Genomic DNA, 456,347 nt, shown 5'->3' with positions numbered 1-456,347 from the left:
GCCACCGGATATTATAACGGCACAACCACCACCACTGTTCCGTCTACGACCTACATCCCTTATTCAACCAGACGATACGATCAAAACGCATTGTACTTCGCCCCGATGACGGAACCATGTTTGGGCGTTTTTCCGGAAGAGCTTAACGATACGGAAAAATCCGCTCTTGGCACGAACAAGGGTTTTCGCGTGGCAGCGGTTCGCAAAGGTAGTCCTGCGTACGATGCCGACATACTCCCGAACGACTACATTCTGGAAGTGAATGGCAGACCAATCACCGACGCACCGCCGCCCAGTGCGGTGGAAAATGCTGAGCTTCTTATCGTGCGCAGAGTCGGAAGCCGTTCGGAACGGCTCATGATTTCACTCGTGACCGGGACCGGATGTACTCCCCTCACTGACGGATAAACTTATTGGATATACAGATCGGTGCCGCACCTACTGAAACTCAATCCGCTCAAGCCAGTTCCGTTCGACCCACTTGATGCCAAGGGACCAATTCCAAATTTCTGCCTGGTCCCGGCTCGCGGGAAATCAGAGCGGCGTCATACTGAGCGCTGGGGAATCCAATTGTCTATTCTTGCTGTGACGCTGGCTCAATTTACAAATAGCGCGGACAGTCAAGATACTCCATGAAGCCAACATCTCTATCTACAGTGCGACAGAGCTCCTAGATCAAGATCTGGACGACAATAGAATGCTCCTTCTGGATACGTTGTGTGAGTTCTGCGGGTGATTGCAATGTTGGTAATTTGGCGCCATGGGGCTGATTCTCGACCTACTTTCGCTTTAAAAGGATTATGCAATTGAAATACAAATTCTCGTTGGTCCTTACTTTGGGGCTCTTTGCACTAAACATTCCGCACGCGCTCGCCCAATGGCAGACGGGCATCGAGAAGGAAATCCAGCCCGGTGAGTATATGACTTTCCTGGGAGAACGGGATGGCTGGCGTTTCTGGGTCGGCCAAAACAAGTATTCCACGACCTGCTTCGCCATCAAGAACAATCTGGACGGTGACTATCCTGAACCCTTTGCCGCAGACTATTTCTACGGTGACGATGCGTACGCCGTTATCCGCTACGACGACACGAGCTTGGAGTACAATATCCCCCCATCTTGGGACATTGCTACACGTCACAAGGCGTCTGTTCGCGATGAATACCGGTTCGAGGGCGAAAAGTTCATGCGGTCCTTTTACTCAGAAAAGGAACAATCTTTCGAAACCCTGGACGGCAAGGTCATCGAGTACAGCAAGTTTGGGTATGAGTACCCGAATATCAAAGTGGGCGCTTTCTCTGCAGAGGGAAAAGTAGATTTCACGGGTGCAGCCAACGCCGCACAATCAGTGAAAGATTGCATGACTGAACGAGCGCACCAATAAATTAGTCGAGCCCCCCCCTCCCACAAAGCAGGAATTCAACATCTGAAACTTTGAGATGCCTAACAATATAGAGGCGCGACCCATCTCTGCTTGATATCTATAGTGTTTCGGCAATGCGGCATTTGGATCTGGAATTCTTCGGTCGCTGGACCGGGCGTCGATATTGTCCTCAGGACCACCTTGGATTTCCGTACCCTTATTCCCGGCTGATGGGGTTCAACGATTATGAGCTTTGCTGTCGCAACACAGGTACGGGGCATGGCGAATGCTGCAAACTTCATGCACTTCGCTTGAACGTATTGACCCTCAAGGCAGTACTTCGCGAAGCGGAACGCCCGACGCAAAATTGGTTACCGCCATCCACCGACCCCCATTGTCTCGTTTCTGAATTTCGCCCCCCCCAACGATCATAGAGATTCGTGACCGGTTGCGGCTTCACTTAAATCTTTAATTGTTCCCCGGGTCCTACGGCGGCATAGATCTCAACTGCCCACCCTACTACTACTTCACGAGATTCCACACGGCTAAACATTTGGGAGAACTATTGGTGACACGGCGATTTTCAAGCCTCGGGGTTGTTGATCTGGAGCGCCACGCGAAAAATCATCCCGAGGATGTCCTAGAAATCATCGAAGAACTTAAAAGCTACAGAACGACCAGGGCTGCGAGACGGCTTCTGAGTGAACTTGAATCTTCCCAGATGGTTGCTCCGAAGAGGAGTGCCCCAAAGAAGAATGCCGAGAAGAAGCGACGGGTCATCCAGAAAGACCTGTTCAATCGTAACAAACCTACACCTACCAATAGAAAGCGTGCGCGTCCCGGAAACTGGCAAACCATTTTCGACTATCCAGCTACGGATGAGCAAGAAGCAGCCGTCGACCTGTTCGTTTCAAAACAATCAATGAAGATCTCTGCGTTCGCCGGTGCGGGAAAAACGTCGACTTTAAAGTTTCTGGCCGCAACAGCCCCAAAAGAGCGCGGCCTCTATCTGGCATTTAACAAGTCGATTGCCTCCGAGGCCAAGCAGTCGTTCCGTGGAAATGTAGAATGCCGTACCACTCACTCCGCAGCCCTTCGCGATGTCCGACCACGTTTTCCCTTGTCTCGTGACAAATGGTTCAACTCCATCAACGCAAAGCAACTGGCATCGGCCTGGGAGCTTGAAGACTATAGAGCTGGCCCAATCACCCTGAAGCCAGACATGATTGCCTACCTGACATTGGTCGCTGTCAGGCAGTTCTGTCAGTCAGAGCATGATCAGCTTGCTCCCGAGCACGTCCAACTTCTCGGACGGGCGCTTGGTCTTCCACCAGAGCGAAAAGTGGAACTGAACAATTATATCTTCTCACAGGCCGAAGTCTTGTGGGATCAAATGCTCAGTGAAGATAGCGACATACCGCTCGGACACGACGGCTACCTGAAGCTATGGTCGCTCATGGAACCCAAATTTGCGTTCGACTATGTCCTGCTCGATGAAGCGCAAGATACCAATCCAGCGGTTCTGTCAGTTCTCAAGAACCAGGACTGCCAGGTCATTTATGTCGGAGACAAGCACCAGCAAATCTACGAATGGCGAGGTGCCGTGAATGCCATGGCGGAAATTGACGCGCAGCATGAAGCCCATCTGACAACATCGTTTCGGTTTGGACCAGCCCTAGCTGCGGAAGCCAACAGAGTGCTCCATGCCATGGGCGAGACCCAGAAGCTCAAAGGCTTTGGCAAGGTCCAGACAGAAATTAAATCTTTCGGAGACGCTCGAACGGTCCTGACCCGATCCAACGCGATGCTGTTCAAAGAAGTACTTGAAGCACTCAACGAAGAACGACGTCCACATGTGGTGGGCGGATCCGATCAGATGAAATCGCTGCTCCGTGATGTGGATGCGTTGCAGAACGGCAAACCTGGCGCGCAGCCGGAATTCTTCGGGTTCTACAATTGGAATGAGGTTCTGGAATTTGTCGAAGAGCCCGAAGGGGAAGCCCTGCTGCCATTCGTGACCCTTGTTCAATCCGTTGGCCGGGGCGCGCTTTGGCGCGCAGTCTTGTCGTGCATAGAGGATGAAGCCGACGCAGACCTGGTCATCTCGACCGCCCACAAAGCCAAAGGGCGCGAATGGGATAGCGTTCGGATTGCCGAAGATTTTTCGCTGAGCAGCACCAAGAATGAACGCATTCCATATTCAGAGGCCCGTCTTTTCTATGTGGCCATGACACGCGCGAAGCGCCGGCTGGTGGTCGATCCCGTTCTCGTGTCAGCCTTCTCCGGCAATCTGGCTCCCGATCAGGATTTGGCAACGTCTCAGGCTTTGGCCTGAATCAACACTCAGAATGGGTTACCTATCGCTCTTCCGATGTCCCGACTATCACTGGAGGATTTTTAGAATCTAACGCAAATGTTGGGATTGCTACACGTTTGAGCGACGACTGTTCCGAAAAATGTGATCGCACCATTTCCCGTACATCTTCAGCCAAGGGACGAAGCTGACTATACTGACGTTCGGCTTCTGATAGGAAGCCAAAATATGCAGAAAAATGTGGATCTGCCCAACAGGCACTTTCCGGTTTCCCGCCACGTGACTTGACAGCAGCTCGATAGGAAAAAACCTCAAACCTATCTACTTCACCCAGAATTTCTGGCTTATCTGCCAGATACACTTCCAGTACACGTACATCTTGAAAAAAACTAAAGAAAAAATCAGCATATTCATTTTCTAGACTATAATCATGTGACGATTCGAGCAGGTCAACTTCCTCTTGGAATACAGCCCCGTCTTCAACCAAGTATCGATCCAGAGCTCTAGGAACGCTGACCCAACAAAATGGCTCCGGATACTTCGTCATAAAGTCCTCGATATCGATCGAATCTCTGTTCATATACAGGAACTTTTTTAGCGGCGAATCTGGAGCTTCCAAAAATATTGCTCGCGATTCAGGAAGCGGCTGGCCACGCAAATTGGGAAGCTCATTCCCCCCCCAACAATCTAGTCCAATCGCGGGGTCGAACGCGTTACCATCATGGTACATGTGACCTCGATCTGTTGGAAAGACATTGCAACCACCCCCATACCCCACGAGATAACTGCCGTTGATCCGATCAAGTTCACCAAAGTGCGTTTTGACGATCACTTTGCGCGCCTCATCAAAGCTATCCCCAAATCCACGCTCGACTATGTAGCCCGTAAGACCGCCTTCATCATGCAAAAAGGTGATCGCATAGTTCAGGTAATTGTACTGAAGCTCACCATTGCGACCAAGTCTATATGGCGCTCCAAACGTTTGCCTTACAAACTCCAAACTCGTTCCAGCCTGCAACACTGTCAGATCTACGATCTCTGTCGAAGCTGCCTCCCCTGGCATGGAATCGTCAGCCTCAGTTGCTTTAGACGATCGCCGGAGCTCACCATCGTTTATCACAGGCGAACCTGTCCCTGTGCTGCTCGTAGGTTTGTAAATCTGCACGTAAAGGGTAACACCAGCAATAATGGCGCACACAACCGTAGCCCAATCACCAACACTCAAATAAAGTAGAGTTAACTTTCTTTTCTTTCCCATATAAGAACGCTCACCTGTCGCCCCACTTACCTGAGCAATAGAAAACACTGCTTTTCAGAGACTGAAAACCCCTCTCAGATGACCGAAACTTGCCCGATCACCACCCATCTGAAATTTCACCCTTGGCCCGTTTAGTCCCCACATTGCGCCAGTGGCTAAACCAGATCTTTATACAAACGCTCCGTATTGCGCCGGGTAGTCCTTGACCACACGGCTCCGGGACGAGCTTCAACTTCGGGCTCGCGGTCGAGCCATTGCGGAGAAGAACCTTCTTCCATCGTGTCGAGGTCAGAATCCTCGTCCAGACATCGCGCCACCATTGCAAAATGCGCACCCAGACTCTTTTGCAAGCTACCGTTCATCCGCAACATGGAGAAAATTTGTCCGTGGCGGACATGCTACCTCCGACCGTCTTGCAAAGCTTACATTTTCCCCATCAGCTTCAATCGCTATTTTGTAATCTGGCAAGTGCTGTTGGTCCTGCAAGTTTTTCAGCAGAAATCGGAACTGCTTTATCGGACTTCGCGCACCGGTCTTCTTGTATAGCAATCTCAACCCAACTCGCCATTCATCCTGCACGCCACAATGCTTGCGCGCAATTTCGTACAACCGACGCTCGATCGGCTTTCGTAGCCGGAAATAGTCGGGATGCATGCTCAGCACTTCGTTCGCCGTCACGGCATTGAACAGCCAGTCCGACAGGGTGATGCGCAACTCCTGTACTCGGCCTTCACTGCCACCCCCATGTTCGAAGCGCTTCACATACGCGCTTTCCACAAGGCCGAACCAGGATTCCTGCTTCTCCCCGCCCGTGCGGATGGATGTCTTCAGGCGTGTACCCGTCAATCGATCAAGCGCGGCTTCAAGCTGTTCATAATCCCCTCCCCCAGTGTGCCGGTTCGCGAAGACCAGAAAGGACCGTGCGCTGAGACGTAGTTCACAGCTGATGGGATCGCCCCGGTTCTTTGCCGCCATGAGCTGACTGATGGCAAAAATCAGAATGTCCTTGTCGTAGATTGTCGCCATGCCTTTGACGCTCGGCGTCACCGTCAGGCGTTTGTCGCCATTAACATATTCCCGCACGCTCAGATCCGGCTTTTTGGAAAGCGAAAAGACCGGATGCTCCATGCTAGCGATATCATTCTTCAACACGCAGTCGGCGATATCGCATATGAACAAATCCTGCTGCGGGTGCCGGACCGGCAGCAAGCTCGTTTCGTTCGGGTTTTCAGAAACCATCGCCCAGTATTCGGGTTTTCAGAAACCTTGTCGCGTTTCGGGTTATCAGAAACCGGAAGTCTGTCGAAGGGGTTGTGTCCAATCAGTGACAGAGGCTGGGGATAAATTGTCCGCCAATTCGGGTTTTCAGAGACCGATATTCGGGTTATCAAAAACCGAAATTCGGGTTATCAGAAACCATCCGCATAAAGTTGTTGTGCATAACCAGCGGTTCCACGTCCGGTTCCACGCCCTTAACTCTTACTAACAAAGACTAACTCTTGTTATTGGCGCTGTGGATTGTGGGGATAACTCGTCAAATTCAAGCCTGCATCCCTTGCGCAGTCTGGATTTTGCAAAAATCCGTATACTGTGGATAAAATGTGGATAAGTATTATGAAGAATGCGTCTGGCTTTGCCAGACAAAAGGAATGCGCTCTCGCGCATGAAGGATTTCACGCCCCTCAGCCCTGACGGGCTTCGCCCCGTGGCCACCCACTCCTGGCTATTGAAGGGGATAAGGGGCAAGCCGATGGCGGTCGGTGCCCAGGACTTTGGCGCTGAGGCTGCCTCGACAGCCCGTAGGAGCTGTTTCCAAGGCTGGAACAGGCCGGCACACACCAGTCCAACAAAAACCGCTCATTTTCAGTTTTACTCAGCCCGTTTCGCTGATTGGTTGAGCGAATGGGCAAACGCTTTTATTCTGGAAGCCATGGGACAGAGGGCCGCGCCGTGAAGCGAAACGTCATCCGATTTAATCCGCAGGACAACAGGCGCAAACGGCCAAGTCCGCCACCGCCCGGCAAGAAGACACCGCAACCGCGCTTTCGCAGCCTGCTCCCTGCCCTGTCGATTCTCCTGCTTTTGTTCGCCCTGGGACTTGGCGTCTACTGGATGCCCGAAAGCTCGCCAGAAAATGTCACCATATCGGGCTCCCGTCTTTCCGGGGTCGCCTCGGTGGTGGATGGCGACACGATTGATATCCATGACCAGCGCATTCGCCTCAGTGGGTTTGATGCGCCGGAACGCGGGCGCCGATGCGGCAAAACCAACGTCTATCAGAAGGCCTCGCTCTATCTTTCCGACTATATTCAGCAGCAGACCGTGACGTGCGATGTAACGGGCAAGAATGGCGACCGCCTTGTTGCCACCTGTTATGTCCGCGACAAGGACCTGGGTGAAGTCATGGTCGCCAGTGGCTGGGCCCGCGACTGGCCGCGATACAGCCAGCGCGCCTATGCCGATGAAGAAGCAAATGCCCGCCGGTCCAGGGCCGGCATCTGGGGACTTTCCTGTCCGGACAACCTCTGGGGCAATCGCAACTACAACTGAGCGGCCCTGAAGCTGCTCCGGCTCCACCAGAAAGCATCGGGGCCGCGATGCCCCTTCCCGTCTGCCGCCATCGCCTGGCGGGTCACTATGTCAGCCGCCGCCCCGCCCCAAGGCACGGGCTGCGCCCTCTTCGGCCTTGGCCCGGCCCGACGCCCGCCATGGCCGTGCCCCAGCGATGGCTGGCTCCGGAAAAGCACGGGAGGCGTTACGAGGGCGATACCTCAAATCATCAAACGAACTCGTGCGGCATATTTTCTTGGGCAAATCGGATTTTTTTATTGACCATTTATTATATTTGCACTATTACTTGGGCAATCGAAATTACTTAGATACCCAAGGATTATTGATATGCACACTTTGGCAGACGAATTTTTTGATCGAATCTCTGAGTTTGAAGGCGCTTATGAGTGGGAGGAACACGATGACGGAAAGTCGATCCTCGCCCTGATTGGCGAGCTCATTGAACACATGACCACGCGCCATCATGCCAATATCAGCATGGCGGCACTGACCAAAATCATGAGTTATAGCGATCTCATCGAATGGGACTGGTCAATGCTTTCCAAGGTCCATATCTCCGCCGACTGGCGCGCGGAGCTGGAAGAGGCGATGTCGTATTCGATCTTCGATGGCCCCTACTTGTTTGATCATCTGCACGATCTCCACGCCTTTGCCTATTACGGAATTCTTCCTGGCTGGAGATCCAATCTTTCACTTGATGCGACCGCCCCTGCAGCGGCCGAACTTCAAAGCCGCTACACCGCCCAACACGACGTCGCAAAATGGGTTGAATCTGTTTGCGCTAAAATCGACGAGGTCGAGCAACTCCTACCTGCAAGCAGGCTCAAAGATGGGTTGTTTGAGAACTGCGCGCGGGTAAGAACCGCCGCCAGGGCTCGGCTTGCTTATGACAAAGGCGAGCCACTCACTGTCGCTGAACTCGCCGCCCTCTCCGGCGTATCGATGAAGCGGCTGCAAAATGCGATCTATGCCAAAACCGATGAAGCCCCGCTGGTTGGAAAGAAGGGCAAGATCGCAGCCGAGAATGCCCGCCCCTGGCTGGAAGCAAGGGACTACAAGCCCTCTCTCTGGCAAGCCGTGGAGAAATTGCAACCTCTGAAACCTGACTGGGGCGAAGATGTTCCCTATGGTTCAGACACGCCTGAAGTCGCGCTCGCCGATTACGTCTTTGTGCCGGTTGCCAATGACGGATCAGAATTCCTTCCTGACGTCTGCTGGCGCAAGGGTAAAGACGAAAACGACGCCGGATACACGATCGGCGCAAAAGGTGCTGAACAGAGAATCTCAGACTACCGCGCTGCATTGGACCTCCTGGCACGGATGGATACACCGCGCTGGCGCCGACCGAATGCCGATAGCGGGAACTGGGGCATTGTCACCGGACATAGCTGGCGTCGGGTTGCCCTTGAGAGCCTTCAATTTCCGAACCCAGAGAGGGAGGACGTGTAATGACGCACACCGATATTCTTTCATCCTGCCGGGTATCCCGGCACGCAAAGATACGCCAGTCGCAAAGAGGCGTGCCCGATATAGCACTGGAGCTTCTCGTCAAATTCGGGTCCAGCGAATCGAGCTTTGACGGCACAGAACGGCTCTATTTTTCAGAGCGGGATTGGAAGCGCGTTAAGAAACATTTCGGGCCATGGATGCCGAACAAATCCGGAAAGCTACGCGATCTCTATCTCATCCTTGCCGGTGACGGCACCATCGTGACTGTCGCGCACAAACACTAACCTGCGCAACAGAACAACCACAACTATTGGAGTATACTATGCTTTCACATTCTTTTCCCGATCTCGACCGATTTCGCTCTGCTCTCATGAGCCCCGACGCCCCTCGCGTCAGAGATGCACGCTTACAAATTGCTGCAGATGCAAAATTGTCAGTGTTCTACGCGCCGTTTGAACATATCAATCACAATGCGCGGCTGATCCTGGTTGGTATCACGCCCGGCCCGACCCAAATGGCGAATGCACTACAAGCGATCCGCGCTGCCAAGGCTTCCGGAAAATCCGACGCTGAGGCCATGGCGGAGGCAAAGGCGTTTGCCTCCTTCAGTGGCGAGCCGATGCGGTCGAATCTGATCGCCCAGCTAAACCACTGGGGCATTCACGACTGGCTCGGCATCCCGGACAGCGCCGGCCTCTTCGGCGACGGAAGCAACCTGGTGCACTACACATCCCTGCTGCGCAATCCCGTCTTTGTCGGCACGAACGGATATAATGGCACGCCAGATATGATGCGCCACCCCATTCTGCAGGCTCAGATCCTCGAGAATTTTGTTCCCGAGATGCAGCTGCTCGACAAGGCCTTGATCCTGGGTCTTGGACCGAAGGTTCATGCCGTACTCGATCGCCTTGCAAGTATGGGAAAAATTCCGCGTGATCGATACATCAACGGACTCCTTCATCCATCCGGTCAGAATTCCTATCGCATCCGATATCTGGTCGGCGACCAGCGCTCAGATCCACCGCACATGACAAATGCAGCTCCATACAATGCCGGACGGCGCAAATTCCAGCAGCAGAAGACCCTATCCGGCGCTGATGCCGGGTAGGTGGACAAATTTTATTCTTGCTACGGACGTTTGTATATTGTACACATACCTGACCCATTCCAAAGAAAAGAAGGAGACCGACCGAGGTGGCAAGCTGCGCGCCCCTGAACCGATTTCGCCCTGTGCCCTGGCCGCGCACGGGTCTCGTCGAGCGGCTCTATGTCAACATCGCCAAGGGACAGGCCGACGTTTATGTCCACCAGAAAACCTGGCCCCGCCAGCCGCAAAATCCCAACTGGCGGATCGAAGTCACCAATATTGATGGCCGGCATGCCGAAGAAACCAGAACACGCATCCGCAAGGCCTGCGAAGAGACGGCCCGGGAATATCTCGGACTATGGCTCTCCGACGAAGCGCCGCTCCTGACCATTGCCACGGTCACCTGGCCGGAACTTGTCCGGCTCGCGACCGAGCAGCGTTACAAGACGCTCAGCCCTTACCAGCAGCGACGGGCCTTTCACAAACTTGCCCGCACACCGGTCCGGCGTTCACGGCATGCGCGATCCTATGCCTTCGTCAAACTGGCTGAGGACGCCCTGGCACTCGATCTCGATTAGCCGAGCCGGTCTGCAAAAAGGACATGCGCTTTCGCCACATCCATGACGACGGGCTGGGAGCCGCGTCCGACACAGACCATTTTCCCGTCCATGTCCGGCTTGAAGAAGTCGGCGATATCGACCGCCGGGACCCGCTGGTCGCGCACAACATCATGCTTCATGCCCCAGAGCTTGACCAGGTGCTCCGCAGCCGCCGTGTCGAAGGACAGGAAACTCGTCACCGCCGGGCTGTTGATCAGCACGCCCGCCTTGGCATAGGTCGCATGGATCTGGGCAAGGTCCTGGACAAAGCCCCAGACTCTTACCCGTGCTGACCGTCCGACTTCGATCGCCCGCAGGACTTCCGGGAAGTTTCCGAGCTGGGGCAATTCATCCAGCAGGAAGGTCACTGGCATATCCGGACGGTCGCCTGCAAATTCCATCAGGCTCTGGAGGTGCTGGCCAATGATCAGCCGCAGCAAGGGCTTGTAGGCATCAAGGTCGACCGCCCGCACCTGAACGAACAGGCGCGTATCGCGCGCCCGCAAATCTGTCGGGGTCCAGTCGCTGCGCTCCGTCGCCTCGCGCACTTCATCCGACATCAGCATATCCATCAGGGGACGCAAGCCCAGAAGGATGCTTTGCCACATTTTACCCGAGACCCCATCTTCACCGGCCACGAGTTGCGACAAGCTGGCGATTTCATCGTGGAGGTCGTCAAAGCCCCTACTCTCAGCGATGTTCAACATGATGTCGAACCGGTCCGCCGCAGTGGTCCGAACCCTTTCCCCGTCAATGATTGTGCTGCCGCCCTTTATCGAGCGCATCACATCTTTGAGCGTGGCAGCCTCACCGTGTTCGAGCTTGACGACGCAGGCATGACAGGTCAGCAGCGTGCGCGCATTGCCGAGCCACGGGCCATTGTCCGCCAGCTCGTCCGGCAGGAGCATTTCCGACATCTGGGCTGCCTTGCGCCACATGCCCTTCGGCTCATTTGGCAGATAGGTCATAGGATTATAGCCATGCGCCCCCGGATGCCCGTCGATCAGGGAGAATTGCAGGACACGCACACCGCGCGCTTCCAGATCCCGCTGCGTGGTTTTCAGGAGCTCGCCCTTGATGTCGAGCACGACCATGGAATGCGTGCCGGTCATCAGGGTCGGAATGACCTGGCCTTGCGTCTTGCCAGTCCCCGGCGCGCCAATGGTCAGCAGGCTTTCATCGCCAAGGAAGGTGACTGGCTGGTCATCCTTCAGGCCGAGGAACACCGCCGCATCTGACTGGCTGCGGTCTTCCGGCAGATAGTCCAGCGCGCCGCGCAGCGCTGCGCCTTGGGCAGCGGACGTCTCCACAACCAGCATCTCGCCGACAATCTCCCGGACCGATGGCAGCGGGTGAGACGTCACGAGCGTGCGCGCATGCTCAGTCAGTTCCCTGAGCGCACCTTCATAGTCAGGAACCCTCGCCCGCATATAGGCATGGATATGATCGGAAGAACCCGGATGAATGCCCGCATGGCTCCCATCCTCAGCGGTCATCAGGCTGCCCTTGCCATCGCCCCAGGCCAGAAGCGATCTGGCCGCCATGGCCATGGCTGGGCTGAAACTGCCAAGTTCCGCGAGAACAATTGCGGCAAACAGGGCGACTTTTTCCGGCTGCGACAGACCGGAAATCGCCCGCACCGCATGGGTTTTCTGAAGGTCTTCCACCGCCACATCAATTGGCCCGCGCGTCAGGCGATAGGATTCCACAGAAGCAAAGTCTGCATTGATGGGCATTTGCGGATCAATCCCGGCCTTGCTGAGCGCATGCCGGAGCATGTCGGCCGGAACGTCCGCTACCGTGCAAAGAATTTCGACAGAGGCCATCACCGGGGCATTCAGATTGGCCTCGTCGGCTTCGAAGACCCATTTGCGGACATCGTCCAGCATGGTCCGCGCGGCTTCATCCGTCCATAGCGGACTATCGGGTGTGTCGGCTTCTTGGATTTCCGCTTCCACCTGCTTTGGCAATTCCCCACGCAGGGCAGCGACAAGCGTCGCATTCATCTTGTTCAGGCGGTCTTCCGGCAGAAATCTATTGAGGCCCGGTACGTCCGGAGCTGTCGAAAGATCCGGTTCCCCGCCCGCCAGGATCGCGGCAATGCGCGGGGCAAAGTATTCGTCGCTGGCAGCGTATTCCCGCATCTGGACAATGTCGGTTGCAACACCGGACCGGATCGTCCGCAACAGGCTCGGAAATGTCCGGGAGAAAACCTCGTGCTGATATTCATTGGAGATATGGTCCAGGGCCCCATTTTCCACGGCAATCGCAAGCATTTGTCTGGACAGGGCTTCACGCGTTGCCTTCCGTTCTGTGCGAAACATGCCGAGATACAAAGCGCCTGTCAGGTATCGCCGCATCTCTTCGGGGAGGCGCGCGACCGGTACGGTCAGGGTTTCCTCTTCGATGGAAATCAGCGCCCCCACGGCACTACCACCCCCAATGGCGCCGCCGCGCGCCCTCGCCTGCGTCTCTACTTCGTGAATGGCCGGACGGAAATTCGAACGGGTCATGCCGCATTCGGCGAGGTTCACAGACAGGTTTCGCGAGAAATCCCGCAACATGTAAAGTCGGCTATGGATCCAGTCGATATGCCCGATCACGTCGACAAGCGTCGCTTCCTGGGTACGGGCCATGCCGAGAATCTGCTGCAGGCTTCCGTTCCCGATGGCGCGCAGGGCTTCGACATCCATGTCGGCCAACGCCGCCGGTTCGGGCAGCTGTTCGCGGTCCAGCAGGTGGAAATCATACTCGGCGAGCACGTTCTCGTAATGATGCCGGAGCGTGGACAATTCGGTAAGATCCCGAACGAGCGCCCGCTTATCAAGTGCGTCCCTGCCCTCTTTCGCCTTATCCTGAACGAACTTCGCGGCCCGTCCAAACAGGCTCTTGGTTTCCGACATGCATTCCCCCGCATTCCACTTCCGCGTGAGGAACTTTTCTGAGTCGTTCTGCAACGTCTAGTTCAAATTTCCCCTGACAAAGAAAATTGCTGAAGGCGCAATGCTTGCTGCACAAAATGGTCATCCGCGCCTGCCACCTACCCAGTTGCCTTGATGGCCAGTGCTCTAGTCTGCTGGTTGCCTGATCAGGCCACGACGGGCAGCTGTTCCGACAAATCCCCACCGATCTCCATGTCTTGTACGACCGGGGTGTCTATACGAGCGGTTTCAAACCGTCGCGCCATGCCCGTGGCGATGGTAGCCATACCCATCACCGGCAGTGTGGCGATGGCTGTTCCCAGATTCTGCGCTTCCCAGATGAGCCTGCGGCGAAGCGCAACCCGTTCCATGGCCGTTTCCAATATGTCTTCGCTAAGACCGAGTTCGGCCGCAAGGTCCGCCAGATAAGTCCTGTTCAATTCCATTCATGTCATCCTCCCTTTTGTTGACTTGCCCTGATCACAGGGTTCAGCCCTTAGCATACAAGTCCGCTTACGGATTAGTCAAAGAATTACCCCCTCCGGGGTACATTCCCGCTTATCTGTCTTGAGCAGCCCCGTGCCGGGGGTGGAGACTGGGTCAAGGCCGCAGAGGGCGCAGCCCGTGCCTTGAGGCAGTCGGAACCCCTGGCATTCTGGCGCGTGACAGATTTGCTGTCGTTTTCCCTGAGTGATTAACCTCCTTGCCTGATGGGTTCAGAAGCTGGCACAGCCGCGCCCTGGCGCAATGGCCTGCCCGCCCAAACGTGTTGGCCATGCGCCATGCCGCTTAAGGCCGTGCCGGTCGCCTCCTGAACAAACAAGGAGGCCAAGCCCATGACGAACCCGAACACCAACAAAATCGCCGACCAGAATGATGCCTTTCGGAAAAACATCGCCCCCTTCCTGACGACCAGGTCTCATTCTGACAGCCCTGACGGCATGGTCGTCATGACGCCGCGGGTCAGCGCTCTCGGCCTTGCAGAACAATTCGCCCTGCTCCTCGTGGTGCGGAATTATTCCTCATTCGATCCGGACAATGACCCGCATGGGGAACGCGATTTCGGCGCCATCGACCTGCATGGCACCAAATGGTTCTGGAAGATCGACTACTACGCTGATGCATCTTGCGAATGGGGCAGTGAAGACCCCAGCGACCCGGCCAAGTGTTACCGCGCCCTGACCGTCATGCACGCCAGTGAATACTGATCCCCTGCCCCGTCAGGTTCCGCTGGCGGGGCAGCGCATAAGCCAACCAAGGGAGGACAGAACGCGTTATGACCCATCAAAGTCAGATACATACAACATGCTGGAACGGCATCGATATCGAGATTGAATATTACCCGACCAGATTCGGCGGCGCGATTTCGCATGTTGGCGTCAAATCAATCAATCCGGATGGCCAGCCATTGCCTATCACCTCAACCGGCTATCGCTCGCACTTCGTACCTATCGGGACGATTGAAGCCAATGATGGCGACGTCGTCGCTCAAGTGCTTGCCTGGCTCGATGAGACAGCACAATCACCAGAATGGCAGGCACACCTTGCCGATGCGGAGCAAGGTGACCTGTTCCTCTAGTCAACTAGTATTCTGGTCTACTAGTCGCCTTGCCCACTTGTTGACGTCATCATACTGGCACAGCCGGTCTCCGCCGCAATGGCCTGCCCGCATAAACGTGTTGGCCATGCCTCGAAGCCCTGAAGGCCGCGCTGCGCTTTCCTCGACAACAAGAGGAGGCAGACGCCATGACACAGACCAAGAAACCCACCGTCAAACCGACCTACAAGCCCTATCGCAGCCGTCGAGATAACCTCGTCTTGTATGTTGGCGGGGCTGCATTTTTGCTCGGTTATCTCTTCGGGTCGGGCATTTTAGTGTTCAGCATCGGCTGATCCCGTGCCCTTCAGGTCACAGCGCGCCGCGCATAATGCGCGGCGTTTGTCTTGTTTGATGGTGATGTCGGCCTGAACGGCGCACCCTGTTCAAAAAGACAGGAGGACATACGCTATGGCGGATAAGAAGAACACACCCCCAACCCATCGCTTGTTTGTGGTTAAGGAGCGCAAGGGCGCAAAGGATTTCTGGACGCCGGTCGGCGCAGCCTGGCCCCATAAATCGGGCACAGGCTTTAACATCAAGCTGGACGCTTTGCCGACCGATGGCGAACTGGTGATGCTCGACAAGAGTCAGGAGCCGGAGACTGAGACCCAGCACTAGGCCGCTTGTTGCGGCAGGCCGGTCCCTGCCCTTTCATGGGCAGCCCCGACCCTCGCCGAAGCGCATGGTGGGCGATTCCCAGTATGTGCCGCGTGCGGGCAGAAGCCTCAATCGAGCGCAGTCGAAAAAAGCCGGATACGGCACCGATACACTCTTGCGACGGAGCATTTGGCAAGATATGTGTTTATACTCAATAATAGAGTACAAACACACCGGAGAATTCGTCCGCTTGCGCTCCCTCAATCTCCTTCTCTTGCGCCTATGCAGCAGGCACCCCTCTTGCGCCGGGGAGGCGCCCACACATGCCGCGTAAGGGCTACCGCAAACCCGACGCCGAGGCGCGTCGTTCGGTCCTCCGGGTCTATCTGACCCCGGCCGAACGGGCGCATATCGAGGCCTGTGTGGAGCGGCTGGAAGGGATGACCCTGGCCGACTATGCCCGTCGGCGCATCCTGTCCTATCCCGTTCCGAAGCCGCAAAGCGCGGACCACGCCGCGCTGATCCGTGCCTTGCAGAAACTCGGCACGAATCTGAACCAGCTCGCCCGCAGTGTGAACTCTGGCCACACGATTGAACCAACGGGCTTCCAGGCCACCATCGACGCACTGCACGCCCTTCTGAAGAAGGCGACCATTGGCAGATGATTGGCCTTGCGTCTCGCGGAAAGAGTTTTGGCGGTCTGGCAGGCTATCTGCTGACAGGTACAGACCGCAAAACGCCCGAGCGCGTGGACTGGGTTGCGACCCGAAATCTTGCGTCCGAAGACCCTGATGTCGCGCCCCACATCATGAAAGCCACAGCCGCGCAGTCAAAACGCGTCCAGAAGCCCGTGTATCATCTGATTATCAGCTGGGATGAAAAGGATGCACCCGAGCCGGAACAGATGGCAGATGTGATGGATAAATCTTTGGATCGTCTGGGCCTGTCGGAGCATCAGGCGCTCTATGTGGCGCATAATGATACCGGTCACAAACATCTGCACGCTATGATCAATCGCGTAGATGAAGAGACCGGCAAGGCCTGGGAGGGCAAGCATGACCGGCACATCCTGCGAGATGTGCTGGTCGAGCAGGAAGTCCAATATGGCTGGGAACAGACCCCGAAACGCTCCCGCGGCAAGGAACGGGCAGAGACCAAGCAGGAACTCGCCATCGCGGCGCGCGAGCAGCGCGACCCCGGCCGCCATATGGGCAAGGAATCGGTCAAGAAGATGCGGGAGAATCTGCGCCACAGTTTTGAAACTTCGGTGGACTGGGCTGACCTAGATGCGCGTCTTAACCGGCGCGGACTGGACCTCAAAACTTCCGGGAATGGCATCCGGATTTTTGATGGTGGAGCGTATGCTAAACTTTCAGAGGTGCTGCCGCCGAAGATGAATGCGAAGAAGCTGCACAACCGTCTGGGGGATTTTACGAAGTTCCGGGAGAAGCGGGAGCGCCAGCGGATTGGACGGGGTCTGACACGCAAACGGTCGCGCAGGCGCGAGCGGGAGAGAGAGCTAGACGACTAGTGGACTAGTTTACCAGCTAACTGGAAGACCAAACAAACGTGAAGCTGGTGAAAAGTCAGTGCTACTCATGACCGTCAGCTAAAATGTAAGGTAAACGGTTTTGCTTTTGCCTTGTGCATCATCGTCGTCCCAGACGATTTCAATCGCTTGCTTTCTCGCTGTCTGCATATGGACAAACGCGATCAGTTCAACTGACTGATGCCTTTCCATGAATTCCATTGGGAACTTATCTTCTATCTCTCGTTCGGTGAGAATACTGGTGTCGGCAGGAATGCGAATATTCACGTTGCGTGCGGTGGCTTCACCTTGATTCCAGACCTTTACGCGGTAGTTCGATTTTCCCATTTTGATGAGCTTCGCACCCATGTCTGCCTTGTTAGATGCTTGGACACTTTGCAGCTCACGAGCTAATAGCCGCTCGTTCAACTCATGCTGGGTCTCCACAAACGTTTTCTGCCTCGCGTTGCGTATTTCACCGAGAACGAGAGCAACCAATGACAAGAGAAGAGCCAGGCCTGCAATGATGGCGCTAGCGAGTCCCGAATAGTCAGCTATCGGACTTTCCATTTGCTGCCCTTGAACATGTCTTTGAATTGCTTCTGAACATCTTTTTGCAATTCTCCTATGATCTCGTCTTTATTGATTTCGATATTCTCAGCATTCGCTTCGATTAAATCCTCCCGAGAAACTTCTGTCTTGCATTGCTGGCAAGTTACGGGAGCTAGTTCGTTTTCATCATCATATTGGAATTGATCATTTCCACAGGTGGGGCAGAAAAGCGATATGCTGCGATTATACCTTTCAGCATCCATTTAAACCTCCGTTTTCAATATTGCGCCTAAAATCATAGCAAGACGCGAGTCGGAACAAAAGAAAAACATTTTGCTTTAGTTCCGCACAAACGCTTTTGGTTGAGTCGAGATTGGACGACCAGTAAACTAGTCCTCTAGCTGCTTGCTCAACCAGTCCGCCAGCTTACGTGCTTGTGGCCGCCCGTGCGTCTTCAGCACTCTGGTCACGACCTTGAAGGTGAGCCAGGCAAGCACGACCACCACAAGGATGACGGCGAACATGGCAGCATTGCTGTCTGCTTCGGCCTGGAATTGGAGATTCAGCTTCATCATGACCTTCGTTCGTCCTCGATATCCTTCAGGCGCACCACGCTCCGGCTCCTGTTGCACTAGGCACAGGCGATAGGACCGTTCCCACCGTCTTCAACGCACTCGCGATAATACGCGCGCTCGATTGGGCGTGCATGGTGCTGAGTTTTGCACGTGCATTTGAGCGTAAAGTTACGGGGACTTGAAACGGGGATTCAGAGCCCTACACCTTGTAAGCATTGGAGAAAAATCTCTGATGCGAACCATCAACTCCAAATTCGCAAAGGAGATTGCTCATGGCTGACAAGCCCGAGCTGCGTGCTTTCACAGTGAATCAGTATGGCTCAGGCCAGAACCGCTCGACCCGCTGGACGGAAATCGGTGCGGCCTGGCGAACCCAGAAAGGCCACCTTCGCATCCAGCTGGAAGCTGTGCCGGTCAACGGCCAGATTATCCTGCTGCCGCCAAAGGAAGACGGCGAGGAACCGGCCGGTGAAGCCGTCGAGAATGAGACGGCCGAAGAGACGGAAACCGAAGAGGCGTGAAGCGCACATGATGAAATGGAAAAGCCGGGGCAACCCCGGCTTTTTTCTTACCCTCAATCGATGGTGATGTTGCCTTTTTCTTTGCAAATCTGTGCCAGCGTGTGTCAGGCTATCCCCGTTAAAGTAGAGAGCACAGATATAGTATGCGTCTTAGTTGGAATGAAATTCGGTCACGGGCGGCGGACTTCTCCCGTGAATGGTCTGGCGCAGGCTACGAAAAAGGTGAAACCCAGTCCTTCTACAACGACTTCTTCCATATCTTTGGCGTGAAGCGGCGCTCAGTTGCGCGTTACGAAGAGCACGTCAAAAAGCTCAATGACAAAACCGGCTTCATCGACTTGTTCTGGCCAGGCGTTTTGTTGGTTGAGCAAAAGAGTGCCGGACGTGACCTGACCAAGGCCTACACACAGGCTGGCGAATATTTCGACGCCATGAAGGAAACGGACAAGCCGAGATTCATTCTTGTCAGCGACTTCCAGACGTTTGAGCTATTCGATCTTGATGAACGCGAACATGCGAGCTTTACCCTCGCAGAGCTTCCCCAGAATGTCGAAAAGCTGAGCTTCATTCTCGGTGTCCAGAAGCGAACCTTCAAGGACCAGGACCCTGTCAATATAAAAGCCGCCCTATTGGTTGGTCGGCTACATGACGCGCTGGAAGACAGCGGTTACACAGGTCACGATCTTGAGCGCTTTCTCGTTCGATTGGTTTTCTGCCTGTTTGCGGACGACACCGGTGTATTCGAGCCGCGCAGTATTTTCTTGGACTTCCTTGAAACACGGACGAGTGAGGACGGCGCAGACCTTGGCGGCTGGATTGCGAAACTCTTTGAGGTGCTCGACACACCGGAAGACAAGCGCAGCAGAAATCTCGATGCGGACTTGGCTCAGTTCCCCTATGTGAACGGTGCTTTATTTTCCGGCTCAACCAAGATCCCCGACTTCAACGCGGATATGCGTGATGCCTTGATTGAAGCATCACGCTTCGACTGGTCTCCAATTTCACCTGCTATTTTCGGCTCACTCTTCCAGTCGGTTATGAATCGGGAGGAACGCCGCCGTGTCGGGGCTCACTACACCACTGAACGCAATATTCTGAAAGTTATCGGCCCCCTCTTCCTGGATGAATTGCGTGCCGAATTTGATCGAATTCGTGCACTGAAGACTGGCCGCGCCGCCAAACTGCATGAATTGCAAGACCGCCTGTCCAGACTCAAATTCCTGGACCCTGCCTGCGGGTGTGGAAACTTTCTTGTCATCGCCTACCGCGAGCTCCGAGTTCTAGAAATCGATATTCTGCAAGAGATTTATAAAGGCAGCGATCAGCTGGTGCTCGACGTGTCAGCCCTGTCAAAAGTCGATGTGGATCAGTTTGCGGGTATCGAAATTGGTGAGTTTGCCGCCCGCATCGCTGAAACGGCCATGTGGATGATGGACCACATCATGAATAACCGACTTTCGCTGGCGTTCGGTAAAAGTTACCTCCGCATCCCTCTGAAAAAGTCCCCACGTATTGTTCACGGCAACGCCTTGCACACCGACTGGGCGACCGCAATGACGCCGTCCGAATGCACGCACATTCTTGGAAACCCGCCATTCATCGGACACCAATGGCGCACTGATGAGCAACAAGATGACATGCATCGGACCTGGGGACGCGACGGACAAGTCAACCGACTTGACTACGTGACTTGCTGGTTCAGAAAGGCCGTCGAATTTTCTGAGACGAATCGGAAAATTCGAATTGCCTTCGTTTCCACAAATTCAATCAGCCAAGGCGAACAGGCCAGTATTCTCTGGTCATGGTTGACGCCGCACGGCGCCTACATTTTCTTTGCTCACCGCACTTTCCAATGGCAAAGTGAAGCAGCAGGGAAAGCCGCCGTTCATTGCATTATAATGGGTCTGACATTCGACAAGCCATCCGTTTGCACCCTCTACGACTACCCCGACATCACTGGGGAACCCGTTATGGCAACCGTTCCACAAATCAATGCATATCTGGTCAATGGCGCTCATATTATTATCCCTGCAAGGACCAAAGCACCTTCTGGGCTACCCGCTTTGTTTAAAGGCAGCCAGCCAACTGACGGAGCCCGGATCAAGTTACCAGAGGGCGGATATCTCACACGCTCCAATCTTATTCTCGATGAAGATGAAAAGCAGGCAACCCTCTCCCGAGACCCTTCAATAGCAAAATGGCTACGCCCTTACGTTGGTGGCGACGAATTGATTTCCGGAGAATATCGATGGTGTCTATGGCTAAAGGACATTCAGCCCTCTGATATTAACTCTTCAGCGGAATTGCAGGCGCGTTTAGCGCGGGTCACAGAAGGCCGACTGAAAAGCCCCACCCCTAGCGTGCAAGAATTCGCTCAGACTCCTTGGCTGTTCACTCAGGACCGACAACCGAATACAGACTATATCGGGATTCCTGAAGTGTCATCAGAAACGCGGGAATACGTTCCGATCGGCTTTTTGCCGTCCAACGTGGTTGCGAGCAACAAACTCCAGATTATTCCCGGCGGTCAGAAGTGGCTATTTGCGCTTCTAACATCGACCATACATATGGCATGGATGCGAACCGTCGCTGGCCGTTTGAAGAGTGACTACAGCTACTCGCCGACCGTCTATAACTCATTTCCATGGCCCGCCCTTACTGAGGCGAACCGGAAAGCACTTGAGCAGTCGGCAATCGACATCCTATCTGCTCGCGCAGCATCTCCTGGCGCGTCTCTTGCTGACCTCTATAATCCAGTGACAATGCCAGCAGCCCTTCGCACAGCGCATCGCTCAAACGACAAGCTCGTTGACCGACTATATCGACGCGCAGCTTTCAGGACAGAAGGGCAACGAGTCGAACACTTGTTCAATCTCTTTGTACAGAACCAATCTCCTATTGAAGCGACGGCGGCGAGGCATGGCGGAAAGTCTAAGAAGACTCCGGCACAGGGAAAGTTTGAAAAGGACAAGGGGCACTGATCCGTGAACGAACCAACAATTACCTGCCCGAGTTGTTCGGAAGAAATTAAACTGACCGAGTCACTTGCAGCGCCACTCATTGCCGCGACACGCAAGGAATATGAAGACAGGTTGGCGGCAAAAGAACAGGCAGTTGCCGACAAAGAGGAAACACTCGCGACGGAACGGTCTGCTCTTAAAAAGGCAAGAGAAGATCTTGATCTCGAAGTTGCAGAAAAGCTGAAAGCCGAGCGCGCTGATATCGCTGCCGCAGAGGCAAAAAAGGCAAAGTTGGCAGCGTCTGCTGACTTGGAAGCGAAGTCTAAAGAGCTCGCTGAACTCCAGGGGCTTTTAACGGAGAGAAACGAAAAGCTGGCCACGGCGCAGAAGGCAGAAGCTGAGTTTCGCCGTAAGGAACGTAAACTCGAAGACGCCAAGCGGGAACTTGAACTTACCGTCGAAGCGAAAGTTACTGCCGGCTTGGAGGAAGTCAGGCTCAAGGCCCGACAGGAAGCCGAAGATGGCCTCAAACTCAAAGTCTCCGAAAAGGAACAGCAGATTGCGTCCATGCAGCGTCAGATCGAGGACCTGAAGCGCAAAGCGGAACAGGGATCCCAGCAAATGCAGGGCGAAGTGCTTGAACTGGAACTTGAGGCCCTGCTCCGATCACGCTTTCCCCTGGATGGGATTGAGCCTGTCGCTAAGGGCGAATTTGGCGGCGATGTACTTCAACGTGTTGTGAGCCCTGCTGGCTCCTCATCCGGAGCAATCCTATGGGAATCCAAACGCACAAAGAATTGGAGTGATGGATGGCTCGCAAAATTGCGAGGGGACCAGCGGGCTGCCGGGGCAGAATTTGCCATTCTCGTAACTGTTGCCCTTCCCAAAGATATCACATCCTTCGGTCAATTGGATGGGGTTTGGGTCACAGAACCTCGCTTTGCTGAACCGCTCGCTATCGTGCTCAGGCAGACGGTGATCGAAGTGAATGGCGCTCGCCAAGTCCAGCAAGGTCAGGCGACCAAAATGGAGCTGGTTTATCACTATTTGACCGGTCCAAAATTTCGTCACCGCGTCGAAGCAATTGTCGAGAAATTTTCTGACATGCAGGATGATCTCGCAAAAGAGCGAAAAGCAACACAGCGCCTTTGGGCGAAGCGCGATGCTCAAATCCAAGCGGTAATTGAATCGACTGTTGGCATGTACGGAGACCTTCAGGGAATTGCTGGTCAAGCCATGCAGGAAATCGAAGGCCTTACCATTCCTATGATTGAATCCGATGGGGACCCTAGTGAAGATTAAATCAGTACACATTAGAAATTTCAGATCTTTTGACGACCAGCTTGTACTCCTTGATGACTATACTGCCTTTGTCGGACCGAATGGTGCTGGAAAGTCCACCGTTCTATGCGCATTGAATGTCTTCTTCCGAGACACAGAGAGTACGCCGACCAATCTGTCTGCGCTGGACAAAGAGGACTTTCACAACAACGACACCTCCCAACCAATCGAAATCACTGTCACGTTTTCCGAGTTAAGTGAGGACGCAAAAGAGGATTTTTCGGCCTATTGCCGGAACGAAGAACTCGTCGTTACGGCCAAGGCGGAGTTTGATGCCGCCCTTCAGCGTGCAGAGGTAAAGCAATTTGGTCAGCGCCTCGGGATGATAGAGTTCGCTGAATTCTTTCGTCTGGACGGCGACAAAGCATCAGCGAAGCAGCTTCAGGCTGTATATGAATCGCTGAAAGAAACCTATCCTGATCTCCCCTCCGCAAGTAGCACGGATGCTCGCAGGCAAGCTCTTCGGGCATATGAAAGCGAAAGATCGGAACTCTGCGTCCTCATCCCCAGCGAAGATCAATTTTACGGTTTCAGCAAAGGAGCAAACCGCCTCGCAAAATATGTTCAGTGGGTCTATGTCCCCGCCGTCAAGGACGCCACGACTGAGAACATGGAAAGCAAGGGCTCCGCTCTAGGGAAGATTCTTGCTAGAACCGTCCGTTCGAAAGTGAACTTCGCCGAAAGAATCGAGCAGCTAAAAAGCGAAGCGGTAGTCCAATACGCGCAACTGTTGGATTCTCAGCAATCGGCTTTAACGGACTTGTCAGCTTCGCTTTCCGGAAAGCTCTCTCAATGGGCGCATCCTGGTGCACGGGCACGTTTGGAATGGTCCGAAGACCCTAAGGGGTCGATTAGAGTTGATGAGCCCGTTGCCAAAATCATTGCTGGCGAAGGAAATTGGGAAGGCGAACTTGCGCGCCTCGGTCACGGTCTTCAGCGTTCTTATTTGTTGGCTTTGTTACAAGAGTTGGTGACAACAGACGACAGTTCAGCCCCCCGCCTTATTCTTGCGTGCGAGGAGCCAGAACTTTACCAACATCCGCCTCAGGCAAGGCATCTGGCCAGTGTTCTCCAAGGACTTAGCGACAACAACTCACAAGTCCTCGTCACCACTCACAGCCCGCAGTTCATCTCTGGAAAGTCTTTCGAACACGTACGACTCGTGAATCGGAACTCCGCAACATCCCGATCTGCTGTGAAATCCACTACGACAAGTGACATCACGAATGCCCTAGCTGAAGCCACCCAAGAAAAGCACGTGCCGATAAAAGCAGAACTGGCCAGGCTGAATCAGGCTTTGCAACCTCAACTGAATGAAATGTTCTTCACTCCCTTCATCGTCTTTGTCGAAGGTTTAGAAGACGTCGCCTATCTGACCTCTTGGCTGATCCTCACAGACAGATGGGAGGCATTTCGAACCATCGGCGGCCATCTCATTGCCGCCAATGGCAAAGATAAGTTGATAGAGCCGCTTATTGTGTCCAAACAGCTATCGATTCCGAGCTTTGTTATGTTTGATGCTGACGGCAACAAGACTAGGGAATCCGAACGCACACAACATGCTCGTGACAACTCAGCTCTATTGCGAATTCTGGATGGAAACCCCGACGAGCCGTTTCCGGAAAATCCGATTCTTGCAAAGGATCATGCTATTTGGCCACACAATCTCGGCAGTCAGCTAAAAGGCAGTGTGGACCAAGCAATCTGGGACAAGTGCTATGGTGAGGCGACGAAGGGACTCGGAAACCCTGAGGGTAGTTTTGCCAAGAATACGCTACATATCGGCCATCACCTAAGTGCTATTAAAAGCGCTGGCGCAGAGCTAACAGCTTTGGACGAAGTCTGCGATGCGATCATTGCACTTGGAAGCGCCTAGCCTTTTAAATGCCCTCAAAACTTAGAAGTTTTGAGGGTGTGAATGCAGCCTCGATTTTGAAGGGCAATCCGACCCTCAATAATTGCCCGCAAAAGTCGGCACGTGTGTTAGAATGATTTTGTGAGAAAAATTGGCTATGCACGGGTCAGCACACAGGACCAGACATTAGAGGCTCAGAAAGAGGCCTTGCTGAACGCGGGCGCTGACCTTCTCTTTACGGAGAAAGTATCCGGCGCCAATCGCAACCGTCCTCGGCTTTCAGCCCTGCTCGATAGTCTTCAGCAAGGCGACTTGGTACTTGTCACCCGCCTTGACCGCTTTGCCCGCTCGACACTCGACATGCTGACCTTAACAGAAGCCATCACGGCAAAAGGCGCGGCCTTCCGGTCTCTGGCCGAGCCCTGGGCGGATACGACTACACCGCATGGCAAGATGATCGTGACGGTGCTGGCCGGTGTTGCGGAATTCGAGCGGTCGCTCATACGACAACGTACCGGAGAAGGCCGCAGGCGCGCTCAGTCCCAAGGCGTGCGCTTTGGTCGTCCCCCTGCCCTGGCACCCGCTCAGCAAAAAGAAGCCTTGAGATTGGCGGAGGCGAAAGGCAATCGCTATGCGGCGGAGATTATGGGTGTTTCAATTGCGACAGTCGAACGGATCCGGGCCAAAGCCAGGAAAGTTGCCTGAGAGGAGCAGACGGTCGCCAAAGCGACACACGCCCTAGGCGCTATGCGCCCAGAGCCTCGGCGAGGCCGAGTCTCTGCCCTGCGGGTGACGGTCGTTCGTATGTCTGGCGTGGGAGGCGCCCCTGGAATGACATGATGGCAAACGAGATCAGGCCATATCAGTCTAGGCACACATCATTGGAACGCAGCGATCTGACGATCAATAGAAGAAAAGTCCAAGCCCTCAATACATATGACTTTATTGGTTGTGGCCAACTCCAATGCATTATCGGTGAACGAGTTTAGCGAGAACACGACGGCATGATCAGCGTCAAAATGCTGAGCGCCGGTGACGATTTCGCGAATGGCCGATACCCCAGCAGGCTTTGCTAAAGCTTTGCACTGGCCCGCAAACAGTTTCTTTCGATAATGAAACGTCAGATCAACTCCAAAGTCTGCTCCGGGAGGAGTGAGCGCCGCACTGGGGGCGATAGATTTGAGTTTCTCGACAACCTTACGCTCATATTCAATTCCTCGGTCATACGATGAGGATAATTGTTTCTCTCTTTTCTTCAGATCTTCAGCCGCAAAACAGATCAGATATTTGGCTGCACCGTATGAAAATCCAATATACCAGTGACGCTCCAGACCCTCTTGCTTTGCGATTTTCTGAAAGGCTAGATCGACTTTACGGTCATCTAACTTTCCATAAGAGTCAGTTTTAATATTCCTAGCGTACGCAGCGCAGAGCCGGTCCCTAACCAGGGTGTAGTCATTGTAGGCGCCGACAAGTTCTTTAGCGGCATCTTTTTTAGCGGTTTCCGAAGCGTTTGTATCGCCGAGAACTTTGTCCAACACCTCGCGTATCCGTTGTTTTTCACCCGCGGTGCTTGCGACTTTTTCCAGTATTTTAAACGCTCTCGTTGCTTGTTGTCGAACAAAGTACAAGTTGACGCTCCCAAATCAAAATATGTTCCCAGATATGGCCGAATACGTCTGTTCGCTCATTGAGCTCAAGACTCAATTAAACCTTACGGGAACGAAGCGGCCGGTGTGGCGTCCGCTTCGGGCGAACTCCAGCCCTAGGACCATTTCGCCTCGAACGTCAGGAATCCGGCAGCCAACGCCTCCTTGGTCATGCTGACTTGGCTCAATGACGTGATGCATCCGTGCGGGCGCCTTCCCCCTTCCCTGCTCTCTGAAAGAGAATGCGAGCCTGCCCGGAGGCGCGGCGCTGTCAACAGCCGGCCCGCGCCAGCGGCTGCGCCGCCCGTGTTGGCTGTCTGACACCCCCGCTAATGCCTCCGGACCTGTCTCTCGCATCGTCAGAGAACCAGGAAAGGAGAAGCACGATGCCCCGCCCGAACACAAACCGTCCCGATGTCTACACCACAATCACCGACCAGATTGTCGGCCTGCTTGAAACCGGTGTGAAACCCTGGACACAGCCCTGGCACGCCGCCCATGCGGCCGGTCCCGTCTCAAGACCGCTCCGTCACAATGGCGAAGCCTATTCCGGGATCAACACGTTGATCCTTTGGTGCTTTGCAATGGAACGCGGTCATTCCGCCCCAATCTGGATGACCTTCCAGCAAGCCCGAAATCTTGGAGCCCATGTCCGCAAGGGTGAAACTAGCGCCCCTGTTGTCTATGCTGGTGCGATCACCAATACAGAGACCGATCAGGCAACCGGTGAGGAAACCGAGTCCACACGCCGCTTCCTCAAATCCTACCGTGTCTTCAATGTCGATCAGATCGAGGGCCTGCCAGCGCACTACTACGCCAAGGCAGAACCGAGAACTTCGACGCCAAACCGCATCGCCCTTGCCGATGCCTTCTTCGCCGCAACCGGCGCCGAGATCCGCCATGGCGGAGGCTCCGCCTTCTATTCACCGGGTCAGGACTTCGTGCAGATGCCCGACCTGGAAACCTTCGACACCGCTGAGGACTATTACGCGACCCTCGGGCATGAATGCACCCACTGGACGCGCCACAAGTCTCGCCTTGACCGCTCTTTCGGACGCGAACGCTATGGAGATGAAGGCTATGCGCAGGAAGAACTCGTGGCCGAACTCGGCGCTGCCTTCCTCTGCGCCGATTTGGGGCTGACCCTCAAGGACCGCGAAGACCATGCCGCCTATATCGGCTCCTGGCTGAAAGTCCTGAAGAACGACAAGCGCGCCATCTTCACCGCTGCCGCACACGCCCAACGGGCCGCAGACTTCCTGCACAGCAAGCAACCAGTTGGTGCGGAAGCTGCCGCATAAGCCCTTCCCTTCAGCCAAACAGCCGCATCGGGTCCCGAACCCGGTGCGGCTTTTCATGTGCATTCAGCTTGCTCATTGACCGATGGCCCAGTGCACCAACGACACACACCGAGCAGGGAACCAGTGGACTGGTTGGCAAGTTCTCTGTTCCGACTGTTTCAGCAGGCCTATGCTGCAAGCATGTCAAATCCAGTGCCCATGAAAATCATCGCCATCATGGCGCAGAAGGGCGGCGTCGGGAAAACGACCCTCACCACCAACCTTGCCATTGCCGCTGCCAAGGCAGGCTACAAATCCGCCATTCTCGACATGGATGACCAGCGCAGCGCCGAATACTGGGCCGCGCTGCGAAAGCGCTCCGAAACGGCCAAGATGCCCTGGCCAAATGTGCAAGGCGAGGTGCCATCCATGCTGGACCGCGCCATCAGCGACATTCGCAATCGCGGCCACGACCTCCTGTTCATCGATACCGCGCCCAATGCTGCCCGCGCGGCCAAAGCCATCACCACGGCAGCCGACTTCATTCTGATTCCGACGAAGCCTGGCGCATTGGATATCCGCGCCATCGAGGAGACGATGGAAATCGCAGACTTCTACGGAAAGCCCGCTGCTGTGGTCCTGAATGATGCGCCAACCAAAAGCAGTCTTGCCGAGCAGGCCGCACACTATATCGCCGGATCACATAAATATCCGCTGGCAGAAGAAATACTCTGCAACCGCGTTGCGTTCAGCAAAGCCATCGGCTCGGGCCTTGGCGTGCTGGAACTTGAGCCTTCCAGCAAGGCCGCCGATGAAGTGCGCGGCCTGTATGACTGGCTCGCGCGCAAGCTGGACCTCAAACCAATCAAAACAAGCCGCAAGGCGGCTTAGGGGGCTGACCTATGGCAAAACTTCAGGCATTTGGAATCGTTCAGGAAGAAGCTGAGGCGCGCCGCGAACATCGTCTCGGCAAGGAGGTCCCATTGGTCAAGCAAACCCCGACGAATCCCGAACCGGCAGGCGCGAAAGCGCCGCGCTATCCGCAGCCAGGGCGCGCAGGGAAAAAGAGCATTACGGCCTATGTGCCGAGCGCCGCCCACAAATCCCTCAAACTCTTTGCCATGGAACATGACACAACCGTGGAAGCCCTGATCATCACCGGGCTCGACCGCCTGCTCATGGATATGGGGCAAAACTGGACGATTGGCACAGGCGATGAATTCATCGTGCCAACCGACCCGCCAGAATAAGAACGCCGCTAGGCCCGTTTCGGCTTCGGGACTCTGACAAGCCTCACCCGGCCTAGCCGGTCTGTCCGTTCGACTTCGATCCAGTTCGCCTGATCGGGTTTGAAGTCCGGTTGCAGGTTTGTCTTGAACCCCGTCTTCAAATCTGGGGACTGAGCCGGCGGGACCGGAGGTGACGCTCCTCCCATTAGGAGCCAGGGACCGAGCGATTTGATCGCCAGCATGGTGGCGATCAGGATCCAGAGCGACGCATCCGCAGAGACCTCAAAGCCAACCAATGTGAAACTCTGCCCCACTTTCTTCGCATCGCGGCGGTCTGCAGCAAGGGCCGCCGTGTCGGCCAGTATTCTTCGGTCGGCCTCCAACTCGGCACTCAGCACCTCATAGGATTGCGCAGCTTTCAGTTCTGCCCGAAGCGCTGCAATGCGCGTCGGAAAATTCTCCGCATCCCTGCGGGATTCATAACCCGTCAGTTCGGCCTTGATGGCCTCGACGGAGCGGCTCGGCTTTGTGAGCGCCGCAAGCCTTGCTTCGCGCTGAACGATCCGCTTCTCAGCATTCGCCCGGCCTGCCAGCTGTTCGGCCACGCCCGCATCGATCTGGCTATCGAAGAGGGTATGGAATCGTTTTTCCTGTACAGCCGACAGCCCGAGCGCCGCCAGCCAGACGATCAAGGCGATGAGGCCAGCGCCCCAATTTCCCTGCCGAAACCGTATGGCGAGGAAGACAAGGCCGACACAGACCCAGAGTTCGAGCAGCACAAAGGCGATCAGGTACCAGTAGCGGACCGTATCGCCCTCCGGACGGCTTGCCAGCTGCACCATGGCCACGGCCCAGAGCGACAGGCCGGTCAGGAGGAGAATGACCCCATAGCCAAGCCACAGGATCACCGGCCAGGGGCGTGCGGTATCATGCCCTGGATCTGCGGTGGGTCCTATTCCTGGCGCTTGCATGCCGACCTCCGGACGAGTACCCATTAAGGGAGTACGAATGTACTCATTTATTGAGTATTGTCGATTCGGGCAAGTCCCGATCGGATCTGGACGAGGTAGGATCCTTCATGACGCCGGACGAGCTGAAACAGGAACGCCTGCGCCGCGGCATGACCTATGCCGAATTTGGTGAATGGGTGGCGCAGCAACTGACGGACGCTGACCCTGACGGCAAACCCGTGAAACCCTATTCCCGCCAGCGCATCTATGATTGGGAAAACAAGATTGTCCCCGTCCCCTCCCGCGTCGAAGCCATGTTGCTGCGGGAAGAAATTGCGCGCCTGGAACGCCTGCTCAAGCATGAGCGTAGCCCCGCAGCGGGCCATGAAATCACCGAAGACGAGCCGGGCCGCAAGGAACTCGAAGAAAAGCGCGAGCGGCTTGCAACCGGCAAGAAAGCCCCGTCGAAGAAACGCGGCCGCAGCGCCGAACGGGACGGCGATTGGTAGCCTGCCCGGTTTGTACTCAAAAATAGGGTTGCTTTTCACGCAATCTGTGCGATGCTCAGACACAAGACAGACGTGTTTTGAGTATCCGGCAGATGCGCATCACCATACCTGACATCACCGAATTTCATCATGCGGTCGCCGAGGCGCACGGCATCTCGCTTTTCGACCGCTATGATGAAGCCAGCGCCGCCAGCCTGCTGAGATATTCGCTCCCGGCGCTACGGCGGTTCCGGTCCGCCGGACGGATTGGCTGCGTGAAGCCTTCGCCCCGCAAGATCTTCTATTTCGGCTATCAGCTGGTCGAATTCCTCCTGAAATCTGTCGAGGAAAAATCATGCCCAGATACTCCAGACAAAGAGACTTCCAGCTCGGCGACTACTGGCTCTCGAAGCGCAGTGGCAGCCCGGCCTGGCACCGGACCTGGTTCGATCCGGAAACCCGACAAACAAGACGCGCTAGCCTCGGCACTACGGATCTTGACGAAGCCAAGCAGCGCCTGACTGACTGGTTCATTCTCGAACAGACAAAGCCCCAGCAAGAAGCCGCAGACCTCCTGCTGGCGGAAGTGTTCCCCCGCTTCTACGAGCAGCACGGAAAGACGCTGGTCTCTGCGTCTGACGTTAATCGCTCGCTACGCGACTGGTTGACCTTTCACGGGGATGCCACGGTCGCAGAAGCGACCACGCAGGAAGCCCAGCGAAACTTCCGGGACTGGCTCAGTACCGAGCGCGGCCTGTCGCCCGCTTCGGTGCGCCGTGTGCTTCTGGTCGGCAAGTCTGCCCTCAACTGGGCCTGGAAACGGGGTGAAATTGTTCAGGTGCCTTATATCGCCCTTGTGACGCCCCCTACCCCAGAGCCGAAGGGCCGCCCGCTTGAGATTGAGGAAGTCGTCCGTTTGTTTAAAGCCTCACGCGAGCCGCATGTGACGGTGCTGATGGCGTTCATGCTTGGCACAGCCGCAAGGACCGGCGCCATCCTCGACTTGAAACTCTCCCAGATCGATGTCGAAAAGCGCCTGATCTTCCTCAACCCGCCGGGCCGCCGGCAAACCAACAAATACCGGCCGACCGTACGCCTGCCTTCGCAGCTCGTTGCCTATGTCGAAAAGCGAAGGGAGTCCGGCAAGGACGAACCGCTGATCACCTATAATGGGGCAGCGGTAAAGTCGGTGAAGACGAACTGGCGCAAACTCGTTGTGGAAGCGGGCCTGGAAGGCAATGTTCAGACCTATTCGTTCCGGCACACGATCGCGCGCTGGATGCGGATGCAGGGCGTGCCCGCCTGGGAAGTCGCAGCACAGCTCGGGCATAAGGCACCAGAGTATTCGACCACGGAGATTTATGCTCCGTTTGACCCGGCCTATTTGTCTAACGCAGTCAGCGCGATCGACGCGCTTCTCGCAGAGCTCGCGAGCACACTTCCCGAAGATAGCCTTTCAGCTTTTCTACTAGATGTCTTAATCCAACCGACAGCTCACTGAATGAAGCGCACTCCTTAAATTCCCGAGCACACATACACTGAGTTTATACGTATACATCTGAACTTTGTCGCTATTTCCTTCAGATACGACTTATTGCGTCGAGTATCATATCGTCATCACGATAGCCCATAGCGAAAGACCAACCTGCGAAAAGCTCCCAAAAATACCCACTAAGAGATTTGACTTCGTCGTAATCGTCACTGCGAGTCACATGATAGGATGTCGCCTCGGAAAATCGCTTCAAGAGGCCTACCAACTCAGGATCATCCGCCTCAACTGCCAGAAGGAAGATTCGAAACTCGTCTCTCAAATGCTCCATTTTTCGAGCTAGTGCATCAAGGTAGTAGCTGTTTAGCCCATTGAGAAATCGGTGCCATCGACTTTGATTGTCGCCAGTGTCTTCGTTAAAGAACGTGCGGAACTCTACGGGATTGAGCATACGTGAGGCAGTCTCGTGATCCGAAGGCGACCGCGAAAGAACCAAAAATATGTCAATACATTGAAGTTTGAACGAACGATACTGATCAGCAAAAATCCTCTTCATTCGCGCACGCTTTTTGTATCGTGGCAAAGCAACAAGCAGCCAGTAAAACAGGATGCTCAGTACGCCTCCAGAGGCAAGCGAATAGAAGAGCGAATTCCAGAAACTAGGGTGTTTAGACCTGAAGCAAAGATTGATCGCACACAATGTATCTCTTGCAATCGGGTCGGAGGCTGAAACAGCCATTACAAAAAGCGCTGCAATGAAAAGTGCTAGCAACCAAGCATGTAGTACCCTCGTCACCTTCCGAACCAATGTTCTAAAATCCGAAAGAATGAGCATTCGTACTTCGCCAATTCATGTGTCGAATTCTGGCGCTGGATCGACAATCCAAAAAATAGTTAGGGCGCTACCAACTCTGCGAGCTTCGTCGCGACGATTGCCATCGAATCTTCTGCTGTGCTCAAGCCGCTTCGCGAACCGAGCAATGGGCTAACATCTCGGAGAGCTTCATAAGTCGTATTATGCACGATGGGAACGAGCAGATCACGTGCAAGAAGTGCTGACAGCTCTTTCTCGGCGATACCTTCTCCGCGAATGCGGCTGAGAAATGCAGGCGTCACAAGCACGATTCCCACTCGTGACCTCGCCAAACCCTTGTCAATTTCGCGTAATAACGACGAGCCGAGCAGAACGTCCTTTTCGCTAAACCAGACCGTGACCCCGCGTGACTCTAGCAAATCGTGCAACGATTTTGCGGCCCCCTTCCGATCGTCCCAGGCGTGGCAGAGAAAGACGTCCCGAAGATCAGGCACAGACGACCGCCGCTCTACACTTTCACGAACCGGTGTGAGGGACCGGACTTGGGCTAGCGTGTAGCTTACGGACGAACTTGGCGGTGACCATCTCGGTCGCCTAGTACTTGAGTCCCCGCCACTGCTTCGCCCACTGCTACTACTCACCGGTGAAGAGTATGAAGTGGAGTAAGACGAATAAGGTCCATGGCCGCCATACCGACCATAGCGGCCACGGCAGGCGGGACATCTCGCCGCTGCGGCCGCTGAACTATGTCCGCGCACTGGTGCTGTGCATCTCGCCATACATTAAAGATACGCGATTCTACGGCTGTCACAAACTACTGGTGTGCCGGACATGCGCCTCTTCACCGCCGTCCGCGAATTTCCCCCGATCATTTGGGCCAACTCGATCAACGGTGTTTGCGCCTGACGACCTGCAAACTGCGAACCTTCAGCAGTGACCAATGCCCTACTTGCTACAACAAGCCGCTCAGAATGACTGCTAAATCGCAACAGAAAAAATTATCAGCGCCCAAGAAAGCAGAATGGAAACAGAATAATCTAACAATTTGCGTGTCAGTTGCGTGTCAAATTGAGCGAGACTTTATACCAAAATTGCATACAAAGCCTTGAAAAGAATGGTGCCGCTAAGGTGACTTGAACACCTGACCCCCGCATTACGAATGCGATGCTCTACCAGCTGAGCTATAGCGGCTTATCCATTTATGAGCCACGCCTCATACCGAGACGGGCGGGATTTCGCAAGACGCTTTTGTAGCTGTCCCTGCTGACCGGCGCACCGGGCGTCAGTCGTCATCGGTTACATAGTCAAGCGGCGGCATGCGTCGCTCATCCGGGGCCTTGGGCGTGGCGACATCGTCTTCCTCACCCGGTGCTGGCAGGGCAACGACGCGGCCTGCTTCGAGCTCTCGCCCGAAGGATTCATAGCGCGGATGTACCAGGTCCCCGACATCGCCAAAGGCATACACTAGACGGCTCCAGTCTCTCTGGGAAAAGTCAAACGCCATCCCCTTCGGATCGAGGTCTGACCAGTCCGGCTCGCGCGAGGCTGAGACGGCCATCCGGCCCCAACGATCCGCTTCAGACGTATCGCCATAGCCTTTGAGCGCGCGTTCCATGAGCAGGCAGAGACGTGCTGTCGGCTTTTCCTCGACCAGCAGCGCCAGCGCCTTGATGGCAGCGGTCCAGTCCGCGGCATCCATCGACAGTTCAGCCTCAAGGATCCGGCTCTCGCGATGCTGTGGATTGGAATTGATCAGCGTCTTCAGGCGAGCCGCAATATTCTCTGGCGTGTCTTGGGGCACAAGACGGCGGGACAATTGCGCCAATGCCGGGTGCGGGCGCGCTTTCCAGCCGGTTTCCAGCACGGTCTGCGCCGATTTGGCCTTGTCATCCGTCATCAACTGACGTGCGCCATGCCAGGCTGCCGGCGAAAAGGCTGGCGCCGAGCGCAGCGCTTCGGCAAGTTCCTTCTGCGCCTCCAGCTTGCTGCCAAGCGGCAAGCCGACGGCGCGGGCCGTATGCAACACGGCGCGGCGACGTCGCAGACTGTCGCCCTTGATCAGGCCGCGCTTCTCGCCAATCGACAGGGTTTCGAGCGCCTTGGTCCATTCGCCCCGCGATACCTGGAGATCAAACAGCGAATTGAAGGGCCAGTCGGCATTGGACTTGATGCCCAGCGCTTCGCGGGCGCGTGCTTCGGCCGTTTGCTGATCGCCGCGCTCGGCCGCTGCAGTGGCAGACCCGCGCAGGCCAGCGAGTTGCCCGCCCGGAAGGCGCGTCAGCTGGCCCCAGGCGCGTTCAGCCCCGGCCCAATCATCATTCGCTTCAGCAGCGCGCGCTTCGAGCAGCAATTGCAACCGCTCATCATCGGCATGCTTGGCCGCCTTTCTGGCAAGCTTCAGAGCTGTATTGGCATCGCCTGCCTCGGCGGCGAGCAGGCCTTCCGTCAACGCAGAGTTCGCCTTGCGCGTGCGCGACACCTGGCGGTTCTTTCCTATCTTGCCGGGCAGAATGAACAGGCCGCTGACGATCCACCACACGAAGGCGATCACCCCGCCCAATATCAGCAACAGGAAGGCTGCCAGGCCCGACTGGACCGATATCTCCTGTTCGCCATACGGGAATGTGACAGCCCCCGGCAGAGATAACGCCCACCAGGCAAATGTCGCAGCGACTGCAAACAGCAGCAGGATCAGGACAAACAGGACAATCCGGTTCATGGGGCGCTATTGTTTCCTTCAAGCAGGCGCTGTTGCAAGCTTTCGAGCGCCGTTTCCAAAGTGATGCGACGGTTTGCCTGTTCGGTCCAGTCAGCCATCTCGGACGCTGGGGCGCCGTCCAGCCGCTCGACCAGGGCAAGTGCCTCAGCGATCTCGCCTGCTGCCAGGGTCTCCTCGGCGCGCGCGAGAATCGCTTGCGGATCGCTGTCTTCACCGTCAATTCGGCGAACGCTGACTGCATCCCCGAAAGCGCGATTGAGCCAGGACAGCCCCTCTCCTCCGCCAGACAGAGCCGCCTCCGCGCGGCCTTTCGCTGCCTCGAAAGAGGTCTGCAGCTCAGCGACTGTGGGGGCACCATCATCAGCGATGGGCGTTAGCTGGCGCACAGAAGCGTCATTTGGAAACTGCGACCTCAGTGTCCGCAATTCGGGCGCAAAGCCGCCACCCCTGCGCGAGGCGGCCTCTATGGAAGATACCGCGCGCGCAACCTCCGCCGTTTGCACGGCCGCTTCCGCCGCGCCACGGGCCTTGGCCTCATCCTGCCGCATGCCTTCGATCAATCCGGCCAATTGTTCGGCATCCTGACGGCTGGAGAGTTTCGCCTCATTCAGATCATCACGCAGTTCCGCGAGCTGTGTTTCGAGCTCGATAACCCGCTCGACCTCAACGCCGTCCGGCGCTTCCTGCAATTGTTCCACCGATTGAGCCATGCGGTTCAGGCGGGTTTCTAGGCTGGCGACAGAACGCGACAAGTCTTCGGGGCTGACATCGCCCGAAGTGTCGACAGATTCCAGCGCCGCGATCCGTTGCGCTAGCTCCTGCAAGGCCTGATCGTCCACCTGACCGTCGGAAGCCGCATCGCGATCCGATAGCGCCTCAACCTCCGATGAGAGCGCCGCCAGATTGGTGCCCAACCCATCCTGCTCCCGAATGGTTCGGGCAAGCCTGATGGAAATCTCCTCCTGACCGGCCTTCATCTCATCGAGTCGGCTTTCGACCATGCCGGGATTGGTTGAGGTATCCGCGATATAGCGTGTGCCCGCCATGCCGAGTATGCCGCCCAGTCCCGCCGCGAACAGGGACAGGATGGTTGCGCCCAGCCAGCCCGGTCCAGCAGACAAGCCACGCTTTCCACTCGCTGCCCCTTCGGGCGCTGGCTCGAAATCCGCATCTATCGGCTCGCTCGTGCCAATCGGATCGTCGTCAGGTGTGGCGTTTTCAGTCATGAATCCTGCTTTCCCTTCAGACGGGAGTTTCCGCCACATTCGCACAGACTATGGCGCCGATCAAAGCCCTTTGCTGGCCTCGCACAGCGCGGCGACAAGCGCGTCTTCATTCGGCCTGTCCGCTGCAATAATGCGGGATGCGCCAAGCGGCTTCAGCGGAGCTGCTGCGGCCTCCGAAATCGCAATCATTGTCCACGCTTCAGAGGCAAGCCCCATGGCAAGATCCACGAATGCGGTCGCCGCTTTCGCGGAGTGGATGAGCACAATCGCCTCCTCCCCTGAGCGCAAGGCATCGCTTGCCTCTTCCGAAAACGCCTGTGCGGGCACTGTCTCATACAAGGGCAAAAATCTCGCGTTGCGCCCGGCAGCCTTCAGGGTGGCCACCAAATTCCCGGCAGCCGCATCATTGGCCACATGCAGGAAGCCATCAACCTGATCTTCGGACGACAGGATCAGGCGGGCCAGATCGTCCGCATTGCCATCACCGGCGATAATCTTCTGGAATCCCGCGTCTTCAGCGGCGGCTGTGGTCGCGGGCCCGACACACCAAGCCGACACGTCAGCGACCTGCTCCGTGATCCCGCCAACAGCATCGACAAAATAGCGGACACCATTCGCACTGGTGAAAACGAGATTGTAAATTCCGCCCAGATCTGGCGCCACCGCATTCAACGGGCGCAAGGTCAGCATGGGGGACAGGATCGGGCTTAGCCCCTGCTCACGCACACGCGCGACCGTTTCGGACGCGCCGGGCTCGGCCCGCGTCACGATGACGGGGGGCTTCACCATGCGCCACCAAAGGCCGGGAGCTCTCCCCCTGCCGCATCTTTGATCTTGCCCGCAAGCTCTGCCCCGAGCGCGGCGAGCGCATCCCGCGACGCATTCTTCGCGCAAGATCCGCTTGCGGACCAAGTCTGCTTGCCGTCCAGCGACAGAACTTCGCCCCGCATGAACCAGGTCTCGCCTTCGTCAAACGTATGCGCCGCGATAGGGGTCCGGCAACTTCCATCCAGCGCGGCCAGAAAGGCGCGCTCGATATGTGCGGCTGCCTCGGTCGCCGCGTGGTCCATCTTTGCAAAGGCCGCCGCCGCATCCTCTGGCAGGTCTTCCCGTGCCACGACGCCGACGATGCCCTGTCCCGCTGCCGGTAGCATGTCGTCAAGCGGAATGGGATTGGCGAGATGCGCCATGCCGAGACGGGTCAGGCCCGCCATGGCGAGATACGTCGCGTCCGCCAGGCCGTCTTCGAGCTTGCGCATGCGTGTGGCGACATTGCCCCGGAAGGTCACGATCTCGACATCGGGGCGCTGGGCCAGTGTCTGCGCCTCCCGGCGGAGAGAGGCAGTCCCGACCCGCGCACCCTGTTTCAGGTCGGCGAGAGATTTCGCATGCGGCGACAGGAAGCCCTCGCGCGGATCTTCGCGTTCCGGAAACGCCACAAATCGCTGCCCGTCAGGCAACACAGACGGCACGTCTTTCAGGCTATGCACCGTGACATCAACCTCGCCACGATCCAGCGCCGCATCAAGTTCGCGGGTGAACAGGCCCTTGCCGCCCGCATCAATCAGCCGCTCGGTTGTCAATTGGTCGCCGGATGTCGTGAACGTCACGATCTCTCCACGCCAAGCGCCGCCGGAATGGATTTCGAGCGCCGCCGCCACTTGCCGCGCCTGCACAAGCGCCAGGGGAGATCCCCGCGTGCCGACACGGAGGACGCGCTGGTCATTGCGGGAAGTATCATCAGGAGAAATACGTGGATCAGTCATCCCCCTCCCCTAACGCCCATAGAGGCACTTGCCAATTGACACAGCGCCGCGGAAAGGAATACCAAGTCTTATCGTTATTCGAGAAAAATTTTCCGGAGTTCCCTCATGATCAAGCAAACCGCCACCGCGATTGCCCTTGCCCTCGCGCTGACCGCGTGCGGCCCAACCACGCCAGCCGCCGAACCGGACAAGCCCGAAATCACCGCCGAGGAGATGGCCGCGAACGGGGAACGCCTGAACGCCTGGTTCGACGCCAAGTATGAAGAAGAGCTGCAATTCAGCCCGGTTGGCCTGACATTTCTCGGCCGGAAGGACAAGAATGACCAGATCGATTGCTTCACCATCGAATGCTACAAGGAGCAGCTCGCCTGGCGCGTGGCCGCGACCGAAGAGATGGAGCGCGAGTTCGACTATGACGCGCTCTCACCCGCCGACAAGATTTCCTACGACATCTGGAAGTACCAGACCGAGCAAGAAGTCGCTGGCGACGCATATCTCTACAATGGCTATGTCTTTGATCAGATGAACGGACCGCAGGGCTTTGTCCCGACCTTTCTGATCAATTTCCATTCCGTGGACACGGTGGAAGATCTGGACGCCCTGATCACCCGGATCAGCGAAAGTGGCCGCGCCATGAACGAAGCCATTGATCTGGCGCGCGAGTCTGCTGCGCGCGGCGTGCATGCGCCGAAATTCGCCTATGAAGGCGTGATCGACCAGTCGCAGAAAGTCATCACTGGCGCGCCGTTTACAGAGGGCGAAGACAGCGCCCTATACGCGGACGTGAAGTCTGAAATTGCCAAGCTGAAAGAGTCCGGTGACCTGACCGAGGAAGAGGCGGACGCCAAGCTGGAACAAGCCCGCATTGCCCTCGTCGACTACTTCCTGCCCGCCTATGAAGCGATCATCGCCTTTGCCAAGGAAGACATGGCGAATTCGCCAGACTCCGACAAACCGGTCGGTGCGGACACGCAACCGGATGGCAAGGCGTACTACAATCACCTCCTCGCCACGCAGACGACAACGAACCTGACCGCTGACGAGATCCACGAGATCGGCCTCGCGGAAGTGGCACGCATCCACAAAGAAATGGAAGCCATCAAGCAGGAAGTCGGTTTCGAAGGCACGTTGCAGGAATTCTTCACGATGCTGCGTGATTCCAAGGATGATGAGCGCTTTTACTATCCGAATACGGATGAGGGGCGTCAGGCCTATATCGACGACGCGACCCGCGACATCGAGAACATCAAGGCGAACCTGCCGGAATTCTTCGGTATCCTGCCGAAGGCCGACCTCGTCGTGAAGCGCGTGGAGCCGTTCCGTGAGCAGGATGGCGCAGCCCAGCACTACTATCCGGGCACGCCCGATGGCACGCGCCCCGGTATATACTATGCTCACCTTTCCGACATGACAGCGATGCCAAAGCGCGAACTGGAAGTGATCGCCTATCATGAGGGCATTCCGGGTCACCACATGCAGATCTCCATCGCGCAGGAACTGGAAGGCGTGCCGCAATTCCGTACCCAGGCCGGCTTCACCGCCTATATCGAAGGCTGGGCGCTTTATTCCGAATGGCTCGCCACGGAATTCCCGGACACCTACCAGAACCCCTACTCCGATTTCGGCCGGCTTGGCTCTGAAATCTGGCGCGCCATCCGGCTTGTCGTGGACACCGGGCTTCACTCCAAGGGCTGGACTGAGGAAGAAGCAGTCCAATACTTCCTGAACAATACAGCCATCACAGAGGCGCAGGCCCGCTCGGAGATCCAGCGCTACATTGTGATGCCGGGACAGGCGACCAGCTACAAGATCGGCATGATGAAGATCCAGCAGCTGCGCAAGAAGGCCGAAGACGAACTGGGCGACAAGTTCGACATCAAGGGCTTCCACGACACGGTTCTGGGTGGCGGTGCCATGCCACTGGAAATCCTCGAACGTAGGGTCGACCAGTGGATCGCGGAACAACAGGCGGCGTAATCTCCGCTGGCACCTGATCGTCCAACCGGGCGACGCGAGGGCAGGGCTTGCTTGAGGCAGGCCCTGCCCTACGCTTTTGGGCAGGGAGAAAACGCCATGAATCTAGACTTCAGCCCAGAGATCGAAACCTTTCGGCAGACGGTCCGCCGCTTCTTCGAGACCGAATTTCCGAAGGACATCATCGAGAAGAACCGCGCAGGGCTTGCCCTGACCACAGCAGAAGTCCGCCGGTCCGAAATGGCGCTCGGCGCAAAGGGCTGGCTCGCCAGTGCGTGGCCGGAGGAATATGGCGGCCCCGGCTGGTCGGTCGAGGAGCAATACGTCTTTGACGAAGAACTGGAACGCGCCGGCGTGCCGACCGTCACGCCGATGGGCGTCGTCTATGTCGGCCCTGTTGTCTACACATTCGGGTCTGATGCGCAGAAGGAAAAATGGCTGCCCGGCATTCGTGACGGCTCAGTCGGCTGGGCGCAGGGCTATTCCGAGCCGGGTTCGGGATCAGACCTCGCCTCTCTCCAGTTCAGCGCTGTTCTGGAGAATGGCACCTACACGCTGAACGGCCACAAGATCTGGACGTCCGCCGCGCAGCATGCGGACTGGATCTTCCTGCTCACGCGGACCTCGGATGCCGGCAAGAAGCAGGAAGGCATCACCTTCATCTGCTGCCCGATTGATGCCCCCGGCGTGACCGTGAAGCCGATCATCACAATCGATGGCAAACATGTGCTGAACGAGGTCTTCTTCGATAGTGTCACCGTGCCCGAAGACTATCGCATCGGCGAGGAAGGCAAAGGCTGGACCTATTCGCAATACCTGCTCGGTTTCGAGCGCACCTCCTATGCCCGCATTGGCGGCAAGCGCGCCATGCTGCGCCATGTTCGCGACATCGCCCGCGAAATGCCGGAGAATGGCAATTACCGCCTGATTGATGATCCGGGATTTGCCCGCAAGCTGACGGAAGCGGAAATGGCCGTCGATGGGCTGGAGATGACCGTGTTCCGCATATTATCCGCCCTCTCCGCAGGCGGATCACCGGGAGACGCAGCATCGACGGTAAAGATTCTGGCCACAACAACGCACCAACAGATTACGGAATTGATGCTGGATGCTGTCGGCCATTTCGGCCAGCCCTTCGGCAAGGCCGGGGATTTGCCGGATAGCCTGCCCGCATTCGCTGCGCCAGACGTTGCCACTTATTTCGGCGGCCGGGCTCAATCAATCTATGGCGGGACCAACGAGATCCAGCGCAACATCATCGCCAAGAAGGTGCTAGGCCTCTAGCGCCGGACTCGCGATCAAAAATCGTAAGCGATGCCCTTGCGTTCCCAGTCACCATACCGGGTCGGCTCGATCTTTCGGGGGCCACCGCGTTCGTCTTCCGGAAGCGCAGCGGCGTCTTCAGCCTCTTTGGCCTTTCGGGCATCGGCCTCTTCCAGGGCGCGCCGCGCCGCAGCAGGCAAAGTATTCCGGCGCGCTATTTCGGCCTCATCAAGAAAGTCTGGTGTGCTCATTTGCACTCCCCAATTCGTTAACAATCCCCATATAGATTAGTGGGAAGTTTAAACACCCCCAAGACTGAAACTACCGGAGACGTGTCACCCATGGGTACCGCAAAAACCTTCATGTTACTTGCCGCGCTGACCGCGCTGTTCATGGCGGTGGGCTATCTGGTTGGCGGCGCAATGGGCATGATCATCGCCTTTGTCGTTGCGGCGGGCATGAACATTTTTTCCTGGTGGAATGCAGACAAGATCGTGTTGCGCATGCAGGGCGCGAAAGAAGTGACGCCTGAAACCTCCTCCCCCATGTTGCGCACCTTCGCAGCGGATGTCGCCCGCATGGCAGAGCGCGCAGGCATGCCCGCGCCCCGCGTCTATGTCATCGAGACACCGCAACCGAACGCCTTTGCCACTGGCCGTAATCCGGAAAACGCCGCCGTTGCAGCAACTTCGGGGCTGCTTGGTTCGCTCTCGCGCGAAGAAGTTGCCGGCGTCATGGCGCATGAACTTGCCCATGTTCAGAACCGCGACACGCTGACCATGACTGTGACGGCCACGATTGCTGGCGCCATCGGCATGCTTGCCAATTTTGCCATGTTCTTTGGCCGGGAGCGTTCGGGCCTGATCGGCTCTCTGGCGATCATGATCTTCGCACCCATGGCAGCGGCCCTCGTGCAGATGGCAATCAGCCGGTCGCGCGAATACGAGGCTGACAAGCGCGGCGCGGAAATCTGCGGAAATCCGCTCTGGCTCGCCTCAGCCCTTCAGAAGATTGAACGCGGCACACGGTCGTCCGTGAACATGGCGGCAGAGCGCAATCCGGCGATGGCGCACATGTACATCGCCAATCCGCTTAGTGGTCGCGGCGCAGATAATCTGTTCTCAACCCACCCGGCAACCGCTAACCGGATCGAGGCCCTGCGCCGCATGGCCGCCGAAATGGGCGTGAGCTCGGAAAAAGCCGAGACCCCACGCCGACAAGCCGGCCCGTGGGGCTGAAGGGAAAAGACACAGGATGAGCGGAGCCCAAACACGGCGCGCAGCAGCAGAATTGCTGATGCTGACGCTGGACAGTCGTCGAACGCTTGATGAAGCGATGGCGAAGACAGACAGTTACAATGACCTGGAAGGCCCGGATCGCGGCTTTGCGCGCGTGATGGCGAGCGCCGCGCTGCGGGAACTCGGTCGGATTGATGCTGGGCTCTCCCCTCTTCTTTCCCGCCCTCTTGAGGCAACAAGCCCCGCCATTCGCGCGCTGCTGCGCATCGGCGCGGTACAGCTCTGGCGACTGGACACACCCGCGCACGCGGCGGTGTCCGAGACCGTTGAGGCCGCCAAGGGGTGGCCGGATGCCCGCTCAGGCGGCAGCTTCCTCAATGCCGTCTTGCGCCGGGCCGCGGACACGGATCCGGGACTGGACGCCATGTCCGCAATCTCCGTCTGGCCAGACTGGTTGGCTGACCGGTTCGCGGCAGACCTCGGCGCGGAGGGCGCTGAAAGGCTCGCGGCGCATCAATTGTCAGAGGCGCCCCTTTTTCTGTCCGCGCGATCAGACCCAACTGAAGTGGCGACGGCGACACATGGCGACCTGCTGCCGACCGGTTCTGTTCGCCTCGGGCACTCGAACGTCGAAACGCTTCCAGGCTATGACAGCGGAGACTGGTGGGTTCAGGATGCAGCCGCCGCCCTGCCTGCCCGGCTACTCGGCGCGACAGAAGACGACAAGATCATGGACCTTTGCGCGGCCCCCGGCGGCAAAACGCTACAATTGGCGACAAGCGGCGCACAGGTCACGGCAGTTGATCGCTCCAAGCCGCGATTGGAACGGCTCAGGGAAAACCTCGCACGAACCGGCCTGTCGGCCGACATCATCGCGGCAAATGCCGACGAATGGCGACCGGATGCGCCCGTCTCGAAATTGCTGCTGGATGCCCCCTGCTCGGCTCTAGGCACGCTGCGACGCCACCCGGAAGGCGCATGGATCAAGCGGGAAGCAGAGATCGACCGTTTCCCGACCGCGCAGGCCAGATTGCTCGCCGCCGCTGCAGACATGGTCGTCTCGGGCGGGACCGTGATCTACTGCGTTTGCACGCCGCTCAAGTCTGAGGGGCTTGAGATCGTGGAAGGCGCGCTCTCGAACGGCCTCTATACGCGTCATGCGATTGAACCGGACGAAATCCCCGGCTTCGAGCACTGCCTCACCGGAGCTGGCGATCTACTGACCATTCCGAGCGAAGGCGCTGGGCATGATGCGTTCTTCATCGCCAGACTGACACGCCTCTGACCCGGCCGCTTTGATGGTTTCCAATCTTTAAATTGACGCGCCACAAAAACGCCCCGCAGAGTTCATCTGCCATTCAGGGCGCTTTGTGCAAAATCGCCCCATCAAAATGTGCAAGGAGCACTCGAACATGATTACCGAATTTTCCCCCCGGAAGGTCGCTGTGGGTGCCTTTGCTGCCCTGACACTTGCGCTGACCGGATGTGCAAACAGCTATGGCGCAGGCACCGCAACCCCAGGCGCTGTCGGCCAGGCCTCGACCGTATATCAGGGCACTGTGTCCTCCGTGCGCGCGGTGACGATCCAATCTGACCGCTCCCTCATCGGTACGGCAACCGGCGCTGTTCTAGGCGGCCTTGCTGGCTCTGAACTCGGCGGTGGTGACAAGGCCCAGACTGCTGGCGCCATTGGCGGTGCCGTGATCGGCGGTATTGCCGGTAACGCAGCGGGCAAAGCGGTCGGCAAGCAGCAGGGCTATGCCTACATCGTGCGGTTTTCGACGGGCGACGTGAAGGAAATCATCCAGGGCGCAGACGTCTATATCGCGCCGGGCACCCCGGTTGACATCATCGCTGGTGCCGACGGCTGGAAACTCGTTCCGGCAGCAGCCTACTAAGCCGCTTCACGCATATTCCGGCAGCCGACCGCCTTGTGCGGTTGGCTGTTCCGGCATAGGGAGGGAGCATGCGCGACGTGCTTATTTCTCCCTCGATTCTCTCCGCAGATTTCTCCCGTCTCGGTGAGGAAATTGCCGCCATCGACCATGCTGGCGCAGATATGATCCACATCGATGTCATGGATGGGCACTTTGTGCCAAACCTGACATTCGGGGCTCCGGTCATCGAGAAACTGCGGAAATGCACAGACAAGCCCTTCGACGTGCACCTGATGATCGCCCCAGTGGACCCGTTCATTTCGGCGTTTGCAAAAGCTGGCGCAAACATCCTGACCGTGCATCCGGAAGCAGGGCCCCATCTGCACCGCACCCTTCAGGCCATACGCGCCGCCGGCATGAAACCGGGTGTCGCCCTGAACCCGGGCACACCTGCAAGCATTCTTGAACCCGTTCTCGACGAGACCGACCTGATCCTTGTCATGTCCGTCAATCCGGGTTTCGGAGGCCAGGCCTTCATCGACAGCCAGCTGCGCAAGGTCGAGCAGTTGCGGAGCATGATCGACGCGACAGGACGCGACATCATTCTTGAGATTGATGGCGGCCTGAATGCAGAAACTGCCCCAAAAGCGATCTCTGCCGGCGTAAACGCCATCGTGGCCGGATCTGCCGTTTTCAAGGGCGGTCCAAACGCCTATGCTGAGAATATTCGGTCACTCAGGCCGCACGTAAAAGTATAGTTTGAGACAGAATGGACGGTGAGCGTGGGAGGCGGAGACAGCGAAATCCTGGCTGACCGCACCAGAACGGGGGCTGATGACGCCGCGCTCTGGCGCAGGTTTCGCGGGATATCCGGAGATGATGTGAAAGTTTCGGCCCTGCAGCGCTCTGGCGTTTCCGGGCCTGTTCCGGAACAATTCTCTCATCATCTGAACCGCCTCATCCCGTCGGATGATCGCCGCGGCGAAGCCCTCATGCAGGATATCTGGCGCATCGGCATGCAGCGCATGACGCTGGCACCGGGTCAGTCCCCGTGGTCAACACCCCTGCCCTCGAAGCATTTCGCAGATCGTCTGCATCGGTTTTCATGGCTGCCTGACCTGCTCGATCAAGGCAATGAAGGCACCGAACGTGCCGTCAGATTTGTCGATGAATGGATACAGTCTCACGGCAACTTTAACGGGTTTTCCTGGCGATTGGCGCCTACGAGCGTGCGATGCTGGAATTGGCTGCTTTGCGGTCGGGAAGTGTTCGAAACCGGCTCGACAAGCGAGCGGGAAGTCCGGCTGGACTGTCTCGTCCGCCAGCTCCGCTACATCTCGGGGCAAGTGGATGCGGCCACAGATCCGAAGGCCAGGTGGTTTGCATCGGTCACAATGGTTGCTGCTGCGCTTTGTATAGATCGCGCGATGAGCCTGGACGCAGCGGTCGCCCGCCTCGACGCGGAATGCACAGCCCAGATCCTGCCAGACGGTGGCCACGTCACGCGCAGCCCGTCACGCGGGCTCAACACACTCATCCACTTGCTGACCCTGCAGGACCTGTTCAATCGCGCGGGTCACCCCGAGCCAGATTTTCTCGAGAAGTGGATTTCGCGTGTCGGCGCGATGGTCGCATTCTTTCAAGTAGAGGATGGCGCTCTCTGCCCGTTCAATGACGGAGACGAAGCCCGTCCCGAGGCCGTTGAAGCTGCCCTCGCCCGGCTCCCTTCGCCGCCACGCCGATTCATGTTTGCGCCGAAATCAGGCTTCCAGAAGCTTGAAAAGAATGGATTAAAACTGATTCTTGATTGCGGGGACGCACCGGAGAGACCTTTCAGCGACTTCGCTCATGCCGGCGCATTGGGATTTGAACTCTCTGACGGCCCAAGTCGGCTGGTCACATCATGTGGGTACAGCGCCGAAGTGAACGTCGACTGGCAGGCGGCCGTTCGTCGATCAGGTGCACATTCAACCCTTGTTCTTTCCGGTCGTGACTCTGCGACTTTCTCGCTGAACGAGGAGTCCAGATTGCTGTCTGCGCACGGGCCGGAAGGCATATCGGCCAAACGTCTGGAAGAAGCCGACGAGATCTGGCTGGACGCCCAGCACGGCGGTTACAAGGCGGCCTGCGGTTTGCTTCATCGTCGTCGCCTCTTCATGTCGGGTGACGGAAAACGCCTTACCGGCGAGGATTCGCTGGTCCGCCCCGTCTCACAGCCACCCGCAGATGACCGGAAGTTCATTGGCTTCGAAATTCGCTTTCATCTACATCCCACGGTGACGGCAATCATGGGAAAAGACGCGATTCGTCTTGTCTGCGACGACGGCGCAGTGTGGAAATTCAAGACGAGTCATGAGGGCGCCCGGCTCGAAAGAACCGTTTATTTGGCGCGCGGAGTGGTTGAAAGACCTGAGCAAATCGTTATGGCTGGATTCGCAGATCCGAATGGGGACGGGCAGCAGCCTCCGAATTGTATTCGGTGGGCATTTCTGAAGGAAAGATCCGCATGACGCCACAACAGGCCGCCCGCAGGGCGATGGCGCTGACACTCGGATTTGATGTGTTCATTGCAGTTTGCGCAATGGGATTCTCCGGATTGTTGATTTGGTCGTCCGAAAACCCTCGACCAGAATTCCCCGTTTCATCCATAGCCATCAGCACATGTTTCTTCGCGCTCGCGGTTACGGTGGCCTTTCTGATCCTTGGAATCCAGAAGCAGGTCTGGCGCCACATGGGGTGGCCGGACGCTGTGCGGGTTTTTCAGGGAGTCTGCCTGTCTGCGCTGATATACCTGCCCGTCATGTTGATGCTGAATGGGTTGCTGGCAACACCGTACACAACTCTCACGTCCGCCCTCATCATATGGACGATCGGCTTGTTCATCGGGCGCATGTTCGCCCTGTCTCGCACCACCCATGCCCCTTTCCAGATTTTCAGCCCGATCGCGAAAAACGGTCAGCCGGTCTTGCTTGTAGGAGATTCGCAAAGCTGCGTGCACGTCATCCGGCGGCTTCAATCGTCTGCTCAAACAAACCGGATCCGCCTGCTCGGTTTGGTCGATGTTCAGCCAACAGAAACCGGGCGCGCCATTCGGGGAATCCCTATTCTCGGATCGCTTGATGAACTCGGTGACCTGATCGACGTCCTTGCTGTTCGCTACAAGCAGACCCCTTGGGTCGCACTGACCGGAACAGCTCGCCAGCGTGACAAGACAATCCGCATTCTGGAAATCGCTTCAGACCATGGCGCTGAAATCATGGCGCTGAGCAAGGATCAAACCGCACAAGTGCTTGAACCTGTGCGCCCGTCAGACTTGCTATCACGTCCTGAAAGGCACCTGAACATCGAGCCGGTACGAAATCTCGTGGCCGGCTCCAACGTACTCGTTTCCGGGGGTGGCGGCACGATCGGCTCCGAGCTGACCCGCCAGGTTGCTCGTCTGAACCCGGCCTCTCTCACGGTGATGGATGCGTCGGAGTACAATCTCTACTCAATTGATATGGAGCTATCGCGCCTCTTGCCAGGTCGGCATCAAGCCCGACTAGGTGATGTGCGCGACATGAAACGCGTTTCCGACATCATGGCTCACGCCAAGCCGGACGTCGTCATTCATGCGGCGGCCCTCAAGCATGTACCGTTAATGGAACGGAATCTGTGCGAGGCAATCCTGACCAACGTGTTCGGGGCCGTGAACGCTGTTGAAGCAGCAGCCGCGGCTGGAGCAAAACGGTTTGTGTTCATCTCGACCGACAAGGCTGTAGACCCAGACAATGTCATGGGAGCCACGAAACGCCTGGCCGAGATAGCGATCTCGCGCATTGCCAGCAGAACCGGAATGGCGGCGTCTATCGTCAGATTTGGCAACGTGCTCGGTTCGTCCGGATCAGTGGTGCCATTGTTCGAGCGCCAGATCGCCGAGGGGGGCCCGATTACGCTTACTGACCCCGGCGTGACGCGCTACTTCATGACCGTCGAAGAAGCGTCCGCTCTTGTCCTGCAATCGGCTGCGATACAGGACAAGACAGCGCAGACAGGCCTGTACGTTCTCGATATGGGCGAACCCATGCCCATCCTGCAGCTCGCCGAAACGATGATCCGCATGAAAGGCCTCGTGCCCGGCGTGGATATCCAGATCACGACGACCGGCTTGCGTGAAGGTGAGAAGATGCACGAAGCGCTCACCTATGAACATGAGGCCGTCAGCTCAACGACCGTGGATGGCGTCTGGCAAGTCGAGAATGTGCACACCCTTTCCGAATTATTCGACAAACGGCTGGCTGAGCTGATCGAAGCCGCATCGAGACGGGAACGGTCAGAGGCTCTGAGGCTGCTCGGCGTGCTCGTTCCAGAATATGCAAGCGAACGCGCCGAACGTGCGCGGCGCTGGAGCGCTTGACGCAATCGGCGGTCATGCTACCCCCCGCGGCAACAGCTTGAAGCCTGCGCCAAAGGATTTCCCAACATGACAGATGCCGCCTCTCGCGGAGCCCCCGTTCGCATTCGCCGCGCCCTGCTTTCCGTGTCGGACAAGACCGGACTGGTGGAGCAAGCCCAGAAGCTCGCCGCGATGGGTGTCGAACTCGTCTCCACGGGTGGCACCTCCAAGCTCCTGAAAGAGGCAGGGCTGGACGTGAAGGACGTGGCAGATCTTACCGGCTTTCCGGAAATGATGGACGGACGCGTGAAAACGCTTCACCCCGCAGTTCACGGTGGCCTGCTCTATCTACGGGACAATCCTTCCCATGTGAAAGATGCCGAGACGCACGGTATTGGCGCAATCGACCTGATTTACGTGAACCTCTACCCCTTCGAAGCGACCGTCGCTTCCGGCGCGGACTTCGAAACCTGCATTGAAAACATCGACATTGGCGGACCGGCCATGTTGCGCGCCGCTGCAAAGAATGGCGCGTTCGTGGCCGTCTGTACCGATGGCGGCGATGTCGATGCTGTGCTGGCCGAAATGGAGGCGGCCAATGGTGAGGTCAGCGTGGCGCTTTGCCGGAAACTCGCGGCCAAGACCTATGCACGCACAGCAGCCTACGATTCCGCCATCTCGACCTGGTATGCCGAACAACTGGGCGAGCCGGCTCCGGATTGGGCAAGCCTTGGCGGCAAGCGACAGCAGAGCCTGCGCTATGGCGAGAACCCGCACCAGAAGGCAGCCTTCTACGTGACCGGTGAGAAACGCCCCGGCGTCGCCACCGCGAAGCAACTACAAGGCAAGGAACTGTCCTACAACAATATCAACGATACCGACGCGGCCTATGAACTGATCGGCGAACTGGGCGCCGAAACACCAGCCGTCGCCATCATCAAGCACGCCAATCCGTGCGGCGTGGCGCAAGGCTCCAGCATCATTGAAGCCTATCGCGCGGCTCTGGCCTGCGACTCAACGTCGGCCTTTGGCGGCATCGTGGCCCTGAACCGCGCGCTGGACGAAGAGACTGCGGCAGAAATCTCCCAGATCTTCACCGAGGTCGTCATCGCCCCCGGCGCTGATGAAGCGGCTCAAGCCATCTTCGCCAAAAAGAAAAATCTCCGCCTCCTGATTACGGAAGGCTTGCCAGACCCGGCAGCGGGCGGACGGTTCGTGAAAACGGTCGCTGGCGGCTTCCTGATGCAGGACCGCGATTTTGGCCGCATCACGCGTGAAGACCTGAAAGTCGTGACGAAGAAAGCGCCAACCGAACAGGAATTGGAAGACATGCTGTTTGCGTGGCGCGTCGCAAAGCACGTAAAATCCAACACAATCATCTATGCGAAAGATGGCGCAACTGTTGGCATCGGTGCTGGCCAGATGAGCCGCATCGACTCAGCCCGCATTGCGGCACGCAAAGCCGAAGACGCCGCCGAAGCGGCCGGCTGGTCCGAACCAAAGACCAAAGGCTGTGTGGCAGCATCGGATGCGTTCTTCCCCTTCCCTGATGGTCTTCTGCAAGCCGCTTCAGCGGGTGCGACAGCCGTCATTCAGCCGGGGGGCTCGATCCGCGACGATGAAGTCATCGCCGCCGCCGATGAGGCTGGCCTCGCCATGGTCTTCACCGGCATGCGCCACTTCCGCCACTAGGATTGTCTGATGCGCGCTCTGCTTCCCTTTGTAACGATACTGGCTCTCAGCGCCTGTAGCGGACAGGACTCAAGGGAAGCAGAGTTCATGCACCGCCTGTCCCAGCTTTGCGGACAAGCTTTCGAGGGGAGGATCGTCAGCGAAGACAAGGAAGATGATTCCTGGCGCGCTGAACGCGTTGTCATGCATGTCCGTGAATGCTCCGATGACGAAATCCGTATCCCGCTTCACGTGGGCGATGATCATTCCCGCACATGGGTCATCCACCACGAAGGTGGACGCCTCGCCCTGCACCATGACCATCGTCATGAGGATGGCAGCCTGGACGCCATTACCTGGTATGGCGGCGCGCGCGACGATCGCCTGAGCGGCAGCCGGATGAACTTTCCGGCGGATGACGCCACCAAGGCCTTGTTCGACGCCAAGGGAATTCCTCAGTCGAAGGAAAATACCTGGGCCATCGAAGTGCGCCCCACGCATACGCTATTTGCTTATGAAATGGAGCGGCCGAACCGGTTTTTCCGCGTCGAGTTCGATACGTCAAAACCGGTCGCAACACCGCCCGCGCCCTGGGGCGCCGAATAGCCTGCCCTAAAGGCTGAAGCTGCCCTTGATCACGGTCACGGATTGGCCGATCAGCTTCACGCGGTCCCCCTGAAGCTTCGTATCGATGTAAGCGCCGCGGCCCGGGTACGCCTGAAAACAACTCATTGCATCCAGATCGAACCGCTCACGCATCACACGCGCAAGCATGGTATGCCAGCTTCCTGTAGCCGGGTCTTCGTCAATGCCGCTTCCCGGCGCGAAGAAACGGCTGGTCACATCCACACCGTCGCCGCCCGCTGCAAAACAGCCAAAGTTCCCACGGTCCCAGCCTTCGCCCGGCGCGCCGAGATCTTTCAATGCTTTCAGGTCAGGCGCCAGGGCATGCACTTGGTCCGGCGTATCAAACCGGGCGGCATAGAACATTCCACCCCAAGCCTGCGCTGGTCGTGCGCCCATAGCCGTCGCTACCTCGTCCGTGACAGGAATTTCTGTGACAGGCCCAGATGGAAAGTCCATCTCCAGGCGGCCATCATCCAGCCGTCGGACAGTCAGCCGGCCTGACTTCACCGTGTCGAACGCAATAGACGCACCGGAAAATCCCAGCTCTTCATAGAGGACATGTGCCGTCGCAAGCGTCGCATGGCCGCAAAGCGGTACTTCCACAGCAGGCGTGAACCAGCGCAGCGTCCACACCCCCTCCCCTGAAGGGACAATATAGGCTGTCTCGGCAACATTGTTTTCGGCGGCGATCGCCCGAAGCGTTTCATCCGGCAGAAAGGCGTCCAGCGGCATGACGCAGGCCTGGTTTCCTTCGAACGGCTTCGAGGCAAATGCATCTATCTGATAGAATGGCAGGGTTGGCATGGCGATGTCTCCAAAGAAGAAGACCTGAATGCCACGGCAGTCCGTTCTGGAAAAACGATGAATTCTGAACACCCGTTGAGGGGGGCTATTCCTCGTCCAGAACCCAGCCGTGATGAACCGGGCCGTGACCGCTTCCGAAGCCTTTCGCTTCACGGATGGCTTTCATCAGGTACTCACGCGCCTGTTCAACAGAATCCGGAACACTGATGCCTTGCGCAAGACGCGCAGCAATCGCTGAGGCCAGCGTGCAGCCGGTTCCGTGCGTGGAGGTCGTATCAATCCTCGGGCTTTCGAAGATCCACTCCCCCGTCGTGGTCTGAAGAACGTCGGTGATCACATCCCCGCCAATATGGCCGCCTTTCACCAATGCTCCGTTCGCGCCCAATTCCAGCAATGCTTCAGCCGCCCGTCTCTGTCCGCTGACGGTTTCGACTGCCTTGCCGGTAAGGACTTCGGCTTCGGGCGCATTTGGGGTCACCACGCGGGCCTGGGGCACGAGTTCCGCCCGGATTGCCTCAACGGCTTTCGCATCCACGAGACGGTCACCGGACGTGGCGACCATTACCGGATCTATCACCCTTGGTACGAACTGCGCGCGCTCTGACAGAATTTCTGCGACCGCTTCAACCAGAGGCGCGGAGCCGAGCATGCCGGTCTTGATGGAATCTGCGCCAATGTCGGCTAGCGTCACCTGCATTTGGCCGGTAACGGCCTCGATCGGTACAGGCCAGACACCATGCACACCGCGCGTATCCTGCACAGTGATCGCGGTCACCGCAGTCATCGCATAGCCGCCAAGCATGCTGACGGCCTTGATGTCGGCCTGGATACCAGCACCACCGCCGGAGTCAGATCCGGCGATGATGAGAACACGACCGCGTGGGCCGTCTGACTGGGTCATGACACTTTAGACCTTGATGCCCGCCTTTTCAGCGTCCGCCAGGAAGGTCTCCAGGCCCTTGTCGGTCAGCGGATGCTTGACCAGTCCCTTGATGACGGCTGGCGGCATTGTGGCCACGTCAGCGCCGGCCAGGGCCGAAAGCTTCACATGGTTTGCTGTGCGGATCGACGCGGCAAGGATTTCCGTGTCGAACAGGTAATTGTCATAGATTTGGCGGATGTCGGAAATAAGCTCCATGCCATCCACATTGATATCATCCAGGCGACCGATGAACGGCGAGATGAAGGTCGCGCCAGCTTTCGCTGCCAACAGCGCCTGATTGGCGGAGAAGCAAAGCGTGACGTTCACCATCGTGCCGTCATCCGAGAGGGTGCGGCAAGCTTTAAGGCCATCCAAGGTCAGCGGGAGCTTTACGGCAACGTTGTCAGCGATCTTCGCCAATTTACGGCCTTCGGTGATCATCCCATCATAATCGGTTGCAACAACTTCTGCGCTGACCGGCCCGGAGACGATCTCGCAGATTTCCTTGATGACATCGGCGAACGGGCGACCGGATTTGGCGACCAGCGATGGGTTGGTGGTCACCCCGTCGATCAGGCCGGTGGCGGCCAGCTCGGCGATGTCGCCTGTATCGGCTGTATCTACGAAAAATTTCATGTTCAGAATCCTGTTTTCCTGACGTCTCAGACCGACGGGCGCCCAATGGACGTGTACTGGAATCCACGGCCCGCCATGTCCTCAGGTGAATAGATGTTCCGGAGGTCAACCACAATGTTTGAATTGAGTGCCGCCTTGATCCGATCGAGGTCCAGCGCACGGAACTGGTCCCATTCCGTCACAATCACCATCGCATCCGCCTGCTCGACCGCATCATACGCGTTCTTCGCAAACTCGATATCGCTGAGCAGGTGAGATGCCTCTTCCATCGCCTCAGGGTCAAACGCGCGAATATTCGCACCGGCCGCCTGAAGCGCCGGAATGATGTCGAGGCTCGGCGCGTCGCGCATGTCGTCGGTGTTCTGCTTGAATGCCAGGCCCAGAACACCAATCGTCTTGCCTTTCACATCGCCGCCCATTGCCGCAATCACCTTGTCCGCCATCGCTTTCTTGCGGGCCGCATTGACCTCGACGACCGTGTCCACGATCCGGACAGGTGAATTGTAGTCATTTGCCGTCTTCGTCAGCGCGAGTGTATCTTTCGGGAAGCAGGATCCACCATAGCCCGGTCCTGCATTCAGGAATTTCTTGCCAATACGGCCATCGAGTCCGATTCCCCGCGACACTTCCTGGACATTGGCCCCGACCTTTTCACACAGATCCGCCATTTCATTGATGAACGTGATCTTCACAGCCAGGAATGCGTTGGCGGCATATTTGATGAGTTCTGACGTACGACGCGCTGTAAACAGGATTGGCGTCTCATTCAGGAACAATGGGCGATAGAGCTCCGTCATCACCTCGCGGGCGCGCTCATCATCCGTTCCAACGACCACACGGTCTGGAATCTTGAAGTCCTTGATCGCGGCGCCTTCGCGGAGGAATTCCGGATTGGAGACAACCGCGAAATCGCCATCGGGGCGCTTCTTGCGGATGATTTCCTCAACCTCGTCGCCAGTTCCAACCGGAACAGTCGATTTGGTTACCACGACAGTGAAGCCGTCCATCAGTTCGGCGATTTCTTCTGCGGCCGCATGGACATAAGACAGATCGGCATGCCCATCGCCGCGGCGGGATGGCGTGCCAACTGCGATGAACACTGCGTCGGCATTGCGGATCGCGTCCTTGGCTTCAGTTGTGAAGAACAGACGCTCTTCCTTGACGTTCTTCTCGACCAGACTGTCCAAGCCCGGCTCGTAAATAGGCATAACGCCCGCTTCGAGCTTCTCAATCTTTGACGCGTCCTTGTCGACGCACGTCACAACGTGTCCGAAATCTGCAAAACAGGCCCCGCTCACAAGGCCGACATAGCCTGTCCCAATCATCGCAACACGCATGAGATTTCCTCACTTCAAACAAACCATATGGATTGGTCGCGAGGGGTGCGATTTTTGTGCCAATCGGTCAAGAGGGCCAGTGCGGGAACACCGGCCTGAGGTCAAGGGAGTGAGTCCGGTATCCTTCTGGCAATGCTGCACGCACCAGACTAGGATAGTGCATGGAAAATCCATTGGGGATAATGATGACGAAGCTGACCTTTTACACGAACCCCATGTCGCGCGGCCGGATCGCACGCTGGATGCTGGAAGAGACCGGCGCAGACTATGAAACTGTTCTGCTGCACTACGGGCCAGAAATGCAGTCAGACGACTACAAAGCCATCAATCCCATGATGAAAGTGCCTGCCATCGTCCATGGGGGAAAAACGGTGACAGAATGCGGCGCCATCTGCGCTTATCTCGCCGAAGCGTTTCCCGATGCGGGTCTCGCTCCCCTGCCCGAAGAGCGGGCCGATTATTATCGCTGGATGTTCTTTGCCGCTGGCCCCTGGGAGCAGGCAAGCACGAACAGGGCAATGGGGTTCAACGTGCCCTCCGAACATTCCGGCATGGCCGGTTATGGCGATTTCGAGCGCACACTTGCGACGCTGACCTCGATCCTGGATGACCGGCCCCACATCTGTGGCGATCGATTTACCGCAGCCGACATCTATGTCGGTTCACAGATCGCCTGGGGCGTTCAGTTCGGCACCATTCCGGCAACCCCGCGCCTCAAGGACTACATCTCACGCGGCATGGCCCGCCCCGCCTTCCAGCGCGCGACCGAGAAGGACGACGCTGAAATGGACGGGTACGGACCGGAAACTCCGCCGGCAAATGCCTGATCAGATTTCCTGATTGTAGGCACCAACTTCCGGATGCTTGCCAAGGCGTGGCTTCACTTCCTTGTGGAACAGGTCCCGCATGTCATCCGCGCTGGCCATGGATTCTACCACGACGACCAGTTCCGGCTTGTTTGAGGACGCCCGCACGAGCACCCAGGAACCGTCTTCAAGCGTTACGCGGGCGCCGTTCACCGTGTTCACGTCAACGACCTTCCGCCCAAGGATCTCCGTACCATTGAGGCTCTTGTATTCCTCAACCATCTTGTCAACGATGCCATACTTGGTTTCATCATCGCAATGCGGAGACATGGTGAGAGACGTGTAAGCAACACCCAGCTCACCTTTGAGGTCGGCCATGTTCTTGTCCGGATTGCGGTCCAGCATTTCCAGAACCGCCTTTGCCGCCACCAGGCCATCATCATAGCCGAGGCCAATTGGCTCACGGAAGAAGAAGTGGCCGGACTTTTCAAAGCCCGCAAGTGCGCCAAGGTCTGTCGTGCGGCGTTTGATGTAGGAGTGCCCGGTCTTGTAATAATCGACTGTCGCGCCATTCTCCTGCAAGACGGGGTCTGTTTTGTAGAGGCCCGTGGATTTCACATCGACCACGAATTTCGCATTTGGATAGATCTTTGACAGGTCGCGTGCCAGCATCAGGCCGATCTTGTCAGCAAAGATTTCCTCACCCGTATTGTCGACCACACCACAGCGGTCGCCGTCACCGTCAAAGCCCAGCGCCACATCGGCGCCAGTCTCGCGCACCATCTCGGCCATGGCATGCAGCATTTCGGAATCTTCCGGATTCGGATTGTATTTCGGGAACGTCATGTCGAGATTGCAATCCATCTCGATAACTTCGGCGCCCATCATGCGCAGCGCATCCGGAGCGAACGCACCTGCCGTACCGTTTCCGCATGCCGCGACCACCTTCAGCGGACGCGTCAGCTTGGTGTCACCCACAACCGCCTCGATATACTTCTCGCGAATGCCATCGACGCGGTGATGCGCGCCGCCAGCGCGAGGCTGGAAGTCGCCACCCATGACGATTTCCTTCAGACGGCCCATTTCATCCGGCCCGAAAGTCAGCGGGCGGTTGGCGCCCATCTTCACACCGGTCCAGCCATTCTCATTGTGGCTCGCCGTCACCATCGCACAACATGGCACGTCCAGCTCGAATTGGCTCCAGTACACCATTGGCGAGAGGGCCAGCCCCACATCCAGGACTTCACATCCGCCCTGCACCAGTCCGAGGATCAGCGCGTTCTTGATCGGTTGGCTGATAGAGCGGAAATCGTGGCCGGTTACCACTTTCGGTTCCACGCCCAGCTCATGGAAGAGCGTCGCCATGCCAAGGCCCAGCGCCTGCACGCCGGTCAGGTTCAGCTCAGGCGCTTTTTCCTTGCCAATGCCGTTGAACCACCACCGAGCATCATATTCACGAAAGCCGGTCGGCTTCACGAGCGGAAGAATTTCAAATTCCAGCGTGTTCGGCTGAATATCAGCCAATGGTTTGGGCATCATGAGTCTTGTGTCTCCAGGCTTAATGCGTCCCTACACGTCGAGTGTATCATTTCGATTAGGATATGCATGAGGTGCGCCATAGGCGTCAAAACATGACTCTTTATTAATCATCCGATCTTTCACTCGGTTCGTACTCCCTGATGACACCAACCCCGTCATTGAGGAACCCCCCATGAAACTCTCACACATATCGGTTACCATCTCCGTGGCGGCATTGCTCGCCGCCCCCGCCATGGCCCAGGACTGGTACGCTGCCGGATCAGTCAGCTACCTGAATCAGTCAGACAGCGACAATTCTGGCACGACCGGCGCGTTCACCACCGGTAATCTTGGCGACGGAACGACACTCGATGTCGCCGCTGGCACGCCATATGGCTGGAACACGGAATTCGATAATGGCACAGGTTTCAGCGCTGAAGTCGGCGCACGCTATGGCAATGGTTTCCGCGGCGCAGTCGAACTCGCCTACTCCAGTGCCGATGTCGACACTCATACGGGCGTTACACTCGGCGGCGGCAGCATTGATGCCCTCGACGCCGCGTCCATCGCGGGCAGCCCGACGCCCCTCGGCGCAACCGTAGCGGATGTCGTCGCAGACGGTCGGGGTGACATTTCAAGCACCTCTGTCTTTGCGAACCTGTACTATGACTTCAACAACGGTGGCACAGTCCAGCCCTATGCGGGCGCCGGCATCGGCTTTTCCGATGTGGACGTACAATACAACCCATCAGGCGTTGGCGTAGTTGATGATGGCGAGACCAAATTTGCCTACCAGCTCAAGGCCGGTTTGACCTGGCTGGCGTCAGAAACCTGGGAAGTCTATGGCGAATATGCCTACCGGGCGACCGAGGACATTGAGGTCAACAATGACCTCTTCCCCGGCAATCTCGAAATCGAGAACCAACAGAACCTGTTCACGGTCGGCGTACGCTATCGTTTCGGCTAACGCCGGGATGTCAGGAAGTTTGCGATCCAGACGCCCAGCCGCTGATTGTCCAGCGGCGCGTTGAGGCTCTCGATTGCCCCATGAACGGCGGCCTCTGTCAGGGGCCGCCCTTTTCGACTGCGGTAGAGCGCTGCGGAATACTCGGCATTGAATTCAGGATGGCACTGAAACGAGACCGCTGGCGTCTTGCCGTAATCGATGGCTGCCATTGGGGTGAAGTCTGATCTCGCCAATACGCTTGCGCCCGGCGGCAACTCCACCACCTGGTCCTGATGGCTCACCGGCACCGATATGGTCGCCGGACAATTGCCCTCCATCCAGTCCGGACAGGCTTTCATCTCGTAGGTGTGCAGGCCAATCCCCCACCCTTTCGGCGACTTGATCACCTTGCCGCCCAATGCATCGGCCATGATCTGGTGGCCGAAACAGATGCCCACTTGCGGAACGCCAGCCTTCGCCGCCCCTCGGATGAAGTCCTCAAGCGGCGCGATCCATGGAAAGTCATCATAAACGCCCGCCGGCGAGCCTGTGATCAGTATACCTTCCAATGTCGACGGATCGGGCAGGGCCTCGCCCTTGATCACCGAAACTGTCTCGAACTCCATGTCAGGACTGGCCACCGAGATCAGGTGCCGGAACATCTCGGGATAGTCGACAAAGTCCGCCCGAATGGCCTCGGGCACGAGTCCGGTCTCGATAATGGTCAATTTCATTGGGGATCAGTCTGCAAGCGTATCGGTGTTTGAAGCGGTGGAATGTTGCGCGGCGATCCAGTCATCAATGCGCGTCTCCATTACATCGAGCGGCACAGCGCCTTCTGCAAGAAGCGCATCATGAAATTCCCGCACATCAAACGCGTCGCCCAATGAGGCTTCGGCGCGCGCGCGCAATTCGCGGATCTTGAGTTCCCCGACCTTGTAGGCCACGGCCTGCCCCGGCCAGCCTATATAGCGCGTCACTTCGGTCTGAATGTTGAGCGGCGCCAAGGCAGAATTCTCGATGAAACAGGCTTCGGCTGCGCTTCGGGTCCAGCCATACCAGTGCAATCCCGTGTCGGCGACGAGGCGGCACGCGCGCCACATTTCATAGGACAGCGCCCCGAACCGCTCATAGGGCGTGCGATAGATGCCCGCATCACCCGCAATCCGTTCTGCATACAGACCCCACCCTTCGCCAAAGGCGGTCGCGTAATAGTCCTGCCGGAATTTCGGCTGATCACTCATTTCCTGGGCAAGGGCGATCTGAAGGTGATGCCCTGGCACGGCCTCATGCGCTGACAAGGCGGGCAGCTCATAGAGCGGTCGCTGGTCGAGGGCGTAGGTATTCACAAGGTAAATGCCCAACCGACCCTCCTCCGGATCGCCGGATACATAGCGGCCTGTTGTATAACCCGGCGCAATCGCGTCCGGCACGGGCTGCACCTCAAACTCCAGCTCTGGCAGATTCCCGAAATAGTCTGGCAGACTGGTCCGCAGACGCGATGAAATCTCTTCTGCTGCCGCCATCAACTCGTCAGCGGATTGCGCATAGAATTTCGGATCTGTCCTCAGATGGGTCAGGAATTCCTCGAAACTCCCCTCAAAGCCGATTTCGGCAATGATCGCCTCCATTTCGGAGCGGATCCGCGCAACTTCGCTGAGGCCAAGCTGGTGGATCTCAACCGGCGAATACCCCGCGCCCGCCGTATGGTATTCAACCATCGCCGCATAAACGGATTGACCGTTTTCGAGGCCCGCAATGCCGGCGCCCTGTCTCAGATAGGGTTTGTACTCGATTTCGAGGAACCGCCAGGCATCCAGATAGGCATCCATTGCGCGCCGCGTTGCAGTCAGGCCTTCAGCCTTCAGTCGCTCGGCAACCGCCGGGTCCATATTTTCAGGCAGGGACAGGAACGGCGCGTAAAGATCGCTTTCCGCCGGATCATCCACAACCTGCTCTCGAATTTGCGCGATCACCGTGTCCAGCGGATCCTTGTGCGCGGTCCAGCCTGTCTCGATCCCACGGCGCATGTTTGCGATATTCTCATCAAAGTATCGCGGCACGTCATTCAGGCGCGCGATCCAGGCTTCAGCGGCCGCCTCGCTGTCGAGATTTACTCGCAGGGCCGCAAAAACCGGCTCTGCCTGAAACCCCCAATCCCCGACAAACGGTATGCGCGCCGAATCGGTCTCTGCCCATACGATATCCGAGTCGAGCAGCCGGATCAGGATGGCCTGATCTATCTCGCGCTCAGTTTCAGCTTTTTGCACTTCTTCCAACAAGGCTCTCGCTGCATCGGCCTGCTCAGCAATCGCTTCAGGCGTCACATCAGACCAGCGATCCGGCGCCAGACCTGCCGTGCGCGCAGCGCCTTCGGGGCTGTTGGCATCTACATAGGCCTCATATTCAGGCACGAGCGTGTCCAGTGGGTCCGCGACGGCAACGCTGGCCAGCCCACCAAAAGCCACTGCAAAAAGAAAAGGTTTCATATTGTCGCTCCCACGCCCTGTGCCGTTGACAGAAGCATAGAGAAACCTAGAACCCAAGCCAAAGCATTCATTGCAGGCAAGCAAGGTCATTCCCTCATGACAAGCACTACACGGGCAGATACGCGCCCATTGTCGCCTCATCTTCAGATTTGGCGGTTCCACATCACGATGGCTGCGTCCATCACACACCGGTTTACGGGCATGGCCCTGTATTTCGGAACATTCCTCATCACAGCATGGATCATTGCCCTCGCAACCAGCGCTGGCTGGTACAGCGTGATCGAAGACATCGTGTCCGCCTGGTATGGCCAGGTCATCCTGTTCCTCTGGGCTGTGGCGGTCATGTACCACTTCCTGAATGGCATTCGTCACCTGCTCTGGGACGGACCACATGTCGGATTTGACCCGAAAACCGCCAGCACGGTTTCGGTGTTCATCTACCTCTTCTCCATCATTGGTGCCGCGGCAATTTTTGCTGCTGCCACCTGGCTTTAAGGGGCGACTGACATGGCATCGAACAATTTCATCACGCCCGCCAAGGCGGCCCGCGGTCTCGGCTCTGCCAAGTCGGGCACCGAAACCCATATCCGCCAGCGCGTCTCCGCGATTGCGCTGATCTTCCTCGTCCCGTGGTTCGTCTTCTCCATCATCAATGCGATGGGCGGTGACCTCGCCTCCGCTCAGGCCTGGGCCGCAAAGCCGTGGAACGCCATCCTGCTGATACTGACCGCCGGCGCGGCGTTCTACCACATGCGTATCGGTATGCAGGTGGTCGTCGAGGACTATATCGCAAAAACGGGAACCAAGTCGGCCCTGCTGATCCTGAACAGCTTCGTGTGCATCGCGCTGTTCGTGACTGTGGCTCTTTCGGTTCTCAAACTCTGGATTGGCGCGGGCGCCTAAAGCCCGCGGGAGAAGCAACAAGATGAGCAATTACACCTGGATCGACCATACATATGATGTCGTGGTTGTGGGCGCTGGCGGCTCTGGCCTCCGTGCTGCCCTGGGCGCCGCACAGGCCGGCCTGAAAACCGCCTGTATCTCCAAAGTTTTCCCAACGCGCTCCCACACGGTTGCCGCACAGGGCGGCATCGCTGCCTCGCTAGGCAATATGGGTGAGGATGACTGGCGCTGGCACATGTACGACACCGTCAAAGGGTCTGACTGGCTGGGCGACCAGGACGCGATTGAATATCTTTGCCGTGAAGCGCCCGCCGCTGTTTACGAGCTGGAGCATTGGGGCATGCCCTTCTCCCGGACCGATGAAGGCAAGATCTACCAGCGCGCATTCGGCGGCATGACCCGCGAATTCGGCAAGGGCCCGGTACAACGTACCTGCGCTGCGGCTGACCGGACCGGCCACGCCATGCTGCACACGCTGTATGGCCAGTGCGTCAAAGAAGAGACCGAATTCTTCATCGAGTATTTCGCGCTCGACCTGATCATGGATGAGGAGGGCGCCTGCCGCGGTGTCACGGCATGGAAACTGGATGACGGCACGCTTCACCGGTTCCGCGCGCAAAAGGTTGTCCTGGCAACTGGCGGATACGGACGTGCCTTCTTCTCGTGTACCTCTGCCCACACATGTACGGGCGACGGCAACGCCATGGTGCTGCGCGCCGGCCTGCCGCTGCAGGACATGGAATTCGTTCAGTTCCACCCAACCGGCATCTACGGGTCCGGCTGCCTGATCACCGAAGGCTCCCGCGGCGAAGGCGGATACCTGACCAATTCCGAAGGTGAGCGCTTCATGGAGCGTTATGCCCCATCCGCAAAAGACCTCGCCTCCCGCGATGTTGTCTCCCGCGCGATGACGATGGAAATCCGCGAAGGTCGCGGCGTTGGCGCAGAGAAGGACCACATCCACCTGCACCTTGAGCATCTCGGTGCAGATGTGCTGGCGGCGCGCCTGCCGGGCATCTCCGAGACCGCGAAAATCTTCGCAGGCGTCGACGTCACGAAAGAGCCGATCCCGGTTCTGCCAACCGTTCACTACAATATGGGCGGCATCCCGACCAATTATCACGGTGAAGTGCTGACCAAGAAGAATGGCGATCCGGACTCCGTGGTGCCAGGCCTGATGGCTGTTGGCGAAGCGGCCTGTGTGTCCGTACATGGCGCAAACCGTCTCGGTTCCAACTCCCTGATCGACCTTGTTGTGTTCGGCCGCGCGGCCGGCCAGCGCTGCGGCGCGACCACCGAAGCCGGGGCGACCCAGCCGGAACTGCCAAAAGGCGCAACCGACAAGCATCTTGAGCGCCTGGACCGCCTGCGCAACGCAACCGGCGACCAGCCGGTCGCCAAGCTGCGCCTGGAAATGCAGAAGGGTATGCAGAACAATTGCGCGGTGTTCCGCACCGGCGACGTTCTGAAGGACGGTGTCGACGCCATTGAGGAAGTCTACAAGAAGGCTCCGGGCATCGACGTGAAAGACCGCGGCATGGTCTGGAATACCGATCTTCTCGAAGCCCTCGAATTCGACAACCTCATCGCTCAGGCCGCCGTCACCGTGAATTCGGCTGCCAACCGGGAAGAAAGCCGCGGTGCCCATGCCCGTGAAGACTATTCCGAGCGCGATGACGAGAAGTGGATGAAGCACACGCTCGCTTGGTGTGACGAGGCCGGAAAGGTCACGATCGACTATCGCGAAGTGCACAATTACACGCTCTCGAACGAAATCAGCTACATCGAGCCGAAGGCCCGGGTGTACTAAGGACAGCAAGGCACGCAAGACATGGTACAGCTTACCCTCCCCAAAGGCTCCGCGCCTAAAAAAGGCAAGACCTGGCCAAAGCCGCAAGGCGCGACCAATCTTCGCCAGTTCAAGATCTATCGCTACAGCCCCGAAGAGGGCGGCAATCCGCGCTGGGATGTCTACTGGGTAGACATGGACAAGGCCGGCACGATGATCCTGGACGTGCTGTTCTACATCAAGAACACCATTGATCCGACTTTGGCCTTCCGCCGCTCCTGCCGCGAAGGCGTGTGTGGGTCCTGCGCAATGAACATTGCCGGGCAGAACACGATTGCCTGCACCAAAGGCTTTGACGAATTGCCGGGCGGCGTAATCTCGATCGCGCCCCTTCCCCACCAGCCAGTGGTGAAAGACCTAATCCCGGACCTGACCAATTTCTACGCGCAGCACGCCTATGTGCAGCCCTATCTGAAAACGGTGACGCCAGAGCCTGAAAAGGAATGGAAGCAATCCGAGGAAGACCGCGAAGAGCTGAACGGCCTTTACGAATGTATCCTTTGCGCATCCTGCACGACGTCCTGCCCGTCCTATTGGTGGAATGGCGACAAGTATCTCGGCCCTGCCGCGCTGCTTCAGGCCTATCGCTGGCTGATCGATAGCCGCGATGAAGCCACTGGCGAGCGTCTGGACGATCTGGAAGATCCGTTCAAACTGTATCGCTGCCACACGATCATGAACTGCGCGCAGGTCTGCCCGAAAGGCCTGAACCCGGCCAAGGCCATCGCCAAGATCAAGCACATGATGGTGGAGCGGGTATCCTAAGCGGTCCCGCCAGCATTCACGGCAAAGACTTTTCGCAAACCCTCCGGACGTTCCATCGTTCGGAGGGTTTCGATCAATTGGGCCACATCAAACTCCCAGAGTGTCGTTGGCGGCATGGGCCGGATCACTTTCCCGCCCAGCGCCTTGAACAGGCTGTTTGCCTTGCGGTTTTCCGGCAGAGTTTCCGCCTCTAGCGTGGTGATGCCGCGTGCCCGGCAAGACAGGGCGACGGATGCAATCAAAAGCCGAGAGAGCCCATGCGCCTGGTACTGGTCGAGCACACCCAGCGCCAGTTCCGCCCGGTCGCTCCCCTCTTCGCTGCGTATGGCATGGGCCGCAGCCATCAAGGGCGCGCCATCCTCGCCCTCATCCAGAATGCCCCAGGCGATATGCTTGTGCCCGTCAGCGTCCGCAAGCGACCGGACCACCGCATCCGGCACAGGGTTCGCCCCACTGAAGAATCGCAGGTAGCGGGATTCCGGAGACATTGCCCGGAAGATTTGCTGGAACTTCGACTCATCGTCGATCCCAACGGGCCGTAGCAGCACATCATGGCCTGTATCCAGAGAGACCTGAAGCGGAGCGTTACACATAAGGCCGGCCAGCCTCCGTCTAGAGTTCCCACCAGTCGGCTTGCTTGTGCCGATGGCTTCAACGCATAAATCCCGAACGGATTGATCGTTCCAGATTCGCCTCACAACGGTAGTGCCCGTATCCTCAAAGGCAAGCACTTCCCGAAACGCAAAAAGCGCGACCGATCTGGCCGCGCTTTTCAAGTCTTATCCTTTCAACCAGTCCAATCAGACCGGGTTCGGCTCCGGATCTCCAAGGCCGCCATCGCCTTTCGGCTTGCGGCGCTTGCCAATAACAGGAACGGCAGAGCCCGGCGAGGAATCATCATCGCCAAGATCCGGCCGCGAAGGCGGATTGCCTTTCAACAGTTCGGCAATTTCTTCGCCCGTCAGCGTCTCATATTCAAGCAGGCCGGTCGCGATCGCTTCCCACTCGCCACGATAATCCGTCATGATGCGACGCGCATCATCCATGCCCGTCTGGATCAGCGTACGAACTTCTTCCTCGATCTTGCGAGATGTTTCTTCGGACACGTGAGATGACTGCATGAGTTGCTGGCCGAGGAACACATCGCCCTGATCATCGCCATAGTCGACCGGGCCGACGGCATCTGCAAAGCCCCAGCGCGTAACCATGGCGCGAGCCAGACGTGTCGCCTGCTGGATATCCGATGCCGCACCGGCGGTGACATTGTCGTCACCGAATTTCAGTTCCTCCGCCACGCGGCCACCCATCATGATGGCCAGACGAGAGGTCATCTCGATCTTGGACATGGACAGCTTATCGTCTTCCGGCAGCTGCATAACCATGCCGAGTGCGCGTCCGCGCGGGATGATCGTCGCCTTGTGGACCGGATCTGCCGCAGGCACTTTCAGCGCCACAATGGCGTGGCCAGCCTCATGCCAGGCGGTGAGTTCCTTTTCCTTTTCGGACATGACCATGGAGCGGCGTTCCGGCCCCATCAGCACCTTGTCCTTGGCGTCTTCGAATTCCTGCATGGCGACCACGCGCTTGCCGCGACGGGCCGCAAGCAGGGCGGCCTCGTTCACAAGGTTCGCCAGGTCAGCGCCCGAGAAGCCGGGCGTGCCGCGCGAAATGGTCTTCGCGTCGACATCCTTTGCCAGCGGAACATTACGCATGTGAACGCGAAGGATTTTCTCGCGGCCCATAATGTCCGGATTGCCGACGGTCACCTGACGGTCGAAACGGCCAGGACGTAACAGGGCCGGGTCCAGAACGTCCGGGCGGTTCGTCGCTGCGATCAGGATGATGCCTTCATTGGCTTCGAAACCGTCCATCTCGACCAGCAACTGGTTGAGCGTCTGTTCGCGTTCGTCATTACCGCCGCCAAGACCGGCACCGCGCGAGCGGCCGACTGCGTCGATCTCATCGATGAAGATGATGCAGGGCGCAGAGCGTTTTGCCTGCTCGAACATGTCGCGGACCCGGCTTGCGCCAACACCCACAAACATTTCGACAAAGTCCGAACCGGAGATTGTGAAGAAGGGCACGCCGGCTTCACCCGCAACAGCGCGCGCCAGCAGCGTCTTACCAGTTCCCGGAGGCCCCACCAGAAGCGCGCCTTTTGGAATCTTGCCGCCAAGACGCTGGAATTTCGACGGATCCTGAAGGAATTCGACAATCTCCTGCAATTCTTCCTTCGCTTCATCCACGCCGGCAACGTCATCAAATGTGACGCGGCCATGCTTTTCGGTCAGCAGGCGCGCGCGGCTCTTGCCAAAGCTCATTGCACCGCGACCGCCGCCAGACTGCATCTGGCGCATCATGAAGAAGACAAAGCCGACAATCAGCAGGATTGGAAGAATGGAGAAAATCAGCGATGCGAACGTGTTCTGGCCGCTGTCAGCATCCACCGTAAACGGCACCTGGTTTTCTTCCAGGAATTGCTGGGTCGTCATGTCGAGAGAGCGCAGCTCGCTGACCATGGTCCGGCCATCGGTCGTCGTAACAATTATGCGCTGATCTCCGAGCGTCGCATCGGCAATTTTGCCGTCTTCGACCAGCTCATAGATTACGGACAGCTTGGCCTTCTCGGCCCGGGCCGCCTGTGGGTTACCACCCATGGCCACGGCCATGCCGATGACCAGGAGGGCAATGGCGCCCCAGATAGCCAAATTCCTGACGTTCATATCGCGTCTCGCTCCAGATTCCGGTGTTCGTTCCGTAAGATAGGAAGCTTATGGCACGAAAACGACTCAAAAGCTCTTAAAATGGCTGTTTTGTCACGTACCGGCGCCATACAGGCTGCGAATTGCCGCGAACCGGGCGCGAGCCAGCTTTTCGTCTGCAGCATCGCCTGAAACCTCTGGCTCGGGCGCAAGACTTACATGATCGCGATTGCGATAGATCATGACGCCGCCAAGCGTCGCGCCCGAGAAGGGCTCATCACTGGTCAGCCGCATGGCAAGCTGCTCCACCGCATCCTTTCGCGGCGGCGTCTCACGCCCTCCAACAATCTGTAGCATCACGCCCAAGGCGCGGATCAGGCGCTCCTCCGGCAGTCCCGACAAATCAAGCCGGAACACACCTTCGCCATCGATCGAAACCTGTTCGCGCATCCAGTGTGCAATCAGTCGTTCTTCGAGCCGCCGCAGATCCTGAAGCCGGGCCTGACAGGCAAGGATTCGGGTTTTCAGCCGCTCTTGCCCTGCCAGCAAGGTGCGAACCCGCACGCGTTCATAGGCCGGATTTCGATTGGAAGGGTCGTCGATCCAGTCGACGCCGCGCCGTTCCAGTTCCTCCCGCAAATCCGCGCGCGAGCGCTTCAGAACCGGACGGGCAATCCGCACGCCCTGCCCTTCCGGCCAGACGGGCGACAGCGCGATGGGCTGCATACCCGCCAATCCATACCAGGTGGACCCTTGCCGGGCGCGCATCAGGAAAGTCTCAACCTGATCATCGGCCGTGTGCCCCAGAAGAAGGTGCGTGCCGCCCTCGGCCCGCAGCGCCTCAGCCATCAGCGCGTGACGGGCCCGCCGGGCCGGTGCCTGCTTCCCTTTCGGGGTACGCCAGACCAGTGTGTGATGGGGCACATTGAGGCCTGCACAAATCTCTGCCACCGCGCGGGCTTCGTCAGCGGCTTCCGGGCGCAATCTGTGATCGACCGTGAACGCGACAAGCGCCCGACCGGACTGCTCCGCCCATTCATGCGCGAGGATGAGCAGCGCAAGGGAATCGCTGCCACCTGAGACCGCAACGCCAACCGGCCCTGTGGCCTTGCCGCAGAGCCGGTCAAACAGGTCCATCAGACGTCAGACGTGCAAATCAGTTGTCGCAACCGGACTTGGTGCGCTCCACCGCGGCCAGGTCACGTGTCACGCCGGAGGCATTGGGATACCGGCTCGGCAAGGTGCCGAGCGCCAGGCAGGCCTTTTCCTTGTCACCGATCAGGCGCATTGCGCGGGCGAGCTTCACAAGCGCATCAGGGGCACGCGGATCATCCGGATAAGAGCGGATCATGGTCGTATAGGCCGCGCCGCTATCAGCATAGGCCTTCTGCTGGTAAAGCGACTCTCCCAACCAGTAATGCGCTTCGCCCGCCTGCGGATCATCTCCGAACCGCTCAAGGAAAGCCCGGAACGCTTCTTCTGCGCCCGCATAGTCAAACTGGATCAGCCGAGACTTGGCGAGTGCGAACAATGGCCCCGCCTCCCCCGGCAACGCGCTGGCAGGAATGGTGCCGAGTGAGCCTTCCGGAAGCGCCTCATTCTCTGCAAGGGTGCTGGCAGGTGTCAGGCGCGTAGGTCCGGATTGGGATTCAGGTTCAGGCTCCGGCATTTCGCTCAGCCCGTTGAGGCGGCGCGGGCCGGATGCCGCAGAATCGCCGAGACCCGTCATCGCATCATCCGGGAACGCGCCCGTCATACCGTCCGGTGTCGGCTCGGTTTCCGGCATCAGGCCAGCTGACGCCATGAAGGATTTCAATGCGGCCATGTCCTCAGACTGCGCGTCCAGCTGGGTGCGCAGATCATCAATCTCGTCAATCAGGGCTTCATTGTCGCGTTGGAGGTTTTCGGTCTGCTCGCGCGATTGCTGAAGCTGGAACTCCAGGGTTTCAACGCGGCCCGTCAGCTGCATCACATCGCCGGTCAGGCCGTTTACCTCAACCTGCACCTGAGCGCTCTGTTGACGCGCCTGCGCCACCTGCTGGGAAAGATCTGAACTCGTCACGCCCTGAGTGATCGGCGCACTCCGCTGAGCGATGGCAGGGCTGGCCACGAGGCACAGGCTGGCGAGGACAAGAGCGGGCGCTTTGAACATGGATGAGCCTCCGGAGGATTTCTTGGATTCATACGAAAACAGCCGGGGCCAAATTAAGGCACCCGGCTGCATCTTGTGAAGCTATTCGCGACAGAAAGCTTAGCTTGTGGTCGCGCCGGAAACGATTTGCGTGAAGCCGTTCCGGTTCAGTGCCCATGCTTGCTCGTCAGAACCAGCAGCGATCGGGCGCTCTTTACCGTAGGAGATCGTGTCGATGCGGGACGGGTCGACGCCGAGGCTGACCAGATAGTCCTTCACGATGGATGCACGACGCTCGCCGAGGGCAAGGTTGTACTCACGCGTGCCGCGCTCGTCGCAGTTGCCTGCCACGATGATGCGAACAGCTGGGTAAGAAGACAGCCAGGCCGCCTGACGCTTCAGGACTTCCTGATCGTCGACGTCGAGGCGGTAGCCGTTGAGGTCAAAGTAAACGCGCTCGCCAACATTGACGCGGAAGTCTTCGAGAGACCCTGCGAGCGGGCCAGCCGGTGCGGCAGGCTCTTCAACGACGGGTGCCGGAGCAGGTGCCGGTTCGGCAACTTCTACCGGTGCCGGTTCTTCAACCTGTTCGACAGGCTCCGGCTGGGATGCACATGCGCTGATGGAAAGAACAACTGCTGCAGCAGCTGCAAGTTTGAAAGTGGTATTCATTGCTATTCAGACTCCCCTGGATGTCCTGAGTGCTAATTGACGCCGTACGGCTGGCGTTTGTCAACGTTGTGCCGGATGTAGCGGGTATCTGTCTCCATATTCTGACAGAATTCGGGCGACAATCGGGCGGAAGCAGAGCAGCAACCCCGATTTCGCGATATTTTGACGGTTTATCTCCAAAAAGCAACGCCCCCGGATAAAAACCGGGGACGAAGTGTATGAAATTATTGCAACAACGGCGACCAGGCCGGGTCAGACGCATCTGTTTGCGTCGGCAGACGGCGCTCATTCCGGCCAGACAGGTCCACCGACCAGAGCTGCGGTCCTGCGCCGGGGCGGCTCTCGCGGAAATACACGATCACGCGGCCATTCGGAGACCAGTCCGGACCTTCATCCAGATACGATTCGGTCAGAAGGCGCTCGCCTTTGCCGTCCGTGCCGATGACACCGATATAAAAGCGGCCACCAAGCTGCTTCGTGAAGGCGACCAGATCGCCTCGCGGGCTCCAGACCGGCGTCGAATACTGGCCTTTATTGAAGGTGATCCGGCATGCCACGTCACGACCGCCTGAGGGGCAGGTGCGCGGGCTGCCATCGGTATTCATGATGTAGAGCTGTGGGCTGCCACCCCGGTCGGACGTGAAGACAATGCCCCGCCCATCCGGCGACATGGACGGTGAGGTATCAATCGCCGGATGATCCGTCAGGCGGCGAGATTGGCGCGTCTGGAGGTTCATCAGATAGATGTCGGAATTACCGCCCTGCGCCTGCGTCAGCAGAACGCTTTCCCCATCCCGGGAGAAGCGCGGCGCGAACGTCATGCCGGGGAAGTTGCCGAGCAATTCCTGACGGCCTGTCTCGATATTGAAGAGATAGACGCGCGGGCGTCCGCCTTCATAGGACATGTAGGTGATTTCCTGCGCCGACGGGCTGAAGCGCGGCGTCAGCACGGTGTTCGTGCCACCGGTCAGATATTGCTGGTTCGCACCATCGGCATCCATGATCGCCAGGCGCTTCACGCGCTCGGTCTTCGGGCCGGTCTCCGCAATGTAAACGATGCGCGTATCGAAATACGGATCTTCGCCGGTCAGGCGCGTATAGATCGAGTCGGCAATCTTGTGCGCAATGCGGCGCCAATTGTCCGGCGTGGTCGTCAGGCGGCGGCCCGGCTGGCCATTGATGCGCATGACTTCACCGCCATAAACGTCCCAAAGGCGGAACGAGACCGCGATCTTGCCGTCCGGCAATTCCTCATACGCGCCCACCACAAGACCTTCGGTCTGGATGATGCGCCAGTCCGGGAAGCGTGGCTGAACATCAATCGACAGATCCTTCTGGATGAAGGAGGCCGGGTTCTGAATGTCGAACAGGCCGGTCGATTCCAGATCGGCGCGGACAACATCGGCGATGTCCTCTGCCATTTCAGCGTTCGTGCCGCGAACTTCAAAGTCCGGGATAGCCAGGGGTGTGGGCTGGAAATTGCCCTCATCGACGCGGACCTGCAGCTGCGCAGCGGCAGGCATGGCGAGGCCAAATGGCGTCAGGAGGACCAGCATTAGCGCTGTCAGGATGCGGGTCATTTGAAAGTCTCCTCAGAATCTCGGTTCAGGTCACTTGAGCGGGCCAATCGTGACCTCAATGTCTTTCCACTCGTCGTAATCGTCTTCAGGCAATTGATAGTTCGCACACTGGCGCACCGCTGTCAGGGCCCGTTGGACCACAACGCCCCGGCGGCCAATCGGCATGGAGCGCGGGGTCACCAGATTCACATTGCCGTCCAGAGAGCCATCCACATTGAGTCTCACTCGGATCACAACGTCGAACTGGTCTTCCTTGGGCAGATCATCCACACCATTCCAGCAATAGCCAATTTGGCGGCGCATGGCGGCCTGAAGCGAAGCAGTATTGCCGCGGCGGTCCCCTGCCCCCTTGCGGGGTTGCTGTACGTCTTTCAGCACCGGCTTGTTGATCGGCGGTGGCGCCTGCTCCTGCGCGACCTTGCGCTGGGTTTGCGCCTTGTCCTTCAGGATGTCTTCAAAATCGTTCAGGAAGTCGAGATCGTCAGATTCCGATTTCGGCTTCTGCTTCTCGATCAGCTTTGGCTCCTTTTTCGGAGGCTCTTCCTTCTTCGGCTCAGGTTCTTTTGGCTGTTCCTCGGGCTCGGCCTGCGTGTCTTCCACGACCGGTTCTTCCTCGGCCGTTTCGGTCTCGCGGGTCTCGTTCACCTCTTCCTGTTCTTCAGGCGGGTCCTCGACGATCTCGGCATCTTCTTCCACCGGATCGGGCTGTTCTTCCGGCTCGGGCTCTTCGACCTCTTCCTCTGGCGGCTCTTCCGCCTTCTGGATCGGCGCCACATCGGTCACGAGCCCAATGTCGACAATATCAATCGGCACGTCGATCGTACTGGCACATTGCGGCAAGCGCATGAGGATATCGACCGGCGACAGGCCGGGCTCCTCGCGCTCCAGGCGCTCGATCTCTCGATCGCATTTGCTTTTCTGCATCGGCCACGTCATCACCGCCGCGGCGAGCACGGTGGCGTGAAGCACAGTCGATATGGTAAAGCCGCGAAGCATGTGGGGCGATGCGCTCCTACTTCTTCTGTTCAGTCACAAAGGATACGCGCGTATAGCCGGCAGCCCGGATTTCGGCGGTCACTTCCATGATCCGGCCATAGGGCGTGTTCTCGTCACCGCGCAGGTAAATTGGCTGCTCATAGCCCTCGCCGATGATGGCCTGAAGCTGCGGGCCCAGCGTCGACACATCCTCAACCAGGGTCGTCTGGATAAAGACATCGCCGTTCTCCCGGATGGAAATCGCCAGCGGGTCGTCATTCGGTTCGGTCTTGATTGGCCCCGAACTCGTCTTGGGCAGGTTCACTTCCTCCCCGCGCACCAGCAGGGGCGCCGTGATCATGAACACGATGAGCAGAACCAGCATGACGTCCACAAAGGGTGTCACGTTGATTTCAGCGTTCAACGCGCGTCGCCCGCGCCGTCCGCCCTTCCCGCCTGAACCGAGGATCAATCCCATCGCCTAGTCCCTCGCGGATTCGGAGGCGCGGCGCGACAGGCGCACAAGCACGTCCTGAGAAAATGTGTCGAGCTGGTCGCCCAGCTTGGTCAGGTCGCCAGTGAACTTGTTGTAGAAAATAACGGCCGGGATAGCGGCCACGAGGCCGAGGCCGGTGGCGAACAGGGCCTCTGCAATCGGGCCGGCCACGGTGCCAAGGCTCGTATCCTGTTGTTCGGCAATGTTGAGGAAGGCGTTCATGATGCCCCAGACGGTTCCGAACAGGCCGATGAAGGGAGACGCTGAACCGATCGTCGCGAGCACGCCCAGACCACTGCCGGCCCGGCCAAGTTCACGATCGACAGCGGCGCGCATGGAGCGCTCCGCCCGGCTCACGATTGCGGCGGCTTCGGCAGGATTGTGGGACTGGCGGCGTGCATCGGACCATTCGCGCGCAGCCGCGGCAAACACGCGGCTGGCCGCATCATTGGTGGCCTGACCGGGGCGCATGTCGAAATCTTCGGTGCGGCCACTCCAGAAGGCCTCTTCAAACTGGCGCGATTTCTTGCGCAGTCCGCCAAGGGAGAACAGCTTCTCGCCAATCACCATCCACGACCAGATCGAGGCCAGCAGCAGGAACAGTAGGACCAGTTTGACAACCGGGTCAGCCGCCATGATGAGGCTGAACAGCGAGAAGTCGGCATGACTTGCGGCGGTGCCTATCGCTTCTGATTCCATGGGGGCTAATGCTCCTGTCTACGTATCATGGGTGATCAGCCGCATCCCACCCGGGACCGGCACACCCCTTCATCCACACCAAATCCGGCAGAAACACGGCAGAATTGCCAGTTTCCGCAGTGGGGTTAACGGCTAAGCGGGTTTTATTAACGAAACGTGGGCAAGCGGCCAGTAATCCAGAGGTCGCGCCACTCAATCAAACAGGTCGGGCAGGAACCAGCGTGTCCCGATGTAGAAATTGTAGGCGCGGTTGATGCCGTCGATCCCACCGAGATTCGAGGCAACGGCCTGATCTGAATAGGACACATATTCCGTGCCAAGCGACAGCCGGAACCGATCGCTCACATGATAGGTCGCCCCGGCAAAGAGGTTCCAGTACGCGCTGGAGTTTGTGTCTTCGCCGACCACAATGAAATCCGGGTTGATGTCGGCGGGGCCGGAGAACGTGAAATCCAGCACACCTGCACCGCCCCCGGCACCCAGGAATGGCCGGATACGTTTGCCGTTCCGAAAGTCGTAGAAGGCGTGCATGCCCATGGACCGGCTCGTGAAGTCGCCGCTCGCCGTGCTTGCCCCGTTCAGGCCGGCAATATTGGCCCAGCGGAATCCATACTCGGCCTCCATCCGGATGGAATGATTGAACCGGTAGCCTACAGCGCCAGCGATCTCGCGGCTGTCTTCGAAAATCAGATTGTTCTGGTCTCCGATAGAGCCGTAACCGCGCGCGGCGACATAGAAGCCCCGTTCGGCATCGAACACATCATCAGCATTCGCAGAGAGCAAAAGGCTCGCGCACGCAGCGGCGAATACGAGTATAGCAAGTTTCACCCCTCACCCTCCCAGCGATACGCTTCCAGATGCTTGACCAGTTCGCGGATCGGGCGGCGCGGGCGGCCATCGGCGTGGATCATCACAGCCGTGATTTCGCCATCGGCAATGATCTCCTCGCCCCGGAAACAGGTCTGCGAAAAGCGGATACGCGGCCCCTCAGTGCCGATATAGCGCGTGCGTATGTGCAGCAAATCGTCGACCTTGGCGGCTTTGCGATAGTCCACCTCAACGCGCGTCAGGGTGAAGGCAGCCGGGTCTTCCCGCTCCAGCAGGGACTGATGGGAAATACCCGCATCGCGCAGATGATCAGACCGGCCCCGCTCGAAAAAACGAAGATAGTTGGCGTGATACACCATGCCGGTGAAGTCGGTGTCCTCGTAATAGACACGCACACTGATCCAGTGCTGGCGGTCCGCATCGAAATTCTGGGCGTCAAGGTCTGGCAGGCTCATGATTTCCGCGTAGCAAAGCCCGCCCCCAGCGTCACCCCTGTTCCGCCTGAACCGTCATCTCCAAGGGCTCGGTTGCATATCCAAGCGCCTCGGCGCGCTGCTTCAGCCCATCCAGCACCACCGGGTCCAACTGCGCGGTGCGGGACAGGATCCAGAGATACTTGCCATCCGGGCTGCCAACCAGCACAGCGGAATAGTCCGGCTCCAGCGCCAGCACCCAGTAATCGCCCGATGCAAACGGCACCCAGGCCGGCGCAAATTTCACTTTCAGCTTTGCGTTGTTGCTGCCTTCGACAATCCGGGCCGTGCCCTCTGCAACATCCTTCTCGCCATCGGGCGAACCCTTGTAACAGGTATTGGTCACGCTCACCGTGCCGTCGGCGTTCAGACCGTATTCGGCGGTCACGCCCGTGCAGTTTTTCTCAAAGGAATTGGGGTAGCGCGCAATCTCGTACCAAAGGCCCGAATAGCGCTCCAGATCCACCGAATCGACAGTCGGCGGTGGCGCCGTCTCCGCACGGTAATCAGGCTGGCTGGTACAGGCAGCAACCAGGGCGGCGGCAAGTGTCGACAGGGCAATGCGCATGAGAAATCTCCTTCTCCCCTCTTACGCATGACCCGCCTGTTCGGTTTCGCAAATACGTATCACCCCCCATTCTGAGGGGCGATGTCCAGCGGATCGACAATGTCTGACGGCGTCTCCTCAGCATGGAGGCCCGCAAGGAAGGCACGCAGATCGGCGACAGACTCCGCCGCCTTCTCCTCCTGTGGGATGTGCCCCGTTTGCGGATAGATAATCAATTCAGCGCCCGGAATGGCGTCCGCGAATTTCTGCCCATGCGCAACCGGGATCAGATTGTCGCTGTCCCCATGCATGACCAGGGTCGGTGCGGTGATGTTTCCGAGCAGTTCATCCGACGCCAGAATCCGCAGCGTCGCGCCGCTCATCAGGTTCAGCAATGCATCCCGGTGACACGGCGCGCGCGACATGGCCGAGTAGCGGTCCACCATTTCGTCAGTCACAAATGCCGGATCATAAAAACTGTCTTCGAGGCCGGATCGGATCAGCGCCGACATATCGAGATCCTTCATCACACTGCGCGCCACGCCATTGCGCAGCAGCTTGAAGATGAAGGGGTCGGACTCCCCTTCCCCCGGCGCATCCAGCCAACCGGCAGCATCGACCAGGACGAGGCCGTCGAGTTTCTCGGGATGGTCCAGCGCATAGGCCCAGGCAGTGTGACCGCCCATGGAATTGCCGACCAGGGTAAACCGTTCAACGTCCAGCGTGCGCGCGACACGGTCCACGGTCTCGACGAATTGCTCGATACCGATGGAGTCATTATCAGGGCAGCGAGACAAGCCATGCCCCGGAAGGTCCAGACGGACGACCCGGTAATCCTTGCGAAGTTTCCGCGCCCAGGCATCCCAAGTCTGAAGCGAGGCGGAATAGCCGTGCACCAGAACAACAACCGGCGCATCGCGCGGGCCAGAATCCGTGAAATGAATCTCCACGTCCTTGCCGGATTTCAGGAAGCGACTGTTGGATTTCGAATAGACCGATTCGAGCGTCGTGTAGGATATGTCATCCCGGCGAAGCATCCACCATCCCGCCGTTAATATAATCGCAAGCGTCACCAGCACGACAAACAGTCGTTTCAACACAATCCCGAACTCCCTACATGCACACCAAAGGGTGACGCACTAAAGCCCTGCGTCTAGTGACAAGTCAAATTCTGCGATCAGTTCCACAGATCGGGCATGCAGCATCCCGCCGCAAAACAACCGACCGCTGACGGGTGGAAAGCCCGTCAACCAAAGCGAGCCGCCCGATCAATGGCTCCCCCGCACCGGTGATCAGCTTGATCACCTCCAGCGCCATCAGTGTAGAAATCATTCCTGTAACTGGCCCTACGACACCAACCTCATCACAGGCCTCGGCATCCGGTGGCGTCTCCGGCACCCAGCATTGATAACAGGGCGCGCCCGCAACGTATCCAGACGCGAACACGCTGGCCTGTCCGCTCCACCCCGCCGCGGCGCCATGCACCAGCGGACGCTCGCTCTGATGCGCGACCCTGTTCAACGCATAGCGCGCAGGGAAATTGTCCGTTGCATCAACCAGAATGTCGCCTGACAACGCATCGTCCTTCGACCAGCGCTTTCGTCGACCCAGAACATGTGTGGACGGATGATCTGCTGTCAGGCGCGCGGCCATCACCTCCACTTTCGACTTTCCGAGACTGTTCTCTCCGAACTGGATCTGTCTTTGCAGGTTTGAGCGTTCGACATGATCATCGTCCCAGAGCTCCAGCTGGCCGACACCCGCAGCCGCCAGATACATCGCGCACGGCCCGCCCAACGCTCCTGCCCCGACGATTGACACGCGCGCCGCGCGCAGCTTCTGCACGCCGGGCCCGCCAATCTCCCTCAGCATGATATGCCGCTTGTGGCGGGCAAGTTCTTCCGGGCTGAGGCTCATGACGCAGCCTTCATCTGACGAATGGCGGTAGAGGAAATCGGATCCAGCGGCGCGGTGAGATAGACCCAGGCGGGCGGCGCGAGACCTGGCAAGATCGTCGCCTCCGCTTCAGGAATACGACTATGAGCGAACCGCCGCGCAAAGGGCGAGTTTCGCGCGCCCGGCCCCACGCCGGGGCGTGCAACAATCGCAATCGGCATCATGCGCGCAATTTCCTGCCACTCACTCCACATATGGAAGTTCACCATATTGTCCGCGCCCATCAGCCAGACAAAGTCCGCATCCGGTGCAATGTGCGTGATCGCAGAAAGGGTTCGATAGGTATAGGTCAGGCCAAGACGCGATTCGATATCGGTCACGCGCATGCGGGGATGATCGGCAACAGCCATCGCAGACCAGAAACGTTCCCCGAAGTCTCCGTGCCCGGTCTTGAGTGGATTTCCCCGCGCCACAATCCACCAGACCCAGTCCAGCTGCAGACGCTTCATTGCGGTCGTGGCCACATGGAGATGCCCTGAATGGGCAGGATTGAAACTGCCCCCGAACAATCCGATGCGCAGGCCACGCGCTGGCCCTGGTAGAAGTGCTCTGCTCAAGGACGAACCTGCCCATTGCCGCGCACGACATATTTGTAGGTCGTCAATTGGTCTGCGGCCACCGGGCCGCGTGCATGAATGCGGCCTGTGGCAATACCAATCTCCGCGCCCATGCCGAACTCGCCCCCATCAGCGAACTGGGTTGACGCATTGTGCAACAGGATCGCGCTATCGACCGTAGCAAAGAATCGCTCAGCAGCCGCCTCGTCCTCAGTAATGATGCATTCTGTATGTCCGGACGACCAGGTACCGATATGGTCCAGCGCAGCAGTGAGATCATCCACGACAGCCACTGCCAGGATCGGCGCGAGATATTCCGTTGACCAGTCCGCCTCTGTCGCCTCGACCATATCCGGTACAATCGCCCGCGCGCGCGCATCGCCGCGCAGCTCACACCCCGCATCCGTCAGGGCCGCCGCCATCTTCGGCAGCAGGTCATCCGCCACTGCCGCATCCACCAGCAACGTCTCGGCAGACCCGCAAATTCCGGTGCGGCGCATCTTGGCATTGAGCACAATCGACACCGCCTTTTCCGGATCTGCTGCCTTGTCCACTATCACATGGCAAAGGCCTTCAAGATGTCCGATCACCGGAACGCGGGCGTCTTTCTGGACCCGCTCAACCAGGCTGCGGCCCCCGCGCGGCACGATGACATCCACATTGCCCTCCAGCCCGGCCAGCATATGCCCGACGGCGGCGCGATCCCTGGTCATCACCAATTGCACCGCATCTTTCGGCAGGCCCTCCTGTTTGAGGGCGCTGCGCATGGCCGCAACAATCGCGCGGGATGACTGGGTGCTTTCCGATCCGCAGCGCAGGATGGCCGCATTGCCAGAGCGCAAACACAGCGCGCCCGCATCCGCCGTCACATTCGGGCGGCTCTCGTAAATAATGCCGATCACACCCAGCGGCACGGCCACGCGCGCAATATCCAGTCCGTTCGGCCGCTCCCACCGCGCAAGCTCGCGCCCGATCGGATCGCCCAGTTCAGCCACCGCCTCAACACTGGATGCAATGCCTTCCAGCCGCGCCGCATCCAGCGCCAGCCGGTCGAGCATGGCGGCGTCCAGCCCCTTCTCTCGCGCAGCGGTCATATCGGCTTCGTTCGCGCTGAGGATCTTGTCAGACGCCGCCCGGATCGCGCTGGCCACCGCCTTCAGGCCCCGCGTCCGGTCTGCCGGGCTCATCCGGCCCAGCTTGCGCGAAGCCTCACGGGCATTGCGCCCCATCCGAAGCATGGTTTCGCCGAGATCTGCGGTCTGGTCTGTCATCGTATCCATCATGGCGATGGATGTGCCGGAAACCCGGCCTGTCTGCAAGATGCGCCAATGATGCATTCGGCTATGGCTGCAATGACTACAAGGCGCGGCGACGGGCTGACTCTTCGAAAATTTGCCCTAGTATGAAAGTCGAGGAAACAAAACACCATCCGGAGGAAGTACATGATCGACGTTAAGGCGATGCCGCATCTGGCGGATATTCCGCGTGTCCAGGCCGGCATCCGTCCGGACGCAACCGCGTTCTGGTTCGAAGGCGAAACCACCAGCTTTGCCCAGCTTGAGACCCGGTCTACTCAGGTTGCAAACGGCCTGATCGCGCTCGGCGTCCAGACAGATGACCGCGTCGGCTATCTCGCGAAGAACACATCTGTCTATTACGAGATGATGTTCGGCGCGGCCAAGGCGCGCGCGGCGATGACGGCGGTGAATACGCGCCTCGCCCCGCCTGAGGTCCAGTTCATCCTGTCGGACGCCCGTGTGAAGATCCTGTTCGTCGGCAAGGATTTCTACAGCATGATCGACCAGATCCGCGCTGACCTGCCCGATCTGGAACAGGTCATCGCGATTGATGGCGAACGCGATGACTGGCCATCCTACACAATCTGGCGCGACGGCCAGTCGACCGACGCCCCCGGCATCGAAACGCATGATACGGATGATGTGATCCAGCTCTATACGTCCGGCACGACCGGCATGCCGAAGGGCGTGCAGCTGACCAATGGCAACTACCGCGCCATCTTCGAACAGGCCGGCCAGCTCGACTGGGCCAGCTATGATGTGGGCGATGCCGTCATGAACGCGATGCCGCTATTTCATGTGGCAGGCGTGAACATTGGCATCCTGACCGCAGCGCAGGGTGCAAACGCTGTTGTCCTGCGGGAAATCGACCCGACGCTCATCCTGAAACTGATCCCGGAGCACAAGATCGCGCATGCCTTCTGGGTGCCGGCGGTGATCCTGATGCTGACGCAGATGCCGAATGTACGCGACATTGACTGGACCCCGCTGAAGCAGGTCTTCTATGGCGCCTCGCCGATCGCAGAAAGCCTGCTCCTCGACGCCAAGGAGATCATGGGCGCAAAATTCACGCAGCTTTATGGCCTGACAGAAACGGGCGGGTGCGGAACATATCTTCCACCAGAGGCGCATGATCCGTCCTGGGGCAAGCTGCGGTCCTGCGGCGTCCCCTACCCGGCAACCATCGTCCGCTGCCTGGACGCGGAGGGCAATTCCGTGCCAACCGGCGAAGTTGGCGAGATCGCCATCAAATCGGCTTTTGTGATGAAGGGCTATTGGAACCGTCCCGACGCCACCGCCGAAGCGATTGACGAATACGGCTTCTTCCGCACGGGTGATGCAGGTTATTTCGACGAGGACGGATTTCTCTACATCCATGACCGCGTGAAAGACATGATCGTCTCTGGCGGAGAGAACATCTATCCGGCTGAAGTCGAGAATGCGATCTTTGGCCACCCCGGTGTGGCCGATGTCGCCGTGATCGGCGTGCCGGACGAGAAATGGGGCGAAGCCGTAAAGGCCATCATCGTGGTCAAGCCCGGCGAATCTCCGACACAGGAAGACATTATCGCCCATGCGCGCGAGCGTATCGCCGGATACAAATGTCCGAAGACGGTCGAATTTATCGAGGCCCTGCCCCGCAATCCATCCGGAAAGATCCTGCGCAAGGATCTGCGCGAGGTTTACTGGAAAGACCAGGAACGCCGCGTCAGCTGATCATAGGGCGGATGGCGCAGCGTCCCCTGCGCTGTCCGCCATGATCACGTCGCCTTAGTTGGCGAGGCTCAGCCAGTCGCGCGCTGCCGACAGCGCCACCTTGACTTCATCCGTGCTCAGCATGTCAGCCATTTCCTGACGCTGCAGCTTGGCCTCGTCATGGCCCTTGGAGGCTGCGAGGTTGAACCATTTGTGCGCGGAGATCAGGTCGATGTCAGATCCGACACCGGCTGCACAGGCGAGACCCGCCTGATAGAATTCATCCGCATTTGCCTCGGCACCCAGCAGGCCGCCTGGCTGTATTTCCATCTCTGAAAAGGGCATCTTGTTTCTCCTGTCACCCTGCCCGTGCCGCCACCCTTTTTGGGCATGTCAGCCTGAGCATCCATCCGCCACCGGATCGTTCCGGCGACACGCAAAGAGTGCCTGCTCTCCTTTGCCGTATGGTTAACAGCGATCTGACGAAACCGCGGCTTTTTTAATGGAATTACGCCCAATCTTCACGAATGACGGGTTTTTCGGACCCAAACACGAAAAACCCCCGCCCGGTGTTCACCAGACGGGGGCCTTGCATGATCGAAAAGGAAAGAGGCCTTAGGCGGCGACTTTCTTCTTTGCGAGGGATTGAGCAAGTTTTTCCATGGCGTCGTCCTTGTCGATGTTTTCGACAGCGGCGAGTTCGCGGGCCATACGGTCCAGCGCATTTTCGTAAAGCTGACGCTCGGAATAGGATTGTTCCGGCTGGTCTTCGCCGCGGTGCAGGTCGCGCACGACTTCCGCGATGGAGATCAGGTCACCGGAATTGATCTTCGCTTCGTATTCCTGCGCACGGCGCGACCACATGGTGCGCTTGATGCGGGCGCGGCCGCCCAGCGTCTTCAGAGCGTCATCAACCAGCTTGGAGCCGGCCAGAGCGCGCATGCCGGAAGCTTCGGCGCGGTTGGTTGGAACGCGAAGGATCATCTTGTCCTGGTCAAAGGAGACCACGTAGACCTCCAGATCCATGCCGGCCACAGTCTGCTTCTCGACGCTCGTGATCTTGCCCACCCCGTGTGCGGGGTAAACGACGCTTTGACCCACTTCAAACGCCAGTTCCGCAGATGCTTTTTTAGCCATGTTGGATATCGCCCTTTTTTACGCAAATAGAGCCGATAAAGTCCTTCCCAGTCCGACGCAGTTGACGGTCTGAGTTGAAGATTCCGGCTCTTGTCAGTTATTACTCAAGTCTGAACACTAGCATAAATGTGCAGGTTTTTCAACAGACACGCCCAGATGCTAACCAAGAGTAAAGTTCTCAAGGCCTCTGATTTTGTTAACCTTTATTGAGAAACCCTGCAAAATCAGGGTTCGGACGGGCTGACTCAGACGTCGCCTTCACCCGGCTTGGGGCTGAAATATTTTTCCAATTTGCCGGTCTCTTGCGCAAATTGTTCGCGATCTGCAGGCGGTTCCTTCATCCGGGTGATGTTCGGCCAGACCTTCGCATATTCGCTGTTGAGTTTCAGCCATTTCCCGTCCGGGTCGTCCTCGGTGTCAGGTACGATCGCCTCTGCCGGGCATTCCGGCTCGCACACGCCGCAATCAATGCACTCATCCGGATGGATGACCAGCATGTTCTCGCCTTCATAGAAGCAATCAACCGGGCAAACCTCGACGCAATCCATGTATTTGCAACGGATACAGGCGTCGACGACGATATAGGTCATGGGCGGGAGGGCCTTCTGCAATTTGTGCACGGGCGAAATGGCGCGCGCAGGCGCTTATGTCAATGAGGCGAGCTGACAGGTCTCTTCAGGAAGCGTCAGTGATCCGCTGTTCCGCCGCCTGCCGGGCCTGGGCCCGTGAAATATCGTCGATATACAGCAGTGACGCCACATGGCGGATATAGGCGTCCTCGATATCGCTCTTTTCCCCATCCGCCAGCGCCACCCGGTACAGCCCCTCAATGATGGAGACCCGCTCTGCCACTGGCAGCTTCTTCACATGCTTGGTGAATTGGTGAGAGCCGACAGCCTCTTCGGCCAGCGCCTCCCCTTCCGCCAGCACGGCATCGGCCTTGTCGGCGTCAAACCCGAACGCCTCCAGAAGGATTTCGGCGATCATGTCGCTTTCGATGTTCACATAGACACCATCAGACAAGGCCGCCTCGACCAACAGGGCCGCTGCCGCCACTTGCGGATCCATCGACCGTTCCGCAGGTGTTTTCTGCCGGAACAGGTTTTTCAGCGCGCTCATCATTCGTCCATCTCCAACGTTTGGTACAGCGCCGCTGCCTCGTCCGCGGGTCCACGCCGTGTGCCGAGGTCCAGCACTTCAACAGCCTTGATATGCCCCCCGAGGGCCATTGTGACAATATCCGCTACCGCAATGGTTGCGCCGGGCTTATTAACGCGCCGCGTCTGGCCATTCCGGGTGAGGCGAATACCGCGCTTGCGGATATGCGCGCCGGAGAGTGCGCGCGTCTTGAAAAACCGTGCCCGCCACAACCATACATCCAGGCGCAGCGTCGGCGTTTCCGTCATTGGAAGGGCGTATAGGTGAAGTCGCTGCCGGTTTCAGGCGCGCCGCTTTCTGCCTTGGGCTTTGGCTTGCGCTTCTTTTTCTTGGGCTTCGGCTTTTCCTCTGGCAACAGGGCTGCCAGCGCCGCGAACGGGCTGTCCGGGTCAGGCTTGCGAGACGCCGGCGCATTGCGCGAGGGACCACGTCCGCCCCCCTGAGGCTTGCCGCCCCGCGGGCCCTTGCCGCCCTTGCCACCCGCATTCTGGTGCGGGGCGCCGCCCTGATTGCGGCCACGCTCCGGGCGACCCTCCGGCCGCGCCCGCGCCGCATAGCGCCATAGCAAGACGGCGTCGGTTTCCTTGTCCTTCTCTGCCGGGGCAAGACCAAAGCCTTTCAGCACGGCAGGCCAGTCATCGGCTGGACAGGACACAACCGAAGCCAGGTCAATCTCGATGGGGAAGGCATTCTTCCCGGCTTCCTTGCGGCGCTTGGCAATTTCCCAGCCCAGGCGCTCTGCCAGGTCCGCCCGCACGGCCCGCTTGCCGAAGCGCAGATAGCCATTCGCGGCCAGCGCCTCTTCCGGCCATGTGCCGTCAAGCGCGAAAGACCCCGCCCCTTCCGGCGCAAGCGGGAAAGGCTGGCCTTCAAACACTGCGCGCAGAATGGCGATCATGCGCTGGCCTGCGGGCTTTTGCGCATCCGGCACATGGGCCGCCACACGGCCGGCGCGAATGCCGATCCCCTTCAGGGCTTCGCGCTGTTCAGCGGTGAGCCGCAGGCCGGGATCATCCTGGCGCAGATCGACCGCCGCGCCGCTTTCCAGCACACGGAAGGCAATGCCGCGCGCCAATCCGTCCAGCGCGTCTCCCGCCTTTTCGACGGCCAGTTTCGTATGTGTGGGCAGGATGCGGGCGGTTTCCTTTGTCGCCCATTGTTCCAGCCGTTGCCGCGCGGCTTCGCGCTCTGCCGGGTCAACTTCGGCCGCGCCGATGATCTCCACGCGCGGAGACATCCAGCCAGAGCCCTTCACCAATTGGCCCACAGGCGAATTGATATGCTCCACCTGGCCTTCATCATTCAGCTTGAACGCGTCATCCGGCGCCGCCACGATCAGGCTGAGCCGCTCCACGATCAGAGGGCGAACGGCGGCCTGCGCTGCGCCGCGCACGGCCTTGCCTTCCAGTGTCCGCGCATCCAGCACAGGCTCGAATGTCAGGCCTTTGAGGCGTCCAACAACATGGCCTTCCACACGGACATCTCCTTCCGGGGTCAATTCGGTCACGAGGGCGTCTTCCTTCTTCAGGCTGGCAAGCAAAGCGGTTGTGCGCCGGTCCACAAACCGGGCTGTAAGGGCTTCGTGTAGCGCGTCTGACAGGGAGTCTTCAATCTCCCTCGTACGATCTTGCCATTTTTCGGGGTTTTCCAGCCAGTCAGGCCGGTGGGCGGCATAGGTCCATGTCCGGATATTGGCAAGCCGTTGCTGCAGCTTTGCGATGTCTCCCTGCGTTGAGGAAAGATCATCCAGCCGCCGCTCAAGCCCCGTGTCAGACAGGCGCGCATCCGGGTCTGCCAGCGTTTCGGCAAGGCCGAGCACAAGCCGCGCATGCCCTTCCGGCCCGGCTTTGCGAAAGTCCGGCAAGCGGGCCAGATCCCACAAACGCTTCACCCGGCGCGCCCCGGCCACATTCGGCCCGATGGCGCCATCCTCACTCATCCGGCGCAGCACCCATTCATCCAGCGCATGCGGATTGTGGATCAGGGCCGGATGACCGGACAGCTTTTCAAGGCTCAGGATCAGGCGCCGCAGGCTGGAAAAGTCCAGCGCCGAATTGCGCCATTGCAGATGGTCCACCGGATCGAACCGGTGCGCCTCGATCGCTTTCCAGGTTTCTTCGTCAAAGTGCGGACAGGTCGCCGTCTCGCCAAACTCGCCATCGGTGCGAAAGCGCCCGGCCCGGCCCGCAATCTGCGCGCACTCGGCAGGTGTCAGCAGGCGATGGCGCCGCCCGTCGAATTTCGAGCGCGAGGCAAACACCACCCGGTCGACATCCAGGTTGAGCCCCATGCCAATGGCATCCGTCGCAACAATGTAATCCACCTCGCCTGACTGATACATGGCGACCTGCGCATTGCGGGTACGCGGGCTCAGCGCGCCCATCACGATGGCCGCCCCGCCCTTCTGACGGCGGAGCAGTTCGCCAATCGCGTAGACTTCATCGGTGCTGAAGGCGACAATGGCCGTCCGCTTCGGCAGCTTGGTGATCTTGCAATGGGCCGCATAGCGCAATTCTGAAAAGCGCTCGCGCGGCTCGGTCTCTGCGCCCAAATCCAGCGTGCGCAACACGCCGCGCATCGTATCACTGCCCAGCAACAGGGTCTCGTGAGATCCACGCAAATTCAGGATGCGGTCTGTGAAGACATGGCCGCGATCCTGGTCCTCGGCCAGCTGGATCTCGTCAATCGCCACAAAGTCCACCCGCACATCGACCGGCATGGACTCCACGGTACAGACCCAATAGCGCGCCGTAGACGGAACAATCCGCTCCTCGCCAGTGACCAGCGCCACATGCGCCGCGCCCTTGCGCTCGACCACCCGGTCATACACCTCCCGCGCGAGCAGGCGCAGCGGCAAACCGATCATGCCGGTGCCATAGCCCGTCATCCGCTCAATGGCGTAATGCGTCTTGCCAGTATTGGTGGGGCCGAGAATGGCCTTCAGCGTGGAACTCATCGTCGCTGCGTGGCGGGCCGGTTCGCGGAAGTCAAGCGGGCGACGCCGGGCCCGACCGCAAAACGCCCGGAAATCATGCAGCTTCACGTCAACCTGATCGCGAGCTGTCACTTCCAAAAATTGTTTTTATTCCGGGATTTAAACCTTGCCGTTCATTTTCTGTTAACCTAAACATCCTCGCTCAGAAGTGGGGACAATATCGTGTCAGGAACCGCCGCAAACCCGGCTCTCTCATCCGTGCAGCGGTTTCATGCCCTGGACGGCATGCGCGGCATCGCAGCAATCGTTGTGATGCTGTATCACTATGTTGGCGCGTCCCAGTCCCGCCTGTTCATGAACAGCTATATCGCTGTGGACCTTTTCTTCATCCTGAGCGGCTTTGTCATCTATCACGCCTATGCCACGGCCATACTCGGCGGCATGCCGGCGGGCGTATTTGCCAACAAGCGCATATCGCGCCTCGCTCCCACCGTGGCGGGGGGCGTGGTGCTGGGTGCCATTGCCGCGCTGATCGTGATGCTGGAAACAGGACGGGATTTCAGTCCGTTGGACTTTGCCCTTACGCATATGGGCCATTTCGCTTTCGTGCCGGCCCTGTCCGACTATCAGATACCCGCCAGCGATTCCCTGATCCTGTTTCCATCCAATCCGCCGCTCTGGTCCATTTTCTACGAACTTGTCGCCAGCCTGGCCTTCATCTGGATTGCGCGCATTCCACGTTGGCGGCTGGTCGGTGCGGCCCTTGCCGCCTTCTCCCTCTACCTGTTCTGCTGTCTCGCCTTGTCCCGCATGACCGGAACCGCGTTGACGGCCAATGTCGGCTGGAATCATGCGACGTTTTTCTTCGGCTTCCCCCGGGTGTTTTCCGGCTTCCTGATGGGCATCATCATCTATCGCCTGCTCAGGCGTCTGGATGACTGGATCGAGACGCACCTGCCGCGCCTTGCCGGACCACTGCCAACGCTTGGCCTGTTCGCGGCGACGCTCTGTGTCCTGATGTGCCCCTTTTACGCCAAGGGCGTCTATCAATTCGTGGCCATCGGAATGCTCTGCCCTCTGCTGATCCTGGTGGGAGCGCGCGTCACGCCGGGGCGCAGCTGGCTGACCGCAGTTTGTGACGGCCTCGGCACACTGTCTTTCCCACTCTACTGCGTGCACGAACCCGTGCGACACATGACGAATATCCTGCTGAAACGGATCGGCCTGCCGGACAGCGCATTGGGCCTGCGCGTTACCATTACAGTAATCCTCGCCTTCCTCGCCTCGGGCATGCTGCTCTGGCTACTCGGCCAGCTACGCGCCCGCCATCGCCTCAGCTCCGGACTGAAGCCGTTTCTGGGCTGAAACACAGACTGTCGGGTTGTCGGTCTGGTGATATGGACATGCTCATATCCTCCCCTGCTACACAGGGCAGGAAAGCCACCTATGCCACAACTGCGATACGGGCCTCGTTCACGCTCGGCACGTCATCCTTCACGGCGTGCGGCTGGAAGTGCAGCAATTCCCAGCGGCCGTCATGATGCTCGACAAGGGCGGTGCAGCTTTCCACCCAGTCGCCATCATTCATGTAGGTAATGCCGTCAATCTCGCGCATTTCGGCGACATGGATATGGCCACAGATCGCGCCATCGAATTCCTTGCGGCGGCAATAGTCCGCCACATGCCCCTCGAAATTGTGGATATGGTTCAGCGCGCGCTTGGTCCGCTTCTTCAGCGCCTGCGAGAGAGACCAGTACGGCATGCCGAGCCGACGGCGGATCGCGTTCAGCTTCGTGTTCGCCCAAAGCAGGAAATTGTAGGCGTGATCGCCCAGATGCATGATCCATTTGCGGTCGGCCCGCATCATGCCGTCAAACATGTCGCCGTGTACAACGAGATAGCGCTTGCCATCCTCGCCCTCATGCACCGCGCGGTTCTTCACCTTGATCTCGCCAAAGGCCAGGCGAAACTGCAGGAAAGCCCGCAGGAACTCGTCATGATTGCCGATGATATAGGTCACATCCGTGCCACGCTTGGCGGCCGTCAGGATACGGCGGATGACATTGGTATGCGATTGCGGCCAGTACCATTTCTTCCGCATGCGCCAGCCATCAATGATGTCGCCCACCAGATAGAGCTGCTCTGACGTATGCGTCTTCATGAAGGCGCACAGCGCATCGGCCTGACACCCGGCGCTGCCGAGGTGGACATCCGAAATGAAGATCGAGCGATAATCCGGGCGTTTGTCTGGACGGGTCATGGGAACGGCCCATAAGCCAGTTCGGTATGAGTTTTATGACAGCAATCCCCCTAATTTCGTCACAAAACCGCAACGAAAACAGCGATCAGAGATTAGTTTGTCCTCCCCCTCCGGGAACGGAGCTATACTGCGCGCATGGATCACCTGTTTGCCCCGCCCCAGAATCTGCCGCCGGATATGGAATCCCGCCGGTTCTGGATCTGGCTGCAACTGATCCTCTTGCGCCTCCATGTGCGCATGGTGAAGGGCGCGGACGCGAATTTTCTCTATGGATTGACCCGCACCGGACAGGTCTTCCTCGTCGAGATCGGCGACACGAAGGCCGAGCATCAGGCAGCGCTTGCCCGCAAGAAACAGCAGGACATGCTGAACTGGACGCCGTCAAAGGCTTTTGCAGCAGCGCTGGACGGCGCATCCCTCCTGTCCGCGCACCCCATCGAAGGCGGGGCCCCGGAAGCGAACGCCTTCCTTGCGCCTGTCGCGCCCGCGGCCTGCGCCCCTATTGCGGGCTGCACTCTGCCACCCCCAGACACCTGACCGGTCTCCTTACAAAAGAAAACTCGATTTCCAGAAACGAAGCGCCTTCACGGGCGTCGCATGTGCAGCTGCCTATCCGGTTTTCACGCCGCCGCCACGCCGGGCGAGCCAGACCCCGCCAAGGATCAATGCGAAAGCGATCAGCGCATGCCAACTCTGGGTCTCCCGGAAAAAGATCCATCCGAGCACGGCGCTGACCACCGGAATGGCATAGCCGGTCAATGAGAGGAACGTCGCGCTGGTCCGCGCAATCAGGAACATGTAGAGCGCCTGCGCAATCGCGGTCGGGATGACGCCAAGGCCCACAACGCCCGCCCAATGGGTCCAGTCCGCATTCACGTCGGACGGGTCCACCGTGAAGACCAGAGGCCATGACACGATCGCCGCCAGCGTGACAAAGCCGGTGGCAAAGGGAATGGCCTCGATCTTCGGCGCGCCCCGCGCCATCAGGCTGGCCGCCGCATAATTCATCGTTGCCAGGATCAACAGAAGCTGCGCCACCACGCTCGCATTGCCCAGCCCCTTCATCGCGTCCGGCCCGAACAACACCGCCACGCCCGCAAACCCGGCCAGCACGCCCACCGCCGTACCGCGCGTCATGCGTTCATCCGCAAACAGAAAAGTTGCGCCACTGACCACAAAGATAGGCACCGCCGCGGTATAGAGCGCCGCAAGGCTGGAATTCACCGTCTCTTGCGCCGTGGTGATCAGGAAGAAGGGAAAGACAGACCCGGCCAGCCCCATGCCAATGATGGCGATCCAGCGTGGCTTGTCCCGGAAGGATGGCAGTTTCTGCCCGCGCGCCAGCATGACGATCCACAGCAATGCCGCGCCGATGGTCAGGCGCCCCGGCAACACCCAGCCAACCGGCAGGCCTGCGTCCGGATTGCCCTTGTCGACCGCCACGCGCGTCAGGGCATAGGCCCCGGCCCAGAACAGGGTCAGCAGCGCAAACAGCGCCCAGTCGGATGCCGACCGGCCAGTGGGCAATTGCTGGCTCATGGCATGGGTTCGCCGCGAGAAGTTTCGAGGATGGAATACCATTGCTGGCGCGTCAGCGGGATGGCCAGCGCATTGCGCGCCGCCCGCAATCGCTCCGGGCGCTGCGTGCCCAACAGAACAATCGGCCTGGCAGGATGCTTCAGCAGGAAGGCCAGCGCCACATCGCTGCGCTGCGCATCATACAGGGCGGCCAGCCGGTCCAGCGTCTCATGCAATTCGGCCAGGCGGCCGGGGTCATCCGCCTGCGGCGTGTATCCCTCGCCCAGCCTGCCCCCGGCCAGCGGCGACCAGACAATCGGCGTTGCCCCGGTTTCCTGGCACCAGTCCAGCGTGCCATCTTCCAGCGGCTGCAGATGCAGGGCCGAGAATTCCGGCTGGGTGCTGACAATGCGCGCGCCCAGATGCGCCTGCAGCGCGCGGGTCTGCGCCACCGTGAAATTGGACACGCCGGCATAGCCGATCTTTCCGTCCGCAATCAGAGTGTCCAGCGCTCCGGCCACTTCCTCCCACGGGGTCAGCAGGTCCGGGCGGTGGATCTGGTACAGATCAATCCGCTCAACGCCCAGCCGCGTCAGCGAGGCTTCGCAGGCTTCGATCAGATAGGCCCGGCTGGAATTGTAGGGCACAGGCGGAATGATCCCGCCCTTGCTGGCCAGCACCATCCGGGCGCGCCGCGCAGGGTCTGCTGCCAGCACCTCGCCCAGCAGCGCCTCTGCCGCGCCGAACCCGGCATCGCCGAAACCGTAAATGTCCGCCGTATCAATCAGCGTCATGCCCAGATCGAGTGCCGTCTCGATCAGCGTCTCGGCATGGGACAATTCGTGTCCCAGAAAACGCCAGCACCCAAAGCCCAGACTGCCGGCTTCAAGTCCGCTCGATCCGATCTGCGTTTGCCGCATGCGCTCACTCCCTGAAGACTTCCGCAATACGGGCCCGGCGAGGGCAAGTCCACGCCCGATAACTGTTAGCGCAATCAGGGGTGAGCGGCGCGAGGCCGCATGGCGAGCGGGTGGACGAAATTGCGTAGTCGTCGTAAAGGGCCAGCAGATTTAAAGCCTGCCGCTCCAAAGGAGATTTTTCATGGCCATTCGTGTTGCAATCAATGGTTTTGGCCGCATTGGCCGCCTCGTCCTGCGTTCGATCATCGAGCATGATCGCAAGGATATCGAAGTCGTCGCGATCAACGATCTCGGCCCAGTGGCCACCAATGCCCACCTGCTTCAGTACGATTCCATTCATGGCCGGTTGAACCAAACGGTCGAAGTGGACGGTGACACGATCATCGTTGGCGACCGCAAATTCCTCTGCACCGCCGTTCGCGACCCCGCTGACCTGCCGCACGCCGAACTGGACATCGACATCGCGATGGAATGTACCGGCATCTTTGCAGACAAGGAAAAAGCCTCCGCCCACCTGAAGGCTGGCGCCAAGCGCGTGCTGGTTTCCGCCCCGGCCACCAATGCCGACAAGACCATCGTCTACGGCGTGAACCATTCCACGCTGACCAAGGATGATCTCGTTGTCTCCAACGCGTCCTGCACCACGAACTGCCTGTCACCGGTCGCCAAGGTCCTGAACGATACGGTCGGCATCAAGCGCGGCTACATGACCACGGTCCACTCCTACACGGGCGACCAGCCCACGCTGGACCGCATGCACAAGGATCTCTACCGCGGCCGCGCGGCTGCCATGTCCATGATCCCGACCTCGACCGGCGCTGCCAAGGCTGTCGGCCTCGTCCTGCCGGAACTGAAGGGCAAGCTTGACGGTTCCGCCGTTCGCGTCCCGACACCGAACGTTTCCATGATCGACCTCGTCTTTGACGCCGGCAAGCCGACCACGGTTGAAGAGATCAACACCGCAATCAAGGCCGCCGCCGATGGCGAGATGAAAGGCGTGCTCGGCTATACCGACAAGCCGCTGGTCTCTGCAGACTTCAACCACGATCCGCACTCCTCCACCTTCGCGCTCGACCAGACACAGGTCATCGAAGGCACGATGGTTCGCGTCCTGTCCTGGTATGACAATGAGTGGGGCTTTGCGACCCGGATGAGCGATACGGCGCTCGCCATGTCAAAGCTGATCTAGCACCCCTCTTCCAAGAGCGCTTCCTGGCCGGGAGGCGCTCTTTTTCCATCCCCACCGCATTGCGCCCGCATGGCCGGGCCTATTGGAGATATCCTCATGTCCAGCTTCAAACGCCTTGCCGATGCCGGTGACCTGACCGGCAAGACTGCCCTCGTCCGGGTCGACTTCAACGTGCCGATGGAAAACGGCCTCGTAACGGATGACACTCGCCTGCGCGCCGCGGTGGATACAGTCCAGACCCTGCGGACCCAAGGCGCGAAAGTGGCCCTGCTGGCGCATTTCGGACGCCCGAAGGGTGAGCGCGTGGCAGAGATGAGCCTTGCCCCCGTGGCAGGCGCGTTCGGCAAGGTGCTCGGCTCAAATGTCAGCTTCATCGCCGACTGCAAGGGCGATCATGTAAAGGCCGCCATCGAGAAGCTCGAACCGGCTGGCGTGATCCTGCTGGAAAACACCCGCTATTATGCCGGTGAGGAAAAAGGCGATCCCGAACTGGCAAAAGAGATCGCTGAGCTGGGCGATATCTACGTCAACGACGCCTTTTCCGCCGCTCACCGCAAGCACGTCTCGACGGCCGTTCTGGCCTCGCTCCTGCCGGCCTATGCCGGCGTGAACATGGAAGCCGAGCTGGACGCGCTGGACAAGGCCCTCGGCACGCCGGAGCGCCCGGTCCTCGCCGTGGTTGGCGGCGCAAAGGTCTCCTCCAAGATCGACTTGCTGAAAAACCTCGTCACCAAGGTGGACTCGCTCGCCATCGGCGGCGGCATGGCCAACACCTTCCTGGCCGCGCAAGGCATCAGCGTCGGCAAGTCCCTGTGCGAGCATGACCTCGCCGACACCGCACGAGAGATCATGCAGGTGGCCGCGCAAAACAAATGCGAGATCCTCCTGCCGGTCGATGTCGTCGTGGCGAAGGACTTCAAGGCCCATGCCGAGAACCGCACCTGCGCCGTCGATGACGTTGCCGAGGACGAGATGATCCTCGACGCGGGCGTGAAAACCGTCGCCAAGCTGGTCGCCGCAATGGGCGCCTCGAAGACTCTGGTCTGGAACGGCCCGCTCGGCGCGTTCGAACTGACCCCGTTCGACAAGGCCACGGTAGCCGCCGCCCAGGCTGCAGGCATTCGCGCCAAGGACGGCAAGCTGGTTGCTGTTGCCGGGGGCGGAGACACCGTCGCCGCGCTCAACCATGCAGACGCCGCAAGCGACTTCACCTTCGTCTCCACAGCCGGTGGCGCCTTCCTCGAATGGATGGAAGGCAAGGCCCTGCCCGGCGTCGAAGCGCTCAAGGCCTGATCCTTTTTGAGACAGCCCTGCGGCATATCGCGCGGGGCCTTTCAAATGACAACGTTCCCAGAAAGTGCTGCAGGGCATCAGAAAAATTTTTATGCAGCCTGATTGCGCGGCCGAGCCCGTTAATCCTGCACGGATTTCGCCCTGATACTTCCCCAGATCGCCTGTAGTGATTACGATTCAGGCGATCTGCCGTGCGGGATTTTCCAGATAGGTAGCCCTGTTGACCCGTCTGACAGGCACGGTACTTGAATGCAAAGTTTGCAAACTTCACGCATGCAAGGGACGCCCCGTTATTCCTATGACCAATCCACAAATGGCCCGGCAGATTGCCGAGAAAAATGGCTTCATCGCAGCACTCGACCAATCCGGCGGTTCCACGCCCAAGGCGCTGCGGCTGTATGGTGTCAACGAAGACGCCTATTCCAATGATGAAGAGATGTTCTCGCTGATCCATGACATGCGCGCCCGCATCATCAAGGCGCCTGCTTTCAATGGCGAGAAAGTCATCGGCGCGATCCTCTTCGAACGCACGATGGATGGTGAAGTCGACGGAACGCCGACCGCTGAATATCTCTGGAACGAACATCAGGTCGTCCCCTTCCTGAAGGTCGACAAGGGCCTCGCCGACGAGGCGAATGGCGTTCAACTGATGAAGCCGATGCCAGACCTCGACAGCCTGCTGGAGCGCGCTGTCTCAAAGGGCATCTTCGGCACCAAGATGCGCTCCGTCATCCATGCGGCCAACCCGGAAGGCATTGCCGCCATCGTTGCGCAGCAATTTGACGTGGGCCGCCAGATCCTGGGCCACGGCCTGATGCCGATCATCGAGCCGGAAGTCACGATCACCATCTCTGACAAGGCTGAAGCCGAAGACATCCTTCTGGCAGAGATCACCAAACAGCTCGACGCGCTCGGTGAAGACAAGCAGGTGATGCTGAAACTGTCCCTGCCGACCAAGGCGAACCAATACAAATCACTGGTCGAGCATCCGCGTGTGATGCGCGTTGTTGCCCTGTCCGGTGGGTATTCCCGCACCGACGCATGTGACAAGCTTTCCCAGAACACCGGCATGATCGCCAGCTTCTCCCGCGCCCTGACCGAAGGCCTCTCGGCCCAGCAGAGCGACGAGGATTTCAACACGACGCTGGCCGCCACAATCGACAATATCTGCGCAGCCTCCGCAGCGGGCTGATCGCTGCAGACAGCTTGATGAGAAGGCGGCTCTGCGGGGCCGCCTTTTTCATTTGGCCGCCACATCACCGAGTCTGAGGACTTTCAGCAGATTGTCCGCTGCGCTATAGCGCGCGCCATGAGCACACCTGAAGACTATGTCCGCCCGCGTACGCGGCTTTACCTGATCACCCCTCCCCGCATTGAGGATGTGGATGGCTTTGCCGCCCTGCTGGAAACTGCCCTCTCGGCGGGCGATGTGGCCTGTCTTCAGCTTCGCCTGAAGACCGAGGCCGGAGAAATCGACGAAGCCGCGACCCGCGAGGTCAGCGCTGCCGTGACGGCTATGGCACAGGCATATGGCGCTGCCGTACTGATCAATGACAGCCCTCAGCTCGCCGTGGAACTCGGCGCGGACGGCGTGCATGTTGGCCTGGACGATGTGCCGGTGAAAACGGCGCGGGAGATCGTCGGCAAGGACATGATCGTCGGCGCCACCGCCAAGAATTCCCGCCACGCGGCCATGCAGGCCAGCGAAGCCGGCGCGGACTATGTCGCGTTTGGCGCGTTCTTCGCCACCGGCACGAAAGATGACACGGTGGAGGCGTCGCCAGACCTGCTGGAGATCTGGCAGGAAAGCATGGAAGTGCCCTGCGTCGCGATTGGCGGAATTACCGTCGAGAACGCCGAGCCGCTTGTCATGGCCGGCGCAGACTTCCTCGCCGTGTCCTCCGGCGTGTGGAACCACCCGGCCGGTGCTCCGGCCGCGGTGGCAGAGTTCAATGCATTGCTGGATCGACTGGATCCATCCGCAAACTAGAAGTCTGACGAAGCCGGGCTTGCCGCAGGCGGCGTCGGGCCGGACTTCATTTCCTTGAGTTCGCGGACATCGTCGCTGATGCGGAAGAACAGCATGTAGAGTTCGCACATGAAGCGCCAGAACAGCAGGCTGATCGCGCCACCGATGATCGCCGCGATGACGATACCTATGCCGCCGAGGAAGCTCTGGCTGACCATGACACCGAGCCCCGTCAAAAGCATGATGATGGCGTAAAGCCCAATCCCCACGAGGCCGATATAGTAGAGTATCTTAATCAGCGTCGTGCCGATCAGCTTGTCAAAAGTAAGCAGGCGTTGAATCATTTTGTGTCCCCCATATTCCAGTGGAAATGGCATTCTGCTCACGATTGCAGCCATCTGTGAATAGAGGTCGGGGCAAGGAGGGCCGGATTTGTTGCCCAGCCCGCTTGGCAGGCGCATTAACACACCCCGGCTTGACCGTTTCCAGCCTAGGGCTTACGCCCCCGCCAAACCTTCAAAAGGACACGCCTCCCATGGTCAAGATCAATGGCAACGAAATCAAGCCGGGCAACGTCATCGAGCATGACGGCAGCGTCTGGCGCGCCCTGAAGACGGCTTCAGTCAAGCCAGGCAAGGGCGGCGCATTCAATCAGGTCGAGCTGCGCAACCTGTTGAACGGCTCCAAATCCAATGTTCGCTTCCGCTCATCCGAGACCGTCGAGAAGGTCCGCCTGGAGCAGAAAGACCACCAATTCCTGTTCGCAGACGATGACTCCTTCACCTTCATGGATCAGGAGAATTTCGAGCAGATCATGATCCCGCGGGATTTCATCGGTGATCAGGGCGCTTTCCTGCAGGACGGCATGGTTGTCGAGATCGAGTTCTATGGCGAGAAGCCGATTGGCGTGTCCCTGCCCGAGCAGGTCATCCTCGAAGTCGAGGAAACCGAGCCGGTCGTGAAGGGCCAGACTGCTGCAAACAGCTTCAAGCCAGCCAGCTGCACCGGCGGTGTCCGCATCATGGTTCCGCCCTTTGTCGGCACCGGCGAGAAAATCGTCGTCCAGACCGCCGATTCCACTTATCTCCGCCGCGCAGACTAAGGTCAGACATGTCCAAGCCCTCCCCCGTCGGCACCGTAATGATCGCAGCCGCTCGCGCAGCGGGTCGCTCCCTCGCGCGTGATTTCGGCGAAGTCGAAAACCTGCAGGTCTCAAAGAAGGGCCCGGCTGATTTCGTCTCGAACGCAGATCATCGCGCCGAAGAGATCATCTACAATTCCCTCACCAAGGCGCGGCCAGGCTATGGCTTCGTCATGGAAGAACGGGGCATTGTCGAGGGCACGGACAAGTCCAACAAATTCATCGTTGACCCGCTCGACGGCACGCTGAACTTCCTGCACGGGCAACCGCACTATGCCGTTTCCATCGCGCTGGAACGTGAGGGCAAGCTGCTGACAGGCGTCGTCTATGATGTCGCCAAGAATGAGATCTTCTGGGCCGAAACCGGTCGCGGTGCCTGGCTGGAGAACCGCAAGCTGCGCGTTGCCGCTCGGACCAAGCTGCATGAAGCGGTCGTCGCCACCGGAACGCCCTGGCATGGCAAGGCCGAAGAGAAACACACGCATTTCGCCCGCGAGATGCTGGCCATGACCCCAGCCTGCGCCGGTATTCGTCGCTATGGGTCGGCGGCGCTGGACCTGGCCTATGTTGCCGCTGGCCGGTTCGATGGTTTCTGGGAACGCGGCCTGCAGCCCTGGGACATTGCGGCCGGAATCGTGCTAGTTCGGGAAGCTGGCGGCACGATCACAGAGATTGATGGCGGTGATGTGATGCAGACCGGATCCCTGCTCGCAGCGAATGAAGACCTGCACCCGCTGATCGAAAAGCAATTGCGCCACGCCGCTGCATTTGCCCGCAAGGCAGACTAGGCCCCTTCCGTAGGGTCGCCCCCCGCAAGGGTCAGAAACTCCGTGACACCTGCGTCATTTTTTGGCCTTATGGGCTGAAAAACGGGCAGGAAACAGTCATGACACACTCCGATACGGACGTTCTGATCATCGGGGCCGGTCTCTCCGGCATTGGCGCAGCGGTTCATCTGGGAAAGAAATGCCCCGGCCTGGGCTATCAGATCTTCGAGCAGCGCAACGCAATTGGCGGAACCTGGGACCTGTTCCGTTATCCGGGCATCCGTTCGGACAGTGACATGCACACGCTGGGGTACAATTTCAAACCCTGGACCGAAGCCAAGGCGATCGCAGACGGCCCGTCCATCCGGAAATATGTTGAAGACACGGCCGATGAATACGGCATCACACCCCACATTCGTTTCAATACGAAGATCGTGGCCGCGAACTGGTCGAGTGAGGAGCAACTCTGGCATGTGACGCATGAGGATGACCTTGGCGCGCGGGACGTCACGACCTGCCGGTTCCTGTTCATGTGCGGCGGCTATTATCGCTATGATGAGGGATATCGTCCGGACTTCCCGGGGGAAGCCACCTATGAGGGCCAGTTCATCCATCCCCAGCACTGGCCGGAGGATCTGGACTATTCCGGCAAGAAAGTCGTGATCATCGGCTCTGGCGCAACGGCGATGACGCTGGTGCCCGCGATGACCGACAAGGCAGCGCACGTCACCATGCTGCAGCGCTCGCCCACCTACGTCGTGTCGCGCCCGGCCGTGGACAAGTTCGCAAACTTCCTGCGCAAGATTCTGCCCGATAGCTGGGCTTATTCCTTCATCCGCTGGCGGAATGTCCTGTTGCAGCAATTCTTTTTCAGGCAGACGCGCGCAAATCCGGACAAGGCTCGGGACCGCCTGGTCGGCATGGTGAAGGAAGAACTTGGCCCCGATTATCCGGTCGAGACGCATTTCAATCCCGCCTACAATCCGTGGGAGCAGCGGCTTTGCCTTGTGCCGGATTCAGACCTGTTCAATGCGCTGAAATCCGGCAAGGCCAGCGTCGAAACTGACCATATCGAGACGTTCACCAAGACGGGAATCAAGCTGAAATCCGGCAAGGAACTGGACGCGGACATCGTGGTGACCGCGACGGGGCTTCAGCTGCAATTCCTGAACGGGGTCGAAGTCTCCATCGATGGCGAAAAGCGCGATCCCGGTCGCATGCTGAACTACAAGGGCGTCATGCTGTCCAACATGCCGAACCTGGCGTGTACGTTCGGCTACACGAACGCTTCATGGACACTGAAAGCCGATCTGACGTCTGAATATGTCTGTCGCCTGCTGAATTACATGGACCAGCACGGGTATGGCTCGGCGATGCCGAAGCTGGATCATTATCCGAACCAGACAGAACCGTTCGTGGATTTCTCGTCAGGCTATTTCCAGCGCGTCATGGACCAGTTCCCTCGCCAGCATACAGAGAAGCCCTGGAAGTTGAATCAGAGCTACAGCGCTGACCTGATGAATCTGCGATTCGGGAAACTTGATGATGGCGTGCTGAGCTTTACCCCCGCAGAAGAAGCGGACGTTCAGCCAGCCTTGCAGGCCGCCGAATAGGGCTGGCCAATCAGACAGGCTTGAACAGGCTCAAGGCCACGATGATGGCGATGAATACCCATATCATGACGATCAGGAAGCTTGCCTGATTTTCCAGAGCGCGGACGCGCGCATTGCGCGCGTCGGTCACGCCATCCGTTTTCATTTCGCCCCAGACCCGGAAGAAACGGATAAGCTGTAGCCGCACCAGAACGCCAGTCGCGATCACACCGGCGAACGCCGCGAACTTGAATCGAAGCCAAAGTGGAATTGGCCAATCCCCTCCGATCACACCGATCGACATCAGCAGCAGAACGCCCATCAGCACATAGCGCGATCCACGGTCGAGTGCAGCGAGCCGGGCCCCTACTGCCGAGTGCCGCACGCGGTGAATGTATTCGACGAAGCCAAGCCAGAACACGCCAAGCACAGCGGCGGCGATCATCAATGTCTGGCCGCCGGGGACCCAGCCATACGCGGCCAGAAGAATGGTTCCGAGGGAGGCCTGAAGCACCAGCGCAAACCGGACGTGCTGATCCGTATTCATCACATGCTGCAGCATCCGGTCTCGCGCCTCGAGCGGAGAAGCAACGTCTCGGGTGGCGAACCGGAAAGAGGAATTGATGACCAATTCTGAGCCCAGCCAATATCCCACCACGATAATGTGAGCCACGAGCAGCCAATGTATCATGCGGTTTCACCCCAAATCCGGTCCAGAGAAGCAGCAGCCAATCAGAGGCGCCCTCATTGATATACCTTTCGAGGGTGGCGCAGATTGCTCCATCTTTCAATGGACACGTCATGGCCAGCCGATATCATCCGCCGCGTAGGGGCTTGATGAAGGAACTGGAACTATGTGGCTTTGGCTATTGTGGTGGTGTGTAGACGATCATCTGGCAGAGGCATTGGAAACGCCGGGCCTCGGGGAGCTGCCGATCTGGGTGCCCCTTGTCCTATCACTTGCCTTTGCGTTCACGATTGACGGCAAGGTCAAGAAACTCCGCAAGAAATAGGCGGATCAGCCTTCTGCAAATTGCAACTCGGCGAGGCGGGCATAGAGCCCCCCTTTGGTGACGAGTTGGTCATGATTGCCCTCTTCCACGATGCGACCATGCTCCATCACGATGATCCGGTCCGCCCGGCGCACGGTCGACAGGCGGTGCGCAATGACGAGCGTCGTCCGGCCCTCAGCGGCATTGGAGATCGCGCGGCGCACCGCTGCCTCACTTTCGGAATCGAGCGCGGAGGTCGCCTCGTCCAGCAACAGGACCGGCGCGTCACGCACGAGCGCGCGCGCGAGGGCAACCCGCTGGCGCTGACCACCAGACAGGCTCCGCCCCTTCTGGCCGAGATCTGTCGCGAGGCCATCCTTCTCGGCGAGGAACTCGAACGCTTCCGCCATGCGCGCGGCATTTTCCAGCAGCGCCTCGTCGGGATTATCGGTCCCGAAGCCGATATTCTGCGCCGCCGTACCTGTGAACAAGGCAGACTCCTGCGGGGCATAGGCAAATTGCTGTCGCCAGTCGCGCGGATCCGCCTGCATCGCGGACACGCCGTCCAGAACAATTCGGCCTGACTGAACATCGAACAGGCGAAGCGCGAGACGGAAGACGGTTGTCTTGCCCGCACCACTGGGGCCGACCAGGGCAACAAACTCGCCGGGTTTCACAGACAGCGAGAAATGCTCCAGCGCCGATACGGTCTCATCCCCATAGCGGAAGGTGACGTCATCAAACTCCAACGCGCCAGTCACCGTCGCAGGCAGGGCCACCGGATGCTCTGGCGCAGTAATCTCGGGTTCGGCGTTCAGAACCTCTGCCGCGCGGTCCGCCGCACCCGCAGCGCGCATCACCTCGCCATAGACTTCCGCAAGCATTCCGAAGCCTGAACCGGCATAAAGCGCGTACAACACCATGGAGGCGAGATCGCCAAAGCTCATCTCCCCCGTCGCAACGGCGCGCGCACCAAGCCACAACACACCCACAAAGCCGCCAAACAACAGCACCGACACCAGCACGATCATGATGGAGCGCGCCCCGATCCGCCGCATAGCGGCCTCGAACGTTGCTTCGACCGCCTCGGTGAAAGCGCCAAGGCGGCTCTGTTCCCGGTTATAGGCCTGCACCAATTCAATGGCATCAAGCGCTTCGGCGGCCTCTGCCCCAGCATCTGCCAGCCGCGATTGCGCCCGGTTCGACATGGTTCGAATGACGCGGCCAATCGCCATCACGGGCAGCACCGCAATCGGCAGCATGGCCAGAAGGGTCAGCCCCAGTTTCCAGTTCACGACCAGCATCATGGTCAGTGCGCCGATTGTCGTCAGCAGGGTGCGTGTCGCCAGAGAGGCCGATGACCCGAGAAATGTCTCTATCAGGGTAATGTCTGCCGTCAGGCGTGAGACCGCCTCCCCCGACCGCATCTGGGAATGATAGCGCGGGGACAGCTTCAGAAGGTGGGCGTAGAGATCCTTGCGCAGGTCAGCGGCGATCCGCTCGCCGAAACGCGAGACGAAATAAAACCGGACAGCGCCAAGCACGCCAGACAGGATTGCCGCCAGCGCCACCCAGAGAAATGCGCGGTCGACCAGCGACAGCAATTCCTCGGCATTTCCCTGCGCCGCACTTCCGGCATCAGCAGCGCTGCCCAGAAGCAAGGGAATGGCAAGGCTGACAGCCGCAGCAACGACCAGGAAGATCAGCGCAACCGTGACCGTCACCCAGTGACGCGCCACGTAGGGCAGCAGCAAGGCGAGCGGCTTCAGGGACTTCGCCTTGGGACGATGGACGGCCTCGCCACCCTCCGGCTGCGTTGCACGACGATCGTCTACAAGGGAGCTGTCAGTATCGGCCATTGGGTGTCTATAGTTCCTTTCAGATTCCCTGCCAGCAACCACTTGCAGAGGCGTCCTGTTTCAGTTACACGCGCCACTTCGAAAACAGGCTGAGACAAGCCCGCGCACCCGAACACGGCCGAGCGCGGTTGTCATTAGAGTTCAAGAGAGGCGAAGGCCATGAAAAAAGAAGGTCATCCCGACTATCACTTCATCACCGTGGTGATGACCGATGGCACCGAATACCAGACACGCTCCACCTATGGCAGCGAAGGCGACCGCCTTGTTCTGGATATCGACTCCAAATCGCACCCGGCATGGACCGGCGGCGACGGCAAGATGCTGGACCGCGGTGGCCGCGTGTCGCGCTTCAAAGACAAGTTCAAAGGCTTCATGTAAGCGTCCTTCGCTTCGCATGATGCGTACAGTGGAAAGCCCCGGCCTTTTGGCCGGGGCTTTTCTGTTGATCCCACCATATCTGAATGTCGCGGCAGGACCGGCGGATTAACCACCACTTAACCCGTCCAAGCGAGCGTGCCCTCCAATTCCAAGGAGGCACAAAGCATGCTGCGCGGCGGTCAGGTCAAATCCCTCTTGTATTCCGTGACGATTCTCGCCGGACTGACCGGAGCGGTTGCCCTGGCAGCACAGGCCACGATTGATCAGGACGGCCTGGTCTATTGGTCAGATGGTGATTCCGGGCGCCTTCCGGATGGCACCAAATTCCGCCTGCATGGCGTGGACGCACCAGAAACCCGAAGCCTGAAACAGATTGGCGGCGCAGAGTGCGAGTCCGAGCGTGAGCTTGGCTATATCGCCAAGGAGAAAGTGCTCGAACTGACGCGCGACGCGGATATCAAGGTGACGCGTGACTACGGGCCGGACCGGTACAAGCGGCAGGTGGTCGATCTCAGCATCAATGGCGAAGACCTCGCTGCACGCTTGGTGGCCGAAGGCACGCACCAGGTTTGGGATTATGATGGCGGTGCCCCAAAGCCGGACTGGTGTGCGCCCCGGCGTCCCGCATCCAATACCGCCCCGTTGAGCCCGTAAGCCTTCGCTCAGCTTGCCCCTCGAGTGAACACTGCCTAGGCTTGCCCAGGAAGCCATGAGGAATTGATGCCGATGTTCAATTTGCGCCTGGCGATTGCGCCGCTGATCCTGTCCGGACTTGCGGCGTGCGACGCGCTGGATCCCCCGCCCCCGCAGACTCAGAAAATGCCGAGTGCAGAGACGAAGGCGCCCGTCGTCACGGATCGCCCGCTTGGTCTGGATGAAATCAGGACGCCTGCCGGCATTCGTGTGTTGCCGGCGGAAAAGCGTGTTCTCGTCTTGTCAGGTCACGTTGCAGCCGGGGCCGCGCTATATCGTGCTGGCGACCGCGAAGCTGCCACATCGCATTTCGGCCGCCTGACGACTGATGGCACAGCGACAGAACGCGCCGGTTTTGAAGCATTTGGGTTTGAACCCGCAGCGTTTGACGATTTTCCGACAGACCCCACAGGCGGAACTGAAACAAGCGCTGATCCGTCAGAAGCGGAAGCCCACATTCTGGACGTGATCGCTGAAACCGGCACAAGGCCGCTGGATCAGATCCTGTTCCTGCTGGAACAGTGCTCTGACTCCTACGCCACTGGCGTGTTAGACGCCGCCATTGAGCGCCCCCTTGCCTATCAGGCGTCATATGGCTACGCGGTCATCGCCCGTGACATCGCCCGCCAGATCGAAGACGGAGATGATCTCCTGCTGGAACTGGAGATATTGGTGCGGATGTGGCCTGATGAAGGCCCGGTAGACGCCGACGCCGTTGCGCCGGAGCCTGCCATCGGCACGCAGGTCGCCCGCGCGCGCCTTGCGGCCTCAATCCTTTAGAAGGGCATCAATAAACCCGACCGCCTCTATCGAACTCCAGTCGGCATCGCCAGCCAGCCGGGCAATCTCGAGACCAGCTTCATCGTACAGGATCGTCGTCGGGAATCCCTGAGCGCCGCTATCATAGACGATTTCATACTGCTCCGGCGTCGCAATGTGGAAGGTGATGTTGCTCGCGCCCAGTTCCCCGAGCCTCTGCGCGGCATAGTCCCGGTCCTCCTCGGAATCGACACTGATCGCCACGACTTCAAACCGGTCGCCGCCACGCGCTGTCTGCAATGCGCCCAACGAGGGCATCTCCTTTTCGCAGGGTGCGCACCAGGTGGCCCAGAAATTCACCAGCACGACCTTGCCCTGATAGGCCTGCAGGGTTACCGGAGTGCCGTCTTGCCGGTAGAAGGGCGACGAGGCGGCGGGCGTTCCGGCCTTTGAGAAGTCCAGCTTCTCGATTTCCCCTCGCGCGAAGGCTTCCAGCCGGTTATCTGGAGCTTTTCCGCTCCCTGCGCTCATCAGCGCATAGACAATTGCGATCAGGCCCACCAAGAAGAGGGCGATATAGGCCAGACGGGTCATGGGGCACGGGTCTCCAATTCAAGTTCGAAGGATATGGCAGTGACGACAGGCAAAGGCCAGACAATGTGGGGCGGACGCTTTGCCGCGACCCCATCCGACATCATGGAAGACATCAACGCCTCCCTGGATATTGATCGGCGGATGGCATCCGAAGATATTGCAGGCAGCCGGGCACACGCTGACATGCTGGCCGAAATGGGCATTATTTCGGCTGAGGACAATGAAGCCATTCAGGGCGGGCTCGATGCGATCACTGAAGAGCTGAAAGCCGGAACCTTCCCCTTCCGCCGAGAGCTCGAAGATATCCACATGAACGTGGAAGCGCGCCTCAAGGAACTGATCGGGGAGCCAGCCGGTCGACTTCACACGGCGCGCTCGCGCAATGATCAGGTCGTCACGGACTTTCGCCTGTGGACACGCGGCGCGCTGGACGAAGCGAGTCTGCTCGTGGCTGGCCTGCAGGCTGCACTGGTGAAGCGTGCGGGTGAGCACACTGAAACGATCATGCCGGGCTTCACCCACCTTCAGACCGCGCAGCCTGTCACGCTGGGCCATCATTTGCTGGCCTATGTCGAAATGCTGGAACGTGACCGCTCCCGCCTGCTGGATTGTGCGGAGCGCCTGAATGAGTGCCCGCTTGGATCCGCCGCGCTCGCGGGTACAGGCTTCCCGATTGATCGTGACATGACCGCCGATGCGCTCGGCTTTGCACGCCCAATGGCAAATTCGCTGGACGCGGTTTCGGCCCGTGATTTCGCGCTGGAGGCGCTCGCAGCCCTCTCCATCGCGGCGACCCACCTTTCGCGCCTGGCAGAAGAGATCGTGCTCTGGACGAGTGCGCAATTCGGCTTTGCCCAGCTGACGGACGCGTGGTCGACCGGCTCCTCCATCATGCCGCAGAAGCGCAACCCGGATGCCGCCGAACTGATCCGCGCGAAAGCAAGCCTGATCACCGGGCTCTACGCGGCGCTGCAGGGCGCAGTGAAAGCGCTGCCGCTGGCCTATGCAAAGGACCTTCAGGACGACAAGCGTCTGACCTTCGAAGCCTTTGACACCTACAATCTCTGCATTCAGGCGATGACCGGCATGATCGATACGATCGGCTTCAAGCCCGAGAATATGCGCGCCGCTGCCACCAAGGGATTCTCCACAGCCACCGATCTGGCAGACTGGCTGGTGCGGGAGCTTGGCCTGCCCTTCCGGGATGCCCATCACGTCACCGGAACGCTCGTTGCGAAAGCAGAGGAAAAGGGCTGCGATCTGGCCGATTTGTCTCTGGCAGAGATGCAGGCCGTGCATGGTGGAATTACTGATGCCGTCTTCGGCGTGCTGACCGTTGAGGCGTCTGCCTCATCTCGGACATCTTATGGCGCTACAAGCCCTGTTCGCGTCGCCGAACAAGTGGCACAGTGGAAACAGAGACTTCGACTGGAGTAGTCATTGATGAAACGCCCTCTTCTATTTGTCGCCGCCGTTCTGGCGTCTGCCAATCTGGCCGCCTGTGGGCTGACCGGAGACCTGAAGCGTCCCGATCCGCTCTGGGGCGAGCCGAGCGGAGACCTGGAGCCTGCAGAATTGCCAAACCAGAACCAGACCAATCTTCCTGACCTGCCAGACCGGGAAGACGAAGACGCAGCCCCGGACGCTGACGATGAATTGCTCGGCGGCGCGTAAGGAGTTTTCCATGACGTTTTCCAAACCTGTAAAGACCGCGCGCTGGGGCGCCGGTCTGGTCGCCATGTGCCTCGCCGCTGCCTGCCAGAGCCAACCGGAAACCCTGGTCGTGGAAGCTGTTGCCCCGGCTGAGCCTGTTGAACCGGTAACGGTGGCAACGGCCCTCGACACAGCAGAACCGGAAGGACCGGTCGTCAACCAGTGGGGCGGCATCGTCCCGGATGCCAAACCCACAACGCCTATCGACAATGGCGCTCTCGGTGAGATCGAATAATTTATGCATCACTTTACCTATCAGGATGGCTGCCTTCACTGCGAAGGTGTGAACCTTGAGCAGATCGCCGATGAAGTCGGTACGCCCTGTTATGTCTATTCATCTGCAACCCTGGTCCGCCACGCACGCGTGATTGCCTCCGCCTTTGAAGGACAGAACTGCCTGATTGCCTATTCGGTAAAGTCGAACGGCAATCTGGGCGTCCTCTCGACTCTGGCGCAGGAAGGGTGTGGCGCCGATGTCGTCAGCGGCGGCGAGCTGCAGCGCGCGATGCGTGCTGGCATTCCGGCGGACCGGATCGTGTTTTCAGGTGTTGGCAAGACCGCCGAAGAGATGCGTCTGGCGCTACAAGCCGGGATTCACCAGTTCAATGTCGAAAGCGCCGCAGAACTGCGCCGCCTGTCAGAAGTTGCCACGATGCTGGGCACGGACGCGCCCGTTGCCATCCGGGTCAATCCAGACGTTGCAGCGGGTGGCCACCCCAATATTTCGACCGGCAAGAAGGGCGACAAGTTCGGTGTGCCGTGGAGCGACGCCGAAGACCTCTACGCCGAGGCGGCAACCTTGCCCGGTATCAAGGTAGTCGGTGTGGACGTGCATATCGGCAGCCAGATTGGTGATCTCGTCCCGATGCGCGCCGCATTCGAGAAAGTTGTCGGCCTGACCAAGCGTCTGCGAGACGCGGGGCACGAAATCAGCCGTATCGATCTGGGGGGTGGCCTTGGGATTCCTTACAAGGAAGACGACGCCCCGGCGCCCCCATCCGACTATGCCGCCATGATCGCGGACGTGACGCAGGACCTTGGCGTTCAGGTCATTCTGGAGCCGGGCCGTGTGATCACGGGCAATGCCGGGGTGATGCTGAGCACGGTTCTCTATGAGAAAGCCGCACCTGAGACGGATTTCCTGATCATCGATGCCGGCATGAACGATCTGATGCGCCCGGCGCTGTACGATGCGCATCACGACATCCTGCCCATCAAGCAAGCTGGCGCGGGTGCAGAGCGCAAGACCTATGATGTGGTCGGGCCGATTTGCGAGTCGACGGACAAGTTTGCCAAGGCGCGTGAACTGACAGCGCTCCGCCCCGGCCAGCGGATCGCGTTCATGTCTGCAGGTGCCTATGGCGCTGTGCTGTCTTCGACCTACAATGCAAGGCCGCTGGTTCCGGAAGTTCTGGTGAACGGGTCATCCTTTGATGTGGTTCGCCGCCGTCCGGAATTTGAAGAAATGATCGCCCTTGAAAAGGTTCCCGATTGGCTGACGCAAAAGGCATGAAGGCACTCAATGCCAAGGTTTCCGCGACACGGCGGAAGCTGACGGTCTATGCCTTTTTCAAGGCCTTCTGGCCTTTCCTGACTTTTGCCGCGATTTTTCTGGCGATCGCGCTGGCGGGCCTCATCGACCGGATGACGGCGTCGCTTGCGGCGATCGCTACACTTATCTTCCTCGTCGGATCGGTATTCTTTATCCTGCAGGGCGGGCGCCGTTTCACACCGGTCAGCCGGGAAGATGCCGCGCGTGTTCTGGACCGGCAATCCGACCTGCGAGCTGTCTCTTCGCTGACAGATCGGCCCGCAGCGACGCATCGTGACTCCCAGGGGCTTTGGCAGAAACATCGCGCGAGACTGCTGGAAGAAGTATCCCGCCTGCGCTTGCCGTCACTGGCGCGTGAGTGGGGACGGCTCGATCCTTACTGGATGCGCGCCGCCCTGCCCGCAGCTCTGATCCTTCTGACAGTTCTGGCAGGCAATGATGCAGCATCCCGCCTGCAAAGGGCTCTCTTTCCGGACTATGGCGCCCTTGTTGGCGCGGACAATATGGTGGTCGAAGCGTGGATTACCCCGCCCGACCATACCGGGCGCGCGCCGATCTTCCTGACACCTGGCCTGCAGAATGTGCGTGTACCGGAGGGGTCTGAAGTCACCCTCCGCACGGATGCACACAGCGCGCCGAAACTCATCCTGAAGGGCGAGAAGACGCTCAAGCAGACATTCGCGCCCACACCGGATGGGGCGTTCGAAGCGCGTGCACGAATCATGGAAGATACCCGCCTGTCGGTCCGCTGGTGGGGGGAACGCGCGGCCTGGCGCCTGCTGACGTCACCAGATGACGCCCCGATTGCAACCTTTGTGAAGGCGCCCGAACGGGGACGGCTGGATCGAACGGAGATCGCCTGGTCGGTCACGGATGACTATGGCGTGGATTCCCTCGAACTCAAGATCAGCTTGCAAACACCGAATCCCGCTGCGCCTGACGAAGCAGATTACATGCCCGTTCCGCTGCCCGGAGTGGCACCGACTTCGGCAGAAGACATCACCCAACTGGACCTGACGCGGCATCGCTGGGCGGGGCTGCCTGTAGAGATGCAATTGGTCGCGACAGACGGCGCGGGCCAGACCGGGCTCAGCGAGCCGCTGGATTTCACGTTGCCTGAAAAACTGTTCCTCGATCCTATCGCCCGCGTGGCTCAGGAAGTCCGTGTCACGGTTCTGAGAGAACCGAGAGACTATGAAGAATTGTCACGAAACGAGACCGCGCTGCAGCAGGATGCGCTCAATGTGACCGCTGCAAACCGTCTGGACACGGCCCCGCCAGATATCCAGAAGGCTGCGCTGATGCTGGATGCGATGACCTACAAAGGCGAACGCTACATTCCAGACCAGGGTGTCTACCTCACATTCCGCACTGCGAAGGGTATTCTGCAGGCTGCGGGCACGAAGGCAGAAGCCGAACAAGTTGACCCCCTGCTCTGGGCGCTGGCCCTCAAGTCAGAGTATGGCAGCGCCGCCGATGCCCTGCGCCGACTGGAAGCAGCGCGGCGCGCACTTGAGCAAGCCTTGCGCGACGGGGCGTCTGAGGATGAAATCAAGCAGCGCATGGAAGCCTTCCGGGATGCGGCGAACGAATACCTCGCTGCAAAGATGGCGGAAGCCATCGCCAATGGAGACGAGCAGCCGCAGATGCAATCCGATCAGGAAGCCATGGCCAGCGGGCCGAACCTTGGCGGTCAGGATTTCGAAGACATGCTGAATGCGCTTCAGGATTTGACAGAGACAGGCGCAACGGATCAGGCGCGCCAGCTTCTGTCTGACATCACAAACATGCTGCAGAATCTGGAATTCCAACGCGGTCAATCCGGCTCCGGAGGAATGCCCGGCATGCCGGGACAACAGGCAGATGGCGAAGAAGACGACCTACCCCAGGAAGAACAGGAACTGACGGATGCCATGCGTCGCCTGTCCGAAATCCTGCGGGAACAGCGCCAACTAAGCGACGATACACTCGCCCAGGAGCGCGGCGAACGACCCGGGCAATCCGGCCAGGAACAGGGCGGGCAACAGCCAGGCCAGCAGTCTGGATCCCAACAAGGTCAGGACACAGGACAAGCTGGTGGTGGCGAAGGTCAGAGCGGCCAGACGGAAGCCCCACAAGGCGGCGGGAATGAGAATGGCGAACGCCCTGGATCGGGTGGCGGCGAATTTGCCGAAGGCAATGAAGGCGAAGGGTCAGGCCCCGGACAATCCGAAACTCTTGCTGAGCGGCAAGCCCGCCTTGGTCGTATGGTTGAAGAATTCGCCCGCGAGCACGGCCTCGGGGAAACCGGCAGCGGCGAAGATGCCCTCGCCGGCCTCGTGGACCCCGAAGCGCTGGAAGACATTCGACGCGCCCAGAGATTGGCGGAAAACGCGCTTGAACGCGGCGATGAGCGCAGTGCCGCGCGCAATCAGGAAAGGGCCACTAACACGCTGTCGGAGATCGCGCGGGACATGGCCGCGAGTCTCGATGCGCTGGAACGGGAACGCCGCGGACAGGACTCTCAGCAAAGCGACCCGTTCGGCCGTGCGACCGGCGGACCCGGCAATAATGGCGAAGAAGTCAATGTTCCGGATGCGACCGAACGCCAACGCGCCAAGGACATTCTCGAAGAACTGCGAGAGCGTTACAATCAGTCCGACGATCCCGAAGAGCGCGAATATCTGCGACGCTTGCTGGATCGGTTCTAGAGCGCCCGCGAGCTAGCGGTTCGCGCCCGGCACCCATTTGACATCGTTCGCACCATTATTATTGGCGACGCGCCCCGCAACAAAAATCCAGTCAGACAGCCGATTGATGTAAGCCAGAGCTTCAGCGCTGACGATCTCGTCTTCCATCGCGTGGAGTTCAGCAACCTCCCGCTCTGCGCGGCGGCAAAGGGTGCGGGCCACATGGAGGTAGGCGGCCAGTTCACTGCCCCCCGGCAGAATGAAACTGTCGAGCGGCGTGAGCGCTTCATTCATCGCGTCGATTTCTGTCTCCAGGCGCTGAACCTGGCTTTCCATGATGCGCAAAGGGGTCCATTCCAGAGGCTTGCCCCTGTCCGGTGTGGCAAGGTCTGCCCCGAGGTCAAACAGATCGTTCTGGATACGGCGGATGGCCGTCAGCATGTCGCCATCTGCTTTCAACGCCGCGACACCGAGCGCCGCATTGGTTTCGTCCACCGTTCCGTAGGCGACAACGCGGGGATGCCATTTGTCGACCGGCTCACCCGTGGACAAGCGGGTCTTACCCTTGTCGCCTGAGCGCGTGTAGATCTTGTCGAGCTTGACCATTGGCGCCTCTAGAAACCGATCTTGATCGCGCCGACAGTAACGCCCAGCGCCACAAGAATGACGATCACCACAGCCTGCACCAGAATACGCAAGCGCATCAATTTATTGGATCGGCTCGCCTGCTTGTCGTCAGAACGGGCAATGTTCGCAATGCCAAGGCCCAGCACAACAAGGAGCGCCACCAGCGCGATATAAAATCCAGTCATCAAAACGGTTTGCATGGGCAGCCTTTCAAGCAGCGTAGAGACCAGAGCATAGGGCGCAGCAACTGGAAGGCCATGCGCAAAGCGTCGCGGCGATCATTTACCCGTTTCCATCCGCTCAGCGAGGGATGTGATGCGGCTGGCCGCCTTCACGAGCGCTTCGGCCGCCCGTGCCTCGCTGAATGCCGTGCCCGGCCCGGTTCGTTTCGCAGTGTCCAGTTCGTCCAGCAATGCCAGCGCCGTGATCAGCAGCAAGCGTTCTTCGCCGATATCGCCAACTGCGCCTTCAATCTGCTTGACCCGTGTGTCGAGCTGTTTCGAGAGCGCTGCAATGCGGCTCTCCTGTCCGGGCGCGCAGGCAATTGAATACGACCGGCCGCGCAATTGAATGTCAGCTTTAGCCATCGCCCTGCCCCTGTTGTCCAATGGCAGATTTGACCTCTTCGATTGCCGCGCCGAGCGCTGCGCTCGCCTCATCGGCGAGGGCCTGCAATTCCCGCTCTCTGGCCAAAGACGCATCCAGCTGTTCAGCAAGGTCGGACCGGTCGCGCGCAAGGGCCGCGAGTTCAGCCTTGATCACATCCGGATCACCCGCGCGCGCCAGCAAACTGTCGAGCGCCGACTCGAATCGTGTGAGCGCCTCATCCAATTGGCGAATAGCAGGGTCGATTTCACTCATATACACAATGAAGTAACGGTATTATCTCAATCAGCCAAGCGACTTGACGCAACGGGCTTAGTCTGGCCTAGGACTCCCGCAAACCAAAGGAGATCAGCAGAATGGCTGTCACGAACCGCGACATGGCCAATGCCATCCGCGCACTTTCCATGGATGCCGTTGAAGCGGCCAAATCCGGACATGTCGGCCTGCCGCTCGGCATGGCAGATGCCGCAACGGTCCTGTTCCGGAAATTCCTGAAATTCGACGCCTCCCAGCCAGACTGGCCGGACCGTGACCGGTTCATCCTGTCCGCCGGACACGGCTCAATGTTGGTCTACTCGCTGCTGCACCTCAGCGGCTACAAATCCGTCAGCCGCGACGACATTCGCAATTTCCGCCAGCTGGGCGCGAATACGCCGGGCCACCCGGAAAACTTCGTCACCAAAGGCGTTGAAACAACAACTGGTCCGCTTGGCCAGGGCATTGCGACAGCTGTTGGCATGGCGATGGCTGAGCGTCACCTGAATGCGCGCTTTGGCGACGAGTTGGTTGACCACAAAACCTATGTGATCGCCGGTGATGGCTGCTTGATGGAAGGCGTCAGCCAGGAAGCCATCACGCTTGCTGGCCACATGAAACTGAACCGCCTGATCGTTCTTTGGGACGACAACTCCGTCACCATCGACGGCAACATCGATGTGGCCGATTCAACAGATCAGTGCGCCCGCTTTGAAGCGTCCGGCTGGGTCACCCGCAAGGTTGACGGCCATGATGAGAAAGACATCGAAGCCGCATTGAAATGGGCTCAGAAACAGAAGCAGCCTGTCTTCCTCGCCGTGAAAACCATCATCGGCTATGGTGCCCCCAAGATTGCCGGCACCGGCAAGGCACATGGCGGCCCTTACGGTGCCGAAGAAATCGCTGGCATTCGCGAGAATATCGGCTGGCCGCATGAGCCGTTTGAAGTCCCCGCAGATATCGAGAAGGCCTGGAAAAAGGTCGGTGAACGCGGCGTCGACGCCCGCAAGGCATGGAAAGAGCGCCAGATGGCCTCGCCGCACAAGGGCGAGTTCAATGCGGCAATGGCCGGTCGCCTGCCGAAGAATCTCTCCAAAGCGATCAACAAGCACAAGAAGGCTGTTGTTGAAGGGGGCGAGAAGAAAGCTACCCGCCAATGGAGCGGCGCCGCGCTGGAAGTCATCACGCATCTGGTGCCCGAAACGGTTGGTGGGTCCGCGGACCTGACCGGCTCCAACAACACCAAGACGGCCGAAACCAAGCCGATGACCCCATCCGACTGGTCAGGCCGCTACGTGCATTATGGGGTGCGCGAGCATGGTATGGCCGCCGCAATGAACGGGATGTCACTGCACGGCGGTATCATCCCCTATTCTGGCACGTTCCTGGTCTTCGCAGACTATAGCCGCGCAGCCATCCGCCTTGGCGCCTTGATGGGCACTCGCGTTATCCATGTGATGACGCACGATTCCATTGGCCTTGGCGAAGACGGTCCGACGCACCAGCCGGTGGAGCAGGTTGCGTCTCTGCGTGCGATGCCGAACATGCTTGTCTTCCGCCCGGCAGACGGTGTCGAAACGGCCGAGTGCTGGGAAGTGGCTGTCGGCCACGCAGATGGCCCATCCACGATGGCGCTGACGCGTCAGGGCCTCAGCCCGGCACGCACGGAGCACACAGACGAAAACCTGAGCGCACTGGGCGGCTACGTCCTCTCGCCATCAAAGGTGAAGTCTCGCGAAGCAGCCGTCCTGATCGCGACAGGGTCTGAAGTCGAAATCGCGCTTCAGGCTCAAGCCGAGCTGGCGAAGGAAAAAATCCATGTGCGCGTCGTCTCCATGCCATGCATGGAACTGTTCGCGCAGCAGGACGAAAAGTACCAGCAAGAGACACTTGGCGGCGACCTGCCAAAAGTCGCAGTTGAAGCGGGCGTCCGGTTTGGCTGGGATCGCTGGATTGGCCCGAAGGGCGGCTTTGTCGGCATGGACAGTTTCGGTGCAAGCGCGCCTTACCAGAAACTGTACGAGCATTTCGGCATCACGGCCGAGAACGTTGCCGAGACGGTAAAGGGCCTGATCTAGACGTTCTTGAACAGGTCCAACTGTCGGGGGTCAATGTAGCGCTTCCGGCGCGTCTTGGTCCGACCAGACCGAAAATAGAGATCATCTGTATGATCTTCGACCGGCGGCTTCTCAGTCGCCGGTTTTTTCTTGCGTGTTTTCGGAAGCGGCATGATGTCTGCCTGATCAACCAGCTTCCACCAGGTCACAGCCAGAACCAGATTGCCCTCATTGTCTTCGTACTTCTGAAGATGACCATGTGGTCCAGATTCATCAGACTGCACTGCCAGATAGGCTGCGGCTTCTTCCTCGGTCACGTTCAGCCATTCGGTCTCGAGTGACTCGATCGTCTGGTCTGGGACCAGGGCTTCAGCAGCCGCACGCGTGCGCGCCGCTTTCACGCCGGGCTTCAGGGCGTCTTCCAGTCGTACCGCAATGGGAAAAGCGTTGCTCATGCGCCTCAGGTAAGCAAGCCGGATGCCGCCGTCCAGCCAGTATCTGTCGTCTGCGTCAAACGCATCGCCGCGAGTCGCGCCAGGCGAAGGGTCATTGCCTTTCGCCGTGCCGCCGGCAGCTTGTCTTCCGGAGACTCGCGAATGATCGCCCCTCCGAAGGCATCTGCCACAATCAAGCCAGTCTCATCCGGGATCAATTCCTGCGGGAAATCACCCGCCACCGCGAAATAGAGCTGATCGCAATACGGCATGTATTCAGGCCACTTTGAATCTGATCGGAAGTCAGCAATCGAGGACTTCACCTCCACCATCCAGACCTCTCCGGACGGCCCCAGCGCTGCGATATCCGCGCGACGGTTGTTTGCCAGGCTCAGCTCCGTCACGCCGAAAAAGCCGAGCCCGGCCAACAGGCGCTGTGTCCCGCGAACAATTTCAGCCGCGCGCGTCATGGCCTCATCAACACTGTTCATATCCGTCATGAGCGACACCTCGTTCCCGTTTCGTTCGAACGTTACAAAAGCGCGGCGCACGCGGTCAAGCCTGACCAGTCCCCTGCTTTGCACCTCCACTCGCTAGAATGTGATCAATTTTGGGAACGAAGTTGATCCGGTCCGCGCTCTTGTCCGTAGAGACTGTGATAGTTTGGCAGCATGCCTTGTCGCAGAAGGAGATGACCCGTCATGGCGAACGCCTACAGCTCCAACGGACCTGCAGACCGGTCTTACGTCAAGAAAGCCATGAAAGCCCCCATGCTGGAGGCTGAACATGAGCTGGAACTTGCAAGACGCTGGCGCGAGGACGAAGATGAAAAGGCCTTGCACGAACTGACTCGCGCCTATCTTCGCCTTGTCATCGCGATGGCATCAAAATTCCGCCACTATGGCCTGCCCATGCCAGATCTCGTCTCGGAAGGGAATGTTGGCCTGATGATGGCGGCCGCCCGGTTTGAGCCTGACCGTAAAGTTCGCTTCTCGACCTATGCCAGTTGGTGGATTCGGTCTTCCATACAGGACTTCGTTCTTCGCAACTGGTCGATCGTCCGGACGGGGACAACCTCTTCCCAAAAGTCCCTTTTCTTCAATTTGCGTCGTCTGCGTGCCCGGATCGATGACACGGGTGATGGCGTGATGACCAAGGAAAACCGCGCATGGATCGCGGAGCATCTGGGCGTGCCTGAACGAGATGTTGAGAATATGGCATCTCGCCTCTCCGCATCAGACCGCTCACTGAACGCCCCGATGGCCGTAGATGGAGATGGAGAATGGCAGGACCTGCTGCCGGACGAGTCGGCAATTCCAGAACAGCAAGTGATGGAGTCACACGACTCCTCACGGCGCAAGGAATGGATCGCCAACGCCCTGAAAGCGCTAAATCCCCGCGAAACTCACATCATCATGCAACGACGACTATGTGAGGATTCCGTCACGCTTGAGACACTCGGCCACGAACTGGGCATCTCGAAAGAGCGTGTACGGCAAATTGAACATCAGGCATTGGGCAAGCTCCGCCGCGCGCTTGAGCGTATCGTCGGCGACCCGGACGAAGCGGGTCTGTTGCCTGGCACCTAGTCAGGTGGCGCCGACATAATTTGCAAGTTCAGTTTGTCCGATATCTCCATCACACCATCGCGCACGAAACCGCGGGCAAGTACATTTGCGCCCAGCGCGCTTTGACAATGCCCCGCGGCCGGCACCTGTATTTGCAAACGAAGATGCGAGCCCTCCAGAGACAGATCGCATACGGCGCCGAAACCGTCTGAACCCTGCATGTCAGCAACATTTCCATATATGAGCTGAAACCCTTCGAACGTGTCCGGCAAATCTGTGGCGAGGGGTATGCGATACTCGCGTGTGCTCCACATGCCGACAGAATTTTCGCGCGCGTCCCGCTCTAGATCAAATAGAGGAGCATTGGCAGCTGACGTGTCCGGATAGACCCGAACCCGGGCACCGCCGCGCTTAACGATTTCAGCGTTAAGCCAGAATCTGGGCCCCAAGGCATCAACCGTTTCTGCGTGCGCCAAGGCACGATCATACCTGTCCCGCGTTAGACCGCCATAATGAAGCTGGACCTGACGGCCAAGTACCATGTCTTCCATCATGCGTTTGGCTTCTGTGTGGAAGGGCTGCGGGTCGCGGTCTCCAAATCCACCAGATGGCGCCTCGATACCGACGAGTCGTACACTTTGGCCGGTATCCAGCACAATTGTGTCCCCATCCACCACGCGTACAACCCGGCCACGTTCCCCAGGCTCCAAATCTGCCAATGGACCGCGCGCGCCACATGCCGCAACAAGTAAAATCAACCAAATCGCCCCGATCGCGCGCACGCCACCCCTCACCTGATCTCGTGCGGGCTCCCCGCGATCGCCAATTTCCATTGCAGATTAAGACCAGAGATTGCTAACTTCAATCCAGGCAGCAATTGCCGTATAGCCACCTCAACCCTGCGGTCCCGTAGCTCAGCAGGATAGAGCAACAGATTCCTAATCTGTAGGTCGCGCGTTCGAATCGCGCCGGGATCGCCAATAAATACAATGAGTTATTGGCGTTGCAAGATCTCCGAAAAAGTCCCAGGGAACCACGGGGGAACCAATTGTATTAAAGAAAGCTGCAGCCAACTATGGGTATGGCATTTGAGCGTTCTCAATGCTCTGGGTGCACCAATGTTTCGCCGGTGAGGGTGAAATTTGGTGCCGACAGTTTCTCTTGTCAAAATTTGGAAAAGCAATTTTATAGCTACAGACGGCAAAGTAATTCTACTTTGTGCCGTTTTCAGGATTCAATATGGCCCCTGTAACAACCACATGCCGTAAATTGGTCGGGCTGGCTTCTCCGGCAGTCGCGACCATCAAAGTATTACCGTCTTTGTCGTAAAATCTGAATAGGCAAGCGGCATCGCCGGTGGGAAAACAATGTTCATTCTCCCAGAATCCCGCATCCCAGAGGTAGGTCGCATTGCCGTTGTACTTGCCCATGTCTCTCAGTACTGAGGGGTGATTGCGCTTAGGCATCCATCCATTCTCTATGAGGTCTTTTCGAGCGTCAGGATAAGACTTGCCGAATATGACGGGAACTCTTGGACCTGGCTCTCCAAGCAGATCTTTCTTAATTCCTTCGATTGAACTGTAGATCCTTTCAGCTTGCTCCTGTGAAGATCGCGCTTCGGCGCGATCTACCGAAAAACTGAAAAATGAAAACACCAGGCCAAACAGTCCTATTAGCGAAAACAAGCCTGTTACGAATGGATGTCTTCCGCACAGCTGAATGAAGCGAATTAAGAACATTCAGCGAGCCCCCCAATACGACCGTCGCTGAATTCTACTGGAGGGGAGAACACATTTCCAGTGGATCTATGAACGTAAAATGTGTGAGCCACGTGCCACTCGGAATTCGGTAGACTCCGCTGAGTATGGAGGTTCATCTCTTCATAAACACAATTAGAAAGTCCTCACCTTCACCCTCCCCCGGTGCGCCATTCCCCATATAAGCGAGTTGGTCTGCCTCCAGCGAAGTGGTTCATTATTTGGGTTTGTGCCGGCTCCGATTCTGGAGTTGAGACATGGGTAAGAGAGCCAAGCGCATATGAGATATGGAGAAGGAGAACGCCAGGCTTCGGCGGCCAGTCCCTAATCTCACGCTGGACAACCAGATCCTTCAGGAAGTCGTGCGGGGAAAGTTCTAAGTTCTTCGCTCCGTCGTGCTGCGTTCGACCTCGTGGTGGAAGAGTTTGGTGTCTCCGAACGCCAGGCTTGCCGTGTGATCGGCCAGCACCGTTCGACCCAACGCAAACAGCCCATACGGTGAGACGATGAGGACGCCCTGACATCGGCGATCATCGGCCTGGCTAACGGTTCGGCCGGTATGGCTATCGCCAGATCACGGCGCTCCTCAGAAATGATGGCCGGGATGTGAACGAGAAGCGGGTTTACCGCATCTGGCGACGGGAGGGGCTGAAAGTGCCGATGAAACAACCAAAATGCGGCCGTCTCTGGCTGAATGACGGATCTTGCGTGCGGCTAAGGCCGGCACACAAAGGCCATGTATGGTCCTACGACTTCGTGCAGGACCGCACCCATGATGGACGTGTGTTCCGCATGCTGTGTGTGATCGACGAGTTTGCACGGGAATGTCTCGCCATCCGGGTTGAGAGGAAGCTGAGCTCTCGGGATGTCCTCGACACGCTGGGCGAGCTGTTCGTTCGTCACGGGGCACCCGAGCACATACGATCCGATAATGGCCCCGAGTTCATCGCCACGGCCCTCCGTGACTGGCTACAACGCATCGGCGTGAAGACGCTCTACATCGAACCGGGAAGCCCTTGGGAGAACGGCTACTGCGAAAGCTTCAACAGCAAGCTACGCGACGAGTTGCTAGCGAGGGAAATGTTCTCTGACCTGCGAGAGGCAAAGATCCTGATCGATACATGGAGACGGCATTACAACACCGATCGGCCGAACTCTTCGCTCGGCAATACGCCACCCGCCCCAAAAGCTGTCTTGCCCGCAGCGTTCATGCAGCCTTATTATGGGGAGGTGGCAACATGAACACTGCTACTTTGAAACCGCCGGGTTAATAAATCTGGTGGATGGCAGGCCAGTATAACCCATCCTGCGGACGATTGCGGACAGACCTTCTTCCATTCCGACAACAAGAGCACTGCCGGGCGTGACGGAGGCTTTCGGTTAACGCGTCTCTATTTGGTGTATGTCGCGGGAATTTGCCAGACCGGGATCTTCGCATCGAGATCGAATTGTTACCAGCGCGCTTGCAATACTTCTCCCTTCCTTGCACCTGTAAGCCGGCAAAGCCAGGTCGCGATTGCACTTGCCTGGTCAGGCTCTTCCTGAAGCGCCTGGGTCAGCCGGTCACGTTCGTCCGTACTGAGAAACAGGCTGCGAGGTGCTTCGTGAAACTTCTTGATGCCGCGGCAGGGATTGTCAGAGCGGTACTCCCATTCGATCGCAAGGTTTATCATCTTGGAAAGCAGGCACAAAATCGTTTGTGGCTCTGAGAATTTTTGGGAGCGTCTTGGAAGCAAGTGGTTCAATGCTCCTGACTCCCATCTAGTTGGCTAACGCACCGCAAGGCATACCTTCGCGCTCGGCATCGCTCCAACATTCCGTCAAAAAGCTGCAGGCCTGGCAGCACAAACGTTCTTCGAATTGAGCAATTTTGCACCGTTCTTCTCGAAGCAGGATCAACGCTCTGTTCGCACAGTGATGGGAATGCCCGTCTATAAAGTATGATCTCGGGTTTTTGATGCTTGGCGATGATAGGGCATTGTCACCATCAGCGTTACCATTGGCGTGACACGCATTCCAAGAATGCCACTCGCACTCAGCAATTCTCGGAGTTTCTAAAAGAAAATGGGGAGCGTCACCAGTCGCTATCAAGAACTCATCAGCAACTTTCGGTTCGGCAATGAGCACCTGTTTGTTGGGAATTGGGACGCCGCGCTGATGCTCTGTTGGAAACCCAGAGAATTCTGCCAAGGGTTCAGGCAAAAGTTCGAGCCCTACAACGTGTGAAGTCTCTCTTATCAATCGTTCAACTGCGGTCTGTATTCTGGCATGATGTTCAGTCATGGACGCAGGCGTGCAATTTGACGGAGTGAGCCCTAGTCCATCGTCCCGTCTAGCAATCTTCAAGTAAGCTCCATCCGACCGCTCAATTATCAACACCGGATACACGATTATTTGAGGACGGATCGAAAATTTCTCGCTCCCGCTTCGTTCGTACCTCACATGCAAACCAGAAAAGCACTTCAAGATATTTTGAGGCTTCACATACGGACCAACGCGCTGAGGTTCGAGAATATCGGGGATATCGGGGGCGATCAATTTTTGGTCGAGCCACTTTAGTATATCGCTGGAGTGCTCAACGTAATTTTCGATCTCGAACACTAAAATTCGATCCGGGTGATTTTTTCCGTCTGAAAGAAACGTGGCTCCAGGGTTTGTGAAAATTATCAACCATTTTCCGCTGGTGATGACTGCGCGCTGTACGACATGCCCTGTATTCGCAGCGATATCTTTGACGTAGTCTTTGACTTGGGTGAGGATATCAATCCAACCGGTGCTCACTGGAGCTATCAGTTCAGCATCATCACTCAGAATGTAATCAATAGCTGCTGAGACAATTTCGCTCTTGCTTGAGAAATTGGCTTTCAGTTGCGGCGCGGCGACGATGTGCGGTTCGGACCATCGCTTAGCCTCAATAAGCACAATGGGCGTATTTGTTTCTTTCTTTACTCCGAGATAGTCCAAGAATTGTACGGTATTGGCTTTAATTCGGACCTCTTCTCGTGTGTTACCGCCAGTTCCCAACTTCCAGCCCAGCGCTTCAAAGAGATGATCAAGGAAGTTTCTGCGGGTTGTATGTTCTAGTGGGTTGCTGGAAAGGCCATCGATTGGGGCGGTGTACTCGGCACTCATCGAATCGTTCACATTCTGAACTAAGGCTTCGACGTCGCGTTTGAATTCAGCTTTTCTGACCTCGAGGTTCTTCATTGTACCAATTCGGGCAGTCTATACAGCAGGCGGCGTGCAGATGGCCAACCCGCCTCCATGAAAAGATCGAGAGAAGCAACAAGCTGTTCTCTTCGGCTTTCATCAGAGAATATCTCTTTGTTGTCGGCGAGCAGAACGCCGAACTGCTCCACCGCCAAATCGGCGCCCATAGCTTCAAACTGATACCCAAACTCCTTTCCGCCGTTCAGCAGTGAATAAGCTATTAGGTCGAACGCCTTGGCGGGCTCCTTTGGGGCCAGTAATGCTATGAGCTTTATCAGGTAGTAGGTTGAGCGAGGGGGGGCGGCCGCACCCAATAATCTTAGCAAGGGTTCGGTGGATGCGAGGAAGCTTGAAGTCAGTTGTGTTTCATCGTCGCTGCATTCTTCATCGCAGATTTTCTCAGCCGCAAAGTACAACGCCATACAAACATCGTGATTGATTTCAGCACACGCGCGTATTTCATTTATTTGATTTTCAGATGGGTCAGTGATGTTCGAGGAGTTGATCAATACGGGGTTTGTGGTCTTCAAAACAGCTGCCAAGAAGGTAAGGCAGCGCTGCCCAGGAGTATCGTTCGCGTCTGATTTCCATTCTGCAAAGCTTTCAAGTTCGCCACGACAAACTTGAATGGTCGACGTAACTTCGGTCTTGTGGGACGCCGGCGCGCTGATCCACTTCTCCACTTCCTTCTCGCTCGCGGGCCGACCTTTAGCGATCCAAAGAACCGCGAGAGCGGATGCCATATGATCTTTAAGTGATCTTGTTCGATCTTCGTCGTCACAAGAGCGATTGATCAGGCGCAATGCGTGCGGCTCCACCCAATCAGGATGCTGATGTAGCAGTCTCCCGAACCAATGCGTGCAGACATGATCCAAAACGCCCAGGTTTAACTCATTTTCGACGACGAAATCGATGTTAGCCCAGAACGCCTCCCGATCGATTTCCCAAATTCGCCATAGGTGCTGGGCGCAGTTCAAACGCACTGCTGGATGCGGATCGCGCAAAAGCACCGAGATTTGCGGCTTCAGCGTTTCGTACACTTCTGGGCGTTGAAGTATGAAATCGAGAATGGCGGTTGCAGCTTCTACCCTTGCCGCTGGGCCGCCCCACGATGGGCTCCGTTCAAAGCTCTTTTCTGTTTCAGCATGAACTTCAGGATTTTCCGACTTGCTAAGTTCTATGAGTACATCGCAGAACTGAGAGATAACCTGATCATCCTGCTCAGCGATGAGTATCTTGCTGGAAATCGTCTCATTGCAGCACTGCCCCAAAACGCCCTGCGCGTGTCTTTTCAGGTCTTCAAATGCGGTGGAGTGAGCGTCCTCGCGAACACTGCGATTTAGTTCACTAAGAGCCTGCACTGCCTGTGATGCGTTACGTAACGCATCACCACCATCAATCCCGTCCAGGGCAAACTTTTTCTTTAAATCATCGATCTGATTGATCAGTTTCGCATTTGCGTCCTCATCAGGGTTTAAACCTTCGATCCAGCTATACGACGAAGCGTCTTCCCGATAGGAGTGAACTTTGAAAGGCCGGTCATTAGCTGATTGATCTTTGAAAGCGTCTTCAGCGTTGTTCGCGATTTTTATCGCCTCCGCCGTCGTAAGATGATCCTTTCCAATAGCGTAGAATATGCGCTGTAGTATTCGGGTTCGCGCTTCGACCGGATGTTTGAAGGCGCCGAAATCGAATTCAAGAGCAGCTTGCTCAAATTCGCGCTTTATAGCCTCAGCAATGTTTGGATAGCATCGGGCGATCAAGTCGATCGCATCTTTCCGAGTATCCGCGGACAGCAAGAAAATTTGCTTTGAGGCGAAACTCCAACAATAGTCCGCGAGGTCTGTATCGGGATGCTGAACAGCGGCAAGAAACGTTCTTGCCCAAATGCACGCTAAACTAGAATTATCTGCAACGTAGTGAGCAACTTCAACGGCTAAATCAGCAGGAGCTTTCGCTAACCAAACATAATAGTCGTGAAGGAGAATTTCGGCGTCGTCTAAGTAGTCTGCATCGGGATCATGGGCCCAAATGTGACTGAGGTCTTCAGAAAGGCGAACTGTCTTGTGGCCTACACTTGTTTCCAACGTTTCTGGAAGGCTGGACCTTGAGTGCTCGCGCTTGATGTACCCTTCTAAAGACCGATTCAGTGCATCGATGGCTATGTACGGATCGACTTTGAGAAAGTGGCCGAACTGCTCCTTGAGTGCATAGCGCGCCATGTCGAAGTCCTGGCGAGCTGTTGAGCTCATTGGCAAAATTTGGCTGTTGCCAAGACTTGTCGTGATTTCCTCTGTAATCTCAGAGGCGTAAGTGAAAGCGAATATTTCCCTCGCAAAATCGGGCGCGTTATCGATGATCTTTTTTATTTGGCGGCACAGTGTTGGGATTTCTTGCCATCCGCGTGTTTGAAAGCGATCTGAAGATAAGACTTCGTGGAGCGCATCGACCGTTGCGCTCACGTCGGCGTCAATTGTCGCGGCCACAAGGTCAATCGCAGCGGAAGTCACTGTCGGATGAACTTTGGTATCGAGCGCGTAGCGAAGATAAGAGCGGGCAGCCTCGCCTAACATCACTCGCTCATCGAGTGCATCAGTCTTCGGCTCCAATAAGTATAAGAGGACTTTAATGGAGCCGGACAGTTGATCCGAGGAATGTAGACCGAGCAGTTCGGCGAGGCGTGTCCAAGGCGCGGTGGAGAATGAAGACTTGTCGCTCGATCGCACTGAGAGGGCACCGATAACGTGGCGTATCGCTCCCACAACGACTGGCTTTTCTGCTTCTTTCGATAATAGCAAACCAATAGTTTCGATATCTTCCCGGACCTCTGGAAACTCGGCGCACAGGCGGGCGATCGAAGATCTGATAATTGGGTCGACAGATGCGTCTGCCAGGAGCGTTGTCGCTGTTCGCCAGTATTCTTGTCGTGAGGAATCTTTTTGCCAAAGGCTGTCTAGTGAAAATGATATGGCCGGGGCCAGCATCATTCCCAGCGAGTTCTCCTTCCGGAAGTGCTCACCCAAGTGTAAATCTTCCGGATATAGAAACGTTCGACTAACTGCGTAGTCGAATAGTAGGTGATGTCTGAATTGAACCCATTGCCGGTTCTCAGACGAAGTGAGTACTCCCTCCTTGATTAGGGTCTCGATGCGCCCTGTAATTGTTGGCTCAAACTTGAATGTTTTTGCACGCAAAGACTTCGCGCGAAGCATTTCATCTAGAACCGCTTTGACGCACGCCTCAGCTTCTAATCCGTAGGCAGCGACTTTCTTTGACCAGTAGAATGCTAGCAGTTCAGACTGCGACTTAACTTTTTTTAGGTCTACGGTCTCCGCATTTGAGTGGACGAGCTCAGCTAATAGCTTCGTGTTAAATGGAACGAGGGCCAGCTCCTCAAATTTCCGCGGAGCATTCTCTATCGCTGCCTTTAATTGCGAGGTTTGGGTGAGCAATCGATCTAGTTCGGGTTTCGTCCATGTAGGGATTTGAATATGCCGTACGTTGGGAAACCTGGAGTCCCTGAGCGTATCCACTGGTGGCGCTCCAGCGAATAGCTCTCGAAATTGTACGCCCATTAGTAGGTCGAATGATCTGATTGATGCTATTATATTCCAGCGGCTATCGCCCTTCAAAATTGTCTCTATTAAGCGCCTAAATACAGCTTCCCCTGGTCCGCCACGCGTAGCATCAAGGGCGTCGATGATCAGCCATCCCTCTTGCGCACCGTCCCAGTTCGTCAGCACTTGGGCTAAGTGGTGCTGTAGGCCAAGTTCAGTGCGCAGGCCTTCCAATGTTTCAATTGAGAACCGATCGACAGCAAGTTCAACTACGTCCTTACCGTTCTCACGAAGGCTGGATGCAATACTGCTGAGAACACCACTTTTGCCGGCCCCTGGTTCGCCTGTTATCAACACCGAACCCAACGCCAGAGCTGCTTCGATTGGTGTTTGACAATCGCGAATAATTGAAATGGGCTCCCCTTCGTCACCGATAATGGCGCCGTATTGCCTCAAACTCGAAGAGGTTTCGTCGCTGTATTGCGTTAGTCGCGCAATGTCCTTTTGGTACGCTGGCTGCGCGGAGATTTTAAAGCCTTGGCGAAACAGGTGGTCTCGAAGTTCGCGCCGATCGAAGCCGTCTCTGTCGGCCATCGCTTTTCCGCAGTACGCTTCGATTTCTTGCAACACCTCAGGCGCATGCTTTTCGCCAGCCAATTTTGACAGAAAGCTCAATGCGACATTTCTATCGGCCGCATCTGGATTGACCTGTACAATACCAACTAGTTGAGAAATATCAGAGAGTAGTTGATCGGGCATCGATGTCGACGAAATACTATTCCAATGCGACTTGACCGAAGATTGTATCAGACTGATTGCGTCCTGAAGTTTTGCTGATTGACCGTTGTGGGGCGCTTGATCGACAAGCGCAAACGCCTTCCTCGCTACCTCAGTAATGGACTTGGGAGCATTAGGACCAACAACGATGAAAATCCGATCCTTGATAGGAGATAGCGGTCTATCCCATCCCTTGTTGCCGTCGCCTTGCTTGCACGCGAGCCAGTAGCGAACAATTTGGCCAAGCGTCTTCGAAAAAGGACTGTCGTTCCTCTTCGAAAGAGTCATGCGCGTTTTCGCTTGTATGGCTACCTGGCCGTCGTTGCTAGTTCCGTAAACAATGTCGTCAACCGGTGCGGACGACTCGAACTTTATCCATTCGATCGTGCTTCTGTCGAAAGAAAATGGATGACCCGTCGTTGCCTCAGCGATGGCTGCCGCGCTAATTAGCGATCCGACTTGTTGGTGAAACCGGACGCCGGAATTTGTTGCTGAGCCGCCGGCATTTGCGGTTTGGCCACTCATAGTCAAAGTTACTCCTTCACACATCGGTCTGAGGTGCGAACGTGCGCCAGTAATTCCCGAAACTCGCTGTCGTCGCCGCTTCCTTTCCAGAAATTGGCAAACCTGCAGACGAGCTGCACATTATCACGGGCATAGTCGCCGTTGCTGTCTATTCGATCAAGCGATGGGTAGAAGTTCGGATCGGCATCGGCTTGGTTAGGGTATTGAAATGGTATGTTTGTCAGTGCGCAACGTTCATCTCCTTTACACAACAGGTTTTCAAGCAGCTCTTCGAGCTCTAACTCGCTCATAAGCAAATTCTTATTCTTAGTGCGCTGGGTGCGTTGCTGACCATTTGCGTTTCTAACTGTAGAGCGGACTGAACCACTAATCATTGCTATCACCGCGTCTACGTTTGTTCGAGGCGAGACAACGTCCGATTGGTCCTCAAACTTTTCCCGAGTGTACACAAAAGTATGCGCATCAATGAAATCGCAGCCGGTTAATCCGGGCTGTTGGCGCAAAAAGGCAAAGATTTTCTGCAAAGCATCGTTGTAGGCCAAATAGTTGGGCCATGAGGCCTGCCTGGAAGTGACAAGTGGATGCTTCAAACGCGCAAAGAAAGTGTCAAAAGTCCGCGTTAATATGGGAGCGAACGCATCGCTATCCTTTAAGAAAAAAATGAAGGCTAGAAGTGAATACCTATCACCGCAGACTTCTCTGAGTTGTTCGAAGCACGTTCCAGCCGGCAAGGCGTCAGAAAATAAATCGAACAAAGCTCGCTCTAGCTGCTTGAGTTGCTCTGGCGTATTGAGTGCCTTGATAATTGGATAGTGCTCCTTCGCCTCATCGCCGTGGCGGCCAGACCAATTGATGAGCAGATTGTTTCCAGGATTGCGTGTCGTGCGCTTTAGCTCAATTGCGCGGATCAAATCTCTAGCGATTTTGCCCGTTCCGATATTGCTTTCCCGCCATTCTTCCGAAGCCAGTCGATCGCGAGCGATCTCTCGCAGATGAGGCTTATAGTTCTCCCATTCGCCCACCATGCCCTCTTTGAAAGTTGTGAAAGGCATACCGGATTTTCGCTGCACTAGTTCTTTATAAGAATTGAATTCGGTGCATAGTTTCTCAGCATTGATTGGCGCAAACTTTGACGGGTGCTCCGCAGGTTCCAATGCAAATTGAATAGCATCGCGCAATTCGCCTGTTTGGTCCGGGCTTCGAATAATTGAGTATCCTTTGCTCTGGAATTCGCCAAGGTAACGAACAGGTTTTCCGTGCCCCAATGCTCGAAATAGCAGGATGGATTTTTTGTCCTCTTCGTGGTCGCGAATCGCACGATTGCCACGAACAAAATCCATATCCCCGATTTGTCCTTCGCCGGTGTACAAAAATACGCCATCAGGCAGAAAGTGGTCTTCGTAGCCGAACGCGTGTCCGCCTTCCCCAGTAAAGATGAAAATGAAAGGCGCGCCTGTTGGGGTGGATATGCCGCCCTGTTGCTGGCCACCAAAACGTTCGTGAATGTCTCGTCGTCGGCTATATATCCCGCCGACTACAAAGCCGTGTTCCATCCCATCACCTTATCGATTCCAGCGTTCTATGTAGTAGAGCGCCGACTAAGCTCCACTTAATGAAACTAAAATTTTTCGCCTTGGGTAGAATAACCTGTATCCTAAAGTTAAGCCGTCTCTTAGAATTTCTCGGCGACCTTGCCACCGAGTCCTGCAATTTGGGTTGCCGTAGCTCGTTCATTCTTTCGAAGAGCGTGGGGACAGTTCTGTGGGTGTAACCGAGTGCGCCCGCGAGAGATGTTGCGATACCAGAGTGTTGATCAACAAGCTGTTCGAGAGCTTCAGAGCGCAGAATTTCGATGACTGGTCTGCCTCCTCATCGGAAGACAGCATAAGCGTCGCAAGCACCATGGCTAACCTATAGAGGCCTGCGTGGATATAGCCTCGTAATCACACTCAGTATTGGCGCTTTCAAAAGCAATACTGTTCCGATTAGCTGCACTGACAAACCGACAGCCGAAGTTCCAATTATAGTATTTTCCGATCTGAAAACCTTTCAACGTTCGAGCATGGGTGTGCTCTAAAACTTCTGCTCAAAATTTCTTCAAGTATCCATGGAATGTCGCGTTAAGGCGCAACGCGTCGTTTGATGCGTCTATGATTACAACCTAGCCGCGGATCTAGGACATCTCCCTTGGGACGTGGTGATAGTTGGGTGTCGGTCGTCGGAAAACTTTTTTATACCCAGCTTCTTGATCCGGGAGATGGGACCATCACCTCAAAGTGGCTTGACTACTAAACTTCTACCTGTTGATTTCGCGATCCATCCGACGGTTCCGAGCATTTATGAAATCTATGCTGCGGTCTCGGTACGCCTTGTACGAACTGTCATCTCTGGGCACAGACGGAGTGTTGAAACCTTCAAACGGCATGAAGAATTTCACTGCAGCTCCATCTTCAACAACAAGATCCTGGAGCAGAAAAAAATCGATATATCCATCGAAGTTGTCGAATAGGGCGAAGAACTCCGCATAACGCGCCAGTGTGTCAGCCAGAGGACTCGCCTCGCCCAGATAAAACCGCCGGATGCATTCCAGCGTGAGGTCAAAGCGGTCTGCGATCTTCCGGTTGAAGCCACGCGCGCCATTGATGTTGAGCTTCCCATCCACGCGATGAGCGGGGAACACCATCATGCCGCCAATAGTATATCCGTGTGTCCGGAAAGCTTCGTTATCCTCTTCGGGGATATTTTCAATGATGTGCTGCATCGACTTCCATCGCGTGAAAGAAGGCACCACGGAATCGCTTGAAAGGGAGAACTCTCCAAGGTCGGATGAATGGTGCAGATAGTGACCTGGCACATCGTCGAGCAGAATGAAGTCTCGCCCGTTTGGCAGTGGCTTGCTCCAAAGCAGCCGGTGATATCGCCGCAACGTTGCACTATGGGTGTCCGGATCCTTGCCGCCAGCATCAGACCTGACGTCAAAACCTGTATCAATTCTCAAAGCTCTCTTCTCCCCCAACTGAGCGGTTTAGTAACGTAGCACCGAAACAGATTAAACTTGCTCATCTTCGACAAGACCAGCAAGAAATGTTCCACCTTATGTACCGCTGCCATGAACAACCATTGCAGACTTGTTCGACAAAACAAGCGCAAGGGTAGGCGGGACCCGAAGGCGCAACCGAAGGGGCTTCCTGCGCCGATCGTAGCAATCCTGAGTGGTTAGAAAAAGAAGTTTGGCGTATGGTTGTAGGTGAACTTCGATTCAAGATTAACGCGGTGAGGAACAGCTTCTGGTCGGGCGGGATCGCCAACCCGATATAGGATATCGAATAGATCACCTACATCGTCTTCTGAAACGGCTTGATGAGATCCACACGCTGCACGAGAGCAAGGCCACGGCGCCAGGTAAGCTGATGGATCTGGTCAACTTCCCCCATTGCAAGAATAGCCTTGAGGCATCTGGATTTCGCGAGGCGGTTGTTCTTATGGGTTGATGCGATGGCCAGGGATGACACCTCGCTTGCTAAGCGCATCACCAAGTGGTGTATAAGTCGCGTTCGATTGGAATACATTTTACTCGTAGATTTTCCGACAGCTTCTGATCTCACTTCTATTGCCTGAGCATAAATCGCAACAAACTAGCCACAAGACTTTCATGGAAATTCTAGCTCGAAGCCTTATCCGTGTATTTTGGTCCTTCGTGGCGTTTGCATTCGTGACTTTGGCAGACCCAATGGGAATAACTGGTTATGCGAAAACAGCAGCTCAGCGCCTTATCCTTTCGTTAGAAGCATTCGACAGCAAATTTTCTAACAGCAAAGATAACATTGTTGTGGTCCTACTGGATGAAACATTCTTGGAATCACAAGGGATCACCTACCCAATACCCCACATCCTAATGGGAGACCTTGTTTCCGCAATTTCAGAAACTAATCCGGAGGCCATCTATCTCCATTTCTCATTTGGTTATGATCGAGGAGACCCTGGAACAACCTATCTCGGAGAGACTATTATGGGAGCGTCAGATAGAAGCCGAATCTTCATTGCGGCCGCAAACGATTCGAGCCCGAATGCCCCAATCCTCCCGCAGATCGCATGCCCTCATGGTACGGATGAGTGTGGCTTTGAAGAATTACCATTTCGGCTCGTTTCCGATGGCCGAAGGCCGGACGATTCTCCAATAACTTCGTACTGGACGCGAGACCCAGAGAGGCGATATCCCAAGCCGGGCCTTTTGATCGCCTGCTCCGCCATCGCGCCTGAGGCTGTCCGAGTCTGTGAAGACAACGTTCCAGAATATTTTGACCCCATCTGGCCTGTCCCCCCACCTGTATGTAACGGCACAATGACACAGCCCAAGCCGTGCAATGAAATCGCCGACACGGCTTTTGAGTACTTCTGGCGCAAATCTTTGAACAACATTCTAGGGAACATCTCTCCAACGCAAGATCCAGACTCTGCCACCTCCAAACTATACCCCTTCCGTACGATTGGATTTGATGCAGCCTTATCTGGAACACCCGAAGTAGAAGCCGCCCTCAACGGCGCGATCGTCTTGATAGGCTTTGAAAGCCCTTCATCTGGCGGTTACGCCCAAAGTCCGAACTATGGCCCGAAGCCGGGGGTCTACCTCGAGGCTGCAGCCATCCAAACAATGCTTGCAGAAGACCTGTCTCCTCCTAGCAGCCGGAACGCACCGCAAAGCGGCATTGATTATGCGATGCTAGTATATGGGGGCCTAATATTTATTGGCTTGGGAATTGTTAGAATGCTGGTTGATAATTTTCTTGGCCGACCATCAAACTCAGCAGCCGTATTGATCGACTTTATTGTGGTCAGTGCTTTGGGGGTCGGAACGCTATTCGTACACCAACTCCTGCTTGGTGTAGTGTCCGCCAGCCTCCTTCTTGTATTATTTTCCCTACCTATTGCAATCTTTGCGAACGCATTCGAAGGTAGGGACTGAATCTACCGAGGGGGACATCAAGTGTGGCGTTTCTTCCTATCTGCTTCCAGCTTCTTGATGGCTGGCATGCCGGCTTTGGCAGAACAAGCCGAGCCCTGCGAAATCGTGGAGTTCAAGGAGAAAGCCGGTCAAGTTGAATTGTTTCCCGTTGATCAGCCCGCCACGAGAGTGTGGATTGACAACGACGACATCCCTGTTCCGATACAAGTTTCAGGAAAACAATATGGTCGGTTTATTGTCCTATTAGATGGAGAAGAATACCTCGTGCGGCGGCGCAACGTCGAATTTTCTCCCGATAGTCCATGTAGTTCCCCCAAGATTTGTCAGATCGCAGGAAGCGTAACGACATCAACTTCAGCTCTTGGATCCGACTCATGCGCCGACTAGCAATACTCTTCTTGCTAATTTCGACGATCAGTTGCGCCAGTCCCCCGTCCTCCTCCACCGAATCTATTTCCTGGCCGCCTGTTGCTACCCTGTGGGACACAGAACTCACCAACAGCAGGAACGAGGCGGGCCTCGTAGTTTGGCAGAACACACACACGCGTTCCGAACGTGAACGCTTCAGAAAATTCTATGAAGAACTCAACGGAAAGCCAGGGCGACTGCCTGCGGCTTTGGCTGACGAAGCAAGGGAAATATATGGCACTCTGACGAATGCCACTTTTGCGTCCCCTCCCCCACCTCTCAGAATTGCGGATTGCGGAAGCGCAAGCGCTCGGGTCAATGTTGTTGGTGAGATTGAACTATGCCGCGGCGCTATGTTCCGGCTCAACACGCGCGATGAAATTGCCTATCTGCTCGCCCACGAGTTGGGACATGTGCTCCTTGAGCACGATGATATCTTGTGGAACGAGCCAACCCTCGGGGCTGACCTTCAATCGACGTTATTCTTCACAACAAGCCTGGGAAAGCTGGCGCAACATCCCGATACTCGCAATGATTGGCTATCTGGACGCGTTTCGGACACTCGCTACTCGCGCGACCAGGTAACTAGCGCCATCAATCAGCACATCGCTGCAGATTTAATTGGTATGGACATCATGGCGCGGGCTGGTTTCAGCACCGATGGTGCATACACCGCACTTGGGGCTATGGGTGGCTCCGCGCCCCCTCCTCCCGGTCACTGGAACGAATACACAACTACCGGCACTCGTTTGAGTTTTGTGCAGGAGTACGCAGAACGCTTTCATTTGGAGTCGGACCTTAAGCCGCAAACTGATTTGAATTGGAAGTCTCAGCAAACAAAAGACGTAAGGGCGTTCACGCTTGGCATGAACCTTCTTGAAGAATCTCTTTTGGAGCTCGCAATAGCCAAAAAGATTACTCAGAATGTGATCGAGGCACAGGCGAACTACGCGGTCCAGAACAACATACAAATCCGATCAATGAGCCCCAGGGAAAAAGAACGACTTCTGACTAAGTTCTATACCCCAAAAAAAGTTGCGGCTCGCAGGCTATTTTGCGACTCAGCGCTCTCAAAACTTCAACATGCGCATGAAGTATTCTTTCAAGCGGACCGCCAGATAGTCGAGTTAGCGCTCGGAATAGAGTCTGAATGCACAGGAGTGAAATTTGATTTCACAGAAGTGCTTCTTGTCAAACTTGAGGACTCGCAAGTCGATGGACATTGGCGTGAAACCGCCAACGTGTTCACTTTGTTTAGTATGGGCCAGCCATCGAACGAGGTCAGCCATGACGCCAAGGATAATTCGAGCACCTATAAGAATTTTACCAGGACGCTTAATAACAGGTTTCAATCTGGTGAGGCACTCATAGACGCAATGCTTCGCGAGCAAAGTGGAAACTTGGGCGTCATCGGCAGTTTGTATGTGCTAAATGCAAATATGCGACTGCGCTATGACGATGGGTCTATTGAAAACTGCCTTTACAATAATGACTGTCGCAGGGCTTTTAAGACCTCGATGTTCGAGCGCGCCTGCCGTCGGCACGTGGGTAAGCCTTTTGCTGCAGCCACCAACCAATACTGCGACGCTTACATTGATAGGCTTACCGAACAGATGCGGCTAATGGCCGACAGAACTGCAATGGCAGACATTATCGGTCGGTCCACTTATCAAGAATACTTGTTTCCCGCGGCCACCACACAAGCCCCCGACGGAATAAGTACGGATCCAACGGACTACAATCTGTATGACTGGAAGCGGGGCAACCGGTTATATAGCGATAAGGTGATAGCGGACCATTTGAATATGCGAGATGCGCCTTCCCTATCGGCCAAGACAATAGATTCATACAAGAGAAACGCCAATATAATTCGTACAGGGCGTGTAGCTGGCGAGTGGATAGAGGTGTGGAAAAGGGGAACAACCGGTTGGGTCCATGGGAAGTATCTTTTGCGATCAAAAGAAATCATCCGGGGAAACAATTATCATCGCGCATTACAAACCCTTGGCGTCGAAGGCGAACCAAACCCATTTAACGGCATTCCAGCGGATTGGAGCAAGATTGCCTGGCAAACCGGAAGCAATCCAGCACACGAACTGTTGAAGCCGGAATAAAGTGAATTTCTTGAATTGGCTAAGGATATGCTAGGCGTTCCGGACTTCAGAAAACTCCACGTGACTAGTCTATCCGCTTGAGAGAAACGGCTGTATACGGCACCGATTAGAAGAGGCTAGAAATACAAGGGTCGTATCTTCGAGGAGAATGAAATCTCCGCAACCTCCTCCCTTGTTGCGCGACCCTTCTTTCGAGGACCGATACTGAAAATCGTTTGCGCGCTTTGCTTGCCCGCATGGCTCAAGCGCCGGACAGGACCCGTGCAGTCCGGAATTGAAATGCAACCCATCTAACGACCTCCCGTCGACAAGATTATTCGATTGCCGTGCATGACGACGACGTCGTTCCCGTGATCGAAGGCGGCTCTTCGGAGTACGCCGCTATAGTCGCGAACCAACTGGTCTGCCGCCGAGGGCGAGTTCGTGATGAGCACGAGATTTCCATCTGCCTGCTCGAGTCGGAATACGGACAGGAGCATGTTCAAGCGAGGCTCGTTGGCGCCAATACCCAGAAAAATCCCCAACTCATTGATCCGCCCAGGTGCTTCGCGGTTCGAAGCAGACGAACCCGGTTCGCTCACCTGCCTGCTTCTGCAAACCTTCAGTTGTTCCACCAACAGAGTCCAAGAACCAAGCTTCTGACCCGATTTCAGAAGATCATCACGTAGCTCAATCGAGCAATCGAGAACTCGTTTCCGCAACGAGGTCCACTCTTGATCCTTCCCACGAAGCAACCAGACTGAAAGTTCGTGCAGGCTGAGTAGTCGTCAGCTCAATAGGAAGGTCGAACCCACTCATAGGTCAGACCAGCAGGAGTTCTACCAGCTCCTGTCGTACAAAGACGATGCTGATTTGCAGGAAAAGCTGGAAGAACAGAAACGTTTCTACAACTTCGCAAGACTGCATAGGGCCCTCAATGGAAAAACGCCTAACGAAGCGCTTCGAGACCGACTATGAATTAGTGATCTGGAGTCTCGCTAATTAGTGAACATAGTAGGTGCCACGTATAAACTTATGGCATCCTTCCCCTTAAAGTTGGTCTTACCGATTTTGTTGGTTCAGGAGGGTTTGAGAATGGCTCGGCAGCAATATTCGGATCAGGACGTTTTTGGTTGTTACGGGAGATTGAGCTTTCGCCGACAAAGAATCTTGATGCAGTGAGTGCCATCCGAAGCCGGATGACCAGCATGCCGACGGCGATGTCCTGGATCTGGGCCTTGGGGGCCAGAGAAATATTCAGCCTGGTTGTCGCCGTGCAGATTTTTGGGAGGCTTTCTCGACCAGTTTCATTCGGCAGTTTCAGGCCAATAGTCCTGCGCTCGTTCTGATATTGCGACGGCCTGCGTCGACATAATGAGCCCAGCAGACAGCAGTTCTTCAATCGCTGTGTTCCACTTATCCAGAAACGCCTCCCGGCTGCCATGAATTTCCAGCATGCGGGCGACATCGAAAAGCTCGCTGCTGCCAAGCAAATTCGATTGGGGCCAACCGGCTGAGTGTGTGCCGGTCACTGCTTCCAATTCTGGGGGGCGGATACCTCCCATCACGTTCCCGAATTCATCCAGAACGTATTGGGGGCGCCCGGACGTCGCGTCAATCTCTATCCGCTCGAAAGCAGGCGGCGCCTCGCCGGTCTTTGCCCAGCGCGCGATATACCTGATACCTGCATCCTTCACGTAATCCCATTCAACTACGTTGCGGCCGGCCGGCGCTTTATCGTCTATCCCATCCCGTTCCGAGGCCCGCATCTTGGCTCCGATGGTCGAAGGGGGTGTATGCGGCGCGCCTGCGATTTCCCACAGACGGTAGCTCTCGTTGTCTGGCTGTCGCGCGGTATAGTGCGTCAGGGATTCGGCCTGTGTATCGATGACCAGCACCGGCGCATCGTCCGGGGCGTTGATGTGCGACCAGTAAGCATTTGCACCTCCATTCACCGCGTCGAACAACTCAGGCAGACTGAGTTCGTCCAGAGGTGATGCAATTCCGAAGTGCGCTAGCAGCAGGAATCCGTCGAAGAGATGATCATGTTGGTGTGCAGCATTGATGTATGAAGCAAGCCGAAGCGCCGACTGCGACCCGCCTACAGCGATGACAGCCTCCGTTTCCAGATCGGCCAGCGGTCCTCCTGCCCCCTTCTGGGAAACGCGGAGCGCTGCGGACACCGATTGCGCAAAGATATCGTACGAAAACGCATCACCAGGGTGCTCAAGCGAACCATACCGCTCTGCATCCCATTCCACTAGCGAATACGGGCGGCTGGCAGGCGTACCATAGATTCCGTTATACTGCGCCGACACGGCCATCCAAGCATAGCCACTGAATATCTCGTCTCCGCTCGGCCATCCATTTTCGTATCCAGCTGACACGTTTTGCCAGTGTGCCAGTAGCACGCCATTATAGTCCTGCGGGTCTGACGGGCGCAGTACGAATATTCGGGTCGTGAATGGCGCCGTTTCATCAAACTCAGTCGACCAAACACCATCAAACCGAGCTTCCGCGCCCTCAGCAAACTGGTAGGAATGCGCACTACCCGAAACGAAGTATTCCTCAATAACGTATCCAAGCGCCTCAAGGTCGAGAAGGGGAGAGCGATAAATCCACCCCTTGGAGCCTCCGGTAACCGGTCCGGCGACGGTCGCGCCCATTTCATCAACCAAACCTGCGGAAGGCTTGGCACATGCTCCAGCGGTTGCGAGAATTGCGGTCGTCAAAACCGCGCCGATCCAGAAGTGATGGACTTTGTGAAGAATGGTCATGCGACCCTCCTATTGAGTTCTCTTACGATTACCACACGCAGATGGCGGGACGATTGAGTAAGCGGCCTGATTGAGAGGCCAAAAAAGGGTGCCGCTCTATCGAGCAGCACCCAGATCTACCGGAAATACGGAGGAAACGCCCCGGAGCACGATCAGAAGTTGGCGCCGAAGCGGATACCAACATAGCGCTGATGATCACGTGGCACGTACTGGTAGGTGATGCCACCAAAGGTACCCAGCTGGGATATAGATGTGACGTAGTGTTCGTTGAACACATTGTTGACGAAGACGGAGGCGTTGTATCGCCCTTGCTTGTCTTCGATGCCGACAGCCGCATTCACGATTGCGCGGGAATCTTCCCGCTCATCGGGACTTTGGTCGAGCGAGAACAGGATCTCATCCTGCCAGTAGCCGCTAGCCTGCACGAATCCGTCGAATGGCATCGACGCGAAGGGCACGCGCTGGCGACCAAAGAACGTGAAGCGCAAGTCTGGAGAGTAAGGCAGCTCAGCGCCAGCCAAGTCCTGATTTCCATTGATGCAGCCGTCCGCCGCTGTCTGTCCAACGTAGCACGGACCCGCAGGAAAGGACTCGATCTTCGCATCGATCAGCGCAAAGCCAAGGCTGATATCGGTGAGGTCGGTCGGTCGACCGAATAATTCACCTTCCAGACCTTCGGTCGAGACATCACCGGCATTGATAAGGACGGTCGCAATTTCACCCGGCAACTGGGCCTGGGACTGGAAGTTCTTGAAGTCGGTATGAAACGCCGCGAAGTTTGCACCCCAGCGACCTTCAGATGTCGTCAGCTTCAGACCAACTTCAAATGCATCCGACTCTTCAGCGTCGACCGGGTCTTCGTCCTGAATAGACGCAAATGCAACAGTCGTGGACTTGCCCTTGTAGCCGCGCGAATAGCTGGCATAGGCGTTTACATAATCGCTGAAGGCGTGCCGCAAACCGATATTTCCAACGACCGCCGTATCGCTCACACCGCCTTTAAAATCCGCCAGTGTGCCTTGAACGCCGCCAAGTGAGAGATCACCGGGGACGAGCACATTCGTCGGATCGCGGAAACCAGTCCAGTCGACATCTTCGGTTAAAATTCTCGCGCCACCAAACAGGGAAGTCTGATCTGTGAAGTGGTAATTGCCGCTGGCAAAAGCCGCGTAATAGGTGTTCTCAACCGTCCCATCGAACTGTCCGGACTGGGCAATATTACCGGTCGGCAGAGCAATCTCGAGGCGGCGCTCGAAGTGGCGCGTCAGATCAAGGTAATAGGCGAAAGCGCCGATCAGGAAATCGTAATTTCCCATGTTTGGCGACGCGAGGCGGATCTCCTGCGTGTACTGGTCGAGGTTTGTTGCACCGCTATTCAAATCGAAAGTGATGAGCCCGCCCGGCAAAGGGTCCTCATTCGACAAGCCGTCGACGTCGAGATTGTTAGCAAAGTCCCAGGACCGCAAGGCCGATATCGAAGTCAGCGTGAATTCATTGTCGAAAGTGTATTCCGCCTTGGCTGATAAGCCGGCTTGCTCTGTCGTCGCAAAGCTTTCCGCATTGTTTCTGACTGCCGTATTAAATTCGCTTGGAACGATTGGAGAGAGCTGTGCAATATAGGCAGGATTGTTCGCTGCGCGCAGGGTCACCACTGGCTCTGTTTCGGACTCCCGGTAGTCGGCAATAAGAGAGACCATGAGCTTTGAGCTCGGGTCGAATTGAAGCTTGCCGCGCAATCCCCAGCTTTCGCTACCGTCGAGCCGGTCTCCGTTCGCCACGTTTCGAATGTGACCGTCATAGTCCTTGGTGAAGGCGCTCAGACGAAAGCCAACGGAGTCTGATAGAGGCCCGGACAAGGTTCCGCGCACGGCATAAGCCGTGTCTTCTTCGGCCAACTCGACATCGAATCCCCCGGTGAGTTGGTCGCTCGGTGCTTTGGTCGTGACTGAAACCACGCCGGCCGACGCGTTCTTTCCAAACAGCGTGCTCTGCGGTCCGCGCAGGACTTCAATCCGCTCCACATCAATTAGGTCCTGAAAGCCCTGCCCGGAGCGTGCCATTAGCACATCATCTATTACGATCGAGACAGACGGTTCGACGGCCGAAGAAAAGACCGAAGTGCCAAGGCCACGAATGCTGACCGAGCTGTTGGATTCATTGTTTCCCTTGAGAAGCGTGAGGCTCGGCGTGAGGTCCGAGAGCGCATCCATGGAACTGGTCCCGGTCGATTCCAGCAGATCGGACGAAACGACTGAAACGGCGACCGGCACCTCCTGAAGCGTCTGCTCGCGCTTGGTGGCCGTGACAGTCACGGTGGCCATCGTCCGTGCACCTTCTTCCTCTTGGGCCATAGCAGCAGGCACGAGGCTGATAGCGCCGAACGCCCCGATGAGCGCAAAGCTAGATGCGTTGTAGATAAACTTCGACTTCATGATTTCCTCCCGCGGTCCGGCTATCTGATTTGCCGATCCTGTCGGCAAGGAGATTCCTGCTCGAAACAATAATTGTCAAGTAAATTTTATTTTTTAAAAAAATGAAATATTCCAATCATTATGGTTTTCGAAATTTCTCCGCCGAATAGTGCTTGCTTTTCATATACTCAACCAGCATGATGCGCACGATGATATTTCTCTATTTAAAACATGGCTTTAGAAAGCATTCCCGGGCGCAGACTACACTCATGCGTGGAACCAGATGGGCCGCCGGCCTTCTCAACACCGACGCCGGAATGATAACTTAGACCCTGAAATTTCTGTGCTAACGGACCAATCCATGCCAGCCACAACTGCCGAAGAGCTACGACTTCAGATCAAGAGAGAATACGACGGATTCAGCAAACAGCTGCGAATCGTCGCTCAATATATTCTCGACCATCCAAGCGAAATTGGCCTTGAAACCGTCAGTGTGGTTTCCGAACGGATGGGTGTTCAGCCATCGACTGTTGTCAGGCTGGCAAAAGCACTTGGCTTTGATGGCGCCTCACAGCTCCAACGCCTCTTCAAGGACGAAATCGTCAGCAGCGCCGGTGCGCTCGGCTACAAGGAGCGCATTCGCCAGTACAAATCGGCGCCAGAAAAGAAGCGCAGCAGCGAAGTATCCAGCGTGCTCGATGAAGCGCTCGAGTGCAGCGTCCTCGGTCTCGAGGATCTCCGACATTCAATGAACCGGGAAGATATCGGCAAGGCCGTCGCCTTGATGCAGTCTGCGGAAACGATCTACGTGGCCGGCTTTCAGCGATCCTTCCCTGTCGCGGCGTACCTCTCCTACGCTCTGCTCCGCCTGCGCAAGAGTATCATCTTCATCGACGGCACTGGCGGGCTATACGAGCGGCAACTCGGCTTCGCGTCGAAAAAGGACTTGCTCATAGCCATTGGTTTCAACCCATACTCCGACCAGATCATAGCGACGCTCGACCAGGCGAAGAAGAATGACGTGAGGGTTGTCGGCATCAGCGACAGCCATGTCAGCCCCGTGGTTGTCGGGTCTCATGCCCCCTTCATCGTACATGATCCAGTCGTCAGAGGCTTTAGAACTTTGACCTCCTCGATGACGCTCGCCCAAGCTCTGGTCCTCGCCTACGCGTTCAACGACACCAGCAACTAAAGCCCGACAAAGCTGCGGCATGGGGTGCAGAGCGGGCCGGCGAGACGCCGTCGATCGCCCCTAGAGAAAGAAATGTCAAAATCACAATTGAAATATTTTTTTCATCGAGATACACAATAGAAAAAATGTATTTTCTAGGGAACGTTCACGATGGGCCAACGAGACAAGCTGGATGTCATCACGATCGGCCGCGCGGGCGTTGACCTCTATGGACAACAGATCGGGGCACGGCTTGAAGACGTGCATTCCTTCGCAAAATATCTTGGCGGGTGCCCGGCCAACATAGCAGTCGGCACGGCGCGCCTCGGCCTGCGCTCTGCAATCATCACCCGGGTTGGCGACGATCATTTCGGTCGATTCCTACTCGAGCAGTTTGCCCGTGAAGGCGTGCACACCGACGGAATCATAACCGACCCGGACCGGCTTACAGCCATGGTCGTGCTCGGCATTCGCGACCGCGAAACCTTTCCGCTCGTATTCTATCGTGAGAATTGCGCCGATATGGCGCTGAACCCTGCGGACGTCGACGAGAGCCTCATCGCACGCTCTCGCTCCGTTCTTTTTACCGGCACCCATTTTTCAACTGAAGACACTCGGGCAGCGTGTTCGGCTGCGCTCGAAGCCGCTCAAAAGCATGGCTGCAAGATCATTCTCGATGTCGACTATCGGCCCGTTCTGTGGGGGCTGACGTCACGTTCGATGGGTGAAGAGCGCTTTGTATCTGCCCCCGCCGTCACGCAAACCTTGCAGAATTTCGCACCGTCTTGTGATCTGATAGTCGGCACCGAAGAAGAACTTCATATTCTGGGCGGCACAACTGATACGCTCGCCGCAATCCGCGCTATCAGAGCAATCAGCGCTGCGACAATCGTCTGCAAACTCGGCGAACAAGGCTGCGTCGTTTTCGACGGCCCAATTCCAGAGCAACTCAACATGGGGATTGCGGGAGAAGGTTTCCCTATCGAGGTTTTCAACGTGCTGGGGGCTGGCGACGCCTTCATGAGCGGCTTTCTGCTCGGCTGGCTTTCTGAGCGCCCCCTCGCGGAATGTTGCCGACTTGCCAATGCCTGCGGCGCACTTGTCGTCTCACGGCATGGCTGCGCGCCTGCCATCCCTACCAGGGAAGAACTCGACTGGTACCTCAAGCACGGTTCTTCGCACCGGGCGCTTCGCAATGACGCTCAGCTGGAACGGCTTCACTGGGCGACGACACGGCAGAGGCGCCACAGGGATCTGGCAATATTCGCGATTGATCATCGCTCACAACTCGAAGAGCTGGCAGCGAACTGCGATGTGCCAGAGTCCCGGATATCGGATTTGAAGAATCTTGCCGTGAAAGCTGTCGAGAGCATCAATGATGTTGATATGGATATCGGTATACTTCTGGACGGCCGCCACGGTACCGAGGCGCTGTTCCAGATGGCGGGGACGCCATACTGGACCGGGCGGGCGATCGAATTGCCCGGCTCCCGGCCGCTGGACTTTGACACCAATAAAACAGTCGGCGGCGAGATGTTGGAATGGGATAAGGCGCAGGTTGCCAAATGCCTGTGCTTCTACCACCCGGATGATTCATCGGACCTTCGCGTGGTTCAGGAACGGCGTGTTCTTGATGCATACAGGGCCAGCCGCGAGTCCGGCCGCGAGTTTCTTCTCGAAATCATATCGTCAAAGCATGGGCCGATAACATCATCGACCGTCAGCGACGTGATGGACCGGATGTACGAAATTGGCGTCTATCCGGACTGGTGGAAACTGGAACCGGCCATTGATGCCGACACGTGGAAAAACATATCGTCTGTGATCGAGCGAAACGATCCTCACTGTCACGGGATCCTCATCCTTGGACTGGCTGGCAACGCAGACGATATCGTGGACTGCTTTCACACGACGACTGATTATCCTCGCATCAAGGGATTTGCCGTGGGACGCACCATCTTCCAAAGTCCCGCGCAGGATTGGCTGATGGGACAGATCGACGATGAGGAAGTCGTATTGCGACTGAAGCAGAATTTCGAGTTTCTGATCGACGGCTGGCGAAGCGCACGCGTCGCCAAAATTCAAGAGAGTCTCGGCTGATGAAAACGGTGAGACTTACGACGTCGCAAGCGCTCGTGCGGTACCTTGCGAACCAGTTCATTGAGGTGAACGGCGAAACTGTCCCCTATTTTGCGGGCGTGTGGGCCATCTTTGGGCACGGAAACGTCGCAGGTCTTGGCGAGGCTCTTTATCAGAATCTGGACGAATTGCCGTCATTCCGCGCTCACAATGAACAAGGCATGGCGCATGCTGCAATTGCCTTTGCAAAAGCCAACTTCAGACGTCGGGCCATGGCCTGCACAACCTCGATCGGCCCCGGCGCAACGAACCTGATCACAGCAGCGGCGCTTGCCCATGTGAACCGCCTGCCCGTTCTGTTTCTGCCGGGCGATGTATTCGCAAGCCGCCGCCCCGATCCGGTCTTGCAGCAGATTGAAGATTTTGAAGACGGCACCGCGTCAGCCAATGACTGCTTCCGGCCAGTGTCGCGCTATTTCGACCGGATCACGCGCCCCTCGCAAATCCTCTCCGCGCTTCCGCGCACCATGGCGGTGTTTACCGACCCTGCCTCCTGCGGACCTGTCTGCCTGTCGATTTGTCAGGACGTCCAGAGTGAAGCGTTTGATTTTCCAGAGGCATTCTTTGAGCCAAAGACATGGCGCATACGCGCGCCGGAGCCTGATGCCCTAGAACTGGACGCCCTCGTCGATGCCCTGCAGTCCGCAAAGCGCCCTTTAATGGTCGCGGGCGGCGGCGTCCTTTATAGCGGCGCGTCCGATGCCCTCATGCAATTCGCCGAACGCTGCGCTATCCCGGTCGTTGAGACACAAGCCGGTAAGAGCGCACTGCCAAGCTCGCATCCAATGAATCTTGGCGCTATCGGCGTGACCGGAACGGAACCTGCCAATGCCGCAGCCGCTGAGGCTGATCTGATCATCGGGATTGGAACACGCCTACAGGATTTCACAACCGGTTCGAGAAAGCTCTTTACGGACGACCGCCGAAAGTTCTTCCAGGTCAATGTTGGCGCCTACGATGCCACCAAGCATTCTGCGGTCCCTGTCGTTGGAGACGCCCGAAAAGTCCTCGAACGGCTAGATGATGCGACACTCCAGACTCTCAACGTCGATACAGGCTGGACAAAGCGCAATGCGGAACGCGTTCGCGACTGGACAGCATCCGTAGACGAAGCCTTCCGGGACAAGGGCACGAACCTTCCGTCCTACGCTGAAATTGTCGGCGCTGTGGACTCTGCCTCTGATGATTCTGCCGTCGTTCTATGCGCGGCCGGTACACTGCCCGGTGAGCTTCACAAGCTTTGGCGCCCCGAACAGCCTGGCGGATATCACATGGAGTATGGCTACTCCTGTATGGGGTATGAGATCGCCGGCGGCATTGGCGCGAAGATGGCGATGCCCGACCGCGAGATCTTCGTCATGGTCGGCGACGGCAGCTATCTCATGCTCAACTCGGAAATCGCCACATCCGTGATGATGGGCGTGAAGCTCACAATCATTCTCCTCGACTCCGGCGGCTTTTCCTGCATCGACCGCCTACAGCGAAGCACCGGCAGCGAGAGCTTCAACAACCAGCTCGAAGACTCCTGGCACACGGAAATGCCGACCATCGACTTTGCCGCCCACGCCCAGAGCCTCGGCGCAATTTCCGAAACCGTGTCGACTATTAGCGAGCTCAAAGCAGCCCTGCACCGCGCAAGATCAGCACCTAAGACCGTCCTAATTTCCATGAAAGTCGATCCTGACGGTACGACCGATCTCGGTGGCTTCTGGTGGGATGTGGCCGTCCCGGAAGTCTCACCAAGCGAGAAAGTTCAAAGCGCGTTCGAAGACTACGCGCGCACAGTCCGCAGCCCCTCAAAAGATAGCTAGGATCAGCCCATGCAGTTCGGAGTTAGCCCAATCGCCTGGTCGAATGACGACATGCCGGAACTCGGCGGCGATACCAGTCTGGAAAGCTGTCTCACTGATGTAAGTGTCATTGGCTTTACCGGTGTCGAACTGGGCAACAAGTTTCCTCGTTCGAGCCCTGAACTGCTGAAGGTGCTCGAGGCTTTCGACCTTCGGCTCGTTGGGGGCTGGTTTTCAGGACACCTACTTGAGCGCTCGGCTCAAGACGAAATAAAGGCCCTGCAGCCCCACATGGAGCTACTACGAGCCTGCGGAAGCGAGGTTTTTGTCCATGCTGAATGCAGCAATGCGGTGCATGGCAATCGAAGCGTCGGCCTGTCCGGTCGCCCTGGCCTGACCGATGAAGAGTGGGCGGTTTTCGGCTCGCGTCTTACTGAAGTCGCCGATTATGTTGCCAGTGAAGGCTTCCGGTTTGCCTACCACCATCACACCGGGACCATCGTCGAAACCGCGGCCGATCTCGAGCAATTTTTCAAAGTAACCGGCGAAAGCGTTGGCCTCACGCTGGATACAGGCCATGCCTATGTCGGCGGAATAAACTGCGCGGCAATTATTCGCCGCCATCCGGGACGGATCGCGCACGTGCACTGCAAAGACGTGCGCGAAACTGTGTATGACGACGTGGTCAGGAGAGATGACAGCTTCCTGGATGGCGTGCTCGCAGGCATGTTCACCGTGCCGGGCGACGGCGCTATCGACTACGCCCCTATCTTCTCAGCTCTGGCAGACATTGGCTATGATGACTGGGTCATTGTCGAAGCCGAGCAGGATCCCGCCAAAGCGGACCCTCGCAAATATGCCGAGCTTGGCCTCGCACAAATCAGGTCGTGCGTGGAGAAAGCCTACACGTCGCGAAAGGTGGAAAGCACAAATGTCTAATCTGCGCGTAAGACCAAAAGCACCTTCTGAAGATGGCTGCATCCTCGAAGTCACGCCGCAATCGGCAGGCTGGGACTATGTCGGCTTCGCCGTTCACAAACTCGAAGCGGGAGATACTCTGGAAAAGCTCGACGCAGACAAGGAAACCTGCCTGGTGTTGCTGACCGGAACTGCGACGATCGCTGCACGCGATCAAAGCTTCGACGGTATCGGCGGCCGCACATCTGTCTTTGACGGCCCACCCGCAGCTGTCTATGTGCCCGCCGGAGAGTCCTACACGGTCACTGCCAAAACTGATCTCGAGCTCGCTGTTTGCACAGCTCCCGGTGGCGGCAACTTCCCGGTACGGCTTATTGAGCCCGGCTCGATCAAACAGGAAGTCAGAGGCAGTGGCACCAATACCCGATACATCCAGGACATCCTCCCCGAAACTCACCCGGCTCACAGTCTGCTTGTTGTCGAGGTGATTACGCCGGGCGGAAACTGGTCGAGCTACCCTCCGCACAAGCATGACTCTGACGAATTGCCGGAAGAATCCGCACTTGAAGAGACTTATTATCACCGTCTGAACCCGCCCCAGGGCTTCGCCTTCCAGCGCGTCTATACGGACGATCGATCGATCGACGAAGCCGTGACCGTTGAGGACGGTGACTGTGTCATGGTGCCCGGCGGATATCACCCTGTCGGAGCACCTCACGGCTATGATCTCTATTATCTGAACGTCATGGCTGGCGCGAAGCGAAAGTGGGTCTTCCGCAATGACCCCGCGCATGAGTGGATCGTCAGAAAATAGTCCACACGCCCACTAACCACGGCGACGCGCGGTATCTGCTGATCGGCATGGCGCCCGCAGCATCTGCCGGACCGATCCCGCAAGTTCATCTCCACAGCTGACCCTTATGAAGGCCGCCCCATGAAAACAAGCTACAACATCGCGCTGATCGGCACCGGCTATATCGGCAAGACGCATGCCCTCGCCTATCAGGCTGTCAACTCGGTCTTCCCCGACACACCAAAACTCGTGAAGGCGTTGGTGGTCGACATCAACGAAGCGGCCGGCCGCCGGTTTGCTGATCAGTTCGGATTTCAGTCTTTCTCGACAGACTGGAAAGACGCCATCAACAATCCTCACATCGATATCGTTTCCATAGCGACACCGAACTTCCTGCATAAGGAAATGGCCATCGAAGCGCTGCGGGCTGGCAAGCACGTCTATTGCGAAAAACCGCTCGCCGTGTCGATCAGGGATGCCGAGGAAATGGCCGACGCTGCCATAACCAGCAAGGGCCTCACCTTGGTCGGCTACAACTATCTCTGCAATCCTATCCTGCAGCACGCAGCTCAGCTCATCCAGTCCGGGAAGATAGGCAAGCCGCTCTTCTTTCGCGGCGTGAATGATGAAGACTATATGGCGGATGCCAGCGTTCCCCACTCATGGCGCTGCGAACGCAAGCTCGCCGGGCCAGGCACACTCGGGGATCTCGCGACCCACCTAATCAGCCTTTCAGAATTCATGGTGGGCGAAGTCGCGTCCGTCTCGGGACATCTCTACACCGCGCACTCGATGCGTCCGGACCCGAACGACAAGTCCTCTAGCAAGCCCGTCGAAAACGATGATGTGGTGTCGATGGTTGTCGAGTACGCTAATGGCGCGCACGGCGAACTTTCGTCCAGCCGGATTGCCTGGGGACGCAAGAACCGTCTCGCCTTCGAAATCCATGGCGACAAGGGCTCCATCCTCTTCGATCAAGAGCGACTGAACGAGATCGAGCTATATTGCGCGACCGATGACGCGGCCAATCAGGGCTTTCAGAAAATCCTCGCCGGTCCGGCCCACCCGGCTTACTCGGCTTTCATCCAATCCACCGGGCATCAACTCGGTTTCAATGACCTCAAGGTCATCGAGGTGCGCAACTTGCTGGATGGAATCGCCCACGGAAAACCGCTCTATCCCTCCTTCGCCGATGCTATCCGCGTTGAGCGCGTGATTAGTAGCGTCCTGCAATCTGCAGACACCGATAAGCGCGTCGGCGTATAGCTCGCAGCCCTCGAATCAAATCGTCGGCGAAAAGGACGCTTTCCTCTTCGCCGGCGCAATTTGTTCAGCTCTCGGCCCCAAGCCTAGTCTGACGAAGGCTCTTCGTCTTCGCTGGTCCAGGGGCGCTTCTCGTCCTCGCCGCGCTTTTCACCGGGCGGATAGAGCTCCAGCTGATTCTCCACCTGCTCGACACTCGCAGTTTGCGCGTCCGCCAGCGCCTTGAGTTCGGCGACAATGTCCGGGTGATTGGCTGCGATGTCGAACTGCTCGCCCGGATCAGCTTCGATATCATAAAGCAGCGGAGTCTCGAGGTCGTGCCGGCCGCCCCCGCCAAAGGATCCGTACGTGCTGAAATGAGCCTTGTACCGCCCCTTCCGCACAGCAAACACGTCCGTGAAGCGGTAGTAATAGATCACATCGCGCGGACTATCCGCATCCGCGAATAGAGCCGAGCTGAGGTCCACGCCATCAAAAGTTCTGTCAGCGGGCATGTCCGCTCCGGAAATGGCAGAAAAGGTTGGCATGAGATCGAGCGCAGAGCCCATACCGGTTATTGTCTTCGGCTGGACTTTCCCCGGCCACCAGAAAATCGCTGGAACCCGCATGCCGCCTTCCCAAGTAGTGCCCTTTCCGTCCCGCAGTCGGCCTGCGGACCCGCTATGCGTCAGCATTGTCAGCCAGGGTCCGTTGTCGGACGTAAAGATCACAAGCGTTTTGTCGGCAATGTCCATTTCTTCGAGAGCCGACACGATCTCTCCGACACTCCAGTCGATCTCTTCAATGACATCGCCATATGCGTCTCCCGCACTGACGCCCTTGAACTCGTCAGACGTGAACAGCGGCGTGTGCGGCATGTTGTGGGCGAGATACAGAAAGAATGGATTTCCGGACTTCTGGCTGTCCTGCATGAACTCGATCGCACGTTCGGTATAGCGCTTCGTGAGTGTCGGCTGGTTGGCGGGCCGCTCGATGATTTCTTCATCATCCATCAGCGGAACGTCCCAGTTCTCGATGTTCGGTGGCTCGAAGAACAACTCTACAGTCCACGGCGTCTCATTGCCGCCCGGCATGTTCATGTCATTGCTATAGGGAATGCCGAAATAGGATTCGAAGCCCTGCGACGTCGGCAGAAACTCTGGAAGGTGTCCAAGGTGCCACTTGCCGAGCGCCGCTGAGCGATACCCCTTCCGCCCTAGCATTTCGGCAATGGTGACCTCGCTCTGAGGCAGTCCACCTGTCGAGGTTGGAAACAGGACGTGCCGCGCATGAACCAGTCCAGCCATGCCGGACCGCACCGCAAGGCGACCTGTCAGTAGGCCGGCGCGGCTCGGGGTACACACGCTCGCGGGAGCGTAAAAGCTGGTCCACTTCTGCCCCTCGAGGGCCAGTCGGTCGAGATTGGGCGTGCGAGCAACGGGACTGCCGTACGACCCAAGATCCGCATATCCCATATCGTCGACGAAAATCAGAACGATGTTTGGAGGTGTCTCTGCGGTTGTCGGCGCCGCGCTCTCGGTCGCACCGGCCGCTTCCGATGAAACTGTCTGGCACGCCGGCAGCGCAAACGCGGCTCCCATCAGTAGCGCCACGCTAGCGAGCTGCCTCGGCATTCTGTGCATCGCAATTCCTCCATTCGATCAATTATCATTGCAGCGGATCGTACGACGAACGAAATAAATAAATCAACTATTTGATTTTTGAAAAATATGTTTTACGTTGTGGACCAGGGCGCTGGAGGAAGCGCTCGCGATAAGACGTCATAAATAAAAAGCTAATCGCATGATCCTGACCGCATCTACCTTTTTGCTGTTCACAGCAATCGTCGCTCTTGTGTCCTATCTGGCCACCCGCAACCACCGGATGGATAGCTCGGACGCATATTTTCTCGGTGGGCGGTCGTTGTCAGCCTGGATGATCGCCGGCTCCTTGATGCTGACAAACCTGTCTACAGAACATCTCATTGGCCTCAATGGCGACGCCTTCAATCACACTTTCGCAGTCACAGCCTGGGAGACGACCGCCGCACTCGCAATGGTTCTCATGGCTCTCTACTTTCTCCCTCGCTACCTGAAGAGCGGATTTGCGACGATCCCGCAATTCCTGAAGGCCCGCTATGACGGGCAGACGCGGACAATCGCTACCCTCATCTTTCTCTTTTCCTATGTTGTCGCAATCCTTCCCGTCGTGCTGTTGTTCGGCGCAACCGGCATCGACAGCCTGTTCGAGATTTCTGAGAAGACGTCGCTGACGCCGACCCAGACGAAGTGGATACTGGTCTGGGGGATCGGCGCGCTCGGTTCGCTTTATGCTATCTTCGGCGGCCTGCGTGCCGTCGCGATTTCCGACACGGTAAATGGCATTGGCTTCCTTGCCGCTGGCCTCCTCATCCCTGTGCTCGCACTGGCCATGATTGGTCAGGGCAATCCGCTCAACGGTCTTGAGACCGTCTACACTGCAGAGGAAGAAAAGTTCGACATCACCGGCGACGAGCCGGGCTCCTTCTTGCCATTCGCTGTGCTTTTCACGGGCATGATCGTGAACCAGATATTCTTCTGGTGTACCAACCAGTCGATCGTCCAGCGCGCACTCGGCGCGAAGAGCCTCGCCGAAGGTCAAAAAGGCGTCCTGATCGCCGCAGGCTTCAAACTGCTCGGACCCGCCATAGTCGTCCTGCCCGGAATCATCGCATTCTACTTGTTCAAGGATCAACTCGGTCAGGACGACTACCTCCAGGCCTACCCAATGCTGGTCAAGGAAGTGCTGCCCGGCTGGCTGGTTGGCTTCTTCGCTGCCGTCATGGTCGGCGCGGTCCTATCGACCTTCAACAGTGTTCTCAACAGTTCCGCCACGCTATTTAGCGAAGGCATCTATCACGCCCTCTTCAACCGCGAGGCGACCGGCAAACAGATCGTGTTCTCAGGCCGCGTCTGCAGCATCATCCTGGCGCTCGCCGCAATGCTGGCCGCACCGCTGATCGACACGTCCGGCAGCCTCTACAACTACCTGCAGAAGATCAACGCGACCTTCTTCGGCCCCATGCTGGCGGTCATCCTGCTCGGCTTTCTGACCCGCAAGACCTCGGCCCTCGCCGCCAAGATCGTGCTGGTTGCCGGGCCGATTGCTTTCTTCCTGCTGGTCTTCGCATTCGAGGCCCCCGTTCAAGCCTTCCTCAAGACGGTCTTCAACACCCCATACGACATTCACTTCCTCCACCTTCTGGCAGCCGTGTTTGTCGCTTCTGTTGTTTCCATGTTGGCGATCAGCGCATTTTCACCCGCGAAGACAATCTACCAGCCTCAGTACACCGAGGACGTCGACATAACGCCCTGGCGCTACGCCAAGGTGACTGGCCTCATCATCGTCATCATCACAATCGGCTTTTACGTTCTGCTGGCGAAATAATTCGTCGCCCCACAGCCCGACACGGGAGATTCAATTGAAAATCTTATCGCACTATATCCACGGCGGCCTGACGGCGGCACCTTCCGACAATGCGCAGCCCATCGTGGACCCAGCGACCGGAAAGCAAACGGCCTCCGTAGCCCTTGCAACGCTGAATGACGTCGATGCGGCGGTCGCTTCCGCTAAAGCAGCCTTTCCCGGCTGGTCTGAAACAACACCCATCCGCCGCGCCCGAGTAATGTTCCGCTTCCGGGATCTGCTCGAAAAGCATCAGGAAGAGATTGCTGCGCTGATCACGTCCGAACATGGCAAGGTCCATTCGGACGCTCTCGGCGAAGTCACACGCGGACTTGAGGTGGTCGAATATGTGACGGGCATTCCAAACCTGCTGACCGGCCGCGCCTCCGAAGATGTTGGCACTGGCGTGGACAGCTACGGTCTGCGGTATCCACTCGGCGTGTGCGCCGGTATTACGCCTTTCAACTTCCCCGCCATGGTGCCGATGTGGATGTTTCCGATCGCCATCGCCTGCGGCAACACATTCATCCTGAAACCGAGCGAGAAAACCCCGTCCGCAGCCCTTTTCCTGGCCGAACTGCTGTCCGAGGCAGGCCTGCCGGAAGGCGTCTTCAATGTCGTGAACGGCAACAAGGTTGCTGTGGACGCTCTGATCGATCATTCAGACGTGAAAGCCATCAGCTTTGTCGGCTCCACCCCCGTGGCCGAGTACATCTACGCGCGTTCATCGGCCGCCGGAAAGCGGGTTCAGGCGCTAGGCGGCGCGAAGAACCATATGGTCGTCATGCCCGATGCCGATATCTACGAGGCCGCAGACGCGCTCATGGGCGCAGCCTACGGCTCAGCGGGCGAGCGCTGCATGGCGATTTCAGTCGCAGTGACCGTTGGCGACGAGGTCGCAGACAGACTGCGTGCCGCTCTGCAAAAACGCATCGCGGACCTCAAGGTCGGACCAGGGAATGTTGCGTCGTCGGATATGGGACCGCTGATTTCCGCGGCGCATCTGGAAAAAGTGTCATCCTATGTTGGAATCGGCAGCAACGAAGGCGCATCTGTCATCGTTGACGGCCGCTCCGCATTTAGCAGCGACACCTCTGGCGGCTATTTCATCGGCCCCTCGCTTCTGGACAATGTCAGCGCTCAAATGCGCGTACACAGCGAGGAGATTTTCGGTCCAGTCCTGAGCATTGTCCGGAGCGATACGCTTGAAGATGCGATCGATCTCGTCAACGCGCACGAGTTTGGCAACGGCGCCGTCATCTACACCGGAAGCGGCGAAGCGGCACGGCAGTTCACGCGCCAGATTTCCGCCGGCATGGTTGGCGTGAACGTTCCAATTCCAGTACCCGTCGCCTACCACTCATTTGGCGGCTGGAAACGCTCACTGTTCGGGGACCATCACATGCACGGGCCGGAAGGGATTCGGTTCTTTACCCGGCTGAAAACGATCTCGACACGCTGGCCGAAAAGCAAGCCGCAGAGCAACCAGTTTTCCATGCCGACGCTCGATTGACCATGAGTGCGGCATAGCCAGACAATTGACAGAGTGTTTCGGCTTCAGGAGTGTCTGAAAGCATGGGCATTTATTCCCGCATTCGCAACGGAACTTCTTGGAACTTCAGGCTTGTCGGCCACTTGCTGCCCGCCGCGCTCCTGACAGCGACGGCGCAAGCGAGCGCCGACAGTCCTGAGACCTGCGCAAAAGATCTGGCACCCGTCTGGATCGAGGGCGGGCAGTTTCTTATGGGGAGCAATCAAACATACCGTGAAGAGACTAACGCTACCGGAATGACCGTGTCCGGCTTCTGGATCGACCCCACGGAAGTGACAGTGGCGGAGTTCGAAACGTTTGTGGGCGAAACAGGCTACGTCACAGTCGCTGAACGCGGGCTCGATGACGATGAAGTCGACGAGGCCATGCTCAAAGCCCACCCGGAGTATCGCGAGCTCATGGCACCCGGTGGCGCAGTTTTTAAGCCGGATCCCGATAGCTCGCTGCGCAACGCCAACTGGTGGGCGTTCACGCCTGGGGCCAATTGGCGATACCCGCATGGTCCAGATGAGAAAGCGGCGAAACCTTCCCACCCCGTCACTCAAATTTCTTATCAGGATGCCGCCGAGTACGCCGCCTGGGCCGGCGGTAGACTGCCAAGCGAGGCTGAATGGGAATATGCAGCCCTTGGCAGCCGTTCCAATGCAGACTTCGGGGCTGCGCCGCCCTCAAATGCGAATACGTGGCAAGGTATCTTCCCGTTAGTCAACACGGCAGATGACGGCTTCACCGACGTCGCGCCCGTCGGGTGTTTTGCGCCCAACGAAAACGGGCTTTACGACATGCTCGGCAACGTGTGGGAATGGACGGCCGACCTGTACTTACCCCATCACGCCAGCGATCGGCGTAGTTCTGATGATTTGCCTGTGGACGACAGCGGCGACACAAAGACTTCCGAACCGACCTCCAGAGTCATCAAAGGGGGCAGCTTTTTGTGTGCCGCGAATTACTGTCGCCGCTACCGCCCCGCTGCAAGACAACCTCAAGAGACCGGACTCGGTACAAACCATATCGGCTTCAGAGTGGCGTATGATCACTCGCCTCGAACAGAACCCCCTTCTGGACATTGAACAGAGATATGACCTGCGGTTCGACAATCCCGTGTCGCTGCAATCGGAATAGGCTTTGCGCCATCGGTAAAAGCTGACTCGCCTTATGCCGAAATACCGGCACATCATGCTGACATTTCCGATCTTCTCGGCATGCTCTAGAATCCGAAGTTTGCGCCGGATTTCGCGTTGATCACTTGTCAATGAGACCACCTTCCTTTCCCCCATCCGGCGATTAAACAAGGTGTCTCGCTGAGTTGTACATATCTACACAGGAGGATGGAACCTCCGCAAACTCCTCCCTTGTTGCGCAACCCTTCTTTCCGGGCCCGGTACTGAAAATCGCTTGCGCGCTTTGCTTGCCCGCATGGCCACCTCGCCGGACAGGACCCGCAAGTTCCGGAGCCCGGACGCCCTCGCCATACTCATAGCGATTTTTGCTGCCGCGCGAACAAGCTGCTGCGCGCAGCCTTTGACCGCCTGGGTGAACCGAATGCGGGCACAAGCCCGCATCCCGCACTTCAGATTGCCATGCCACTCAACGGCCTCCCGTCGAGAAGATGATCTTGTCGCGGTGTACGACCGCGATTTCAGTTCCATGATCGCGCGCAGACTTTCGGAGAATGCCGAAGTAGTCCTGCACGAGTTGGCTAGCAGCCGATGGGGACTCGGTGACAAGCCGGATGCTGACGCCCTTCTGCTCTATCCGAAATTCCGAAAGGAGCATGGCCAGTCTTGGATCACTGCTGTTGATACCGAGCCGAGCCGCATTTTCACCGAACCGCCCTTTGCCGTTTCGGCCTGGAACTGGCGAACCCGGTTCGCTGACCCGACCGCTCCTTCGAGCACCAAGTCGATCAACAAGCTGAGACCATGAATGAAGTTTCTTGCCGGATTGGTGCAACTCGTCCCGCAGCTCAATAGCCCGGCTCAGAATCAGGCTCTTCAATTGTGGCCACGGTTCATCCAGTCTATCAAACAGCCATGAGGTCACCTCATACAGGCTCAACAGTTCCGGATGGGACTTCTCATCAATAACTCGGTCAAAGAGTTTCAGAAGGTCATCTTCGAGAGAGCGGACCTCGCATGTCACGGCTTTAGATTTGTTTTGATAGTTTTCTTTAAGCCCGGACATTCTGTCCACCTCTGAGGGCCGGCCATGTCCAGTGCACTGGACACCAAGTGGCAAGGTGATCGCAATCTCATATACACTTTGACTACCATCCGAGCGAACCTTTCTTCGACGACGAATGAGCTTCTTCCGCACAAGATCCTTCAAGGCCCTCTGAACAGTTTTTTGACAGTAGCCCGTTTGCTCCGCCAGAGTCTTGATCGACGGCCAGCAATAGCCACGCTGATTTCCCATGGACACCAGCTCCTTGAGCACTATGCGTTGAGCACGTGGCAAATGCGTCATTATCCTGACAAGGATCTCCCGCCAGGCACGGCCGATTTTCTTCTTCTGCTTGCTATTATGCATGATATTCACTCGTCGATGCCGAACGGTTGGCATCGATCCACGCTTCCAGTGCAGAAAGCTCGTAGCGAACCGAGCGCCCAAGCTTTATGAACGCAGGCCCGCCGCCTCGCAGCCGAAGTGTCTCCAGGGTCCGTGGAGACAATCCAGTCCTCTCCGCCGCCTCTTGCGTATTGATCAGTAAACGAATTTTCATCCTGAATCTCCTGTCTAAAAAAAGGATGAGACAAGAGTGCTTTGGAAACCAGAATTTCATAGCGGGAATAATTCCGGTTAATATAAACCTGCAATATTCACTACAGACCCAGATTGTCCTTTTCCCTCATGATCAGCTCCATGTTCCAGGAGCCGTCATCCCAATAACCAAGCTCAACGAGGTGATTCCGAATTGACTCATATTCCAGATATGGTGCGACCTTGGTATCGTGCTCCTCTTCCCACCGGCGTTGAAACTGGTCGATTGCAGAGGTAAGCGTCATGCCTGAAAGTCCTTCATCGACCATTTGCAGGAAGAACTCTCTGGTCTGCTCCAGTCTCGACTTTCTTCCTCTCTTCTTCTGTCCGGCACGATAGGGCTCGGCATAGATTGCGCCCGCCGCATCGAGATCAAATGTTGAAGGCTGGTAATTCAAGAGGTTGTGCAGGATGGCGTATTCAGCGGATACTCGATGAATGAGTTCCGGCCTTTCACGCGTCAAAGACCGGCGAAGCAGCTTTTCCGTGAGACGAGCCGGCAATTTACTTTCCGGTGCCGCAGGATGATCTTTTCGTGTCGAGCCAAGCAGGTCATGTCGATGGATTTGGAGATTGTAAAAGTTCAGGCTGCCAAATCTACCAGAGTGCCAGTCATCATCTATCAGGAAGCCTTGATGCTCCAGCAACGCCATCGGAATGACAACCCGGCAATCCAGTAGATCTGAGTGGCCCGAGATTTCCCAACTTCTCAGATAGACCTTGTGAAGGAGCAAAATCTTGAGTTCGTGCCGGATGCGCCTCAGCCGAGAGCGCCATTTGCGACCGTACTTCTGTGGAGCTACGTCAGGTACATACCCACTTTCCAGCAATTCTTGTGCAAGACGAACTGCCTCGAAAGCTTTCTCGAAGTTCACCAATCCTGGAAATTCGATCTCTATCCAGCCTTCATCATCGCAGGGCTTCTGAACTACCTGGATTGGCGCAAAGTCTTTCCATATCCGCTTCAAGCTGGCCTTCGCTGAAGCGGATTCCGGAGTCTCGATGGTCTCGTTGCGTAGCTGCTCGAATAGATCAGTGAGGGGAATGGTCGGTACAAGCATTCCCTGTCTTGGGCGTTCCGTCACAGGGCTTCTCCGATCAGTTCAGCCATCGCATGCAACGGATCGTCCAGAAGGTGCGCGTACCGCTGGGTTGTCTGGATCGAGGCATGACCAAGATACCGGCCGATGATTTCAAGAGACGCGCCCTGTGCCACGGCGATTGATGCAAAATCGTGCCGGAGGTCGTGCATGCGGACGTCCACGAGCCCTGCCCGATCACGAATACGGCGCCACGGACCATTGAGGTCTGATCTCCGTTTCTCGGGATCCTTGCCTGGTATGACCCATCCTGCGGACGATTGCGGACAGACCTTCTTCCATTCCGACAACAAGACCACTGCCGGGCGGGACAGAGGCTTTCGGTTGACGCGTCTCTGCTTGGTATATGTCGCGGGAATTTGCCAGACCGGGATCTTCGCATCGAGATCGAATTGTTCCCAGCGCGCTTGCAATACTTCCCCCTTCCTTGCGCCGGTAAACCGGCACAGCCAGATCGCGATCGCACTCGCTTGGTCTGGTTCCTCGTGAAGCGCTCGGGTCAGCCGGTCTCGTTCTTCCGTGCTCAGGAACCGGTTGCGAGGTTCTTCATGAAACTTCTTGATGCCGCGGCAAGGATTGTCCGATCGATATTCCCACTCGATCGCAAGATTCATCATCTTCGAAAGCAGGCACAAAATGTGGTTTGCGCAAGCGGGCTGATGCCGTTTTGAATCGTGCAATCTGGAAATGTCGTTTCGATTGATGGCATTGACCTTCAGGTATCCGAGTGCGGGTCCAATATAGAGACGCCAGAGCCCCCGATCCTCCCTGATGGAGCTTGGTGCCTTGCGCGGCAGCGCGTGGCGTTCGAGATACTCTTCCCAGAGCTGGGCCAGTGTCGGGTCCCTGAAAGCGGCCTTGCGAATCGCTGATGGATCATCACCTTCTGAAATCGTCGCAAGAAGACGGAAGGCTTCCATCCTCGCCTGGTCAGGCGTGATCACTCCGTGTCGTCCGATGGTGACGTTTCGCTGGCGTCCTGCCACCCGATACTTCAATGCGTAACTCTTTGTTCCACTCGGCTTAACTCTCACATGAAAGCCGGGGAGCTGGCTGTCGAAGATCTTCTTGTCGGCGCCGCTAGGCCGAATACTATCTACTACTCGCTTGGTCAGTTTCTGCATCTGTTACTCCGGCCGATTCGGGGAACCATGGGGGAACCATTTGAACTCGAAACAGGGCGTATTTCAACGTGCTCCCCACGGATCAAGTTTCACAAATTCACAGAAAAAATAAGGTGTTACGTAGTTCAGAGTAGTCCAGCGCAGAGCGCTGGGAACCATTCCTAATCTGTAGGTCGCGCGTTCGAATCGCGCCGGGATCGCCAGTATTTGTAAGGGTTAGCAAGTCAATTTAACTATATTTGAACATCACTCATGTAAGTTTCCATTCGATTGGCAGTAACCGATGGGGACGGTTCCAGAAAATGAGCGATAGTAAAACGCCTGTATTTCAATGCCCGGAACATCAGCAGGCATTTGCGAAGTCATATGCTCATGCAAATTCGGCCTGCGAGCTGATAACTGAATATGGCACACCGCCCCTGCCGAATACTTTTGCCCTGATGTACGCCTATGCTGCGCAATCTGACGAAAGCGTCGTCATCGCTGTCAATGAAATGCTGGAACGCGGTTCCTTCAGCCAGTACGAAATCGACCAAGTTTATAATATGCACCTCGGTGGCAGCGATGATGCCGAAAAACGCGAAGGCATCGGCCGTGAAGTCGAACAGCAATTATCCAGCGTCCTGGACCTGGTTGGGACCGGCGTAGAAAATAGCGACCAATTTGAACTCGCCCTGAAACAAATCCAGCAAGCGGTTTCGAACTCGGACTCTACTGCGCCTGTGTCCGCCGCTATCACGCGTCTGCTGTCCGAGAACCAGCGCATGAGTGAACAGAGCCATCATCTTATTGAAGGGTTGCAGGAATCAAAACGACAGATCGAACGTCTTCAGAAAGAACTGGAAACCGTTCGGAATGAGAGCCTGCGCGACCCTCTGACAAAGATCTACAATCGCCGCGCCTTTGACATGCGCCTGTCCGCAGAGATCGACTCCGCGTCAAAACAACAATCCGAACTGTGCCTCGCGATTGCAGACCTCGATCACTTCAAACGTGTAAACGACACATTTGGCCATCGGGTCGGAGATGAGATCCTGAAGATCTTTGCCTCTGTCATCACGAGCAATATCAAAGGGCAGGATCTGGTGGCCCGCTATGGCGGTGAAGAGTTCGCCATTATCCTGCCGGCGACGAACCTTACGGCGGCGACACAGCTGATTGATCGAATCCGGGTTCAGATGAGCGAACGCCGATTGGTTCTGAAAGGGACGAAGACACCAATTGGAGACATCACGGCCTCATTTGGCCTCGCCCGTTTCAGCCCGGGCACGTCGAGTGCGGACCTGATAGAACAGGCCGACAAGAAGCTCTACCTTGCCAAGAGCAATGGGCGGAATCGGGTGGAGTCCGGCTTGCTTGACTCGCATGCCGCGTAGAAGAGCTTTACGCTGAACGTCTCGCCACGTTTATTCGTGATAACTCGTCTTCCGACATCAAAATCTGCTTTAGCGCCTCTCTGGCGTCTTCCAGTCGGCCTTCAATGATAGCAATTTCGCCGCGCACTCGCTCCATGTCGTGAAGCATTCGTCGGATGTGACCGTTCTGGTTCGCGAGCTTCAACATTTCAAAGTCCAGCCCAATATCGTTCGCGCGGGCGAGCTCGGTTTCCAACTCCACCAGTTTCTCTCGTGATTGCCGAAGCGATGCCTGCATTAGAGCGAGGGATTGCTCCGCCTTCTGGCGTTTCAGGGCGACTATCCTGGAGAGTGTTTGATCGGCCTTCAACATCAAGACCCCCGCCCCTCTTTCCGGACCCGGTCAACAAAACTGATCGCAGCAGCCACGGCTGCAAAATGATCCGGGTGGATTTCTTCATCAATGTCCACAAGTCGATAGATTGAGCGGGTCGAAGGCGGATCCCGGTAGATTGGAACGTCATTGGCAATTGCTGTTTCACGAATCTTGGCGGCGAGGTGATCAACACCCTTGGCCACGCAGACGGGAGCGCGGTCGCCTTCCGGATCCCATTTGAGTGCGACGGCATAGTGCTCTGGGTTCACCATGACGACGGTCGCAGTCTTCACATTCTGCATCATCTGGTTACGACTCATGCTGGATGCTTTTTCACGACGCTTCTGCTTGAGCTGAGGGTCGCCTTCACTTTGCTTCTGCTCTTTCTTGATTTCTTCACGGCTCATTTTCAGCTTGTTCGCATGCAGCTGACGCTGCAGCGGAAGGTCAATCGCGGCCAAGGCGAACTGAAAGGCGCCGAAGATCAGGAACAGGGTAAGCACTTGGCTGAATGTGAAATTGAAGAACTGCCCAAGTTCTACCGCACTGCTGGCGTAGTAATGCTGAGCAAATCCATACAGGAATACCGCGGCCAAACCGCCCGCGAACAGCATCTTCGCCATGTCTTTGAGGAAATCGAGAATTCCTTTCGCACCATACTTCTTCTTCAAGTTCTCGGCGGGCGATATCTTGTTGAACTCGGGTTTGATTTTCTTGAAGGAAAAAGCGACCGCTTGCTGAATAATCAATGTCCCGAGCACGAGCGCAACGAGAATGGCAAAGATGGGCGTCAGCGAGACTAGGATCCGCACAAGCCAGCTGCGCGTAGCGCTGCCGTCTGACGTGAAGACATCCGATGCGTAACTATCGGCATGGTACATGAGAGACGAGAACTCGTTGAACATTGCACCGGCAACAATCGCGCTGAAGACGATTGCGGAAATTACGATTCCTGCAAAGAGGGCGAACGTATTCGCTTCCTTGGACTGAGGAATATTACCTTCACGGCGCGCTTCCCTGCGCCGCTGTTCAGTGGCTTCAAACTCCTTTTCTCCACCACCAGACTGATCTTCAGCCATGCCTCACCTCACCACCACCCTATAGAACCGGACACGCGATCCATCCAGACCATCAGTATTGTTGATATTGATATGGCCAACAAGACAAACCCCGCACCGATCATGAAGGGGGCGCCCACAAACGCCACCATGAGGGACGGCAAGGCCTTGTTGATGAAGCCCAGTGAGATGTTGTAGAGCAAGTTGATCGCCACGAAAGGCCAAGCGATCAATACAGCGAACTTTACAGCATTCAGCATGCCGTCAATGACGAAACCTTGATCGAACTGAGCCAGTGCGCCAACGGGAATTTCGGAATACACTTCAGCCATGCGAACGAACACGCTGACATGGTAGTCAGCCGACAAGAGCAGGACAGCACCTGCCAAAGCGAGTAGGTTCGATGTGACTGTTTGCGCCTCTGTATCCAGAGCGATACCCAGCATCTGGGACAGGCCGATGGACTGCGCAATCAACGCACCCGCCATGTTGAGAATCCAGATTGTCGTTCTCAACAGGACGCCAAGGCCCAGGCCAATGATAATCTCCGCGCCCAACAACCCAACAAAATTTCCGATGGATAAATCGGTTGGTGGACTGACAAGTCCTGACATTGCAAACAGCATCGCCGCCCCCAAAAGAAGGGACAAGCGAACGCGCGCTGGAACAGTTTGATCGCCGATACCGGGCATGAGAAAGACGACGAAGGTCAACCTGCCTACGATCAACATGAACATGATGATCCAAGCGGAAAGCTGCGGCCCAAATGGCAGCTGCTCCAGCATCACACCACGCCGACGATATACGGCTTGCTTTTGGACCCGATCTCTTCATAGGCCAGCACAGCGTTACGCACGCCCTTGCTGGCGAGCACGGTCTGCAAGAACCGACGACGACGGGAAGAGGTCGCTACCGATGCAACAACCCCCTTCTGCGCCATCTCATTCAGCTTGGCCTGCACGGCTGCCGTCAGCTCGCCAAACATTTCCGGCGGCAATGCTATGTCAGACCCACCGTCTTCGCGAGATATCTCGTGCTCATTGAATTTCTGCTCCCAGTTTGTAGAGAGCTGCAGCAGGGGCAGGCGCCCTTGGCCATCCTGCAAACGATCAACGATCTGGAATCCAAGTCGTTGGCGCACAAGCTCCACAATGCGAGAAGGCGCACTGGATTGCGACTTCACTTCCGCGATGGTCTCCACGATCAGGAACAGATTTCGGATTGAAACGCGCTCTTCGAGTAGAAGGCGCAAGACCGAAAGGAGCAATTCCGGCGTAACCTTCCCTGGTATGTACTCGTCGAGGAACCGGCGGTTGGAGGCCGCGCGCTCCGTGTCGCTGATGTGTGTCAGCGCATCCAGCGTGTCGAGCAAGACCATACGCGTAAAGACGAGGGTAAAGTTGGCCTGAATAACTTCGAGCATATGGGTCGCCAACACTTCCGTAGGCTCGATCGCCGGAATACCTGAAGCAGCAAGCTCCTGCTTCTTTGTGCTCGGCAGCCAGCGCGCGGCGGCCTTGTAAACCGGTTCCTTGACCTTTTCGCCTTGCAAATGCGGCAGCTGGGAATCTTCCATCAAAGCCAGCAGTGAGCCGGGGCGCACAAGCCCGCTATCAACACGCACACCTTGAATTCGAATTCGGTATTCGTTCTTGCTCAAGGTCGGATTGTCCGTCATGCGGATCGACGGAAGGACGAAGCCGTATTCCTCCGCAATGTAACGGCGAATCTTGTCGATGCGGCTTTCGAAGCCCCCTGCCCCTTGAAGCACCATGCCGACAAGGTCCGGAGCGACTTCCAGATGAATTTCATCAGAGTGGATGGAGTCTCCTATCACGAGGCTGGTTTGTGGGGCCTCAACTTCTTCCGCTTCAGCTTGCGCGGCCTTTTCGCGTTCGCGACTGCGAATGTAGAAGGAGGCCGTGGCGAAGGCAGCGGCAGCCAGCATGAACGGGATGAATGGAAGGCCGGGGAAGAGCGCAAACGCGCCGAGAATGCCGGCAACAATCATCAGGGACGTGGCGTTGCCGCCCAATTGCGCGCCAAGCGCAAGATCAATGGCGCCGTCTTCACGCCCCTTGGCGAGAAGCAACGCAGCGGAAACCGAAACGATCACGGCCGGAATCTGGGAGACAAGACCGTCACCAACGGTGAGAATGGAATAGTTGCTGAGCGCCTGGGTGAAGCTGAGTCCATGGGCGACAATTCCGAAGCCAATACCGGCCACCAGATTCAGCGCCGTAATCAACAGCCCTGCTATTGCGTCGCCCTTCACGAATTTTGAGGCACCATCGAGAGATCCGAGGAAGGACGCTTCTTCCTGTTCCTTTTGGCGGCGATTGCGCGCTTCTTCATGGCTGATGGCGCCCACGGCAAGATCGGAATCGATCGCCATTTGCTTGCCTGGCATAGCATCCAAGGCAAAGCGCGCCCCGACTTCCGCCATGCGACCAGCACCTTTTGTGATGACCATGAAGTTCACAATTACCAGAACCGCAAACACAACCAATCCGACGAACAGATTTCCGCCCATGATGAACATGGCGAACCCTTCGATGACCCCTCCCGCCGCATTCGTACCGGTATGCCCTTCACTGATGATCAGTTTGGTGGAGGAGACGTTGAGCGCCAGACGAAGTACGAGACTGGCCAGCAAGACACTGGGAAATGATGAAAAGTCCAGCGGCTTCTCGATGAAGATACTCGTCGTGAAGATCAAAATCGCAAAGGCGAATGATGCGGTCAGGCCAATGTCCATTATCCAGGCCGGAACCGGCAAGACCATCACCAGAATCACCATCATCAGGCCGATGGCGATGACGGCGGTCGGTTTCGAAAGGTCGAAAAAGCGTGAAGTCGGCATGGTGCCCCTATCGGGAGATCATCGGAAGGACAGTATTATTGAAAAAATCGAGGCAAATACGGGTCATGTAGCCAAGCGTCAGGAAGAACACGACGACCACAGCCAGAATCTTGGGAACGAAGGTCAGTGTCATTTCCTGAATGGAGGTAAGCGCCTGAAGCAAGCCAATCACGAAACCCAATACCAATGTAACGGCGAGGATTGGCAGAGCCATCATCGCCGCCGCCCACAGCGCTCCGCGCAAGACTTCAAAGATGGCAAGTTCGGTCATCTCTGCCTGTCCTGATCAGACCGGCATCCGGAGCAATTCCTGATAGGCTTCAACGACCTTGTCGCGCACCGTCACGGCTGCATCCAGAACAAGTTCCGCCTGCGCCAGCGCTTCCACCATCGCATGGGGATCAGCGCCAGACACGGCCGTCTGCATCGCGGCCTGCTCGGCATCCTGTAGCGCAGCCTTGAACGTAGAGAACCCCTCGGCGAGCCCCGACGACTTTCCCTCTTCAGCTTGCGCCGGCTTTTCCGGTGTCTTCGTAGGCTGAACCGAGCCAAGCGCTGCATATGCGCTGAAACTTACATTGGACATTCTGCCCTCCCCTTAGCGCCTGAGAACATCAAGAAGTGATTGGTACATGCTTCGCGCCTGACGGAACGAATTGAGGTTCGCCTCATAGCTGCGATTTGCTTCACGCATGTCAGCCATTTCGGTCACAAGCGATACGTTCGACGACGTGACATAACCCTCGGCATCAGACATCGGACTGGCTGGATCGTATCGGCGCTCGCCTTCGCTCTCATCCAGATCGACGCGTGTCTGCATGAACGCGCTACCGGATGATGGGGCCTGCTCAATGGTCAGCACCTTCCGGCGATACCCGGGCGTATCAGCGTTCGAGACGTTCTGCGACGTGATGTCGATACGTTTTGACTGCAGCTGCATGCCAGACACAGCCTGCAACATCGTGGCTTTCAACGAGTCCATGACTTACCCCTTCCTGCCAATTGCGGTCCGCAACAGGTCCAGCGACTTTGTGTAAACAGACAAAGCCATCTCGTGCTGCCCCTGCGCTTCGGCAGCCTTGAACATTTCAACTTCGAGATTGACCGAATTTCCGTTCGGTGAATTCGCGATCTCTTTCTGGAACGTCCGAAATACGGGATCCGTTTCGTCTGCTGTTCCTGCAGCAGCACGCGCCAGAAAGTCCTGGAAGGATTCTACCTGGGTGGCCTTAAAGCCCGGGTCATCGGCGTGCGCAATATTGGTTGCAGACACCTTTTGGCTTTCCGCCGCGTGGCGGGCCATAGCGCTGTAGACACTCAGAACGTCCAGATTAAGAATCGACACGGAATCACCCTTAATTAACTGTTTAGAAAATTAGCCGTTCTAACTTGAAGAAATGGTTAACGAATGAGCGGGATCTGTTTACTTGTTGCGAGAGACACCCAATTTTCCGGATCGATTGTACCGAATCTGGGGCACGGTAACGGAGGTGACTCCGGGTCTCGTCCAAATTGCGGGCATCAGTGAATTCGCCAGGCTCGGCAATGAGATCCGCGTTCAAACCCGCCAGGGGGAAGTTTTTGGCGAAGTCCTCTCGGTAACGGGAGAGCACGTCAAAGCCATGCTCTACGGTGAGTCCGACGCCATCCGCATCGGAGACCGGACATTTCTGGAGCAGGAAGCCTATGTCGACCCCGGCGATCATTGGCTTGGCAAGATCATCGACTATCGGGGCGTATCACCCGGACTGGAGAGTGTGCCTCCGGCTCCCAACACGGCACGCCGGACGCTGCGCGCGCCGCCTCCGCCCAACACCAGTCGGAAAAGCCTCGGCAACCGATTGTCCACCGGATGGATGATCACTGATACCCTCCTGCCAATCTGCCAGGGCCAACGCCTCGGCCTGTTCGCAGGATCTGGCGTAGGAAAATCAACCTTTCTCGGCTCGCTGGCTGCGGGCGTGAAAGCCGGCCGCGTGGTGATCGCACTCATTGGCGAGCGCAGCCGCGAAGTGAACGAATTCGTGCAGAAAACCCTGCCTGCATCCATCCTGTCCCGAACGGTCATTGTGGCTGCGACAGCGAATGATCCGCCCGGCGCCAAGAAACGGGCTGCCTTGTGCGCAATCGCGACAGCTGAGCATTTCCGTGACGAGGGGCATCAGGTCCTGTTCCTGTTCGACTCGATTACGCGCTTCGCCGAAGCACACCGGGAAGTCTCTCTGGCGGCAGGTGAAACACCGGCGCTCAACGCCTTCCCACCGTCAACAGTGCGCGCGATTGCAGAAATCGCGGAGCGCACCGGACCCGGCCCGCACGGGTGTGGTGACATCACGGCAATTTTCTCAGTGCTCGTAGCGGGGTCCGACATGGAAGAACCGGTTGCAGATATGGTTCGCGGCGTGTTGGACGGGCATATCATTCTATCGCGAGAAATATCAGAACGTGGTCGCTATCCCGCGATAGACGTCTTGCGCAGCGTCTCTCGGTGCCTGCCAGACGCCGCCACGCCCGAGGAAAACCTGACGCTGAAAGACTACCGGCGCACCGTCGCACTATTTGAGGAGATTGCTCCGATGCTGCGCGCCAATATTTATGAAAAGGGTCATGACGCTGCAGGCGATCGAGCGATCCGACTCTATCCGGATCTGGACGCTTTCGTTTCAGAGAAAAATCCGGCGGATATTCCGGACGCATTCTTGAGGCTCAGCTCTCTTCTGGGCGAGTCCCCTCAGCCCGAAAGCAAGTCAGACTAACCGCTCGATACGATACTGAGAAATAAGTTCTGACTGGCAGACGAACCAAAGCCGGCAGCATTGTTCAACAGCGTTAGCGCGACAGAGCCGGAAGACAGAGATTCCTGACCAGTCAGGATCGAGTCCATCGTGTGGAACCGCTGTATCGCCTTTTCCACAACGTCCTCATTTGTAATGTCCGTAACCCTGCTTATCGAGAAAACACTCAGCATCCGTTCTTTAAGGATCTCGGCTTGGCGGTCGACGTCTAGCTCTTGCCAGGACGTGGGCAGGTTTAGTGCAGTTTCCAACATGGTGCGAACGGGAACATCGCCGAGAATCCGGTAGAGATTTGCCGAGTCGCTGGACCCTTCACGAACCAATTCACCAATCTTTGCCTGATAGTTCAGGCTGAGCTTCATGTTGTTGTCGACCTCGCCTACGGCTGAGCGAAAGCCCGCAAGCTCAAAATCGTCCGCCAATGTCGAAATCGTGTCGGCCGACAGAGAGATCATCCCGTCATTCAATCCGAACGTTGTCGCAAAGTTTGTATAGGACTGATTGTTCAACCGCTTGAGGAAGGTGCTCTCGGGATCAGCATACTCTTCCATGACGTGGCGAATGAAACCAACTTTCCACTCTTCTCCACCAAGATCGAACGCGGTGAGCGAAATTCTCAATAGCCGCTTATCCGAAAGAAAATCTTCCATCGAAATCGGCGAAGACATCTTATCTTCGAAGTAGGCGCGGTCGTTTTTTACACCGGCTGAATCCGTATAGCCCTCGAGCTGCTTGTCAAAGGTGGATTCCAAGAATTTCCATCCGCCATAGCCTGCCAGGGGAATGACCGGCTGATACACCATGTCAGGCGACCCGGGCGTGGGGTTCAGCCGACTGGCGGCTGCTCGCATGTTTCAGCAGCTCCGCCTCAATGGCAATGACATTTCGCAAATGGCAAAGAGCCGAATAGAAATTACCCCGGCCAAGCATCGAGCGCAAAACAGCAATCAGTTTTCTATCGATTGTTCCGAACACGTCTTCCAATCGACCGCACTCTTCGATGATCGCAGGCAGAACTTCCTCCTCCTGAAGATCACCGGTAATGATCAGCTGGATGGCGTAGTATATGCGCTTGGTTGGCGTATCAACATCCGCAGGTCGCAACGCATCGCGACAACGGAGAATACGAGCATCATCGTCGACCACCCGCACCGTCGAGGGCTTATCGCCATTTTCGAGCGTAGCTCCGTTTACGACGAAACGTTCACCCGCTGCGAGTTTCAATACGAGTCCAGACATTATTCTGCCGCCACGCTTGCTGTTGCTGATCCCTGACCAGACAGCCCCTGCATGATGATTTCGTTAATCTCGATGAGTTCGGACAACTCTGCTTTGCGAGAAAGAACGTGATAACTGATGCGGCGAACAGATTCCGCCAGGGCAATCAGATTGCGCTTGAGCGTCGGGTCCAGCTGATTCTCGTCACTCACGATATCCGTGGAAAGAATTTGCCAGAGCTTCATATTGCGATCAATGGCGTCTGCCCAGATGGTCGGCTGGGGGTGGCCTTCGGCATCAACCGCTTTGAGGGCCTGAGTGATCTCCTCAAACAAGGTGTATTCAATCTGTCCGGTGTTGGCGGTACGGCTCGTTACTTCGCCGTATGCCTTGTAAGCCAGTTGTTGCATACACCCTCTCTATGCTTGGTACTGGGTGAACCCGGGCACTGGTGTGCGCCCGGGTCCGGTTAGAATTATCTGAACAGCGACAGGAGTGTCTGCGGGTTCGAATTCGCAATCGACAGCGCCTGGACGCCGAGCTGCTGCTGAACCTGCAGGGCCTGAAGCTTGGCGGAAGCCGCCTCGATGTCTGCGTCAACCATGGCGCCGATGCCGGATGTCATGGAGTCGATCAGTGTCTGAACAAATTCACCCTGACCTTCGATCTGCGTCTGCGCAGAACCAAATGACGTCGCAGCATTGATCGCCGTATCAAGCAGGTCTTCGATCGTATTCAGAGCCGTCGTGGCATCTTCAGCCGTTGCAACGCTGAGGTCAGCAATCGCGCCAAGACCGCCTGCCGCAACAGCTGCGTTCTGAGACCCAAGACCAGCCAGGCTGACGTTTACGTCGCCACCGTCGGCCTCAAGCGAGATCGTCGCAGCATCAGAAGTTGGATCCCCTGCATCAGTCACAGTAACGACAAGATCAGAGATGCTGCCAGCATCAATCAGGGTTTTAAGACCAGCGGCAACGTCATTGTTGGTGTCACCGTCGACGGCAGTGTAGGTATACTCTGCATCACCCACATTGATCGTGAACGTATCACCAGCGGTGATTGTGCCACCAGCGAGTGTAACATCGATCGTATCACCATCGGAGATGACGCCTTGAGTCGTCTCAGATGCCAGACCAGTTTCGTCAAAGGTCACGTTTCCGCCAGCAGCGGCCAGATTAATGGTCGCATCATCAGAGGCAGGATCTGCGCCTGGGGTGACCGTGACGGTGAGGTTGGCAATGCTACCTGCGTCGATCAGCGTTTTGAGGCCTGCAGCAACATCATTGGCTGTGTCACCTTCCAGCGCGGTGTAGGTGTAATCGGAGCCACCAACATTGATGGTGAACTCATCACCCGTCGTAACTGTACCGGCGTCGAGCGTAATGTCTGCATCGTTACCATCGGTGATATTGCCAGACTGAGCCGTGGACATGAAACCTGCATCACCGCTAGACAGATTTACAGTGGTGTCTGTAGCTGAGTCTGCAGTCGAAACATAACCTGCATCAGTTGCTTCCTTCGCAGCCGCATCGACAGCTGCCGTTGTCTGCAGATCCTGGCGAGCAACAGTGATAGAGGTTGCAGAGACAGAGCCATCAGATCCACGGTCAAGCGATGCGAGGATAGAGATGCTCTCGGTGCCTTGCAGGAGGTTTTGACCGTTGAACTGAGCGGCGTTCACGATGTTGCTGATTGCGGTCCGCTTCGCATCAATATCCGTCTGGATCTTTGCGCGGTCGTCAGCATTCAGATCTTCCTGAGCGGACACGATCAGGTTCTTCATGTCCTGAAGAAGCTCGGTGACCTGCTCGGAAGCAGCACGGGCCACGCCTACGGTGGAAGAACCCTTGTTCAGAGAGTCCGTGATCTGGTTGAAGCTCTCAACGTCGGTCGACATGACCGTCGAGATAGCCCAGATGGCGGCGTTGTCTTTGGCGGTAGCAACTTTCTTACCGGTCGAAATCTCGGATTGAACGGTTTCAAGGTTGCTGTTGATGTTGCGCAGAGTCTGCAGCGCAACCATCGCACTATTGTTAGTCAGAATACTGGACATTTGAATGTACCCCATTTGCGTCAGGCGAGCGGCTTAGCGCTGCCTAGGTTCGATCTTACGTCGTCCTGACGTCGGGATTCCCCGCAACCCATCTTGGTTCGCTGTACTTGAGTATACAGGAGCCGTGTACAATCAGTTAATCATCATGCCTTCTTTAGATAATTTCCTGTCGCCTTGGTAAACGGCGTCTGCAAACCATTGGAGGAGTAGGCTCCAACGTAAGAATCCTGCGCCATATTTCCGATGCGGGCGGCAAGGCTACGGAGTCCATTCTGCGCCGCTTTGAAATGCTGAGCGTTCTCAATTGCGGCCGCGGTGATACCTTTCAAGCGGGTCCTGATGCGCTCCCGACCGAGCGCAGAATGCTCACTTGAAATCAGTGCGTCGACGGCCTGAGTTGCCTCCATCTTTTCAGGCATCAGATCGGCTACTTGGTGAATTTGACCAGACATCAACGCTACGCGCTCTGTGGCCAGGACCGTCTCCAGACGAGACAAAGCGGCTTCGGCAGCTACTATTTCACTCATCCCCATTCCCCATAGTAGACGAAAGTTGCGCTACTCCGGTCGCGTTCAACCCCAATGGATGAGACTCGGCCAGATCTTCAGCGATGGATTCGACGATCATGCGAGAAAATGCCGACGCCGCCTCCCCACCTGATTGCGTGAAGGCTTTCTCCAAGCCAGTGTGGCTCAGCATTTCTGCCCACAGCAGCTGTTCGAACCGCTTTCCTACATCGATCAGCTCGTCCGCGCTGGATGTTGGCGCGCCGGATTGACTGGCTGCAACAGGCAAAGGAAAGCCTCCTTGCCCCTGAATAGTCGTCATGAACCGGCTCCCCTTCTGGCTGGAACAATCGCGCGGAATCCCCCGCAACTTAAATCTTAATTTACCACTGGTGAGGCAATTAGGGTTAAAAGATAGCTAATCTGGATTAACGAATGACGCCTTTCCTTAGCTTGGAACGTTTGTCTGCGGCCGAAAAAAGTGGCCATGACGAGACGAGGCCCGCTCCGGTCGAAGGCGGATTTGCGAAGGAATTCCTGGAGGCGCTCTCAACACTCTCATACGAAGATATTGATGAAGAAACTTCAGACAATCTCCAGGTTGTGGCTCAACCTTTTGGGCCCTTGAGTGATCAGACATCACACCAGTTTCTTGATTTAGACCCGACGGAACCAACGACCGGCGCGACTGGCGATGCAGAGATAGATCTGCCAGCTTCTGCGGATTCAGAAGCTGTTGAGTTGACTGAGCTAAGCGCCCTGAACAATGCGCTCGGAGCGGAGAGGGCGGCGGCAGGTCCAACCGAGCCAAAGCATCCCACCTCCACGATATCCAGCCGTGAAACTGCAGTCGTGGAAATTGACGCTGAGTCGAATCAGCCCTTGTTGATTTCACCCAACTCCTCGTCCGGCAAAGTAACAACTGCAGACCAAGTTGGTGAGGCAGCTCCATCCGAAGCATCGGAAGCCGCTGTCACTTCTCGCAGCGGACATATGCTCGAAGTCGATCAAGACAACGCAACGCTCGTTCGTTCCACCAGTTCAAGTTCGGAACAGCAAACCAAACCTGAAATCGCCGGCGTGGAGATAGAGAACGTCGCTAGCGCGCCAAGGGCTGGATCAACGGAAAAGCAGGCCATACCGCCAGTGGAAGATCCCTCTTCTATGGTCCAACCAGAACACGCATTGAAGTCTGAAGCGTCCGGAGCAGCCACTCAAATCACGGCGGCGAAGGCTCATCCGGATGCGGTCATTGAAACCCAGCCAAGACCAAGCGACGCGTCCGCTATATCGTCCCTAGGGGCGACTGCCGGCGCGACTTCAAGCCCAACTTTGGTGGCTACGCCGTCAATACAGACCGCCGTTCAGCCGCCACCTGCTACGACGAACTACGTCGCAGTTCCTGACGATATTGCGAGCATCATCTCTCAGGAACTCTCATCAGACACACAAAATTCTCGAATCCGAATTCAGTTGGATCCGCCCGAACTCGGTAGGGTATCGCTGGAGTTCAAGTTTGACTCTCAAGGTCTGCAGCATGTGGTAGTTACGGCCGATTCCGCTGAAGCCATTCGCCGGATACGGGCATTCCATCCAGACCTGGTCGCGACATTGGAACAACATGGCTTATCTGGAAGCGATATGACGTTCCAAGAGAAAACGCAGCAACAACAGAACGCCCGAAACTGGGAGTCGTCAAATCTGACTACGCCAGAGGAAGAGATGGAACGCTCGGACGCACCTCTTCTAAACCGCGAACCAGCAACGCGGGCAGACACGTCAGCCACAACTAGCCTGGACATACGGGTTTAAGAGACAAAGATCATGAGCACCGTCACCAACACGACTTCTACCCAATCTGCCCAGCAGACAACGAACAGTTCAGCCGCCACTCAGCAATTTGGCGAAGAGTTCACAAACTTCATCAAACTGCTCACGGCACAAGTGCAGAATCAGGACCCGCTGTCTCCCATGGATTCGACCCAGTTCGTCGATCAGTTGGCCACCTTCTCGTCTCTCGAACAGCAAGTTCAAACGAACTCCAGCCTGGGCAGCATCTCATCATTGATCGGCGACTTGCACACGATGTTTGCAAGTGAATGGCTGGGAGAAACAGTCACGATCGAGTCATCCTGGGTGCCTTACTCAGGCACTGAAATTAGGTATCTGACAAATGCGCCTGAAAGTGCCGACAGTGCATATCTGACTGTCCGAAATTCCGATGGTGAACTGATATGGTCCGAACAACTCGACACTGAAGACAGCGTGCATACTTGGAATGGACAAACAAATACTGGCGAATCGATCACTGAAGATGAGCTGTTCGAGTTCTCCATAGATTATTACAGCGGCAGCGAGTACATCAGCCTTGGTGCGCCTCAGCTGATCACAACAATCACTGAAGTTGGAAGCGAGAATGGGACGCTCCGGTTCGGAACCTCTTCCCACCTATCGGCCGACCTATACAGTGTGACGAAGTACCGGGACGAAGGCTGACGACCTCTCGAACCTTTAAAGATCCTGCCGAGCCATATCCAGTATCAGTACGTTTCGTATTCCCTCCGGAACCTCATTCTGTAGGTTCGTGAGAATCATGGCTCGAAGCGTTTCATAATTGTCGACGTCAGTAATCGAATTGAGCGTGCGACCCCCACTGCTCAACTTGACCAGTGTCGTCATGATGTTGTCCCGCAAGACCGGCTCTTTCGAGAACAGTTCCTGAGAGATCGACGTATCGACTTCGAGGTTGAGGTTCAGGATTACGAGACTCTGCACACGATCGTTTTCGATCATTGGCACGACAAACTCACGCGAAAACTTGTAATAGGTTACTTCCGAACCGTCGGATTTCCCGTGCTTGTCTGTCTTGCCGTGAGCCTTCTTTTGCTTCTTCGGCTCCGCATGCTTATCGTCTTTTTGGGCGGCCGCAGCCGGCTTCGCATCTGAACCTGATGTCAGGAAATGCGCCGTTCCCCCACCCGCAACAATGGCCAGCAACGCAACGATGGACGGAACTATCTGTTTCATGGCGTCTTCCTAGAACGGGATAACCCGGTCGAGCACTTTCTGCCCTACCCTTTGTTGCGGAACGGATGTTGCGTCACCCGTATTCAGATAGGAAATCTGGGCTTCCGCGATTTTCTCGTAGGACACCGTATTTGTCCGTGTAATGTCCTGTGCGCGAATTACACCGCTGACGGTCAACATCCTCAACTCATTGCTCACCCGGGTTTGCTGGTAGCCCTGAATGACCAGGTTTCCATTAGGCTCCATTGCAACAACGCGTGCCGCCAATGTGAAAGCAATACTCTCGGCCCGGTTCATCGCCCCGCTGCCATCGAGAGATGAACCACGGCTATAGTCTACACCAGGAGACAGGGAAGCCCCGCCGGGCAGCACACCATTTGCCCACTCTGGCAGGCCGAACAGGGCATCGACATTCATATCCGCACTACTATTCCGATTTCTCGATAGCGAACTTTGGAGACTTGCCCGGTCATCCATTTCTACAACAACCGTCAGAAGATCGCCGACAGCCTTTGCCCGACGCATGCTCAGCAAGGCATTTGGAGACGTCGTCCAGAGGGACGCATCATCCGTACCTACCGGTTCAGCGACGGGCTGATGCACCATCGGCACAACCGTGGGTGTCGTCATGTCGAACTCCGCGTCTGCGGAAGGGATCGAAGCACAGGCGGTAACGCTGAGGGCCGCCGCAGTCAGAGTGAATGTCATCTTCATTGAACAAGTACCCATCCGTCTGATTGCACTATTCCGCTTACGATCTTCTTCGAGTTGAGGTTCAGAATGGAAACGCTGTCTCCTTCTGTCGCCTCGCTCATGGCTCGTCCCGTGGTAGCGATCTCTAGCGCACCGCTGACGAACTTTACCGTCACGACCTGATTACGCCGCACCAATCGCGCGGGCTGGGTATCGTCCAGGCTGAGCTCTTGTCCGACATAGACAGTACGCCGAACTTCGCGGCCAATAAGTGGATTATCCGATGACACCATACTGCCGGTTTCAGTAGAGATGTTCGCAGCAGTGACGGTGTCCCCTGCCCGTATCACTTCAGTCGCGACAGAAGCTGACGCCCCAATCATGTGCGCAGCAAGCCCGAGGCCCAATGCTATTGCTGGTATCATTCTGTTACCTCAACCTTGTTGTCGCCGCGAGCATTTCGTCGGCGGCTGTGATCACTTTGGAGTTCAGCTCATATCCGCGCTGAGCCTCGATGAGCTCAGAAATTTCCTGAACCACATCTACACCAGATTCCTCCAGGTAGCCTTGTCGAATCAGGCCCATACCCTCCGTACCCGCGACCAATTGGTTTGGTGGACCCGATGCCTCTGTCTGTCGAAACATGTTGTCACCCATCGCCTCAAGACCTTTTTCGTTGATGAAACGAACCAACGAAATATTGCCTATAGGCTGACCATCAGACTCACCATCAAAGTATGCGACCACTTCCCCATCGCGACTGATGGATATGCTGCGCGCCTCTTCCGGAATGACAATTCCATCTGCGAGCGGGAATCCATCCATCGTTACGATCTCCCCGTCCGGACTGCGGTTCAGCTTACCATCACGTGTATAGGCGGACTCGCCAGACGGCAGCGTAACCTCAAAGAATCCTGTACCGTCGATCGCAAGGTCGAGCTCTGAGCTGGTTTCCCGAAGGCCGCCTTGAGTAATCTCCATTGACACTGAGGATGGCTTCACGCCTGTGCCGAGCTGAATACCTGCGGGCACGACCGTTCCCACTTGGGATGTGATTGTCCCCGGGGTCAAATGCTGTTGATACATGAGATCCGAAAATTCAGCCGTACGCGGTCGATAAGCAGCCGTGCTCATATTGGCAATGTTGTTGGAGATCACCTCCACTCGCAATTGCTGAGCGGCCATCCCTGTCGCGGCGATTTGCAATGATTTCATCTCATTCCCCTCAATTTGCGAAAGCTCTAGAGCTGCCGCATTGTCTTGATCAGTTGATTGATCCGCTCGTCTTCTTTTTCGATCAGGCTTTGCCCCGCCTCGTAAGCGCGCTGGACTTCAATCAGTCTCGAAATCTCGAGAATCGAAGACACATTGGATTGTTCCAATGCACCTTGAATTACATTTGGCTCTTCGACCTGCTCATAGCCCTCAGCGGCCACAAACATGGTACCGCCCTCTTGAGCGATCTGTCCGTTCGCAGTTACCACACCGATCTGACCCAAAATTTCCTGGCCTGACGAAATAGTTCCGTCTGGCGCAACGGAGATGCGTGTAACCTCTTCGGGAATAGCAATGGCTCCGCCGCCAGCGCCCATGACCTGATTACCAAAAGCATCGACGAGATTTCCGTCCGCGGAAAGTTGGAACGCCCCTGCACGCGTAAGCCGCTCACCTGCTGGAGTTTCCAGGACAAAGAACCCCTCGCCATGAATCGCTAGATCGAACTGTCCGCCGGTATGCTTCATCGCTCCTTGTGACAGATCGTGCGAATGGCCCGACAAGCTACCCATGGAGACGCTGTCGCCTTCTCCATTTACCGCAGCAATATGCTCGGCAAAGATGGCGTGATTTGATTTGTAACCAGTTGTGCTGGAGTTTGCGACATTGTTCGCGATAACCTGCATTTCTCGAAGCAGACCGTCTTGGCGCGTCAAGGTGGCATAAATTGCATTGGACACTAGAGAGCACCTCCAATTGTCGAATCAAGGAGCTGACTGATCAGCTGAAGATTCTCCGGAATTTCGTTCAGATGGATCTTTCGTGAACCCGTGGCTGAACCTCGCGCCCGCAGAGCAAGCACAGCTTGAGCGCGCGCTATGTATTGTTCGTCCGTGATCTGTTCAGCAGCGACATAGAAGTTCTCTGGCAGAACCCAGTCGCCATACACCGCATCGCATTCGATGAGATCCACAAGAGTCGCTGCGTCGAGAGAAACTTTGGAAACCAGAGTCTGAAGCCACATCGTATCCCGCGCCATGATTGCGCTCATCGCGGCTAGTCGGGTCACGTCAGTATTATTCGGGTCTGTTCCGGAAAGATTCCGAAGTGCTGTCACGTCAAACATCCGGAATGCCATTTCCGCGCGTTTCGAGGCCAGATCATCATCCTGTTTGATATCGTTGGCGAACTCATTCACCACATTCACCAGACCGAGATCCGCAGCGACGACAGTGGCGGACTTCAGCACTTCTGCTGCCTCTTCGCTCTCTCCCAACAGATCACGATTCAGGAACGTCGCACTCATTGCGGCAACCTTGAAAAAATGGTCGTCCTTTGAAAAGTCCGCCTCCAGCCTTCTCACCAATTGCGCGCTGAGAAGTTGTCTCGTCTCCGGTTCCTGAAGCGTCGGCAGGGACGCCAGTCGTGAGATCGTTTCGTAATCCGTGATTTCAGCAGGACGATCCAGCATAGCCCGCAAATTCGTACGGATGTTCTGGCCATCCGGCATGCGCTGCACATTCTCGACAATGTTGCCGACAACTTCATTCTGGACTTCGGTTTCGATGGGAAATCCATGCTTCAACAAAGCAGCCGCCGCAACCGACCTCAGATCAGAGTTTCTCAGGAATGGTCGTAAGCCCTCATCCGCAACCAGTCCGCCCTTGTACATGTCAAGAATGGCCTGGTTCAGCGACAAGCGCGGCGAGCGCGCAATCTGTTCCGCAGTGAAATCCGCCATCATTTTCTCGGCCAGCAAGGGCTCCCCCATCTGGTCCAGAGCGGGCACAGCCATCGCAGCGAAGCGTATCTTAAGATACCAAGGTAGTTTTCGGTAGAGAGTCAGACTGGCATTCAGCTGTGAGACCCCGTCCGGATCTAGCATCGTGACCTTCGCCAAAGATTGCCAGATTGCCGCCGAAGGGTTGCACTCCGCAGCCTGATTGAGTGCGTCGATCCGAGTGACCCGCCCCTCTTCCAGAAAATAAGAGAAGTCTCGGAGCAGTTCAGCATTCTGTCCTTCAAGATCAGCGAGTTGAAGCCGGGCTTCAGCAAACAACCCAATCGTGATGTAGGCCATCGCCATCTCGATTGGGCGTATAGACTCCTGATCCGAAAGCTTCTGCGCTCGCCAATGCAAGAAGTCCTCATAGCTGCTCAGGCTTATGTACGGCGCGAAATCCAGATCGGTTTCAGCAGTACATCCTGTCGACATGGGAACGGGGCGGCTGGGCTCTGCGCTATCCAGGCGCCCCCGGAACACCGGCGTCGCCTGCGGGTTGGAGCCGGCCGGCGCGAGCAATCCTTCATCAATCGCGTCGTCAACGAACTGGCGAAAATGCTCTGACAGTTGATCTGCTTCCGCCACATGCACGCCAGTCTCACCTGAAATCTCCCCAAGTGCGGGCATGCTCATCACGACGGATAAGCCGACAACAAGAGGGAGACGAGAACGGGTCACGCGGCTTGTTTCAACCCCCGGATCGCTTCTTCGACTTCATTGAAAGAAGGGCGCACACGGGTGGGTGCATGGCGTCGCGCCACCTCAACACAAATGTTCACCGGATTTTTGTGAAGGTTCGACACCAGAACTTCGCCGATCATCGAATAGAAATTGTGCTCTTCAAGGCGGATATGTTTCACCCGGGTCGCGAAAGGGCCAACAATTCCATAGGCGAGAAACACGCCAAGGAACGTACCAACAAGCGCGCCGCCGATCATGCCGCCAAGAACTTCAGGGGGTTTGTCAATCGATGCCATTGTCTTGATCACACCAAGAACAGCCGCAACAATGCCGAGTGCAGGCAGTGCATCCGCCATGTTCTGCAACGCGTGGGATCCGTGAAGTTTTTCCTCAATCAGGCTTTCAAGCTGCTTTTCGAGAAGCTCCTCAACCTGGTGAACGTTGTCGAAATTCATGATCATTGAGCGAATGGTATCGCAAATCATTTCAATCGCGCGCTTGTCCTTCAGGATTTTCGGGTAGCGCGCAAAGATATCTGAATCTTGAGGAGCTTCGATATGAGCTTCGATGTCGACCGGGTTCTTTTTGAGAACATTCAATAGCTCGTGCATCAGGCAGAGGAGATCCTGATAGTCGGATTTTTTCCATTTTGGGCCTGAGAACGCAGCGACAATATCACCCCCTGCGTGTTTGATCGTAGTCAAATCATTGCCGGCGAGGAATGCGCCCGTGGCGGCGCCACCAATCATCATCATCTCGAAGGGGAGAGAATGCATGATAATATCGAGGTGCCCCCCAGCCAGCATGTAGCCGCCGAAGACCATCACGACTGTGACGACAAGTCCTGCTATTGCGTTCACTTACTAACTCCTTGCATTCCTCCGCCATCGGCGGGGACAAACTCAAATTTCGGCAATTTCTCGAATGACATCCTCAGGCACGGGTGCCTTCAGCTTCAAGGCTCTCTGCCCTTTCCAGGCGCCAAGTTCCCCCTGGCTGATCGGCAGTGATCCGCTCACCGTACCGGCGCTCAGATCAAGTTTGTCCATCTTCGCGCCCGGCAGTGAGATGACTTGCCCGACCTTTATCTCGGCGCACTCACCAATGGTCATGCGCATGGAATCCAGCACTGCATCCAGCACGACTGTCGTATGCCGAACGCGCTCCCGCAGAACACCTCGTCCCGTATCATCCTGCGACTTGGGCCTGGCCGTATTCTCTTGAAAGGCCTTGGCAAGCGACTTGATTGCGGACAACCGAACTATGACTCCAATTTCCGGAGCGGTAGTTTCACCTTCAATAAGCCAACTGTCCTCGCCGTCTCCATCTCCCAATTTGTAGGTCAGGTTGATGTAAGTTGTATCGGCGTCGAATGGCTCTGCCGCACGGGCAATATCGATCAATTGCGCCGGAGTATTGGCATCACTATCGCTGGAGATAGAACAAGCCATTCTTTTCCAAAGGGCACGCGCAGCGCTCTCCGCCATCAGACGAAGAAACAATTCAGGGGCATTGTTCAGGCTAGACGCGCCCTGTCGCAAACGCTGGGCAGAATATCTCTGGGCACCAGCGAAGTTGATTGTCACCGCAGCAACAGGTCCGACATTATGCTCAGGGCTTACATAAGTGAACACGTCGTGGGCCGCGCTCGGCAGATCGGCCCCTGCGAAAACCTTGCGAGAAATAAGGTCCGGCGTGGAAACCTGACCGTAAACTTCTTGTGTCCATTGACCAATGGAAGACGCCAAGGCGAGCCAAAGGGGTTCGCATTGGCGAATCGTTGGAGGGAGTCCTCCCCCTGCCCCGATCTTCTTTCGCAGCACAGACGACACAACAAGCCTACATATTTACCCAGTTCCGTCTGGTAGGAATTAAGTAATTTGGTTGCTGAATGGTTACTACGACCGTCTGAAACCCTGCGCCCAGATTAGCCATGAATTGATTCAAGCCTGTTAGGAGTAGTGTTCCAGAGCACCGGGGCAGGACTGATTATGGTCGATAAAGCATCGACAGACGCGCAACCAATCATCATCAAGCGCAAGAAGGTGGTTCAGGGCGACGGCCATCATGGCGGCGCCTGGAAAGTTGCTTATGCTGACTTCGTGACTGCGATGATGGCGTTCTTCCTGCTCATGTGGCTGCTCAATGCAACGACAGAGGAACAACGCAAGGGCATCGCCGACTATTTCAACCCGACCATTCCGGTGAGCCGGATTTCTGGCGGTGGGTCTGATGGCCTGAATGGCTCTTCAATGTTTACCGAGGACACCTACGCCAAAATGGGAACGGGCGGCACGCGCGATGTAACGATTGACACGCCGAAGAAGGAAGCCAGCGCCACTGCGGCGGATGCCAGTGCCGAGGAAGTCGCCGAAAACCTTCAAAATCTGCGGGCCGAATTGAATGAGGATGCCAAACAGCTTTCTGAGCACCTCATGATAAAAATGTCTCCCGAAGGGATGGTTCTCGAAATCATCGATTCCGACAGTTCACCCCTGTTTATGGTTGGCAGTAGCAATCCGACCCCTCTCCTCCAGGATTTGCTGACATCGATATCAGGATCTCTCGATGCATTTCGAAACGACATCAAGATTGTCGGGCATACTGATAGCCTCCAATATCGACTGGATGCCAATTACGACAACTGGAACTTGTCGACTGATCGCGCCAACATGATCCGTAAGCTCCTGCTGGAAAAGGGCATGAGGCCTTCTCGCCTCAAGGAAGTTTCCGGTCGCGCTGACACAGACCCACTGGCTCCAGACGATCCGTCTGCATCCCAGAACCGTCGAATCTCAATCGTGATCCTGACAAATCAGCCGAACAAAGATGAACTCAGATTGTAGGGTTGTTAAGAACTAAGGTTATCGGCTTATTAAGGAATGCGCTCCACTGATAGAAATACATCTGTCGTAGGAGTCGACCATGAGCATTTCTTCATCCCTGAATGCGGGCGTGATGGGGCTGAACTCGAATTCGAGTCGTCTTTCCGCCATTTCCGATAACATCGCCAACTCATCCACCTACGGCTACAAGCGTAGCCAGGTCGATTTTTCGAGCATGGTGCTGCAACAACAATCATCGGCATACGCTGCTGGCGGTGTTCGCGTAACTGCCTTCAAGGATATCGCAGCGACGGGGTCCCTGATTTCAACCGGAAACGCGACTGACCTTGCGGTTTCCGGCCGAGGCCTCGTTCCGGTAACTGATAATACAGGCGTGAACTCTCTGTCGTCCGAACGCAGCCTGATGCTGCTCCCTACCGGATCTTTCTATGCTGACGAAAGCGGAAATCTTCGCACTCAAAGCGGCCTGTTCCTGCTTGGATGGCCAGCCAACTCCGATGGCGAGATCGGTAATGTAAGCCGGAACAGCGGTACTGACCTGGAGCCGGTCAACATCGCCGCGTCCCAATACACCGCCTCACCGACGTCCCGTATCGAACTGGGCATTAATTTGCCCGCTGACGCCACCACAGCTGGCGGCACGGGAGAAGCCTACACACTACCCATCGAGTACTTCGATAATCTGGGCCGTGCACAGACGCTTTCCATTGAATTCACCCCGTCGGTTCCTGCTACCGGATCCAGCAATGACTGGACTGTCCAAATTTTCGACAGCGCCAATGGTAATCCGCTGACGTCCATCGGCGACTTGGCAATCAGCTTTGCTGATAGTGCTGCCAATGGCGGTCGTATCGACACAGGCGGTGTAACTGCTTCCAATGGCGCGACATATGACGACGCGACCGGCACAGTGACCTTGAGCCTGCCACACGGAAACGTCGAAGTTTTCATCGGGCGTCCAAATGACAGCGCCGGCATCACCCAGCTTTCTGCCAACTTCTCTCCGACTTCGGTTAGCAAGGATGGCGCGCCCATCGGTGACCTTCAATCCGTCGAGATAGACGAGAATGGTTATCTGCAAGCCATTTACAACACCGGCTTCCGCCGCACTCTCTATCAGATCCCAGTCGGTGACGTTCCGAACATGAACGGTCTCAAGGCGCTGGATGGCCAGGCGTTCCGCGTATCCGCAGAAAGTGGAAACCTCTACTTGTGGGATGCAGGTACGGGACCGGTTGGCAGCATCGAAGGCTATGCACTGATGGAGTCCACTACGGACATTGCAGCGGAATTGACTGACCTGATCGAAACTCAACGCGCCTACTCTTCAAGCGCCAAGATCGTTCAAACCGTCGACGAGATGCTTCAGGAAACGACCAATCTGAAGCGCTAAGCCCGCCTTAGCTGAAATGCGAGCCCTGCCGTGAGTATATCCCACGCCATCAATGCGGCCCAAACCGGCCTGAAGGTCTCAGGCCTGCGGGCCGACGTTGTCGCTACCAATGTCGCAAACGCATCAACGCCGGGCTATGTCCGGCGTTCGATCATATTAAGCGAAACATTAGTCGGTGGACGCACAAGCGGGGTCAGCTCTACCGGTGTCGTCCGCGCGACAGATTCAGGCCTCACGTCTGAGCGTATGACATTGTCGAGCAACGTCGCACAATCCAGTCTGATGGCCAGCACTTGGCAAGTACTCTCATCGCGAATTGGAGACGATGCGGAAGGCACTGGCTTGTTCAGCAAGCTATCAAATTTTGAGTCCGCCTTATCTGCTGCGGTCGTGTCACCAGAATCTGGAACGCAGCTGTCAGCGTTGCTCGACGCTGCAAACTCGGTCGTGAACGAGCTGAATGGCCTTTCTCAACTTGTTACCCAGCAACGCACAGAAGCGGATCGTGAAATTGCCGATGGTGTGAACGTCGTGAATGCCGCCCTGAAGCAAGTTGAAGAACTCAATGGCTTATTGGCCGGTATGGATCGCACGACGGCCCAAGCTGCAGCATTGATGGACGACCGCCAGCGCGCACTCGACACGATTTCGGAATACCTTCCTATTGAAGCAGTGCCTCGCGACGGCGGCACAATAGATGTCGTCACGAGTGAAGGTGTCTACTTGGTCGCCGGCACCGCAAAGCAGCTTGAATTCACTCCTGGAAACGCGTTCGGACCAAACATGACTGTCGACAACGGTGCTTTGTCCAAACTGATGGTCGGCGATTTGGAACTTACCCCTGGGGCTTCAAGCTACGCGGCCGTATCAAGTGGTATGTTTGGCGCTCTATTCACTCTTCGTGATGCCGACCTTCCTGCATTCGGCGCCCAGCTTGATACGATTGCGAACGATTTGGTTAGTCGCCTGTCCAACGACGCGATCGATCCGACGAAAGTTGCTGGTGAATTTGGACTGTTTGTAGACACTGGCACTCCCGGCGATCCGGGATTGGCAGGGCGTATCGACATCAACGCTCAGATCGACCCCACTCAGGGTGGTAGCATCTGGCGGCTTCGCGATGGGATCGGGGCAGCGAGCGAAGGTCCTCCTGGCAACAATTCCATCCTGTCCGCGATGTCGGACGCCTTCACAGCAATCCAGTCGATGAACGCCAATGGCATTCAGGGCAGCTTCTCAGCCACTGACCTCGTTGCACATGTCGCCTCCATGACAGGGCAGACGCGCATTTCACATGAAACCGCCCTCTCTGCTGCATCGACCCAGCACGATTTGATGATGGAGGCGGAACTATCCGAGACAGGTGTCGATATCGACAGCCAGATGCAAGATCTTCTGGCGATTGAACAGGCTTACGCAGCCAATGCCCGCGTAATCGAGATCGCCAACCAGATGCTGCAAAGATTGATGGAGATCTAGGATGGATCGTTTTGCCATATCTTCGGGTCTCATGACCTCCACGCTGAGCCAGCACATCTCAGAACTCAGATCACAGATCGGAAAGACGTCCACTGAGGCAACGACAGGACGATATGAAGATTTGACGCTGCATCTCTCCGGTCGAATCGGCAAGGCTATGCTGAGCCAGAAGGCCCTAACCGACCTGACATCCGAGAAGGAGGTTCTGGACCTGCGAAGCGCCAGGCTCTCGCTCGTCCAGTCCAGCCTCACAACCGTACAAGAAAGTTCCACGGGTATTGCGGCCAGCATGCTCAGTGCAGTTGTTGGGAGCCATGAAACGGAAATCGCAACTGCCTCCCGAGACGCAAAAGCTGCTCTTTCAACGACAATGTCGGCGCTGAACGCGCGTTATGGCGAGAGATTCCTGTTTGCTGGGGATGCAACATCTTCCATCCCGTTTGCTGGCTCAGATCAACTGCTAGCTGACATCGAAGCGATCGCTCAAATGGCAACTGATGCCAACGACTTCGAAACCCAGCTCGATGACTATTTCAGTTCTCCGACCGGCGGCTGGCAGCAGAACATCTATCAAGGCAATACCACGACTTCTGATCCCGACGGGGTGAATGCGGACCATGAAGCTATTCGCTCGCAGATCCGCAATTTGGCTATTCTGTCTCTCTCAGGTCCGGATGGAAGCATCGCAAACCTCAATGGGTACTCCGGCCTAATCGAATCGACATCGCTCAAACTCTCCGCGAGTGAAACAGCGATCACGAATCTTCGTGCGGATCTTGGTGTATTCGAACAGAGAATTGCAGATGACCTTGAAAGCCTTGCTGCAGAAGAAACGATCCTGACGGCCTCCTTCAACAATCTGACTGCCCGCGATCAGTATGAAGCGGCAAGTGAACTTCAGTCTCTGGAGACCACGCTCGAAGCCTCGTACATGATAACCGCACGGCTGTCGCAACTCTCACTCCTGAACTATCTAGGCTAATCACGATGTTTTGGAAAACGCTCGCTCTCTCCTGTCTCGTTGCATTGACCTCAGCAACAAATATCACAGCACAAACGCGCATACGGGACGTCGTGGATGTCGAAGGCGTTCGCCAAAACGATCTCATCGGATACGGTATCGTCGTTGGTCTGAATGGCACTGGGGACTCGGTCCGAAATTCTCCATTTACCGAAGATTCCCTCACCTACATGCTTGAGCGCCTTGGCGTGAATGTGCAGGGCGAGGACATCAAGCCGAATAATGCCGCAGCTGTTCTTGTCACAGCCACCCTTCCCTCGTTCGCACGGAGTGGATCAACGATCGACATTTCCGTGTCATCAATTGGAGACGCAAAAAGCCTGGAAGGCGGCACCTTGATCCTCACCCCGCTCAAAGGCGCGGACAACGAAGTCTACGCTGTCGCCCAAGGGAGCATCATCGTTTCTGGTATTGATGTTCAAGCTCAGGCGGCGCGGGAAACGCGTGGCACGCCGACGGCTGGTGCGATCCCGAATGGTGCCCGTGTTGAACGCGAGATCGGCTATGATTTCAATCAACGAGACAGCCTGACCCTGGCCCTCCGCGATCCCGACTTCACAACGGCTGCGCGCGTGGAAGATGTGATCAACACCGCATACGGCACTCAAGTTGCTTACACTCGCGATCCCGGCACTGTTGATCTTGACCTTCGCGGTCTTCAGGGCTCACCCTCCCGCATTCTGGCAGACATCGAAAACCTTCCAGTCAGCGTTTCCGTTCCCGCACGTATCGTGATCGATGAAAAGTCTGGAACGATTGTGCTCGGAGAAGACGTCACGATCTCAAAAGTCGCGATTGCTCAGGGCAACATCTCGATCAAGGTCGTCGAAAGCCCTGTCGTGTCGCAGCCAAACCCATTTGCAAGAGGGGAGTCGATTGCGCTGCCGCGGTCACAAATCACGATCGGTCAGACTGGCAGCAAAAACATCGCCATGCTGGAGCCAAATGTCTCGCTTTCCGAACTGATCGCCGGACTCAATGCACTCGGCGTGACACCCCAGGAAATTGCAGACATCATCCGGACGATGAAGACAGCCGGCGCACTACACGCCGACCTGATCATTCGCTGAATCCGAACAATTCGCTCTCGCTTGAGCGTAAGCCGAGACAGCGATACGCGGCCTAGTCCTCTTCAGGCTTGCCGATCTTGATCGTGCCATCCCGCTTGAGCGACATCAGCGAGAGAAGAAACTCTCGCTGGACCTTTTCGACCTTTTCAGGCGACATTTCCGGGACATCTTCAAGCTGCAGGCGGTATTGGTCTGCCAATCGCGATGAAATGTTGCTCAGAAGATAGTCTGTGACTTCTCCACCGCTCGTCCGAAGACTCGCGAGCAACCGCGTCATCGACTCGTCACCCAGTTCACGGAAGACAACAGAGACAACCTCTCTTGGGAGAATCTCCGGCAAGCTGTCGATCGTGAACATGACCCGTTCAATACTTTTGAGTTTGCTCTCATGCGTGCTGCTCAGGAATGCCAAAATCCGGTCGCGGCGATCACTTGGCACGAGGCTGAGCATTTCACCGATCACGTCCAGATGACTGTCGTCTCCCTCGCTCGCGCCCTCGGCTTTGTTGAGCAATTCTATTTCCAGCATGTGCGCGAGCACGGTGTAAATTTCGGCGTCTGGCGCTTCATCTTCCACGAGATGACCAACAACCGGGTCGAGCTGGTTCTCCTCGAGAAACCCGACGATTTCGGACGCGGCGGCTACGTCGATCCGGCGCAGGATGAGCGCAATGATATTCGGCGTGAGGCTGCTGAAATAATCGGCCACTTTCTGTGGATCGTGGCGCTCCAGCTTTTGCCAGGTATCTGTGGCAACTTCCTCTGCACCAGATTCGACAGATTCCTCTGATCCGTAGATCTGCTGATAGCGGTTCTGGTCCAGCAAGTTCGCAATGATCTCACGCGCCTTGTCCTGCCCGCCCGAGAAGGAGCCACTTGCTGCGCGCAGCTCTCTCAGAAAGTCGACAGCAATCTCGATCAAATCTTCGCGTGCGAGTGTGGAGATTGTTTCCAGCGCCGTTGCGACTTGCGCCATGGTGCGGTCATCCAACCGTTCGACAATCGGCCGCGCCTCAGCCTCACCAAGCATTGCGATCACGACCGCAGCCTTCTGAGCGCGAGTAAGCTTGAGCGCCGAGGCCGGCAGCGGAGGGGTCGCGCGTGCAACCGCTTGTGGCGTGGAACCCTGTTTCATTTCAACAACCGAACTCATCCGGCATACCCTCGCAGAAGTGCTTCTGTGATCTTCAACCAGCCATCCGCCAGAACAATGAACCCAACCTTAAAGGGAAGCGAAACAACGGTCGGAGGCACCATCATCATACCAACCGCCATCAGAACAGACGACACGACCAGATCGATGATCAGGAAGGGCAAGAAAATAACGAACCCGATCTGAAACGCATGTTTGATCTCTGACAACATGAAGCTCGTCGACAAGAGCGCAAAGGAAGGTTCTTCGCCCTCTTCCAGCGGACGATTCACAGCATCGGCCAGCACCGGAATGGTCTCAGGGTCTACGCGGGCCGTCATGAATGCGCGAAACGGCTCTGTTGCGGCGGTCCAGGCCTGCCCTTCGTCAATGGCACCATCCATGTAAGGTGAGATGCCGTTGTTCCACGCCTCCATGAAGGTCGGCTCCATAACGAAGAATGTGAGAAACATTGCGAGCGCCATGATCAACATGTTGGGCGGCGCCTGTTGAACGCCAATCGCCTGCCTCAGGAATGAGAAGACGATGATCATGAATGGCAGACAGGTCGCCATCATGGCGATACCGGGCGCCAGACTCAGAACTGTAACCAGGACAAGGAGCAGGATGACTGACCCGCTCAGCCCCCCTTCCCCACCATTGGTTAGAAGCCCCTCAGGCACCTGTATCTGCGATGGGTCTATTTCTTGCGCAAAAGCGGCCCCTGAGACCGCGTAAAGAAACAAGAATACAATGACCCCGCCAAGAAAGCGCGGAACGAAATCAGGTCCCTTTATCATCGGGATCCTCCGCGATCTCCGTGATCTTCACTCCGATCCCGCCTTCTTCAGTCTCGATGAGTTCGCCACGTGCGATCAGTTTGTTGTCAACCGAAAGCGACACCGGGTCTTCTATCTTCGCGGAAAGCGCGATGACGGAATCGGGTTTGAGGTCTAGAATTTCTGCCACCGTCAGGCGCTTCTGACCGATGGACACGATCACGTTCACTGGGACGTTGTAGATTGATCGATAGGCCTTACCACCAGGAAGGACGTCTTCCTGCTGTTCAATCGCAATTTCATCCGAAGGCGTCATTTCGGGAATAGCCATCTCTAAAAGTCCTTTTGAGGCGTTTTGTAGGATTGCAGGCGTTCGAGGCAGGCGGCCAGAAGCTCATCAAACTCTAATGACAGTCCTCCAGTCTCCCAAGAGACCTGAACGTCATGGAGCTCCGCATCCTCTGAGACCTGGACAATGCATGAGTTGGACAATCGGGGGTTGCTCTCGATGATCTCAGTGAGCTGCTCCGCGAGTGGCGCTGGCGCAGATAACACCGCATGGTTTGGCGTGTCAGGAAGCAGGTTTGGAATCTGGTGCACGATCTCTTCGGCGAGGAATGCTTTGGATAGTTCCGGAAACAATCGCTCAATGATCGCCGACACCCAATCTGCTGTTTGAGCCACGACCCGTTTGTTCGCCTGTTCAATTTCCTGCGCCAGACGGTTCAGCAACACTTCTACATTTGGATCTATCTGAGCCGCTGGCTCCGGCGTATCTTCAAGTTCGTCCACCTGAACAAGTTCTGGCTCCGCGACAACTGGATCAGGCGCTTCCGCAAGCACAGCTGGAAGGTCTCCACTGTCGAACCGCGGAAGATTCGCGAAAAGGGACTCACTCATTGACGAGCGCCTTTCGGTCTTCGTTCAGCCATTCTTCCAACAGACTGGCTGTCTCATCCTGACGCTCTCGTGTATAGCTCTTGAGATAGTCCAGCGCGTCGACGGATTCAGTCGTCAGCACACCCGATCCATCGACCGCCGGGTCAGCCGTCGTATCGAGGACTGAAGCCGACCTTTGGGACAGGAGAGGACGCACCACACCGAATCCAAGCACGATAACCACAATTCCGAGCAGTATGGCCTGAAGTCCGGACCAGAAATAGCGCTCGGTCAAAGTCTCGACGAGACTCGGCGCGGGTGTGAGTTCCTCAACTTCGATTTCCTGAAACGGCATCAACTCTACCGTCAGGGAATCTCCGCGATCTGCGCTTAGGCCGGCTCCCGACAAGATCAGTTGTTCGAAATCAGACACCAGACTGCGCATGAGCGGCGCAGAGTCCTCCGCATTCGCATCAAAGCCGAGGACCTGTTCGTTCAAAAGAACAGCCACAGAGATGCGCTCGATCTCGCCGGGCAGTGTTTCAGTTTCCCGGCGGGTCTCATTCACATCGTATACGACACTCTCGGTCGAGTTCTTGAGAGTGCTTGAGCCTCCAGCCTGCCCACCTGCGCCCTGCGGCAGATTACTGGCAACGGTAACTCCAGCCGATCCGCCTCCGCTCGCTTCGCTGACATCATTCGTAGTCCGATTCCGGATCACCCGTGAGCTTGGATCATAGACAATTTCGGACACGCGCTGGCGCTGGCGATTGACATCGACAGATACCGAGACTCGCGCATTACCAGGCCCGACGCGCGCCTCAAGAAGGCGAAGAATCTTTTGTTCGAGACGGGTAGACTGGGATTCTGCAACAATCGCCGGTTCTTCCATCCGGTCTACATTGGGGCCCGCAAGAAGGCCTCGCTTGGGATCAATGATGGCAACATCTGCGGGGTCCAGACCAGACACAGCCAGCGCCACAAGGTATTGGATGGCTTCAGCCTGGCTGGCGCTGACCTTGCTGTTAGAGACAAGCGTTACAGATGCTGTTTGCGGCGGCCCAGAACGTGAGAAACCTGAGCGCAAACTGGCGCCGATGTGTACCCGCGCGGATGAAACGCCGGGAATGGCAAGAATGGTTCGCGTGAGCTCACCTTCCTTGGCCCGCCAATAGGCGGCGTTATACATTTCCGATGTGATCGAAAACCCATTCACATCGTCTAACAATTCGTATCCCTGCACCGATTGTTGTGGCAGGCCATCCTTTGCAAGCGAGAAGCGAACAGAGTCGCGTTCCGACTGCGGAATGAAGATCGCCTCACCCCGAAGCTCATAATCCACGCCGCGCTTTTCGAGCTCTGCAATCACTTCGCCCGTGTGCATCGGATCAAGGCCGGAATACAATAATGCCTTCGGCTGTTGGACTGCACCCTGCACCATCATTGTCATGGCGATGACAACGCCAGCCACCGAACCGGCAAGCGCCAGTTTCTGCGCGACCGATAGCGCCTTGAGTGTTTCCAGCAATTTCATGGATGCGTACTTCCCGTTTACGACATCGACTCTCGATTTGGTTAATATTTTCCGTGAAATTGTTAACGCTTCCTTTACCCGACCCTTAATATGCGTGAACCAGCGGCAAATAGTTTGATCGGGGGCGTTGGTGGCTTCGAATCCGGAAAAGGAACCTGGCGACGCCCCGAAGAGCGGCGGCGGACTCGTACCTCTTAGTGTGCTCGCAGTCGTCTGCGCGCTTGGCGCATTTGGCACGGTCTTCATTTTGTCGGGCGGCGACGAGCCTACTGTGCTCGCCTGCGCTGATCACGAGCAAGGCAGCCCCGCACACGCGCCGTTGGCGATGGACGATTATGTATATGTCGACCTGCAGGAAATTCTCGTGACAATCGGCAACGAACCAGCGACCCGCTATGTCAAAATCAACATGTCTGTGATTTCCGATAGTGAACACATGGGTGCCGTCAAAAAGGCCGAACCGATGCTGGTCGACGCCTTTGTTGGTTATTTGCGCGCCCTGACGCTGTCGGACTTTGAATCCGCTGACTTTTATCCCCGAATGCGCGAACAGCTCGCGGTGAGATCTGAAGTTGTCCTTGGCCCGGAGGCGTCGCACGGCGTCCTCATCACTGAATTCCTGCTGAGGTAAGCCGATGCCCTTCGAGATCTCCGACATCGCCCTGTTTCTGGTTTCCTTCGCAGCATGCCTTTACTGCGCGCTGCTCAGCCGTCGGCTGAAAGCGCTTCAGAACACCAAGAACGGCCTTGGCGCCACGATCCGGGCAATGTCGGATTCTGTCGCCGCTGTCTCATCTGCGCGGCACGAAACGCAAGCTCAGGCCGGTGACTTGGCAAACCGGCTCGCCGCGACAATGAAAGAGGCTCAGGAAACTGCGGAAAAGCTGAAAGAGCTAAAGACGGCGATGGAAGTGAAAGATCGCGAACTGTCACGTCGCATCCAAGCGGCCGATGCCGACATTCGCAGCACATTGCGAGAAACACTTGAAGCGTCATCTGGCAAGATCACTGAAATCACACGGCTGACGAAACGGCTCGAAGCTATCGCTGATCGCACGTCGGCACGCTTCGACAGCGCAGACTACCTTTTCGATGAAGAACAAATGAGCAAGTCCAAACGGGTTTACGAGGGTTGAAGGAATGAACAGCAAAGGCCGCACTCACGTCCTTCTCACCATTGGCGTCCTGTTCACGATTGCAGGTGGCACACGCTGGCTGCCGCAGGCTTTCGCGACGACGGACCGCGCCTCGACCGTGAACGACCCGCTCAAGGCGCTCCCGCAGGCCATGACTGTTGATGAATCTGATCGCGTCCAGAATGTCTGCCTGACGGGCGACCTTGCCGCCGCGATGGAGCAGGATCAGAAGGACATAGAGCAACGCATCTCCGATTTGAGACAAGACGAGATTGAACTGCGTAATCGCAAGCTCGAACTTGCCCAGCAGGCCGAGGATCTCAAGCAGATTCAGGAGCAGCTGGACACCCGTTGGCAGAAAATGTCTGATACCGCCAATCAGGACTTGCACCATCTGGCCCAGATGTATGCAGCCATGAAACCTGATCAGGCTGCCGGTATCTTCGATCAGATGGATGCTGGCTTTGCGGCTGGCTTTCTGCGCCTCATACCAAGCGATCAGGCGGGTCTGATCCTGGCCAATATGGATAATGAAAAGGCCTACATCGTCAGCGTTAAGATCGCTGCGAAGAATAGCGATCTACGATCGGATTCGATCGCCCCCTAGCACCTTGGTTTGGGAGGCGAACCAGAGCGAAAACTCACTAACCGGCCTGCTGGTGGGCCGTCGCACGGCCCAAAGCCCCGTCAATCGCTTCGCGAACACGCCAGATATCGAACGGCTTCGAGATCAGACCATCCGCCTGCGCGGCCTCTTCTGGTGAGACACGCTCTGGATGCGCAGTGATGTAAACCGTCGGAATGCGCCAGCCCACCAAAGAGCAGATCTTCTGGACGGCGTCTTTGCCGCTTTCGCTATGATGCAGCTGAATATCTGAGAGGATCAATTCAAACTGTTTTGAGCGCGCAAGCTCTACAGCTTCGTCCAGCGTGTGAGCGATGCCAGCCACGTGGTGTCCGGACTGCTCAACCAATACCCCCAACAACTCTGCCATGTGCGGCTCATCTTCGATGATCAGCACGCCTGTGCACCGCGCGGCGGAAACTATGGGCCGAACACGGTTGAGAACATACTCGACGGTTCCGAGGCTTATCCCGGTAATTCGCGCGACCTGGCACGGTTCAAACCGGCCAATCGCCGTAAGCAACAGGCATCTTCGCTCATAAAGGGTCAGCCCCCGCAACGTTTCCAATGCCGCTCCGCCATCGCTCATCGCCTGCAGGTGGTTCAGCAATCTCGCATCGACCGATTGGAACAAATCCTCTCGGCTTACTTCCTGGCACTCGGACGTCTCGTCATCGTAAACGAGGTCCTTCAACACATGACCGACGATTTCGTCCCCAGCGACTGTGTCCTCAATGAGCAAGTGCGCATACGAGCGTAGCGATGGGAGCGCCTCGGATACAGCTTTGAAAATCAAGAACGGTCCCCTCTTCTTGATATCGGGCCAAGGTTTGCTCGCGAGCACTCAGTGCTTGCTTGGCAATTATTTCCGTTAGGAACAATACGCCTCTCGGCAGCTTGCTTCTACTTGAAAGCGCAGCAAAACTGTCAATTATCCCTCTTTTTGGCGCATTATATTGCCGAATCTGCCACGCTATCTGGATGTTAACTCTATCAAACAACAATCGATTTCATTCATATTGGTCGCAACGGACGGTTGGCGAGTCGCGAAGGTATTTCAGACCGGAAATGGTTTGAGCACTTGCTTCGAAAGCACGCGAATCTGAAACTATCCAACAAGACCATACACGCTACCTGACTTGGGACACTTTGCTTATGTTTCGTCTATGCCAGTCTGGCCGCTCATTTCGTGAGGGGACATTCGGTCAGGCGCAGTCGCCGAGACCACTGAAATGATGGAACAGCCTCATTCCAGAAACCTGGTCCTGAAGAACGTGACAGGTTCCGGCGCGATTAGATCGCTGACCGTTAGAGCGCTCGCTGTTAGTATGCTCGCATATGTGATCGCAGTCGCTGCAATCGAATTCACAAGAGGCGCAGGTCAGATCGCCACAATCTGGCCGATCAATGCCATCTTGATCGCCCTTCTACTGAAAAGCCATCGCTCCAACTGGCTGTCGCTCCTTGTCGCCACCGGCATGGGCCTGTTCGCCGCGAACTTGACTTCAGGCAATGACATTCCGCGATCCGCCATTCTCACTCTCGCGAATCTCGCTGAGATCTGCTGCGTCCTTTACGTTTTTGAGCGCGTGCCTTCCGTTCGCTTCTTCAGTCTGCCGGGAATTTCAGTTCTTGTGGCAGGGTCGACCATCGGATGCGCGATTTCTGCTGGATTGGCTGCCATTGGTCTACTGGTAACAGGCGAGGCATTCGTCCTGCGCGAGGCATTGAATTGGTTTTCTGCGGACTTCCTTGGCATTTTGCTATTCGCGCCAATCACCTGGTCTCTTCTGGAGCGCTCTTCGAAGTACGGCACCAATGCGCCAGACTTTCAGTACGTTGCAAAGCTCGGTTTGCTTTGCGCGACGACTTTCTTCGTATTCGCGCAAAGCGCCTATCCATTCCTGTTCCTGGTGCCGCCCGCGCTGGTATTCCTGGCCTTCAGCCGCGGAGTGAAAGCCGCAGCAGTTGGCCTTCTCATGATCACGGCCATCGCGCTGCCCTTTACACTTGCCGGGTCCGGGCCGCTCGCGCTGATGACAGGGGACACGATTGCGCAAATTCTCGCGCTCCAATTGTTCCTGGCGACCAATTCCGTTTTGGGGTTGGCAATCGGCGCAGCAGCATCGGATCGGCGGCGGTTGATGCGACAAATCCGGAAATCCCGGGCTCGACTAAGAGACAAGTCGCGGGAACAACAGGAAATGCTGGCCAAAGCCCATCTCGCAGAACGCATGGCCGGCGTTGGGCACTGGACGTTGAATCCCGTCACTCAGGAAGTCGCCTGGTCTCCGGAAGTTTACGCAATTCACGGCGTTACGCCGGAAGAGTTCAATCCGATGTATGGCGACGCCATTCTATTTTACGCGAAAGAAGATCGTGATCGGATTCGCGACCTCGTCCAACATGCAATTACGGATGCCCAAGGCTGGGAATTCGAAGCCACACTCATCCGAAAGTCCGATGGTCACAAGCGGCGTGTGCGGTCTATCGGTGAAATACTGACCGACAGGGAAGGGAACGTTGAGCGCATCTTCGGTGTATTCAAGGACATCACAGATGAGCAACGGGTGATCGAAGCGCTTGCAAGCAGTGAGGCAAATTATCGGACCATTGCTGACAACTCTACCGACATCATTGTTCGCTTCGGTCTGGATGGCATCATTACCTATGCGTCGCCATCATGCGAAATTCTCGGCGTGACTTCTGAAACCGCTATCGGACTGTCAACCATCGACTTCACTATCCCGGAAGACAAGGATTTCGCGTCCTCAGTTACGAGGGATTTATTCGAGAACAACTCGGTTGATCCGAGCGTACTCAGGGAATTCCGTGTTCGAGACAAGGACGGAAACATCATCTGGCTTGAGGGCAATCCGAAGATAATTCGCAGCTCCGATGGGAAGCCAGTAGAAATTATCTCGACCTTCCGCGACATTACGGACCGCAAGGAGCGAGAAACAGCACTCGCCGAAGCCAGGGCCGAGGCTGAAGCCGCCGAGAAGGCAAAGGCAGAATTCCTGTCGAATATGAGCCACGAGATACGAACGCCTCTGAACGGCATACTGGGATTCACACAACTGCTCAGCCAGACAGATCTGAATGCTGAGCAAAAACTGTTCGCTCAACGCGCGTTGTCGGCAGGGGGGATGCTCCGTGATATCGTCAACGATATATTGGACTATTCGAAGATTGAAGCCGGGCGGGTCGTTCTCGAAGATCGCCCAGTCGATGTTGCAAACACGATACAGGAAACCATCGAGATTGTTCTCGCGGGGCGGGAAGGAAAAACCGTTCCCATAACGACTTCGGCCGGTACGATTGCCCTGTATACTGATGAGGTTCGACTCAAGCAGATTTTGACCAACCTACTGAGCAATGCTGCGAAATTTACAGAATCGGGAAGCATCCACATCAGCGCCCACGTGCTTGAAGATGCACTGAATCTGACTGTCACCGATACGGGGCCGGGTATACCTGCAGAAAAACTTGAAAGCGTTTTCGAAGGCTTCCGCCAAGCGGACAACAGTATAACGCGCGTCTATGGTGGCACTGGACTCGGCTTGTCGATCAGCCGGTCGTTGGCACGCCTGATGGGCGGTGAACTCACTCTGGATAGCACGGTGGGCGAAGGAACCTCCGCGACATTGATCCTGCCATACAGACCAGCGTCCCAAGACGAAGTATCGGGACGCGCCACACGGGCGTCACCCGGTCAGACAAAACAGATGCGGATCATGGCCGTCGACGACGTGCCGATGAACCTCGAACTGGTGAAACTGGGTCTGAAAAAATTTGGTCACACCGTGGAAGTCTTCCAGTCCGCCCAAGAAGCAATTGAGGATCTGCGCGCCGGGGGCAATTATGACGTCATTCTCATGGATGTTCAGATGCCGGAACTGGATGGTATGACAGCAACCCGCATGATCCGCGAATTGGACGAACCGGCCAGAAACATACCCATCATTGCCCTGACCGCGAATGTGATGCCCGAGCAGATATCCAATTGCCTGGCGGCGGGCATGAACGCTCACGTCGCTAAGCCAATCGACATCACCGAACTGAATAGCCGGATCGCGGAACTTTGTGATGCGACAGCGCGCGCATCGGCGCCAGAACCCGAGACAGACCCCATAGGTGCGCTCACGGACCGATACCGAGAGTATCTCTCAACTGTCCCGGATGAAGTTTCGAAGATCTTCGACATTGAAAATTCAGAGGATGTGCTACGCGAAATCCGCCAACTGGCCCATTCGATTGCCGGCAGCGCGGGAAGCTTCGGATTCAAGGAAGTCTCTGACGCGGCCTTCTCGCTGGAGTCCGTTGCTTCAAAGCTGGCAGAAGACGGGAAACCCACGCAAGAACTGGCGGCAGGGCTGAAAAGCTTTCTGCAAGCCACAGAACGGGCTGCCTCGTGATTACAATCCTGATGTAGCACAAGCGATTTGGGCCGACGCTAACCATACGCCCTCGTCAAACATCCGCGAACCTCTAAACGACAGGTTTAATTTTGCCTTGTTCAATCTCGGGTCGGGCTTGAACATAAGCAGGAAATGCAGTAAGCCATTTCTGACACCGGTGTCATTCCGGTGATAAAAATACCTATCGGGAGGAAAATTCAATATGCGGGTATCCACTAGAGTCAGAGTCCTTGCGGGCGCGTCCCTGGCCAGCCTTCTGCTGTCCGGGTCGATAGCTTATGCACAGGAAACACCTGAAGAAACAGCCGTCGACGAGACGGATCGTCGGCTTGATAGCGTTGTGGTAACCGGTTTCCGGGACTCCCTCGCTGAAGCACTGGACCTCAAGAAAGAGTCGACTGGGGTCGTCGACGCAATCGTTGCAGAAGACATTGCTGCATTCCCTGACCTGAACCTTGCAGAATCCCTGCAACGTATTCCGGGCATTGCAATCGATCGTCAGGCCGGCGAGGGTCGCCGTATCACTGTGCGCGGCCTTTCCGGCGATTTCACACGCGTACGCATCAACGGCATGGATGCCCTGGCGACTGGCGGTGGCTCAGACGCGTCTGGCGGGACAAACAGAAGCCGCTCTTTTGACTTCAACACGTTCGCGTCCGAACTGTTTAGCCAGCTCGTTGTGCGCAAATCGCAATCTGCTTCGATCGAAGAAGGATCGCTCGGTGCTGTGGTGGAACTGCAGACCGCCCGTCCGCTCGATTATGATGCTGGCTGGACCTTCTCACTATCCGGGCAGGCACTCTACAATGACCTCGTGGAGGACACCTCGCCTCGCCTCGCTGGACTTGCGTCCTACAAGAGCGACAATGGCAAGTTCGGCGCATTGCTGTCTGCGGCGTTCCAGGATCGCACAATCCGCGAAGAGGGCTTCTCATCAGTTCGCTTTGACGATCTCGGCACATTCCGCTCAGTCGACGGCGTTGACTGTATCGGAGCTGACCCGCTGTCTGCGGGATGCGATGAAGTGCGGAACTCCTATTATGCGCGGATCCCTCGCTACGGTCGCCTGACATATGATCAGGAACGTACAGGTCTGACGGGTGCGGTTCAATTCCGACCGACCGACAAGACAACTGTGACCATCGAGGGACTGTACTCAGAACTCGACGCTCAGCGTGATGAGGAGTTCCTGCAGGTCTTCGTTCGCTCGAACACAGATAATATCGCCGTCACGGACTACAATGTGAACAGCGATGGCGTGCTTGATTATCTGCAAGGGGACGTTCTTGCCGACGCCAGCAATGGCATCATTCCAATGCGGAGCGAGCATCGCCGTGACTACTACACGACAGAGTTCAATCAGTTCACGATTGAGGTAGAGCATGACTTCTCTGATCAGCTGCGAGGGTCGTTCTTTGCAGGTCAGTCGTCATCGAACTTTGACAATCCGGTTCAGGCCACTGTGTTCTTCGATGCCGCCAATCCTGTCGAAGGCTACAGCTATGACTTCCGGAACAATCTTGAGCTTCCGGCGATCAGCTACGGTAATACTGACGTAACCGACCCGTCGGAGTTCCTGTTCACACAATTCCGGAACCGCCCTCAAGGTTCGGAGAATGACTTTGAGACCGTTCGCGCGGATCTGGAGTATGACTTCAGCAACAATTTGACGTTGTCAGGTGGCTTGAGCTTCAAGAAGTATGACTTCTCGACCCGGGAAATTCGTATTGACGGCAACGTTGCCGATCTCGACGGCTTTACAGAATCCCCAACCGTAAGCGGAGATTTGGTGGGTCTGGTCACTGGATTTGGCAATGGCCTCGACTATGGCTCAAACGACACGTCCTGGATCAGCGCGAATTGGGATGCTGCAATCGCACTCAGCGGCATTTTGGATATTTCTGGCGACATCGCCTCTCGCCCGCAGGACAACCGCTCTGTTGAAGAAGAAGATCTCGGCGGATACGTCCAGCTCGACTTCGAAACGGAACTTTCCGGCATGCTGCTGCGCGGCGACGTAGGGGCCCGTTATGTTGAAACGACCACCACAGCGTCCGGCTATGTTCCGGGAGATGGCGGACTTGCTCTTCGCACCGTTGAGAATTCGTACACAGACTTCCTGCCCTCCTTGAACCTCGTTCTCGAGGCCAATGATCAGGTTCAGTTCCGTGCCGGTGTTGCCAAAGTTATGGCACGGCCTTCGCTCGGAAACCTGACACCCGGCGGCAGCCTGGATACGTTCAGCGGCCCTCCTTACGAATTTGACATCGGCAATCCGGAGCTCGACCCATACCGGTCGACCGCTTTCGATCTGAGTGCCGAGTGGTACTTTGCAGAAGAAAGCCTGTTGGCCGTGTCCCTCTTCTACAAGGACGTCGAATCCTACTTCCTGACACCTGCCAGCGTGGAAGTGCCGTTCAGCTCACTTGGTCTTCCGGCAGGCGTAGCGTCTTCCACCAGCCCACTGGGCGAAGACCTCGCAGATGGGCTCGACCCGCTAGTTGCGGTCAGCCAGGTTGCAAATGGAGGCGAAGCTTCCATTCAGGGATTGGAGCTGGTCTACCAACAGCCATTCTTCTTCCTGCCAGGCCTGTTGCAGAATGCCGGCTTTGTGGGCAACCTGACATATGTAGACTCTGATGAAATCAGGGACTTCTCGGAAATTTCCCACAATATGACGCTTTACTACGAGACGGATCGTTTCTCCGCGCGCATCTCGGGTGCTTACCGCGATCCTTATCAAACCACTTCGCCGAGCAGCTCCGGCCGCACGGAAGGTCGCGAAGAGCGCGGCGTCGCCTCAACTTACAACGTCGATCTGTCCGTAAGCTATGCGCTCACTGATCAGCTCGACCTGACCTTCGAAGGCATCAACCTGACCGATGAGTTTGAACACCAAACCTTTGACCGTCTTGAGCTGCCAACCCTCTATCACCACACCGGACGGAACTTCCTGGTCGGTGCACGGTACACTTTCTAGGGGCATGTAGTTGAATTGGACTGGCGGTCCGACATGTATCGCCAGTCCAGACCACCTTTTCTGACATTGCGCTCCTCCCAAGACGCATGTTCTGAATGGCCCCGGCGAGACTTCGCAGGGGCCATTTTTTCAGGATGACAAACATGAAAGACCTTTTGACCCGACGCCAAAGCCTGTTGCTCCTTGGCACATCCATCGCAGCTGGAGCCTGCAGCGCGAAGCCAACCGGACGAGCGCGGCCCGATGCCGGTAGTCGCCCAACGCCTTCTATGGCGGGATGGGGCGCCGGATTTGAGAACCAGAGAATAGCAGATCGCGGCGATGGCACTTTCCTCAATCCAATATTCTCTGGCGACCGGCCCGACCCATCCATCATCAAAGATGGGGATACGTACTATCTAACATTCTCGAGTTTCGATGCTTATCCAGGTCTGTTCATCTGGCAGTCAAACGATCTCGTAAACTGGCAACCTGTCGGTCCAGCGCTAACCAACCCCATTGGGTCGGTATGGGCACCAGACCTTGTTAAACACGAAGAGCGCTACTTCATATACATTCCTGCCCGCAGCGCGGACAGGAAGTCCATTTATGTCATCCACGCCGATCGTATAGATGGGCCCTGGAGCGAACCAGTTGATCTCAACCTTCCGGACCACATCGATCCTGCCCACGCCGTTGGAGAAGACGGTAAGCGATATCTTTTCTTGTCCAATGGCGATTTGATTCAGCTATCCGAAGACGGACTGTCTACAGTCGGCGAAGTTGAACATGTATATGACCCGTGGCGCTATCCTGAAGACTGGGATGTTGAGTGCTTTTGTCCGGAAGGCCCCAAAATATTGAGGAAGGACGATTGGTTTTACATGTTGACCGCAGTTGGCGGAACCGCAGGCCCTCCGACTGGGCATATGGTTATTGCGGCGCGGTCGCGTTCTGTGAAAGGACCTTGGCATCATGCACCGAACAACCCTCAAGTTCGAACCACTGACCGGTCCGAATCGTGGTGGTCACGAGGGCATGCGACATTACTGGAAGGCCCGAACGGTGATTGGTGGATGATCTCACACGGTTACGAGAACGGGTTCTGGACACTTGGACGGCAATGTCTTCTCGAGCCAATCCGTTGGAGAGATGATGGTTGGTTCGAATCGCTTGGAGGTGATTTGTCCAGACCGTTCCCCAAGCCCCGGCCCGATGAGCACCGGCCTCATGGTATTCCCCTGTCAGACGACTTCACGTCTGCATCACTCGGTCCCCAATGGGCATTTTACAATCCGTCTCCTGAAGAATATGGCCGTGTCTCCCTGAATGGCTCGGGACTGGCTCTGGCGGCGAAAGGCAGCACTCCAGCCGATACGTCTCCACTCTGCGTAATCCCTGGTGATCGCGCGTACGAAGTCACTACACAGATTGAACTCGAGGCCGGTGCGCGCGCAGGTCTTCTCTTGTTCTACAATGCGGGCCTGTACTGCGGCATCAGTTATGGACCGGAGGGTCTTGTCATGCATCGGTACGGCCAGGAGCGTGCTCGCCCCGGTGACTTGAAACCGGGGCTCACCAAGTTTGATTTAAAGGCTCGCAACGATCATCACGTTGTAACCTTCTTCACCCGGCTACCCGGCGAAAGATGGAAGAAGTTCGACGTACAGATGGAGGTATCAGGATACCACCATAATACAGCTTATGACTTTCTGAGTCTTCGCCCTGGATTGATGTCTGCCGGAACCGGGCATGTCCGCTTCAAGCAGTTTCAGTACAGGTCGCTTTCCTAGGCCGGTGAATCGACGAACTTTCCGACGGCTGACAATCGCAGATCAATGTCACGCGCATCGTGCGTTTTAATCACGGCTTTTTGTCCCACATGCGCAGCGTGTACGCCGGTCACCGCACCGGTTGTAATTGCCATACCCTTTTTTAAAGGCATGCCTCGGCGCGCCGAATTCTCCAGCATGAAGCGGAAGGATTCGATCGGCCCCCCCGGAATTCCACTAGCGTCTCCTGTGCCGACTGTCTGTCCATCAATCAGCGTTTCAAATGGCCAGCGATCAAATTCAAGTGTATCCCAATCCGGTAACTCGTCACCGATGATCAGGCCATAATTGTTGCCGAAGTCAGAAATAGTCACCAAAGGTCCATGATCGTTAATACCGCTGAATGGACTGCTCGCGATCTCCACCCCCGTATGGACAGACCCGACGAGGGCGATAGCCTCTTGCGTAGAGTATCCTGTTTTCAACGGATCAGCGTCTTCGGCGACGATGATTACACACTCACCTTCGACCGCCGCAAACCCTTCCGCAAATACCGGGCTGTCCATCTCTGATGCTGTCTGATGGCGGATCAGTTTGTTGAAGACCGGGCCCGCCAGACGATCCGTTCCGAATCGCTCGACATCTGCACCATTGATCCGCCCCACCTTCCAGCCAGCAACTGCGTCAGGCCAGAGCGTTATAGCCTCATCCTGAATCGCATACGCGTCAGACAACGTAAGAGGCGCCTCTCCCGGATACTCACTCAGACTGCCAGCTGAAAGCCGCGCCTCAACGAATTTTTTTGCAATATTTTCAAAGACGCTCACGCTTTTTCCTCGGCCTGTTCGAACTGGGGTGGACAGTATAGGAAACCGGTGTCATTTTCAAACCTCATAATGATAAATTCTAGCGGAAACAGGCTGTCAGCGTCTTTTGGCTCGCCATTTCTGCAGACAAATGCGAGGAATCCGACATGGCGCAACACACAGCCTCCAGAACACTAGCTTTGCTCGCGATCATGTCGCTGGCCGGTTGCGCGACTGCGCAGACAACAACTGCCTCGACTGCGCCTGCAACATTCGAAGCCGCAACGCCTGCTGCGCCCTGGATGGGGCCACTCGGTCCAGCAAGCACAACTGTCGGCGGCAAAGGCGGTCAAATTGTCAAAGTCACAAATCTGGATTCCGCTGGGCCCGGCAGTCTGCGCGAAGCATTGCAGGCTGAAGGGCCGAAGATTATCGTGTTCGAAGTTGGCGGCGTCATAGACCTCAACGGCGACAATCTACATGTCGCGACATCGAATATCACCATCGCGGGCCAAACGGCCCCCTCCCCCGGCATAACGCTGATCAAAGGCGGCATGGTGATTACCGGCGACGACATAATCGTTCAGCATCTTCGCATTCGTCCCGGAGATTTGGGTGAGGCCTATCGCAGTGGTCGGGATATCGACGCCATTACAACGATTTCCGCCAGCAATGTGGTCGTTGACCACTGCTCGCTAAGCTGGGCGACAGACGAAAACCTGTCGGCATCAGGTCCGCGTTTCACCGGCGACACGCCCGACGAATGGCGCGACGGCACATCCCATACAATCGCTTACACCAACAATATCATTGCTGAAGGCCTGTCCCATTCGACCCACGCCAAGGGCGAGCATTCGAAAGGGTCTCTTATCCACGATAATGTGAGCGACATCCTGATCTACGGAAACCTGTACGCACACAATTTCGAAAGAAGCCCACTGTTCAAAGGGGGCGTTCACGGCGCGATCGTGAACAATTTCATCTACAATCCAGGCCAGCGCGGGGTGCACTACAATCTCCAGGGTCTGGAGTGGGGAGATGTCCCTGCTGAAACCGGCCGGATGGATTTGGTCGGCAATGTCATGCGCGCCGGCCCCTCGACCAGTGACGGCCTTCCCCTGCTGATGATCGGAGGCGATGGGGCGCTGGAATTGCACATGGCCGGCAATGTCGCGCAAGACCAATGGGGTTCAGCCCTGCCAGATGCCGGTAGCTATACGAGCAATTCATCCTCGGAATTGAACGAGGCCGGTCCATCAGCGATTATGACAGATCTGCCTATTCTCTCTGCTGGACAGGTGGAATCTTACGTTCTCAGGAATGCCGGCGCGCGGCCCTGGGATCGCGATGCCATAGATGTGCGCATTCTTGCTGACACCGCCGAAGGCCGCGGGCAGATCATCGACAGTCAGGAACAAGTGGGCGGCTATCCGGAACTGGACGCGACATATCGCGAATTTGATCCGTCTCAATGGCATCTGGACACTATGAAGCCCGCCACGCAAGACGCCCTGGATTCCGGTCTCAAGGCCAAGGGGACTTGAAGCTGCTCCAAATCAGGTGAAAAAGGTTCGCTGGGCAGCAAGGCTTTCCTATGAGTGACGACGAACAAGAGTCCAAACCGGCCCGCGACCGGTCTCAGGTGACAATTATCGACATTGCCCGCATGGCGGGTGTTTCGAAGAAGACCGTGTCACGCGTGATCAACGAGTCGCCGCTTGTACGGGAAGAGACCCGCAAAAAAGTGAAGGAAATCATCGCGGAGACCGGGTTCACGCCGAACCCGCAAGCGCGTGCCCTCGCCTTCCGCAAGTCTTTCCTGATCGGGCTCGTCTATGACAACCCAAGCCCTCAATATGTCGTCAATATGCAGCGCGGCATCCTGGATACGCTGGGCGACACGGCTTTTCAGCTCGTTTTGCGTCCATGTGATCGTGGCGAAGACAATTATCGTGAACGGGTAAGATCCTTCATCCTGCAGCACAAGCCTCACGGCATCATCCTGACGCCATCTGTCTCCGAAGATGAGACTCTTGCCGAAATCCTGCGCGAAGAAGAGTGCGATTACGTTCGCATTGCGTCGCTGGAACTGGACATTCCGTCGCGCAGCATCCGTACGCACGATGCGCAGGGCGCCGAGATGGCAGCGGCCCACCTCGCCCAACTGGGGCACAAGCGTATCGGACACATTCACGGTCCCAAAACATTCCGGTCTGCCCATGAGCGCTTGTCTGGTTTCAGAAGCGGTTTGGAGAGCTATGGCCTTGAGCTTGCGCCCGAACTCACCGCCGAGGGCGCCTACACGTTCGATTCCGGCGTCTCCAGCGCGACCCGCTTGCTGAATCGCCGCGACCGACCAACCGCAATTTTTGCGGGTAATGATGAAATGGCCGTCGGTGTATATGTGGCCGCCCGTAAAGCTGGCCTGAGGATTCCGGAAGATTTGTCCATCGTCGGGTTCGACGACACGCCTATTTCCGCGCGCATCTGGCCGCCGCTGACAACTGTCCGTTCGCCTATCCGGGAGGTTGGACGCGCAGCTGCAGACCTGTTGCTGAAGCGCGGAAGCGGCTCTGAGAACCTCAAAGAACTGCAATCCTTCCAACTCGAATTGATCGTGCGCGAATCCACGCGCTCTGTCTGATTTGAGGCAAATGATGCGGTTGTCAGCCTCTGGAGCAGATGTTATGACACCGGTTACCAAATTAAATTTACGCGGCTTTTTTGTATCACCATGTAAAGCGCGCCAAGCCAGACGCAGGCGAAACCAGAACCATCAAAGGGACCCCCTATGAACATCGCACTCATCATCGAAAACAGTCAGGCCGCGAAGAGCGAGATTGTTCACGACGCGCTGAAAACCGTGGCCGAACCGCTGGGACACAATGTGCACCATTACGGGATGTATAGCCCCGAGGATAACACGCAGCTGACCTACATCATGAATGGTTTGCTGGCCGGCATTCTGCTGAATTCCCAAGCGGCGGATTTTGTCGTCACAGGGTGCGGGACCGGTATGGGCTCCATGCTCGGCTGCAACGCTATGCCAGGCGTTATCTGCGGCTTGGTGATTGATCCGACTGACGCGTTCCTTTTCGGTCAGATCAATGATGGCAACGCCATTTCCATGCCCTATGCAAAAGGCTTCGGATGGGCGGCTGAACTGAACCTGCAAGACTGTTACCGCAAGCTCTTCGAAGTTGAGCGGGGTGTCGGTTATCCCAAAGAGCGCGCAGCCATCATGGCAAAGAACCGCAACATCCTAAGCGAAGTAAAAGCCGCTTCACACCATGACATGCTGACGGTTCTGAAATCTGTCGATCAGGACTTGCTGAAAACTGCGATCTCTGGCGAGCGCTTCCAAGAATACTTCTTTGCCAACGCAAAGGATGAAGCCATCGCAGAATATGTGAAGTCCGTGCTGGCCTCTTGAACCGCCACAACACCAGACTTCACGTACAATAACTTTCTGGGAGAGGTTGATGAGCATCAATCCGTTCAGTCTTGAGGGCAAGACAGCCATCGTAACGGGCGCGAATACTGGCCTTGGCCAAGGCATGGCAATTGCGCTCGCAGAAGCTGGGGCCGATGTCTGCGTTGTCGGGCGAAGCGAGCCCAGCGAGACGCTCGACAAGCTTGCCGCGACTGGCCGCAAGTTGCACTCCATCCTGGCAGACCTCGGCTCTGCAGACAGTGTCGAGGCGATCGTATCTGACGCCAAGTCTGCGCTCGGCGGCATTGATATACTTGTGAACAATGCTGGTATCATCAAGCGAAACGATTCCATCGACTTCACGTTTGACGAATGGGACTCGGTGATGAATGTGAATCTCCGAACTCTCTTCTTTCTCAGTCAGGCCGTTGCGCGGGAAATGATTGCAGCAGGCACTGGTGGAAAGATCATCAATATTGCCAGCATGCTGAGTTTTCAGGGCGGCATTCGGGTGCCATCCTACACGGCATCAAAGAGCGGCGTGGCCGGCCTTACAAAGATTCTCGCCAATGAATGGGCCAAGCATGGCATCAATGTGAATGCGATTGCACCAGGATACTTTGCGACCAATAATACAGCCGCCCTTCAAGCTGATGAGACACGAAACAAGGAAATTCTTGGCCGAATTCCATCCGGGCGCTGGGGCAAGCCATCTGATTTGGGAGGTGCCGCGGTTTTCCTCGCCTCCAGTGCGTCGGACTATGTTCAGGGAATCACGTTGCCGGTCGATGGCGGCTGGTTGGCCAGGTAAAACGCGAGAACGGACGAACGCGATATGACTGGTTCAATCATCTGTTTTGGAGAGCTCCTCTTGCGGATGAGTGCGCCAGGTAACGAGCGTATCATGCAGTCTTCGCAATTCGGGGTTCACGTTGGCGGAGCTGAAGCGAATGTTGCGGTTTCGCTTTCGCAATTCAAGCACGACACGAAGATGGTCAGCGCACTACCAGACAATGTTCTGGGCGACGCAATTATTCGAGATTTGAAGAGCCATGGCATTCAAACCGAGCCTGTGCTTCGCGGCCAAGGTCGCGTGGGCCTGTACTTCTTGGAAACAGGTGCCGTGCAGCGCCCTTCCAGGATTGTGTATGATCGGACTGACAGCACGTTCACGACCACTCCTGCCGAGTCTTATGATTGGGACAGCCTACTTGATGAGGCAGACTGGTTGCACATTTCCGGCATTACACCCGCAACCGGGCTGAACGCGGCGAGGGCTGCCCTCAATGCTACGTCGGTCGCGAAGGAGCGGGGCGTCAAAGTATCTTTCGATGGCAATTATCGTGAACAACTCTGGAAGTCATGGTCCGGAGACGGTCCTCGGATTCTCGCGGAATTGCTCGATAAGGCGACATTGGCGTTCATCAATGAACTCGACATAAATCTCATCCTTGGAACGCAATATACGGATCGATCCGACGCAGAACAGGCCGCATTCGAACGGTTTCCAGCCCTGGCCTATATTGCATCGACACAAAGACAGCAGGCCAGCGCCAATCATCACATGATTACCGGGCGTCTCGCCACACGGACGGATGTCACAATGTCGGTAGAGATGGATATGCCCAATATCGTGGACCGTATTGGGGGTGGCGATGCGTTCGCCGCAGGTATCCTTCATGGATTGATTGAAGATATGCCACCTCAACGCATTGTGGATTTTGGCATTGCCGCTGCCGCGATCAAACATTCAGTGCCGGGGGACTACAACCGAGCGTGTATAGAAGAAGTGGAAGACCTGCTTTCGCAAAACGGTCTGGATGTGCGCCGCTAAGACGCGCACACGAGGAGGAAATTTGATGAACATGACCCGCCGAGCCTTTGCAAGCGGCGCTGCTGGACTTGCCGCATCCGTGACTCCGCTTATGGGCTTCTCCCGCCACCCATCTGATGATCCAGTCGCCCAAACCCGCCACGGCGCGGTGCGTGGGGTGCGGAAGGACGGAATCAACATCTTCAAGGGTATTCGCTATGGCACCGATACAGCGCAGACACGCTTTGCAATGCCCCGCCCCCCTGAACGATGGAAAGATATAAAGGAAGCCACCGAGTACGGATCGTCAGCACCGCAATTGGGCCGCAATGAATCTATCAGCGAAGACTGCCTGTTTCTGAACGTCTGGACCCCGGGCGTAGCAGATGAGGGAAAGCGCCCAATCATGGTGTACTTCCATGGCGGCGCCTACGCCAGCGGTTCAGGATCTTCGCCTCTGTATGACGGTCACAACCTTGCGACAAAGGGCGACGTGGTTGTCATCACCGTGAACCATCGCTTGAACGCCTTTGGATATTTGTCTCTCGGGCTTCTCAATCCCGATCTTCCGGATTCCGGCAATAGTGGCATGTGGGACCTTGTCCTGGCCTTGCAATGGGTTCGGAACAATGCGGAAAATTTTGGCGGAGACCCAAACCGCATCTTCGTATTCGGCCAGTCCGGCGGCGGAGCAAAGATTGCGACGTTGATGGCGGCACCTTCTGCCGAGGGCCTGTTTCATTCAGCTGCGACGATGAGCGGCCAGCAAGTAACTGCAAGCGGTCCGCTCAACGCAAAGGCGCGAGCTGAGAGCTTGCTGGGGTTCGTGGGCATCGATCCGTCTGATACGCATGCCCTTCTATCCATCCCCATGGAACGATTGGTCGAAGGCCTCGCAACCAACGATCCGGTAAACCCGTCACGCGGCCTCTATTTCGGCCCCGTCCTGGATGGACGCTTCCTGGCTCGCCATCCGTTCTGGCCGAGCGCGCCCAAGCAATCTGCGTACATCCCAATGATTCTCGGGAACACGAAAGACGAAACACGCAATCTCATCGGGAACAAACTACCCGAAGCGTTTGATCTTAGTTGGGAAGATCTGCCAGCGTTGCTGGCCAAACATATGCGCTGTGACATCAGTCCGATCGAAGTCTTGTCGACCTATCAGTCCCTTTATCCGGACTATTCGCCGAGCGACGTATTCTTTGCCGCGACAACTGCGGGTCGCTCTTGGCGCGGTCAGGTCGAGGAAGCAGATGCGCGCGCCGCAGAAGCCGGGCCGACCTGGGTGTACCAGTTCGATCTGGGGTCACCAGAAGATGACGGAAAATGGGGCGCGCCTCATACGATCGATATCGCGTTCGCGTTCGACAATCTCGGCATGTCTGGTGAATACACCGGTACGCGGGTCCCGGCGTCCGATGATTATGCGCGTGTTGCCGATGAACTTTCCCGCGCCTTTATCTCTATGGCCCGCTCCGGCCAGCCTAACCATACCGGAATACCTGAATGGTCGCGGTACACACTGCCCGATCGCAAGACCATGATCTTCGATACGACAACTCGTCAGGAGAGCGATCCTCGCCAAGGCGAGCGGGAACTCTTCGCCAAAGTACCTTTCACTCAATGGGGAACCTGATCCATGAAACCAGTTATCTACATCACCATCGCTGCGGGTCTCCTAGCCGCCTGTTCTCAAGAGCCCGCTCAAACCCTGCAGAGCCAAGGCGACATCGTGACGGAATTCGCCCCGGATGACCTGCCCGGACCAGTCCAGGCAGCCGTGTCAGCCGCCATGCCAGACATGACCGTTCAGGAAGTGCTGCGGAAGGAACGAGACGAACGCGTGTACTTCGACGTCGAAGGTGAACGCGCGGACGGATCGGAAATTGAACTCGACATCTTGTACGCAGATGGCGTGGCGGAAGTGGTAGAAATCCAGCGCGACCTCGCCTGGTCTGATGTTCCAGCGACTGTACGCGAAGCCGCTCAGTCAGCGGGCGCAAGCGAGCCAGTCCGGATCATCGAAAGCGTCCAGACCGATGGAAGCATCATTTATGAACTATTCGCCGAAGGCCAGCCAAGTAACCCGGCCATGGAGGTCAAAACTTCGGACGGGCAGGTAGAGGTATTGGCGGAACGCTGGCCCCACTAAATCCGGCGGTGCCCTCTTGCGGAATAAATGACACCGGTTACCATAGACAAATGTTGCGCGAGCTGCCCCATTGAATGTGGGCGAGATAATTGCCGCGGGGAGGAAGATGATGAGACGCGTTCGAGTGGCGAACACACAGCCGGACCGGTGCGCCGGATGAGCGGAACGACGTTCCATATGACGCGTAGGCAGTCTCTGCTTGCTATCGGAGCCACTGCCGCACTCACCGCATGTGGCGAACGCTCTGGCAGGGATCTGCTCAGCGCAGATTCTCATCCGGACGGTTATCCAACTGTCGAAGCCGTACGGGAAATGGGCCGCCTGCTGAATGAGCGCAGTGGCGGTCGCCTCCGCATCAAAATGTATGCTGGCGGTCAGTTGGGGTCAGAGCGGGATACTCTGGAAATCACGACGTTTGGCGGGTTGGACTTGAATCGAGTCAACCTTGCACCGCTGAACTCAATCGAGCCACTGACGACCGTTCCTGCCCTCCCCTTCCTGTTTTCTTCGACCGCGCACATGCGAGCAGCGCTCGATGGACCAGTGGGGGATCGCATTCTAGACTCCCTCGCTCCCCACGACCTGATCGGACTGTGTTTTTATGATTCCGGGGAGCGCAGCTTTTACAATACTCGAAAACCAATCCTGACGCCGGACGATATGCTCGGCATGAAAATACGGGTGCCGAACTCAGACTTGTACGTCGCAATGATCAAAGCGCTGGGCGCAGATGCCACGCCAATGTCGCTTGGCGAAGTCTACCAGGCGCTCGTGCAAGGGGTGATCGACGGCGCTGAAAATAACTGGCCATCATTTGAAAGCGGGCGCCACTTCGAAGCGGCGCCCTACTACAGTTTGACCCGGCACATCATCGCGCCGGAAGTTTTGGTAATGTCGGCGAGCCGCTGGAGAAAACTGTCAGACGCTGACAAGACCCTTGTGAAACAAGCTGCCCGCGACTCCGTGCCCTACATGCGCCAGCTATGGGACGCACGCGTCGAACAATCCCGCGCCACGATCTTGGCGTCCGGCGTTGAAGTAAACGAAGTCTCGGATCTAAGCGCTTTTCAGGAACAGATGCGCCCCGTGTGGGACCGTTTTGTCAAAACTGATGCGCAAAAGGAACTGGTCGCAGCAATCGAGAAGATGAGGCCAGCCTCGTGATACACCTTTTGACCAAAACCACTCACATTGCAGCCGACTGGTTGGTACGCATTGCGGCTGTGGGCCTTGTCCTCATGACACTGATTATCGGCTGGCAGGTGTTCGGGCGTTACGTCCTCAACTCTACGCCCTCCTGGTCTGAACAGGCATCGCTTGCCTTGATGATCTGGTATGTCTCACTTGCCGCAGCGGCCGGCGTGCGCGAGGGATTCCACATACGCATCGTCGCCCTCGAAAATGCTGTCGGCCCCAGAACGCGTCTGTGGATGCGTATCGCGTCCAACATCGTCGTCGGCGCCTGCGGGGTTGCGATGCTGGTATGGGGTGGTCAGCTCGTCACCAAGACTTGGGGGCACGTCATACCATCGCTCGGCATTCCACGTGGTTTGGCCTATCTGGGCCTTCCCATCGCGGGGGCGTTGATGGCCCTCTTCTCGGTGGAACGAGTGCTGGAAGAGATATCCGGCGAGAAAATCGAAGACGAGGAGGATCCGAGATGGAGCTGATTATTCTGGTCAGTGTACTTGTTGTCCTGCTCGCGCTTGGTGTGCCAGTGGCCTATTCGCTACTGGGGTCCGCTATGGCGACGTTTCTGGCACTGGATATTCCCCTTGTCGTCGTATTCCAGCGCATGGCGGCGGGCGTCAGTGTTTTCACACTGATGGCAATCCCCTTCTTCATTTTCGCAGGAGACCTGATGTACCGATCAGGCATCGCGAAGCGACTGGTAGAGGTAGCAGAAGGCGCATTTGGACGAACACGAGGCGGACTTGGGCTCGTCAACGTTGGGGCGTCCACCATGTTCGGAGCTGTTTCCGGGTCTGCGATCGCCAGCGCATCCGCGATGGGCTCAACTCTCATGCCGCTAATGCGCGAGCGTGGTTATGATGGTGACTACACCGTGAACGTAACGGTCACAGCCGCAATCGTTGGCCTCCTTGTTCCGCCATCACACAACATGATCATCTACTCCGCAGCGAGTGGAATAGGTGTCTCTATCGGCGACCTGTTCCTTGCGGGCGTCATTCCCGGCATCATGACAGCAGCCCTGCTGATGTTTGTTGCATGGCGCGTGGCTGTAAAACGCGGCTATGCCAGCGGCGCGTTTCCGGGCTGGCGCAGTTTCTTGCGGGCCCTCTTGTTTGCTGTACCAGGATTGCTCACCGCCATTATCATCATGGGTGGAATTCTGTCTGGCATCTTCACTGCAACAGAATCGTCTGCAATCGCGGTAATCTACACAATTGCGGTCGGCGCATTCGTCTATCGCACTCTGGGCTGGCAACGATTTTCAGAGGCTGCGATGCAGTCTGTGAAGATTACGGCCATGGTATTGTTGATAATCGGCGCGGCGACAGCTTTTGGCTATGCGCTTGCAATCCTTGAAGCGCCCGCACAGCTCGCCGACATGATCACATCAGCGACTAGTAACCCGATCCTCGTACTGTTGATCGTCAACGTAATCCTGCTCGTACTCGGCACATTCATGGATATGTCGCCTCTAATCATCATAACGACCCCGATCCTTTTGCCTGTCGTTATGGAAGTGGGCGTGGATCCCGTTCACTTTGGTATCGTCATGATGCTGAATTTGGGGATCGGCTTGGTGACACCGCCCGTGGGATCAGTCCTCTTTGTCGGATCCGCAGTTGGCAAAGTACCGGTAGAAGAGGCCGTCAAAACCATCTGGCCATTTTATGGCGCGTTACTGCTGGCGCTGATGATCATCACATTCATTCCCGCGATCTCACTGGCCCTGCCAAATTTGTTCTAAGTCTATTCGCCGCAAATGTTCTGAACACTGCTTCGAACAACCAATTCGGTTGGCAGCATCTCGTGGACAACAGGCATGTCCTGTCCCGTCAGCATGTCAGACATCAGAGCCATGGCAACCTCTCCAATCTTTTCGGCCGGCTGCATCACTGTCGTCAGCGGCGGTGTGCAGTATTTTCCGAACTCGATGTTGTCGAACCCGGAAATCGAAAGGTCTCCTGGCAAATCATAGCCGAGGTCATGGGCTGCGCGGATCGCCCCAATCGCTATCTCGTCGCTCATGCAGAACAATGCCGTCAGGTGTCGCGCTCGAGAGAGCAATCGCTGCGCCGCCTGCTCTCCCCCGCCCATAGAGTATGGCGCGTACTCAACGATCGTATCATCGAAATCCAGGCCCGCATCTGCGATGGCATCCTTGATCCCCTTCAATCGCTCTTGCGTGACGAGGCGGTTTTGAAGACCAGCAATCACCCCAATGCGACGATGTCCTTGTGCGATGAGATGACGTGCCATCATGTCAGAGGATGATCGGTCATCAATTCCCACGGTCGGATACGCGCCACGGGGATCAGCGCTAATCGCCTGCACAAATGGTATCTGAGCATGCTCTTCATTGGGTAGAAGTTCGTTCAATGGTCGCTCCCCCAACTGGATCACGCCATCGGCGCGATAGGTCTGCACCATTTCGATTCCGACACGCTCAATATCCATATCGTCTCCAGTGTCAGAGACGACAAGATTGAGCTTTGACGCGACTGCGCCACGTTCGATTCCGGATACCACTCGCGCGAAAAACACGTTGGCAATGTCTGGTACCATGACCAAAACTGTGTTGGTCCGCTTTTCTCGGAACAGCTGCGCTAGTGAACTTGGTTTGTACTTGAGCTCGGTTGCTGCCGCCAGTACGCGCGCCAGTGTATCCTTTGACAGTTTTGCCGGATCAGAAAACGCCCGCGATACCGTCGCCGGGGAAACCCCCGCACGTTGGGCCACATCTCGAATCTGTGCCATGCGCGCCCTCCCCCGGACACCATTCAATTAACCACGCTCTACCGCGGAAACTGGCGTGCCGCGTGCAGAGCCAGCCTCCATCAAACACTATCGATCCTTGCAATGAAACCGGTTGTATAGAATGCTCTGTCGTAAAGGTGTTCACAGAATGATGCCGTAGGCAGTCCATCGGACTGGAAGAAAGAAAGAGATCGCGGTGTCTGCCCTGAAAGAAAGCGGGGCTGGTCTGCACTCGGGGGAGCAACAGATGGCTCTGCATGCGATCGATATCGCTGTAATTGCGGCCTATATCGGTTTGACATTGATCCTCGGATTCTGGATTTCCAGCCGCGCCAAGGCTGGCATGCGGAGCTATTTTCTCGGGGGAAACCGCCTGCCCTGGTATGCGCTCGGCTTATCGAACGCCTCAGGAATGTTCGATGTCGCTGGCACAATGTGGCTCGTCTCCATCCTGTTTGTATATGGCCTCAAGAGCATATGGATCCCCTGGCTGTGGCCAGTTTTCAATCAGATCTTCCTGATGGTTTTCCTGTCGATATGGCTCAGGCGCTCGGGCGCCATGACGGGGGCAGAATGGATTACGTTTCGCTTCGGAGACGGAACTGCCGCGCGGCTTAGCCACCTCATCATCGTCCTCTTCGCTCTTATTCTGGTTTTGGCTTACATGGCGTACGGATTTCTGGGCATCGGAAAGCTCGCCGCCCAATTCATCCCGTTTGATCTAGCCACCACGCTGCATCTCGATGTCTTTTTGCCACGGTCTCTTCGGGTAGCGGGACTTTCCGGCGACGACTTGCTCCAGCGAAACGCCATGATGAGCGGGCTGAACGAGAAAGCCTACGGCGTCTGCTTCATCATCCTGACCTCACTCTATGTCATCAAGGGTGGGATGTATTCGGTGGTCTTCACAGAGGTTCTTCAGTTCGTCGTGATGACACTGGCGAGTATCGGCGTTGCGGTGATCGCGATGATGCATGTTTCGCCAGATACGCTGGCAGCCGCCATTCCCGAAGGCTGGACGAGTCCGTTCTTTGGTTGGGAACTTGGCCTGGACTGGGCAGAGTTGATGCCATCAGCGAACGCGAAGATCGCAACGGAAGGCTACTCCCTTTTTGGAATATTCTTCATGCTGGTCTTGCTGAAAGGCGTCTTCACATCGCTCGCAGGGCCTGCGCCAAACTACGACATGCAAAGAATTCTATCCGCACGCTCTCCCGTCGATGCAGCCAAAATGAGCGCGCTCGTAAGTGTGGTCCTGAACTTGCCTCGATATCTTTTCGTCACCGGCCTAACGGTTCTCGCGCTTGTGTATTTCAGTCCGTATCTGAGAGAAATGGGGCCAGATGCAGATTTCGAATCCGTCCTGCCCTTTGCTCTGAAAGAATTTATCCCGGCTGGTCTGTTAGGCCTAACGCTTGCCGGCCTCCTCGCGGCTTTTATGTCCAGCTTCGCGGCGCCGCTGAACGCTGCTCCCGCATACATCGTCAACGACATCTACAAAAAGTATTTCCGTCCGAACGCCCCGGAGAAGGCTTATCTGAGGATGAGCTATATCACGTCCACGATATTCGTCATTTTCGGGACAGTTTTCGGCCTCTTTCTAACCAGCATAGATATGTCCATCAAATGGATCACCGCTGGCCTGTATGGCGGGTACACCGCTGCAAATGTCGTCAAATGGTATTGGTGGCGAATGAACGGGTACGGCTATTTCTGGGGAATGCTGACCGGAATTATTGCTGCGCTCGCGTTGGGCCTTCCTCAGATCGACATTAACCCGCTCCACGCCTTCCCATTCTTCTTTGCCGCCTGCTTGGTTGCTGTGATCGTCGGATCCTTAATGACACCTGCAACCAATATGGAAACTCTGGAAGAGTTTTATCGAAAGACCCGCCCTTGGGGTCTCTGGAAACCCGTTTCAGATTCACTTGCCGCCAAGGGCCAGTCCGTACCCGAGAACTCGAACATGGGAAGAGACCTTCTGAACGTAGCCATTGGCATAATCTGGCAAACAGCGTTGATCTGCACACCGATATTCCTGGTGATTCAGGATTGGACGAAACTCTCCATCTCAGCCCTCATCGTCATTGCGACCAGCTTAATCCTGAAAGTAAACTGGTACGATCGGCTGGAAGACGACGCTACGCCCCCAGAAAGCCCGGCAACTTCACTCTCTGAGGCTCAAGCATGACGGATGCTCATCCCGCATCGCTGGATCTCTCTCTCTGGCCATTATCCAGAGCGCCGAATCTAAAATGTCCACGAACCGAACGACTGATAACGAGTATTGTTGAATGGCTGACTCCAGCCCAGAAAGTGGGTCAAATCATTCAGGCCGACATCGCGTCAGTCTCACCGGACGATGTGGCAAAGTATCATCTGGGGTCAGTACTGAACGGCGGAAACTCCGCACCCGGTCGAAGGCAGAACACGCCCCTTTCGGATTGGCTCAATCTGGCCGATGAATTCTGGGAAGCTTCCATGAGCGCCGACGGCCCTAGAATACCGATTCTATGGGGAACCGACGCCGTTCACGGACACAACAACATTGCAGGGGCGACCATATTCCCTCACAACGTCAATCTTGGTGCGGCTAGAGATCCGGACCTTGTTGAAAGAATTGGTGCCGCCACCGCATTGGATGTTCGCGCGTCCGGCATGGACTGGACCTTTGCGCCTTCCATCGCGGTGGCTCAAGATATCCGGTGGGGACGAACGTATGAGGCCTATTCTGAATGTCCCCAGCTTTGTGCCGACTTGGGGGCTGCTCTTGTGCGCGGACTTCAGGGTCTGCCCAATCAATCTGAATTTCTCGGTCCTGAGAAAGTCATTGCGACCGCAAAGCACTTTCTGGGAGATGGCGGCACTCGGAATGGGACGGATCAAGGCGAAACAATAGCAACGGAAGCAGAGCTGAGAGATGTGCATGCCAGGGCCTACTATTCTGCGCTTGAGGCGGGTGTGCAAACAATCATGGCATCGTTCTCCAGTTGGGGCGGACGGAAGATGCATGGCCACAAGCCCCTTCTAAGCGACCTACTAAAAGCGCATCTGGGCTTCGATGGAGTCATCATAGGTGACTGGAACGGTCACGGACAGATTGTCGGAGTAACTCCCACCAATTGTCCCGACGCATTAATGGCTGGCCTCGATATCTACATGGCGCCTGACAGCTGGAAGGAACTTCATGCATCGCTTCTGCGCCAGCTGAATTCCGGTGAGATCAGCATGGAGAGACTGGACGATGCTGTTCGGAGAGTTCTCCGACTCAAGTTTCGGGCTGGCATTTTCTCGGCCCCTAAACCCAGCGCACGACCCGGCGCTGCGATGGGACGTCGCCCAACATTGGCGAACCACGCAAAGCTTGCTGCCGAGGCCGTTCAGAAGTCTGCCGTGCTCCTGAAGAACCGGCACCAAACACTTCCACTGAATCCCGTGAAACATGTTCTGGTTGTCGGCGAAGCTGCAGACGACTTGGGAACACTTTGCGGCGGCTGGACACAGTCATGGCAAGGTGGACGCCTTCAACAATCCGATTACCCTCACGCTGAAACTCTGCTCAACGGCATTCGGCGGGTTGCAAAGGCCGCTGGAGGACACGTTACCTATGCAACCGGTGGGGAATTTTCAGAGCGCCCGGATGTTGCGATATTCGTTTTCGGTGAATCTCCCTATGCTGAGTTTCGGGGCGACAGGAAAAGTCTGGAATACTCTGCGCCTGATAGTCGAGAGTTAGAGATCCTGAGACAGTTGAACCAAGACGGCATACCCGTGGTATCGGTGTTCATTTCCGGGCGCCCGCTCTGGACCAATCCTCATCTGAACGCTTCTGATGCGTTTATCGCCGGATTTCTCCCAGGCACACAGGCTGGCGCCTTGGCCGATCTCATTTTCTCCAATGGCGTTCTCGACTTCACAGGAAAGCTACCCTTTGCGTGGCCTACTGACACCAATCTGCATGCGACTCGCGATGGTCAGAAGGGCTCATCTTTCACGTTCCCTTGGGGCTACGGCCTCGGCCTGCGTGAACCCGGCGACATCCCGAGTTTGAATGAACACAGCGGGCTCTCCACCGCCGATGACCAGACTGTGTTTCAGAAAGGCGTAACAGGTCCGAATTGGTCTATCAAACTCGGAAAGGACGGGCCAGCCCAAGCGTGGACCGGCGGCGGAAGAACAAGTGAAGATCAATCCCTAACAGCAAAGACCACAGATGTTGGACAACAGGAAAATGCCATCAATTGCACGTGGCACGGGTTCGAATCCTGCCTGTCATTCTATCATTTACCGCTGGATCTCTCACGTGAATTGAATGCAGGGTTTGGCTTCACTCTGATCGCATCGCGCGACTCGACTAATTATGAGAGTATTAGACTTCTAGCCTTCTCTGGAGATAGATGGTCTGACATCGGCCCATTGGGCGAACTCATGGTCTGGTCTGACGATGAAACACTTATCGTATTCGAAATATTGCTTCAGCATCTTCAAAAGGCCGGCACAGATTTAACTTGCTTGCAGGCTTTGGCATTCTCAGGACGCGATGGCGCACAATTGACCATGCTCCATTTAGCCGTAGAAATGCCGCGGACCTGACGCCAGAAGTTAGCTCTGGTCTGGTACGGAGTCCTTCTTCTGCCTGAACACAAATTTCATCAAACGAGAATCCGAACTGGATAGATCATCCCGGTCGCCGAGAAACTTTCCGAAGCTCTCCAGCCCCTCGACGTTGTCTGACACAACTTTCGCCATGAGAAGTATTGGCGTCGACAGCAGCATGCCCATGAAAGACCAGACCCACGCCCACAACGCGAATGAAATGAATACAACAACCGCGTTGAGTTTCAGACGCTTTCCGACCAGTATGGGAGTAAGCAACTGGCCTTCGATTGTATTGAGGACCCAATACATAAATGCTGGCAGCAGAGCTTGAGCGGTGTTGTCGAAAGTTACAAGTCCCGTCACGAGCGTCACTGCGATGCCACCGATTGAACCAATGTACGGAATGTAGTTCAGCAAGAATGCACCGAGACCGAATAATACCGCGTTCGGCATTCCAAGAGCCCACATAACGCAGCCAATGAGAACTCCGAGAGCGGCGTTAATGGCTGTTATTGTGAATAGATAAGTTGAAAGCTGGTTCTCTATTGTACGCGCCGCCGCAAGAGCTCTACGTTTATCCTTCAGCTTTGGCATCACCTGAACCAGCTTTTCGTAGAACATGTCGCCTGACGCGATGAAAAAGAAGCACAGCGTTATGGTAATGACCAGCTGACTGATTACTGCTGGAGTCGCCTGCGTCATTACACTGACGAACCCAGGTTCGCGCAACGCAACAGTCTGCTGCTCTCCCTGCTTTGTCAGGGCCTCAATCTGATCTCCGGCTTTCAACACCGGCTCTATCGTTCCGAAAAGACCACTAAGCTCTCGACGAACTTCTTCCGCGAACGTCGGCGCATCGCTGACATATTCTTGCAAGGCTTCGGATATAAAGAAAAACAGCGTTCCGAGTATGATCATGAGACTTATCATGATGATACCCGCCGCAGCGCTCGGCGGAATACCAATCCCTCCCAAGGCTCTCCTCACGGGAGAGAACGTCAAGGCCAAGACCAATGCGGTGATGATCGGCACAAAGACGCCTTGCGCTACGCTGAGGGTTCCGAGCGCAAGAATCCAAAAAATTCCGGTAACAGCCCAATTGCGAACAACGTCGTGTTTGCCATCGGCGCCAGACCGGTCGAGTTTGTTGTCGTTTGCCGGCACTCGCGTCTCCTCGGGATACGAATAAGCTACGCGTCAATGCCTGCCAAAGTTCCTCAGCTGAGCGACATATAAAAAAAGGCGCCACAACTGTGACGCCTTTCTACTCTATCTCGCACTCCATCAGGTTACGTTTCGACCACGCACAGCCCTTGCAACGAATGACAGCACGAGAAGCACAAGGAATACGAAGAACAGAATTTTGGCGATACCTGCTGAAGCGCCGGCAATTCCGCCGAATCCCAGAACAGCAGCAATAAGTGCCAGAACGAAAAATGCTATAGCCCAACCGAGCATGATGACTACTCCTTCTTTGTAGAAACAGATCGGCGCGTTGCCGATACGATGCCTAACCAACTTGGAAAGCGCGAGATAAGTTCCACACTATTTTTTCGACCGGATGCGGAACCCGTATCGCAAATCGACGTTGTTTGACTGTTCGAATTAGAAAGGACACAGATTATGAGAAATACAATGAAAATCGCTAGCGTCGGCGCTCTCGGCGCACTCGCAACCCTCCTTGCAGCTTGCAACACGGTCGACGGGGTTGGCAAAGACGTTGAAGCAGGTGGAGAAGTGATCCAAGATGCTTCCAATGAAGTTAAAGAAGACATCAACGACTAAGTTGGTTCTTAACTGCCTGATTAAGCGCGCTCCGAGGGGCGCGCTTTTTTCGTACTTTCATAAGAATCCTGAACCGAAATTCTCCGGCAATGGGCGTTACTTGCCAGACGGCAGCAATAGGACGCGGGATGCTCTACGGCACTGAAGCCGGCCGCATTTGTTCCAGGCACAGGAACAAACCTGACTGAGCGCCACGATCACCATAGACAACACCGCGCTTACCTTACCGATCCCAATGAGTCGGAACAACACTTTCACATTCGCAGAAAGGCCTTGATTGGCACAAGGAGCATCAATTATCGGGCGGGGCGTATTGGAATTCATACCCTTTAAACGCCGCCCTTCGCTGACGGTTCCCATCTCAGCTCGACGGAACATGCGATCAACTACTGCGTTGAACCCTCAGCTACCGAGGATGAAGAAATATGAGAAACTCCATTTTTGCCGCCGCCGCTCTATCAGCAAGCATGTTAAGTGCATGCGATTACGATAGCCAATCAGATGGTGTGGAAACACCAGGCGCAGAGGTATCGAACCCAGTTGAGGAAGAAATGCAAGAGACAGGCGAAAGCCTGCGGGACGCTGCAGATAATGCAGCCGAGGAGATCGAAGCAGCCAGCGAAGAAGCTGAGAATGCGGTCAACGACGCTGGTGAATCGATGACTGAATCTACCGATATTCCACAATAGTTTCGAACTACCGCCAAAATCGAAGCCCGGACATGGTCCGGGCTTTTTGTTAAGATCTTAAAGGTCCATCACCAAACGGTGGGAACATCCTTGACCTGGTTTGGCTTCCGTCGTGAACTCCGACGAAAGCTGTCTCGCAAAAGCAACCATCAGCTTTGACCCAAGACCAGAGCTCCCATCCTTCACCTCATATCCGAGCCCTGTATCCCTTATCTCAAGAGTAACAGTTTCAGAATCAGCGGTCAGATTTACTGCAACTTCGCCGCCATCTTCCTCAAATGCATACTTCATCGCATTTGTGACCGCCTCGACAATGAACAAAGCCATCGGAATTGCATCATCTGCGTCACGCTGAATATCATCATAGGTCTGAACAAGATTGATACCGGATTCGGTCATTCCCAACGCATCCGAAAGATGGTTCAGCAGCCCGGTCAAGAATGGGCGCATGTCAACGCTCTCCAGTCGCTCGTTCTGGTAAAGTGTCTGATGCACAATTGCCAAGGCATCAATTCTATGTCGCGTTGCCGAAATGGCTTCTTTGGCTTGCGGATCTTTTAGCTGGCGCCCTTGAAGGTTCAAGAAACTCGTTACGATCTGGAGGTTGTTTTTCACCCGATGGTGAATCTCTTTCACCGCTGCATCGCGGGTCGCAATCGCTTCTTTCAGATCCCGGTCCCGGTGATCGATATCCTGCGCCATCACTTCCATTGCGCGGGCCAGGCTTCGGATTTCAGAGGGCGCATCAGAGAACGAGTTGCCCGCTTTGAACTGATATCTACCCGCACCGTATATACGGACCGTGCGCGTCAGTCTGGAAATCCAGCGAAGTACAAGCCCGTCAATCGCCAGCCACGCCGACAAGAGCGTTACGGCAAAGGCCAGAAGGGGCAAACCGAAGGATGTTGCAGGGCGTACAAAAAGGTCATTCCATAAGCCATATGACGGTCTCGCTATCACCGCGTAGATGTTCGAGTCTCCGACGGGTCGAAGGGCTACGTCAACGGTGCTTCCGTCAGTCTCGTCCGCCCGGAACAATTGTGCATCGCGGGTTTCGTTCACCGCTTCGATCCATTCTTCCGGAATGGAAGTGATGGGCGTATCTCCGAACACACGTCCTGTTTCGTCGGCAATCGCGAGCGAAACGGATTCTGGCAAGTACCCCGTGCGGACAAGGTTTGCCAGATCGACTGCACCCAGCGCAAATGTGTTTATTCCAGTGAACTCGCCCGTTTCGTTTTCGACGCGCTTGTTCAAGGCGAACAACCATTCTTCACTTGCGGATCCAAAGAAGGCATCACTTCGCGCAAAAGAATCTCCGCCAGAGCGGAGACGATCATGCAAGACCTGATTCTCACGACTAAGTTTGGGAGAACCGACGGCGGCGCAGATCACGTCACTATTTTCGTCGAATGCGACAACATTCGTGAGAGACGGAATATACTCGATCAGCTCGTTATACACCCCACTACATTCTCCGGCTGATAGCCGCGGCTCGTAGAGAGATAGCAACAACTCCGCCTGCTGAAGCGATTGATTCACGCCATCAATTGCTGCGCCAGCCACGATCACCAGATTCTGAGCCTGACTCTCGCGCACGTCGCTGGCGTCGATATAGGCTTTAAAGGCGGACAAGAGCAGAACAGGCGTTAGCGCCGCGGCAAGCGTCAGGACGAGCTTGTTCCGGAGCGGCGCTGCACTTGGGGGTGCGCTGTCTGACTCTATTACTTCTTGATCATCCGACACCGGCAATATCGTCCGCCTGCCGCATGATGTCGTTGAATGCGTCCTCTGCCTTCATGTTGGAATCATCGCTGAAACCTGCGCCATTTGTCTCAAGAATCTCAACGATCGCCTTGCGCGCACGGGACACACGGCTCTTGATCGTTCCGACAGCGACACCGCAAATTTCCGCAGCCTCTTCGTAAGGCAGCCCGCCCGCTCCAACGAGAATCAGTGCCTCGCGCTGGTCGATCGGCAACATGCCCAGCGCATTGCGCATGGCCAAAAGGTCGATCGAGTCTGAAGGATTGCTATTGGAGACCAGTGTAGCTTCTGCAACTTCGGGGTCGAGCGGCGTTCGCCGCCAGGAACGGCGCTTCTCGGAATAAAACACGTTACGAAGAATGGTGAAGGCCCACGCCTTCATGTTCGTCCCGGCCTGAAAGGATTCGCGAGCATTCCACGCTTTCAGCATTGCATCCTGGGCCAGGTCGTCGGCGAGGGTTGCATCACCGCACAGGCTGCGGGCAAATGCGCGCAAGTGCGGGATCAGCTCGGCAAGCTCGCGCTTGAATTCCGCGTCGCTCAGCTTTTCCTTATTGTCTGTCATGGCCGCCCCCTCAGGATTTGTCTGAGGTTGAAGATGGGCGAGCCTTGTCAGCTTCTTCGAGAAGCCGAAGGAACTCGTCCGGAACATCTTCTTGCGCAACTTCGTCGTACACGCGCCGCAATTGTTCACCAATGCGCTGCGTCCGCCTCTTGCTTCCGAGGTCGGATTTGACGGCGTTTGTGCGTCCGGTCTTGTCCATTCCGTCTAAACTATCCTGATTCACGATCCAAATACCTACTATATGAGTCTAATCCATAAACCTACAGGCAGCGTAAAAGTTCCAACAAAGTGCAGTTTTTTGCACTATGGTGGAACCTAGACGGGTTTCAGGAATTATTAATGCGGTCCCAGAAGAGAGGTTCCCATGAGTTTGGTACAATCCTTCGCCCCCCATTTGCCGTTTCTTCGGCGATACGCGCGGGCACTAACCGGCAGTCAAGATAGCGGCGACGCTTACATTCGCGCATCCCTGCAGGCACTCGTCGAAAATCCTGATATTGTTGAGGATTCTGAAGATCCGCGACTTTCCCTGTATCGTTTCTTCCATGTTATCTGGGGAACGACAGGCGCACAATTGGAAGGCAAAGCTGCTGCGTCCAGCGACCCGGCGGACACACGCCTTCAATCGCTAGCCCCAATTCAGCGTCAGGCTTTCCTGCTGACAGCACTCGAAGGCTTTTCTGCCTCCGAAGCGGCCTACATTCTCGGAATTTCCGATGATGAGCAGCGCATGCTTGAACAAGACGCGCAAAAAGAGATCGAAAGCGAACTGGCCACGAAGGTCCTCATCATCGAGGATGAGCCGATCATTGCGGCAGACCTAGAAAGCCTTGTCGAAGATCTCGGTCACACCGTCACAGGCATTGCCACGACCCACCGTGAGGCGCTTTCTCTCTTCGGCGCCGACCTGCCTGGGCTCGTGCTTTGCGACATCCAATTGGCCGATGGGTCCTCAGGCATTGATGCGGCCCACGATATTCTTGCCGACCACGATGTTCCAATCATCTTCATTACAGCCTTCCCCGAGCGACTGCTCACCGGCGAACGTCCAGAACCAACCTATCTGATTCCAAAGCCGTTCCAGGAGAATACCGTGAAGGCCGCGATCGGTCAGGCGCTCTTTTTCCATCCTGCCCACAACAAGGTAGACGCTTGATCCCATCATCTGGCGATCAATAAAAAGCCGCTCCGGACAAGTCCGGAGCGGCTTTTTTGTATGTAATTGGAGATCGTCTAGGCCGTAATAGCGAAGGCGAGCAACATTCCGATAAGAGCGATGACGATGCCAATCGCCATGACATTCAACAGGCCTGTTCGGCGGCGGCCCTGACGGGCTTCTGTTGTTGATACTTCTTTTTCGTTGTGAGTGGTTTGCATCTTATTCTCCAGTAATTGAAATCAGGACTAATGGCGTCGAGCAGGGCTTTTGAATGTTCAGCGGACGACACCATTCTCCGTTCGAGTTCCATTCAACGCGCGTTCCGCCAGCTCAGGTTGAGCAGCAAAATCCAGCTTCCGCATGTGCAGATAGTCTGTATCGAATTGCGACAGGGCGGTGAGGCGATCCCGGTCCAAAATCGTTATTTGTCCCCGCGATTCATCGATCAGCCCCACGCGGCGGAGCGCAGACATGGTTCGGGATACATGCACAGGTGTCAGTCCCAGTGCATCTGCCATGTCCGTGCGCGTAAGGGGCATCGGCAAGTGAACTTCGGAACCGCCCATCGCCGCATGCATGCGCCGCTGTAGCTCCAGCAGGAGATGCGCAATGCGTTCTTTGGCTGATCGGCGACCGATGCGGACAATCTGCTCCCTGAGGATCGACTCCTCCTGGACCGATGCCCACCAGAAAGCGGATGCTATATCCGCATTGCTTCTCAGACAGTGAATAAATTGCTCTGCGCTTGCGGCCTGCACCGCCATCCGAGTCAAGGCAGTCACGGAATGATCGGCTTCCACACCCGCCACAACCTGCAAGTCAAAGACATCTCCAGGCAGCATGAAGTTGACAATTTGCCGGCGACCGTCGTCCAGGGTTCGGTACCGGATCGCCCAGCCATCTTTCACGAAGTACATGTTGCGGGGTTTCTCCCCCACGCGAATGATGTCCTCATTCGCGTGGAAGACGCGTGACCGCAGGTCAAGATGGTCAAACTGCTCCCACACATCAGGCGAGAGGGTAACGTACCGGGACAATCTGTTTCTGAAAGCATCCATGTGATCAGAACGTAGATGTGATGTAATTGTTCCTCTTCACAAAACTGACCCAGTTAGAGGAACAAACTCGGCGTCTGGTCGTTTGGGTTATGTATCCCAATACAGGAGATTAATCGTGAATACCAAGACGGCGAGTACGCTCAAAGCTGAAACCGAAAATGACTACGCAGCCCTGAAAGACGACATCGCGATGCTGCGCAGTGACCTCAAAAATGTCATGGAAGACGTCCGTGGACTTGCAAAAGTCAAAGCTCAAGCAGGAGTGGAGAAAGGCAAGGAGTTTGCCGAGAAGGCATCTGGACAATTCAAGGAGACACGGGGCGAAGTTGAAGCTGAAATTCGCAAGAACCCGTTTGCTGCTGTTGGAATCGCCTTCGGTGCTGGACTGATCCTCGCGATGATGCGAGGCAAATAATCTATGGATGCGACCAAGCTCAGGCTGTTCGCGGCAGTCGCCGGAATCGTCAGCGGTTTCGGCGGCATGCTTGCACTTTCCGTTGCAGGCGTGCTCGCCTTATCTTCCGTCATCGGACTGATTGCGGCTTGCTTTACGGTCGCGGCCCTTCTGATCGGCATAGCGGCCCTCATGCTGTACATCTTTCTCCTGCCATACCGGAAATCCTCCGAGGAGATCGATGATCTGGAAGAGACGACAGCAAACGCCCTGGCAGATCTTCCATTCGACACCTTGAAGTCACTCGTTCAAAAGTATCCCGTATCCGTGTCGGCTGGCGCAATGCTGCTTGGGTACACCCTTGTAAGAGATCCAAAAACAGCGACGCGGCATGCGCAACGACTTCTGCTCGGATTGCTATAAAAGATCGCTCACATAAAACTCAGACAAGCTGTCGAATTCTTCCTATATTGGAGAGATGAGATCATTCTTCCTCATAGCTTCTGCCGTTGGCGCAGGCTTGGCATTCGGACGCCGCTACCTTGAAAAAGGAGTGTCGTCGCAGAAAAATCAGGCAATCGAAGCAGCTGCAATCGAAACACGCCGACGCATCAAGCGACATGCTGACGACTTCCTGAAGAGGAGCTTTCGGGCATTCGCAATTGCCACAGGTATCAAGCTCACGCTGCTGATCGCACTGTGGGGGCTCGCGCACTACGGAGTGCTGGAGCGTCCACACTTTGTCTTGAGCATCTCGACTGTGCTCGGGCTGTTCCTTATCAGGGACATCTGGGTGTCTTGGCCGTTTGTTCGTCTGGGCCTTACGGAGTTAGCGCGCTATGGATGGCGCCCCAAGCTGGCCTTGAGCGAGGTTGTCGCGGGACATGTATTTCAACGAGTACTCACAGAAGCCCAAGCCGCGCCCGCGACTCGCACTTCGAAAATAATGCTGATGCTGGCAGGGCAATCGCGAGAAGGTCTGGAGCAGGATATTGCAAGCTCAGTCGCCGCAATTGCGCGGAATACTACTTGGTCGGATTTGCGTCCGTTCCTGATTTCAGCCGGCATAAAGACCGGGGCGCTTATGGCACTTTATTCGGTCAGCGTCTTCTTGCTACTCGCTTGGGCGGACTAGGCCGCACGAGCCATCAGGCCTTCGGCATACATTACCAACCCGTTGAGCGTCGAGCGATCCATATCATCTTGGCCACCGTCATTGGAGATGACCGGTATGAGACCATTAAGACCGTCCATCAGTACAGCACGAGCTCTGTTCACCCGGCTTTTGATCGTGCCCGGAGAACAATTCATGATCGCGCCGGCTTCCTCATAGGTGAGCCCAGCCGCGAGAACCAGAATGACGGCATCCCGTTGCTTCAGCGGTAGCGCGTAGATAGCCTGAATTGCATGAGACGCTTCGCTTTGAAGTTCGGCAGACGTGTAGTCCACGAGCGTCTCTTCCAGGAATTCAGACTCCACGTCCACATTCCGCCACGCACGGCGACAATGCTGAAGGTATTCATTTCTGACGATCCGCAGAATCCAGGGCCTCATCTGCGCAGTGCGGTCGAACGTATCCGCAGCGCTCCACGCCTTCAGACAGGCCGATTGTACAATGTCATCGGCCAGTGTTGCATCATTGCACAGGCTACGCGCGAAGGCTCGCATCTGCGGCAAGAGCGCTTCCAGCTCATCCACGAAAGACCAGGATTCGTTGATTGTCTCTGTCATTAGCGTAGTCCCACCCGCGCGATTATTTCTTTCTGGATTTTTCCGCTTGTCGCATTGTCTCTATCAAGTGCTGCAGCCTCAGCGGCACCGGCTCTGAGAGCACATCGGAGTAGAGACCGCGCAGCTGTTGTCCGAAGACGTGAGCCGACCTGCCGCCTGGCGATAAAGGCTTGCGGTCTCGCCGACGTTTCGAAGGTTTCGAGCTCATGGGAAGCGTTTATCCCGTCAGCTGCATAATAAACCATGAACGTGTCCCCTCATCCCAAGACGGGATACTTCCCCTAGAGTAAAGCACTCCGGGGTTAAGGAAACGAAAATAGATATCTCATTTTTCAAGGTACTAAACAGCGCCTTGATGTCCCCTAGCCTGCAGTATTTGCTACAGAACTCAACCTTCAGGCGGTTAACGCGTCGGGACCGGCACATCGCCGGAATAGTCGTAGAAGCCCTTACCGACCTTCTTGCCGACCCAACCCGCCTCGACATATTTCACGAGAAGAGGGCACGGGCGATACTTCGTGTCAGCCAGACCATCATGCAACACCTGCATGATGGACAGACACGTATCCAGACCAATGAAGTCCGCGAGGGTCAGCGGCCCCATCGGGTGGTTCGCCCCCAGGCGCATGGCCGTATCAATGCTCTCGACAGTGCCTACGCCCTCATACAGCGCATAAACGGCTTCGTTGATCATTGGCACGAGAATGCGGTTCACAATGAAAGCCGGATAGTCTTCGGCATTCGTCGTGGTTTTTTCCAGGCGCTCAGCAAATCCAATGGCCATGTCATAGGTCTGCTGATCTGTGGCCAGACCGCGAATAACCTCGACCAACTTCATCAGTGGCACTGGATTCATGAAGTGCAGGCCGATGAAGCGCTCGGGGCGATCCGTGACAGAAGCAAGTCGTGTAATGGAAATGGAGGACGTGTTGGTCGCGAGAAATGTGCTGGCTGGCACGATCTCGCAGAGAGACTTGAAAATCTGTTCCTTGACTTCACGGCGCTCGGTCGCGGCCTCGATGACCAAGTCTGCAGCTTCATGATCCTTGAGAACAGTTGTTGGCTTGATGCGCGCGATTGCAGCAGTCATTGCGTCCGGCTCGAATTGCCCACGACTGACTTGGCGGGCCATGTTGCGCTCAATGGCCTGCATGCCGTTTGCCAGCGCGTCTTCCGAAATGTCGCTCAGGACAACATTATAGCCTGCAAGCGCACTGACATGGGCAATACCGTTGCCCATCTGGCCCGCGCCAATCACACCAATCGTCTTCAGGTCTGTCATCTATCTCGTCCGGAACGTCGTAAAAGTCTGCAGTCATATCCTGTTTGTGCAGTGCGTCAAACACAAGTGCGACACGCAGTCAGACTAACATGGATTTCCGGCGCTTCTCCAACGCCGCTGCAAAACACGAACCTTGCTAATCTCGAAAAACAACGAACCTGTTGAGCACGAAATTGGCAGTGAAAGAGCAAGCGACACCGGCCAAGAAGTAGAGCGTCACCCAGATCCCCTCTGGGGCGCGCCATATCTCCAACGCGAAGATAACTGCGACCCTCAGGGCCCCCGATATCACCAGTACGACCAGATTTGCCACCAGCCGCCTTACGGACAGAGCGGAAGTACTCCGCTGGAAGGTCCAGAACTCATGCACGAAGTAGAAAATCAGACCGACGACAAGAAGCGACAATCCGGCAGCGACTGACAGAGCGAGGCCGAGCCCATGATGCAGGAAAAGCGTAGCGAGATAGTCAATCACCAGCGCAACGAGGCTGGCCAGAAAATATCTGATGCCTGCTTTCGCCGTTGACGATGTTTCTTGCTCAGCCGGTGTCACGATGCCCCTCGAGCGATTGTCCGATACGCGTGCGGCACGCCCACCGCACTCATCACACGTCTATAGAGCGGTTCGGCCTCGGCACCAGACATGAAAAAGCCCGCAGGTCCATCTCGGAACTGCGGGCTTGTTGTCATGAGTGAGACGAGCGCCTACAGGGCGTCTGTCAGTTCGGGCACAGCCGAGAAAAGGTCTGCGACCAGGCCGTAATCGGCAACCTGGAAGATCGGGGCCTCTTCATCCTTGTTGATCGCCACGATGATCTTGGAGTCCTTCATGCCAGCAAGGTGCTGGATCGCGCCGGAGATTCCGACGGCAACATAAAGTTCCGGAGCAACGATCTTGCCCGTCTGGCCGACCTGATAATCGTTTGGTGCGTAACCAGCATCAACCGCCGCGCGGGATGCACCCACAGCCGCTTCCAGCTTGTCAGCCAGTGGCACGATCAGGCGATCAAACTCTTCCTTCGATCCGAGAGCGCGGCCACCGGACACGACGCGCTTGGCGCCTGCCAGTTCCGGACGGTCAGATTTGACCATTTGCTCCGACACGAATTCGGATTTGAAAGGACCAGCTGGCGCTTCGGCCGTTTCCACCGATGCGGAACCATCTTCGCCTGCCGCGTCAAACGCCGTACCGCGAACGGTAACGACTTTCTTCGCGTCGGAAGACTTCACGGTCAGGATCGCGTTGCCGGCATAGATTGGACGCTCGAATGTCTCAGAGTCGATCACGTCGGTGATGTCGGACAATTGCATCACATCCAGCTTTGCAGCGATGCGTGGCGCGACGTTCTTGCCCATCGTCGTGGCGGGAATGAACACGGCGTCATAGCCATCCATCATCGGAACCACGAGTGCTTCCATAGCTTCCGCCAGTTGTTTGGCAACCGACGCACCATCAGCGTGGACCACCTTGCGGACACCGGAGATTTTCGCAGCCGAAGCCGCAACATCGCCAGCACCTTCGCCGGCAACCAGGACATCAACGTCGCCGCCAAATTTGGCAGCAGCCGTCACCACCTTATGGGTTGCGTCGTTCAGGGCCGCATTGTCATGTTCAGCAATAACCAGAACAGCCATTAGATCGCTCCTGCTGATTTGAGTTTCGAAACAAGCGTCGCAACGTCTTCGACCTTTTCACCGGCTTCACGGACCGGCGGCTCGGTGACTTTCACAACCGACAGACGTGGCGAGATATCGACGCCATAATCACCAGGCGCCTTCTCATCGATCGGCTTCTTCTTGGCCTTCATGATGTTTGGCAGCGATGCATAGCGCGGTTCGTTCAGACGAAGGTCTACCGTGACAATCGCTGGCGTTGCCAGCTTCACTGTCTGCAGACCACCATCGACCTCACGAGTCACCGTAAGAGCGTCGCCGTCCTTCTCGATCTTGTAAGCAAAGGTGCCTTGCGGCCAATCCAGCAGAGCAGCCAGCATCTGGCCTGTCTGGTTGGAATCGTCGTCAATGGCTTGCTTGCCAAGAAGAACGAGATCCGGGTTCTCGTCGGCAACGACTTTTGCAAGAATTTTCGCGACAGCCAGCGGCTCAACGGTTTCGTCGGTGTTGATCAGGATTCCGCGGTCGCCGCCCATGGCCAGTGCGGTGCGGATAGTCTCCTGAGCCTGTTTCGGGCCGATGGACACGATAACGACTTCAGTTGCCGTTCCGGCTTCCTTCATGCGAACCGCTTCTTCGACCGAAATTTCGTCGAATGGGTTCATCGACATTTTGACATTGGCGAGATCGACGCCCGTCTGATCGGGCTTCACCCGAACCTTGACGTTATAGTCGATCACGCGTTTGACGGGCACCAGGACCTTCATACAACCGCTCCAGACATTTGTTGGAATTAAACTAGCGTGGGGTGTGCCTAACGCCGACAAATCAAAGACGCAAGGTTGACGTTGACGTAAGTGTCAATTTGGCGCGGAAAAATTTGCAAAAGCCTCTGTGTTCCGTCGCCGCACCGCAAATCTTTGCCCTGGATCACCCTCTGCACAAGGGGAGCTTGGCCGAAATGCAAACCTGCGCTACACGCCTCCCTTCTCCTGAACCAGACCAAATTCGACGAGGGCGCCATGGCAGGCCACAGTAAATGGGCAAACATCCAGCACCGCAAAGGCGCACAGGACAAGAAGCGCGCCGCGCTGTTTTCCCGACTGTCCAAGGAAATCACGATCGCATCCAAAATGGGCGGGCCAGATCCGGACGCCAATCCACGCCTGCGCCTGGCCATTCAGAACGCCAAGGGCCAGTCGATGCCCAAGGACAATATCCAGCGCGCGGTCGATAAGGGCCAGGGCGGCGGCGGCGAAGATTATGTCGACATTCGTTATGAAGGGTTTGGTCCTGGCGGTGTCGGCATCATTGTCGAGGCCTCTACCGACAACAAGAATCGGGCGGCAACCGAAGTCCGTACAGCTTTCTCCAAGAATGGCGGCAATCTCGGTGAGACGGGATCAGTCTCTTTCAGCTTTGATCAGGTTGGCGAGATCCACTATTCGCCAGAGGCTGGCTCCGACGATGAAATCATGGAAGCGGCCATCATGGCTGGCGCGCAGGACGTTGAGTCCGATGATGAAGGCCACTGGATCTACACTGCTCGCGAAGACCTGCAGACGGTCGCGGACGCACTGGTCGAACATTTCGGGGAAGAGGTCGAAGCCAAGTCGACCAAACTGATCTGGAAACCGCAGAATACCATCCCGGTCGAAGGACAGGCCGCTGACACGCTGATGAAGCTGTTGGACGTGCTCGACGATCTTGATGATGTCGCCAACGTTTACGACAATTCGGAATTGTCCGAAGCGGAAGTTGCTCGCCTCGCCGAGAGCTGATCCCACCAGTTCTGCCACAGGATAATCATTAAAGCCGGAAGCTATCATGGCCTGCTTGACTTTTCTGTTTATCAATATACTTTGTATTTCAAAGTTATTTGTGGAGACAAAAAATGAGCCCTCAATCCCTGACTGATGATCTCGCTTACGTGCGCGACCTTGCCGAAGCGGGCCAGAAAGCCCCTCTGCTGGGCGGACGTTTCCTGGCGTGGTGGGGCGGCCTGACGACGTTCGCTTACTTGGGTCACTACGCGATTTCGACGGGCATGTTCGGTTTGCCACCCGTCGCCTTCGCCGCGCTCTGGGTCGGCTACATCGTGATCGGTATGGGGGGCATGTTCCTGATGCAAATGCGGTTCTCCGGCCATAAGCCAGGCGCCGCTTCGGTCGGGAATCAGGTGTCGCGTATTGTATGGCAGGCGTCGGGATGCTTTCTCGGCGCGTACTTCACAGGTGCATTTCTCGCCGCTCTGCTGGGGCAAGGGACTGGCGCCTTCATGTGGTCCGTTCCAATGGTGATTGGTCTATATGGGCTTGCGCAATTCGTGTCTGGCGAGATGGCGCAGAACAGGGTTCTGTCCATCAGCGGCACCGCAGCCATCGCGAGTACGGTGCCGGCCGTCCTGCTTATGAATACGCCTTACATCGTGCTGCTTGGCTCAGCCGTTGCCGCCATCTGTGTGTTCCTGCCAGGCATGTTGCTGATGCGGAATGAACCGTCGGAGACGGTGTAAACGCAATGTCAGGCGAAAACCCCTTCGATCATAATGACATTGATGACGTCATTCACGGCCGTTTGCGGCTTGGCATCATGGCCTACCTCTCAAGTGTAAATCCGGCGATCTTTGGCGAACTTCGCGACAAGGTCGGCGCGACAGATGGAAACCTCTCTACACATCTGCGGAAGCTGGAAGAGGCGGGATACATCGAACTGGAAAAGCGTTTCGTCGGCCGGAGGCCGCAGACCCGTATTCATCTGACGAAGTCCGGCCGAGCCGCATGGCTTGCCTGGCTCGACAGGATGCAAGCCCTGATGCGGGCGGCGGAATAGGTCCTACGGCCCGATCAGGCGGATCTGTTCTGCGCTTGCCTCACCCGCGCGGGCGAAGACTTTCCAGCCCAGCTTTTCATACGCGTCCCGCGCCGCTGTGTTCTGGGCGTCCACATCCAGGATCAATGCCCGCCCCATCCTGTCGCGGCCAACATGTAGCAAGCCTCGCGCGACACCGCACAAGCGCCAGTCATTCGCGACGAACAAATGGTCCACATAGCCAGTATCCGGACGCAATGTCATGAACCCGATCACGCCAGCTTGCGGCTCTTCCGCGACAAGGGCCATGGCCGTCGGCAGGGCATTGAACAATTGTCGTAAATAGGGCGCGGCAGGCCCGCGCCACGGGAACTCCCTCAAACACTCCCGAAACACCTGATAGCACGGACGATAGTCCCTGCGCTCGAAGTCGCGGATATGCCAGCCAGCTCCAGAATGTGTGTACATGCAAAAAAGGGTGGGCCCGAACAGCAGCCGGGTCCACCCTTTAATTCAGATCCAATCTGACGAAATGCCAGTTGCCTACATTTGCATCGTCCAGCCCTCAATGCCCATTGCAGCCTGACGGACCGCTTCGGACAGGGTGGGGTGCGCATGACAGGTGCGGGCGATGTCCTCGGACGCCGCGCCGAATTCCATCGCAACGCAAACCTCGGCGATCAATTCGCCGACACCCACGCCAACCATGTGAACACCGAGGATCTTGTCGGTTTTCTTGTCGGCCAGCATTTTGACGAAACCGTCCGTCTCGTGGTTCGTCCGCGCGCGCGAATTGGCCATGAAGGGGAACTTGCTTTTCACATAGTCCACGCCAGCCTCTTTCAGCTGTTCCTCGGTCTGACCGACCCAGGCCATCTCAGGTTTCGTGTAGACCACGTTTGGAACAAGCTCGTAATTCACATGACCGGCCTTGCCAGCGATCAGCTCGGCAACCGCGACACCGTCATCTTCTGCCTTGTGGGCCAGCATTGGTCCGTGGATACAGTCACCAACCGCCCAAACGCCGTCAGCCACCTTGAAATGGCCGTCTGTGGTTTGCACCACACCGCGCTTGTCAGTTGTTCCACCGACTGCCTCCAGGCCCAGGCCTTCGGTATATGGCTTGCGACCAATTGCGACGATTACAACGTCCGCATCCAGCGTCTCGCTGTCGCCACCTGCTGCAGGCTCCATGCTGAGCTTCAGCTTGGACTTCAGCTTTTCAACGCCAGTCACTTTCATGCCAAGTCGGAAATTGAGACCCTGTTTCTTGAAGATCTTCTGCGCTTCCTTTGCCACATCGGCATCGGCGCCGGGCATGATGCGATCCAGATATTCGACAACTGTCACCTCAGAGCCCAAACGCGCCCAGACGGACCCCATTTCGAGGCCGATCACACCGGCGCCAATCAGAACCAGGCGCTTCGGAATGGAGGTCAGCGACAGCGCGCCGGTATTGGTAACAACACGCTCTTCATCAATCTCGATGCCCGGCAGATTGGTCGGCTCAGACCCGGTCGCAATTACGATGTTCTTCGTGTCCAGCGTCTGGATCTTGCCATCAAGACCTTTGACCTCGACCTTGCCTTTTCCAAGGATCTTGCCGCGGCCCTTGATGTAGTCGACCTTGTTCTTCTTGAAGAGGAATTCGATTCCCTTCGTCAGACCGTCCACAGCCTCGGTTTTCTGGGCCATCATCTTGTCGAGATCGATCTCCAGCTTGCCGGTCTTGATGCCCATCGCTTCGAATTCATTCTGCGCTGTGGCGTAGAGTTCAGACGCGTGAAGCAGCGCCTTCGACGGGATGCATCCAACGTTCAGGCATGTACCGCCCAGAACACCGCGATCTTCGATGCAGACCGTTTTCAGGCCAAGTTGGCCAGCGCGGATTGCGCAATTGTAGCCGCCGGGGCCGCCACCGATAATGACGACGTCGTATGTCTCAGCCATGGGGAATTCTGCCTTGCTTAGAGGGCCCAGTAGGAATGAGCCGCCAAACTAGGCATTTTGCCCCTGAAATCAATGCGGCGGGGTCTGCAAGTTTGGTTTAGCTGCGTTTCGTTATCACAAGGCCCAGAAAGAGCGCCCACAGCACCCCGCTGATCACGGCCTCATCGGCCCACATCACCGAATCCGCACCCGCAAGGATCATAAGGCCGCCCAGAAGGCTGAATAACAAGATGCCGATCAGGGCGATCCAGCGCCCCATGCCCTTGCCCGCCAGAACCGCCAACCCGCCAATCAAAACCAAACCCGTCGCCAGCAGCCTCAACAGGCTGGTGGGGGGCTGCATCAAGGCATCCGACAGGCTGCTGCCGCGATTAACCAAGATATTGACTGCGGACACGCCGCCCCAGAATAGCCATCCGCCAATCAGTGCCAGTATCAATCCAATAGCACGCCTCACGCTCATCCCATTTCCTCCCATTCTGTTTTCAACAGAGGGTATGGCGGGCAGGACGCTGCAGCAAATGATTAGTGCTCAGCCGCGCGCCGCCGCTTTTCCTGAATCTTGCGGCCATGCAGTGCAAAACTGGCGCGTTGGCGAGCTATTGCGGCGGGAACACGCGCGGGTTTCATCGGCACAGGCCTCTGGATTGCCTGTGGTGTCGGATCGCTCACCAGGATCGGTTGAGACAGAAGCACGGGCGCACTCTCTGCCGCGGCATCCTGTGGGCGCACTCGGCGCAATCTCAATTCCCAAACTGCGAGCATCAAAAGGAACGCCCCCGCACACACACCTGCAATTGCGCCTTCGGCGGCGCTCGGGTCATTCCACCAGCCCGGCTCAAAGGTCACGAGGTACAGGCACGGGATGCCCGCAAACAGGCCCATGACATACCAGAGCACACCGCCGGGGCGTTTCGCGGCGATCATTGCAGCTGAACAGTAGAAACAGAGCGCGGCCAGCAGGTAAGGCCCTCCATGCGCGATACCAAGCTCTCGCCAGTCGACGCTTTCCAGACCGCCCGCAATGTCATCCTGAACAATCCAGCTCATCGCCATCATGATCGAAGGCCAGCGCACAGCCGTCAGCGCGCCAAACGCAAAGGCGATCGCGTAAACTGTCAGCAGGATTGCGATAAGTCGGCGAAGCATTCCTTCGCGTAGCACGCGTACGGTAACCGCCCGCTGAACACGTTGTTGCAAATTTCATCGATTATTGTCGCAGTGTGTCGCCCGGTGTCTACTCGCTGTCGCTGCCGCAAATGCGGGAGTCGATACAATAGTTCAAAACGCCCATGGCCAGATGGGATTCGATCGGCGGCTGTTCATCGATTTCTTCAACTTCGGACGGCTCGGCCTCTGGCGCGGCAGTGGCCGCAGCGATCCGGAACAAGCCGCGCACGGGTTGCTGTTGTCGCAAGGCGGTGCGCACGAGTCGCGTGATGTAGTCCACCGGCGCATCTATCTGTTGAAATCCCTGCTGCGGAGAAACCGGCAGTCTCGCATCCTCGGGTACGACCATCGCGATCATGGATTGAGGGCCGAGCGGCGGGCCAGCCTTAAGACCCGGTTCGCCGAATATGTCCCGGGCCAACAACACCGTCTCACCTGCCTCTCGGACCGGCCAGCGTCCCGCGGCCTCAATCGGATTGGGATAAAGCTGGGTAAGGATCTGGTCGGCATTGTAGTCAAACAGGACGAGCTTGCCGCGCACTGGCAGCGTGACTTTCAGATCCACCATCTGGCCGTTTTCCACCACGCTGACAGTGTCCCCCGCCGGTGTGACCAGTGAGATGGGCATATCTTTCACCAACGTGTCGAAATCATGCTGAACGCTCGAGACCAGATCTGGGACACCGCGAGTAGGCGGCGGAACATCTGCATAGGCGATGAAGTTCGCGTCCGGCACGTAAGAGCGTACCCAGTCGGCATAGGCAGAGACGCGTGTGTATGCGCCCGGACTGGCGGAGCGACCGCAACCTACGCCCCAGCTGACAACACCGATCTGGTAGGCGCAGCCATTCTTGTCGTACTTGACCAACGGGCCGCCGCTATCACCCTGACAGGCATCCTGGCCGCCTTCTTCCAGACCGGCACACACCAATGTTTCGTCGACGATCAGCGACTGGTACTCCGCCGGATAGCCTTCCAGCATCGACGCCCGCCGCAAGCGGGATTCACACACCGATGCGTTCACGGTCGGCGCTGATGTCTCCTGCAGAACGAGACTTGGCGCGGCGAGGGCGAAATTGCGCGCATTCTGCCACTTGGTGCGCTGACCAGGCTCGAGCTCTGCAAGATTGCCGAATCCTGCAACCCATGCCTCTTCGCCGGCCTGTGACAGGCGATCTGTCGTCGCATCCGCGGACAGTGTCGCGAGCGGCCCCTCCCAAGGCGTGTCGAGCTTCAACAGTGCAATGTCGGCGCCCTTGTAGATCTCTTCCGCGCCTTCATAGGCGGGGTGGGTGACGACCTCGGTGACAAAAGCGGCCTGTGAACCGTCCGGCGTGCGCCCCAGGTCTCCCGTTCCCAACTGAACGCGAATGGCAGCGACTTTCCGCTCTGATCCGCCATCCCCAGCCGGTTCATAAGCGAATACCCGCCCACTCTCTTCGGATACGCGAAAGCCTTCGACACAATGGGCTGCCGTCAGCACCCATTCCCTCGAAATGGCCGCGCCCCCACAGACGTGGAACGTACCGCGCTGCATGCGCAGCTGAATAGACGCGATTCCGGGCCAGTTTGCGAGGTGGGCATTTACGCCGCCAACCACTTTCGCGCCGGTGGGCGTGTCCTCAACGCGGCACACCCGCTCCTGCGCTGTGGCGGTGAGGCCGCATGCCAGAGAGAGGGCGAAACTACCCGCAACGATACTGGAAACTCTACGCAACATGTCACGTCCTCCCGTGTGGGAAGATTAACCATGCCTGCGCGAAACCGCCAAGATGCGGCTTTCGGAAGAGCTAGCCGGCGAAAGCCTTCTCGATCACGAATTGTGCCGGCGATGCATTCGACCCTTCGGTCAGGCCTGCCTTCAGCATCAGATCTTTCACGTCCTGGATCATTTCCATGGAGCCACAGATCATGACGCGATCCGTTTCCGGATTCAGCGGTGGCACGCCGAGATCCTCAAACAGTTTCCCGCTTTCGATCAGATCCGTGATGCGGCCCTTGTACTCATAGTCTTCCCGCGTGCAGCTGCCATAGCGGCGCAGCTTGCCTTGAGCGAGTTCGCCGAGGAATTCGTGGTTCAGCGTCTCTTCGACAATCTCCTTGGAATAATCGAGCTCAGCAGCTTCACGGCAGGTGTGTGTGACGATGACTTCGTCGAATTTCTCATAGGTTTCCGGGTCGCGCACAACGCTGGCAAACGGTGCGAAGCCTGTACCGGTGGAGAAACAATAAAGCCTTTTGCCTGGTACGAGTGCGTCATGCACCAGTGTGCCAGTCGGCTTTTTGCCGAGCAGAACCTTGTCTCCCGGTTGAATGGCCTGAAGGCGCGACGTCAGAGGACCATCCGGCACTTTGATCGAATAGAACTCCAATTCTTCATCCCAGCTCGGGCTGGCGATTGAATAGGCGCGCAGAAGCGGACGACCGTCATCCTTGTAAAGCCCAATCATGACAAACTCACCAGACCGGAAACGGAAGCTCGACGGACGGGTCAGCCGGAACCGGAAAAGCCGGTCGGTATAGTGCTTCACCTCCAGAACCGTTTCTTCGGTCGGGGCGTTGGGGCTTACCTTTTTGGCGGCAACAGGCGTCGCATCTGCAGTCATATCAGGGCATCTCGCTCTTGCATTTCGTTCGCAGCGTCACATGACGTGTGGTTGCGAAGAATGCAATGCTGCACATGAACTATTGAGTTTTACTGAAGAGTCTCAGCGCTGCGATGTCTGGAATGGTGTGTCACCAGCGACCCATGCAATCTTTGGATCGGACAGCGAATACGCACCCTCAAGCTCATAGATATCTTTATACCCGTAGCCGTAGAGGTTGATGAATGTGGGAACATTCAGTGCAAGTTCGATCCGCTTCACAGGAACGGGCGCCACATTGTCGGTGAAGTTGTTATTGCAATAGATCAGGATGCGCGTGTCCCTGGATGGAATAATCTTGGCGAGCTTGTCGTCCGTGAAATCAGAAAAGTTCAGGTGGATCGCGCCGTCGATGTGACCCATTTCGAACGCGTCAGCGCTGCGCGTGTCCAGAATGATTGTGTCCTGATCGGTCTTCATCTCACTGAACGTATCGAGATCAACCAGACGCGAGGCGCGGTACTCGGAGACCTCAGCAGTCAGGCCGAGGAAACCGTCATAGTCGACCTGGCTTTCCTGTGCTTGTGCCATCAGCCCACAGCCAATGAACGCTGCAAGCGTAATCAGGCCGAGAATTGCATTTCCTTTGACACCCATGGCGCCAATCCTTTCCGCATACCTCCCCACACTACACGAACAGGATTACCGCGAATTAAGGCGGGAATGGGCAATTTGAATGAGTTTACTAAGGCTATTCAGGCCCGGGGGTGCGCCGCAGAGTGCACATCCCTCAAGCGGGTCGCATCCACACCCGTATACACTTGCGTGGTAGACAGCGACGCGTGCCCGAGCAGCGTCTGGATCGCGCGAAGGTCCGCCCCCGCCGCAAGCAGGTGTGTCGCGAAAGCGTGACGCAGGGCATGCGGGGTCGCCGTCGATGGCAGTCCGAGAACAGCGCGAAGCTTCTGGACCAGTCCCTGAATGAGGCGCGGATTGAGCGCACCTCCCTTCGCGCCGCGAAACAGAGCATCCCTGCGCCCCAGATTGTAGGGACACAAACCGGCATACGCGTCCACGGCTTCCCGCACGGCTGGAATAAGCGGCACGATACGCACCTTTCCGCCCTTGCCTGTGATCCTCAAACGCTCCGGCAGAGGAATGTCTGCGCCCGTCAGGCTGAGGGCCTCAGAAATGCGGAGCCCGGCCCCGTAGAGCAGGGACAGCACGGCCGCATCACGCGCATTGATCCAGGCTTCGGAATCCGGATCAGTTCCCGCCTCTGCAATCAGGTCCTTCGCCGCCTCAACCGACACCGGACGGGGCAGGCGTTGCGGACGTTTCGGTCCTTGCAGATAGGCGATCTCCGCATTCTCGATGTCATACGTTCTGCCGAGCCAGCGATAGAGCGCCTTGATAGACGACAGCAGCCGCGCAATGGAGGCATCTGACAGACCATCCCGGCGACGATGCGCCAGAAACGACCGCACATCGCGCGCCCGCAAATTACCCAGCCGCTGCGGCGTTGGCGGCTCCCCAAGATGTTGCGTGAGAAAGCCGAAAAAGCCTGCAAGGTCGCTTTGGTAGGCTTCGACGGTCTTGTCAGCCATCCGGCGTTCATCCGTGAGATAGGCGACGAAGGCAGCAAGCGTTTCCATAGGAGCAGTGTGACCGCACGATCTTAACTTTGCCTTTCGCGGGGGAGACGCCCTTCAGGGCTCGATGCGCTTCCCCGCCCAGTCGAACACATGCCCGCTGTCACCCGCGCGCAAGCCTTCGATGACATCAAGCAGATAGCTTGCGCACTGTTCCGGTGAAAATAGTTGCGTGTCCGGCACGTTCGACTGGAACGGTTCGGAAAGTCCGGTATCGACCGTACCCGGATGCAGCCCGACACAGATGGACTCGTCATTCTTTCGGGCGCTCTCGATCGCATAGTTCCGGATCAGCATGTTCAGAGCCGCTTTCGATGCTCGATAGGCATGCCAGCCTCCCAGGCGATTATCGCTGATGGAGCCGACGCGTGCAGACAAGGGCGCAAACACCCATCGCCCCGACCGCGGCATCTCGCCCAGCACATGCTTGGCGATGAGCGCTGGCGCAATCGTGTTTGCGGCGAATATCTTCTCGAACGCATCGCGGCTTTGATGGCGGTGGGATTTTTCAGGCTGAAGCCCCTCCCCGGCATGAAGCAGGCCAATCGCGACAATACAGAGTCGAATGTCACCTGCGCCTGCAATCTCCTTGAGGGCTGTCCTCAGGGAGCCTTCTTCCAGCGCGTCAGCCGTCACCCCGAGCGCCCCATCCGGCGCGGTGCCTGTGCGGGACACGCCGAATACCGTGTCGTGCTGACCTCGATGAACAAGCTGTTCTGTCAGGGCGCGGCCGATCCCGCCATTCGATCCGAATACAATTGCGTTCATGCAGTCGGATCTAGAGTGCGAAGGCGTGGAGGCAAAAAAGAAGGGCGACCAATCAGGCCGCCCTTCACTACTCTACCTGTACTCTACTATCCATGAAGATAAGCATACTGAGCTTAACCCTTCATGAATGAGATAACGCGAACCCTTAGCTCTGTTTGGCGAGCAGGTTGCGAATTTCTTCCAGAAGCACTTCCTGGCGCGGTGGCGCAGCCGGTGCAGCTTCCTCTTCCTTTTTCTGCATGCTGTTCATGCCCTTGATAATCAGGAACATGACGAACGCAACGATGATGAACGAAATCAGCGCGGCGATGAATGCGCCCAGCTCAACGATCGCGGCCTCTTTGACCACTTCGCCAGCTTCGTTCAGCTCGGCCGGGGAAATCGTGTAGGTCAGAGCCGACAGGTCGATGCCGCCCATGACCGGTGCCAGAATCGGTAGAAACACGCCCTGAATGAAAGCCGTGACAACCGTAGCGAATGCGCCGCCCATGACGAAGCCAACCGCCATGTCGACCAGATTGCCTTTCATGGCAAACTCTTTGAATTCCTTAAGCATTGTGCGCCCCTTTCCCTTGCCTTGGATATTTCAGCGTAGACGCAAATAGGCAGAGAATTTGCCGGGCGCGTCAAGACGCCACACTCAGTTAACGCTGCTATGGGGCTTAGCGCGCTTCGGGGTCTTCGCCGCCATTCACGCGGGCGCGAAGCTCCTTGCCAGCCTTGAAGAACGGGACCGATTTCGCCGGCACTTCGACAGACTCACCCGTGCGGGGATTACGCCCCTTGCGGGCCTCTCGTTGCCGGACCGAGAATGCACCAAAGCCCCTCAGCTCGACACGATCCCCCCGTGCGAGCGCAGAGCCGATCTCGTCAAGAATAACATTGACCACCCGCTCCAGATCTTCCTGGCGCAGGTGACTGTATTCGACAGCGAGTTTTGCAATCAATTCGGACTTCAGCATGTCGTTGATATTAAACGCATTTGCGGCGGGAGCGCTAGGCCCCCGCCGCAAACATTTCATCAATTTTAGATTATGATCCGACGGTCGGATCAATCACCTCAGCTGTCAGCCAGTTCAGCGGATTGAGCTTTCCACTCAGCGCCTTTTCCGGACGTGCCAACTTCCTCTTCGAGGGTCGCCAGCTGAGCGTCTGTCAGCGCAGCGATCTGCCAGAAATGGTAGATGCCAGCTTCGTTCAGCTTCTTCTCGAAGGCCGGTCCGACGCCTTTGATCTGCTTCAGATCGTCAGCATCGCCCTGGGCTGCGGACAGGCGGCCATTCTCGTCGAGCGCAGACGCGTCGGCAGTTGCCTTGCCATCTGTGCTTGGCGGAGTTGGCGTAACCTTCTCGGAAGTTTCCTTGGCACCGCCGGACGAAGCCAGGGCTGCGCCGAGGATGTCGCCGAGCGACGCACCGGCGTCTGCCGATCCGTATTGTGCAACGGCTTCTGCCTCTTCCGCGATTTCGAGGGCCTTGATCGACAGGGATACGCGGCGGGACGAACGGTCCACCGAGATCACTTTCGCGTCGACCTTGTCGCCTACAGCGAAGCGTTCCGGACGCTGGTCCGCGCGATCACGGGACAGGTCAGAGCGACGGATGAAGGATTTCATCGCCGGGGAGCCGAATTCGACTTCGACACCGCCAGAGGTGACTTCCGTAACCGTACAGGTGACGGTCGAACCGCGTTTCACGCCTGCACCGCCATCTGCCGGGGCCTCGATCGGGTCACCAGACAGTTGCTTGATGCCGAGCGAGATGCGCTCTTTGTCAACGTCAACGTCGAGGACTTTCGCCTTGACGATGTCGCCCTTGTTGAAGGCTTCGATGGCTTGCTCGCCGGATTTGTCCCAGGCGATGTCGTTGATGTGCACCATGCCGTCGAGGTCCGGGCCGAGGCCAACGAACAGACCGAATTCGGTGATGCCACGAACTTCGCCTTCGATTTCCGTGCCGACCGGATGCTCTGCAAGGAAGGCGGTCCACGGGTTGTCCATGGTCTGCTTCAGGCCGAGCGAGATGCGGCGCTTCTCGGAATCGACGTCCAGGACTTCCACATCGACTTCCTGAGAGGTCGACAGGATCTTGCCCGGATGGACGTTTTTCTTGGTCCAACTCATTTCGGAAACGTGGATCAGGCCTTCGACACCATCTTCCAGCTCCACGAAGGCGCCGTAATCGGTGATGTTGGTGACCTGGCCCTTGAGGCGTGCGCCGACCGGATAGCGGACGTCGATGCCGTCCCACGGGTCGGAACCGAGTTGCTTCATGCCAAGGGAAATACGCTGGGTTTCCGGGTTGATCTTGATGATCTGGACTTCAACTTCCTGACCAACTTCCACAACCTGGCTTGGATGGTTGATGCGCTTCCAGCTCATGTCCGTGACGTGCAGCAGGCCATCGATGCCGCCGAGATCAACGAACGCACCGTAATCGGTGATGTTCTTGACGATACCCTTGCGAACGTCGCCTTCCGCCATGTCGGAAACGATTTCTGCGCGCTGTTCGGCGCGGCTCTCTTCGAGGATGGCGCGGCGGGAAACAACGATGTTGCCACGTGCGCGGTCCAGCTTGAGGATCTGGAAGGGCTGAATTTCGCCCATGAGCGGGCCTACGTCGCGAACCGGGCGGATGTCCACCTGGCTGCCCGGCAGGAACGCATTCACGCCGCCCAGGTCGACTGTGAAGCCACCTTTGACGCGGCCGGAAATTGCACCTTTGACGGGCTCTTCGGCGTTGAAGCTCTTCTCGAGCTTGATCCAACGCTCTTCGCGGCGAGCCTTGTCACGGGACAGGACAGCGTCGCCAAGGGCGTTTTCGATGCGATCAAGGTAGACATCGACGATGTCGCCGGGGGCCGGCTCCTTGTCTTCCATCGAGAATTCTTTGACCGGGATACGGCCTTCGGTCTTCAGACCGATATCAACCAGCACCGCGTCATTATCGATACGAATAACGGTTGCCGGGATGACCTGACCTTCCTGCATTGCGCTGGCGGCCGTGGACGATTCGAACATCGCTGCGAAATCGTCGGTCGTTGGATTGAAACTATCAGACATTTGGGTTCCTTCGGGCGGGTCGAACGGCTCAAGGCAGACGTGCACTATTGCAGCCTGCTCAGAACGACCCGAGAGCGTGGTCTCTTTGAATTTGAAGTGGTGCGGCCTGTTTGGATTTGAGGTGCCCCCAATTTGGAGGAGCACCCCTTCAGGCGCGGTTTCCACGGGCAATCGCTGCCTCAACAGCCGCAATCGCCTTTTCCACTGCGGCCTCTATAGTCAGGTCGCTTGTATCGATCAAGACAGCATCTGCCGCCATTTCCGCAGGGGCGTCCTTGCGGGACTGGTCTCGCTGGTCGCGCGCGCGCAGCTGTTCGATAACTTCTTCGAGAGTCAGGTCACTTCCCTGCCCCTGCAATTCCTTCCAGCGCCGCTCTCCACGCACTTCAACGCGGGCATCCACCCAGAGCTTTGCATCGGCCTCCGGCGCAATCACTGTCCCGATGTCGCGGCCATCCAGAAGCGCCCCGATGGGCTGGGTGGCGAATGCCCGTTGCAGTTCGAACAATGCCTGTCTTACATCCGGAATTGCGGCAACCACACTCGCTGCCTTGCCCGCGTCAGCCGTACGCAGATCCGCTTCGTCGAAGCTGGCAAGATCCAGATGGCGCGCAACATGAGCGACTGCGTCCGGGTCCGTCAGATCGACGCCAGCGCGAAGCGCGGCGACGCCCGTCGCCCGGTACAGCCGTCCGGTATCCATGTGCGGCAAACCGTAATGAGCCGACAGGCGCTTGGAAATCGTGCCCTTGCCTGAAGCGGTGGTTCCATCAATCGCAATAATCATGGGGGCGGGAAGTGAGCGATCCCGCCAGTCAAGTCAAGCAGGCTCAGCCGCTGGCGCTTCCACAAAGCCTTTCCAACCGCTCATATACTCAATGAAGCTCTCCCCAAGCCCTTCGCGGCGGAGATGATCACGTGACACCGGAAGTGTTGCAGGCTCAAAATCCGGATCGGCGGCGACTTTCTCTGGAAAGTCATGATGCAGGATCGCGCCGCGACCAATCACGACAAAATCCAGTCCTGCCTCTATCGCTGCGTGACATTTCGCGCCGGTCAGCAGCTTTCCAGCTGCGCCAAGACGAACATTTCCGCGCGGCAAATCCGTGAACCAGTCCACAAGACGGCGCTCCTGATACGCCTCGTCAGCCGGCAGCTTGAAGACATCCCACAAGGACATGTCGAGATAATCGATCTTTCCATCTGCCATCACGCGGCGCGCCACTTCGCGCACCTCGCCGATATCCATACCGAACCGCTCCGGCGACAGGCGCAGGCCCAACGAGAAATTCTCACCGCAAGCGGCGCGGATGCCATCAATGATTTCGAAGGTGAGCCGGGCACGATTATCCAGGCTGCCGCCATAGGCGTCATCGCGCTTGTTGATCTCGGCGCTCAGGAACTGGCACAGCAGGTATCCGTGGGCACCATGCACCTCAACGCCGTGGAACCCAGCAGCTTCACAGCGCACAGCCGCCGCAATGAAATCATCGCGAACTTTCTCGACCTCAGCGAGGGTCATCGCCCGAGCATCGAACTCTTCATTGTCCGACGGACAAACCGGCTTGCCCTCAATCAGGTCATGCGGGGTGCGCATACCTGCATGGTGAAGCTGGACGACCGAATGGCTGCCTTCGGTGTTTATCCTGGCGGCGAGTTCCCGAAGGCCCGGAAGGTGTGCATCGTCATAACAGCCAAGCTGGCCCGGAAAACCGATTCCGTGCGGATCAATCTGGGCTGCTGCGGTCATGGTCAGGCCAAAGCCGCCCTCAGCCCGAATGGAGAGCCAGCGGATCTCGTCTGCACTGAGCGTGCCGTCGCCATGGCTCTGCTGGTTGGTGAGGGGGGCGAGTACGAAACGGTTCTTGAGGGCAGGCCCCAGAGAAAACGCGAGGGGAGAAGTCAGATCAGTCATGATCTGTACTTTGCCGCCCCGCGCTCTGTCGTCAATTTTGACCTAGCGGCAATCAGCCTTCCGAAATATCCGCGCCAAGCTCTGCCATGTGACTGAGGAAGTCCGGATAGCTGGTCGCGATCATGGAGATATCGTCCACGCTGACCGGATTCTGTGAGGCCGTGCCCATGACCAGCGCGCTCATGGCGATCCGATGGTCATGCCGTGTTTCCACAATGCCGCCCCCTGGCGGAGGGCCACCACAGCCCTGAACGGCAAATCCGTCCGGGCGCTCCTCAGCGTCAACGCCATTGGCACGCAACATGGCAACCACGGCGCCAATGCGGTCGGATTCCTTCACGCGCAATTCCTCCGCGCCGGTTACAACCGTCTCACCTTCAGCAAAGGCAGCCAGCACACCAAGGATCGGGAATTCGTCGATCATCGAAGGGACCAGACGCTCAGGCACGGGTTTTCCGCTCAATTGCGCTGATCCGGCGTGAACATTGATCAGCCGCTCCCCTGCCGCATCGCCCATCTCTTCTGCGCCCAGATGTGCGCCCATCAGATTGACCACATCATAGAAACCCGACCGGGTCGGATTGGACATGATGCCCTCGATCATGACATCCCCTTGCGGTGACAGAATGCCCGCCGCGACGAGAAATGCTGCGGAGGAGGGATCGCCGGGGATGGCAGCGTCAATCGCAGTCAGCTCTTGCCCACCTTCCAGGGACACGCGAACGCCTTCGGCCCCCAACCGCTCTGTTCCCACAGTGACACCAAATCCGCGCAGCATGCGTTCCGTATGGTCTCGGGTCTGACGAGCCTCTTCAACAATCGTTGTGCCATCTGCGTTCAGGCCCGCAAGCAACACGGCCGATTTCACCTGAGCAGATGCGACCGGCGGGACATAGGTGATCGCCTTCAGGCTTTCTGTGCCGACAATTGCGAAGGGCAACTGGCCATCCGGCCCTGCCGTATCGAGCCCGCGCATCATGCGCAGCGGTTTCAGGATCCGATTCATCGGGCGTGAGCGAAGGCTTTCGTCTCCGGTCATCTCGACATTGATGGGATAGCCAGACACCAGGCCCATCATCAGGCGCGAGCCTGTGCCTGAATTGCCGAAGTCGAGATCTTTTTCCGGCTGGCTCAGTCCTTTTTCGCCCACACCAATCACTTCCCATGCACCGGGGCCAGTCTGCTTTACAGTCGCGCCGAGCGCTTCCATGGCCCAGCCTGTACGCAGGACATCTTCGCCTTCGAGAAGGCCGGTAAATCGGCTGGTTCCTGCTGCAAGTCCGCCAAAGATGAGGGCACGATGTGAACAAGATTTGTCACCCGGCGCGCGGATGTTGCCTTTGAGAGCTTTAACGGGTCGGCTGGTCCAGACCATTTCAGGTACATTCCCTGCTTGATTGATCACGTGAAATGGGGCTTTGACAGCGTGCGGCGTTCATGGCAAGCGCCCGCCCATATCAAAATCAGAGAAGACCATAAGGAGGCTGTCTCCCGTGTCGAAAGACAAACTTGGAACCAAACAGGTCTGCCCTTCCTGCGAGGCACGCTTCTACGACCTGAACAAGCGCCCCTGCGTCTGCCCGAAATGCGGCGAGGAATTTGATCCGGAAGACGAAGTCATCCGCACCACCATCACCAAGGTAAAAGCCAAGGCTGCAAAGGCCGCGGTCAAGACCGAGGATGATGATGAAGATGACGACGAAGAGGATGCCGCCGCCCGCACCAATGACGACATTGATGATGAGGACGACGAATCCGACGAGGAAGAAGCCAAGGAACTTGGTGGCGACGAGGAAGAAGTTATCCTCGAAGGTTCGTCTGATGAGGACGAAGACGGCGATACACCAGCGAAAGTCCCGGCCGGATTCAATGAAGACGGCGTGGATGACGATGATGATGACGACATCCTGCTGGATGACGATGATGACACTGACTTCGAAATCGATGCAGACGCCGACGATGACGACGACGATCTGACTCTCGATGATGAGGAAGATGAAAAATAGACTTGAAACCCGGAAGCGGCGGATGTAACTGCGTCGCTTCCGGTTCGGGGCCATAGCTCAGTTGGGAGAGCGCTTGCATGGCATGCAAGAGGTCGTCGGTTCGATTCCGTCTGGCTCCACCATTTCCTGCGTATTCAGCGAATTTCTGTCGTTCTCGTCATTCCTGAACCTTGCCTGAATACACGCGCCATCTGGTGCACATAAACGTGACTATGTGCCCCGAAGATGCCCCAATCCGGTCCTTGAACCGGAACCTTTGTTCCCCACCTTTATTATGAACAGTGGAACACATGCTTCCCGCGTTCGGCATGTCTGTCTCTTGTGACGGAAAGGATTGGAACGATGACTACAGACCTGAAAACGAACCCGTTTGAAAGCGACGCCTTCGTGTATATCCGCCATCTTGATGCCGGAGAGCTTTCGGGAATTCTTCCCGAGAATGCGATTGATCAGATCGACGAAGCCGACGACTTGTTCGTAGTGGCGTCGGCCGACGGTGTGCGCCTGGCTGTGGTACAAGGCCGCGAAGCCGCCTTTGCCGCTGCCCGGTCTCACGATCTGAAGCCGCTCAGCGTACACTGATACGCTTTCAAACAGGCCCCATTGGAAATCCCCTTCGAACTGGGTTCGGAGGGGTTTTTTCTGATCCAGCTTGTTGCGCCTGCAGGAACCAACCATCCGGCCTTGCCCTTGGGGGGGCGCAGGCATAGGGTGCGCGCGTTTTCACCCCCCGGACCCCCACACTATGCCCGATACACACACATCCGACCTGCCCGTGACCCTAGACGATATCAAAGCTGCCGCTGAAGTGCTGGATGGCCAGATCGTTCATACGCCGATGAACAAGTCACGGACGCTGTCGAGCATTACGGGCGCAGAAGTCTGGGTGAAGTTCGAGAACCAGCAATTTACCGCTGCGTTCAAGGAACGCGGCGCTTTGAACCGGCTGTCGAAACTGACGGATGACCAGAAGAAGCGCGGGGTTATCGCCGCTTCGGCCGGAAACCATTCGCAGGGCGTCGCCTACCATGCGCGCCGCCTTGGCATTCCGGCCACGATCGTGATGGCCAAGACCACCCCTTTCAGCAAGGTCGAGCATACCCGCAGTCACGGCGCACGTGTCCTGTTGGAAGGGCTGATCTTCGACGAAGCCAAAAGCTATGCGATGGAAGTGTGTGAGCGGGACAATCTCACCTTCCTGCACCCGTTCGACGATCCTGACATCATCGCCGGGCAAGGTACGATTGCGCTGGAAATGCTGGAGGCCAATCCAGAGCTCGACACGCTGGTCGTGCCGATTGGTGGTGGCGGCCTGATCAGCGGCATCGCGATTGCGGCCAAGGCCCTGAAGCCTGAAATCAAGATCATTGGCGTCGAGGCGGCAATGTATCCCTGCATGCACGCCGCCCTGCGCGGCGAAACGCCAAAAACCGGCGGTGCAACAATCGCTGAGGGCATTGCCGTGAAAGAGGCGGGGGAGCTGACCCGCCAGATTTGCGCTGAGCTGGTTGATGACATCGTCCTGGTAGAGGAAGAGCATCTGGAGCGCGCCATCACGCTGTATGCGGAGGTCGAGAAAACCATCGCCGAAGGCGCGGGTGCAGCTGGGCTTGCTGCCCTTCTGGCACATCCCTCGCGCTTTCAGGGCCGCAATGTCGGCCTTGTCCTGTGTGGCGGCAACATCGATACGCGCTTGCTATCTTCTGTGCTCACACGGGCACTTGTTCGCGAAAACCGCCTGACCTCCATCCGTATCATTGGCGACGATCGGCCCGGCCTCCTGGCGCTTGTTTCCAAGATCATAGGCGACCAGGGCGCCAACATCATGGAAGTCGCCCACAATCGCATCGCGCTGGATGTTCCCGCAAAAGGCGCAGAATTCGATATTCTGATCGAAACGCGCGATGCCCAGCACACACAGGAAGTCATCGATGCACTCGCCCAAGCTGGCTATCCGCCACGCTCCCTCTGACCGCTGCGTCAGCTGCCGAGGTGACTTTGCTGCTTGTCCTGCTTAAACGAGACTGATCCCACCTGATCACTGGAGAGACACATGATCCGGACTATGCTCGCGGCTCTTACCGCTACAATCCTCGCCACAGCGTGTGGCAGCGGCACCGATACCGCTGACCTCGACGCAACGTTCGACAAGCATCTACCCTGGAACTCAGAAAGTGCGGACGTCGAAACTGGGCTTGCCGGCCTCGAATATATCGTCCTGAAGGAAGGACCAGAGGACGGCGCGAGCCCTGTGCCAACCGATATGGTCCGTGTCCACTATGAAGGTCGTACCGCGGACGGCGAGAAATTCGACTCCTCCTATGATCGCGGATCTCCCTCAATGTTTCGCCTGAATCAGGTGATTCCGGGCTGGACGCAGGGGCTCCAATTGATGAGCGAGGGCGACACCTACCTCTTCTATATTCCAAATGCTCTCGCCTATGGAAATTCCAATCGCGGCGACGTCATCAAGGCGGGCGACGATCTCGTTTTCCAAGTGGAGCTGGTTGAAGTGATGGAGCCGAAATCGGCTGATGCGGAAGCCTGGGAGAAATACACGCCGTGGAATTCAGACCTTCCGGAAGTCCAGAAAACTGAGTCCGGACTGCAATATGTTGTTCTGGAAAGCGGCGATGCATCTGGCGCCAGCCCCGTAAACGGACAAATGGTTGCTGTCTATTATGAAGGCCGGCTCGCAGAGAATGGCGAAATGTTCGACAGCGCCTTCCAGCGGGGCCAACCGGAACTCTTTCCCTCAGACCGCCTGATCCCGGGCTGGGTCGAAGCGCTTGCCATGATGAAGCCGGGAGATCGCTGGCTGATGTATATTCCATCGGACATTGCCTATGGTGCCCAAGGCACGCCGGGCGGCCCCATTCCTCCGAATGCGGATCTGATGTTCGAAGTCGAACTTCTGGACGTGATGAACTAGCGTCTCTTGTACCGGCGTGGAGAGTTCGGCGACGAATCCTCCGCGCTCGGTTCGCCTGCTTCTTCGGGAAGCAAATCGGCCCTGAAGTAGATTGGCAGGTCCAGTGACGTTTGAAACCACGGGCGCTGCTGCCCCTCGGACGCATGCATGACATCGTCATTCACCCGGCGCAGCACAGATTGAATGCTTATCCGGTCTGGCGTCACGACATTCCGGGCAAATGCGTCCGCGAACAATGACGGGGCTTTGCCGTCTGGATGATACGTTCCCGGCGCATCCGCATAGGCAACAACGACCCGATCTTTGCCGAAGCTCTCTGAAAAACCGCGATCCTCTCCCTTTTCGCCGCCAAGCGAAAATGGCCTGCCGCAGTCGACCAGCATCATGATCGCTTGTGACGACGCTGCTTCCATCTGCGCCACAAGATCAGAAATCCAGATTCCCTGGTCTCGCAACTCAGATTTGGACCGGGGGATCGGGCCCTGCGGCAACAGCACATTCTCTCCGTCCAGGGCTGTTCCATATCCTGCGAAATAGACCAACCCGACAGATGCCGGACCCGCCGCGTCGAGACGCTGCACGAAAAGGTCGACCTGATCCCGGGTTTCGCGATCATTTCCGTCTGGGAGATAAACGGTCTCATAGCCTGCAGAAGCCAGCGCACTTCGAACAATCTCCCCGTCATGATGGACATTTGGCAGGCTGAGGTCTCCGGCATCGGAATAGGAATTCGCAATAATGAGGGCATGCCTGAGTGGGTAGCGTGACGTCTCGGCGCTCGATTCCGACGGATCCCTGGTCCAGGAACCAATCTTGATGTCGGAAGACCTGCGCTGAAGCCGGGAGAGATTCATGGGCTCCTGCCGTTGAAGCGTTTGTTCAAGTACATCCAGACGTACCTGCTCGAACATGTCACGGACAGTGGTCGCAGGCTCATTGAGACGAATGCCAAGTGCCCGTGCGTAGGGTCCGTTCCCGTCATCGGCACGGCCATCGCTTGCCGTCTCCCCTTCCCAGGTTGCGAAGGAGAGGAACATGTTGCGCTCGCCAGTGCCGCCCGCCGTGCGCCTGAGGCCCCGGAAAGCCTCTCCTCCGCCAAGCGAGCGTTGGGCTTCTGGCAGTTTTAAAACGTTCCGGCAGGCGTCTATGGCGACAACGCTTGGAGCTTCCAACGCGTCCAGCCGTTCCATCAGCCAATCCAGTTCCACAGAATCGTCCCAGAGTGCTTCGTTCAGTTCATCTGCTTCCCCTACCGGGATCAGGTAATTGCCGCCGGTCTCTCGCGCTGCGCCGTGTCCGGAATAGTAGAAAAATCCCATGGCCTCAGGCCCGGCGGCCTTCAACTCTGCCACATAATCTCGGATTGCGCTCATCATGGCAGATCGCCCGGCATTCTGAACGATGTCGCCAGAAACGAGCCGGAACCCGCAATTGCGCACGCCTTCGGCCACCACATTGGCGTCATTGATCGGATTGGAAAGCGTTCCGATGCCCTCTGAATAGGACGCATTGCCGATGATCAGCGCAATTCGCTTTTTTGCAGGTGTCTGTTGTGCGCGGCCGGGCCAAGGCATGGCCGCCGCGCCACCGATCAGCAGCATATGGCGACGTGAGATCATCTTGACCCTCCGACGAAAGCGACGCCCTTTTCTTGCCCATGCAATCCTACCTCGTCAACACAACCCAATCGTATGGGTTGTCATCCCATGAGAGCGCTGACAGGAAGAGCCTCGGAATTACACAAAGGATCGCACACTTGACCATTTCCGCCGACCAACTCGCCCGGATTGCCCTCGACGCCGGAAAACTCATCATGGAGATCTACGAAAGCGATTTCGATGTGGACCGGAAAGGCGACGCCTCTCCGGTGACAGAGGCGGACCAACGTGCCGAAGTCCTGATCCTGAAAGGCTTGGCCGAAGCTGAGCCAAGCCTGCCGGTCGTCGCTGAGGAATCCTTCAGCGATGGAAAAGTGCCCGAGCACGGTCATCGGTTCGCACTGGTCGATCCGCTGGATGGCACAAAGGAATTCGTAAACAAGAATGGTGAGTTCACCGTAAACATCGCGATTATCGAACATGGCCGCCCGGTCATGGGGGTTGTGTATGCTCCAGCGCGTGATCGCCTGTTCGTGGCTGAGAGCCACAATTCAGCCTGGCAGGCCACGGTCGAGCCAGGTGGGGATGTACCAACCGAACGCACCGCATTGAAAATCCGCCCTGCCCCTGAAGCGGGCCTGACAGCTGTCGCCTCAAAATCGCACCGGTCCGCGGAAACAGATGACTGGCTCGGCAAGTTCGACGTCGCCGAAACCGTCGGGGCCGGTTCGTCGCTGAAATTCTGCCTGATCGCTGCAGGAGAGGCAGACCTCTACCCTCGCATGGGCCGCACCATGGAATGGGATACAGCGGCAGGTCATTCGGTCGTGGAGGCTGCAGGTGGCCGCGTACTGACAGAAGAGGCAAAACCTCTTCTCTACGGCAAGAAAGAACGCGGCTACGACAATCCCCATTTCATCGTTTATGGCGATGTCACCCCCGCCTGAGGCACGATCTCGATTTTTTCGCCAAGTCCTGCCACAAGCATATGAGGAGGATGTAGCGTATGGCACGGCAGTACTTTGGAACGGACGGCATTCGTGGCCGGGTAAACGCACACCCGATGACGGCAGAGACCGCCCTTCGGCTGGCAATTGCGGCTGCCCGGACATTCGCTCCAAATGGCGGGCGTGAAGTGGTCATTGGCCGCGATACCCGTCGGTCTGGGGAAATGATCGAAGCCGCCCTGATTGCTGGCCTGACCAGTATGGGCCTCAAACCTGTCTTGCTTGGCGTTGTCCCAACACCGAATGTCGCCCTGATGACAAGAGAAACCGGCGCTGCGCTTGGCCTGATGGTTTCTGCCTCTCACAACAAGGCAGATGACAATGGCGTCAAACTCTTCAGCCCCGAAGGCATCAAGCTGACAGATGAAACCGAGGAGGCGCTTGAATCCGCCATGGCGTCGGCCTTCGAGGGAGATTATCCCGCTCCTTCCACGGTTTCGACGCCCCACTCACTCACCGGCGCGACAACGCTCTATCTGGACCGCTGCCTGCAAGCGGTTGGCACAGACATGGACCTGTCCGCGCTGAAGATTGTGCTGGATTGCGCTCACGGTGCCGCGTTCGAAGTAGGACCCGCAGCGCTACGCCAGCTCGGCGCGAACCTGACGATCATTGGCGATCAACCGGACGGTCTGAACATCAATGCTGGTGTTGGCTCTACCGCAACGGACCTTCTGAAAACGACAGTCGTCGACACCGGGGCTGATATCGGAATCGCATTTGATGGCGATGCCGACCGGGTCATCGTGGTCGATGAAACCGGAGAGGAAGTTGACGGCGACCAGGTCATGGCGCTCATCGCTGGCGAATTGCACCGGGCCGGAAAGCTGACTGGCGCGGGCATGGTTGCCACTGTCATGTCGAATATGGGTCTGGCAGAATACCTCAAGGAACTTGATCTGACGCTGGCGCGAACGAAAGTTGGCGACCGCTATGTCGGCGAGCACATGCGCCAGCACGGTTTCAATCTGGGCGGCGAACAATCCGGGCACATCATTCTGTCGGATGTATCCACCACCGGCGATGGCCTGTTGGCAGCCCTTCAGGTTCTGAAAACACTCTCAAACAGCGATCGCCCCGCCTCCGAATTGTTGCATGTCTTCGACCCAGCTCCGCAAAAACTGGTCAATATACGTTTCAGCGGATCAAACCCGCTGGACGCAGACACTGTGAAAGCAGCGCTGTCGGACGCAGACGACATGTTGGGCAAACGCGGACGCATGGTTGTCCGCAAATCCGGCACCGAGCCATTGATCCGTGTCATGGCGGAAGCATTGGAAGAAGACCTGATGTTGCGTGCTCTGGCCCATGTGGTCAGCGCGGTAGAAGCGGCCGCCTGATAAGGCTTTGTCAGGAATTGTCCTCCACACTTTCGGGTGAAATGGGGGGGGCAGACCATGACGTTTGACGCACGAGGTGGCAGTAAACCGAAAGATGGCAACACGCTGACCTTCGGCGCGATCACAATTCTTGTCGTCGCTGGCGCCTTCTTTGCGGTGCTTAACCTGCCAAAGAAAAGCGCTTCTGATGGGCCGTTTCCGATTGCTTCCGCTCAAGTAAATTCGGTCCAGCATGCAGGTCTTGAAGGTAAATCAGCCAAAGCCTTCCTCTCTGCACTTGGGCGAATTGACCCGAATGCACGCGCTGATCTGGACCGCCGCCTTTCGAAGTCGGATCAGCACGATCATGCCCGAATAGCGCTGGCGGCCGCAGGCAAAGTGCTTAGCCAGCATCAGACCACGCTCGCCAATGCCAATACGCGCCATGTGGACGACTGGCTGGACATGACCCGCAAGGAATTGCGAAGCGCATCACGCCGCAATCACCGTTGGTGCTCTGGAAGTCGCTATCAGAACTTCGACGCGGCCTCCGGATTATCCAGCCAGATGGCCGCAGCTTCAGACCTTGCGGATCTTGGTAGCGAACTGACCGACTATTCATTCGCCTCTATCAGCATCGCGTTCGCCGCCATTGAAGATGCGCGAACCAGCCCGGTAAACCACGGAAAGCTCACCCATCAGGATGAATCGGCCCTGCAGGGCGTCGCCATGTCGATCATTTCCGATCCGCAGATCATGCCGCTCATGCTCGCCGCGAACTCGGGCGGACCGTCGCCGACCATGCTGGAATCTCTGGATATGTGCGATTTGGGCGTTACGGCTGTGACCGCACTGAAAACACTGCCTCAGGGGACGAAGGGACGTGCTTTCTCGGAATTCGTGAAGTCCGCCGACTTTGATTCTGGTGATCTCAGCCAGTTGGAAAAACTATCTCGCCTTTGACAATCAACGTCGCGCGATGCCAGATTCTCCAAGCCGCCATTCCAGCACATCTAGCCGATCCTGCCCGAAAAACGCCTCTCCCTCGAACACCATGAGCGGAACGCCCCAATGATGCGGATCCTGGGCCGCCTGGTTTTCGGCTATGACTGCTTCCAGCCGGTCAGCCTCGGCCTCTTGCCGAACATCCAAATCGGAAAGATCGAATCCGGCTCGCGCCGCCGCATCGGCCAGCGCAGTGCCCTCTGTCCATGCCCCGCCGGACCAGACCAGGGTTGAAACTTCATCCATGAAAGCCCAGCCCGCATCATCGCCCGCCTCGCAGGCCAGAATTCCGAGCCGTGTCAGACGGCCAATATAGGGCTGCTCCGGAGAGATTTCCCGCGTGACCATATTCATGACCACTGGGTCAGGGTTCAGGGGTCCGAATGGCAGCTCCAGATATTGGGCCAGCCGAACAATGTCCCGCACCAGATACGGCACCCATTGCGGTCGGATTTCCGAGAAGAATTCAGGCGTTCGTATGGCAATCGGATACACTGGCCGAGGCCGCACGCGCACATCCCATTTCGAGCTGAGGGCGCGAAGCCGCTTCGTCGCCAGATAGGAATATGGCGACCGAAAAGACCAGAAGACGTCGACAGTTTTCATGGCGACACTTTGGCGGCGTATTGATGCCTTCACAAGAACTGATTTTAGGCCCATCTAATTCGGCATGGGCCTCGATAACTCCTTCCGCCAGTTCATGGACAAATTCCAGATGCCGGACTTTTCCGCGATGGACTGGAAAGGATCGGTTGATCGCCTGCGCCAGCAATTCTTCGTTGCCAGCCGCGCGATTGAGCGAGATGCGCCGGAAATGGCCAATATCTCTCTGGTCACCCTGCCCGGCCCCACCGGACCGATGAAAGCCCGCCTGTACACACCGCTGGGCGCGGGAATACCGCCCGGCCCCGGCATCGTCTTCTTTCATGGCGGTGGATTTGTTCTCGGCGACCTGGACAGTCATGACATGATCTGTCGGCGGCTGGCCGAGGGGGCGAGAGCGCGGGTGATCGCGATCGACTATCGTCTTGCCCCAGAGCACAAGTTTCCCGCCGCGCATGATGATGCGCTTGCTGCCTGGAATTGGGTCACCACGCATGCCGACGCTTGCGGGGTGGATCCGAACCGGCTCGCCGTTTGCGGAGACAGCGCAGGCGGGAATCTTTCGGCCTTTCTTGCACAGGAATTACTGCGCACCGGAAAGCCTGGTCCAAAGTTCCAGCTACTGCTTTATCCATTGGTGCAGTTCGTGGACATACGAACAAAGAAGATGACCTTCCAGGAAGGTGGCTTCTTCATTTCTGCAAATCTGTTTGAGTATTTTCGCGATGCTTATATCGGCGAGGATGCGCAGCGGATGGATCCGCGTGTCTCTCCCCTGTTCGCTGATCCTGCCTCTTTCAAGGGTCTTCCGCCTGCGCATTTTGTTCTGTGTGGTTGGGACCCCCTGAAAGATGAGGGGCTCGCCTATGCAGACAAGATGGCGAGCTTTGGCGTGAAGGTCAGCGTGCGGGAGCATCCGGGCATGGTGCATGGATTCATGAACATGACTGCCTTGTCCGACACCGTCCGGGACGCGATTCGCGATGCGGGTATCGAAGCTGGCAAGGCGCTCGGTTCGATCTAACCACGCATAAAAAAGGAGGCGATCTGAAGACCGCCTCCAGTGCTGCATTCGATGGCAATCAGTCGCTGCCGCCGAAACGCTTGGTCACACTGATTTTGAATGTGCGGCCAAACGGATTGTGGGTGTACGGGTCATAGTTCAGGTCGAACGTGGTTTGGCTGTCGATATCCGACGTGCCATTCCCCGTCAGATCGCCGCGCTCATCTTCATAGGAGTCGATGTGACGCATGACACCGCGGAAATTGTGGTCGCCTGCTGACAGGTTGGCGAACACGTTCGCTTTCCAGCTCGGCAGGGAACGGGAGAAGTTCGACCGGTTGAACTGATCCACACGATCGCCGCCCGGAATGACCACACCTTCGATCTCGAAATCATCGACATCATATTCGAGAATGTAGGAAGCTTCCGCGCCCAGCGAGAAATCGCCGCCCGCAAAGGCATTATCCCAGACGTTTTCGACACGAATATCGAAACCGGATGTCTTGATGTCAGGACCATTGACGATGTTGGTTTCAACACGGGCAATTTCGTTCGCCTGATTGATCCCGTCACTGTTGTTATCCGTGAACGTAATACGTTCCAGGATCGCATTGTCAGTGTCACCGGCAGCAATCGCCGCCAGAGCAGCATTCACGATTGAGGCCTGATCTTCGACGATGATCGGGTCAGAGAAGTCGAAATTGTAGTAATCAAGCGAGGCACTGAATCCGCCCTGCTGATAGATACCACCAATGTTGAAGCTGAAGGCGCTTTCTGGCGATAGTGCCGGATTACCGAACTGGTCAACCGCCTTGAAGGCAGATATCGGCGCAACAAATTGCAGTGTTGTGACGTTGCCAGCCAGTTGGTTCAGCGTTGGCCCCTTGAAAGAGGTCTGGGCAGAACCACGCAGGGAGAAGGCATCGTTCACTTGCCACTTGGCTGCGACTTTCGGGTCGAAGGTCGAGCCGACATCACCGCCATAATCTTCATACCGCATGGCAACCTGAACATCGAGATCTTCAAAGAGCGGGATCTGAAGTTCACCAAATGCGGCGTAGATCGTCTGATCACGATCAGCAGGCGTAAAGCCGGCCAGGAACGAGAACGGACCTGTACCGCCTGGTCCAGGCGTGATGTTGAGATTGTTCAGCGCGTTGGGCGTCAGCGTGTAAGTTTCCTGGCGAACCTGGAAACCAGCAGCCCAACCCACGGAGCCACCTGCGGCCTGTACATTGGACTGACCGTTCATGACGGCGTCGAACACGAGCAAGCTGGTTTCAGCGGCCGTGAACTGTCCGTCCGTCATCCAGTCCGCAAGCGTCTCGGAGTTCTCAAGACCCGGCACATAAGATGGATTTGCTTCACCCGTAATCGCATTTGCCGGAATGGCGTTGGAGAATGGGTTGTAATACTCACATGCGCCTGTGCCTGCCACGAGTGAGCCAGTATAGCCCGCCGCGAAAGGCTGAGTTCCAGTCGCCGGATCATTGCCGGTGATCGGATCGGTACAAACACCAAATCCGTTCAGGGCAGCTGTGAAGCCGAGGATGTAGGTATCATTCGTGTTCCGATCAGCAGAAGCCTCACTATAGCCGAGGCTGGCCGACCAGTTGATGCCATTCTCGAACGTGCCGTCGAGTTCACCGGCGAGTCGAAGCGTCTCATGCTCGCGGAAGCCTTCCTGCGCGCCGCCTGTGCCGGGGAAGCCGCCCCAACCAAAAGAACGTCCGATATACAGCGCTGCGAGCGTGCCGGCCGGGAAGTCGCCGGGATTGTCCGCAATGTATTGCTGGAAACCCGGGTTGGTAACCGGAACCACTTGGGTTGCCAGTTCCTGCGGCGGGTAGGACGGAGACGTTTTCCAGGATGGCACGTCTGTCATGCCGTAAAGCGCCTCGACATGGAGGCCGACGCCGTTACCAAATTCGCGGTTAAACTCAGCGAATATCTGATAGCGCTCTTCCTCTTCGACCAGATTGTCGAACTGGGTAAACTGGAAATAGCACTGATCGTTGGCGGGGTTCACAATGCCGCCAACATCCGTACAGCCTGCTTCACGATTGACTGCGCCGATGACGCCAGTTGCGCCGAGAGCAACATAACGGCCCGGATTGGACAAAGAAGAGAAACCACCGACAGGGTTTTCCGTAATGTCCGAAATTGCCCAGTCTTTCTCAAGCAACGGCACTTCGTTCCGATACTGATAACCAGCCGAAATGATGAAGTTCCAATCGCCGCCCTGCTTACCCCAGGCAGCAGACACGTCATACTCGCCATCGGAGCCGTCGAACTGCTGGAAGCTGCCGCCAACTTCGAACCCGTCCAGATCATTCCGCGTGATGAAGTTCACAACACCCGCAATCGCATCGGAGCCATAAAGCGCGGCCGCACCGTCTTTCAGCACTTCGATCCTGCCAATGGCCGCAGACGGGATCATGTTGGTATCCACGAAGAGCTGCGCCTGCTCACCCACGCTATAAGGCGAGAATGTCTGACGCTTGCCATTCAGCAGCACCAGCGTCCGTCCCGGCCCAAGGCCCCGCAGGTTCACATTGGACGTACCTTCCAAGCCGTTCGAGGCGAACTGGTTGGTTTGTCCGTCAACACCGGAAGACACGCCAAGGTTGCGGATCAGTTCCGACACGCTGGGTGAGCCTTCAAGCTTCAGCTCACCCGCCGTCAGGACATCGACCGGCAGCGCTGCATCCTCTGGCGTTCCGGCAATGAACGATCCCGTGACCACGACAGTGTCCTGACGTGCCTCTGCATCTTCCTCCTGCGCGACCGCCGGCATGCCGACAGCCACCGCAACGCAAGACGCACTGAGCCACAGTTTGAATTGGTTCTTCATATATTTCCTCCCGTGTTGTGAGCGACCGGTATCTGGGTGTCCGGTTCATGTCTCACTCACGATCAGAATATGCCGCCAAACCCAGCGGAATAGGGGTATAATGTTGTGCGCCGCAGCAAATCTTGAAACCGAATTGCAATGGTTTGCTCATGCCAACGTTGTCGGGGATATGTGAGTGCACCTCAGATATGCCACGAACTGCACACATTTGGTCAGAATCGCTTGGATTGTGGCGTAAATGTTACAGTCGGCAAGAATCCCGCTGTCTCACCAGAAATTGAGGCTGAATCTCTACGTGAAATGATTAGCTTCATAGCCAACCCGCCAAAAAGAGCGGGCTCCGAAATACCCTCCCGGAACTAGAATAAGTACAATCAGGAAACTGCTATGCATCTCAAACACTCTTTGTTTGCGACGGCTTCTGCCGTCCTCTTAATTGCGGCCAACGCTCAGGCCCAGGACGCTCAAACTGCGCCCGAAACTGAAGCAGATCGCCAGTCAGCGATCGACCGCGTCCTTGGTACGGTCACCGTGACCGCCACCAAGAAAAAGGACGTCGAGAACGTCCAGGACGTGCCTGTGGCCGTCACCGCTTTCAACTCTGACACGTTGGACGCACTGAATGTCACCACGCTGGAAAGCCTGTCCTATTCCTCGCCAAACGTGTCTCTGGATGATGTTGGCACCTCTCGCGGCACGGCCAACTTCGCCATCCGTGGCCTCGGCGTGAACTCGTCCATTCCGTCCATCGACCCTGCCGTGGGCGTGTTCATCGATGGCGTGTATATCGGCGTCAACACAGGCGTCGTGGTCGACCTGTTCGATGTGGACAGCATCGAGATCCTTCGCGGACCGCAGGGCCTTCTGTTCGGTCGGAACACGACCGGTGGTGCTGTTGTGCTGAACTCCGGCAATCCGACGGACGAATTTACCTTCAAGGTTGGTGCCAAAGTCGACGGCCCGGTTGATGAAGACCGTGGGGGCGCAAGCGCAACCGTCCAGGGCTATGTCTCCGGACCGCTGATCGAAGGCCTGCTGAATGGTAAGATCGGCGCATCCTATACCACGGATGCCGGTTACTTCGAAAACCAGTTCAATGGCGACAATCATGGCGAGCTTCAGATTGCCACCTATCGCGGCGCCCTGGAGTTCACGCCAACTGAACGCCTCAGCGTGCTCGGCAAGCTGGAATATACCGACAGCCGTGGCGACGGACCCTCCGGTCAGAACCGCTCCTATTTTGATCGCGAAACCTTCGACTTCTCCATCAACGAGCCGGGCTTTGCCGAAGCCGAGACAATCTTCGGTTCCATCCGCACGGATTATGATGTTGATTTCGGCAATGGCCGGATCACCAACATCTTCGGCTATCGCGATCTAGACTCCGGCACGGTTGGCGACATCGACGCCACGCCATTCACCCTGTTCCATTCAGGCTCTGAGTTCACGCAGGAGCAGTTCTCCAACGAACTGCGCTATGCTGGCACCTTCGGCAAGGCGGACCTGACAACTGGCCTGTACTATTTCGAACAGGAAATTGCGTACACTGAAACCCGTAACCTGCCGACAACCCGTCCGGCCACGCTGCCAGCGTCCATCCCGTGGAACTTCTATGGTGGCGGTCGTCAGGACCACACCGTCTGGGGCGCTTTCGCCAATGTGGACTATTCCTTCACGGACAAGCTGGTCGCAACATTCGGCCTGCGCTACTCCAATGAGGAAAAGGACGCAGACGTGATCTACATCCGTCCGCGTAATGAGTGTTCTGTCGTAAGCGGCACCTGTTCGCCTGACGGCACGAACGCCCTGATCTCGTTGATCACCGGCGGTGCGGCTCAGGAGCCAAACGGCTTCAGCGACGGCAATGAATGGTCAAACTGGACGCCGAAACTCGGCCTGCAATACTTCTGGACCGACAACCTCCAGTCCTATGCCCACTATACGAAGGGCTTTCGCTCTGGTGGTTATAACTTCCGCATCACCGACATCCCGATCTTCTATCAGTTCGTGGCTGCAACCGGTGAATTTGGCTTTGACGAGGAAGAAGTCGACGCGTTCGAAGTTGGTTTCAAAACCAGCAGCGAAGATGGCCGCGTTCAAATCAATGGTGCCCTGTTCCACACAGCAATTCAGAACATGCAGCGTGAGGTCAACACGGCTGGTGCTTCCGGCGTGGTCCAGAACATCATTAACACAGCAGACGCATCCATTACGGGTGTTGAAGTGGACGGCCGCGTTGCCATCGGTGAATCCTGGCTCGCCACGTTCAATGTCGGCATGATCGATGCGTCTTATGACGACGTCTTCTTCGATCTGGATGCTGACGGTGTTGTTGGCTCAAGCGACCTGGCGCTCGACCTGCCGCGCGTACCGCAAGCAACCTGGGGTGTCGGCCTGATCAAGGATGTCGACCTGGGCGATGGCGGCGCGCTGGTTGGACAGGTGAATTACCAGTTCCGTGATCGCATTGCATACACTGACAGCAACTTCGGCTGGATCCAGTCCGCAAATATGCTGGACGCAAACCTGACCTGGGAAACCCCGGTTGATGGTCTTGCGGCTTCCATCTACGGCAAGAATTTGCTCGACGAAGTGCAGGCGGGTAACGACACCCAGCTGCCATTCCCGGGCCCACTCTCGACCGGCAACAACTACCCGTACATGGGTCTGCCGGCAGGTGGCACCTTCTCGCCGCTGAAGAAAGGCCGTCTCGTCGGTCTGGAGCTGACCTACGAATACTAGGATAGGTCTCTCACATAGAATTTCCGGAAAGGGCGGCCCGCGCGGGTCGCCCTTTTTGCTTTCAGCGCCTATGTAGCGGCCATGACATATTCCCCGCCCATCCTCGACATTGCCGACTTCATCGCCGACCCGGTCGACTCGGCAGATTTCCCTCTGCACAAATTGCGATACTGGAATGATCGCTGGGCCTCAGCTGTCGGCCTGGACACGCTCAGCGTCGAGAAACGCGTTGCCCATTTCGGCCGGTTCGAACCATTGCCCGACAATCTCGAGCGCCCTTTGGCCTTGCGGTATCACGGCCACCAGTTCGGTACCTACAATCCGCAACTGGGTGATGGTCGTGGTTTCCTGTTCGCTCAGCTGCGCGATGATACTTCACGCCTCCTCGATCTCGGCACGAAGGGGTCTGGCCAAACCCCCTGGAGCCGGCAAGGGGATGGCCGCTTGACGCTGAAAGGCGCTGTCCGTGAGATCCTGGCCGCCAACTATCTTGAAGCCCTTGGCGTCAACACATCGAAGCCCTTCGCCGTTGTGGAAACGGGTGAACAACTGGCCCGGAACGATGAGCCCTCCCCGACACGTTCGGCTGTCCTTACCCGCCTGTCCCATAGTCATATCCGCTTCGGCAGCTTCCAGCGCCTCGCCTATCTGGAACAGGACAAGGAACTCGCCCGGCTGGTGAACTATGTGGTGGCGAACTTCCATCCGAATGCCGATGATGAAGACATGGCTCGGAAAACGGTCAACATGTTGTCGGCTATTTCGTCTGCGACCGGCCATATGATCGGCCAATGGATGGCCGCTGGCTTCGTCCATGGTGTGATGAACACGGATAATTTCAACATTACCGGGGAGACCTTCGATTTCGGGCCGTGGCGCTTCCTGCCCGTATCTGATCCGAACTTCACAGCAGCCTATTTCGACCAGCAGGGTCTCTATCGTTTCGGCCGGCAACCGCTGCAAGGTGGCTGGGCGCTACAGCAGCTTGCCTCTGCCCTCCTCCCACTTGCGACCGCCGAGGCTCTTGCCACCGGGCTGAAGCCTTACGAACGCGCTTATCAGGAAAGCTTCGTCGCCCACACCCACGCTCTACTCGGTCTGGAACCGCTGAAAGACATGCAGGCGGACACAGAATTTCTACAGGCTTTCTATGCCTGGATGACAAACTCAGGCGCCAGCTGGCCGCACACATTCTTCGACTGGTTCGGCGGACGAGACAGCGAAACGCGGGCAGCAGCGTCCCCACAAGCACCGCTCTATTCAGAGGAGGCTTTCGCGCCTGTTCGTGAAAGCCTGTTCTTACGGGATCCCGTTCGCCCGGAACGGCTCAAACATGCCTATTTCAAAGGCCCTGCTCCAGTCAGCCTACTGATTGATGAGGTAGAGGCCGTCTGGGATCCCATCGCAAACTCGGACGACTGGTCGGCGCTGCACGCGAAGCTGGATCACATCGAGCAGGCGCGCCTTGCCTACGACTGGGCCTGACAAATCAGCCTTCCAGTTCGACATCCCAATAAAGATAATCCATCCATGTTTCATGCAGATGGTTTGGCGGAAACTTTCGCCCGATTTCCTGTAGCTGGTAATTGTTCGGGCGCGCCGGCCGTGATTTGAGCTGCAAATCCGTATGGTGCAACATCTTTCCGCCCTTGCGCAGATTGCAGGGGCTGCACGCCGCGACGATGTTTTCCCAAGTCGTCCGTCCACCCCGTGAGCGCGGAATGACGTGATCGAACGTCAGATTGTCCGTTGCACCGCAATAGGCACACTCGAATCCATCTCTGAGGAACACATTGAAGCGCGTGAACGCAGGCGGACGATCCTGCCGGACAAAATCCCTCAGCGCGATAACGCTCGGCAAACGGAATTCGGTACTCGGACTGCGCACGACATAGTCATATTCTGCAATGATATCGACACGGTCGAGGAAAACGGCCTTCACCACTTCCTGCCAGGGCCACAAGGACAAGGGATAGTAAGAGAGCGGCCTGAAATCAGCGTTCAATACCAGAGCGGGCCGACCGCTCGGTGGGGCCGAAAGAATCTCAGCCATGGATCACCTCCATGAAGCAGAGAACATATGCTTGCTCGAACCGACTGAAGGCGTAGCTCCTTTTCGTCTCGCCCCTGATCTAGGTGATTCACATCATCAGATTATGACAGAAACGGCGTTTTGCAACGCTTTCCGGGCAATCAGGCCTGCGGACTGGCCTGCGATGCCTTGGCGCGTTGATCGTTGATCCAGCCCCACAACATGTGTGCCGCCACGCCCCGATAGGGTCTCCACACTTCGGCATGGGCAGAGAATTCCTTGATTTCCATACGGGTTTCGACTTCGGACAACAGTTTGTGCGCCTCCATCAGGCCGACATCGCCGACAGGAAATGCGTCCATCGCACCGACCGAATAGAGCAGGAACAATTCTGCAGTCCAGGGGCCAATTCCCTTCACCGAAACCAGTTCCTTGCGCGCAAGGTCGAGATCGGAGGCACACACCCGCTCCAGATCCAACGCACCGGATGTGATCGCCTCTGCAATGGACACCATGTGCCGCACCTTGGGGCGGGACATTCCACATGCGCGAATGTCTTCCGGGTCCGCCGCCAGCACGGCGTCTGGTGTGACCTCCCCGAAATAGGTTTCGGTTCGCGCCCAGATCGACCCGGCCGCTTTCGTTGACAATTGCTGATACGCAATCAGTCGGCAAAGCGCGGCATAGCAAGGCTCACCCACCCGCCATGTCGGAACGCCCAATTCGTCATATGCCCGAGACAGCGCAGGATCCGCGGCAGCCAGAGTTTCGCAGGCCGCCTTCAGCTTCCGCCGCGAGGGCGCGGTCAATACCCCGGTTCCGGCAAACGGCCCAGAGGTACCAATCCCATCTTCACTTCATCATCCTTGATGGTGAAGGTGAGGAAGCCGCCATCGGCAGAGGACGTCTCCAGCATTGTCAGCATGGCGTTTTCCTGCTGGCCGAGCCGACCGGACGATTCCAGTGCGTCACGCAATGCGTCGGCATCGTCGATCCGCACACCCATCGAGCCATTGGCCGCGCCATCCTCATATGCCAGATCGCCCTTCACACCGAGGTCGAGCGGCCCCCAATTCAGCAAGCCTTGCGCAATCTCCACACCCCCATCCTGTTGGATCAGCGCACGATGCAGCCTCTCTGGATTGCCACCGCTTCGGACCCATGCCGGGAAGAATTCGCGCACTTCACCGATCAGGCGGGAAGGGCCCAACGTGTCACCAAGAAATTCCGCCCCCTCTGGCGCGCCATTGATCGTCAAGCGATCCCATTGCAGCGCGATCATCAAATCAGTCTCAGCGCCGTTGCGAGGCGCCAGGTTCAAGGAGAAATTCGCTGCCTCATAGGATTCCCCTTCGATGAGCGCCGTTGCGCTGCCCATCTGCACGCCGATCCGGCGGAATGTATCGGAATTCCATGACACACTGACCGCAGAGGATTTGTCCAGGGTCAGAGTCTGCCGCAGGCCATCTGCCTCTGTCAGCACATTCCGCCCGGGCGAATAGGCAATCACGTGCTGCCAGTTCCAGGGCTGCATGACGAGCCGCAATTGTTCGCCTTCCCATCGAGGCGCAGCGGGCGCAGCATAGACCGGATCATCAACCACCAACTCGAACCGATATGGGAAGCCCCCAAGAGACTTGCTGGAGTATTCAATCTCGGCGCCAAGCGCTCTCTGCTCGGCAATCCACTGGTCGATGCCCTTGTCCAACTGAGACTTCGCAACGAACCAATAAGCCGCCCATGCACCGATTGCGATCAGCAACAAGGCGAAAGGCAGATACAGCCAGAAACGGGATTTTTTCTGCGCGGTGGACGATTCGACCATAGGAAGCCCTGAAAGGTATTAGGAAGCGAGGTGTTTCTGCACGTCGCGGCCCTCATCGACAAGAGCGTCAGAGGCTGTTTCCAGATCGGCCTGCAGCCGTGCCATCAATTCTCTACGGGGCAAACCAGCCGGAATGGGCGGCAGAATCTCATAAACGATACGTCCCTTGTTCCGCTTCAGGCCTCGGCCGGGCCAGCACAGGCCCGCATTCGTTGCGACGGGTACAATTGGCGCTTCGATCACCTTGGCGAGGCCAGAAATTCCAGCAGCATGGTAGGCAGGCGCAGCACCTGGCTCCGTGCGTGTCCCTTCCGGGAAGATCACGATCTGCCGACCGTCTTCCGCGCGCACTTTAGCAGCTGCAACCATCTTCTTCAGCGTTCGCGTATTCCCGGCCCGGTCGATCGGAATCATCGCCGTCTTCAGCGCGTACCAGCCCAGAAACGGATACCAGAGCAGCTCCTGTTTCAGAATGATCGCCGGGGCAGGCATGACAAGGAACGGAATGAACACATCCAGCATGCAATTGTGCTTGCCAGCATACAGCACCGTGCCGCGCGGCATGTGCTGGCGCCCCCGGATCTCCACTTCGATTCCGCAGATCACCCGAAGTCCGAAGATCAGTCCGCGCGCATATATGCTGATTGCCCAGAACGCCACGGATTTCGGCAGAAGCAGTGCCGGCAGGAACAGGATGCCCAGCACGGCCATCAGGCCATACATCCAGATCACGAAGAGAAGCGAGCGAAACATCATCATGCGGGTATCAGATAGGTCAAACTTCGAGAGTCGTCACCCGCCACTTCGCCCATTCGAGGAAGACACCTCGAAATGACCCCGGATCGCTCCAGATACGAGACGGGTCATTCACCGTGCGCACAGGCCAGGCGATCAGTTCCAGATCCGGCATGGCCTTCTTCAGCACGATCAGGCTGCGCGGCATGTGATAATCGGAAGTGACGATGATCAGGCTCTTGTAACCTCGCTCATAGGCCCAGGCCGCCGTCTCATCTGCATTGCCCAGCGTGGTTTCGGCCATATAGCCAATATCGACGCAGCATGCCCAGACCTCCTCGGATCCGCCTGCCAGCGCGATCAAGTCCGCTTTCGGCACATCGGGGTTCACGCCTGAAATCAGCATCCTTCTGCCCCGACCTTTTCCGACGAGTTCCACGCCCGCGGCGATCCTGAGACCTGATCCCCCCGTCAGCGCGACAATCGCATCGGCCGTCACGTCCGGCGAACGGTCTGCATTGGCCGCGCGATTTGCAAACAGCACAAAATCAGCAATCGCCAGAACCAGCCCCGCCAGGAACAGGGCCGGCACCACGCCGATACGTCGTTTCCGCAATCGTTGTTCGCCGCTCACATCACACTCTTCAGGGAACGGATAACTGTAACACGCGCCGCAATGCGCGCGGCCAGCCCCGCGATCACCGGGGTCAGCACCAGGATCAGTAAATCAACAATATCGAGACTCAGTACGGGCAAAAGACCTGATCGCGCTCCGCTGGAATGCACCCCGAAGATCATCGCCGCCGCCGCGCCAAGCGCGAGCAAAGCGCCAACTGCCCCTGCCCTCAGCCCCAGAAGCCAGAAACGGCGCTCGAACAGCCCGGCAATGTAGCGATCGCGCGCGCCGGCCAGATGCAGCACATCAACAATATCCCTCCGCGCCAACAGCGCCGCATGCGTTGCAAACGCGATGACGGCCACGGCCGTTGATGCCAACAGAGCTACGGCAGTCAGCGCCACAAGACGCGCGATCGCCAGCATCCTTCGGACATCCCCTGCCCAATCGGCATGTTCGTCCACGGCATGTGCATATCCGGCCTCCGTCAGACGCCGTTCAAGCGTTGGCCCCATGAATTGCGTGTCCGGTTCAGCGGTGACGGCGATCAGCTGCGGCAAGGGCAGGCTTTCCGGCAGGCCCCGGCTGCCAAAGTTCGGCTCCAAAAGCGCATCAATTTCCTGTTTGGACAGAAGCCGCGCTTCGCGCACGCCTTCGGTTGCCTCAATCAATTGCCGCGCCTCTTCGGCGCCGCGCCGGTCTGCATCCGGCAGGGACACTGTCAGTTCCCCCTCAACCTCAGCCGTCCAGCTGCGCGCAGCGCCATAAGTCGACTTCGCCGAGAGCGTTGCCAGTGCGGCCAGGAAGCAGAGCGCACCGACGACGAAGAACAGCGCCATTTCGCGCGCATCCTCTACAGGCAGAAGCGGGGTTTCCTTTGCCATGCCTAATCCACCGTCTTCACGATATCGGTTCGGCGACGCGCCGCCGGGCCATATTCGACATCCTGGACCAGCAGGCCATGCTGCAGCCGGAAAACCGGCGCATCGACCTGCCGCACGAGGCCCAAATCATGCGTGGCGATGATGACTGTAGTCGCTCGCCGCTTGTTAAGCTCAAGGAAGAGGCGCATCAGGCGCGCGCCCATTTCCGGATCGACATTCCCGGTCGGTTCGTCTGCGATAAGGATATCCGGCTGGGTCACAACGGCACGGGCGATGGCAACGCGCTGCTGCTCCCCGCCGGACAGGGTTGGCGGGCGCGAATGCATGCGTTCTCCAAGGCCGACCCAGGCCAGCAGCTCCTCGACATCATGGCGATAGCTCGCTTCCTTGCGCCCCAGAACGCGAAGGGGCAGCGCAACATTCTCGTACGCGGTCAGATGGTCCAGCAGGCGGAACTCCTGGAACACGACCCCAACCCGCCGACGCAGCGCAGACAACTGGTCGCGCGTCAGGCGGCTGGTTGGTCGTCCGAACAGTGAAACTTCGCCACGTGTCGGCTTCAGTGCCAGATAAAGCAGTTTCAGCAGGCTGGTCTTGCCCGCGCCGGAGGCTCCGGTCAGAAAGCTGAACGATCCGGGTTTCAGGACAAGATCAATCCCGCTAAGGATGTCTTCCGACGTGTCGTAACGCAGCGAGACGCCATCAAGGCGCACGGCGACATCGTCAAAAAGGTCATGGCGGGGAAGGGTCATCAGCTCCTATCCTGTGCTCGTTCGAGTGGATTATTGGGGCGAATTGCGGGAAACACCAAGTCATGATCCTCACTTGTCCCCATTGTGAAACCCAGTATTTCGCCGATGACTCAACAATCGGTGAAAGTGGCCGCACCGTGAAGTGTGCCGCATGTGGTGGATCATGGTTTGTTGAGCCGAAAAACCTTGACGAAACCGTGCGCCAAACCCCTGCCGCCGCGCACGAAATCTACCGCGAGAAGGTCCGCGCCCAGCGTCGTCGGCGCAGCCGGACCGCCGCCCTGCTCTCCTGGCTCATCACAGCCGCCATCTTTTTTGCGCTAGGCGTCGGCGCCATCGTTTACCGCAATGAAGTGGTGAAACTCTGGCCGGAAGCGGGCAGCGCCTACAAGCAGATCGGCTTCAAGGTGAACCGGTTCGGGCTGGAATTCGAAGACATCGAGCGCAGCCGCACCTTCAATGACACCATCCCGATCGTCACAGTGTCCGGCAAGGCGTTGAACGTGTCCCACTCAACCGTCGATTCGCCCGCTGTGCGTGTGGACCTGAAAGACGAAATCGGACTCGTGGTCGCTACCACTTACGGCCGCATCAGCCCGGCGCAGCTGGGCGCAGGCGAATCTGGCAGCTTCCGCGTGGTCGTGGAACAAGCGCCGATGGAGAGCTTCGAAATCGAACTCAAATTTGTCGACTTGTCTGAAATTCCGGCAGAGGCGCCTGAACCTGACATGCCAAGCGAGCCTGCAAATTCAGCTGAAATGGACGCCGCCGAAGAATGACCGACATGCCGAAAATCGAGGTGATCGTGCCAGAAGACGAACTTCTGGCGGAGATCGATAAACTGGCCGAAACGCTGGCCCCGCGCCTGACGGGCGAATGGACTGTTGTTTCCATCCTGATTGGCGCCACCCCCTTCACATCCGACCTGATGAAAGCCCTCGCTCGGCGCGACATTCACCCCACGCTCGACGTGATCTGGCTGGAATCCTATCGCGATGCGCGGGAAAGCTCGGGCCGCGTCGTTGTGCGCGCAGACCTCGCCCGCTCCGTGAAGGACAAGGGCGTAATCATTCTGGACGACGTGTTCGATACGGGCCGCACGCTCGCCTTTGCCAAGACACACATGCTGGCCAAGGGTGCGCGCGAAGTCATCACCTGCGCCCTCACCCAGAAACCCTGGGCCCCGCGCGGCGAAAACGGGGTCGATTATTGCGCCATTGATGCGCCCGGGCGCTACCTTGTCGGCTATGGCATGGACGATGCCGGCAAATATCGCGGCCTGCCCTATATCGGCGCACTGGACTAGGGCCGCCCGGATCGGTTTCCGTCGAAATTACAGAATTGACGGAATCACGCGGTCTGGTGGGCGGTGGCCGTCGGCGAAGGTCTTGATGTTGATGATGACCTTCTCGCCCATCTCCGTGCGGCCTTCGATCGTGGCCGAGCCCATGTGCGGCAGAAGCACGACATTCGGCAGGCCGAACAATTCCTCGTTCACTGTCGGCTCGCGCTCGAACACGTCGAGGCCCGCTCCGGCAATCTTGCCCGCCTTCAGCGCGCGGGCCAGCGCTGCTTCGTCGATCACCTCACCGCGCGCCGTATTCACGATATAGGCTTCCGGCTTCATCAGTTCGATCCGGCGCGCATTCATCAGGTGAAAAGTCGCCGGCGTGTGCGGGCAGTTTACCGAAACAATGTCCATGCGCGACAGCATCTGGTCGAGGCTGTCCCAATAGGTCGCTTCCAGCAATTCCTCGATGCGCGGACTGACCGGCTTGCGGTTGTGATAGTGAATTTGCAGGCCGAACGCCTTGGCGCGGCGCGCAACGGCTTGGCCAATCCGGCCCATGCCGATGATGCCGAGCCGCTTGCCGGCGAGCCGACGCCCCATCATCCAGGTTGGGGTCCAGCCATCAAAGCCGCCTGAATTCATCACGTCGGCGCCCTCGAACAGGCGGCGGGGCACAGACAGGATCAGCGCCATGGCCACATCTGCCGTGTCATCGGTTAGCACGCCGGGCGTATTGGTCACCGTGATGCCTCGCTGCACCGCGCTCTGCACGTCGATATTGTCGACCCCTGCCCCAAACTGGGCGATCAGGCGCAGCTGCTCTCCCGCGCGGGCCATGACGCGCCCATCCAGGCGGTCTGTCACCGTGGGCACCAGAACGTCCGCGCTCTGCATCGCCTCAACCAGTTCTTCCTGCGTGAAGGGGTGATCATCATCATTCAGCTTCGCATCGAACAGCTCTTTCAAGCGCAATTCGACTGGGGCGGGCAGCTTGCGGGTGACGACAACTTTCAGCTTCTTCGCGGACATAGGGACTCTTTTTGCAAATATTCTCAATCGGGCCTTAGCAGAGGGATCGGGACACGCCAACGCTTCATGTTTTACACAAGATTCATTTGCGTATGGAATTCTAGCCCCTCGCAGACATGGGAAAAGACTGCACATGAAGCGGGCAGTGGTCATCTTAACGGGCTTTCTCGTCGCGAGCGCTGCGGCGTTTGCGCAAGGGGCCGACTATGTCCGCGTCAGCAAATTTTCCGGTAAGGAAGTACCGCGTTTCGAAACGCTGAAATACAACGCCGTGAATGGCCGCGCCGGCCCAAGCCGGGACCACCCCATTGTCTGGCGGTATGAGCGCAAGGGCCTGCCTCTGCTGATCATCAAGGAAAGCCAGAACTGGCGCCGCGTGCGCGACCCGGAAGGGGCCGAAGTCTGGGTTCACGCCCGCATGCTGGAGCCTGACACGATCGCGATGGTCCAGTCCGACACGGTCATGCACAAGGCACCGGACGCGATGAGCCCGAAAGTTGCGCGCCTTGAGGCCACCGTGCTGGTCGAACTCGACGGATGTGGCCAGGGTTGGTGCAAGGTAACGGCCAAGCACTACAAGGGCTTTGTCCCGACGACCGCGCTCTGGGGCGACAATACCAGCGCCGCTGCGCTGTAAGCCAACACACTCCGACACCCCATCAGAGTTGACAATCCGGGCCGCACAGGCTCGAACGGCGACTTGCGCTTGAATGAACAAGGGAACCGCCATGTCCGGACCGCACGATTACCACACGCCCCAATCCTCCTATTCCAAGGAAGACCTGCTGAAATCCGGCGCGGGCGGCTATTTCGGACCTGGCAATGCCCAATTGCCGATCCCGCCGATGCTGATGATGGACCGGATCACCGAAATCACCATGGATGGTGGCGAGTACGGCAAGGGCAGCGTGATCGGCGAGCTCGATATTACGCCGGACCTCTGGTTCTTCGAATGCCACTTTCCCGGCGACCCTGTGATGCCCGGCTGTCTCGGGCTGGACGCAATGTGGCAGGCCGTAGGCTACTGGCTCGGCTGGTCCGGCAGCCCCGGCAAGGGACGCGCGCTCGGCGTGGGCGAAGTGAAGTTCACCGGGGAAATCACGCCCGACAAGAAACTCGTGAAATATGTCATCGACATCAAACGCGTGCGCCGCGGCAAGCTGAACCTCGGGATCGCTGACGGTCGCGTCTATGTCGATGGCGAACACGTCTACACTGCCCTCGACATGAAGGTCGGCTTGAAGAACGTGCTCTAGCGCGCAGGCCTTCATGCGCATTGCACAAAATGCGCACAACAAGCCTGCCCCATGACAGATTGACGGACCTGCGGTACTTTCCCCTCTTGGGAGAAAAGGGGACTCCGCATGGCCTATTGGAAAACAGGCACGATTCTTACAGCTGCTGTGCTGGCGCTCGGCGGCGTTGACCTGGCGGAGCGGCCTCAGCAGGCCCCTTTCCCGGATCCCGTTCTTTTGTCAGGCGAGTCCTGTCTCGGCAGCGGAAGCAGCGCTCGGCGCCTCGGCCTGTTTCTGGGCGCAGCGCGCGCCTATGCGGAGTCCGGAGTGATCGTCAACAATTTCGCCGCAGGTTTGAGCGCGCCGGTGATCACCTATCCCATCACCACCAAATCCGCAGACGCGCAGGATCTTTTCGACCTTGGTCTTTCCCTTGTGATCAGCTTCAATCATGACGCCGCAGTTGATGTATTTCGTCAGGCGCAGGCGGCTGACCCGAACTGCGCGATGTGCCATTGGGGCGAGGCGTTTGCGCGGGGCAGCAACCTGAACATGGCGGTTGGCGAGGATGCCCTTCAGTTAGCACACGATGCGGCGCAGGCTGCCAAGCTTCGGGCCTCCGACACACCCGGTCTTGAGCAGGTGCTTATCGACGCAACGATCGCCCGGTATCCGCTCACCGAAGAGGGCGGTGTCGCGGAAGACCCGATAGCCTTCGCAGACGCAATGGCGCTGGCAGCGGTGCGATTTCCCAATGATGATCTCGTTCTCTCCCTCGCCGCCGAAGCGGGCATGAACACCCAGCCTTGGGACTATTGGGAGGCGGATGGGCACACGCCGAAAGGCCGGACAGCAGACGTCATCACGACGCTGGAAACCGTGCTGAACAGAAATCCGGAATTCGTCCACGCCATCCACCTCTACATCCATGCCACCGAGGCGTCCGATGATCCCTGGCGTGCAATCGAGACCGCTGAACACCTGCCGCAGCTTGCCCCGCAATCCGGCCATCTCGTCCACATGCCTTCACATCTCTGGTACCTGACCGGCCAGTGGAAGCGGTCGATGGAGTCCAATCTGGCGGCCGCGCAGGCTGACGAGCTCTATATTGCGAGCGGCAACGCCCCGCCGCTCTATGAGTATGGATACTATCCTCACAATCTCCATTTCATCCTGACATCGGCGATGATGGCCGGGGACGGAATGACCGCTTTGTCGACAGCCTCCAAACTGGACGCAGCACTGCCACAGGACATGTCCTCGCTTGCGCCGTGGATCACCCTGATCCGTCCGTCCGCCTACTATGCCCACGCGCAGTTCTCGGCCCCGGAAACTGTGTTGAGACTGCCCGATCCGGGCACAGAGTCCGTCATGGACAAGATTGCCTGGCACTATGCGCGGGGGCTGGCCTTCGCAGCTGAAGGCGACACCGCCAGCGCACAGTCTGAAACCGACCAGATTGATGCTCTAGTCTCCAGCGAGGGGGTGGCGGAACTGGAAGCACAATACCTTCCGGCGGGCGACATCGCCCGGATCTCATCTCTGGTCATATCCGCTCGGATCGCCGCTCAGGACGGCGATTTGCCTTCCGCCATTTCGCTGATGGAGCGCGCCGCAGACCTGCAGGATGCGCTGCCCTATAGCGAGCCGCCAATCTGGTACTATCCCGCCCGCCAGACCCTCGCCGCGATGCTGCTTCAGTATGGTCAGACGGATCGGGCCGAGCGCATGTTCCATCGCGCCCTGCTGAAATCCCCGAACAATGCCCATGCCCTTTACGGCCTGTGGCAGACCTACAAGGCAAAGGGCGACCGCCGGTCTGCGCGCTACGCCAAACACCTGTTCAAGAAGGCATGGATGGGGAAGCGCGGCACCACACCAGACCTGATGCGGCTCTGATTGATTTGGTCCAGCAGACTGTCCCGTCCGCGCAAAACACCGCCCGAAACTTGACGGGCAAAGCGGGGATGCCTAGCGGTTTCCCGTAGAGACATTCACCAAGAGAGGCTTTCCCACATGGCTGATGACTGGACCCCGCCGGCAGGCGATCTGATGAAAGGCAAGCGCGGCATCGTAATGGGCGTCGCGAACCAGAACTCCATCGCCTGGGGCATTGCCCGCCAGCTCGCCGCGCAGGGCGCCGACATCGCCTTCACCTATCAGGGCGAGAACCTTGAGCGCCGCGTCCGCCCGCTGGTCGAAAGCATCGGCATGGATTTCATGATCCCGGCAGACGTGACCGATGACGCCTCGATGGATGCCGCCTTCGACGCCGTGAAAGACAAATGGGGCAAGATCGATTTCCTCGTTCACTCCATCGCCTTTGCCGGCAAGGACGAGCTGCAAGGCTCGATGGTCGCCAACACGACCCGCGAAGGATTCCGCCGCGCGATGGATATTTCGGTCTTCAGCTTCATTGACACAGCCCGCCGCGCCAGCGAGATCATGCCCGATGGCGGCGCAATGATCTGCATGACCTATCTCGGAGCAGAGCGCACCGTGCCCTCCTACAATGTCATGGGCGTTGCCAAGGCCGCGCTCGAAGCCGCAACCCGCTATGCCGCGCGCGATCTCGGTCCGCAGGGTATCCGCGTCAATGCGATCTCCGCTGGCGCGATGCGCACGCTCTCCCTCGCCGGTATCCGCGGCGGCAAGAGCCTGATGGGCACGGGCCGCGACTGGTCTCTGCTGAAGGAAGACACGCGCATGGAAGGCGTCGCCGGCGCGGCGCTCTACCTGCTCTCAGAACTCGGCCACTCCGTCGCCGGTGAAGTCCACCATGTCGACGCCGGCTTCCACGTCGTCGGCGTCCCGGACCTGCCGGAGGATTAGTACGCGCTCGCCCAATCTTGGGGAGCGGACTCCTAAACCTAAGCGTGTTGTGCTATGCTTCTCCCTCAAGCTGGGAGGGAAATAACCATGTTACGTATCGCGTGTTCAGCCATGACAGCGGCGCTGCTTTTGGCAGGGTGTGGAGAGACTGCCGCAGAGAACCCCGAACCTGATGCCTCGGCGGAGGAAAGTCGGACGTGTCCGGCCTACGATCCACGCGACGGAAGCGCCGTGATCGACTTCATGCCGGGCATCGTTAAACCTCCAGTGCTGAAGATCCAGTTTCTGGTCGATGCACCGAATGACGGCGACGCGTACGAACTCGAATTTGAGAGCATCCAGGAGTCAGCGCCTCCGAGCTACGTCTTCGATCTTAAGCGCACTGAAACAGGCATGCTCCGCGTCATCACCGAAACGTCCGTTGGATACACTCAGTCGGACTTTCCTGAGCCGGAACTCCGCTCAATCGTGATCAATTGCGAAGGCAATCGGTTCTTTGAAATCGAACCGGTTGAAGTTGTACAATAGCGATCACGCTTCTGTAATCGCCCGGAACTCCTGCCCGTCTGCCCTGTTGGTCTGGCGAACCCATTCTGACAGGAGACTTCCATGTCCAACATCTTTCTTATCGGCGCCACGGGCGGCGTCGGCAGCCGCCTCGGCCCGAAACTCGTGGGCGCCGGCCACGCGGTCAAAGGCCTGCACCGCAAGCCTGAACAGGCGGGCGATCTGCGCGAACACGGCGTTGAGCCGGTCTATGGCAACATCATTGACATGACGGCTGACGACATCGCCAGCGCCATGACTGGCTGCGATACAGCCATCTTCTCTGCCGGGGCCGCCGGATCAGGCCGCGACAAGACCACGGCAATTGATGGCGAAGGCCCCGAAAAGCTGATCGAAGCCGCGCGCGCCACAGGCGTGAACCGCATCTACATGGTTTCCGTCATCATGGATGCCGGACGCGACCGCGACACGAGCGATGATTTCGAGCACTATATGGCCATGAAACGCCGCGCCGATGCAGCCCTTGCCACCAGCGGCATCGACTATGTCATCCTGCGCCCCGGCACGCTGAAAGATGATGACGGCGACGGCAAAGTCAGCGCCGGCCGCGCGATCACCTATGGAGACGTGGCCCGCGGCAATGTCGCCGCGACGCTGGCCGAACTGATCAACACGCCCGAGATCACGAATGAAATCATCGAGCTGACCAATGGCGACACTCCGGTTGCAGACGCAGTGGCCAGCCTGAAACGGAGCTGACACGCAGGGCGAAGCCCACACTGGCAATTTGCGCTCTACGACTTCTGACCTTGCCAACAGGCACATATTGAACAATAAATGTTTTGTTCAATAGTTTACTGGAGGCTCTATGCCAGCACGTATCTTTATCTGGGTCGGCCATCCACGTGCCGCATCGCTCAGTCATGGTATGGCCGATGCCTATCAGCGCGGGGCCGAAGCAAACGGTGCTGAAGCCCGCCGCATGAATTTGTCGGACATGGTCTTCGACCCGGATCTCACCGAAGGCTATCACGCCCGCAAGACACTTGAGCCATGCCTTGAAGCGTGGCGGGAGAACTTGCTCTGGGCCAATCATGTCTGTTGGGCCTATCCGCAATGGTGGGGCGGGATGCCCGCCAAGATGAAAGGTGTGATCGACCGCAGTTTCCTGCCGGGCTTCGCCATGAAGTATCACGAGAAAGACCCCTTCTGGGATCGCCTTCTGGCCGGACGACGGGGTGATGTGCTGATGACTTCCGACGCGCCGGTCTGGTTTGACCGGCTATCCAATGGTCGCGCCGCCAAGTTGCAGGTGCAGAAGCCCGTCATGAAATTTGTCGGCATACGGCCCGCACGCATCCTGCAGGTTGGACCGGTAAAGACGGCCAAGGAGGCGACGCTCGCAAAATGGTTGAAGCGGGCCGAAAGGCGCGGCGCTGATGCTGCCCGCCGGTCCCGCTGATGTGAATTGCGTCCGCCCGTCAGCCTGCTAACACGGGCATCATGAAAACCAGCACCGACACCCACGTCCCGCTCAGCGGTTTCCCGAATTATCCGGAAGAGGAAATGCTGCGCCGGGCAGTGGCGTTTCATGACTCCCTGGCCACCCGCCGATCGGTCAGGGATTTCTCGGACGCGCCCGTCCCGCGCGAGATCATCGAGGCCTGTATCGCAACAGCAAGTTCCGCTCCATCCGGCGCCAATCACCAGCCCTGGTTCTTTGCCTGCGTGAACAGCGCAGAGAAAAAGCGCGAGATCCGCGATGCAGCTGAGGCCGAGGAACGCGAATTCTATTCAGGGCGCGCCGGGGAAGACTGGCTCGACGCGCTCGCGCCCATCGGCACAGATGCCGACAAACCCTATATGGAAATCGCCCCCTGGCTGATCTGCATCTTCGCGCAGCGTCGCGGCGGCGTGCAAGCGGGAGAGACCCGCAAGAATTACTACATCAACGAAAGCGTCGGAATCGCCACGGGCATGCTGATGGCGGCCTGCCATCAGGCCGGGCTCGCCACCCTTGTCCACACGCCCAACCCGATGAAATTCCTAAACCGGATTTGTGATCGTGCGGAAACGGAAAAGCCCTTCCTCATTCTCGTCGCGGGGTACCCGGCAGACGGCGCCATGGTGCCGAAACATGCATTGGTGAAAAAGCCGCTGGAGCAAATCATGGGCGTGCTTTAGCCGCCCACCGTCACGGCAGGTCCGGGCAGGTGGATTGTGTAGAAACTCAGCGGTTTGTCGCCGGGCTTTCGGCCTTCAGCCGCAATATGAATATCCCCGCGAAGATCCGGCGGAATTCCATTGCCAATGGAGCGAATATCGCCGCCGGGCAGTTCCGCTGTAAACTGACGGAAATTCCAGCCTTCCAGTACCGGCATCTGCCGCAACCGGTCGCCCACCTTCATGCGCACCGGCACATCCCGCGCGAGGCTGCCGGACAGGTTCAGGAAATTCTGCGTCACCCAGACGCCCTTGTCTGTGCGCGCGACGCCCATCGCGACGTGGGTGGCCTCTTCGCTCAGGATATTTGCCCTGTGGCCGGGACTGTCCATCAGGTTCTGATGCAGGCGGCGCACAGCTTCCCGCTCCAGATTCCATCGTCCCTGAACCACTTCAAGCATGGCAACATTCTCGGCGGAATATTGCACCAGTGCCCGCCGGTCAAAGGCCGCAATCCGATCCTGCGGTTCGCGCCCATCCGGGCCGACATGTCCAAAAAAGTCATTATACGCCATATCAAGGCTATGGAATCGCGCCGTATTGCGAAGGTGGGCACGGTAAACCAGCGGAGCAAGCCCCGCCTCTTTTCGCGCAACATTCGTCAGTCGCAGGAATTCCCGCTCCATGCGCGCATCAAACGTATAGCCATCCGGCAGGCGGGCGAAACAGGGCCGAACCTGTTCCACATAGTCCGCCACAGCTTCGCCTCGACCAGACAAACCAAGATCGCATGCAAAGGCGGGCAAGCCCAGCAGCATAGGCATCAGGCCGATAATCAGGGATCTCAACATCATCTTGCATGAATTATATCCCGGCGAAGATGAACAGGACAGTTACGGTTTTGACGGCCAGGGCTGTAGCTGTTCGCGCTTCAATTGGCGACGCTCTTCCACCGAATGGCTGTAATCATGATCAAACGGCGCGCTTTCCCAGCTGCCATAGCCGGGGTTCGGCAGGGCGATCCACTCACGGCCCCATTTGTCCGCATTTGCCTCATACACAGTCTGACGGTCAGCGGGGCTGGTCTTGTAGTCGTCCGTAAAGTCACCAAGATTGTCACCGATCATCAACAGAATGCGGTAATCCTTCGCCACCACGCTCCAGCGCGAAGACTTGGCTGAGCCCCAGTCCGGCTGCTCTTTCTTGGTCAGCAACGTGTCGACATTGCCGCCCATCGGAAAGCCCAGCGCCGCCAGATTTCGGGCCGTACCCTCTTCTGTCACCGCATCGCGATTCGTCACGTAAAACACCTTCACGCCTTTGGCCGCTGCTGCGCGGGTAAATTCAACAGCGCCCGGAACAGCGCTTGCGACACCAGCGCTCGCCCAATCGTTCCAGCGGTCCGGATCGAATTGTTCGCCCGCCAGAATGTCGTCCGCCGCATAGGGCGTATTGTCCAGAACGGTCTCGTCTGCGTCCAGAATGATTGCCGGGGGAAGGTCCTGATACGCTGCGCCCTGCAAATCCGGCGCGGCGGTCCAGTCCGGATCGGCCAGCGCCTGATCCAGACGCATCGCCGCCAGCGCGTATATGCCATCGGTCGTCGCCTTGTACTCAACCGCCTGCTGCGCCCAGAGCACAGCGTTCAGCCGGTCATCCTGCGGCACGGCCTCGGTGACGAGCACTTCGCGCTCCACCACCACTTCGCGCACCGGCGCAGACCCTTCGTCTACATAGACACAGGCTGAGATAGCCAGCGGCGCGAGCAAGCCCGCCATGAAAAGTGAGTTTATGCGTGTCATGGCCATCTCCCGTTGCGATGGCCTGATTTCTACCAGACGGCTCCCATGCCGAAAAGCGCCTAGATGGCCCCGCAATTCTGCAAGCGCGCCAGGACTGGCGCAATCATGCGTTCAATCGCTTCCTCGGTCGGACGCACATTGCCATAGGCGGGCAGCCCCTCATCCGCGATCACGAGATCAGCTTCAAACTTTGCAGGATACGTCCATTGATAGTGCGCCGCGCGGACCGTGCCGAGATATTGCTGCAGAACGCTCTCCAGGCTGCGGCCCCGCTCCGTCACATCACGGCGAATTCGGCGCGCCAGGCGCAAATCGTCCGGCGTATCCACATAGACCGACAAATCGATCAGGGAGCTGATTTTCGGGAAAGACAGCGCGTGGATGCCCTCAAGGATCAGGATCGGCGCAGACTTGATTTCGCGCGTTTTCTCGCTGCGGTCATGGCGCTCATAGTCGTAGATCGGCTGCTGGATCGTTTCGCCCGCCTTCAGCGCGCGCAGATCCTTGACCAGCCGGTCGGCCTCCTTCGAGCGTGGCGCATCATAGTTGATGCCTGCCACCAGCTCGGTCCACTCTTCCTTTGTGGCCGGCTCGCCATAATGACTCATCGGGTAGTAATACGCGTCTTCACCGAACAGCACTGCCTGGCCCTCCGGCAAGTGCTCCAGCAGGGCCTCGGCCAAGGTCGACTTGCCAGATCCGGAACCGCCCGACATCGCGACTAGGAAGGGTTTCTTTTTTGCCATGATGCCAACGGGTCTAGCGGCAATTACCTTGTCGCTTCAATGAAAAAAGGCCGCCCGGTGGGGCGGCCTTCTGCAATTGGTGAGTGGGGAGAGGACTATTCCTCTTCGCCGCCCTCGTCCTTGGTAAGTTCCTTGCCGGTCTCCTGATCGACAACTTTCATGGACAGGCGCACCTTGCCGCGATCGTCGAAGCCCATCAGCTTGACCCAGACCGTGTCGCCTTCCTTCACCATGTCTTTTGGATGGTTCACGCGCTCGTTCGCCATCTGCGAAACGTGCACCAGACCGTCCTTCGGACCGAAGAAGTTCACGAAGATGCCGAAATCCTTCAGGCCAACAACCTTGCCTTCATAGATTTCGCCAACTTCCGGCTCTGCGACGATCTCCTTGATCATCTTCAGCGCCTTGTTGATCGACTCCTTGTCGAGCGCGGAAACCTGAACCGTGCCGTCATCATCGATGTTCACCTTAGCGCCGGACTCTTCCACGATACCGCGGATGACCTTGCCGCCGGATCCGATCACGTCACGGATCTTGTCGGTTGGCACCTTGATGATTTCCATCTGCGGGGCGTTGTCGGACAGGCTGTCGCGCGACGTGTCCAGCGCTTTCGCCATTTCACCGAGGATATGCAAGCGGCCACCGCTTGCCTGAGCAAGGGCTTTTTCCATGATGTCCTTGGTGATACCGGCCACCTTGATGTCCATCTGAAGGCTGGTCACACCCGCTTCCGTACCGGCCACCTTGAAATCCATGTCGCCGAGGTGATCCTCGTCACCGAGAATGTCGGACAGGACGGCGAAGTCTTCGCCTTCCAGGATCAGGCCCATGGCGATACCCGAAACCGGGCGCTTCACCGGCACGCCGGCATCCATCATGGCGAGAGAGCAGCCACACACGGTCGCCATCGAGGACGACCCGTTGGACTCGGTGATCTCGGACACGAGACGGATCGTGTACGGGAATTCCGCATGATCCGGCAGGACAGCCTGCAGCGCGCGCCAGGCGAGCTTGCCGTGGCCGATCTCGCGGCGGCCAGCGCCGCCCATGCGGCCGGTTTCGCCGACAGAGTATGGCGGGAAGTTGTAGTGCAGCAGGAAACGTTCCTTGCGGGTGCCGTCCAGGCTGTCGATGAATTGTTCGTCATCGGACGTGCCCAGCGTGGCCACACAGATAGCCTGCGTCTCACCGCGCGTGAACAGGGAAGACCCGTGCGTGCGTGGCAGGAAGCCAGCCTCCGCCAGAATCGGGCGAACCTGGTCCAGGTCACGACCATCAATCCGTTTGCCGGTCTTGATGATGTCACCGCGAACAACAGCGGCTTCGGCTTCCTTGAAGGCGGCCTTGAAAGTCTCGCCGGTCATTTCGCCCGGCTCTTCCTCGGTGCCGACCAGAGCTTCTTTCGCCTTGTCACGTGCTTCGCCGACAGCGGCCTGGCGCTGCAGCTTTTCAGTGATCTTGTAGGCGGCGGACAGGTCTGCGCCGACCAGTTTCTGGATCGCGGAAACGGCGTCGGAATTGTCGACCGGTGCGAAGTCGAACGGTTCCTTGGCGGCCTGCTCTGCCAGTTCGATGATCGCATCGATGACTGGCTGCATGGCGTCATGGCCAGCGACCACAGCGCCCAGCATGACCTCTTCGGAGAGTTCTTTCGCTTCGGATTCCACCATCATCACGGCGTCGGCGGTACCGGCCACGACGAGATCCAGGTCGGATTCTTCAAGTTCGACCACGGACGGGTTGATGATGTATTCGCCATCCTTGTAGCCAACGCGGGCTGCGCCGATCGGGCCCATGAACGGGGCGCCGGACAGGACGAGCGCTGCGGAGGCGCCGATCATGCCCAGAATGTCCGGATCGTTCTCAAGGTCATACGATACAGCCGTCAGCACGACCTGGACTTCATGCTTGAAGCCCTTGACGAAAAGCGGGCGGATCGGGCGGTCGATGAGGCGAGACGTCAGCGTCTCTTTCTCGGTCGGGCGGCCTTCACGTTTGAAGTAGCCGCCGGGGATGCGGCCCGATGCGTAGTATTTTTCCTGGTAGTTCACGGTCAGGGGGAAGAAGTCCTGACCCGGTTTTGCTTCCTTGGCATAGACAGCCGTGGCGAGGACGCTCGTGTCCCCATAGGTCACCATGACGGCGCCATCGGCCTGGCGGGCCACCTGGCCCGTTTCAATCGTCAGTGTGCGGCCGGCCCATTCCAGCGACACGGATTTCTTGTCAAACATCAAACAGTCTTTCTTTTCACATACGAAAAGCCCGCCGTGGCCCTATTGCCCGGCGGGCTTGTTTGGTCAGCCTAGCGGCGGATGCCGAGGGCTTCGATGAGGGTCTTGTAACGCGCCTCATCCTTTTTCTTGGTATAATCAAGCAGCTTCCGGCGGGTGGCAACCATGGCCAGAAGGCCCCGGCGGGAGTGATTGTCCTTCTTGTTCGTCTTGAAGTGTTCGGTGAGGTTGTTGATCCGTTCGGTCAGGATCGCGACCTGCACTTCAGGAGAGCCGGTGTCGCCAGGCTTGGTGGCGAACTTTTCGATCAGCTCTTTTTTCTTCTCAGCGGTAATCGACATCGAATATCTTTCATGTGATCGCCTTGCGGCGGGTTTCATCTAAACGCCTGAATTGGCGGGGTTTTCGGGTGAGTATCTGCAGTTCCAGGCCACGGCCGGGATGTCGTCCAGCCGGGTCAGAACCCGATATCCCACCACAAGGGGCGGCTTATGGCTCATTTTCCCCCGAAATGAAAGGCCTTCAGGTGAGGTTTGGCGCAAAAGCGCCGCCCCCTAGAATTTCACCTCAAGGCCGACCAGAATCTCCTGCGGTTTGCCCGGGCGCAGGCCGGCGGGGTCGATGGAGGCGACATAGGTTTCGTCGAACAGGTTTTCGGCCTTCACGCGCAGGCGCAGCGTGTCGGTCAAATCCATCCAGGCCGCCGCATCGACCAGCCAACGCGCATCAATGCGTTCACCGGCCGGAATGGCGCCCTGCCCGGCCCGCGCGCGGGCTTTGGAGACATGGTTGGCCGAGAAATCCAAGCCCCAGCGGCTCGCCTCGATGCCCGCCATCAGTGTGATCTGCTGGTCGGACACATAGGGCAGCTCATCACCGGACACGACATCGCCCCACGGCTCATAGCTGCTCTCGAAGGCCGACTGGAATTCCGCATCGGTCCAGGTGTAGACGACCCCGACCGGCAGGGAGAGCGAGGTGTCGAACAGTTTCGCCGCGTCCCAACTGGCCGTCAGCTCCAGACCCATCACATCCACATCGCCGCCATCGAACTGGTCGCCAATGGTGCAATTGCCGCCCGAAGACGCCGTACAGGTGCCGAGCAGGTTGGAATAATCATTGAAGAAGGCAATCGCCTCCACATCCAGTCCGTCCCTGGAGAAACGCCCACCCGCTTCCCAGTTCACGCTTTCCTCGGCATCGGCGTCGGTGGCGCCGGGGCTGGCAATCGCAAAGCCGCGATGCACACCGGCCAGCAGGGTCAAATCATCATTCAGTTCATAAAGCGCACTCAGACCCGGTACGACAACCTGATCGTCCAGCGTCCGCACCCGCGTCGGCCCAACCGCACGGGTCGGGTCCGCCGTCGAGAAATCCTCGCGCGTCAGCTCATAATCCTCAAAACGCGCGCCCGCCGTCACCGTCAGCCTGTCCAGCGTCACGCGGTCCTGAACGAACAGGGCAACCGCCTCGCCACTGGATACCCGGTTGGCATTGCTGCCTGCGGCGCCGGCGGCAGTCAGGATCAGGCGCCCGCCTTCGAGGCGATAGGCGTCTTCTTCCTGGAACCGGTCTTCTTCATCCTCATGCACGCGCGCGCCAATTGTGAGGTCATGGTCCAGTCCGCCAAATTGCGTCTGCCAGCTGAGCGTCGTTTGCAGGCCCTCGCTGTAATAGGCGCGGCGGTTGGCGCGATACACAATGGAATTGTCGAGGCTCGTCGCGCCGGTCGCCAGGCTGTACTCGGCGGCATAGGTCACCGGATCGGCCAGAATGGAGGAAATGCCGGTATCGCCGCTAGCGCCTGAACCATCTGCGCTGATGCCCTGCAGCTTGTACCAGTTGCGGGCGAAATCATGGTGATACGCAATCGTCGTCAGGTTCAGCGTCGGTGAGAACTCAATCTTGTGGGTCAGCTGGAACAGCTCATTCTCGCCCCGGAACGTATCGTCTGCGCTCGCATCATAGCGGCGATAGGGATCAGCCTGAAAATCCTGCAGGGTCAGGCCCAGATAGGTCTCGTTGGAGGTTTCTTCGCGCGTCTGGTATTTCAGCTCAACGCTTTGCGGCATCGGGCCATTGCTCTGATACGCGCCGAGCTTCAGCATCAGATCATCGGCGTCAAACCCGGTTGGGCCGCCATTATCCAATTCCTTGAAGCCATCGGTCTCGTCGGTGAAGACTTCGACCAGGCCGCCCAGTTGCCAGCCTGCGCCGACATCTGCGCGTCCGCCCGTCCAGGCATGCACACGCTGGCGGTCATTCGTGCCGAAGAAAGCCTGCGCAAAACCGCTCATCTCTGTTGGCACAGGCGTGGAGAACAGGTTCAGCGCGCCCCCTGTCGTGCGCGGTCCATACAGAATGGCTGCTGGCCCCTTGGTCACTTCCACGGCGCTCATCCGAGCCGTGGTCGGGAAGTAGTAGGCGGACGGAGACGCATAGGGCGCGGGCGAAATCGGCACGCCATCCTCCATCAGCACGATGCGGGATGACCGGTCAGACCCGGACCCGCGCAGGCCGATGTTGGGGCGCAAGCCATAGCCGTCTTCTTCCTGAATGTTCACGCCGGGCACAACGCGCAGCACGCGCTGGATGTCACTCTGCGCCTGCGCCGAGAGGTCGGCATCTGTGAGGAAAGAGACAGAGCCTGCCACCTCGTCGACCGCCTCGCTCGACCCTGTCACGACAATCGTCGACAGCAGCGTGTAGGGGTTTTGCTCACCCGGCTCTGTGGCCGTGTCAGCATAGGCGGAAAGCGACACAAGCGCACTGGAAGCCAGAAGTACAGACAAGCGGGAAAACGGCATGAGGGGATACCTGTTTTGAAATTGAGACTGAGTTGCGCCTGATTAGGAGCAGCAGATGCCAAGGATCAATGTGCATCTGACATTCACTTGCATAATCTTTCAGGGATTGTGCTTTCCCTGCCACGCTTCGAGAGACCAGAGTGCCCCCGCAGGCCCCTGCGCGGTTTGCGGGATTCAGTCTCCTCTCTCCGTGTCTCCGGCGCTGCGGAGGGATAAAGCGAACGCACTGCGTTCGCCCCGTAGCAGGCCCAAGCGTGGGGCGCAGGGCGCCGGAGCCTCCTGCGGCTGGCTCCGCGTCGTTTCGACGGGAGACCCGGCATGCGCCAGGGATGCGGTGCGTGGCGGCCTGTGCGCCTCCCCCAATCCGTCTGATAGCCTCCCACCCCATACTTCCCTCCTGCCCTCACAGGAGCCGGATCAGGTGCCGTTCTGGTTGTGGGGTCAGGGACAGGATGGGTCTTGTGGGAGGTGTACGGTCCTGCACGGCCCTAGGCAGGTCAGGCCAGGGTGAGCCGAGGAAGCTCGGTTGGGAATCCGCCTCGTCCGGACGCACGGGAGTAAGGCCTCCCCGGATGAACCTCAGGTGTAAAAAGCACGGAGGAATCGTTCGCGCGGCGCCGGTAACGAAGACCCGGGATCTTGGGCCCTTTCGAGGTGTCCGCTGAAGACCCTGTCCGGCGCGGCGGGCGGTAACGCTCCATTCCGTAGCCATCTACAAATCATCAGGCGGAGCGCCACGGCGCCCGCCGCGCCGACGGCTTCGCCAGACGGAGCTGGACTACAGGATACCCGGATGGTTGCGGCCAGTCCGGCTTTGGGTGCTGAGAGGAGACTTCATCATGCCCCGACGCAAAGCCCGCCACCGCAACACATTCCGCGTGAAATTCCAGCGCACCTATCACTTGCAGAGTTTTCGCACCGTGGTGAAATATTTGCGGCGCATCACGAAGAACTATCCCTATCTGCACGCGGACGTCGACACGTTCGAGGAAGACCCGCTCAACAATCTCTACACGCCGCTAAGTGTCATGCAGTCTCTGCATCCGGATCTTCTGGCCGAGGCGTATGCGGAAGACATGCGCAGGCTGGAGGCGATGGCGGAGGAACTCAGGGCGAAGATGACCGACGAAGAAAAAGATAGAATGCACCAGAGCCTCCATGACGCGCATGAGCCTCTGAATAGCCGGACACAAGATGACTGGCCTCAGGCCCCTGAACCCAGTCCAGAAAATTCCGGCGAAGCACCCCCTCGCCCCCGCGTCCTTTACCTGTAATCACCAGAACGCAGCGCGCGCCTTCGGCCCGACTGCGTTTCAGGAATGTGTGCAGCATCGCTTCGGCTGAAGCCTGGGTATGGCCGTGCAGGTCAATCTTGCCCGCCAGCTCCAAACGGCCGCGGCGCACGCGCTTTTCACCCTTTCGGTCAGCCGCACGGGCGGACTGTTTCGGCGTTTCGGTCGCCCGGCCCGCCGCAGCAATCAGGCCGCTGGCGGATGATTTACGCGGACGGTTCGGGGATACCGGCTCTCCCGCCTCCAGCGCTCGCTCAAAATCTTCCAGACTGTCTTGCGCCGGTCCGATCGGCTTGATCGTTTTCGCCACACGCGCCCAGGCACGGGATTCTTCCGGGGTCAGGCCGCGTTTCGTCATGGCCGATATCTAGGGCGACCCGGCCTGGAACCCAAGCGCCGCGATGTCAGTCTGCTCAAGCCGCTCGGCCACGCCTTTTGGCAGGAATACCCAAAGCCGCCCCGGCGCATTCATTGTGCCCGCGCGCTCGCCAGCCTCAACGCCAGTGCCGAAATAGAGGTCTCCGCGCACCGCGCCCTTGATCGCGCCGCCCGTATCCTGCGCGATCAGCATACCGGCCCAGTCCCCGCCAAGTCCGGGCGCTGTGGTCTGCACATACATCGGCACACCCAGCGGGTGAATGTCGGTATCGACCGCCATTGAGGATAGCGGCGTCAGCGGGACACCCTGGGCCCCTTCCGGACCGAGGTTCGGGTCCCCTTCCGGCAGGGCGCGGAAGAACACAAAGCGCGGGTTCTGGTTCATCGCCAGCCGCGTCTCGATCGGCCCGGCCCGGTCCATCCAGGCGCGGATGCCCTGCATGCTGGCTTCGCCCGGAGTGATCCGGCCCGTTTCCATCAGCCAGTTGGCGGTGGATTTGAACGGATGGCCATTATGCGCGGCATAGGCCGCGCGCACAGTGCGCCCGTCCGGGAATCTCAGCCGGCCAGATCCCTGAATCTGCAGGAAGAACACATCTGCGGGGTGTGCATAGGCAATCGCCGATACGCCATTGGTCGTGATGTCCGCGCGCGCCGGATAGGGCCGCGTCCCGCCATTGCGCAGGCGCTGTTTCGGGCTTGCGCCATTCGGCACAAGGTCTGTCGGCAAGGCTGGCACGGGCTCTGTGAACGGCGGCGTGGGCGTGTAGCGCGCTTCATACAGCGGCTCGAAATAGCCGGTGAACCGGCTTTTGCCCGCCGGATCAATGATCTCGACCGGCGTGAACAGGGATTCCAGGATCTGCCGGGCGCTTTCATCGTCCACGGCATCGTCCACCAGATTGCAGGCGGGCAGCCATTCAGCGACATATCCTGCCCACGGCGCAACACTGGCGAGATAATCACCGGCGGAACGGTCCTTCAGCTTGACGCAAGACCGCTTGAAGGCGCTGAGCGGCAATTCAATTGGGGCCGTCTCCCAGTTCGGCAGTTCCCTGAAGCTGGCCGGGCGTTCAATGGCAGCAGGTGGCAGGGGCGCCTGTTCAACCGGACGGGTCGGTGCCGGTCGCGGTGCAGGGGCGGGTGGCGGCGCAGACTGGCACGCGGCCAGAACACACGCGCTGGCAAGTAGGAGGAGACGTCGAAGCATGACGCCGTTTATGGAATGGAATGACGGGCAGTGTCACGCCCCTGATAGGCGCTTTGTTTTGGTAGACGTCCTATTTAGCCTCTTCCACATCATCCAGGATCCAGTTCGGATCGTTTGCGGTCACATTCCGCATATAAGCCCAGAGCTCTTTGGCGGTGCGAGTGACTTCGCCATCACCCAGTTCAGCCTCATAGCGCACCCAGATGCGGGCCATGTCACCATCCATTTCGGCGCTTTCGATCTCTGCGCGCCTGATACGCAGCAATTCGAAGGCGGAAGCGCCGGTGACGTCCCGTTCTGCGATCGCTTGATCCCACGCCTTATACACATCATCGTCCAGCAAAGGCCGAAGCGTGTCGCGGTCGCCTTCCGCAAAGGCGGTCACGATCATCGAATAGGCTGCCTTGGCCCCCCGCATGAAGGTCGGGACGTTGAAACTGTTGTCGGCATTGTAAATGTCTTCGAGCCCACCTGCAGCGGGGCCGGTAAAGATCGGACGATCATTCTCCCTGCTGGACTGAGGCAGTTCATGCACGTTGCTATCCGCCGGACGCGGCTTGGCGCTAGGCTCAGTACGTTGCACAGGAGAATTGTCCTCACCCCGACCCAGCACCGTGTAGAGACGGAACAGGACAAACAGGGCAATGGCTGCAAGAATGACAACCTCGATCACAGGATCAAACATGTACGCGCAAAGACCTCCAACGCATTGAGTAGTAACATAGATAGAGCGAACCAACGCATCATGCCAGTGATACGTTGCGCGTTAACGGGCCGCATGCTAGGCGCGCGGCTTGAGTTTCAGGGAGTATAAGCATGACAGATGCCAGCGCACCGCAAAACCCTCAACCACAGGGAAACCCGCCTCAAGGGCCAGCCATGCGCGTCCTCGGTCAATACATCAAGGACCTGTCATTCGAAAATCCAGGCGTTGGCCCGGTCCAGTCCCAGCCAAACATTGATCTTGGAATTGATGTCGGCGCGACCCCTCACGCGGACGGAAACGGCCTCTACGAAGTGTCGTTGAAACTGTCTGCCAAGGCGACCGCTGAACAGTCTGTCCTGTTCATCTGCGAGCTTGATTATGCCGGTCTGTTCCAGATCCAGAATGCGCAGCAGGGCCAGATGGAACCGATGCTGCTGATCGAATGCCCGCGCCTTCTCTTCCCGTTCGCGCGCCGCATCATCGCTGAAATCACGCGCGAAGGCGGCTTCCCGCCCCTGCTGATTGATCCGGTCGATTTTGTTCAACTGTACCAGTCGCAATACCAGCGCGCAGCAGCGGCCGGCGGAAACGCACCTGCCGCTCCGGCCGCACCGAACGGCGAAACTGGCCAGGCCTGAACCTGATCAGCTGACTTTTTTCCAGATTGCGTCTTCGCCCAGGCTTTCAATGAAAGCTGCATGGGCGGCGCGTTCTTCATCCGTCACGAGCGACGGAAGGGGTTCTGGCCGCTGTCTCGCTGACCGCGTGCGTTGTGACCGATTGCTCTCTTCTTCGGATTCGAACGAGAAAGAATGGGCCCGGCCACCAAGCAGTTCGAGATAGACGGCCGCAAGCAGCTGACTATCCAGCAAAGCGCCGTGGAATGTCCGGCTTTCAAGTGAGATATCGAAGCGGCGACACAAGGCATCCAGATTGGCAGGCGCGCCTGGGTACTTCTTTCGCGCCATCATGGCAGTATCGATCCAGCGATCGTCTGGAATCGGCGCCCGGCCGCATTTCTCCAGCTCCATGTTCAGGAAGTTCCGGTCAAACCCCGCATTATGGGCAACCAGAATGGCGTCGCCGACGAACTCGAGGAACGCATCAACAACGGCAGGGTCTTCAAAAAACGGCGCGTCCTTCAGATGATCATCCGTTATGCCAGTAATCCGGATTGTGTCTTCAGAGACGGATCTCTTGGGGTTGATAAAGGTCTGGAATGTCCGACCGGTAGGGATGTGGTTTATCATCTCCACTGCGCCGAGTTCGATCACCCGGTCTCCTTCCAGATGATGAAGGCCCGTGGTCTCGGTATCGAATGCAATCTCGCGGATGTCTTCGCTCATGAATTTGCCTCTTCAACCTTTCGCCCCATCAACGCGACAATCGCGCGGACGCAATCCGCAGCATACTCGAATCCATGCGCGGTAGAGAGTACAAAGTCAGCCCTCGCCCGCTTTTCTGCATCCGGCATCTGCCGACCAAGGATGGAGGTGAAGGTGTCTTCATCCATGCCCGGACGCGAAAGAACCCGTTCGCGCTGGACTTCAGCAGGCGCAGTAACCACCGCAACATAGTCGCAATAGGCATAGCCACCCGCTTCATAAAGCAAGGGAATGTCCAGGACCACAAAGGGTGCGCCCTCATCGCGGGCCTGGTCTCGAAAGTGCTTCTGCGCATCGCCGGCAAGTGGATGCACGATACCTTCCAGCCTTCGCATGGCGTCTGCATCATCCAGCACACGTTCCCGAAGGGCCATGCGGTCAATCGCTCCGTCAACCGTTACCCCCGGAAAGGCGGCCTCGACTGGTTCTACTGCGGCGCCGCCCTTTGCATAAAGTGCGTGTACCGCGGCGTCCGCGTCATAAACCGGAACGCCTTCATCCCGGAACAATCCTGCAGTCGCAGACTTTCCCATGCCTATGGAGCCTGTCAGACCAAGGATGATCATTCGGTTGCCTCCACCAGCTTCCGGCACCGGGCTAATGAAGAGTCCATATCCGGCAGAATACCGAACCACATTTCAAAACTGAAAGCCGCCTGCGCAACCAGCATGCTCAACCCATCCAGCGTTTTCCAGCCCGAATCTTCCGCTTTGCCCAGCATCGCTTTTGCCGGCTTGCCGTAGGAAATATCATAGAAGGTCCGCATCTTTCCTTCAGGAAGTTCAAGCGATTGCCCGGTCTGGCCCAGGCTGAGCGTGTTCACAACAACATCCGCCTTCGCCATTTCGGCGTCAGCATGATCAAGGCTTCTGATATCCGCCTCAATGTTCAAATGCTTTACCAGTTCTTCCGCACGGGACTCAGTCCGATTACAGATCGTCAGCGTGGCCCGCATATCAGACAGTGCCAGTGCCACCGCGCGCGCGGCGCCCCCTGCTCCGAGCAGACAGACATTCTGACCCGCAATTTCAATGGAGGCTCGATTGAGCGCTTCGGTAAATCCCGGCGCATCCGTATTCTCTGCCAGCCAGCCGCCCGTTTTCAAACGGATCAGGGTATTTGCCGCGCCAATACGCCTGGTAACATCACTCGTTCCCTCAGCGAGCTCTATTGCATCTTCCTTGTGGGGAGAGGTGACATTCAAGCCAAGAGCCTTGCGATCCTCAAGCGTCACAAGACCTTCAGCAAAGGCCCCCTTCGGAATGTGCATGGCTTCATAGCTTGCATCAATTCCGTGCTCGCGGATCCACGCATTGTGAATGACAGGAGACAGGGAATGACTGATCGGATCGCCGACAACACCATAAAGTTTCGTCATGACATCAACACTCCGCGTGTGCGCAGATAATCCAGCAATGGCAAAAGTGGCAGACCGAGAATGGTGAAATAATCTCCGTCTATCCGCGTAAACAATTGCGCGCCAAGCCCCTCAAGCTGATAGGCTCCGACAGTAGACAGCAAAGGATCGCCAATCGTGTCGACATATGTGTCGATGAACTCATCGCTCAGCTTGCGGACTGTCAATTTCGGGCGCGCGAGATTACGCCAGACAGGCTTGCCATTCTCGCTGATGACAATCGCGGTTTCCAGAATATGCGACTTACCCGAAAGTTTCTTCAGATGATTGCGAGCATCATCCAAATCGATAGGCTTGTCGAAGGGCTCACCGTCCAATGACAGCATCTGGTCGCACCCGATGACAAGTCCTTGCTCCCGCATGGAGATTTTCACTGATTTGAGCTCGGCAAGCTGCATTGCCTGATCGCGAACTTTCATGTCGCTTGCCCGAAAGGAGGCCTTGGCGGCATCTTCATCGACATTCGGCTTGATCGTTTCAGCCTCTACGCCAGCCGCAGCCAGCACGGCACGGCGACTCTGACTGCCAGAGGCCAAGACTATGCGATGGCTCATGATTGTGCGTTCCGCTCATTCAACAGGTTCAGAATGGCCGCAGCGGTTTCCTCAACAGACCGACGCGACACATCAATCGTTTTCCACCTGTTGCGTTGGAACAAACGGTTCGCCTGAGTCACTTCATCCCGCACGGCGGCTTCGTCCGCATATATTGTGTGCTCATCTTCCTGAAGTGAGATTAGTCTTTGTCGCCTGATCTGCACAAGTCGCTCGGCACTGATTTTCAATCCCACGATCAAAGGTCCTCTCGGGCCGAGTTCTTCCACAAAGGCAGGAAGCGGCACGCCGGGCACCAGGGGAATGTTGCCGGCTTTTACCTTGCGGTTTGCCAAGTAAACGCTGGTGGGCGTTTTCGACGTTCGACTGACGCCGAGCAAGATCACGTCGGCATTGCGAAGACCATCGACATTCTGGCCATCATCGTGCGCCAGCGTGAAATTGATGGCTTCCATCCGGTCGAAATAATCATCGTCCAGCGCATGCTGCCCTGCAACGACCCGGTTTGCGGAGACGCCCAGATGCCGGCCCAGCATGGCAACAGAGGCATCCAGAACCGGAAGTGTGGACACTCCGCGCTCTCGGCAGAAGGCTTCCAGCTTGGATCGGAGGTTTTCATCGGAGATCGTGTACCAGACGACTCCCGGCGCCGCTTCAATCTCTCGCATTACGCGCTCAAGCTGACGCTCGGATCGGACGAGATAATAATTGTGCTCCAGCGGTTGGACATTCTGGAACTGCGCGCAAGCAGCGCGCTGGATGGCATTCAACGTTTCCCCCGTACTGTCGGAAACCAAGTGGACATTGAAGTAGATGCTGAGGCGGGCGGGTGGCTTGTTCATGTCTTCTCTCTTGCCGAGGTTCGCGTAACACACAAGACCTGTGACTCCTCTGTGGATAACCAATCTTCCCCAAAAGGATTCACAATCGAGTCACAGGCCAGGAATTCGACTCCGCGAGAATCCCCTTTCGTTCGCTCCTGTGACTCCAGCGGGGGTGTTAACCTGCCGTTAACCACGGTGGCATCGACAGTTAACGAAACCTTACCGGGGTGCGACACCCTGTGACTCGCCTGTGGATTTAGCTGGACAATTCCTGTGTGTGGCCTTTCTCCACGAATTACACGGTCTAATAGTTATAAGCGCCCTGTCGGGCTTTGTTTTGATTTTGGGATGGAAGGGGCCTGAGGCATGAGCGCCAAGCCTAAGCTGATTCAGGTACTTGAGGGACAGACGGTCCCAACGCCTCCGGTATGGATGATGAGACAAGCGGGACGCCACCTTCCCGAATATCTCGAGTTGAGAGCGCGAGCGAAGAATTTCCTCGATTTCTGCTACACGCCGTCGATGGCGGCTGAAGCCACACTCCAGCCCATACGTCGATACGGTATGGACGGAGCCATCCTGTTCGCAGACATCCTGTTGATCCTTGATACAATGGGTCTCGGCGTGAAGTTCGAGAAAGGTATTGGCCCAATTGTTCAGCAGATCGAGTCAGCGAATGATCTGGACAAAGTGCCCCCCCAGCAAGCTGCTGACCGTTTGTCGCCAGTTTACGAAACAGTTTCGCGAGTGAAGAGCTCACTTCCGGATGGGACTGCGCTGATCGGGTTTGCCGGGTCTCCCTGGACCGTCGGGCTGTACGCGATCGAAGGCCGTGGCAAGACGGATAAATCCCTCGCTTGGCGCTGGGCGCACGGGAAGCCAGACGAACTTGCGGCTGTACTGGAGCGGATCAGTGAAGCGACGGCGCATTATTTGGCGGCTCAGGTAGAGGCTGGAGCGGATGCTCTCATGCTGTTCGACAGCTGGGCCGAAGGGCTTCCAGACAATATCTTCCAGGAAGTCATTATCGCGCCCACAAAAAAACTTGTCGCCCGTCTTCGTAAGATGGGCATTGATGTTCCGATCATCGGCTTTCCGCGCGGCGCCGCGGCGAAGCTCCCGGAATATGTGGAGACAACTGGCGTGACTGCGGTTGGTCTCGATACGGCAGCAGTGCCATCATTCGTGAACAATGCCTTGCCTGAAGGCTTTCCGGTTCAAGGACATCTTGACCCACTTTTGCTGATTGAAGGCGGTGAGAGACTCGACGCCCGCGTTCGGGAACTTATCTCTGCCTACGAAGGTCGGCCGCATATTTTCAATCTTGGTCATGGCATCCGGCCGGAGACACCTATCGCGCATGTAGAACGCGTGTTGGAAATTATTCGGGAGGGTTAGGTAAATGGGCCGCAAGATCGCGATTGTGCTGTTTAATCTGGGCGGACCGGATTCTGACAAGACGGTACGGCCATTCCTTAAAAACCTGTTCCGCGATCCGGCTATCATCGGAGCGCCCCTGCCCGTTCGATGGTTCCTTGCGCGACTCATTTCGACAACACGCGCACCGTCTGTCATCAAGAATTACGCGATGATGGACGCGGGCGGTGGATCCCCCCTTCTTCCTGAAACGGAGAAGCAGGCTGAAGCCCTGACGACATCTTTGCAGAAAGCTCTGCCAGATGATCAGGTTCGTTGCTTCATTGGCATGAGATACTGGCACCCTTTTACGGAAGAAGCCGCGGAGCAGGTGAAAGCCTGGGGTGCGGATGAAGTCATCCTTTTGCCCCTCTATCCGCAATTTTCGACGACGACGACTGGTTCATCGCTCACGGCCTGGAGCAGGGCATACAAGGGGCCCGCGAAGACGATTTGTTGCTATCCCTTCGCTGAAGGGCTTATTTCCGCGCATGTCGATCGCATCATGCAGGCCCATAAGGCTGCAGGAGAGCCTGACAATGTCCGGCTTCTCCTGTCCGCGCACGGTCTGCCCGAGAAGATTGTGAAGGATGGCGATCCATATCAGTGGCAGTGCGAGACAATGGGCGAGATGGTCGCCGCCCGTGTACCCGCCGATTGGGAAGTGGTTCCCTGCTACCAATCCCGCGTTGGGCCGCTCAAATGGATCGGGCCTCCCACAGAAGAAGAGATCGAAAAGGCCGCGAAAGATGGGAAGAACATCCTGATTGCGCCGATTGCGTTTGTATCTGAGCATATCGAAACACTGGTTGAACTTGGCGAAGAATACAGGCTCGTAGCCGAAGAGCATGGTGCAGCCAGTTACACGCGCGTTGAAGCCTTGGGCGTGCATGAAGAGTTCATTTCCATGCTGCGGGATGAAGTCTTGGCGTCTCTCAAAAGTGATCAGACGATACGGTCCTGTGCAAATTCTCGGTTGTGTCCCAGCGATTGGAAGAACTGCCCTCACAAGCAGCCGCATCCGAAAGTTGGTCAACGCGTCAACCCATCAAGCAAGGAACTCGCCTGATGGCTTATCTCTGGATAAAAGCTCTACACGTGATTTTCGTAATCGCGCTCATGGGCGGGCTATTGATCTACCCGCGCTACAAAATCCACCAGCTCTCAAGCCAGCCTGGAGAACCCTTGTTCGAGACGATGAAGGATGCATCCAACAAGCTGCGGAAGATTATTCTGAACCCGAGCCTGGTGCTCGTCTGGGTGTTTGGTATCACCATGTTGGTGATGAACCAGGGCCTGCTCAGTCAGCCGTGGATGCATGTAAAATTGCTGCTCGTCCTGATCCTATCCGGAATGCACGGCTATTATATCGGGATCGGCAAGAAGATAGATCGTGGTGTCACCACAGTTACTGCGAAACGGTTGCGCATGCTCAACGAAGTACCTTTCATCTTGATGATAGGTGTTGTCGTCATGGTGATTGTCCGCCCGTTCTAGGCCGGGATTCACCGCAACCCTTGACGTTTCGCGCCTTCTGGCTCCATATGCGCGGAAACCGCGGCGCTCTCCTTGCGCAGGCGAAGAACTCCCAAATGACAAAATCCGGCCTTCGAAATACCTGACGGCGGCCCCTTATCCGGAATTCACTCATGGCATCTTCCATGCTCGACGACATCACCAGCGTGAAACTCAGCGATCTCAAGGCGAAGTCGCCCGAGGAACTGCTTGCCTATGCAGAAGAGCTGGAAATCGAGAACGCTTCGTCCATGCGGACGCAGGACATGTTGTTCGCGATCCTCAAAGAGCTTGCCGACAGTGAAGTAGAAATCACGGGCCAGGGCGTGCTCGAAGTTCTGACTGATGGGTTCGGTTTCCTGCGCTCGCCGGAATCCAACTATCTGCCAGGACCTGACGATATTTATGTCAGCCCGGAAGTTCTGAAGAAGGGCAACATTCGCACCGGCGATACGGTGGAAGGCCCAATCGTCGCGCCGCAAGATAATGAGCGCTACTTCGCGCTGACCGATGTGTCCCGCATCAATTTCGAGGAACCGGACAAGGCCAACAAGAAGGTCCACTTCGACAACCTTACACCGCTGTATCCCGAAGAGCGCTTGCGCATGGAAAGCCAGGATCCGACCCGCAAGGATCGTTCCGGCCGCGTCATCGATATTGTTGCGCCAATTGGTAAGGGCCAGCGCGCCCTGATCGTTGCGCCGCCACGGACGGGTAAGACGGTGCTGCTGCAGAACATCGCGTCTGCCATCGAGGAAAATCATCCGGAATGCTATCTGATCGTTCTTCTGATCGATGAGCGCCCGGAAGAAGTCACCGACATGCGCCGCACCGTGAAGGGCGAAGTCGTTGCGTCAACATTCGACGAGCCGGCAACCCGCCACGTTCAGGTCGCTGAAATGGTGATCGAGAAAGCCAAGCGTCTCGTTGAGCACAAGCGGGACGTTGTTATCCTTCTGGATTCGATCACGCGTCTCGGTCGTGCCTACAACACAACAGTGCCTTCCTCTGGCAAGGTCCTGACCGGTGGTGTCGACGCAAACGCCCTGCAGCGTCCGAAACGTTTCTTCGGTGCCGCGCGGAATGTCGAAAATGGCGGATCGTTGACCATTGTCGCGACAGCGCTGATCGATACCGGCAGCCGCATGGACGAGGTTATCTTCGAAGAATTCAAGGGTACGGGTAACTCTGAAGTCGTGCTTGATCGCAAGATTGCCGACAAGCGGACCTTCCCGGCCATCGACATCATGAAGTCCGGTACGCGGAAAGAGGAATTGATCACTCCAGCTGACCAATTGTCGAAGATCTACATTCTTCGCCGCATCCTCGGGCCAATGGGCACGAACGATGCGATTGACTTCCTGCTCGACAAGCTGCGCCAGACGAAGAACAATTCCGAGTTCTTCGAAGCCATGAAAAACTAAGGGAGCGCCTAGCCCATGAGCGAGCGCGATACAATCTGCGCCCTCGCCTCGGGCCAGCCCCCTGCTGCGATCTGCATCATCCGTCTATCCGGAGACCGGATCTGGAAGATCGCAGGCGCCTTGTTGGATTGTGGCTTGCCCGAGCCTCGTCGCGCAACGTTGACCCGGTTTCGCGATGAAGACGGCAACATGATCGATGAAGGCCTGGTCGTTTTCATGCCGGGACCGCATTCATATACTGGTGAAGATACGCTCGAACTGTACCTTCATGGCGGTCCGGCAGTTATCTCCCATGCAATCAGTACACTGACGAAAGAATCCGGTGTTCGTCTGGCTGAACCCGGAGAGTTCACGCGCCGTGCATTCGAAGCTGGCAAACTCGATCTGACTGAAGCTGAAGGCGTTGCTGATATTATCGAGGCAGAGACCGACGCCCAGAAGGCTCAGGCTCTCCGTCAATTGTCGGGTGGCTTGACCGAACAGTATGACCGCTGGCGTGCGGAACTTACCGGCATACTTGCATTGATTGAAGTTGTTGTTGATTTCCCTGATGAAGACGATGCGCCAGAAGAAACTACGGCGCCAGTTCTCCGCAAACTCAATAACTTGATTGGCGATATTGAAGCGGCACTCGGCGACCGGGGTGTTGGCGAGAAGATCCGCGACGGTTTTCGTATCGCGATCATTGGGGCACCCAATGCAGGCAAATCCACGCTGCTCAATCGTCTCGCAGGTCGTGAGGCAGCTATCGTGACGTCGCGACCTGGCACCACGCGAGACGTGATTGAAATTCGTCGTGTCATGGGTGGCCAAGTGGTCTGGATTTCCGATACGGCTGGACTTCGGGAAACTGATGATGAGATCGAAGCCGAGGGCGTTCGCCGTGCGGAGCGGGTAGCATCAGAGGCAGATTTGCGCGTCTTCATGGTTGATGGGAGCGCGCCCGACCTGAGTGTCCTGACCTCCCCTTACCGCCTGCCCACCGATATAGTTGTGGTAAACAAGGCCGACAGCGACATGGCGGCAAACCTTCCTGCGTATGATTACAAGATCTCTGCTAAACGGGGCGAAGGCGTTCCGACGCTGGAAACGGCTTTGTCTGAATTCATATCCGGTAAGGCTTCATCGGTCGAAGCGCCAGTGATTACACGAGCTCGTCATCGAGTGCGTCTGGTTGACGGCCTGGCCTGTCTGATAGCTGCGCGCGATGCACTTGAGCTGGGTACCGGTCCAGAATTGGCGGCTGAAGATGTTCGAATGGCGATCCGGCATCTGGGGGCTGTGGTTGGCGCAGTCGGCGTGGAGGATGTGCTGGGTGCCGTGTTCTCTGAATTCTGCATCGGCAAATGACCCCTAGGGTTTGGGGGCTCAAACCGCTATATAGCGGCTTTCTGAAACTCCGGATCTGAAGTAGCGCCATGAGCGACACAAACCAATTTGATGTAATCGTTGTCGGCGGCGGTCATGCTGGCTGTGAGGCTGCAGCTGCCGCGGCGCGGACGGGTGCGCAAACCGCGCTTGTCACTCACAAGCGCGCGACGATCGGCGAAATGAGTTGTAATCCGGCCATTGGTGGGCTCGGAAAAGGCCATCTGGTTCGGGAAATCGACGCACTCGACGGTTTGATGGGGCGCCTGGCTGACAAGGCGGGCATTCAGTTTCGCATGCTGAACCGTTCGAAAGGCCCGGCGGTCTGGGGCCCGCGGTCCCAGATTGATCGCAAGCTCTATCGTGAAGCCATGCAGAATGAATTGTCAGACTATCCCAACCTGACAATCATTGAGGATGGGGCCGAAGATCTGATTGTTGAAGATAATCATGTCGCTGGCGTGATCGGATTGGATGGCGACGCGTATCGCGCCGCTTCGGTCGTGATTACAACCGGCACCTTCTTGAAAGGTATGATCCATATTGGGGAAAAGCGGATTCCCGCCGGACGGGTTGGTGAAGCGCCGGCGATTGGATTGTCAGACCGGCTATACGGTATGGGTTTGCCGATGGGCCGTTTGAAAACGGGAACGCCTGCCCGCCTCGACGGTCGGACCATCGCGTGGGACCGGCTGGAGATGCAGCCTGCAGACGCGGAGCCAATACCGTTTTCATATCTTACAGACGAAATTATTGTGCCTCAGGTCCAGTGCGGCATCACATGGACGACGCCGGAGACCCACGCAATTATCGCGGAGAATATTGACCAGTCCGCCGTTTATTCTGGCGCGATCGCAGGACGTGGCCCGCGATATTGTCCGTCTATTGAAGACAAGGTTCACCGGTTCGCAGACAAGGATCGCCACCAGATTTTTCTGGAACCAGAGGGACTGGACGATCATACTGTCTACCCAAATGGCATTTCGACATCGCTTCCGGAGGAAATTCAGGAGCGCTTTCTGCGCACAATTCCTGGATTGGAGGACGCGAAGATCCTGCAGTACGCCTATGCGATCGAATATGACTATGTCGACCCCCGCGCTTTGTCGTCCTCGTTGGAAGTACAGGCTCTTCAGGGTTTGTATCTGGCAGGCCAGATCAATGGCACGACCGGTTACGAAGAGGCCGGCGCTCAAGGCCTGGTTGCCGGTCTGAATGCGGCACGTGCCTCTTCCGGCCAGGAGCCAGTCATTTTTGATCGGGCGGAAGCCTATATCGGCGTTCTGATCGATGATCTCGTCACGCGCGGGGTGACGGAGCCCTACCGAATGTTCACGTCGCGGGCGGAGTACCGTTTGGCACTACGAGCGGACAATGCCGACCAGAGGCTTACCGAGAAGGGTATTGCCGCCGGATGTGTCGGGTCTCACCGGGCAGACGTGTTTCACGTGAAACACTCCGCGCTTCAAAAGACCCGGGATCAATTGAATGCCTTGACCTTGTCACCGGCTAAAGCGGCGCAAGCCGGTTGGGCCGTCAATCAAGATGGACGCGTCCGTACGGCTTGGGAGTATCTGTCCTATAAGGATATCAATTTGGCCGCGCTTTCGGCGGTTTGGCCGGAACTTGCCAATCTGGACGATGAGATCGCAACCCAGATTGAGATTGAAGCGCTTTATTCTTCTTATCTCGAACGACAAGCTGAAGATGTGGCTGCGCTTCGTCGCGATGAGGATCTGACCATCCCGATGGATTTGGATTATTCCATGGTCGGAGGGCTCTCAAACGAGGTTCGCCAAAAGCTCGAAGCCGTTCGTCCAACGACTCTTGGTCAAGCCGGACGTATCGAAGGTGTTACACCAGGCGCACTGACCGCGCTGCTTGGATTTGTTAAGCGTCGGAAGAAAGCCGGTTAACATTCATGATGAATTCTGACGACCGCGCGGCGTTTCACGCCGAATTCGATGTTTCACGTGAAACATCGGAAAGATTGGACGCGATAATCTTAACCCTGGACGCTTGGCGCAAACGGTCAAACTTGATCGGACCGCGTGAATGGCCGCAGATCTGGACGCGACACGTGGCCGATTCCTTTCAAATCCTTCCATACGTTCCCGAGGCGGCAAAATGTGTGGATCTGGGATCTGGCGCCGGGTTTCCGGGACTCATTGTTTCTGCAGCCCGTCCAAATGGGCACGTGACGATGATGGAGAGCGTTGGAAAAAAGTGCGCGTTTCTACGCGCTGCGATTACCGAAGCCAGTCTGAACGCCGCCGTTTATCAGGGTCGAATAGAGGCGGCACCAAATTCCGATGCGGAAATTGTGACGGCGCGAGCGTTCGCACCAATGCCAAAACTTCTGGAATACGCGTCGCCCTGGATGGAAAACGGCGCCACAGGGGTTTTTCTAAAAGGCGAACGCTGGAAAGAAGAATTGACGGACGCCCAGCAAAGTTGGAACTTCGCGTATGAGGCGATTCCAAGTCGCACTGGTGGGTCAGGCGTCATCTTGATCGTGAGGGAGCTCGAACGTGGCAGGCGGTAAACCCAGAATATTTGCTGTTGTGAACCAAAAAGGCGGGGTCGGTAAGACCACGACCTCTATCAATCTCGGTACCGCATTGGCCGCCGTCGGACGCCGTGTCCTGATTGTCGACTTCGACGCTCAGGGTAATGCGTCCACGGGACTTGGTATCGAGCGTCAGGATCGTCATCAGACATCCTATGATATCGTCGTTGATCAGATTCCGTTGGAGGATGCTGTTCTCTCAACCATCGTGCCGCGTCTGGACATCGTTCCCGGGGATGAAAATCTGTCCGGTGTTGAAACCGAACTCGCGAACGATTCCCGCCGGTCGTACAAATTGCGGGATGCGCTTCATCAATATATTGCTCGCGCAGAGCAGGGCGAACTCGTTGAATACGACTATATTCTGATTGATTGCCCACCATCATTGTCGTCCCTGACCATGAACGCGATGACCGCAGCTGATGCGCTGCTTGTACCATTGCAGTGTGAGTTCCTGGCGCTTGAGGGTCTCAGCCAATTGTTGCGCACCGTCGAAGTTATCCGATCTGGCCTGAATCCGAATCTGGAAATCCAGGGCGTTGTCCTGACCATGTATGATCGCCGGAACAATCTGTCGGATCAGGTGGCTGACGAGGTGCGGGCATTCTTTGGTGCCAAGGTCTATAACACGGTCATTCCTCGGAATGTGCGTTTGTCCGAGGCGCCGTCATTTGGAAAGCCGGCGCTTCTATACGATTATCGTTGTCCGGGAAGTGAGGCCTATATCCGCCTCGCATCGGAAGTTCTTCAACGTGAAAAAGCGCGCGCGGCCTGATCCCAATGAGCGAAGACGGAAAGACAAAACCCTCCCGCCTCGGACGCGGCCTGTCTGCCTTGATTGGAGAAGTCGAAGCGGTATCGCCTCCCGATTCCAAATCGGAAGAGGATGGCGCAAAGGGCGCATCAGAGATTGCGATTGATCGAATTCGACGGAATCCCAAGCAACCGCGGCGGACGTTCGACGAAACAGCTCTGCAAGAACTTGCAGAGTCACTGAAGACGAAAGGCGTGCTTCAGCCAATCCTGGTGCGCCCCGATCCAAAGCAGAAGAATGACTACCAGATCATTGCGGGTGAGCGCCGCTGGCGCGCCGCCAAGCTCGCCGGTCTGACCAGTATTCCCGCCGTCGTGCGCGATACCGACGAGCTCGAGCTGCTGGAAATTGGGATTATCGAGAACGTCCAGAGGGCGGACCTGAACCCGATTGAAGAAGCCGAAGCCTATGATGCGCTGATGCAGCGCTTTGGTCGCACTCAGGACAGTTTGGCAACGAGTGTCGGAAAAAGCCGGGTACACATTACCAATACGCTACGCTTGCTTCAGCTGCCGGAAGCTGCACGAGAGCGTGTGAGAGCTGGCCACATAACTGCGGGGCATGCACGTGCGGCTCTTGGTGCGCCGGATCCCGAAGCACTTGTAGAGCTGGCAGTAGAGAAGGGCCTGACGGTTCGCGAAGTGGAGGCTCATGCCAAAGCTGCGCGTGAAGATACGCCGATTGAAACGAAATCTGCACGACCGAAGCCTGATGAGAAAGACGTCGACACCGAGGCGCTTGAAGCAGATTTATCACGGTCCATTGGGCTTGATGTGGATATCCGGCACGGAAAGAATGGCGGTGAATTGCGGATCAAGTACCGCGATCTTGAACAGCTGGATGATGTATGCCGCCGTCTCACAGCCAAGCGGAACAAGCTTTGATCTTCTAGCTGGCGAGTTCTGCAGCTCGGGCGATCTCATTCATCAGTACACGTATCACGGGATCTGCACTACCTGATCCGGACTTTGCCTGTTGCTCTGCCTCATAGATGCGTTCCATGACACGCATCAGGCGCTTGGTTGGCCATTTCCTGAGTCGTGCACTGAACATGCCCCATTCACTTTGCCAGACCGGTGGCCGTAATTTCATACCGGGATTGGATTGCCCGGAAGCCATCCTGGACTGGGCATCCAGCATTCGCATAGTTTCAAACTGGAGGGAGCGCAGAATCGAAATTCCACTCGTTCCCGCAACTGCCAGGCGATCAAGTGTGGAGTGAACCAGTGCGGGCTTTCCATCGAGCGCTGCGCGAATGGCAGCTGAAAGATTGTGATCGACATCTGTGGCGGACAACGCCCGGACGTCGTTCAAATCAAGTGGGCGGCCCAGTCCACGAGCATAGAGTGCGAGTTTTTCTATTTCGGAGTTTGCAAGATTTCGGTGACCGGGCAGGTCGCCTACAAAGAGTGCGAGCGCTTCCGGAATGATCTCGACGCCTTCCGCCTTCAGGACAGACTTCACGCGTTGTTCAATGTCGCCGGCATCATCTGCAAACAGCTGAAGACAGGCGGTCGACTGGGCGGACTCGGCGGCCGCGCGCAGCTTCGAGCGTTTTTGAAGGCCCCCGGCTTCGATGATCAGGCGGGCTGAATAGTATTCTTCCTGAGAATCGCCTTTCTGAATTGTCTCTATAAGAAGAGCAGCAATCTTGTCGCCGCTGGTGCGCACTCGAATGACGCGCGGATCGCCCAGCAGGGAAACGGCTTCAAGACCATCAAACAGGAGAGAGGGATCTTTCTTGATGGAATCATCATCCAGTGTGGTGACATCCATCGTCGCGCCCTTGGGCGTCCAGGCTTTGATCAGGGCGTGGGCCGCGTCTGATGAAAGCCCCGGATCTTCGCCGAATGCGAGAACCGCCCAGACCGACGGTTTGGGCTTGCGGGCAAAATCAGCGGCCTGTTTGCCCTTTAATAACATTAGTCGGCCGACAGTTTCAGCCGGATATCATCCGCGATCTTCTTACCAAGTTGGCGCGCCGCTCGCGTGCTTGCTCCAGTTTGGTTGGCAATATCGCCATATGGGCTATCAGGAACAGAAAAGCTGATCTCAGCTTCTTGTCGTCCCGAAAGACGCTTGCCACCATAGTTCAAGACATATGACCCACTCGACACAATACTGGACCGGGTCGCCGCGCCATCCGTCTCGAAGGTGAGGCGCGACAGACTCTCCGAGAGTTTCACAGAAAGTGTGGCAGGCTCAGATACATTCGGAAGACCAATCGCTAATTCCTGAAGCAGCGTTCTGCGGAGCTCGTATCCTGCGCGACCATCAATTTTTTCGACCGTAATATTTCCTGCTCGGCCTTCATTAAAGCCGCTGGAATAGACTGGCTGGAAACCGCAAGCTGCGATCAGGCTTAGGGCAGCGATGGCAATCAAATGTCTCATGCGACTACGATATTCACGATGCGCCCGGGCACAACAATGATTTTCTTCACGGACTTGCCTTCAATGAAATTTACCACTTCCGGAAGAGCGGATGCGGTGGCTTCGATATCTGATTTTTCCATGCTCTTCGGGACAGTGATTTCGCCACGGCGCTTGCCGTTGACTTGCACCGCCATTGTCACTTCATCATCAACAAGCAGTGCAGAATCTGCGACGGGCCACGGCGCCGAAGACACGAATGCCGGTTGTCCAAGCCGTTCCCAACAGGCTTCAGCCAGATGAGGCATGAATGGTGTCACACACCGTGCCAACATGGATGCCCCTTCAACCCGCGCGCCGAGCACAGCATCACCCGCTGACTCGGCCTTCTTCAATGCGCTGACCCATTCATGAATCGTTGCGACGGCAGAGTTGAAGCGGAACTCTTCGATCGCCTTGTCAATTGCCGCTACGGCTTTGTGGCTCGTCTTGCGGAGGGCTGTCGATTCAGCATCATCACCGGGCGCAATTTCAGTGTTTTCTGGCAATCCGTCAAAGACACTCCAGAAACGCTGCGCGAATCGAGCTGCGCCTTCGACCCCGGATTGTGTCCATTCGACGTCACGTTCAGGCGGAGAGTCAGACAGCACGAACCATCGCGCTACGTCCGCGCCGAACTGGCCGATAATGGCATCCGGATCGACCGTGTTCTTCTTCGACTTGGACATCTTCTCGATTGGCCCAGCCGTAGCAACCGCTCCCGTTTCTGTTTCAATCCAGATATCGCCATCGCGCGTGACTTCAGACGGCTGTAGCCATTTGCCAGCTGAAGACTTGTAGGTTTCGTGCGTGACCATGCCTTGTGTGAAGAGGCCAGCGAAGGGTTCGCCGTTCGGCAAGTCAAGCAAGCCTACATCGCGCATCGCACGGGCAATGAATCGGGCATAGAGCAGGTGAAGCACCGCATGCTCGACACCGCCGACATACTGGTCCACCGGCATCCAGTAGGCGCGCTCTTCAAGATCATTTGTGCTGGCGAAGCGGGAATAGTACCAGGAACTGTCGACAAACGTGTCCAGCGTGTCGGTCTCTCGCCGTGCGGCCTTGCCGCAATTCGGACAGTCAACATGTTTCCAGGTTGGGTGCCGCTCGAGCGGATTGCCGGGCTGGTCAAATGACACTTCATCCGGAAGCTTCACGGGAAGATCAGCTTCAGGCACCGGCACGACGCCGCAGCTGTCGCAATGCACCACTGGAATTGGACAGCCCCAATAGCGTTGACGCGACACGCCCCAGTCGCGCAGGCGGTAATTTACCGTCCCTTCGCCGAGGCCCATCGCTTCGATTTTCTCTATTGCCGCGCGCTTTGCGTCTTCGATCGACAAACCATCAAGGAAGCCTGAATTGAAGATACTGCCGGGCCCGGTATAGGCTTCACTTTCGACATCGAACTCGACCGGATCGGCGTCTGGAGGCAGAACGACTGGGGTGACGTTGAGATCATACTTCCGGGCAAAATCAATGTCGCGCTGGTCATGCGCCGGGCAGCCAAAAATCGCGCCAGTGCCGTAGCCCATCAGTACAAAGTTCGCGATCCAAACGGGTAATGTCTTCGTGTCATCAAATGGATGTTTAACGGTCAGACCGGTGTCGAAGCCGAGCTTCTCGGCTTTCTCGATAGCTTCTTCGCTCGTTCCGATCTGGGCGCATTTTGCACGGAAAGCCTTCAGCTCGTCGGATTTATCGGCCAATTGAATCGTCAGTGGGTGATCTGGCGACAAGGCGATAAAGCTTGCGCCGAACAGCGTATCAGGACGGGTCGTGAAGATTTCGATGCCGTGATCGAAGCCGGCTGGTGCTGCCGAGTCGAACTCGAACCGCATCTGCAGGCCTTCCGACCGGCCGATCCAGTTCGCCTGCATCGTGCGTACTTTCTCAGGCCAACGTTCCAGTTTTTTCACTTCTTCCAGCAGGTCTTCTGCATAGTCGGTGATGCGGAAGAACCATTGTGTCAGTTCACGCTGCTCGACCAATGCACCAGAGCGCCAGCCACGGCCGTCAATCACCTGCTCATTGGCCAGCACAGTATTGTCGACAGGGTCCCAATTCACTTTGGAGGCCTTGCGATAGACAAGGCCCTTTTCCAGGAATTTCAGGAATAGTCCCTGCTGTGCGCCGTAATATTCAGGATCGCACGTTGCAAACTCACGGCTCCAGTCCAGCGACAGGCCGAGCTTCATGAACTGGGCCTTCATGGCGGCGATATTCTGATAGGTCCATTCGCCCGGATGGACGTTCCGCTCCATTGCGGCGTTCTCTGCCGGCATGCCGAAGGCGTCCCATCCCATCGGGTGCAGGACGTTATAGCCTTTGGCGCGCTTGTGACGCGCAACAACATCGCCCATCGCGTAGTTGCGCACATGACCCATATGAAGGCGACCCGACGGATACGGGAACATCTCCAACACGTAAGCCTTCGGTGCATCGCCAGCTTCGGCTGGAGATTTCGCGGTGAATAGCGCGGCCTTGTCCCAGGCTGCACGCCATTTCTGTTCCGCAATTTGCGGATCGTAACGGGTCGCCATGGCCCTGACCTTTCTGGATAAATGTGTCGGCCGGGCTTAGCCCAGCTGGGAATTTTTCAGCAAGCGCGCGCGATCCAGAATCTTGTTCTCAAGCTGAAGCGCTGTTTCCGGATCGACGCTGACATCAACCCATTCGCCGGATTCATTCTTTTCCTGACGGAATACCGAGACTTTCACGCCATCTGCGCGCAGGCGGGTATCAAGAATGTAGACCGTTGCCTTGATGCGCTCGTTCGGCGCGGTCTCAAAAGACTTCCAGTCATAATTGATCAGGCCGCCGATTGGATCAGCCGTTGCAACAGGCATGTTCTCGAACGTGTCGAGCGATGCGCGCCAGAGATATGGATTTACGCTGCCGATATTCTGTTGAACGACGCGCGCCTCGGCGCTGGGCCCTGAACTGGACTGGCAGCCTGAAACCATCAGCATGCCGGCAACCGCCGCAGAGAAAACATATTTGACCATGAAGAAAGTTCCTGAGTGCAAGACCTTGTTGACGGGCGTTTGTATAACAAGGGGTTTACAGGCTCGCCAGTGCTGATCTGCGCGTGGTGGCGGATGGAGGATCGGAATGAAAGTCGTGGGAATCTCGCTGCTGATGGTCCTGTTCGCGATGCCCTCTGCGCACGCCCAATGGGAAGAGGACTGGAACCCGTGGGAAACGGAAACCGAATTCGGGGCTACGATAGTTCTGGCGCCCGATGCGGATGAGCAGGCGCTCGGCATGATCTGGGCCGGCGCATCCACAAACCGAATTTTGGACAATGGTTTGGAGATTGGTGTTTCCGGCCGCGTTGAAGCGCAAAAGGATCATCCCCAGCGTGCGGGATTTAGCGGTATCTTCATTGCTGGGGACAGCTCGCAACCTGGCTTTCAGGGTGCGTACACGGGTCTCGCCTCAGGGCCGGCGCCGGACGAGGTCGATTTACGGGCCGAGCTGGAAGAGGCTTACGTCTACATAGACGGCGGTTATGGTGAAGTCCGCCTCGGTAGGGATGAGGGTGTTGCCGCACGCTTTCACGAAAATGCACCGTCGGTCTTCAGCGCGTTGGCACTTGGCCGCCAATCCCTTGATCCGACAGGCATCGACATGGTTACCACGCGGCATGATCTGACGGGGCCATCGGCCAAACTGAGTTATGCTACACCCCGCCTTGTCGGAATCCGCGCAGGGCTGAGTTTTACCCCCAAAGCAGACGTCAGGGGCCTTGATCGCGATGCGGACCGGAACCTGCCGGGTGTCGCGCCGATCACGCTGACGAATGCAGTTGAGGGCTCAGTGAACGCCTCTCGATTGCTGCGGGAGCAAGGAGTTCGGGTAAGTGCGGCGCTGGCTGCCAGCACGGCGGACGTGGACACGCCGTTCTACGCGACATCCGTTTATGACCGCGTCACCACATTCTCGGCAGGTGCCAGGGCAGAGTTCGAAACCATATCCCTCGGCTTCACCTGGCTGCAGTCGGATAACGGCCTTGCCCAAAGTGCGGACTACGAATCATGGACTGCCGGAGTGACCAAGACATTCGGAAAAACTCGGATCGGGCTTGAATTTGGGGCCGCGGAAGACGGACTCACGTCACTTGAAGGAGATGCATGGAAAATTGGCATCGCTCACGATGTTACAGAATTTGCAAGAATCTCTCTCGGATATGGCGAAAACAGCCTGGATCGTGTAGCATCCGAAGAGAATATCGCCGCCGAATGGAACAATTCACCCGACGGCATTGTGATAGAAATCACACTATCGCGTTAGAATCGCGGCCCTGTCAGATTCTTAATCTTCTCTTTACCCGCCCATCTGACTATTTCTGTGTTCAGAGGTGCAAGAAATGAAGCTGGGCTTTGTAACTTTTGGGATCGCGCTGTGCGCTGCGTTGGCTATGCCAGCTGCTGCGCAAGATTCCGTGCCTGCGCCCGAAATGGAATTGGCAGCCCCCAGCATTTCAGAGACCTCTGCCGCGCAGTCTGAATGGTACCGTCAATTTGCGCAGTCCAAACCCGCCAGCGCTGAGCCGGTATGGCAGGCAAAGCCAGATCGCGAATTCTCGATGCAGTTTGGCAGCAATACGCGGTGGCAACTGAATCTGGACAAGGTGTCCCGCACAGATTTGTCTCCTCTGCCACGCGAGGAAATGCAGGCTGGCGCGACATTCCGCATCACGCCGCGCTTTTCGGTCGGGGGTGAGGTCAGTGTTGGCGCAGACGAGCTGAATGACACCTCAACGTGGGAATCCCGCGAAGTCGAAGCCGGTATCCGGCTGAAGTCTGCGTTCAAGTTCTAGGGCCCAAACGCGTCCTGAATACCTTCAATCGCCGCAAGACCCGCTGAGCTACTGACGCAGGCCGCATTACGTGAATTTATGCCCCCCAGCGCATAGATCGGCATATCGCTTTGTCGCGAGAGAATGCGAATTTGATGCGAACCGATCGGGGTGCCGGCTGATGGGCTGGTCGACGGAAAGACTGCGGAAACAAGTGCCGCATCAAACACATCCGGTTCCACCTGTCGCAATTCGTCGCCACCGTGCGCGCTGACACTCATCAGGTCGAACCGAGCTCGCCATTTCCGGGCAGCGTGCCTTTGCGTGAAGGGCCAGTGCACGCCTGCTGCACCGACCTTTATGGCAAGGACGGGGTCTGCCGCGATCAGCAAGGCCAGTCCCCGCCGGTTCGCAATCTCCGCCAACTGCCGCGCCTGCCACAACCGATGCTTTGCACCGAAGTGCCGATAAACAATTCCCCACCCGGCAGGAAGGTTTTCCGCCACTGAGATCGGGTCCGGTGTGCGCTTCGGATCGGTGAGAAACAGGGCAGGTGGCAACCATGAAGGCAAATGATGACCAGCGCATCGCGCCGCAGAGATCAGCTTGCGTCTCGCATCGGATTGGGGTTTCTGCACCATCACGATGACTGATACGGACTTCCCCGGAATTGCCAAGCGCCGCGCAGAGATCCTGAGCGATCTGGAGCGCCTGTGTGATACGGCGCCGACACTGGTTGCAGTGACCAAAACCCAACCTGACGAAGCACTGAAAGAGATTCTGGCGACGGGCCACCGAGTATTCGGTGAGAACCGCGTTCAAGAAGCCTACCAGCATTGGGAGGACCGCAAGGCAGACTATCCAGACCTGGAACTTCGATTGATCGGGCCGCTTCAATCAAACAAGGCGGAGGACGCTGTGCGCTTGTTCGACGTCATTGAAACGATCGATCGGCCGAAACTGTGCCGGGAGTTGGCCAAGGCTGAAGAGAAAACAGGGCTGCGTCGGAAATATCTGATCCAGGTCAATACGGGTGAAGAGCCACAAAAGGCGGGTGTTTCACCCGATGGAGTGGAAAGTCTGCTCCAGATAGCACGTGAGGCAGCGCTGGATGTGGTCGGCCTGATGTGCATTCCGCCTGTCGAAGAACCCGCCGGTCCTCACTTTGCCCTTCTGGCCAAGATCGCGGGGCGCCTTGGTTTGGAACAGCTCTCCATGGGCATGAGCTCTGATTACGAGACAGGCGCGCAGTTCGGCGCGACCCATGTGCGCATCGGAACCGCCCTGTTCGGGCCTCGCGATTATTCAGCCTAGAACGAGATTTCGATTTCGGTACCCGGAAGCATCAGTTCCAGAGCCGCAAGCAGGTCGCTTTTTTCGAGCGCGATACAGCCTTCCGTCGGCTCATAGTTCGGCCGGGCAATGTGCAGGAAGATCGCGCTGCCGCGTCCGGCTTCGACCGGATCATCATTGTAACCCAGCTCGACGATCACATCGTAGACGTGGTCATCTCGCCAGAGTTTTTCGTGACTGGCCGCGAAGGGCAGTGAGACCGGACGATTGTAAAGCGGATGGTTCGCGGCGTCGCACCAGCCATCATAAGGCTTGAGCGGTACCAGTGGCAGGCTGGTCACGGGCGGTTCTACCCGGTCGGGCCTGTAGAAAACATTGCGTACCGGCCACACCCCGACAGGGGAGGCCCCGTCCCCTTCGCGCTTCTGTGACGCGGTAACGACCCCGCCCTTTCCCAGCGCGCAGCGGGCGGTGAAGCCGGGGCCTGAGAATTTCCCCGTCGGGCTTGCGGTAAATTTCAGGCTCACCAAATGCTCCCAGACTTGTGATCACGCGTCATGGAAAGTCATATGGCATCTGTCGCCAGTCGCAATACACAGCGACGTTCGAATTCGAAGGAGACGCCCGTGACAGGCAAAAAGACCATTCTGCTGGTAGATGACGATGAAGACCTGCGCGAAGCGCTCGCGGAACAGTTCGATCTGCATGACGGGTTCGACACGCTACAGGCGGCAAACGCGCATGAGGGGATCACCCACGCGCTGGCGGAGCGGATCGACCTGATCCTGCTGGATGTAGATATGCCGGATATGGATGGCCGCGAAGCCTGCAAACAGATGCGGCAGAAAGGCGTGCGCGCACCAATCATCATGCTTACGGGTCAGGATGGCGATGCCGATACGATTCTCGGGCTAGAATCCGGCGCGAATGACTATGTCACCAAGCCGTTCAAATTCTCAGTGTTGCTGGCGCGCGTGCGTGCACATCTTCGCAGCTTTGAGCAATCCGAGGACGCTACATTTCAGGTGGGGCCTTATGAGTTTCGCCCATCGATGAAGTTGCTGGTCACGGAAGACGGCCGAAAAGTGCGCCTGACCGAGAAGGAAACCAACATCCTGAAATATCTCTATCGCGCGCAGGGCAAGCCTGTTGCGCGGGACGAGCTCTTGTCAGAGGTGTGGGGTTACAATGCAACCGTCACAACCCACACGCTGGAAACGCACATCTATCGCCTGCGCCAGAAAGTTGAGCCGGACCCGGCTAATGCCCGCTTGTTGCTGACAGATGCTGGCGGTTATCGCCTGCAACCTTAAACCTTCATTTCGACGCTTATTGGCGCGTGGTCCGAAGGTTTCCAGCCTCCACGCCATGCGAGGTGGATCTTGAAGGTGTCGATCTTCGTATCGGGCAGTGCAGCGGGGTTCATCCAAATATGGTCGAGCCGGCGTCCGCGATTGCTCTTGGCCCAGTCCTTCGCGCGATAGCTCCACCAGGAATAGAGTTTCTGGTGGTCCTCTACCGCCAGGCGAGCAATGTCCACAAACGCGGCCTGGTTGCGGGAGTCTTCCAGACGTTCGGTTTCTCCCGGCGTGTGGGATACGATCTTCAGCAACTGCTTGTGTGACCAGACATCGTTTTCGTGCGGCGCAACGTTCAGATCGCCCACCAAGACGCGCGGCGTCTTTGACTGCTTCTTGTAGGCAGGTCCCAGTCGCTCCAGAAAATCGAGTTTGTGGGCAAACTTGTCATTCACCTCGGGATCCGGCTCATCGCCGCCAGCTGGCAAGTAGATGTTGTGGACTTCCACGCCGGCCACTTTCGCCGCGATCACGCGCGAATGTCCGTGGCGGCACAGGTCTGGTGCCTCGATGCGCTCGATGGGCAGACGCGAGGCGATGGCCACGCCATGATGCCCGCCCTTCTGGCCGTTCAGCACGAGATGCGGCAACCCCATTTCCTTGAAGGCCTTTTCGGGAAATTCGCCGTCCTGGCACTTTGTTTCCTGCAGACAAACAACATCCGGTTGCTCCTCCGCCACAAAGGCGGCGACGTTTGGCGCACGCAGGCGAACAGAGTTGATGTTCCAGCTGACGATTTTGAGAGAATTAGACATTCAGGCTGCGTAGCAGTGTTTCCTGAAACGTCAACGCGCCCGAACGCGGGGAAGTTCGGGCGCGCCAGACGCTTGCTTTACACGTCTCGTCGGGAGGGGAAGGCTCCGACGGTGGATGACACAAGGATTGCAGCGGGGGGTCAGTTGCTGCGCTCGATTTGCTTCGTCATCGACAGTTGCAAAGATGTCACTCCACAGAAAAAAATCAAGTGAATAATGTGTTATGTCCTTGGGTGTGGTGCAAACACGTCAGTTCTTATCGAAATCCTTCAGAACAAACAGGCGCGGATTGAGGCGCTGACCGTAAGAAACATCGGTCAGCTGGACCTGTGTCAGGTTTCCACCGCTGTCCAGCGTGTGCCATCCGGTCAGGCTCATATCGCTTTCTTGCATGACGAGAGTCAGCGTGCCATCCATTTCGCCAGACTTGTCGCGCAGGGTGATTTCCACCCGGCCATTTCGGTTGGTTACGTCCAACACATCCGCCTCTGTGGCGAAATCGATGTCATCATCCAGCAGCAAGGCGAGCGGTGTGGTTCCGAGGGGAACCCGATCAGTGGTTTCCAGCTCGGAATCCTGAAGACCGACGGTTGTGCCATCGCTCACGACGAGCAGGGGGCTTGGGTCATCATATTCAAACCGAACCTTACCGGGGCGCGACAACGCAAATCGGCCAGTGGATTCGCTATAGTCCGGTGACAATTGCTCAAACGTGCCGCTGGCTGTCTTAACCTTGGCCAAGGCCGTAGATGCTCGGTTCAGAAGGCGCTGACGATCAGCCTCGCTCAAGCCGGCCGGTTCGGAAACTTGCGGTGCTGGCGCTGCGGCCTCAGTGGCCTGCAGGCTGAGTGGGAGCGGCGACGTTGCGATTGCGGTGATCGCTCCAAGGCTTGCCAGGATATTCAACATTTTGCGGTCTCCTTAGTTCGTTGACCAATGGCCTAGTACTTAAGCGCGCGGGCCTTGCAGAAACAGGGCGCGAAAAAGGTATTTTCGTCGCTTTTCGTTGCGCGCGGTTCACCTTCAACAAGTGCAACACCGGAATTGACTGCCAGATGAACGTAGACCGCGTGCTTCGGTGTCAGGCCGCTGCCTTGCGAAATGGGATGCTGCGGCCCATGTTCCGTGCAGATATTCAAGGGACACAATACCTATGACCGATACGGCATCGCTGAACATCAAGGACACGACCGATCAGGACTTCATGGCAGACGTCGTGGAGGCGTCGGAGAACCAGCCGGTTATCGTTGATTTCTGGGCGCCCTGGTGCGGTCCTTGCCGCACGCTGGGCCCGATCATCGAAAAGGCGGTCGACGCGCGCGGCGGTCAGGTCAAGCTGGTCAAGATCAACATTGATGAGAACCCCGCCTATGCCGGTCAGCTCGGCGTGCGCTCTATCCCGGCGGTTTACGCCTTCGACAAGGGCCGTCCGGTTGATGCTTTCATGGGCGCGCTTCCGGAAGGCCAGATCAACGCCTTTATCGACAAGCTGCTGAGTGGCACCGATGCCGGAAAGATGCTGGCCGAGGCGCTCGAACAGGCAGAAGCGGCAAGCCAGGCTGGCGATATCGGTACGGCCGCCCAAATCTATGCAGCAATTCTCCAGCAGGAACCTGAAAACGTTACTGCGCTGGCAGGCCTTGCTCGGTGTTATCTTGCCAATGGTGACAAGGAGCGCGCCGAAGCCACGCTGGAAATGGTGCCGGAAGACAAGCGCAATGACAGTGCCGTCAAAGGCGTTCGAACGGCAATTGACATGATGGGCGATGACGCGGCCGCTCCGGATGAGTTTGAGGAGGCGCTGTCAGCTGTACTCGCTGATCCGGACAATCATGACCAGCGCTTCGACCTTGCCGAAAAGTACGCCGCGGCAGGGCGTTTCGGGGACGCCATTGACCATCTGCTGATTATCCTCAGCGCCGGCCTCGACTGGAAAGAGGGCAAGGCCAAGGAAAAGCTGCTACAAATGTTTGAAGCGGCTGGCGCAACTGACCCAGCAACCGTCAGCGGTCGGCGTCGTCTGGCGTCTCTCATGTTTGCCTGATGGCGTAGGCGCGCCACATCCCTCTTTCAGGCAACACCAGAAAGAGATCGAGTATATGTCACAGCCCAGCTTCACGCGCCTTTCCGAACTGCCCGAGGAGCTGGCTATCTTTCCGCTGCCGGGGGCGTTGCTGTTCCCGCGCTGGCAATTGCCGCTCAACATTTTCGAACCGCGCTATCTGAACATGATTGATGACGTCATTCAGGATACGCGGATGATTGGCATGATCCAGTCTGTGGGCGGCTCCAAGGCAAAACCGGATGTTGCCCATACAGGATGTGCTGGACGGATCACCGCGTGGTCGGAAACCGGCGATGGGCGCTACCTGATCACGCTGACCGGAATTGCCCGGTTTGATGTGAAGGAAGAACTTTCCGTGATGACGCCCTATCGTCAGGTCGTGCCAGACTGGGCACCCTATGAAGCGGACCTGAAAGACGTTCCAGATTCCAAACTTCCTGACCGGTCTCGTCTGGTATCTGCACTGCACGACTATACTGAGGCGCACGACATGTCGACGGATTGGAGCGCTGTGGACGAAGCGCCGCTGGAAACATTGGTCAATGCCCTCTGCTCCGGATGTCCATTCTCCGTAATGGAAAAACAGGCGCTCGTTGAAGCACCTACCTTGAAAGATCGCGCTGAAACGCTCATCACCCTGCTTGAAATGGATGTGTCCGGCGAAGACGGCGGCACGCTGCAATAGAGGCTCTCATGTCCGATGAAACCGCGACACAGCGCTTGGGCCCTTCCGGGGTTGATCCGCGCCTACTGGAAATCCTGATCTGCCCGGTCAGCCGCCAGCCGCTCAGTTATGACCGGTCAAAAGATGAACTCGTCTCCCCGAAGGCCCGGCTTGCCTATCCTATCCGCAATGGAATTCCGATCATGCTCGCGGATGAGGCGCGAGACCTGGATGCCGTGGAAGTCGATGACGAGCCCACCGCATGAGCGAACCATCCTGGCCCACAAAATTGGCATTCAGAAAATCAGCCCAGGAATTGGCCATTGCGTTCGAGGACGGGGTATCCGGTACGATTGCCTACAAGCGCCTGCGTGAAGAGAGCCCCTCTGCAGAGGTGCGAGGACATGGCGGCGGACCCAAGCCGCCACAGGCACCTGTGCCGGAAGATATCTCTGTCGTCGGAGCAGAGCCAGTTGGGCGCTATGCCATCCGTATAAGGTTTTCAGACGGGCATGATTCCGGGCTCTATACTTGGAAACTCCTGCGGGAGCTTGCAAAGCCGGACTAGCGCATCAAGCTCGGCAGATGGGCCTGATCGGCGCTTGCCTGGCGGGCGAGTGCTTGACGTAGTGGGGTGATTTTTTGCGCGAGGGAAAGCGCAAGACCTCGAAGGGGCTTAAGAACCGCGCTGTCATTCGTGAAGGCCTTGTCGATACCATCCATGAACATGGCGGCCGCCGTTGCATCAAACCGGCGCCATTTCTCGTAACGCTCCAAGCTCACATCTGATCCCGGATCCAGGCCCACATCCCGCGCGTCACACATGACATCAATCAGCGCACCAACATCCTTGAAGCCCAAATTAAGCCCCTGTCCTGCCAGCGGATTGATCCGGTGTGCAGCATCGCCGACTAGCGCGGTGCGAGGCCCTACCATCCGCGTCGCCAATTGCATGACAAGTGGATAGGCGGAATAGGGACCATCAATTTCCATGGGCCCGGCAAAGTCAGCAAAGCGGGCATTCAATTCGGCATTGATGTCTTCAACCGGCAGGGCAGCAATCGTCTCCGCCGCGCCGCGTTTCATGTACCAGGCAAGATTGGCGCGATTGTCAGGCATAGGCAGCGTGGCGAATGGGCCTTCGGGTGTGAACAATTGGCGCGCAATGCCTTCATGCGGGCGGCCCAGCTTCACGTTCGCCGCAAAGACAGACTGATTGTAATCGTGTCCTTCGGTCATGATCCCCACAGACTCGCGCACCGCCGATTTCATGCCATCACAGGCCGCGACAAGGCGCGCGCTGATTTGTGTTTCGTCGGACAGGGTGAGAATCGCTCCGGAATTGTCCGTTTCCATGTCCCGGAACAGTTTTCCGCGGATCCAGTGGATCTGGTCCATGTCTGCGCATGTGCCATCTAGCGCCGCCTGCAGCGCGGCGGCCGGTACCATCTGGCCGAGGGGTTGGCCGTCCGGATCGTCGGGCAGGTCTTCATTGCCGAACAACACGCCGGGCGCACCGAACCAATGGGTTCCGCCATCGACTGCTTCAAGACCGTTGAGGGGTTCAGTCGATCCGCAGAGCGCGTCTGTAACGCCAGCTGCGCCCAGCAAACGCCAGCTGCCGCGCACAATCGCAAAGGTGCGAGTATCCGGGCGTGGCGCGACGTCCGGGTCGCGCGCATCAACAAGCGCGACCGAAAATCCTCGCTGCGCTGCCAGGATGGCAAGCGTCGTACCTACGGGGCCAGCGCCGATGATGGCGAGGTCATACGTCTGGTCAGACCGGGGGTGCGTTTGAGTCATGAGCCTTAGCTAGTGACGCTGTTAGCAATCGTCCAGCGATGATGGAGTTTTAGGCGATTCGCCGCATCACTGCCCATGCTTTGACCATGCCCCCCCAGAAAGACCGGTCATCCCCCATGCTGGTGCGACATTCGCACGGGCCCGCAATCATATCGGTTCTGGGAGAGCGCGGGGGGTCCCGAGCTCTGCAGTCTCGTGACGAAGGAGGGGCCGATGGGCCAAACATTAAAAAATACAATACGCGGAGCAGCGTTGCTGCCAGCCGCTATCATGGCAAGCGCAGCAGCTTATGCCCAGGATGCTGACATGGAAGCCCGGCTTGCGGCGCTCGAAGAGAGCGTTGCTGGAAGTGCCAGCGCCTATGTCGACAACAGCTACCTGTTCCTGATTGGCGGCATCATCGTGATGTTCATGGCCGCCGGTTTCTGCATGCTGGAGGCAGGCCTTGTCCGCTCCAAGAACGCAGCAATGCAGTCGACCAAGAACGTCGCCCTGTTCTCTGTTGCGGGCATCATGTTCTGGCTGATCGGCTATAATATGGCCTACCCATCTGCCACAGTCGCCGCCGGCCTGTTCGGCATTCCTGATTTCATCTGGTCCAGCGCACCACTTGAAGAGTCGCACGGGGATTATGCGGCTGCTTCTGACTGGTTCTTCCAGATGGTCTTTGTGGCAACGGCCGCATCCATTGTATCAGGTACGATCGCTGAACGCGTGAAAATCTGGCCATTCCTGATCTTCACAGCCCTGCTGACCGCGTTCATCTATCCGATCGTGGCATCTTGGGAGTGGGGTGGTGGTTACCTCGACTCCGCTTGGGACTTCTCTGACTTTGCTGGCTCTACTCTGGTTCACTCAACCGGTGGCTGGGCAGCTCTGGCAGGCGCCATCATCATCGGGCCACGTATCGGCAAGTATTTCGGCAAGCAGGTGAATCCGATGCCGGGCAACAACATCCCGCTCGCCGCTCTCGGTACGTTTATCCTCTGGTTCGGTTGGTTCGGCTTCAACGGTGCGTCCCAGTTGGCCGCTGGCTCTATCGCTGACATCAACTCCGTCAGCCAGATCTTCGCCAACACGAACCTCGCTGCAGCAGGTGGCGTAATCGCGGCAATGTTCACGACAGCCATCCTGTACAAGGGCAAGATCGACGCCACGATGGTCTTCAATGGTGCGATCGGTGGTCTGGTGTCCATCACGGCTGAGCCGCTGGCACCAAGCATGGGGGCGTCCATACTCATCGGCGCTGTCGGTGGTGTCCTGGTTGTTGTCTCCGTACCGCTGCTCGACAAGTTCAAGATCGACGATGTGGTCGGCGCAATCCCGGCTCACCTCGTCTGCGGCATCTGGGGCACAATGGTGGTTCCGTTCTCGTACACGAACGCCATCATGCCGAACGAAGCTGGCGACCCGAACTATATCGGCCAGCTGGTCGGCGTGGTTCTGACCGGTGTCTTCGTGATGATCGTGTCTGCCATCATCTGGTACGTTCTCAAGCTCACCATCGGCGTGCGTCCGACGGCCGAGGAAGAGGAACTCGGTCTCGACAAGTCCGAGATCGGCCTGGAAGCCTATCCGGAGTTTGCAAACTAAACTGCGTAACCTCCCAAGAAAGAAGCCCCGGCAGAGCGATCTGCCGGGGCTTTTTCCTTGGCACAATGGCCAGAAGGGGAGGAGCCTTATGACTCTGTCTCTTCTTCGTCGGTCAGCTCCAGATCAGCTGGAATGATGACCGTATCGACTGCGTGGATCACACCATTTGATGCGTCGATGTCAGCAGCGACGACCGTCGCATTGCCAATTGTAACGCTGTCGCCTGTCTTGCGGACAATCAGGTCTGCGTCTGCCATCGTGGCGACTGTGTTGTCGCCTTCGACCAGCGCGCTGCTCATGGTTTCACCCTCGACGACATGCGTCTTCAGAATTGATTTCAGCGTGTCGTTGGCCTCACCGGATTTCAGCTTGGTGACCAGTTCAGGGTCCAGCTTTTCAAAGGCGGCATTCGTCGGCGCGAAGACAGTGTATTCGCCATCGGCGTCCAGTTTTTCATTCAGGCCGGCCTGTTCAACCAGTGCAACGAGGGTCGTGAAGCGGGCGTCTTCAGAGGCAAGCTGGGCGATAGTGCCCTGCATCGCGGTATCGGTCATCGCGTCGGTTTCAGACGCGTAATCAGGTCCGCCCATACCCATTTCTGTATCGGCTTCCAGATCAGCCTCTGCGGTGACCTGCTTGTCCATGTCGGCCTTGTCCCATTCATGGGACTTGGTGTCGCCGGTCGGATGTTTGCGATCAGCATCGGCCGTCATCGTGTCGGTGTCTGCCTGCGCGGTGAATATCTGCTCTTCGCTGGCCTCGGTCGTGTCAGATGATTCAAGAACATCCAGCTGAAGCGCGTTCAGCTCTTCAACAGACATTTCATCAGTGTTTACGTCTGCCTCTGCCTCGATTGCGGCCGAGGTGTTAATTTCTGCGGCGGATTCGTTAGTTTCCTGCGCCGTAGCGGCCATACCGGTTAATAGGGCGATGGTTGCGGGAACGATCAATGTGCGTTTCATATCGAGCTCTCCTTTGGGGTTGGTCTCGCTCGATCAATGGCGCCCCCGGCCTGAGAGTTCCCAAGGTTACAGAGAATACACGCGATTCCGCACACGCGATCAGCCTTCTTGATCTGGATCAATTCGGTCTTCAAAATCATCAAGGTCCAGGCACTCATGGTCTCCGAAAAGTTAATTTGCGCGCTGCAAAAGTTTTACGCGCGTTTGCCGGGCGTTAAGCGTGTTGCGGCAGAGTGAGGGCTCCCCCGCGACCCCAGTGGAGATGCCTCACCCCATGACAGATTACGTTTACACTGAAGATGACCTCCCAAGTGTTAGTGACCCGATCTGGCGGATCCTGACAGGGGCGGCGGCCTTCGGTCTGGGCGTATTCATCTGCGGAAGCGTTGGCTCCTACATGCCCAGCGATCCCAGCTGGAATGCAGCAACAGACGCGGAAGTTCAAAACCTGTTCGGCGGGCCCGGCGCGATCTTTGCGGATTTGTCGCGGCAGATGCTCGGCTGGTCAGCCTGGGCGGCGGGTCTTGCCATGATGATTGGCGGCGCCATGCGTACTGTGTTGATCGGCATGCCGCGCGTGCGCCGTTGGCTGATGGGTTTTGCGTTTGTGCCGCTTTCCGCTGCATTTTTCGCGGCATGGCCCGTGCCGGAATCCTGGCCATTGTCCGCAGGGCTCGGCGGCATGGTCGGGGATGCGCTATTCTATTACGCCTCCATGCCCTTCCGCGCCTTGCTCTTGCCATCACCGAACACTTGGGCGGGGGCCTTGCTCGGCGCGGCCTCCATGTGGGCCGCCTTGTCGGCCATGGGTTTCGGTCGCCGCGATGCGCAATTGTTGCAGCATGCCGCGACACAGTCCGGGCGTCATGCCGCGCGCAAGGCAACCGGTATTGGTGGCTTCCTCGTTTCTGTCGCTTCGCACTTCAAGCCAAAGGCTCAGGAAGTGGATGAGGAAGATGTGGAACGCGTCAACCGCGGCGCACGCGTCGTCAAAGGAGATGAGGAGTACGCCGATGCAGACTCATATGATGTCGACTATGACGAGGAAGACGACGAGTCCTACGAGGAAGACGAGACGTCCCTCGATGAGGATGAGATGTATGAAGATGAGGACGACGATTTCGAACCCATCCAGACGCGTCGCCTGTCTGTACCTGTGTCGAAACCAAAGGCGCCGAGCCAGCCGCGCGTGACCAAATCCGAACGTCGCCGCAAATCAACACGCCTGCCTTCCATCGACCTGCTCCAGATGCCAGAGGAGCGCGGCGACACGGTGGACGAGGATGCCCTGCTCGAAAAGGCTGCGCGCCTGACAGATGTGCTGAAAGAGTTCGGCGTGCGCGGCCGTATCAAGGAAGTGCGCCCAGGCCCGGTGATTACCCTGTTCGAGATGGAGCCGGCCCCCGGCGTCAAGTCATCTCGCGTGATCTCTCTTGCAGACGATATTGCCCGGTCAATGAGCGCCATCTCTGCCCGTGTGGCCGTCGTGCCCGGCAAGAATGCCATCGGGATCGAGCTGCCGAACGAGGATCGCGATACGGTCTTCCTGCGCACACTGCTCCAGTCCGAAGCCTATGTCGGAACGCGGGCCAGCCTGCCGATGGCGCTGGGTGAGGACATTGGCGGTGTGCCCACCGTGGTCGACCTGTCCAAGATGCCTCACTTGCTGATCGCGGGTACAACCGGATCCGGTAAATCGGTCGGCGTGAACGCTATGATCCTGTCGCTGCTCTACCGTCATTCGCCAGAGCAGTGCCGCTTCATCATGATCGACCCGAAAATGCTCGAACTGTCGATCTATGAGGGCATTCCACACCTGCTGGCCCCGGTTGTGACCGATCCGAAGAAGGCCGTGAACGCGCTGCAGTGGACTGTGCGCGAGATGGAAAGCCGGTATGAGCTGATGTCCAAGGCAGGTGTTCGGAACCTGGCTGGCTTCAACGACAAGGCCGCCAAGTATCGCAACAATGGCGACGAACTGATCCGCAAGGTGCAAACAGGCTTCGACGAACACGGCAAGCCGGTTTATGAATCAGAAGTTCTGCCTACAGATCATATTCCCAACATTGTTGTTGTAATCGACGAGATGGCAGACCTCATGATGGTTGCCGGCAAGGAAATTGAGGGCTGTGTTCAGCGACTTGCACAGATGGCGCGTGCCGCGGGCATTCACCTGATCACGGCTACGCAGCGACCATCGGTAGACGTTATTACGGGTACGATCAAAGCGAACTTCCCGACACGGATTTCCTATATGGTCACCACGAAGATCGACTCCCGGACGATTCTTGGTGAGCAGGGTGCGGAACAATTGCTCGGCATGGGTGACTTGCTCTATCAGGCTCCCGGCAAGAAATCGCAACGTCTTCATGGCCCGTTTGTGTCGGATGAGGAAGTTGGGTCTGTTGTCGATTGGCTCAAGGAGCAAGGTGAGCCTGACTATGTCATGGATGTGCTCGAAGCGCCTGACGATGGTTCCACAGGGTCAGCTGTCATGGATGCGATGCTCGGCACCAGTTCCGGCGACGAAGAGGATGACCTCTACGCCCAAGCGCTTGCCATTGTTGTGCGTGACCAGCGCGCCTCGACCTCATATCTCCAACGTCGCCTGAAGATCGGCTACAACAAGGCGGCTGGTGTTATCGACAGACTGGAAGAAGAAGGCGCGATCTCTGCGCCGAACCATGCTGGCAAGAGGGAAGTTCTCGCCAGCGCACGGCCAAGCCCGGAATAGTCCCACAAGCTTTGGTGGGTCACAAAGGAAGAGCCTCCATCCGACACAGAAGCGGGTGGGGGCTCGACCTTTTTAAACCTCAGCCCATCGGATACATGACATCCTTGGCAACGGCATCACACGCTTTCATGACATCGTCTGACAACTCTAAGTCAGCTGCCGCCAGTATATCCGCCAGCTGATCGAATTTGGAAACGCCAACAATGGTGGACGCAACGAAATCATGCTGTTTTGACCACGCTGTGGCAAGCGTCACCGGAGCCATGCCCGCGTCCTTCGCGATGTCCATGTATCGGCGCGTTGCTTCCAGGGACTTCTCATTCACGAAGCGTCCAGCCATCAGTGTCTGGCGCCCGCCATGCTGCAGGTAGCTGGAGAAACGTGCGCCTTCCGGAAGCGCGCCGTCCTGATACTTGCCTGACAGAACCCCACCTGCAAGAGGTGAGTACGGGATCAGGCTAACGCCTTCACGCCGACACACTTTGGCGAGCGCATCTTCGAAGCGCCGATTGTTCAGACTGAAATTGTTCTGAATGGTGTGATAACGCACCGTACCCAGGCGATTGGACGTCTCGATACTTTTCATCAGGCCCCAGGCGTCTTCATTGCTGCAGCCGACGACGCGAACTTTTCCCTCGCGGACCAAATCGTCCAGCGTTTCCATCGTCTCTTCGAAATCGGTGCCATGATCTGGCCAGTGCGTCTGGTACAGGTCGACATAGTCCGTCTGCAGGCGTGTCAGGCTGGCCTCGATCGCGCGGCGGATATTGTGTCGGTCCAGCGCCGTCATTTCCCCGCGCTGAGAGCCCTTGATCCATCCATGAGACGGGCCGCACACTTTCGTGGCGACGATGATCCGGTCGCGATCCTTGGTCTTCATCCAGCGGCCAAAGATCTCTTCTGTCCGCCCGGCCCAGTCCACCTTTGGCGGTACGGGGTAGTTTTCTGCCGTGTCATAGAAGTTGATCCCGGCGTCGAAGCAGGCATCCAGGATCTTGTGCGATTCGGCTTCATCGGTTTGCGACCCGAACGTCATTGTGCCCATGCAGATATCGGACACGTAAATGGCGCTCTTGCCGAGGCGGCGGTGTTTCATGGCGAGTGACTCCCTGTTTCGGCGTCAAGTCTAATGCCTGACGCCGGTATGACCAGAGTTGCCTAAGGGGCAGCGCGTTCGCTGGCCTGGATGCAGTCAGCCGCTTCCAATATGTCCAGCGCCGCGCCGAGATACGCTTCGTAGCGTTTCCACCGGGCGAGCGCGCGTGTGTAGAGGGGCTCACGCACCTGAGCGGAACTGGCCGTCGCGACAGGCGCAGCATTCCGATGGAATTCAATACATTGCGGCTCAAAGGCAAGCCCGCAGAAGTCAAGCAGGCGCCGGGCTTCGCCCTCAATGTTTGCCACGACGTTCTCATAATGCACTTGCGTAAACCGGTCAGCTGGCAGCGTGTCCGAGAAATGGCGGATCATGCGATCGAAGCCGACATAATAGTTCGCTGTCGCTTCCAGGTTCAGCGCGTAATCATAATACGGATACCGCGTCGCGAACAGTTGGCGGTAATTGCTGAGCACCGTATCGGCCGGATGCCGCCGCAGGCAGATGATCCGCGCGTTTGGCAATGCGGACAGGATAATCGGCGCATAGATCGCGTTTAGCGGCAGCTTGTCGATGAACCGCCCCGACAGGCCGAGCGTGGCCTTCACCCGCGCCATATAGGTCTGGCCCACCGTCGTGGCATCCACCCGAGCCGCAGCATTCAGTGTTTCCGCATCGAGCACATAGTTCGACTGCGTGCCCGACAATTGCTTCAGGGCGAGGCCGAAATCGGCAAGTTCCCCGGCTGAGGTGACCTCGCTGTGACTGGAGAGGATCCGGTCGACCAAAGTTGTGCCGGTGCGGGGCATCCCCACGATGAAGATCGGCGCAGCATCGGAAAATCCGCCAGCTCCCGGCTCATCCGCCGCGCGCTTTGCAGCCTCGAACACAGCCGCATCGAACGCCTCGTCATGGTGCAGGCCCGCCCATTTTACGGCCTTCGCGCGCGCTAGCCAGTGCATCGCATCTGCCGGACGGTTGAGGTCTTCATGCGCCTTGGCGAGTGCATGGCCGATGCGCAGGGCGTCATCGGCATCGTCCGCAATCGACGGGAAAACCTGCTCCAGCTGAGCGATCTCGTTCTGACTTTCTGTCTGTTTCGTGATCTGCACAATGGCTGCGCGCGCCCGCGTATCGGAAGGGTCCAGCGCAAGACATGTGCGGTAGGCATCGCGCGCTTCATCCATACGCCCGGCAAACTGTAGTGCCGCGCCATGATTGTAGTGATAGGCCGCCACATCCGACGCCGCATCCGTGGCACGCTGGTAAAAACCCAGGGACCGCGCGTGCAGGCCGGCCCGGCTGAAGACGACACCAAGCGTGTCCAGCGTGAACGCGTCATCCGGTTCCAGCTTCGCCGCCGCCTCAGCGCTCTGTACAGCTTCTTCCCGCTGGAGCAGGGCGATCTGGCACCGGGCCTTCTGCGCCAGAATGTCCGAACGGGGTGTCCCCACCGCCAGAGCCCGGTCAAACAGCTCAATCGCTTTTGAATGATTTGAATGGTCCGCCGTGAGAATGCCAAGCAGGTAAAAGGCGCGCGGCTCTGCCGGGTCAGCCTGCAGCGCTTTCATGCACAATCCATGGGCCTCCCGGTATTCCTGTCTGGCCAGCATGGCGGCTGCCTCGTCTAGCAGGGCGCTTTGCGGTGAATTTGCCCAATTATTGGTCAGAGCTGTGCTCCTTTCATCCTGTTCTGCAGACGGGTGACGCACAGGCGTGCCAAAAATCTTACTCCTTGGGAACAATCGTGCTGCCGTATGGGACGGCGGCGTGAGGGAGGGGTCCCTCCGATGTCCTGCTCAGGAAGGTGAGGTAGGAACTTAAGGAGAATTTTATGTCGAAATCCAGCTTGTTAAGACAGACCAGCCTCGCCGTACTTGCGACGGGCCTGGTCATGGGCGCCAATGCCCAGGAAGACGCCTCAGGCGACAGCGAACTGCGCGCGCAGACAATCACTGTAACGGCAACTCGCCGCGCCGAAAGCGTTCAGGACATTCCGTTGAACATTGCAGCGGTTGGCGGCGAACAGATCGAGGAGCAGGGCTTCGACGAACTGTCCGATATGCTGTCCTACGTGCCCGGTATCAACGTGGTGGATCGCGGGGGCCGTCAGGGCAACCCGTTGATCGTGCGCGGCCTGAATGCAGATGGGCTCGGCTCCGGCGACGGGAACAATGATGGTGGCGGCACGGTCGCAACCTATATTGGCGAAATTCCGTTGTTCGTGGACCTGAAGCTGAACGACATGCAGCGTGTCGAAGTTCTGCTTGGGCCACAGGGCACACTCTATGGTGCGGGTACGCTGGGCGGCGCGATTCGCTACATTCCGAACAAGCCGGATTTCGGCGGTGATCTTCTCGAAGTACGCTCTGAAGTCTCGAAGTATTCCGAGGCCGCATCCCTCAGCTATGAGACAGGCCTTACCTTCAACAAGGCGCTGGCGCCGAACTTTGCCATCCGAGGCTCGATCGACTTTGAAGACGATTCCGGCTTCATCGATTATCCTTATATCGTTCAGGAAATCGGCGTGTCTGACCCGGATCCGGATTTTTCCGATCCGTCTGACGTGGCTGCGAATCTGCGCGGCGTCTCCGACGCGAATGGTGAACGGACCGTGTCTGGGCGCCTTGCTGCGCGCTGGGAGCCGCTCGACTGGCTCGATGGTACGGCAACCTATTACTATCAGAAGTCGGACATTGATGGCCGCCAAGGCTCCAGCTGGCGCAACACGCTCCAGACCGGCAAGTATGAGCTGGCCAAGCGCGTCGAAGAGCCGAACGAGATCACGAACCAGCTGCTCGCGCTTGAGCTGACAGCTGATCTCGGCTTTGCGGAACTGACCTCTGCGACAGGTTATTCCCGCTTCGACGATGATGGCCAGCGCGACCAGACAGATCTGCTGATCTCTCTGGAATACAGCTATGAGTTGTTCCCGACCTTCACCTCCTTCACGCATGAGAAGGGCCGTGAAAACACCTTCAACCAGGAGGTCCGCCTCGTCTCGACGACGGAAAGCCGATTCAACTGGATCATTGGCGCGTTCTACAACAACTCAGACGTCACGTCGTATTCACAAGAATACACGCCGGGCTATGCGGACTATGTTGGTTTCGACCGTCCGGACGATCTGGAATACTATTCCCAGTTCTTCTCCGAGCTTGAGGAAATGGCTCTGTTCGGTGAAATCGGGTTTGAGATCACAGACAAGTGGACCGTCACGGTTGGCGGTCGCTACTATGAGTACGATCTTGAATCCTTCAGTGATGTGGATTTCCCCTTGTTTGACAGTGGCCCGGACTATCTGCAGCCGGTCGGCATCAATGATCTGGAAAACAGCCTGAAGTCTGACTTTGCGGCCGGCAGCCCCAACGGTACCGAACGCACCAGCCAGTCAGACGACGGAACACTTTTCAAGTTCAACACGTCTTATGAGTTCACTGACGATATTCTTGGCTATTTTACGGTCAGTGAAGGTTATCGTATCGGTAACTCAAACGGTATCGGCGTCTGCCCGGATTATGATCCGACAGACAACCAGCAGGGCGCCTGTGCGCTGTTGCCGGGACAGCAATTCGGGCCGGGTGCGGGCGATATCTCCACACGGGATGAGTCGCAGTACGGTCCTGACACCACAACCAATTATGAGCTTGGATTCAAATCAACACTCATGGATGGCCGGGTGACGCTGAACGGTGCCGTCTACTTCATCGAATGGTCCGATCCGCAGCTCACCTCCGCTACGATCAACGCATCCATTCCGATCACGGTGAACGCCGAAGGTGCGGAATCAAAAGGCTTCGAAGTCAGTGGAGCCTGGGCTGTAAACGAAAACCTGTCTGTCCGCGGCAGCTACAGTCACACTGAGGCCAAACTGACGGCTGATGCGCCGGGTCTTGTCGGTACCATTTCGCCTCCAGGCTTTGGCACAGTCCTTCTGGATGGCAGCGATGGCGACCGCCTTCCGGGCTCACCTGAAGACCAGCTGTCCGTTTTCGGTACCTATGTCATGCCGTTTGCAGATGGCGAACTTGCGTTCAATGCCGGCTACACATGGCAGGGCGACGTGCTCAGCCGGACCGGTGGACTCGGCGATGGCCTGACGCTGGATTCCTTTGGGCTGGCTAACGTATCCGCGGTGTATGACACGGGTGACTGGCAGGCGACCTTCTTCGTGAACAATCTGTTCGATGAGTTCTACGAAACCGGCGTCGTCGGCACGAATCTCTACAATCAGGTTCTGTCCGATGATCTCGGCGGTCCAGTCTATCAGCGTACCTACTACACGCACGTCGGCGCACCGCGCTCGATGGGTGTGCGTCTGAAATATACATTCGATTAGTCAGTCAAAAGACTTTTCAGCAAGTCAATCCCCGGGGTCGCCTGTCATGGGCGGCCCCTCCCTTTTTGGGGCATGGGATCAGCCCCCGTCCAGCAATTGGGTGAAGTCCACCACTTCGAACCCGTGTCCCGTTGCGCGCGCGAATACTTTCAGGTCGTCCCGCGCGATGGCCGTTGTGCCTGTATTGGTCAGCGGGTGGAAGTTCACCGGATCATGCGCCATCAGGGCCGCATCCACCAGAAAGCGCACGCGTCCTTCCCGGTCATTCATCAACGCGAACGCCGTAACGGATCCCGGTGTGACGCCCAGAACCTCTTCCATCAATTCCGGCGCGCCAAAGGAAAGCCGCCGCGTGCCGATCAGCCGGTGCAGCCGGTTCAGCTTCAACTGTGAGTGCGCCTCCGCTGCAATCAGGATGATGGTGCCATCCTTGTCGGTCAGGAACAGGTTCTTCGTATGCCCGCCCGGCATCGACGCTTTCAGGTCCCGGCCTTCCTCCACGGTGAAGACGGGCGCGTGCCAGTGCGTGGTGTGGGCAATGCCCAACTCATCCAGATAGGCGAACAGATCATCGGGGGTTGCAGTCATGGCGCCGTTTGGGCCAAGACTTGAGGCCTCGTCAAGCTTTGCCCCGGATACCGCTTCCATGCACCTCGACTGCTACAAGATCTATGATGTCGCGCCAGACCTTGTGCCCGCGCGCTCCAATCGCGACTGGATGGATGCGTTCACGGATCGCCATCCCTATCGCTGCCTGCCGCTGACCATGGCAAACGCCACGGGCTGGGAATTGCTGTGCCCGATGGACATCAAGATCAAGTGGAATGGCGGCAACCGGAATGAAGACATCCAGCTGCTGACCCGCGGGGATCCGAACGCCATCGCCAGCTTTGCCGATGCTCATTTCATGCGCGGAATCGTCACTTTCCATACAGGCCATCTGTTCCGCACGCCGCCCGGCTGGGGCGTCTGGGTCACCGGCCCGCCAAACTGGCCGAAGGATGGCATCTACCCGCTGACAGGCCTCGTTGAGACAGACTGGCTACCGTTTCCGTTCACGATGAACTGGCAGATGACCCGCCCTGGCGAGGTGATCTTCGAAAAGGGCGAGCCCTTCGCCTTCATCACGCTGATGGAACACAAGAAGCTGGAAGAGATCGAGCCGGAGCGGAAATTGCTACGCTCGAATGAGGAGCTGGTGAAGGAATATGACGCGTGGCGCGACAGCCGCGCTGATTTCAATACGCGTCTCGCGGGTGGCGAGGAAAACGCCATGAAAGAACGCTGGCAGCGCCACTATATGCGTGGCGAAAAACCCACCGGCGACAAGGCAGACACCCACCAGACAAAACGCCGCCTGAAACCGCCGAGAGAGGTATAGCGCGCTGAATATTCGCGCATGTGTCCGGATTTCCCGCCTCGCTGGCACATTCGCCTTGCTTGGCGCGGATATTGCTTTCGCGATAAGGTGTCCCGGTAGGCAGGAACAGATTTTATGACAAGGTATCCCGGCCTTTCGGTCATCATGGAATGGGAGAACGCCAAGCTCGCGGAGGCGGATCGCGCCGCAGACATGCTCGAATGTGTGTCCGGACAGATTGCGGCCCTGGCTGACCGGTTTGCGGACCCTGCCGAAATCCTGATCCTGCATGATCCAGAGGCCATTGATTCCAGTGCCCTGAAGCAATTCGTGGATTCGGTCTGGAACCCGAAGGCGTGCGCCGAGATCCGCATCGAAGCCGCCCACGATCTGGAATATTACGAGCAGAAGAATCTTGGCGCGACCCTCGCGACGCGGCCCTGGCTATGCTTCATCGACAGTGATGTCGTGCCGGAAGAGGCTTGGCTCGAAACGTTGCTGGAAGCTCGTCGCAGCAGCAATGCGGTCATTGTCGGCGGCCAGACCTATGTCGAACCTGTCAACCTGCTGGACCGGGCCTTCGCCCTGTTCTGGTTCTTCCCGCCGCGGTCGCCTGCGACAGAGGCTTTTGAAAGCGATCGCTTCTTTGCCAACAATTTCCTGATCGAGCGGGAAACCTTTCTCCGCGCACCGTTCCCGGACAGCGACCTGGTGCGGGGGCGCTGCTATGTGCTGGCCGACCAGTTGCGCAAGACAGGCGAACAGATCGAGATTTGTCCGGCGGCGCGCGTTTCCCATCCGCCGCCAAATGGCCTCGGCCACTTTCTGAAGCGTGCCGTCATTGATGGCCATGATGCCTGGTTGATGGACCAGACGCTCCGGCCGCAGTCTGATCCGCGTCCGTCGCTGTTCCCGCTGCGCAAGGCGAAGTGGAATCTGTCAGGTGCGTTCAGGCGCATCGATGAAGGGGCCGATGGTATGAAGCTTGGCGCGCGGGGGCGTCTCGTCGCCAAGGGGCTCGCGACCACCTATTATGGGCTTTCGATGATCGGGCACACTGTGTCCCCGCTTGCGCCCTCACTCGTTCGCCGGGCATTCAACGTCTAGCGGCTGGCCTTCTCGTCAATCCCGCTGATGCCCTGCCGCTTTTCCAATGCGGCGGCCACATCATTGAGGCTCACACCGCGGGAGCGCAGCGCGACGAAAGCGTGGTAGAGTACATCTGCCGCCTCGCTGGCGACGTTCGCATCACTCTCGCGGCGCACCGCTTCGGCCAGCTCCATGCCTTCCTCATGCACCTTTTCCGCGCAGGATTCCGGCCCCTTGGCCAGCAGCTTAGCCGTCCAGGATTTTGAGGCATCACCTTCCTTCGCGCGCGCGTCGATTGTGCTGCCGAGATGAGCGAGGGCCGCAGCAAGGCGGTCAGAAGAGCCAAGATCCGTCATACCTCCGCCATAGCGCACTTACGCGACGTGAGGAAGCGCGGGCGCTTGACGCGGGGCCCCGCTGGCGCACTTTTACGAAAGGAAACGCCACCAGATCAGGAACAGAGTCATGAAAGACCGGGTCTCAATCACCATGCTGGACGATGGCATTGCCGATGTCCGCTTCATTCGCACCGACAAGATGAACGCCCTCGACCCCGCCATGTTTGACGGCATCAATGAGGCGATCGCCCAGTTGAAAGAGACCAAGGGCCTGCGCGTCGTGGTTGTCTCGGGGGAGGGGCGCGCCTTCTGCGCCGGGCTCGACCTGTCCAGCCTCGGCAGTGATTCCGGCAGCGATGGGGCCAAGAGCGTCACCGGCAGTGCCAGCACGCTGGCCGAGCGCACGCATGGCATTGCCAATCGCGCCCAGCATGTGGCCTGGGGCTGGCGCGAAATTCCGGCGCCGGTCATCGCGGCGGCGCATGGCGTTGCCTTTGGCGGCGGCTTCCAGATCCTGTCCGGCGCCGACATTCGGTTCGTGCATCCCGATACACGCTGCGCCATCATGGAATTGAAATGGGGCCTCGTGCCGGACATGGCCGGCTTCCCACTCTGGCGCGGCAATGTCCGCGACGATGTGCTGCGTGAATTGACCTATACGAACCGCATCTTCAATGGCGCCGAAGCGAAACATATGGGCTTTGCCACCCATGTCTCTGGCACGCCTCTGGAAGACGCGATGGCGCTTGCCACGCAAATCGCGAACAAGAACCCGGACGCCATTCAGGCTTCCAAGCGCATCTTCAACATGATGCAGTATGCAACGGATGCGGAATTGCTGCAGGCCGAATCAGACGAGCAGGACAAAATCATCCGTACACCAAACCAGATGGAGGCGGTGTTTGCAGAAATGCAAAAGCGCAAGCCGTCCTTTGCGGACTAGTCCTCTTCGTTGTTTGAGGCCTCAAATGCAGCGAATGCTTCCTCACCGGTAAGTTTTGGCGTGTCGTTTGCCAATTCGTAAAAGTCTGGCTTCTGATCAATGAAGATCTGCTGGCTGATTTTCTTGAGCGGCACGTCCTGGAATAGCCCGGCTGACAGGGCGAAGTGATCGTGAAATTTCAGATGGTAGAACAAATGGCTACCGCATTTGCTACAGAATGCGCGCTCTGCCCAGTCGGATGATTGGTATTCGGAGATATTCTCCTCGCCCTCAATCTCCAGTTTTCCATCATGGTCTACGGTAAACAACGGCCCGCCACCCCAGCGACGGCATGTTGCGCAATGGCATACAGCGACTTCGCTGATATCTGGAATGGTGATCTTGACGGCACCACAAATGCACTCGCCTCTCATGTTTGTTCCCTTCCTGTGTTCTGAAGGGAAAGACTACGCCGATGCGCGGATGACGCAATTGAAGCCTTTATGACGAATCTGAAAGGGGCTCAGTTTGCAAGCGGCCGAACAGGCGCGCCTGCGGTGGCAAGGGCGGCGCGCGCCTCGGCAATCGTCGCTTCACCGAAATGGAAGATCGATGCGGCCAGAACGGCAGTTGCCCCACCTTCGATCACCGCGGGGGCGAGGTCTTCCACCTTGCCCGCCCCGCCACTGGCGATGACGGGAATGTTCACCGCGCCGGTGATCGCCTTCAACAGGGGCAGGTCGTATCCCGATTTGGTGCCGTCCCGGTCCATGCTGGTCAGCAGGATTTCCCCGGCGCCGCGCGCTTCGGCTTCCTTTGCAAAGGCCACCGCATCAATACCGGTTTCCTTGCGGCCGCCATGGGTGAAGATCTCCCAATGGTCGCCCACGGCCCGCGCGTCGATCGCCACGACCACCGCCTGAGATCCTGCCTTGGCGGCGCAGCGTGAGATCACCGACGGGTCCGCCACGGCGGCGGAATTGATCGCCACCTTGTCTGCGCCCGCGCGGAGCAGGGCCACCATGTTCTCGGCGCTTCTTGCACCGCCGCCTACGGTCAGCGGCATGAAGCATTGCTCCGCTGTCGCAGAGACAATGTCCATCAGCGTGCCCCGGCCTTCATGCGTGGCAGAGATATCGAGGAAGCACAGCTCGTCCGCCCCCTGCGCATCATAGGCCTTGGCCAGCGACACTGGGTCGCCCGCATCTTTCAGGTCAACGAAATTGACGCCCTTGACGGTGCGTCCGTCTTTTACGTCCAGGCAGGGAATGATGCGGGTTTTCAGGGTCATGAAGGGGGCTTTAGCCGTCCGGCGCGCGGAAGGGAAGCGCCTTGCCGCTCTGTCATGGAACATCGATCGGGGCCCACCCATTGATTGGGGGAATGCGATGGCAATCCCGCCCCGCATGAAACCGAAGCGAACCAAAGGAGACACGATATGAAGACCCGTAATCAGTTAATGATCGCCGCTGGTGTCCTGGGCGCTGCAGGCGCCGCCTTTGCCGGCCAGAAATATGGCCGCAAATTCCTGCGCCAACGCCGCGATGACGACACTTCTGCGAAAGCGCGCAATGGCGAAGATACCTCTAGTGAATTCCGCGCACACAAGGGCGTGTCCAGCCCACATGGTGACCCGGTCACCGCGCACTGATGCGTGAGAAGATTGATGCTTGAAACGGGGCCGCAATTTATGCGGCCCTTTTTCGTGCGCGCTATCCTGACAAGGCTTTCACTCAGGCTGCCGTCTCCTGTGTGCTATACTCCCCAAATGGCGGGCCTTCCGCCCGCCCTCGCAACATCAGCAAGGGAGACTGAGATGAATTTCTGGAAAACCATGCGCCGCGCCGCTGACAAGGCCGCGACCCGTCCCGAAGATGCCTATGTGCGACAGGGCCTGCGCCACGCACGCCTGGACCCGGAACACCCAGATCGCGCGCCGGACGCGCCCGACTTGTCCGATGTGGCCCATGCGCTAAAAACCCGCCGGATGATGCCCCCCGTGATGGGGCGGCGCTAAGCCATTCGGAACCGGCGGGCGAGGGCGCGCATTGATTGAGTGAACGCCACACAAAGGAGCCTGACATGAAACTCTGGAAACAGATCGCCATCGCCGCCGGAACCGCTGCCGCAACGACGAGCGCAGCCTATGCCGCTCGCCGCGCAACGCTGCACTTCCTCGGGCGTCGCCAGTCCAAAAGCCCGCGCCTCATCCCGGCCGTGGCCGAGCACGTCACGAATGTTGCCAACAAGCCGCGCCAGATGGCGCGCTAATCGCGCCCAAATACGCCAGAAAAGCCGGTCCATGAGGCCGGCTTTTTTCATGCGCGGACCCCGCCCCGATCCATCATGGATAATCAGACCCTAACTGCCCTTGACCAATTCCCCTGCGGAAATAGGGACCCGCTTAATGCGGCTATGCGATCAATCTCCGGTGGGACAGGGAGACGCAATGTCTATTTCACAGGATGTGTCGAACGCGATCAGAACAGGAGTTCTGGTAATCGCGGGGTCGGTGTTGGCTTCAGTGGTGATGGTGGCGATCTGGATACAGGCGCTGCCGGAGATCACGCCAATCGATGTGCTGATCATGGCAGCGATCATGCCGATGCTGATTGCGCCGGTTTTCTGCTATTTCGTCCTGAAGGATCATATCCGCGCCGCCCGCCTGGCGCGTGAGAATTACCGCCTCGCCCATATGGACGAGCTGACCGGCCTGCCCAATCGCCGCGCCTTCTTTGAGGCAGCCCGCCAGATCCAGGCCCGCGCAGGCTTTGTCGGCCACCATTTTTACTGCGCCATCGCAGATGTCGACAATTTCAAGCGCGTGAATGACCAATTAGGCCATGAGGCTGGCGACCAGGTGCTGCGAGAGATTGCGGCCACGCTGAATGCCAAGGCGCCGGTTGATTCCATCGTGGCCCGGCTCGGTGGAGAGGAATTCTCCATGGCCGGCATGTTCCCGAGTGAGGCCGATGCGGCCCGCGCCTTCCGTGCCCTTGTTGCCGTGGTGGACCGCACGCCGATCCTGACGCCAGACGGCCCGCTGCCGGTGACGATCAGCCTCGGCTATTGCGAGGGGTCCCGCACGACAGAGCTGTCCTCGATCCTATCCCAGGCCGACCGCGCGCTCTATGCGGCCAAGCGGGGCGGCAAGAACCGCGCGCTGGACTTCAACCACCCCTCCCGCCAGACCGGCAGCTTCACCCGCTCGGCTGGCACCGCTGCTTAACAGCCGGTAAACACACTTCCTCAAATCCTTTCGCCGCTATGGGTATGGGCGTTAACGGCCTACCGTTACAAACGATTGCAATGATAAATACAAATCGTGTTGGAGGGTCGTCAGGATGACGATTTCAAAGGAAGTCCGCCGCGCCATCGGCTTTGGCGTCCTGATTACGCTGGGCGCAATTGTGCTGGCGGTCGTGCCGGTCATCGCCTGGCTGGCGATGGACCCTGTCACCACCCGGTCTGACACGCTCCTGCGTGCCATCCTCCTGCCCCTGCTGATCGCACCGATCTGCAGCTTCTTCATCCTGCGCGCCGACATGCGCTCGCGAGACCTGGCGCGTGAGAATCATCGCCTCGCCTATCTGGACGAGCTGACCGGCCTGCCCAATCGCCGCGCCTTCTTCGATGGCGTCCGGGAGATGCGCAGCCGTGCCAGCGGGTCTGGTCGCCGTTTCTTCTGTGCGCTGGCCGATGTGGACGATTTCAAATCGGTGAATGATCGCTGGGGCCATGATGTGGGTGACATCGTGTTGAGGGACCTTGCCGAAACGCTGAACACGCACGCGCCAAGTGATTGCCTGATCGCGCGTCTGGGCGGGGAAGAATTCGCGATTGCGGGCATCTTCGCCTCAGAGGTGGAGGCAATCCGCGCCTTCCGACGCTTGGTGGCAATTGTCGCGGCCTCTCCGGTCTACACGCGGGAAGGGGATCTTCCGGTCACGATCAGTCTTGGCTATTGCGAAGGCGCGCGCCCGTCTGAAATCTCCACGCTTCTGTCTCGCGCGGACAAGGCGCTCTACGCCGCCAAACACGCCGGCAAGAACCGCGCCCTCGGTTTCTCGCGCCCCTATATCGCCATCGACAGCGGCGCCCCTCTCCTCACCCGCCGCGCCGGTTAAGCCGCGCCTCCCATTCTACCGTGTGGGGATAGACTCCCTCCCTCTCCTCCCGCAGGCCCCTGCGAAAGCAAGGCTCATCCCTGAAAGTTCGTCTCTCGCCAGTTCATCCTTCGACTTCGCTCAGGATGAGTCTGGTCTTTGCTGTACTTTGTGAGCGCTCATGCTGAGCGAAGTCGAAGCACGGGCGCGGGCTCCGCGTCGTTTCGGCGGGAGACCCCGGCATGCGCCGGGGATGCGGTGTGAGGCGGCCTGTGCGCCTCCCCCAATCCGCCTGATAGCCCCTTACCCCATATTCACCTCCTGCCCTCACGGGAGCCGGATCAGGTGCCGTTCTGGTTGTGGGGTCAGGGACAGGATGGGCTTTGCGGGAGGTGTACGGTCCTGCAACGCCCTAGGCAGGTCAGGCCAGGGTGAGCTTGCGAAGGCAAGTTGGGAATCCGCCTCGTCCGGACGCACGGGAGTCAGGCCTCCCCGGATGCGCCTTTTGTGTGAAAAGCACGGAGGAAGTGTTCGCGCGGCGCCGGTAACGAAGACCCGGGATCTTGGGCCCTTTCGAGGTGTCCGCTGAAGACCCTGTCCGGCGCGGCGGGCGGTAACGCTCCACTCCGTAGCCATCTACAAATCATCAGGCGGAGCGCCACGGCGCCCGCTGCGCTGTCGGTTCCGTGAGGGGCCGAAAACACGAGATACCCGGATGGCTGCGGCCAGTCCGGATGTTTGTGCTGACGGGAGTCCACAAAGAAACCGATCGGCAACCGTAGGGAGATATCAAATCCTTAAGGGTTGCATTCTACCTTTGAGAGTACCGTATGTCTCTTTGAAAGGCTTATCATGTTCAAGCGCTTCATCACGTCTCTGCCCCTGTTGCTGCTCATGGCCTGCGCAAATCATCAGCCTACAAAAGAGGCCATGATGTCGATGCCGGGCTTCATGAACAAGGAGGATACAATTGAACAGCAACGTCCTCCCTTGCCCAAAACGCATTTCATTCGATGGGAGAATGGTGACCGTCTACAGGACTCTGTTGTACTCGATTATGTGTCCGGCATGTCCCAACGGGACTATCTTTTTGAAGAACCCAATCAGGAATTGTACCGGCCAATGCTGTTGCGCGCTCTTGCCAAGTCGGGCCTGCAAGCCCGAACGCCTGCGAGTGCGAGATATGCATTGCAAATTGAATTTCTCAAATTGGATACCGATGCGTTCGGCAGACACTTCGCAGGGCGGACAGACGCAATTTACAGGATTGTCGATCGTCAGACGGGGCAGGCCGTCTATGAAAGTGAAATAGGATCTCGATTTATAGCCGCATATCCTGGCTTGAATGAGAAAGATGCAAGTTTCGCGTATGACGTATCGGCCCCCGGCGTCATTTCCGCCACCCAGGCATTTGGCGCCTTCACGCTTTACGAAGGCGGTCTTGTGGAAGTGTGGAATAACAACCAGAAGCTCCAAAACTTTTTCGGCGGAGAACCCATTGCCGAGGTTTCTCAAGCGGGCTGGAATGATACGTATCAGGCCTATGCGTGGGTTACGGGACTTTCGGCGATATCCGGGCCAACTTTGGTCGGCTTGGGTCAGTTGAACCCGCTCAATTATATCTCCATGCAGCTTGAACCCCGACGTGAGCAGGCCGATTTGCTTCCCGCACGCAGGGGGGAACTATCGGAAAGAGCGATGGGTTCGCGTAGCGCTCGTAAACGCGCCAATCAACTGAACTCTCATCTGCTTGCGCAGAGTATCACCTATTTCTTGATGGATCTGGCTGAAGCTGAAGACAAGAAGCTGTTGAGAATGGTTTCATGCAAGGATGTGGGGTCCAGTACAGAAGACATAATTGCGGCAATTCGAAATCGCGAGCAGGTGATATCCGACGATTGTACACAGTACATGAAAGGATGGCGGTCCCTTGGGGTCGGTATTACTCAGTATCAATAATCGCAATACGGATTAAAAAAGCCCCAAAACCTCCGCCGCCACAATATCCCCATCATAGAGCGCGCGGCCGAGGATAGACCCCGCGATCGGGGCGTCGGCGGCGATTAGGGCGCGGATGTCGTCCGTGCTGGCGACGCCGCCAGAGGCGATGATTGGGATGCTGACGGTGTTGGCGAGCTCTGCCGTGAACGGAACATTGACGCCGGTTTTCAGCCCATCGCGGCCAATGTCTGTGGCGACGATGGCCGCCACGCCGCAGCCTTCAAACGCCTTGGCCAGTTCGGTCGCCTTCATGTCGCTGGTCTCGGCCCAGCCTTCGACGGCGACCATGCCATCCTTTGCGTCGATGCCGACCACGATTTTGCCGGGCAGGGCGCGGGCGGCCTCTTTCACCAGCTCCGGATCGCGCAGTGCGGCGGTGCCCAGGATGACGCGGGAGATGCCGGCCTCCAGCCAGGAATCGATCTGCGCGCGGGTGCGGATGCCGCCGCCGAGCTGCACCGGCGCATCGGTCGCGCTCAGGATCGCTTCGACCGCCGCGCGGTTCACGGCCTTGCCTTCAAAGGCGCCGTTCAGATCCACCACGTGAAGATGCGTGAAGCCCGCCTCACGAAAGGCGCGGGCCTGGTCAGCCGGGCTGTCAGAAAAGACAGTCGCCTTGTCCATCTCGCCGCGCAGCAGGCGCACGCACTGGCCGTCTTTCAAATCGATCGCGGGGTACAGGGTAAAACTCATAGTCGCTCCTTGGCGCTCATCCTGAGCGAAGTCGAAGGAGAGCGCGGGCTGGGAGAGGCTCGCCCTTCGACTTCGCTCAGGGTGAGCCGGTTCATGGGTCCCAGCTCAGGAAATTGGACAGGATGCGCAGGCCAAGGGCTTGCGACTTTTCGGGGTGGAATTGCGTGCCGAACAGATTGGCCCGCGCCACCGCTGCGGTGATCGCCTCTGCGCCATAGCTCGCCGTGGCGGCCATATCGGCGGGGTCGGCTGTCGTGAAGGCGTAGGAATGCGTGAAATAGACATGCGGCTCAGCGCCCAGACCTGACAGGACCGGATGCGGCGCGCCGCGCAGGGACAGCTCGTTCCAGCCCATATGCGGCACGCGAAAGGCCTCGCCCGGCTGGATGCGCGCAACCTCCCCGGCGATCCAGCCGAGGCCCGGCGTCGCGCCGTCTTCCCGGCCCGTCTCGGCCAGAAGCTGCATGCCGACACAGATGCCCAGGAAGGGCTTGCCGCCTTTCAGGCAGGCCGTCTCCAGCGCCTCGACCACGCCGGTCTGGGCGCGCAGGCCTGCGGCGCAATCTGCGAAATGGCCCACGCCCGGCAGCACCACACGCTCTGCCTCGAGAATGTCTTCGGCACGGTTCGTGATGCGGATCTCGTGGCCGGTCTCGCCAAGGCGCGCCGCTTCCCGCAGCGCCCTGCCGGCGGAGTGCAGGTTTCCGGATCCGTAATCGATGAGGGCAACAAGGCTCATGGCCGCGCTCTTAGCCTTGCCGGGGCCGTGAGGGAAGGGGCCAGCCACCCTTGCGCCCAGGGGCAAGGTGCCGCAAGCTCGGCCGCATCATGCCAATTTCACGGAGCTTGCTCATGCGATCCATCCTGCCCGCGTTTACCGCCTGTCTGCTGGCCGCCTGCGCCGCCACCCCTGCCTGGCCCGACGCGGCCGAGAGCGCTGCGCTGGACGAAGCGCGCAGCCAGGCCGAGCTGACGGCGTATTTGTCGGACAGCCTGTGGGACTGGGCAGAGCTTGGCTATCAGGAAGAGAAGTCTTCCACCCTGCTTCAGGAAACCCTTTCAGATGCAGGCTTCACTGTAACGCCAGGCGTGGCAGATATTCCGACAGCCTTCGTGGCCGAATACGGCTCTGGTGGTCCGGTCATCGCGCTGCTGGCCGAAATGGACGCGCTGCCAGGTATCAACCAGTCGGCCCTGCCAACGCGCAAAGGTGTCAATGGCAAGCTTGCCGGTCACGCCTGCGGGCACAATCTGTTCGGGGCGGGGTCTGTCTCGGCTGCCATCGCCATTCGGAACTGGCTGGAAGAGAGCGGGACACCGGGCCGTATCCGCGTCTATGGCACACCGGCCGAGGAGGGCGGCTCCGGCAAGGTCTACATGGTCCGCGCGGGCCTGTTCGAAGACGTTGATATTGCCATTCACTGGCATCCGGGGGATCGCAACTCTGCCGCGGCCAACACGACGCTGGCGAACCGGTCTGCGAAGTTCCGCTTTTCCGGAATCTCTGCCCATGCGGCTGGCGCTCCCGAACAGGGGCGGTCCGCGCTGGATGGCGTTGAAGCGATGAACATGATGGCCAACATGATGCACGAGCACATCCCGCAGGATGCGCGGATGCATTACGTCATCACCTCTGGCGGTTCAGCCCCCAATGTGGTGCCGGACTTTGCGGAAGTATTCTACTATGTCCGCCATCCCTCCCCAGACGGCGTTGAGGCAATCTGGTCGCGTCTGGAAAACGCTGCGCGGGGCGCGGCACAGGGAACCGGAACTGAAGTGGAGTGGGAAGTCATCCACGGCAACAACCCACTGCTCGTGAACGAAACGCTGGCCCTTCTGATGGACGAGAAGCTTCGCATCGTGGGCGGCGTGGAATATACAGAGGCTGAACTGGAATTCGCCGAGACTATCTCCACGACTCTCAGCGACACGTCGCTACCATTGTCATCAGCCTCGGAAGTACAGCCCTTCGAAGTGTCGCTTGGCTATGGCTCAACGGATGTGGGGGATGTGTCTTATGCAGTCCCAACCGTCGGACTGCGCACAGCAACCTGGGTGCCGGGAACACCTGCGCATTCCTGGCAGGCTGTGGCAGCCAGTGGCACATCTATCGGCCACAAGGGGACGCAAGTTGCCGCCGAGACGATCACGCTCGCCGCTGTTGAGTTGTTTACGAATGGCGACTTGCGGAAAAAGGCGCGCACAGAATTCGATGAAGCCCGTGGTCCGGACTACGAATACAAATCCCTGCTCGGCGATCGTGACCCACCGCTCGACTATCGCAAATAGGACCTGAATCCTGACACACCGGCCTGACGCTTCTGACCTCTCTGCTATCCGCCGCGATATGCAGGGAGTCTATGAGCGCCAAGCTGGTGTCTGGCATCGCCACCGGATGCGCGACCTGAATGAGCGTAAATGGCTCGACCCCTTTCTTGCCTCGCTTCCCCTGCGGCCCCGGGTGTTGGATCTTGGCTGCGGATCAGGTGTCCCGCTTGGGGCATTTCTTCTGGCCCAGGGCTGTGATCTTACAGGCGTTGACTATTCTGGCGCCATGATCGCGCTGGCCCGCGAACATGCCCCGTCAGGCAATTGGCAGGTGCAAGATATGCGGGCCCTTGATCTGGTGGGTGATTTTGATGGAATCGTCAGCTGGGACGCCTTCTTTCACCTCAGCCAGGATGAACAGCTGCAGCTGCTGCCGATACTCGGCAGGCTGGTCCGGCCCGGCGGCGCGCTGCTGCTGACAGTCGGGCCTGGAGGCGGCGAAGTAACAGGCATGGTTGGCGGTGAAGCCGTGTACCATGCCAGTCTTGACCCTGAAGAGTATCGCAGGCAGCTGGAATCGCTTGGCTTCAAAGACATCGCTTTCACGCCGGAAGACCCCGAAGTGATGGGGCGGAGCGTTTTACTGGCCACGGGGAAGGGAGGTTAGAGGCTGCCTTTGGTGCTGGCTGGTTTGCCGCCGAGCTTCGGGTCCTCCGCAATGGCCGCACGCAGCGCCCGGGCAGTAGCCTTGAAGCAGGATTCTGCAATGTGGTGGCAATTCTCGCCGTAGAGGTTCTCCACGTGCAGGCACATGCCGCCATTGCCAGCCAGGGCGTGGAAGAACTCCTTGAAGAGTTCGGTATCCATCTCGCCGATCTTGTCGCGGCTGAAGTGCACTTTCCACACCAGATAAGGCCTCTTGCAAAGGTCCAGAGAGGTGCGGGAAAGCGTTTCGTCCATTGGCACATAGGCATGGCCAAACCGGGTGATGCCGGCGAAATCGCCCAGCGCCTTCATGATGGCCTGACCGATTACAATGCCCGTATCCTCGACGCTGTGGTGCATGTCGATGTGCAGGTCGCCCTTGCAGCGAACCGTCAGGTCGATCGCTGAATGCTTGGAAAATGCTTCCAGCATGTGATCGAAGAAACCGATGCCGGTTTCGATGTCAGACTTTCCCGTCCCATCCAGATCGACGGTAACCGAAATGTCGGTTTCCTTGGTGGTTCGGGTAACTGTAGCAGTGCGGTTCGTAGTCATGCTGGCCCATATAGTGCGTTGGAAGCGCTACAGCTAGCGCGTTTTGTTCACTGATTCCTAAACATATTCCGGAAACATGGTTACCGCACACAAATGTGGTGACGTGGTAAGGACGTTCTAAGCGTGGACAAACAGAGTTTCATCTCGAGACTTCTGGGCCGTATGACCATTCCGGGGTTTGCGGCTTGGTCTGCAGCAATTGCAACAGTCATCATCTTTGTCGGAGTCTGGACAATCGAACAGGCGTATGGCGCGCTTGTCGAAGGCAAGGCCTGGACAGACATGTCCCTTCCTCTCTGGGCAATCTTTGTGCTGTTGTCGGCATCGTCCGCTGTTGCTGCTGTAACCGCATGGTTTTTCGCTCGGGAATTCCAGAACGTCCTGATCAACTTCACGCGGTATCTTGAGGTCGCTCAATCAGACTCCACTGCGCGCTTGTCCAACGTGTCTTTTGTTGAGCTGCGTCGACTGCGCTCGGTTGTGATCCGCTCTGTTGGAAAACTCCGCCGGGATAACGAAGCGCTGCGCCAGACTGCATATGAAGACCCGCGCACCGGTATGCCAAACCTGATCGCGCTGGAAGAACACATACACAAGACGCTGCCTCGCGCGAAGTATGAAACCCCTGCGGCGTTGATCGTACTGGATCTGGACAATTTCACACGTTCATCCGAACGTCTCGGAGCGTTGGCAAGCGAAGCGCTTTTGAAGACGTGTGGCGAGCGCATGTCTGCTGCGTTGGCCTCGCTTGAGGGGCCCGTTCGGAATGGGCTGAAAGATTCGATGCTGGCCGCGATGCAGGCCGATAGTTTTGCACTCTATTTGCCTTGCGCAGTCAGCAGGGATTACGTGTCCAACATAGCGCGCGCAATTCGCTTGGCGTTCGCGGAGCCTTTCGTAGTGGCGGGGCAGTCTGTCACGCTTGGCATATCAGGTGGCATTGTGATTGCGCCCGAAGATGCCGACACTGTGCACAAACTATTCCGGCACGCTGAACTGGCGCTACGACAGGTCCGCAGTGATACCGGGTCGGGATTTCGTTACTTTTCTCCACGTCTCAATCGAGTGGCGCGTGGCAAGTACATGCTTGAGGCAGAGCTTCGCGACGCGGTGGCCAATCGGGAGTTCAAGACGCACTTCCAGCCAAAGATCGACTTCATGACGGGTCAGGTTGTCGGCGCCGAAGCGCTTGCGCGCTGGATTCGTCCGAACGGCAAAATCATATCGCCGAATACTTTTATTCCGCTCGCAGAGGAAACGGGACTTGTTACGCAGATTGGTGAACAGGTTCTTGAAGCTGCGTGCGAGTCGGCCCGGATATGGATGCAGGAAGGGTTCAATGCCACTGTTGCGGTGAATGTGTCGCCGCGCCAGTTTCAGGCGACGGATCTGACCGAAACAGTACTATCCATTCTCAAGCGTACGGGTTTGCCGCCGAACCGGCTGGAACTTGAGATTACTGAAAGCATGGCCGTGTCCGAGCCGGAAAAGGTGGCGCGGGTTATGCGTCCACTTCGCAGTCTGGGTACCAAGCTGGCAATTGATGATTTCGGGACCGGCCATTCAAACCTGTCCATCCTTACGCAACTGCCCTTCGACGTATTCAAGATTGACCGTCAATTTGTTTCGGCACTTGAATCCGATGAGCAGGCTCCGGCGATCATCGAGATGATCCTTGCGATGGCAGAGACGCTTGGGCTGAAGACCGTCGCCGAAGGCGTCGAAACAGAACGGCAGGCCGATTTCCTGCGGCGCCGTGGATGTTCGATGGCGCAGGGTTTCCTGTACAGTTCAGGACTTCCGCATGAAGCATTCATGGATTTCATCCGGGGCTGGACCAGTAACAGTCAGTCGTCGCGCCAAAAAGTCAGCTAAGCCGAATTTCTTCTGTACACGTTGACAGATGTTCCGCGGTATTCTGACGCTCGCCAGAACTTGTATCCACATTTCTCCGCAACACGAATCGAACCGGCGTTGCCAGGATCAATAATGCAAACGCTCTGTCCGGGCTTGTTCTGATCAAGCCATTCATGCATCGCGCTGACAGCTTCGCTTGCGTAACCCTTGCCCCAAGCCTTCTCAATGAATACCCAGCCGGCCTCGGGCCAGTTGGAAAGGTTCGGGTTCATGCCGCGCTCAAAATCAGCGAACCCCCCTTCACCAACGAACTCGCCTGTCTCTTGATCTTCAATTGCCCAGGAACCATAGCCAAGCAATTCCCACATGCCGCGATTGCGGCAGATCGTGAACCAGGCTTCCTGCCGGGACCGGGGTTGGCCGCCGATGTGACGGGTGACGTTTTCGGAAGCCCACATCGTGGCGGACGGTTCGAAATGGTGAATTTCCGGCGGGCGTAGAACCAACCTGTCTGTGAAAAGGATAGGCAGATGCATGGAAACCTGTTTGGCTAAGCTCTTTGCTTCATCTTTTCCAGCATGGCCCCCATCGCGGCGTGTACCGCCTGCATACCTTTCAAGGGGCGGACCATGACTTTGAAGTCCATGATCTTTCCGTCCGTGTTCCACTCGATCATGTCGACTCCGTTTACGAGAATTCCGTCCATCTCGCATTCGAACTCGAGAACAGCTTTGTCGCCGCAGTCGAAAGCGCGCGTGTAGCGAAATGTATCCCCACCGAGCGTCGCGCCTGCGGCTGTCAGGTAGGCCATTGTAATAGGCTTGCCAGCTTGCGGAGTGTGAACGACAGGACTCTTGAAAACAACGTCATCAGCCAGCTGTGCTGACAGTCCTTCAGGCGAATGATCGCCATTCATCCAGTCAAACCATGCTTGCAGGTTTGAGCTATGCCCGGTCATCGGTATCAAGTGTTCGGCCATCGGAGGTTTTCCTTACTGTTCTATACTGCCAGTGACCGGTTTTCCGATCAGATAGTCGCTTGGTTGGTTGAAGCAATTTCCACGCAATGCGACCCAGCCGCCGGGAAAGTCTGGCTCAGTAAAAACGAGATCGACTCGGCCCCAATTATAGTGAGCCTCTCCCGTCACCGGATTTGTGATGGCGACGTCGCACAGCTCAATATCGGAGCTTTCCGGTTCCACCCAGATACCTGCATATGCGCCGCGCTCTTCATACACGCCTGCGAGATCCTTCAGGTAGACAGCGCCTCTCGCGTCCAGACCCGGATAGGACCAAACGGCCCACCCCTCAGGCGTGTCCGCTTCGTAGACGACGTCGCCGATGGGGGTCGACCAAACCTCGTCCGCTGCAGCATTTAGCGCTGCCAAACCCATTCCCGCCAGAGCGAGCACCAAATTCCGCATGCTGAGTCCTCCCTTTTCTGGAGTGACCCTAGCATGCGAATGGGACAGGTGAAGCAGAATTACGCGGAGTAGGCGGCCGCGAGGTCGGGATCCTTGCTGGCGACAAGGTCGGCCAAGTCTGAAATCACCTTGGCCTGTTTCCAGGTCGCGTCATCCTGCATCTTGCCATCGATCATGGCGACGCCGGAGCCATCTGGCATGGCGTCGAGGATCTTGCGGGCGAACTTCACTTCGTTCGGGTCCGGGCTGAACACCTTTTTCGCGATGGCGATCTGGTTCGGGTGCAGGCTCCATGTGCCGGAACAGCCGAGCAGGAAGGCGTTGCGGAACTGTTGCTCACAGGCGTCCAAGTCCGCAATGTCGCCAAACGGACCGTAAAAGGCGTTGATGCCGGCCATTCGGCATGCATCGACCATACGGGCAATCGTATAGTGCCACGGGTCTTGCTGGGCCGAGGCACGTGCGCTGCCGTCTTCGTTCGGATCGTCGATGACGCGATAGAATGGATGTCCGCCGCCCACTCGGGTTGTTTTCATCTTGCGATCGGCGGCCAGATCTGCCGGGCCGAGACTGATGCCTTGCATGCGCGGGCTTGCCAAGGCGATCTCTTCGACCCGGGCCATGCCCTGCGCTGTCTCGAGGATTGCGTGGAACAGGATCGGGCGGGTCAGACCGGCTTTCGCTTCCAATTGGGCAACGTATTGGTCCGCAAAATGAATATCCCAAGGGCCTTCGACCTTTGGCAACATAATGACGTCCAATTGATGCCCGGCTTTCAGGATGAGTTCGCTGACGTCTTCCTGAAACCAAGGAGAGTTGAGCGGATTTACGCGACTCCAGAACCCGGTGCCGTTGCCCTGCCAGTCATACATGGAGGCCATTTCGATTGCGCCAGCGCGGGCCGCATCCTTGGCATCAGCCGGAATGGCATCCTCGAGATTGGCCAGCATGACGTCCACACCCGCCGCCATTTGCGGTACCTTGGCGCGCACCTTGTCCAGATGTGGCGGGACGAAGTGAATCATCCGTTCCAGCCGGACCGGCAGGTCACGCATCGGGGCGGGGGCGCCGATGGCGAGAGGTTTGAAAAAGTCTCTTGGGGTTTTCGTGCTCATGCGTTCCTCCTTGTTGCGGCGCAACATAGAGGCAGCGCAAAGCGCGTCAATCAGCCAGAAAGGCTCACGTCTCGGATTCCTCCACGGAAAGGTTCATGCTGAAAGACCGCCGCTCTCCCGGCGTCTTGAACGGATAGACGCTGTGAAACATGTAGGATGGGAAGATATAAAAATCCCCGACACGTGGCCTGATCATGAAGTTGGATACCGAGTAATGGGTATCGGTTCCGTGCGCGAATTGCAGGTGCCCGTGGGTCGGATGATGGTCGCGATCATCTTCTGCCCATTCCTCATCGATGCCCTCTGGCAGCTTCAGATATCCCACGCATGACAGGGCGCACCCGGTATGGATGTGGAGAGGATTGTACTCATGCGCGTATTGACGCACGAACCAGCCTGCCATGACATTCAATTCAAATCGTTTTGATCGATGGTCGTAGTCGCCAAAACTGCCGCGGCGGCTTGCACGCACATGATATTCGATCAGGGCGTTCCCCAAAGCGCCGGCAGTCGCATCGACTAGGTGTTTCGGAAAGCGAAGTTCCTGACGAACCTTCCCGACCAGGCTCGCGGAATGGTCTTCCAACTGGTCGCTCATCGCTGCGTTAAGATGCTCGACCAGCGCAGGTGGCATTCGCACGAAGCCCATCATTGGGCCGAACGGCGTAAAGAACTCTTTGTCTCCCGTAGGAGTGAATATGGCCGACACAGCGGACTCCCGTCACGCGGCCGCACACCACACCCGGTACGGTCTGATACTAAACTTCATTGAAACGCCCTGCCCGCTGTCTAGACGTGCGTTTGGGGAGGGGTCAATGGCAGTTTGCCAACACCGCAAGATGACTTGTGGATAGAAGCTTGGAACAGGTTTCGGGATTGGACGTTGCAGAAGCAGACCATTTACAAAGGAAATCTGCCATGTCCCTTCTTATGATTTTGCTCACAATCTTCCTGCCGCCGGTCGCTGTTGCCCTGAAGGAAGGTATCGGCGTTCAGTTCCTGATCAATTTGGTGCTGACCCTGATCGGCTGGTTGCCGGGCGTTATTCACGCATTCTGGGTCGCAACGCGCGGATCAGCGTCCACGGTTTAACTCAGGCGCTTTCTGAGTCGGACGCAGCTTCAATCACGGCTTCGGGGCGGGAAGCGCGGCGATAAATTGCAACCGCCAGCGCAGCAACACCGATTGCGGTAACGACCTCGCCACCGATGATGACATTTACCCCTGCGTGAAGCTCGGACAGAATTGCCCACGTCGCGGTCATGAAGGTGATCGCGGCGATTTCTGAGATCAGAAATGTCGGAATAAAGGCACTCAGGAAACGTTTCATTGCGGGGCTCGTCCAGAATTGAGGGTGTCGTTGAGATCAGCATATCGGGAGTCGGTCTGATTTCGGCAATATGCGCTTACGCAGCCAGTTCAGCTTTTTTGCGCGAGCGGGTGAGCTGTTTCCAGAAGCTCTGCCAGCTCGTCAGTCAGAACATGCGTGTAGATCTGCGTGGTGGCGATATCTGCATGGCCAAGAAGCGTTTGAACGCTCCGCAAATCCGCGCCGCCCATCAACAGATGCGTTGCATAGGCGTGGCGAAGTGCGTGCGGGTGTACGCGGTCTGGTCGAATGTTTGCCGAATGGGCAAGGGATTCGAGTAATTGGCCCAGCCGCCTGCGCGTCAGGTGGCCCGATTTGCCACGGGATGGAAACACAAAACCTTCTGCCCTGCCACGCGCAAGTGATCCTTCGGGCAGGTATGTTTCCCGGATCGAGAGCCAATTTGACAAGGCATCCAGCGCTGGACGTCCCAACGGGCAAAGCCGCTCCTTGCCACCTTTTCCTCGGACGATCACGTCAGTTGTGATCCAGCGATCACCCTTCCGGCGTGGCAACTCGCCCAGCTTCAACGAGACAAGCTCGGTGGCGCGCAGGCCAGCGCCGTAGAGCATTTCAACAAGACAGGTCAGCCTGAGGTCATCGGCGCAAGCTGCGAGCAACGCCGCCATTTCTTCGCGAGACAGCACATCCGGCACATCTCGTGAAGGCTTCGGACCGTCGACCTTTGCGGTTGGGTCATCCTTGCGGTCGCCTTCTTCAAACAGGAAGCGGAAGAATCGGCGAACGGCAGACAGCTTGCGTGCCTGGGAAGAGGGGGCCATGCCGCGCCTGGACAGGTCCTGCAGCCAGCCCGAAATGTCTGACCCGTCCGCGTCGCACAACGCGCCGCCGCAATACTCGGAGGCGTCCAGCAGATCGCGCCCATACGCATCCAGCGTGTTGGTCGATGAGCCGCGTTCGGCGGACATCATTTCAAGAAAGGCTTCGATGCGAGCGCGGTCGGTCATGCCCGCATCATTGCATCTAGCCCTTTAGAGCGTGTGAATGTCAGGACGCTTTCCAGTACCCTGCAGCTTCCAGTGCCATTTCCCGGGCTGCGTCCTTTGCGCCAATGCGTTCGAGCGCGTTCAGCAAGAGCACAAGGCTTGCATTGTCCGGCGCTGTCGGGTCGCCTTTGGTCATGCCTACGGTCGATAGAATGACTTCACCTGCAGCATCGGCTTCGGCAGCGCCGAGAATGCGCAGCAGATGGGGGGTGATGGCCGCGCTCGTGTCACTGTCCGGCGCTTCCACCACCATGCGGCGTGCATCTGCAGGGGGCGCGATGCCCATTGCAGTCCACAAGGCGAACAAGCGAACGGCAGACCGCTTTTGCGCATCGGTTTCGGCTTGGGCAGCCAGTCTCACCCCGGCATACGCGATTTCGCTTCGCGACGCGTCCAACCCGGCGAGGATTAGCAGCGCTGACATGAAGGCGGAATCAAAGCTTCCGTCCTCTGGTGCGCCTTCCATGGTGTTGGCATCAGCCCATTTCTGCGCCGTTTCAAGCTCACCGGCGGCGAGAGAGGCCCGGGCAAAGACGGCAGCGCTTGCCGCTGTGGATGAATTGATCGGCAGGCGCGCGATTTCGGGCCAGAGAAGACGGGCAACCGCATCAAAATGGGCCGGTGTGTCTGTCGCTTCCTGCAGCGCAGCGGCTAGAGCAAAGCTGCGATTCTCATCTGTGACGAGTGGATCGCGCGCCGCAAACAGGGCGCTCTCCAATGGGGTCGTCGGGACAAATTCCGGCTCTGACAGCATATCCAGGAATAGCGTTCTGTAGTCATTTGTCGCCAGCATGTCGGATTTTGTCGCCATATGTGCCGCTTTGACGCGCAACTCGATCGGTAAGTTGCGATGCATTGCTATGGCCGCCGACAAATCCGGGCGATTGGCGGGGATCGGGTCTGCCGGAGGGGTGAGGCCAGCTTTGGCAGAAATGGCGAGATTCAGCCCCGACGAATAATCGGCTTCAGGTGGCTCTGGTAGTTCGCCGGATGTCGCGAACACGGCAGCGAGCAGCCAGGAATCGACGGCGTCCTGCTGCAGCGCCATTTCAATTGCCAATTCCGCACCGGCTGAGTTGCCCTCGAGAGCCGCGCAAACCGCGCGCAGTTTCGCCCAATATCCTGAGAGCCGATCCGGATCGTTCAGCATGGCGCAGGCAGTAGCCTCATTGCCGAGCGCGAGATTCACGTCCGCAATGATTTCGTCTGCATTCATGCCGGGCGGGGGGGTGTCGAGGCGCGCCATCAGGCTGGCTGCAGCTTCGGCTTCGCCCAGATCGTACATGATGCGAGCGCGTTCGGCGCGCAAATGCGGTTCCTGGATTCCGGAAGGCGGTGTTGCCGGCGACAATGCCATGCGGCGCATCAGGGTGCGTTCTGCCGGGGTCAGGTCATGTGTGCGGACATCGCGCATCAAGGGCAGCAAATCGTCTGCATCGGATGCGCGCCACATATCCGTCGGAAGGGAAGGCTCACCCGCTTCGAGGAAGCTCATGCCCCATGGATTGACCAGCTCCAGGCCAGAATCCTCAATCTGGGCGCTGGCAAATGGCCCGACACCCAAGGCAAGGAGGGTGGCGGCAAGTGCGACCCTAAAGGACATCGTCGATCTCGATGCGAATCTCGCCGGGTTCGGGCTTGCCCTTTTCCGCTTGTCCACCGAGCCACCAAGCAACACCGAGAACAAGGATTGCCAGCAGGCCTAAAAGGATCAGAAACTTGCGCATGCCTAATTACCCCTAGATACAGAATTTCGGCGCTGGATTGCGAACGCGCCGCAGCAACTATAGGACAAGAACCGAACGGAGCCCGAAAGTCCAGAATGCCATCTGATAGTGACAGTACTTCCAGACCCGATGGCGCGACATTGCCTTACATGTCGCGGACGGTCGCGCTTGTGGGATTGATGGGGGCAGGAAAATCCACGGTTGGCCGCAGGCTGGCAGACAAGCTGGGTCGTGAATTTTACGATAGTGATTCGGAGATCGAGAAGGCGGCGGGCCTGTCGATCACCGATATCTTCGCGCTGCACGGTGAAGAAGATTTCAGGAGAGGGGAACAGCAGGTGTTGAAACGCCTGCTGGAGCAGCCGCCACATGTGCTTGCTACGGGCGGCGGCGCGTACCTGAACGCAGAAACACGCGAATTGATGCGCGATAATGCTGTCACCATCTGGCTGAATGCGGATCTCGAAACCCTGTGGCGGCGGGTTCAGAAACGCGATACGCGCCCGCTGCTGCGGCGGCCGGATGCGAAGGATGTTCTGACCAGCCTTTTGGCTGAGCGCGAGCCAATCTATTCGCAAGCCGATTTGGTGGTGCCATCGAAGGATGGTCCGCACATCAATACAGTCAACGCCATCTACAAAGCCCTTCAGACATGGACGCCGAAGTGACCACAACCCTTTCCCCACTTGATACGGTGACCGTAGACCTCGCGGATCGCAGCTACGACATTCTTGTTGGTCATGGTGCGCTTGACCATTTGGGGGAGCGTCTGACGCCGATGCTGAAACAGCCACGCGTCTTTGTGCTGACAGATGAAACCGTAGAGCGGATACATCGTCATCGGCTTGACGAAGCGCTTGCCCCGACGGGCGTGACGACAATCTGGAAGTCCCTCCTGCCAGGAGAGAAAACGAAATCCTTCTCCAATCTCGAAGACATACTGGATTGGCTGTTGGAATCATCAGCAGACCGCGGCGACGTATTGATCGCGCTTGGCGGCGGCGTGATCGGTGACATCACCGGGCTGGCGGCCAGCTTGATGAAGCGGGGCATGAAGTTCGTTCAGGTGCCGACGACTCTGTTGGCGCAGGTGGATTCTTCTGTCGGGGGCAAGACCGCCGTGAACACGCCGCGCGGCAAGAACATGATCGGCGCTTTCTATCAGCCCCAACTGGTCATTGCAGACACGGCACTGCTCGAAACCCTGCCTGCGCGAGAGCTGCGGGCTGGCTATGCAGAGATTGTGAAGTACGGCCTGATCAATGATCCGGAGTTTTTCGCCTGGCTCGAGGCGAATGGCGAAGCGGTCCTGGCGTTGGAGGCCGAAGCCATCGCGCATGCTGTCGCCACATCCTGCCGTGCGAAAGCGGCGATCGTTGCCGAAGATGAACGCGAAACCGGGGCGCGAGCCCTGTTGAACCTGGGGCATACATTCGGCCATGCGCTTGAGGCCGCGAACGAGTATGCCCCTGATCTGTTGCATGGTGAAGCGGTCGCCATCGGCATGGCGCTCGCCTTCCGCTTTGGTGCGTCTCGAGGGCTTACGCCGCAGACGGATGCCGATCGCGTGACCGCACATCTGAAGGCGACGGGCCTTCAATATGCGATTCCAGGACGACAGGGCGGGCCATATACAGCTGCTCGTCTGGTCGAACTGATGCAGCAGGACAAGAAGGCAAGCGGTGGCCGTGTGCCGCTCATCCTCGCAAGAGGCATTGGCCAATCCTACATCCACAAGGATGCAGACTTATCCCTTGTCGAAGCATTTCTCAGCAACGAATTGCTGGAGGCCTGATCCTCTCGCCATGAGACCCACACCATGATTATCGGTTATGCCATTTCCATCCTGCTGCTGCTTGGCATGTCAGGCTTTTTTTCTGGTTCGGAAACCGCACTGACAGCGGCGTCGCGCGCCCGAATGCACCAATTGGAGAAGGATGGCGACAAGCGTGCCGCAACGGTGAACCGGTTGATCTCCAATCGGGAAAACCTGATCGGGGCGATCCTGCTCGGCAACAATCTCGTGAACATTCTTGCCTCGGTTCTGGCGACGTCGCTGTTTACGGCGCTGTTTGGCCAGGGCGGGTTAGCCCTTGTGATGGCGACGGGTGTCATGACCATTCTTGTGCTGGTGTTCGCCGAAGTGTTGCCGAAGACGTATGCGATTTCACGTCCGGATACGATGGCAATGAGTGTGGCCAGACCGATCAGCGCCCTGGTTCTTGCCGTGTCGTGGATCGTCGTCCTGATCCAGTTTGTGGTCAGCGTGACGCTTCGTGTGCTTGGTCTTGGTACTCCGGCGGAAGCGGTTTCTGCGGAACAGGAAATTCGAGGCGCGATTGATCTCCACGCATCCGAAGGCGGTGTGGGCGCCGAAGACCGGCTGCGCCTTGTTGGCGCGCTGGACCTGAAGGAACTGACCGTCGAAGACGTCATGATCCACCGCAAGAACATCAAGATGCTGAATGCGGATCTCGAGCCGCGCCAGCTTATCATGAAGGCCATGGCGAGCCCGCACACGCGCTTGCCGCTCTATCGCGGCGAGAAGGAAGAGATAGTCGGCATTCTGCACGCAAAAGACCTGTTGCGTGCTGCGTTGCCCCTTGGCGGAGACTTGTCGTCGCTCAATCTTGAAGACCTGCTTCGCAAGCCGTGGTTCGTTCCGGAGACAACGCCAGTTCAGGATCAGCTCGATGCGTTCCTGCAAAAGCGGAGTCACTTTGCACTCGTCGTGGACGAGTATGGCGAGCTTCAGGGACTGATCACGCTCGAGGACATTCTCGAAGAGATCGTCGGCCACATCCATGATGAGCATGACGTGGCGGTGCAGGGTGTGCGCCCGCAGCCGAATGGGTCTGTGAATGTTGATGGCTGGGTCCCTATTCGGGACCTAAATCGCGCGACTGGATGGAATTTGCCCGACGAGGAGGCCGTGACGGTCGCGGGTCTCGTTATTCATGAGGCGCAAACCATCCCTGAGCCAGGCCAAAGCTTTGTGTTCCACGGGTATCGGTTCAACGTGCTGCGCCGACAGCGCAATCAAGTGACCGGCCTGAATATCTCAGAGGCCGAGACGAGCTGATTCGGTTTTCCGGCTGGCCATCTGCAGCGTATCGGCTGGGTCTTCGTCGCACCCATTGGCCTTCAGCCAGTTCTTTTCGTTCAAGGACACGATGTGGGCCGAATTCGGATCGGGATTGTCCATCGCGATGACCGCCCACTCCCCCTGAAGGGTTGGAATATCATGCGAAACCGGCACGAAGACGATTTCGCGATCTGGTGTGCAAACCGTGTCGCGAATCCAGTGCATCATGCCCAGATTCATATCATCAGATGCAGGCTCGGCGCTCGCTGAACCCATGAACATTGCGCCCGCAGCTGCGGCGATCATCAATTCTCTTACCATCACCCGTTCTCCTCGACGGCTGTGGAATTAATGAACGAGTCATAATTCGGTTCCGCCAGAAGATAGGAAATTCAAGAATCAGGCCGGTTTCGCCTTCAGCGCAAGAGCATGAAGCCCGGTATCGAATTCAGGCTGCAATACCAGCATAACGGCACGCTGCGTCTGGACGCGGGACAATCCTTCGAATGCAGCGGATGTGATTCGCACGGAATAATGGGTTTCGCCACCCGGTGCGGCCCCGGCATGCCCGGCGTGTTTGTGGCTATCATCCGTGATTTCGAGCTCTGTGGGTTCGAAAGCCTCGGTCAAAAGGTCACGAATTCGCGATAACCTGTCACTTGGCGGTGGCATCTTTAACCTGCTCTCCTTATTATGCCGGGCCATGTCAGACAGTGACCCATTTTCCTATCGCGTGAAGTTCAAGGATATACGCATCAAGCCTCCCAAAGACGAGGCTTCACGTGCGCGTGCCCAGAAGACTCGTGTTTGTGACCACAAGGAATGCGACCTTGAGGGGACGCATCCTGCGCCGAAACGCAAAGGAAATGGACGCCATTGGTTCTGTCAGGTTCATGCGGCGGAATACAATCGCAGCTTCAACTTCTTCGAAGGTATGTCGGAGGCGGAAGCCGCGTCCTTTGCCCGTCAGGAGCGGTTTGGCCACAAGCGTACCTGGAAATTTGGAACAGGTCCGCTGGCGGGAGAAAAGAGCGCTCAGAAGCTTGATCCGCGCCGCTGGGCGGGTAGCCGGTTCTTCAACATGGATGACGTGGCAAATGGCGAGGCCGCGAGTTCGAGCAACCGCAATACGCTTCAGACCCGCGCATTGAAGGAACTGGATCTCGAAACAGACGCGACGCCAGCGCAAATCCGTGCGCGCTACGCGGAATATGTGCGGCGGTTCCATCCGGATTCGAACAAGGGTGACCGTTCTTCGGAGCACAAGCTGCAACGCGTCCTGCGCGCAGGAAAGCTGCTGAAGGCCGCCGGCCTGATGAAAGGCTGAGATGCACGACATTCTGGTGATCGGCGGCGGGATCAACGGCACGGGGATCGCGCGCGACGCCGCGGGCAGGGGGCTTGATGTCGTCCTGTGCGAAAAGGATGACTTGGCCCAGCACACATCCTCCTCCAGTACCAAACTGATTCATGGCGGCCTGCGTTACCTCGAACAGTATGATTTCAGCCTAGTTCGCAAGGCACTGATTGAACGCGAGATCCTGCTCAAGGCCGCGCCTCACATCATATGGCCGATGCGGTTTGTCCTTCCGCACCACAAGGCGCTGCGACCAGCCTGGCTGATACGGCTGGGACTCTTCATCTACGACCATCTTGGCGGACGAAAGATCCTGCCAGCCACGACTACGCTTCGCCGAAAGTCGACGTCTAAACTCGATGCTTTGAAAGATGAGTTCAGGCTCGCCTTCGAGTATTCAGATTGCTGGGTGGAGGACTCGCGTCTCGTTGTGTTGAACGCGGTTGATGCGAAGGCGCGCGGCGCCGAAATCCTGACTCAAACCCGGTGCATATCACTCACGCGCTACACCGATCACTGGGAAGCCGTTCTCGAAACTTCAGGCGAAACACACACCCGGCAGTTCAAGGCCGTCGTCAACGCGGCCGGCGCGTGGGTTGATGACATTCTGGACCTCGATAGCAACCAGCCGGACGTGACGCATCTCCGACTCGTCAAGGGTAGTCACATCATCGTGCCGCGATGGCATGAGGGTGATCACGCCTATTTCTTCCAGAATGGCGATGGCCGGATCATGTTCGCAATTCCGTATGAACGCGGAGAGTTCACCCTGATCGGCACAACGGATGTTCCCTATGATGCTGATCGCGACAAGGTCGAGATCACTCAGGATGAAATCGAATACCTCTGCGACGGGGCGAGTGAGTACTACAAGGTGCCGGTGACACCAGCAGATGTCGCGGCTACCTATTCAGGCGTACGCCCACTTTACGATGACCACGCTGCTAACGCCTCCAAAGTTACGCGAGACTATGTTCTGAAGCTCGATGATGGGGCAGGCGCCCCGATCCTCTCGGTCTTCGGCGGAAAGATCACGACCTATCGGGAGCTTGCCGAGGACGCGATGGCGACCTTGGCAGGTATATTTTCTGAAACTGCGCCGGACTGGACCCAGACCGCAAGCCTGCCTGGAGGGGATATCCCGGACGCTGATTTCTCTTCATTTCTGGGCGAATTGCTGCGCGAGTATGCGGCGCTAGACCCTGCACTGATTGAGCGGTTGGCGCGGGCGTATGGCACACGGGTCCGGCTTCTGCTTGGAAAGGCAGAAAGCGAAGCGGGACTTGGGCAGGCGTTTGGGGCGGGATTGTTCGAGGCGGAGGTCAACTATCTGGTCGAGTCGGAGTTTGCGCGCTCAGCCGAGGACATTCTCTGGCGTCGGTCGAAGCTTGGCTTGCACATGAGTGAGAACGAGCGACGGGCGTTTGCCGATTGGTTTGCAGAACGTTACGGGGCATAGATTCCAGATTTCCGATGCCGGATTGGGCAACCCGGCAAGTCGAAATGGACAATCTGCACGTCCGCGCTGATTCGCCCGCGCTCGCTTGGTAGACAGGCGGAAGGGTCTATGATCAAAGGCCCCAATCGAATTATCGCGGCATGGCCGCCATGAGAGAGACTGAAGATGACCAAAGGCTTGGTAACTGTTTTCGGCGGGTCGGGGTTTATCGGTCGCTATGCTGCCCGTGAACTCGTGAAAAAGGGCTGGCGTGTGCGCGTTGCGTGTCGCCATGTGAATACGGCGGGTGATGTTCGCCTCGCAGGCCCTCCAGGATGGGTCGATATCGTTCAGGCCAATATCCGCAACCGGGAATCCGTTGATCGCGCGCTGGAAGGCGCCGACGCAGTTGTCAATCTGGTTGGCATCATGTTCGAAAAGGGCGCGCAGACGTTTGAATCCGCTCAACGCGAGGGGACTAAAGTTCTGGGCGCTGCTGCGGCCGAGAAGGGCATCACGCGCTTCGTTCAAGTTTCCGCAATTGGCGCGGACGCCGATTCTGATGCAGACTATGCGCGGACGAAAGCTGAAGCCGAAGCGGCCGTGCGCGAAGCCGTGCCAACGGCTACGATTCTGCGTCCTTCCATCGTGTTCGGCCCGGAAGACGAATTCTTCAATCGGTTCGCCGCGATGGCGACGTCACCCATCATGAGCGTGCTGCCGCTGTTGCCTGCGCTTGGCGGTGGGAAGACGCGCTTCCAGCCCGTGTATGCAGGGGATGTGGCTGAAGCGATTGCGACTGCGGTGGATAATGAGGCGGCTGCCGGCAAGACCTACGAATTGGGCGGCCCGCGGACTTACAGCTTCAATGAGCTGTATGACGTGATCTTCTCCACCATCGACAAACGCCGGTTCACCGTGCCGTTGCCCTTTTTCGTGGCCAAGCCGATGGGTTATCTGAGCGCTGCTGTGTGGCGCTACGTCCCACCATTCTCTTGGGGCTTTCTGGGCGATCCGCCGCTGACAGCCGACCAGGTTGAAATGTTGAAAACCGACAATGTGGTGGCCGACGATGCGCTGACTCTGAAGGATCTTGGCATTACTGATCTTGAATCGGTGGAGGCCATCGTGCCGGGCTACCTGTGGCGCTTCCGGGATTATGGCGAGTTCCACAAAGCTTCTGAAGCCTGATCTAGAGAAGCCCGATCATGGGTGAGCCCAGGATCAGGACGGCACCGAGCGCAAAACGGTAGATAACGAAGGGCAGGAAGCTCATTCGGCTGAGCAGTGACATCAGAAACCAGATGGACGCGAGACCGCTGATGAATGAGATGCCCGCAACAACGAGGCCATCCTGAAGCGTCAGGACTGAACTGGCAGGATCAGCGGACATGAGGCCGATGAGGCCATATCCACCAGCCGCCGCCAGTATGGGGGCACCAATCAGCATCGAGAAGCGGGCGGCTTCCGTGCGATCATAGCCCAATGCGCGCGCGGCCGTCATTGTTATGCCGGACCTGCTTGTCCCCGGCAAAATGGCTGCGATGGCCTGCGTGGCACCGATCAGGAATGCGTGCCAGAGCGTCATGTCTTCTTCTGTGCGTGTTCGTGCGCCCTTGGCGTCGGCCCACCAAAGTAGCGCGCCGAACACTATAGTGGTTGCTGCAACCACGTAGATGCTTCGCATTGTCGAGAGCATGCTTTCTGGCAGGAACAATTCGTAGGAAACGGCGACAATCAGGGCGATGGGGGTCGCGACGATGACGGCGGCGGCGAGGCGTGCCCCTTTCGAAAGAGGTGATTTCGAAACAGGTGCGGCGATCAGTTCGAATCCGCCCGCAACGGCATCTGCGACGTCTTTCCTGAAGTAGATGAGCATGGCCAGCAGAGTGCCAATATTTGAGACTGCGTTGATGAGCAGTTCATCCGCAGGACTTGCACTGAAATAGCCTGCTGCAAGCAGAACGTGCCCCGAAGACGAAATCGGCAGCCACTCGGTGGTACCTTGAAGGAGGGCTATGATGGCAAGCTGCAGGAGTGACATGGCGCGAACCTAGTTGAATTCCGACAGTTTGCACCTAGCCCAATTCGGTAAACCAACCATCAAATCACTACATATCAAAATAATACGAAAATATGAGACTGTTTCTCATATTTGAGCATTATCTGCGATTGTGCAGAATTACGCATATCGAAACAATACATAAAGCGCGATATACTATTGCGCATAAGGCGCTCACGCCGTAAGCCCGGGCTTCCAAGGTCAGGAGCGCCACTATGGCAGAAAAGATGCTGAAATTCATCAAGGTCGAGCGAAGCATGCCGACAAAGCGATCCGCGACGGATCGCAAGGACGATTTCGATGAAATCTATGCAGAGTTCAGCAAGGACAAGGCGAAAGAGCAGGCAACGCGCTGTTCCCAATGCGGCGTTCCATTCTGCCAGCAAGGCTGCCCGCTATCGAACAATATCCCGGACTGGCTGAAACTGGCGGCGGAAGATCGCCTTGAAGAGGCATATCAAGTGTCCTCTGCGACCAATAACATGCCGGAAATCTGTGGCCGCATCTGCCCGCAGGATCGTTTGTGCGAAGGCATTTGTACAATCGAGCAGTCCGGTCACGGCACCGTGACAATCGGCTCGATCGAGAAATATATCACAGACAATGCCTGGGAGCAGGGCTGGGTAACTCCTATCAAGCCACCGCGGGAGCGGGCTCAATCGGCAGGCATTATAGGCGCTGGCCCGGCGGGTCTGGCGGCGGCGGAACAGCTGCGCCGCAAAGGCTACCAAGTTGTCGTGTATGATGCGTATGATCGCGGGGGTGGTCTGCTGGTCTACGGTATTCCGGGCTTCAAGCTTGAGAAAGATGTCGTCGAGCGTCGCATCAAACGGCTGGAAGATTCCGGCATCGCGTTCAAGTTCAATACGCGCGTCGGGGAGACTGTTTCTCTCGCGACCCTGCGCGAAGAACATGACACGGTTCTGATCGCGACCGGCGTGTACCAGGCGAAGGACCTGAAATGCCCCGGTAGTGGCAATGAAGGCGTTTTCCCGGCGCTGGAATACCTGACCGCTTCCAATCGCAAGAATTTTGGCGACGCTGTCCCAGCCTATGATGATGGGACCCTGAACGCCGATGGGAAAAGAGTTGTGGTGATCGGAGGCGGCGATACCGCAATGGACTGTGTCCGGACTGCCATTCGCCAAGGGGCAAAGAGCGTCACGTGCCTCTATCGCCGGGACCGCGCCAACATGCCGGGGAGCCAACGGGAAGTGGCGAACGCAGAAGAAGAGGGTGTCACGTTCGAATGGCTCGCGTCACCGGAGGCAATTCTCGATACAAAAGCCGGCAAGCTGAAAGCCGTGCGGGCTAGCCGCATGAAACTGGGTGAGCCTGATGCGTCCGGTCGCCAGTCTCCGGTGAAGACCGGTGAAACCTTTGACCTGAAGGCCGACATGGTCATCAAGGCGCTTGGCTTTGATCCGGAAGACCTGCCAGAGCTGTTTGGAGAAGAGACGTTGACCGTGAACCGTTGGGGCGCGGTGCGGGTCGATTACGCCACAATGGAAACCAGCCTGCCGGGTGTTTACGCCGCGGGCGATATCGTACGCGGAGCATCGCTCGTCGTTTGGGCCATCAAGGATGGCCGTGACGCAGCGGACGCAATGCACAAGGCGATGAAAGCACAAGAGCGCGCCTCTAAAGTGGCGGCGGAGTAAATACATGTCAGATTATGTAAAGCAGTATGAAGCCAACCGTCAGCGCTTGATCGACGGCCATGCTTATGACCCCGAGTTCGAACACGATGCGTGTGGCGTTGGCCTGGTGGCTGCGTTGGATGGCAAGCCGCGCCGCGAAATCGTTGAGATGGGCATCGAGGCTCTGAAAAATGTCTGGCACCGCGGAGCAGTGGATGCTGACGGCAAGACAGGCGATGGCGCCGGTATTCGCGTGGAAGTGCCTCAGGATTTCTTCCGGGAACATGTCACGCGCACGGGCCATAACCCAACAGATGACCCGATCTGTGTTGGCCAGATCTTCTTGCCACGAACGGATTTTGCAGCGCAGGAAGCTGCGCGGACATTGGTGGAGACTGAAGTCCTGCATTTCGGCTTCTACATCTATGGTTGGCGTCAGCCGCCGGTCGATGTGACCGTTATCGGTCAGAAGGCGAAAGACACACGCCCGGCAATCGAACAGATCATGTTCCGTGACGCGATGGGACGCAGCCCCGAAGACCTGGAGCGTGCGCTTTATATCTGCCGCCGGCGGATTGAACGCCGTGCCCGCGAAGCGGCCATTCCATCTTTCTACGTTTGTTCGCTCAGCCACTCGTCCCTGATCTACAAGGGCATGTTCCTTGCTCAGGATATCGACAATTTTTATCTGGATCTGAAAGACGAACGGTTCGTCTCTGCCTTCGCAATTTATCACCAGCGCTACTCGACCAACACCTTTCCCCAATGGTCATTGGCACAGCCCTTCCGAATGATTGCGCATAATGGCGAGATCAATACGGTTCGCGGCAACAAGAACTGGATGAAGAGCCATGAAATCCGCATGGTGTCCGAGGCATTTGGTGGCCATGTCGACGACGTGAAGCCGGTTATTCCGGATGGCACATCAGATTCCGGGGCATTGGATGCGGTCTTCGAAATCCTCTGCAAATCGGGGCGCTCAGCTCCGATGGCAAAAGCCATGCTTATTCCTGAAGCTTGGTCCAAACGCGATTCCGTGATGCCCACGTCGCATCAGGCTCTGTACGATTACTGCAATTCCGTGATGGAGCCGTGGGATGGCCCGGCTGGCATCGCGGCTTATGATGGCCGTTGGGCAATCGCTGGCCTTGATCGGAATGGTCTGCGCCCTCTGCGCTATGCGTTGACGGCGGACGGTATTCTGGCTGTCGGGTCGGAAGCTGGCATGTGTCCGCTTGGCGATCACGAAGTGACGAAGCGCGGCCTGATTCAGGCCGGCGGCATGATTGCGGCGGACCTCAAGACCGGCAAATTCTATGAGCATGGTGAGCTTGTAGACCTGCTGGCGGGCAAGGCGCCTTACGAAGACTGGCTCAAGGCTGTCACAGAACTCGAGCCGGAAATCGGACCAGGGCCCGAGCCACTGATGTTCAACAAGGAAGACCTGCTGCGACGTCAGACCGCGGCGGGATACACGCTTGAGACGTTGGAGCTCATCCTGTCGCCGATGGCAGAGGGTGGCAAGGAGGCCATCGGTTCTATGGGTGATGACACGGCGACAGCCGTGCTGTCATACTCCTATCGCCCAATGAGTCATTTCTTCAGGCAGAATTTCAGCCAGGTGACAAACCCGCCTGTTGACCCGCTGCGTGAAGAACGCGTCATGAGCTTGAAGACCCGCTTCAAGAATCTCGGAAACGTGCTGGACACGGATAAATCCCAGCAGGAAGTGTTTGTGCTGGAGAGCCCGGTTCTCACCAACGGGATGTATGACCGGTTGATCGATCGGCTGGGTGTCGGGACCGCAGAAATCGACTGTACGTTCGACGAGTCTGATGCGGCCGGCGACGGCACAGCTCTCAAGAACGCCCTCAGCCGTATCCGTCAGGAAGCGGAAGATGCGGTACGTGAAGGTCGTGAGCACATCATTCTGACCGATCAGCATCAGTCTGCTGATAAGATCGCCATCCCGATGATCCTTGCGACGGGCGCGGTTCACTCTCATCTCGTAGCCCAGGGTCTACGGACGTTCTGCTCCATCACGGTGCGATCTGCAGAATGTCTAGACACGCACTATTTTGCTGTTCTGATTGGTGTCGGTGCAACGTGTGTGAACGCCTATCTGGCGCAAGATATCATCGCCGACCGCCATGCAAGAGGGCTGTTCGGGGATCTCGATCTCAATGAATGCGTGCTGAACTTCAAGAAAGCCATCGAGGGCGGGTTGTTGAAGATCATGTCCAAGATGGGCATTTCCGTAATCTCGTCTTATCGCGGTGGCTATAATTTCGAGGCATTGGGTCTCTCCCGCGCACTCGTGGCGGACTACTTCCCAGGCATGAGCAGCCGGATTTCCGGGCTCGGGCTTGCGGGCCTTGAAGAGAATGCGCTCGTCAGACACGAGGCCGCATTCGATGAGGACGTGGTTTCGCTTCCCGTGGGTGGCTTTTACCGCTTGCGTGCATCCGAAGAGCCGCATGCCTTGGATGGAAATCTGATCCATACGCTTCAGGCTGCGTGTGACCGCGGCGATTATTCCATCTATCGCAAATATGTGGAGGCTGTTCACTCGCGCGACCCGATTCAATTGCGTGACTTGCTGGACTTCAAGCCTGCCGGGGCGCCGGTTCCGGTATCCAGCGTTCAGTCGATTAATGAGATTCGCAAGCGCTTCGTGACACCGGGCATGTCTTTGGGCGCCCTCAGTCCGGAAGCGCACGGTACGTTGAATGTTGCCATGAACCGTATCGGCGCGAAATCCGTTTCCGGGGAAGGCGGCGAAGACCGTGCGAGGTTCCGTCCTCTTCCAAATGGCGACAATATGAATTCTGCAGTCAAGCAGGTCGCATCTGGTCGATTTGGTGTGACGGCGGAATATCTGAACCAATGCCGAGAAATCGAGATCAAGATCGCCCAGGGTGCGAAGCCGGGTGAAGGCGGCCAGCTGCCTGGCTTCAAGGTGACGGAACTCATCGCGAAACTTCGCCACGCAACGCCGGGCGTGACGCTGATTTCGCCACCGCCGCATCATGATATCTATTCGATCGAAGACCTCGCGCAGCTGATCTATGATCTCAAGCAGATCAACCCAGAGGCACGTGTCTGCGTGAAGCTGGTTGCCCAATCGGGTGTCGGCACGGTTGCCGCCGGGGTTGCGAAGGCAAAGGCAGATGTCATTCTGATTGCAGGCGGAATTGGTGGTACCGGTGCAAGCCCTCAGACCTCGATCAAATATGCGGGCCTGCCTTGGGAGCTTGGCCTGGCTGAAGGGCACCAGATCCTGTCGCTCAACAATCTGCGTAACAAGGTGACGCTCAGGACAGATGGTGGCCTGCGCACCGGCCGGGATATTGTGATTGCGGCCATGTTGGGTGCGGAAGAATACGGTATCGGCACGGCCGCGCTCGTCGCCATAGGCTGCATCATGGTCCGCCAATGTCATTCGAACACATGCCCGGTTGGCGTTTGTGTTCAGGATGAAGCTCTGCGTGCGCACTTTACCGGGTCTCCGGATAAAGTCGTCAATTTGATGAGCTTCATCGCCGAAGACGTGCGCGAAATTCTGGCATCTCTCGGCCTGAAATCGCTGGACGAAGCGATCGGGCGGACAGATCTCCTGACTCAGGTCAGCCGTGGTTCCACGCATCTGGACGATCTCGATCTCAACCCGCTTCTGGTGCAGGTCGATACAGAAACGCCGGTCATCTATCAGCCGAACCGTCGGGAAGAAGTTCCGGATACGCTGGATGCCCAAATCCTGCGCGATGCCGAACCATTCTTCGAACGTGGTGAGAAAATGCAGCTGGAATACGGCGTTCAGAATACGATGCGCGGTATTGGCGCGCGGTCGAGCTCTGCCATCACGCGCAAGTTCGGTATGCAAGCCTTGCCCGAAGGCCGCCTGCATATCCGCCTTGAAGGCTCAGCAGGCCAGTCACTCGGTGCGTTTTCCGTACAGGGTCTTTTGCTGGAAGTCATTGGCGATGCGAACGACTATGTGGGCAAAGGTTTGTCAGGAGCCTCCATCGTTGTCTCTCCACGGCCGAAGGAGCGCAATCGCGCCGGTGATGCGATCATCGGGAATACCTGTCTCTATGGCGCGACGGCTGGCAAGCTGTTCGCGGCTGGGACGGCGGGTGTTCGCTTCGCGGTTCGAAACTCCGGTGCTGTGACGGTCATCGAAGGCTGTGGCGCAAACGGTTGTGAGTACATGACAGGCGGAAAGGCCGTCATTCTTGGGCCGGTTGGTGACAATTTCGGCGCCGGTATGACGGGTGGAACGGCTTATATCTGGGATCCAGACAATCAGTTTGAGAAGATGGCCAACCCGGAAGCCATTGATTGGTATCCGCTTGCCGAGATGAAAGCGGATCATATCGCTGAAGCGAAGGCCCTCATCGAAGAACATTTCAAGCGGACCAAATCTCTGCGTGCGAAGGACCTGCTCGAGAATTGGGAAACAACGACCCGAGAGATCTTGATGATCGTGCCAAAGGAAATTGCGCATCTTCTGTTGGGCGACACGAAGCCCAAGTCCAGGAAGAAAGCACTGGCATAGGCCTGATGAAAAAGCCCCCGGGGCGATCCGGGGGCTTTTTCGCTATTGAGGTTTCTTCCGCCGTATCCGGGGCCAGACCAGTTTGAGCCAGATCCATAGGAAGACACCGATCAGGATCAACCACGGCAGCCCGACCGCAAAGGCAGTGATTACGGCGGCGAGGGCGCTGGATAGATTGTAGAAGAAGTCTCCAAACGCATTTCCAATTGGCGAGAGTGCACTTTGAGAAACTGGATTGCGTTTTGTCTCGTAGTTCACGCTGAGCTGGCTCATGTTCACGCGCAACATCAATGCTTTGAGCGAAGATTTCAGAGAGTCGATCTCACCATTCACCCTTGCCAGTTCCCGCTCGGTCGCCAGAAGGTCGCCGAGTTCTCCGTCTCGATTGGCGAGCAATTCCTCCAGACGTTTTTGCAAAGTCTGTTGAGCATTCAGCCGGGCGTCGGTGTCAATAATGGAAACGGTGAGGTCTTCAGCCGTCGTCTGGCGGTTCGTGACGTCTCCGTTCGCCTGCTCGGCTTCTTCGTCAATGCCGTTGAGGAATGTTTCTATCCAGTCAGGTGTCGCGCGTAGTTGGAGCGATCCAGACGCCTCATCTTCGGAATAGGTGTTGAACCAGGAGTTTGTGACGATGCAGACGGATGGTCCTGCGGCGTTGCAGGCGGCTACATGCCCCTGCATCACTGGTTCAATCTGTTTGACTGGCAGGCGCAGTCCGAGGGAATGCGAATAGGCAATGTATTGTTGCGCAACGTCGTCAACTGGCGCGCCATCGGTGCCCGATTTGGAGAAGGCCTCGCCCACGGCCATGTCCTGCTCCATCATCGGAGCAGCTGCCGGGGCAGACATTCTGGAGCGTTCGATTGGCTCCCCGCTTGGCCCGCCGCATGCCGCGAGCAAGAGCGCTGCGGCTGTGAATGTTGGTATCTTGAGTTTCATCTGGTCCCTCCACGTCCGTGCGGACTTCCACATGAAACCAGCAAAATGGCAAGATCAGGTTGGAAATCAGGCAGGGTGTCAGGGACGAAACCCAATGCGTCTTTCTCCGGGCTCCAGCGTTCGCCAGGCGTGGTGGATAAAGTCCACGAGTAGGGGGCGCGTATCGCGCGGGTCGATGATTTCCTCAGCATAGAAAGACTCTGCCGTGCGGAAGGGAGACCGGATCGCGTCGAACTTCTTGTAGAGCTGGGCTTTCAGAGCTTCGGGGTCTTTGGCTTCGGCCAGTTCCTTGCGGAACGCCGCTTCGATGCCGCCTGCCATGGGCAAGCTGCCCCAGTCACCGCTCGGCCAGCAATAGCGCCATTTGGTACGGCTCTGGTTCATCATGGCAGACCCGGCCAAGCCGTAGGCCTTGCGGATAACCACAGAGCAGACAGGAACGTCTGCCTGATAGATCGCGGTCATGGCACGCACGCCGGCGCGGGTAACGCCCGCCGTTTCCGCCTTCACGCCGACCGCAAAGCCGGGACAATCCACGAAGTGGACGACGGGCAGGTGGAACTGCGAACACAGATCCATATGGCGCGCGACCTTGTCGCAAACATCCGCCGTCCAGGCACCATCAAGGAAAAATGGGTCGCCAGCGAGAATGCCGACTGGATACCCGTCCAGCCGCGCGAAACCGCAAACGATACCGCGGCCCCAATCATGGCCGATTTCGAAGAAGCTGCCCTTGTCGACTGTCGCCTCGACGATCTTGCGCGGCTTGTAGGGTGTCTTGCCATCTGTTGGGACGATGGAGATCAGACTTTCTTCGCGTCGGTCGGGGGTATCCTTCGGCTGTTCCCGTTCCGGAAGTTCGTGCACGGAGGCTGGGAGATAGGACAGGAAGCGACGGGCTGTTTCGAACGCCTCGGCTTCCGAATTCACCACATTGTCGACGGTTCCGTTCTGCCCCTGGATTTTCCAACCACCCATTTCTTCCTTGGTGACATCTTCCCCAAGCGCAATGGCAACTGGCGGGCCAGCAACGAATACCTGGCTCAGCTCTTTCACCATGACAGAGAAATGGCTGGCGGCGACCCGGCCTGCGCCCATACCAGCACACGGGCCTAGCGCGAGGGAGACGAACGGAACCTGTGTCAGACCGTGAGTGATTTCGTTCCAGCCTGGTGTCTCCGGGATGTATGTGCGCGGATCCTTTTCCAGCATCTTTACCGATCCGCCGCCGCCCGTGCCGTCAATCATCTGCACCAGAGGCAGGCGGTATTCGGCTGCCATCTTGATGGCCTGCACCATCTTTTGCCAGATTGATGCATCAGCGGCCCCGCCGCGGACGGTGAAATCATCGGCCAGAATGACCGTGGATTTCCCGTTCAACTGCGCCCGGCCCATAACTGAGTTCGAGGGCGTAAAATGCTCCAATTCGTCGTCTGCGCCATAGGTTGCATTGCCAGCGATCTTGCCGATTTCGTGAAAGCTGCCGGGATCGGCCAGGAACGCGACCCGCTCGCGGACCGTCAGTTTTCCGCGTCCTCGTTGTCGGGATACGGGCTCTTCGCCGCCCATTTTCTCTGCCAGCCGTTCGCGCCGACGCAATTCTTCAATCGATTTTTGCCAACTCATGCGCGTGAATTTCCATGCTTCCGCTACGCTAGGTCAAGCGGATTTCAAAACCTGAGCAATTCTCCGATTCCCCGCAACAGCTGAATCAAATCAAGGAAATGTCGCCGTTGAAGTCTTGCCATTCGCTGTCAGGATCGGCTTTATCGCCTCAAGTCCATTCAAGGAGGATTTCAATGGATCTCGCAGAACTTACTTCGAAAGCCGACTCCGCAGTCGAGGCTGGCGGCGACTTCACCAAGAAGGTGAAATTCGATTTCGGTGACGCTGGCAAGCTGTTCATCGACGGCGTGGCCGGCAAGGCCGACAATTCCGACTCAGACGCCGACGCCACCATCAAGGTCAACTGGGACGACTTCGTGAAGATTTCCGAAGGTGCCATGGACCCGACAATGGCCTTCATGCAGGGCAAGCTGAAAGTTGAAGGTGACATGTCTGTCGCCATGCAGCTGCAGAACCTGATGAAGAAGTTCAGCTAATCACGCTGAAACGAACTTGATCTCAGTGGCCGTCCGGGGAAACCTTGGGCGGCCTCTTTATATTTGGACGCTTTGCATGACGACGGCCCCTCACATCCTCGACGATTCCTTCGTTCTGATCCCGGGAAATCCTCCGCCGGATGGCGCAGAGATTGTCTGGTTCAAGGGAAGTGGCGGGCGCAATCTCAGAGCGTGTATCGCGCCAGCCCTGTCTGCATCGAATCCTCGCGGTACGGTGATCGTTTGTCCGGGGCGAACGGAATTCATCGAGAAATACTTCGAGGTCGGGCGCGAGTTACAGGAGATGGGCTTTGCCGTTGTCATCCTGGACTGGCCGGGCCAGGGCCTGTCGGAGCGATTGCTGGACGATACGAAGAAGGGACACATTGACCGGTTCGAGACGTTCATGGGGGCGCTTGCGAACGGTCTGGAAAGTCTTCAAGAGCGGCTGCCGCGGCCTCATGTTTCGCTCGCGCACTCCATGGGCGGCGCGATCGCGCTGGCGACCATTTCGCAGGGATTGGTCAAGGTCGATGCGGCGGCATTCTGCGCACCCATGTGGGGGCTGAAGTCACGTTTTCTTGGAATGCGATATCTCGTCTGGGCCATGCGCGCGACAGGGCGCGCCGGTGACTACGCTATCCAGCCCGGACCGCCGGAAACATTCGAAACCAATATTGTGACCCATGACAAGAAGCATTGGGAAATGCAGCGCGCCCTGATCGAGGCGCGACCGGATCTGGAGCTTGGCCCCGTGACCTGGGGATGGCTTGGCGCATCGCTGAACATTCTCGATACATTCACAAAGCCGAAGACGTTGCAGCAAGTAACCATTCCGGTGTTTGTCGCGTCCGCTGAAGAAGAGCAACTTGTCGACAATGCGTCACATGAGAAGATTTGCGCCAAGCTGCCAGATTGCGAACATGTGGTCGTCGAAGGGGCGATGCATGAAATTCTAATGGAAACCGAAGACCGTAGACAGGAGTTCTGGGAGGGTTTCCACCGCCTGCTGAAGCGCGCGGATATATGAAAGCGAGGAAATCCAATGCCAGTTCTGTCTCTATCACGCATCTTGAGTTTCTGGGCAGAGCAGCAGCCCGACCGTGTTGCGATCGATCACGAAGGCGACGCCATTTCGTGGGCAGATCTGGACGCCTCCACGAACCGGTTGGCACGCGCATATGAAGCCTTGGGTGTGAAACAGGACGATTTCGTCACCATTGCCCTGCCGAACAGTATTGAGTTTTTCTCGGCCTGTTTCGCAGTCTGGAAACTTGGCGCAACACCGCAGCCTATTTCCGCGAAGCTTCCCAGACATGAGCGCGACCAGATCATTGAGCTTGGCAAACCATCGCTGATCATAGGCGTTCAGCCGGGAGAATATGAAGGGACGCCGTCCGTGCCACTGGGCTTTGAACCGGATGCCGCCGTCTCTGACGACGCGCTACCAGAGCGCACAGCTGCCTCACTCAAGGCCATGACCAGTGGTGGATCTACTGGTCGCCCCAAACTGATCGTGTCGGCCCAGCCTGCAGCGTGGGATACGGAGCTTCCTTTTCTGGAAATCCAGCAGCAGGGTGCAATGCTGGTCCCGGGGCCGCTCTATCATAACGGGCCCTTTGTCTGGGCCATGACGGCTTTGTTCCGAGGGTGTACTGTAGCCATCACGACGCGTTTCGATGCCGAGAAAACCCTTGAGACGATTGAGCGCGTCCAGATCGACATTGTGTACATGGTGCCGACGATGATGCGCCGTATCTGGTCGCTGCCAGAAGACGTCCGTACAAAGTATGACATATCTTGTCTGAAGACGCTCTGGCATCTTGCTGCGCCATGCCCTGCCTGGCTGAAGGAGTGTTTCATCGATTGGCTCGGAGCAGAGGTCATTTGGGAACTCTATGCCGGAACGGAAGGGCAGGGCACAACCATGATCCGGGGTGATGAATGGCTGGAGCATAAGGGCTCGGTCGGTCGACCGGTTGAGGCATGTGAGATCAAGATCGTCGATGAGACTGGGCAAGCTGTGCCCGCGGGCGAGGTTGGTGAAGTTTTCCTGCGCCCCCTCACGGGGCAGGGTTCCACCTACCGATACATCGGCGCGGAAGCAAAAGCGATTGATGGCGGCTGGGAGAGTTTGGGCGATCTTGGCTGGATGGATGCTGATGGATATCTCTATCTCACAGATCGACTGTCCGACATGATCCTTTCCGGCGGTGCAAACATTTATCCGGCCGAAGTCGAGGCCGCGATTGATGCCTATCCCGGTGTGCGATCTTCGGCCGTCATCGGCTTGCCGGATGAGGATATGGGCGCGCGTCTCCATGCGATTATCGACCGGCCAGACGGCGCGGTTGATGACGCATCCATGCTTGCGCATCTGAACGAGCATCTTGTTCGCTACAAAATTCCTAAGAGTTTTGAATTCGTGTCTGACCCGGTTCGGGACGATGCCGGGAAAGTCCGGCGCAAGGCCTTGAGGGAAGCGCGGCTGACAGCTTGACCGAAACGGATTTCCCGGATCGCTTGACTTCCGTAGCGGAGGCATAGCTCCCCTGTTGAAAATTCAGGAGGAGACCAAGATGAAAGTTGCTGCCGTCAAGAAGCCCGGAGGCCCCGGCAATCTGGTGATTGAAGACCGTCCAGACCCGAAGCCGAAGGCCGGAGAGATCCTTGTTCGTATTCATGCGAGCAGTTTGAACTATCACGATTTTGTTGTCGTCATGGGGGGGATCCCCACAGATGATGGACGCATTCCGATGTCGGATGGCGCCGGAGAAGTCGTTGAAGTTGGCGAGGGCGTGACGAAGTACAAGCCCGGTGACAAGGTGCTGTCGCTCTTCTTCCCGAACTGGCAAGCTGGCGAGATTGAAGCCGCTGGCTTTGCAAGTGTTCCCGGAGATGGCGCCGACGGGTGTGGCGCGGAACTTGTCGCTGCGCCGGAAACCGCATTCACGCGTATGCCGGAAGGATACTCTTATCGTGAAGCTGCGACGCTCCCTTGCGCGGCGCTGACGGCATGGCGCGCCCTGATGGTCGAAGCGAAAGTGAAGCCCGGTGATTGGGTTCTGACCCAGGGCACAGGCGGTGTTTCCATCTTTGCACTGCAATTCGCCAAGGCCGCAGGGTGCCGTGTGATTTCGACTTCGTCCTCAGACGTCAAGCTGGAACGCCTGAAGGACTTGGGGGCGGATCACGTTATCAACTACAAGGACACGCCCGACTGGGGGAAGGCGGCAAAGGCGATCACCGGAGGCCGCGGTGTTGATGAGGTCGTCGAGATCGGCGGACCGGGCACACTGGCCCAATCGATTACAGCTTCGCGTCCGGGTGGGCATATCTCCCTCATTGGTGTTTTGACTGGCGTGGCGGGTGAAGTGCCCACCGCCGCTTTGTTCTCCCTGAACATTACCCTGTCCGGGATTACTGTCGGATCCAGGCGGCATCAGGAGGACATGATTGCCGCGATCGAGGCCAATGGCATCAAGCCGGTCCTCGACAAGGACTTCCCGCTTGCCGAAATTGCTGATGCCTTTGCCCATCAGGCAAGCCAGCAGCATTTCGGCAAGATCACGCTGAGTCTCTAGCTCGCTATGTACTGCGCGCCGTTCACGGTCATTGTCGCACCAGTGATGAAGGCGGCTTCATCGCTGGCGAGATAGGCGCACATCGAGGCGATCTCTTCGGCCTTGCCAAGGCGGCCGACAGGGATCGCCGCGATGATCCCCTCAAGGACCTTTTCCGGAACGGCCTGGACCATTTCTGTGTCGATGTATCCGGGGCAGACCGTGTTCACGGTGATCCCCTTTTTGGCGCCTTCCTGTGCGAGCGCCTTGCTGAAGCCAATCAGACCGGCCTTGGCGGCGGAATAGTTTGCCTGACCAAACTGGCCCTTCTGACCGTTGATGGATGAGATGTTGATAACGCGGCCCCAGCCGCGCTCACGCATGCCTTCCCAAACCTGACGGGTGACATTGAAGGCGGATGTCAGGTCGATATCCATCACCTGTTGCCATTGTTCGCGGGTCATCTTGTGAAAGGGCGCGTCTCGCGTGACGCCGGCATTGTTGATGACCACATCGACAGGCCCGAGATCCTTTTCGATCTCCGCGAGGCCCGCGCCGACCGCGTCATAGTCGGCCACATCGAACTTGTAACATTTGATGCCCAGCTCTTTCGCGCATTCATCGGCGGCCTGCTGATTGCCCGCAAAATTTGCTGCGACCGCAAAGCCTTTTGCTTTCAGGGTTTCGCTGATTGCGCGACCGATTCCGCGCGTACCGCCAGTAACCAAAGCTACTTTCGCCATAACACATTTCCTCCCGTGTCGTTTGACGCCATCAGCTAGCCATTCCACCGGTGCGATAGCAATAGCGGATTGGTCACGGGCAATTTTTGTGCAAGACTTGCTGCATAGCACAATAATTGCTTCGACGAATTGAGAAGCAGAGGGCAGGACATGGCCAAGGGAAACGGATCAGACGATCTGATCATCATCAAGAAATACGCGAACCGTCGACTCTACGACACGTCGACTTCCTCTTACGTGACGCTCGACCATCTCTCGGAACTTGTCCGCGAAGGGCGTGACTTTGAAGTGCGCGATGCAAAGTCCGGAGAGGATCTGACGCGTCAGGTCCTGACGCAGATCATCTTCGAGAACGAGACGAAGGGCGAAGGGGCTTTGCCGTTGAATTTCCTGCGCCAGTTGATCGGCTTCTATGGTGGCGGCGCGCAGGCTTTCCTGCCGTCCTATCTGGAGATGTCGATGAACAGCTTCACCGAGGCGCAGAAGGAATGGCGCAAGGCGGCCAATCCGATGAATGCCTTCGAGCAGCAGGCCAAACGAAACATGGCCATGTTCGAAGAGGCGATGAAACTGTTCATGCCGACGCTCAAAAGCGCCGAAAAAGCCGCGCCTGCCGCAAATCCGATGATGGAATACCAGGCCGAGGCGCTGGCCAACATGCAGGCCCAGATGGCCGCGATCCAGAAGCAATTGTCTGACCTCTACAGCAAGGATTGAGGCCGGACGGAAAAAGAGCCCGCGGTGCGGGCTCTCAAAACTGGTTCATTTTGAAACAGGTCTAGATATCGCCCACGCCAAAGTCGCGTCGGGCGGAGACGATCGTGACCACGACGCCTGCCAGCACATCCAGCAACGTCATCGACATCAGGATGAAGAAGGTCGACGTTGCAAAATTCGGCAGCAACAGGAACTGGATCAGGCAGACGATGAAGAGGATCATCGAAACCGCGTGATTGATGATCGTCGCCGTGCCGGTTGAGGTCGACTTCAGGATTTCCAGGAACAGGAAAATCACGGCCAACAGGACAATGGCGTCTCCTTTGGTCAGGACCCATTCGACGCCGGAAATCATCGGCAGGCCGATAAACCGGTCGCTGAGCAGGCCGAGAATCGGCGCTGCATCCGAACGGATGATCTCGCCAAACTCATTCGCCGTTTCTACCGATCCGCCAAATCCGACGGCGAGAAGATTGTAGAGCGCTACCGGAATGACCAGCAGCGGAAAAATTCCGAAGATTGCGCGCATAAAAGACCCCTTTCTGGTTCTGCCGCCAGAGGCGTCATGTCCCCGACGCTTCTGATCCCGCCTTGCGATGGCCGCGCCTGAGATGGCCAATTTGGTTTCGCGATCCATGGCGGACTTACCCGTCCTTCGTCTGCATTAAAAACACGTTTACCGTAATGGTCTGCGTGTGGCGAGCCACTTCTTGGGTGTCAGAAATCCTGGGTCAGGAAAACCCGGAAGGTGGCATCGGGCGACCCGGACGTGACACCGAACAGGGCGCTGGTGCGCAGTGACAGGCTGTCGGTGAGCGGCAGGTCGGCAAATGGGCCGATCTGGTGGTTTTGCTCGGACAGGGGGAGGATATCGCTTGTCCGCCCGAAGGAATTGTAGAGCTCCGCGCCGACATCAATGTCCGGGGCAATCGCCCAGCCGAGGTCGCCTCGCGTTTGCAGAAAGGTGCCAGATTGCCGGTTTGAGCCGGTCTGGACAGTGCCAATCGCCGTGAACCGCGCTGTGAGCGTGTCTGATAGACGGAATTGGTTCAACCAGTGCAGGGAGACCTGGCCGGGCCGGTCATTGTCGCGCAGCCGGGCGTCAAACCGCAGACCAGACGCCCAGCGCGCACCATCGGGCGTCATCTGCCATCGCAACTCGGCTTGGGCATAGTCAAAATCAACTGTTTCGGCGTCCGTTTTGCGGGCATGAATCACGCCCCGAACGAGCATACGTCCATTCAGCGCATAGTCGGCGTGCACACGCTGAGCCAGACCGTTCGAGTCCGGGTCATAGGCGGCGCGGTACCCTGCGGCTCGTTTCCCTTCGGACACTTCCGGTCCGGAAATGCCGCTGGTGAGTTGGGCTGAGGCGGGCAGGCCGAGGCCCGCCAGGGTGAAGGCAAGCATGAGGAAGATAGTGCGGATCATCATGATTGTATGGCTGTATTGAAAACGTCTTTAAAGATACGAAAATGTGTATTCTCAGCTTCAAAAGACCGCAGGCGCGTCGCTCTCAGCGCCCAAAGCCGGACTGGCTCTCACCGTCCGGGTATCCCGTATTCCCGGCCCCTGATGGAACCGACAGCGCGGCGGGCCCCGTGGCGCTCCGCCAGATGATTTGTAGATGGCTACGGAATGGAGCGTTACCGCCCGCCGCGCCGGACAGGGTCTTCAGCGGACACCTCGAAAGGGCCCAAGATCCCGGGTCTTCGTTACCGGCACCGCGCGAACGATTCCTCCGTGCTTTTCACACGAAAGGCGCATCCGGGGAGGCCTTACTCCCGTGCGTCCGGACGAGGCGGATTCCCAACTTGCCTTCGCAAGCTCACCCTGGCCTGACCTGCCTAGGGCCGTGCAGGACCGTACACCTCCCGCAAAGCCCATCCTGTCCCTGACCCCACAACCAGAACGGCACCTGATCCGGCTCCCGCAAGGGCAGGAGGTGAGTATGGGGTGGGAGGCTATCAGACGGATTGGGGGAGGTCACTTGCCGCCAAACACTGCCTCCCCGGCGTATGCCGGGGCCTCCCGCCGTTAGGGCGCAGAGCCCGCGCCCGTGCTTCGACTTCGCTCAGCATGAGCGCTCACAAAGTACAGCAAAGACCAGACTCATCCTGAGCGAAGTCGAAGGATGAACTGGCGAGAGACGAACTTTCAGGGATGAGCCCTGCTTTCGCAGGGGCCTGCGGGAGGAGAGGGCAAGCCCTAATCCACACACGTCGCCTTTCCGGCGAGGCAGACATGGACAGGGACAAGTTGCCCCCAATAAAAAAGGCCGGCTCAGTGGCCGGCCTTTATGGTTTGGGTCTGCCAGGCGGAGCCTAGCTGAAATTCTTGAAGATGTCGTCGGCGGACACATCGTCATTGGACGTGCTGTCGCTGTCGTCTGATTCATAGGCCGCGGCGTCATCCTGGGCCGGGGCGAGGCCGGGGCCTTCGAATTTCTCGGCTTTTTCCGCTTCCAGCTTGCGACGCTTGTCAGCGGACTTCGCGATCACTTCGTCCAGCTCGATTTGCGTGCACAGGCCCAGCGTCACCGGGTCAACCGGGCGGATATTGGCCGAATTCCAGTGGCTCTTGTCGCGCACATTGTTGATGGTCGACTTGGTAGTGCCGATCAGTTTGGAGATTTGCGCATCGGAGACTTCCGGGTGGTTACGAATGAACCAGGCCACGGCGTCCGGCTTGTCCTGACGGCGGATAACCGGCGTGTAGCGGCTGCCCTTGCGCTTTGGCTGTGGAATATGGGCGATCTTGGAGGCCGCTTTCTTCAGCGTATAGCCGTCATCTTCCTCACCGCGGCGGATTTCCTCGCGGGACAGCATGCCACCGGCGATCGGGTCCACGCCGCGCATGTTTTCGGCAACATCACCATCGGCGATGCCTTTGACTTCCAGATAGTGAAGGCCGCAGAACGCCGCGATCTGGTTGAAGGTGAGGCTGGTATTGTCGAGCAGCCAGACGGCCGTCGCCTTTGGCATCAGAATATCGGACATGGGGATCTCCCTGAATGAAATGGCCGCCAGAAATGCAGCCGCCCGACACATCGTGCCGGGCGGTCGGGTTCGGACGTGCCTTAAACCTTGGGATCCTTATAATGTCTTGTCCGACAAATTGAAAGCCGCATGGCTCACCAGACCAGCACAATCTTGCCGGAGTGGCCGCCTTTGGCCATCAGGGCTTGCGCGTCTTCGGCGTCTGCGACGGGAAAGGCCTGTTCCAGAACGGGCCGGATCTTGCCCGATACGACGTGTGGCCAGAAATCCTTCTCCACCGCGTCGCGGATGCGGCGCTTCTCGTCTACCGGTCGGGCGCGCAGCGTGGTGGCGGCGAGGGTGAGGCGCTTCATCAGGACCGGGGCGAAATTCAGTTCTGCAGTGAAGCCGTTCATATAAGCGATGTTGATGATGCGCCCGTCGGGTTTCGAAACCGAGATGTTCTTCTGGATATAGTCACCGCCGACCATGTCGAGCGTGACGTCGACGCCGCCATCTTCCTTGATGACCGTCTCGAAATCCTCGGTCTTGTAGTTGATCGCGCGGTCTGCGCCGAGTTCTTTCGCCAGCGTGCATTTCTCCTCTGATCCTGCGGTGGCGTAGATCTTGGAGGCGCCCGCCAGCCTGGCCATTTGCAGCGCCATGACACCGATGCCGCTGGTGCCGCCATGACAGAGGAATGCTTCGCCGGATTTGAGATTCACGCGGTCGAACACGTTGGCCCAGACCGTCATCAGCGCTTCCGGGAAACAGGCGGCGTTAACCATGTCCATGCCGTCTGGCACTGGGAAAAGCGAGCCTTCGTCCACGGCGGCATATTCTGCATAGCCGCCGCCGGCAAGCAGGGCAGCGACGCGGTCGCCGGTCTTGAAGCGGCTGACGCCTTCGCCGATCTCGACAATCGTGCCGGTGATTTCGAGGCCCATGATCGGAGAGGCGCCCTTGGGGGGCGGATAGGCGCCGCGGCGCTGGACGAGATCGGCGCGGTTCAGCCCGGAGGCCGCCACTTTCACCAGCACCTCGCCAGAATTCAGCGCGGGCTTTTCAAAGTCTCCGAGGGTCAGGGGCTGTCCGTCTTCGGCAATCACCGCCTTCATCATGTCTGTCGCCATTGTCGTGTGTTTCCTTCCTGAATCGAGAGTCGCATCGGGTCAGCGTTTCTGCTTTGATATGGCCTGTAGCACGAATTGGAGGACGCGCCCCATGGCCGCATTTGATGAAGAGCCGATCCTCGTCAACACGCCCCAGACGCTGGAGCAGATGTCGGTGCAGGAATTGCATGACCGCATCGAGACGCTGAAAGCAGGCATTGCGGCCTGTGAAGCAGAGATCGAGAAGAAGAAGGCTCAGAAATCTGCAGCGGATGCCCTGTTCGGGGGCGGCGATTAAGTGGGCGGAAAGACTGGATTGATAAAGTCCAAATTTCCGGCCAGCGAATAGGGGTAGGATTCATGGCGGTAGATACGTCTCGAGACGACCAATCGGGTTCCAAGGATGCGTTCACCGGCGGAAAGCTGTTCGATACGGTTTTCGCGCGGGGCATGGCGCTTGTCGAGGAAACCGCGACCTATCTGGATGGCCCTGGACGTGAAGCAGCCAAAACGCTGCCACGCGAGCCCGGCCTGACCTATTCGGCCTGGAGCATGGAGCTGACGACGCGCCTGATGCAGGCGGCGAGCTGGCTGGTCATGCAGAAAGCGGTTCGCGACGGTGAAATGCGCCGCGAAGAGGCAGCGGCCCGCAAATACCGGATTTCCCGCGAAGAACCTGCGCTGGACGCGGCCGCCCAGCAGGGGCTGGGCATGCCGGAGCGCTTCCTGGACCTGGTCACCCGCTCAGAGGCGCTGTTCGAACAGATCTGCCGTCTGGACGATGCGCTATATGGGCAGTCGATGGCGGCTGAGATACCAAATCCGGTGATCGACCAGATCAATCAGCTTCAGCGCGCGGCAGAGAACGGGGCGTTTGATCCCCTGATGGTCTGGCATCGCGCCAAGTAAGACCCGGCAGGGCCTACCGACTGGTATGCCCCTGTGCGCTACGAGTACTTCCCAATCAGATCAGACTTCTTCGGCCGTGTCGTAGGACTGGCCGATCAACTGTCCGCGCGGTGCATCTGCGCCCTTGAGGCGGAAGCGCTTCGGACGCCGGTAAAGTACCTTGAGCGGTGTGCTGCGCAGCAGGCCATACAGGGCAAGCGGGCCGGTTATACCGGCAATGGCAATGGCGAGACTGGTCAGACCGGGCTCTGGCGCAAAGCTGCTGGCGCTCAGGAAGCCCTGCGCGAGCGCGAGGGGCACGAAATAGCCCGTATAGATCACAAGATGGTTGCGCCCCATATGATGCAGCACCTGAAGGCGTTCTGACTGCGCCAGCAATACGCCCAGCGCGATGAGGGAAACAGTACCGGCCAGTCCGAGGATCAGGCTGATCACGGGCAGGGTGGCCGTGCCCTGAATGACGAGCGTGGTGTTGATGGCAGCCCAGATTGCGATGGCCGAGCTGACGTCCGACGTGCGCTTGTGCAGGCGCGTTGCGAACTGTCGCATCAGGCCCGCGCCCTGATAGCCAGCAAAGAAGAACACGAAATATTGCGCGAAGCCGTCGATCAGGAGCGCGCCGGTCTGAACCAGTCCGGCAGCATGTGCGATTTGCAGCAATGCCGCGATCAACAGGATTCTCGATGGTTTCAGCAGTCTCACCAACCATGTGACGAGACCGAACATGGCCAGAAGTGGCAGTATCCACAGTCCGGCAACGGGTTGCACCAATCCAGGGGCGAGGCTTTCCAGAAGGCCAGAGCCTTGCGGGCCTGCGCCGATGATATGGAGCGCCACGGTCTGCAAAACCATCCAGACCAGATAGAAGTAGACGAATCTGAGCACTTTCCGGTCGAAAAAGGTCGATTTCGAACCGAACAGCGTACGCGGCAGGTGCATGCCAGCGATTGCGAACAATACTGGCAGGGCAATAGGAACCGACCACGCCCCTACGAGATGAGCCCAGTTTGTGCCGCCGGAGAGGGGAGCGATGGCCAGGACGGATTGCGTTACCACAAACAGGGCAATGCAGAGGCCGGTCGAATAATCGACCCATTTCGAGGGCGTATTGGACATGTGATGTTTCCAATCTGTTTGGAAACATCACTGCAATTCTCGCGCCATCAGGGAATTCAGCTTGCGGCGTAGACTTTCAGGAAGCCAGCTGCTTGCGCGCTGCAAAAGCCTTCGCGGACGGGCGCTTTCATCACCATGATGCGATGCCAGAGCGGCCCGAGCATCTCTTCAATCGCCTCATCAAGGTCGAATTCGCGACGAATCACGCGTTTTCCGGCCAATTCCGCCAACAGCATGCGCATTGGCATACGGATGTCGCGGTTCATCCAGGCGCGCCACAGCTCACCCGCATCCTTGTCGTCCGCAGCAGCAGAGAGCGCGACGCGCAAGACGGCATGGCCCGCGCCAGTGCGGGCGGCGGCTTCCAAGGGCACGATCAGTGCCGTGATCCGCTCCTGCGGGTCGCGTCCTCCGTCCGGGCTGTCCGGGATCAACGCAAGGCAGGCATCGACACACATGGCCCCGATGGAGGGCCACCATTTGTAGATGGTCTGTTTGGAGGCACTCGCCCGTTTGGCCACGGCGTCGACGCTGAACCCCCGCCAGCCATTCTCGGCCATTTCTGTGCGGGTTGCGTCCAGAATGGCGGCCTTGGACGCTTCGCTGCGCGTCGGCCCCTTCCGGGAAGACTTTCTGGTCTCCGTAGGCGTGGGCATGAACAACTCCAGATTTGTGGGACGCTGTGATTTCTACAGCCTTAAGACCGCAAACATAAGGGCGAAGTGGTAAACAAACTTCCGATTTCTCTTGCCGCTTAGACAATATGCACTAGTCAATGCATCGATTGTACAGGAGGTGATTCATGAAATCGGTTGAAGAACTACTCGAAGGATATCGTCGCTTTCGTCGTGGAACATATTCCGAGCAGGCTGCCCTCTATCGGGAACTTGGCGAGGGGCAGAGCCCAAGCTTCATGATGATTGCGTGCGCCGACAGCCGCGCAGATCCATCCGACATTTTCAATGCCGCCCCAGGGCAATTGTTCGTTGTGCGCAACGTTGCCAATCTCGTGCCGCCCTATCAACCGGATGGCGGCTTGCACGGTGTCAGCGCTGCGCTGGAATATGCGGTCAATGTTCTGAAGGTGGAGCATGTGGTGGTCATGGGGCATGGCGGATGCGGCGGTGTGGCAGCGTCGCTGGCCGGGGAGGGGACACCGGAAATCGGTGAGTTTGTGACGCCTTGGGTCCGACTTTTGAAAGATGCCCGGGATCGCGTTGTCGATAGCGGCTCGGTGAACCCGCAATTCGCGCTGGAACTGGAAGGCATCGAATCCTCGATCCAGAATTTGATGTCGTTCCCGTTCGTGAAGCGCGCTGTTGAGGCCGGAGAGTTGGAACTGCACGGCGCCTGGTTTGCCATCAAGCATGGTGAACTTCACTGGCGAAACGCCCAAACGGGCCGATTCGAAGTGATTCAGCCCTGATTCGATGTGTCGTCAGGTGTTCGTGGTCATGATGGCGGCGAACAGGGCTGAGACGAGCATGGCCAGCGCGGCGAGCCGATTGAACCATTGCGTGAAAGCGGGTGACTGGAACTTGCGGTTCATCGCGTCCGCCAGCCACGCATAGAAGGCGAGCCCGAACATTTCAGTGACGGTTACGGTGGCCATGATCAACAAGGCCTGTGGCACAACCGGCCGGTCGGCATCGAAATAGCTGGGCAACAACAGCCCGAAGAAGACGAGCGCGTTCGGATTCAGCAATTGCAGGCCAACGCCGCGACCAAACAGGTTGGATTTTGCCGGCGCCTGATCTGCGCGGGCGCGGGGTCGGTGCGGGTCTGCGGTGGCCATCGTCCAGGCGAGCCAGGCGATGAAGCAGATACCCGCCAGTTTCAGCACCAACAAAACCAGCGGCGCTTGCGCAGCAAATGCGGCAATTCCCGTCGCGGCCAGCGCGATCCAGACAAGATTGGCGGCTGACACGCCCGCGGCAGGGATCAATGCGGTTGGCGCGCCATAGCGCAGCGATGCGCTCATCACCATCATGACAGCCGGGCCGGGGGTAAGGCCGCCCGCGAAGAACAGCGCCATCAACGCGAACCAGACTGACAGATCCATTCAGCGCGCCTCCAGCGCGGATAGGGGAATGCGGGTCAGGTCGACGTCTTCCTTGTTGGCCGTATAGGCAATGAAGAGGTAATCGCTTGCGACCCAGCTTTTTGGGTAGTGGTAGCCCGGCCGCTTGTAGAGGCCCTCAGTGCGCAGGGGCTGCAGATCATCTGCGCCGCGCAGCAGAAAGGCGCGGTCGAATATGTGGCCATCTTCTGACAGCGACAGGACGAGGGGAATGCGCAATTTGTCGTCATTCGGCGCGTGAACAAGAAACGCGGTGCCGTCCGGCAAATTGCCTGCACTCTGTTTCGTGCGCGCATCGGGCATGGCTGTCAGCTGCGGACGACTCCAACTCTTTCCACGGTCACAGCTTTCCGATGCCAGTTGGCGAAAGCTTGAGGCCTGATCGCGGAAAACCATGACAAGACAGTCGCCGCGCTGGAACAGGCTGGGCTCCAGTTCCCGGCTCATGGGCGGGTCTGAGGGAAGGTTCTCGAACGCGCCTGCCTGCCATCCCGTCAATCCAAGCGGATCGTCTGTATAAAAGGGCCGCGCGCGAATGCCGGGGCGGACATGAAACGCCGTGTGCAGGCGGCCATCATACAGGTGCGGATCCTGCTCGATGACGCCATTTACCGGTGTACCATCCGCGCCGAGCACGGGGCGTGGCTCGGTCCAGGTTTCGCCGTTCTGGCTGAGGCGATAGGCGGTGTAGCCGCCTGTGCGTTTGTGGAAACCTTCCGGCCAGACATTGAGGAAGGCAACGAGCGTTTCGCCATCGGTCCACCATCCGCCGCTGGAGCGGGTTTCCTCGTCGTCAGATGGTGCGGTCAGGGGGCGCGGCGTGCTCCAATGATCGCCATTATCGGCACTGATTGAATAGGCAACCCACGTGTCCGGGGCGTCTTCATCGCGGGCCGAGCTCTGCCATTGAACGAAAACGCGCCCCTTGAAGGCAATGGGCACGGCGCCATTGCTGAACTGGTCAGTTCCGGGTCTTGGCCTGAAGACGGTGATCGTCTCTGCGCCGGGCAGGGGAGACAGGCCGAGATCGGGCGCTGAGGCGTCAAATAGATCGGCCGCCGGTGCATGGAGCGCCGACGGCCGGTCTTGTAATTGCGTGCAGGCAAAAAGCGGCAGGATCAGGCAAAGTGCGAACAGGCGTTCAAGCATTTGCATCCCGCCGCTGCGATCAGGCGCCTTCTTCCTGGCCGCGCTTCACGGCAGCTTCGATCAACTCGCGAGCCTTCTCGATGCCATACCAGCCTTCGATCCGGGTCCACTTGCCTTTTTCGAGGTCCTTGTAGTGCTCGAAGAAGTGGGCGGTCTTGTCGATCAGCGTCTGTGGCAGGTCGTGATAGGTCGCGATCTTGTCATAGTAAGACGTCAGCTTGTTGTGTGGCACGGCGAGGATCTTCTCATCCGGGCCCTTGTCGTCTGTCATCATGAGGACGCCAACCGGGCGGGCGCGCACGACGGAACCCGGCACAAGCGGGCGGTTGCCGACAACCATCACGTCGATCGGGTCGCCATCCAGGCTCAGCGTGTGCGGGACGAACCCGTAATTACAGGGGTAGCGCATCTCGGTATAGAGATAGCGATCCACGAACATTGCGCCGGAATCCTTGTCGATCTCGTATTTGATCGGGTCGCCGCCGAGCGGGACCTCGATGAGCACGTTGATGTCGTCCGGCGGGTTGTTACCGGTTTTGATTTTGGAAAGGTCCATAAGACGGCTCGCATCTGGCTGGAAGGTTGAAATACGGTGTCGGGTGGCGATGACGCCTCAAACCGATTGCGTCAAGAGCAGCAATGACGCGAAAGGGTTAAGCAGGTTTTGTGCCTGAATGCTTCCCACTAGCCCAAATGGGGTTACTCTCCCGCTTGGGAGGTACTCCAAATGCATTCAATCCTTATCCTGTGCAGCGCAGCGCTGGTCATCCTGACCCTGTTGCTGGGCTTTTGGGTTTCGATCACGCGGGGACGCACGAAAACCATCGCCTATGGAGCAGCGACAGACCCGACCGGGCCGATGATGAAAGCCGAGCGGGCGCATGGAAATGCCGCCGAATATGCCGCGCTTCTGATCGGGCTTTTTGTGGTGACCGGCTTTGCCTATGCGGGGCGCGATCTCGGGCTCACCGTCACCGGCCTGGTGGTGCTCATCACCCTGTCGCGCATTCTGCACGCGCTCGGTTTCCTGGTCTGCGCAACGCTGGAAAAGCCGCATCCGTTGAAAGCGTTGGGCGCGCTTGTCACCTATGTTGGCGGGCTGGCGCTGGCGATCATGGTGATCGGAAAAGCGCTGTAACCGCCGGTCAGGCCCGCTTCAGGGCGTAGTTGAAGCTGATCGAAACACGCGGTTCCTCCCCCATATTGGGAGGGACTTCGTGGCGCAGCCAGCTTTCCCACATGATTGCCTGTCCGGCTTCGGGCGCCAGATAGACGAAGCGCTGGCGGTCTTCGGGGACATCATCGCGCAATTGTGGCGCCGTCATCATGCGCGAGAGGCGCGGATCTTCCAGTTTCAACCGCGCCGCCCCGTCCGGAATCGCGACATAGAACGTGCCAGAAATCACGCTGCCGGGGTGGATGTGGTTCGAATGCCCGAAATCGGGCTCAAGAATGTTCACCCATATCGCGTCCAGCTGCAGGGACAGACCGGCCATGTCCCAGAGCAATTCCTCGGCGAATGATGCGGCCATCGGGTCCAGCAGTGCTTTCAGCTCAGCAAACTCCGGAAACCTCTCTGGCAGATCGTCCAGCGAAGCATAGGAGGTGTAGCCGCCATAGCCCTGTTTCTCGCACCACTCATTGCCGGCCTGATCATCCTCTGCCAGCACCCAGCAAACATGTTCCAGGCGCGTCGCAAGGTCTGCGTCGCCGAGAGACTCGGTGCGGATCAGGGTCGGGAAGAGGGATCGTGTCGTCATGACGCGCACCTTTAGGCGGCGCAGGGGCCAAAAGAAAGAGCCCGCCACCCCGGAAAGGGCAGCGGGCTCTGTCGTGTGTGTTCGTCGCCCTATTCGGCGGGTTTCACGAATTTCAGGGTCATGCGGTCGCTTTCACCGACGGCGGCATAGGCCTCTGCATCAAAGTCTTCCGGCGTGTTGCCTTCACGGTCAGATGTCGCGCTGACCGGGGGCAGGGTCCACACGCCAAACGGGTGATCAGCCGTATCGGCCGGATTGGCGTTGATCTCGCTGGACGCGGAAAATTCAAATCCGGCCGCTTCTGCGAGTGATTTCACATAGTCTTCGTGGACATAGCCGGACGCACCGGTCGGGTCCTGTGTATCGGTGGAGGGCAGGCGGTGCTCGACCACACCCAACACGCCGCCCGGCTTCAGGGCCGCATAGGCGTCGGTGAAGAATTTGTCGGTGTAGCCGCCGCCCATCCAATTGTGCAGATTGCGGAAGGTCAGCACGACATCGGCTGTGCCTTCTTCGGTCAGCGGGCCGCTTTCGGCGGAAAAGGCGCTGTATTCAATCGTACCGAATTTCGGGTCTTCATAATTTGCCTTGAATTCTGCGAGGCGTTCCGCGATGCGGGCGCGGCGGTCTTCATCGCCCACATTCGGATCGAAATAAGCCGCGACCAGCGTGCCATTCCCGCTCGCCAGATACGGCGCGAGGATGTTGGTGTACCAGCCACCGCCCGGCCACAGCTCGACCACTTTGTCATCGGCCTCCACGCCGAAGAATTCCAGCGTTTCCTTTGGATTGCGCCAGGCATCGCGGGCCTTTTCCTCGTCGCTGCGATGCGCGCCAGCGATGGCGGCCTCAAGCGGTGTGGTCTCTGTCGCGGTCGTCTCGACCGGCGGTGTGGCAGGCTGCGCTGTTTCTGTTGCAGGGGCGTCAGGCTGGCCACAGGCGGCCAGAACCAGCGCGGACAGGGCGAAAATCGGGGTGATTGGCTTCACAGGGTCTCTCCTAAACAGGCCTCTTGAACCTCTTCTTAGGCTACCCACATAGTCTGTGTCACGATGCCGACAATCGGGTCGTGACCGGTTTCTGTGCCAACGCCGAATTCGGGTTGGACTGTCGCAGGTGCCGAATATCCATCCGGGCGCTCCCCGAAAGGGTGGCCCGCAGTTGCTTGAACCAGAGGACTGAACCTATGAGCAATATCGACCTTACCCCCCTTTACCGCACAGTTGTCGGCTTTGACCGTCTTGCCAGCATGATCGATCAGGCATCCCGGCTCGACGGCTCGCAGGGTTATCCGCCGTACAATATCGAGCGCGTTGACGACAATGCCTTCGCCATCGAGATCGCGGTCGCCGGCTTCACCGAAGACGACCTCGAAATCGAAACCAAGGAAGGCCTGCTGACCGTTGCCGGCAAACGCGGCGAGAGCGAAGACGGCGAAGGCCGTAATTATCTCCATCGCGGCATTGCCCAGCGCAGCTTCATTCGCCGGTACCAGCTGGCAGACCATGTCATCGTGACCGGTGCAAACCTCCAGCACGGCGTTCTGCGCATCGACCTGATCCGCGAACTGCCGGAAGAGAAGAAGCCCCGCAAGATCGAGATCGGCGCGCCTGCAAAGAGCGAACCGAAACTGATCGGCAAGAAAGCCTCCAGCAACGCCGCCTAAGCGTGGTCATTGCGTGAAACAGAAACGGCGCGTCCATATGGGCGCGCCGTTTTTTCTTGGATGGGGCCCCGGCCTAACCGAAAAAGCGCGCGCAGCCTGCGTCTTTCAGGAAAGTCTTCAGCGCTTCGTCTTCCATCGCAGAGCCCAGCGCCTTGCGGACGGAATCATATGCAGCGGCGGCGTAGTTTTGTGTCGACTGTTCGAACGTGCCACCTTCCACAGAGGCTGACACATCCTTGTCGCCGCGCTCGGCCGCTTTTGAATTGGCTTTCGCCCAGGGCAGGTAGGTCTTGCAAAGCTCGTCTGCGAAGATAGGCGCCAGCGTCGGTGCGAGCGCTTCAAGCGAGGCAAACGGCGCGCCCGGCTTTGGATCTTCCATATTCTCGATCCAGGCGACGATAAACGGGGCGTGTTCGGTCAGCCATTTGGCAGGGGTCTTGTCCATCATCATCTGCTGGAATTGCGCGTAGAGCGCAAAGTCTGCCGCAGACGGACGACCACCGAAAATGTAGAGATGTTCTTTCAAATGAGCGTTCAGCAGCGTTGAGAAGCGCTCGAACGAGGCTTTGAGAATGTCCGCATTGCTTTCATTTGCGCCGACCAGCTTCAGCCGGTCTGCCATACGTTCGGCAATCTGGTCGCGGGCTTTCTTGTAAGCGCGGGGGCGCTTGCCGCCATAAAGCTGGACCAGCACGCGCAGAGCGGCATCTTCGCGGTCAGGCTTCTGACCCCAGCGTTCCAGGAACATGGTCTTGTTCAGCCACTCATCCGCATAGTCTTCCAGCAGCAGGGCCAGCATGGAGGTCGCAACCTCATCCGGCACGGCGCTTGGTTCTGGATGGTCTGCCTCAAGGCCCGAAATGATCGCCGTGGAGTCCTGATTGGCCGGGCGCGTAGGAGAGATCAGCAAGGGTACGGTCGCAACCTGTGCCAGTGCCTGGAACTCTTCCTCATTCTCGCGCGAGCGCGCCACCCAGTCGAAGTCCACATTCTTGTAACGCAGGAAGGCGCGGACTTTCTGGGAGTAGGGCGAGGTATCGGCGCCAAAGAGGCGGTAGTCGGACATGATCATGCGGCTTTCATTGTGTTCGGCCCTGTCTGTAGGCATTTCATCCCCCACTGCCAAGGAGCGTTTGCCGCAGCTTGTGATAATGGGTATGCGCTCAGGCAGGTAATGGTTCAGTTTGAAAGGAACGGCAGATGCGGATCATGCACGTGATGGCGGGCGCGAAAGAGGGCGGCGCGGAGAACATCATGCTGGAATCCGTGCTGGCACTGGCGGAAGCCGGGCTGACTCAGCATGTCGTGACACGGCCGGATAACCAGTTCCGCGTGCAGAAATTTCGTGAAGCCGGTATTGGCGTCGATGTGGCCGCTTTCAACAATACCTGGCCTTTCCCGACGCGCCGCGTGATCGGCGATGCGATCAAGGCGTTCAAGCCGGATGTGATCGAATACTGGATGGGCCGCGCCGGGCAGTTCGCGCCGAAGGAATATCGCAGCCGGTCGATCGGCTGGTATGGCGGCTATTACAAGCTCGCCCGTTTCGTGAATTGTGAATGGCATGTCGGCCTGACGATTGATCTGCTGCGCCATATCCGCGAGCAGGGCGTGCCGGATGACCGGTCTGCCATCATTCACACCTATGCCGATTTCGAAGGCGCAGATCCGGCAAGCCGCGCGGCGCTGGATACGCCAGAGGACGCACCTGTCGCCCTCGCACTGGCCCGCCTGCACGAGAAGAAGGGCCTCGACACGCTGCTGGACGCCACGGCCAAGGTGCCGGGCCTGTATGTCTGGATCGCGGGCGACGGGCCGATCGAAGCAGAGCTGAAGGCCCAGTGCACCAAGCTTGGCCTGGATGACCGTGTGCGCTTTCTTGGATGGCGGAATGATCGCGGCGCGCTGCTCGCTGCCTGTGATGTGGTGGCCTTCCCCTCACGCTATGAACCGTTCGGTACGGTGACGGTAGATGCCTGGGCCGCGTCTCGTCCCCTGGTGGCGGCGGACGCCGTTGGTCCGGCGGCCTATGTGAAGGATGAAGTGAACGGGTTGCTGATTCCGAAGAATGATGTCGACGCGCTGGCCAACGCGCTCAGCCGCGTCATCTCTGACAAGGCGCTTGCGGCAAAACTGGTCGAAGGGGGCCGTGCGTCCTACGAGCAGCAATTCAACAAGGCCGCGTTCCAGCGGGATTCGGTTGCGTTCTATGAAAAGATCATCGCGCACGCCGGACCCTTCGGCGGCTGATCAGAGGATGCTTTCGAAGAATTTCCGGTAGAGTCGCTGGCTCTCGCGCTGGCCCAGCCCGATTTGCACCTGAATGCCCGCGTCGCGCAGGGCCCGAATCCCGCCATTGGCGACCGGGTGCGGATCCTCAATGGCGCACACAACGCGCGCAATGCCGGCTTCCATCAGTTTTACAGAGCAGGATTTGTTGCCCTGTGAGCGCGACCGGCAGGGCTCCAGCGTGACATAGGCGGTGCCGCCATGTGCACGCGCCCCGGCTTCATCCAGCGCGATTTCTTCGGCATGGGGCCGTCCGCCAAGACCGGTGACGCCAGCGCCGACAATGTGGCCTTCACGGTCAAGAATGATACAGCCGACCGACGGGTTTACCCCCGTCAGGCCCTGATTGAGCCGGGCAAGGGCGTGGGCCCGTCCCATCATGCGACGGTCGCGACGACGGGACGGGCGCAGGCTCATGGAAGTTCAGGCAGCGGCTTGCCGCGATCTGCATCCAGATAGCGAACGGAGATTGGCTTGAGATTGTCATCCAGCTCAATGTAGAGCGGGTTACCGGTCGGTATCTCAATCCCGGTGATGGACTCATCGGCGACATCGAACAAATGCTTCACCAGAGCGCGGAGCGAATTACCGTGCGCGGCGATGACAACATCCGTGCCGGACTTCAGGACTGGCGTGATCGCCTCTTCCCAATAGGGCAGGACGCGTTCCAGCGTCAGCTTCAGGCTTTCGGTGTTCGGAATGTCGATGCCCTTGTAGCGCGGGTCGCTGGCCAGATCGAACTCGCTGCCGGCTTCCAGGGGTGGGGGCGGGATGTCGTAGGACCGGCGCCAGATATGGACTTGGTCGTCGCCATGCTTTGCGGCGGTCTCAGCCTTGTCGAGCCCTGTCAGGCCGCCATAGTGGCGCTCATTCAGGCGCCAATGCTTGGTCACGGGCAGCCACACACGGCCCATTTCCGTCAGCGCCAGCCACAATGTGCGAATGGCGCGGGTCTGGACGCTGGTGAAGGCGGCGCGGAAATCTGCGTCGCACGCTTTCAGCAATTCACCGGATTTCTTTGCTTCCGCTTCGCCCTTCTCGGTCAGGTCGGCATCCCACCAACCCGTGAAACGGTTCTGCAAATTCCATTCGGACTGGCCATGACGGACGAGCGCGAGTTTGGGCATGAAAACTTCCTTCTGATCGGTTTCCGGCCCTTTTCACGGCAAAACCGGTCAGTTTCAAGCGTTCATCACGCGTATCAGCTCTGAAAATGCGCGGACCACGTCATGCCCTGTCGCGGCGGGCATCGAGTTGGAGATGATATGGCCATCACCATCATAGGCATCGATCCAGCCGCCTTCAGGCGTCAGGTGTTCGTCCATCAGGATGTCGAAGCTGGTGCAGGCGGCTGCGGCAACGGCGTCGTCATCCGTCATCTCAAGCATGGTGAGGTGGGCTCTCAGGGCTTCGGTCTGCGCGCTTGTCTGCCGGCCGGAATCCTGTGCCCCGCCGTCACGGCTGACCTGTTTCAAGGTGCGGCCCTCTTCGTCCAGCGTACCGGTGGCGAAACTGTAGAGGCGTCCGGCAATGGGGGCCATCGGTTCAGATTGCGCGCTCGCAAATGCGCCCAGCAACCAGACCCATTGGAATTGGTGAGACGGCTCAACCAACCGGGCCGGGTCGCCTTCTGGCGCACTCCAGTCCGGGCCGAATTCCTCGCCGAGCAGGCCGCTAGGCCCAGCGGTGAATTTCTCGTGAAACAGAGTGACCAGATCGGATGCGCGGGCCAGATGATCGCCTTCCGGGTCGGCGCGGTGCAGGGCCAGGCATGCCTCCAGCAGCCGCATGTGTGGCGCCTGTTGGCGTTTGGCCATCATGGGCAGCATTTCGGCATAGCCGCCATTGGTGCGATCTTTCATCCGTCGGTCGAGCGAATCCAGCAGCGCGCGGACAGACGCAATCACGCCGCTGCCATCTTCGAGCATCTCACTCGACAGGGCGAGCGCATGCAGACTGGCGGCGAGGTCTCCAAGATACGGCGTCTGGTCGGAAAGTGCGCTGGCGTCTGCAAGCAGGGTGCGCCCGATCAGGCCATCGTCGCGTCGCGCCAGACCGCTGAGCGTCCGCACACCGTCTTCGACCAGATTCCTCGCCGTATCGGGTTTCCAGCCAAGACGCCCGGCTTGTGCGAATACGGAAGTCTGGCGCGCCTGCGTACTGATGAGAACTGTGTCGCCAGCTAGAGGTGTGTGATCCAGCGAGAGGGCGTCAACAAACAGGCCGCTCTCGTTCAGGCCGCGTTCGCTCCAGAGCGGGAAACATGCGTCGAACAGCCAGTGGCGGGCTTCTTTCGCCCGGCGTCGCAATGCCGATTTCGACATGGAACTCGCCCCCGTTTATTTCATGCAAAGCAGCGTCAACGGCTCGCCAAACCGCCCGGCTTCCTGCTAACAGGAGTGCTTGTCCGTGGCTAGCGGTGTACGCGGCCCAACTGTGAAAGAGTGCCCTGCTTGATGAAAGATCGGATCTTTTTTCCTCTGGCCTTGTTGCTTCTGGTCGGAATGGTGCTGCTCGCCATCTGGCCTGCCTTTGGTCGCCTGCCGGATGGATCGGTGACAGGAGACGGGGTCAATTACGACCGGATCACGATCGAAGGCGCCTTCCTGAACAAGGTTGTCGCTGGTGGCGATGCCACGACGGAACTCGTGCGAGACGGAGATGGCGATTATCTGCTCTTTATAGAGGCTCAGGCCGGCATGCTCGGGCCAGAGCCGGAAGAGGGCCCACATTTTCAGCTGGCCAGCGATCTGGAAGTGCAATTTTCCGGCCGCCGCATTCGCAGCACGGTTCGCATGCGTCCGGCAGACCAGCGCGGCGCGATGCAGGCCAAGCTGATCTATTCCGTCGGGCGGGATGGCGATTCCGGCTGGCAGACATTCGATCTGGAGCCGGAATTCCAGGATTTCAGCTTTGAGTACATTGTGCCGGATCACATCGGCGACCAGGCGTTTGATTACTTCGCCATCCGTCCGGTTGTGCCGGAGAAAACCCGTGCCTTGCTGGTGGAAAGCATTGTCTTCGAGCGTCTTGATTAGGGCGTATCTGCGCGCCGTTTGGTCGCGGTGAAGGAAATTTCTGTCTCGATAGGGTGATCGCTGGAAAATTCGTTCATCTGTTACATCTATTGCAGCAGACCTCATCCCCTGTTCGGAGACATCATGCGTACCTATCTGGCTGCAATCAGCATCCTGGCCTTTGCGGCCTGTGAAACCCAAACCCCATCGGAGACTTCCTTGGCAGATTCCACACCATCTTCGCAGGCCTCCGAGGCGGCGGCCCAAGACCCTTATCTCTGGATGGAAGAGGTTGAAGGGGAGGAGGCGCTGGCCTGGGTCACTCAGCAAAATGATCGGTCGCTTGCCACGCTGGAAGCCGATCCGGCCTATGCCGAAAACGAGGCGGCCGCGATCGAGGCGCTGACCTCGGCAGAACGCATTCCCTACGGATCTATCCGTGACGGGATGGTCTACAATTTCTGGCAGGATGACACAAATGTGCGCGGCCTGTGGCGGCGCACGACGCTGGACAGTTACGCCAGCGATGCACCGGACTGGGAGACCGTTCTCGATTTCGACAAGCTGGCCGAAGAGGAAGACAAGAACTGGGTCTTCAAGGGCGCAGACTGTTTCCGTCCGAAAGGCAGCGATGAAGGCTGCAAATGCATGGTGTCGCTGTCGAATGGCGGCAAGGACGCCATCATCCGCCGCGAGTTTGACCTGACCACGAAGACCTTCATTGAAGATGGCTTTGTCACACCCGAAGCCAAGCAGGGCGGAGCCTGGGCGGGTCCTGATACGCTATTGATCGCGACCGATTGGGGCGAGGGCACGCTGACTGATTCCGGGTATCCCTTCATCGTCAAGCGTTGGCAGCGCGGGACAGATCTGGACACAGCAGAAGAACTGATCCGTGGCGAGACGGATGATGTGGGCGTGTGGCCCATGACGCTGGAGCTTGAAGATGGCCGTGTCCTGCAAGGCGCCTCACAGGCAGACACCTTCTTCACGACGCGCTATTGGTGGTTCCCGGAAAACGAGAGCGACCCGGTTCAAATCCCTGTTCCGGCCAAGGCGTCCCTGTACGGTGTATATCAGGGTCAGTTGCTTGTGACGTTGCAGGAAGACTGGGTGCCTGAGGGGCAGGAGGCGACGTTCAAATCTGGCGACCTGGTCGCGTTCGATCTTGATACATTCCTCGAGTCGCGGGCTTTGCCGCGTGTGTCACTTGTCTTCCATCCGAGCGAAACACAGGCCCTTGAAGGCGTATCTGTCGCCAAGGGCGCGCTTCTGCTGGGGGTCAGCGATACGGCGGTTGGCAAGGTGATGCGCGCCGAGGCGGGCGCCGATGGCTGGACATTGTCTGCAGTCGAACTGCCGGGCGCGGGGCAGGCAAGCATCGCGTTCGCCAGCGACGAGGAAGAAACAGTCTTCATCAATTACGAAGACTTCCTGACGCCAGACTCACTGCTGTCCTATAATGCGACGACGGGAGATGTCGTCACGCTGAAAAGCCTGCCGCCGAAGTTCGATGCCAGCGACCTGAAGGTGACGCAGCATTTTGCGACGTCGAAGGATGGCACAAAGGTCCCGTACTTCCTTGTCAGCAAGAAAGACATGCCGCTGGACGGCAGCACTCCGACGCTGCTCTATGCCTATGGCGGTTTTCAGGTGTCGATGAACCCATCCTATAGCCCGGTGGCCGGACGGCTCTGGCTGGAGAAAGGCGGGGCTTATGTACTGGCCAATATTCGTGGCGGCGGCGAGTTCGGTCCGGCCTGGCACCAGGCGGGCCTGAAGCAGAACCGCCAGCGCATCTATGATGACTTCATTTCTGTCGGGGAAGACCTGGTGGCGCGCGGCGTTACGTCTCCTGAGCATCTCGGCATCATGGGTGGCTCGAATGGCGGCTTGCTTATGGGCGTTATGCTGAACCAGCGCCCGGATCTCTGGAATGCCGTTGTCGTTCAGGTGCCACTGCTGGACATGATGAGGTATCACCTGCTGCTGGCGGGCGCCTCCTGGGTAGATGAGTATGGGTCGCCGGACATTCCGGAAGAGCGTGCCTTCCTTGAGACGATTTCACCCTACCAGAATTTTGACGCGTCCAAGGATTACCCGGTGCCGTTCTTTGTGACCTCCACCAAGGACGATCGTGTGCATCCGGGGCATGCACGCAAGATGGCGGCGAAATTCGAAGCGGCCGGGCTGCCCTTTTTCTACTATGAGAATATCGATGGGGGGCATTCGGCTGCGGCGAACCAGAAGGCACGGGCAAAACGGTCTGCGTTGGAGTTCACCTATCTGGCGCGTCAACTGTTCGACAGCGAAGAATCCCAATAAATTCCAAATTGGAACTGGGTTTTGAGTGCCGAAATAGAACTTTATAGGCCCGGTATGGTTTTTCTTGCCATGCCGGGCCTTCGCCCTAATGATCCAGATTATGAACCTCTCCAACCCGGCCCCGGAGAATGATGTGGTTCGCCTGGAGATTCTCACGGCGGAGCACAAGCCGACTGTGCTGGCGACCGAAGTGGCTGAATCCATGTGGGAATGGATGCCCGTCATGCCCACTGGAACCAGCCTGGAAGCCTATATGGATCACAGCCTGGACCTTAAGGGCACGGACTCGTTCTATCCCTTCTACGTGGTGGACAAGGCGACCGGGGAGTTTGCCGGCCTCGCCGCGTTCGAGCGGGTCTCGCGGACGCATCGCCGGCTGGAAATCGGCTTTGTCTGGCATCCTGAAAACTATCGCGGCACGGCCGTTGTGCCCGCAACTCAACTGGCATTGCTGGAGCGCGCACAGGAGGCGCGGTTTCGCCGGATCTCCTATTTCGTGCCGGAACGGAATGAGCGCGCCATTCGCTCCTTCACCAAGATCGGCGCCCAACGCGAAGGACTGATCCGCAATTATATGCGCACCGCTGGCGGCAGCTGGGCCAATATGGTCGTTCTCAGCCTGGTGGGGGAAGAGATCAAGGCGGCGATCAGCGTTTTGCGGGACAGGGTCCGGGCGCTGCAACTCGCTTGACGCGGCGCCCCCCGCATGCTTTAGGCGCGCGAACATCTGCGCAAATTCTGAAAAGCGCGCTTTGACTGATCCCGTGAGGTCAGCGAGGCCCCCCGCCCGGCGAAGTGTCGCTCAGCGGGGCACTTCTGCTTTGTGCAATGGAATTGATCGCCTATGTCAGGCTCTCTGGCAGACGGCAAAGGAGCGACAAAGATGTTCGACACGCTGAGCGAACGCCTTGGTGGAATTTTCGACGGCCTGACCGGCCGCGGTGCACTGTCTGAAAAGGACGTGAACGCGGCGCTGCGCGAAATCCGTGTTGCCCTTCTGGAGGCTGATGTCGCGCTTCCTGTCGTGAAGGACTTCATCGATGGCGTGCGCAATCGCGCGGTCGGTGAGGAAGTCATCCGCTCTGTGAAGCCCGGCCAGCAGGTCATCAAGATCGTCTATGACGCGCTGGTCGACATGCTCGGCGGCGAAGAAGCCGACACCAGCCTGCGCATCGACAGCCCGCCAGCCATCATCATGATGGCGGGTCTTCAGGGTTCCGGTAAGACGACGACGACCGGCAAGCTGGCCAAGCGCCTGTCGGAGAAAGACCGCAAGCGCGTCCTGCTCGCCTCGCTCGACACGCGCCGCCCGGCAGCGATGGAACAGCTGGCCATCCTGGCTGACCAGTGTAACGAGAATGTCAGCGCGCTGCCGATCATCGAAGGCCAGCTGCCTGCAGACATTGCCCGCCGCGCGCTGAACGCCGCGAAGATCTCCGGCTATGACGTCCTCATCCTCGACACCGCCGGTCGGACGACGATCGACGAGCAGATGATGAATGAAGTGGCGGAGATCGCGGATATCGCGACCCCGTCTGAAACACTTCTGGTGGCCGATGCGCTGACCGGTCAGGATGCTGTGGAAACTGCCAGCCGTTTCCATGCCCGCCTGCCGCTGACAGGACTTGTCCTGACGCGGATGGATGGTGATGGCCGCGGCGGTGCGGCGCTTTCCATGCGCGCCGTCACCGGCCTGCCGATCAAGTTCATGGGCGTTGGCGAAAAGCTGGACGGGCTGGACGCCTTCGATGCCAAGCGTGTTGCTGGCCGCATTCTGGGGCAGGGGGACATCGTCTCCCTGGTCGAAAAAGCCGCCGAGCAGATGGACGCCGAAAAGGCCGAGCGCATGGCGGAGAAACTCCGCAAGGGCGAGTTCGACCTTGAAGACATGGCGGAGCAGTTCCGCCAGATGCAGCGCATGGGCGGCCTTGGCGGCCTGATGGGCATGTTGCCTGGCGCCCGCAAGGCGAAGGCCGCAATGGAATCCGCCAATCTGGACGACAATGTACTGAAGCGTCAGGAAGCGATCATCCTGTCCATGACGCGCGCAGAGCGTCGCAAGCCTGCCATCCTAAATGCATCGCGCCGTAAACGGATTGCTGCGGGTGCAGGCGTCACCGTGCAAGAGGTCAACAAGGTGCTGAAGATGCACCAGCAGATGGCCGGCATGATGAAGAAGATGCGCACCAAGGGTGGCATGAAGAACATGATGAACATGGCGCAGGCCGCAGGCGTGTCGCCAGCTGACCTTGCCAAGATGGGCGGCGCTGGTGGCAGCCTGCCGGGCCTTGGCGGCGGCGGATTGCCGCCCGGCATGGGCGGACTGCCGGGACTCGGCGGAGGGAAGAAGAAATGAACACTGACACGACCGACGCACTTGCCCTGCTGCAGCTGACCAAGTTGCGCTCCAGCATCGACAATCTGGATGCGATTATCATCCATACCCTGGCAGAGCGCTTCAAGGCGACCCAGGAGGTCGGCAAGCTGAAAGCCGTCCACAATATGCCGCCTGCGGACAAAGACCGCGAGGCAAAACAGATTGATCGCCTGCGCCGACTGGCACAGGAGAGCGGGCTTGATCCGGCATTCGCCGAAAAGCTCTTGAATTTCATCGTGGCGGAAGTGATCCGCCATCATGAGCAAATTCGCGGTCTCGAGACCGACGATTAGACTACGAACCCCGAGACGCCAGACTTACAGGAGATACACTCATGGCCCTCAAGATCCGACTCGCCCGTGGCGGGTCCAAGAAACGCCCTTTCTATTCCGTTGTCATCGCAGATGCCCGCGCCCCCCGCGACGGTCGCTTCGTTGAGAAAATCGGTTCCTATGATCCGCGCCTTCCGAAAGATTCCGAAGCCCGCGTTCAGATCGACGCCGAGAAAGCTTCCGAATGGCTGCGCAAAGGCGCTCAGCCGACGGAGCGTGTTGCACGCTTCCTGTCCCAGATCGAAGTTGACGGCAAGCCACTCGTAGAGTGGAAGCATGGCAACAACCCGAACAAGGGTGAGCCAGGCAAAAAAGCGAAAGAGCGCGCAGAAGAGAAAGCTCAGAAAGCGGCCGACGCTGCTGAAGCTGCTGCTGCCGCAGAAGAAGCCCCGGCTGCTGAAGAAGCGCCGGCTGAGGAAGCGGCTTCGGAATAAGACTGGCTTTCCAGTCTCGGGATATGGCCGGTGCCCCTTGCGGGTGCCGGCCTTTTTCGTGTGCGCAGCAAAGACTGAACGAAAGACAACAGGGAACCAGATCGGCGTTCAGATCGTGTCTTCTAAAACGAGCCTGACTCGAAAGGAGACCCGACATGCTGAAGACACCATTTTCCAAAAGCCTTCCCCTGGCCATGCTTGGCGTGGCGGCGTTTGCCCTTCCGGCCAGCGCGGACTGGGGCAGGTATCAAGATGCCTCTTATCGCGGCGGCGGAGGCGGGGTGATCCTGCATGCCGATGCGCGCTTCTCCGGCGCGGGCGTGCGTATCAATGGCGCAGAGCCAGACCTGTCGCGCCTGCGCTTCAATGACCGGGCCTCTTCCATCACGCTCCGCTCCGGCGCGTGGGAGCTGTGTACCGATGCCAATTTTCGGGGCCGGTGCGAAATCGTGGATTCATCCACCGCGCGCCTGAATGCGTACCGGCTGAACGATAATGTCTCTTCCCTGCGTCCCGTTTACTATCGCGGGGATCGCGGCAAGGGCCATCGGGGCAGACGGGGTGGCGAACTCGTCCTGTTCCAGGATTCGGCCCAGCGCGGCCAGGCCATCGAGATAAGCCATGATGTGGCAGACCTCAGCCAGTATCGCTTCAATGACCGCGCGAGTTCATTCCTGATCACGGGTGGCACGTGGCAGGTCTGCGAACATGCGAACTTCCGGGGGCGTTGCGAAGTCCTCCAGGCCGGGGCAGGCGACCTGAAACCGATCCGGATGAATGACAACATCTCGTCCATCCGGGCCTATCGCGGCTGGCGCTAGAACGGCGCTTGACCGCTTGCACTCCTCATCCCGCCCGCTAGAGAGGCGGGATGAGCGAAACTTCCAATCCTGACCGGCTGATCGTTGTGGGCGTCGTCAAGGGCGCGCATGGCGTGCGCGGCGATGTGCGCGTGAAGAGTTTCACCGCAGACCCGGATGATGTGTTCACCTATGGCGCGCTGGTGGATGAGGGCGGAAAGCCCGTGCTGACGCCAGTTTCGGCGCGCCCGGGCAAGGACCATTTCATCGTCCGCCCGAAAGAGCAGAAACAGAAGGAAGACTGGGACGGCCTGCGCGGTACGCTGCTGCACGTGCCCCGCGCGCAATTGCCGGACACCGAAGACGACGAATTCTACATCGAAGACCTGGTTGGCCTGAAGGTCTATTCCGGGGGCAGCGAGCCTGCAGGCCGCGTGAAGGCCGTACAGAATTTCGGCGCAGACGATCTGCTTGAAGTTCGCCTCTCCGTCGGAGGCGACACTGTGCTCGTGCCGTTCACGCTGGCAGATGTGCCGACGGTCGACCTGGCGGCGGGCCGTGTTGTTATCCCCACCCTTGAAGATTGGGCAGCCCCGGCAGAAGAGGGCGACCGCGCCGACTGATCCATGTTGCCGCTTGTTCAGGCTGGCTCTGTCATAAAGACTGCGAGACGAATGAGGGACATGCCCATGCTTGCCAGTCTGATACGCCTTGGCGCGACCTTAGCCATCCCGCTCGCTGTCGCGGGAACGGCTGCTGCGCAATACGAGACGGACCCCCAGCCAGCCGGGCTGATGCTGTTCACGGGCGAGGATTTCCGCGGAGAGGTCCGCGAAGTGTTCGAGCCGGTATCGACCCTTCACGACTATTACTTCAATGACCGGGCGCAATCTGTGGCCGTGCTGTCCGGCGCGTGGGAGCTCTGCGAGCATAGCGACTTCACGGGGCGCTGTGTGTTCATTCGCGGCGATGTGCAGGATCTGGGCTGGTATGGCCTTGATGGCGAGCTGACGTCGGTCCGTCCGATCTATGAATACACTGAGGCCGAGCATGGCCTGATGTTCAATCGCGACCGGTCCGGATACATCCGCTATGCCGACAATGCGCGCTATGGCTATGATGATTACAGCTATGGCTACGGCAGCAGCACGCGGGTCAGCGTGTATCACTATGGCTATTCCCCGCATTATCGCAGCTATGGCTACTATAATCCGGGGCTTGGTCACGGTCCCTATGGCTTTGGCTGGACGCGGTATGGTGCCAATCCGAATTATGGTCGCCACCGTCATTACAAGACCCGGCACAAGCCGCTGAAAGGTCATTATGGCGCGCGCAATGGCGCTGTGACGCTGTACACGGATTCCTATGAACGCGGCGCGTCGCTTGGTCTGAACAAGGGCATTTCCGATCTCAGCCGCTATCGCTTCAACGACAATGTGTCGTCGCTGCGTATCAATTCCGGCAAATGGGAAGTGTGCGAACACGCCAATTTCCGGGGCCGGTGCCAGATCGTCGACGCATCGACTTCTCGCCTGAATGGCCTGCGCCTGAACGACAATATCTCCTCCATCCGGCCGGTGGGCGACGTTCCGCGCGGCGATCGGGGAGGGCGGGGCGACCGTCCTGGTGATGGCCGCCATGATGGCCGGAACGGTCGTGGAGATGGTGACCGCGGGGATCGCGGTGGCCGTCGCGGTGGAAATGTTCAGGCTGTCACTCCGTCAGGGCCCAATGCTCTGGCAGGCGGGCCGAATGGTGCCGGGAAAACGCCTGTTCGCCGTCCGCACAATGCTGCGCCGGTGCGTGCGCCTCAGAAGGCAAATATTGGCTCGCCGCAGCGCCCCCGACCGAATGTGCGCGCCGTCCAGCCAGACCGCCGCGACATCCAGCGACAGGATACGAACCGTGCGCGACAAAACGCGACGCCTCGGCGACAGATTACGACACCGCGCACACGGGTCGAGACAGAGCGACGCCCGACGACAACGCCGCGGCAGCCACAACGCGTAGACATGGGCCAGCGTCCAAAAGCGCTTCAGAATGCCCAGCCACGCCGTCAGGAACGCCAGCGCGTCCAGCAGCAAAGCCGCCCGCGTCCCCAACAACGACAACAGGTTCGCCAGCCAGCAGTGCAACAGACCCGACCTCAGCGCCAGGCCAGACCTCAGGTCCAGCGCCAGCCGCAACGTGCCGCACCGCAACAGCGTTCACAGCCTCGGCCGCAGCCCAAGCCCCAGCCGCGCCCGCAGCAACAGCAGCGCTCGAACAATATGCCCAAAGCCCTCCGCAATCGCGGCGGCGGTGAGGTTCACAAGAACTAGAGTTAGGCGGTCAGGCTGTTAATTCGCCCGCGGGTCGTGCCACTCGCGGGCGATGCCGTATCCGCCGCGGCGGATCAGCCAGAACATGCCGATCAGATCGAAAATGCCAGCGCCCAGACGGCCCAGAAAGCCATACTTGGACTCGCCTGCGAGACGCTTTCGGTCATTCACCATTTCTTCGCGTACATCCCATCCGGCCCGCTTGATCAGGGCAGGCAGGAAACGGTGCATGGAGGCGAAGAAGGGCAGGTCCCGGAAGGCTTCAGTCCGGATCAGCTTCCAGCCGCAGCCAGTGTCGGTCGCATCATCCTGCAGCACGAAACGGCGCACACCATTTGCGACACGCGATTGCAGCCATTTGAAGCCGGAATCATTCCGGCTGCTGCGTTTGCCCGCAATGATGCCGAGCCGGGGCGACGCGCCGGGTACAATGATGGTCTTCCAGAGCCGTGCTGTGTCCGCTGGATCGTTCTGGCCGTCGCCATCCAGCAGCTGTACCCACTGGCCCCGCACGGACTTCAAACCAGTGAACAGGGCCGCTGACTTGCCCCTGCGTTCGACGTGATTGAACACGACGACGGTATCCGGGTGTTTCGCCTTGGCTTCGGCCAACTCCCGTTCGGTAGCGTCGGACGAGCAATCATTCACGCAGACAATCTCGAAACTGATGCCCGCGAGTTGCTCGTGCACCTCGTCGATGACCGGGTGCACATTGCCTTCTTCATTGAAGAACGGGATCAGGACAGAGAGGGCAGGCGTGTCTGGCATAGTATTGCAGTAGAGCGTGGCGCGTAACCGGTCCAGTCTCGAGTGCTGCACGGCCTGTGTCACAGATTGCCTGGCCCGTCCGTCTTTAGACGGGCAGGGCAATTGCCAGCCCGATCTGGTCAGGGCATCAACCGAGTGAACAGCGGAGCGCGCACATGGACATCTATCACATCTGGTTCGATCTGAAGCCGGGCACCGATGAACGGGCTTTCGCCAGGGCGTTGCCGGCGTTTCTCGACCATATGAAAGACGATGGCCGGATCGAAACCTGGCGCATGATGCGATGCAAGCTGGGCCTCAGACCGGACGATGTGCGCGAATTCCATATCATGATCGAAACACGCGACCTCGCCCAACTCGATACGGCGTTTCGTGCAGCGGCCGCGCGGACAGGCGAGACCGACGCGTTGCATTTCAGCGCAAATGCCATGGTGACCAACATCAAATTCGGCCTGTTCCGCGACTGGCCGGATTGGTCGACCTGAGCGCGTGCCTGCTGTAAAGGCTCGGCTCATGTTCAAAGCGAGTTTCATCACCTTGTTTCCCGAAGCCTTTCCCGGGCCGCTCGGCGTTTCCATTTTGGAGCGCGCGCGCCGCGAGGGCATCTGGGACTATGAAACGGTCCAGCTGCGCGATTTCGGCCTCGGCAAGCACAAGAATGTCGATGCGCCCCCGGCCGGGGGCGGGGCTGGCATGGTGCTGCGTCCGGATGTGACAGCCGCAGCGCTGGACAGCATCGACACGGCCGGGAAGCCCCTGATCTATCTGTCTCCGCGCGGAGAGCCATTCTCGCAGAAGCTGGCGCGGGAATTGTCGATCGGGCCGGGCATGGTGATGATGTGCGGCCGGTTTGAGGGACTGGACGAGCGGGTGATCCGTGCGCGCGGCCTGAAAGAAGTGTCGATTGGGGATTTCGTGCTGGCCGGTGGAGAGGTGGCGGCCATGGCGATGACGGAAGCCGTCGTGCGCCTGTTGCCTGGTGTCGCGGGAAACGAAGCCTCTCTGGATGAGGAATCCTTTGAGACCGGATTGCTCGAACATGACCAGTATACGCTGCCGCGAGAGTGGGAAGGGCACCCGACTCCGGAGGTTCTGCTGTCTGGAGACCACAAACGCATACAAGAATGGCGGTTTAACAGCGCAAAGTCGTTGACATTTGAGCGCCGCCCCGATTTATACGCCGCTTACTCCAAGACCAACGAATTACAACCGCCGGAGACAGGCGATGAACATGATTGAACAGCTCGAAGCGGAAGAGTTTTCCCGCGTTGTCGGCGAAAAGAACATCCCGGAATTTTCCCCGGGTGACACGCTGTCCGTGAACGTCCGCATCAAGGAAGGCGACCGTGAGCGCGTCCAGCGCTTTGAAGGCGTCTGCATTGCCCGCGCAGGCGGTGGCATCAATGAGAGCTTCACGGTTCGCAAGATCTCTTTCGGTGAAGGCGTCGAGCGTGTGTTCCCGCTGGCCTCTCCGATGATCGAGAGCATTGAAGTGAAGCGCAAAGGCCGCGTGCGCCGTGCGAAACTCTACTATCTGCGCGACCGTCGCGGTAAGTCTGCCCGTATCGCAGAGCGTACCACAGGCCACGGTATTGAGACGGTCGAGATCGCCGTTTCCAAGACCGAGCGCCGTCGCCAGAAAGACGCTGAAAAAGCTGCCCGCAAGGAAGCTGCTGCGAAGGCTCGCGAAGAAGCTGCAAAAGCGAAAGCTGCTGAAGAGGCCGCCGCGGCCGCAGCTGCTGAAGCTGAAGCAGCTGCTGCAGCCTCCGAAGAAGGCGCTGCTGAAGAATAGAGACCTGGCTACAGGCCGGTCATTCAAGAACGCCCCGCCGAAAGGTTGGGGCGTTTTTGCTTTTGGGCGTTTCGAATCTATGTCAGCCTTGGGGGCATGAAACGCCTGATCGCCTTGCTCACCACTCTCGTTGCCTTGCCCGCCTGTCAGCCCGTGGAAGAAGATGCGTTGCGCATCTCGGTGCCGGCCTGCCGCCCGCCGGATGTTCCGCAAGGTATCCTGTCGATCGCGGATACCCAGTTCAAACCCTATCGTATCCAGGCCACCGCAACGGAAGATGCGACGGGCCGGCCAGCGCTGTCGATCAAGTTCGATGACGAAAGTGCAGCAAAGCTCGCGGCCATCACGGAAGCGCATATCGGGGAGGCGGTGCCCTTGCGTATTGACGATGAAGTTCTCATGTCCCCCAGAGTGATGGAACGAATTTCCGGCGGGAATATTCTCGTGTCAGGTGATTTCGAGATCGATGAGCTGGATGTGCTGGCCGTGAGGCTGGCGCCGCCCTGTGATCAAGAGTCGCCCCGCGCCAATTAACCCCTTTCCAGCCGGGCGCGCGTCGCTATTGTGCGCCGCGACATAACAGGAATGGGCCCAATGGCTGGCAAGACACTTTACGACAAGATCTGGGACGCGCATGTGGTGCACACTGATGAGAGCGGCGAAAGCCTTCTCTACATCGATTTGCACCTGATCCACGAGGTCACCACGCCCCAGGCCTTCGCCGGTTTGAAGGCCGCAGGCCGCGGTGTCCGCCGCCGCGACCTGACGCTTGCCGTGGCAGATCACAATACGCCAACTGAAAATCAGGCTGCAGGTCTCGCAGGCGTGCAAGATCCGGAGGCTCGCAACCAACTGGAAACACTGACCCGTAATGTGGCCGAATACGACATCGAGTATTTCCCGATGGGCGATATTCGAAACGGGATTGTGCATGTGGTCGGGCCGGAGCAGGGGCGCACCCAGCCGGGCATGACCATTGTTTGCGGCGATAGCCACACCTCCACACATGGGGCATTCGGCGCTCTGGCGCACGGGATCGGAACCTCTGAAGTTGAGCATGTTCTGGCGACGCAGACCCTGCGGGCGCGAAAGTCCAAGAACATGGCCATCGAAGTTACGGGCGATTTGCGCGAAGGCGTGACCGCCAAGGACCTTGCGCTGCACATCATCTCCGTCATCGGCACCGCCGGAGGCACCGGTTATGTGATGGAGTATCGCGGCGAAGCCATCCGCAAGCTGAGCATGGAGGGGCGCATGACTCTGTGCAATCTGTCCATTGAGGGCGGCGCGCGGGCGGGTCTGGTCGCGCCCGACGAAACAACTTTTGACTATATGAAAGGCCGCCCCGCCTCACCGAAAGGTGGCGCTTGGGATGTTGCGAAATCCTATTGGGAAACGTTGTTCTCCGATGATGACGCAGTGTTTGATGAAGTCGTTCGCATCAAGGGTGAGGATGTAGAGCCGACGCTGACCTGGGGCACCAGCCCGGAACAGGCCATTCCGCTATCTGGCATCATTCCGAAACCGGAAGATTTTGCAGACCCGGTCAAGGCCGCAGCCTGCGAACGCGCGCTGGCCTATATGGGGCTGGAAGGCGGCACGCCGATCAAGGGCACGCCCGTGCAACGCGTTTTTATCGGCTCGTGCACGAACAGCCGGATCGAGGATCTGCGCGCCGCCGCCGAAGTCGCCAAGGGGAACAAGGTCGCTGACGGCGTGCGGGCAATGGTTGTGCCGGGATCAGGCCTCGTGCGCGCACAGGCAGAATCCGAAGGGCTCGACGAGATTTTCATCGAGGCCGGGTTTGAATGGCGCGAGCCGGGCTGTTCCATGTGCCTTGGCATGAACCCGGACACGCTGGCTCCGGGCGAGCGCTGCGCGTCGACATCCAACCGAAATTTCGAGGGCCGTCAGGGCCGCGACGGCCGAACCCATCTGATGAGTCCAGCCTTGGCAGCGCGCGCCGCTGTGCATGGTGTGATTGGCTAAACCGATCCTTCAGTTGCGTCTGGCGCGGCTTGGGCAGATAGTCCGCCACATCAGATCAAAGCCGAGGGAGCAAACCCATGAGCACTACCGTCACACTGCCCGGAAACATCAAGCTGGATGGCCCGCGCGGGCGGACCTATGCCTCGATCCTGGAAACCGTTGGCTCGACGCCACTGGTGGCTGCGCCGAAGTTTGCGGAGTCCGAAGGCATCAAGGCCAATCTTCTCTTCAAGTGCGAGTTCTTCAATCCACTCGCCAGCGTGAAGGACCGGATCGCGCTCAACATGATCGTGCAGCTGGAGGCCAGCGGCAAGCTGTCACCGGGCGGCGTGCTGGTTGAGCCGACGTCTGGAAACACCGGCATCGGCCTCGCCTTTGCGGCGGCCAGCCGAGGCTATCGCCTGATTTTGACCATGCCGGAATCCATGTCCATCGAGCGGCGCAAGATGCTGGCCTATCTGGGCGCAGAGCTGGTTCTGACCCCAAAAGAGAAGGGGATGGGAGGTGCCATTTCGAAAGCGCAGGAAATTCTGTCTGAAACACCCGGCGCTGTTATGCCGAGCCAGTTCGACAACCCGGCCAACCCTGAAATTCACGAGAAGACTACGGCAGAGGAAATCTGGGCGGACACGGATGGGGCGGTGGATGCCGTTCTGTCCGGCATCGGAACCGGCGGCACGTTCACCGGCTGCGGCCGGGTGCTGAAGGCTCGCAAGCCGGGCCTGAAGATGATGGCGATCGAGCCCGAAGGTAGCCCGGTCCTGTCTGGTGGAGAGCCCGGACCACATACGATCCAGGGTATTGGCGCCGGCTTTATTCCGGGCAACGCCGATACGAGCCTGATAGACGAAGTGGTCAAAGTGTCGAATGAGGAGTCGTTTGAAACGGCTCGCAAACTGGCCCAGCTTGAAGGCATTCCGGGCGGCATCTCTTCAGGCGCGGCGGCCGCAGCGGCGGTGAAGGTCGGAACGCGCGACGACATGGCGGGGAAGACGTTGGTCGTGATCCTGCCGAGTTTTGCTGAGCGTTATGTCTCGACGGCGCTTTTTGAGGGCCTCTAACGACACATGATCTCCGGTCTCGATCATTTCGTTCTCGTCTGCCCCGATATCGCGATGGGCACTGCCATTTATGAGCGCCTGCTTGGGCGGTCAGTAGACTGGCGGGCGTCATCCGGCGGAGCTGCGACGGCGCTCTTCAGACTGGGCAATACAAGCCTCGAACTGATGGCGCCGGATGGGGAGGGGACTGTCGCTGACCGGTTGCGTGAAATCATCTCGGAAGAGGGGCCCGGGCTGAAAAGCCTGGCCTTCGGCACTGACGATATCGCTCTGGCACATCACAAGCTGACGCGCCGCGGCCTGATGCCGGATGAAGTTGCTGGAGGTGCCAGTACGAACGAAATCGACGGCAACACGCGCAAATGGTCACGTTTTCGGTGTTCGGACTCCCAAACGGCCGGTGTGAAGACGTTTGTTGTCAGCCCGGAGTCATCATTGCCCTTGGCAGATGCGCTGGCGAGCAGTGCCAAATCTCTCGATCATGTTGTCATCAACACACCCAATCCTGACAGGGCGTTGGGTCTGTACGGCGCGCGCTTGGGACTGGATCTGGCGCTCGATCGGACCCGGGAGGAATGGAAGACGCGGTTCCTGTTTTTCCGGACCGGCGGTCTGACGTTTGAGGTGATCCATCGCCTGGGAGAGACGCATGACCCGTCTGCGCCTGACAGTATCTGGGGCCTGACCTGGGAAGTGGACGATCTTTCCGCGGCTCATGCGCGATTGACCGAAGCCGGGTTCAATGTCTCTGAACAGCGAACTGGCCGGAAGCCTGGCTCGACTGTCTTTACTGTCCGCGACGGCACGCTCGGCGTGCCCACTCTGTTCATCGCTCATTCTTCACGCTAGGAAGCCGCTCATGAAAGCATTTACCCAACTTACCGGAACGGCTGCGCCTTTGCTCGAAAAGGGCAAGCCGATGTCCAATGTCGACACTGACATGATTATTCCAAAGCAATTTCTGAAGACGACGGAACGCACGGGCTTGTCGAAAGGCCTGTTTCACGAGTTGAAAACGCTGTCCGATGGATCGCCAAAAGCTGATTTCGTTTTGAACCGTCCTGAATATGCGAAAGCGAGCATCCTGATCGCGGGTGAAAATTTCGGTTGCGGATCCTCTCGTGAGCACGCGCCCTGGGCTTTGCTGGACCAGGGGATTACTTGCGTTATCGCGCCGAGCTTTGCCGATATCTTCCACAACAATTGCTACAAGAACGGAATCTTGCCTGTCCGGTTGCCAGTTGATGTCTGCCAGAAACTGGCGGATCAGGCAGGTGGTGCGAACCACGTCTTTACGGTGGACCTGGAAGCCCAGATCGTCACCGCGCCGGACGGCGAAACTTTCGCATTCGAGGTGGACGAAGGGCGCAAGGCGAATTTGATGGCTGGCCTCGATGAGATCGGTAGCTCCATGATGGCGGCTTCTGAGATCGATACGTTCGAAGCGAAACGGCGCGTGTCTATGCCTTGGTTGGAAAAGACAGCATGATCCGACTGATTGGAAGCACTATCGCGCTTGTTGCATTGATCCACGTTTCGGCGTGTCACACTGACCCTTTCGGTCTGGAGCCAGAGGTGGATATCACATTGCCGGATGATACGGCCGACAACAAAGAAGTGCATCCGAAATAGGGGTTCGATCTTGGCACAGCATGATTGAAGGCGGATCAATATCGTGGCGTCTATCGATGTTCGTTCGACTTCGAAACACTTTTTTCTCGTTTGGGTTTCTCGTTAGGAAAGAAGTTATTGCCTGCGGGTGCCACCGCGCCTACTCAGCTTGAATATCAACCAATTTATCTGGAGAACATCGAATGAAGTGTGTTCAGCCTGTTTTCGTTGTAGTTATGGTATCTGTCGTGGCGTCATGCGCTAGTTCACCGAAGACGAAAAGCATGTCTTTCGAGGAGGGAGCGAAGACCGAATGTCGCTCTATTCAGGAGTTTGGATCAATTCTGCCTAAACGTGTGTGCAACAATAAGGCGACGTGGGCCGCGATTGATGAACGCAACAGAGAGCAAGCTAAGGAATTCAAGGACGCGGTTGATCGTCGTTATACTCCAATTGAAAAAGATCCGGGAATGTAGGCGTTTGTTTTGAAAGAATATCTTACAAACCGAACAAAAACCAAACTTAGTGGAGCCTCACAGTGAAACAGACCCTTCTTCTTTTGCCCGGTGATGGAATTGGCCCGGAAGTGGTTGCCGAAGTACGCCGTCTGGCAGGTGTGGTGGCCCCGGACCTGGAGCTTCAGGAAGGTCTGGTTGGCGGCGCATCCTATGACGCGCACGGCACACCCTTGACGGACGATACACTTAACCTGGCACGAAGGTCGGATGCGGTGCTCCTGGGGGCGGTTGGCGGACCGAAATGGAATGGCGTTTCTCGCGACAAGCGCCCGGAGGCCGGGTTGCTGGCCTTGCGCAAAGGGCTGGATGTTTTCGCAAATCTTCGCCCTGCTTTCTGTTTCCCGGCCCTCGTGAGCGCGTCGAGCCTGAAACCGGAAATCGTTCAAGGCCTCGATATCATGATCGTCCGGGAGCTGACGGGCGGCGTTTATTTCGGAACCCCGCGGGGCATCGATGAAAAGGGCGGCCTGCGCCGCGGGTACGACACATCTATCTATACCCATCCGGAAGTCGAGCGCGTGACGCGTGTGGCGTTTGAGGTTGCACGCGGTCGCGATGGCCGTGTCTGCTCAGTAGAGAAATCAAACGTCATGGAAACAGGTCTTTTTTGGCGCCAGGAAGTAACCTTGACGCACGCCGAGCACGGCGCGGGTGTTGAGCTAAGTCATATGTACGCTGACGCCTGCGCGATGGAACTGGTCCGGGCCCCAAAACAGTTCGATGTAATTCTTGCGGGCAACCTGTTCGGAGATATCCTGTCTGATGAAGCCGCCATGTTGACCGGTTCAATCGGCATGCTGCCATCCGCGTCTCTGGGTGATGAAGGCACGCCGGGGCTTTATGAGCCTGTGCATGGATCCGCCCCCGACATAGCAGGGCAGGGGATTGCCAATCCGTGTGCGGCTATCCTGTCTCTGGAAATGGCCCTTCGCTGGTCTCTGGGCCGCGAGAAGGCTGCGGATGCCCTGTTCGCAGCGGTCGGTTCAGCGCTTGAGAAAGGCGCGCGAACGCGTGACCTCGGTGGTGAGCTGACTACGCGCCAGATGGCGGATGCGGTCATCGCCGTTCTCTAGTTCCGAGGACGCATGAATCTCGTGCCGGGCGCAGGCGGAGGATTGGGTGGTCCGGCAAAACACTGGGCCTGTTCCATCCAGGCCGCAGCGTTTGTGCCAGTGACGGATAAACTGGTATCCGCAATGTTCCGGACCTGCGTAACGACCTGACAGAATTCTTCGGCGAGTCCGATGATGCGCTCATCGGCTTGCTCATCGCCAAATGTCCATTCCTCTCCGGAAGGCGCGGTCAAGAGCAGATAGGGCATTGGCTCAGGAACCTGCTGCTTCCGGTTCGCAAATGTCCAGCCATACGTATTTACACCCAGCACGACGATGTTCCGGATACGGTCGGCATTCTGGCGGGTTACTCCGAGCAGGTCGTACACTTCCTGTCCATGTGCCCATGTTTCCATCAAGCGGGCGGTAATTGACGAGCGCGCGCTCATGCTTGGGCCGACCCATTTGAGGCGCAGCCCCGGATCTGTCGACGCGAAAACGTCTGCTGTCTTGTGCGCCAGTTGGAGCCATTCGCTCCGAAGGGCGCGGCCGGAAAGTCCATTGAAATGGGCCTCCTCATGGGCAGGGAGGGCCCCATCGCGAAGCGCGTTTGTCAGGTCAACGACAAGCGCTTCAAAAGCGGTTTCATCTGTAACTGAAAGCAGGGCGCCCTTGTTCCAGAAGTGCAAGTGACGCAATACCATATCTATGGTCCAGGCCTTGAACGCCGTTTCCTGAAGATAGTCGGAGTCATCAAGTGGCGCGATCAGGTCCGACAGCGTCTTCGTTTCATCGAGAAAATCCGTAGCCTGTTGCATGACTGCTTAGCTGTAATCAGCGATACGACACAGCAGATCGCCCCGAAATTCAAAGAAACTGGCGCCTCGAACTTTTACGGTCTCGCCGGTCTTGACCCCATTGGGCAAATCGACCGCGGCCTTGCCTTCAAACTCGATTTCCGCCGCGGCTTTTCCGCCGCCGCTTACGAGATTGACGAGTCTTTGACGGCGGTAGGAAAATGCGTTGCCGGACAGTTCTGCAACCTGTCGCATCATGTCCTTCCCATCAAGACGCATGGATTGACCCGTATTCGAGATATTCTCGAAAACGACATCCTGCGTCACGCAATCGAGCATGCCGTCAATATCGCGTGCATTGTAACAGGCGAGATAGCGGTTGATCACGTCATTCAGCATGGCTTCAGCTCCAATGGTCGCGCCTTGTCAGGTCTGCCTTAGCAGCAAGTCATTAGCAACAGGCTTTAACAAACGTCCAAGATGCGCCATAAGCCCGGTTCATTTTGTAGGAGCAGTAATATCATGGCCACCCGGATCGCAGTCGTCGGCGCAACAGGTAATGTCGGACGCGAACTGTTGAACATTCTGGAGGAACGCATGTTCCCCGCCGATGAAGTGTTCGCGGTTGCCTCCCGCCGGTCTCTTGGCAAGGAAGTTTCCTATGGGGACCGCACCCTGAAGTGTCACGATATTGAGCAATTCGACTTTTCGCAGGTCGATCTCGTCCTCATGTCTGCCGGCGGGTCGACCGCCAAGGAGTGGGCGCCGAAAATTGCGAAGGCCGGTGCGATTACCATCGACAATTCGTCCGCATGGCGGATGGACCCGGATGTGCCGCTGGTTGTTCCCGAGTGCAATGGCGAAGCGGTGCTGGACTACAAGAAGAAGATGATCATCGCGAACCCGAACTGTTCCACGGCGCAGCTGGTTGTGGCGCTGAAGCCGCTACACGATGCCGTGGGCATCACGCGCGTCGTCTGTTCGACTTATCAATCCGTATCTGGCGCAGGCAAGGATGCGATGGACGAGCTCTGGAATCAGACACGCGGTGTGTTCGTGAATGACGAGCCGACCCCGGAAGTCTTCCAGAAGGAAATCGCCTTCAACGTGATCCCTCAGATCGATGTCTTCATGGACGATGGATTCACCAAGGAAGAGTGGAAAATGCGCGTCGAGACGAAGAAAATTCTCGACCCAGCCATTGAACTGACCGCGACCTGTGTGCGTGTGCCGGTTTTTGTTGGCCATTCGGAAGCCGTGAATGTTGAGCTTGCCGGGCCGATGAGTGCAAAACAGGCCAAGGAAATCCTGCGCGAAAGCCCAGGCATCATGCTGGTCGACGATCCGAAGGAAGAACTCTACATCACGCCGAAAGAGTGCGTGGGCGAATGGGCGACTTACATCTCCCGTGTTCGTGTCGACCCGACCGTTGAAAATGGCCTCGCTTTCTGGTGTGTCTCTGACAATCTGCGCAAAGGCGCCGCATTGAATGCGGTTCAAATTGCCGAGGAACTCCTGAACCGCGGCATACTGAAACCGGAAAAACAGCCTGTCGTCACGAACTGACACGCTTCGAAGCAATAATTGGGTGGCTTTTTCTCATGGCTCAGTGCTAGGCGCTGGGCCATGAACGCTGAAACACGCCTTGGATTTGTTGCCGGCCTGGGGGCCTATTTCATCTGGGGGAGCTTGCCGCTCTACATCCGGCTGATGCAGCACATCGGTGCGGCAGACCTGCTTGCACATCGCGTGGTCTGGTCCGTCCCCACCGCTCTGATTTTCATAGCCATTGCCGCGAACTGGCGCGACGTCCGCGCCGCCGTGAAATGGGACAAGCTGAAATGGCTTCTCATCTCCGGTCTGCTGATCGGGGCGAATTGGGGATGCTATATCTGGGCCGTGAATGCTGGCAGGACGATGGAGGCGTCGCTCGGCTACTACATCAATCCGCTGGTGAATGTCGTATTCGGCATGATTTTCTTCTCCGAGCGCTTGCGGATCGCGCAATGGATTGCGGTGGCCATTGCAACAGTCGGCGTTGGTATACTGACTGTCGCATTCGGACGCGTGCCCTGGGTTGCTTTGTTCCTGTGCATGACATTTGCCTGTTACTCCCTCATCCGAAAACAAGTCGCAATCGACAGCCGTGCGGGCTTCCTGATGGAAGTCTTGTTGCTGGTGCCTTTTGCCGTCAGCTGGCTGGCCTGGGTTGCGGGGCAGCCTGACGCGCGCGTGTTCGGAGATGGGGGGTGGGATGTTGCGTTGCTGGTGGCGGCCGGACCGATAACATCGGTACCGCTGATCTTGTTTGCGCTGTCTGCACGGCGATTGAAACTCTCGACCATCGGTATGATGCAATATGTCGGGCCCACACTTCAGTTCCTGATCGCCGTGCTTTTGTTCAGGGAACCGTTCGGTTGGACTCACGCTGCCGCATTTGGCTTTATCTGGACCGCACTCGTCGTGTTCACCACTGACAGTGTGATGGGAGAAGCAAAGGCGCGGCGGCTGGCTCGGGCGGCGCGTGTCAGCTAAAAAAGGGCCTCGGCGCAATATTTGCCGAGGCCAAAGGGGATTTAGCATGATTGGAGTTGCCTCCGATCACATTCTCGCAATCTTCGTGCCAACTAGTTGCACGTGTTCCCTGTAGAGACGGCAATCCACGCGGCTATGGCCAGCATCATGATGGCGAACACGCCACGGGTGACCGGTGCGGTTCGATAGGTTTCAAGTGTAGTGCCCAAGCGTGCGCCCAGCAGAACAATCAGGGTGTGTATGAAGGTGGCAATCGCGACATGAATCACCCCCAATGCGGTGATCTGAAGCCAGACCGGCCCGACTTGGGCATTGGCGAATTGTCCGACGACAACGACGTAGAACACCAAAGCCTTGGGGTTCAGCAGGTTTGCCACCAACCCGCGCCAGAAACCATCCGCATTATTTCGATTGAGGGGCGACGTTTCGCCTGTGTCCTGCCACGCTTCGTAGGCGAGGAAAACCATGAAGGCGACCCCGGACCAACGGAGCATTTCGTACAGCACAGGCATCTGCCCGAGCAGGGCAGAAAGGCCCGTGGCTGCGGCCATTAACTGGGCGGTCAGTCCAAGGGCGATCCCACAGACCGCCAACATGCCGGCACGTCGCCCTCGTTGTGCGGATAATGCCGCCAACCATCCCATGTTCGGACCGGGCGTGAGTTCAATGGCCGCCATGGCGACCAGGAAAGCTGCCCAGTCTACATGGCTCAACATCGATCAGAGACACTCATAGGCGGCTTCGACAAGGCGCACGGCGCGCGGGTCACCGACAAGGATGTTGGACTGACGGTTCATCACATAGGCGCAGGTTAATCCGTTGCGCTGGTCCGCGATGGCCATTGAGCCCCCCCAGCCGCAATGACCGAGCGTGGTGGGTTCTGGCCCAAACAGGCCATGCGTGTTGTGCATGATGCCCGCGCCGAAGCTCGTGATCATGGGGAGGACGAGATCTGGCCCATGAGTCCGCGCCGAGGAGAGGGCATCGAATGTCGTCGCATTCATCAATGCGCCGCCGCCCTTTGTGTAGGTTTCGTACAAATGGGCAACAGAGAGGGCAGTGCCGTGGCCGTTGGCTGACGGAATTTCGATCTCCCGCCAGATTGCGCCGCCGCGATTGGGCGCAGACCATTTACTGATAAAGGCGGCCCGCCGGGCCGGGGTGATTTCGCCAAGGTCGGCGAGGGCGCGCGGGCGCTGAATATCGGCGCAGCGATCGTGTTCGCTGGCGGGCGTTCCAATCATGAAATCAATATTCGGGAACAGGCTGCGCAAGGTGGTGCCCAGCGTCTCTCCGCTTATGCGGCGGGCGATCTCTCCAACCAGATAGCCCCAGCTCAACGGATGGTAGCCATGCGCGCTTCCGGGAGGCCACATCGGAGTGAGTTCAGCGAGGGCGGCCGCGCAGGAGGGAGGATCCAGCCAGAGTTCTGGATCGATCTCATCGGGGAAGCCCGGCAAGCCTGCCTGATGGCTGGCAACCTGTCCGATGGTGACATCGCCTTTTCCATTGGCTGAAAATTCTGGCCAGACATCTGCGACAGCCGTTTCGAAGCCCGCTGGCAAGCGCTCGACCAGATGGGCCAGAACAAGAGCAGCAATACCCTTTGTTGTGGAGTACACCGGCACGAGCGTCTCGTTCGTCCAGGGTGCTTCCTTCTTGCGGTCAGCCCAGCCGCCGATGAGATTTACGACAACGTCTCCATCCTTGATCACCGCGAAGCCGGCGCCGAGTTCTTCGCCATCCGCAAAGTTCTTGTCGAACGCATCTCGGACGGCTTCAAAACTAGGTTCGACGATGCCAGCAATCGGGGATGCAGTCATGAAGGGCGACCTTTGGAGCTATTGATCTTTGGACAGTGACGGTTCACCTGTTTTCGCCGAACAAGTCAAACAATCGAGGAAATACCCATCCATGCCTGAAGCGCTTCACCGTCCCCGCCGTTCCTGCCTTTACATGCCCGGTGCGAATGAGCGTGCCTTGGAAAAAGCCAAATCTCTCGCCGCCGATACGGTTATCATGGACCTCGAGGATGCTGTTGCTCCCGACGCGAAAGAGGCGGCGAGGGAAACGATCCGCGCTGCCATACAGGGGGGCGGCTACGGACATCGTGAAATCGTCGTCCGCATGAACGGTCTGGACACCGAATGGGGGCAGGCAGACCTTAAAATGGCGGTGGATTCGGGCGCACATGCCTTGCTGGCACCGAAAGTCATAGATGGCAGCGATATCGACCGTCTTGATGATGCGATGAGCCGGGCCGGGGCTCCTGCCGATATGGGGCTTTGGGTTATGATTGAGATGCCGAAGGCCATCCTGAACATCAAGGACATCGCAGAAGCCGTGGGCCGCACACGCCTGACGACTTTTGTCATGGGCACCAATGATCTTGCAAAAGAGTACCGCGCGCGGATGACGCCGGACCGCCTAGCGTTTCAAACGGCCCTTCAACTGTCCGTGGCCGCCGCGCGTGCCTACAACATCATCGCGATTGATGGGGTCTACAATGACATCAAGAATGAGCAGGGCCTGATCGATGAGTGCGAGCAAGGTCGCGATCTGGGCTTCGACGGCAAAACGCTGATCCACCCTTCGCAGCTCGATACAGCAAACCGTGTGTTCGCCCCGAGCCCTCATGATGTGGAGCATGCCCAAGCTGTAATCGAAGCGTTTGCCGATCCCGAGAACGCAGGCAAAGGCGTTTTGAAGGTGAACGGCAAAATGACGGAACTGCTGCATCTTGAGGAAGCCCGCCGCGCTGTGGAGATGGACAAGGCTATTCGCGCTTTCGAGGCGTGATGCGCCACGATATCGGGTAGTTTCAGGGTAAACACTTACGCATTCAGGCATCGACATGACCTACACATATCTTCACCATTCCGGCTGCAGCACATCTCGAAAGGGGCTCGCCCTTCTGCAGGAGAACGGCATTGATCCAAAGATCCGAAAATACATGAACGCATCAGAGCAGCTTGGCGAAAGCGAGTTGCGAGATATCGCCAAGAAACTCGGGGCTGACTCGCCCCGCGCTTTTTTGCGCGACAAGAACGCGACGGATGTTGGCATTGATGCGACATCAACGGACGACGAAATTTACGCGGCAATGGCTGCGAACCCGAAGATCATCCAGAGACCGATCCTGATAAAGGGCAAGAAAGCTGCGCTTGGTCGCCCGATCGAGACCATGCTCGAACTGAAATAGCCGGGAAGGTCTGTGAAATTTCACAGATCTTCCACGCGAAGCCTCAACCACTGTCTGGCACAGCAGGATCATGATCGTGTTCATGATTCTTGCTGGCCTTCTGGTCGCCTTCTCCGCTTTTTGCACGCTGGGCGTGCCATACATGCTCGCCGGACCGCGCATGCTGGACGAATTTTCTGAGAATCGAGAGCAGCAGATGATGTGCGGCCTGCTTGCGACCGCTACCATAGGTATCCTCCTGCTGCCCTTCGTCTCACCGGCCTTGATTTCCAGTGCCAGTGACGGTCAGGTGATCGCCGATCTGTATCTGGGGCATGTCGCGGCCTGACGCCGGGAAATATTGCCCCCAACTGACCTGAGGGGCGTATGACCAGCACATCGAAATCCAATCCCGGCCATTTCTTCGAAGATTTTTCTGTTGGCATGCCACTTGTGCACGCAACGCCACAGACGCTGACAGAAGGTGACATCGCGCTCTATCGCGCGCTCACCGGGGGACGTTTTGTGCAGTATTCCTCTTCCGAGTTCGCGAAGGCGGCCGGATATCCAGGCCTCTCGATAGACCCGCTGCACGCGTTCCATGTTGTTTTCGGCAAGTCTGTTCCAGACGTGTCTCTGAATGCTGTCGCGAATCTCGGATACGCTGATGGTCGCTTCTCGCAGCCGGTTATGCCGGGCGATACCTTGAATACGGTGTCTGAAGTCATTGGCCTAAAGGAGAATTCCAACGGTAAGACCGGTGTCGTCTGGGTTCGCACTCGCGGCACGAACCAGCGCGGTGAAGAGGTCATGTCCTTTGTGCGCTGGGTGATGGTCAACAAGCGTGATGCGAGTTCTCCAGCGCCTGAAGCCGTGATCCCGGACCTGCCCAAAAGCGTGCCGGGCGTTGAACTATCTGGCTTCGCGGCAATGGACAGTTGGGACACATCCCTCTCCGGAAGCGAGCACATGTTTGAAGACTATGAGGTCGGTGAGAAGATCAATCATGTCGACGGCATGACTGTTGAAGAGGCGGAGCATCAGATCGCGACGCGCCTGTATCAGAACACAGCAAAAGTTCATTTTGACGCCCATGGTCAGAAGTCGAGCCGGTTCGGCAAGCGTCTGATCTATGGCGGTGTTGTCATTTCAATCGCGCGGTCGCTGGCATTCAATGGCTTGGCCAATGCCGGACACATGCTCGCGATCAACGCCGGCACCCATGCGAGCCCACTGTTCGCAGGAGATACGATCTATGCCTGGAGCGAAGTGCTCGAGAAGACTGAGCTATCTGACAATGTCGGCGCACTGCGTCTTCGACTCGTCGCGGTGAAAGATCAGGATCCGGGCGCGTTCGCCTACAAGACAGAAGATGGCAAATACGCCGATGGCGTGTTGCTGGACTTTGACTACTGGGCCGCCATTCCGCGCGAGCGCTAGGTCAGGCTTCGCCTTCCGGTTTTCGTTCACCCCAGAGAAGAAGTGCATCGAGCGCCGGGCAGAGCTTTTCGCCCCAGTCTGTGAGGCAGTATTCCACTCTAGGCGGCACTTCGGGATGAACGATGCGCCTCACAAGGCCGTCGGCCTCCAGTTTGCGTAGCTGTTGGATCAGCATCTTCTGGGACACGGCCGGAATTGCCCGTTCGAGATCAGAGAAACGCATCAATCGCTCGCCGAAAAGATGGAAGAGAATAAGAATCTTCCATCGGCCTTCCAGCATGCGCAGAGCGGCCTCTACACCTTCTGCGGCAGACAGCGGCGTATACTCCGGGCGCACACTTTCGGGTAAGTACCCGACTTTTTTGTCCGTACTTGTCATTTATTCTGGCTAGATCGATATCGGCTTTTCCGCAAGACAGTCCATTCCGGACTGCCGGACAGGAGGTGCATATGTCCATTGAACTTCCCTCTACGATTCATCGGTATTTCGAGACAGAGACGACGAATGATACCGACAGCCTGTCAGACTTGTTTTCGGTTGAGGCCGTCGTAATCGACGAGCAGAAGACCTATCAGGGCCGGGACGCGATAAAGGCCTGGAAGCTGGAAGCCAAGGCGACCACGTCCTATCAGGTCACCCCGTTGGAAGCGGAGAAGGCTGGCGAACAATATGTGGTGACCGGACGTGTCGAAGGCAATTTTCCCGGCAGTCCCGTACGGCTGCGCTACTTTTTCACGCTCCGGGATGATCAAATCGCAGCTCTGGAGATCAAGCCATGAGCTGGAGCCTGGATTTCCACCAGCATCGCGTTCTGGTCACGGGCGGGACGAGGGGTGTTGGCCACGCAGTGGTTGAATGCTTTGCGGCGTTGGACGCCAACGTCCTGACAACCGCGCGCCGGCAACCGCAGGCCCTGCCTCCGGGTGTGCAGTTCGTGGCAAGCGATCTGAACACCGCTGAAGGATGCGCGGATCTCGCCCACAAAGCCCTGGAGCTGTTGGGTGGCCTGGACATACTTGTGCATGTGGCGGGCGGTTCCGATGCGCCATCTGGCGGGTTCTCGGTGTTGGATGATGTGCAATGGCAGACGGAACTGGACCGGAACCTGATGCCGGCGGTGCGACTGGACCGGGCCCTCCTGCCGACAATGATCGAGCAGGGGAGCGGTACGATTGTCCACATCAGTTCCATCCAACGCCTGATGCCCTTGCCCGAAGCGACAACCGCCTATGCTTCCGCGAAGGCGGCATTGTCTGCCTACAGCAAAGGCCTGTCGAAGGAAGTTGGGCCAAAGGGTATTCGGGTTCTGAGGGTGGCCCCCGGATGGATCAAGACGCAAGCCTCCATTGATTTGGTCAACCGCATCGCGCGCGAAGATGGCAGCAATTATGCGGACGCCGAAAACAAGCTGATGCAGTCTCTTGGGGGAATACCCATTGGGCGTCCGTCGACCCCGGAGGAAGTTGCGGACCTGATCGTGTTCCTGTCTTCTTCGCGAGCCGGCACCATCACGGGTTCGGAATTCATCATCGATGGCGGAACCGTTCCAACCGTCTGAAGCAAGCGCTTCCGTTTTGCCGACGCTTCCCTATATGAGGTCGCATGAGTGGATACGGGCCTTTTGATGATTTTACCCTATTCGCCATCGCGCTTGCGGTGGTGCTTTCGGCAATTGTCAGCCTGATCGGCACGTCTGCCCGAAAGCGCAACGTCGCACTGGGTGAGGCGAGGGTTGCAGACCTTGCGGAGATGACCGGGATACGTGATCCAAAGAGACTGCAGGAGGCGTTTGGTCCACCGGATATGGGCCGTGTCTGGCGTAGTGTGACCCTGTTTGATGTGCGGCGCGCGCGACAGCCGCAGGGCTGGCTGATGTCGAGCGATCTAGTTGACTATGCGTGCCTGTCTGTGGTCGCGCTTGCGATATTTGTGTCCCATCCGCTTGTGGGCGGCGCGCTGATCACCGCGCTCGTGATCCAGGTTTCGGGCTGGATTGTCTCCTTCGGTCTTCCCAAGTGATGATTATCACGCGCGAAGTTCCACTTTTCTGGTCGACATAAACACTTTAAGGGCTGACGGATGAAAGTCTGGAAGATGAATGGTGCGGGCAACGCGTTTGCCATTTTCGATGCGCGGTCGACTTCGTTCGTGCCGAGCACAGATCAGGTGCGCCAGATTGCCAAAGATATGAAGGCTGACCAGATCGTTGCACTGGAGCGGGACGTTGCGCGCGACGTGTTCATGCGTATCTGGAATGCAGATGGCACTGAAGTGTCTGCCTGTGGCAACGCCACGCGCTGTGTCGGAAAATTGCTTCTGGCCGAGACTGGCAAGGACCGGGTGACGATCCAGACCGAGGCGGACGTGCTAAAGGCGTTCTCTGCGGATAACGGCCTGATCACGGTCGATATGGGCTCGCCCCTGATGGGGTGGGAAGACATTCCGCTTTCTGAAAAAATGGATGTGCGCGGCGTGGATGTGAAGATCGGTCCGATCGACAATCCTTGGCTGGCCCGGCCTGCTGTTGTCTCGATGGGGAATCCCCATGCGGTCTTTTTCGTCAAGAATGTTGACGATTATGATATCCGGGCGCTCGGCCCTCTTGTTGAGTGGCATCCGACCTTTCCTGAGGGTGTAAATGTTGGCTTTGCGCAGGTCATTGACCGGCAGACCATCCGCCTGCGCGTCTGGGAACGCGGCGCCGGATTAACCAAAGCGTGCGGTACTGGAGCGTGTGCAGCCTTGGTGTGCGCGGCGCGTGCGAGACTGACAGATCGTACGGCAAAACTGATCCTTGATGGTGGTGAATTGACTATCGAATGGCGGGAAACCGATGACCGTGTTTATATGACCGGACCGGTCGAACTCGAATTCGAAACGGAAATCTGAGACAAAAGACGGGATCCTGCCATGAGACGACTCGTCATCGGCGCGTTATGTATTGTTCTGACCGGCCACGCTTCTGGCCAGGAAGCCATCACGGTAAACAAAGGCTCTTGGGAAACGACATTGTCGATGGTGCCCGAACTCACAATGTTCGGCGTGCGCCAGGACATAGATCCCGAATTTGAATTCACCACGGAATGCTGGGCGAGTGAAGAAGACACGCGGCTGGATGTCGATACAATCGGGATCGACAATTGCGATGTGCTGGATTCTCGGGGCAGTGACAACCATCTGAGTTTCGATCTTTCCTGTACGATGGATGATATTGAGCTGGTGGGCGATGCACTGATCGTTGTCGCGCCGGATCGCAATTCGCTTCAGGGCTCAATGATCATAGAGGGGGAAGCTGAAAGCGTTTCGATCCGCATGATAGGGTTGTTCAGCGGACACAAGACCGGCGCTTGCACAGGCTGACCCGCACCAAAGACCTTGAACTGTGGGCAATTCGGCGCGATGTCCGCTGACATCAAAGTCATGACAGATGCCAAAGCTCCTTCCAGCCCGCAGCTGATTACGCTCGGATGCCGCCTGAACGCCTACGAATCGGAGGTTATGCGCGGCCATGCGTCGGAAGCTGGCCTGAATGACGCCGTGATCATCAACACATGTGCGGTAACATCTGAAGCGGTTCGAAGCGCGCGCCAAACAATCCGGCGCGCTGCAAAGGACAATCCAGGCGCGCCCATCTTGGTGACCGGATGCGCCGCGCAGATCGACCCGGATATGTTCGCTAAGATGCCGGAAGTCACGCGTGTGATCGGCAATCATGAAAAGATGCAGTCGGAAACCTGGCGGCCAGCCGAATTGCTGGGCGGACACGAAAAGGTCCGCGTGAATGACATCATGTCAGTGCAAGAGACGGCGGCGCACCTGATTGACGGCATGGAGGGCCGCGCGCGGGCCTATGTCCAGGTGCAGAATGGTTGCGACCATCGCTGCACGTTCTGCATCATTCCCTATGGCCGTGGGAATTCGCGTTCGGTGCCGGCAGGGGAGGTGGTCAGCCAGGTCCGCCGTCTGGTCGAGACAGGGCATTATGAAGTTGTTCTGACCGGTGTCGATTTGACCAGTTGGGGTGCAGACCTGCCAGGCGCGCCGCAACTCGGCAATCTGGTGCAGCGCATTTTGAAGCTGGTGCCGGAGCTGAAGCAGCTGCGTATATCCTCGATCGACGCCATAGAAATCGATGACGCGCTGATGGAAACAATGGCAGACAAACGCCTTGCGCCCTTTATGCATCTGTCTTTGCAGCATGGCGATGACCTGATCCTGAAAAGGATGAAGCGGCGTCATTCCCGGAGGGATGCAGTTAGACTGACGGAGCAATTGCGCAGTATTCGTCCGGATATGGCATTTGGCGCCGACATCATTGCGGGCTTTCCAACCGAAACCGAAGCGCATTTCGAGAACTCAATAAGGCTCGTGGAAGAATGCGGTTTGTCCTTCGTGCATGCCTTTCCGTATTCGCCACGCCCGGGCACGCCGGCTGCTCGGATGCCTCAACTTCAGAAGTCGGTTATCAAGGCGCGGGCCGCGCGTTTGCGAGATGTGGGGGAGGCCGCACTTGCCCGTCACTTGGGCACCTACGAAGGCCAGACCGTAGACGCGTTGGTCGAGCGGGGACTGTCAGCGCGCCTTCCAGACTTTACGCCCGTGCGGTTTGAGGAAGAACCTGGCGAAGCTGGACGCCCGGTGCGCGCCCGTATAGTGCGGCATGATGGAAAACAGCTGATCGGAGCTCTCACCGCATGATCCTTTGGTTCGGTAAGAAGAAAAAGCAACAGGAACTGAAAGACGCTGGTGCCGCGATGGAGGCGCCAGAGCTGTCTGCCGGGGAACTGGCGGCGCAGGAAGCCGAAATTGCACGAAAGGCTGCCGAACAGGAAGAAATCGAGCGCAAGGTCGCCGAGGCGAACAGGGCGTGGGAAGAAAGGCAGGCTCGGGAGGCTGCGGCTGCGGCAGAAGAGGCTGCGCGCCTGGAGGAGGCGGCACGCAAGGCAGAAGAGGCGCGTGCAGCCGCGCAGGCGCGGGCCGACGAAGCTGAAGCTCAGAGATTGGCGGAAGAGGCTGAACGAGCCCGTAAAGCGAAGGAAGAGCGAGAGGCAGCGCAAGCCAAGGCGGCAGCAGAACTAAAACTGCTGGAAGAACGCCGAGAGGCGGCGCGGCTCCGGGCTGAGCGCGAAGCGGCCGCGCGCGCCGCGATGGAGGCGGAGGCCAATGATCCTGGTTTCATGGCCAAGTTGGGCTCAGGGCTCTCGAGGTCATCGTCGCGCCTGACATCTGGACTGTCCGTATTTGGACGCCGAAAGCTTGATGATGAAACGCTGGAGGAGTTGGAAGATCTTTTGATCTCATCCGACCTCGGCGCCAAGGTCGCTATGCGCGTGACCAGTAATCTGTCTAAGGAGAGGTTTGACAAGGAAATCTCCGAGGATGAAATCCGGGGCGCTTTGGCCAGCGAAATTACTGACGTTTTGAAGCCTCGTGAGAAAATCGTCGATTTCTCGGAAGGGCCGAGCCCTCGCATTGTTCTATTTGTTGGGGTCAACGGGTCTGGCAAAACGACGACCATCGGCAAGATCGCATCAAAACTGACAGAACAGGGTGCCAAGGCGCTTCTTGTGGCGGGTGATACATTCCGTGCTGCAGCCATTGAGCAACTGACCGTATGGGGTGAGCGCGCCGGTATACCCGTTATGTCCAAACCGACAGGGGCCGACGCGGCAGGGCTTGTTTACGAGGCAATTGAAAAGGCGAAGGCAGACGATCTCGATCTCGTATTGGTTGATACGGCTGGGCGCCTGCAAAACAAGACAGAACTGATGTCGGAGCTAGAGAAAGTCGTCCGCGTCATCAGAAAGCTTGATCCGACGGCGCCTCATGATGTCATCCTCGTTCTGGATGCCACGGTCGGTCAGAATGCCTTGTCGCAGGTAGAGGCTTTCAAGAACACTGCGGGCGTGACCGGGCTGGTGATGACCAAGCTGGACGGAACCGCCAAGGGCGGTGTGCTCGTCGCTATCGCGGAAGCTTACGATCTGCCGATCCATTTCATAGGTATTGGGGAAAAAGCGGAAGACCTCCGCCCATTCAGTGCAGAGGCATTCTCTAAAGCTTTGGTTGGCCTGCAGAGCTAGCTATTCCGCTGCCATCGCAGAGATGTTCGCTTGTTGTGGACCCCGAACGAGTCTTCCAGGCCGGGCGCCGGTTGGGTCTCCATTCCGGTGAGTGATCTGGCCTTTGAGGATTGTGGCCGTGTAGCCCGTGGCTCTCTGCATCAGTCGACGTCCGCCAGCAGGCAAGTCATAAGTAACTTCCGGCAGATGTAATGTCAGGTTTGCGGTGTCGATGACATTGAGGTCTGCGCGATAGCCCGGTGCAATCAGACCGCGGTCGTTCAGTCCAATCCACTCGGCAGTGGCGCGTGCCTGACGCTGCACAATGTGCTCGATCGGAATGCGAGGGCCGCGCGTCCGGTCGCGAACCCAATGGGTTAACATCGTTGTGGTGAAGGACCCATCGCAGATCATGCCGACATGCGCGCCACCATCTGAAAGGCCGGGGAGCGTTGCCGGGCTCAGCATCATGTCGTGGGAAGGGTCAAGAGACCCGCCCGCATAATTGAGGAAGGGAAGGTAGAGCATACCACGGCCTTCGCGTTCCAACATGAGATCCAGCGCCGCTTGTTCTGGGGAAACGCCTCGGCGCGCGGCGATGGCTTCCAGCGTTCGATCGGCTGTTGGTTCATAGTTCACCGGCGCGTCCAGTTGAAAAATCTTTCCGAAGCTTCGCAGCATTGCTTTCAGAAACGGATTATCCGTGTCCGGCTCATCAGATAGAAGGCGCTTTCGGAAGTCGGGATCGCGCAATAGCGCAATCCGATCTTCGAACGGCAGATTTGATATCTCTCGATAGGTGGGGTGCGCGCTGAAGGGATTGAGCGTCAGTTCAAACCCAAGCAGGACGCCTACCGGACGTGGCGCGACTTGGGCGCGCATGGGTAAGCCATCTTCGACCGCTTGTTCAATAGCGCTGAGTAGGCGACGCCAGCCATTGGGAGCAACATCTGCCTGTGCAAGTGATACGGAAAGCGGTCGGCCGCTGGTCTCCACAATCCGACGCAGCATTGCAGCTTCTTTCTCTGGATCGTCGAAATCAGAGACGAACTGCAACACGCCGCGTCCGGCGTCTGCCACGCCTTGCGCGATGCCGGCCAGTTCCTCTTCGCTGGCTGTCAGGGTCGGAGTCGGTTGACCGTCACTGGTGCGGTGGTTGAGGGTGCGGGACGTGGAAAAACCAATTGCGCCGGCGCGGATGGCTTCGGTGGTCAATACGCGCATTTGATGAATATCCTCCGGCGTCGCAGGCTCGCGATTTGCGCCACGGTCTCCCATAACAAAAACCCGCAGCGCCGCATGGGGCAGTTGCGCGCAGATATCGGCGTCAAAATGAGTGCTTGATAGGCTGTCGAGATAATCCGGAAAGCTTTCCCAGTTCCAGGGGAGTCCTTCGGCGAGTACCGGAAACGGAATATCTTCAACGCCCTCCATCAAGCGGATTAGCCGGTCATGGTCGTCGGGTCGGCATGGCGCAAAGCCCACGCCGCAATTGCCCATCACCACTGTCGTCACGCCGTGCAGGGAGGAGGGGCTGATGGCGCCTGTCCACGTTGCCTGGCCATCATAATGGGTGTGAATGTCGACAAAGCCTGGCGTTACAACTTGTCCGCGCGCGTCTATTTCCTCTACGCCCTTGCCGCTGACAGATCCAACTTCAGTGATGACGCCGTTCGTGATGGCCACATCGCCTTCGAAACTTTCGCCGCCTGTTCCGTCAATGATCGTGCCGCCGCGCAAAACGAGATCGTGCGTCATGCTGGGTTTCCTCCGTCTTTTTCTTCTTTGAGGCGAGTGAGGCCCTCAATTGAGGCAGAGTCAAATCCTTCCCACGCGTCAGCAAACCGTGCATAGGTCGCGCCGTATGTCGGAAAGCCTCCTCCCAGTCATCCTGTGCTTACTGTCAGCAGTCACGGTCGCGGCCACGAACATGTTCGTAAAGCGGGGCGGTGACGTACTGACCGCCCGCATGGCGGTTGCAATCGTGATGGGGCTAAGCGTCCTGCCGTTTGCGCCATTCGTGCCGACGCCACCTCCGGAGACATGGTCTTTGATCCTGATATCGGTCGTGGTTCACTGGTTCTATCAGTTTTGCCTCGTTCGGGCATTGCACCGAGGGGATCTGTCGCTTGTTTTTCCTGTGATGCGGGGCCTCGCGCCTTTGGTAACGGCGTGTGCTGCGATCTTTGTTCTGAATGAATATCTGACCGTGATTCAGTCAGCAGGTCTGTTGCTGGCCAGTTTGGCGATCATTGTCTTTGCCCTGCCAACAGGGCAGACAGCCACAGCCCGGAAGCTGGACCGGAGCGCACTCGTATGGGCCCTGCTGACGGCATTGGGCGTAGGCATGTACGCTGTTGCGGATACGCGTGCCGCGCGTGCCATGCCGGATCCAATGACTTTTGTTGTCTGGTTGTTTCTGTTCGACTGGATCGGAGTGACTGTCGTTGCGGTTATTCAACGACGGGGGCAAATCGGAGAGGCGATGGCCAGGCAATGGAAGGGTGGCATAGCTGGCGGTATGCTGGGTACTATCTCATATGGTCTGGCGATTTATGCATACACACTGACTGATGCCGCTGTCGTAACGGCGTTGCGAGAAACGTCAGTCGTCTTTGCTGCTGCATTGGGCGCCATGTTCTTGAAGGAAGGATTCGGATACAGACGGATCATCGCGGCGGCCATTCTGTCGGGCGGCCTTCTTTTGATGCAAGCTGGTGCCTAATCTATGCGGACAATTTCGCTTCGTTGGTGATTTATTAGCTCACCTATTGTCAGACAGGCGCGGAGGTCCAAATTGATCCGGACCCGAGCGTAATACGTAGGAATTACATGACAGAGCCAAACAAAGCCACGCAATCTGCCGATGTCGGCGATGCCGCCGCCAAAGCGGGAAGCATTTGGACAGAGATTGGTCCGACGTTGGCCTTCATCATCATCTACAATGTGATGCTAAGGTTTCCGGAAGGCGATGGTTTGTTTACCAAAGATACTGCGCTGTACTGGGCGACGGGTGTTCTGATCATTGCGACCTTTGTGGTGATCGGCCAGAAGTTGCTCAAGAAGGAACGTATTCCTCCTTTCTTGCTCGTCTCGTCACTCCTGATTGGTTCGTTTGGAACAGCAGGAATATTGCTTCAGTCAAAACTCTTCCTGTTCATCAAGCCGACGATCATCAACCTGCTTTATGCGGGCGTGATCTTTGGTGGTCTGGCCGTTGGCCGAAACATCTGGAAGATGCTCTTTCATTCCGTATTTGATCTGCCTGACCACGCCTGGAAAACGCTGGCGATCCGTTGGGGTCTCTATTTCGTGGCTATGGCAATCTGGAATGAGTTCTTGTGGCGGAACTTCTCCGAGGCGACTTGGGCAAACTGGAAGCTTGGAAACATTGTTATCGGTGTCCTGTTTGCTGTGGCCAACGTCCCGTACACGCTGAAACACATGCGCCAATCTGAAACACCTGATGCCTAACGTGTGAGTGCCTCCGTTCCGGGTGGATTGGAGAACGGCGCGAATACCGTCTTGCTTCGAGTTTCAGCATAGTGCGTCAGGCCCCAAAGTACGGTTGGGAAGGCCAGATTCGACCACGGTATATCTCTCCAGTCGAACAGCTCGACCTCCAGACTCTCCGGACCGGGCGATATGTCTGAAACAAGTTCGGCGCGAAACATGATCTGCACCTGAGAGATGCGCGGCACTGAGTAAACCGCCAGCATGCGATCAATGCGAATCTCGGCATTGGCTTCTTCCCGGGCCTCACGCCGAGCGGCTTCCTCCACGGTTTCCCCTTGCTCCATGAAGCCTGCCGGCAGCGTCCAGAATCCCTTACGCGGATCAATCGCACGCCTGCAAAGCAGGATTTTGCTACCTTTTGTAACAACTGAAGCTGCAATTATTTTCGGATTTATGTAGTCTACGAACTGGCAATGTGAGCAAACACGGCGTATTCGGTCGTCTCCATCGGGTATTTTCAGTTTGAATTCTTGCGAAAAGAAACCATTTGATAATTGATCCGTCATCGAAGCTTAAGCCTCTCGAGTATATTAGGGTACATGTTGATCCGCACACAGGTTGGAAATTTAACAGACCAGTAACCGGATTTTCTATCGCGCCCAACGCCTAATTGAATACAGAAAGAAACACTATCATGACCTACGATCTCAAAAAATCGCCTAGCCACCTGCTGCACCGTGCTCAGCAGATTGCTGCAAATGAATCCGCCGCTGCACTGAGCGCTGCTGGCATCACGCTTCGTCAGTTCTCCGTTCTTGCTGCTCTGTCCGGCAATGACGGCGTCAGCCAGTCCGATCTTGTCAACGCGACCGGTATCGACCGTTCGACACTTGCCGACATGGTTGCTCGTATGGAGCGCTCTGGCCTCATCAAGCGTGTCGCTTCAAAAACTGACAAGCGCGCGAAAGTCGTCTCTCTGATGGCGAAAGGCAAAAAAGCTTACGAGAAAGCTCTGCCAGCAGTAGAGAAAGCAGACGAAGCCATCTTCGAAGCTCTTCCGAAAACGAAGCAGTCCGCACTCGTTGCTGGTCTGACCGATATGGTTGCAGAAGCAGACAAGGCAGAAACGCCGGCTCCGAAGCCAGCTGCGCCAGCACCTGCTGCTAAAGCAGCACCAAAGCCAGCTGCCAAGAAAGCCCCGGCCCGCAAGCCAGCAGCGAAGAAGGCTCCGGCCAAGAAAGCTCCGGCAGCGAAGAAAGCTCCTGCGGCCAAACCAGCAGCGAAAAAGGCTCCAGCCAAAAAAGCTGCACCAAAAGCCAAGGCTAAGGCTGCAACGAAGGCGAAGCCAGCTACTGCGACCAAGCCAGCGAAAAAGGCTCCAGTTCGCAAAGCGAAGAAAAAGTAAGCTTCCGGTAACGGAGTTTACGTGGGCGGGGCGCTTTTCAGTGCCTCGCCTATTTTTTTGACCGAAGTTTGGTCCAGTTGCCCCTGGACATGATCCAGAATCTTGCCTTCTGGAGAAATCACAAAAGTTTCCGGAACTCCAGTAAGTCCGAACTCAAGTCCGCCCTGCCCATCTGGGTCCAGCGCAATTTGCGTATACGGGTTGCCAAGCCGGGCAAGGAATTCCTGCCCGTTCTCCAGCGTGTCCTTGTACAAGATTCCGTAGACCTGATCTGGATAGGCTTCCGACAATTCTGCAATATACTTGTGCTCTGCCTCACACGGCGCGCACCAGCTCGCAAACAGGTTGACGGCAATATTGCCGCCCGTCGGAGAGGGGGAGAATGTTAGCGGGTCGCCATCTGGGGTCTGAAACGCGATACCAGGCGCGTCGCGAAGACGTCGCTCGAAGTCACCTTTTTCCGGATTGATCAATTGCCCCGCAGCCACAACGCCAAAAATGGCTAATGCGCCAACCGGAACAATCGCCAGCCAGCGCTTCATCGGCGTTTCTGATCCTGGATCCGGGCTTCGATCCGAATAAGCTCGGCTTTTGCATTGCGTGATTTAAACCACGCCGTTGCGATTGCACCGCCAATTAGAACAAGACCGACTGCGTAGCTCGCCCAGATAAAAGTTGAATTGGATTCAAATACGGGAAGCATGGGTCAGTCTCCTGTCATCAGGCGGGCCCGCAATTGGGCGGCGCGTCTTGTCCATATTTCAGCACGCATGAACGTCATGACAAGGGCGGCAAACAGTAGCGTGTGACCAAATGAACTGATCAATAGCGGCCAGAGATAAACTGCCGCCATCTTGGGGCCCTCTGCTGTGATCACGCTTGCGTCCTGATGCAGGGACGTGAACAGGTCGACCGAGAACTTGATCAGCGGGACATTCAGCGCGCCAACCATGGCGAGGATCGCGCCAGCCCGCGCAGCCTTTTGCCGTGTGTCCATAGCCGCGCGAAGAGCCATGTAACCTAGGAACAGGAAGAACATGAACAGGACGGACATCATCCGTGCATCATCCCATTGCCACCAGGTGCCCCAGGTCGGCTTGCCCCAGATCGCCCCCGTCGCCAGGCAGAGCGCTGTCCAGGTCGCCCCCAGTGGAGCGATCGCTTTGGCGGCTATGTCTGCGACTTCATGGCGCCAGATAAACCAGACGAAACTCATCACGGCCATGCCGAGATAGCTAGCCATCGCAAGCCAGGCTGCTGGCACATGGATAAACATCACCCGCATGATGTCCCCGCCCTGATAATCGTCTTTCGGAACGATCCAGAGACCCTGCCAAAGCCCCCATAGAATGCCGACAGCCGCAAGCACGTAGCACGCGGGAGCGAGCCAGTCCGACAGCCTCAGGAAACGGTGTGGGTTTGCAAACCAGGAAAACATCGCGTTTGAAATACCCTTCTGTCAGTCTGCCGCCAAGCGTAGGGCTGCACCCATTGCGAACGGAGCCGCAGCCAAAGCAAAAAGCGTTGTTGCGGCGAGAAACAACGGAGCTGAAGCGCTGCTGGGCCCATCGCCCATGGCCAGTGCGCCGAATATGGCGGTCGGCACATATAATGGCAGCGCGATCAGGCTGATCAGTAGGCCGCCTCTTCGAACTGTCGCTGACAGCGCTGCGCCAACGCCGCCCCAGAAGTAGAAGGCGATACCGCCGATGGCGTAGAGGGCCATATTTTCGAGAAGGGCGCCGCTAGCCCTCGCTTGGAACATGAGCAGCAGCATGGGGGAGAGTAGGGCCAGAGGCAAACCTGCGGTCAGCCAATGCGCAAAAGTTTTGGCCGCGGCAATGGCCGCCGCCGGGGCACCCGTCTGCAGCCAGAGGTCCAAAGTGCCGTCTTCTGTGTCAGCCTGAAAAACCCGCTCAAGGGTAACCAGACTGGATAGGGCAAGGGATACCCAAAGGATCCCGGGTCCGATGGCGCGCAATGTCGCTGGTTCCGTCCCGACTCCCAAGGGAACGAGAACAGCAGTGCCCGCGAAGAAGCCGAGTGGCAGCAGCGCTCCCGCGCCACCGGCCCAGGCCTCACCCAGCGCCTGCCGGAAAGCCGAGAGGATCGGTGCGCCGCTCAAATCTCCACCTGTGTATCGAATCCAAACCCAGCCTCGCCATGGATGGCCGCGATTACGCCGCCTCCCTGAGTGCGATGAGTTGAGATCATAGCCTGCAACAAAGACTTTCCGTCCGCGTCGAGTGCCGTGAACGGCTCGTCGAGAAGCCAGATTGGGCGGTTTTCCAGTCGCAAACGCGCCAGCGCTGTACGGCGTCGCTGCCCTGCCGAGAGATACTTTGCCGGTACATCTGCAGGCTTAGACAGGCCCATGTCGGCAAGCAATTGCCGGACCTCTACAGTCTGCCCCCAGGCGCGGGCCCACAGGCGGAGGTGGTCCGTTGGCGTCTCATGAGGTTTCAATCCCTCTCGGTGAGCAATCCAATGATGCGCGCCTTGCTTTGAAACCTCGCCCGTTTCAGCTTGCGTCAGGCCGGCCAGAATTCTCAACAGTGTAGTCTTGCCGGCACCGTTCGCACCTCTGAGGACAATAGCTTCTCCGGGGGACAGGGAAAGCGACACATCACGAAAAAGTACGCGTTCGCCACGCATTATGCCGATATTGTTTCCGGAAAGGAGTGAACCAACGCTCATCTGACCCGTTTAGACCCTTTGTCTCAATTGCTTCAATCCATTATGCGCTTATATGAGACAGGCCAACGCGGCGGCTCTTCGCCGCAGATGATAATTCAGACGCGAGGTTCCCTCTTATGACTTCCCTCGACAGCTTCAATTCCAAACGCACACTCTCTGTCGGCAATAAATCCTACACCTATTACTCTCTGTCGGCGGCAGGAGAAAACGGATTGGGTGATGTTTCACGCTTGCCAGCCTCACTCAAGGTGTTGCTAGAGAACATGCTTAGGTTTGAAGACGGTAAAACCGTCACCAAGGAAGATATTCTGGCGTTCAGGACCTGGCTCGACAACAAGGGTGATATCAGCCACGAGATTGCCTATCGCCCGGCGCGCGTTCTGATGCAGGACTTCACCGGTGTACCAGCCGTAGTTGACTTGGCCGCCATGAGAGATGCAGCGGAAAAACTTGGCGCGTCGGCCGAGGCAATTAATCCCCAGGTTCCGGTTGATCTCGTCATTGATCACTCTGTCATGGTCGATAGTTTTGCGGGCCCGGACAGTTTCGAAAAAAACGTAGAAATCGAGTACAAGCGTAATCAGGAACGTTATGAATTCCTCCGCTGGGGTTCTACCGCATTCAAAAATTTCCGTGTGGTCCCGCCGGGTACCGGAATCTGTCACCAGGTGAACCTCGAATATCTGGGACAAACCGTCTGGACCAAGGAAGAAGACGGGGAAACCGTGGCTTATCCGGATACTTGTGTTGGTACGGACTCTCATACCACCATGATCAATGCCCTTTCCGTACTCGGCTGGGGTGTAGGAGGCATTGAGGCAGAGGCCGCCATGCTTGGCCAGCCGGTGTCCATGCTTATCCCGGAAGTCATTGGCTTCCGTCTCGACGGCAAGATGGCTGAGGGTGCCACCGCAACCGATTTGGTGCTGACCGTCGTCCAGATGCTGCGCCAGAAGGGTGTGGTCGGGAAATTCGTAGAATTCTACGGTCCGGGCTTGTCAAATCTGACGCTCGAAGATCAGGCAACCATTTCCAACATGGCGCCTGAGTACGGAGCGACGTGTGGATTCTTCCCGGTAGACGAAGATACGGTCAAGTATTTGACAAATACAGGTCGTGACGCGGACCGCGTTGAGCTTGTTGAGGCTTACGCCAAGGCGCAGGGCTATTGGCGCCCGGAACAGGTTGAGCCCATTTTTACGGATACACTTGAGCTGGATCTCGGCACTGTTGTCCCATCGATTTCGGGGCCAAAGCGCCCTCAAGATCGCGTATTGCTTTCCGAAGGCGACACGGCCTTCGCCGATGCCATGGCAAAAGAATTTGGCAAAGCGTCCGACGCCGCAGAGTCGATTGCTGTTGACGGTGAAGACTACACCGTCACGCACGGCGACGTATTCATCGCAGCGATTACATCCTGCACGAACACATCGAATCCATCAGTGTTGATCGCTGCGGGACTGGTCGCACGCAAGGCCCGCGAACTGGGTCTCGACCGCAAGCCATGGGTCAAGACGTCACTGGCACCAGGATCTCAAGTGGTCACGGATTATCTTGAAAAGGCTGGTCTGCAGGATGATCTCGACGCACTTGGATTCAATTTGGTCGGTTACGGATGTACGACGTGTATCGGCAATTCCGGGCCATTGCCGCCCGCGCTCGCAAAGGCGATTGCGGATGGAGACCTTGTTTCCTGCTCCGTCCTTTCCGGAAACCGCAATTTTGAGGGGCGTATTGGTCCGGATATCAAGGCAAACTATCTGGCGTCACCGCCATTGGTCGTTGCATACGCTATTGCTGGATCGCTGCGGATCAATCTAACCAAGGATCCTCTTGGCAAAGATAAAAATGGCAATGATGTCTATCTCAAGGATCTCTGGCCAACATCGCACGAAATTGCGGAAATCATGACAGCGGCAGTTACGCCGCAAATGTTTGCCGAGCGCTATTCCGACGTGTTCAAAGGTGATGAACATTGGAAAGGTATCGAAGTATCTGGCGGACAAACTTACAGTTGGCCGCCAGCCTCCACCTATGTTCAGAACCCTCCATACTTTGAGGGGATGGGGCTGGATCTCGACGCCCCGAAAGATGTGGAAGAAGCGCGTGTTCTCGCTGTATTCGGCGATTCCATTACGACAGATCACATCTCCCCGGCTGGCTCGATAAAGGCGTCCAGCCCGGCGGGCATCTATCTGCAGGAACACCAGGTGTCGCCACTCGACTTCAACTCCTACGGCTCTCGGCGCGGCAATCATGAAGTCATGATGCGCGGTACCTTCGCAAACATCCGTATCAAGAACCAGATGGTCCCAGGCGTCGAAGGCGGCGTGACAGTACACTATCCAGACGGCGAACAGATGCCGATCTATGACGCGGCCATGAAGTATGAAGCTGAAGGCACGCCGCTGGTAGTGTTCGCGGGCGATCTCTACGGTAACGGTTCGTCCCGCGACTGGGCAGCCAAAGGTACGATCCTCCTGGGCGTCCGCGCTGTCATCGCCGGAAGCTTTGAGCGTATCCACCGGTCTAACCTGATTGGTATGGGCGTGCTTCCACTGGAGTTTGCCGATGGCCAAAGTGCGAAGGAGCTTGAGCTTACCGGCAAGGAGATCGTGACCATCAAAGGCGTGGAATCGATTACACCACGCCAGACCATGGACGTGGAAATAACTCGCGAAGACGGTTCAAAGATTGTCGCGAAGACATTTGTTCGGATCGATACCGAGAATGAACTCGACTATTATCGCAATGGCGGCATTCTGCACTATGTGCTCCGAAATCTCGCCCGTGAGGCTGCTGCCGCCTGACCGGGCACCTTAGATACGCTCCAAAAGCCCCTTCGGTATGCCGAGGGGGCTTTTTTACAGGCCTCACATCCCTGTGACTGTCGCGCGATCTAAGATGGGCCTATAAGCTGGACCTGAAATGAAACGCTTTTTTGCTTCCCTCGTATTGATCGTGAGTCTCTGGACCTCGCCGGCCATTGCCGAAGGCCCGGTGCTGGTTGAACTTTTTTCTTCCCAGAATTGTCGTTCCTGTCCCAAGGCCCATCGCACGCTCAAGGCCGTCAGCGCGGAGCGGGAAGATCTGCTCGTACTTACCTGGTCAGTCGATTATTGGGATTATCTTGGAGACAAGGACCCGATGGCGATGAAGGAATCGAAGGATCGCCAGAGAGGATACACTGATCGATTTGGCCTGCGCGGTCCTTACACGCCTCAAACCGTCTATAATGGCTTGGAGCAGTGTGCGGGAAGCAAGCGTCATAATGTGGACCGTGCGCTGGAGCGGCTGGAAGCGAGAGAGGCACTGAGTGTCGACCTGGTCCGCAAGGGCAACAAGCTTCGACTATCGGGTCGTGTTCCGGATCTCGCAGACATCTGGCTCGTAGACTATCTGTCCGGCGACGCAAATACGACGGACATGGTAAACCCTGTTACTCGCGTGACAGCGCTCGGCCCGTGGCTCGGGAATTCAGTTGAGCTGGACATACCGGTTTGTGATTCGGGCTGCGCCGTCATTGTTCAGGAGTCTGGATTCGGCCCGGTCTTGGCGACGATGGTCATTGCGCCTTAGCGCAATCTTCGAAGCTAATTAGGCTGATCTGCCTCGAGCGCGAGGGCAGGGGGCCTGACAATCGAAGAAACGCGCGGCGTATATTCGTTCCAGTCATATTCAGCCAGTTGAAAAGCCCAGCCTTCCGCTTTGTCATTGATCGTGCTGCCGCGATGAGCGCCTTCGCCAGCCTCGATGGCGCGGATCGTAACGAAATAGCCGTCCGGCTCCCTGAACGCGTGTACGTCTACTTCAAGCCCGTCATGCGTTTCGGTGATGTGTCGACCAACGAAGCGCGTTTGCAGCTCACTGGCGGGTTTTACGCCGATCGGGTCAAACCGGGTGAGCGCCAGGGCGGGGGTGGAGGCTGCCATACGGCTAACCAATCTGAAGTTCTGAAAGGGCGGACCGGGAATAAAGCTTCTATCGCTCGAACCTACGGAGCGTTGGAGGTACAAGCTCTCGCCAACGGAATCGAATATTCTCACCGCCGAGATGGCGTCGGAATTGATCTCGAAGATGTCAAAGTCCAGCCACGCATCATGATTGTAGAAGGGAGGCAGATCTCCCACGACCTGAAACGCTTGTTCCTGATCAGGCAGCCGTCCGTATAGCTGGCTGTCTTTACGACCTGTGATAAGCGATGCGGCCACCTGACCGTTATCGTCGATGATCTCAATCAAAGCGCCTGTTCCGCCATCGCGTGGATCACCTAGGCCAATCCTGTTTAGCTTGTCCGGGTCACGGGTCCGGCCCTCTCCCCAACTCAAAGCTTCCAGACCGGTTGCCAGTTCAGCGAGCCGGTCGGGACGGACTGGATATCCATCCTCATCGCCCATTTTCCAGCCCTCTTGGGTATTCACCAATGTATAAGCTTCATCGGAGAGTGAGACGCGGATGGCGCTGGCCTCAGCGCGAATAGCAGCGAAGTCAGGAATCACTTTTTGGCCGTCGCGCTCTGACGCGCGCATTGACGGGCCATCAAAACTATAGGCAGCCAGGCTCAGCAGGGTCAGGCCAGCGGCGATTCCTCCCATGATCTGAAGTCGCCGTATCCGTTGTTTGGTGCGAAGATCGCTCATGCCGCTCCCCTGCGCCTTTGGCGATACCAGACAAACAGACCGATCAAGCAGACCAACATCGGGCCGCCCCAGATGTTGATGGCTTTTAACGTGCCCTCCAGGCGATCAATATCTCGGCGATAATTGCGTTCGATCTCTCGCAATTGCGCGCGCAGGTCCACAATGCGCTGTCTCAAATCCAGCAACTCAGTACGCTCTGCTTCCGTCAGGTCTGCTTCCAAGTCGCCTGAGAAGAAGCCATCCGCCGCGCCGATCGCCTGTAATTCTTCAAGCCGCGCTTGGGCCGTTTGGAGATTGTCTTGTAGGGCAGCCTGTTGACGGAAATAGATGGCCTCGGCGTTCTCACGCATACGATCAACTCGCTCCATCCGCCGCAGACTTGGTGCGCGAGACCTTAGCCGGGAAAGCTCACCACCTCCTGCCAAGGCGTCCAGCGCGTTCAGTACCAGCGCGCCATTGTCCGCAACGATGATCTGTTCATTCGGAATGATGTAAAAATCGTCCGCGACAAAATCTACGTCGGCGATCAGGACAAGTTGAGCGTCCGTTTCGCTTTCGGAAACATGCGGCAGGGCGTTCGCCGCTTCTGCTCGGGCAATCTCGGCCAACAGCGGGTCCGATGGCTCATCAAAAGCAGGGGCACCTTGCGGGTAAGCTGTTGTGAGTTGCCCAGAGAGGCGAGCGGCAAGGACCAATGCTTCTGGTTCGGTTTGATACTGACGTAAAACTTGCTGAGGCGACATGTCCGTGACCGCATTTTCCGCCTTGATGAAGGAGGGGCTGGGCCCCGTCATTACAAGTGGCGTAAACTCCACCTCATCGCTCAACGTGCCAGCCTCAAACGCACCCGGCGCGCCGAAGTTCACAGATCGGGCGAGGTCCGCCGTGATCAAATCATCCTGATTCATATCACCCGCCGGAACGCCCAGGAACAGCGGATGGGCCAGCTCTTCAATACGTCCACCGCCTGTATCGACTGGTACGGTCAGGGCGCTGGCAGCGTCCGCCACCGCGTCATTGGATAGTGAGATACCCCAAGCTTCCCCAAACATGCCTAACGTAGCGGACGTCCCGGTTTCGCTGGTTTGGAACATGCCAGCGCTTGCCGCAGTTTTTGCGGCCGGATCAAGCAGGAATACCGCGCGGCCTTTTCGCAGGATGAATTGGTCTATCAGCCATTGCTGTCTGTCCGACAGGTCTGGTGGCTGTACGACGAGCAACACATCCAGGTCTTCAGGCAAGGACTGAAAGGTCTCGGAGATGGGTTCTACGTCAAATGATTTGTGAATATCGCGTAGTAATGTGTAGCCGCCCTCACCGCCCGGCGCGGTCATGCCTGGGAGTGAAGAGAGTATGCCGACTCTTGCCGGGTCCGGATCATCCAGCCGGGCGACCATGCGAGTCAAATCATACTCCAGCGTGACTTCTCGCTCTGGGGCCAGAAATGGTATCACGCGTTGGTCATCGATTGAGTTTCGCCCAATGATCCCAAAGTAGAGAGGATCATTTCCGTTCGTATCAATTGCGGTGATGCCTGCGGCGAGGGCCTGGTCTTCTGCAGGCGAAAAGGGGACGGGGTCTATCTCAGTGACGCGTACTTTCCCACCAGACTGGCTTTCATAGACTTGCAGCAACTCACGGACACGGGCTGCGTAGGTGCGAATGGTCGGAAAATCCTGACCGGTGGACCGTGTGTAGACGAAGGTTATGTCCACGGGTTCTGCCACGGAATCCAACGTCGATTTCGTCGCGTCTGACAGCGTGTATAGATTGTTTTCGGTGAAATCGATCCGCGCGCCAGTGAACATTTTCTGCACGAGCAGGTTTGCCGCTATGAATGTAATCGCGGTGAGCACGGAGGCGGCGATGAGATAGTGCTTTGCCTTCATGTCAGCCAAGCCTCTGCCGGGAGGCCCACAAACCATTCAATATGGTCCACAGCGTGATAACGCCGAGAAAGAACAACACCGAACGGAATTCCAGAACGCCTCGTTGTGCAGCCTCAAAATGAGAGAGGAATGAAAAATGCGCGACGAGTTCTGCCATTCCGGCGCCGAACAGGCTTTTCACACCAGAGAGGACCAATGGCCAACCGGCAGCCGTGAATACGAATGCAATTACCACACTGATCACAAAAGCCGTGACCTGGCTTCCGGTCAGGGCTGAAATCGCTGCTCCAATCGAAAGATAGGAACCGGCCATCAGGAGGCTGACAAAATATGTCAGGGCAATCGCCGCATTGTCCGGGGCGCCCAGATAGTTGACTGTCACCCACATTGGCAGCGTGAAGATGAGCCCTACGGCGGCAACGCTCCATGCTGCGAACAGTTTACCCAGTACAAGCCCCGGCATTCCAAGTGGAAGTGACAGGAGGAGTTCATCGGTTCCCGCACTTGCTTCATCTGCCCATAGACGCATAGCGAGTGCGGGCAGGAAGATCATGTAGATCCATGGATGCCAAACAAAGAATGGTGACAAGTCGGCCGTGCCTGTGTCGAAGAAGCGTGCAGCCTCCCACGTGAACATCCCTAAAGACAGAAGGAACACTGCCAGGAAGACATAAGCCATCGGTGTCGCGAAATACGCCCCTAGTTCGCGCCGGTAGGTCGGAAGGAAACTGTCAAATTGCTGACGGAAACGATTCATGCGGATTCAGCCTCCGCTTGATCGGTCAGTCTGGTAAACGCGCTCTCAAGTGTACCGTCCGCCGATAATGTCAAAAGTCCGTCGGGTGTATCGTCAGCGACAATGCGCCCTCGGTCCACGATAATTGCGCGTGTGCACATCGCGGGCACCTCGGTCAAGGTGTGCGTTGAGATCACAATTGCCTTGCGAGGCGCCATTCGGGCAATCAGGGCTCGGACGGCCCGCTTCTGATTCGGATCGAGTCCGTCGGTAGGTTCGTCAAGCAGCAATACTGGCGGATCATGCAGGATGGCGCCAGCCAGTCCCACCCGGCGGCGGTATCCCTTTGAAAGAGAGCCAATCCGTTGTCCGCAAACGGTGGAAATTCTGGAGTCCGCAATGGCACGTTCTATAGCTTGCTTGCGTTGAGAGCGCGGGATAGCGCGGGCCGATGCCATGAACGCCAGAAACTCCGGCGGGGTCATGTCGTCATATAGGGGTGCGCCTTCTGGCAAATAACCAAGCGCGGCCTGCGCCTCTCGTCTTGCGGATACGATCGATTTGCCGTCGATGAGCGCGTCTCCGGAATCGGGTTCCAGCACGCCTGAGATCATGCGCATTGATGTTGATTTGCCTGCGCCGTTCGGACCGAGAAATCCAAGCACCGTTCCCTTCTCAACGGTGAAGGACAGGCCTTGTACAGCCCGCTTTTCACCAAAGGATTTTTCCAGCTTCTGAATGTCCAGCATTCTTCAAACAGGTCCTTTCCCGGGAGCCCTCTGATAACGTTGTTGGGTGATTCTGGCCAGTGCCAAGGCGCTAGCCGGATCAGTCGTCACGCCGAAAAGCGGCGAACCTCATCGAGTACGGCTTTTGCGGCTGCGTCCACGATTTTTCCGCCATCTTCAACGCTTGATTGGGTCGGGTCCGATCCGATCCGCCCATCGGGGAAGTCCCGGCGATATTGGACGGCGTCGCCAATCGTTCCAGTCGGCGCGATCTTCGGCGACATTTCCACGTCAGTTCGCGCATGATCGGGAAAACCAAAGTAAGTGACCGAGACTTCAGACGCCGTAGCGTGGCTGCCATGCCCGACAGGATAAAGTTGGTTGCACAGCGTCATTACCGATTTGAAGTCCCACCAATCCCGGCGTTTCAAGGTCAGTCCGGGGAAATTGGTTTCACCGCGCGGATCAAAACTGCGCCGGGCGTGAATCTCGGAAAAGGCGGCTTCGATGGTGGCGATATTCCCACCATGACCGTTCAGCCAGTATATACGCTCGAAGCCGTGCCTCATCAGACTCTCCGTCCAATCGGCCATTGCGGCAATCATCGTAGTGGGGCGCAATGTGATTGTGCCAGGAAAACCAAGATGGTGCTGGGCGCAACCCACGCTGAACGTTGGGCCAACCAATATGTCGTCAGGTGCGAGCTTTTCCGCTTCGCGGGCGATTATTTCGGGGCAGAGCGCATCTGTGCCGATAAAGCCGTTCGGCCCATGCTGCTCCATTGATCCAATCGGGATCACGATTGTTCTGGATTTTTTCAGCCAAGCTTCGATGTCGGTCCAGGTCGAAACAGGAAGCAGCATGCGGTCAGTCCTTTCGGGGCGCGATCCTGCGGGTGATGTGTCCCATCTTCCGCCCCGGCCGCGCATCTCTCTTGCTATATAGGGTCAGAGTCTCATCGGGCTTAAGGCTGGTCGGGTCAACAAGGCCTTGATCACCAATCAGATTGCGCATCTCGGCGTCGAACAGGCGCCGCGTATCACCGAGTGGCCATCCAGAGATTGCGCGAATGTGCTGTTCGAATTGACCGGTCTGGCACGCTTCGGGCGTCCAGTGACCAGAATTGTGGACGCGCGGTGCGAACTCGTTCGCCAGCAGGGACCGGTCAGAAAGGACAAAGAATTCAAGGGCAAGAACGCCCACATAGTCGAGCGCTTCGACCAGTTTCATAGCTTGTTCGCGCGCGCGCGTCTCTACGTTCTTATCGAGTCCGGATGGAACAATTGAACGCGATAGGATGCCGTCGACATGCGCGTTGCGAGGGGGCGCCCAGCTCAGTGTTTCTCCCACGCTGGAGCGTGCAACAATGACTGAAATTTCACACTCGAAGGGGATCGCTGCTTCAAGAATGGCAGGTGCCGCGCCAATAGCGTCCCAAGCGATATCGGCATCTCCTGATGAGCGGACCCATGATTGTCCCTTGCCGTCATAGCCATCGCGACGTGTTTTCAGAACGCCGGTGCCACCAACGCGTTCGAGAGCCCCTGGAATGTCGGCAGCCGCAGAAATTATCTCATAAGGCGCAGTGGGGATATCAATGCTGTTGAGAAAGGCCTTTTCTTCGGCACGATCCTGAGAGATGGCGAGAGCTTTAGGGCCGGGGTGCAGCGCTACTCCGCAATCAGCGATTGCCTTTGCGGTGGATGCTGGGATGTTTTCGAACTCAAGCGTGACAACGTCGCAACTTTTCGCGAAAGCGCGAAGCGCTGCATCATCCGAGTAATCAGCGATCCAGGTTTGACGCGCCGCGCGGGAGGCGGGTGCGTCGTCTTCCGGGCAAAAAATGTGAACGTCAAAGCCTAGCTGATTTGCGGCACTGGCAAGCATGCGGCCCAACTGGCCGCCGCCAAGTATCCCGATCGTGCTACCGGGGGCGATCATGCTCATGCTTCGGGAGACTCGCCAATCTTGTCAGTCTGGGCCTGACGGAACTGGTCCAGTTTTTTGGCGACCGACGGATCTTCCAACGCCACAATCGAGGCAGCCAGCAATCCCGCATTGGTCGAGCCCGCTTCGCCGATTGCCAAGGTTCCCACGGGTACGCCTTTTGGCATTTGAACAATGGAAAGAAGGCTGTCCATACCGGATAGAGCGCGCGATTGAACTGGCACGCCAAGAACTGGCAGGGGTGTCATGGACGCTGTCATACCAGGCAGGTGAGCCGCGCCACCAGCGCCGGCAATGATAACTTTCAATCCTCGGCCTCGCGCGGTCTTTGCATACTCGACCAGTCGGTCTGGTGTGCGGTGCGCTGAGACAATTCGCGTTTCGTGCGATACGCCGAGCTCTTCCAGAATTTCAGCCGCCAGTCGCATGACAGGCCAGTCGGACTGGCTGCCCATTATTATTCCGACTTTGGGAGCGCTATTGTCCGTCATAGAAGGCCTCGTCGCTGGAAAGCGCGCAACATAGGTATGCCGGAAGGCGCGTCAACTCTCGTGTGTACCAAGGCGCGGCAGGAACCGCTGTATCTCGGCTCAATAATTGCTTAACCTCGCGCCATGGCGGATGATTTCCATGCACCCAGGCCCGCGGGGCGAGCCGCGCTCCTCAATGTCCTTGGGGTGGATCTCGATATGCTTGATGTGCGCACACGTGCCGCCATTGAAGCACTGTGCGACGAAGTTCTGTTTCTGAGAGAAGATGTCGACCGATTGCGTGATGCGCTTAGCGAAGCGGAGTCTCTGGCCGATAATGACGCGCTTTGTCCCGTTTTCAATCGCAGGGCCTTTGAACGGGAAATTCACCGTGAAATCGCGCTTGCGGCTCGCTTTCGAACGCCGCTGTCGGTGATTTACATCGATTTGGACCACTTCAAGCAGGTGAACGATGCCTTCGGACATGCCGCGGGTGATGAAGTGCTTATTCGAATCTCTGAATTGTTGCTGCGTCATACGCGAGACACCGATATTGTTGGTCGCTTGGGCGGAGACGAATTCGGAATAGTACTTGCCCAAGCGACGGCAGAAGACAGCCTGTTGAAGGCGGAGCAGTTGGCGAAGGAAGTTGACCAGTTGGTTGTCACGAGCGGACCCGACGGATCAGGCCCTGAAGTGCGTATAGGGGCGTCGTGCGGCGTGGTTGAATGGCAAGTCGGGCAGGACGCTCAAGCCCTCATCGCGTTGGCTGACCAAGCCATGTTCGCCCAGAAAGCGCGCAGGAAATCCAGTCTTCAGGCAGATAAACAATAATTTATCCGGATTCCGTCGAATCCGGCCTTGGCCCCCCGTGACGCTTCAAATCTCCTGTGCTTAACTGTGGCCGTTAAGACACACTCACTTAACAGCAAGAAGGAGACTGCCATGTCGCTTAAAGGCCGGATCAACGAACTCGCCAACAAGCACCGCAAACTCGACGAGACTATTCATGAAGAACAGAAACGACCGTCGGCAGATGCCCTTCGATTGAAACGCCTTAAGCGAGAGAAGCTTCACATCAAGGAAGAGCTGCAATTGCTCAAAGCGAGCTAGGACCTTGAAACTTCGCCTTCATCTTTGTGTCCTAGCCTGAAACAAGCAGGCGTAAGGATAAGGCATGCGGGAAATATTTGATCAGGACAGAGCGATGACGCTTGGGGCCGTTAAACAGGCGACGGGCGTCCTCGCAATCTTGTTCCTCGTACTGGCGGTTTTCGCGATACTGTCCGGACTTGGGCAGATATTCAGCGGACATATTATTCACGGTATTGGTCGTATACTGGCCAGTTTGGCGGGTCTCGGCTTCTTGTATCTGACGATCCGACTGCTCGCTGAGATTCTTGCCGCGCTTCATCGATTGAATGATCGTTTATCCATCGTCGGAGATGATCTCCGAGCGCGGCGGGTATCCAGCCCGCCCACGCCCTCTTCTGAAAACACGAAGGTTTAGGGCGTCATGGCTCAACCAGTTACCGTTATCCTCGGTCTTGGTCGCGAGGTAGGAGACGCTGTTGCGCGCCGCTTCAGCAAGTTTGGTCATCATGTCGTAGCGGCTGATCCCTCGGATGATCGGATCGCTACAGCCAGGAATGCTGTGCCGGATGATGTCTTGCTCCATCATGGCGATTTGCATACGCGCCTCGGTCTCCGCAACGCACTTACTGTAGCCGTCGAAGCCTTCGGGCGGGTCGACAATCTTGTCGTTATCCCCGACATCGAGGCGGCAGACAGTCTGGACGAGTTTGATCAAGACAAATTCGACAAAGCGGTTGCAAAGGCAACACGCGGCGCCGCGCTCGCATTACGTGTCTTTTCGGAACGCATTGCAGAACAGGAAGATCTCCCTGAAGCGGCTGTTGAACGTATTCGACAGAAGGGGACAGTTACCTTTGTCTTGTCTTACTCAGCAGTGGCAACCATGCCGGGTCGCTTTACCGAAACCATAACACAATCAGCCGTGCTTGGTGTCATCAAGGCGGGCGCGGTGGAACTTGCCGACCGACAAATACGCGTCAACGGCATCGTTGCAATCCGTCCGCGGGAAGAGCGTATAGAAAACTGGACAACGCGCCGAACGCCTTGGGGACGGGCCGCGATTGCCGACGAGATTGCCGACGCGGCTCGATATCTTTCGTCTCCTGACGCGGCCATTATCACCGGCGAGTTGCTGAAGCTGGACGGTGGTCGATCCAGCCTCGCCGGTGTTCTGGATTAAGCGACTCGGACAGGGTCCGTCACACTGTCACCTTGTTGCCGGCTTTCGTAAACTGCCGCCGTTTCCGTCACAAACTCCTTGCTGAGGATGTTTGAAACAACTCGGTATTCGGCGCGCGCCGTGTCCGGAGTGAGCGACACAATCGTGTAACCTCGATTGAATGGATCGTGCCAGATCACGTCCGGGTTCGCTTCGGTCGTCAGGTCACCGAGATTTGGAATGTCAGTTACGTAAGCACCGCTTCCTGGAGAGGTGATTGAGGTGCATCCGAATTCTACCCCGCGCCGGTTCCCATTCGCATCTGTGAGTGTGTTTACCCAGGCCGTGTGCGTGTCGCCTGCAAGCGTGACGAGTTTGGCGTTCGCTGCTGCCGCACCCTCATACAGGCGCTCCCGCGCGGCAGGAAAGCCATCCCAGGCATCCAGATTGAAGGGCAGGCCGAGTGTGGAGAAGCCAATCATCGTCTGAACAAAGCCGTTCTGCTGGGCAGCAAGTTGCTCTGGTGTCAGGGCTTCCTGGAAGTTTGGCAGGGTCGTTCGTGCCATGACGACCTGGTTAGCCAGAACCTGCCACGCTTTTCCGGCCTTGGTTGAAGATTTCAGCTCGCCAGCCAGCCAGGCTTCCTGTTCCGTGCCGAGCATGGTGCGGGCAGGGTCGTTTATGGTCTGAAGTGTTTCTGAAACGCGCTGCATCATCACTTGCTGATCGGTTACGCCAGCCAGTGCATCGAACCAGCTGACGTCCGGAGAACGCCCTGTCAGGCGGCTTTCAAGGGCGTGTACGGTTGCGATATCGCCAAAGGTGAAACTTCTCCACACCGCAGATGTGACGTCGCCCGCTACGGGCTCGCGAAGGGGAAGCCATTCGAAATAGGCTTGGATGGCGGCTTGCTTGCGATCTGACCAGTCGCCTTCACCCTCTTCAGGGTTGTGATTTTGAGCGCCTGTCCGATAAGAATTGTTGGTGCTCTCATGGTCGTCCCATGTGCAAATCCACGGCGCGGCCGCATGAGCAGCTTGAAGGTCCGGATCTGTCTTGTACTGGGCGTGGCGCATTCGATAGTCGGTCAGGGTCACCATTTCCGTGATCGGATCGTGTACTCGGCCCAGCTTGGTGGCAACTTCAGCGCCGTATCCGTCGACACCGTACTCGTACAAATAGTCTCCCAGATGGACGATGACGTCTAGATCGTCCTCATTGGACAGCGCTTCATATGCATTGAAGTAACCGAATTGCCAGTTCGAGCACGAGATGACGCCCATCCGAACGGGTGTATTGCCACTCTCTGAGGTGGTCTTGGTGCGCCCCTGCGGCGAGCTAACCTCGCCAGCATTGGTTCTGACCGTGAATTTGTAATTGTAAACTGTTCCCGGCTTCAGGCCGGGGACATCTACTTTGACGCAGAAGTCACGGGATTCGCTTGCCATAGCCGAGCCTGTAATCGCTGGCGCTGACGGGTTCGCGGGATCTGTGACTTCATATGTGACTGGAATAGGGGCCGTGCCTGATTGCGGGGTAACGCGTGTCCAGATAATGACGCGATCACTCAACGGGTCGCCGGACGCGACTCCGTGCAGAAACTCCACTTCGCCGTCATAAGCTTCAGTCTGGGATTGTACTGTTTTGGCAGGTGTCGCGCATGCGGCAACGCTTAAGGTTCCAGTTGCGGCTGCGCCCAACAGTCCGCGGCGGGTGATCTTGGTCATGCTTCTCTCCGGTCTTGCCTGACTTCCCCTAGTCAAGTGTGTTGACAATAGCATGACGATTGGCGGGAAGTGCGTCTATAAGTCTGTTTATGGAAACGCTCTCAATTCGCGCAGCTGCCGAAGATGCTGGCATTCGGCTCGACACCTTTCTGGCATCAAAGGCGGAGCAATTGTCCCGCTCGCGCGTCAAGGCATTGATTTTGGAAGGCGCCGTCGCGCAGGACGATGAAGCCGTGCTTGATCCAAGACGCAGCGTGGCCGAAGGCGCAACTTATCACATTCGGCTTCCCGAGCCGGTGCCGGCCACTCCGGAGCCGGAAGATATTGCGCTCGACATTCTGTTCGAGGACGAGCACCTGATCTTGATCAACAAGCCGTCCGGTATGGCCGTTCACCCGGCGCCGGGAAGTTGGAATGGCACTCTGGTCAATGCGCTATTGCATCATTGCAGAGGATCGCTTTCCGGCATTGGCGGTGTGGAGCGACCTGGAATCGTGCACCGGATCGACAAGCTGACCACTGGCGTGCTTGTCGCCGCGAAGACCGAGCCGGCACATCTTGGCCTGTCGGAACTTTTCCAGAAGCACGACATTGAACGCAAATACTTGGCAGTGACACGGGGCGCACCGCGACCCTTGTCGGGTACCGTGGACCTGCCGATCGCCCGGTCGACTGGCGACCGGAAGAAAATGGCTGTCGTGCGCAATCCGGAGAGCGGCGTTGGGCGGAATGCCGTTACGCATTATCGCGCCATCGAGACCTTCGGCATTCGCGACAAGGGCACTGCTCTCCCGGCCGCAGCTTTGATGGAGTGCCAGTTGGAGACTGGTCGGACGCACCAGATCCGAGTTCACATGGCCCATATTGGCGCGCCGCTGATTGGGGATCCAGTCTATGGGCGCCACAAGGGTATCGGCTCATATGGCCACGGCGAGGCCCACATCGCAGGTACGAAAGCTGCGCGAAAGTTTCCTCGTCAGGCCCTCCACGCCGCGATGCTCGGCTTCGTGCACCCCATAACGAAAGAGGCGCTCCGGTTCGAAGCGCCTCTTCCAAATGACATGGCGGAATTGATTGACGCGCTGCGCCAATTGCCAATGGGCGACTGATGGGATCAGCCCCCGCCAGGGTTCAACGCAGCTTCTGACGTTACGACGGGCTCAAAGTAGAGTTTCGACGCCTGTAGCGTGACCTTTCCGATCTTGTCGGTGTCGGCTTGTATCTTCACAGGAACGGTCGCGCCATTTTCCAGCGGGGCCAGCCACATGCGAAGTGGACCGTCGATGCCCGACAAATTGTCTTTGTCAGATTTGTCCTTCTTGTAGCCTGCAACTTTTTCCATCGTGATGTGGCACTCGATGGCCTCACCAGACCAGGCTTTGACGTCGATCTGCTTCGTACCGGCATTCTTGAGGTGCAAATAGGTCAGTTGACGCCCATCAAAGATTCGAAGTGGACCTCCGCATGGATCAGCGCCGGGAGCGCGTGGCTCTAGCGCAAAGGTAATCAATGCGGTGATGGGATCGTTGGTCTTCAATACCTGCTCGGTTGTTGCAGGAGGCTCTCCGAGATTTCCGAAGACCGGATTGGCGGTCATGGAAAAATCTTTGTCGGTAATGGTCAAGTTGACGCGGCGGTTCTTTTTACCGTCACGGTTCTGGGAAACGTAATTGTAAGTCTTCAATTCATCGCCGCGCGTGTAGCCAGAGGCTTGAAGGTGCATGTCATAGTTCACGAACCAGTCAGCGATGCCTGTGACTTTAACGCGAGACTTGATGTTGTAGGTGTCCGGGCGCATTTCCACGTCAAAATGAGCGCGGCCTGTGGCGGGGATGAATAGGACATAAGCCTTTGCTTCCAGTTCATAGACCATGCGGGTGGTTTCACCTGCCTTCACATTGGCAAGTACAGCGGGCGCGGCAGAGCTGGGCGCAGTATCGGCTACCGAGATACCCGCGAGGGCGAGTCCTGTAGCAGATGCAATCAAGAGGGCGCGTTTCATAAGAACCTGAATCCTTTCCGGAGCGCTAGGTTACCATATTCCTCTAGCTCAGTATCGCCCAACACGAGCTGAACAGGTATGCCCTGATCATGCCGCATTCTGGATTGGGTCGCAGTGTACAAGTATGACCGGCAATGACAGTCGCAACCGGAAAACTGCCGAATGCCTGATCCTCGGAGTTGACATGAGGGCATTGAGGACTGTAACGACGCGCCTTCGAGATCCTTAGATATTTATTCGGAGCGAGGCCATGTCCCGCGAATGTGAACTTACCGGCACCAAGCCGATGACTGGCCACAATGTGAGCCACTCGCAAATCAAAACCAAGCGGATTTTCCGCCCTAACCTCGTTCAGGTGACTCTGCGGTCTGAGGCACTGAACCAGAATTTCCGCATGCGCATCGCGGCCAAGGCCCTGCGTACTGTCGACAAGCTCGGCGGTCTGGATGCGTTTCTGGCGAAGGCAAAAGAAGACCGCCTGTCTTCCAAGGCCCTGAAGATCAAGCGCGACATCGAAAAGAAAGCTGTCGCCTGAGCATAAGCCCCTATCGGGCCTGCTGATTTAGAGAAGCGCGCGCGGCACTGGCTGCGCGCGCTTTTTTGTGCCCGAAATCTGGAAGTCCTTCCCTCCGCGTGCCAGACAGGGAGCATAGGTGGAGGAATATCTCATGCGTCAAATGCTGTTGGCCACAGTGCTCTTAGGGGCGCTGGTCGCCGGATGCGCGCCCAAAGACGGGCAACCCCCTTCAAGTGATAAGACCGGACCGGTTACGGTGTTCACGGGCGGCACGATCTATACTGGCAACGCTGACCAGCCTGTTATTGACGCGGTCGCTGTCGGTTCTGACGGAAGAATAGTCGCCATGGTGCCGCCGACATCGGCAGATTGGGGCGACGAGGACGTCACGATTGTCGACTTGGACGGTAGCGTGATGTTCCCTGGTTTTACTGACTCCCACGCGCATTTGCTTGGCATTGGGCAACGAGAACTTACGCTTAATCTTGAGGGCACGGCATCTATCGACGAGCTTGTCACTCGGACAGAGATCGAAGTCTGGGAAAAGGAACCCGGCGAAATCCTGTTCGGTCGAGGTTGGATCGAGACAGGTTGGCCCGAAGGGCGCATGCCCTCCGCAGCGGATCTGGATCAGGTCAGCCCAGATAACCCTGTCATCTATGTGCGCGCCGATGGGCACGCTCTCGTGGCAAACACCGCTGCCCTCAAGGCGGCTGATGTCTATGATCTGAATGAAGATCCGACCGGCGGGCGTGTTGAAAGAGGGGATGACGGTAAAGCAACGGGGATAGTGATCGACTATGCGATGGCGCCCGTTCTCGAGTTGCTATCTGCGCCGTCGGAGGACGACATCTCTCTGGCTCTGGAGACTGGGGCACAAACTTATGTGAGCCGTGGGTGGACCGGCGTCCATAATATGAGCGTTGGGCGAATTGAGGCGCCCATCATGGCGGGTCTCGCCAAGGAGGGCCGGTTGCCGCTGCGCATCTATAACGCCTTCGATGAGAGCGCGTTTCATGTCGCCAAAAGTCGCCGACATGAAACGGGCACCATCACCAATCGCGCGGTAAAGCTCTACATGGATGGTGCTCTCGGTAGCCGCGGTGCGCTATTGATTGAGCCATACTCTGATCGGCCGGACACAAGCGGTCTCGAACTGTTGGACACGAATGCACTGCACAATCTGATGATGGACGCGGCTGAGGACGATGTTCAGCTGGCAATTCACGCCATCGGAGATCTCGCGAACCGCCACATTCTCGAGACATTCAGCGCGCTTGGTTACGGTCCTGAAAAACGCTGGCGGATTGAGCACGCGCAGATCCTTGCGCCAGACGATGTAGCTCAAGTCGGGGCGCTTGGCCTGATTGCCTCCATGCAGCCATCTCACGCGATTGGAGATCTGAAGTTTGCACCGGACAGGTTGGGCGTTGATCGGCTTGCCGGTGCGTATGCGTGGCAGGATATGCTGTCTGGTGGCGCTGTGGTGGCCGGAGGATCCGACGCGCCGGTCGAGGTCGGCTCTCCCCTTATTGAATTCTATGCCGCAACTGCCCGGAAGGACCTTGAGGGGCGCGCAGGGGAGGGGTGGCATCCGGAACAGGCCTTGTCGCGGCAAGAAGCCTTGGCCTTGTTCACATCTGCCGCAGCCTATGCCTCGTTTCAGGAGGACGATTTGGGCACGATCGAGATTGGCAAGATTGCCGATTTCTCGGTGTTCGACCGGGATTTGATGACAATACCTGAAGAGGACATCCTAATAGCGAAGCCTGTAATGACGGTGATTGGCGGTGAAATCGTGTGGCGGGCTGCAGAATGATTTGCCGCGCGGCCCGCCAAACCCACATTTGACCCAATGTCACGCTTGGCGGAAGCGTCAGGTGTGATAGGTCCAATTCTGCAATAGATGACGAGACGCATGCCATGACTGTGATGAGTGATACCGATGTGCTGGACGGCCTGGAGCCGACGGAAGAGATCAATGTCCGCGAGGTATTCGGCCTCGATACCGACATGGTCGTGCATGGGTTCAAGACTCGGACAGAATATGTGCCCGCGATCGACGAGGCCTATCGCTTCGATCCGCAGACCACGCTGGCCGTTCTCGCCGGGTTCGAGCACAATCGCCGCGTCATGGTGCAGGGGTATCACGGGACAGGTAAGTCGACCCATATCGAACAGATTGCTGCTCGGCTGAACTGGCCGATGATCCGGGTGAACCTGGACAGCCATGTCAGCCGGATCGACATGGTCGGCAAGGATGCCATCGTCCTGAAGGATGGCGCGCAAGTGACGGAATTCCGCGAGGGTATCCTGCCATGGGCATTGCAGCGTCCGGTCGCGATCACTTTTGACGAATATGATGCGGGCCGCCCGGATGTGATGTTTGTGATCCAGCGTGTACTGGAAGCGTCTGGCAAGCTGACATTGCTGGACCAGAACCGCGTGATCGAGCCAAATCCATATTTCCGCCTGTTTGCTACGACGAACACGGTCGGCTTGGGCGATACGACGGGCCTCTACCACGGGACACAACAGTTGAACCAGGGTCAGATGGACCGCTGGAGTATCGTGACCACGCTGAACTATCTTGAGCACGATGCCGAAGTCGAGATTGTGAAATCCAAAGCGACAGGCGTCGACGAGGATACGCTCTCCAAAATGGTCACCTTGGCGGATTTGACCCGCAACGCGTTCATGAGCGGCGACCTCTCCACGGTGATGAGCCCCCGGACGGTGATCACATGGGCAGAAAACTTTGCGATCTTTGGTGATCTTGGTCACGCGTTCCGCATGACGTTCCTGAACAAATGCGACGAGCTGGAGCGGCCGTTGGTGGCAGAAATGTACCAGCGCTGTTTCGCAGAAGAACTTCCGGAAAGCGCGATCATGGTGAGGGTCGCCTGAACCCGCGCCATGCGCCAGGTCTGATACATGTCAAAAGACACCTCTCCTCAGGAATTGTTCAAGCAGGCGCTGGCCACCACGACCAAGGCGATGAGCGCAGACCGGGACGTGGAGGTTGGCTTCGGCAATGATGTGGGCAGTGATGGGGAGACAATCACTCTCCGTCCGCCGCCCCAGCAGCTGGACCCGGTTGTTGCAGCGCGTATTCGTGGGGAAGCGGATGCGGTAGCCTTGCGCCGGGCCCACCACAATCCGGCGGCCCATTTCGCGCATCGTCCGTCCGGTGATTTGCCGCGCAAGGTTTATGATGCGGCGGAACAGGCGCGGATCGAAAGTCTCGGCGCGAACGCAATGCGTGGCACGGCGGAAAACCTCGACGCTGTTCTGGATCAACGATGCCAGTCCGGCGAGTTTGCAATGGGCAGCGAAGACGCAGACGCAGTTCTGGCGCCAGCGCTGGAGTTTCTGCTGCGCGAGAAGCTGACAGGGCGGGCATTGCCGGATAGTGCCAAGCGCGTTGCTGACGTTTGGCGCGAACGCGTTGAAACCGAAACGGGCGGCGCGATCGAGCGCCTGATTGAGCAACTGCATGACCAGCCGGAATTTGCCCGCACCGTTCGTGATATGATCCGGGACCTGACAACTTCTGATGCGCCCGGCGAAGACGCTGAAACGGAGGAACAAGAAGAGTCAGAGCAAAGCGAAGAGAATGAACAGCCCTCCGAAGGCGACCAGGAGATGGAGTCCGAGGAGCAGATGGGCGCCTCTGCCGAGCAGATGGATGCTGGCGATACGGAAGAGATGGAGGGCGAGGAATCGAACGTCAGCGTCGACATGGATGTTGATGCCGAAGCGGATGATACGCCCGATGATGAGGAAGAGGGCACAAAACCGCTACGCCCGAACTTCAAGGATGGCGACGAGAAGGATCGCTTCAACTACAAGGTCTTCACAACCGAGCATGACGAAGTTGCCAATGCGCCAGACCTTTGCGACGCTGAGGAGCTGACGCGGCTGCGCGCTTATCTGGATCACCAGTTGCAGGGTCTTCAGGGTGCGGTCTCAAAGCTCGCGAACAAGCTGCAGCGGCGCTTGATGGCGCAACAGAACCGGTCCTGGAGCTTCGATCTGGAAGAGGGGGTTCTGGATACGGCTCGGCTGACCCGTGTCATAACAGACCCGACAGCGCCGCTTTCGTTCAAACAGGAAGACGATAGCGAATTCCGCGATACGATCGTGACCTTGCTGTTGGACAATTCGGGCTCCATGCGGGGTCGACCGATCATGGTGGCTGCTTTGTGTGCGGATATTCTGGCGCGCACACTGGAGCGTTGTGGCGTGAAAACCGAAATTCTCGGATTCACAACGAAAGCATGGAAAGGCGGCATTGCTCGTGAGGATTGGGTCAAGGCCGGCAAGCCCGCCGGGCCGGGCCGCCTCAACGACATCCGCCACATCGTCTACAAACAGGCTGACGCGCCGTGGCGCCGCGCCCGGCGCAATCTGGGCCTGATGATGCGCGAAGGCTTGCTGAAGGAAAACATCGACGGCGAGGCGCTGCTCTGGGCGCACGACCGGATGCTGGGACGGCCTGAGCAGCGCAAGATCCTGATGGTGATCTCAGACGGCGCGCCGGTGGATGATTCTACACTCAATGTGAATGTCGGGAACTATCTCGAACGTCATCTGCGGCAGGTAATTGAAGAGATCGAAACAAAGAGCCCGGTGGAGCTGATCGCTATCGGCATCGGCCATGATGTGACGCGCTACTACAAGCGCGCCGTCACGATTGTGGACGCCGAGCAACTCGGCGGTGCGATGACGGAGCAATTGGCCAGCCTGTTCGACGAGAACGCACCGGAGCCCAAGGCAATGGCCATCCCGCCGCTGACGGACCGTACTGTGCGGGGCGGTGGTAGCGCAGTATCTGGCGCGATGAGCGGCGCGCCGAGCTATGGCAAGAAAGTCGATCTCGGTCGCGCGGTGAAGAAGACCAGCCTTCAGGAAGTCAAAGGTCCGAAAAAGTAGCGATCAAGTCGTGGGAAATCCGCCCGCCTTGCTGAGCGACGACGCAATCGGGTGGCCCAGAACGGTTTCAAGCCATTTGGCGGTTTCGATCAGCTTGCTGAGGTCCAATCCCGTTTCGAAGCCGCCGCGCTCCAGCATGTAGACAACGTCTTCGGTGGCGACGTTGCCTGTCGCCGCTGGAGCAAACGGGCAGCCGCCGATTCCGCCGCAGCTGGCATCGATCACGTCCACGCCCGCATCCACGGCGGCCGCGACATTGGCAAGCGCCGCGCCGCGCGTGTCATGGAAATGCATGCGCAGAAACACGTCAGGAGCTTCCAACCGTACCCGTTCGATCGCGCGGCGAACCGCCCACGGGTCCGCTACACCGATTGTGTCGCCGAGTGCCAGTTCGCCCACGCCTGCGCGTTGCGCCTGCGCGGCGAGATTTCCGACAAGTTTTACATCGACTTCCCCGTCAAACGGATCCCCAAGCGCGACAGAGATTGTGGCGGACAGCGGGATGCCTGCGTCGAACACGAGAGGTGCAATCTGGAACAGAGCTTCCGCACTTTCCTGGGGGGTCATGCCTTGATTGCGCTTGCCAAAGGTCTCGCTGGCCACGAGCACGAAATTGATTTCATCAGCTTTCGCGTCAATGGCGCGGCGTACACCTTTCTCGTTCAGAGCAAGGGCGATATGGCGCGTTCCTTTCGACCGGTCCAGCCCTGCGAAGACTGCGGCAGAATCGGCCATCTTGGGCACTGCCTTGGGGCTGACGAAGCTGCCGGACTCCATCCGTTTGACGCCCGCTTCTTCCAATCTCGCAATGAATTCAAGCTTCTGCTCGACGGTCAGATCGGCGGGATCATTCTGCAGCCCATCGCGTGGGCCGACTTCCACAATATCAATACGTCTTGTCATGATGCCTATGTAGTGTGCATTGAGGTCAAATGACAGATACGAAACGCCCTCTGGATGGCCTGCGCGTCATCGAACTCGGCCAGCTGATTGCCGGCCCCTTCTGCGGACAATTGCTTGGCGACTTTGGCGCTGAAGTGATCAAGGTTGAGGCGCCCGGCCTGCCGGATCCGGCGCGAGGCTGGGGCGCAGTGAAGAAGGACGACATTGGCTTGTTCTGGCCTATCATCGGGCGCAACAAGAAATCCCTGACCCTGAACCTGCGCGTGGAAGAAGGACAGGCAATATTACGCGACCTGGTGAAGACGGCTGACGTGCTGGTCGAAAATTTTCGCCCCGGAACGCTGGAGCGCTGGGGGCTCGGTCCGGACGTGTTGCACGAGATCAACCCGCGTCTCGTGATCGCGCGCGTGTCCGGCTACGGCCAGACCGGCCCGGAAAGCCATAAAGCAGGGTATGCCAGCGTTGGCGAAGCGAAAGGCGGCCTGCGCTACCTGATTGGCGAGCCGGATCGCCTGCCTGCGCGGGCAGGGGTTTCTCTTGGCGATACGATGACCGGCACATTCGCTGCGCTTGGCACGATGATGGCTCTGTTCGCACGGGAGAAGTCGGGGAAGGGACAGGTGGTCGATGCAGCTATCTACGAAACCGTCATGGCCTTTATGGAGAGCCTGATCCCCGAATATGCACTCATGGGACATACGCGCGAGCGGAGCGGACCTATATTGCCGCGTATTGCTCCGTCAGGCGTCTACCCCTGCAGCGACGGTCTCGTGATCATTGGGGCCAATCAGGACACATTGTTTCGCCGCCTGTCTGCCATGTGCGGCACCGACTGGGCGGATGATCCACGCTACGCCACGCACGACGCCCGGGGTGAGAACCAGGCGGAGTTGGACGACATGATCTCTGACTGGACCCGGCAGCACACAATGGCTCACGTCCTGGCAACATGTGAGGAGAATGGCGTTCCGTGCGGTCCGGTGAACCGGGCCAAGGAAATGCTGGAAGACGCACATATAGCCGCTCGTGATGCAATCATCCGCGTGTCGCATCCGGTTTTGGGCGATGTGCCGATGCAGGGTGTTTTCCCGAAACTGACCGATACGCCCGGCGGGGTTGAAGCCAGTTCACCGGGGCTTGGCGAGCATACGGATATGATTCTGACAACTCTTGGCTACGACTCCGATCAACAAGCGGGGTTGCGCGAGCGCGGCGTCGTTTAGGGCCAATTCCTTCTGGCGGGGGGCTGCTATATCGACTATGTGGCCCGGATGACTGACTTCCCCGAACCTCTTTCCGGCAGCGCACAGGATGAATGCCCCGAATTGCGTCCGAAATTCAATGCCGATGGACTGATCGCGGCGATCGCCCAGGACGTTGCCTCAGGCGAAGTGTTGATGCTCGCCTGGATGAACTCTGACGCCTTGAAGGCGACTCTTGAAACCGGGCGGGCGACTTATTGGTCCCGGTCTCGTCAGTCGCTATGGGTAAAGGGGGAAACATCTGGTCACGTGCAACACGTCGAAGAAGTGCGCATTGATTGTGACCAGGACGCAGTTTTGCTCAAGGTTCGCCAGACGGGCGGAGCCTGCCATACTGGCCGCGCGAGCTGTTTTTATCGGATCGCAGACAGCGATGGCGTCGGGCTTACGGTTGCCAAAGACTGAGAGTTGGGATTGAATTCCCAAACAGTCATGGGGGTAGAGTATGCGCGCGACGGTTTGGGCTGGATCAATATTTTCACTGGTAGTCTTGGTCGCGTGTGGCGCGGACGCGCCGGATGAGGTGCCAACAACGGATGCGGCGGTTTCAGAAAGTTCGGAAACGGCAGCCTTGCGTGTCGACGTACTCGATTGCGGCACGATCGAAGTCTCGGATCTTGATGCATTTTCCTCTGCAGGGGACTATGCAGGCGAAGCCGACACCTTCACTGATGCGTGTTTTCTGGTTCGCCACCCGGATGGCAACCTTCTGTGGGATCTCGGCCTGCCGGGGATCCTCGCCGTTGCAGGACCCCAGACGCAGCAGATCTTCACAGTATCGCTGGACAAGACTCTGACCGATCATTTTGCCGATCGGGGTTTGACCCCTGACGACATCGACTATGTCGCAATTTCCCACAGCCATTTCGACCATATCGGGCAAGCCGATCAGGTGTCGGGAGCGACTTGGCTGGTTAGCCAGGGTGAACTTGATGCCATGTTCCCTGAAGACGGCGAGGGAGCCGAAATCGCAGCTGAGCAACAAGCTCTCTTTGCCTTGTTCGAGCCTATGGAAAAGCAGGTGTTCACCGGCGAATTAGATGTGTTTGGCGATGGAAGTGTCGTGATATTTGAAACACCCGGACACACGCCCGGGCACACATCGCTGCAATTGATGATGCCGGAATCGGGGCCCATCCTGCTGACGGGCGATCTTTACCATCGGGCAGAAAGCCGCGACCTGAAGCGCGTCCCAAGATTCAATTCAGACGAAGATCAGACCCTGGAGTCCATGGAAGCATTTGAGGCGCGGGCTGAGGCCTTGGGTGCGAAAGTTATTATCCAACATGAACCAGCGGATATCGATCCGCTGCAAGGAGAGATTCGCTAATGCGCAGAATGCGCTTGTTTGCTGCAGCTGTTCTATTTTGTCTGAGCGTCGCATGCTCAAGCAACACAACATCCTATTCAGTGCTTGATCATCCCAACTCGGGTTGGAAGCTTGTTTTCCGGGATGAGTTCAGTGGTCGGGGGCGGCCAGATCCCGACAAGTGGATTTCTCACGAATACAATCGAAAGCAAAACTCCGAGGGTCCGGACGGGTGGTGGCTGAAAGATAATGTGAGCCTGACAGGTCACGGACAGCTGGAAATTACAGCAACCCTAATACCAAACCGAAACCCGGACCAGGATGACGATCCTCACGATTATGCGTCTGGCATGGTGTCTACGGAAGGAAAGTTCGAGACCGCTTTCGGTCGCTATGAGGCGCGTATCAAACTGCCTCAGGATCCAGGTTGGTGGATTGCCTTCTGGCTATTTGCGGATGAGGTGCACCTGGAAGACGGATCCGGTGAAGACGGCACAGAAATCGATATCGTTGAAGCTTTCGGCTGGAATGACGTGGTCAGCCACGCGCTCCACTGGGATGGATACGACAAGCATCACAAGACCGAAAACAAGAAAGTGGTTCGTCCAGGTATTCGCAGTGGATGGCATGTGTTTGCGCTGGAATGGAGCGAGACAGAGTATATCTGGTTCGTTGACGGCGAAGAGGTTTGGCGAAGTTCTGCCGGTGGCGTTTCGAAAGCGCCCAAATGGATCAAATTCTCCGGAGAAATCAGTACACAGCCCTCCGTCGCACATCAGTGGTGGTCGAATATGCCTGACGACAAGCGTCTGCCGGACCGTTTTCTCGTTGATTGGGTTCGCGTCTACGAGAAGAAGATTCCCTAGGGCCAACCTATGGCTGGCCCCAAGGGGACAGTGGTCAGTTCGCGCTTTCGATCAGGCGACGCGCGATGACCATCGCCTGAACTTCGCCTGCTCCTTCGAAGATATTCAGAATGCGTGCGTCCTGAAGGATTCGGCTGACAGGGTACTCCAGCGCAAAACCATTGCCTCCGTGGATTTGAACGGCATTATCAGCCGCCGCCCAGGCAATGCGGGCGGCAAGCAGCTTCGCCATTCCCGCTTCCAGGTCGCAACGCTTTCCACCATCCTTCTGGCGCGCGGAATAGTATGTAAGCTGACGAACGCCGACGAGCTCTGCTGCCATCATGACCAGCTTGTTTGAGACACGCGGGAATTCAAAGATCGGCTTGCCGAATTGGTTGCGATCTAGCGCGTATTGCAGGCCGGTTTCGAAAGCGTTCTGCGCGACGCCGATAGCGCGGGCGGCGGTCTGGATGCGTGCACTTTCGAACGTAGCCATGAGGTGTTTGAAGCCTTGCCCCTCGACACCGCCCAGCAGGTTTTCGGCTTTGACTTTGAAATCGTCAAAACCGATTTCATATTCTTTCATGCCGCGATAGCCGAGAACTTCGATTTCCCCGCCGGTCATGCCGTCAGCCGGGAAGGGGTGTTCGTCTGTGCCCCGCGGCTTTTCGGCCAACAACATGGATAGACCGGAAAAATTATTAGTGGACGGATCTGTGCGCGCGAGCAGTGTCATCAAGTCTGCGCGGACTGGATGAGTAATCCAGGTCTTGTTGCCGGTGACACTATACTCAGAGCCATCTTTAGATTTGACAGCACGAGTACGCAGGGAGCCGAGGTCTGATCCAGTGTTTGGCTCAGTAAAAACGGCTGTGGGCAGGATTTCTCCGCTTGATATCAGCGGCAGCCATTTCTGCTTTTGATCATCGGTGCCGCCGATCAGGATCAACTCAGCGGCGATTTCCGACCGTGTGCCGAGGGAGCCGGTGCCAATATATCCGCGGGACAATTCTTCCGAGACGACACACATGGCCGTCTTGCCCATGCCGAAACCGCCGAACTCTTCGGGAATGGTCAGGCCAAAAACGCCGAGTTCTGCCATCTCGTTGACGACATCCATCGGAATATATTCGTTCTTGAGATGCCATTCATGCGCGTTCGGTTTGATCTTGTCCGTTGCGTATTTCGCAAACTGTTCGCGAACCATGCTCATGGTTTCGTCGAGACCTGTTTCCTCGACCGTGTTGCGGCTGAGTGCATCTGGCAGGCA

General features: G+C 57.6%; 460 protein-coding genes, 3 tRNA genes and 4 pseudogenes (2 of these 467 running past the window's edge). 235 read left to right on the top strand and 232 right to left on the bottom strand.

The genetic code is table 11. From position 1 onward, the window contains the following. The 3 genes from HF931_RS05695 to HF931_RS05685 form a co-directional block, all read left to right on the top strand. A protein-coding gene (locus HF931_RS05695; RefSeq protein ID WP_273242350.1) for a PDZ domain-containing protein crosses the window boundary here: on the top strand, positions 1–408 show its 3' portion. The gene continues 393 nt to the left of window position 1, outside the view; only the last 408 of its 801 coding nucleotides appear in the window; the start codon falls outside the window, past its left edge; the stop codon is at positions 406–408. Positions 409–806: 398 nt separating this feature from the next. After that, a complete protein-coding gene (locus HF931_RS05690) occupies positions 807–1,382 on the top strand; it encodes a hypothetical protein (RefSeq protein WP_273242349.1) in 576 nt (191 codons plus the stop codon). A 700-nt stretch (positions 1,383–2,082) separates the two neighbouring features. Further along, entirely contained in the window at positions 2,083–3,696 is a 1,614-nt protein-coding gene (locus tag HF931_RS05685; protein ID WP_273242347.1) for a UvrD-helicase domain-containing protein, read from the top strand. A gap of 22 nt (positions 3,697–3,718) precedes the next feature. Here the strand turns inward: HF931_RS05685 and HF931_RS05680 are convergent, their stop codons facing one another. Together HF931_RS05680 and HF931_RS05675 are read right to left on the bottom strand one after the other, a co-directional pair. Further along, on the bottom strand, positions 3,719–4,933 hold the full coding sequence (locus HF931_RS05680; RefSeq protein WP_273242345.1) for a hypothetical protein: 1,215 nt from the start codon (positions 4,931–4,933) through the stop codon (positions 3,719–3,721). Positions 4,934–5,284: 351 nt separating this feature from the next. Beyond that, positions 5,285–6,172: a replication initiator protein A gene (locus HF931_RS05675; protein WP_273242343.1), complete on the bottom strand. Its 888-nt coding sequence runs from the start codon at positions 6,170–6,172 to the stop codon at positions 5,285–5,287. Between the two features lie 663 nt (positions 6,173–6,835). Between HF931_RS05675 and HF931_RS05670 the strand changes: the two genes are divergently transcribed. From HF931_RS05670 to HF931_RS05650, 5 genes are all read left to right on the top strand, one after another. After that, positions 6,836–7,483, top strand: coding sequence for a thermonuclease family protein (locus tag HF931_RS05670; RefSeq protein ID WP_273242341.1), 648 nt, complete (start codon positions 6,836–6,838; stop codon positions 7,481–7,483). A 348-nt stretch (positions 7,484–7,831) separates the two neighbouring features. After that, positions 7,832–8,953 (top strand): hypothetical protein, encoded by a 1,122-nt coding sequence (locus HF931_RS05665; RefSeq protein ID WP_273242339.1) that lies wholly within the window; start codon positions 7,832–7,834, stop codon positions 8,951–8,953. Beyond that, on the top strand, positions 8,953–9,237 hold the full coding sequence (locus tag HF931_RS05660) for a hypothetical protein (RefSeq protein ID WP_273242337.1): 285 nt from the start codon (positions 8,953–8,955) through the stop codon (positions 9,235–9,237). The genes HF931_RS05665 and HF931_RS05660 overlap by 1 nt, the downstream gene beginning before the upstream one ends. Positions 9,238–9,275: 38 nt before the next feature. Continuing rightward, complete coding sequence (locus HF931_RS05655) at positions 9,276–10,061, top strand: hypothetical protein (protein ID WP_273242335.1); 786 nt, start codon at positions 9,276–9,278, stop codon at positions 10,059–10,061. A gap of 86 nt (positions 10,062–10,147) precedes the next feature. Beyond that, positions 10,148–10,618 (top strand): hypothetical protein, encoded by a 471-nt coding sequence (locus tag HF931_RS05650; protein ID WP_273242333.1) that lies wholly within the window; start codon positions 10,148–10,150, stop codon positions 10,616–10,618. Here the strand turns inward: HF931_RS05650 and HF931_RS05645 are convergent. Continuing rightward, on the bottom strand, positions 10,615–13,542 hold the full coding sequence (locus HF931_RS05645; RefSeq protein WP_273242331.1) for a type IV secretory system conjugative DNA transfer family protein: 2,928 nt from the start codon (positions 13,540–13,542) through the stop codon (positions 10,615–10,617). The two genes, HF931_RS05650 and HF931_RS05645, sit on opposite strands and share 4 nt — an antisense overlap. A 185-nt stretch (positions 13,543–13,727) precedes the next feature. Then, entirely contained in the window at positions 13,728–14,006 is a 279-nt protein-coding gene (locus tag HF931_RS05640) for a hypothetical protein (RefSeq protein WP_273242329.1), read from the bottom strand. A 390-nt stretch (positions 14,007–14,396) separates the two neighbouring features. Here HF931_RS05640 and HF931_RS05635 point away from each other — a divergent pair, with 390 nt between their 5' ends. From HF931_RS05635 to HF931_RS05610, 6 genes are all read left to right on the top strand, one after another. Continuing rightward, positions 14,397–14,768, top strand: coding sequence for a DUF3768 domain-containing protein (locus tag HF931_RS05635; protein WP_273242327.1), 372 nt, complete (start codon positions 14,397–14,399; stop codon positions 14,766–14,768). A 68-nt stretch (positions 14,769–14,836) separates the two neighbouring features. Then, complete coding sequence (locus tag HF931_RS05630; protein WP_273242325.1) at positions 14,837–15,139, top strand: hypothetical protein; 303 nt, start codon at positions 14,837–14,839, stop codon at positions 15,137–15,139. 167 nt (positions 15,140–15,306) lie between these two features. Further along, positions 15,307–15,453, top strand: coding sequence for a hypothetical protein (locus HF931_RS05625; RefSeq protein ID WP_273242323.1), 147 nt, complete (start codon positions 15,307–15,309; stop codon positions 15,451–15,453). Between the two features lie 115 nt (positions 15,454–15,568). Continuing rightward, the gene (locus HF931_RS05620) at positions 15,569–15,778 is read left to right on the top strand and encodes a hypothetical protein (protein ID WP_273242322.1); all 210 of its coding nucleotides are present in this window, start codon (positions 15,569–15,571) and stop codon (positions 15,776–15,778) included. Between the two features lie 302 nt (positions 15,779–16,080). Then, complete coding sequence (locus tag HF931_RS05615; protein WP_273242321.1) at positions 16,081–16,422, top strand: plasmid mobilization protein; 342 nt, start codon at positions 16,081–16,083, stop codon at positions 16,420–16,422. Continuing rightward, positions 16,419–17,288: a relaxase/mobilization nuclease domain-containing protein gene (locus tag HF931_RS05610; RefSeq protein ID WP_273242320.1), complete on the top strand. Its 870-nt coding sequence runs from the start codon at positions 16,419–16,421 to the stop codon at positions 17,286–17,288. The genes HF931_RS05615 and HF931_RS05610 overlap by 4 nt, the downstream gene beginning before the upstream one ends. Before the next feature lie 78 nt (positions 17,289–17,366). Here HF931_RS05610 and HF931_RS05605 read toward each other — a convergent pair whose 3' ends face one another. From HF931_RS05605 to HF931_RS05595, 3 genes are all read right to left on the bottom strand, one after another. Beyond that, positions 17,367–17,855 carry a hypothetical protein gene (locus HF931_RS05605; protein ID WP_273242318.1) on the bottom strand — a complete coding sequence of 163 codons (489 nt, stop codon included), beginning with the start codon at positions 17,853–17,855 and terminating at the stop codon, positions 17,367–17,369. Beyond that, positions 17,840–18,100 carry an ECs_2282 family putative zinc-binding protein gene (locus HF931_RS05600; protein WP_273242316.1) on the bottom strand — a complete coding sequence of 87 codons (261 nt, stop codon included), beginning with the start codon at positions 18,098–18,100 and terminating at the stop codon, positions 17,840–17,842. Before HF931_RS05600 ends, HF931_RS05605 begins: the two co-directional genes overlap by 16 nt. Positions 18,101–18,226: 126 nt before the next feature. After that, positions 18,227–18,412: a hypothetical protein gene (locus tag HF931_RS05595; RefSeq protein ID WP_273242315.1), complete on the bottom strand. Its 186-nt coding sequence runs from the start codon at positions 18,410–18,412 to the stop codon at positions 18,227–18,229. A 272-nt stretch (positions 18,413–18,684) separates the two neighbouring features. On the opposite strand from HF931_RS05595, the gene HF931_RS05590 reads away from it, so the two are divergent. The 5 genes from HF931_RS05590 to HF931_RS05570 all read left to right on the top strand — a co-directional run bounded on the left by HF931_RS05590 (position 18,685) and on the right by HF931_RS05570 (position 25,794). Further along, a complete protein-coding gene (locus HF931_RS05590; RefSeq protein WP_273242313.1) occupies positions 18,685–18,933 on the top strand; it encodes a hypothetical protein in 249 nt (82 codons plus the stop codon). Between the two features lie 143 nt (positions 18,934–19,076). Continuing rightward, entirely contained in the window at positions 19,077–21,914 is a 2,838-nt protein-coding gene (locus tag HF931_RS05585) for a class I SAM-dependent DNA methyltransferase (RefSeq protein ID WP_273242311.1), read from the top strand. A 3-nt stretch (positions 21,915–21,917) separates the two neighbouring features. Beyond that, the gene (locus HF931_RS05580) at positions 21,918–23,195 is read left to right on the top strand and encodes a DUF2130 domain-containing protein (RefSeq protein WP_273242310.1); all 1,278 of its coding nucleotides are present in this window, start codon (positions 21,918–21,920) and stop codon (positions 23,193–23,195) included. Next, a complete protein-coding gene (locus HF931_RS05575; RefSeq protein WP_273242309.1) occupies positions 23,185–25,110 on the top strand; it encodes an ATP-dependent nuclease in 1,926 nt (641 codons plus the stop codon). Before HF931_RS05580 ends, HF931_RS05575 begins: the two co-directional genes overlap by 11 nt. A gap of 120 nt (positions 25,111–25,230) precedes the next feature. After that, a complete protein-coding gene (locus tag HF931_RS05570; RefSeq protein WP_273242308.1) occupies positions 25,231–25,794 on the top strand; it encodes a recombinase family protein in 564 nt (187 codons plus the stop codon). A 173-nt stretch (positions 25,795–25,967) separates the two neighbouring features. On the opposite strand, the gene HF931_RS05565 is transcribed toward HF931_RS05570, so the two are convergent. After that, positions 25,968–26,720 (bottom strand): restriction endonuclease, encoded by a 753-nt coding sequence (locus HF931_RS05565; protein WP_273242307.1) that lies wholly within the window; start codon positions 26,718–26,720, stop codon positions 25,968–25,970. A gap of 404 nt (positions 26,721–27,124) precedes the next feature. Here HF931_RS05565 and HF931_RS05560 point away from each other — a divergent pair, with 404 nt between their 5' ends. From HF931_RS05560 to HF931_RS05550, 3 genes are all read left to right on the top strand, one after another. Then, on the top strand, positions 27,125–28,039 hold the full coding sequence (locus HF931_RS05560) for an ArdC family protein (protein WP_273242306.1): 915 nt from the start codon (positions 27,125–27,127) through the stop codon (positions 28,037–28,039). A 123-nt stretch (positions 28,040–28,162) separates the two neighbouring features. Further along, positions 28,163–28,909: a ParA family protein gene (locus tag HF931_RS05555; protein ID WP_273242304.1), complete on the top strand. Its 747-nt coding sequence runs from the start codon at positions 28,163–28,165 to the stop codon at positions 28,907–28,909. A gap of 11 nt (positions 28,910–28,920) precedes the next feature. Further along, positions 28,921–29,268: a ribbon-helix-helix domain-containing protein gene (locus HF931_RS05550; RefSeq protein WP_273242302.1), complete on the top strand. Its 348-nt coding sequence runs from the start codon at positions 28,921–28,923 to the stop codon at positions 29,266–29,268. Between the two features lie 8 nt (positions 29,269–29,276). Here the strand turns inward: HF931_RS05550 and HF931_RS05545 are convergent, their stop codons facing one another. Continuing rightward, the gene (locus HF931_RS05545) at positions 29,277–30,218 is read right to left on the bottom strand and encodes a hypothetical protein (RefSeq protein ID WP_273242301.1); all 942 of its coding nucleotides are present in this window, start codon (positions 30,216–30,218) and stop codon (positions 29,277–29,279) included. Positions 30,219–30,325: 107 nt separating this feature from the next. Here HF931_RS05545 and HF931_RS05540 point away from each other — a divergent pair, with 107 nt between their 5' ends. Further along, on the top strand, positions 30,326–30,706 hold the full coding sequence (locus tag HF931_RS05540; RefSeq protein WP_273242299.1) for a hypothetical protein: 381 nt from the start codon (positions 30,326–30,328) through the stop codon (positions 30,704–30,706). Between the two features lie 334 nt (positions 30,707–31,040). Next, positions 31,041–32,186 (top strand): tyrosine-type recombinase/integrase, encoded by a 1,146-nt coding sequence (locus tag HF931_RS05535; protein WP_273242298.1) that lies wholly within the window; start codon positions 31,041–31,043, stop codon positions 32,184–32,186. A gap of 79 nt (positions 32,187–32,265) precedes the next feature. Here the strand turns inward: HF931_RS05535 and HF931_RS05530 are convergent, their stop codons facing one another. From HF931_RS05530 to hemC, 7 genes are all read right to left on the bottom strand, one after another. Further along, the gene (locus HF931_RS05530; protein ID WP_273242296.1) at positions 32,266–33,009 is read right to left on the bottom strand and encodes a hypothetical protein; all 744 of its coding nucleotides are present in this window, start codon (positions 33,007–33,009) and stop codon (positions 32,266–32,268) included. 59 nt (positions 33,010–33,068) lie between these two features. Continuing rightward, the gene (locus HF931_RS05525) at positions 33,069–33,767 is read right to left on the bottom strand and encodes a toll/interleukin-1 receptor domain-containing protein (RefSeq protein WP_273242294.1); all 699 of its coding nucleotides are present in this window, start codon (positions 33,765–33,767) and stop codon (positions 33,069–33,071) included. 336 nt (positions 33,768–34,103) lie between these two features. Next, positions 34,104–34,179 (bottom strand) — tRNA-Thr (locus HF931_RS05520). Positions 34,180–34,270: 91 nt separating this feature from the next. Then, a complete protein-coding gene (locus tag HF931_RS05515) occupies positions 34,271–35,707 on the bottom strand; it encodes a heme biosynthesis protein HemY (protein ID WP_273014296.1) in 1,437 nt (478 codons plus the stop codon). Beyond that, positions 35,704–36,933 (bottom strand): COG4223 family protein, encoded by a 1,230-nt coding sequence (locus HF931_RS05510; protein ID WP_273242292.1) that lies wholly within the window; start codon positions 36,931–36,933, stop codon positions 35,704–35,706. The genes HF931_RS05515 and HF931_RS05510 overlap by 4 nt, the downstream gene beginning before the upstream one ends. 60 nt (positions 36,934–36,993) lie before the next feature. Further along, positions 36,994–37,722, bottom strand: coding sequence for a uroporphyrinogen-III synthase (locus tag HF931_RS05505; RefSeq protein WP_273242291.1), 729 nt, complete (start codon positions 37,720–37,722; stop codon positions 36,994–36,996). Next, positions 37,716–38,699, bottom strand: a complete 984-nt coding sequence (gene hemC / locus HF931_RS05500) for a hydroxymethylbilane synthase (protein WP_273242290.1) — start codon at positions 38,697–38,699, stop codon at positions 37,716–37,718. The genes HF931_RS05505 and hemC overlap by 7 nt, the downstream gene beginning before the upstream one ends. A 105-nt stretch (positions 38,700–38,804) precedes the next feature. Between hemC and HF931_RS05495 the strand changes: the two genes are divergently transcribed. Then, the gene (locus HF931_RS05495; protein WP_273242289.1) at positions 38,805–40,676 is read left to right on the top strand and encodes a DUF885 domain-containing protein; all 1,872 of its coding nucleotides are present in this window, start codon (positions 38,805–38,807) and stop codon (positions 40,674–40,676) included. Between the two features lie 96 nt (positions 40,677–40,772). Next, entirely contained in the window at positions 40,773–41,957 is a 1,185-nt protein-coding gene (locus tag HF931_RS05490; RefSeq protein WP_273242288.1) for an acyl-CoA dehydrogenase family protein, read from the top strand. A 14-nt stretch (positions 41,958–41,971) separates the two neighbouring features. On the opposite strand, the gene HF931_RS05485 is transcribed toward HF931_RS05490, so the two are convergent. Next, complete coding sequence (locus HF931_RS05485) at positions 41,972–42,187, bottom strand: DUF1674 domain-containing protein (protein ID WP_035547596.1); 216 nt, start codon at positions 42,185–42,187, stop codon at positions 41,972–41,974. Between the two features lie 90 nt (positions 42,188–42,277). Here HF931_RS05485 and htpX point away from each other — a divergent pair, with 90 nt between their 5' ends. From htpX to HF931_RS05445, 8 genes are all read left to right on the top strand, one after another. Beyond that, positions 42,278–43,174, top strand: coding sequence for a zinc metalloprotease HtpX (htpX, locus tag HF931_RS05480; protein WP_273242286.1), 897 nt, complete (start codon positions 42,278–42,280; stop codon positions 43,172–43,174). A gap of 16 nt (positions 43,175–43,190) precedes the next feature. Beyond that, a complete protein-coding gene (locus HF931_RS05475) occupies positions 43,191–44,459 on the top strand; it encodes an RsmB/NOP family class I SAM-dependent RNA methyltransferase (RefSeq protein ID WP_273242284.1) in 1,269 nt (422 codons plus the stop codon). A 127-nt stretch (positions 44,460–44,586) separates the two neighbouring features. Further along, positions 44,587–45,072: an outer membrane lipoprotein gene (locus tag HF931_RS05470; RefSeq protein ID WP_273242282.1), complete on the top strand. Its 486-nt coding sequence runs from the start codon at positions 44,587–44,589 to the stop codon at positions 45,070–45,072. A 68-nt stretch (positions 45,073–45,140) separates the two neighbouring features. Next, positions 45,141–45,809, top strand: coding sequence for a ribulose-phosphate 3-epimerase (gene rpe / locus HF931_RS05465; protein WP_273014312.1), 669 nt, complete (start codon positions 45,141–45,143; stop codon positions 45,807–45,809). A 24-nt stretch (positions 45,810–45,833) separates the two neighbouring features. Next, the gene (locus HF931_RS05460; RefSeq protein ID WP_273242280.1) at positions 45,834–47,561 is read left to right on the top strand and encodes a heparinase II/III family protein; all 1,728 of its coding nucleotides are present in this window, start codon (positions 45,834–45,836) and stop codon (positions 47,559–47,561) included. Next, complete coding sequence (locus HF931_RS05455; RefSeq protein WP_273242278.1) at positions 47,558–49,447, top strand: polysaccharide biosynthesis protein; 1,890 nt, start codon at positions 47,558–47,560, stop codon at positions 49,445–49,447. Before HF931_RS05460 ends, HF931_RS05455 begins: the two co-directional genes overlap by 4 nt. 66 nt (positions 49,448–49,513) lie before the next feature. Next, positions 49,514–51,118 (top strand): bifunctional phosphoribosylaminoimidazolecarboxamide formyltransferase/IMP cyclohydrolase, encoded by a 1,605-nt coding sequence (gene purH, locus HF931_RS05450; protein WP_273242276.1) that lies wholly within the window; start codon positions 49,514–49,516, stop codon positions 51,116–51,118. A 9-nt stretch (positions 51,119–51,127) separates the two neighbouring features. Further along, the gene (locus HF931_RS05445; RefSeq protein ID WP_273242274.1) at positions 51,128–51,703 is read left to right on the top strand and encodes a hypothetical protein; all 576 of its coding nucleotides are present in this window, start codon (positions 51,128–51,130) and stop codon (positions 51,701–51,703) included. A gap of 6 nt (positions 51,704–51,709) precedes the next feature. Here the strand turns inward: HF931_RS05445 and HF931_RS05440 are convergent, their stop codons facing one another. From HF931_RS05440 to HF931_RS05425, 4 genes are all read right to left on the bottom strand, one after another. Next, positions 51,710–52,528: a PhzF family phenazine biosynthesis protein gene (locus HF931_RS05440; RefSeq protein WP_273242273.1), complete on the bottom strand. Its 819-nt coding sequence runs from the start codon at positions 52,526–52,528 to the stop codon at positions 51,710–51,712. Between the two features lie 85 nt (positions 52,529–52,613). Continuing rightward, the gene (gene thiD / locus HF931_RS05435) at positions 52,614–53,429 is read right to left on the bottom strand and encodes a bifunctional hydroxymethylpyrimidine kinase/phosphomethylpyrimidine kinase (RefSeq protein ID WP_273242271.1); all 816 of its coding nucleotides are present in this window, start codon (positions 53,427–53,429) and stop codon (positions 52,614–52,616) included. Positions 53,430–53,435: 6 nt separating this feature from the next. Beyond that, positions 53,436–54,086 (bottom strand): fructose-6-phosphate aldolase, encoded by a 651-nt coding sequence (gene fsa, locus HF931_RS05430; protein WP_035547618.1) that lies wholly within the window; start codon positions 54,084–54,086, stop codon positions 53,436–53,438. A 26-nt stretch (positions 54,087–54,112) separates the two neighbouring features. Beyond that, complete coding sequence (locus HF931_RS05425) at positions 54,113–55,423, bottom strand: UDP-glucose dehydrogenase family protein (RefSeq protein ID WP_273242269.1); 1,311 nt, start codon at positions 55,421–55,423, stop codon at positions 54,113–54,115. A gap of 182 nt (positions 55,424–55,605) precedes the next feature. Between HF931_RS05425 and HF931_RS05420 the strand changes: the two genes are divergently transcribed. Further along, complete coding sequence (locus HF931_RS05420) at positions 55,606–56,250, top strand: glutathione S-transferase family protein (RefSeq protein ID WP_420537730.1); 645 nt, start codon at positions 55,606–55,608, stop codon at positions 56,248–56,250. Here HF931_RS05420 and HF931_RS05415 read toward each other — a convergent pair whose 3' ends face one another. Further along, positions 56,251–57,765, bottom strand: coding sequence for a phosphohexomutase domain-containing protein (locus HF931_RS05415; RefSeq protein WP_035547627.1), 1,515 nt, complete (start codon positions 57,763–57,765; stop codon positions 56,251–56,253). Between the two features lie 175 nt (positions 57,766–57,940). Here HF931_RS05415 and HF931_RS05410 point away from each other — a divergent pair, with 175 nt between their 5' ends. Next, a complete protein-coding gene (locus tag HF931_RS05410) occupies positions 57,941–58,714 on the top strand; it encodes an outer membrane beta-barrel protein (protein ID WP_035547630.1) in 774 nt (257 codons plus the stop codon). Here the strand turns inward: HF931_RS05410 and HF931_RS05405 are convergent. Both HF931_RS05405 and HF931_RS05400 read right to left on the bottom strand, forming a co-directional pair. Then, entirely contained in the window at positions 58,711–59,427 is a 717-nt protein-coding gene (locus HF931_RS05405; protein WP_273242265.1) for a type 1 glutamine amidotransferase, read from the bottom strand. The genes HF931_RS05410 and HF931_RS05405 overlap by 4 nt on opposite strands. 6 nt (positions 59,428–59,433) lie before the next feature. Then, a complete protein-coding gene (locus HF931_RS05400; protein ID WP_273242263.1) occupies positions 59,434–61,182 on the bottom strand; it encodes a DUF885 domain-containing protein in 1,749 nt (582 codons plus the stop codon). Between the two features lie 96 nt (positions 61,183–61,278). On the opposite strand from HF931_RS05400, the gene sdhC reads away from it, so the two are divergent. The 4 genes from sdhC to HF931_RS05380 are packed head-to-tail and all read left to right on the top strand — an operon-like array spanning position 61,279 to position 64,699. Further along, positions 61,279–61,677: a succinate dehydrogenase, cytochrome b556 subunit gene (gene sdhC, locus HF931_RS05395; RefSeq protein WP_035547636.1), complete on the top strand. Its 399-nt coding sequence runs from the start codon at positions 61,279–61,281 to the stop codon at positions 61,675–61,677. Between the two features lie 12 nt (positions 61,678–61,689). Beyond that, a complete protein-coding gene (gene sdhD / locus HF931_RS05390; RefSeq protein WP_035547638.1) occupies positions 61,690–62,085 on the top strand; it encodes a succinate dehydrogenase, hydrophobic membrane anchor protein in 396 nt (131 codons plus the stop codon). Between the two features lie 22 nt (positions 62,086–62,107). After that, entirely contained in the window at positions 62,108–63,895 is a 1,788-nt protein-coding gene (sdhA, locus tag HF931_RS05385; protein ID WP_273242261.1) for a succinate dehydrogenase flavoprotein subunit, read from the top strand. Positions 63,896–63,916: 21 nt separating this feature from the next. Next, positions 63,917–64,699, top strand: coding sequence for a succinate dehydrogenase iron-sulfur subunit (locus HF931_RS05380; protein ID WP_027838092.1), 783 nt, complete (start codon positions 63,917–63,919; stop codon positions 64,697–64,699). Here HF931_RS05380 and HF931_RS05375 read toward each other — a convergent pair. From HF931_RS05375 to HF931_RS05300, 16 genes are all read right to left on the bottom strand, one after another. Beyond that, the gene (locus tag HF931_RS05375) at positions 64,696–65,292 is read right to left on the bottom strand and encodes a GNAT family N-acetyltransferase (RefSeq protein WP_273242259.1); all 597 of its coding nucleotides are present in this window, start codon (positions 65,290–65,292) and stop codon (positions 64,696–64,698) included. The genes HF931_RS05380 and HF931_RS05375 overlap by 4 nt on opposite strands. Positions 65,293–65,499: 207 nt before the next feature. Beyond that, positions 65,500–67,422, bottom strand: a complete 1,923-nt coding sequence (ftsH, locus tag HF931_RS05370) for an ATP-dependent zinc metalloprotease FtsH (protein WP_035547647.1) — start codon at positions 67,420–67,422, stop codon at positions 65,500–65,502. A gap of 93 nt (positions 67,423–67,515) precedes the next feature. Next, the gene (gene tilS, locus HF931_RS05365; protein ID WP_273242257.1) at positions 67,516–68,538 is read right to left on the bottom strand and encodes a tRNA lysidine(34) synthetase TilS; all 1,023 of its coding nucleotides are present in this window, start codon (positions 68,536–68,538) and stop codon (positions 67,516–67,518) included. Positions 68,539–68,557: 19 nt separating this feature from the next. Then, a complete protein-coding gene (ybgF, locus tag HF931_RS05360; RefSeq protein WP_273242256.1) occupies positions 68,558–69,553 on the bottom strand; it encodes a tol-pal system protein YbgF in 996 nt (331 codons plus the stop codon). Positions 69,554–69,652: 99 nt separating this feature from the next. Continuing rightward, entirely contained in the window at positions 69,653–70,204 is a 552-nt protein-coding gene (pal, locus tag HF931_RS05355) for a peptidoglycan-associated lipoprotein Pal (protein WP_035547650.1), read from the bottom strand. Positions 70,205–70,428: 224 nt separating this feature from the next. Beyond that, entirely contained in the window at positions 70,429–71,784 is a 1,356-nt protein-coding gene (tolB, locus tag HF931_RS05350; RefSeq protein WP_035547653.1) for a Tol-Pal system beta propeller repeat protein TolB, read from the bottom strand. A gap of 30 nt (positions 71,785–71,814) precedes the next feature. Then, complete coding sequence (locus HF931_RS05345) at positions 71,815–72,780, bottom strand: hypothetical protein (RefSeq protein ID WP_273242255.1); 966 nt, start codon at positions 72,778–72,780, stop codon at positions 71,815–71,817. Positions 72,781–72,796: 16 nt separating this feature from the next. Continuing rightward, positions 72,797–73,237, bottom strand: a complete 441-nt coding sequence (locus tag HF931_RS05340; RefSeq protein ID WP_035547659.1) for an ExbD/TolR family protein — start codon at positions 73,235–73,237, stop codon at positions 72,797–72,799. Between the two features lie 3 nt (positions 73,238–73,240). Next, positions 73,241–73,954 carry a protein TolQ gene (gene tolQ, locus HF931_RS05335; RefSeq protein ID WP_035547662.1) on the bottom strand — a complete coding sequence of 238 codons (714 nt, stop codon included), beginning with the start codon at positions 73,952–73,954 and terminating at the stop codon, positions 73,241–73,243. Positions 73,955–74,146: 192 nt separating this feature from the next. After that, positions 74,147–74,782, bottom strand: a complete 636-nt coding sequence (locus HF931_RS05330; RefSeq protein WP_273242253.1) for an outer membrane beta-barrel protein — start codon at positions 74,780–74,782, stop codon at positions 74,147–74,149. After that, a complete protein-coding gene (locus tag HF931_RS05325) occupies positions 74,779–75,237 on the bottom strand; it encodes a YbgC/FadM family acyl-CoA thioesterase (protein ID WP_273012089.1) in 459 nt (152 codons plus the stop codon). Before HF931_RS05325 ends, HF931_RS05330 begins: the two co-directional genes overlap by 4 nt. A 31-nt stretch (positions 75,238–75,268) precedes the next feature. Then, positions 75,269–75,823, bottom strand: coding sequence for a lipocalin family protein (locus HF931_RS05320; RefSeq protein ID WP_273242251.1), 555 nt, complete (start codon positions 75,821–75,823; stop codon positions 75,269–75,271). Between the two features lie 59 nt (positions 75,824–75,882). Further along, positions 75,883–76,899 carry an alpha/beta fold hydrolase gene (locus HF931_RS05315; protein ID WP_273242250.1) on the bottom strand — a complete coding sequence of 339 codons (1,017 nt, stop codon included), beginning with the start codon at positions 76,897–76,899 and terminating at the stop codon, positions 75,883–75,885. 67 nt (positions 76,900–76,966) lie between these two features. After that, positions 76,967–77,719 carry a HesA/MoeB/ThiF family protein gene (locus HF931_RS05310; protein WP_273242248.1) on the bottom strand — a complete coding sequence of 251 codons (753 nt, stop codon included), beginning with the start codon at positions 77,717–77,719 and terminating at the stop codon, positions 76,967–76,969. Then, complete coding sequence (locus HF931_RS05305) at positions 77,716–78,315, bottom strand: nicotinate-nucleotide adenylyltransferase (RefSeq protein ID WP_035547675.1); 600 nt, start codon at positions 78,313–78,315, stop codon at positions 77,716–77,718. The genes HF931_RS05310 and HF931_RS05305 overlap by 4 nt, the downstream gene beginning before the upstream one ends. Further along, the gene (locus tag HF931_RS05300) at positions 78,312–79,586 is read right to left on the bottom strand and encodes a glutamate-5-semialdehyde dehydrogenase (protein WP_420537729.1); all 1,275 of its coding nucleotides are present in this window, start codon (positions 79,584–79,586) and stop codon (positions 78,312–78,314) included. The genes HF931_RS05305 and HF931_RS05300 overlap by 4 nt, the downstream gene beginning before the upstream one ends. Before the next feature lie 171 nt (positions 79,587–79,757). Between HF931_RS05300 and HF931_RS05295 the strand changes: the two genes are divergently transcribed. Then, positions 79,758–81,329 carry a long-chain-fatty-acid--CoA ligase gene (locus tag HF931_RS05295; RefSeq protein WP_273242244.1) on the top strand — a complete coding sequence of 524 codons (1,572 nt, stop codon included), beginning with the start codon at positions 79,758–79,760 and terminating at the stop codon, positions 81,327–81,329. A 54-nt stretch (positions 81,330–81,383) separates the two neighbouring features. Here HF931_RS05295 and HF931_RS05290 read toward each other — a convergent pair whose 3' ends face one another. From HF931_RS05290 to HF931_RS05265, 6 genes are all read right to left on the bottom strand, one after another. Continuing rightward, entirely contained in the window at positions 81,384–81,653 is a 270-nt protein-coding gene (locus HF931_RS05290) for a hypothetical protein (RefSeq protein ID WP_035547680.1), read from the bottom strand. A 270-nt stretch (positions 81,654–81,923) separates the two neighbouring features. Further along, positions 81,924–82,445 (bottom strand): CarD family transcriptional regulator, encoded by a 522-nt coding sequence (locus tag HF931_RS05285; protein WP_035547682.1) that lies wholly within the window; start codon positions 82,443–82,445, stop codon positions 81,924–81,926. Between the two features lie 245 nt (positions 82,446–82,690). Continuing rightward, positions 82,691–83,035: a ferredoxin FdxA gene (gene fdxA, locus HF931_RS05280; RefSeq protein WP_035547685.1), complete on the bottom strand. Its 345-nt coding sequence runs from the start codon at positions 83,033–83,035 to the stop codon at positions 82,691–82,693. 85 nt (positions 83,036–83,120) lie between these two features. Beyond that, on the bottom strand, positions 83,121–83,567 hold the full coding sequence (locus tag HF931_RS05275) for a tellurite resistance TerB family protein (protein WP_035547688.1): 447 nt from the start codon (positions 83,565–83,567) through the stop codon (positions 83,121–83,123). Further along, positions 83,564–83,851: an RNA-binding S4 domain-containing protein gene (locus tag HF931_RS05270; protein WP_035547692.1), complete on the bottom strand. Its 288-nt coding sequence runs from the start codon at positions 83,849–83,851 to the stop codon at positions 83,564–83,566. Before HF931_RS05270 ends, HF931_RS05275 begins: the two co-directional genes overlap by 4 nt. Further along, on the bottom strand, positions 83,848–86,670 hold the full coding sequence (locus HF931_RS05265) for a helicase-related protein (protein WP_273242242.1): 2,823 nt from the start codon (positions 86,668–86,670) through the stop codon (positions 83,848–83,850). The genes HF931_RS05270 and HF931_RS05265 overlap by 4 nt, the downstream gene beginning before the upstream one ends. A 90-nt stretch (positions 86,671–86,760) precedes the next feature. Between HF931_RS05265 and HF931_RS05260 the strand changes: the two genes are divergently transcribed. Next, the gene (locus HF931_RS05260; RefSeq protein ID WP_155841640.1) at positions 86,761–87,903 is read left to right on the top strand and encodes an acyltransferase family protein; all 1,143 of its coding nucleotides are present in this window, start codon (positions 86,761–86,763) and stop codon (positions 87,901–87,903) included. A 79-nt stretch (positions 87,904–87,982) separates the two neighbouring features. Here HF931_RS05260 and HF931_RS05255 read toward each other — a convergent pair whose 3' ends face one another. Beyond that, on the bottom strand, positions 87,983–88,798 hold the full coding sequence (locus HF931_RS05255) for a UDP-2,3-diacylglucosamine diphosphatase (protein WP_051602412.1): 816 nt from the start codon (positions 88,796–88,798) through the stop codon (positions 87,983–87,985). A 135-nt stretch (positions 88,799–88,933) separates the two neighbouring features. On the opposite strand from HF931_RS05255, the gene HF931_RS05250 reads away from it, so the two are divergent. Beyond that, positions 88,934–89,335, top strand: a complete 402-nt coding sequence (locus HF931_RS05250; RefSeq protein WP_273242241.1) for a hypothetical protein — start codon at positions 88,934–88,936, stop codon at positions 89,333–89,335. A 72-nt stretch (positions 89,336–89,407) separates the two neighbouring features. On the opposite strand, the gene HF931_RS05245 is transcribed toward HF931_RS05250, so the two are convergent. Together HF931_RS05245 and HF931_RS05240 are read right to left on the bottom strand one after the other, a co-directional pair. Further along, on the bottom strand, positions 89,408–90,337 hold the full coding sequence (locus tag HF931_RS05245; protein WP_035547699.1) for a DMT family transporter: 930 nt from the start codon (positions 90,335–90,337) through the stop codon (positions 89,408–89,410). Next, a complete protein-coding gene (locus tag HF931_RS05240; RefSeq protein ID WP_273242238.1) occupies positions 90,334–91,236 on the bottom strand; it encodes an aldo/keto reductase in 903 nt (300 codons plus the stop codon). Before HF931_RS05240 ends, HF931_RS05245 begins: the two co-directional genes overlap by 4 nt. 181 nt (positions 91,237–91,417) lie before the next feature. On the opposite strand from HF931_RS05240, the gene gap reads away from it, so the two are divergent. The 4 genes from gap (at position 91,418) to thiE (ending at position 95,708) form a co-directional block, all read left to right on the top strand. Next, positions 91,418–92,425: a type I glyceraldehyde-3-phosphate dehydrogenase gene (gene gap, locus HF931_RS05235; RefSeq protein WP_035547704.1), complete on the top strand. Its 1,008-nt coding sequence runs from the start codon at positions 91,418–91,420 to the stop codon at positions 92,423–92,425. Positions 92,426–92,521: 96 nt separating this feature from the next. Further along, complete coding sequence (locus tag HF931_RS05230) at positions 92,522–93,718, top strand: phosphoglycerate kinase (RefSeq protein WP_273242236.1); 1,197 nt, start codon at positions 92,522–92,524, stop codon at positions 93,716–93,718. A gap of 298 nt (positions 93,719–94,016) precedes the next feature. Continuing rightward, entirely contained in the window at positions 94,017–94,910 is an 894-nt protein-coding gene (locus HF931_RS05225; RefSeq protein ID WP_035547710.1) for a fructose bisphosphate aldolase, read from the top strand. A 117-nt stretch (positions 94,911–95,027) separates the two neighbouring features. After that, entirely contained in the window at positions 95,028–95,708 is a 681-nt protein-coding gene (gene thiE, locus HF931_RS05220; protein ID WP_273242233.1) for a thiamine phosphate synthase, read from the top strand. Here the strand turns inward: thiE and HF931_RS05215 are convergent. Further along, the gene (locus HF931_RS05215; RefSeq protein ID WP_162175933.1) at positions 95,705–96,031 is read right to left on the bottom strand and encodes a DUF4282 domain-containing protein; all 327 of its coding nucleotides are present in this window, start codon (positions 96,029–96,031) and stop codon (positions 95,705–95,707) included. The genes thiE and HF931_RS05215 overlap by 4 nt on opposite strands. Positions 96,032–96,222: 191 nt before the next feature. Here HF931_RS05215 and efp point away from each other — a divergent pair, with 191 nt between their 5' ends. From efp to HF931_RS05200, 3 genes are all read left to right on the top strand, one after another. After that, a complete protein-coding gene (gene efp / locus HF931_RS05210) occupies positions 96,223–96,789 on the top strand; it encodes an elongation factor P (RefSeq protein WP_035547719.1) in 567 nt (188 codons plus the stop codon). A gap of 8 nt (positions 96,790–96,797) precedes the next feature. After that, positions 96,798–97,616, top strand: coding sequence for an inositol monophosphatase family protein (locus tag HF931_RS05205; RefSeq protein WP_035547722.1), 819 nt, complete (start codon positions 96,798–96,800; stop codon positions 97,614–97,616). A gap of 98 nt (positions 97,617–97,714) precedes the next feature. Next, on the top strand, positions 97,715–99,208 hold the full coding sequence (locus tag HF931_RS05200) for a flavin-containing monooxygenase (protein ID WP_273242230.1): 1,494 nt from the start codon (positions 97,715–97,717) through the stop codon (positions 99,206–99,208). Positions 99,209–99,218: 10 nt separating this feature from the next. Here HF931_RS05200 and HF931_RS05195 read toward each other — a convergent pair whose 3' ends face one another. Then, entirely contained in the window at positions 99,219–99,878 is a 660-nt protein-coding gene (locus tag HF931_RS05195) for a hypothetical protein (RefSeq protein ID WP_273242228.1), read from the bottom strand. Between the two features lie 163 nt (positions 99,879–100,041). Here HF931_RS05195 and HF931_RS05190 point away from each other — a divergent pair, with 163 nt between their 5' ends. Continuing rightward, positions 100,042–100,200: a hypothetical protein gene (locus tag HF931_RS05190; protein ID WP_164473909.1), complete on the top strand. Its 159-nt coding sequence runs from the start codon at positions 100,042–100,044 to the stop codon at positions 100,198–100,200. A gap of 5 nt (positions 100,201–100,205) precedes the next feature. Here HF931_RS05190 and HF931_RS05185 read toward each other — a convergent pair whose 3' ends face one another. After that, entirely contained in the window at positions 100,206–102,038 is a 1,833-nt protein-coding gene (locus HF931_RS05185) for an ABC transporter transmembrane domain-containing protein (RefSeq protein ID WP_273242203.1), read from the bottom strand. Between the two features lie 159 nt (positions 102,039–102,197). On the opposite strand from HF931_RS05185, the gene rpmE reads away from it, so the two are divergent. From rpmE to HF931_RS05170, 3 genes are all read left to right on the top strand, one after another. Continuing rightward, complete coding sequence (gene rpmE, locus HF931_RS05180; RefSeq protein ID WP_027838126.1) at positions 102,198–102,416, top strand: 50S ribosomal protein L31; 219 nt, start codon at positions 102,198–102,200, stop codon at positions 102,414–102,416. A 165-nt stretch (positions 102,417–102,581) separates the two neighbouring features. Beyond that, positions 102,582–103,070, top strand: coding sequence for a thermonuclease family protein (locus HF931_RS05175; RefSeq protein WP_273242202.1), 489 nt, complete (start codon positions 102,582–102,584; stop codon positions 103,068–103,070). 66 nt (positions 103,071–103,136) lie between these two features. Then, on the top strand, positions 103,137–103,889 hold the full coding sequence (locus HF931_RS05170) for a hypothetical protein (RefSeq protein WP_273242200.1): 753 nt from the start codon (positions 103,137–103,139) through the stop codon (positions 103,887–103,889). On the opposite strand, the gene HF931_RS05165 is transcribed toward HF931_RS05170, so the two are convergent. Then, positions 103,878–104,462, bottom strand: a complete 585-nt coding sequence (locus HF931_RS05165; RefSeq protein ID WP_272981623.1) for a TlpA family protein disulfide reductase — start codon at positions 104,460–104,462, stop codon at positions 103,878–103,880. The two genes, HF931_RS05170 and HF931_RS05165, sit on opposite strands and share 12 nt — an antisense overlap. 33 nt (positions 104,463–104,495) lie before the next feature. On the opposite strand from HF931_RS05165, the gene argH reads away from it, so the two are divergent. Genes argH through HF931_RS05140 form a run of 5 tightly spaced genes read left to right on the top strand, consistent with a single transcriptional unit; the run spans position 104,496 to position 110,417 of the window. Further along, positions 104,496–105,899, top strand: coding sequence for an argininosuccinate lyase (gene argH / locus HF931_RS05160; RefSeq protein ID WP_276913149.1), 1,404 nt, complete (start codon positions 104,496–104,498; stop codon positions 105,897–105,899). A gap of 6 nt (positions 105,900–105,905) precedes the next feature. Further along, positions 105,906–106,136, top strand: a complete 231-nt coding sequence (lptM, locus tag HF931_RS05155) for an LPS translocon maturation chaperone LptM (RefSeq protein WP_035547744.1) — start codon at positions 105,906–105,908, stop codon at positions 106,134–106,136. Positions 106,137–106,146: 10 nt separating this feature from the next. Then, positions 106,147–106,410, top strand: coding sequence for a hypothetical protein (locus tag HF931_RS05150; RefSeq protein WP_035547746.1), 264 nt, complete (start codon positions 106,147–106,149; stop codon positions 106,408–106,410). A gap of 3 nt (positions 106,411–106,413) precedes the next feature. Further along, positions 106,414–107,688: a diaminopimelate decarboxylase gene (lysA, locus tag HF931_RS05145; RefSeq protein WP_273242195.1), complete on the top strand. Its 1,275-nt coding sequence runs from the start codon at positions 106,414–106,416 to the stop codon at positions 107,686–107,688. Then, positions 107,667–110,417 carry a DUF4175 domain-containing protein gene (locus HF931_RS05140; protein WP_273242193.1) on the top strand — a complete coding sequence of 917 codons (2,751 nt, stop codon included), beginning with the start codon at positions 107,667–107,669 and terminating at the stop codon, positions 110,415–110,417. The genes lysA and HF931_RS05140 overlap by 22 nt, the downstream gene beginning before the upstream one ends. 12 nt (positions 110,418–110,429) lie before the next feature. On the opposite strand, the gene HF931_RS05135 is transcribed toward HF931_RS05140, so the two are convergent. The 4 genes from HF931_RS05135 to HF931_RS05120 form a co-directional block, all read right to left on the bottom strand. After that, positions 110,430–111,002, bottom strand: a complete 573-nt coding sequence (locus tag HF931_RS05135; RefSeq protein ID WP_273242191.1) for a cob(I)yrinic acid a,c-diamide adenosyltransferase — start codon at positions 111,000–111,002, stop codon at positions 110,430–110,432. An 8-nt stretch (positions 111,003–111,010) separates the two neighbouring features. Beyond that, complete coding sequence (locus HF931_RS05130) at positions 111,011–111,208, bottom strand: HIG1 domain-containing protein (RefSeq protein ID WP_241764125.1); 198 nt, start codon at positions 111,206–111,208, stop codon at positions 111,011–111,013. A gap of 93 nt (positions 111,209–111,301) precedes the next feature. Beyond that, complete coding sequence (locus HF931_RS05125) at positions 111,302–111,610, bottom strand: cell division protein ZapA (RefSeq protein ID WP_273242189.1); 309 nt, start codon at positions 111,608–111,610, stop codon at positions 111,302–111,304. After that, the gene (locus tag HF931_RS05120) at positions 111,603–111,884 is read right to left on the bottom strand and encodes a DUF4164 family protein (protein WP_035547764.1); all 282 of its coding nucleotides are present in this window, start codon (positions 111,882–111,884) and stop codon (positions 111,603–111,605) included. Before HF931_RS05120 ends, HF931_RS05125 begins: the two co-directional genes overlap by 8 nt. A 92-nt stretch (positions 111,885–111,976) precedes the next feature. Between HF931_RS05120 and tkt the strand changes: the two genes are divergently transcribed. Further along, positions 111,977–113,962: a transketolase gene (gene tkt / locus HF931_RS05115; RefSeq protein WP_272982564.1), complete on the top strand. Its 1,986-nt coding sequence runs from the start codon at positions 111,977–111,979 to the stop codon at positions 113,960–113,962. Here the strand turns inward: tkt and HF931_RS05110 are convergent. Together HF931_RS05110 and HF931_RS05105 are read right to left on the bottom strand one after the other, a co-directional pair. Continuing rightward, positions 113,959–114,396 (bottom strand): hypothetical protein, encoded by a 438-nt coding sequence (locus HF931_RS05110; protein WP_035547769.1) that lies wholly within the window; start codon positions 114,394–114,396, stop codon positions 113,959–113,961. The two genes, tkt and HF931_RS05110, sit on opposite strands and share 4 nt — an antisense overlap. 5 nt (positions 114,397–114,401) lie before the next feature. After that, complete coding sequence (locus HF931_RS05105) at positions 114,402–114,875, bottom strand: MmcB family DNA repair protein (protein WP_272982558.1); 474 nt, start codon at positions 114,873–114,875, stop codon at positions 114,402–114,404. 201 nt (positions 114,876–115,076) lie between these two features. On the opposite strand from HF931_RS05105, the gene HF931_RS05100 reads away from it, so the two are divergent. After that, positions 115,077–115,964 carry an RNA polymerase factor sigma-32 gene (locus HF931_RS05100; RefSeq protein ID WP_273242187.1) on the top strand — a complete coding sequence of 296 codons (888 nt, stop codon included), beginning with the start codon at positions 115,077–115,079 and terminating at the stop codon, positions 115,962–115,964. Here HF931_RS05100 and HF931_RS05095 read toward each other — a convergent pair. After that, positions 115,961–116,701: a thermonuclease family protein gene (locus HF931_RS05095; RefSeq protein WP_273242185.1), complete on the bottom strand. Its 741-nt coding sequence runs from the start codon at positions 116,699–116,701 to the stop codon at positions 115,961–115,963. The two genes, HF931_RS05100 and HF931_RS05095, sit on opposite strands and share 4 nt — an antisense overlap. 145 nt (positions 116,702–116,846) lie before the next feature. On the opposite strand from HF931_RS05095, the gene HF931_RS05090 reads away from it, so the two are divergent. Continuing rightward, positions 116,847–116,923 (top strand) — tRNA-Arg (locus tag HF931_RS05090). 231 nt (positions 116,924–117,154) lie between these two features. Here the strand turns inward: HF931_RS05090 and HF931_RS05085 are convergent. Further along, on the bottom strand, positions 117,155–117,682 hold the full coding sequence (locus HF931_RS05085; protein ID WP_273242183.1) for a hypothetical protein: 528 nt from the start codon (positions 117,680–117,682) through the stop codon (positions 117,155–117,157). Between the two features lie 302 nt (positions 117,683–117,984). Here HF931_RS05085 and HF931_RS05080 point away from each other — a divergent pair. Next, positions 117,985–118,942, top strand: a pseudogene (locus HF931_RS05080) (IS3 family transposase); the annotation flags it as partial. Between the two features lie 209 nt (positions 118,943–119,151). On the opposite strand, the gene HF931_RS05075 reads toward HF931_RS05080, so the two are convergent. The 5 genes from HF931_RS05075 to HF931_RS05055 form a co-directional block, all read right to left on the bottom strand. Further along, positions 119,152–119,373, bottom strand: coding sequence for a hypothetical protein (locus HF931_RS05075; RefSeq protein WP_273242182.1), 222 nt, complete (start codon positions 119,371–119,373; stop codon positions 119,152–119,154). A gap of 88 nt (positions 119,374–119,461) precedes the next feature. After that, positions 119,462–120,907: a hypothetical protein gene (locus HF931_RS05070; protein ID WP_273242180.1), complete on the bottom strand. Its 1,446-nt coding sequence runs from the start codon at positions 120,905–120,907 to the stop codon at positions 119,462–119,464. Further along, entirely contained in the window at positions 120,904–125,769 is a 4,866-nt protein-coding gene (locus tag HF931_RS05065; RefSeq protein ID WP_273242178.1) for an ATP-binding protein, read from the bottom strand. Before HF931_RS05065 ends, HF931_RS05070 begins: the two co-directional genes overlap by 4 nt. An 8-nt stretch (positions 125,770–125,777) precedes the next feature. Then, positions 125,778–127,322, bottom strand: a complete 1,545-nt coding sequence (locus HF931_RS05060; protein ID WP_273242176.1) for a hypothetical protein — start codon at positions 127,320–127,322, stop codon at positions 125,778–125,780. Positions 127,323–128,065: 743 nt separating this feature from the next. Beyond that, positions 128,066–128,767, bottom strand: a complete 702-nt coding sequence (locus HF931_RS05055; protein WP_273242174.1) for a DUF6994 family protein — start codon at positions 128,765–128,767, stop codon at positions 128,066–128,068. A gap of 654 nt (positions 128,768–129,421) precedes the next feature. Between HF931_RS05055 and HF931_RS05050 the strand changes: the two genes are divergently transcribed. Genes HF931_RS05050 through HF931_RS05040 form a run of 3 tightly spaced genes read left to right on the top strand, consistent with a single transcriptional unit; the run spans position 129,422 to position 133,254 of the window. After that, entirely contained in the window at positions 129,422–130,732 is a 1,311-nt protein-coding gene (locus tag HF931_RS05050) for a CHASE2 domain-containing protein (protein ID WP_273242172.1), read from the top strand. A 21-nt stretch (positions 130,733–130,753) separates the two neighbouring features. Then, complete coding sequence (locus HF931_RS05045) at positions 130,754–131,119, top strand: hypothetical protein (RefSeq protein ID WP_273242170.1); 366 nt, start codon at positions 130,754–130,756, stop codon at positions 131,117–131,119. Beyond that, on the top strand, positions 131,107–133,254 hold the full coding sequence (locus HF931_RS05040; protein ID WP_273242169.1) for an SH3 domain-containing protein: 2,148 nt from the start codon (positions 131,107–131,109) through the stop codon (positions 133,252–133,254). The genes HF931_RS05045 and HF931_RS05040 overlap by 13 nt, the downstream gene beginning before the upstream one ends. Positions 133,255–133,544: 290 nt before the next feature. On the opposite strand, the gene HF931_RS05035 is transcribed toward HF931_RS05040, so the two are convergent. Next, positions 133,545–133,835, bottom strand: coding sequence for a hypothetical protein (locus HF931_RS05035; RefSeq protein ID WP_273242167.1), 291 nt, complete (start codon positions 133,833–133,835; stop codon positions 133,545–133,547). A gap of 187 nt (positions 133,836–134,022) precedes the next feature. Between HF931_RS05035 and HF931_RS05030 the strand changes: the two are divergent. After that, positions 134,023–134,211, top strand: a pseudogene (locus HF931_RS05030) (integrase core domain-containing protein); the annotation flags it as partial. Between the two features lie 329 nt (positions 134,212–134,540). Here HF931_RS05030 and HF931_RS05025 read toward each other — a convergent pair. Next, entirely contained in the window at positions 134,541–136,010 is a 1,470-nt protein-coding gene (locus tag HF931_RS05025) for an alpha/beta hydrolase domain-containing protein (RefSeq protein WP_273242165.1), read from the bottom strand. A gap of 152 nt (positions 136,011–136,162) precedes the next feature. Continuing rightward, positions 136,163–138,442, bottom strand: coding sequence for a TonB-dependent receptor (locus HF931_RS05020; protein WP_273242163.1), 2,280 nt, complete (start codon positions 138,440–138,442; stop codon positions 136,163–136,165). A 340-nt stretch (positions 138,443–138,782) separates the two neighbouring features. Here HF931_RS05020 and HF931_RS05015 point away from each other — a divergent pair, with 340 nt between their 5' ends. From HF931_RS05015 to HF931_RS04990, 6 genes are all read left to right on the top strand, one after another. After that, on the top strand, positions 138,783–139,613 hold the full coding sequence (locus HF931_RS05015) for a MurR/RpiR family transcriptional regulator (protein ID WP_273242162.1): 831 nt from the start codon (positions 138,783–138,785) through the stop codon (positions 139,611–139,613). Between the two features lie 150 nt (positions 139,614–139,763). Next, positions 139,764–141,692 carry a bifunctional 5-dehydro-2-deoxygluconokinase/5-dehydro-2-deoxyphosphogluconate aldolase gene (locus HF931_RS05010; protein WP_273242160.1) on the top strand — a complete coding sequence of 643 codons (1,929 nt, stop codon included), beginning with the start codon at positions 139,764–139,766 and terminating at the stop codon, positions 141,690–141,692. Next, positions 141,692–143,542 carry a 3D-(3,5/4)-trihydroxycyclohexane-1,2-dione acylhydrolase (decyclizing) gene (iolD, locus tag HF931_RS05005; RefSeq protein ID WP_273242158.1) on the top strand — a complete coding sequence of 617 codons (1,851 nt, stop codon included), beginning with the start codon at positions 141,692–141,694 and terminating at the stop codon, positions 143,540–143,542. The genes HF931_RS05010 and iolD overlap by 1 nt, the downstream gene beginning before the upstream one ends. A gap of 9 nt (positions 143,543–143,551) precedes the next feature. Next, entirely contained in the window at positions 143,552–144,460 is a 909-nt protein-coding gene (gene iolE / locus HF931_RS05000) for a myo-inosose-2 dehydratase (protein WP_273242156.1), read from the top strand. Beyond that, positions 144,453–145,253, top strand: coding sequence for a 5-deoxy-glucuronate isomerase (gene iolB / locus HF931_RS04995; protein WP_273242154.1), 801 nt, complete (start codon positions 144,453–144,455; stop codon positions 145,251–145,253). Before iolE ends, iolB begins: the two co-directional genes overlap by 8 nt. 120 nt (positions 145,254–145,373) lie before the next feature. Beyond that, positions 145,374–146,498 (top strand): Gfo/Idh/MocA family protein, encoded by a 1,125-nt coding sequence (locus HF931_RS04990; RefSeq protein WP_273242152.1) that lies wholly within the window; start codon positions 145,374–145,376, stop codon positions 146,496–146,498. A gap of 83 nt (positions 146,499–146,581) precedes the next feature. On the opposite strand, the gene HF931_RS04985 is transcribed toward HF931_RS04990, so the two are convergent. Then, positions 146,582–148,108, bottom strand: coding sequence for a sulfatase family protein (locus tag HF931_RS04985; RefSeq protein WP_273242150.1), 1,527 nt, complete (start codon positions 148,106–148,108; stop codon positions 146,582–146,584). Between the two features lie 169 nt (positions 148,109–148,277). On the opposite strand from HF931_RS04985, the gene HF931_RS04980 reads away from it, so the two are divergent. The 3 genes from HF931_RS04980 (at position 148,278) to HF931_RS04970 (ending at position 152,540) form a co-directional block, all read left to right on the top strand. Continuing rightward, positions 148,278–149,900: a solute:sodium symporter family transporter gene (locus HF931_RS04980; RefSeq protein ID WP_273242148.1), complete on the top strand. Its 1,623-nt coding sequence runs from the start codon at positions 148,278–148,280 to the stop codon at positions 149,898–149,900. A 34-nt stretch (positions 149,901–149,934) separates the two neighbouring features. After that, positions 149,935–151,431, top strand: coding sequence for a CoA-acylating methylmalonate-semialdehyde dehydrogenase (locus tag HF931_RS04975; protein WP_273242146.1), 1,497 nt, complete (start codon positions 149,935–149,937; stop codon positions 151,429–151,431). A 62-nt stretch (positions 151,432–151,493) separates the two neighbouring features. Then, complete coding sequence (locus tag HF931_RS04970; RefSeq protein ID WP_273242144.1) at positions 151,494–152,540, top strand: formylglycine-generating enzyme family protein; 1,047 nt, start codon at positions 151,494–151,496, stop codon at positions 152,538–152,540. Between the two features lie 18 nt (positions 152,541–152,558). Here the strand turns inward: HF931_RS04970 and HF931_RS04965 are convergent. From HF931_RS04965 to HF931_RS04945, 5 genes and pseudogenes are all read right to left on the bottom strand, one after another. Then, positions 152,559–152,723: pseudogene (locus HF931_RS04965) on the bottom strand (IS481 family transposase); the annotation flags it as partial. Between the two features lie 334 nt (positions 152,724–153,057). Further along, complete coding sequence (locus HF931_RS04960; RefSeq protein ID WP_273242142.1) at positions 153,058–153,999, bottom strand: helix-turn-helix domain-containing protein; 942 nt, start codon at positions 153,997–153,999, stop codon at positions 153,058–153,060. Then, complete coding sequence (locus HF931_RS04955; protein WP_273242139.1) at positions 153,992–154,192, bottom strand: helix-turn-helix transcriptional regulator; 201 nt, start codon at positions 154,190–154,192, stop codon at positions 153,992–153,994. Before HF931_RS04955 ends, HF931_RS04960 begins: the two co-directional genes overlap by 8 nt. A 100-nt stretch (positions 154,193–154,292) precedes the next feature. Continuing rightward, positions 154,293–155,291 carry a hypothetical protein gene (locus HF931_RS04950; RefSeq protein ID WP_273242138.1) on the bottom strand — a complete coding sequence of 333 codons (999 nt, stop codon included), beginning with the start codon at positions 155,289–155,291 and terminating at the stop codon, positions 154,293–154,295. Between the two features lie 20 nt (positions 155,292–155,311). After that, complete coding sequence (locus tag HF931_RS04945) at positions 155,312–156,454, bottom strand: tyrosine-type recombinase/integrase (RefSeq protein WP_273242136.1); 1,143 nt, start codon at positions 156,452–156,454, stop codon at positions 155,312–155,314. A 302-nt stretch (positions 156,455–156,756) separates the two neighbouring features. On the opposite strand from HF931_RS04945, the gene HF931_RS04940 reads away from it, so the two are divergent. Then, a complete protein-coding gene (locus HF931_RS04940) occupies positions 156,757–157,830 on the top strand; it encodes a GGDEF domain-containing protein (RefSeq protein ID WP_035547776.1) in 1,074 nt (357 codons plus the stop codon). A 7-nt stretch (positions 157,831–157,837) separates the two neighbouring features. On the opposite strand, the gene HF931_RS04935 is transcribed toward HF931_RS04940, so the two are convergent. From HF931_RS04935 to HF931_RS04900, 8 genes are read right to left on the bottom strand one after another with little or no spacing between them, the layout of a single operon-like run. Further along, entirely contained in the window at positions 157,838–158,182 is a 345-nt protein-coding gene (locus HF931_RS04935) for a hypothetical protein (RefSeq protein WP_035547779.1), read from the bottom strand. After that, positions 158,182–159,264: an EscU/YscU/HrcU family type III secretion system export apparatus switch protein gene (locus tag HF931_RS04930; protein ID WP_035547782.1), complete on the bottom strand. Its 1,083-nt coding sequence runs from the start codon at positions 159,262–159,264 to the stop codon at positions 158,182–158,184. The genes HF931_RS04935 and HF931_RS04930 overlap by 1 nt, the downstream gene beginning before the upstream one ends. An 8-nt stretch (positions 159,265–159,272) precedes the next feature. Then, positions 159,273–160,028, bottom strand: a complete 756-nt coding sequence (locus HF931_RS04925; RefSeq protein ID WP_051602414.1) for a flagellar biosynthetic protein FliR — start codon at positions 160,026–160,028, stop codon at positions 159,273–159,275. Beyond that, complete coding sequence (locus HF931_RS04920) at positions 160,028–162,106, bottom strand: flagellar biosynthesis protein FlhA (RefSeq protein ID WP_273242132.1); 2,079 nt, start codon at positions 162,104–162,106, stop codon at positions 160,028–160,030. Before HF931_RS04920 ends, HF931_RS04925 begins: the two co-directional genes overlap by 1 nt. Positions 162,107–162,113: 7 nt before the next feature. Further along, positions 162,114–162,377, bottom strand: coding sequence for a flagellar biosynthetic protein FliQ (locus tag HF931_RS04915; protein WP_035547787.1), 264 nt, complete (start codon positions 162,375–162,377; stop codon positions 162,114–162,116). A gap of 15 nt (positions 162,378–162,392) precedes the next feature. Continuing rightward, on the bottom strand, positions 162,393–162,692 hold the full coding sequence (locus HF931_RS04910; RefSeq protein ID WP_035547790.1) for a flagellar hook-basal body complex protein FliE: 300 nt from the start codon (positions 162,690–162,692) through the stop codon (positions 162,393–162,395). Between the two features lie 12 nt (positions 162,693–162,704). Then, complete coding sequence (locus HF931_RS04905; RefSeq protein WP_272982548.1) at positions 162,705–163,088, bottom strand: flagellar basal body rod C-terminal domain-containing protein; 384 nt, start codon at positions 163,086–163,088, stop codon at positions 162,705–162,707. Positions 163,089–163,091: 3 nt separating this feature from the next. After that, on the bottom strand, positions 163,092–163,451 hold the full coding sequence (locus tag HF931_RS04900) for a flagellar biosynthesis protein FlgB (RefSeq protein ID WP_273242129.1): 360 nt from the start codon (positions 163,449–163,451) through the stop codon (positions 163,092–163,094). A gap of 85 nt (positions 163,452–163,536) precedes the next feature. Between HF931_RS04900 and HF931_RS04895 the strand changes: the two genes are divergently transcribed. Beyond that, complete coding sequence (locus HF931_RS04895; RefSeq protein ID WP_273242127.1) at positions 163,537–164,862, top strand: FliI/YscN family ATPase; 1,326 nt, start codon at positions 163,537–163,539, stop codon at positions 164,860–164,862. On the opposite strand, the gene HF931_RS04890 is transcribed toward HF931_RS04895, so the two are convergent. The 6 genes from HF931_RS04890 to HF931_RS04865 all read right to left on the bottom strand — a co-directional run bounded on the left by HF931_RS04890 (position 164,859) and on the right by HF931_RS04865 (position 169,000). Next, positions 164,859–165,752 (bottom strand): DUF1217 domain-containing protein, encoded by an 894-nt coding sequence (locus tag HF931_RS04890; protein ID WP_273242125.1) that lies wholly within the window; start codon positions 165,750–165,752, stop codon positions 164,859–164,861. The two genes, HF931_RS04895 and HF931_RS04890, sit on opposite strands and share 4 nt — an antisense overlap. Further along, on the bottom strand, positions 165,706–166,140 hold the full coding sequence (locus HF931_RS04885) for a flagellar biosynthesis repressor FlbT (RefSeq protein ID WP_273242124.1): 435 nt from the start codon (positions 166,138–166,140) through the stop codon (positions 165,706–165,708). Before HF931_RS04885 ends, HF931_RS04890 begins: the two co-directional genes overlap by 47 nt. After that, the gene (locus HF931_RS04880; RefSeq protein WP_273012034.1) at positions 166,140–166,529 is read right to left on the bottom strand and encodes a flagellar biosynthesis regulator FlaF; all 390 of its coding nucleotides are present in this window, start codon (positions 166,527–166,529) and stop codon (positions 166,140–166,142) included. The genes HF931_RS04885 and HF931_RS04880 overlap by 1 nt, the downstream gene beginning before the upstream one ends. 65 nt (positions 166,530–166,594) lie before the next feature. Further along, positions 166,595–168,172, bottom strand: coding sequence for a flagellin (locus tag HF931_RS04875; protein ID WP_273242122.1), 1,578 nt, complete (start codon positions 168,170–168,172; stop codon positions 166,595–166,597). A 143-nt stretch (positions 168,173–168,315) separates the two neighbouring features. Then, the gene (locus HF931_RS04870) at positions 168,316–168,699 is read right to left on the bottom strand and encodes a hypothetical protein (RefSeq protein ID WP_273242120.1); all 384 of its coding nucleotides are present in this window, start codon (positions 168,697–168,699) and stop codon (positions 168,316–168,318) included. Further along, complete coding sequence (locus HF931_RS04865) at positions 168,692–169,000, bottom strand: hypothetical protein (RefSeq protein WP_273242118.1); 309 nt, start codon at positions 168,998–169,000, stop codon at positions 168,692–168,694. The genes HF931_RS04870 and HF931_RS04865 overlap by 8 nt, the downstream gene beginning before the upstream one ends. Positions 169,001–169,113: 113 nt before the next feature. Between HF931_RS04865 and fliK the strand changes: the two genes are divergently transcribed. Next, entirely contained in the window at positions 169,114–170,490 is a 1,377-nt protein-coding gene (gene fliK / locus HF931_RS04860) for a flagellar hook-length control protein FliK (RefSeq protein WP_273242116.1), read from the top strand. Positions 170,491–170,502: 12 nt separating this feature from the next. Next, complete coding sequence (locus HF931_RS04855) at positions 170,503–171,174, top strand: flagellar hook assembly protein FlgD (RefSeq protein WP_035547814.1); 672 nt, start codon at positions 170,503–170,505, stop codon at positions 171,172–171,174. 15 nt (positions 171,175–171,189) lie between these two features. Here HF931_RS04855 and HF931_RS04850 read toward each other — a convergent pair whose 3' ends face one another. The 8 genes from HF931_RS04850 to HF931_RS04815 are packed head-to-tail and all read right to left on the bottom strand — an operon-like array spanning position 171,190 to position 177,528. Beyond that, positions 171,190–171,705, bottom strand: coding sequence for a flagellar basal body-associated FliL family protein (locus HF931_RS04850; RefSeq protein ID WP_273242114.1), 516 nt, complete (start codon positions 171,703–171,705; stop codon positions 171,190–171,192). Between the two features lie 9 nt (positions 171,706–171,714). Continuing rightward, on the bottom strand, positions 171,715–172,419 hold the full coding sequence (locus tag HF931_RS04845) for a flagellar basal body L-ring protein FlgH (protein WP_273242112.1): 705 nt from the start codon (positions 172,417–172,419) through the stop codon (positions 171,715–171,717). After that, complete coding sequence (gene flgA / locus HF931_RS04840; RefSeq protein WP_273242110.1) at positions 172,416–172,823, bottom strand: flagellar basal body P-ring formation chaperone FlgA; 408 nt, start codon at positions 172,821–172,823, stop codon at positions 172,416–172,418. Before flgA ends, HF931_RS04845 begins: the two co-directional genes overlap by 4 nt. A gap of 4 nt (positions 172,824–172,827) precedes the next feature. Further along, positions 172,828–173,613 carry a flagellar basal-body rod protein FlgG gene (gene flgG / locus HF931_RS04835; RefSeq protein ID WP_035547826.1) on the bottom strand — a complete coding sequence of 262 codons (786 nt, stop codon included), beginning with the start codon at positions 173,611–173,613 and terminating at the stop codon, positions 172,828–172,830. A 26-nt stretch (positions 173,614–173,639) separates the two neighbouring features. Then, positions 173,640–174,353, bottom strand: a complete 714-nt coding sequence (locus HF931_RS04830) for a flagellar hook-basal body complex protein (RefSeq protein ID WP_273012028.1) — start codon at positions 174,351–174,353, stop codon at positions 173,640–173,642. Beyond that, positions 174,353–176,074, bottom strand: a complete 1,722-nt coding sequence (locus HF931_RS04825) for a hypothetical protein (protein WP_273242108.1) — start codon at positions 176,072–176,074, stop codon at positions 174,353–174,355. The genes HF931_RS04830 and HF931_RS04825 overlap by 1 nt, the downstream gene beginning before the upstream one ends. Then, positions 176,071–176,937 (bottom strand): flagellar motor stator protein MotA, encoded by an 867-nt coding sequence (gene motA / locus HF931_RS04820; protein ID WP_035547835.1) that lies wholly within the window; start codon positions 176,935–176,937, stop codon positions 176,071–176,073. Before motA ends, HF931_RS04825 begins: the two co-directional genes overlap by 4 nt. A 42-nt stretch (positions 176,938–176,979) precedes the next feature. After that, entirely contained in the window at positions 176,980–177,528 is a 549-nt protein-coding gene (locus HF931_RS04815) for a FliM/FliN family flagellar motor switch protein (RefSeq protein WP_273242107.1), read from the bottom strand. 540 nt (positions 177,529–178,068) lie between these two features. Between HF931_RS04815 and HF931_RS04810 the strand changes: the two genes are divergently transcribed. From HF931_RS04810 to HF931_RS04790, 5 genes are all read left to right on the top strand, one after another. Beyond that, the gene (locus HF931_RS04810) at positions 178,069–178,923 is read left to right on the top strand and encodes a flagellar motor protein MotB (RefSeq protein WP_272982527.1); all 855 of its coding nucleotides are present in this window, start codon (positions 178,069–178,071) and stop codon (positions 178,921–178,923) included. Positions 178,924–179,002: 79 nt separating this feature from the next. Then, positions 179,003–180,316 carry a flagellar hook protein FlgE gene (locus HF931_RS04805; RefSeq protein ID WP_035547843.1) on the top strand — a complete coding sequence of 438 codons (1,314 nt, stop codon included), beginning with the start codon at positions 179,003–179,005 and terminating at the stop codon, positions 180,314–180,316. A 30-nt stretch (positions 180,317–180,346) separates the two neighbouring features. Next, positions 180,347–181,795: a flagellar hook-associated protein FlgK gene (flgK, locus tag HF931_RS04800; protein WP_273242105.1), complete on the top strand. Its 1,449-nt coding sequence runs from the start codon at positions 180,347–180,349 to the stop codon at positions 181,793–181,795. Between the two features lies 1 nt (position 181,796). After that, positions 181,797–182,777 (top strand): flagellin, encoded by a 981-nt coding sequence (locus tag HF931_RS04795; protein WP_273242103.1) that lies wholly within the window; start codon positions 181,797–181,799, stop codon positions 182,775–182,777. 5 nt (positions 182,778–182,782) lie between these two features. After that, a complete protein-coding gene (locus tag HF931_RS04790) occupies positions 182,783–183,886 on the top strand; it encodes a flagellar basal body P-ring protein FlgI (RefSeq protein ID WP_273242102.1) in 1,104 nt (367 codons plus the stop codon). Positions 183,887–183,938: 52 nt separating this feature from the next. On the opposite strand, the gene HF931_RS04785 is transcribed toward HF931_RS04790, so the two are convergent. Genes HF931_RS04785 through fliF form a run of 5 tightly spaced genes read right to left on the bottom strand, consistent with a single transcriptional unit; the run spans position 183,939 to position 188,210 of the window. After that, positions 183,939–185,021 (bottom strand): FliG C-terminal domain-containing protein, encoded by a 1,083-nt coding sequence (locus tag HF931_RS04785; RefSeq protein ID WP_273242100.1) that lies wholly within the window; start codon positions 185,019–185,021, stop codon positions 183,939–183,941. Between the two features lie 14 nt (positions 185,022–185,035). Beyond that, entirely contained in the window at positions 185,036–185,818 is a 783-nt protein-coding gene (fliP, locus tag HF931_RS04780; RefSeq protein WP_273242098.1) for a flagellar type III secretion system pore protein FliP, read from the bottom strand. Further along, positions 185,802–186,128, bottom strand: a complete 327-nt coding sequence (locus HF931_RS04775) for a FliM/FliN family flagellar motor switch protein (protein ID WP_035547854.1) — start codon at positions 186,126–186,128, stop codon at positions 185,802–185,804. Before HF931_RS04775 ends, fliP begins: the two co-directional genes overlap by 17 nt. 2 nt (positions 186,129–186,130) lie before the next feature. Then, positions 186,131–186,697 carry a hypothetical protein gene (locus HF931_RS04770; protein WP_273242096.1) on the bottom strand — a complete coding sequence of 189 codons (567 nt, stop codon included), beginning with the start codon at positions 186,695–186,697 and terminating at the stop codon, positions 186,131–186,133. Then, a complete protein-coding gene (gene fliF / locus HF931_RS04765; RefSeq protein ID WP_273242094.1) occupies positions 186,690–188,210 on the bottom strand; it encodes a flagellar basal-body MS-ring/collar protein FliF in 1,521 nt (506 codons plus the stop codon). Before fliF ends, HF931_RS04770 begins: the two co-directional genes overlap by 8 nt. A 130-nt stretch (positions 188,211–188,340) precedes the next feature. Here fliF and HF931_RS04760 point away from each other — a divergent pair, with 130 nt between their 5' ends. From HF931_RS04760 to HF931_RS04750, 3 genes are read left to right on the top strand one after another with little or no spacing between them, the layout of a single operon-like run. After that, entirely contained in the window at positions 188,341–188,841 is a 501-nt protein-coding gene (locus tag HF931_RS04760; protein ID WP_273242092.1) for a flagellar basal body-associated FliL family protein, read from the top strand. A gap of 4 nt (positions 188,842–188,845) precedes the next feature. Then, entirely contained in the window at positions 188,846–189,346 is a 501-nt protein-coding gene (locus tag HF931_RS04755) for a hypothetical protein (protein WP_035547864.1), read from the top strand. A gap of 4 nt (positions 189,347–189,350) precedes the next feature. Continuing rightward, the gene (locus HF931_RS04750; protein WP_051602422.1) at positions 189,351–189,953 is read left to right on the top strand and encodes a MotE family protein; all 603 of its coding nucleotides are present in this window, start codon (positions 189,351–189,353) and stop codon (positions 189,951–189,953) included. 37 nt (positions 189,954–189,990) lie between these two features. Here the strand turns inward: HF931_RS04750 and HF931_RS04745 are convergent, their stop codons facing one another. Continuing rightward, entirely contained in the window at positions 189,991–190,767 is a 777-nt protein-coding gene (locus tag HF931_RS04745; RefSeq protein ID WP_273012001.1) for a response regulator, read from the bottom strand. A 532-nt stretch (positions 190,768–191,299) separates the two neighbouring features. Between HF931_RS04745 and HF931_RS04740 the strand changes: the two genes are divergently transcribed. The 3 genes from HF931_RS04740 (at position 191,300) to HF931_RS04730 (ending at position 199,144) form a co-directional block, all read left to right on the top strand. After that, the gene (locus tag HF931_RS04740; protein ID WP_273242089.1) at positions 191,300–194,389 is read left to right on the top strand and encodes a PAS domain S-box protein; all 3,090 of its coding nucleotides are present in this window, start codon (positions 191,300–191,302) and stop codon (positions 194,387–194,389) included. A 205-nt stretch (positions 194,390–194,594) separates the two neighbouring features. Next, positions 194,595–197,372 (top strand): TonB-dependent receptor, encoded by a 2,778-nt coding sequence (locus HF931_RS04735; RefSeq protein WP_273242087.1) that lies wholly within the window; start codon positions 194,595–194,597, stop codon positions 197,370–197,372. A gap of 143 nt (positions 197,373–197,515) precedes the next feature. Continuing rightward, positions 197,516–199,144 (top strand): family 43 glycosylhydrolase, encoded by a 1,629-nt coding sequence (locus HF931_RS04730; RefSeq protein WP_273242085.1) that lies wholly within the window; start codon positions 197,516–197,518, stop codon positions 199,142–199,144. Here HF931_RS04730 and HF931_RS04725 read toward each other — a convergent pair. After that, entirely contained in the window at positions 199,141–199,950 is an 810-nt protein-coding gene (locus HF931_RS04725) for a 2-keto-4-pentenoate hydratase (protein WP_273242083.1), read from the bottom strand. The genes HF931_RS04730 and HF931_RS04725 overlap by 4 nt on opposite strands. Before the next feature lie 146 nt (positions 199,951–200,096). Here HF931_RS04725 and HF931_RS04720 point away from each other — a divergent pair, with 146 nt between their 5' ends. The 10 genes from HF931_RS04720 (at position 200,097) to HF931_RS04675 (ending at position 210,268) form a co-directional block, all read left to right on the top strand. Continuing rightward, positions 200,097–201,473 carry a pectate lyase family protein gene (locus tag HF931_RS04720; RefSeq protein WP_273242081.1) on the top strand — a complete coding sequence of 459 codons (1,377 nt, stop codon included), beginning with the start codon at positions 200,097–200,099 and terminating at the stop codon, positions 201,471–201,473. Positions 201,474–201,523: 50 nt separating this feature from the next. Continuing rightward, positions 201,524–202,573, top strand: coding sequence for a LacI family DNA-binding transcriptional regulator (locus HF931_RS04715; RefSeq protein WP_273242080.1), 1,050 nt, complete (start codon positions 201,524–201,526; stop codon positions 202,571–202,573). Between the two features lie 147 nt (positions 202,574–202,720). Beyond that, on the top strand, positions 202,721–203,362 hold the full coding sequence (locus tag HF931_RS04710; RefSeq protein WP_273242078.1) for an RpiB/LacA/LacB family sugar-phosphate isomerase: 642 nt from the start codon (positions 202,721–202,723) through the stop codon (positions 203,360–203,362). Between the two features lie 49 nt (positions 203,363–203,411). Continuing rightward, complete coding sequence (kduD, locus tag HF931_RS04705; RefSeq protein WP_273242076.1) at positions 203,412–204,173, top strand: 2-dehydro-3-deoxy-D-gluconate 5-dehydrogenase KduD; 762 nt, start codon at positions 203,412–203,414, stop codon at positions 204,171–204,173. 24 nt (positions 204,174–204,197) lie between these two features. Then, positions 204,198–205,196: a sugar kinase gene (locus tag HF931_RS04700; protein WP_273014616.1), complete on the top strand. Its 999-nt coding sequence runs from the start codon at positions 204,198–204,200 to the stop codon at positions 205,194–205,196. 25 nt (positions 205,197–205,221) lie between these two features. Further along, positions 205,222–206,814, top strand: coding sequence for a carboxylesterase/lipase family protein (locus HF931_RS04695; protein ID WP_273242075.1), 1,593 nt, complete (start codon positions 205,222–205,224; stop codon positions 206,812–206,814). A 3-nt stretch (positions 206,815–206,817) separates the two neighbouring features. Further along, the gene (locus HF931_RS04690) at positions 206,818–207,330 is read left to right on the top strand and encodes a hypothetical protein (RefSeq protein ID WP_273242073.1); all 513 of its coding nucleotides are present in this window, start codon (positions 206,818–206,820) and stop codon (positions 207,328–207,330) included. Between the two features lie 156 nt (positions 207,331–207,486). Then, positions 207,487–208,494 (top strand): TRAP transporter substrate-binding protein, encoded by a 1,008-nt coding sequence (locus HF931_RS04685; RefSeq protein ID WP_273242071.1) that lies wholly within the window; start codon positions 207,487–207,489, stop codon positions 208,492–208,494. After that, positions 208,491–209,000, top strand: coding sequence for a TRAP transporter small permease (locus HF931_RS04680; protein ID WP_273014609.1), 510 nt, complete (start codon positions 208,491–208,493; stop codon positions 208,998–209,000). Before HF931_RS04685 ends, HF931_RS04680 begins: the two co-directional genes overlap by 4 nt. Further along, positions 208,991–210,268: a TRAP transporter large permease gene (locus HF931_RS04675; protein ID WP_273242069.1), complete on the top strand. Its 1,278-nt coding sequence runs from the start codon at positions 208,991–208,993 to the stop codon at positions 210,266–210,268. The genes HF931_RS04680 and HF931_RS04675 overlap by 10 nt, the downstream gene beginning before the upstream one ends. A gap of 2 nt (positions 210,269–210,270) precedes the next feature. On the opposite strand, the gene HF931_RS04670 is transcribed toward HF931_RS04675, so the two are convergent. Further along, complete coding sequence (locus tag HF931_RS04670) at positions 210,271–211,278, bottom strand: LacI family DNA-binding transcriptional regulator (protein WP_273242067.1); 1,008 nt, start codon at positions 211,276–211,278, stop codon at positions 210,271–210,273. A 247-nt stretch (positions 211,279–211,525) separates the two neighbouring features. Here HF931_RS04670 and HF931_RS04665 point away from each other — a divergent pair, with 247 nt between their 5' ends. Both HF931_RS04665 and HF931_RS04660 read left to right on the top strand, forming a co-directional pair. Next, positions 211,526–213,469, top strand: coding sequence for a sodium:solute symporter family protein (locus tag HF931_RS04665; protein ID WP_273014604.1), 1,944 nt, complete (start codon positions 211,526–211,528; stop codon positions 213,467–213,469). Continuing rightward, positions 213,466–215,871 (top strand): glycoside hydrolase family 3 protein, encoded by a 2,406-nt coding sequence (locus HF931_RS04660; RefSeq protein WP_273242065.1) that lies wholly within the window; start codon positions 213,466–213,468, stop codon positions 215,869–215,871. The genes HF931_RS04665 and HF931_RS04660 overlap by 4 nt, the downstream gene beginning before the upstream one ends. 9 nt (positions 215,872–215,880) lie before the next feature. Here HF931_RS04660 and HF931_RS04655 read toward each other — a convergent pair whose 3' ends face one another. Together HF931_RS04655 and HF931_RS04650 are read right to left on the bottom strand one after the other, a co-directional pair. Beyond that, positions 215,881–217,041, bottom strand: a complete 1,161-nt coding sequence (locus HF931_RS04655; RefSeq protein WP_051602427.1) for an AI-2E family transporter — start codon at positions 217,039–217,041, stop codon at positions 215,881–215,883. Positions 217,042–217,161: 120 nt separating this feature from the next. After that, entirely contained in the window at positions 217,162–217,335 is a 174-nt protein-coding gene (locus tag HF931_RS04650) for a DUF1328 domain-containing protein (protein ID WP_034814608.1), read from the bottom strand. Positions 217,336–217,500: 165 nt separating this feature from the next. On the opposite strand from HF931_RS04650, the gene HF931_RS04645 reads away from it, so the two are divergent. Next, complete coding sequence (locus HF931_RS04645) at positions 217,501–217,662, top strand: entericidin A/B family lipoprotein (RefSeq protein ID WP_081805988.1); 162 nt, start codon at positions 217,501–217,503, stop codon at positions 217,660–217,662. A gap of 425 nt (positions 217,663–218,087) precedes the next feature. Beyond that, on the top strand, positions 218,088–218,351 hold the full coding sequence (locus tag HF931_RS04640; RefSeq protein WP_273014597.1) for a hypothetical protein: 264 nt from the start codon (positions 218,088–218,090) through the stop codon (positions 218,349–218,351). A 57-nt stretch (positions 218,352–218,408) separates the two neighbouring features. On the opposite strand, the gene HF931_RS04635 is transcribed toward HF931_RS04640, so the two are convergent. The 3 genes from HF931_RS04635 to HF931_RS04625 are packed head-to-tail and all read right to left on the bottom strand — an operon-like array spanning position 218,409 to position 220,882. Beyond that, positions 218,409–220,097, bottom strand: coding sequence for a sensor histidine kinase (locus HF931_RS04635; RefSeq protein ID WP_273242063.1), 1,689 nt, complete (start codon positions 220,095–220,097; stop codon positions 218,409–218,411). Beyond that, positions 220,087–220,683, bottom strand: coding sequence for a sigma-70 family RNA polymerase sigma factor (locus tag HF931_RS04630; protein WP_035547904.1), 597 nt, complete (start codon positions 220,681–220,683; stop codon positions 220,087–220,089). The genes HF931_RS04635 and HF931_RS04630 overlap by 11 nt, the downstream gene beginning before the upstream one ends. A gap of 10 nt (positions 220,684–220,693) precedes the next feature. Further along, entirely contained in the window at positions 220,694–220,882 is a 189-nt protein-coding gene (locus HF931_RS04625; RefSeq protein ID WP_035547906.1) for a NepR family anti-sigma factor, read from the bottom strand. Positions 220,883–221,047: 165 nt separating this feature from the next. Here HF931_RS04625 and HF931_RS04620 point away from each other — a divergent pair, with 165 nt between their 5' ends. After that, positions 221,048–221,839: a response regulator gene (locus HF931_RS04620; RefSeq protein WP_035547909.1), complete on the top strand. Its 792-nt coding sequence runs from the start codon at positions 221,048–221,050 to the stop codon at positions 221,837–221,839. Between the two features lie 77 nt (positions 221,840–221,916). On the opposite strand, the gene HF931_RS04615 is transcribed toward HF931_RS04620, so the two are convergent. Both HF931_RS04615 and HF931_RS04610 read right to left on the bottom strand, forming a co-directional pair. Beyond that, positions 221,917–222,060, bottom strand: a complete 144-nt coding sequence (locus tag HF931_RS04615; RefSeq protein WP_273014592.1) for a hypothetical protein — start codon at positions 222,058–222,060, stop codon at positions 221,917–221,919. A 57-nt stretch (positions 222,061–222,117) separates the two neighbouring features. Then, on the bottom strand, positions 222,118–222,879 hold the full coding sequence (locus HF931_RS04610) for a Crp/Fnr family transcriptional regulator (RefSeq protein WP_273242061.1): 762 nt from the start codon (positions 222,877–222,879) through the stop codon (positions 222,118–222,120). A 136-nt stretch (positions 222,880–223,015) separates the two neighbouring features. On the opposite strand from HF931_RS04610, the gene HF931_RS04605 reads away from it, so the two are divergent. From HF931_RS04605 to HF931_RS04595, 3 genes are all read left to right on the top strand, one after another. Continuing rightward, complete coding sequence (locus HF931_RS04605; protein ID WP_273014588.1) at positions 223,016–223,315, top strand: ElaB/YgaM/YqjD family protein; 300 nt, start codon at positions 223,016–223,018, stop codon at positions 223,313–223,315. Positions 223,316–223,318: 3 nt separating this feature from the next. Continuing rightward, the gene (locus HF931_RS04600; protein WP_035547915.1) at positions 223,319–223,717 is read left to right on the top strand and encodes a hypothetical protein; all 399 of its coding nucleotides are present in this window, start codon (positions 223,319–223,321) and stop codon (positions 223,715–223,717) included. A 97-nt stretch (positions 223,718–223,814) separates the two neighbouring features. Next, positions 223,815–224,429 carry a hypothetical protein gene (locus tag HF931_RS04595; RefSeq protein ID WP_273242058.1) on the top strand — a complete coding sequence of 205 codons (615 nt, stop codon included), beginning with the start codon at positions 223,815–223,817 and terminating at the stop codon, positions 224,427–224,429. Here the strand turns inward: HF931_RS04595 and HF931_RS04590 are convergent. From HF931_RS04590 to HF931_RS04570, 6 genes are all read right to left on the bottom strand, one after another. Beyond that, the gene (locus HF931_RS04590; RefSeq protein WP_051602429.1) at positions 224,426–225,025 is read right to left on the bottom strand and encodes an RNA polymerase sigma factor; all 600 of its coding nucleotides are present in this window, start codon (positions 225,023–225,025) and stop codon (positions 224,426–224,428) included. The two genes, HF931_RS04595 and HF931_RS04590, sit on opposite strands and share 4 nt — an antisense overlap. A gap of 22 nt (positions 225,026–225,047) precedes the next feature. Beyond that, positions 225,048–225,233: a NepR family anti-sigma factor gene (locus HF931_RS17150; RefSeq protein WP_162175936.1), complete on the bottom strand. Its 186-nt coding sequence runs from the start codon at positions 225,231–225,233 to the stop codon at positions 225,048–225,050. Between the two features lie 195 nt (positions 225,234–225,428). Continuing rightward, positions 225,429–226,307 (bottom strand): 3-hydroxybutyryl-CoA dehydrogenase, encoded by an 879-nt coding sequence (locus tag HF931_RS04585; RefSeq protein WP_035547923.1) that lies wholly within the window; start codon positions 226,305–226,307, stop codon positions 225,429–225,431. 136 nt (positions 226,308–226,443) lie between these two features. Next, a complete protein-coding gene (locus HF931_RS04580; protein WP_273242055.1) occupies positions 226,444–226,860 on the bottom strand; it encodes a GtrA family protein in 417 nt (138 codons plus the stop codon). 152 nt (positions 226,861–227,012) lie between these two features. Further along, positions 227,013–227,942: an electron transfer flavoprotein subunit alpha/FixB family protein gene (locus tag HF931_RS04575; protein ID WP_272982488.1), complete on the bottom strand. Its 930-nt coding sequence runs from the start codon at positions 227,940–227,942 to the stop codon at positions 227,013–227,015. After that, positions 227,942–228,688 (bottom strand): electron transfer flavoprotein subunit beta/FixA family protein, encoded by a 747-nt coding sequence (locus tag HF931_RS04570; RefSeq protein ID WP_273242053.1) that lies wholly within the window; start codon positions 228,686–228,688, stop codon positions 227,942–227,944. Before HF931_RS04570 ends, HF931_RS04575 begins: the two co-directional genes overlap by 1 nt. Before the next feature lie 255 nt (positions 228,689–228,943). On the opposite strand from HF931_RS04570, the gene HF931_RS04565 reads away from it, so the two are divergent. The 3 genes from HF931_RS04565 (at position 228,944) to HF931_RS04555 (ending at position 230,753) form a co-directional block, all read left to right on the top strand. Further along, entirely contained in the window at positions 228,944–229,702 is a 759-nt protein-coding gene (locus HF931_RS04565; RefSeq protein WP_273014580.1) for a YebC/PmpR family DNA-binding transcriptional regulator, read from the top strand. Positions 229,703–229,815: 113 nt separating this feature from the next. Further along, positions 229,816–230,436: a hypothetical protein gene (locus tag HF931_RS04560; protein WP_273242050.1), complete on the top strand. Its 621-nt coding sequence runs from the start codon at positions 229,816–229,818 to the stop codon at positions 230,434–230,436. A 5-nt stretch (positions 230,437–230,441) separates the two neighbouring features. Further along, complete coding sequence (locus tag HF931_RS04555) at positions 230,442–230,753, top strand: winged helix-turn-helix domain-containing protein (protein ID WP_273014576.1); 312 nt, start codon at positions 230,442–230,444, stop codon at positions 230,751–230,753. Positions 230,754–230,756: 3 nt separating this feature from the next. Here HF931_RS04555 and HF931_RS04550 read toward each other — a convergent pair whose 3' ends face one another. The 15 genes and pseudogenes from HF931_RS04550 to aroA form a co-directional block, all read right to left on the bottom strand. Beyond that, positions 230,757–231,200: a GNAT family N-acetyltransferase gene (locus tag HF931_RS04550; protein ID WP_273242048.1), complete on the bottom strand. Its 444-nt coding sequence runs from the start codon at positions 231,198–231,200 to the stop codon at positions 230,757–230,759. Between the two features lie 75 nt (positions 231,201–231,275). Further along, positions 231,276–232,682 carry a dihydrolipoyl dehydrogenase gene (lpdA, locus tag HF931_RS04545; protein WP_273242046.1) on the bottom strand — a complete coding sequence of 469 codons (1,407 nt, stop codon included), beginning with the start codon at positions 232,680–232,682 and terminating at the stop codon, positions 231,276–231,278. Between the two features lie 97 nt (positions 232,683–232,779). Beyond that, the gene (locus HF931_RS04540) at positions 232,780–233,145 is read right to left on the bottom strand and encodes a hypothetical protein (RefSeq protein ID WP_273014570.1); all 366 of its coding nucleotides are present in this window, start codon (positions 233,143–233,145) and stop codon (positions 232,780–232,782) included. 62 nt (positions 233,146–233,207) lie between these two features. After that, entirely contained in the window at positions 233,208–233,831 is a 624-nt protein-coding gene (locus tag HF931_RS04535) for a hypothetical protein (protein ID WP_273242044.1), read from the bottom strand. Between the two features lie 88 nt (positions 233,832–233,919). Then, positions 233,920–235,572: a serine protease gene (locus tag HF931_RS04530; protein ID WP_273242042.1), complete on the bottom strand. Its 1,653-nt coding sequence runs from the start codon at positions 235,570–235,572 to the stop codon at positions 233,920–233,922. A gap of 70 nt (positions 235,573–235,642) precedes the next feature. Continuing rightward, a complete protein-coding gene (locus HF931_RS04525) occupies positions 235,643–236,458 on the bottom strand; it encodes a ferredoxin--NADP reductase (protein WP_035547952.1) in 816 nt (271 codons plus the stop codon). A gap of 102 nt (positions 236,459–236,560) precedes the next feature. Further along, positions 236,561–237,094: a rhodanese-like domain-containing protein gene (locus tag HF931_RS04520; RefSeq protein ID WP_273242040.1), complete on the bottom strand. Its 534-nt coding sequence runs from the start codon at positions 237,092–237,094 to the stop codon at positions 236,561–236,563. Between the two features lie 98 nt (positions 237,095–237,192). Continuing rightward, complete coding sequence (locus tag HF931_RS04515; RefSeq protein ID WP_273242038.1) at positions 237,193–238,092, bottom strand: tyrosine recombinase XerC; 900 nt, start codon at positions 238,090–238,092, stop codon at positions 237,193–237,195. Between the two features lie 54 nt (positions 238,093–238,146). Beyond that, positions 238,147–238,857, bottom strand: coding sequence for an SDR family NAD(P)-dependent oxidoreductase (locus HF931_RS04510; protein ID WP_273242036.1), 711 nt, complete (start codon positions 238,855–238,857; stop codon positions 238,147–238,149). Positions 238,858–239,002: 145 nt separating this feature from the next. Beyond that, on the bottom strand, positions 239,003–239,413 hold the full coding sequence (gene mscL, locus HF931_RS04505; RefSeq protein ID WP_035547961.1) for a large conductance mechanosensitive channel protein MscL: 411 nt from the start codon (positions 239,411–239,413) through the stop codon (positions 239,003–239,005). A 106-nt stretch (positions 239,414–239,519) separates the two neighbouring features. Next, positions 239,520–239,819: an integration host factor subunit beta gene (locus HF931_RS04500; protein WP_035547965.1), complete on the bottom strand. Its 300-nt coding sequence runs from the start codon at positions 239,817–239,819 to the stop codon at positions 239,520–239,522. 419 nt (positions 239,820–240,238) lie between these two features. Further along, a pseudogene (gene rpsA / locus HF931_RS04495) lies at positions 240,239–241,918 on the bottom strand (30S ribosomal protein S1); the annotation flags it as partial. 148 nt (positions 241,919–242,066) lie between these two features. Then, a complete protein-coding gene (gene cmk, locus HF931_RS04490) occupies positions 242,067–242,705 on the bottom strand; it encodes a (d)CMP kinase (RefSeq protein WP_035547969.1) in 639 nt (212 codons plus the stop codon). 33 nt (positions 242,706–242,738) lie between these two features. Then, positions 242,739–243,833: an NADH:flavin oxidoreductase gene (locus tag HF931_RS04485; RefSeq protein ID WP_273242034.1), complete on the bottom strand. Its 1,095-nt coding sequence runs from the start codon at positions 243,831–243,833 to the stop codon at positions 242,739–242,741. A 52-nt stretch (positions 243,834–243,885) separates the two neighbouring features. After that, positions 243,886–245,208, bottom strand: a complete 1,323-nt coding sequence (gene aroA / locus HF931_RS04480; protein WP_273242032.1) for a 3-phosphoshikimate 1-carboxyvinyltransferase — start codon at positions 245,206–245,208, stop codon at positions 243,886–243,888. 118 nt (positions 245,209–245,326) lie between these two features. Here aroA and HF931_RS04475 point away from each other — a divergent pair, with 118 nt between their 5' ends. The 5 genes from HF931_RS04475 to HF931_RS04455 all read left to right on the top strand — a co-directional run bounded on the left by HF931_RS04475 (position 245,327) and on the right by HF931_RS04455 (position 248,771). Beyond that, positions 245,327–245,839 carry a TIGR02300 family protein gene (locus HF931_RS04475; protein ID WP_035547978.1) on the top strand — a complete coding sequence of 171 codons (513 nt, stop codon included), beginning with the start codon at positions 245,327–245,329 and terminating at the stop codon, positions 245,837–245,839. A gap of 46 nt (positions 245,840–245,885) precedes the next feature. Further along, positions 245,886–245,961 (top strand) — tRNA-Ala (locus HF931_RS04470). A gap of 220 nt (positions 245,962–246,181) precedes the next feature. Beyond that, a complete protein-coding gene (locus tag HF931_RS04465; protein ID WP_273242029.1) occupies positions 246,182–246,421 on the top strand; it encodes a DUF1150 family protein in 240 nt (79 codons plus the stop codon). Between the two features lie 163 nt (positions 246,422–246,584). Beyond that, positions 246,585–247,811 (top strand): threonine ammonia-lyase, encoded by a 1,227-nt coding sequence (locus HF931_RS04460; RefSeq protein WP_273242028.1) that lies wholly within the window; start codon positions 246,585–246,587, stop codon positions 247,809–247,811. 81 nt (positions 247,812–247,892) lie between these two features. Then, complete coding sequence (locus HF931_RS04455) at positions 247,893–248,771, top strand: FKBP-type peptidyl-prolyl cis-trans isomerase (protein ID WP_273242026.1); 879 nt, start codon at positions 247,893–247,895, stop codon at positions 248,769–248,771. Here HF931_RS04455 and HF931_RS04450 read toward each other — a convergent pair. Beyond that, on the bottom strand, positions 248,768–250,390 hold the full coding sequence (locus HF931_RS04450) for a caspase family protein (protein ID WP_273242024.1): 1,623 nt from the start codon (positions 250,388–250,390) through the stop codon (positions 248,768–248,770). The genes HF931_RS04455 and HF931_RS04450 overlap by 4 nt on opposite strands. 137 nt (positions 250,391–250,527) lie before the next feature. On the opposite strand from HF931_RS04450, the gene cysQ reads away from it, so the two are divergent. The 3 genes from cysQ to HF931_RS04435 are packed head-to-tail and all read left to right on the top strand — an operon-like array spanning position 250,528 to position 253,658. Next, entirely contained in the window at positions 250,528–251,316 is a 789-nt protein-coding gene (cysQ, locus tag HF931_RS04445) for a 3'(2'),5'-bisphosphate nucleotidase CysQ (protein WP_035547985.1), read from the top strand. Between the two features lie 59 nt (positions 251,317–251,375). Next, on the top strand, positions 251,376–252,716 hold the full coding sequence (glmM, locus tag HF931_RS04440) for a phosphoglucosamine mutase (protein ID WP_273242021.1): 1,341 nt from the start codon (positions 251,376–251,378) through the stop codon (positions 252,714–252,716). Positions 252,717–252,773: 57 nt separating this feature from the next. After that, entirely contained in the window at positions 252,774–253,658 is an 885-nt protein-coding gene (locus HF931_RS04435) for a hypothetical protein (protein WP_273242019.1), read from the top strand. A 3-nt stretch (positions 253,659–253,661) separates the two neighbouring features. Here HF931_RS04435 and HF931_RS04430 read toward each other — a convergent pair whose 3' ends face one another. After that, positions 253,662–254,306 (bottom strand): DsbA family protein, encoded by a 645-nt coding sequence (locus HF931_RS04430; RefSeq protein ID WP_273242017.1) that lies wholly within the window; start codon positions 254,304–254,306, stop codon positions 253,662–253,664. A 64-nt stretch (positions 254,307–254,370) separates the two neighbouring features. Between HF931_RS04430 and HF931_RS04425 the strand changes: the two genes are divergently transcribed. Next, positions 254,371–255,327 carry an alpha/beta hydrolase gene (locus tag HF931_RS04425; protein WP_273242015.1) on the top strand — a complete coding sequence of 319 codons (957 nt, stop codon included), beginning with the start codon at positions 254,371–254,373 and terminating at the stop codon, positions 255,325–255,327. Between the two features lie 58 nt (positions 255,328–255,385). Here the strand turns inward: HF931_RS04425 and HF931_RS04420 are convergent, their stop codons facing one another. After that, positions 255,386–258,160 (bottom strand): TonB-dependent receptor plug domain-containing protein, encoded by a 2,775-nt coding sequence (locus tag HF931_RS04420; protein WP_273242013.1) that lies wholly within the window; start codon positions 258,158–258,160, stop codon positions 255,386–255,388. A gap of 387 nt (positions 258,161–258,547) precedes the next feature. Between HF931_RS04420 and HF931_RS04415 the strand changes: the two genes are divergently transcribed. Further along, a complete protein-coding gene (locus HF931_RS04415) occupies positions 258,548–260,902 on the top strand; it encodes a TonB-dependent receptor (RefSeq protein WP_273242011.1) in 2,355 nt (784 codons plus the stop codon). 81 nt (positions 260,903–260,983) lie between these two features. Then, complete coding sequence (locus HF931_RS04410) at positions 260,984–262,387, top strand: protein adenylyltransferase SelO family protein (RefSeq protein WP_273242010.1); 1,404 nt, start codon at positions 260,984–260,986, stop codon at positions 262,385–262,387. A gap of 4 nt (positions 262,388–262,391) precedes the next feature. Here the strand turns inward: HF931_RS04410 and HF931_RS04405 are convergent, their stop codons facing one another. The 7 genes from HF931_RS04405 to ftsE form a co-directional block, all read right to left on the bottom strand. Continuing rightward, positions 262,392–262,955: an HNH endonuclease gene (locus HF931_RS04405; protein ID WP_035548009.1), complete on the bottom strand. Its 564-nt coding sequence runs from the start codon at positions 262,953–262,955 to the stop codon at positions 262,392–262,394. 140 nt (positions 262,956–263,095) lie between these two features. Further along, the gene (locus tag HF931_RS04400) at positions 263,096–263,743 is read right to left on the bottom strand and encodes a DNA-3-methyladenine glycosylase family protein (RefSeq protein WP_273011937.1); all 648 of its coding nucleotides are present in this window, start codon (positions 263,741–263,743) and stop codon (positions 263,096–263,098) included. Continuing rightward, positions 263,740–264,759 (bottom strand): DUF2125 domain-containing protein, encoded by a 1,020-nt coding sequence (locus tag HF931_RS04395; protein WP_273242008.1) that lies wholly within the window; start codon positions 264,757–264,759, stop codon positions 263,740–263,742. Before HF931_RS04395 ends, HF931_RS04400 begins: the two co-directional genes overlap by 4 nt. An 18-nt stretch (positions 264,760–264,777) precedes the next feature. Next, on the bottom strand, positions 264,778–265,518 hold the full coding sequence (locus HF931_RS04390) for a lysophospholipid acyltransferase family protein (protein WP_273242006.1): 741 nt from the start codon (positions 265,516–265,518) through the stop codon (positions 264,778–264,780). A gap of 16 nt (positions 265,519–265,534) precedes the next feature. Next, positions 265,535–266,128, bottom strand: a complete 594-nt coding sequence (locus HF931_RS04385; protein WP_273011943.1) for a YdcF family protein — start codon at positions 266,126–266,128, stop codon at positions 265,535–265,537. Further along, positions 266,125–266,994: a cell division protein FtsX gene (locus HF931_RS04380; RefSeq protein WP_035548019.1), complete on the bottom strand. Its 870-nt coding sequence runs from the start codon at positions 266,992–266,994 to the stop codon at positions 266,125–266,127. The genes HF931_RS04385 and HF931_RS04380 overlap by 4 nt, the downstream gene beginning before the upstream one ends. Positions 266,995–266,996: 2 nt before the next feature. Next, positions 266,997–267,746 carry a cell division ATP-binding protein FtsE gene (gene ftsE / locus HF931_RS04375; protein WP_051602434.1) on the bottom strand — a complete coding sequence of 250 codons (750 nt, stop codon included), beginning with the start codon at positions 267,744–267,746 and terminating at the stop codon, positions 266,997–266,999. Positions 267,747–267,808: 62 nt separating this feature from the next. Between ftsE and HF931_RS04370 the strand changes: the two genes are divergently transcribed. Both HF931_RS04370 and HF931_RS04365 read left to right on the top strand, forming a co-directional pair. Beyond that, positions 267,809–268,525 (top strand): MJ0042-type zinc finger domain-containing protein, encoded by a 717-nt coding sequence (locus HF931_RS04370; protein ID WP_273242004.1) that lies wholly within the window; start codon positions 267,809–267,811, stop codon positions 268,523–268,525. After that, a complete protein-coding gene (locus HF931_RS04365; RefSeq protein WP_035548024.1) occupies positions 268,522–269,052 on the top strand; it encodes a phosphoribosyltransferase in 531 nt (176 codons plus the stop codon). Before HF931_RS04370 ends, HF931_RS04365 begins: the two co-directional genes overlap by 4 nt. 27 nt (positions 269,053–269,079) lie before the next feature. On the opposite strand, the gene HF931_RS04360 is transcribed toward HF931_RS04365, so the two are convergent. Continuing rightward, a complete protein-coding gene (locus HF931_RS04360; RefSeq protein ID WP_035548028.1) occupies positions 269,080–270,066 on the bottom strand; it encodes a 2-hydroxyacid dehydrogenase in 987 nt (328 codons plus the stop codon). 133 nt (positions 270,067–270,199) lie between these two features. Between HF931_RS04360 and HF931_RS04355 the strand changes: the two genes are divergently transcribed. From HF931_RS04355 to HF931_RS04320, 8 genes are all read left to right on the top strand, one after another. Next, a complete protein-coding gene (locus HF931_RS04355; RefSeq protein ID WP_051602435.1) occupies positions 270,200–270,703 on the top strand; it encodes an SH3 domain-containing protein in 504 nt (167 codons plus the stop codon). 91 nt (positions 270,704–270,794) lie between these two features. After that, positions 270,795–271,322 carry a bifunctional 3-hydroxydecanoyl-ACP dehydratase/trans-2-decenoyl-ACP isomerase gene (gene fabA / locus HF931_RS04350; RefSeq protein ID WP_035548405.1) on the top strand — a complete coding sequence of 176 codons (528 nt, stop codon included), beginning with the start codon at positions 270,795–270,797 and terminating at the stop codon, positions 271,320–271,322. A 108-nt stretch (positions 271,323–271,430) separates the two neighbouring features. Beyond that, the gene (locus tag HF931_RS04345) at positions 271,431–273,200 is read left to right on the top strand and encodes a tetratricopeptide repeat protein (protein WP_273242002.1); all 1,770 of its coding nucleotides are present in this window, start codon (positions 271,431–271,433) and stop codon (positions 273,198–273,200) included. A 117-nt stretch (positions 273,201–273,317) separates the two neighbouring features. After that, entirely contained in the window at positions 273,318–274,133 is an 816-nt protein-coding gene (locus tag HF931_RS04340; RefSeq protein WP_273242001.1) for an enoyl-ACP reductase FabI, read from the top strand. Positions 274,134–274,220: 87 nt separating this feature from the next. Further along, positions 274,221–274,661: a hypothetical protein gene (locus HF931_RS04335; RefSeq protein ID WP_273242000.1), complete on the top strand. Its 441-nt coding sequence runs from the start codon at positions 274,221–274,223 to the stop codon at positions 274,659–274,661. An 81-nt stretch (positions 274,662–274,742) separates the two neighbouring features. Next, the gene (locus HF931_RS04330) at positions 274,743–275,399 is read left to right on the top strand and encodes an SDR family oxidoreductase (protein ID WP_273241999.1); all 657 of its coding nucleotides are present in this window, start codon (positions 274,743–274,745) and stop codon (positions 275,397–275,399) included. 109 nt (positions 275,400–275,508) lie between these two features. After that, on the top strand, positions 275,509–276,102 hold the full coding sequence (locus HF931_RS04325) for an NAD(P)H-dependent oxidoreductase (protein WP_273241998.1): 594 nt from the start codon (positions 275,509–275,511) through the stop codon (positions 276,100–276,102). A gap of 41 nt (positions 276,103–276,143) precedes the next feature. Beyond that, positions 276,144–276,824 (top strand): nitroreductase family protein, encoded by a 681-nt coding sequence (locus tag HF931_RS04320; protein ID WP_273241997.1) that lies wholly within the window; start codon positions 276,144–276,146, stop codon positions 276,822–276,824. Here the strand turns inward: HF931_RS04320 and HF931_RS04315 are convergent. The 9 genes from HF931_RS04315 to HF931_RS04275 all read right to left on the bottom strand — a co-directional run bounded on the left by HF931_RS04315 (position 276,821) and on the right by HF931_RS04275 (position 287,954). Beyond that, positions 276,821–277,657 (bottom strand): CAP domain-containing protein, encoded by an 837-nt coding sequence (locus HF931_RS04315; RefSeq protein ID WP_273241996.1) that lies wholly within the window; start codon positions 277,655–277,657, stop codon positions 276,821–276,823. The genes HF931_RS04320 and HF931_RS04315 overlap by 4 nt on opposite strands. Positions 277,658–277,696: 39 nt before the next feature. Then, a complete protein-coding gene (locus HF931_RS04310; protein WP_273241994.1) occupies positions 277,697–278,605 on the bottom strand; it encodes a 5'-nucleotidase, lipoprotein e(P4) family in 909 nt (302 codons plus the stop codon). 59 nt (positions 278,606–278,664) lie between these two features. Further along, positions 278,665–279,351 (bottom strand): uridine kinase, encoded by a 687-nt coding sequence (gene udk, locus HF931_RS04305; protein WP_273241993.1) that lies wholly within the window; start codon positions 279,349–279,351, stop codon positions 278,665–278,667. Between the two features lie 95 nt (positions 279,352–279,446). After that, positions 279,447–281,582: a polyribonucleotide nucleotidyltransferase gene (pnp, locus tag HF931_RS04300; protein WP_273241992.1), complete on the bottom strand. Its 2,136-nt coding sequence runs from the start codon at positions 281,580–281,582 to the stop codon at positions 279,447–279,449. Positions 281,583–281,653: 71 nt separating this feature from the next. Then, the gene (gene rpsO / locus HF931_RS04295) at positions 281,654–281,923 is read right to left on the bottom strand and encodes a 30S ribosomal protein S15 (RefSeq protein WP_027838265.1); all 270 of its coding nucleotides are present in this window, start codon (positions 281,921–281,923) and stop codon (positions 281,654–281,656) included. A 213-nt stretch (positions 281,924–282,136) separates the two neighbouring features. Further along, positions 282,137–284,389, bottom strand: coding sequence for a TonB-dependent receptor family protein (locus HF931_RS04290; RefSeq protein WP_273241991.1), 2,253 nt, complete (start codon positions 284,387–284,389; stop codon positions 282,137–282,139). A gap of 1,107 nt (positions 284,390–285,496) precedes the next feature. Next, positions 285,497–286,039, bottom strand: a complete 543-nt coding sequence (locus tag HF931_RS04285) for a Smr/MutS family protein (RefSeq protein WP_035549763.1) — start codon at positions 286,037–286,039, stop codon at positions 285,497–285,499. Between the two features lie 9 nt (positions 286,040–286,048). After that, positions 286,049–287,269 carry a murein transglycosylase A gene (gene mltA, locus HF931_RS04280; RefSeq protein WP_273241990.1) on the bottom strand — a complete coding sequence of 407 codons (1,221 nt, stop codon included), beginning with the start codon at positions 287,267–287,269 and terminating at the stop codon, positions 286,049–286,051. A 70-nt stretch (positions 287,270–287,339) separates the two neighbouring features. Further along, positions 287,340–287,954, bottom strand: a complete 615-nt coding sequence (locus HF931_RS04275) for a Tim44/TimA family putative adaptor protein (protein ID WP_273241989.1) — start codon at positions 287,952–287,954, stop codon at positions 287,340–287,342. Positions 287,955–288,085: 131 nt separating this feature from the next. On the opposite strand from HF931_RS04275, the gene secB reads away from it, so the two are divergent. Next, a complete protein-coding gene (gene secB, locus HF931_RS04270) occupies positions 288,086–288,613 on the top strand; it encodes a protein-export chaperone SecB (protein WP_273241988.1) in 528 nt (175 codons plus the stop codon). Between the two features lie 6 nt (positions 288,614–288,619). Here secB and dnaQ read toward each other — a convergent pair whose 3' ends face one another. From dnaQ to HF931_RS04245, 5 genes are read right to left on the bottom strand one after another with little or no spacing between them, the layout of a single operon-like run. Continuing rightward, a complete protein-coding gene (gene dnaQ, locus HF931_RS04265; protein ID WP_273241987.1) occupies positions 288,620–289,321 on the bottom strand; it encodes a DNA polymerase III subunit epsilon in 702 nt (233 codons plus the stop codon). Further along, positions 289,318–289,926 carry a dephospho-CoA kinase gene (coaE, locus tag HF931_RS04260; RefSeq protein WP_273241986.1) on the bottom strand — a complete coding sequence of 203 codons (609 nt, stop codon included), beginning with the start codon at positions 289,924–289,926 and terminating at the stop codon, positions 289,318–289,320. The genes dnaQ and coaE overlap by 4 nt, the downstream gene beginning before the upstream one ends. After that, positions 289,923–290,738 (bottom strand): shikimate dehydrogenase, encoded by an 816-nt coding sequence (aroE, locus tag HF931_RS04255; protein WP_273241985.1) that lies wholly within the window; start codon positions 290,736–290,738, stop codon positions 289,923–289,925. Before aroE ends, coaE begins: the two co-directional genes overlap by 4 nt. Continuing rightward, positions 290,735–291,331 carry a Maf family protein gene (locus HF931_RS04250; protein WP_273241984.1) on the bottom strand — a complete coding sequence of 199 codons (597 nt, stop codon included), beginning with the start codon at positions 291,329–291,331 and terminating at the stop codon, positions 290,735–290,737. The genes aroE and HF931_RS04250 overlap by 4 nt, the downstream gene beginning before the upstream one ends. After that, positions 291,328–292,173: a pyruvate, water dikinase regulatory protein gene (locus HF931_RS04245; protein ID WP_035549740.1), complete on the bottom strand. Its 846-nt coding sequence runs from the start codon at positions 292,171–292,173 to the stop codon at positions 291,328–291,330. The genes HF931_RS04250 and HF931_RS04245 overlap by 4 nt, the downstream gene beginning before the upstream one ends. A 348-nt stretch (positions 292,174–292,521) precedes the next feature. On the opposite strand from HF931_RS04245, the gene hemE reads away from it, so the two are divergent. From hemE to HF931_RS04200, 9 genes are all read left to right on the top strand, one after another. Next, complete coding sequence (gene hemE / locus HF931_RS04240; RefSeq protein WP_035549738.1) at positions 292,522–293,553, top strand: uroporphyrinogen decarboxylase; 1,032 nt, start codon at positions 292,522–292,524, stop codon at positions 293,551–293,553. Between the two features lie 4 nt (positions 293,554–293,557). Then, entirely contained in the window at positions 293,558–294,640 is a 1,083-nt protein-coding gene (hemH, locus tag HF931_RS04235; RefSeq protein WP_035549736.1) for a ferrochelatase, read from the top strand. After that, positions 294,640–295,068 (top strand): CopD family protein, encoded by a 429-nt coding sequence (locus HF931_RS04230; RefSeq protein ID WP_035549734.1) that lies wholly within the window; start codon positions 294,640–294,642, stop codon positions 295,066–295,068. Before hemH ends, HF931_RS04230 begins: the two co-directional genes overlap by 1 nt. Positions 295,069–295,220: 152 nt before the next feature. Further along, positions 295,221–296,510 carry a transcription termination factor Rho gene (gene rho, locus HF931_RS04225; protein WP_346773583.1) on the top strand — a complete coding sequence of 430 codons (1,290 nt, stop codon included), beginning with the start codon at positions 295,221–295,223 and terminating at the stop codon, positions 296,508–296,510. Between the two features lie 15 nt (positions 296,511–296,525). After that, positions 296,526–297,860 (top strand): tRNA uridine-5-carboxymethylaminomethyl(34) synthesis GTPase MnmE, encoded by a 1,335-nt coding sequence (mnmE, locus tag HF931_RS04220; RefSeq protein ID WP_273241983.1) that lies wholly within the window; start codon positions 296,526–296,528, stop codon positions 297,858–297,860. Between the two features lie 68 nt (positions 297,861–297,928). Beyond that, positions 297,929–299,794, top strand: coding sequence for a tRNA uridine-5-carboxymethylaminomethyl(34) synthesis enzyme MnmG (mnmG, locus tag HF931_RS04215; protein ID WP_273241982.1), 1,866 nt, complete (start codon positions 297,929–297,931; stop codon positions 299,792–299,794). Positions 299,795–299,799: 5 nt separating this feature from the next. Continuing rightward, positions 299,800–300,423, top strand: coding sequence for a 16S rRNA (guanine(527)-N(7))-methyltransferase RsmG (gene rsmG / locus HF931_RS04210; RefSeq protein ID WP_337957154.1), 624 nt, complete (start codon positions 299,800–299,802; stop codon positions 300,421–300,423). Beyond that, positions 300,410–301,222: a ParA family protein gene (locus tag HF931_RS04205; RefSeq protein ID WP_035549725.1), complete on the top strand. Its 813-nt coding sequence runs from the start codon at positions 300,410–300,412 to the stop codon at positions 301,220–301,222. The genes rsmG and HF931_RS04205 overlap by 14 nt, the downstream gene beginning before the upstream one ends. A gap of 5 nt (positions 301,223–301,227) precedes the next feature. Further along, positions 301,228–302,145: a ParB/RepB/Spo0J family partition protein gene (locus tag HF931_RS04200; RefSeq protein WP_273241981.1), complete on the top strand. Its 918-nt coding sequence runs from the start codon at positions 301,228–301,230 to the stop codon at positions 302,143–302,145. 4 nt (positions 302,146–302,149) lie between these two features. On the opposite strand, the gene holA is transcribed toward HF931_RS04200, so the two are convergent. From holA to HF931_RS04180, 4 genes are read right to left on the bottom strand one after another with little or no spacing between them, the layout of a single operon-like run. Next, complete coding sequence (gene holA / locus HF931_RS04195) at positions 302,150–303,184, bottom strand: DNA polymerase III subunit delta (RefSeq protein ID WP_273241980.1); 1,035 nt, start codon at positions 303,182–303,184, stop codon at positions 302,150–302,152. Continuing rightward, positions 303,184–303,654: a hypothetical protein gene (locus HF931_RS04190; RefSeq protein WP_035549719.1), complete on the bottom strand. Its 471-nt coding sequence runs from the start codon at positions 303,652–303,654 to the stop codon at positions 303,184–303,186. The genes holA and HF931_RS04190 overlap by 1 nt, the downstream gene beginning before the upstream one ends. Then, positions 303,651–306,218 (bottom strand): leucine--tRNA ligase, encoded by a 2,568-nt coding sequence (leuS, locus tag HF931_RS04185; protein ID WP_273241979.1) that lies wholly within the window; start codon positions 306,216–306,218, stop codon positions 303,651–303,653. The genes HF931_RS04190 and leuS overlap by 4 nt, the downstream gene beginning before the upstream one ends. Positions 306,219–306,254: 36 nt before the next feature. Continuing rightward, complete coding sequence (locus tag HF931_RS04180; RefSeq protein WP_272983471.1) at positions 306,255–306,683, bottom strand: DUF3576 domain-containing protein; 429 nt, start codon at positions 306,681–306,683, stop codon at positions 306,255–306,257. A gap of 106 nt (positions 306,684–306,789) precedes the next feature. On the opposite strand from HF931_RS04180, the gene HF931_RS04175 reads away from it, so the two are divergent. Together HF931_RS04175 and HF931_RS04170 are read left to right on the top strand one after the other, a co-directional pair. Then, entirely contained in the window at positions 306,790–307,971 is a 1,182-nt protein-coding gene (locus tag HF931_RS04175; RefSeq protein ID WP_273241977.1) for a porin, read from the top strand. 76 nt (positions 307,972–308,047) lie between these two features. After that, positions 308,048–308,500, top strand: coding sequence for an NtrZ family periplasmic regulatory protein (locus tag HF931_RS04170; RefSeq protein ID WP_035549709.1), 453 nt, complete (start codon positions 308,048–308,050; stop codon positions 308,498–308,500). On the opposite strand, the gene HF931_RS04165 is transcribed toward HF931_RS04170, so the two are convergent. Continuing rightward, positions 308,497–309,120 (bottom strand): thiamine phosphate synthase, encoded by a 624-nt coding sequence (locus HF931_RS04165; protein WP_273241976.1) that lies wholly within the window; start codon positions 309,118–309,120, stop codon positions 308,497–308,499. The genes HF931_RS04170 and HF931_RS04165 overlap by 4 nt on opposite strands. A 4-nt stretch (positions 309,121–309,124) precedes the next feature. On the opposite strand from HF931_RS04165, the gene HF931_RS04160 reads away from it, so the two are divergent. Then, a complete protein-coding gene (locus tag HF931_RS04160) occupies positions 309,125–309,793 on the top strand; it encodes a YggS family pyridoxal phosphate-dependent enzyme (RefSeq protein ID WP_273014179.1) in 669 nt (222 codons plus the stop codon). Here HF931_RS04160 and HF931_RS04155 read toward each other — a convergent pair. Next, entirely contained in the window at positions 309,790–310,299 is a 510-nt protein-coding gene (locus tag HF931_RS04155) for a L,D-transpeptidase family protein (RefSeq protein ID WP_273014178.1), read from the bottom strand. The genes HF931_RS04160 and HF931_RS04155 overlap by 4 nt on opposite strands. A gap of 99 nt (positions 310,300–310,398) precedes the next feature. Here HF931_RS04155 and HF931_RS04150 point away from each other — a divergent pair, with 99 nt between their 5' ends. Beyond that, entirely contained in the window at positions 310,399–311,085 is a 687-nt protein-coding gene (locus tag HF931_RS04150; protein ID WP_035549803.1) for a response regulator transcription factor, read from the top strand. Here the strand turns inward: HF931_RS04150 and HF931_RS04145 are convergent. Both HF931_RS04145 and HF931_RS04140 read right to left on the bottom strand, forming a co-directional pair. Then, positions 311,082–311,885: an exodeoxyribonuclease III gene (locus tag HF931_RS04145; protein ID WP_273014176.1), complete on the bottom strand. Its 804-nt coding sequence runs from the start codon at positions 311,883–311,885 to the stop codon at positions 311,082–311,084. The two genes, HF931_RS04150 and HF931_RS04145, sit on opposite strands and share 4 nt — an antisense overlap. A gap of 249 nt (positions 311,886–312,134) precedes the next feature. After that, a complete protein-coding gene (locus tag HF931_RS04140) occupies positions 312,135–312,794 on the bottom strand; it encodes a LolA family protein (protein ID WP_273014175.1) in 660 nt (219 codons plus the stop codon). 244 nt (positions 312,795–313,038) lie between these two features. Between HF931_RS04140 and trxA the strand changes: the two genes are divergently transcribed. The 4 genes from trxA to HF931_RS04120 are packed head-to-tail and all read left to right on the top strand — an operon-like array spanning position 313,039 to position 315,182. Then, a complete protein-coding gene (gene trxA / locus HF931_RS04135; protein WP_035549698.1) occupies positions 313,039–313,929 on the top strand; it encodes a thioredoxin in 891 nt (296 codons plus the stop codon). 55 nt (positions 313,930–313,984) lie between these two features. Beyond that, entirely contained in the window at positions 313,985–314,635 is a 651-nt protein-coding gene (locus tag HF931_RS04130; protein ID WP_273241975.1) for an LON peptidase substrate-binding domain-containing protein, read from the top strand. Between the two features lie 8 nt (positions 314,636–314,643). Further along, on the top strand, positions 314,644–314,880 hold the full coding sequence (locus tag HF931_RS04125) for a Trm112 family protein (RefSeq protein ID WP_273241974.1): 237 nt from the start codon (positions 314,644–314,646) through the stop codon (positions 314,878–314,880). Beyond that, the gene (locus tag HF931_RS04120; RefSeq protein WP_273241973.1) at positions 314,877–315,182 is read left to right on the top strand and encodes a gamma-butyrobetaine hydroxylase family protein; all 306 of its coding nucleotides are present in this window, start codon (positions 314,877–314,879) and stop codon (positions 315,180–315,182) included. Before HF931_RS04125 ends, HF931_RS04120 begins: the two co-directional genes overlap by 4 nt. On the opposite strand, the gene HF931_RS04115 is transcribed toward HF931_RS04120, so the two are convergent. Then, positions 315,179–316,417 carry an FAD-dependent monooxygenase gene (locus tag HF931_RS04115; protein ID WP_273241972.1) on the bottom strand — a complete coding sequence of 413 codons (1,239 nt, stop codon included), beginning with the start codon at positions 316,415–316,417 and terminating at the stop codon, positions 315,179–315,181. The two genes, HF931_RS04120 and HF931_RS04115, sit on opposite strands and share 4 nt — an antisense overlap. A gap of 213 nt (positions 316,418–316,630) precedes the next feature. On the opposite strand from HF931_RS04115, the gene amt reads away from it, so the two are divergent. Further along, positions 316,631–318,010, top strand: coding sequence for an ammonium transporter (amt, locus tag HF931_RS04110; RefSeq protein ID WP_273241971.1), 1,380 nt, complete (start codon positions 316,631–316,633; stop codon positions 318,008–318,010). Positions 318,011–318,096: 86 nt separating this feature from the next. On the opposite strand, the gene HF931_RS04105 is transcribed toward amt, so the two are convergent. Beyond that, positions 318,097–318,972 (bottom strand): fasciclin domain-containing protein, encoded by an 876-nt coding sequence (locus HF931_RS04105; RefSeq protein WP_273241970.1) that lies wholly within the window; start codon positions 318,970–318,972, stop codon positions 318,097–318,099. Positions 318,973–319,246: 274 nt separating this feature from the next. Between HF931_RS04105 and HF931_RS04100 the strand changes: the two genes are divergently transcribed. Continuing rightward, positions 319,247–321,706 carry a DNA translocase FtsK gene (locus tag HF931_RS04100; RefSeq protein ID WP_273241969.1) on the top strand — a complete coding sequence of 820 codons (2,460 nt, stop codon included), beginning with the start codon at positions 319,247–319,249 and terminating at the stop codon, positions 321,704–321,706. A 79-nt stretch (positions 321,707–321,785) separates the two neighbouring features. On the opposite strand, the gene HF931_RS04095 is transcribed toward HF931_RS04100, so the two are convergent. Beyond that, the gene (locus HF931_RS04095; protein ID WP_273241968.1) at positions 321,786–322,802 is read right to left on the bottom strand and encodes an aldo/keto reductase; all 1,017 of its coding nucleotides are present in this window, start codon (positions 322,800–322,802) and stop codon (positions 321,786–321,788) included. A 62-nt stretch (positions 322,803–322,864) separates the two neighbouring features. After that, positions 322,865–324,415: a tetratricopeptide repeat-containing sulfotransferase family protein gene (locus tag HF931_RS04090; RefSeq protein WP_273241967.1), complete on the bottom strand. Its 1,551-nt coding sequence runs from the start codon at positions 324,413–324,415 to the stop codon at positions 322,865–322,867. A 221-nt stretch (positions 324,416–324,636) separates the two neighbouring features. Between HF931_RS04090 and HF931_RS04085 the strand changes: the two genes are divergently transcribed. Continuing rightward, the gene (locus tag HF931_RS04085; RefSeq protein ID WP_273241966.1) at positions 324,637–327,141 is read left to right on the top strand and encodes a TonB-dependent receptor; all 2,505 of its coding nucleotides are present in this window, start codon (positions 324,637–324,639) and stop codon (positions 327,139–327,141) included. Between the two features lie 78 nt (positions 327,142–327,219). Here HF931_RS04085 and HF931_RS04080 read toward each other — a convergent pair whose 3' ends face one another. Continuing rightward, positions 327,220–327,729: a prolyl-tRNA synthetase associated domain-containing protein gene (locus HF931_RS04080; RefSeq protein ID WP_273241965.1), complete on the bottom strand. Its 510-nt coding sequence runs from the start codon at positions 327,727–327,729 to the stop codon at positions 327,220–327,222. A 58-nt stretch (positions 327,730–327,787) separates the two neighbouring features. On the opposite strand from HF931_RS04080, the gene HF931_RS04075 reads away from it, so the two are divergent. Continuing rightward, positions 327,788–328,522 (top strand): DUF6065 family protein, encoded by a 735-nt coding sequence (locus HF931_RS04075; protein ID WP_035549679.1) that lies wholly within the window; start codon positions 327,788–327,790, stop codon positions 328,520–328,522. Between the two features lie 114 nt (positions 328,523–328,636). Then, entirely contained in the window at positions 328,637–329,608 is a 972-nt protein-coding gene (locus HF931_RS04070) for a glycosyltransferase family 2 protein (protein WP_273241964.1), read from the top strand. On the opposite strand, the gene hisE is transcribed toward HF931_RS04070, so the two are convergent. Continuing rightward, on the bottom strand, positions 329,605–329,946 hold the full coding sequence (hisE, locus tag HF931_RS04065; RefSeq protein ID WP_273241963.1) for a phosphoribosyl-ATP diphosphatase: 342 nt from the start codon (positions 329,944–329,946) through the stop codon (positions 329,605–329,607). The two genes, HF931_RS04070 and hisE, sit on opposite strands and share 4 nt — an antisense overlap. A gap of 109 nt (positions 329,947–330,055) precedes the next feature. Here hisE and HF931_RS04060 point away from each other — a divergent pair, with 109 nt between their 5' ends. After that, complete coding sequence (locus HF931_RS04060; protein WP_273241962.1) at positions 330,056–330,871, top strand: crotonase/enoyl-CoA hydratase family protein; 816 nt, start codon at positions 330,056–330,058, stop codon at positions 330,869–330,871. Here the strand turns inward: HF931_RS04060 and HF931_RS04055 are convergent. Then, positions 330,868–331,284 (bottom strand): GFA family protein, encoded by a 417-nt coding sequence (locus HF931_RS04055; protein WP_035549672.1) that lies wholly within the window; start codon positions 331,282–331,284, stop codon positions 330,868–330,870. The genes HF931_RS04060 and HF931_RS04055 overlap by 4 nt on opposite strands. Before the next feature lie 89 nt (positions 331,285–331,373). Next, entirely contained in the window at positions 331,374–332,141 is a 768-nt protein-coding gene (hisF, locus tag HF931_RS04050) for an imidazole glycerol phosphate synthase subunit HisF (protein ID WP_273241961.1), read from the bottom strand. A 147-nt stretch (positions 332,142–332,288) separates the two neighbouring features. Here hisF and HF931_RS04045 point away from each other — a divergent pair, with 147 nt between their 5' ends. From HF931_RS04045 to HF931_RS04020, 6 genes are all read left to right on the top strand, one after another. Next, entirely contained in the window at positions 332,289–332,501 is a 213-nt protein-coding gene (locus tag HF931_RS04045) for a hypothetical protein (RefSeq protein ID WP_273241959.1), read from the top strand. A gap of 165 nt (positions 332,502–332,666) precedes the next feature. After that, positions 332,667–332,867: a hypothetical protein gene (locus HF931_RS04040; protein WP_273241958.1), complete on the top strand. Its 201-nt coding sequence runs from the start codon at positions 332,667–332,669 to the stop codon at positions 332,865–332,867. A gap of 65 nt (positions 332,868–332,932) precedes the next feature. After that, the gene (locus HF931_RS04035; protein WP_035549661.1) at positions 332,933–333,121 is read left to right on the top strand and encodes a hypothetical protein; all 189 of its coding nucleotides are present in this window, start codon (positions 332,933–332,935) and stop codon (positions 333,119–333,121) included. A 178-nt stretch (positions 333,122–333,299) separates the two neighbouring features. Next, entirely contained in the window at positions 333,300–334,079 is a 780-nt protein-coding gene (locus HF931_RS04030; protein WP_273241957.1) for a GGDEF domain-containing protein, read from the top strand. A 115-nt stretch (positions 334,080–334,194) separates the two neighbouring features. Continuing rightward, on the top strand, positions 334,195–334,977 hold the full coding sequence (locus HF931_RS04025; RefSeq protein ID WP_273241956.1) for a GGDEF domain-containing protein: 783 nt from the start codon (positions 334,195–334,197) through the stop codon (positions 334,975–334,977). Between the two features lie 831 nt (positions 334,978–335,808). Beyond that, positions 335,809–336,915 carry a hypothetical protein gene (locus HF931_RS04020; RefSeq protein ID WP_273241955.1) on the top strand — a complete coding sequence of 369 codons (1,107 nt, stop codon included), beginning with the start codon at positions 335,809–335,811 and terminating at the stop codon, positions 336,913–336,915. Positions 336,916–336,927: 12 nt separating this feature from the next. Here the strand turns inward: HF931_RS04020 and hisA are convergent, their stop codons facing one another. Both hisA and hisH read right to left on the bottom strand, forming a co-directional pair. Then, on the bottom strand, positions 336,928–337,650 hold the full coding sequence (gene hisA / locus HF931_RS04015) for a 1-(5-phosphoribosyl)-5-[(5-phosphoribosylamino)methylideneamino]imidazole-4-carboxamide isomerase (protein ID WP_273241954.1): 723 nt from the start codon (positions 337,648–337,650) through the stop codon (positions 336,928–336,930). A 91-nt stretch (positions 337,651–337,741) separates the two neighbouring features. Continuing rightward, positions 337,742–338,389, bottom strand: a complete 648-nt coding sequence (gene hisH, locus HF931_RS04010; protein WP_273241952.1) for an imidazole glycerol phosphate synthase subunit HisH — start codon at positions 338,387–338,389, stop codon at positions 337,742–337,744. A 113-nt stretch (positions 338,390–338,502) separates the two neighbouring features. Here hisH and HF931_RS04005 point away from each other — a divergent pair, with 113 nt between their 5' ends. Further along, the gene (locus HF931_RS04005) at positions 338,503–339,939 is read left to right on the top strand and encodes an amidohydrolase (protein WP_273241951.1); all 1,437 of its coding nucleotides are present in this window, start codon (positions 338,503–338,505) and stop codon (positions 339,937–339,939) included. A gap of 106 nt (positions 339,940–340,045) precedes the next feature. Further along, on the top strand, positions 340,046–340,585 hold the full coding sequence (locus tag HF931_RS04000) for a class I SAM-dependent methyltransferase (RefSeq protein WP_273241950.1): 540 nt from the start codon (positions 340,046–340,048) through the stop codon (positions 340,583–340,585). Here HF931_RS04000 and hisB read toward each other — a convergent pair. Further along, entirely contained in the window at positions 340,582–341,178 is a 597-nt protein-coding gene (gene hisB, locus HF931_RS03995; protein ID WP_035549652.1) for an imidazoleglycerol-phosphate dehydratase HisB, read from the bottom strand. The two genes, HF931_RS04000 and hisB, sit on opposite strands and share 4 nt — an antisense overlap. A 123-nt stretch (positions 341,179–341,301) precedes the next feature. Between hisB and HF931_RS03990 the strand changes: the two genes are divergently transcribed. Continuing rightward, on the top strand, positions 341,302–343,053 hold the full coding sequence (locus tag HF931_RS03990; RefSeq protein WP_273241949.1) for a putative bifunctional diguanylate cyclase/phosphodiesterase: 1,752 nt from the start codon (positions 341,302–341,304) through the stop codon (positions 343,051–343,053). Here HF931_RS03990 and HF931_RS03985 read toward each other — a convergent pair. The 5 genes from HF931_RS03985 to HF931_RS03965 form a co-directional block, all read right to left on the bottom strand. Next, on the bottom strand, positions 343,050–343,571 hold the full coding sequence (locus HF931_RS03985) for a GNAT family N-acetyltransferase (RefSeq protein ID WP_273241948.1): 522 nt from the start codon (positions 343,569–343,571) through the stop codon (positions 343,050–343,052). The genes HF931_RS03990 and HF931_RS03985 overlap by 4 nt on opposite strands. A gap of 14 nt (positions 343,572–343,585) precedes the next feature. After that, positions 343,586–344,014, bottom strand: a complete 429-nt coding sequence (locus HF931_RS03980) for a nuclear transport factor 2 family protein (RefSeq protein WP_273241947.1) — start codon at positions 344,012–344,014, stop codon at positions 343,586–343,588. A 12-nt stretch (positions 344,015–344,026) separates the two neighbouring features. Continuing rightward, the gene (locus HF931_RS03975; RefSeq protein WP_273012916.1) at positions 344,027–344,458 is read right to left on the bottom strand and encodes a hypothetical protein; all 432 of its coding nucleotides are present in this window, start codon (positions 344,456–344,458) and stop codon (positions 344,027–344,029) included. Positions 344,459–344,517: 59 nt separating this feature from the next. After that, a complete protein-coding gene (locus HF931_RS03970) occupies positions 344,518–345,573 on the bottom strand; it encodes an HpcH/HpaI aldolase/citrate lyase family protein (protein WP_035549646.1) in 1,056 nt (351 codons plus the stop codon). Between the two features lie 64 nt (positions 345,574–345,637). Further along, positions 345,638–346,282, bottom strand: coding sequence for a putative 2OG-Fe(II) oxygenase (locus HF931_RS03965; protein WP_273012912.1), 645 nt, complete (start codon positions 346,280–346,282; stop codon positions 345,638–345,640). A gap of 209 nt (positions 346,283–346,491) precedes the next feature. On the opposite strand from HF931_RS03965, the gene HF931_RS03960 reads away from it, so the two are divergent. Beyond that, on the top strand, positions 346,492–346,665 hold the full coding sequence (locus tag HF931_RS03960) for a YqaE/Pmp3 family membrane protein (RefSeq protein ID WP_081806048.1): 174 nt from the start codon (positions 346,492–346,494) through the stop codon (positions 346,663–346,665). A 1-nt stretch (position 346,666) separates the two neighbouring features. On the opposite strand, the gene HF931_RS03955 is transcribed toward HF931_RS03960, so the two are convergent. The 4 genes from HF931_RS03955 to HF931_RS03940 form a co-directional block, all read right to left on the bottom strand. Continuing rightward, positions 346,667–346,903 carry a hypothetical protein gene (locus tag HF931_RS03955; RefSeq protein WP_273241945.1) on the bottom strand — a complete coding sequence of 79 codons (237 nt, stop codon included), beginning with the start codon at positions 346,901–346,903 and terminating at the stop codon, positions 346,667–346,669. A gap of 89 nt (positions 346,904–346,992) precedes the next feature. Beyond that, positions 346,993–347,910: a tyrosine recombinase gene (locus HF931_RS03950; protein ID WP_273012910.1), complete on the bottom strand. Its 918-nt coding sequence runs from the start codon at positions 347,908–347,910 to the stop codon at positions 346,993–346,995. 40 nt (positions 347,911–347,950) lie between these two features. After that, complete coding sequence (locus HF931_RS03945) at positions 347,951–349,552, bottom strand: hypothetical protein (RefSeq protein WP_273012908.1); 1,602 nt, start codon at positions 349,550–349,552, stop codon at positions 347,951–347,953. Continuing rightward, on the bottom strand, positions 349,542–349,676 hold the full coding sequence (locus tag HF931_RS03940) for a hypothetical protein (protein WP_273241944.1): 135 nt from the start codon (positions 349,674–349,676) through the stop codon (positions 349,542–349,544). The genes HF931_RS03945 and HF931_RS03940 overlap by 11 nt, the downstream gene beginning before the upstream one ends. 95 nt (positions 349,677–349,771) lie before the next feature. On the opposite strand from HF931_RS03940, the gene HF931_RS03935 reads away from it, so the two are divergent. The 3 genes from HF931_RS03935 to HF931_RS03925 are packed head-to-tail and all read left to right on the top strand — an operon-like array spanning position 349,772 to position 352,758. Then, positions 349,772–350,344: a shikimate kinase gene (locus HF931_RS03935; protein WP_035549630.1), complete on the top strand. Its 573-nt coding sequence runs from the start codon at positions 349,772–349,774 to the stop codon at positions 350,342–350,344. Then, a complete protein-coding gene (gene aroB, locus HF931_RS03930) occupies positions 350,341–351,471 on the top strand; it encodes a 3-dehydroquinate synthase (protein WP_273241943.1) in 1,131 nt (376 codons plus the stop codon). The genes HF931_RS03935 and aroB overlap by 4 nt, the downstream gene beginning before the upstream one ends. Before the next feature lie 24 nt (positions 351,472–351,495). Beyond that, positions 351,496–352,758, top strand: a complete 1,263-nt coding sequence (locus HF931_RS03925) for an HlyC/CorC family transporter (protein ID WP_035549627.1) — start codon at positions 351,496–351,498, stop codon at positions 352,756–352,758. Here the strand turns inward: HF931_RS03925 and HF931_RS03920 are convergent. Together HF931_RS03920 and HF931_RS03915 are read right to left on the bottom strand one after the other, a co-directional pair. Next, complete coding sequence (locus HF931_RS03920; RefSeq protein WP_273241942.1) at positions 352,738–353,082, bottom strand: hypothetical protein; 345 nt, start codon at positions 353,080–353,082, stop codon at positions 352,738–352,740. The two genes, HF931_RS03925 and HF931_RS03920, sit on opposite strands and share 21 nt — an antisense overlap. Positions 353,083–353,160: 78 nt before the next feature. Then, positions 353,161–353,433, bottom strand: a complete 273-nt coding sequence (locus HF931_RS03915) for a BolA family protein (protein WP_035549623.1) — start codon at positions 353,431–353,433, stop codon at positions 353,161–353,163. Positions 353,434–353,464: 31 nt separating this feature from the next. Here HF931_RS03915 and HF931_RS03910 point away from each other — a divergent pair, with 31 nt between their 5' ends. From HF931_RS03910 to HF931_RS03900, 3 genes are all read left to right on the top strand, one after another. Beyond that, positions 353,465–354,088: a J domain-containing protein gene (locus HF931_RS03910; RefSeq protein ID WP_035549620.1), complete on the top strand. Its 624-nt coding sequence runs from the start codon at positions 353,465–353,467 to the stop codon at positions 354,086–354,088. 1 nt (position 354,089) lies between these two features. Next, complete coding sequence (locus tag HF931_RS03905; protein WP_273241941.1) at positions 354,090–355,577, top strand: glycerol-3-phosphate dehydrogenase; 1,488 nt, start codon at positions 354,090–354,092, stop codon at positions 355,575–355,577. Positions 355,578–355,742: 165 nt separating this feature from the next. Then, the gene (locus tag HF931_RS03900; protein ID WP_273241940.1) at positions 355,743–356,747 is read left to right on the top strand and encodes a complex I NDUFA9 subunit family protein; all 1,005 of its coding nucleotides are present in this window, start codon (positions 355,743–355,745) and stop codon (positions 356,745–356,747) included. Between the two features lies 1 nt (position 356,748). Here the strand turns inward: HF931_RS03900 and HF931_RS03895 are convergent, their stop codons facing one another. After that, positions 356,749–357,600, bottom strand: coding sequence for an undecaprenyl-diphosphate phosphatase (locus tag HF931_RS03895; protein ID WP_273012895.1), 852 nt, complete (start codon positions 357,598–357,600; stop codon positions 356,749–356,751). 233 nt (positions 357,601–357,833) lie between these two features. Between HF931_RS03895 and HF931_RS03890 the strand changes: the two genes are divergently transcribed. Together HF931_RS03890 and gltB are read left to right on the top strand one after the other, a co-directional pair. Beyond that, entirely contained in the window at positions 357,834–359,279 is a 1,446-nt protein-coding gene (locus HF931_RS03890; protein ID WP_273241938.1) for an NAD(P)-dependent oxidoreductase, read from the top strand. A 4-nt stretch (positions 359,280–359,283) separates the two neighbouring features. After that, positions 359,284–363,816: a glutamate synthase large subunit gene (gene gltB / locus HF931_RS03885; protein ID WP_273241937.1), complete on the top strand. Its 4,533-nt coding sequence runs from the start codon at positions 359,284–359,286 to the stop codon at positions 363,814–363,816. A 42-nt stretch (positions 363,817–363,858) separates the two neighbouring features. On the opposite strand, the gene HF931_RS03880 is transcribed toward gltB, so the two are convergent. Then, positions 363,859–364,755 (bottom strand): DUF4349 domain-containing protein, encoded by an 897-nt coding sequence (locus HF931_RS03880; protein ID WP_273012890.1) that lies wholly within the window; start codon positions 364,753–364,755, stop codon positions 363,859–363,861. Positions 364,756–364,833: 78 nt separating this feature from the next. Further along, positions 364,834–366,381: an acyl-CoA carboxylase subunit beta gene (locus HF931_RS03875; protein ID WP_273012888.1), complete on the bottom strand. Its 1,548-nt coding sequence runs from the start codon at positions 366,379–366,381 to the stop codon at positions 364,834–364,836. Positions 366,382–366,554: 173 nt separating this feature from the next. On the opposite strand from HF931_RS03875, the gene HF931_RS03870 reads away from it, so the two are divergent. From HF931_RS03870 to HF931_RS03855, 4 genes are all read left to right on the top strand, one after another. After that, the gene (locus tag HF931_RS03870; RefSeq protein ID WP_027842057.1) at positions 366,555–366,857 is read left to right on the top strand and encodes an SCP2 sterol-binding domain-containing protein; all 303 of its coding nucleotides are present in this window, start codon (positions 366,555–366,557) and stop codon (positions 366,855–366,857) included. A gap of 76 nt (positions 366,858–366,933) precedes the next feature. Beyond that, the gene (locus tag HF931_RS03865; protein WP_273012886.1) at positions 366,934–367,887 is read left to right on the top strand and encodes an alpha/beta fold hydrolase; all 954 of its coding nucleotides are present in this window, start codon (positions 366,934–366,936) and stop codon (positions 367,885–367,887) included. A 15-nt stretch (positions 367,888–367,902) separates the two neighbouring features. Beyond that, positions 367,903–369,357, top strand: coding sequence for an AMP-binding protein (locus HF931_RS03860; RefSeq protein WP_273012884.1), 1,455 nt, complete (start codon positions 367,903–367,905; stop codon positions 369,355–369,357). 79 nt (positions 369,358–369,436) lie between these two features. After that, complete coding sequence (locus tag HF931_RS03855) at positions 369,437–370,441, top strand: zinc-dependent alcohol dehydrogenase family protein (protein ID WP_273014367.1); 1,005 nt, start codon at positions 369,437–369,439, stop codon at positions 370,439–370,441. Here HF931_RS03855 and phbB read toward each other — a convergent pair. Then, a complete protein-coding gene (gene phbB / locus HF931_RS03850) occupies positions 370,438–371,163 on the bottom strand; it encodes an acetoacetyl-CoA reductase (RefSeq protein ID WP_273241936.1) in 726 nt (241 codons plus the stop codon). The genes HF931_RS03855 and phbB overlap by 4 nt on opposite strands. Before the next feature lie 150 nt (positions 371,164–371,313). On the opposite strand from phbB, the gene phaR reads away from it, so the two are divergent. Then, positions 371,314–371,880 carry a polyhydroxyalkanoate synthesis repressor PhaR gene (phaR, locus tag HF931_RS03845; RefSeq protein ID WP_035549601.1) on the top strand — a complete coding sequence of 189 codons (567 nt, stop codon included), beginning with the start codon at positions 371,314–371,316 and terminating at the stop codon, positions 371,878–371,880. A gap of 61 nt (positions 371,881–371,941) precedes the next feature. Here phaR and HF931_RS03840 read toward each other — a convergent pair whose 3' ends face one another. From HF931_RS03840 to HF931_RS03825, 4 genes are all read right to left on the bottom strand, one after another. Continuing rightward, the gene (locus HF931_RS03840) at positions 371,942–372,409 is read right to left on the bottom strand and encodes a hypothetical protein (protein ID WP_035549766.1); all 468 of its coding nucleotides are present in this window, start codon (positions 372,407–372,409) and stop codon (positions 371,942–371,944) included. Between the two features lie 188 nt (positions 372,410–372,597). After that, a complete protein-coding gene (locus tag HF931_RS03835; protein ID WP_273241935.1) occupies positions 372,598–373,314 on the bottom strand; it encodes a hypothetical protein in 717 nt (238 codons plus the stop codon). An 890-nt stretch (positions 373,315–374,204) separates the two neighbouring features. Further along, on the bottom strand, positions 374,205–374,879 hold the full coding sequence (locus tag HF931_RS03830) for a DUF1013 domain-containing protein (RefSeq protein WP_035549028.1): 675 nt from the start codon (positions 374,877–374,879) through the stop codon (positions 374,205–374,207). 134 nt (positions 374,880–375,013) lie between these two features. Further along, on the bottom strand, positions 375,014–375,991 hold the full coding sequence (locus HF931_RS03825) for an NAD(P)H-quinone oxidoreductase (RefSeq protein ID WP_273241934.1): 978 nt from the start codon (positions 375,989–375,991) through the stop codon (positions 375,014–375,016). Between the two features lie 91 nt (positions 375,992–376,082). Between HF931_RS03825 and HF931_RS03820 the strand changes: the two genes are divergently transcribed. Both HF931_RS03820 and HF931_RS03815 read left to right on the top strand, forming a co-directional pair. Then, complete coding sequence (locus HF931_RS03820) at positions 376,083–376,268, top strand: DUF1192 domain-containing protein (RefSeq protein WP_035549021.1); 186 nt, start codon at positions 376,083–376,085, stop codon at positions 376,266–376,268. A 62-nt stretch (positions 376,269–376,330) separates the two neighbouring features. After that, entirely contained in the window at positions 376,331–376,879 is a 549-nt protein-coding gene (locus HF931_RS03815) for a DUF1465 family protein (RefSeq protein ID WP_035549018.1), read from the top strand. 60 nt (positions 376,880–376,939) lie between these two features. On the opposite strand, the gene HF931_RS03810 is transcribed toward HF931_RS03815, so the two are convergent. Both HF931_RS03810 and HF931_RS03805 read right to left on the bottom strand, forming a co-directional pair. Beyond that, positions 376,940–377,995, bottom strand: coding sequence for an acyltransferase family protein (locus HF931_RS03810; protein WP_273241932.1), 1,056 nt, complete (start codon positions 377,993–377,995; stop codon positions 376,940–376,942). Positions 377,996–378,051: 56 nt separating this feature from the next. Next, a complete protein-coding gene (locus tag HF931_RS03805) occupies positions 378,052–378,651 on the bottom strand; it encodes a TetR/AcrR family transcriptional regulator (RefSeq protein WP_035549015.1) in 600 nt (199 codons plus the stop codon). Positions 378,652–378,797: 146 nt separating this feature from the next. On the opposite strand from HF931_RS03805, the gene HF931_RS03800 reads away from it, so the two are divergent. Next, on the top strand, positions 378,798–379,421 hold the full coding sequence (locus tag HF931_RS03800; RefSeq protein ID WP_273241931.1) for a carbonic anhydrase: 624 nt from the start codon (positions 378,798–378,800) through the stop codon (positions 379,419–379,421). 12 nt (positions 379,422–379,433) lie between these two features. Here the strand turns inward: HF931_RS03800 and HF931_RS03795 are convergent, their stop codons facing one another. Genes HF931_RS03795 through ppa form a run of 3 tightly spaced genes read right to left on the bottom strand, consistent with a single transcriptional unit; the run spans position 379,434 to position 381,780 of the window. Further along, positions 379,434–380,057, bottom strand: coding sequence for a LysE family translocator (locus HF931_RS03795; RefSeq protein ID WP_273241930.1), 624 nt, complete (start codon positions 380,055–380,057; stop codon positions 379,434–379,436). After that, positions 380,058–381,224, bottom strand: a complete 1,167-nt coding sequence (locus HF931_RS03790; RefSeq protein ID WP_273241929.1) for a sialidase family protein — start codon at positions 381,222–381,224, stop codon at positions 380,058–380,060. It lies immediately after the preceding gene. Positions 381,225–381,243: 19 nt separating this feature from the next. Next, a complete protein-coding gene (gene ppa / locus HF931_RS03785; protein ID WP_027839373.1) occupies positions 381,244–381,780 on the bottom strand; it encodes an inorganic diphosphatase in 537 nt (178 codons plus the stop codon). A gap of 171 nt (positions 381,781–381,951) precedes the next feature. On the opposite strand from ppa, the gene HF931_RS03780 reads away from it, so the two are divergent. Next, positions 381,952–382,362 carry an MAPEG family protein gene (locus HF931_RS03780; RefSeq protein ID WP_035549007.1) on the top strand — a complete coding sequence of 137 codons (411 nt, stop codon included), beginning with the start codon at positions 381,952–381,954 and terminating at the stop codon, positions 382,360–382,362. A gap of 7 nt (positions 382,363–382,369) precedes the next feature. Here HF931_RS03780 and HF931_RS03775 read toward each other — a convergent pair whose 3' ends face one another. Next, entirely contained in the window at positions 382,370–382,984 is a 615-nt protein-coding gene (locus HF931_RS03775) for a TIGR02466 family protein (RefSeq protein WP_273241928.1), read from the bottom strand. Between the two features lie 89 nt (positions 382,985–383,073). Further along, positions 383,074–383,973: a class I SAM-dependent methyltransferase gene (locus HF931_RS03770; RefSeq protein ID WP_273241927.1), complete on the bottom strand. Its 900-nt coding sequence runs from the start codon at positions 383,971–383,973 to the stop codon at positions 383,074–383,076. Positions 383,974–384,170: 197 nt separating this feature from the next. Between HF931_RS03770 and HF931_RS03765 the strand changes: the two genes are divergently transcribed. Continuing rightward, on the top strand, positions 384,171–384,650 hold the full coding sequence (locus tag HF931_RS03765) for an Hsp20 family protein (RefSeq protein WP_035548999.1): 480 nt from the start codon (positions 384,171–384,173) through the stop codon (positions 384,648–384,650). A 73-nt stretch (positions 384,651–384,723) separates the two neighbouring features. Here the strand turns inward: HF931_RS03765 and HF931_RS03760 are convergent, their stop codons facing one another. After that, entirely contained in the window at positions 384,724–385,758 is a 1,035-nt protein-coding gene (locus tag HF931_RS03760) for a glutathione S-transferase family protein (protein ID WP_273241926.1), read from the bottom strand. Between the two features lie 92 nt (positions 385,759–385,850). Between HF931_RS03760 and HF931_RS03755 the strand changes: the two genes are divergently transcribed. Next, a complete protein-coding gene (locus tag HF931_RS03755) occupies positions 385,851–386,900 on the top strand; it encodes a glycosyltransferase (RefSeq protein WP_273241925.1) in 1,050 nt (349 codons plus the stop codon). Here the strand turns inward: HF931_RS03755 and HF931_RS03750 are convergent, their stop codons facing one another. From HF931_RS03750 to HF931_RS03740, 3 genes are read right to left on the bottom strand one after another with little or no spacing between them, the layout of a single operon-like run. Continuing rightward, positions 386,901–387,356, bottom strand: coding sequence for a bifunctional diaminohydroxyphosphoribosylaminopyrimidine deaminase/5-amino-6-(5-phosphoribosylamino)uracil reductase RibD (locus tag HF931_RS03750; protein WP_273014418.1), 456 nt, complete (start codon positions 387,354–387,356; stop codon positions 386,901–386,903). Next, positions 387,353–388,066 (bottom strand): 2,3-diphosphoglycerate-dependent phosphoglycerate mutase, encoded by a 714-nt coding sequence (gene gpmA / locus HF931_RS03745; protein WP_035548992.1) that lies wholly within the window; start codon positions 388,064–388,066, stop codon positions 387,353–387,355. The genes HF931_RS03750 and gpmA overlap by 4 nt, the downstream gene beginning before the upstream one ends. A gap of 54 nt (positions 388,067–388,120) precedes the next feature. Beyond that, a complete protein-coding gene (locus HF931_RS03740; protein ID WP_273241924.1) occupies positions 388,121–389,263 on the bottom strand; it encodes an AGE family epimerase/isomerase in 1,143 nt (380 codons plus the stop codon). 132 nt (positions 389,264–389,395) lie between these two features. Between HF931_RS03740 and HF931_RS03735 the strand changes: the two genes are divergently transcribed. The 9 genes from HF931_RS03735 (at position 389,396) to HF931_RS03695 (ending at position 398,545) form a co-directional block, all read left to right on the top strand. Then, positions 389,396–389,977 (top strand): hypothetical protein, encoded by a 582-nt coding sequence (locus tag HF931_RS03735; RefSeq protein ID WP_273241923.1) that lies wholly within the window; start codon positions 389,396–389,398, stop codon positions 389,975–389,977. Between the two features lie 123 nt (positions 389,978–390,100). Beyond that, entirely contained in the window at positions 390,101–392,281 is a 2,181-nt protein-coding gene (locus tag HF931_RS03730) for a prolyl oligopeptidase family serine peptidase (protein WP_273241922.1), read from the top strand. Between the two features lie 88 nt (positions 392,282–392,369). After that, a complete protein-coding gene (locus HF931_RS03725; protein ID WP_273241921.1) occupies positions 392,370–392,972 on the top strand; it encodes a GNAT family N-acetyltransferase in 603 nt (200 codons plus the stop codon). Between the two features lie 192 nt (positions 392,973–393,164). Next, positions 393,165–394,637: a signal recognition particle protein gene (gene ffh / locus HF931_RS03720; RefSeq protein ID WP_035549069.1), complete on the top strand. Its 1,473-nt coding sequence runs from the start codon at positions 393,165–393,167 to the stop codon at positions 394,635–394,637. Then, the gene (locus tag HF931_RS03715; RefSeq protein ID WP_035548982.1) at positions 394,634–394,951 is read left to right on the top strand and encodes a chorismate mutase; all 318 of its coding nucleotides are present in this window, start codon (positions 394,634–394,636) and stop codon (positions 394,949–394,951) included. The genes ffh and HF931_RS03715 overlap by 4 nt, the downstream gene beginning before the upstream one ends. A gap of 41 nt (positions 394,952–394,992) precedes the next feature. Then, the gene (rpsP, locus tag HF931_RS17145; RefSeq protein ID WP_035548979.1) at positions 394,993–395,424 is read left to right on the top strand and encodes a 30S ribosomal protein S16; all 432 of its coding nucleotides are present in this window, start codon (positions 394,993–394,995) and stop codon (positions 395,422–395,424) included. Positions 395,425–395,579: 155 nt separating this feature from the next. Continuing rightward, on the top strand, positions 395,580–396,245 hold the full coding sequence (locus tag HF931_RS03705) for a beta/gamma crystallin-related protein (protein WP_273241920.1): 666 nt from the start codon (positions 395,580–395,582) through the stop codon (positions 396,243–396,245). A 50-nt stretch (positions 396,246–396,295) separates the two neighbouring features. Beyond that, positions 396,296–396,847: a ribosome maturation factor RimM gene (gene rimM / locus HF931_RS03700; protein WP_273241919.1), complete on the top strand. Its 552-nt coding sequence runs from the start codon at positions 396,296–396,298 to the stop codon at positions 396,845–396,847. 66 nt (positions 396,848–396,913) lie between these two features. Further along, the gene (locus tag HF931_RS03695; RefSeq protein WP_273241918.1) at positions 396,914–398,545 is read left to right on the top strand and encodes a beta/gamma crystallin-related protein; all 1,632 of its coding nucleotides are present in this window, start codon (positions 396,914–396,916) and stop codon (positions 398,543–398,545) included. Positions 398,546–398,563: 18 nt separating this feature from the next. On the opposite strand, the gene HF931_RS03690 is transcribed toward HF931_RS03695, so the two are convergent. Next, complete coding sequence (locus HF931_RS03690; RefSeq protein ID WP_273241917.1) at positions 398,564–399,364, bottom strand: glycosyltransferase family 2 protein; 801 nt, start codon at positions 399,362–399,364, stop codon at positions 398,564–398,566. A gap of 104 nt (positions 399,365–399,468) precedes the next feature. Here HF931_RS03690 and HF931_RS03685 point away from each other — a divergent pair, with 104 nt between their 5' ends. The 10 genes from HF931_RS03685 (at position 399,469) to leuB (ending at position 407,357) form a co-directional block, all read left to right on the top strand. Continuing rightward, complete coding sequence (locus tag HF931_RS03685; RefSeq protein WP_273241915.1) at positions 399,469–399,798, top strand: DUF6614 family protein; 330 nt, start codon at positions 399,469–399,471, stop codon at positions 399,796–399,798. Positions 399,799–399,826: 28 nt separating this feature from the next. Then, a complete protein-coding gene (gene trmD / locus HF931_RS03680; RefSeq protein WP_273241914.1) occupies positions 399,827–400,552 on the top strand; it encodes a tRNA (guanosine(37)-N1)-methyltransferase TrmD in 726 nt (241 codons plus the stop codon). Then, entirely contained in the window at positions 400,539–401,105 is a 567-nt protein-coding gene (rplS, locus tag HF931_RS17140; protein WP_035548966.1) for a 50S ribosomal protein L19, read from the top strand. The genes trmD and rplS overlap by 14 nt, the downstream gene beginning before the upstream one ends. 96 nt (positions 401,106–401,201) lie before the next feature. Further along, positions 401,202–401,639 (top strand): SecDF P1 head subdomain-containing protein, encoded by a 438-nt coding sequence (locus tag HF931_RS03670; protein WP_273241913.1) that lies wholly within the window; start codon positions 401,202–401,204, stop codon positions 401,637–401,639. Between the two features lie 60 nt (positions 401,640–401,699). After that, entirely contained in the window at positions 401,700–403,094 is a 1,395-nt protein-coding gene (gene leuC / locus HF931_RS03665) for a 3-isopropylmalate dehydratase large subunit (protein WP_273241912.1), read from the top strand. Positions 403,095–403,171: 77 nt separating this feature from the next. Then, positions 403,172–404,155, top strand: a complete 984-nt coding sequence (cysK, locus tag HF931_RS03660) for a cysteine synthase A (protein ID WP_273241911.1) — start codon at positions 403,172–403,174, stop codon at positions 404,153–404,155. 6 nt (positions 404,156–404,161) lie between these two features. Then, a complete protein-coding gene (locus HF931_RS03655; RefSeq protein WP_273241910.1) occupies positions 404,162–405,004 on the top strand; it encodes a VOC family protein in 843 nt (280 codons plus the stop codon). 10 nt (positions 405,005–405,014) lie between these two features. Then, positions 405,015–405,644 carry a 3-isopropylmalate dehydratase small subunit gene (gene leuD, locus HF931_RS03650; RefSeq protein ID WP_273241909.1) on the top strand — a complete coding sequence of 210 codons (630 nt, stop codon included), beginning with the start codon at positions 405,015–405,017 and terminating at the stop codon, positions 405,642–405,644. After that, entirely contained in the window at positions 405,641–405,787 is a 147-nt protein-coding gene (locus HF931_RS03645; RefSeq protein ID WP_273241907.1) for a hypothetical protein, read from the top strand. The genes leuD and HF931_RS03645 overlap by 4 nt, the downstream gene beginning before the upstream one ends. Positions 405,788–406,304: 517 nt before the next feature. Then, complete coding sequence (gene leuB / locus HF931_RS03640) at positions 406,305–407,357, top strand: 3-isopropylmalate dehydrogenase (RefSeq protein ID WP_273241906.1); 1,053 nt, start codon at positions 406,305–406,307, stop codon at positions 407,355–407,357. Here the strand turns inward: leuB and HF931_RS03635 are convergent. Further along, positions 407,354–408,154 carry a TIGR03084 family metal-binding protein gene (locus HF931_RS03635; RefSeq protein WP_273241905.1) on the bottom strand — a complete coding sequence of 267 codons (801 nt, stop codon included), beginning with the start codon at positions 408,152–408,154 and terminating at the stop codon, positions 407,354–407,356. The two genes, leuB and HF931_RS03635, sit on opposite strands and share 4 nt — an antisense overlap. A gap of 6 nt (positions 408,155–408,160) precedes the next feature. After that, positions 408,161–408,532: a nuclear transport factor 2 family protein gene (locus HF931_RS03630; protein WP_273013580.1), complete on the bottom strand. Its 372-nt coding sequence runs from the start codon at positions 408,530–408,532 to the stop codon at positions 408,161–408,163. Between the two features lie 123 nt (positions 408,533–408,655). Between HF931_RS03630 and HF931_RS03625 the strand changes: the two genes are divergently transcribed. Both HF931_RS03625 and rarD read left to right on the top strand, forming a co-directional pair. Then, positions 408,656–409,699, top strand: a complete 1,044-nt coding sequence (locus tag HF931_RS03625) for an aspartate-semialdehyde dehydrogenase (protein ID WP_035548941.1) — start codon at positions 408,656–408,658, stop codon at positions 409,697–409,699. A gap of 60 nt (positions 409,700–409,759) precedes the next feature. Next, positions 409,760–410,668, top strand: a complete 909-nt coding sequence (gene rarD, locus HF931_RS03620; protein ID WP_035548938.1) for an EamA family transporter RarD — start codon at positions 409,760–409,762, stop codon at positions 410,666–410,668. A gap of 92 nt (positions 410,669–410,760) precedes the next feature. On the opposite strand, the gene HF931_RS03615 is transcribed toward rarD, so the two are convergent. Then, positions 410,761–411,384 (bottom strand): LysE family translocator, encoded by a 624-nt coding sequence (locus HF931_RS03615; RefSeq protein WP_035548935.1) that lies wholly within the window; start codon positions 411,382–411,384, stop codon positions 410,761–410,763. Between the two features lie 3 nt (positions 411,385–411,387). Next, on the bottom strand, positions 411,388–412,491 hold the full coding sequence (locus HF931_RS03610) for a serine hydrolase domain-containing protein (RefSeq protein WP_035548933.1): 1,104 nt from the start codon (positions 412,489–412,491) through the stop codon (positions 411,388–411,390). 91 nt (positions 412,492–412,582) lie between these two features. On the opposite strand from HF931_RS03610, the gene HF931_RS03605 reads away from it, so the two are divergent. From HF931_RS03605 to HF931_RS03590, 4 genes are all read left to right on the top strand, one after another. After that, entirely contained in the window at positions 412,583–413,467 is an 885-nt protein-coding gene (locus HF931_RS03605) for an HpcH/HpaI aldolase/citrate lyase family protein (RefSeq protein ID WP_035548930.1), read from the top strand. 55 nt (positions 413,468–413,522) lie between these two features. Next, positions 413,523–413,870, top strand: coding sequence for an ArsC/Spx/MgsR family protein (locus HF931_RS03600; protein WP_035548927.1), 348 nt, complete (start codon positions 413,523–413,525; stop codon positions 413,868–413,870). Positions 413,871–413,946: 76 nt separating this feature from the next. After that, positions 413,947–414,198, top strand: a complete 252-nt coding sequence (locus HF931_RS03595; protein WP_162175946.1) for a hypothetical protein — start codon at positions 413,947–413,949, stop codon at positions 414,196–414,198. A 38-nt stretch (positions 414,199–414,236) separates the two neighbouring features. Beyond that, the gene (locus tag HF931_RS03590) at positions 414,237–415,289 is read left to right on the top strand and encodes a MaoC family dehydratase (RefSeq protein WP_273241904.1); all 1,053 of its coding nucleotides are present in this window, start codon (positions 414,237–414,239) and stop codon (positions 415,287–415,289) included. A gap of 1 nt (position 415,290) precedes the next feature. On the opposite strand, the gene HF931_RS03585 is transcribed toward HF931_RS03590, so the two are convergent. Then, positions 415,291–415,668 carry a winged helix-turn-helix transcriptional regulator gene (locus tag HF931_RS03585; RefSeq protein WP_273013594.1) on the bottom strand — a complete coding sequence of 126 codons (378 nt, stop codon included), beginning with the start codon at positions 415,666–415,668 and terminating at the stop codon, positions 415,291–415,293. A 71-nt stretch (positions 415,669–415,739) separates the two neighbouring features. On the opposite strand from HF931_RS03585, the gene HF931_RS03580 reads away from it, so the two are divergent. The 7 genes from HF931_RS03580 to ftsY are packed head-to-tail and all read left to right on the top strand — an operon-like array spanning position 415,740 to position 421,373. Beyond that, positions 415,740–416,069, top strand: coding sequence for a nuclear transport factor 2 family protein (locus HF931_RS03580; protein ID WP_273241903.1), 330 nt, complete (start codon positions 415,740–415,742; stop codon positions 416,067–416,069). Further along, a complete protein-coding gene (locus tag HF931_RS03575; RefSeq protein WP_273241901.1) occupies positions 416,066–416,848 on the top strand; it encodes an SDR family oxidoreductase in 783 nt (260 codons plus the stop codon). The genes HF931_RS03580 and HF931_RS03575 overlap by 4 nt, the downstream gene beginning before the upstream one ends. Before the next feature lie 44 nt (positions 416,849–416,892). After that, the gene (locus HF931_RS03570; RefSeq protein WP_273241900.1) at positions 416,893–417,309 is read left to right on the top strand and encodes a hypothetical protein; all 417 of its coding nucleotides are present in this window, start codon (positions 416,893–416,895) and stop codon (positions 417,307–417,309) included. Positions 417,310–417,369: 60 nt separating this feature from the next. Next, positions 417,370–418,179 (top strand): diaminopimelate epimerase, encoded by an 810-nt coding sequence (dapF, locus tag HF931_RS03565; RefSeq protein WP_273241899.1) that lies wholly within the window; start codon positions 417,370–417,372, stop codon positions 418,177–418,179. 21 nt (positions 418,180–418,200) lie between these two features. Beyond that, positions 418,201–418,650, top strand: a complete 450-nt coding sequence (locus HF931_RS03560; RefSeq protein WP_273241898.1) for a DUF3617 family protein — start codon at positions 418,201–418,203, stop codon at positions 418,648–418,650. Between the two features lie 39 nt (positions 418,651–418,689). Further along, complete coding sequence (gene mtaB, locus HF931_RS03555; protein ID WP_273241897.1) at positions 418,690–419,988, top strand: tRNA (N(6)-L-threonylcarbamoyladenosine(37)-C(2))-methylthiotransferase MtaB; 1,299 nt, start codon at positions 418,690–418,692, stop codon at positions 419,986–419,988. Next, positions 419,985–421,373 (top strand): signal recognition particle-docking protein FtsY, encoded by a 1,389-nt coding sequence (ftsY, locus tag HF931_RS03550; RefSeq protein ID WP_273241896.1) that lies wholly within the window; start codon positions 419,985–419,987, stop codon positions 421,371–421,373. The genes mtaB and ftsY overlap by 4 nt, the downstream gene beginning before the upstream one ends. On the opposite strand, the gene HF931_RS03545 is transcribed toward ftsY, so the two are convergent. Further along, complete coding sequence (locus tag HF931_RS03545; RefSeq protein WP_273241894.1) at positions 421,374–423,110, bottom strand: N-acyl-D-amino-acid deacylase family protein; 1,737 nt, start codon at positions 423,108–423,110, stop codon at positions 421,374–421,376. 106 nt (positions 423,111–423,216) lie between these two features. On the opposite strand from HF931_RS03545, the gene HF931_RS03540 reads away from it, so the two are divergent. Together HF931_RS03540 and HF931_RS03535 are read left to right on the top strand one after the other, a co-directional pair. Continuing rightward, positions 423,217–424,077, top strand: coding sequence for a DMT family transporter (locus tag HF931_RS03540; RefSeq protein ID WP_273241893.1), 861 nt, complete (start codon positions 423,217–423,219; stop codon positions 424,075–424,077). A 107-nt stretch (positions 424,078–424,184) separates the two neighbouring features. Next, positions 424,185–424,826: an inner membrane-spanning protein YciB gene (locus HF931_RS03535; RefSeq protein ID WP_273241892.1), complete on the top strand. Its 642-nt coding sequence runs from the start codon at positions 424,185–424,187 to the stop codon at positions 424,824–424,826. Here HF931_RS03535 and HF931_RS03530 read toward each other — a convergent pair. Beyond that, on the bottom strand, positions 424,823–425,374 hold the full coding sequence (locus tag HF931_RS03530; RefSeq protein WP_273241891.1) for an NUDIX hydrolase: 552 nt from the start codon (positions 425,372–425,374) through the stop codon (positions 424,823–424,825). The two genes, HF931_RS03535 and HF931_RS03530, sit on opposite strands and share 4 nt — an antisense overlap. Positions 425,375–425,502: 128 nt before the next feature. Between HF931_RS03530 and HF931_RS03525 the strand changes: the two genes are divergently transcribed. Next, a complete protein-coding gene (locus HF931_RS03525; protein WP_273241890.1) occupies positions 425,503–426,213 on the top strand; it encodes a MarR family winged helix-turn-helix transcriptional regulator in 711 nt (236 codons plus the stop codon). 17 nt (positions 426,214–426,230) lie between these two features. Here the strand turns inward: HF931_RS03525 and HF931_RS03520 are convergent, their stop codons facing one another. Genes HF931_RS03520 through ccmA form a run of 5 tightly spaced genes read right to left on the bottom strand, consistent with a single transcriptional unit; the run spans position 426,231 to position 428,910 of the window. Next, the gene (locus tag HF931_RS03520) at positions 426,231–426,755 is read right to left on the bottom strand and encodes a redoxin family protein (protein ID WP_273241889.1); all 525 of its coding nucleotides are present in this window, start codon (positions 426,753–426,755) and stop codon (positions 426,231–426,233) included. Next, positions 426,752–426,916 carry a heme exporter protein CcmD gene (locus HF931_RS03515; RefSeq protein WP_272981706.1) on the bottom strand — a complete coding sequence of 55 codons (165 nt, stop codon included), beginning with the start codon at positions 426,914–426,916 and terminating at the stop codon, positions 426,752–426,754. Before HF931_RS03515 ends, HF931_RS03520 begins: the two co-directional genes overlap by 4 nt. Before the next feature lie 3 nt (positions 426,917–426,919). Next, positions 426,920–427,651 carry a heme ABC transporter permease CcmC gene (gene ccmC, locus HF931_RS03510; protein WP_273241887.1) on the bottom strand — a complete coding sequence of 244 codons (732 nt, stop codon included), beginning with the start codon at positions 427,649–427,651 and terminating at the stop codon, positions 426,920–426,922. Between the two features lie 21 nt (positions 427,652–427,672). Next, complete coding sequence (gene ccmB / locus HF931_RS03505) at positions 427,673–428,338, bottom strand: heme exporter protein CcmB (RefSeq protein ID WP_273241886.1); 666 nt, start codon at positions 428,336–428,338, stop codon at positions 427,673–427,675. After that, entirely contained in the window at positions 428,335–428,910 is a 576-nt protein-coding gene (gene ccmA / locus HF931_RS03500; protein ID WP_273241885.1) for a heme ABC exporter ATP-binding protein CcmA, read from the bottom strand. Before ccmA ends, ccmB begins: the two co-directional genes overlap by 4 nt. Before the next feature lie 116 nt (positions 428,911–429,026). Here ccmA and acnA point away from each other — a divergent pair, with 116 nt between their 5' ends. Both acnA and HF931_RS03490 read left to right on the top strand, forming a co-directional pair. Beyond that, a complete protein-coding gene (gene acnA / locus HF931_RS03495; protein WP_273241884.1) occupies positions 429,027–431,720 on the top strand; it encodes an aconitate hydratase AcnA in 2,694 nt (897 codons plus the stop codon). Between the two features lie 118 nt (positions 431,721–431,838). Beyond that, the gene (locus HF931_RS03490; RefSeq protein ID WP_273241883.1) at positions 431,839–432,489 is read left to right on the top strand and encodes a DUF1223 domain-containing protein; all 651 of its coding nucleotides are present in this window, start codon (positions 431,839–431,841) and stop codon (positions 432,487–432,489) included. Positions 432,490–432,503: 14 nt separating this feature from the next. On the opposite strand, the gene HF931_RS03485 is transcribed toward HF931_RS03490, so the two are convergent. The 7 genes from HF931_RS03485 to purE form a co-directional block, all read right to left on the bottom strand. Next, a complete protein-coding gene (locus HF931_RS03485) occupies positions 432,504–433,550 on the bottom strand; it encodes a DUF4340 domain-containing protein (RefSeq protein WP_273241882.1) in 1,047 nt (348 codons plus the stop codon). Further along, positions 433,547–435,439, bottom strand: a complete 1,893-nt coding sequence (locus tag HF931_RS03480) for a Gldg family protein (RefSeq protein ID WP_273241881.1) — start codon at positions 435,437–435,439, stop codon at positions 433,547–433,549. The genes HF931_RS03485 and HF931_RS03480 overlap by 4 nt, the downstream gene beginning before the upstream one ends. Position 435,440: 1 nt before the next feature. Then, positions 435,441–436,196, bottom strand: coding sequence for an ABC transporter permease subunit (locus HF931_RS03475; RefSeq protein WP_272981700.1), 756 nt, complete (start codon positions 436,194–436,196; stop codon positions 435,441–435,443). Further along, positions 436,193–436,924 (bottom strand): ABC transporter ATP-binding protein, encoded by a 732-nt coding sequence (locus HF931_RS03470; protein ID WP_273241880.1) that lies wholly within the window; start codon positions 436,922–436,924, stop codon positions 436,193–436,195. Before HF931_RS03470 ends, HF931_RS03475 begins: the two co-directional genes overlap by 4 nt. An 86-nt stretch (positions 436,925–437,010) precedes the next feature. After that, positions 437,011–437,766, bottom strand: coding sequence for a creatininase family protein (locus HF931_RS03465; RefSeq protein ID WP_272981699.1), 756 nt, complete (start codon positions 437,764–437,766; stop codon positions 437,011–437,013). 4 nt (positions 437,767–437,770) lie between these two features. Next, positions 437,771–438,850, bottom strand: coding sequence for a 5-(carboxyamino)imidazole ribonucleotide synthase (locus HF931_RS03460; RefSeq protein WP_273241879.1), 1,080 nt, complete (start codon positions 438,848–438,850; stop codon positions 437,771–437,773). Continuing rightward, entirely contained in the window at positions 438,847–439,341 is a 495-nt protein-coding gene (gene purE / locus HF931_RS03455) for a 5-(carboxyamino)imidazole ribonucleotide mutase (RefSeq protein WP_273241878.1), read from the bottom strand. The genes HF931_RS03460 and purE overlap by 4 nt, the downstream gene beginning before the upstream one ends. A gap of 198 nt (positions 439,342–439,539) precedes the next feature. Between purE and HF931_RS03450 the strand changes: the two genes are divergently transcribed. Both HF931_RS03450 and HF931_RS03445 read left to right on the top strand, forming a co-directional pair. Beyond that, positions 439,540–440,154 carry a GGDEF domain-containing protein gene (locus HF931_RS03450; protein WP_035548865.1) on the top strand — a complete coding sequence of 205 codons (615 nt, stop codon included), beginning with the start codon at positions 439,540–439,542 and terminating at the stop codon, positions 440,152–440,154. Between the two features lie 111 nt (positions 440,155–440,265). Then, positions 440,266–440,433, top strand: coding sequence for a YdcH family protein (locus HF931_RS03445; RefSeq protein WP_035548862.1), 168 nt, complete (start codon positions 440,266–440,268; stop codon positions 440,431–440,433). 31 nt (positions 440,434–440,464) lie between these two features. Here HF931_RS03445 and HF931_RS03440 read toward each other — a convergent pair whose 3' ends face one another. Beyond that, positions 440,465–440,734, bottom strand: coding sequence for a hypothetical protein (locus HF931_RS03440; RefSeq protein WP_273241877.1), 270 nt, complete (start codon positions 440,732–440,734; stop codon positions 440,465–440,467). Between the two features lie 102 nt (positions 440,735–440,836). On the opposite strand from HF931_RS03440, the gene HF931_RS03435 reads away from it, so the two are divergent. After that, positions 440,837–441,595 (top strand): SDR family oxidoreductase, encoded by a 759-nt coding sequence (locus tag HF931_RS03435; protein ID WP_035548858.1) that lies wholly within the window; start codon positions 440,837–440,839, stop codon positions 441,593–441,595. On the opposite strand, the gene HF931_RS03430 is transcribed toward HF931_RS03435, so the two are convergent. After that, positions 441,592–443,301, bottom strand: a complete 1,710-nt coding sequence (locus HF931_RS03430) for an alkaline phosphatase D family protein (RefSeq protein ID WP_273241875.1) — start codon at positions 443,299–443,301, stop codon at positions 441,592–441,594. The genes HF931_RS03435 and HF931_RS03430 overlap by 4 nt on opposite strands. Before the next feature lie 89 nt (positions 443,302–443,390). Between HF931_RS03430 and HF931_RS03425 the strand changes: the two genes are divergently transcribed. Next, positions 443,391–444,410: an RluA family pseudouridine synthase gene (locus tag HF931_RS03425; RefSeq protein ID WP_273241874.1), complete on the top strand. Its 1,020-nt coding sequence runs from the start codon at positions 443,391–443,393 to the stop codon at positions 444,408–444,410. Positions 444,411–444,415: 5 nt separating this feature from the next. Here HF931_RS03425 and HF931_RS03420 read toward each other — a convergent pair whose 3' ends face one another. Next, positions 444,416–445,303 carry a DUF3108 domain-containing protein gene (locus tag HF931_RS03420; RefSeq protein ID WP_273241873.1) on the bottom strand — a complete coding sequence of 296 codons (888 nt, stop codon included), beginning with the start codon at positions 445,301–445,303 and terminating at the stop codon, positions 444,416–444,418. 250 nt (positions 445,304–445,553) lie between these two features. Between HF931_RS03420 and rpmB the strand changes: the two genes are divergently transcribed. The 4 genes from rpmB (at position 445,554) to cobT (ending at position 450,755) form a co-directional block, all read left to right on the top strand. After that, positions 445,554–445,838, top strand: coding sequence for a 50S ribosomal protein L28 (gene rpmB, locus HF931_RS03415; RefSeq protein ID WP_035548848.1), 285 nt, complete (start codon positions 445,554–445,556; stop codon positions 445,836–445,838). Positions 445,839–445,971: 133 nt separating this feature from the next. Then, a complete protein-coding gene (locus HF931_RS03410; RefSeq protein WP_273241872.1) occupies positions 445,972–447,639 on the top strand; it encodes an amidohydrolase in 1,668 nt (555 codons plus the stop codon). Between the two features lie 104 nt (positions 447,640–447,743). Continuing rightward, positions 447,744–448,727, top strand: a complete 984-nt coding sequence (gene cobS, locus HF931_RS03405; RefSeq protein ID WP_199285765.1) for a cobaltochelatase subunit CobS — start codon at positions 447,744–447,746, stop codon at positions 448,725–448,727. Positions 448,728–448,754: 27 nt separating this feature from the next. Further along, positions 448,755–450,755 (top strand): cobaltochelatase subunit CobT, encoded by a 2,001-nt coding sequence (gene cobT / locus HF931_RS03400; protein ID WP_273241871.1) that lies wholly within the window; start codon positions 448,755–448,757, stop codon positions 450,753–450,755. 3 nt (positions 450,756–450,758) lie between these two features. Here cobT and HF931_RS03395 read toward each other — a convergent pair whose 3' ends face one another. Then, positions 450,759–451,658: a hydroxymethylglutaryl-CoA lyase gene (locus HF931_RS03395; RefSeq protein WP_273241870.1), complete on the bottom strand. Its 900-nt coding sequence runs from the start codon at positions 451,656–451,658 to the stop codon at positions 450,759–450,761. A 29-nt stretch (positions 451,659–451,687) separates the two neighbouring features. Between HF931_RS03395 and HF931_RS03390 the strand changes: the two genes are divergently transcribed. The 4 genes from HF931_RS03390 to HF931_RS03375 all read left to right on the top strand — a co-directional run bounded on the left by HF931_RS03390 (position 451,688) and on the right by HF931_RS03375 (position 455,095). Then, the gene (locus HF931_RS03390; protein WP_272981688.1) at positions 451,688–452,881 is read left to right on the top strand and encodes a CaiB/BaiF CoA transferase family protein; all 1,194 of its coding nucleotides are present in this window, start codon (positions 451,688–451,690) and stop codon (positions 452,879–452,881) included. A 48-nt stretch (positions 452,882–452,929) separates the two neighbouring features. Next, the gene (gene hisI / locus HF931_RS03385; RefSeq protein WP_272981687.1) at positions 452,930–453,325 is read left to right on the top strand and encodes a phosphoribosyl-AMP cyclohydrolase; all 396 of its coding nucleotides are present in this window, start codon (positions 452,930–452,932) and stop codon (positions 453,323–453,325) included. Between the two features lie 40 nt (positions 453,326–453,365). Then, positions 453,366–454,250, top strand: a complete 885-nt coding sequence (locus HF931_RS03380; RefSeq protein ID WP_035548833.1) for an N-acyl homoserine lactonase family protein — start codon at positions 453,366–453,368, stop codon at positions 454,248–454,250. A 230-nt stretch (positions 454,251–454,480) separates the two neighbouring features. After that, entirely contained in the window at positions 454,481–455,095 is a 615-nt protein-coding gene (locus HF931_RS03375; RefSeq protein ID WP_162175944.1) for a glycoside hydrolase family 16 protein, read from the top strand. A gap of 34 nt (positions 455,096–455,129) precedes the next feature. Here HF931_RS03375 and HF931_RS03370 read toward each other — a convergent pair whose 3' ends face one another. Further along, positions 455,130–456,347: the 3' portion of an acyl-CoA dehydrogenase family protein gene (locus HF931_RS03370; protein ID WP_420537728.1), read on the bottom strand. Its footprint extends 483 nt past the window's final position; 1,218 of the gene's 1,701 nt are visible here — the last part of the coding sequence; the start codon falls outside the window, past its right edge — the gene reads right to left on this strand; its stop codon occupies positions 455,130–455,132.

This window comes from Hyphomonas atlantica corrig. (assembly GCF_017795365.1).
GTDB classification, from domain to species: Bacteria; Pseudomonadota; Alphaproteobacteria; order Caulobacterales; family Hyphomonadaceae; genus Hyphomonas; species Hyphomonas atlantica.
The sequence above is the reverse complement of the archived record's forward strand: the minus strand, read 5'-3'. Positions and strand labels throughout refer to the sequence as shown.

Coding starts and splice junctions, on each gene's coding strand:
- HF931_RS04070 (WP_273241964.1), top strand. CDS start 328,637: ATGACAAGGTATCCCGGCCTTTCGGTCATCATGGAATGGGAGAACGCC.
- HF931_RS04345 (WP_273242002.1), top strand. CDS start 271,431: ATGGCCTATTGGAAAACAGGCACGATTCTTACAGCTGCTGTGCTGGCG.
- ftsY (WP_273241896.1), top strand. CDS start 419,985: ATGATCCTTTGGTTCGGTAAGAAGAAAAAGCAACAGGAACTGAAAGAC.
- HF931_RS04775 (WP_035547854.1), bottom strand. CDS start 186,128: ATGGCTATTCCCGAAATGACGCCTTCGGATGAAATTGCGATTGAACAG.
- HF931_RS05025 (WP_273242165.1), bottom strand. CDS start 136,010: ATGACCATTCTTCACAAAGTCCATCACTTCTGGATCGGCGCGGTTTTG.
- HF931_RS03575 (WP_273241901.1), top strand. CDS start 416,066: ATGAGCTGGAGCCTGGATTTCCACCAGCATCGCGTTCTGGTCACGGGC.
- thiE (WP_273242233.1), top strand. CDS start 95,028: ATGAGCACACCTGAAGACTATGTCCGCCCGCGTACGCGGCTTTACCTG.
- HF931_RS04990 (WP_273242152.1), top strand. CDS start 145,374: ATGAAAACAAGCTACAACATCGCGCTGATCGGCACCGGCTATATCGGC.
- HF931_RS03605 (WP_035548930.1), top strand. CDS start 412,583: ATGCCTGAAGCGCTTCACCGTCCCCGCCGTTCCTGCCTTTACATGCCC.
- HF931_RS04315 (WP_273241996.1), bottom strand. CDS start 277,657: ATGATGTTGAGATCCCTGATTATCGGCCTGATGCCTATGCTGCTGGGC.
- HF931_RS05325 (WP_273012089.1), bottom strand. CDS start 75,237: ATGAGCCTGCCAGACCTTGACGCCCAGAATTTCGATGCGGACCGCCAG.
- HF931_RS04955 (WP_273242139.1), bottom strand. CDS start 154,192: ATGAAAATTCGTTTACTGATCAATACGCAAGAGGCGGCGGAGAGGACT.
- gpmA (WP_035548992.1), bottom strand. CDS start 388,066: ATGCCCAAACTCGCGCTCGTCCGTCATGGCCAGTCCGAATGGAATTTG.
- HF931_RS05375 (WP_273242259.1), bottom strand. CDS start 65,292: ATGTGTAACGCTCCGCTTCAGGTCTCTCTGGATACAGGCCATGATGTG.
- HF931_RS05645 (WP_273242331.1), bottom strand. CDS start 13,542: ATGTCGGAAACCAAGAGCCTGTTTGGACGGGCCGCGAAGTTCGTTCAG.
- HF931_RS05685 (WP_273242347.1), top strand. CDS start 2,083: ATGGTTGCTCCGAAGAGGAGTGCCCCAAAGAAGAATGCCGAGAAGAAG.
- HF931_RS04970 (WP_273242144.1), top strand. CDS start 151,494: ATGGGCATTTATTCCCGCATTCGCAACGGAACTTCTTGGAACTTCAGG.
- HF931_RS05165 (WP_272981623.1), bottom strand. CDS start 104,462: ATGACCCGTCTGGCCTATATCGCCCTCTTCTTGGTGGGCCTGATCGCA.
- HF931_RS04855 (WP_035547814.1), top strand. CDS start 170,503: ATGAGCACCGTCACCAACACGACTTCTACCCAATCTGCCCAGCAGACA.
- HF931_RS03810 (WP_273241932.1), bottom strand. CDS start 377,995: ATGTCCAATACGCCCTCGAAATGGGTCGATTATTCGACCGGCCTCTGC.
- purH (WP_273242276.1), top strand. CDS start 49,514: ATGACAGATGCCGCCTCTCGCGGAGCCCCCGTTCGCATTCGCCGCGCC.
- HF931_RS05010 (WP_273242160.1), top strand. CDS start 139,764: ATGGGCCAACGAGACAAGCTGGATGTCATCACGATCGGCCGCGCGGGC.
- HF931_RS05440 (WP_273242273.1), bottom strand. CDS start 52,528: ATGCCAACCCTGCCATTCTATCAGATAGATGCATTTGCCTCGAAGCCG.
- HF931_RS03430 (WP_273241875.1), bottom strand. CDS start 443,301: ATGACCAAGATCACCCGCCGCGGACTGTTGGGCGCAGCCGCAACTGGA.
- HF931_RS05400 (WP_273242263.1), bottom strand. CDS start 61,182: ATGAAACCTTTTCTTTTTGCAGTGGCTTTTGGTGGGCTGGCCAGCGTT.
- HF931_RS03705 (WP_273241920.1), top strand. CDS start 395,580: ATGCTGAAGACACCATTTTCCAAAAGCCTTCCCCTGGCCATGCTTGGC.
- HF931_RS05515 (WP_273014296.1), bottom strand. CDS start 35,707: ATGAACCGGATTGTCCTGTTTGTCCTGATCCTGCTGCTGTTTGCAGTC.
- HF931_RS04285 (WP_035549763.1), bottom strand. CDS start 286,039: ATGACGAAACGCGGCCTGACCCCGGAAGAATCCCGTGCCTGGGCGCGT.
- phaR (WP_035549601.1), top strand. CDS start 371,314: ATGGCCAAGGGAAACGGATCAGACGATCTGATCATCATCAAGAAATAC.
- HF931_RS04025 (WP_273241956.1), top strand. CDS start 334,195: ATGACGATTTCAAAGGAAGTCCGCCGCGCCATCGGCTTTGGCGTCCTG.
- cobT (WP_273241871.1), top strand. CDS start 448,755: ATGTCAAAAGACACCTCTCCTCAGGAATTGTTCAAGCAGGCGCTGGCC.
- HF931_RS04700 (WP_273014616.1), top strand. CDS start 204,198: ATGACTGGTTCAATCATCTGTTTTGGAGAGCTCCTCTTGCGGATGAGT.
- HF931_RS03905 (WP_273241941.1), top strand. CDS start 354,090: ATGCACGACATTCTGGTGATCGGCGGCGGGATCAACGGCACGGGGATC.
- HF931_RS04950 (WP_273242138.1), bottom strand. CDS start 155,291: ATGCTTGTACCGACCATTCCCCTCACTGATCTATTCGAGCAGCTACGC.
- HF931_RS05665 (WP_273242339.1), top strand. CDS start 7,832: ATGCACACTTTGGCAGACGAATTTTTTGATCGAATCTCTGAGTTTGAA.
- HF931_RS03475 (WP_272981700.1), bottom strand. CDS start 436,196: ATGAATCGTTTCCGTCAGCAATTTGACAGTTTCCTTCCGACCTACCGG.
- HF931_RS04435 (WP_273242019.1), top strand. CDS start 252,774: ATGACGTTTGACGCACGAGGTGGCAGTAAACCGAAAGATGGCAACACG.
- HF931_RS05445 (WP_273242274.1), top strand. CDS start 51,128: ATGCGCGCTCTGCTTCCCTTTGTAACGATACTGGCTCTCAGCGCCTGT.
- HF931_RS03380 (WP_035548833.1), top strand. CDS start 453,366: ATGCGCGCGACGGTTTGGGCTGGATCAATATTTTCACTGGTAGTCTTG.
- HF931_RS04485 (WP_273242034.1), bottom strand. CDS start 243,833: ATGACTGATCTGACTTCTCCCCTCGCGTTTTCTCTGGGGCCTGCCCTC.
- HF931_RS05320 (WP_273242251.1), bottom strand. CDS start 75,823: ATGCGCATTGCCCTGTCGACACTTGCCGCCGCCCTGGTTGCTGCCTGT.
- HF931_RS03890 (WP_273241938.1), top strand. CDS start 357,834: ATGGCAGAAAAGATGCTGAAATTCATCAAGGTCGAGCGAAGCATGCCG.
- HF931_RS03490 (WP_273241883.1), top strand. CDS start 431,839: ATGAAACGCTTTTTTGCTTCCCTCGTATTGATCGTGAGTCTCTGGACC.
- ftsE (WP_051602434.1), bottom strand. CDS start 267,746: ATGACCCTTCCCCGCCATGACCTTTTTGACGATGTCGCCGTGCGCCTT.
- HF931_RS04175 (WP_273241977.1), top strand. CDS start 306,790: ATGAAAGTCGTGGGAATCTCGCTGCTGATGGTCCTGTTCGCGATGCCC.
- sdhC (WP_035547636.1), top strand. CDS start 61,279: ATGACAAGCACTACACGGGCAGATACGCGCCCATTGTCGCCTCATCTT.
- trmD (WP_273241914.1), top strand. CDS start 399,827: ATGTTCAAAGCGAGTTTCATCACCTTGTTTCCCGAAGCCTTTCCCGGG.
- HF931_RS03775 (WP_273241928.1), bottom strand. CDS start 382,984: ATGACGACACGATCCCTCTTCCCGACCCTGATCCGCACCGAGTCTCTC.
- iolD (WP_273242158.1), top strand. CDS start 141,692: ATGAAAACGGTGAGACTTACGACGTCGCAAGCGCTCGTGCGGTACCTT.
- HF931_RS04125 (WP_273241974.1), top strand. CDS start 314,644: ATGTCCGATGAAACCGCGACACAGCGCTTGGGCCCTTCCGGGGTTGAT.
- rho (WP_346773583.1), top strand. CDS start 295,221: ATGGCATCTTCCATGCTCGACGACATCACCAGCGTGAAACTCAGCGAT.
- leuC (WP_273241912.1), top strand. CDS start 401,700: ATGGCTGGCAAGACACTTTACGACAAGATCTGGGACGCGCATGTGGTG.
- HF931_RS05070 (WP_273242180.1), bottom strand. CDS start 120,907: ATGAAGAACCTCGAGGTCAGAAAAGCTGAATTCAAACGCGACGTCGAA.
- HF931_RS04945 (WP_273242136.1), bottom strand. CDS start 156,454: ATGCAGAAACTGACCAAGCGAGTAGTAGATAGTATTCGGCCTAGCGGC.
- rsmG (WP_337957154.1), top strand. CDS start 299,800: ATGATGAATTCTGACGACCGCGCGGCGTTTCACGCCGAATTCGATGTT.
- HF931_RS05660 (WP_273242337.1), top strand. CDS start 8,953: ATGACGCACACCGATATTCTTTCATCCTGCCGGGTATCCCGGCACGCA.
- HF931_RS04695 (WP_273242075.1), top strand. CDS start 205,222: ATGAACATGACCCGCCGAGCCTTTGCAAGCGGCGCTGCTGGACTTGCC.
- HF931_RS05125 (WP_273242189.1), bottom strand. CDS start 111,610: ATGGCTAAAGCTGACATTCAATTGCGCGGCCGGTCGTATTCAATTGCC.
- HF931_RS04805 (WP_035547843.1), top strand. CDS start 179,003: ATGAGCATTTCTTCATCCCTGAATGCGGGCGTGATGGGGCTGAACTCG.
- HF931_RS03425 (WP_273241874.1), top strand. CDS start 443,391: ATGGAAACGCTCTCAATTCGCGCAGCTGCCGAAGATGCTGGCATTCGG.
- HF931_RS05505 (WP_273242291.1), bottom strand. CDS start 37,722: ATGGTGAAGCCCCCCGTCATCGTGACGCGGGCCGAGCCCGGCGCGTCC.
- mtaB (WP_273241897.1), top strand. CDS start 418,690: ATGTCCGCTGACATCAAAGTCATGACAGATGCCAAAGCTCCTTCCAGC.
- cobS (WP_199285765.1), top strand. CDS start 447,744: ATGACTGTGATGAGTGATACCGATGTGCTGGACGGCCTGGAGCCGACG.
- dapF (WP_273241899.1), top strand. CDS start 417,370: ATGAAAGTCTGGAAGATGAATGGTGCGGGCAACGCGTTTGCCATTTTC.
- HF931_RS03940 (WP_273241944.1), bottom strand. CDS start 349,676: ATGCGCAAGTTTCTGATCCTTTTAGGCCTGCTGGCAATCCTTGTTCTC.
- mnmG (WP_273241982.1), top strand. CDS start 297,929: ATGAGCGACACAAACCAATTTGATGTAATCGTTGTCGGCGGCGGTCAT.
- HF931_RS03750 (WP_273014418.1), bottom strand. CDS start 387,356: ATGAGCCTGCGCCCGTCCCGTCGTCGCGACCGTCGCATGATGGGACGG.
- HF931_RS04040 (WP_273241958.1), top strand. CDS start 332,667: ATGAATTTCTGGAAAACCATGCGCCGCGCCGCTGACAAGGCCGCGACC.
- udk (WP_273241993.1), bottom strand. CDS start 279,351: ATGGCAAAAAAGAAACCCTTCCTAGTCGCGATGTCGGGCGGTTCCGGA.
- thiD (WP_273242271.1), bottom strand. CDS start 53,429: ATGACCCAGTCAGACGGCCCACGCGGTCGTGTTCTCATCATCGCCGGA.
- sdhA (WP_273242261.1), top strand. CDS start 62,108: ATGAGCAATTACACCTGGATCGACCATACATATGATGTCGTGGTTGTG.
- HF931_RS03865 (WP_273012886.1), top strand. CDS start 366,934: ATGACGACGGCCCCTCACATCCTCGACGATTCCTTCGTTCTGATCCCG.
- HF931_RS05275 (WP_035547688.1), bottom strand. CDS start 83,567: ATGATGAGCGCGCTGAAAAACCTGTTCCGGCAGAAAACACCTGCGGAA.
- HF931_RS04865 (WP_273242118.1), bottom strand. CDS start 169,000: ATGACGACTATTCAGGGGCAAGGAGGCTTTCCTTTGCCTGTTGCAGCC.
- HF931_RS03580 (WP_273241903.1), top strand. CDS start 415,740: ATGTCCATTGAACTTCCCTCTACGATTCATCGGTATTTCGAGACAGAG.
- HF931_RS04160 (WP_273014179.1), top strand. CDS start 309,125: ATGACTGATACGGACTTCCCCGGAATTGCCAAGCGCCGCGCAGAGATC.
- HF931_RS04320 (WP_273241997.1), top strand. CDS start 276,144: ATGAAAACCAGCACCGACACCCACGTCCCGCTCAGCGGTTTCCCGAAT.
- HF931_RS05190 (WP_164473909.1), top strand. CDS start 100,042: ATGTGGCTTTGGCTATTGTGGTGGTGTGTAGACGATCATCTGGCAGAG.
- HF931_RS03450 (WP_035548865.1), top strand. CDS start 439,540: ATGCTTGATGTGCGCACACGTGCCGCCATTGAAGCACTGTGCGACGAA.
- HF931_RS05135 (WP_273242191.1), bottom strand. CDS start 111,002: ATGGTCAAGCTCGACAAGATCTACACGCGCTCAGGCGACAAGGGTAAG.
- gap (WP_035547704.1), top strand. CDS start 91,418: ATGGCCATTCGTGTTGCAATCAATGGTTTTGGCCGCATTGGCCGCCTC.
- HF931_RS04460 (WP_273242028.1), top strand. CDS start 246,585: ATGCCCGATACACACACATCCGACCTGCCCGTGACCCTAGACGATATC.
- HF931_RS04960 (WP_273242142.1), bottom strand. CDS start 153,999: ATGCATAATAGCAAGCAGAAGAAGAAAATCGGCCGTGCCTGGCGGGAG.
- HF931_RS04455 (WP_273242026.1), top strand. CDS start 247,893: ATGATCCGGACTATGCTCGCGGCTCTTACCGCTACAATCCTCGCCACA.
- htpX (WP_273242286.1), top strand. CDS start 42,278: ATGGGTACCGCAAAAACCTTCATGTTACTTGCCGCGCTGACCGCGCTG.
- HF931_RS05150 (WP_035547746.1), top strand. CDS start 106,147: ATGACGTTTTCCAAACCTGTAAAGACCGCGCGCTGGGGCGCCGGTCTG.
- HF931_RS04615 (WP_273014592.1), bottom strand. CDS start 222,060: ATGCAAACCACTCACAACGAAAAAGAAGTATCAACAACAGAAGCCCGT.
- HF931_RS03535 (WP_273241892.1), top strand. CDS start 424,185: ATGACAGAGCCAAACAAAGCCACGCAATCTGCCGATGTCGGCGATGCC.
- HF931_RS04430 (WP_273242017.1), bottom strand. CDS start 254,306: ATGAAAACTGTCGACGTCTTCTGGTCTTTTCGGTCGCCATATTCCTAT.
- HF931_RS04100 (WP_273241969.1), top strand. CDS start 319,247: ATGACAGATTACGTTTACACTGAAGATGACCTCCCAAGTGTTAGTGAC.
- HF931_RS05590 (WP_273242313.1), top strand. CDS start 18,685: ATGGCTGACAAGCCCGAGCTGCGTGCTTTCACAGTGAATCAGTATGGC.
- HF931_RS03950 (WP_273012910.1), bottom strand. CDS start 347,910: ATGACCGACCGCGCTCGCATCGAAGCCTTTCTTGAAATGATGTCCGCC.
- HF931_RS03915 (WP_035549623.1), bottom strand. CDS start 353,433: ATGCCACCGCCAAGTGACAGGTTATCGCGAATTCGTGACCTTTTGACC.
- fabA (WP_035548405.1), top strand. CDS start 270,795: ATGTCCGGACCGCACGATTACCACACGCCCCAATCCTCCTATTCCAAG.
- HF931_RS03645 (WP_273241907.1), top strand. CDS start 405,641: ATGATCCGACTGATTGGAAGCACTATCGCGCTTGTTGCATTGATCCAC.
- ppa (WP_027839373.1), bottom strand. CDS start 381,780: ATGGACCTTTCCAAAATCAAAACCGGTAACAACCCGCCGGACGACATC.
- HF931_RS03445 (WP_035548862.1), top strand. CDS start 440,266: ATGTCGCTTAAAGGCCGGATCAACGAACTCGCCAACAAGCACCGCAAA.
- HF931_RS03820 (WP_035549021.1), top strand. CDS start 376,083: ATGGCCGCATTTGATGAAGAGCCGATCCTCGTCAACACGCCCCAGACG.
- HF931_RS05195 (WP_273242228.1), bottom strand. CDS start 99,878: ATGATACATTGGCTGCTCGTGGCTCACATTATCGTGGTGGGATATTGG.
- HF931_RS03600 (WP_035548927.1), top strand. CDS start 413,523: ATGACCTACACATATCTTCACCATTCCGGCTGCAGCACATCTCGAAAG.
- HF931_RS03540 (WP_273241893.1), top strand. CDS start 423,217: ATGTCGGAAAGCCTCCTCCCAGTCATCCTGTGCTTACTGTCAGCAGTC.
- rarD (WP_035548938.1), top strand. CDS start 409,760: ATGAACGCTGAAACACGCCTTGGATTTGTTGCCGGCCTGGGGGCCTAT.
- HF931_RS03825 (WP_273241934.1), bottom strand. CDS start 375,991: ATGGCGACAGACATGATGAAGGCGGTGATTGCCGAAGACGGACAGCCC.
- HF931_RS03470 (WP_273241880.1), bottom strand. CDS start 436,924: ATGCTGGACATTCAGAAGCTGGAAAAATCCTTTGGTGAAAAGCGGGCT.
- HF931_RS05680 (WP_273242345.1), bottom strand. CDS start 4,933: ATGGGAAAGAAAAGAAAGTTAACTCTACTTTATTTGAGTGTTGGTGAT.
- HF931_RS05340 (WP_035547659.1), bottom strand. CDS start 73,237: ATGGGATTGATCCTCGGTTCAGGCGGGAAGGGCGGACGGCGCGGGCGA.
- HF931_RS05595 (WP_273242315.1), bottom strand. CDS start 18,412: ATGATGAAGCTGAATCTCCAATTCCAGGCCGAAGCAGACAGCAATGCT.
- HF931_RS03765 (WP_035548999.1), top strand. CDS start 384,171: ATGAGCAATATCGACCTTACCCCCCTTTACCGCACAGTTGTCGGCTTT.
- HF931_RS03900 (WP_273241940.1), top strand. CDS start 355,743: ATGACCAAAGGCTTGGTAACTGTTTTCGGCGGGTCGGGGTTTATCGGT.
- HF931_RS03740 (WP_273241924.1), bottom strand. CDS start 389,263: ATGTCGAAATCGGCATTGCGACGCCGGGCGAAAGAAGCCCGCCACTGG.
- rpsO (WP_027838265.1), bottom strand. CDS start 281,923: ATGTCGATTACCGCTGAGAAGAAAAAAGAGCTGATCGAAAAGTTCGCC.
- HF931_RS04870 (WP_273242120.1), bottom strand. CDS start 168,699: ATGAGTGAAATAGTAGCTGCCGAAGCCGCTTTGTCTCGTCTGGAGACG.
- cmk (WP_035547969.1), bottom strand. CDS start 242,705: ATGATTATTGCGATTGATGGAACCACCGCTTCAGGCAAGGGCACGATT.
- HF931_RS03805 (WP_035549015.1), bottom strand. CDS start 378,651: ATGCCCACGCCTACGGAGACCAGAAAGTCTTCCCGGAAGGGGCCGACG.
- HF931_RS04675 (WP_273242069.1), top strand. CDS start 208,991: ATGGAGCTGATTATTCTGGTCAGTGTACTTGTTGTCCTGCTCGCGCTT.
- HF931_RS03730 (WP_273241922.1), top strand. CDS start 390,101: ATGCGTACCTATCTGGCTGCAATCAGCATCCTGGCCTTTGCGGCCTGT.
- HF931_RS04250 (WP_273241984.1), bottom strand. CDS start 291,331: ATGAGCCATCGCATAGTCTTGGCCTCTGGCAGTCAGAGTCGCCGTGCC.
- HF931_RS04510 (WP_273242036.1), bottom strand. CDS start 238,857: ATGAACGCAATTGTATTCGGATCGAATGGCGGGATCGGCCGCGCCCTG.
- HF931_RS03790 (WP_273241929.1), bottom strand. CDS start 381,224: ATGCTTGAACGCCTGTTCGCACTTTGCCTGATCCTGCCGCTTTTTGCC.
- HF931_RS03920 (WP_273241942.1), bottom strand. CDS start 353,082: ATGGTAAGAGAATTGATGATCGCCGCAGCTGCGGGCGCAATGTTCATG.
- HF931_RS04845 (WP_273242112.1), bottom strand. CDS start 172,419: ATGAAGATGACATTCACTCTGACTGCGGCGGCCCTCAGCGTTACCGCC.
- hisH (WP_273241952.1), bottom strand. CDS start 338,389: ATGAGCCTTGTTGCCCTCATCGATTACGGATCCGGAAACCTGCACTCC.
- HF931_RS04060 (WP_273241962.1), top strand. CDS start 330,056: ATGAAAGACCGGGTCTCAATCACCATGCTGGACGATGGCATTGCCGAT.
- HF931_RS05205 (WP_035547722.1), top strand. CDS start 96,798: ATGTCCAAGCCCTCCCCCGTCGGCACCGTAATGATCGCAGCCGCTCGC.
- HF931_RS17150 (WP_162175936.1), bottom strand. CDS start 225,233: ATGAGCTCGAAACCTTCGAAACGTCGGCGAGACCGCAAGCCTTTATCG.
- HF931_RS04585 (WP_035547923.1), bottom strand. CDS start 226,307: ATGACAGACCTGAAGACGATTGGTGTGATTGGCGCGGGCCAGATGGGC.
- HF931_RS04425 (WP_273242015.1), top strand. CDS start 254,371: ATGGGCCTCGATAACTCCTTCCGCCAGTTCATGGACAAATTCCAGATG.
- hisA (WP_273241954.1), bottom strand. CDS start 337,650: ATGAGTTTTACCCTGTACCCCGCGATCGATTTGAAAGACGGCCAGTGC.
- HF931_RS03725 (WP_273241921.1), top strand. CDS start 392,370: ATGATCCAGATTATGAACCTCTCCAACCCGGCCCCGGAGAATGATGTG.
- HF931_RS03695 (WP_273241918.1), top strand. CDS start 396,914: ATGCTTGCCAGTCTGATACGCCTTGGCGCGACCTTAGCCATCCCGCTC.
- HF931_RS03815 (WP_035549018.1), top strand. CDS start 376,331: ATGGCGGTAGATACGTCTCGAGACGACCAATCGGGTTCCAAGGATGCG.
- HF931_RS04670 (WP_273242067.1), bottom strand. CDS start 211,278: ATGGCACAGATTCGAGATGTGGCCCAACGTGCGGGGGTTTCCCCGGCG.
- HF931_RS05620 (WP_273242322.1), top strand. CDS start 15,569: ATGGCGGATAAGAAGAACACACCCCCAACCCATCGCTTGTTTGTGGTT.
- HF931_RS05540 (WP_273242299.1), top strand. CDS start 30,326: ATGACGCCGGACGAGCTGAAACAGGAACGCCTGCGCCGCGGCATGACC.
- HF931_RS04720 (WP_273242081.1), top strand. CDS start 200,097: ATGGCGCAACACACAGCCTCCAGAACACTAGCTTTGCTCGCGATCATG.
- HF931_RS05185 (WP_273242203.1), bottom strand. CDS start 102,038: ATGGCCGATACTGACAGCTCCCTTGTAGACGATCGTCGTGCAACGCAG.
- HF931_RS04410 (WP_273242010.1), top strand. CDS start 260,984: ATGACATATTCCCCGCCCATCCTCGACATTGCCGACTTCATCGCCGAC.
- HF931_RS04550 (WP_273242048.1), bottom strand. CDS start 231,200: ATGTACACACATTCTGGAGCTGGCTGGCATATCCGCGACTTCGAGCGC.
- HF931_RS03670 (WP_273241913.1), top strand. CDS start 401,202: ATGAAACGCCTGATCGCCTTGCTCACCACTCTCGTTGCCTTGCCCGCC.
- HF931_RS05485 (WP_035547596.1), bottom strand. CDS start 42,187: ATGAGCACACCAGACTTTCTTGATGAGGCCGAAATAGCGCGCCGGAAT.
- HF931_RS03610 (WP_035548933.1), bottom strand. CDS start 412,491: ATGACTGCATCCCCGATTGCTGGCATCGTCGAACCTAGTTTTGAAGCC.
- HF931_RS04245 (WP_035549740.1), bottom strand. CDS start 292,173: ATGAACAAGCCACCCGCCCGCCTCAGCATCTACTTCAATGTCCACTTG.
- HF931_RS04520 (WP_273242040.1), bottom strand. CDS start 237,094: ATGGGTGTCAAAGGAAATGCAATTCTCGGCCTGATTACGCTTGCAGCG.
- HF931_RS04730 (WP_273242085.1), top strand. CDS start 197,516: ATGAAAGACCTTTTGACCCGACGCCAAAGCCTGTTGCTCCTTGGCACA.
- HF931_RS05085 (WP_273242183.1), bottom strand. CDS start 117,682: ATGTTCTTAATTCGCTTCATTCAGCTGTGCGGAAGACATCCATTCGTA.
- HF931_RS04120 (WP_273241973.1), top strand. CDS start 314,877: ATGAGCGAACCATCCTGGCCCACAAAATTGGCATTCAGAAAATCAGCC.
- HF931_RS04930 (WP_035547782.1), bottom strand. CDS start 159,264: ATGGCTGAAGATCAGTCTGGTGGTGGAGAAAAGGAGTTTGAAGCCACT.
- HF931_RS04005 (WP_273241951.1), top strand. CDS start 338,503: ATGCGATCCATCCTGCCCGCGTTTACCGCCTGTCTGCTGGCCGCCTGC.
- mnmE (WP_273241983.1), top strand. CDS start 296,526: ATGAGCGAGCGCGATACAATCTGCGCCCTCGCCTCGGGCCAGCCCCCT.
- lpdA (WP_273242046.1), bottom strand. CDS start 232,682: ATGGCTGAGACATACGACGTCGTCATTATCGGTGGCGGCCCCGGCGGC.
- holA (WP_273241980.1), bottom strand. CDS start 303,184: ATGTTATTAAAGGGCAAACAGGCCGCTGATTTTGCCCGCAAGCCCAAA.
- fliF (WP_273242094.1), bottom strand. CDS start 188,210: ATGAAATTGCTGGAAACACTCAAGGCGCTATCGGTCGCGCAGAAACTG.
- HF931_RS04180 (WP_272983471.1), bottom strand. CDS start 306,683: ATGGTCAAATATGTTTTCTCTGCGGCGGTTGCCGGCATGCTGATGGTT.
- acnA (WP_273241884.1), top strand. CDS start 429,027: ATGACTTCCCTCGACAGCTTCAATTCCAAACGCACACTCTCTGTCGGC.
- HF931_RS03570 (WP_273241900.1), top strand. CDS start 416,893: ATGAGTGGATACGGGCCTTTTGATGATTTTACCCTATTCGCCATCGCG.
- HF931_RS04665 (WP_273014604.1), top strand. CDS start 211,526: ATGGCTCTGCATGCGATCGATATCGCTGTAATTGCGGCCTATATCGGT.
- HF931_RS04105 (WP_273241970.1), bottom strand. CDS start 318,972: ATGAAACGCACATTGATCGTTCCCGCAACCATCGCCCTATTAACCGGT.
- HF931_RS03560 (WP_273241898.1), top strand. CDS start 418,201: ATGAGACGACTCGTCATCGGCGCGTTATGTATTGTTCTGACCGGCCAC.
- ccmA (WP_273241885.1), bottom strand. CDS start 428,910: ATGAGCGTTGGTTCACTCCTTTCCGGAAACAATATCGGCATAATGCGT.
- HF931_RS05215 (WP_162175933.1), bottom strand. CDS start 96,031: ATGATTCAACGCCTGCTTACTTTTGACAAGCTGATCGGCACGACGCTG.
- HF931_RS04535 (WP_273242044.1), bottom strand. CDS start 233,831: ATGCTTCGCCGACTTATCGCAATCCTGCTGACAGTTTACGCGATCGCC.
- HF931_RS04290 (WP_273241991.1), bottom strand. CDS start 284,389: ATGCCGTTTTCCCGCTTGTCTGTACTTCTGGCTTCCAGTGCGCTTGTG.
- HF931_RS03715 (WP_035548982.1), top strand. CDS start 394,634: ATGAACACTGACACGACCGACGCACTTGCCCTGCTGCAGCTGACCAAG.
- glmM (WP_273242021.1), top strand. CDS start 251,376: ATGGCACGGCAGTACTTTGGAACGGACGGCATTCGTGGCCGGGTAAAC.
- HF931_RS04880 (WP_273012034.1), bottom strand. CDS start 166,529: ATGCAACAACTGGCTTACAAGGCATACGGCGAAGTAACGAGCCGTACC.
- HF931_RS05255 (WP_051602412.1), bottom strand. CDS start 88,798: ATGACCCGTCCAGACAAACGCCCGGATTATCGCTCGATCTTCATTTCG.
- tolQ (WP_035547662.1), bottom strand. CDS start 73,954: ATGGAATCAGAAGCGATAGGCACCGCCGCAAGTCATGCCGACTTCTCG.
- HF931_RS05110 (WP_035547769.1), bottom strand. CDS start 114,396: ATGAGCAACGCTTTTCCCATTGCGGTACGACTGGAAGACGCCCTGAAG.
- HF931_RS03985 (WP_273241948.1), bottom strand. CDS start 343,571: ATGCATCTGCCTATCCTTTTCACAGACAGGTTGGTTCTACGCCCGCCG.
- HF931_RS05240 (WP_273242238.1), bottom strand. CDS start 91,236: ATGCGGCAAACGCAGATCGGATCGAGCGGACTTGAAGCCGGCAGTCTG.
- leuS (WP_273241979.1), bottom strand. CDS start 306,218: ATGGCGACCCGTTACGATCCGCAAATTGCGGAACAGAAATGGCGTGCA.
- HF931_RS03440 (WP_273241877.1), bottom strand. CDS start 440,734: ATGAAGCGCGGCAAGAATCTCAGCGAGCAGTCGGATCGTCAGATACAA.
- HF931_RS05245 (WP_035547699.1), bottom strand. CDS start 90,337: ATGAGCCAGCAATTGCCCACTGGCCGGTCGGCATCCGACTGGGCGCTG.
- HF931_RS03855 (WP_273014367.1), top strand. CDS start 369,437: ATGAAAGTTGCTGCCGTCAAGAAGCCCGGAGGCCCCGGCAATCTGGTG.
- HF931_RS03625 (WP_035548941.1), top strand. CDS start 408,656: ATGGCCACCCGGATCGCAGTCGTCGGCGCAACAGGTAATGTCGGACGC.
- HF931_RS05635 (WP_273242327.1), top strand. CDS start 14,397: ATGACGAACCCGAACACCAACAAAATCGCCGACCAGAATGATGCCTTT.
- purE (WP_273241878.1), bottom strand. CDS start 439,341: ATGACGGACAATAGCGCTCCCAAAGTCGGAATAATAATGGGCAGCCAG.
- HF931_RS04575 (WP_272982488.1), bottom strand. CDS start 227,942: ATGGCTGTTCTGGTTATTGCTGAACATGACAATGCGGCCCTGAACGAC.
- HF931_RS04370 (WP_273242004.1), top strand. CDS start 267,809: ATGATCCTCACTTGTCCCCATTGTGAAACCCAGTATTTCGCCGATGAC.
- HF931_RS03515 (WP_272981706.1), bottom strand. CDS start 426,916: ATGCTTCCCGTATTTGAATCCAATTCAACTTTTATCTGGGCGAGCTAC.
- HF931_RS04080 (WP_273241965.1), bottom strand. CDS start 327,729: ATGACTGCAACCCCCGATGATCTGTTCGCCTATCTGGATGAGTTGGGC.
- HF931_RS04785 (WP_273242100.1), bottom strand. CDS start 185,021: ATGAAACAGGGTTCCACGCCACAAGCGGTTGCACGCGCGACCCCTCCG.
- HF931_RS03635 (WP_273241905.1), bottom strand. CDS start 408,154: ATGCAACAGGCTACGGATTTTCTCGATGAAACGAAGACGCTGTCGGAC.
- HF931_RS03530 (WP_273241891.1), bottom strand. CDS start 425,374: ATGACGGATCAATTATCAAATGGTTTCTTTTCGCAAGAATTCAAACTG.
- HF931_RS05250 (WP_273242241.1), top strand. CDS start 88,934: ATGGATCACCTGTTTGCCCCGCCCCAGAATCTGCCGCCGGATATGGAA.
- HF931_RS04465 (WP_273242029.1), top strand. CDS start 246,182: ATGACTACAGACCTGAAAACGAACCCGTTTGAAAGCGACGCCTTCGTG.
- HF931_RS03780 (WP_035549007.1), top strand. CDS start 381,952: ATGCATTCAATCCTTATCCTGTGCAGCGCAGCGCTGGTCATCCTGACC.
- HF931_RS04560 (WP_273242050.1), top strand. CDS start 229,816: ATGAGCCCTCAATCCCTGACTGATGATCTCGCTTACGTGCGCGACCTT.
- hemC (WP_273242290.1), bottom strand. CDS start 38,699: ATGACTGATCCACGTATTTCTCCTGATGATACTTCCCGCAATGACCAG.
- iolB (WP_273242154.1), top strand. CDS start 144,453: ATGTCTAATCTGCGCGTAAGACCAAAAGCACCTTCTGAAGATGGCTGC.
- pnp (WP_273241992.1), bottom strand. CDS start 281,582: ATGTTTGACAAGAAATCCGTGTCGCTGGAATGGGCCGGCCGCACACTG.
- tolB (WP_035547653.1), bottom strand. CDS start 71,784: ATGACCCGCATCCTGACAGCGCTAATGCTGGTCCTCCTGACGCCATTT.
- HF931_RS05380 (WP_027838092.1), top strand. CDS start 63,917: ATGGTACAGCTTACCCTCCCCAAAGGCTCCGCGCCTAAAAAAGGCAAG.
- HF931_RS04770 (WP_273242096.1), bottom strand. CDS start 186,697: ATGAGTGAGTCCCTTTTCGCGAATCTTCCGCGGTTCGACAGTGGAGAC.
- HF931_RS03870 (WP_027842057.1), top strand. CDS start 366,555: ATGGATCTCGCAGAACTTACTTCGAAAGCCGACTCCGCAGTCGAGGCT.
- HF931_RS04525 (WP_035547952.1), bottom strand. CDS start 236,458: ATGACTGCAGATGCGACGCCTGTTGCCGCCAAAAAGGTAAGCCCCAAC.
- HF931_RS04075 (WP_035549679.1), top strand. CDS start 327,788: ATGCACCTCGACTGCTACAAGATCTATGATGTCGCGCCAGACCTTGTG.
- HF931_RS03585 (WP_273013594.1), bottom strand. CDS start 415,668: ATGACAAGTACGGACAAAAAAGTCGGGTACTTACCCGAAAGTGTGCGC.
- HF931_RS03945 (WP_273012908.1), bottom strand. CDS start 349,552: ATGTCCTTTAGGGTCGCACTTGCCGCCACCCTCCTTGCCTTGGGTGTC.
- HF931_RS05285 (WP_035547682.1), bottom strand. CDS start 82,445: ATGGCTAAAAAAGCATCTGCGGAACTGGCGTTTGAAGTGGGTCAAAGC.
- HF931_RS04310 (WP_273241994.1), bottom strand. CDS start 278,605: ATGACACGCATAAACTCACTTTTCATGGCGGGCTTGCTCGCGCCGCTG.
- HF931_RS05225 (WP_035547710.1), top strand. CDS start 94,017: ATGACCAATCCACAAATGGCCCGGCAGATTGCCGAGAAAAATGGCTTC.
- flgA (WP_273242110.1), bottom strand. CDS start 172,823: ATGATACCAGCAATAGCATTGGGCCTCGGGCTTGCTGCGCACATGATT.
- HF931_RS03835 (WP_273241935.1), bottom strand. CDS start 373,314: ATGATGATCCGCACTATCTTCCTCATGCTTGCCTTCACCCTGGCGGGC.
- HF931_RS03955 (WP_273241945.1), bottom strand. CDS start 346,903: ATGAAACGTTTCCTGAGTGCCTTTATTCCGACATTTCTGATCTCAGAA.
- HF931_RS04925 (WP_051602414.1), bottom strand. CDS start 160,028: ATGCTGGAGCAGCTGCCATTTGGGCCGCAGCTTTCCGCTTGGATCATC.
- HF931_RS03800 (WP_273241931.1), top strand. CDS start 378,798: ATGAAATCGGTTGAAGAACTACTCGAAGGATATCGTCGCTTTCGTCGT.
- HF931_RS04335 (WP_273242000.1), top strand. CDS start 274,221: ATGTTACGTATCGCGTGTTCAGCCATGACAGCGGCGCTGCTTTTGGCA.
- HF931_RS04200 (WP_273241981.1), top strand. CDS start 301,228: ATGAGCGAAGACGGAAAGACAAAACCCTCCCGCCTCGGACGCGGCCTG.
- HF931_RS04555 (WP_273014576.1), top strand. CDS start 230,442: ATGTCAGGCGAAAACCCCTTCGATCATAATGACATTGATGACGTCATT.
- HF931_RS04365 (WP_035548024.1), top strand. CDS start 268,522: ATGACCGACATGCCGAAAATCGAGGTGATCGTGCCAGAAGACGAACTT.
- HF931_RS04795 (WP_273242103.1), top strand. CDS start 181,797: ATGGATCGTTTTGCCATATCTTCGGGTCTCATGACCTCCACGCTGAGC.
- HF931_RS04910 (WP_035547790.1), bottom strand. CDS start 162,692: ATGTCCAATGTAAGTTTCAGCGCATATGCAGCGCTTGGCTCGGTTCAG.
- HF931_RS05015 (WP_273242162.1), top strand. CDS start 138,783: ATGCCAGCCACAACTGCCGAAGAGCTACGACTTCAGATCAAGAGAGAA.
- HF931_RS05600 (WP_273242316.1), bottom strand. CDS start 18,100: ATGGATGCTGAAAGGTATAATCGCAGCATATCGCTTTTCTGCCCCACC.
- HF931_RS05655 (WP_273242335.1), top strand. CDS start 9,276: ATGCTTTCACATTCTTTTCCCGATCTCGACCGATTTCGCTCTGCTCTC.
- ccmC (WP_273241887.1), bottom strand. CDS start 427,651: ATGTTTTCCTGGTTTGCAAACCCACACCGTTTCCTGAGGCTGTCGGAC.
- HF931_RS05560 (WP_273242306.1), top strand. CDS start 27,125: ATGCCCCGCCCGAACACAAACCGTCCCGATGTCTACACCACAATCACC.
- HF931_RS04905 (WP_272982548.1), bottom strand. CDS start 163,088: ATGGACTCGTTGAAAGCCACGATGTTGCAGGCTGTGTCTGGCATGCAG.
- HF931_RS04565 (WP_273014580.1), top strand. CDS start 228,944: ATGGCAGGCCACAGTAAATGGGCAAACATCCAGCACCGCAAAGGCGCA.
- HF931_RS05130 (WP_241764125.1), bottom strand. CDS start 111,208: ATGACTGGATTTTATATCGCGCTGGTGGCGCTCCTTGTTGTGCTGGGC.
- HF931_RS04420 (WP_273242013.1), bottom strand. CDS start 258,160: ATGAAGAACCAATTCAAACTGTGGCTCAGTGCGTCTTGCGTTGCGGTG.
- HF931_RS04885 (WP_273242124.1), bottom strand. CDS start 166,140: ATGTCTGGACTCGTATTGAAACTCGCAGCGGGTGAACGTTTCGTCGTA.
- fliP (WP_273242098.1), bottom strand. CDS start 185,818: ATGATAAAGGGACCTGATTTCGTTCCGCGCTTTCTTGGCGGGGTCATT.
- HF931_RS04980 (WP_273242148.1), top strand. CDS start 148,278: ATGATCCTGACCGCATCTACCTTTTTGCTGTTCACAGCAATCGTCGCT.
- HF931_RS05405 (WP_273242265.1), bottom strand. CDS start 59,427: ATGAAATTGACCATTATCGAGACCGGACTCGTGCCCGAGGCCATTCGG.
- HF931_RS04630 (WP_035547904.1), bottom strand. CDS start 220,683: ATGACAGACAATAAGGAAAAGCTGAGCGACGCGGAATTCAAGCGCGAG.
- HF931_RS05415 (WP_035547627.1), bottom strand. CDS start 57,765: ATGCCCAAACCATTGGCTGATATTCAGCCGAACACGCTGGAATTTGAA.
- HF931_RS03860 (WP_273012884.1), top strand. CDS start 367,903: ATGCCAGTTCTGTCTCTATCACGCATCTTGAGTTTCTGGGCAGAGCAG.
- HF931_RS03685 (WP_273241915.1), top strand. CDS start 399,469: ATGGACATCTATCACATCTGGTTCGATCTGAAGCCGGGCACCGATGAA.
- HF931_RS03795 (WP_273241930.1), bottom strand. CDS start 380,057: ATGGATCTGTCAGTCTGGTTCGCGTTGATGGCGCTGTTCTTCGCGGGC.
- HF931_RS04715 (WP_273242080.1), top strand. CDS start 201,524: ATGAGTGACGACGAACAAGAGTCCAAACCGGCCCGCGACCGGTCTCAG.
- HF931_RS04815 (WP_273242107.1), bottom strand. CDS start 177,528: ATGGCTTGTTCTATCTCCAGCGATAGTGATGCCAATACTCCGGCGCAA.
- HF931_RS03480 (WP_273241881.1), bottom strand. CDS start 435,439: ATGAAGGCAAAGCACTATCTCATCGCCGCCTCCGTGCTCACCGCGATT.
- HF931_RS03655 (WP_273241910.1), top strand. CDS start 404,162: ATGATCTCCGGTCTCGATCATTTCGTTCTCGTCTGCCCCGATATCGCG.
- rpmE (WP_027838126.1), top strand. CDS start 102,198: ATGAAAAAAGAAGGTCATCCCGACTATCACTTCATCACCGTGGTGATG.
- HF931_RS04035 (WP_035549661.1), top strand. CDS start 332,933: ATGAAACTCTGGAAACAGATCGCCATCGCCGCCGGAACCGCTGCCGCA.
- HF931_RS04650 (WP_034814608.1), bottom strand. CDS start 217,335: ATGCTCGGTTGGGCTATAGCATTTTTCGTTCTGGCACTTATTGCTGCT.
- HF931_RS04935 (WP_035547779.1), bottom strand. CDS start 158,182: ATGTTGAAGGCCGATCAAACACTCTCCAGGATAGTCGCCCTGAAACGC.
- HF931_RS05290 (WP_035547680.1), bottom strand. CDS start 81,653: ATGCCCTTTTCAGAGATGGAAATACAGCCAGGCGGCCTGCTGGGTGCC.
- HF931_RS04380 (WP_035548019.1), bottom strand. CDS start 266,994: ATGGCAAAGGAAACCCCGCTTCTGCCTGTAGAGGATGCGCGCGAAATG.
- HF931_RS03735 (WP_273241923.1), top strand. CDS start 389,396: ATGAAAGATCGGATCTTTTTTCCTCTGGCCTTGTTGCTTCTGGTCGGA.
- HF931_RS04515 (WP_273242038.1), bottom strand. CDS start 238,092: ATGGAAACGCTTGCTGCCTTCGTCGCCTATCTCACGGATGAACGCCGG.
- rpmB (WP_035548848.1), top strand. CDS start 445,554: ATGTCCCGCGAATGTGAACTTACCGGCACCAAGCCGATGACTGGCCAC.
- HF931_RS05100 (WP_273242187.1), top strand. CDS start 115,077: ATGGCGAACGCCTACAGCTCCAACGGACCTGCAGACCGGTCTTACGTC.
- HF931_RS05310 (WP_273242248.1), bottom strand. CDS start 77,719: ATGAGCCTCAGCCCGGAAGAACTTGCCCGCCACAAGCGGCATATCATG.
- HF931_RS04145 (WP_273014176.1), bottom strand. CDS start 311,885: ATGTCTAATTCTCTCAAAATCGTCAGCTGGAACATCAACTCTGTTCGC.
- hisB (WP_035549652.1), bottom strand. CDS start 341,178: ATGACTACGAACCGCACTGCTACAGTTACCCGAACCACCAAGGAAACC.
- HF931_RS05270 (WP_035547692.1), bottom strand. CDS start 83,851: ATGACGGAAACGCCGACGCTGCGCCTGGATGTATGGTTGTGGCGGGCA.
- HF931_RS05050 (WP_273242172.1), top strand. CDS start 129,422: ATGGAAATTCTAGCTCGAAGCCTTATCCGTGTATTTTGGTCCTTCGTG.
- HF931_RS04600 (WP_035547915.1), top strand. CDS start 223,319: ATGGATGCGACCAAGCTCAGGCTGTTCGCGGCAGTCGCCGGAATCGTC.
- HF931_RS04190 (WP_035549719.1), bottom strand. CDS start 303,654: ATGAGACATTTGATTGCCATCGCTGCCCTAAGCCTGATCGCAGCTTGC.
- HF931_RS05615 (WP_273242321.1), top strand. CDS start 16,081: ATGCCGCGTAAGGGCTACCGCAAACCCGACGCCGAGGCGCGTCGTTCG.
- HF931_RS04030 (WP_273241957.1), top strand. CDS start 333,300: ATGTCTATTTCACAGGATGTGTCGAACGCGATCAGAACAGGAGTTCTG.
- HF931_RS03465 (WP_272981699.1), bottom strand. CDS start 437,766: ATGCTGCTTCCTGTTTCGACCTGGACCGACATCGAAGCTTGGCTGAAA.
- HF931_RS04710 (WP_273242078.1), top strand. CDS start 202,721: ATGAACATCGCACTCATCATCGAAAACAGTCAGGCCGCGAAGAGCGAG.
- HF931_RS05420 (WP_420537730.1), top strand. CDS start 55,606: ATGATGACGAAGCTGACCTTTTACACGAACCCCATGTCGCGCGGCCGG.
- HF931_RS03925 (WP_035549627.1), top strand. CDS start 351,496: ATGATTATCGGTTATGCCATTTCCATCCTGCTGCTGCTTGGCATGTCA.
- HF931_RS05020 (WP_273242163.1), bottom strand. CDS start 138,442: ATGAAGTCGAAGTTTATCTACAACGCATCTAGCTTTGCGCTCATCGGG.
- HF931_RS05470 (WP_273242282.1), top strand. CDS start 44,587: ATGATTACCGAATTTTCCCCCCGGAAGGTCGCTGTGGGTGCCTTTGCT.
- HF931_RS04340 (WP_273242001.1), top strand. CDS start 273,318: ATGGCTGATGACTGGACCCCGCCGGCAGGCGATCTGATGAAAGGCAAG.
- dnaQ (WP_273241987.1), bottom strand. CDS start 289,321: ATGAGCGAAGACATCCGCGAGATTGCATTCGATACCGAGACCACGGGC.
- ftsH (WP_035547647.1), bottom strand. CDS start 67,422: ATGAACGTCAGGAATTTGGCTATCTGGGGCGCCATTGCCCTCCTGGTC.
- fliK (WP_273242116.1), top strand. CDS start 169,114: ATGACGCCTTTCCTTAGCTTGGAACGTTTGTCTGCGGCCGAAAAAAGT.
- phbB (WP_273241936.1), bottom strand. CDS start 371,163: ATGGCGAAAGTAGCTTTGGTTACTGGCGGTACGCGCGGAATCGGTCGC.
- coaE (WP_273241986.1), bottom strand. CDS start 289,926: ATGATCATCCTTGGTCTGACAGGCTCCATAGGCATGGGAAAGTCTGCG.
- HF931_RS04790 (WP_273242102.1), top strand. CDS start 182,783: ATGTTTTGGAAAACGCTCGCTCTCTCCTGTCTCGTTGCATTGACCTCA.
- HF931_RS04735 (WP_273242087.1), top strand. CDS start 194,595: ATGCGGGTATCCACTAGAGTCAGAGTCCTTGCGGGCGCGTCCCTGGCC.
- rpe (WP_273014312.1), top strand. CDS start 45,141: ATGCGCGACGTGCTTATTTCTCCCTCGATTCTCTCCGCAGATTTCTCC.
- HF931_RS04055 (WP_035549672.1), bottom strand. CDS start 331,284: ATGAGAGGCGAGTGCATTTGTGGTGCCGTCAAGATCACCATTCCAGAT.
- HF931_RS05105 (WP_272982558.1), bottom strand. CDS start 114,875: ATGACGGATATGAACAGTGTTGATGAGGCCATGACGCGCGCGGCTGAA.
- HF931_RS03410 (WP_273241872.1), top strand. CDS start 445,972: ATGCGTCAAATGCTGTTGGCCACAGTGCTCTTAGGGGCGCTGGTCGCC.
- HF931_RS04360 (WP_035548028.1), bottom strand. CDS start 270,066: ATGTCCGCGAAGAAGCTGAAAGTTGTCGTCACCCGCAAGCTGCCCGCC.
- HF931_RS05625 (WP_273242323.1), top strand. CDS start 15,307: ATGACACAGACCAAGAAACCCACCGTCAAACCGACCTACAAGCCCTAT.
- HF931_RS04045 (WP_273241959.1), top strand. CDS start 332,289: ATGAAGACCCGTAATCAGTTAATGATCGCCGCTGGTGTCCTGGGCGCT.
- hemE (WP_035549738.1), top strand. CDS start 292,522: ATGAGCGCCAAGCCTAAGCTGATTCAGGTACTTGAGGGACAGACGGTC.
- HF931_RS03980 (WP_273241947.1), bottom strand. CDS start 344,014: ATGGCCGAACACTTGATACCGATGACCGGGCATAGCTCAAACCTGCAA.
- HF931_RS05510 (WP_273242292.1), bottom strand. CDS start 36,933: ATGACTGAAAACGCCACACCTGACGACGATCCGATTGGCACGAGCGAG.
- HF931_RS04850 (WP_273242114.1), bottom strand. CDS start 171,705: ATGAAACAGATAGTTCCGTCCATCGTTGCGTTGCTGGCCATTGTTGCG.
- HF931_RS05075 (WP_273242182.1), bottom strand. CDS start 119,373: ATGATAAACCTTGCGATCGAATGGGAGTACCGCTCTGACAATCCCTGC.
- HF931_RS03630 (WP_273013580.1), bottom strand. CDS start 408,532: ATGCTGAATGACGTGATCAACCGCTATCTCGCCTGTTACAATGCACGC.
- HF931_RS04085 (WP_273241966.1), top strand. CDS start 324,637: ATGTCGAAATCCAGCTTGTTAAGACAGACCAGCCTCGCCGTACTTGCG.
- HF931_RS04750 (WP_051602422.1), top strand. CDS start 189,351: ATGAACAGCAAAGGCCGCACTCACGTCCTTCTCACCATTGGCGTCCTG.
- HF931_RS03420 (WP_273241873.1), bottom strand. CDS start 445,303: ATGAAACGCGCCCTCTTGATTGCATCTGCTACAGGACTCGCCCTCGCG.
- argH (WP_276913149.1), top strand. CDS start 104,496: ATGGCAGTGACGACAGGCAAAGGCCAGACAATGTGGGGCGGACGCTTT.
- HF931_RS05675 (WP_273242343.1), bottom strand. CDS start 6,172: ATGGTTTCTGAAAACCCGAACGAAACGAGCTTGCTGCCGGTCCGGCAC.
- hisE (WP_273241963.1), bottom strand. CDS start 329,946: ATGACGGATCTTGGCTCTTCTGACCGCCTTGCTGCGGCCCTCGCTCAT.
- HF931_RS04275 (WP_273241989.1), bottom strand. CDS start 287,954: ATGTTTGATCCTGTGATCGAGGTTGTCATTCTTGCAGCCATTGCCCTG.
- HF931_RS05585 (WP_273242311.1), top strand. CDS start 19,077: ATGCGTCTTAGTTGGAATGAAATTCGGTCACGGGCGGCGGACTTCTCC.
- HF931_RS04095 (WP_273241968.1), bottom strand. CDS start 322,802: ATGAAACACCGCCGCCTCGGCAAGAGCGCCATTTACGTGTCCGATATC.
- HF931_RS04875 (WP_273242122.1), bottom strand. CDS start 168,172: ATGTCCAGTATTCTGACTAACAATAGTGCGATGGTTGCGCTGCAGACT.
- pal (WP_035547650.1), bottom strand. CDS start 70,204: ATGAATACCACTTTCAAACTTGCAGCTGCTGCAGCAGTTGTTCTTTCC.
- rplS (WP_035548966.1), top strand. CDS start 400,539: ATGAACATGATTGAACAGCTCGAAGCGGAAGAGTTTTCCCGCGTTGTC.
- HF931_RS03895 (WP_273012895.1), bottom strand. CDS start 357,600: ATGTCACTCCTGCAGCTTGCCATCATAGCCCTCCTTCAAGGTACCACC.
- HF931_RS03830 (WP_035549028.1), bottom strand. CDS start 374,879: ATGTCCGATATTCTGATGCCAAAGGCGACGGCCGTCTGGCTGCTCGAC.
- HF931_RS04570 (WP_273242053.1), bottom strand. CDS start 228,688: ATGAAGGTCCTGGTGCCCGTCAAACGCGTGATCGACTATAACGTCAAG.
- kduD (WP_273242076.1), top strand. CDS start 203,412: ATGAGCATCAATCCGTTCAGTCTTGAGGGCAAGACAGCCATCGTAACG.
- HF931_RS04940 (WP_035547776.1), top strand. CDS start 156,757: ATGAGCGATAGTAAAACGCCTGTATTTCAATGCCCGGAACATCAGCAG.
- HF931_RS03935 (WP_035549630.1), top strand. CDS start 349,772: ATGCCATCTGATAGTGACAGTACTTCCAGACCCGATGGCGCGACATTG.
- HF931_RS04130 (WP_273241975.1), top strand. CDS start 313,985: ATGTCACAGCCCAGCTTCACGCGCCTTTCCGAACTGCCCGAGGAGCTG.
- HF931_RS04625 (WP_035547906.1), bottom strand. CDS start 220,882: ATGGACAAGACCGGACGCACAAACGCCGTCAAATCCGACCTCGGAAGC.
- HF931_RS04500 (WP_035547965.1), bottom strand. CDS start 239,819: ATGCTGAAGTCCGAATTGATTGCAAAACTCGCTGTCGAATACAGTCAC.
- gltB (WP_273241937.1), top strand. CDS start 359,284: ATGTCAGATTATGTAAAGCAGTATGAAGCCAACCGTCAGCGCTTGATC.
- HF931_RS05525 (WP_273242294.1), bottom strand. CDS start 33,767: ATGGCGAGATGCACAGCACCAGTGCGCGGACATAGTTCAGCGGCCGCA.
- HF931_RS04620 (WP_035547909.1), top strand. CDS start 221,048: ATGAGTTTGGTACAATCCTTCGCCCCCCATTTGCCGTTTCTTCGGCGA.
- HF931_RS03485 (WP_273241882.1), bottom strand. CDS start 433,550: ATGAGCGATCTTCGCACCAAACAACGGATACGGCGACTTCAGATCATG.
- HF931_RS05455 (WP_273242278.1), top strand. CDS start 47,558: ATGACGCCACAACAGGCCGCCCGCAGGGCGATGGCGCTGACACTCGGA.
- HF931_RS03970 (WP_035549646.1), bottom strand. CDS start 345,573: ATGAGCACGAAAACCCCAAGAGACTTTTTCAAACCTCTCGCCATCGGC.
- HF931_RS05410 (WP_035547630.1), top strand. CDS start 57,941: ATGAAACTCTCACACATATCGGTTACCATCTCCGTGGCGGCATTGCTC.
- HF931_RS04415 (WP_273242011.1), top strand. CDS start 258,548: ATGCATCTCAAACACTCTTTGTTTGCGACGGCTTCTGCCGTCCTCTTA.
- HF931_RS03840 (WP_035549766.1), bottom strand. CDS start 372,409: ATGCGCGCAATCTTCGGAATTTTTCCGCTGCTGGTCATTCCGGTAGCG.
- aroA (WP_273242032.1), bottom strand. CDS start 245,208: ATGGTCTGGACCAGCCGACCCGTTAAAGCTCTCAAAGGCAACATCCGC.
- HF931_RS04530 (WP_273242042.1), bottom strand. CDS start 235,572: ATGTTGCGTAGAGTTTCCAGTATCGTTGCGGGTAGTTTCGCCCTCTCT.
- HF931_RS04000 (WP_273241950.1), top strand. CDS start 340,046: ATGCGCGACCTGAATGAGCGTAAATGGCTCGACCCCTTTCTTGCCTCG.
- HF931_RS04115 (WP_273241972.1), bottom strand. CDS start 316,417: ATGACTCAAACGCACCCCCGGTCTGACCAGACGTATGACCTCGCCATC.
- hemH (WP_035549736.1), top strand. CDS start 293,558: ATGGGCCGCAAGATCGCGATTGTGCTGTTTAATCTGGGCGGACCGGAT.
- trxA (WP_035549698.1), top strand. CDS start 313,039: ATGACCGATACGGCATCGCTGAACATCAAGGACACGACCGATCAGGAC.
- HF931_RS05550 (WP_273242302.1), top strand. CDS start 28,921: ATGGCAAAACTTCAGGCATTTGGAATCGTTCAGGAAGAAGCTGAGGCG.
- HF931_RS05175 (WP_273242202.1), top strand. CDS start 102,582: ATGCTGCGCGGCGGTCAGGTCAAATCCCTCTTGTATTCCGTGACGATT.
- HF931_RS05605 (WP_273242318.1), bottom strand. CDS start 17,855: ATGGAAAGTCCGATAGCTGACTATTCGGGACTCGCTAGCGCCATCATT.
- sdhD (WP_035547638.1), top strand. CDS start 61,690: ATGGCATCGAACAATTTCATCACGCCCGCCAAGGCGGCCCGCGGTCTC.
- HF931_RS04640 (WP_273014597.1), top strand. CDS start 218,088: ATGAGAAACTCCATTTTTGCCGCCGCCGCTCTATCAGCAAGCATGTTA.
- HF931_RS05300 (WP_420537729.1), bottom strand. CDS start 79,586: ATGACAGACCAGACCGCAGATCTCGGCGAAACCATGCTTCGGATGGGG.
- HF931_RS04395 (WP_273242008.1), bottom strand. CDS start 264,759: ATGGTCGAATCGTCCACCGCGCAGAAAAAATCCCGTTTCTGGCTGTAT.
- HF931_RS03525 (WP_273241890.1), top strand. CDS start 425,503: ATGACCTACGATCTCAAAAAATCGCCTAGCCACCTGCTGCACCGTGCT.
- HF931_RS04920 (WP_273242132.1), bottom strand. CDS start 162,106: ATGCCGACTTCACGCTTTTTCGACCTTTCGAAACCGACCGCCGTCATC.
- cysK (WP_273241911.1), top strand. CDS start 403,172: ATGAGCACTACCGTCACACTGCCCGGAAACATCAAGCTGGATGGCCCG.
- HF931_RS03960 (WP_081806048.1), top strand. CDS start 346,492: ATGTCCCTTCTTATGATTTTGCTCACAATCTTCCTGCCGCCGGTCGCT.
- efp (WP_035547719.1), top strand. CDS start 96,223: ATGGTCAAGATCAATGGCAACGAAATCAAGCCGGGCAACGTCATCGAG.
- HF931_RS03875 (WP_273012888.1), bottom strand. CDS start 366,381: ATGAGTTGGCAAAAATCGATTGAAGAATTGCGTCGGCGCGAACGGCTG.
- rpsP (WP_035548979.1), top strand. CDS start 394,993: ATGGCCCTCAAGATCCGACTCGCCCGTGGCGGGTCCAAGAAACGCCCT.
- HF931_RS04390 (WP_273242006.1), bottom strand. CDS start 265,518: ATGATGATGTTTCGCTCGCTTCTCTTCGTGATCTGGATGTATGGCCTG.
- HF931_RS04660 (WP_273242065.1), top strand. CDS start 213,466: ATGACGGATGCTCATCCCGCATCGCTGGATCTCTCTCTCTGGCCATTA.
- HF931_RS04230 (WP_035549734.1), top strand. CDS start 294,640: ATGGCTTATCTCTGGATAAAAGCTCTACACGTGATTTTCGTAATCGCG.
- HF931_RS04325 (WP_273241998.1), top strand. CDS start 275,509: ATGCCAGCACGTATCTTTATCTGGGTCGGCCATCCACGTGCCGCATCG.
- HF931_RS05120 (WP_035547764.1), bottom strand. CDS start 111,884: ATGAGTGAAATCGACCCTGCTATTCGCCAATTGGATGAGGCGCTCACA.
- HF931_RS05230 (WP_273242236.1), top strand. CDS start 92,522: ATGTCCAGCTTCAAACGCCTTGCCGATGCCGGTGACCTGACCGGCAAG.
- HF931_RS03910 (WP_035549620.1), top strand. CDS start 353,465: ATGTCAGACAGTGACCCATTTTCCTATCGCGTGAAGTTCAAGGATATA.
- amt (WP_273241971.1), top strand. CDS start 316,631: ATGGGCCAAACATTAAAAAATACAATACGCGGAGCAGCGTTGCTGCCA.
- HF931_RS05425 (WP_273242269.1), bottom strand. CDS start 55,423: ATGCGTGTTGCGATGATTGGGACAGGCTATGTCGGCCTTGTGAGCGGG.
- HF931_RS05630 (WP_273242325.1), top strand. CDS start 14,837: ATGACCCATCAAAGTCAGATACATACAACATGCTGGAACGGCATCGAT.
- HF931_RS04645 (WP_081805988.1), top strand. CDS start 217,501: ATGAGAAATACAATGAAAATCGCTAGCGTCGGCGCTCTCGGCGCACTC.
- HF931_RS03435 (WP_035548858.1), top strand. CDS start 440,837: ATGGCTCAACCAGTTACCGTTATCCTCGGTCTTGGTCGCGAGGTAGGA.
- lptM (WP_035547744.1), top strand. CDS start 105,906: ATGAAACGCCCTCTTCTATTTGTCGCCGCCGTTCTGGCGTCTGCCAAT.
- HF931_RS05170 (WP_273242200.1), top strand. CDS start 103,137: ATGCCGATGTTCAATTTGCGCCTGGCGATTGCGCCGCTGATCCTGTCC.
- HF931_RS03760 (WP_273241926.1), bottom strand. CDS start 385,758: ATGCCTACAGACAGGGCCGAACACAATGAAAGCCGCATGATCATGTCC.
- secB (WP_273241988.1), top strand. CDS start 288,086: ATGACAGATGCCAGCGCACCGCAAAACCCTCAACCACAGGGAAACCCG.
- HF931_RS05670 (WP_273242341.1), top strand. CDS start 6,836: ATGGGCAAACGCTTTTATTCTGGAAGCCATGGGACAGAGGGCCGCGCC.
- HF931_RS05545 (WP_273242301.1), bottom strand. CDS start 30,218: ATGCAAGCGCCAGGAATAGGACCCACCGCAGATCCAGGGCATGATACC.
- HF931_RS03615 (WP_035548935.1), bottom strand. CDS start 411,384: ATGTTGAGCCATGTAGACTGGGCAGCTTTCCTGGTCGCCATGGCGGCC.
- HF931_RS03545 (WP_273241894.1), bottom strand. CDS start 423,110: ATGACGCACGATCTCGTTTTGCGCGGCGGCACGATCATTGACGGAACA.
- tilS (WP_273242257.1), bottom strand. CDS start 68,538: ATGGACCTGTTTGACCGGCTCTGCGGCAAGGCCACAGGGCCGGTTGGC.
- mltA (WP_273241990.1), bottom strand. CDS start 287,269: ATGCTTCGACGTCTCCTCCTACTTGCCAGCGCGTGTGTTCTGGCCGCG.
- fsa (WP_035547618.1), bottom strand. CDS start 54,086: ATGAAATTTTTCGTAGATACAGCCGATACAGGCGACATCGCCGAGCTG.
- HF931_RS05490 (WP_273242288.1), top strand. CDS start 40,773: ATGAATCTAGACTTCAGCCCAGAGATCGAAACCTTTCGGCAGACGGTC.
- mscL (WP_035547961.1), bottom strand. CDS start 239,413: ATGCTTAAGGAATTCAAAGAGTTTGCCATGAAAGGCAATCTGGTCGAC.
- flgG (WP_035547826.1), bottom strand. CDS start 173,613: ATGAAATCATTGCAAATCGCCGCGACAGGGATGGCCGCTCAGCAATTG.
- HF931_RS05530 (WP_273242296.1), bottom strand. CDS start 33,009: ATGCTCATTCTTTCGGATTTTAGAACATTGGTTCGGAAGGTGACGAGG.
- HF931_RS03520 (WP_273241889.1), bottom strand. CDS start 426,755: ATGAAGCGCTGGCTGGCGATTGTTCCGGTTGGCGCATTAGCCATTTTT.
- rimM (WP_273241919.1), top strand. CDS start 396,296: ATGAGCGAAACTTCCAATCCTGACCGGCTGATCGTTGTGGGCGTCGTC.
- hisI (WP_272981687.1), top strand. CDS start 452,930: ATGACTGACTTCCCCGAACCTCTTTCCGGCAGCGCACAGGATGAATGC.
- HF931_RS04170 (WP_035549709.1), top strand. CDS start 308,048: ATGAAGCTGGGCTTTGTAACTTTTGGGATCGCGCTGTGCGCTGCGTTG.
- aroE (WP_273241985.1), bottom strand. CDS start 290,738: ATGACGAAACTTTATGGTGTTGTCGGCGATCCGATCAGTCATTCCCTG.
- HF931_RS04330 (WP_273241999.1), top strand. CDS start 274,743: ATGTCCAACATCTTTCTTATCGGCGCCACGGGCGGCGTCGGCAGCCGC.
- HF931_RS04685 (WP_273242071.1), top strand. CDS start 207,487: ATGAGCGGAACGACGTTCCATATGACGCGTAGGCAGTCTCTGCTTGCT.
- HF931_RS04165 (WP_273241976.1), bottom strand. CDS start 309,120: ATGGTGCAGAAACCCCAATCCGATGCGAGACGCAAGCTGATCTCTGCG.
- HF931_RS03755 (WP_273241925.1), top strand. CDS start 385,851: ATGCGGATCATGCACGTGATGGCGGGCGCGAAAGAGGGCGGCGCGGAG.
- fdxA (WP_035547685.1), bottom strand. CDS start 83,035: ATGACCTATATCGTCGTCGACGCCTGTATCCGTTGCAAATACATGGAT.
- HF931_RS04540 (WP_273014570.1), bottom strand. CDS start 233,145: ATGAGCGTGAGGCGTGCTATTGGATTGATACTGGCACTGATTGGCGGA.
- leuD (WP_273241909.1), top strand. CDS start 405,015: ATGAAAGCATTTACCCAACTTACCGGAACGGCTGCGCCTTTGCTCGAA.
- HF931_RS03975 (WP_273012916.1), bottom strand. CDS start 344,458: ATGCGGAATTTGGTGCTCGCTCTGGCGGGAATGGGTTTGGCAGCGCTA.
- HF931_RS05060 (WP_273242176.1), bottom strand. CDS start 127,322: ATGGAACACGGCTTTGTAGTCGGCGGGATATATAGCCGACGACGAGAC.
- HF931_RS04985 (WP_273242150.1), bottom strand. CDS start 148,108: ATGCCGAGGCAGCTCGCTAGCGTGGCGCTACTGATGGGAGCCGCGTTT.
- HF931_RS05640 (WP_273242329.1), bottom strand. CDS start 14,006: ATGGAATTGAACAGGACTTATCTGGCGGACCTTGCGGCCGAACTCGGT.
- HF931_RS04755 (WP_035547864.1), top strand. CDS start 188,846: ATGCCCTTCGAGATCTCCGACATCGCCCTGTTTCTGGTTTCCTTCGCA.
- HF931_RS05535 (WP_273242298.1), top strand. CDS start 31,041: ATGCCCAGATACTCCAGACAAAGAGACTTCCAGCTCGGCGACTACTGG.
- HF931_RS03390 (WP_272981688.1), top strand. CDS start 451,688: ATGACAGATACGAAACGCCCTCTGGATGGCCTGCGCGTCATCGAACTC.
- HF931_RS05495 (WP_273242289.1), top strand. CDS start 38,805: ATGATCAAGCAAACCGCCACCGCGATTGCCCTTGCCCTCGCGCTGACC.
- HF931_RS04690 (WP_273242073.1), top strand. CDS start 206,818: ATGAAACCAGTTATCTACATCACCATCGCTGCGGGTCTCCTAGCCGCC.
- HF931_RS03590 (WP_273241904.1), top strand. CDS start 414,237: ATGACCAGCACATCGAAATCCAATCCCGGCCATTTCTTCGAAGATTTT.
- HF931_RS04915 (WP_035547787.1), bottom strand. CDS start 162,377: ATGACCGAACTTGCCATCTTTGAAGTCTTGCGCGGAGCGCTGTGGGCG.
- HF931_RS03880 (WP_273012890.1), bottom strand. CDS start 364,755: ATGAAACTCAAGATACCAACATTCACAGCCGCAGCGCTCTTGCTCGCG.
- HF931_RS04740 (WP_273242089.1), top strand. CDS start 191,300: ATGCTCGCATATGTGATCGCAGTCGCTGCAATCGAATTCACAAGAGGC.
- HF931_RS03460 (WP_273241879.1), bottom strand. CDS start 438,850: ATGAGCATGATCGCCCCCGGTAGCACGATCGGGATACTTGGCGGCGGC.
- HF931_RS05295 (WP_273242244.1), top strand. CDS start 79,758: ATGATCGACGTTAAGGCGATGCCGCATCTGGCGGATATTCCGCGTGTC.
- HF931_RS05610 (WP_273242320.1), top strand. CDS start 16,419: ATGATTGGCCTTGCGTCTCGCGGAAAGAGTTTTGGCGGTCTGGCAGGC.
- HF931_RS04090 (WP_273241967.1), bottom strand. CDS start 324,415: ATGCTGGCCAGACAGGAATACCGGGAGGCCCATGGATTGTGCATGAAA.
- hisF (WP_273241961.1), bottom strand. CDS start 332,141: ATGACCCTGAAAACCCGCATCATTCCCTGCCTGGACGTAAAAGACGGA.
- ybgF (WP_273242256.1), bottom strand. CDS start 69,553: ATGTTCAAAGCGCCCGCTCTTGTCCTCGCCAGCCTGTGCCTCGTGGCC.
- HF931_RS04355 (WP_051602435.1), top strand. CDS start 270,200: ATGAAGCGGGCAGTGGTCATCTTAACGGGCTTTCTCGTCGCGAGCGCT.
- HF931_RS04020 (WP_273241955.1), top strand. CDS start 335,809: ATGTTCAAGCGCTTCATCACGTCTCTGCCCCTGTTGCTGCTCATGGCC.
- HF931_RS04590 (WP_051602429.1), bottom strand. CDS start 225,025: ATGACAGAGACAATCAACGAATCCTGGTCTTTCGTGGATGAGCTGGAA.
- HF931_RS05345 (WP_273242255.1), bottom strand. CDS start 72,780: ATGCTTCGCGGCTTTACCATATCGACTGTGCTTCACGCCACCGTGCTC.
- ffh (WP_035549069.1), top strand. CDS start 393,165: ATGTTCGACACGCTGAGCGAACGCCTTGGTGGAATTTTCGACGGCCTG.
- HF931_RS04405 (WP_035548009.1), bottom strand. CDS start 262,955: ATGGCTGAGATTCTTTCGGCCCCACCGAGCGGTCGGCCCGCTCTGGTA.
- iolE (WP_273242156.1), top strand. CDS start 143,552: ATGCAGTTCGGAGTTAGCCCAATCGCCTGGTCGAATGACGACATGCCG.
- HF931_RS04450 (WP_273242024.1), bottom strand. CDS start 250,390: ATGATCTCACGTCGCCATATGCTGCTGATCGGTGGCGCGGCGGCCATG.
- HF931_RS04810 (WP_272982527.1), top strand. CDS start 178,069: ATGGTCGATAAAGCATCGACAGACGCGCAACCAATCATCATCAAGCGC.
- HF931_RS05475 (WP_273242284.1), top strand. CDS start 43,191: ATGAGCGGAGCCCAAACACGGCGCGCAGCAGCAGAATTGCTGATGCTG.
- lysA (WP_273242195.1), top strand. CDS start 106,414: ATGCATCACTTTACCTATCAGGATGGCTGCCTTCACTGCGAAGGTGTG.
- HF931_RS05040 (WP_273242169.1), top strand. CDS start 131,107: ATGCGCCGACTAGCAATACTCTTCTTGCTAATTTCGACGATCAGTTGC.
- HF931_RS05065 (WP_273242178.1), bottom strand. CDS start 125,769: ATGAGTGGCCAAACCGCAAATGCCGGCGGCTCAGCAACAAATTCCGGC.
- HF931_RS04140 (WP_273014175.1), bottom strand. CDS start 312,794: ATGTTGAATATCCTGGCAAGCCTTGGAGCGATCACCGCAATCGCAACG.
- HF931_RS05200 (WP_273242230.1), top strand. CDS start 97,715: ATGACACACTCCGATACGGACGTTCTGATCATCGGGGCCGGTCTCTCC.
- HF931_RS03395 (WP_273241870.1), bottom strand. CDS start 451,658: ATGACAAGACGTATTGATATTGTGGAAGTCGGCCCACGCGATGGGCTG.
- HF931_RS04890 (WP_273242125.1), bottom strand. CDS start 165,752: ATGCGAGCAGCCGCCAGTCGGCTGAACCCCACGCCCGGGTCGCCTGAC.